Consider the following 461,373-nt stretch of genomic DNA (forward strand, 5'->3'; position numbering starts at 1 on the left):
TTATTTGATGAGTTCTTCCTGTTTCTAATGTTAGTTTAACTAAAGTACAATTATCTTTTGAAAATTGCTCTAATACTTCAAAATGAGTAACTGCTTTTTGACCAGTCTTTGCAACTACTCTTCTATTGGAATGGTGGCGGTCTTTCCCAATAGGTTTATTAATTGTTCCTTTTTTCGTTGTTACAGTACCTTCAACTAACGCTAAATACGTTCTTGTTATTTCTCTTCTCTCTAAAGACCGGTCTAAAATCGCTCCACTTAAAGCATGCTTTGCAAATAAAATGGTCCCACTCGTATCCCTATCTAACCGATGTATATGGCGGACCTTTTGTCGAATTCCTTGATGGTGAAAGTACGCAGCTACCCCGTTTGACAGGGAAGTTGTATCTCTTTCAGATGAAGGATGAGTATCGACTCCGTATGGTTTATTTATGATTAATAGGTTTTCGTCTTCCATTAAAATATCGATGTTCATCTTAGTGGGAGGAGGAGTAATTGTCTCGTCGTAAATCACTTTAAATGTAATGCGATCATTTTCATTTAATGGCTTTACCCAGTTTGGTTCTTCCTCATTAACTTTTACAGTTTTGCTCATTCGGATTTCGTGTAGTAATGTTTTAGGAATACCAATATCATGCTTTAAAAAGTCTTGCAACGACCTTTGCGTAAATGGCTGACTGCAAACTATCTCTATCATATGACCACGGATGGAAATTTTCATTTATCTTCACCTTTCAATAATTGGTATAATTCTGACCTTTAAGATTCCAGTAACTACCTACTTAATTCCTTTATTATATATGGTAATCTTGAATAAAGAAAAGATAACAAAGGTGGGTTTCACTGTGAAAGTCGTATATGCATCAACTCCTGAACAGGAGGATCATATTGATGAACTAATTTACTATTTATTAACCGACGTACTTCCTCATTATGTAACAGACCGAGATATGGAGAAGCTGGATTTAACGGTAGGGTCTATACATACGAAAGGAATTAATGAGACATTTACGTATTACAATGGGACGTTAAGGGAAGCATTTTATATCATCTCAAGCCTTCAATCTATAATTGCTGTTATTGAAGCCATTCAAGAAGAAACGGCAACTGCTAAACACCGTACTATTTTTAATAGAAATGTTACGATGTTAGAAGAGTATGGTTTCCATTTTCCATTTCCACTGGAGCAATTTATTAAACAAAATAATACACCGTATTCATTTACGAAATACGGGAAAGCAGCAAATGAATACTTAGTTTAAATTACTAGTAAAAAAGAAGAGACTATTAGCTTTCGCTAGCAGTCTCTTCTTTTATTTGTTCTAGCCATTGTTCAAATACAGGTTCTTCTTGGTAACCTTCAACACGGTTAACTTCTTTTCCATCAACGAAATGAATAAGGGTAGGTGTTGCTCGAATAGCATAGTCATTCCAACCTTCTTCAAATTCACGTAAGTTATATAATTGGACATTAACATCCATTTCTTCTGCAAGAGGAACTAGAATAGGAGTTGTTAATTGGCAATACTGACAATCAGGCGCAAAAAAGTAAACAGTAGTTGGAACATTGTTATTTAAGTTTTCTTCTAAATCATCTGGTAGTATAACGTTTTCGTATAATGGGTTTCCTAATATTTTAACAGTTTCTGGATGAACAACATCTTTTCCATAAGGATTTCCTTTTGATTGTTCTTTTTGTTGATAGTTTGTTATGAATGCAATTGCACCAAAGACGACGACAATAACTGAAATAATAGCAATTATTTTTTTCATATTATTTTCCTTCTTTCTTATACTTTCTAACAAGTAATAATAGTATTGTAATTAATATAAAACCGATGAGTGCTAAAAATGGGATAGTGATAAAACCTAACAAGTTAATATATTGTCCAGTACATGGGACAATACCACATTCTAATGCGTTATCTGCAAAAATAGGCACTTTTTGGATTAAATAATGGTAGGAAGATATTGCAATCCCGATAATAGAAAAGGGTAGAGCATATGTTGTAATGTTTGCGTCCTTTTTGACTGCAGCTATACCTAATATAATAACAAGCGGATACATTAAAATACGTTGGTACCAACAGAGGTCGCAAGGTATAAATAATAGTATTTCGGAAAAGTATAAACTTCCGAGCATTGCAACTAGAGCGACGATGAATGCTCCGAATAAAAGGTTTTCCACGAGCTTTGTATGATTCACTATTTAACCTTCTTTCATCTATCTTCTTGAAAATTATAGTATAGAGTAATAGGATGATGCAAAGGAAAAAACTTACGATGATAAATTGTTTGTCTGTTTTTTGACAATTTAAGAAATAGGTTGGGACTAGACTATTTAATCAAATTAAAAAACGAACAATGATTTTCGGGGAAGACCCGCTCCGGAAATATACTTCGCTTTCCGCGGGCGTGTCTAGTTACGGCGGCTTGGCCCTCGAGACATAAGCCAGTCACTTCAGTTGGGCAAAGAGCGCCCAACTGCAGCGCCTGTCTTATGCTTGTCGGGCCAGGTCGAGCCGCCTTCACTTTTCGTAGCTGGTGAGCCTCCTCGTGCTTCGCACTGCTATCTTCTCACCTATGCCTTTCCTCCCGCTGGAGTCTACGTATATTTCCTCCGCTAAATCTCCAATTGTTCGTTTATTAATTGATCATTTTAGTCTTGTTTGAGCCTCTTTTAGCTAATATTTTGCAACTTTAATTCTTCCAGTATAAATTCCGAACTTCTTAATGCTAATGCATATACAGTTAATGTAGGATTTGCAGAGGGAGCAGTGACAAACGTCGGTGTGCCTACAATAAATAAATTGGGAATATCGTGACTCTGACCGTAGCTATTCACTACTGAATTGGTTGGGTCAGTACCCATTCGACATCCACCCATTAAGTGTGCATGTGCCTTTAAATGGTAGAGTGGTTTGCCACCAGCTGCTTGACCAATTTGAGATAGAAGTTCTCGAGCAGCTTCGCGAATTTTAATATCATTTTCACCATAAGAATGTTGAACCTTTGGTATAGGAAGACCGTGCTCATCTTTTTTTTCACTTAAAGTAACACAGTTTTCCTTCTGTGGTAATGTTTCTCCTAACATGGCGAAACTTCCATAGTAATTATAATCTAACATTCGGCTTCTAAATTCTTCACCGTAAAGGGAAGGTTCGTTTTCAAAAAATAGAGAAGCTAGTCGCATCGGTCGTAATCCGTAAGAATTCATAATAAACCCTCTAGCGTAGTTAGAAGTTTTACCATACTCATAAGGATCTAATGTTAATGCTTGTACTGGATTACCACGGTACATACGAATTTCTTCATCGAATTTAATAATCATTTTATCATTTAAATTTGTCATAATATATTTTCCGACTAAACCACTACTGTTGGCAATTCCGTCTGGGTAGTTGGAATTTGCACTTTGTAGAAGCAGTCGAGGTGTTTCAACTGCATAAGTTGCAAGCACAACAAGACGAGCTTCTTGGAAATGTGTTTCATTATTTTTAATATATTCAACACCACATGCTTTCCCATTGGGATCGACATCGATACGGCTTACCATAGCATCTGTTATAATTTTTGTACCGTATTTTATAGCTTTCGGAATGAATGTGTTTAAAGGTGTCGTTTTTGCATCAGGCATACAACCCTCTTCACAAAATCCCCGATTTGTACACGGAGCTCGATGTTCATGTGGAGCAGATAAAATCGCGAGTGGGGAAACCGAATGCTGTAAGCCAGCACTTTCACATCCTTCTCTAAACTTTAATGTGTTATTGCTTAAATCATGGTGTGGTGGGTATGGGTATTTCCCACCGTAGGGTTTCCACGGGAAGTCTATTGGCCCCGATAACAGGAGTTCTTTTTCTAACTTTTCGTAATAAGGTTGTAATGTTTCATAAGATATCGGCCAATCTTCTCCAACCCCTTCAAACGTGTATGCTCGAAAGTCTGAGTGATGAAATCGTAATAGTTGAGCCGTATAGTGGACTGCGCTCCCACCTACACCTTTCCCGGAAGTACTTCTTGCTAAATCAAGTGGGTCATTGCCTAAGCTAATTCGAGGATCATTCCAAAAAAGCTTTTCCATCTCCAATTCGTCACTAGCAAAGTCGTTAACTGGCAACCTTTTAGGACCAGCCTCAATACAAACGACAGAAAGCCCTTTTTTACTCAGTTCACTTGCGATTACACTACCACTAGCACCCGCTCCAACAATACAAACATCAATGATTTTTGTTTTGCTCATTATTAGGCGCCTCCCACGGATCAAATTGATCAAAACCGAACGTATAATAGCCTCTTGGAAACGCAGGGCCACCAAAGCCAATATCGGACCAAACGGAAGGGTCTGCGTATATAATTTTAAGGATTTCATATGTAAAGGTAGTGAAAAATAATTTTGGTGTTATTTTTATCCATACATCACTAGAGCCTATGTTTTCAACTAATTGTCCAACATATGAGATTTGTAGTTTTTTCTCCAAAGTAGAAAAGGGATGGTGAAATTGCGTATAGCATTCGGTAGCAACGTATCGTAATCCTGTACGAATAACATCCACTTTTTGTAATGTTGTGCCTTTTACATAGCCGTTTATTTTATTTTCTCGCATTCGTTGATCCAAAAGGGCAAGCACGTTTACACCAATATCTCCTAAATGAGATGGGAAAATAATAGGGTAAAGAGCGATAATGGTGTTTTGTTCTTCTGGTGTAAAGAAAGAAACATCACTGGCAGCGAGTCTATTACGTATGACTCTTTGCGTGATTACGTCCCATTCGTGGAATTGATCCATTACGTTGTATTCTTCGTAATGAGGAGATTTTGGATGTTCCAATTGTGAGCACCTTCTTTCTTAATTGGGAATGTATCCCTTATAACAAGTCTACTTCAAATTAGGTGTTTTCATACAAAACTGGTTGGAGAATCTTAGGTGGTTTATACCTTTAGGCTTGCCTGAGGTGGGGCTATTGCAAATAAAAGAGTGGTTACCGGTAATAAAAGGGGCTTATCGCAAATAAGAGAGTGGTTACCGCAAATAAAAAGGGCTTACCGCTAATAAAAGATGGGTTTCCACAAGTAAAAGGGTGAATGACCGCAAAAAAAGATACCGAAAATAATATGCGATTAAAAATTGTAACAACTTTAAAATAAAAAACAAGTGAGGAAAAAGTCTTAATTTTCCCCACTTGCTTGATCGAATTATTACACTAAGTTCTTTTCGATTTGCCCATCTTTCATTACAACTTGTATGTTTTCAGTGTTTGCTAGTGAGTAAATATCGTCTAGCGGGTTCCCTTTCACAACAATGATGTCAGCTAGTTTGCCCTCTTGTAACGTTCCTACTTTATCTTCCCAACCGAGACATTCCGCGGCAGTTTTAGTCGATGCGACAATGGCATCCATTGGTGTCATTCCATAATCGACCATAAGGCCAAGTTCACGAAGGTTTATCCCGTGTGGCATAACGCCAGCGTCAGTACCCATCGCGATTTTTACACCGGCTTTATATGCACGAGCAAAACTTTCTCTATGTTGTTCAATTACTTCTAGTGATTTTTTAACTGCAGATTGAGGCATACCAAGCTCGTCAGCCATTTCAAGAACAGCTACAGGTGCAAGTAACGTTGGAACTAAGTAAGTTCCGTTTTCAACCATTAATTGAATCGATTCATCATCAAGGAAAATACCGTGTTCTATTGAATGAATACCTGCTTTAACAGCATTTTTAATTCCTTCTGCTCCTTGAGCGTGTGCCATTACTTTGACACCTTTACGGAATTTTCCTTCCTCTACAATTACCTTTAGCTCTTCTAACGAGAATTGAGTGAACTCTGGATGGTCTGTCGCACTTAAAACTCCACCAGTAGCATGCACTTTAATGACCTCAGCTCCTGCACGTAACATTTCTCTTGTTTTCTTACGGACTTCTTCCACACCGTCACAGCGCCCATCTGGCATACCAGGGTAGTTAGAGGGAAGTAAATCTAACACTTGACCTGATACTTGATAGCCGTCTCCATGACCACCAGTAATCGTTAATGCATTAATACTAACTTGTAATCGAGGACCTTTAATATATCCTTGTTCAACAGCTTGTTTAACCCCAAGATCTGCCCCAAGCGCATCACGAACAGATGTTACACCAGCGTTTAGTGTCTTTTCTAAATATTTTTCCGCTTTATAATACATCATCGAAAATGGTGTTGTTAATCTTTTCTCAATTGGTTCGTATTCAAACATCATATGAACGTGTGAATCGATAAAGCCGGGTAAAACAGTGCCGCCTTGAGCATCAACAATTGTTTCATCTCCAGTGGAAGTGTACTCACTTTCAGGCCCAACGTATTCAATCAATTTATCATTAACTACGACAATATAATCTAATTTTTGTTCTGCACCTGTTCCATCTATAACTACTCCGTTTTTAAAAACAGTTTTTTTCATCTGTAATTCCTCCTATAACGTTTGAACAATAATTCCAGCAATCACAACGGATGCTACTGTTACAGTAGTGAAGCCTCCAATTAACATCGGCGGAACTAATTCGTCAAAAATTGCTTTTTCTTCTTCTTTATTTCTAGCCGCACTTCGAGCTGCCTCTTCACATAAAATGTAATCTGCTGGAAAGCCGAATAATGCAGTTAATGCGACAGGCATTCCTTTCAGTGGATCCCATTTTACTAGTTTAGAAACAACGTATCCACCAATACAAATGCCTAACGTTCCAATAGTTAAAATTGCTAATATAGCAGGAAGGTTCTCAACTACTTGCTGTGGGGTAACTCCACCCATCGTACCGATAACAACGAAAAGAATTCCAATCATTGTGATAGTAAAAGAATTTGATTTTTCTAATGTACGTGGTTCAAATATACGGAGTTTTAAACCTACTATTCCGATTGCTAAGCACCATAAGCTGTAATGTACTGGAGTAATTTCTCCCAGTGCTACACCAATTGCAGCACCTACGAAAACGAAGAATAATTTTAATGTTAAGCTAGATTTTACGGCACTAGCATTTTCTTTTGTTGCGGCACTTTCTTCATTAGCTTCTTTTAACATCGGAATAAAAGTACCGTCATCCATTTGCTTTTTTATTTTTATCGAATAGCGTCTCATGAAATTTAACGCCAGTGGCATCCCAACCACACCTTGAAAGGCAACGATAAGTGCTGGTATGATGATTAAACTTGTCATTCCAATTTCAGTTAACTTTTCAGACGTTATAATTAAAGCAACGATGCCGCCCGTTACGGGGCCTAATCCTGCAACTGCTGTAGCATAATCAAAAAATAAAGGAATAATAGCGAGAATTAACGCGGCAGCAGTGATTAGTCCTCCTAATGAAATTAATACAGCCTTTATTTGACTCTTTAATAATGAAAAAGGTATTAGAGTTCCCATATGAAGAATTGCTGGCCCAATTAAGAGTGCTCCTAAAGCAGGGAACATTGCTTTGTCTAAAATATCTGCAGGAAATATTCCTGTCCATACACATAGTAAATATCCAAGCATTGCTGTAAGTAACATTGGGACTCTTGCTCTAGATATTATCGAAATCCATTCTCCAAGTGCAAGTAGTGCAAAGATAAGGGTGGTAGCGATTAGTGGATTGTCAATCATGCTGTATGCCTCCTATGAATGAAAATATGAATTAAAAAGTAATTCAAAATATAGCACCATAAAAAGAGATTGTCCACATGATTTTCAGACTTTTCCCACTGTTTCGGCACAGATATTTTTAAACTTTCAGTGAATTGTTATTCATTTGAAAGTTAAAGATTCTTACATAACAATATGTAAAGCGTTTACTAAAAAAATGTATAGTTTGTCGAAACTTGTCGAAAAAAATATTTATTTAGTATAGTTGATAAACAAAACAATAAAGTAATTTATGTATTAAATAGAAAAAGTTTGACATTAATATGTCAAACTTTCCCTTTAATACCATATGATTAAGAGTGCGAAAATTCCCATTGAACCTACAAAAGTTGGTAGTGTAATCGGCGGGCCTGCCATTACATTTTCTTTTCTAAACCCACCAGTTCGTTTGTTAATAGACTTCCAATGAAGTACCCCTCCATAAAAACCAACCGCTATTACAATGACAGAGAGCAGTGTATGTATCCAAGCGAGCCAATTATATGGGAATATTGCCGTAATTATAGCAATGATGCTTGCAAGAGGGAGACTCACGACGGGGATGTACATTTGCCAAGCGTGAAATCTTCCTCTACTGTGCCAAAGATAAATTTGTATCCATAGTGTAAAGTATCCGAAGCCTAATAATAACGTAAGTAATCTTGCTAAACTCCAAGAATCCCAACCAAGTATCATAAGAGCACCTCCTGAAGGTACATTTTCCCATTATTATTGTCACTTTCACATGAACTATTCAGCATAGTAATCGAATGAGTTTTGGAATACTGAAGTTAGGGAAAATAAAAAGTAGTAGATAGTTTGGACAAATAAAGGAGATGGACGGTTTTGTCAAAAATAGATTTATCAAAGTTTGAAAAGAAAATGATTATTCGGAATATGGAAGAAGAGGATATTGAACGGATAATTACGATGCAACATACATGCTTTCCAGGAATGATTCCATGGACAAAGGATCAATTAGAGAGTCATTTATCCATTTTCCCAGAAGGACAATTTTGTGCAGAGTATGACGGTGAAATAATTGGTTCTTGCTCCAGCCTTATTATTAATTTTGATGAGTATGATGATCGGCATACGTGGGATGACATTACCGATGAAGGTTACATAACAAACCATAATCCAGATGGATACAATTTATACGGAATTGAAGTAATGGTCCATCCAGATTTTCGCCGTATGAAGGTAGGGCATCGTTTATATGAAGCTAGAAAACACTTAGCACGAAGATTAAATTTAAAAAGTATTATCATCGGTGGGCGGATTCCTAATTATCATAAATACGAGCAAGATATGACGCCACGGGAATATGTCAGACAAGTAATGCGCCATAAAATTTACGATCCGGTACTTTCTTTTCAATTGTTAAATGAATTTACATTAATGAGAATTAATCCTGGGTATTTGCCGGATGATGTTGCGTCGAATAAATATGCTACGTTGATGGAATGGAATAACGTAGATTTTGTTCCAGTGTCTAAGCGACACTTTAAAACCTCCTTTCCAGTACGGATTTGTGTTGTCCAATATAAAATGAAGCAAATTAATTCTTTTGAAGAATTTGCAACACAAGTGGAATATTATACGGATGTTGCTTCGGATGCAGGATCAGATTTTGCGGTTTTCCCAGAAATTTTTACGACACAACTTATGTCCATTTTACATGAAAAAGTTCCGAGTAAAGCGGTGCAACGTTTAACAGCATTTACTGAACAATACATTCAATTATTTACGGATTTAGCCGTTAAATATAATGTTAATATTATCGGTGGTTCGCATTTTGTTGAAGAGGATGAAAAAATATATAATATTGCTTATTTATTTCGCCGTGACGGTACGATTGAAAAACAATATAAACTTCACATTACCCCTAATGAACGTAAATGGTGGGGAATAAGTCGAGGAGATCGAGTAAGAGTATTCAATACTGATTGTGGAAAGATTGCCATTCAAATATGTTATGATATCGAATTTCCAGAGTTAGCTCGAATTGCAACAGAAAAAGGTGCCAATATTATTTTTTGTCCGTTTAATACAGAAGATCGCCAAGGTTATTTACGGGTTCGCTATTGTGCGCAAGCAAGAGCGGTTGAAAATCAAATTTACACCGTAATCGCAGGAACATGTGGTAATTTACCACAAGTGGAAAATATGGATATTCAATATGCACAGTCAGCCATATTTGCACCTTCTGATTTTGAATTTGCTCGTGATGGAATAGTAGGAGAATGTAATGCCAATATAGAAATGGTAGTCATAGGTGATGTAGATTTAGAAATATTACGAAGACAAAGACAGTCAGGAACAGTACGTCAACTAAAAGACAGACGAAAAGATATTTATTCCATAAAATATAAACAATAGAAAGCTCTTCTTTGAGAGCTTTCTATTGTTTCTTTAAAATCGATATTCAATTAATGAGGGGTTAGCGGAATCTTGATAAATGATAGTGATTACTGCTCCGCTATAGAGGTCGAATGCTTTTCCAGTCCCATACGCCACTCTTAGGACAACAGGTTCGTCATAACCACTTATTAGTAATTCAATCGTGCTATTATCAATTGCCCCGACAACATCAGCATCTACTTTATATAAGTTAGGAGCTTTTATCGTTAGTTTTTGGCCAATTAGAACGTAATCATTTTTCATATTGTTTGTTTTTTTCAGTGATTCAACGGAAATTTGAAATCTTTTCGCAATATTCCACAATGTATCTCCTGGTACAACTGTATATGTTCCACTTTCTACTTTTTCTCCATAAAAAACAGATTGACTGCCTTTTGGTTGGCTAGTTGAATTTTTCACTAATGACAATGTTTGACCTACATAAATAGTCGAAGAAGTTAAGTTGTTTGCTGCCTTTAATTCATCTACAGTTAACCCATTTTTTCTTGCTATTGAAAATAAAGTATCACCTTTCGTTACTACGTGAGTTGTTTTCGGAATTTGTAAAGTTTGGTCAACTTTAATTATGTTGTTTTGCAACCCGTTGTAGTTTTTTAATTGTTGAACTGTAATGCCGTACCTTTTAGCAATAGAATAAAGTGTTTCACCGTTTTTAACAATATGAGAATGAGTGCTATTATGACCGGAAACGTTTTCTTTTGCTGGTACTTTTAATGTTTGTCCAACTTTAATCGTGTCAGTTTGTAAGTTATTAGTTTCTTTTAATTCTTTTACAGAGACTCCATAAGTTCTTGATAAAGAATAAAGAGTGTCCCCTTGTACTACTTTATGATTGCCTACCGACTTATCGGCTAACATATGGGTTGTTCCAAATGTTATGAAAGCACTAGCAGCTAAAATACCTGCAATAATAAAACTTGTAACTTTCCTTTTCTTTCTTCTTCTTTCTAGTACTTTTGATTTTTGAATGCGTTGCTTTCTAGATGTTGTAATAAGCTTTTTTTCTTTTTCCAACTTTTCCAACTCCCTTGTGAAATTTATGGACTTATTAGCAAAATTTGTCGAATAATCCACCAACTATTTCGGAAGAGGTTAAGTGTTTATTGGGGTTGATTTTTAAAATGAGTCTTTCTGTTTAGAGGAATGATTTAAATAGGTATTTTGGAAGGAGGTGATTCAATAAAAAATAGGTAAAAAGCTGCTATTTTTTTAGCAGCTCTTCACTATCCGTTATTTTGTTGTCTTTTAAATTGATATTGCTGCCATTGAAATCGTATAAAACATCCAACACAAAAGCCTAAATTTGCAACAAGAGCGGCTAGACCTACCATGATTGCAAAGATGAATCCAAGTGTCGGAATTCCAAAATTAAAGCCAATAAGTGAAATCCCTAAACATGTAACTGCAATTGTTTGATTAAATTGAAGTTGTGCGATTTCTTCTTGAGGATAGGAAGATTTATGTTTTCTTAAAAATTGTGATCCAATTAAAATAATAGGATTCTTTTTAAACAACAACCCGATTATTCCAGTGATAAAGGGAAGCAATAATAGATTGTATAACCCCGTACTTAATGAAAGAAGAACAATAATGAAGATAAACCATTGATTTAGCGTAACTAATGGTATCGGAACAGTTTTATTCATACTAAATACACCTACTTATATCGGAATACTTATATTTTACTCGCACTTATATGTATTGTTCAACTTTTATGTACTTATTATCATTACAGTTGTTGTTACTTGTAGCTATCCAATTTAAAATGGAAATAGTTACTGATTGACGGACAAATGAACTTTTTAGTCTAGTGCTATTCACACCATTTTGTGGCATTACTAGGAATAGTCCACCATATGATGATAAAAAACCTTACATAATTTATTTTTCATGATAGAAAAAACAATATAAGCAAGGGGAGAGTAAATGTGGAAAAATTTATTTTAGCAATAGATCAAGGAACAACTAGTTCGAGAGCAATTATTTTTAACAAAAGTGGAGAAATTGTCTATAGTTCTCAACGTGAATTCACTCAATATTTTCCGAAAAGTGGTTGGGTAGAACATAATGCTAATGAAATTTGGAGTAGCGTATTATCATGTATAGCTTCATGTCTTTCTGAATCTGGAGTAAAACCGGACCAAATTGTAGGTATTGGCATTACAAACCAAAGGGAAACAACCGTCGTATGGGATAAAGCAACCGGCAAGCCTGTCTATAACGCAATTGTATGGCAATCTAGACAAACAACCTCAATATGCAATGAACTGAAAGAAGCAGGATATGAGGATAGAGTTCAAAAGAAAACAGGTTTGTTAATAGATCCTTATTTTTCTGGAACTAAAGTAAAGTGGATATTAGACAACGTAGATGGGGTAAGGGAAAAAGCAAATAAAGGAGAAGTACTATTTGGAACGATAGATAGTTGGCTTATTTGGAAACTATCTGGTGGGAAAACTCATGTTACTGATTATTCAAACGCATCTAGAACGTTAATGTATAACATTCATGAATTAAAATGGGATGAAGAGCTCCTTGACATGTTTACGGTACCCGCTTCTATGTTACCAGAAGTACGCCCTTCCTCTGAAATATACGCCCTTACAGCTGATTATCACTTCTTTGGAAAAGAAGTACCGATTGCCGGAGTTGCAGGGGATCAACAAGCAGCTCTTTTTGGTCAAGCTTGTTTTGAAGAAGGTATGGCTAAAAATACGTATGGTACTGGCTGTTTCATGCTAATGAACACAGGAGAAAAGCCAGTAGAATCCCATCATGGTTTATTAACGACAATTGCATGGGGTTTAGATGGCAAAGTTACTTACGCCTTAGAAGGAAGTATATTTATTGCAGGTGCGGCTATTCAATGGCTTCGTGATGGATTGAACTTAATACATAGCGCAGAAGAGTCAGAGCAATATGCCAATAATGTTGTTTCTACGGAAGGTGTTTACGTTGTGCCAGCTTTTGTAGGACTAGGAACACCATATTGGGACAGTGATGTTAGAGGGGCTGTATTCGGCATTACGAGAGGTACTTCAAAGGACCATTTTATTCGAGCAACGTTAGAGTCGTTAGCATATCAATCAAAAGATGTACTAAGTGCAATGGAACAAGATTCATCGATAACGTTAAAAACGTTGCGTGTCGATGGAGGTGCTGTGAAAAATAATTTCTTAATGCAATTTCAAAGCGATGTGTTGCAAGTGCCTGTAGAACGCCCCGTAGTGAATGAAACTACAGCACTAGGAGCAGCCTATTTGGCAGGTTTAGCAGTTGGGTTTTGGAAAGGTAGGGAGGAAATTGCAGAACAATGGAAGGTTGATAGTTCCTTTAAACCTAGTATGAAGGTAGAGGAGCAACAATCTCTATATGAAGGTTGGAAAAAGGCAGTAAATGCTGCTATGGCTTTTAAGTAAACGGTTTTGATGAGGAGAGAGAACAACAACTAACATATTCAAGTATAATTTACTTGTGTCTGTTAGTTTGTTCTTTTTTTATATAGTTAAAAGAAGGTAATCAGTAGAAGCTGTACATAAACAAGTAAAGACAAATCTCCATTCAATAATTGACACTTTTTTAGTATAATGATGGGGATTGCATTATTTGTCATTAAATATAAGCAGGAATTAAACTAGAAATAAAGAAAAAGTACATATTGATTAGTAATGAAATGGAGGAAGTAAAATGAGTTGGACTGATAAGTACGAATTATGGGAAAAGCATACAAATTTAGACGATGAAATGAAACAACTGCTACAAGCGATGAGTGAAGATGATAAAGCGAAAGAAGAAGCGTTTTATAAAAACTTAGAATTTGGAACAGGAGGCATGCGTGGAGAAATCGGTGCAGGAACAAATCGCATGAATGTTTATACAGTTCGAAAGGCGTCAGAAGGTCTTGCTAAATATATTGCTTCTTTTGGTGAGGAAGCAAAAAATCGTGGGGTTGTGATTGCCTATGATTGTAGACATAAATCGCCAGAATTTGCGATGGAAGCAGCTAAAACGATTGCTAGCCATGGGATCCAAACGTATGTATTTGAGAGTTTACGTCCAACACCAGTACTATCGTTTGCAGTTCGTTATCTCCATGCTTTTTCAGGTATTGTTGTTACTGCAAGTCATAATCCTCCTGAATACAACGGTTACAAAGTTTACGGTCCGGACGGCAGTCAATTACCGCCTCAAGAAGCAGATGAGGTAATTGAAAAAGTAAATGAAGTCGAAAACGAATTAACGATAGAAGTTGCTTCTAAAGAAGAGTTAATCGAAAAAGGATTAATTAAAATTATTAGTGAACCAGTGGACTCTGCCTACTTACAGCAGCTAAAAACAATTACGCTACATCCGGAGCTTGCAGCAGAAATGGGAGAAGAAGTAAAAGTTGTCTTTACACCACTTCATGGAACAGCAAACCTTCCCGTAAGACAGGGATTAGAGGCGCTTGGATATAAAAATGTTCATGTTGTAAAAGAACAGGAAGTTCCAGACCCTAACTTTTCTACTGTTCAATCACCTAACCCAGAAGAGCATGCTGCTTTTGAATTAGCTATTCGTGACGGAAAAGAAATAGACGCAGACTTACTTATAGCAACAGACCCAGATGCAGACCGTTTAGGTATTGCTGTGAAAAATGAGCACGGTGAATATGTTATCTTAACTGGTAACCAAACAGGAGCACTGTTTTTACATTACTTATTATCAGAAAGAAAGCAGTTAGGCTTGTTGCCAAACAATGGAGTTATGTTAAAAACAATTGTTACATCTGAATTTGGTAGAGTTATTGCCGATAGTTTTGGTGTGAAAACGGTTGATACGTTAACTGGATTTAAATTTATTGGGGAAAAAATTAAACAATATGAAGAAACAGGCGAATATACATTCCAATTTGGTTATGAAGAAAGCTACGGAAGTTTAATCGCAGACTTTGCACGTGATAAAGATGCTGTACAAGCTGCAATAATGGCGGTAGAAATATGTGCTTTCTATAAGAAACAAGGGTTAACAATATATGAAGCATTAATGAGCTTATATGAAAAATATGGCTATTATTTAGAAGGACTTCGTTCTCTTACATTGAAAGGAAAAGATGGAGCAGAACAAATTGCGAACTTACTGGCAACGTTCCGAGCTGAACCTCCGACTGAATTTGCAGGTTTAACAGTTAATGTAACAGAGGACTATAGTAAACAAGAAAAGGTAAATGTTCAAACTGGAGAAAAAAGTACAATTCAATTACCAACTTCTAATGTATTGAAATATTTCTTAGAGGATGGATCATGGGTATGTATGCGCCCTTCAGGTACAGAACCGAAAGTTAAATTTTACTTTGGTGTTCAATCCGACACATTAGCTCAAAGCGAACAAAAACTAGAGAGTATTGCAACTGATGTAATGGGAAAAGTAAATCAATTATTAAAATAGTATGTTGTAAACGTAAGAGAGGTCAGAACTATTCTGGCCTCTTTTTCAGTCTAAAGTCTTAGGAAAAACTCGACTATTTTATAAGTTAAAACAGTGGTAAGGATTGCTATAATAGAAATAACAAATGGGTAAAGGGGTTTAGGGAGAAGTGGAGGATCAACGAATAAGTGAGTTAAAGGCATTAAAAGTTATTGCAGAATCTTTAAATCAAGCAACAGAATTATCAACGATGCTTTTCGAAGTATTAAAAGAGCTTTTAGCTATTATGAAGTTAGAAACGGGCTGGATTTTTTTAATAGATGAAGAAAAACGGACGTATCAACTCGCGGCTGATTATCAATTACCAGAAGCGTTATCCAATAATAAAAAGAAAGTGATGTGTGAAGGTTCCTGCTGGTGTGTCAACAAATATAATCGTGGAGCTCTTCAAAAAGCAACGAACATTATGGAATGTAAACGATTAGAGGATGCCGTTGAAAATCAATGGGGAGATACGAGGGGAATTACCCACCACGCAACAGTGCCATTAACGGCAGGGGCGGAGAAGTTTGGTTTGTTAAACGTTGCTTCTCCAAATAAAACACAATTCACGGACGGAGAACTAGCACTATTAGAATCGGTAGCGTATCAAGTCGGAACAGCGATTAAAAGAATTAAATTAACAGAGAATGAACAGCGCCTTACTGTTGTAGCTGAAAGAAACCGATTAGCCCGAGACCTTCATGATTCCGTAAATCAACTATTGTTTTCTCTAATGCTAACAGTACGTGGTACGAAAGAAATGACGCAGAATCCTGAACTTTTAGAAATGTTGAATTATATGCAAGAATTATCGCAAGAAGCGATGAGCGAAATGAGAGGGCTCATTTGGCAACTTCGTCCTCAAGGATTGGAAAACGGTTTAGTTAGCGCCTTGCTCCATTATGGAAAAGTATTAAGTATTGAGGTCGACGCACATGTGACAGGTGTTTTAGATTTACCAAGTGAAATGGAAGAATGCCTGTGGCGAATCGGACAAGAAGCGTTAAATAATTGCAAAAAGCATGCAAATGTTCAAAAGGTTACTATGCATGTCTTAAAAGAAAAAGATGAAGTAACATTAACGATTGTAGATAATGGTGATGGTTTTGAATGTAGTAATATGGAGGACTTTCCATCATTAGGTATAGCGAGTATGAAAGAACGAGCGGAAATTTTACAAGGTACATTTAGTTTAACGAGTAAGCTTGGTGCCGGTACAACCGTAAAAGTAACCATTCCATTTGTGAAGGAGGGAATGAAATGATTAAAGTTTTAATTGCTGATGATCATCATGTTGTTCGTCGAGGTTTACACTTTTTTTTGAAAACACAAAAGGACATTCAAGTAATTGGAGAAGCAAAAGACGGTGCAGAAGCAATTAACCTCGCTGACGAGTTAAACCCTGACATCATATTAATGGACTTACAAATGCCTGTAAAAGATGGAATAGAGGCCACGAAAATTATTGTGGGAAAACATCCTCACATAAAAATATTAATACTAACAAGCTTTGCCGATCAAGACCATGTTATTCCAGCTATCCAGGCAGGGGCTGCAGGCTATCAATTAAAGGATGTAGAGCCTGATGAGTTAAGTGCAGCTATTCGTGCTATATATCGGGGGGAAAGTCAGCTTCATCCAAAAGTAACGTATCACGTAATGTCTCACTTATCGAATGAACACGACGCACCTCAAAAAAAATTAAAAGAATTAACAAAAAGAGAATTAGAAGTTTTGCACGAGATATGTAAAGGGAAAAGTAATAAAGAAATTGCAAGTAGTCTTTACATTACAGAAAAGACAGTTAAAACCCACGTCTCAAATATATTAGCGAAACTAGAACTAGCGGATCGAACACAAGCAGCGTTATTTGCTGTTAAATATTTGAACGATTAAAGCTTTTGACCTAAAATGATTCATGTCCTCTTACCTATACAAATACTTTAAGAATGATTGTTATACTGGACATATTGGAAAGGAGTGGCTAATGATGCAATTAGTAGTAATAAACGGAAGTCCACGTAAATCTGGAAGAACGAGAATTTTAGCTACGTTTATCGAAAAGGAGTTCAATGCAAAAATAATTGACCTTAGCGAAGAAACGTTGCCTTTATATAACGGAGAAGAATATCAAGGAGAATTAGAGCATGTTCGTGCTTTGCGAGATACAGTAAAAAAAGCAGATGCTGTTATTTTAACTTCCCCAGAGTATCATTCTGGCATGAGTGGTGCATTAAAAAATGCTTTAGATTTTTTAAGTAATGAACAGTTTGCGCATAAACCTGTAGGATTAATCGCAGTAGCTGGAGGAGGAAAAGGGGGAATCAATGCCCTAACAAACATGCGCACAGTAGGTCGTGGGGTTTATGCAAATGTTATACCTAAGCAGCTAGTATTAGACCCACACTGTTTTGATCGTGAAAATTATACGTTAACGGATGACAGTAAGTTACTTGTAAAAGGTGTTATAGATGAACTAAAGCTATATTACAAAATGCATCAATACGTTGAGCAAAAGTAAACATCCTATTTTTAGGGTGTTTTTTTCTTTTGTTTACAAAAGTAGTGCAATGAACTTCGGAATGTGGTTCAACAGAGGGGAAAAGTCAGCATAAATTTCAGCGGAGCAAAACCCTACCCTCATTCAAATGTCTAACAAATAAAAAAAAGGAAGGCTAAGCGCCTTCCTACATATTCACGTAATCGTGACTTGTTTCTTCATCATAGTGTGTTGTATTAATTTGAACAGCATGATCGATATATCTCAGCAACTGGTAAAGGTTTTGTTCGATAACTTGATGATCCCGGGAAAAGTTATACGAATGTAAAAAGTGTTCAATATGTTTGGAAAGAAAATCATCTTTTGTGCGAACCATAAGGATAAGTAAGTTATCCCATTCTGATCGGTGTGTGTAGTATAATGCACGATCATAGTCAATCGTGTTCATCTCCGCCATACCTCCTTTGTGAAGGAGTTGATATTATATTGCCCGCTTATTTAATTTTTTTCACGTTGTAAATGTTGGTCTAATCGCCAAACAGTTTCTTACGTATAAAATTATCGTAATCAAATGATGGGATAAGGTGCAAAATAATAATGAAAAAAAAGAGTGGGAGGCCAAACATGATGAAGAAAAGTGCTGTTGCATCATTATTTATTGCTACTTTATTAATAACGATGGTCGGAAACGTTGCTTTTGCACAAGAAAGTAATGATTATGAGAAGTGGGGAAGAATTGCTGTTGAAGTTGCGAAGGAAAGTTACGGAGCGGATGTAGAATTTCAAGATTATACTTATGTGGGGCGTGAAGAACTATCGGAAAAAGAAGCAAAAGATACGTTTAAATTAGTAGGGAGTAATGGCCAAGATGAATTTGAAGTAGTTGTTACGTTAGTGTTCGATAAAAAGACAAAACTTTTAAAACAATTATCACTTGAAGAAAAAAGGTAAGGAAAGGCATTGACAAAGTGTTTTTTCTCGATGTAGAGTATTAGGTGTGAAGAAAAACCTATATATGCCTTCGTTAGGTGAGGCTCCTGTGTTGGAGATACGCTGCTGCCCAGAAACGTCCAAAGACGCCAACGGGTCAACAGGGACCATCGATATAAGGTGGCTTTAATGTAGCTGGGATTTTCCCTATGCCACACAGTGCTAAAGCTCTACGAATGGGGGATGAGTTCGTTCTATATTTTTGTGCGCGTATACCACCTTCATTCAAATAGAAGGTGGTTTTTTGCATGAAAGAGGGTATAAGAAAGATGGAGGTGGTTATGAAAATGGATATCGGCCCAAGTCGAAGGAGCATAAAGGATCGTAACGAACATATTTATTTTCATATTCATCTCTCGATGAGGAAATAATAAAAGTTCTAAACATCCTTTATCATATTTGAAAAGGAGGGGAAGAACATGGTGAAAAATTTAACAGAAAATGAAATCATCATCAATGTTATTAAGTACATTAAAGAGGGTAAACGGAAAGATTTTCAAGAAATAATAGATGAGCTGCAACCATATGACGTTGCCTCCATTTATCAGCAATTACCAGAAAAACATCGAGTAAGATTCTTGTCATACATGTCCGATGAAGAGCTTACATCATTTATTCAAGAGTTAACACAAGATTTACAGCTCCAAGTATTCCAAAAAATTGGTGTTGAGAAATCAGCCAAAATAATGGATATGATGGATAACGATGATCTTGCGACGCTTTTCCATGAAATGGAGCCAAAAATTAAAGAAGCATTCCTTTCTAAAATGGATGAAGAGGAATCAACTGCCGTACGTGATTTAATGAAGTATGAAGCGGAAACTGCTGGTCGTATTATGACAAACCGCTTCGTTTGGATTCCTAAACATTACACGGTTATGGAAGTAGTGGCAAAGCTAAAAAGTTTTGCGGAAATCGCTGAAACAATTAACTATTTATATGTTATTGACGGAGATAAGAAACTAGTAGGAGTTGTATCGTACCGTGATTTAATATTAGCGGATGCGAACGAAAAAATTGAAGATATTATGTTTAGTCGTGTTATCTCTGTTTCAGCCGATACCGACCAAGAAGAAGTAGCTAATATCATTGGCCGTTACGATTTTCTTGCTGTACCGGTAATTGAAGAAGATGGTACGCTTGTCGGTATTATTACGGTCGATGATGTCATCGACGTTGTAATGCAAGAAGCGAATGAGGATATTGAAAAGCTTTCTGCATCGGGTAAAGATATTGATTTTGATACGAAAGCATGGGTAGCATCAAGAAGAAGATTGCCTTGGCTTATTTTACTTCTATTTATTGGTTTAATTTCAGGAAGTATTATAAGTAACTTTGAAGAAACATTAGAAGCTGTCGTTGCTTTAGCCTTTTTCATGCCAATGATTGCAGGAATGACAGGAAATACTGGAACACAGTCACTTGCTGTTGTAGTACGTGGATTGATTACGCGTGAGATGGATATGAAAGTTGCAGTTGGATTAGTTTTAAGGGAACTTCGTGTTGGAATTATTATCGGAATTACTTGTGGTATTTTAATTGCGATTATTGCCTGGGTATGGTTACCTGACCCAATGTTTGGCGTCGTTGTTGGAATATCTTTACTTTGTACATTAATAATTGGTACGTTAGCAGGTACAATTATTCCACTTATTCTATATAAACTAAATGTAGACCCTGCGATTGCATCAGGTCCACTAATTACTACGTTAAATGATATTATCTCTTTATTTATATATTTTGGTATAGCAACAGCACTTTTATTGTAAAAAGCTAGGGAGCCTCCCTAGCTTTTTCACGTTATTGCTGCTAACCTTTTTTGTTTAAAAAGCCGAACTAATAATAGTACATTAACAAACAGAGTATAGATGGAAAGAATCCAAAAGCCGACAGTGTTGAGCTGAATTAACTTTAATGCCAAGCTAATAAATGTGGTGATATAAAGAAATCCAAGTAAATGTTGAATCCTTTTTTGTTGGAAAAAAGACGTAGCCTTTGCTCCTAAAGGAGAGCCTAACAAAGCCCCGGTAACTAAAAAGAATGCGACTTCCCATTGTATTGGTGTATTTACTACATATGTAACAAAACCAGTAGAGACGATGAAAAATACTGCTACTAAACTAGTCGCAACCGCTTTTTTAGAAGGCAATCCGAAAAAAGTAATAAGCAAAGGAACTAAGAAAAAGCCACCACCAACTCCGAGTGTTGTGGAAAGAAATCCTGCCCCTATTCCTAATATGATTAACTTCCACTTACTAGCTCCTACTGACGTCTTGCTTGTGACATTTTTTTGTTTCTTTAACATGCTATAAGAGAAATAAGTTAAGAGAATTAAATAAAATGTTGGAATAACAGTCGTATCCAAATTGTTGCTCTCTAGCCACCGTACAAACGGATAGGCTACCTGAGTAGCAATAGCTCCACTAATTCCGACAATAATAGCTTCTTTCCATAAAATATTCTTTAATTTGTAATGGGCATACATTCCTGCGATAGAAGAACCAATCGTATAAAATAAGCTAGTTGTGATCGCTTCAATAGGGCTAAATCCTAAAAGTAATAACAGTGGTGTTAGAACAAATCCACCACCTATGCCGAAAAAACCAGAAAGCATACTAATGCAAAAGCCGATTACAATTAAAAGGACATAATCCATGAATACACTCCTCTCTATAGAAAGTATACCACTACAGTAAATAGTATCCGTCTTTTATATATTTTTTTACGAAACGTTAAGGCGAATATAATAATGGTTTTACTTATTATTTGTAAAGCTAAATTATTTCAATAACGAAAGTTTCATGTTATCGACTTCTTGTTCATACATTGTTGTAAGAGGAAAGGAGAGGGTGAGATGAGACCGGAAGATGAAAAAGCGTTATTTTACGCTATCGATGAAATTACAGAAATAGCAAAAGGCTTTGGTTTAGATTTTTACCCAATGAGATATGAAATTTGTCCAGCTGACATTATTTACACATTCGGAGCGTACGGAATGCCAACGAGATTTTCTCATTGGAGTTTCGGAAAACAGTTCCATAAAATGAAGCTTCATTACGACTTAGGGTTAAGTAAAATTTATGAGCTCGTCATCAACTCGGATCCTTGCTATGCGTTTTTGTTAGATACCAATTCGTTAATTCAAAATAAACTTATTGTTGCGCACGTTTTAGCTCACTGTGATTTCTTTAAAAATAATAGTCGCTTCCAAAATACGAAACGAGACATGGTAGAAAGTATGGCGGCCACTGCTGAACGGATAAAACAGTATGAGCATGAATATGGCAAAAAAGAAGTCGAGACATTTCTAGATGCTGTCCTTTCCATTCAAGAGCATATTGACCCGTCCTTAGTACGACCAAAACTTGCCTGGAGTTTAGAAGATTTAGAAGAGGAGGAAGCTCCACATAAGCATTCTATTTATGACGATCTCTGGTTATTAGACGATCGTAACAAACCGAAGGAAAAGCCGAGAAGAAAGAAGAAGAGCCTTCCGCCCCAGCCTGAAAAAGACATTTTATTATTTATCGAGCAATACAGTCGAGAACTAGAAGAATGGCAACGGGATATTTTAACGATGATGCGGGAGGAGATGCTCTATTTTTGGCCACAGCTAGAAACGAAAATCATGAACGAAGGCTGGGCTTCCTTCTGGCATCAACGCATCTTACGTGAAATGGACTTAACGAGTGACGAGGCGGTGGAATTCGCTAAACTAAATGCGGGCGTTGTGCAACCATCACGTACTAGCATAAACCCTTATTATTTAGGATTGAAAATCTTTGAAGATATCGAAGAACGTTACAACAACCCAACAGAGGACATGAAAAAGGATGGAGTAGAGCCAGGTTCCGGTCGTGAAAAAATGTTCGAGGTGCGTGAAATCGAATCGGATATTTCGTTTATTCGTAACTATTTAACGAAAGACCTTGTTTTAAGAGAAGATATGTACTTATTCCAAAAGCAAGGGAAAGACTACAAAATTGTTGATAAAGAGTGGGTGCAAGTTCGCGACCAATTAGTGAACATGCGGGTAAATGGAGGTTTTCCATATATTACAGTAAATGATGGCGACTACATGAAAGCTGGAGAACTCTATTTAAAACATTGGTTTGAAGGAATTGAGCTTGACTTAAAATATTTGGAAAAAGTGTTACCATACATTTATCAGTTATGGGGAAGACCAGTGCATATGGAATCGGTTATTGAAGGGAAAAATGTAGTGTTCTTCTATGATGGGAAGACCGTGCAGAGGAAGTATATATAAAGATGAGCTGCTGAGAAATCAGTGGCTTTTTTTTATTGGTAAATTAAAGTGAGCACTGTAATTTAATCATAAAATCAGTAGCAACATTAATTTATTGGTAAGTATATACAATTGTTTAAAAATGTGATAATCTATATTTGCAGATTGATAATCTAAAAAAATAGATTAATTATGATAGGGGGATTTTCATGAACGATAATTCATTAAATGTATCAGTTGAACAAGCAAAATTACTTGGAAATGCACTTAGAATTAAAATAATTGGTCAGTTAATTGATAAACCAAAAACTTCTAAACAAGTAGCGGATCTGCTAAGAGAAACAGGTGGAAATGTACATTATCATATGAAAAAATTATATGAAGGTGGATTAATCGAGCTTGTGGAAGAAAGGAAGTTTGGGGGAGTTATAGAGAAGTATTATAAATCAAAAGCAAAGTGGTTTAACTCAGTAGGAGATACACAGGTTGACCCAGTGTTAAAAGATAACTATCTTTCAAAAGATTCTACCGCTTTAAGCCTTCGATTACATTTAACTCCTCAACAACAAGACGAAATAAAAGAAGAATTTAAGCAGTTTCTTGAGAACTGGGTAATGAAAACTTCTGTAAGCGACGGGACACAAACAGAGGAATACAGTATCGGTGTAAAAATAGTCTCTACAGAACTAAAAAGTGAAGAATATGGGGATTAACAACCTATGAGTATACTTTTAAATAGAAATTTTCTATACATGTTTTTAGGGAGAGTTGTAACAAATATTGGGGACACAATGTATGCAGTCGCGGCCATGTGGTTAGTTTCTGAATTAGGGGGCTCTACTTTTTATACTGGTTTGGCTGGGTTCCTTACTATCATACCGAGGTTTGTTCAATTTTTTGCCGGACCATTTATTGATAGAATACCAATTCGTCCCTTATTAATTATGACACAGTGCATTCAATCTATTCTTTTGTTAATCATTCCAATCGCGCATTACTTTGACGTAATAACAGTTACACTCGTTTTAATTATTTCTCCTATCATAACAACTTTTAATATGTTAGTTTACCCTGCTCAAATGGCGTCTTTACCTAAAATTGTAGAAAAAAAAGACCTAACAAAAGCAAATTCGCTTTTCACTTTTGCTTATCAAGGAATTGAAACCGGATGCAATGCAATTGCCGGCGTATTACTTGTAACAATTGGCGCAATTTCTATATATCTTATAGACTCTGTTATGTTTTTAATGGGGGCTATACTATTCTCCTTAATAAAATTACCTAAACCACAAAGAAAAGAAAAAAGTGATGAATCATTTATAGTACATTTTAAAAAGTATGGTGTGGAGCTAAAAGAGGGTATTAGTATACTTCTTAATAAGACATTCTCTAGATTATTGTTAGGAATCATCGCTATTAATCTAGTAGGTGGTGCCACTTTTGTTGTATTACCAGAATTCAGTAAACAACAAGGCGGGGCAGAAATTTTTGGCCTGTTATTGATGGCACAAGCACTAGGAAGTATTAGTGGAGCATTATTGACTCCGTATCTGAAGTTAGAAAAGTTTGGAATCGGAAAGGTTTATGCGACTGCATTTATTATAAGCGGTATTTTGTGGGCAATATCGGTTTTTAGCCCATGGACGTGGTTAATGATTGTAATTTACGGTCTAGCTTGGTTCCCAGGTGGGGTTACGAATATTTTAGTTAATACTTTTATACAAAGAGGAATACCAAAACATTTGTTAGGAAGAGTGTTCTCTGCATCTTTTAGTTTAAGTGGTATCGCAATGCCGATAGGGTCCCTTATTGGTGGCGTATTAGGTGTAGTAGTTGGAAGTGTATATATAATTTTTGTAAGCGGGGTAATCGTATTTTTCGTTGGAGTCTTTTGGATATTGGATAAGGTTACTCGATCGCTCCCAAAGTCAGAGGATGTTACAGAAACCACATTTATGAAAAAGCCATTACCGACTGTTGTGGCAAAAATCCGCTAATATCTCATATTTTTCCTCTATATTAGGTTGAACGCCCAAGAACTTTATTGATAATTAGCATAATCTTTATGGAAGACAGTAAAACATTCAACAAATGAGGAGGAAGTTGAAAAGTGTTGTCTAATTATCAAGATGTAAATTATAATCCAGCAGATTCGAGAATTTTTGGAATGGGGTTCGGCCGTCCAGGTTTTGGCTTTGGTAGACCGGGCTTCGGTTTTGGTCGTCCAGGTTTTGGTTTTGGTAGACCTGGTTTCGGTTTTGGGTTTCCAGGATTTGGATTCGGTTTCGGTTTTCCATTTTTAACAGGATTAGCAGCAGGTGCATTATTAACGCCACCTAGATATTACTATCCGCCTTATCCACCATATCCATATCCTTATTATTGGTAATACAGTTTAAGAAAAGATGAAATAAGGGATACCTTTTACGATTGTACGTAAGGGTTATCCCTTTATTATTCTATTGATTTTCTGTTATTTTCTCAAAGGCTAGCAAAAAGTGGTTGTATGTTTGTTTTCCAAACTGATTTTCGTTCCTGTTAAAGAACAAATCAAGTGTGATTGTTTTTGCCTCCTCAAATGAGCATCTTCGTGAGTTCATTATTAATTTTATATAAGCAACAAAGAAGTCTATTCCTAGCGTTCCACCATGATTTACAGTCATTTTACTCACTTCCTTTAACAGCAAGTTTGCTTAGATTCTTATCGTCTTTCGTTTCAGTTTTAACTTCTTTTATTTCTACGGAACAGCATTTTTTTTCCTTTTTAGTAGCTTTTCTAAATAGTGATAACATGTAAAATCATCCCTTCCTTATATTAAATAAAAGATAAAGCCAGCAAATGTTGACATCGTAATAACAGCTATAACAAAGGTAATAACTAACTGCTGTTTGAAAATGGACTTTAATAATATGACTTCAGGTAGGCTCGCTCCTGCAGAACTAATCATCATCGCCATTACTGGACCGAGTGCCATCCCTTTCAGAATTAATATTTGTGATATTGGGATCATACTAGAAAGTCTAATATATAAAGGAATTCCCAAAACAGCTGCAAGGGGTATAAGCCACCAATGGTCTGAACCGAAAGTATTGGAAATCCACTCGGTCGGTACTAAGCCGTTAATGATGGAACCGATAGCAGCACCAATAAGAAGATATGGAAATACGCTTTTTATTAAACTAACAGTGTCTTTAAAAGCTTCTTTAATGTTGAATCTTTTTCCTTTTTCATCATAACCAGACATAATGACATTCTTCACATATTTCTCAAAACCGAAGGATTCAAGCGCAAAACCGATAACAATCGAAAAAAAAGTTGTTACTACTGTGTAAATAATAGCGACTTTCCATCCGAGTATAACTCCCATAATGGTAATAATTGTTGGATCCAGTACAGGAGATGAAAATAAGAAAATCATTACAATTCCAAAAGGTAGCTTTCGTTTAAGCATATTTACTACGACTGGTATTGTGGAGCATGAGCAAAACGGTGTAATAAATGCAAATAATACAGCCCCGAAGGCAGCAATTATTTTGTTTTTCCCTGCTAATTTCTTCTCTAATTTTTCAAAAGGTATAAAGCATTGCAAAAGACTGATAAGAAATGAAATGCCAATAAATAAAATCGTTAATTCTAAAGCAATAAATAAAAAGTCTTTTAACGTTTGTACGATCATACGTAATCCCCACCTTTATCTAATATCAAAAAAAGTTGATTTATTAATCAAAAAAAATTGATTAAGTATATAAAAATAAAAGTAGGATTCTTAGTTGTTAAATCAAATTTTCTTGATGTATTTAATATATATCCAATATTTTCATCTGTCAATGGATATATCAAAAAAAATTGATTTATTTTTTTAACAAGTCGGTCGAAATAAACAACAAAGTTCTGCCGACAATAGATGGTTAACTTCCTCTTGATTTAATTTGTAGTAATTCCATGTACCTCTTGTTTCCCTCACAATAAGGTTAGCGTCAAGAAGGATTTTTAAATGATAAGATAATTTGGACTGTGTCATATTCACTAATTGGGCTAAATCGTTTACATTCACTTCCCCCTTTTGGGTAAGTAAATTCATTATTTGGAGTCTTTGCTTATCCGCAATGGCCTTAAATTTACTTTCATACACTTCAAAAACCGTTTCTAACGGTGTTTCTTGCAAATCTATTTCTTTTTTCACTGACAACACCTTCTTTAATCAATTTTTTTTGATGGATAATTAAAATGTATAAGTATTTCATGGAAATGTCAAACTGTCTGATATAATTTATGTTGTATATTAAGTTTGTTTCAAAGGAGAAACGAAATGATTTATAAAAATATTATTGCCATTGCTATTGGTGGTGCATTAGGGACGATAGGTCGAGGACTATTAAATATGCACTCGTTGTGGATTGGTTTGCCCATTGCAACAGTCATTGAAAATATAGTAGGAAGTTTTTTATTAGGTTTGTTTACAGGCTGGTTAATACATAAAAGAACGAAAGATTGGGTGAAAACAGGAATTGGAGTTGGGTTTTGTGGTGGATTTACGACGATGTCAACACTAGCTGCAGACACACTACTGTTGTACATGGACTCCAGTTTGCTTCATAGCTTCGTTTATTTATTTGTATCGTTGTTCGCTGGAATAACTTTAGGGTTCATAGGATTAATACTCGGCAGTAAGTGGGGAGAATCCGAGGTGAAAAGAAAAGTGGTGAATCATTAATGGAATTAGTTCTATTAGGAGCAGGTGGAGCGGCAGGAGCTGTCTCACGTTATTTAATAGGGTTACTTTTTATGAAAAAATACCCTCATCCGTACATACCAAGTGCGATGCTCATCGTGAACTTAACGGGCTCACTCGGGCTGGGATTGTATTTTGGAGCGGTCTATGATGCTATTCCAACAGCCGCATATGATGAATTACTATATTTATTACTAGGTATAGGTTTTTTTGGAGCTTTCACTACTTTCTCAACGTTTAGTATGGAGTTAATAGAATTGATACGAAAAAAGTTTTATAAAAAGGCGATTCTTTATTTCTCACTATCTATCTTCGGTAGTATTGGAATTTTTCTAATTGGATTTATGGTAAGTAGATAAATTGATTAAATGAGGTTAGGACATAACAATTTTTATTAAAGTTTAATTGAACAAAAAATATACAGGGAAAACTCGCTCCGGAAATATACTTCGCTTTCCGCGGGCGTGTCTAGTTACGGCGGCTTGGCCCTCGAGACATAAGCCAGTCACTTCCGTTGGGCAAAGAGCGCCCAACTGCAGCGTCTGTCTTATGCTTGTCGGGCCAGAGCGAGCCGCCTTCACTTTTCGTACTGGTGAGCCTCCTCGTGCTTCGCACTGCTATCTTCTCACCTATGCCTTTCCTCCCGCTGGAGTCTACGTATATTTCCTCCGCTAATCCTGTGATAGTTCGTTTTTTATCATCATCAATTTAGTTTTGTCTCACCTCAATTATCCCATAAGGCTCCTACTTGTAAAAGTAACTTTTCGTCAAGATGCTTCCCGATAATTTGCATACCAATTGGCAGTCCTTTACTGGATAATCCAACTGGAATGGAAAGTGCTGGATTTCCTGACACGTTAGCTGGAGCAGTAAAAGGCATGCACTTTTTTGTAATTTCGATATTAAAAGGGACAATGTCTTCTTGGAATTTAGGAGCAGCAATTGGAATAGTTGGACCTGCTAAAATATCTACCTGTTCAAAAGTTTGTTTAACTGCGTTTGCAACTACACGTCTAGCTTGCTGTGCTCTAACGTATTGGGGGGTGTCCGTTACGATGCCAGTCTGGAAAAAGATACGTACATCATCAGCAAAACCTTCATTGTTTTGTTGGAGTCTTTCGTAATGATAGCTTGAAGCTTCTCCAGTCGTTATCACATAATTGGCAAAAGTAGCAAGTTCAAGCTCCGGAATATCCAATTGTATAATGTGTACTCCTAAACTATTTAGGTAGGAAAGTGCTTCTTTAAATTTCATTTCCACATCGGGCTCCAAACCTTGTAAGAAAAGAGTAGGTACACCAATTTTTAAACCTTTCATGTCTTTAACCAATTTTTCTTTATAGTCAGGCTTCGGTGCTTTTATGCTTCCAGGATCATTTGGGTCATAGCCTACCATTTCATTTAACATAATGGCAAGATCCGAAACAGACCGTGCCATTGGGCCGATATGATCTAATGACCATGCAAGTGGGGCAACTCCGTATGAGCTTACTAAACCGTAAGTAGGTTTTAAACCATATATCCCGCACATTGCAGCTGGAACTCTTATTGATCCAAACGTATCGGTGCCAGTAGTTAATGTGACTAATCCTGCGGCTAATGCTGCGCCACTTCCTCCACTAGATCCTCCTGGAGAATGTTCTAAATTCCAAGGGTTCCTTGCATTACCGTAAGCTGGGTTCGTATTTGTTATTCCACCGCCAAACTCATGCATGTTGAGCTTACCTGTCATAATTCCACCTGCACAGAGTAGCTTCTTTACGACAGTTGCATCGTAATCTGGTACGAATTGTTTTAATAAAGCAGAACCACCAGTTGTTAGAGTTCCTTTCGTATATTTGTTGTCCTTTATACCAATCGGAATCCCGTGTAATGGGCCTTTATATCTTCCATTCATTATTTCAGCTTCCGCATTTTTTGCTTGCTGATTGGCTAGTTCCGGTAATGTTGTAATATAGGCATTAACAGTAGAATCTAATCTTTCTATACGTTCCATGATGGACGTGGTAACTTCCACCGGTGATATTTTTCTAGTTTCTATGAGAGGGGCAAGTTCGGTAGCGGTAAGTTTATAAATTTCAGTCAAACTTTATCACCTCTGGATCAACAACGACAATCGGAACCTCTTCATTAATCGTTGGAAATTCTTCAAGTGAAGCTTGAGCTTGGTGAATGATAGATACGATTTCACGAACATAAGGAACATCTTTTTCTATAACTCTAATATTGTGTTTTTGTAACGAGATTTCTATTTCCTGCATGATATACCTCCTAATACCCAGATAGTATTACTGTATGATTTAAATGAAGTTTTGGGAGGAGTCTTTTAAGAAAAAACAAAAAGCGCAGGGAACATCCTGCACCTTTCATCATTAATTAAAACAAAGTTAATACGAATCCACCAACAGCACCGGTTAGTACGATTAACCACGGTGGAAGCTTCCAATACATTAACATACTAAAAAGCACAGCAGCAAAAGCAAAATCAATGGCAGAAAGAATTGAACTAGTCCAAATCGGATGATAGAGAGCAGCAATTAAAATTCCGACAACCGCTGCATTGACACCCATTAGAGCGGCCTTTACTTTCCCATTTTGACGTAGTGTATCCCAAAATGGTAATGTACCTAATATGAGTAGAAAAGCAGGAAGGAAAATCGCAACAGTAGCAAGTAAACCTCCTTGCCAACCGTTAATAACAGCACCAATGTAGGCGGCAAAAGTAAATAGAGGGCCAGGGACAGCTTGAGCTGCTCCGTATCCGGCTAGAAACTGTTCTTCAGTCAACCAGCCTGTCGGTACAAACTCACGCTCGAGCAGTGGTAATACGACATGTCCACCACCGAACACTAAGGAGCCGGAACGATAAAAACTGTCAAACATCGCAACAGATTCTAAAGATGTAACTTCTCTCATAATCGGAAGAACAATTAACAGCCCAAAAAAGATTGCTAAACTAATATATCCAAATCGTTTACTTATAGGGAAGAGAGCTTTAACAGCACCTTCTTGGACTTTTTGCTCTTTAAATATTAGATAACCAATAATTCCAGCTATTATAATGACCGATACTTGTGTAAAAGCCGTTTGCCATAATAAAGTAATGACAATAGCCCCTAGTGCTATCGCTTTTCTAGAAACATCAGGAGTTAAATTTTTCGCCATCCCTAGTATTGCATGGGCAACAACAACGACAGCAACTATTTTTAATCCGTGAATCCATCCTGCATCTTCAAAACCAAAATTATGTAAAAGTAATGCGAAAATAATTAATATAAGAACGGAAGGGAGAGTAAATCCGATAAAGGCAGCTATTCCACCTAAAATTCCACCACGCATAACTCCAATTCCTATTCCAACTTGGCTACTAGCTGGTCCAGGCAAGAACTGACAAAGTGCCACTAAATCAGCATAACTTTTGTCATCCATCCATTTTCTTCTCTGTATGTATTCGTTATGAAAATAGCCTAAATGAGCAACTGGTCCACCAAATGAAGTTAGTCCTAGTCTTGTAGATACTAGAAGAATCTCCAAGAGAGTTGCTAGTCCTTTGTTTTGTTTTTCCAAGTAGTAATACCTCCTTTATACACATAATAAAAAAATAGTAACAAACAGTATAAATGAATGCAATTTAAGTGAAGGAAATTTAAAATAATCTTTACAATACACGAAATTAAGGGATAAAACCTTCTTGTTCGCTCTGTAAAATTTGCTTACCTCCAATTGCTTCCACAGCTGCTCCGACAGATTGTAAAATGTCTCCCATAATTGTTAACCGCTGAGCGTCGAAAACTATAGAAGGATCAACTGCTTCAATTTGTTTAGTTACGCCTATTGCTTCCATTACTTGACCAATAGTTTGTACCCATATACCAGTAACTACTTTTGTATCTCCTTGTACTTCTTCTTTAATAAGCAGTAGTTTGGAAACTAAAATAGCTTCGGCGATATTTCCAATTGCTTGTAACCATACTGCTGCAGCTATTTGTTTTTCAAGAGAGAGTATTAGTTCTTCTCTTTCTTGTTCATTTAGTTGGGAATGTGTTTCTTTAGCCAATAGTATCACCTCAAGGCATTTGAAGTATTTTTCTTCTTTAGCTTATTCAAGGGAAATGGAAAAGGTTAAAGGGAGTACAAAGGAGGAAGTTATTTCAGTGTATAAAAAACAGTAGGCTACCCTTCAATAATAGAGCAGCCATCGTTCTTTTATTTTAATGCCTCTTTTGCTGCAGCAATTGCGTGAATTGCGGTGGAATCAAATAATGGAACTGGAGTATCTGATTGTTGAACTAACAATGGGATTTCCGTACAACCTAAAATGACTCCTTCCGCACCGTTTTCTTTTAAAGAATGAATAATGGATAAATACATATCCTTTGATTCCTCTTTTATAATCCCTTTACAAAGTTCATGATAAATAATGTCATGTACAATTTGGCGTTCTTCCTCGTCTGGAATAATAACCTCAATTCCTTTTTCATTTAGTAAATCGCGGTAGAATGGTTGCTCCATCGTAAATTTTGTACCTAATAGCCCGACCTTTTTAATTTTTTCCTTTTGAATATTGGCCCCAACGCAATCAACAATGTGAAGTAGGGGGATGTTTAAGTTATCCGTCATCTCCTCGGACATGATGTGCATGGTGTTTGTACAAATAACTACAAAGTCAGCTCCACCATTTTCTAACGTTTTACCTGCTGCAATCATTTTTTGAGTAGCCTTATCCCATTGTCCATTGTGTTGCAGTTGCACTATCTCTTCAAAGTCAAAGGAATGTAGAAGAACTTTTGCAGAATGAAGCTTCCCTAATTGTTCTTTAACAGTTTCATTAATGATTCGATAATATTCCGCCGTTGATTCCCAGCTTAAGCCTCCAATAAGCCCGATTGTTTTCAAAATAAGTCCCCTCCGTAATTCTATTTTCGTGTATCGTAACATGGTATACTGGTTGTTAATAGTGCCACTTTTCTAAATGTTTTATAGTACCAGTTTGTGAGGGGGATTAGTAATGCTGTTGTTTCAAGTGGATCGTTCCGAAGATAAAACATTAACCCAACAAGTGTATGAAGAAATTAGATGGCGAATTTTAGAAAATGTTTTAAAAGAAAATGAGAAAATCCCATCCTCAAGAGAATTAGCAAAAACGATAGGAGTTTCTAGAAATATTGTATTAGAAGCATATCATCAGTTAGAATCAGAGGGATATATACATATAAAACAAAGATCAGGTACCTTTATCGCATCTGGAACTTCTATCTCCCATTTAAGAAAAAAAGATTTGCAAAATACGAAACAACCTGCACCGACAGATAATAAATGCTCATCGAAAAAAAATATAATCGACTTTAAAGCTGGTAATCCTGCTATGGATCATTTTCCGAGAAAAGTGTGGGGAAAAATAGTAAAGGAAGTATGTATCGATGTTCCAGATTCGTTGTTTGGCTATCAGGATGAAAGTGGGAACGAAGAGTTAAAAGAAGAGTTAGCGTCTTATTTAGAAACTACAAGAGGTGTTGTATGTGTACCAGATCAAATCGTCATAACATCTGGGGCTACACAAGCATTATCACTTATTACAAAAATATTAGTAACCGAAGAAAAAGATTCAGTAATAGTAGAAGACCCGGTAACCGACGAAATGAGGCAAATATTCTTACATAATGGGGCAACAATAATTCCAGTAGATACAGATGTTCAAGGGATCATTCCTTCTAATATTCCTCAAGCGAAGCCAAGCTTTGTATTTGTTATACCATCCCACCAATTTCCTCTCGGTGGAACACTTTCGATACAAAGAAGAATTGAACTAATTAATTTTGCGGAAAAGCAAAATTGTTACATTGTGGAAGATGATTATGATAGTGAGTTTACATATGAAGGTAGTCCAGTTCGATCTATGCAAGGATTAGCACCCGAAAAAGTAATTTATGTCGGAACTTTTAGCAAAATATTAGCACCAGCTTTACGAATCGGATACGTTGTACTGCCTCATGAATTGCTTTCCGATTTTAGAAAGCTTAAATGGTACACAGATCGTCACAACTCTTCTTTAGAGCAAATTGTTTTAGCTCGTTTTATGAAAGAAGGGCACTTTTTAAAACATATTCGGAATATGAAGCGAATTTATCAAAGAAGAAGAACAGCGCTTGTAAACAGTTTAGAGAAATATTTTGATCATTTTACGATAATTGGAGAAAACACAGGGATGCATTTAGTCGTTGAGTTCCCAGTTATTCAATTTGATAAGAAACTTTTACAGCAATTATATTGTGAAGGAATAAAAGTTTACCCAGTGGAGGAATACGCTATTAATAAAGGTAACCATTCGAATAAACTGCTATTAGGATATGGTAGTTTGCGTGAAGAAGAGATAGAGGAGGGAGTTTCGATTCTGTTCAACGTTATATCTAAATGTAAGCATCCGTAATGTATCTTCATTGCTTTCCATTAGTAAAGTGTGATAGTTTTTAAATAGGATAACATTGGAAGGATGATGATTAAGGTGTCAATTGAAAGGGTAAAAGAACATTTTAAAAAGTGGAATAAAGAATCGGAAATTATGGAGTTTGAAACGTTGAGTGCGACAGTTGAACAGGCTGCTGAAACTATTGGAGTCGAGCCAGCTCGTATCGCTAAAACATTGTCATTTAGGGGAAAAGAAGATAAAGCAGTTTTAGTAGTGGCAGCTGGAGATGCTAAAATTGATAATAAAAAGTTTCGCCAAACGTTCGGAGTAAAAGCGCGGATGCTTTCTCCAGAAGAAGTGCTAGAACAAACAGGACATGCTATCGGTGGTGTTTGCCCATTTGGATTAGTTAACGAATTAGATGTTTACCTAGATATTTCGATGAAGCGGTTTGAGACGTTATATCCTGCATGTGGAAGTACAAACTCAGCCATCCAATTATCTTGCCAAGAGATATATGAATATTCATATGCGAAGGATTGGGTTGATGTTTGTAAAGGATGGCAAGAGACAGAAGAGAATAATCGTTCAAACAACGAAAAAATATCAACCTTATAATGATAGGATGTCCTGACCTTATAGGACATCCTATTTAATTTTGTATATTGGATAATTGATTTCTATCTAGAGCTTGCGGTGGTTCTTCCATCCAATTATGTTTTAACATAATATCAAGTCCATCTTTCGCGAAGAGGGCTATTTCAACGGATAACCGCTGATAATCTAAAACCAAATCATATCTCATACTAGCAGTAGATGCGGCAGAATAATTCCCTTGCCCGCTAGCACTTAGTACACTCATTAAATACATTATTAATTTATCAGAAAATACAGTAGTAGTGGAATCAGTTATGGCCATATCGTGATTCATAGAAGGGGTGATATCCATTTCTATTAATGCTTTCGTAAATATCCGAACATGCTTTTCAGATATATGTTTGCCATCTTCGAGAAATTTCTTAACTTCTCTCGACTTTGTTGTTTGTCCAAAAGCAGTGCATGCTAAAACACCAAGTGTGTTGGTTTTAATATTTTCAAATAGATGAGTTATTTCAATTGCATTTAAGGAGCGTTTATAAAAAGGTGGGATTCCTTGTTTAAAATATTTCTTTCCTTCAATAAATTCTACCCCTTTTTGAATTTTAATTAACGGGGGATTAACGTATGTACCTTTTTCTTTAGCTGTATCTACACAAAGATCAAACAATTTCGATGTATTCATTAAATTTTTGGAAAAGAAATCTCTAACATCTTTACGTGAACTAACTCCTTGTGATAGTGCATAAGCTACTAAACCAGTTTTCCCCATGATTTCTAGAAAAACGAGCATAAAATAGTCGGAAAATAATTTAGGGGCTGAAAGATTCACGTCTTTTTCGGTAAAACCTACAGGTATATCTAAATTAGCTTCTGTAAAGAATAGTGTGATTTCATGTAGAACGCTCTCCGCATTAACAATCGCAGTTTTTACTACTGTTTTTATTTCATCATCATCAACTGTCTTATTAAAATATTTTAATATTTGTAACGACATGCTATTTTGCATATAGTTAGTCCACAAAATTCCAATCTCAGCAGAAGTTAATCCTGTTTTTTTCACGCTTAAACACCACCTTCATATAACAGTTATAGTTAGATTTTCCTCTAGTACAGTTCTTATACAAATTATTTATATATAAAGGGAATTAAATTAGATATAAGACTTGGCCACGTGATAATATAGAGGTAGGCAAAAAAAAGAAGGTGACGATCGTAAATAGGAAAAATATATTTCGAACATTGTTGTTATTAGCAACTGCATATACAATATATATTCTTTTACAATTTGAAGGCTTTTCTTTATTGCTAGATGGCGATATAGAAGGGTTACGCGCAATGATGGAGGATAACTTATTATCGACTATATTCTTTACATTGTTGTTTATGGTGATTCAAAATGCTGTTTCGGTCATTCCACTCATACTAATTGTAACGATTAATGTACTATTTTTTGGTTTTGCTTATGGCTACGTGTGGAGTTTTTTTACTAGTGTTATAGGTTGTATTATTACATTTTTAGTAGTTCGCTTCTGGTTACAAGACTTTTTTATGGATAAATTAAATGAAACGATTCAAAAAAAAATCGAGGAAAATGGAACATTCTTCGTTTTTATCTCGAGACTTGTACCAGTTGCTCCAACAAGCTTAATTAATATTGCCTCTGCGGTTAGTACAGTTAGCTTTAAGCAATATTTGATAGGTACACTTTTCGGAAACATGATTTATATATTCTTTTTATCATTAATACCACTTGGGTTAATGTCAGCTGAAGTAGAAAAATTTGTTTTAATTTTAATAGCTATTATTGCCATTCCTTTATTTTTATATCGAAAAAAGTTACGATTTGCGAAAGTGAAAGCAAAAGCAACGAATGAATAATGAATTGGAGTGGTTTGTTGGTATCTTTTTTACTAGAAGTTTGGGAATATATATTAGTTTTTATTTTTGCTGCAATTCCGTGGTTTGAAATTGCTCTTATTATTCCACTTGCTATAATTGGTGGGTTAAATCCAGTTTTAGTAGCACTTGTTGCTTTTTTAGGCAATTTAGCTACGGTTTACCTATTAGTTATCTTTTTCGAGAAGTTTAAAGCGTGGCGAGAAAAGAAGAGAAAAGTTGATGAACCAAGTAAGTCCAAAAAAGGAAAGCGTGCTTATAAAATTTGGAATCGGTACGGACTTCCAGGTTTAAGTTTTCTAGGACCAATTGTCATTGGCTCTCATATTGCTGCGTTTATTGGGTTAATACTTGGTGCAAATAAGAAAAGTACAATTATTTGGCAGACGATGAGTTTAGCAGTTTGGACTTTAATATTTGTTGTCGTTACTTACTTTGGGTTAGATTTCTTAAATATCGGAAAAGGTTAGCTTGAATTCGTTTTATAACGATTCAAGCTTTTTTATTTTCAAAGTACATATTGCAAAATATTGGCATATAGTATATAGTACATTACAACAGTAATGCACTATGTTAGGTGGTGGAAAATTGATTGTAAATAATGACGGAACAAAACCAATTTATATGCAAATAGCAGAATGGGTTGAAACTGAAATTTTAAACGGGAACTTCGTAAGTGAAGACAAAGTGTATTCACAGTATCAGCTGGCGGAAATGTTTAATATAAATCCGGCAACTGCTGCAAAGGGATTAAGTTTATTAGTAGAAGATCACATTTTGTATAAAAAACGGGGGTTAGGAATGTTTGTTACAAATGATGCGTTGGAATTAATTAGACATAAACGGAAAAATCAGACGTTGAAAAGATTGATCAAAGAAATAGTTTTAGAATCTGGGAGACTTGGGGTAAGTGAGAATGAGCTCATAAGCATGATAAAAGAGGTAGCGGGGGAGGAGACGACAGAATGAATGTGATCGAATGTGAGGGTCTGTCGAAAAAATACGGTCGCCATGAAGCATTACGAAATATATCTTTTACACTAAGTGAAAATAAAATTGTAGGCGTTATCGGCCGAAATGGCGCTGGAAAAACGACGTTATTAAAAATAATAGCTGGATTTTATAAAGAAACGTCAGGAAGAATTCACGTTTTTGGGGAGAAGCCTTTTAATAGTTTATTAGCATCTGTTAATTGTATTTATATTGATGATTATATGAGCTTACCGACCGCATTAAATTTAAGTGAAATATTACAAACTTGTGAGTCGTTTTATCCAAATTGGGACAGGGGACTTGCTGAAGCATTATTTGACTATTTTCAATTTCAACCGAAGCAGAGACATAATACTCTCTCAAAAGGAAAGCGAAACACTTTTTATACCATTATCGGCTTAGCTAGCAGATGTCCATTAACAATTTTTGATGAACCGACAACAGGTATGGACGCAGCGGTTAGAAAAGACTTTTACCGGGCGTTATTAAAGGACTACTTAGCACACCCACGTACTATTCTTCTATCAAGTCATCATTTAGAGGAAATAGAGGATTTACTCGAAGAAGTTCTTCTCATCAAAAATGGAGAAACGTTTCTTCATACGAGTATGGATGATTTAAAGGAATATGCGATTGGTTTGTCAGGTAAAAAAGAAGCTATTGAAACATGTATTTCTGCTGAAAGCGTGTTATACGAGAAGGAACTAGGTTTAGATTCTGTTTATAAAGTGGTGAAAAATTCATTGGGGGTAAGAGAAGCTTGTTTGAAAAATCAAGTAGTAATTAGTCCGGTATCCGCCCAAGATGTAGCCGTTTATTTAACTGCCAATACGAAAGGAGGAATAGATGATGTCTTTCGCGACCGTTAGTTTTATGGAGATAATAAAAAAACAGTATCGCTATAAGTTACGAGCATATTCAGCTGTGTTTACTTCGTTTATCGTATTACAAGTGATAGGTCTATTGTTTTCGACAACTATGACCGGATCCGCTGCAGGTGGGAGTATTGGAATTGATTATCAAATGACGTATTATACGAATGACGTTCAGTTAATTTTCACGTTTATTTGGATTTTTACATCTGCGCTCCTATTAACAACGACTGCTTACCGAAATGACGATCTGACGTTTGTCAGCACTAGACTATCAAGCAGCATCTCAAACATTGCTTTTTTAGCAACTGCTAGCATTATCGGAGCTATTTTCACCTGGCTAAGTCACTATTTTCTGTATGTTGTTATCTATGTAGTAACTGGTCAACAATTAGTTTTGGAAACGGATGCGTTAACCGTTTTTGATATAGCAATTGGCGTTGTAATAACAATGTTATATATTTTGTTAATTAGCTCCGCAGGTTATTTTGTAGGTGTACTCGGTCAAGTTCATAAAGCCTTTCGAATTATTATCCCTGCGATCGTTTTTGGGATAATGATTAATTCTATTAACGTTCCAATTGTACAGAACATTACTGCTTTTTTTGGGATGGAGTCATCTTTCCTCCTTTTCACATTGAAAGTGTTTATCGTTTCAGGTGCTTTATTTTATAGTGCAACATTTTTAATGAACAGATTGGAGGGGAAATAATGAGTGTAATAGTTTCTTTATTATTGCTTCTCAGCTTTTTTCTAATCGTTGGAATTATTATTTTTTCACTACTAAAACTAGCACCCAAATCGAAGAACATCTCTAGTAAGCGTCCATATTATGCTCTAGCGGTTTATTTTACAATACTAGTAATTTCTATCCCGGTATATGCAATGTTTACTTCAAGTGACGATCAATATGAGATGGTAGAAAAGCGCACTGTTGCAATAGAAAATCAGGAATTAGAGGAATTACTCATAAATGGATTAATAGAAAAAATACCTCAGGAAAGGATCATTAGTAATTGGAATGTTGATTATCCTTATGATTCAATCGTCATTACTTCTAGCACATATGATGGGTACAACTTATCTATTTTTATAGAAAGAACAGAAGCAAATGATGAAAAACTTGAAGTTTATTATGTTAGAGGGACATCTATGTTAGATGGAGTAGACATTAGCTCACATCAAAATCCAATTTATGTAGGTATTAATGAAAGGCAAATGACAGTTGAAATGCCTGTACCGATCTCAATAAATATAAATAAAATTTCATTTCCTTTTTCTTTTCAGCAAATAGGTAATGAGAGAACAGAAGATGAATGGTATTGGTGGAATTCTCATTCAGAAGTTCCTAATCATTTACTATATCTTAAAGTTCCTAAAGGAATAAAAATAACAAATGAAACACCGTTTATGATTGATTATGTAAATAACTAACTACTATATTTTCGACTATTTCAATGACGCATTTCTTTATTGAAATAGTCTTTTTTTTGAAAAAAATAATACTTATCGTTTTTAATGTTACATAATCTAGTGTTATAATAGTATTAAGTAACATACGAAAGGAATTATATTCATGAAGTATGTCGAAGCAATCAAAAAAATAGAAGATATTCAAGCAATAAAGCAATTTTTAAAAGACCAATCGTTACGTGATTATCTTTTATTTGTAATGGGAATTAATACCGGCTTGCGAATTAGTGAGTTACTATGTTTGCGTTGGGAAGACGTTCTCGATAATGATGGCGATGTAAAAGAATTTCTACAATTACCTAACCTACCTCCTATTTATTTAAATCAACAAGTACAAATATCCATTTCAGAATATTTAAACAACGAATTACCGAATCAAGATCATTTCATTTTTCAATCAAAAAAACTGTCAGGACCAATATCAAGGCAACAAGCTTATCGGATTATTAATTCTGCAGCGAAAGAGGTAGGAATTCCAGATAAAATTGGTACTCATACTTTAAGAAAAACATATGGTTACCATGCTTTTAATAAGGGTATTGCGATTTCCCTTTTGCAAAAGATATTTAATCATACTTCATCTTCCGAGACGTTAAGGTATTTAGGAATTACTAAGTGTAAAGACTCTCCTGTGAAAATTGACGTTAATCTTTAGTTAAAAAATATAGAAGGGAGAAATGCTATGTTAGAAGGTGCCTTTAACGTTGACTATTTTGTACTTTTAATTGGGCTATTGTTAATAGCTGGAGTTATCACTACAAAATTTTCAACGAAACTTGGTGTTCCGTCACTAGTCCTATTTATATTAGTTGGGATGTTAGTAGGTAGTGATGGACTTGGATTTATTTATTTCGATAACGCGAAACACGCTCAGCTTATAGGAATTGTTGCACTCGTTATTATTTTATTTGAGGGTGGTTTAGAAACGAAGTGGAGCAACGTTAGACCAGTAATGTGGCCATCACTATCACTTGCCACACTTGGTGTAGTATTAACAACGACCATTGTAGCATTCGCTGCAAAATTAATTTTAAATGTTAGCTATACGGAGGCGTTTTTATTCGGTGCGATTGTAGGATCAACAGATGCGGCAGCTGTATTTGCTGTATTAAAGGGGAAAAACATTCGTCCGAAATTAGCGTCTACACTTGAAGCGGAATCTGGAACGAATGATCCGATGGCTGTTTTTTTAACAATATCCTTTATTGAAATTTTATTAGCTTCAGACCCAAATTACTTTACGTTAGTTGGAAACTTCTTTTGGCAAATGGGGTTTGGCTTATTTATTGGTTTAGCACTTGGAAAATTAGCTTCTATTTCTATTAATAAAATAAACTTAGATTCCAGTGGCCTTTATCCTGTTTTTGCCTTAGCTTTCGCATTATTAACTTATAGTATTGCAGCATTCATAGGTGCAAGTGGTTTATTAGCGGTATATGTAGCTGCTCTAGTTATTGGAAATAATGATTTAACTTATCGACAATCGATATTCCGTTTTAATGAAGGTTTTGCATGGATGATGCAAATATTAATGTTCGTCATTTTAGGATTGTTAGTTTTCCCTGGTCAATTATTTCAGTGGGATATTATTTGGAAGGGACTCTTATTATCTATTATTCTAATGTTAGTAGCTAGACCAATCGCAGTATTTATCTCTACTTTTAAACTTGGTTATGGCCGAAAGGAACGAATTTTCCTCTCTTGGGCAGGTTTACGTGGGGCTGTACCAATTGTATTAGCGACTTTTCCGATGATTGCAGGAGTGCCCAACAGTCAACTATTTTTCAATGTAGTATTTTTCGTTGTACTAACATCTACGTTAGTACAAGGATCCACGATTACACTAGTTGCGTCTAAATTAGGACTTACTGGGCCGAAAAAAATAACCCCAATGCACTCACTTGAATTAGTATCGATTGGTAAAGCAAATGCAGAAATTATTGAATTCCACGTTGAAGAAGATGCCGATGTCGTTGGCTTGTCATTATCTACTATTAACTTTCCAACAGGTACATTAATTAATGCCATCATTCGTAAGGATCAGCTCGTAACTCCAACAGGAGACACAACGATACAAGAAGATGATATTTTATATATTTTAGTATCTCGAATTCATAAAAAGCAAGTTGAAACATTATTAAAGAAAAAGAAAGAAGTTAATATAGAAGAACTTGATTTCGAACAAGAAAAAAGTTCGTAATAATCATTAAAAAGGTCCCGAAAAGTCAGTAGAATACTGATTTTTTTGGACCTTTTTATCAGTTTGGGAAATATAACATTGGAATGTTCTGGGGATAAGCTTCTGACTTGTACTGTTACGACAAGGTCCAGCACTTAAACCCTATCAGAAATGGATTTTACTTAACAAGTAATGAAATTTACTTAACAAGTAATGAAAATTACTTAACAGGGGGCGAAATTTACTTAACAAGTATTGGAAATTACTTAACAGGGGGCGAAATTTACTTAACAAGTATTGAAAATTACTTAACAGGGGGCGAAATTTACTTAACATATATTGAAAATTACTTAACAGGTATTGAAAATTACTTAACAAGAAGCAAATTTCCTTAATACTGAAATACCTAAAAATGCCCACAATTTAATTAACGAAGACACGCGTCATGAATTTAATATAGCTTAAAATTACGATAGAGAGGTTGCCTGATAATGAGAGGGACTTATTGGACTATCCCTTTTCTTTGTGCTTCATGATGAATGAAAAATACAAGGTATACTTTTCTTCTTTTCCAGTTTCGTACATGTTACGATAAATATAATGAAACGTAGGGAGTTATATGTAATATGAAACAATACGATTTTACAAACGGAAACATAATGAAACAAATGTTGTTTTTTTCAGCACCATTACTACTTACAAACCTTTTACAAGTATCCTATCAATTTATCGATAGCCTATGGGTCGGAAATTTATTAGGAGCCAATGCTCTAGGCGCTGTGGCCGTATCAAGTACAGTCATCTTTACTGTATTATCTTTTATTATCGGAATAAACAATGCGGCGTTGACAATTCTATCGCAGCAAAAGGGAAGAGAGGATGAAAGTGGGCTAAAAAAATATTTAAATGCTTTTGTCGTTATTTTAACCACACTATCCTTACTGCTAGGATTTATCGGCTTTTTATTTGCGGAAAATATTTTACGTTGGATGAGTACCCCGGAGGCAATGGTTCAAGATGCTACAATTTATTTACAAATTAATTTTTTAGGGATTTTGTTACTATTTGGTTATAACTTTATTGCTACCGTACTTCGAGCGTTAGGTGATAGTAAAACTCCTTTATATTTCGTCATTATCGCTGTTATTTTAAACACTGTTTTAGATCCTTTATTTATATATGTTTTCAATTTAGGAATAGCAGGCGCTGCTTATGCAACATTAGTTGCACAAGGTGTTGCCTTTGTTGCTGGACTAATTTTTATTTTAAAGAAAAAATTAGCACCGTTCACGATTCCATTTGTCCCAAAAAAAGAAGAAGCATGGCTAATTTTAAAATTAGGCATTCCTTCAGGCTTACAAATGACAGTTATTGCTGCCGGTGTAATGGCCATTATGTCAGTTGTAAACTCTTTCGGTGAAGGTGTTGTAGCCGGGTTTGGAGCAGCACAGCGACTTGATAGCATTATTATGCTACCAGCGATGGCTTTAGGAACAGCTGTAAATAGTATGGCTGGACAAAACATAGGAGCGGGAAAATGGAATAGAGTGAGACAAATTAGTATTTATGGAATTGTATATAATTTTGCTATTATGTTACTCATTGCAATATTGATCGTTTTTGTCGCAGAATGGTCTATTAATCTATTTATACAAGAAACTGAAGCTGTTTCATTTGGTGTCAAATATTTAATTACAATTGCATTCTTTTATCCTTTCCTTGGAATTAACTTTATATTAAATGGTGTTGTTAGAGCATCAGGAGCGATGTTCCAAGTATTAGTTTTAAATATAATTTCGTTTTGGATTCTTCGCTATCCACTTACGTACTTATTCTCTAATTGGTGGGGTGAAGACGGAATAGCATATGGGATGGGAGTAAGCTTTGTTATTAGTAGCGTCTTTGCTTACGCTTATTACCGTTACGGAAAATGGAAAAAGGTAAAGCTCTTTCAAGTAAACTAACAGCTTTTTACTAAAGACTACCTGTAATAAAAATAATGGGTGTGCTATTATTTAGGAGGGCGAAATAGTATAATGATAAGTACAAATTTCCATATATATAAATAGCTAGGAAGAAGGAGATATATTGAAACAAAGCATGAAAGAACCACTATGGACCAAATCTTTTATTATGCTAATATTTGCAAATCTTTTTCTTTTTATGTCATTTCAAATGCTTATCCCAACATTGCCACCTTATATAAAATCGTTAGGTGCGTCAGGGTTTGAAATTGGTTTAGTGACCGCAATGTTTTCCATTGGAGCTGTATTGTGCAGACCATACATTGGATTTTTATTAAGGTTTTCAGCACGAAAACCGTTAGTTGTTTTATCAGCTGTTGCGCTATTATTTGTAACGATCATACATCCGATAACACAAATTGTTGCCATCGTTTTAATAATTCGTTTGTTGCACGGAATAGCTTGGGGGATTTCCACTACTGCAAATGGAACAGCAGCAGTTGATATTGTACCGAATTCAAGGCTAGGGGAAGGAATGGGCTACTTTGGTCTATCTGTAACGATAGGTATGATTGTTGCACCAAGTTTAGGTATCTTTCTTTATCAAGTAACAACGTTTACAAACTTAATCTATATATCTAGTTTTTTAGGAGTTATTGCGATTATTTTATTTTCTGTCGTTCAATATGAAACACCTGAAGAAGTTAGAAAAGCAAAGAAAGAAGAAATACCATTTTCCTACTTCGGATCGTTTATCGAAAAATCGAGTTGGTATCCTGCGCTTATCACTGTTATGGTAACATTTGGTTATGGAACAATCGTCACATTTATCGTTATTTTTGGCGATGAGCGGGGAATAAAACAAATCTTCCTTTTCTATCTTTTAAATGCAATAATGGCATCTATATCTAGACCAATTGCTGGTAAATGGTTTGATAAACATGGACCGAAAAGTTTAGTAGTACTATGTATTTCGTTAGCTTTTATTGGCCTGTGGGTTGTATCGCTAGCTCATTCTAATTTAATGATCGCAATTGCTGGAGTTCTCTTTGGAGTAGGTTTTGGCTCCTTAATCCCAACGTTACAATCTTGGACATTATCTCAAACTCCGCCGGAAAGAAGAGGAGTAGCAAACGGGATGTTTTTTTCGTCCATTGATTTAGGAATCGGATTAAGTGGACTTATCTTCGGTGTTGTTGCTCAATTTGTTGAAATAGCCGTACTTTTCCAAATCTCAAGCATATTCCTTATCATCGCTCTTTTCTTTGTTCTATTTCAAAGAAAAGAAAAAAGACGTGTGTTACCGCAACCACAAAAAATTTCTTCCTAATAAAAAGGATGCCATTGTTTGTTGGCATCCTTTACTATATTAGAGTTATTCATATACAGCTTCAATTTTTAAATTTGACCCAGTTGTCTTTCTTTCGCCAAAAAGAGTAATAACAGAGCAAGAAATGATTGTGAAAATATCATTAAATGGATCCGTTTCGTAGTCGACAAGTAAGCCTTCTAACAACACGTTTTCATTTTCATCTTGAACAGAAACTTTCTTTCCTTCTAATGACTTTAGCTTTGCAGTGGTTAAAAACTTTTCCCATGCAGCCCAATTCGTTACGATAAAAGTTTGGCTTCCATCTTCTAAGTAACCTAAACAGCAATGACTATCATCGTATGTTGCATGTAAATTATCTATTAGATCGATTAATGCGTGATGAATAAACTCATATTCTTTAAAGTTTAGCGATTGTGCAAACGTTCCTACAAGCGAATGATTTTCCCATGAAAAAGTAATCAATACTTTACGATTTTTACTTTTTTTATATACATTCTCGGAATGAAACCAACCATATTTTATCATCGTTTCTGTCACGTCATTCATAGCTTTATCGGTTTTTAGAAAAATTTTAAACATTTTCTTACCTCCGTCTCTATTTGTCCCTTATTTTGAGTATAAATAATAATAGTTACATATACTGTGATGTTCATCACAGATATAGTTTTAGGAAATATCTAAAATGAAAATATAAGAATAAACGACTGGAGCGATTAGGATGGCACAACAATTAGAAGTGGTAAAAGATTATTTAAATAGACCAATTCGTGATGTTCGAATATCTGTTACCGATCAGTGTAATTTTCGCTGTGCCTACTGTATGCCAGCGGAAATATTTGGACCAGATTTTCCATTCATGAAAGAAAAAGAATTATTGTCGTTTGATGAAATTGTTCGGGTTGTTACTAACTTAGCGCCATTAGGGGTAGAAAAGGTGCGTTTGACGGGTGGAGAGCCGTTATTAAGGAAAGATCTTCATCTACTTATTGAGCAATTAAACAAAATTGAGGGTATTCAAGATATCGCTTTAACTACTAATGGCGTACATTTACCAAAACAAGCGAAAAAACTAGCGGAAGCAGGTTTGAAAAGAGTAAACATTAGTTTAGATACGTTAGATGAAGATTTGTTTAAGCAAATTAATGGTAGAGGCGTAGGTGTGAAACCAATACTTAAAGGAATATACGCTAGTATCGACGCTGGTCTTGAAGTTAAGATCAACATGGTTGTAAAAAAAGGCTTAAATGACCATCATATCGTACCGATGACGACCTTTTTCAAAGATTTAGGAGTTACCCTTCGCTTTATCGAGTTTATGGATGTCGGAAGTTCTAACGGTTGGAAATTTGATAATGTTGTAACGAAGAAAGAGATTTTTACCATTTTAAAAAAGCATTTTGAACTAGAGCCAGTAAATCCTGCTCATTTTGGGGAAGTTGCGAAACGTTATCGTCACGTTGGTACAAAATCAGAGTTAGGGTTTATCACTTCCGTATCAGAGGCATTTTGCTCTACGTGTACGAGAGCGAGAATATCAGCAGACGGAACATTTTATAACTGCCTTTTTGCTACAAAGGGATTTTCATTGCGTGATTTAATAAGAAATGGTGCAACGGACGAAGAACTTACAGATGCAATAAAAAATATTTGGTCTAAAAGAGCGGATCGTTACTCAGAAGAAAGAACGGAAGAAACTGCCCGTAACCGGAAAAAAATAGAAATGTCCTATATAGGTGGATAAAAAAAATACAAGGTAATCATAAATTACCTTGCATTTTTTATGTGATCATGAAAATAAAAAAAAGAAAAGTAAATGCATAAGGAAGAAAAGAGTAACCATGTTCGCCCAGTTTATAACAAGTTTATGATTTTTCGGTTGTATGACTCCAAAAGCGAATATGTACCAAAACCATTTGGAGTCTCGCCATCTTTTTTTATTGAATGCTGCTGGACTCTTCTTTTTTTTATTTTCATATTTAGCCCATAAAACGACTAAAACAACATCTAAAATAGCGCCAATCGTAACTGCCGTCAAGGCAAACTCCTTAGATACTGTCCATTTTCTTGAATTCGATAATTCCATTTCCCGTACTTCGACTTCTTTCTCATACTTTTCTAGTTCTTCGCTAAATGAGAGGTTAATAGTTTCTTCTTCATTCCGTTCATATTGAAAAAACAGTACACCAAGTATTAACGATAGCAACAGTAAAAAGTAGCCACTAAAGAATAAGGTTACAACTTTATTGTTTTTCATGGGTACAGCCCCTTAAGAAAACTGATTATATGTAAATATTACTATGATTTTATAGTAACTAGAGTAGCTAAATATGACAAAAAAAGGATAATATCAGAAAGATATTATCCTTTTAATGATAGTTTTATTTAGAAGTGTATATGGCTAGCTTTTATTGTGGATAAAGTCACTTTTTCCACCTTTTTTCTCAAAGAGGAACGTTTCTTTAATAACCATCGCCTTATCCATCGCTTTACACATATCGTAAAACGTTAGAGCCGCCACAGATACTGCTGTTAAAGCTTCCATTTCGACCCCGGTGTTACCGCTACATCTCACTTCACAGTCGATCTGTAATTCATAATGCGAAGGATGAGAAATATACTCGAATGAAAAATCAATTCCTTGTAATAGTAGAGGATGACACATTGGGATAAGCTCCCACGTTTTCTTTGCGGCCATAATACCGGCGATTTGTGCAGTTTGTAATGGATCACCTTTTTTAATACTTCCACTATTAATCGCTTCGTATAGTTCTTTAGAAAAAACGATAGAGCTACGCGCTGTGGCACTTCTTTTCGTTTCTCCTTTTTCTGAAACGTCTACCATTTTTGGTCGACCATGTTCGTTGAAATGTGAAAATGAACTCATCTAGCCTCACTCCTAATGTCTATGTAATTCTTCAATAAAATGAGAAACAGAAGGGAGAATTAATTTTTCTGTACCAAGTTTCACTGCATTCGTAGAACCGGGTAGAGCATAGATAGGTGTTCTATTTTTACTTCCCGCAGTTGCTCTACTAAACATTGCTCTCGCTCCAATTTCCTCGAAGCTTAACATTCTAAATAACTCTCCAAAACCTGTCATTTCTTTTTCAAATATACTTGTCACGGCTTCATATGTAATGTCTCTTGCAGTAAAACCAGTACCGCCAGTAACGATAATAGCTTGTATGTCAGGAAGATTACACCAATCTTCTAAAATAGTAACAATATCATGAAAATCATCTTTTACAATTTTATAGTCTATTACGGTATGATTGCTATTCTCTAAAAGTTGTTTTATCGTTTGTCCACTGCGATCATTTTCAATTGTTCTAGTATCACTTACCGTCAAAATAGCTGCCTTAATAGCAGAGTACTTATTTGTTGGTATCATATGATTTCTTCACCTCTATAGTATTATAACCTAATAAAAGGGTAACAATCATTAAGTGAATAATCTGTGACGTATATCACAGATGGACGACTGTACAAATGTTGTAATATAGATACATTATGTTAATGGGGGAGAAGAAATGAGATATTCTCGTCAAGAGCTATTTACTCCTATCGGAAAAGAAGGGCAAAAAAAGATAAGAGATAAACATGTGCTCGTTGTAGGAGCAGGTGCTTTAGGAAGTGCCAACGCAGAAATGTTAGTTCGAGCAGGGATTGGCAAATTAACGATTGTCGATCGTGACTACGTTGACTGGACAAATTTACAACGACAGCAATTATATAAGGAAGAAAATGTTGTGGAGCAATTACCAAAAGCGGTTGCTGCCGAAAGAAGATTAAGAGAAATAAATTCAGAAGTAGAAATTGTCCCCCATGTTATGGATGCTGATAGAGAAACGTTAGAACCACTAGTCGGTGACGTAAGTGTTATCGTCGATGGAACTGATAATTTTGATATAAGGTTTATTGTCAATGATCTAGCACAAAAACATAACATTCCTTGGGTATTTGGTTCATGTGTTGGAAGTTACGGGATGAATTTTACGTTTATTCCAGGAAAAACTCCGTGTTTACAATGCTTGTTAAAAACGATTCCAATGTCAGGAATGACTTGTGATACTGTAGGTATACTTAGTCCAGTGGTACAAATAGTATCTTCGTATCAAGTAGCAGAAACGTTAAAGATTTTAACAGAAAATGATGAGGCTATTCGTGATACATTATTAACGTTTGATGTATGGCAAAATGACTTCTTTACGATGAAAGTACAAAATGCGAAAAGTAATGATTGCCATTCTTGCGGGAAAGTTCGAACTTATCCATATTTACGTTATGAAAACGCGACAAAAGCAGAGGTGCTTTGTGGAAGAAATACAGTACAAATTCGCCCTAAAACGATAGGGGAAATTAATTTAGACGAACTGTATAACAAGCTCACGAAGCTAGGTAAGTGTGAAAGAAATCCATATTTAGTTTCCATTATGGATGGAGATTTAAAAGTGGTGTTTTTCTATGACGGTAGAGCGTTTATTCACGGAACAAATGATATGATAAAAGCAAAAAGTGTTTATTATAAATATATCGGATAGAAGAAAAATGGGCGTCCATTATGTGGGACGCCCATTACTTATTTTACTCGTTCTAATAAGAGTTCTTTTTCTTCTACTGTTAAATATTGCTCTGCCATTGGGAACAACACTTGTTCTTCCTTCATAAAGTGAGATGTTAGTACGTCATAAGTTGTCATTACGTGAATTAGAAGCTTTTCGAATGTTTCAGGCTGAATAGGTTCTGTAATATTTTCAGTACGAGCAAGAAACTCGTGAATATTACGCTTCGCTTCATCATGTTCATATTCCATTACAACTAGTGGTCCAGACTCTTTTCCGATATACTTTTCCATCATTTTAAAAAGATATCCTTCTTCTTTTTCCGAATGAACGTGTAATTCATCAAAAAAGTTAGTAACAATCGTTCTTAAGTGCAATAAAGACTTCTTGTATTGACTTGGCTCTGTATTTTGAGCGTAGTCTCTAGCAAGATTATTCATTTCTGCCTTCGCTTCATTTAATGGACCATGTTCAGATTTTAGTAACTGCAAACCTTGAGATAATTGGATAGGCTCCCTGTTTAAATCGTTAAACATTCCACATTGTTGCATACTATTTTTCCTCCTATACTCAAGAAATCCAACGTTCTTTTGCTTTTGGGAACAATATGTTATTTTCTAAATGAATATGTTTAAACAAATCATCCTCAATGCCAGCTAAACGGCGATATACTAGTTGGTAAGTGCCGCATGCCCCTTCTGGTGGAGTGAAATCATTCGTAATCTCTCTTAATTTCTTTATAATGTCACCAGCGTGATCATGTTCATCTTCTAAATGTTTAATATGTTCTAGAAGTTCAGCGGAAGCTGTTTCCACATTTTCTCTTTCTGCTTCAATGATAGCTGGAAACACTTCCGTTTCTTCTTTTATTGTATGTTGTTCTAGTTCTGTTTTAAGTTCATGGAATAAGCTATGAACTTCTTTTAAATGTGTATGATGTTGCCCATGGACTCTAAATACTTTTGTAACATAAGGGCTAAGAGCAGGCAGCTCTTCTTGCAAAAATTGATGATGTTTCTGAATAATAATATCTATAATATCTTCACAAGATGCTTGATCCCAATCTGTACCTAATTCATTCCGTTGTTTTGCATCCATATACATATTGGATAGACTAGATAATACATCTTGTATTTCTAGATTTCTCTCTAGTACAGCTTCTATTAAAGGGCGGTTACCACCACAACAAAAATCTATTCGAACACTTTTAAAATAATCACCGGCTTTCGGAAACTTTGTAACAATATCACCTACGATAGATTGTTCATGAAAGATTTGTTCCATTTATATCGCCTCCATTATTCTTTTCACTATTATCATAAGTTTTATAGGATGAAGTGAATGTGATGTGAATCACAAATAATCAATATAAATGTCACAATAATGTGACGTGTGAGGTAAATCACATTTTCTGTTAAATGTGTTTGATAAATTGGTATTATAAGAAGGTAGAAGGAGTGAGAGGATTGACTGTTGAAACAAGAAAGCCAATTCCAGTAAAAGAAGCAATACGAAAAGTGATGAAATTCGCTGAAATAGGGAGCAACGAAGAGGTGCTTCTACCGGATAGCTATGGAAGATATTTAGCGGAAGATTTAATCGCAAGTCACGATGTACCGCCATTCCATAAGTCTCCCTATGATGGTTTTGCGATAAGAGCAATAGATTCAAAGGAAGCTTCACAACTTAATGAAATAGAATTTAAAGTAATAGATGAAATTGGAGCGGGATTTGTTACGACCAAAAAAGTTGGGCCATTTGAGGCTGTTCGTATTATGACAGGTGCACAAATGCCATATGAATGTGATGCTGTTGTGATGCTAGAGTTAACGAAAGAATATGAACGGGACGGCAAAAAATATATGAGCATTAAACGCTCTTTCCGTTCAGGTGATAATGTGTCCTTTCAAGGAGAAGATACGAAGAAAGGCACACCTTTAGTGGAAAAAGGGACACGTATTAATCCTGGAGTTCAAGCACTGTTAGCAACTTTTGGATATGAAAAAGTTCGCGTTAGTAAGAAGCCATTAATAGGTATTTTTGCTACAGGAACGGAACTATTGGAAGTGAACGAACCGTTAGTACCAGGGAAAATTAGGAACAGTAACGCTTATATGGTACAAGGACAAGTTATAAGAAGTGGGGCTACGTTTCGATACTTTGGAAAGCTGAACGATCAATTGGATGAATGCTTTGAGGCTATAAAAAATGCACTAGACGAAGTAGATATATTAATAACAACTGGTGGCGTTTCAGTAGGTGACTACGACTATTTACCAGCAATTTATGAGCGACTTGGTGCGAACGTGTTATTTAATAAAATTGGGATGAGGCCAGGAAGTGTAACAACGGTAGCAGAATTAAATGGGAAACTACTATTTGGACTTTCGGGCAATCCATCTGCTTGTTATGTAGGGTACGAGCTTTTCGTCAGACCTGTAGTTAAAACGATGTTACGCTCCTATACTCCATACTTACAGTCGGTTGATGCGATTTTAGAAGAAGATTTTCCTAAACCAAATCCGTTTACTAGATTTGTACGTGGTGCGGCTACTTTTAAAGAGGGTCACTTAGTAGTAAAAACAAGTGGTCTTGATAAATCGAACGTTGTTACCTCGCTTTCTGGTGCAAATGTATTGATCGTATTACCAGGTGGGACTCGAGGGTTTACGAAGGGTGACAAAGTAACGATCCTTCTATTAGAAGAGGAGCAAGGGACAAATACGCTATGGGCGGAAAAATGAATATTATTCAAGTTGTAGGCTATAAAAATAGTGGAAAAACAACGCTCGTTGAAAAAATAATTCGTTATTTTACAAAAAATGGTCTTCAAATTGGTTCAATTAAACATCATGGACACGGTGGTAAATTGGAAAGTGTGGAAGGGACAGATTCGGTACGTCACCAAAAAGCAGGAGCGCTTTTATCGACTGTTCAAGGGGACGGAGAAGTTCAACTATTTGCCCATGGTGAGGAATGGAGTTTAGCCAAAATTGTTCAACTGTATGAGTTTTTAAACGTTCGTAAAGTTATTATTGAAGGGTATAAAAAAGAGGGTTATCCGAAAATAGTTTTAATAAAAAATGACAATGACTTAAACATGCTTGATGAATTATCGAACATTATAGCAGTAATATGCTGGGACAACGTAGTGTTTAAAAACAACAATGGAATACCGACGTTTTATCTAGAGGAAGATGAACGGTTTATACATTGGTTATGGGAGGAAGTGTCAAAGGAAAATGAGTAAAATGTTTGAGATAACAGATAAGCCGATCTCGATGGAAGATATAGTAAAAAAGGTAGAGCGAAGAGAAGCTGGCGCAATTACAACGTTTATCGGTACAGTTAGAGAATTTACGAAAGGTAAACGAACGCTCTATTTAAAATACGAGGCATATGTACCTATGGCAGAAAAAAAACTTGCAGAGATTGGTTCAGAGATAAAAGAGAAGTGGCCAGATGCTCATGTAGCCATTTCACATAGAATTGGTAAGCTCGACATTAAAGATATTGCAGTAGTAATAGCGGTTTCGACGCCACATCGTAAAGATGCATATGAAGCTAATGAATACGCAATCGAAAGAATTAAACAAATTGTACCGATTTGGAAAAAGGAACATTGGGAAGACGGAGATATGTGGATTGGAGATCAATTAGAAACTACGAGTTACCCAAGTGGAAAACCGGAGGGATTAGAATGATAAAAGTTTTACTGTTTTCATATTTACAAGAGGCAGCTGGTGCAGGACAGCTTGAAATAGACTCAGAGCAATTAACCGTATTACAACTAAAGGAAAAGTTGAATAAGGAGTATGAGCTTACAAATCTACAACAAGTAATGGTCGCGATAAATGAAGAATATGCAACGGATGAACAAATAATAGCTTCAGGTGATACAGTTGCTTTAATACCTCCAGTAAGCGGCGGTTAATAGGAAAAGGTGTTTTATTGAACGAATTTTATTAGGAGAGAAAGCCACACAAAAGTATATAATTAACTTAGAAAAGTTCGCTGCATAAAGCGGACTTTTTTTGTGGAGAGATAGGAGATTCATGTTAAAATTGCTATATTAGGTAGTTAAAAATAGGTAGACAGAGAGGATGAATTTAAGAGAATTAACTCTTGTTGAGAGGAGTAAATAAAAATGAAAAATAGACTAGAGCCGATAGAAGCAGCCACTTGCTTTATTGAAAAGTACTTTTCAAATTGTCAGGGAGCTATTTTAGCAGGAAGTGTTGTTCGTGGACAAGCAACGGAAACTTCTGATTTAGATATTGTAATTTTTGATGAAAATTTAACTTCTTCATATCGTGAGTCGCTCATTGAATTTGGTTGGAACATTGAACTGTTTGTACATAATTTAACATCTTATCGGTTCTTTTTTGAAAGTGATTGTAAGGCAGCTAGACCTAGTATGCCAACAATGGTAAGTGAAGGAAAGATTTTAAAAGATACTGGTATTTTGACAGAAATAAAAAAAGAAGCAAAAGAGTTGTTGAATCAAGGACCAAAAGAGTGGTCAAAAGATACGATTGATATGAAGCGATATTTTATTACAGATGCGTTAGATGATTTAATCGGTTGCCAAAACAGAGGCGAAGGGATTTTTGTTGCTAGTAAACTCGGTGAACTAGTAAGTGAGTTCATTCTACGCAGTAACCGTAAATGGATAGGTTCATCAAAATGGGTTGTCCGTTCCTTAGTTCAGCACGATAAGGAACTTGCAAACGAATTTGTTGAAGCCTTCGATACGTTTTATAAAACAAACGATATTCATAAAATAGTGAGCTTTATTGATAAAGTTCTTAAACCTTACGGTGGAAGGTTCTTTGAAGGTTTTTCTATTGGAAAAACAAAAAAAAATTCCGATTAATTTACAAACAATCAGTGGGGGTACCACTGATTGTAGTTTCACTTAATACTATGTGATTTGATTAGATCGATATCGTCTGTAGGATCAAACACTTCAAAATATTTATAAGTAGGCTCCGAACTTGTTATGTTCTGAAGGTCCTCCACTAGCGATGGAAAAAGCTTTTCATTAGCAATTTCTGCATGCTCCTTCGTATCCCAATAGTTTAAAGCTCGATACTCTCCTGATGCATCATCAAAAAAGTAAACACTCCCCCGAAAACCTGTTAACTGACGACTAATCTTATCGTATTTTTTTATTATATTTTCCGCAGTCATTCGGTTGTCTTTTCCTAATTTAAATTGAACTAAACGAGCATAAAACATCGTTAAACCCACTCCTAATTTCTGAATTTAAATCGAAATAATTGTCTATTGGCTACCACTGTTTGGAGTACCTTTATATTAATATGTTAAGAAAATAATTTTAGTGTTTTTCGTTTTGCTATTTACATGCGCTTTTCAATCTAAATCAGTGACCTATTGTACAGACAAAGTTAAAAAAAGTGACAGAACTGTGATAATAATCACAGTTTCGAAACAATGACAACGTTACAATAGTAGTAACTTAAAGGAAAAGGGTGAAGTGAATGATGAATATGGTTGATATCATTCTATGGGTTATTGTTCCGTACTTAATGGTTGCTATTGTAGTTATGTCTTTTATTTGGAGATGTGACTTCAGTAACAATGAAAAACCGAAAAGAGGCTTTAAGTTGAAAGGAAGTTTAATTGGTTTTCTTATAAGTGGATTACTGTTATTTTTAAGTGCAGATATGAGCAATATATTTTCCTTGCTATACGAGTGGTTATACGGTCTTTTAACGCTAAACCCTAACATGGATCAACTCGCAACCTATCCTTTACTTTACATCATTCACTGGATTTTTGGCTCTTTGCTTATTATGAATTTCCTGGAAACAATAGCTTCAAAAGTGAAAATCGGAAGAAAAAGAATATATATTATAGAAAAGTTATCGTAACGCTAGATTAGTTCTAGCGTTTTTGTTTGGGTTTAGGGATTTGTCGAATTTGCAAAACTTACTGTTTCGTTGTTGATTTGCAAAAAAGTCATAATTAGAGTGGGAAGGTGTGATGTACATCACTTCCGATGGTTTTTATAGAAATTATACTATAAGAGGAAAGGAGATGTTTCGAAATGAAGCTTGTTTTACCTAAACAGCATGGTGCGTGGGCTATGCTACTTATTCCTTTTTTACTAAGTGCTTTTATAGGTAATGCATCTATTTTGCATATACCGTTATTTTTAGGATGGCTACTTCTTTATTTATCAACATATCCATTATTAATGGCAATAAAGAAGAAAAAGCCGTCCCTACATTGGAAATGGTTTTTCTATTATGCCTTTCCTGCCTTACTTTTTCTTATAATCGTTTTATACTATCATTTCCCGTTATTTTATTTTGGAGTAAGTTTAATTCCGTTTTTTCTCATAAACATATATTTTGCTAGACAAAAAAACGAGCGTGCCCTACTAAATGATATTAGCGCTATTATCGTTTTTTGTATTGCTGGATTGGCGAGCTATCACGTTGGTGTTGAAGGTATTGATCGTACTGCATGGCTTCTTTTTATGTTTAACTTCTTATTTTTTGTAGGAAGTACTTTTTATGTAAAGACGATGATTAGAGAAAAAAATAACCGGAAATATTTATTTATTTCGTGGGGCTATCACATCATCGCAGTGGTGGGGATGCTATTCATAAATCCGTTGCTTATAATTGCATTTATTCCAAGTCTTTTCCGTGCATTTTACTTTTATGGGAAAAGTTTGTCAATAATGAAGTTAGGTATTTATGAAATTATAAACTCTGCTTTATTTTTCTTTACGATTTTATTAGTTTTTCTTAAGTAGTGCAATACTAAAATGAGCAGAACAATTGCTGTTCTGCTCTAGTCAATGCTACATAATTCAACGGGACAATTTTCACAGTCGATCTCAAGTTTTAAAAAGTTTAGATCATGGATGGTTATTTTTCCTTTTTCAACAGAAAGGATTTCATTTTTCTTAAGCTCGCTTAACATCCGATTAACAACTTCTCGAGATGTACCGCAGTAGTTAGCCAAATCTTGGTTTGTAAGTGGTGTATCAATTAATATACCGTTCGGTTTCATTACACCGTAGCTATTAGTCATTCGTATTAATGTCGAATATAAGCCACCTTTTTTCCCTTTTAAAACGAGGTCACGGAATTTTGTTTGTGTTTTTCGAAAATGGATACTCATCCATTTCATCAGCTCTACAGCAATTTTACTATCGTTAGCAACACCTATTTCTAGTTCATCTTTTGGAATTACAATTGCTGTTCCGTCTTCCATAACTTTAGCGTTAAGCAAATAAAGTGCACCATCCGTAAATAGCGTTAGTTCACCGACAATATCGTCTTCACTACATAAACGCATCGTAAGCTCTTGTCCATCAGGTGTAATTTTACTCATTTGAACTTTTCCACTAAGGATTAAATATATTTCATTAGCTGTTTCACCTTCATGAAACAGGTAAGTACCTTTTTTTATGTTAATTTTCTTTTCAAATGTATAAAGGAATTGTTTCAGCTCTTTTGAAAGTTTGTCAGGCATTTATTGGTTGTCATCCCCTTTCCTAGCGTTTCCACTATTGTAACGGTAAAAAAAATAAAAAGCTATAAATATTTTGTGGCAATATTGTTATCATGAATGAATGATATTTATGGTAGAAAGGAGTAAAATATGAGTATTACAGGATTGCTACTTGCTGGTGGGAAATCGAGTCGATTTGGCACACCAAAGGCACTTGCTACGTACAAAAATAAGCTATTGTATCAATATTCTTTTGAAGCGTTACAAGTAGTAACAAATCAAATTGTTACAATTAGTGTTCCACATTTACAAAAAACATTTCAAAAACAAGGGAGATTGGTCGTTGTAGATAGGAATGAAGTGAAAGGAAAGGGTCCATTAGCAGGTATATACACTGGTATGAATTCAATTAAATCGGATTGGTATGTAGTTATACCTTGTGATATGCCGCTTATTGATGGAAAAGTATTAAATAAAATAGTGGATGCTAGGATGGAAAAGTATGATGCCATTATTCCGAAAGTGTTTGGAAAAGTTCAACCGTTAGTAGGGGTGTACCATTGTAGAACGGCACCAATTATACAATCCTTTTTGCAGAAGGATAATTTAAAAGTAATGGCTTTGGTAAACGAGCTTTACGTAAAATATTTAGATGAGCATGACCTTCAGTTAAGTGAAAATATATTCCAAAATATAAATTATCAAGAAGACTTAAAACGAATAGGCAAGTCTTGACAACATTGTGAAAGTGAAGGATGTTGTGATAGTGGTCACATCTGTTAAAAGTATAACACCCTATAATAAATATAGGAGGTGTTACTCGATGTGGGATAAAGACTTTAATGAAAATCCATTCATAGTTATTTGGGAATTAACACGTGCATGCCAGTTAAATTGTCTACATTGTCGAGCAGAAGCTCAATACAAAAGGGATCCAAGAGAATTATCCTTTGAAGAAGCAAAAAAATTAATTGATGAAATATACGAAATGGATAACCCGCTTTTAGTATTTACTGGTGGAGATCCATTAATGAGACCTGACGTTTTTGAGATTGGGAAATATGCTATCGAAAAAGGTGTGCGTGTTTCCATGACACCTAGTGCCACCCCAAATGTAACGAAAGAAGCTATCCAGAAGGCGAAAGAGATAGGATTAGCTAGATGGGCGTTTAGTTTAGATGGCCCGACAGCGGAAATTCATGATCATTTTCGCGGTACGAGTGGTTCCTTTCAGCTAACAATGGATGCAATTTCGTATTTAAAAGAGTTGGAAATACCGTTGCAAATAAATACGGTCATATCGAATTATAATATACATGTATTGGATGAAATGCTGGAATTAGTAGAACAATTAGGTTGTGTTTTATGGAGTGTGTTTTTTCTTGTACCAACAGGTCGCGGACAAGAAAAGGATATGATTTCACCAGTAGAACATGAGCGAGTATTTCGTTGGCTTTATGCAGCAAGTAAAAGAGTGCCGTTTGACATAAAAACGACAGCTGCTCAACATTACAGAAGAGTAGTGTTGCTGGAAAAGAGAAAAGAAGCTCGAAATAAGGAGCAAGTCATTCAATATGAACATGTGTTGAAGGATGGAACTACTGGTTTAATTGATGGACTCGGTCGTGCTCCTAAAGGTGTTAATGATGGTAACGGTTTTGTTTTTATTTCTCATATCGGCGATGTATATCCGAGCGGATTACTTCCCGTTAAGGGCGGAAACGTACGTGAAACACCGTTAGCAACTATTTATCGTGAATCTCCAATTTTCCAACAGTTAAGAGATCCTAACCTTTACAAAGGGAAATGTGGAGTGTGTGAATTTCGTTTCGTATGTGGCGGTTCAAGATCGAGAGCGTATGCGGCTACAGGTGATTATTTAGAAAGCGAACCGTATTGTGTTTATATACCAGAAGTGTTGAGAAAGAAAAAGGAAGAAAGCAATTGGGCTTAGCCAATTGCTTTTATTTTCGTTTTATTCAATTGTACAGTACTTAATTGGACAGCCTTCACAGTTTACTTCAGCTTTTAAATATTCAAGATCATGAATCGTAATTCTTCCTCTAGCAATAGAGATTATTTTATTTTTCTTTAACTCAGACAGCATACGGTTTACGCTTTCCCTCGTTGTCCCGCAGAAATTGGCTAGCGTTTGGTTTGTTAAATGCATATCAATTAAAATGCCATTACTTGAAGGAACTCCATAGCTATTTGTCATGCGAATTAACGTTGTATATAGCGCTCCTTTTTTTCCTATTAATATTAAATCGCGAAACTTTGTCTGTGTTCTTCTAAAATGATCACTCATCCATTTCATAAATTCAAAGGCTAATTGATTGTTGTGAAGAAACTCTTCTTCTAATACATCTTTTTTGATGACACCAACTTCACAATGTTCCATTGCTTTTGCATTTAAAATATATCTCGCATCATCCGTAAATAAAGTAAGCTCACCGACAATTTCATCTTTTCCACAAATACGCATAGTCAGTTCTTTTCCATCAGCTGCTACTTTACTAACTAAAATTTTTCCAGAGCGTACGATATATATTTCTTTAGCAGGCATCCCTTCTTGGAATAAAAAACATTCTTTTTCCACTTTAACTGTATGGTCAATTAAGTTAATAAGTTCTTTTAACGTTTCATAGCTTTCGTAAAAAGATTTATTTTTCGTTAACATAATTATCACCTGCACCTTGTAAAAGTAATTGTACTTTTTGTGCTAACTCTTTATAAGCGTAATATAACGGCGATTCTTCCGTGAAAATGGCACTACTAATTTTATCTTCCTCAACTGGTTCAATCGGCAATTTAACTAATACTTCTGTTTGAAGTGTGTTTGCTAAGTTGACTCCACCATTCTTGCCAAAAATATAATGTTTTTCCTCTGAATTTGGAGGGGTGAAGAAACTCATATTTTCAACAATACCTAAAATATCATGATTTGCTTTTTGTGCCATCACACCAGCTCGTTCTGCTACATGTGCTGCTGTTGGATGTGGTGTCGTAACGATAATTTCTTTACTTTGAGGAATGTAATGGTGCATATCAAGTGCAATATCACCTGTTCCTGGAGGTAAATCTAATATCATATAATCTAACTCTCCCCAAATTACATCCTTCGTAAAATGTTCAATCATTTTTCCTAACATAGGGCCTCTCCAAACTATTGGCTCATTTCCTTTTACTAAAAAGCCCATCGACATAATCTTAACTCCATGTGATTCTACAGGGATGATTTTTCCGTTGATCGTTTTAGGGCTTGCTGTAATAGAAAACATCTTCGGAATACTAAATCCATATATATCTAAATCGATTAGTGCTACACTTTTTCCTTCTCTCGCTAAACTAACAGCTAGATTGGCAGAAACGGTAGACTTACCAACTCCGCCTTTACCACTTGCAATTGCAATTATATGTGTATTTTTCATTTCAAAACACCCTTTCTTGCTTTCATACTTTTATTGTAGGGTACTTCCATTTTCAATAATGTGATTTTCCTCACAAATTACAAATGGCATAATTTTATTTCACGATTTTGTCACAGTGGGATGTGCAAAATGCTACTTAATTTTAATAGAAGTTTTTCAGTTTTTTGTAATTTAGTATTTAGACTATTTAAAAATTTGCTAGTCACATAACTGTCAAAATTAAGTGTGATGTAACTCACAGTCAGGTGAATTACTCAACAGATAGAATGAAGATACGAAAAGAGGCAGTATTCGTTTATAAGGAGTGAACATAATGGAGTTTTCAAGGTCTTTTTATTCTAAAACAAGTATGTACGCGTTTTTTGTTTCATTATTTTTAATCTTTCTTACTTGGGTTAGTACCGATAGTTTTCTACATTTTGATATGGCGTTACTAGGTTACTTCCTATCATCAATCATTTTTGCAATCGGAATAACGATTAGAATGTGTGCATGGTTAATTCGGCCAGCTACTCATCAAGTAATGAAAAGGAGTTTCTCAAACTTAAAAAATCGTAAACGTAAAAAAAGAAATATGAAAGCAATCGCAAAAACAGCATTTGAAAATATCGTTCTTCAAAAGTTTATTTTTAAAAGAGGAATATGGCGTGGAGTGCAACACATTATGATTGCTTGGGGCTGTATTGGATCTTTCGCAATTACATTCGGATTAACATTCGGTTGGTTACGATTTGATTTAATAGACCCATCCACTTATCAAATTGTCATGTTTAATATACCAACTATGAAAATGGCTGCAAATGGATTTTTGGCTAGCTTAATATATAACGGTTTAAATATTACAGCTCTAATGGTGTTACTCGGTGTAGTCATGGCACTAATTAGAAGAAATAAAAGTCAAGATGTGAAAGTAACACAACGAGTGGAATTTGATTTATTCCCATTATATTTATTGCTTGCAGTAACAGTTTCAGGATTAGTTTTAACTGTCTCTTATGCTTTCTTAAATGGTTTCTTACATCATTATTTAACGCTAATTCACCAAGTGACAGTAGTAATGCTACTCGTATACTTTCCATTCGGTAAGCTATTCCACTTCCCAATTCGTCCTTTAGCGACAGCGGTTCCGATGAACTACCAGGAGGAGCTAAAGGTAGATACGAGAGAGTGTGCAAAATGTAAAACAACGTATAGTAGTGACGATCAAATTTCAGACGTAAAGGCAATATTAGGTGCACAAAGCTTCGATTTAAAACTAGCAGATGGAACATACTTATCTGATTATTGCCCTGCTTGTCGAAGAAGAATTCGCGCGATGAAGCAAATGAATATGGAAGCGCCAATTGGTGACCCATACGGACCAGTTCAAACAAGAAATGGAATTCATCTATCTGGGTTTGGGAAAAAACGCTCAGAAGATTTTTATAAATTACCAACAAACAAAGATGAGAGTAACAGTGGGAGGGACTTAACGTGAGTGTATACCAAGTTAAAGACGGAGTAAAAAACTTAATTAAACCAGGTGAAAAGTTAATTACAACACATTGCTGCTATTGTGGGATGCAGTGTGGGATGCATATACGTGTAAATGAGAAATCTGGAAAAGTAGTAGGTGTTGAACCAAGATATGATTGGCCGGTAACAAACGGAAAAATGTGTCCGAAAGGTGTTACTGCTTATCAAACAATTGATCATAAAGAAAGAATTAAAACACCACTAATTAAAAAAAATGGTCAATTTGTAGAAGCGACATGGAAAGAAGCTTTAGATTTAATAGAAGAGAATTATAAAAGATTACAGCGTGAACATGGGAAAGATGCCCTTTCTGTTTTCGGTGGAGTATCCATGACAAATGAAAAATGTTACTTAGTTGGGAAATACGCTCGCGCCGTATTAGGTACGAGATACATTGACTATAACGGACGTTTTTGTATGAGTTCTGCTGCAGGTGGCTTCATGAAAACATTCGGTATTGACCGTGGTTCGACTTTACCTTGGCCAGAACTAGAACATACCGATTGTTTCTTTATGGCTGGTACGAACACAGCTGAATGTCATCCAACTAGTATTCAATGGCTGTGGAAAGCAAAAGACAAAGGCGCAAAATTAATTGTAGCTGACCCACGTGAAGTTCCAACAGCTCGTGTGGCTGACGTACATTTAGATTTAAAACCAGGTACAGACTCTGCACTAGCAAACGGAATGATGCACTTACTAATAAAAGAAGGCTATGTGGATGAAGCGTATGTAGCGGAGCGCTGTAATAACTATGAAGAGTTAAAAGATTCGGTACGTAAGTACACACCAAAATACACTTCAGAAATTACAGGTGTTGCGGAAGAAAAAATAATAAAAGCTGCTCATATATTTGGTCAATCTCCAAAATCCGTTGTTATGTTTGCTCGCGGAGTGGAACAACAAACGAAAGGTGTAGACAATGTTGCGTTATATAGCTCAATGGCACTACTAAGAGGTCAAGTAGGAAAATTTGCTTCTGGTGTTGCAACGTTTACTGGACAAGGGAACGGTCAAGGTGGTCGTGAACACGGACAAAAAGCAGACGCACTTCCAGGCTACAGAAAAATTAATGATCCAGAAGCGGTGAAATATATTTCAGGCGTATGGGGAATCAATCCGAGCGAAATGCCGAAAGAAGGAGTTTCCGCATACGAAATGTTTGACGAAATTCAAAGAGGCAAAATTCGTGCAATGCATGTTATTTGTAGTAACCCTGCAGTATCAGCACCAAATACAGAATATATTTGGGATGGGTTCAAGAAGCTTGATTTTATGGTAGTAAGTGATTTCTTCCTATCTGAAACAGCTGAATTTGCAGATGTAGTCTTACCTGCAACATCTTGGGCTGAAGATGAAGGAACAACAACGAACTTAGAAGGTCGTGTTATTCGGATTCGTAAAGTAGTTGAACCGATTGGCGAATCAAAACCAGACTGGGAAATCTTTAAGATGATTGCAGAACGTATGGGTAAAGGCCATTTATTTCCATATAACAATGCAAGAGAAATATTTGAAGAGTTTCGGATTGCTTCAAAAGGCGGAAAAGCGGATTATTACGGAATTACTTGGGAACGTATCGAGAAAGAGGACGGAGTGTTCTGGCCGTGTCCTTCCGAAGATCACCCTGGTACGCCAACGATGTTTAAAGAAAAATTTGGAACTCCAGATGGGAAAGCGAATTTGGCAGTTGTTAAATGGCAAGAACCTGGAGAAATCCCAACACCTGAATATCCACACATTTTAACAACAGGACGTGTAGTATTCCATTATTTATCAGGCTCTCAAACGAGACGTGTCGATTTCTTAATGGAACAATGCCCACTACCATACGTGGAAATGCATCCCGAGCTAGCTAGTCAATACAACTTATTAAATGGAGATAAAGTAAAACTTACAACGAAAAGATCACATATGGAATTAGAGGTACGTTTAACGAAAGCAATTAGAAAAGACACGATCTTTGTACCGTATCACTGGGGAAAAGAGCTTGCCGTTAACCAATTAACAAACCCTGCTTTAGACCCAACATCTAGAATGCCTGAATTTAAAGTATGTTCCGTTAAAATAGAAAAAATTTAGCTAAAGGAGGCGAACATCATGAATAAAATAATGTATTTAGAATTTGAAAGATGTATAGGGTGTCGTGCGTGTCAAGCTGCTTGTCGAGAGTGTGGAGACCATGATGCGAAAGAAAGAAACTATGTAGAGTATGTGGACTTTATGGAAAGCCGTCAAACATATCCGATGCTATGTATGCAATGTAAAGAACCTGCTTGTGCGAGAGTTTGTCCAGCGAATGCGATTCAAATAACAGAAGAGGGCGTCGTTCTTTCAGCAATGGAAGAAAAATGTATCGGTTGTCGGAACTGTACGTTCGGTTGTCCTTTCGGAATACCTAAGTTCGATTTCGAAGAGAATAAAATGTATAAATGCGACATGTGTTATGACAGAACGAAGCATGATATTGCTCCAATGTGTGCATCTGTTTGTCCATCTGAAGCCATTCGATTTATTGACTTTGATGAAATGCAAGCATTACGTAGAAGACGTACGCAAATGAACTTAGTCGAAGGGAAAAAACCAAAAGAGGGGAACAAGTGGGAATATGTCCCTGAATTTTTTGGAGTTTATAGTGACTAAGAATATGCAAGAGAGGAGTGGTTCCGATGCCTAACAAAGAGAATAAAGGAAAAAAGACCGAAGATATGATAAATCTCGTCGATAACTTAAATCAAAAAGATGATTTGAATTATAATAGAAGAGCATTTTTAAAATCCGCTGTAGGAGCATCTATAACACTTGGGTTAGCGACAATTCCTTTTTCCATAAAAGCAATGATGGACGACGGTGTAGAGGATGAAAATAGAGTAGAAATAGTTGACTTGGAAGATTTGCCAAAAGGAACTTCCGTTAACTTTAATTATCCGACAGAACATGAACCAGCGATATTAGTTCATACACCTCGTGGTGAATTAAAAGCATATAACAATAAATGTACCCATTTACAATGTCCGGTATTTTATGAAAAGGAAAATGATACGCTATTATGTCCATGCCATAAAGGTTACTTTAATGTTGATAGTGGCCATCCTGAAGCAGGACCACCGCAGCGGGAATTACCTTTAATTGAGCTAGAAGTTCACAATGGGACGGTGTATGCAGTCGGAAGGAAGATTCGTCATGGGTAAGAAGTTATGTTGGGTTATTATCGTTTTAACAATTGCCGTGAACGTAGTTTCTTTACATTTTACTATCGAGTCTTATTACGGTAAACATTATGAGCACGTTTATCTGTTTACAGGAATCGCTTGCGTTTCTATTATCGTTGCGATCATCACGTTTTTTAGATGGAAGAAGTTAGAATATGCAGAGTGAAAAAAGTAGGAAGTTGCTATTAGTGCAACTTCCGCTTTTTTTCTAGAGAAAGAATAGTAATACAATAGTATGTTTACCAAATTATTCAATGAACATTTATAGAATACTTTCTTTTAGATACTGCACACTAAAAAGTATCTCTAAAAGGAAAGGACGATTTAGCTTTGAAATTTTCGATAAAGTTGATGTGTTCAATCATTCTTTGCCTTATTCCTATCATAGCGAAAACTAATCATGCACATGCCCTTTCAGCAGAAAGTGCCATTTTAATGGAACAGGAATCAGGAAGAATACTGTTTGAAAAGGATGCTTATTCGAAAAAGAGAATTGCTAGTATTACAAAAATAATGACAGCAATTATTGCGGTAGAGTCTGGGAAATTAGATGAGTTGGTTAATATAAGTGAAAATGCTGAAGGTGTAGAAGGGTCTTCCTTATATTTAAAAGCAGGCACAAAGGTAAAACTAGAAGATTTAGTTTACGGAATGATGCTTCGTTCGGGAAATGATGCGGCTGTAGCTATTGCAGAGCATGTTGGTGGAAGTTTAGATGGTTTCTGTAAGTTGATGAATGAAAAAGCTAAAGAATTGGGAATGGAAAGTACGTATTTCTCTAATCCACACGGTTTAGATGATCACGAGAAACATTATTCTACCGCATATGATATGGCGTTACTAACTCGTTATGCATACAATAATCCTATATATAAAAAAATTGCTGGGACGAAGGAATATAAGTTTTCTTCTAAAAAATATGGAGATCAATATTGGCGAAATAAAAACCGATTAGTAACAGGAATGTATCAATACTCGACTGGTGGAAAAACAGGTTATACGATAAGAGCGAAAAGAACGTTAGTGTCAACAGCGAATAAAGATGGAATGGATTTAATTGCTGTAACACTAAATGATCCACATGATTGGCGTGATCATATTTCCCTATTCAATAATGCATTTAACAACTATGAGATGGTTGATATCGTAACTAGTCAGTTATCTCGTGAAAAGAAACAGCCATTCACTGAAAATCTCTACGTGAAAGAGTCTATTCGTTTTCCTTTAACGAAAGCGGAAAAAGAGCAGTTACGAGTTGATTTAAATATAAACGTAAACGAAGAACATATAGATCCTCATGAACCGGTTGGTAATTTTCTTATAAAAATAGGAAAGAAAGAAGTAAAGTCTGTTCCGGTATTTATGAAATATGTACCATTTGATATGAATCATTATATAGATTAAAAAACCTGAAAGAAATCTCTTTCAGGTTTTTATTTTAAATGATAAATTTTTAACGATAGAAACCTCCGCCAAATCCTGGTCCATATCCAAATCCAGGTCTAACACCAGGTCCATACCCAAATCCAGGTCCGTACCCACCGAAGCCTGGTCCATATCCACCATAAAACGGTCTAGGACGTGGTCCAAATCCCCCACCAAATCCTGGGCCAGAAACTAAAGCACCACCTAATACGCCACCTAAAAAACCACCTAAAAGTGGGTAACCAAAACCACCAATAAATCTTTGTCCGCCATGAGGTGGTCCATGCATATCATGTCTATACATTTACTTTTTTCCTCCTCCTTTTCCTTTCCTTCCTAGTCTATGAAAGAAGTCTAGAAAACTCGTGGGCGCTTGTCACAAAAAAGGAGAATTAATTTTAAGACAAGTTAAGTGCCTAAAACGAATTATTTCTCATCAATGAAAAACAATCAAAAAAAGGCTGGGACAAAACTAAAATGATCATGATAAAAAACGAACAATTGCGGAATCAGCGGAGGAAATATACGTAGACTCCTCGAAAAATGCCTCCGCATTTTTCTTCGTGCGATGTTTCGCTGCCGAAGCCTTCCTTGTCCTGCGGGAGCAGAGGCATAGGTGAGACCCCGCAGTGCTTTAGCACGAGGAGGCTCACCAGCCGCCCGCGGAAAGCGAAGTATATTTCCGGAGCGGGTTATTTCCACTCTACTATTTTTTGTTCGTTTATTACTTTGATAAAATAGTTGTGTCTCAACCTCCTTAGGCAACTTTCTTTGTTACATCTTGAACCGTAGAGATTTTTGCTTGTTTCCAACCATAGTAGTATAAGAATAGTGCAATTAAAATATAGGCTATTGAGAAATCAGGAGCAGCATTAATAGCGAGCTTCGGTGCGTGCATCAATCCGATAAAGGATAGAAATGCTCCAATAAATGCAAAACTCATAGCATGGTAGTATTTTTTATCAATAATATAAACAGTAATTGCTCCAAGTATGATACCAGTAAACATCGCTCCTTGACCTAACGGAACAATCCCTTCCGATATACCAGCAACAACTTCACCAGCATTGTTATTAAATCTAGTCATCACATAGTTAGCTAAGTAAGGTAACATTGCGATAGTAACAGCAGGGAAATACTTTTTCTCGTTTGATTGGAAAGAGCTAACTACTAACGACATACCAACGAATACTAAAATTGGTGCAACTGCAGCTAGTGGGATGATAGCAGCTAAAGCAGCGATTAATCCAGTCATTGCAGCAATAGCAAAAACTACAGCATTTAAAATACTATAACCTCTACCAGCGCCCATCCATTTAGAACCAACAGCAGCGATATAAACAGTTGTTGGGAATAATCCACCAAAAATAGCACCGAGCATTGTGCCGACACCGTCAACAGCTTGACTTTCCCTTACATCGTATGAGTCTCCTTCAGCTGCCATTGCATCAACATTATTCATTGTTTCAATTGCATTATAAAGAGTAATAGGTAAAATAACTGCTAAAAGTCCGATTAAAGCTCCAAAAAGATAAGAAATACCTTCAAAGGCAACTAAACTTGGTAAGAATGGGTAAAATCCTATATGTGCTAATCCTTCTTGAAACGTACTTGGCGATTGATATCCTAACGTGAATGCTAAAACCGTTCCAATTACTACAGCAAATAATGAAGCAGGAATTTTAAATGGCATAACTACTTTTCCAATCACACCAAGTATGATTATTACTAAAGAAACAAGTCCAACTACTGGGATAGCAAATGTATTAAACAACATTTCTCCAGCAATAAACGTAAACGCAACACCTGCTAAAGCTCCGAGCATTGCAGCACGTGGCAAATGGTCGCGAACCCAATTTCCTGAAAAACTAATTACTGCTTCAATAAGTCCACTTAAAAATGCGGCACCAACTGCGATTTTCCAAGCTAGCTCAGGATCACCTGTAATTGCTTTCGCTGGGGCTAACACCCCGAATAAAAAGACAAACATAACAGGGGTACTAATTCCGTATGATAGTGCGGTTACGTCCGTTCTCTTTTCTTTTTGTGCTAAACGATTTGCCATGTAAGCATAATATAAATTTCCAAAAATAACGGCAACAGCAGCTCCAGGAATAACTTTTCCGAATACAATACTTGCTGGAAACCCTAGTCCAAGCATCGTAACGGCAATGATAACAAAGTTAGCTAAATTGTTTTGAAAAAGGGCGAAGAATGCATCTGTATCTTCTTTCTTATACCACGGATAATGAACAGTTTTCGTTTTCATGTTGTACTTCCTCCAGATGATTTTTTGTAACAAAAGTAACAGTACCGTTGGATAAAGATTCAATTCTTGCTAAAGACTCTACTCGGTAACCTGCTTGTAGCAGTTTATTTCGACCAGGTTGAAACGATTTTTCGATAACAATCCCGATCCCTACAACTGTCGCACCCGCTTGTTCAACGATTGATGCTAGCCCTAACGCTGCTTCACCGTTAGCAAGAAAATCATCAATGATTAATACGGTATCGTTACAATTTAAAAACTCTTTTGCGACAGTAATCTCGTTCGTTTCTTTTTTTGTATAAGAATAAACACTACTTGTATACACATTATCTTGTAGGGTTAAAGATTTCTTTTTTCGTGCGAAAATAAGTGGTGACTTTAGCTCGTTTGCAGCCATAAAGCTTGGAGCAATACCAGACGATTCAATCGTTAACACTTTCGTAATTCCTTCTTGTGCAAAAAGATGTGCAAACTCTTTGCCAATTGCAATCATTAGCTCCGTATCAATTTGATGGTTTAAAAAAGAATTAACTTTTAGAACATCATTAGGAAGAACCGTTCCTTTTTCACGAATTGCTTGCTCTAGTAGTTTCATCATTTCTTCCTCCCTATAAGTATTGAAAAATCATTTTTTAACAAACAAAAAAGTCCGAACATCAAGGATATAAGTGATCCTTGACATTCGGACTTAAGTATTTAAAGAAAATACGAAGAACGATGCAAAAAATGTATTTTTGCATACATGTCAATGTCACTCATAGTCAAGTTATTTACGGTAACTCGGTAGAAACTTGTGGGCCATATCCCCACGATTATATGAGCAGTATGTTGTTTGTGATTTAGTAGTGATTATAAACTATAATCTGATGTTTGAAAACCCCTTTTTTAGAATAAAAAGCGAATATTTATTTCTAAAAACAAATTTTAGTTCGGAAATCCTTAAACTTGCAACGGTTGTTTTTTCAATACGTTAAATTGAGGGAGCGCAATTCCAACTAAAATAATGAACACTCCAACCCATTGTAAAAACGTCACTGCTTCATGTAAAACGAGCATCGACATAATGACTGCAACAGGAAGCTCAGAAGCTCCTAATATCGTAGCTAATCCACTATTTATTTTCGGTGCACCATATGCAAAAAAGATAACAGGTAATACAACTCCGAAAACTCCAAGAGGTACACCGTAAAGCCATAAACCGTCTGATAATGACCCGTTTATAAGGAACGATGGCGTTAAAATGATAAATAAAAATAAGAGCGCACCAGATGTCATCATAAAGCTTCTTGTAATAGTAGGTACGTTCGTTTCCACTCTACCACTGAAGAAGATAAATAGTGCAAAAGTTATAGCAGAACAAAGTCCGAAAAACACTCCATTTTTTTCCCAATAGAACGATTCGCTTCCGAAAAAACCGCCAGATAACAAAGTTCCAATAAAAAGAATAATAACGGAAATGACTTTTTCTTTAGATGGTAAAGTTCGATTTACAATACTTTCTATTAAGACTCCTACCCAAGTAAATTGAAATAATAAAATAATAGCTAACGATGCTTGAATCGTTTGAAGGGATAAATAATAGAACATTCCTGTTAAACTCGTAGTAATTCCAACTAGCATCAATGTAATCATTTGCTTTTTTGTCACTCTATTACGAGAGAAAAGCAACATGAGTAATAATAATAGGACCCAGCCAAAGAAAAATTGACTTTGAATAACGTCCTGGAAAACAAATCCTTTCTCGTACGCCTTTTTTACAAAAGTAGATAGAACCCCGTACGAGCACCCTCCTAAAAACACAAAGAGGGAGAAATATAACGTTTTATTCACCATTTTTATTCACCTTTAATTCTATTAAAATTGTACACTAATCTTATTGTACTTAAAAAAACTAAAAAATGTACAAAAAGTGTACCAAAATAAACATATTCACTTAATCAAGCATGGTGAAAAAATTTAGCATTGAAACTCTTCTCATTTCTTGACCGTAAATATAATATTAGAGAAGGGGAGGGGTTTCGATGGAAACTTTTATGGGGCTAGCTGGGGCTTTTGGTGGCGGTATGTTTTTTGGTGGTTTTAATACAATTTTCTTTCTAGTTTTTTTCATCATATTAGGTGTCATTCTTTTCACATTTATTAAAGGGATTAAACAATGGAGTTATAACAATCAACAACCAGTTTTAACGGTAGCGGCAATTGTTGTGACGAAACGTGCAAATGTAAGAAGAAATGTTCATCATCACGGAGATCATCATCATCATTCGAGTAGTACCACATATTATGTAACGTTCCAGGTTGAAAGTGGAGATAGGATGGAATTGCATGTCAATGGACGTGAATACGGCCAACTGGCAGAAGGTGATAGAGGAAAATTAACGTTCCAAGGAACTAGATATTTGAAATTTGAACGGATCGTATAAAAGGCACGGGAGAAGCGAGAAATGAAAATGAAAGAAGATGAAAAGCACCGTTTCGATTGTTAGCTCGTAACGGTGCTTTCTATTTCACTTTTAGATTTAAAAATAATTTTATATACAGAAACATTTTGTAAGACGCTAACGACGAACAAAGCAAACATGACGAAAGAGTATCCGTAATCATGAATGACAATTGCAATGACCGTAGCAACAAGCATCAAGAAGCTAGCGATTATACTTACTCCAAAGATAATTTTACTTAGCTTCATCTAATCCCCCCAAAAACGATGATACTATTTGTTATTATACATGAAAAAATACCTACGTTTTATTACATTTGTATTAAATTACCTATAAGTTATCTCAATAAAGCCTTTACAAATATAGACGATAGGGATTTTGATTTAGTTCAAAAATTTATTAAGATTAATTATTAATTTCTATAATTTCATTTACTTCTGTTAAAAATTCACCTTTAGCTTCAAACCGGACCCATCCAACTTGTGGAACAAAGTAGGAATGACCTGTTCGGATTGTTTTTCCATTATTTTTTTCTTCAAATTGAATGACAATTACATCGTTAAACGTTTTAGCCTCTGTTTTTAGTGTTTCAGAATTGGAGGTAATACGATATGTTGTCTCATTATCTAATTCTTCTATGATGTTAGACCAAGTTTCTCCCACTTCTGGAGGGATTGGTAAAATTTTTTCTTTAGAAAATTTTTCTATATCTGCAGGTGTCCAATCCTCTGGAAATTCTTCTTCCACTACATAATACCCATAAACACCATCATCTAATTCTGTATAGAACGTATGGGTTTCAATTACTTCGTTCGTATCAATTGTTTGCACAAATTTTGACTGAACAATATTACTGTCAGGTACAACACTGTACAATATTCGATAGTCCGACTGAAACTTGTCTTCTACAAATCGGTGAAAAGTATATTCTCCTTCAGTAGGTAAAATAGAAAAATTGTTATTTTGAGTGTCGCCATTGCAGGCAGTTAATAAAAGTAACACGACTAAACCTAGTTTTTTCATCGTATACACTCCTCTTTTTGTTTGCCCGTATTATGTCCAAAAAGAGGAAAAATATTCAATTAATCTTCGTGCCCGAGCATTCTATAACCTATATATATGATAATAAGACCGAATATCGTAACGGCAATTACATCATAACCGATACAAAAAGAAGATAAACATAATTTATTCAAGAATAGCCACCCCAAAGATAAGCGTTTTTAATGATTACTATTCTTGATAAGTTCATTTATTCCTTCTAAAGTCATTTGAAAAGCCCATCTTTTTATAGATGATGATAACAGAGTAAAAACAGTAGCCTAAATCGCTACTGTTTTTCCATTGCTTCTTTATATTCTTCCACCATATCTTCTAAATAAAAAACAGCTTCTTCTAGGTCGTAAGTCCACATAACCATATCTTTCGTTAGCACTCCTGTATTTTCAAAAATAATATAAGCAGGAATTTGTACGAGCTCAAAACGTGGATATTTTTCTAACATTTCTTCGTTTCCAACGATAACTTCACTATCTTCTAATATAATGTCAATGTCTTCAATTTCATGCAATACAGCGTGCTCTTTATCTTCCACAACCTCTATAAATGAAAAGCGAGGCCCTATCTCTGCTTTAGGACCACTACAAGCGGTTAACAATATTAGTAGAAGAGGAAAAATCAATATGCGCTTCAATAAATTCACCCCTAAAAAATTTTGACAATTTCTCGCTTTTATCCGACATTTTTCTCATATCCTACTATATTGTACATGATTCATTGGTGGTGCAAAAGTATAAAGTGCGCAAATGGGGAAGAAATGAATGGAAGCTGTTCAGGAAAAAAATATATATTGCTAGACTGCTAGTTATATGGCAAGATAATCATAATTATGTATGGAAGGGTAAGGGCAAAATATGAACTTAAAACAACACTTTTTAGTGGAAGATTGGATCTTAAATACAAACTATGATTTTTCCCTTTTTGCTAGAAATCACTCTTATGCGTTATTAGATAGAGAAGACGATTTAGCTCTTCGTTTTTGTATAGAAGATGAAGTAATTCAAGTGAAGAAAATGAATGGATGGAACTGTACCTTTACCATCGACACGAAAAAGAAAGTGATTACTTTTTATCAAGAATTAGAGGATTAATAGAAAAAAAGAAGGTTGTCCACAAGTCAGTAAAGACTGTCTTTGTGGACCCTTTTTAGTTTCACATAAGTCCCGAGTTCAGTGCGATCTCTTGCTAGTTTGTTCATTGTATGTACTTGCGGAGAAAGCGAACTCGCTCTAACTGTTTTGTTATCGATAAAAACTAACGGGTCAATGAGCCGTAATTTATTCTTTTGATAGAACTCATAATCTTCCTTCTTTTCCTCTACCTGCACGCCTGGTGATAAACGACTTAACATTTCTTTCAGTTTTATATTTTGTGAGGAGCGTAATCGGTTCATTACTTGCTCGTCTTCTAACAAAAGCTCGTTTTTAGTGATGATATTTTGCTTAAAACTATAATTTAATGCTTTAGCTAGTAGCTGATAAGCATATACATTTAGCGGATCAAGAAAAAAGTCAATAACTTCTTGGTAATAGATGTTCACGAACCATTCGGCTTGTTCGAGTGAGGAGATACAAATTGTTCCGTCTATCACAATGAGAGTATGTAAAAACGAATGAATCTCCTCTGCTGTAATGAATCCGTAGTTGTACTGATCTCTTAAAGTATAGTCAATCCGATCCCCACATAAATCTGGTGCATTCTTTTCTAACAACGTCCATTTCTCAATATCATTTAGTAAATTAGTAGAGTAACCGTGACTACGCAGAATAGAAGGGATTTCTGACCTTCTCACAATTTCATCAAATATTTCTTCATGATAATCTTCGTTTGCTCTTCCTAATGCATAATCCACTGTATGTGAAAAAGCTGTATGAGAGACATCGTGAAGCAGTGCTGCTATTTGCTCCTCGAGGGAAGCACCAAGCTTTCTAACGAGTATTAATGCTCCCACTGAATGTTCATATCTAGTAGTATTCCACTTCGGTTGAACGAAAAAGCCAGCTCCGGCTTGATAAATACCTTTTAATCGTTGAACCGGCTTTGAATGTAATAAATCTATTAAAACAGGCTCGGTTATTTCAGTAACTCCATAAATATCTTCTATTATCAATTTTTTCACCTCACTAATACTATAACAATTTTTCTTGAGAGATAAGGATATAGTTTACAAAAAAATGAAATAAACAACTTGATGAAAATGGGGAATTTCCAATAAATGTGTGGGCGAGGGGACTGTCTCCCACAAATTTGGTGTGCTTTTTATGGACATGTGTTCATACATTTATATGGACAACTTTCATTTTTGGACGAAGGCGTGAGTGTATGGAGAATTTCTTTTTACAACTATTTGAGTTTTTTGCAGGCTTAGGGGTTTGGGGGATAGCTTTAGGCTTAATGGTGGAAGTTATTCCGAGTGAGATTGTACTTGGCTATGGGGGCTACTTAATTGCCATTGGTGAAATAGGTATGGTTGGTGCTTTTGTAGCCGGAGTAGTTGGCGGAACGATTGCGCAGTTATTTTTGTACTGGGCTGGTAGTTTAGGGGGGAGACCATTTTTAGAGCGGTACGGTAAGTATTTACTTATTAAGAAAAGTCACTTAGATGTGTCCGAAAAATGGTTTCAACAATATGGACCAGTTGTAGTTTTTGCTGCTCGATTTGTTCCGGTTGTTCGGCATGCGATATCTATTCCAGCAGGTGTTGCGAAAATGCCTGTATCCACTTTTATCTTTTATACAGTTGCTGCGGTTATTCCTTGGACTATCCTTTTTTTATATTTAGGTTTCCAATTAGGGGAGAATTGGCGAGAAATTAAGGAAGTTGCCCAACCGTTCATTATCCCGTTAATTGTACTGATGGTGTTAGGGGTAGTCGGCTATTTTATTTATGATCGCAAGAAAAAATAGGAGGGAGCATTTTGTCAAAAATAGAGGCATTTATATTAGGTATTATTCAAGGATTAACAGAATTTTTACCGATTAGTAGTACAGGACATTTATATTTAGGTAGAAATTTATTCGGTCTACAGGAAGCGGGTCTACTTTTAGATACGATGCTTCACTTTGGGACATTGATTGCCATTCTATACTTCTATCGAGAAGAGTTTATGAAAATTATAAAAAACCCGTTTCATAAGTTATCGTTTTTATTAATAATAGGTACAATTCCAGCGGTAGTAATCGGGTTAGCGTTTAAAGACTATTTTGAAGAGATTTCAAAAACAGGTGTGACGATAGGATGGGAGTTTTTAATAACAGGAGCATTTCTATGGTTTGCTGATTCAATCCGGAAAGGCGCTAAAAGGATGGACGATATTAATTGGAAAGATGCTTTGTTTATTGGGTCCTTTCAAGCGGCAGCAATTTTTCCAGCGATTTCACGTTCAGGATTAACGATCGCAGCAGGGCTTTTTCGAGGACTAGATCGTGAAACAGCTGCGTATTTCTCCTTCCTACTATCCACGCCTGCTATAGCTGGAGCAGTCGCATTACAAACAGTAGAAGTAGCTCAAGTAGGACGTGAAGATATTGGGTTAACGTCACTAATGATTGCGATATTAGCTTCCTGTATATTCGGGTATATTGCTGTTAAATGGATGATCAATTATTTAAAAAAGCATTCCTTAAAATCGTTTGCTATTTATGTTTGGGCATTAGGATTACTAGTGTTAGGGTTGCAATATCTAGGTTTGTTTTAATAACGGAAAACGAGTGCCAACTTTGAGAGTATTGTTGGCACTCGTTTTGTTTTTATAATTCATCAAATCCGTTGTCTTGAACGTTTACTTTTGTGTATTGACGGGATTTTTGTTCGAAAAAGTCCGATTTTCCTAAGTCAACATCTTCATATGCTTTAATCCATTTCATTGGATTTGTGCGATAGCCTTCAAATGGGCGGTCAAATCCAAGTTGGTTCGTGCGGACATTGGCATAAAACTTAATGTAAGACTCCACGTCTTCTATATCAATACCGACAATTTTATTTCCGATAATTTGTCGAGCCCATTCTATCTCTAATTGGGCAGCTTCCTTAAAGGTATTTTGAACGAATGTAGCTAAATCCTCAGTATGATACTCTGGATATTCGTTTAACACTTCTTGAAAGATTTTTACGAACAAATCAACATGTAGCTGTTCATCTCTATTAATATAGTTAATCATCGTACTCGTCGCGACCATCTTTTGATTTCGGGCCAAATGATAGAAAAATGCAAACCCAGAATAGAAAAATAAGCCTTCTAAAATAACATCATAAACGATGGAACGTAACAAGTTTGCTACAGTTGGTTCTTCTGCGAATGCTTTATAACCGTTCGTAATAAAATCATTTCTTTTTCGTAAAGTTGGTTCTGTTCTCCAATATTCGAATACTTCGTTTTGTTGTGAGCGTGAAACGATGCTTGACAGCACGTACGAGTAGGAGTGGTTATGAATTACTTCTTGTTGTGCTAGGATTATCATTAATGCATTAATACTAGAATCGGTTATATAATCCGCAACTTTCCCAGCGTAATCGGTTTGGACGCTGTCTAATAGAGCTAATAAGCCGATTATTTTTAAAAACGCTCCTTTTTCATCCTCTGAAAGTAGTGGAAATTGCTTAATATCTTGGGCCATATTGATTTCAAAAGGTGTCCAAAAGTTCCCTAACATTTTTTTATACTTAGGGTACGCCCAACTAAACTGTACATCATCCCAATTTAATACGTTAGAGCTGTGACCATTGATGATTCGTGTAGATGCGTTTGGAGCGTCTGCATCCATTAGAACACGTCTTTGTATTGTAGTCATATTAGTTCCTCCTTAACTAGAACAAGATTCACAATCAAGTAATTCACTTGAAGTAGAACGAATATAGTAAGTTGTTTTTAAATTTTTCTTCCATGCGTCTACATGCAAGTCTAGTAGTGCTTTCGCTTTAATCGTATTAGGTACATATATGTTAAAAGAAATAGCTTGGTCGATATGTCGTTGACGAGCACTATTTTGTGCGATGCTCCAATGTTGATCAATAAAATAAGCAGATTTATAGAACCAAGTTGTATGACTGTTTAAGTCTGGTGCAGTTACCGGGATTTTATAGTCCTTTTTCTCTTCGGAATACACTTTCATAAAGATCGGATCTATACTTGCTGTGCTTCCTGCAATAATTGAAGTAGTTGCATTAGGAGCGACTGCCATTAAATAGCCGTTTCTAATTCCATACTGTTGAACATTAGCTCGTAGCGAATCCCAAGGAAGTTCCGACTCGTTAGATCTGTAGCCTCTTCGTTCAAAGTATTTGCCACTTTCCCATTCTGATTGTGGGAATGTTGGGTAGGCTCCTTTTTCTTTCGCTAATTCAAAACTTGCTTGAATCGTATAAAAGGCTATTTTTTCATAAAGCTCGTCCGCATATTTTACCGCTTTTTCACTTTCCCAGCCTATTTGTTTTAACACTAATAAATGGTGCCAACCAAATGTGCCTAAGCCAATCCCACGATATTTTTGATTAGTTAGTTGTGCTTGTAAAACAGGGATAGTGTTTAAATCGATTACATTATCTAGCATTCTTACTTGAATTCGTACTAACCGTTCAACAACCTCATCCATAACAGCTCTTGCTAAATTTATAGAAGAAAGGTTACATACAACGAAGTCACCAGGTGATTTTGTCGTAATAATCTTCCCTTCTTGTACAACTTGTTCGGTCATGATAGTAGGGCTTTGATTTTGAGTGATTTCTGTACATAAATTTGTGCAATATATCATGCCCGTATGTTTATTTGCATTCATTCTATTTACTTCGTCACGATAAAACATGAAGGGACTTCCTGTTTCGAGTTGACTTCTCATAATGCCTTTCATAATGTCAATCGCAGGCACTTTTACTTTGTGTAAAGTAGGATGCCCCACACACTCGTAATATTTATGACGGAAGCTACCGTTTCCTTTTTCTTCATCAAAATAATCTTCTAATGAATACCCCATAACTTGGCGCACTTCATGAGGGTCAAACAAATACCAATCGTCTCGCTCTTCTACTTTTTCCATGAACAAATCAGGAATACAAACGCCCGTAAACAAATCGTGGGTACGTAATCGTTCGTCGCCATTATTAAGTTTTGCATCTAAAAAGGAGAAAATATCTTGATGCCATACATCTAAATAGACAGAAATCGCACCTTTACGCTGTCCTAGTTGATCAACACTTACAGCCGTATTATTAAGTTGTTTCATCCAAGGGATTACTCCGGAGGAATTACCTTTAAATCCTTTAATATTACTTCCTCTAGCTCTAATTTTCCCAAGGTAGACGCCAATTCCGCCACCTGCTTTTGACAAGTTTGCAATATCGGTATTACTGTCATAAATGCTTTGTAAGCTATCATCTACCGTATCAATAAAGCAACTCGATAACTGTCCATGAGTTTTCCCTGCGTTTGCTAATGTAGGAGTGGCAACCGTCATATATAAATTACTTAATGCCCAATATGCTTCTTTTATGTGCTGAAGGCGGTTTTGCTTTTCGTTGATCATTAATGTCATAGCAATAATCATAAATCGCTCTTGGGGCAGTTCCCACAGTTGCATCGAATGGTCTTTCGTTAAATACCTATCTGCTAATGTTTTAATCCCTATGTATGTGAAGAGCTCATCTTTATTAGGGTCCATCTCTTTTTCTAATTCATTTAGTTCTTCAGGTGAATAGAAATTTAATAGTTTTGGATCATAAATCCCTTTATCTACTAGAGATTTTATTAAATGATAAAAGCCTTTATAGTGCTTGTTCTCTTTTCTTACTTTAGCTGTATTTTCGTACAAAACGTTTAAATAAAGATTCGCAGCAATGTGTGTCCATTCTGGTTCTTCTTCACTAATAAAACTTAACGCTTCTAAAATTATTAACTCATAAATTGTTTCGTTGGAAAGTTGGTGATGTTGATTTATTATTTTTGCTGCTTTATCAAGAAAAGGTTGTGCGTTTAGTGTTGGATGTTTTTCAAATGTTGATTTAACTTTATCTAGTACATGATCTGATTGAATAATTGTAGTCATACTTATCCCTCTTTCTATTCTAGTTTTTTCCTTTTAGTCCAACGACCAACTGGAGAAAAATAAAAGATCCACTCAAGGACTGAGTGGATCAAACGAAAGTGGAATAAGCATAAGAAACAAAAAGTGCATATTACACCATCGTTTCATCTTCCCAATCCCCGAAGAATGCGAAACATTTGAAGAAAAGGCAGGTCTCCTGACTTCGTGCTTCATCCTACTTTGAACCTTCCCATATAAGCGCCTTTAAGCAGTCTTATACAGTGGACTTTCATTTCGTCTACACTTACAGTTGCGGGGACAGTATTGGATTCTCACCAATTTCCCTATTAAGTCTATATTAGACACCTTTAACTTCGTTATAAAATCTATATATTGTATGTATTTTGTGATTAAAATCTGTATGTTGTGATTATCATAATCTATTAATCTAATAAATGCAATGGCCTAAATTAAGAGTATAAAGAAAATAATATAAAAAAGGACGAGTAAAACACCACTCATCCTTGATTAAACTTGCTTATATTCATTATTTTCTTTTATATATTTTTTAAATACATCCGATAAAATCATTAAGCCAATTGCGCCGAAAATTAAGTACGATAAATTAAAATAAAGAGCAGGATCAATTCGAATATGCTCTCCGCCTGCAGCAGTTTTTAATATCTTGTATGAATCCATACCAACTTTGGCAGTAATCAACAAGAAAAGTGCAATAATTACCTTCCAAAGTAATTTCATGTAAAACCCCTCCAAAATATAAACTATTAACCCTACTAGTTTATACAGAAAAAATCTTTACTACTATACCAAAAAATTCAGTATAGTACAAGATTCAATTATTGTCATTTTAATCTGTAGTAATACAATTTGCAATATTTTTACTCTAATGTATGTCACTTTACAGAATGCCTTTTTACAATTAAAATAGTTAAAGTCCGGTATAATCAAGTGTTGTCCATACATAGATAGTTGTAAACGATGTAAAATATTATTAATAAGGGGGAATCTTATGAAGAAGTTATCCTTAACATCCAAAATATTAATAGGTCTCGCTCTAGGTATAGTAGTTGGGCTAATATTAAACCTATTTGCATCAGATATATTATTTTCAAGAATTGATACTTGGTTTTTTACTCCGCTAGGTAAGATTTTTCTTAATTTAATTACGATGCTTGTTGTACCTATCGTTCTTATCTCGATTACGTTAGGTGTTGTTAATTTAGGTGATACGAAAAAACTTGGACGAATTGGTTTCAAGACAGTAGTATTTTTTATGGTTACGACAAGTATCGCAATTACAATTGGGTTAACGCTAGCAACAATTATTAAGCCTGGTAATTTTGGTACTTTTAACAGTGAAGACTTACCACCATACGAGGTGACGGAAGCACCAGCTGTAGTTGATACGTTACTTAACATTATTCCAACGAACCCAATTCAAGCGATGGCTACAGGGAATTTACTACAAATTATTGCATTCTCCATTTTATTAGGGCTAGCAATCAATGTGTTAGGCGATAAAGCAGCTGGGATTAAATCTTTATTCGAACAAGCTAATGAAGTAGTAATGTGGCTTGTCCACTTCATTATAAAATTTGCTCCATACGGGGCGTTCGGACTAATCGCATCTGCAATAGGAAAAATGGGGCTAGATGCTTTTAAAGCGATGTTTGGATATTTCATTGTAGTTGTTTTAGCACTTTTTATTCATTTATTTGTCACGTACGGTTCCGCCATAGCGGTACTTGGGAAAACAAGTCCAATTACGTTCTTCAAAAACTTTGCACCGGCAATGAGTGTTGCCTTTAGTACATCTAGTAGTAATGCAACACTTCCTATCTCTATGGATACGGCACAAGAAAAATTAGGTGTGCCAAAGCATATAAGTAGTTTCGTTCAACCTCTAGGGGCGACGATTAATATGGACGGGACAGCAATTATGCAAGGTGTCGCAACCGTATTTATTGCACAAGTTTTTGCAGAAAGTTTGACTGTCATGCAGCTAGTAACAGTTGTTGCTGTAGCTGTTGTCGCAAGTATCGGAACTGCAGGAGTTCCAGGTGTCGGGCTTATCCTATTAGCGATGGTTTTAGGATCGGTTGGCTTACCAGTCGAAGGAATTGCCTTAATTCTGGGAGTGGACCGTCTACTAGATATGCTTCGTACGTCTGTTAACATTACTGGTGATGCAGCATGTGCATACATCGTAGCAAAAACAGAGGGAGAAGATATGACCATCCCCGATGAAAAATAAACGACTAGAACATGGCTCTCTGTAAAAGGGAGCCATGTTTTGTTCTGTTTTCATATTTGACTGCTTGTTATAAATGGTGTGTTGCAAATGAAAATGGACTACCTTTACCGCAAATAAGGATGAAGGTATCGCAAATAAAAATGATTTACCGCAAATAAGGATGAAGGTATCGCAAATAAAAATGATTTACCGCAAATAAGGATGAAGGTATCGCAAATAAAAATGATTTACCGCAAATAAGAGTGAAGGTATCGCAAATAAGGTTGAACCTATCGCAAATAGAAATGAGCAGACCTAAACGAGCCACCTCCGCTTTTCTTTGTCCAGCTCCGGCGGCTTGGCCCTCGAGTCATAAGGCAGTCACTTCCGGTGGACAAAGAGCGTCCACCTGCAGCGCCTGTCTTATGCTTGTCGGGCCAGAACTAGCCACCTGCGCTTTTCTATTTGTCTAGCTCCGGCGCTTAGGCCCTATCAAACTTCCCATTCCGTCCGTACGATAAGTCAACATCAGCTCGCTCTCGCTCGCTGTGTTTCCTTTATCTCCTACCGGAACAGTCCAGTTTGTACGGGCCTGATCGAAGCGCCTCCGCTTTTCTAATTGTCTAGCTCCGGTGGCTAGGTCCGGCTCAAACTTCACTTTTCCTCCGTACGATAAGTCAACATCAGCTCTCTAACGTTCGCTGTGTTTCCTTTATCTCCTGCGGAAAAGCTCCAGTTTGTTTGGACCTAAACGAGCCACCTCCGCTTTTCTACTTAATATGTATTTTCATTTTATTGGGTTTTTCGGTTTTGTTTTCGTTTTTCATTATGTCTCTTATTTCTGTAAGTAGAATTGCTTCTTGTGAGGGGGAAGGTGTTTGTTTCTTTTGTTGTTCTTTGTTTCTTAGTCGTTGGATGACTCTTATAACGAAAAAGATAGAAAGTGAAATGATTAGAAAATCAATTACTGTTTGGATAAATGCCCCGTATTGAATAATAGCTTGGCCAATTTGAAAGCTTTGATTAGTTAAGTTTACTCCTCCTAACACGATACCTAATAATGGCATCATAATATCACTTACTAAAGAAGAAACGATATTTCCAAATGCACTACCGATAATAACCCCTACTGCTAAATCTACAACATTACCTTTCAAAGCAAACTGTTTAAAGTCTTTAAGCATAGCTCCAACTCCTAAAGTTGTCTTACTAGTAATTTTATTAATTAAAATAATGATTATGATGAAAAAAAACGGGCTGTCTTATAAGTCTTAAAACAGTAGAGAAACGAATCTTTTTTTCTGTTTTTTTCAAGTGTTCCTTTTTTATAGATTGGCCTAAACCTATCTATACCAACTCCTTATAATGAATGTTTTGTACTTACACTTATTAGGAATTTCAGCATTGTTATAATAGTAACCAATAAAAAAGTCCTAAAAGTCAGTTTCTACTGACTTTTAGGACGGCTCAGATGAATCGGATTTAAACACATTGAAACCATTGGATTCTTCTAGTGTCGATTCCGAAATAAACCCAGCGGAACCCAGTCCAACGCCATCCAGCTACCGATCGCCTTCCGATGTAAGTTGGATAGAGCCAGAATGATTGCCCACTAGTTAATCGAATCCATGTAAAACGGAATAAACATCCACGTAAGGATCCAGGATCAACTGCCATTACACTAGGACCAGCAGCAAAGCTTGCTGGTGGAGGTGTAGCTGGTGGAGGTCCGGGGGGTGGACCAACTTGTTGACCCATTCCTGCTTGCCCAGGGGGTCCAAATCCGCTACCAGGGCCCATTCCTCCACCAGCCCCATAAGGCGGTGGTGTTGAAGGAGGGAATCCAGGGAATTGTCGATAAGGATACATAAAAAATCTCCTTTCTTAAAAAACCATAATTGAAGGAAAAAGATAAAAGGTATTGTTCTACCTTCGATACGTTTACAATATGCAAATGCCTATTAGAAGGTGCTGTTTAATCACATTAAGTTTCCTTCGTTACTAAAATTTGGGTATTTTGTACGGTCATAAACATACCCCTATAAACGAATTTATTATAGTTAAAATATTTATGGAGGTACAAAATGGCTTCAAGATTGGAACGAAAAAAGAAAAAAGGGTTTAATATAAAGTTTGTTCTTTTACTTGTAGGTATTTTTACTCTAATTCTTTTAGTTGGAATGCAGTTTCACATTAATACGAGAGATGTAAGTGCCTTACTACAACCGTTACCTCAATCAACAATCGTTTATGACCGTAATGGTGATATAGCTAGTAAGTTTTCTTCTAATCAAGTGGAAGGTGTGAACGAAAACGAAATAGCGGATGTTATGAAATTAGCGATAGTTGCCGTCGAGGACCAACGTTTCTATGAGCATGATGGTTTCGATTTAATCGGTACTTTACGTGCAGCATTAAAAAATGTAAAAGAGCGAAATGTTGTGCAAGGTGGAAGTACAATTACACAACAATTGGTGAAAAATGTGTTTCTCACCAATGAAAAAACGTTCAAACGAAAATCAGATGAATTTTTCTTAGCTAAAAAAGTAGAGCAAGAATATACGAAAAGTGAAATATTAAGTTTGTACTTAAATCAAATATACTTTGGTGAAGGTGCTTGGGGAATAAAAAAAGCGGCTCAAGTATATTTTGGGAAAGAACCGATAGACCTCTCAATAGCGGAGGCTGCTACGTTAGCAGGTTTAGTGAAAGCTCCTTCTGCGCTTTCCCCAATTAAAAATAAAGACGGGGCAATAGAGCGAAGAAATGTTGTATTACAATTAATGCATAATCAAGGCTTTATTTCAGATAGTCAATTTGAAGAAGCTAAAAACGAAAAACTTGAAATAGAAGAGAGAAAGATAGACGAATATCGAGGGAAATATGCTAGTTATATCGACCATATCGTAACAGAAGCAATGAATCTTTATGGTTTAACAGAAAATGAGTTGCTTTCTGGAGGCTATCATATTTATACAGAAATGGATCAAAGTGTGCAACAAACTCTCGAAAATCTGTATTCAGAAGTGTCTAACTTTCCGGTGACTCCAGATGGTAACGTTCCTGAGAGCGCAGGTATTCTCTTACATGCTGAAACAGCTGGAGTTTTAGGTTTAGTTGGCGGGAGAGACTATCAATTTCGACATTTGAATCGTGCGACAAGTATTAAACGTCAACCAGGTTCAATCGTTAAGCCACTGTTTGTGTATACACCAGCACTTGAAAATGGCTATGAGCCTCATCATATGTTAAACGATACGCCAATTAATATTAATGGGTATTCCCCTCAAAATCATACGAGGTCGTATCAAGGAGAAGTATCGATGTACAATGCAGTCATTCATTCATACAACATTCCGGCCGTTTCGCTTTTACATGAAATGGGGATAAAATATGGAATTGATGCAGCTAGTCGCTTTAATATTCCTATTACGGATGATGATCATCACTTAAGTAGTTTGGCATTAGGTGGATTTTCAAAAGGTGTAGCACCAATTCACATGGCAGAGGCGTACACTACATTTGCTAATAAAGGTGTTAAAACAAACGCACATGCGATATCAAAAATAGTCGATCGTAACGGAAAAACAGTAGCGACATTCGAAGGAGAAAAGAAACAAATTATCTCAGAAGAAGTGTCACAAAAAATGACGTTTATGTTAAAAGGTGCGGTCGAAGAAGGTGGAGGTAGAAATGCTTCTATCGTTGGTAGAGAAGTAGCTGGAAAGACTGGCTCAACTCAAGTGAACTTTGATGGGGTTCCAAATGCTATTCAAGATCAATGGTTTGTAGGGTATACTCCAGAAGTAGTTGGAGCGTTTTGGATTGGGTTTGATAGGACAGATGAGTCACATTACGTACCAGTTGTTGCAGGAGCGGGAAATACTGCTGCTACTCTTTTCTCCAAAACAATTTCACTTGGACTTCAAGATTTACCATCTACGAGTTTTAGTCTCGGGTCTTATTTAAAAGCACCACCAGTGAAAAAGGTGGATAATAATAAAAAAGAACAAAAAAAGCAAAAGAAAACTCCACCGGGACAAAAAAAGAAGGAAGAAAAGAAGAAAAATAAAAAGAACAAAAAGGGTAAAAAGAAAGATGATTAATAAAAGGCCTTATAACTCGTTATGGGGCCTTTTAGTTTTGTTTGTCGCAGTTTATTACACTCTTTTATTACCAAAGTAGCACACAAGAGATGCATTAAAAAACATGATAGATAAATATCTCTCAATGTAATTTTATCGTGGTAAAATGAGTATAGTATGAAAGAACGTAAGGTGAGTATATGGACTTAATAAAGTACACATTATTAATAACTGCCATCGCTGGGCAAGTTTTAGGTATTGTTTTAGTTTTTATCAGTTTAATCTGGGCAGGGGTCTTTTACGCTTTATACTTTGTTGCATTACTTGTGTTATCCATACTATTCATAATAGAACGAAAAAAAGAAAAAGAGGAAGATGATCAGAATGATTATAGTGACTACTGATTTTGTACCTGGTAAGGAAGTTAAGGAATTAAAGGGATTCGTAAGAGGAAGTACCGTTCAATCCAAACATGTTGGGAAAGATATTTTAGCTGGGTTAAAAACGATTGTTGGCGGAGAAATTAAAGCGTACTCTGAAATGATGAATGAAGCAAGGCAAAAAGCTATTGGAAGAATGGTAGAAGACGCAAAAGGAAAAGGTGCTAATGCTATCATTACAGTTCGTTTAGAAACATCAAATGTTATGGCAAATGCATCAGAAATTATTGCATATGGAACAGCTGTATACGTAGAGTAGCTAAATAATAAAAAGGTAGTAATTGGAGTAGGGATTAGCAATTAATCCGTACTCCATTTTTTATTGTCAGATAAGCACCAAATTATGCTTATACCTAAATGTGAAAGATACACTTAAACTACAAATGCTTCAAGACGGTTTCACTTTGAAATCGTTTTATGTTTTTAATAACTAGAAAAGTACAAGCTTCTTTCTTTATAAAATTTGTTTTTTCCAATGTTTGGGCGGATAGGCAAGTCACCAAAAATAACATTGGGCAATAGTATACTCGTATAGGCCGAAGGGGGTGAGAAAGTGGGTAGGCGAATAAAACATACTGAACGTGACGTGGAGGAGTTAGCAAGGCTTATGTTGGCGGAGGCGATCGGTGAAGGAGCCGAAGGGATGGACTTGGTAGGAACGGTTGTGGCCAATCGAGTCGAGGCAGACTGTGCACCGGACTTCCTAAATTTACGCAATATTAGACATGCAATCTATCAAACTATCCCAGGAACTGGAATCCCTCACTTCGAACCTGTTTTAAATGGAGCGTTGTATACACAGCGGCCCACAGAAGAAGATCTTCAAAGGGCAAGGAATTTACTTCTTGGTCATAGAAATCCTCGTGCGAGATTGAATTTATGGTTTTTTAATCCGAGTCCGGGGAAAACATACCGTGAACCTTGTACCCCCACGATGCCAAGATCCCCTATGACGCAATTCGATTTTGCGCATAAGAATCATTGCTTCTATGTCGCTGTACCGGGCTACTGCCCAGAGTTTTATAATAGATAATAAAATAAGGAGATGATTTTCTCATGACTTGTAGAAAATCAAGTTATTACCCAATGACTTATTCGCCAAGTGCTTATCCGGGTATGCAGACTAGTCCTGCACAACAACAACTAGGTGGCTTTCCGGCGGGAATGCCTTCTGGACCAGCTTATTCTGTGCCAGTAATGCCGATGGGGACAGGGCAGCTGCTAGGAACACGGGTAGTGGAAGAATCGTTTATCGAAAATATTTTGCGCTTCAATAAAGGAAAGGTTGGTACATTCTATTTTACTTACCAAGGTAACACAGAATGGAATGCAAGGGTTTACCGTGGGCGCATTGAAACGGCTGGTCGTGACCATATCATCATTAGCGATCCAGCAAGCGGCAAACGATTCCTGCTTATGATGGCAAATCTCGACTGGGTAGAATTTGACGAGCGAATTAACTATCCTCATACAGAAATTAGTCCTGAAGTAACATTGGATACAACTCAGTGATAATGCCAATTTGCTAAAAACCCGCTACCAATAAAAGCGGGTTTTTAGTTTGGTCATATTTAGAATACATAATTGAATTGTAATGGACAAGTTCGCTTTCCTGTTCCCTCTGAAGGAAAAGCGAGCACTTGCAACGACGTTTAAATGAACTGGATTTTTAGAAGGCTATTTCCGTCCTATAAAACCTAAGACCTATATTCTCTTCTCCTACAGTCTTATGTAGGTCTCTGTCTCTAGCTATATTTTTGTAAATATATTGTAAAAGTAGTAATTTTCACACTTTTTTAGGATATAATGCGAGAGGATAGAAAGTTGGGAACATAGGGGGAAAATGGAAAGATGAAATTTATTAAAATGATTGTTCAACGAAAAATTCTAGTCGGCTTGTTAACGGTGCTTGTGCTATTAATTGGCACGTATTCTTTGCAAAAGCTAGATAAAGAGTTATTTCCACCAATAGATTTTGATGGAGCATACATTGTCATTTATGCCGATGATATGCAATCCATTGAAGTGGAGCGCTCTATCACTAGTCCGCTTGAGAACAGCATTATGGCAATCGATGGTGTTGATAGCGTTAGCTCAACTTCCAATATAGGTGTGAGTAGTATTAATGTGTTTTTTGAGCGTGGCAGTGGAGATGAGGTATATAACGAACTAGAAACCATCGTAAGTAGTACTACCGCTAATATAACAGGTATTCGTGATGTGGTTACAGGTAAATATAGTACAAATCAACCGTACGATTTCTTTATGGATGTGTCTGGTGGCGACCTGGAAGAAATGACGGTTTTTGCACAAGAAATATTAGAGCCAAGATTAGAAGATTTAAAAGAAGTTTCCGATGTTTTATTAACCGGAATTCAAGAACATGAAATAATAATAGAGTTTAAACAAGAAAAATTACTTAGTGAAGGAATGGTAATTTCCGATGTAATCGGTTTTATTCAACAAAATAATAGTGAAGCAACACTTGGAACGATAAAAGAAGAACAAGATTCACCGTCTCTTCGTTGGAACACAAAGTTTGAAAATGTGGAAGATATAAGAAGTATGAAGCTTCCGTCTTTAAATGGCTTTGTAGAACTAGGAGATGTAAGTACAATTACTTTAATGCCTAAAGAAAACTCCTCTGACGTTTGGAAAAATGGAAAGAAAGATTTTATTTTTGTGCAAGTCGGAAGAGTAGCTAATGTTACTCAAATTGACATGGCGAATGCAGTTCGAGAAGAAGTAAAGAAAATTGAAGAAGAAGGATTGGTAAAAGGCTTCGACGTCAATTTTATTGTTTCTCAAGCTGATTACGTACAAGAATCAATTGATGGAGTTTCAAACAATATTTTAATAGGTGGAATACTTGCAGTTATTATTTTACTATTGTTCCTACGAAATTTACGTGCAACATTCATTGTAGGTATTTCCATTCCAACATCAATCCTATTAACATTTATTTGTATGTGGCTACTTGATTACAGCTTAAACATTTTAACACTTATAGGCTTAGGTTTAGGGATAGGGATGATGGTGGACTCGGCTATCGTCATTTTAGAATCAATATATCGTAAAAGGGAACAAGGTTTAAAAAAATTAGATGCTGTATTAGAAGGAGTAAAAGAAGTTGCAACGGCTGTTATTGCATCTATGTTAACGACGATAGTAGTGTTTTTGCCAATTGGCTTACTCGGCGGAGAGTTAGGCCAGTTTATGATCATACTGTCCGTAGTAGTTGCGGTAACATTAATTAGTTCCGTTGTCGTTTCATTTACTTTAATTCCAGCACTTGCGGAAAAATTTTTAAAGCTAAAAAAGAAAAAGGCAGTAAAAAAAGAAGGGAAACTGCTACAAACATACAGTAAACTCGTTTCTTGGACTGTAAAGAAAACGAGAAATAGTATCGCTGTTATCGGCATATTTTTTCTAATGTTCGTTGGTTCTCTTTTTTTAGTAACAAAAATACCGATGACTATTATGCCTGACGTATTTAATCGTTATGCAGAATTAGTTATTTCAATGGAATCAGGAATAACCCCTGAAGAAAAACAAACTGTAGTAGAAGAAATAAATGAAAGACTTAGTTCGATTACGGATGTGGAATCCAACTATATAATAGACGATGGAACGTATATTTTTGCAATCATTAACATGACAAAGGATAAAAACATTACAAGAGAGCAAAAGGAAGTAAATGAGGAAATCTTTCGCTCCCTTCGTGAGCTTACAGAAACTCAACCAATTGTTGGAGTGCAAAGTTCGATGGATGCAGGAGGTGCGTCACCTGTCCAAGTTAATATTAAAGGAGACGACTTTGAACAATTACAATCGTTAGCGGATAAGTTTATACAAGAGCTAGAAGCTATAGATGGAGTTGTTGGAATCTCCCATTCCGCAGAAAGAACATCTATTGAAGAAGTAATAGAGTTAAACGAGAACGCGATAGAAGAGGCAGGCCTAACGAATTTTCAAATTAGACAAATGATCGAGCAAGCTTTTCTGCATTTTCCAATCGGAGAGGTTACAGTTAATAACGAAACGCTTCCCTTAATCGTAACATGGGAGGAGCGAATAAACAGAAAAGCTGATTTATTGAACCTGGAAATTCCAACGAACGACGGAACAAGTAAACTATCTGAGTTTATTCAATTAAAAAGTGTAAACATGCCGAATGCAATTACTCATATAGATGGCGAGCGATATATTTCTATTTCTGCAGACATGGAAGGAAAAGATTTAGGATCTATTAATAGAGAAGTTCAAAATGTCATTCAAAAATTTGAAACACCTGTTGGATATACGGTTGCGGCAGCTGGTGATTTAGAACAGCAGCAGGAATTAATGGTAGAAATGATGATGATCTTAGGGTTAGCAATTTTCTTAGTGTATTTAGTGATGGCTGTGCAGTTTAATCATTTAATCCAACCTATTATTGTCATGTCAATCATACCGATGACGATAGTTGGAGTAATTTTAGGCTTAGTTCTAACCCAAAGAGAGCTAAGTATCATGTCAGCGATGGGTATCATTATGTTAATTGGAATTGTATTGAATAATGCAATCTTATTAATCGACCGGACTAACCAACTTCGTAATCAAGGTGAGGAAATTGAAAATGCCTTAATAGAAGCCGGGAAAAACCGTATTCGACCAATCTTTATGACAACATTAACGACAGCTGGTGGAATGTTACCTTTAGCGTTAGCTTCAGGAACATCAGGTAACTACCAAGCACCAATGGCAACCGTTATCATATCAGGCCTACTATTTGCAACCTTTATCACACTCCTACTCATCCCAGCCGTTTGCAAACTATTCTCTACTGTCGGGAAAGTAGGAAAGAAAATGTTTAAGAAAAAAAACCGAAGTAATAAAGATGAAAGCAGCGAAATAAATATTTAATATTGCAAAAGTAAACCTATTGAAAAACTGCACCAAGGCCGATGGATCTTATAAGGTTCGCCTTTCACACAAGTTTAGAACCGTGAGTGTAACGGAGCGGAAGGTGCGAGACTCCAGCGGGATGTAGAGGGAAGGTCGAGACCCCACAGGCGAAGCCGAGGAGGCTCGACTCCCTCCCCGCGGAAAGCGAGTACCTGCAGCGAAGAGGAACGGTCTGACTTAAAACGCTAACCTATTTTCGATATAGATATAGAAAAAACCTTTTGACATTTTAAAATAAACTGATATGATAATTATCAGAAAACACCTTAAAAATTTAATAATTAAGACCACTAGGGGTGCCTTTACAAGGCTGAGATTAGAGTGTGACTCTAAGACTCTTAGAACCTGATCTGGTTAACACCAGCGTAGGGAAGTGGACGGTTGTATTTTCATGCATGAATTATTTCCACGCATGAACTACATATCATTATGTTTAATCAACCACCTTCTTTGCGCACATGCGAAGAAGGTGGTTTTTTATTTTTTCGGAAAAAATAGTAGGGCCCACTATTTAATTCCGAAGCAACAAAATGTATCTAGGAGGATGATTAGGATGAAATTTTCACAAATAATTAGAAAAGAAGCAGATCATATATGGGAGGCAAGCTTTCAACATCCATTTGTTACAGGAATTGCTGATGGAACACTTTCCTTGGAAAGCTTTAAATATTACGTAATGCAAGATGCATATTATTTAAGTCACTTTGCAAAAGTTCAAGCATACGGAGGGGGGAAAGCATTTGACCTTCAAACAACTGCTAGACTTGCTGCACACGCACAAGGAACGTATGAAGCTGAACTGTCACTACATGAAAATTTTTCAAAACGTCTAGGAATTTCGGAAGAAGAACATAAAAACTTCCAACCAGCACCAACTGCTTACGCATACACATCCCATATGTACCGTGCAGTTTTAACTGGTGGATTAGGAGAAGTAATCGCAGCGTTATTACCGTGTTACTGGTTATACTATGAAATTGGTGAAAGGTTACAAGGTTCAACTCCTGAAGAACCAATCTATCAAGAATGGATTGCCGCCTACGGAGGGGACTGGTTCCGTCAATTAGTAGAAGAGCAAATTGATAGATTAGATGAATTAGCGGAAAAGGCAACAGAGGGAGAAAAAGAAAGAATGAAAGAGTATTTCCTGTTGAGTAGCCAATATGAATATTCGTTTTGGCAAATGGCTTACACATTAGAACGTTGGCCAGTTCAAGCGAAAGTAAAGCAGTAGGAGATTACGAGAATGAAAAAAAATTTAAAGCTAACAGATATATTAGTAACGATATTAATTTCCATCGTTTTTGGGATTGTATATAAAATTTGGGGTCCAGTGAGTGGGGTTATGAGCTCATTTGGACTACATATTGATGAGTTAGTATACGGTATGTGGTTCATTGCTGCTGCTGTTGCGTATTTAATTATTCGAAAAGCCGGTGTTGCATTTTTAGCAGAAGTGGCAGCGGCATCTGGTGAACTATTAATGGGGTCAGAATACGGTGTAATCGTACTAGTATACGGAATCGTACAAGGATTATTTGCAGAAGCAGTGTTTGCCTCCTTTCGCTATAAACGATTTGATCTATTAGTCGTTTCTCTTGCTGGAGCTAGTTCAGCGGTAGGGTCACTTTTATTAGATTTGTTCCGAGGATATTTATTAGATTTAGTATGGTGGAGTGTGACATTAAAAGTATTTTTCCGCATTGTAGGCGGCATTTTCTTCACCGGCTTTGTTGCGTATGCATTAGTGAAAGCATTAGAAAAAACAGGGGTAACGAAACTATTAAGACCAGCTAGTAAAGAAGATTATGAGTCTTTGAGTAAATAGCAAAAAGAGGGATTTTGAAACGTTTAAATTAAAGCGCATTAAAAGGAGAGAGTCATGACACAAATTAAAGTGGAAAATTTACGTCTAAAATATGCAGGGGATGAAATGCTTTTCCACGATGTCTCTTTTTCTTGTAAACACGGCGAGAAAATTTTGTTCCTCGGTCCTTCAGGGTGTGGGAAATCAACCCTATTACAGGTTATTTCTGGGTTAATACCGACTGTAATGGAAGTACCGATGCGTGCGGATAACATAATAACACCGGAGTCTTGGGGCTATGTGTTCCAAGACCCGGATTCTCAGTTTTGCATGCCTTATGTAGACGAGGAACTTGCATTTGTACTTGAAAATTTAGCGGTACCGAGAGAAAAAATGGACTGTAAAATAAATTACTTACTTAACGAAGTAGGCTTAGAGCTTCCACACCCCCACACGAAAATAAATGAACTGTCTGGTGGAATGAAACAAAGGCTAGCGATTGCTTCTGTGTTAGCAATGGAACCAGATGTTTTATTTTTAGATGAACCAACGGCGCTATTAGACCCAGAAGGAACAAAGGAAGTGTGGGACACAATTAAACGGGTAGGAGAAGAAAAGACAGTCATTATTGTCGAGCATAAATTAAACTATCTGTTAGATTGGGTAGAGCGTGTAGTCGTTTTTGACGATAAAGGAACAATCATAGCGGACGGAGCTACTTTAGAAGTTTTCTCGCAATACAAGGAAAAGTTAAAAGAATATGGCATTTGGTATCCCGGAGTTTGGGAGGAAGTGATTGATCCAACTAATTTAAACCAAAATCCAGAAAAGGGAGAATCGATTATATCTCTACACGATTTTCAGGGTTTTAGAGGAAAAGAGTGTAAAATTTCAGTGGAGGATGTTACGTTCCATAAAGGTCAATGGACAACGATTATCGGAAAAAATGGCGCAGGAAAAAGTACCCTATTAGAGGCGATTCGAAAGCTTTTAAAAACGAATGGTGAGCTTCATTATTTCGGTGAAAATTACGAAGAAGAAGTGACGTTTGTTTTTCAAAACCCTGAATTTCAATTTGTTACGCATTCCGTTGAAGAGGAAATCGGATATACGCTATTGCGAAAAGGTGTATCGGAAGTAGAGAGAAATAATAAAGTAGAAAAACTGCTCGACAATTTTCATTTAACACATGTACGAACAAAACACCCTTTCGAGCTTTCAACTGGACAAAAAAGACGGCTAAGTGTGGCATCAGCGGTTGTACATCGTCCGAGTGTACTCCTTTTAGATGAACCTACATTCGGCCAGGATAGTCGAAATACTTTTTCGATGCTTGAATGGTTACAACAGCTCAAAGAAGAGGGGGTATGTGTTGTGATGGTTACACATGATGAGCATATTGTTGAGCATTTTGCAGATAAAGTGTTAGTAGTGGAGAGTGGAGAAGTAGTAGAAGTAATAGAGAAAGAGAGGTCCGTACACGATGCAATGGTCATTACAAGTTAACGAAACGTGGTTGCATCGAGTGAATCCGAGTTTCAAGTTAATAGCAATTGTCCTCCTCTTTGTAGCAGTCCTCTTCATACATAACATAAATGTATTAGTGAATATGACACTATTTATGTTATTGCTCTATATAACGTCAACGGGACATAGTTGGAAGGTAAAGGTCGTTCTTCTCCTACCATTTACCATTCTATTTTTCTCTTCTGCTGTGACGATGATTTTGTTCGGTAAAGGTGATACAACATGGTTTCAATTAGGAATTGTTCACATAAGTGAAGAAAGCTTTTATCGAGGAGTTCATATTGGATTAAGAGCATTAGTGTTTGCGTTTTTAGGTTTACTATTCGCGCTAACAACGAAGCCGGTTCTTTTATTTTATTCTCTTATGCAGCAATGGAAGCTACCGCCAAAGTATGCTTACAGTTTTCTCGCGTCTATTCGGCTCCTGCCAATTATGGTAGAAGAATTTTTTACTTTACAAAAAGCGTTAAAAGTTAGAGGGATTAAACAGGAAAAAGGTATGAAAGCTATCATACAAAAGGTCACTTTATATAGTATACCTTTATTATCACAAAGCATCAGAAGGGCGCATCGAATCGCAGTGGCGATGGAAGCAAAAAAATTTTCACAACAAAAAAATCGCACCTATTATTATCAAGTAAAGTACTCAAAAAATGACGTAATATTTACAACAGTTTTATTAATGGTATTACTTATCTCTTTTGTTTCAGCTACCTTTTTCCCTTACTTTTCGATAACGGATGTTAGATATTAAGTTCACTTTTATTTTAAAAAATTGGTTAGTATGCTATACTTTATTTACACAATTTAATAAGAACTTTTCACTAGGGGAGTCGAAATGACTGAGATGGAATAAATTGTTTCCAGACCCTTCGAACCTGATCTGGTTAATACCAGCGTAGGGAAGTGGGTAAATATATTGTATAGAAATATACTATTCATTCATACAAACCACTCTTTACGCTTAGGCGAAAAGAGTGGTTTTTTGTTTAGTATTATGCTAGTAAGGATTTGTTCTATGACGTCTTTTAGTAAAGATTGTAGTACTAATATTTAAAACAGAGAGTGGATCGGAGCGGAGGGAACTTGACTCCCTCCCCGCGGAAAGCAAGTTCACGCAGCGAAGAGGAACGGACTATCTCTAAAGGCTCCATAGTTTACAGGTAGATTTTAAGGTAAGTGTCAACGCTATATGCATTACAAAGGAGATTATCAATCTATGAAGCTACATGTTATTACAGATGGAAAGAAAACGAACGAAGAGTTAACAAACATTTTAAGAAGTATCCATCCATATGTAGACAGAATACATATTCGCGAAAAAGAAAAAACGGCAAGAGAGCTAGCACAATTACTGGAACAAATATTAAAAAGTGGAGTTCCTGCAAACAAATTAATCGTAAATGATCGAGTTGATGTTGCACAAGCATTTTCGGTGCGTGGTGTTCAGCTTGCGTTTCATAGTTTAGACGTACAGTTAGTAAAGCAATCTTTTCCTAGGTTAGAAATTGGATGCTCTGTCCATTCGATAGAAGAAGCAGCATATGCAGAAAAAAACGGTGCGGACTTTTTACTATACGGCCATATTTTTACTACATCCTCAAAACTTGGGCAGCAACCACGTGGGATAGATAATCTTAAAGAAATGACTGAGAAAAGTTCTGTTCCAATTATCGGTATTGGTGGAATTACACCAAAGAATTTAAAACAAGTAGCTTCCACCGGAGCCTCCGGTGTTGCAGTGATGAGTGGAATAATGGAGAGCAAAAACCCAGTATTGATGGCAAAAAGGTTTCAAGAAAGTCATAGCAGCTATGTGGAAGGAGGAGAGAAATGAATAACAATTGGGACGCAATCGTTGTTGGTGGTGGAGTGATCGGAAATGCAGCAGCCTACTATTTACAAAAGTCAGGGAGAAACGTCCTTCTTTTAGAAAAAGGAACCGTTGGCCTAGGAGCGTCAAAAGCGGCAGCAGGGATGCTAGGTGCTCAAGTAGAGTTGACGGAAGTTGGACCAATGTTTGAACTAGCAAGGGAAAGTAGAAAAATGTTTCCTAGATTACAAGAAGAGTTAAAAGAGATGTGTGGTATCGATATCGAGCTTGTTAGAGAAGGCATGCTGAAAGTCGCAAAAACAGATGAGGAAAAAGTTCATTTACAATCTGTAATTGAAGCACAACGTTCATTCGGAGAGAATACAAAATGGCTCGACCGTGAGGAAACACTACAAATGGAATCATCATTAAGTGATAGTATCATCGGAGCTATGGACATACCGAATGATGGGCATGTTAACCCTATACAACTTACACAGGCATTTAGCAAAAGTGCGGTCGCCCTCGGTGCAACCGTTAAAGAGTTCGTAGAAGTATATTCGTTCACCGAGTTGAGCGGAAAAATAACAGGTGTTCATACGAATATAGGTGATTTTTATGGGGAAAACATCGTTGTTGCAAATGGAGCTTGGAGTGCCCGTTTATTGAAGGAAGCGAATATAAACCTACCAACCTATCCGGTAAAAGGTGAGTGTATGTCTGTCATTACAGAACGCCCTCTCATTAAAAGTACCATCTTTTCACAACGGTGTTACGTAGTCCCGAAAAGTGGAAACCGTTTAATTATTGGTGCAACTTCTATTCCTAATAGTTTTTCGGAGCATGTTTCAGTTGAGGGAATCTCTTCCTTGATGCAAGCGTCCATAGACATTTTGCCTGATATTCAACGAGCTCAGTTTGAAAGGGCGTGGGCTGGAATACGACCGCAAACGATAGATGAGTTACCGTTTCTTGGAGTGCACCCAACAATAGAAAACGTATTTATCTGCACAGGTCATTATCGGAACGGTATTTTACTATCCCCAATTAGTGGAAAGCTTATTGCGGATATGATGGATGGTCGTACACTACCTTCCTATTTACAGGCGTTTACGTTTGAACGATTGAAAGGAGTGATAACAACATGAAAGTAACGATAAATGGTGAACTAATAGAGTTACCTAATGATATTAGAACAGTAGAAGATTTGCTAGCACATTTTCACCTTGATCAAAAGGTAGTCATTGTAGAAAAGAACCGAGATATTTTACAAAAAGAATCGCATCCATCAGTTACGTTAGCAGAAGGCGATCAATTAGAATTAGTACATTTTGTAGGAGGCGGATGAACATGTTAAAAATTGGACCATATGAATTTGAATCACGTTTATTATTAGGAACTGGTAAATACCCGAGCTTTGAAGTACAAAAAGAAGCGGTTGCGGTATCCGAATCAGAAATTTTAACGTTTGCGGTACGTCGCATGAACATCTTTGAACCGAGTCAACCAAACTTTTTAGAAAAACTAGACTTAGAGAAATATACGTTACTTCCAAATACTGCTGGGGCAAAAACAGCGGAAGAAGCAGTGCGCATTGCAAAATTAGCAAAAGCGTCTGGATTATGTGACATGATTAAAGTAGAAGTAATTGGCTGCTGGAAAACGTTACTACCAGATCCTGTTGAAACGTTAAAAGCAACAGAAGAGCTTTTAAAAGAAGGGTTTATCGTTTTACCGTACACTTCAGATGATGTTGTACTTGCTCGCAAACTAGAAGAATTAGGTTCACACGCAATAATGCCTGGAGCTTCTCCAATTGGATCTGGTCAAGGAATTATCAATCCGCTCAACTTAAGCTTTATTATCGAGCAATCAAACGTTCCAGTTATTGTGGATGCGGGAGTTGGCTCACCAGCTGATGCTGCTCAGGCGATGGAGTTAGGAGCAGATGGAGTTTTATTAAACACCGCTGTTTCGGCTGCAAAAGACCCAGTGAAAATGGCAAAAGCAATGAAACTAGCAATTGAAGCAGGAAGGTTAGGTTTTGAGGCTGGGCGTATGGAGAAAAAACGTTATGCCACTGCTAGTAGCCCAACTGAAGGAATGAGTGTTAGCTAATGGAACGCTATTCTAGACAGATACTATTTAAACCAATTGGGGTAAATGGACAAAAGCAATTAACGGAACAGCATGTCCTCATAGTGGGAGCAGGTGCACTCGGTACAGGTATTGCCGAGGCACTTTCTCGAGCTGGGGTCGGGAAAATGACGATTATCGATCGAGATTACGTAGAATGGAGTAATTTACAGCGCCAACAACTATACGGGGAATTAGATGCTGAACATAAAATTCCTAAAGCAGTTGCTGCTAAAACGAGACTACTAGAAATTAACTCATCTACTGAAATAGAAGCAATCGTCGGAGATGCTACACCAGATTTACTAGAACCGTTAATAGATGGTGTTTCTTTACTTTTAGATGCAACAGATAATTTTGATATTCGTTTTATTATTAATGACCTATCTCAAAAATATAATATACCTTGGATTTATGGTGCCTGTGTCGGTAGTTATGGGATTTCCTATACGATTCTTCCAGGAGAAACACCTTGTTTACAATGTTTATTAAAGTCCGTTCCGTTAGGTGGTGCTACTTGTGATACGGTGGGAGTTATTTCTCCAGCAGTACAAATGGTTGTTGCCCACCAAGTAGCGGAAGCGTTAAAAATATTAACTGGTAATCAAAAAAGTTTAAGGAAAAAGTTAGTTTCGTTCGACCTTTGGGAAAATCGCTATTCTTCCATCGACGTAAATAGTATGAAAGATTCTTCTTGTCTATCATGTGGGGAAAGTCGGAGCTTTCCATACTTGTCTTACGAAAATCAAACGAAAACAGCGGTGCTTTGTGGAAGAGACTCTGTACAAATTAGACCGAACACGAACCAAGAAAGAAATCTTGAAGAAATAGAATCGGTATTTGCGGACCAAGGGTTAAAAGTGGATCGAAATCCTTTTCTCTTATCAGTAGAAATTGGTAGTCAACGTCTCGTTTTATTTAAAGATGGGCGAGCGATTGTCCACGGGACAAAAGACATAACGGAAGCAAAAAATATTTATTATCGATATGTAGGGTAGGTGGCTGACTGTGGTGAAAAAAGCGTTAACAATCGCTGGCTCTGATAGTGGTGGCGGAGCAGGTATCCAAGCGGATTTAAAAACTTTTCAAGAATTAAATGTTTACGGGATGTCGGCAATTACAGCAATAACAGCACAAAATACGTTAGGTGTACAAGGTGTTTATGCCCTTCCGCTTGAAGCCGTAATAGAGCAAATGAATTCTATTGAGGCTGATTTACGTCCGGATGCCCTTAAAACGGGAATGTTGTTTAATAGCGAGCTAATTGAAGCAGTGGCAAACAATATTAGGGAGTTTAATTGGGGCAACGTTGTAATCGATCCGGTCATGATTGCGAAAGGTGGAGCAAAGCTTTTACAACAAGAGGCAATCAATTCTTTACGTGAAACATTAATTCCTCTAGCAACTGTTATTACTCCAAATATCCCAGAAGCAGAAGTAATTACAGAGTTGTCCCTACACACAATCGAGGCTAGAAAAAAAGCAGCAAAAGTTCTTCATAAACTTGGTGCCGATTACGTTGTAGTGAAAGGTGGCCACGGCGAAGAAGAGGAACTAGTGGACTTATTATTTGATGGCCAAAGCTTTGTAGAGTTAAAGAGTACGAGAATTTCTACTCGTCATACTCATGGAACAGGTTGTACGTTTGCGGCCGCTATAACTGCTGAATTAGCTAAAGGAAAGACCGTTGAACAAGCAGTAAAAGTAGCAAAAGATTTTATCCATGCTGCAATAAAAGATGAATTAGGAATTGGCAGTGGACACGGTCCTACGAATCATTGGGCATATCGAAACGCGGCGGTGCACTCATGAACATCTTAAGAAAACATATGCAAGTATATTTTGTGATGGGTAGTAACAATTGTGATCGTAACCCGGAAGTTGTGCTGAAAGAGGCATTAGAAGCAGGTGTAACATGTTTTCAATATCGAGAAAAAGGCGAAGGAGCTAAACTTGGTATTGAAAAGTTAGAGTTAGGAGCAAGATTAAAAGAGTTGTGTAACGAGTATGAAGTGCCATTTATCGTAAATGATGATGTAGAACTAGCGATACAACTCGATGCCGACGGTGTACATATCGGCCAAGAGGACGGTAACATTACGTCCATTCGGGAAAAGATAGGGAATGAAAAAATAGTCGGTGTTTCTACACATAATGTGGAAGAGGCCTTAAGGGCGGTAGAACTTGGTGCTGACTACATCGGCGTAGGACCGATGTACTTTACTTCAACAAAGAAAGATATTGAAGAAGTGAAAGGACCATCTGTCATAACTGCCATTCGTGAAGCAGGTGTTACGCTTCCAATTGTCGGCATCGGTGGAATTAACATTTCCAATGCAAAAGAAGTGATGGAAGCTGGAGCGGATGGTGTCGCAGTCATATCGGCCATATCAAAAGCGGAAAATGTGGAGGAAACAGTTATAAAACTACAAAGAGGTTGAGACAAAACTAATATAATCATGATAAAAAAACGAACAATCGCTGAACTAGCGGAGGAAATATACGTAGACTCCAGCGGGAGGAAAGGCATAGGTGAGACCCCGCAGGCGTTTACGCCGAGGAAGATCACCAGCCGCCCGCGGAAAGCGAAGTATATTTCTGGAGCGGGTTATTTCCAAACTACTTTATTTGTTCGTCTTTTACTTTAATAAAAATAGTTATGTCCCAAGCTCTTTATTTTGTTATGTTTCATATTCGAGAGGCACTAAAAGGAAAATAACTATTTGCTTCCCCACCATTTATTTCTTACAATATTAATATCTTTTAAAAAGTAAGGATGATTAGTTATGAGAACAATGCCGTTACAAAAAAGAAATATTACAAACAGTAGATTAGTATTAGGATGCATGGGATTTGGTGGAGGCTGGGACAATTCGCCGTTTTCATCAGAAGAAGTGTTAAAAGCGGAGAAAGCGGTAGAGGCGGCATTATCTTCAGGAATTACGATGTTTGATCATGCTGATATTTATACGAGAGGAAAAGCAGAAAAGGTTTTCGGTGAAGTGTTGAAAAACAATAGAAGCCTACGTGAGCAAATGGTCATTCAAAGTAAATGTGCCATTCGGTTCGAAGATGATGCTGGGCCAGGTCGATATGACTTTTCAAAAGAGCATATTATAAACTCTGTCGATGGTATTCTTGCAAGGTTGAACATTGAACAATTAGATATTTTACTATTACATAGACCAGATCCATTGATGGAACCAGAAGTAGTGGCAGAAACGTTTGAACTTCTGAAAAAAGAAGGGAAAGTACAACACTTCGGTGTTTCCAACATGAATAAAGCACAAGTAGCACTTCTGCAAACGTATACAAACGAATCTATCATCGTAAATCAATTAGAAATGAGTTTGCGCAAATTAAACTGGGTGGACCAAGGTGTATTAGTAAACCAACACGAAGGGACTTCAGCCCATTTCACAGATGGATTTTTAGAATATAGTATGGAAAAAGATATACAAATCCAAGCGTGGTCTCCATTAGGAAAAGGTGTCTTCACCGGTCGAGAGGAAGAAATTAAAACAGAAGCAGAAAGAAATACAGCGGCGTTAGTAGCTAGAATGGCGGAAGAACTAGAAACAACAAGGGAAGCTATCGTACTAGGCTGGTTAATGCGCCATCCTGCAATGATTCAACCTGTCATCGGTACGACAAATCCAGACCGCATTGTAGCTTGTCAAGACGCTGTACCTGTTTCAGAAAAAATGACGAGAGAACAATGGTATAACTTGTACGTTACTTCTAGAGGTAGAAGATTACCATAATGGAAAGCATCCTTTTTATAGGATGCTTTTTTAATATTATGTATTATTTAATAAATGAAACTTTTAAACGTTTCATATCGTATTAATAAAAAGAATAAAGGGGGGAGATAAGATGGAAACAGTTGTTATTTTTATTTTAATTTTATTCGTTGTCGTATTAGCCTTAGTAGGTATTTTTAGAAAAATAAAGCCCACCAAAAACTTAAAAAAGGAAAATATACCGGAAAACTTAGGAGCTATTGAAAACACCTCAATTCAACCGTTAATCGCTAAATTAGAGTTAGCACTTCCTGATGAGTATATAAATCAAGTAAAGCAACGGTTTTTACAACAAAACGCGAAAGTTTCAGAGGACGAACTAGAATGGCGTATTTTTGAGCTGAAACGGTTTTTTATTTTAACGAGAGTGCTAAAAACTGTTCCGATGTATAGTGAAGAAGTAGATGATGTTTGGCATGAAATGTTGATGTTTACGCAAGCCTATCAAACTTTTTCAGAAAAATTTAATGGCAGCATGTTACATCATAAACCAAATGTACAAGGTGGAGGGGACCCTGGTGAGCGTGCGTTCTTTGATTGGGTGTTCTCGCAATTGTTTGAAGTAACAACATATAGTTGGTCGACTTGGGGAGACTTCTTTAAGAACCCACTAAATCCAGCTCAAATTACCGAATTTAAATACAAGGATAAGGAATACTTGAAAAATAAATATTTCAAAATTACAGAGGAATCAAATCAGATAGTAGATTACTTAATAACTAGGTTAAAAGAACAATCCCATCAAGCAGATGAAATTCATAAACGAAACGAAAAAGGAGCATTCACGAAACAACAGCAATATGGTGATTTTTCGAATACCTCATTAATTATGGTGTTTTATTCTATCTATTATTATGACCAATATTGGTTAATGGCAAAGGCGTATTTATACTCATCTGCTTCGAATTCTAGTAGTGGATGTACAAGTGCTGTTTTTTGCGGATCTGCAACTAGTAGCGATAAAAATAGTGGTGGAGATAGTAGTTGCTCTAGCGGGGACGCAAGCTGTGGTGGCGGAGGATGTTCCTCATAAAATAATATAACGGAGAGAATTTATGTTAAAAATAGTTGGAGAAAAAATTATTCTTAGGTCGGTACAAAAAGAAGATATACAAACTCTTTGGAAATTAAGATATGGAGAAGAGGACCCAGAGTTTAAAAAATGGGATGCACCATACTTTCCATTAGTCCGAGTGGAATATGAAGATTTTTATAATCGGATGATAGGTCAGTTAGAATCGGGTTATGATTCCGAAATGATTATAGAAGTGGATGGTAAAATTATTGGCACCGTTGTTTACTATTGGGAGCACGAGCCTTCCCGATGGATGGAGGTAGGTATTATCATCTATCTTCCTGACTATTGGAATGGTGGATATGGAACGGAGGCTATTAAATTATGGGTCACTCATTTGTTTAAACAATTTCCTATACTAGTTAGATTAGGATATACTACATGGTCAGGAAACCATCGAATGGTGAGTGTTGGAAAAAAACTTGGAATGATAGAGGAAGCTAGAATTAGAAAAGCTCGTATTGTAAACGATGAGTACTATGATTCTGTGAAGCTCGGAGTACTTAGAGAAGAATGGCAAACATTACATGGTGAACGAGTTGGCAGAATAGTAACTTTGTAATAAACTACTAATAGAAATAAGTTTTTCAAATGAATAAAACATACCAATAATAATGGTGTCAATTAGACTTAATAGGGAATCTGGTCTAAAACCAGAACTGTACCCGCAACTGTAGGTGCCGACGAAATAAGAATAGCCACTGTCATTCGACGGGAAGGACTTAAAGTAGGTAGAAGCACGAGTCAGGAGACCTGCCATTATGATGAACGATCGTCTTCTTCGGGAGTTAGGAAGGTTGGATAATGGTGCGCAAATATTAGAAAATAGGGCTCTATTTGTCTAGTTTTATTTTCTTTGCCTTTAATCCATCCTCATATTAGAGTGATGGATTTTTTATTTTCCAACCACTTTCTTGTAGAAGCAAAAAACATAAAAGAGAGTGGGAGAATGATGGGAAAAATATCAACAAATGTATCTAGAACTGTACAAACGAAACTAGTTTTACCTCCAGATACGAATCATTTAGGAACAATTTTTGGAGGAGTTGTTTTATCGTATATTGATGAAATAGCTGCCATAGCAGCGATGAAACATAGTAACAAGGTGGTCGTAACAGCTTCGATTGATACAGTGAATTTTTTATCTTCAGCAAAAGTAGGAGATATATTAACGTTAGAAGCAGTGGTTATATCTACTGGAAGAACGTCAATGGAAGTGTATGTAAAAGTGGAGTGTCATCAGTTTGAAACAGGTGAAACAAAACTTACAACAACATCCCTTTTAACAATGGTTGCAATTGATAGCGAAGGTAAACCAGTCCCAGTTCCAGGCGTAATCCCTGAAACGGAAAAAGAAATCCAGTTACTGAAGGAAGCAACAATTAGAAGAGAAAAAAGGTTGTTAGAGAACAAGTGGTCAAATGAGAAAATATAGTAATGAAAAAACGTGGTTGCTGATCCGCTTTTTTAGTGAATCGTAATAGTATACATATCTTTTAGCATACAAATAACACCGAATGAACATCTTGACTATGATTAAATTTGTGTGAATTAGGGTGCTATTTTTTTGTGAAAGTTATTGTATGAACGAAAAGCTTCTTTCATCTTCTAAGTAATAGTTGTAAAATAAATATGAACTTGAAAATTGTAGCTAGGGTTCCGCTATCTAGTAGGTCTGTGACCGAGGGCTACATCTTTTACCATAACGTAAAAGGCACCTATTGACATAAAAGGTCCGAGGGGAAAGGTTCAGCGTATTTGCTTTTGCGTTGAAATCCTTATCCCCTCGGACCTTTTTTATTATTTTAAGGGAGGTTTATTAAATGAAAAGAATTGATGAATTAAAAGCAGGTGTAGCAGTTATTATTTTGAATGGGGAAAAACAAGTTTTGTTACAGAAAAGAGCTGATGTAAAGCTATGGGGTATTCCTTCAGGACATATAGAAATTGGAGAAACAGTTTCTGAAGCAGCTATTAGAGAAGTAAAAGAGGAAACTAACTTAGATATAAAAATAAAAAAACTTATTGGTGTGTACTCTGAGCCTAATTCACAGGTGTTTGCATATCCAAATGGTAAAGTAGTACATTTTATAACAACTTGTTTTCTTGCTGAAATTACAGGCGGAGAACTTAGACGTAATTCTGATGAATCACTTGAAATAAAATTTTTCAGTCCAGATAATTTACCGCAAGATTTATTGAAAATGCATCCCCGATGGTTAAAGGATGCTCTTTCTAATAGGGAAATGGCGTTCATTCGTTAATTAATAGAGATCTATACTAACTGCTAATAAAAATTTTAAACCCTTATTAGGATAACAAACTTAAAAGTCCTAAAAGTCAGTCTCAACTGGACTTTTAGGACAGCACCATTTAGTCTGCTAAATGTTTTTCTAACTAGTTGTTATTTAAGCTACGACATCGTAAGTTATTTCGGCTTTCTCCACGGTATAAAAATACTTAGCTAATACACTCCACCCTTTAGAACTCTTTGATAAATAAAATCCCGATGTTGATAAATTATATTATATAAACTTTTGTATAATCGTTCCTTTTCCTTCTTTAACTTCTACTTCCGCCATCGCTCCATTAATTAACGTTACTTGAGGAGGAACATGCCCGCAATCTATGTCATACACAACCGGTACTTCCAGTTCAGAAGCTATCTCTTCATATACATCCTCAACCGTATACCCGTCCACTGGTTCATTTGCTGGACTTCTTCCGAATAAGACTCCTGAACAATTATTAAACCAACCTGCTAATTTCATTTGAACTATCGACCTTCTTAAGTCTGTTGTCGAAAGCTCACAGTTTTCGAAGTACCAAAGAATCGGTTCGCCGTTTGTGAATTGTTCTTGAAATGCTTTCACATCGCCAAAAGGTGTACCAATTAAGTGGCGAATAACATCTACACACCCACCAAGTATTCTACCTTTCACGGTTACATCTTTACCGTTCACTGTTTTCCATTCCGTTTTTTCGGTTAAATGAAAAATGTGAGGAGTAGGGTTGCCGTGTTGCCACTGTTTTTGGAAAAGCTCTGATGAATGTTGAATTACTGCTTCTCCAGCTTTTGTTTGTAGCACTTGTTTCCACATGGCGGTTGTTTCGTCGGAATATTCTCCTCGTAAATCTACTAAGTTAGTGCCGTGTGCCGTTGCAATCCCTGTTTTTAATGTCGTTGCTAATAACAAAACACTTGTATCGGAATATCCGAGTATCCATTTTCGCTTCATTTTTACGAAATCAACATACGGCAGTATTTCAATCAACAATTGCCCGCCCCATGGTGGGATGATCGTATCGATTCCATCGTCTTGCAACATGGCATTTAATTCATCTGCTCTCACCTTAGCTGGTGCAGACTTTGCTTTATGTTGGGTTTTTACTGTTTTTCCGAACCTCACAGTAAATCCTTCTGATTCTAGTCTTTTTTGTGCCTGATCCAACAAAGAATGTAAAACTTCTTGCACACCAGAAGATGGTGCTGTGACTCCAATAGTAGCCCCTTCACGTAAATGTGGATAAAACATGGAAAATTCCCCCTTGAGCTTTTTACGATTTTAACAAGGAAAGAGTATTTGGGCAATATATAATTTAAAATATTTTTAAAATTAGTAATTGACAATAACTTGTCCACGGTGTTATTGTGGAAAAGTGGAATTTACTACTAATTAAAAAATGGAGAAAGGGAGGTACACGAACATGAAAAAATCTATTGTATTAAACGTAATGAATGACAAACTTAATAAAATTCGTGACCTGTCCTCATCTAGCTCTCCGTTGTAAACACAAGGGAGTACTATCATCATTTCAAATTACCTATTTTAGCACAGGTCACGCTAACAGAACGTGACGTGTGCTTTTTATATGTTTTAATATCGGCATACCGACTTTCGTTCGGTGTGTCTTTTTTTGTCTTCATCTACATCCTTTTTTTACCAACAAAGCCTTTCGAGCTTTTTGGATATATTTAAAACAAATTTAGGAGGAGAGCATTATGCAAAATTTATTTGTTATTAGACTTATGTATGAAGGAACGGCAGATTCAGGGTAGCGAATACAAAATGGTCGACTGTTCGATCAAGGGGGTAAGATAGTATGTTATCAGTACTTACAAAACTTAGTTGGTTTTTTAAACAATATTGGAAGCGATATACAATAGCGATATGTTTACTAATTGTCGTCGGGATTTTAGAAGTAATCCCGCCAAGAATGATTGGGCATGCGATCGATGAAATTCATGTTGGCACTTTAACTTCTGAAAAATTAATTCAGTATGTAGGCTTTTTATTTTTACTAGCACTTGTTATTTATGGGATTACGTATATGTGGAGCTATAAATTATTCGGGGGTTCCTTTTTAGTCGAGAGGTTATTAAGAAGAAGTTTAATGGGACATTTGTTGAAAATGACACCAACCTTCTATGAAAAGAATAAAACTGGTGATTTAATGGCACGCTCAACAAATGACTTGCGCGCAATCTCTATAACAGCTGGTTTTGGTGTATTAACATTAGTTGATTCGAGTGTGTATATGTTAATTATCCTTTGTACAATGGGCTTTTTAATTAGCTGGAAGCTCACACTTGCAGCAATTATCCCATTGCCGATAATGGCACTAGCGATGAATATTTACGGGAAAAAAATTCACAAACGGTTCACTGAAGCACAAGATTCATTCGGTGAAATGAACGATAAAGTGCTAGAGTCGATCGCAGGAGTGCGTGTAATTCGTGCTTACGTGCAAGAGCGTGCGGACCAAAGCCGTTTTCACAATATGACGGACGATGTGTTTAAGAAAAATTTGAAAGTAGCAGTGATTGATTCGTTATTTGACCCGACGATAAAACTGTTAGTAGGTGCCAGCTATTTAATCGGACTTGGATACGGGGCATATTTAGTTTTCCATCAACAAATTACAATCGGTCAGCTAGTTGCTTTTAACGTCTATTTAGGAATGATGATTTGGCCAATGTTTGCTATTGGAGAATTAATTAACGTTATGCAGCGAGGAAATGCTTCATTAGATCGAGTGAATGAAACTCTAGCTTATAAATCGGACGTTTATGATGCCGAGCAACCGATAACGGAAATTGCTCCAACTGAGATTGAATTCGAAAACGTAACTTTTCAATATCCGTCTGGAACTAATCCGAGTTTAAATGGTGTTTCGTTTCATTTAAGAAAAGGAGAAACGTTAGGTGTCGTTGGGAAAACAGGTAGTGGTAAATCGACGTTAGTGAAGCAATTGTTGAGAGAATACAAACTCGGTGAGGGTAAAATATTTATTGCCGGTACACCACTTGAAAAAATATCATTGCATACTATTCAGGGCTGGATTGGCTATGTACCGCAAGATCATATTTTATTTTCAAGAACAGTTCAAGAAAATATTTTATTCGGTAAAGAAACTGCAACTGAAGTTGATTTACAAAAAGCGATACAACTTTCTGCTTTTGAAAAAGATTTAGAAATGTTACCAGATGGATTACAAACACTTGTCGGAGAAAAAGGTGTTTCGTTATCAGGTGGACAAAAACAACGTATTTCGATTGCTCGGGCGTTAATTGCCGACCCTGAAATATTAATTTTAGATGATTCCCTATCAGCAGTAGATGCAAAAACAGAAGCAAAAATTATTGAAAATATTAGAAAAGAACGAAACGAAAAAACGACGATTATTACAACACATCGCCTATCAGCAGTACAACATGCTGATTGGATTGTCGTGCTAGATGACGGTAAAGTTGTAGAAGCTGGTTTACATGACCAGCTGATGGCACATGGTGGCTGGTATAAAGAGCAATACGAGCGCCAGCAAGTGTCTGAAGGAAGTGAGGTGGTATCATGAAAAAAATAAAAGCTGGAAAGCGTTTATTTCAATATGCACTAACGCAAAAGAAAATTATTATTATAGCGCTTCTCATGTTATCCGTTGCGGTTGCAACAGAATTAACAGGTCCTTTTATTGCCAAAAGAATTATCGATCAGCACATAATGGGAATCGAAAAAGAATGGGTATTAGTAGAGGAAAAAACAACGGATAGTGTTGAATACAACGGCCAATACTTTTTGAGAGAAGACAGGGCTACAGAAAGTATGCCAGATAACCGGAGTAAAATTCTTCAAATTGGTAGAGAGTTTTATTTCATTCCACAATCCGTTACGTTAGAAGGAGAAAGGTCAGTAGAGGATGGGAAAGTAGTGATCGCTAGAGGAGATGAGCGAGTAGAGTATGAGGCGACACATCTTTCTAGTGACGAATTATTATCATTTTACAATCCAGAAGTAAAATATATCATTTATTTAGTTTTACTCTATTTTGGGTTACTTGTCGTCTCGGCATTTTTTCAATACGGGCAAAGCTATTATTTACAATCATCAGCGAACCGAATTATTCAAAAAATGCGTGAGGATGTGTTTGGGCAAATTCAAAAATTGCCAATTTCCTACTTTGATCACCTACCAGCAGGAAAAGTTGTTTCTCGCATTACAAATGATACCGAAACGATAAAAGAATTATATGTAACAGTGCTGGCAACTTTCTTCTCGAGTATTATTTATATTACCGGTATTTACATTGCCCTATTTTTACTCGATGTAAATCTAGCTGCGATTACGTTATTATTACTGCCGATTTTAGTGATTTGGTTTTACGTATATCGAAAAATTGCCTCTGTATATAATCATAAAATTCGTTCGCTCCTTAGCGATATTAATGGATATATTAATGAATCTATTTCAGGGATGCGAATTATTCAAGCGTTTCGTCGTCAAAAGCGGACGAAAGAGGAGTTTGAAAACTTAAATGAACAATATTTTACGTTTCAAAATAAGTTATTAAGCTTAAATTCATTAACCTCTCATAATTTAGTTGGAGTGTTAAGAAATATCGCTTTCGTTGCACTGATTTGGTACTTTGGCGGTGCTTCGCTTCAAATTGGAACAGTGTTATCACTAGGGGTTCTATATGCATTTGTTGATTATTTAGGAAGAATGTTCGGACCCATTTCAGGGATGGCAAATCAATTAGCAAACTTAGAAACAGCGCGTGTGTCCGCGGTTCGAGTATTTGAATTGATGGATGAAGTCGGTGTTGACGTTTCCGATGAAAAATATCCTCGTTACGACGGAAATGTATCGTTCGAGCATGTGTCATTCGGTTATAAAGAGAACGAATATGTTTTAAAGGATATTGATTTCACTGCTAATAAAGGAGAAACAGTAGCGCTTGTAGGACATACAGGAAGTGGGAAAAGTTCCATAATGAACTTATTGTTCCGCTTTTATGATATACAAGAAGGAACGATAAAAATTGACGGTATTGATATTGCTTCGTTACCAAAGCAAGCAGTAAGACAGCATATGGGGATCGTGCTTCAAGATCCATTTCTTTTCTCAGGCACAATTGAATCGAATGTAAGTTTAGAGGATCCGACAATTACGAGAGAAAAAGTGGAAAAAGCATTACAAGATGTCGGAGCGATGGAGTTTATCTCTAAGTTACCGAAAGGATTAGACGAACCTGTTTTAGAAAAAGGTAGCACATTATCTTCTGGTCAACGTCAATTAATTTCCTTCGCCCGGGCACTTGCATTTAACCCAGCTATTCTTATTCTAGATGAAGCGACTGCAAGCATTGATACAGAAACAGAAGCCGTTATTCAACAAGCTCTAGAAGTATTGAAAAAAGGCAGAACAACATTCATTATTGCCCACCGACTTTCGACTATTAAAAATGCAGACCAAATTTTAGTGTTAGATCGAGGAGCAATTGTGGAACGAGGTAATCATGAAGAGCTAATGGCTCGAAAAGGAATTTATTATCAAATGTACGAATTACAAAAAGGGAAAAATCATTTAGCAGGATAAGGAGACAGGGCGTGATTAATTATTGCGCCCTGTTTTCATTTGGTTAAACTCTTTTCATAGGGAACCTTTCTTTTGGAAAGCATAAAAGGAGAATATTAAACCAAAATGGAGGGGAACTCCTTTGGAAGAATTATCTACGGGATTGATACTAACGTTAGTTCTATTAATAATGTTATCTGCATTTTTTTCATCAGCAGAAACAGCTTTTTCTAGTGTCAATAAAATACGATTACGGAATTATGAAGAATCTGGCCGAAAAGGGAGTAAAAAAGCACTTTACATTGTTGACAACTTTGACCGTTCATTATCAACGATATTAATTGGAAATAATCTCGTTAATATTGCTGCTACTTCCATTTCGACAAAGGTCGCAACAGATTTATTTGGGGCAGGGGCAGGTATTTTAATTTCAACCCTTGTGATGACAGTGCTCATTTTAATTTTTGGAGAAATATTACCAAAGTCATTAGCTAAAGAGTACGCAGAACCATATTCCCTAAAAATATCAGGAATTTTACTTTTCCTAATGAAGTTATTCGCACCGATTACGATAATGTTTGTTTATTTAAGACGTTTTGTAAGTAAGTTGTTTAAAGGGGGAAATAATGATACTCCATCCGTTACAGAAGAAGAAATTAAAGTAATGGTAGATATTAGTCAAGAAGAAGGCGTTCTAAATTACAACGAAAAAGAGTTAGTGTATCGGTCGTTAGAGTTTGATGATATAACAGTAGGAGAAATTTTGAAACCTCGAATAGATATCGTTGCTGTTGAAGTGAATCAACCGTTAGAGGAAATTAGAGATGTCTTTTTAGAAGAAAGATATTCAAGGATTCCTGTTTATGAGGACCATATTGATAATATTATCGGGATACTTTCAGAAAGAGAGTTTTTAAGTAATCTCATTCAAACCGAACATGTAAAAATACAAGAGCTATTAAGAACTCCTGTTTTTGTAGTGGAAACGATGAAAATTGCGACACTATTACCTCAGTTACAAAAAAATAAAGTGCATATGGCAATTGTTGTTGATGAGTTTGGAGGAACTGCTGGCTTAGTCACACTTGAAGATATTCTTGAAGAATTGGTTGGGGAAATATGGGACGAGCATGATGAGAAGGTACGTGATTTTATAAAAATAAATAACTGTAAATATGAATTTAATGCAGACATTCCTTTAGAAGATTTCTATGAAGAAATGGGTATGGACTATGACAAAATGAACCAGTCAAGCCATACATTAGGTGGTTGGCTATTCGAAAACTTTGATCGAATTCCAACAATTGGTGAACAATTTACCTTCGAGCATATAACACTAACTATACATGAAGTAGAAGGAAGACGAATCAGAAAAGTTTTAGTAGAAATATCGGACGAAAATGTTCCATGTGATGAGGAAGAAGAGAATTTGAACGACGAATAAAAAGTGCCTAGCACTCCGTAATGTGAAAATCGCATTTGGTGCGCTAGGCCTTTTTTTGCTTTTTGCTAATGCCACATAAAATGATCAGTTAAAAAGGAAACTAATGTAGCCTTAACTAAATCTCTTAGTAATGAAAAGTAAAAGGGAAAGAGGCACCTTTTAAAAGGTGCCTCTTCATAGCCATTAGTATTAAATTTTTATTAGAAGCTGCCGCCACCTAATTGTTGCTCAGCCATTTGTACTAAACGTTTTGTAATTTCTCCACCTACAGAACCGTTAGCACGTGATGTAGTGTCTGCTCCAAGATTTACACCAAACTCAGAAGCGATCTCATACTTCATTTGATCGATTGCTGCTTGAGCTCCAGGTGCTACTAATTGATTTGACGAATTACTTCTAGATGATTGATTTGCCATGTTTGATTCATCTCCTCGTAATTTTTTAATATGGTTGGACCAGCTGGAATCGCACCAGCATTTGCACTAAGTTGTGCTGCCTTCTCGGCTTGGTCCAATGTAATAAGTTGTTTGTGAAAGTTGTTGTTTGCTTGATGTTAATTGTATTATTAGAGTTTTGTAATCTTCTTATTCAAAAAAATATAAGGAAATTAGTGGAATTTATTTAAATGTAAATAGACTAAGGATGCAGTAAGGAAAAAAATAAATACTTACATGGATAAACGTAAAAAGGACGAGGAAAATAAGAATATATAGTAACGATAGGTACTTACCTATATTGGAGGGGTAACATGGCAATTTGTCCATTATGCAATGGCTTTCAAACTATATCCTATCCATGTAATAAATGTGGAACAATGATGGAAGACACAGGCAAACTTAGTGATTATTTTGATGACTATAGTGCTTACATGGAAATAGATTTAATGAAATTAGAGGATGGCTTTAATCATTCTTTTGAAAATGGAGATTGTCTTCATTTAATGCAATGTCCAGCTTGTATGACAGATATAGTTATTACTATTAATGAATAAGGAAAAGACTGTTCTTTACGTATGCAAAGAACAGTCTTATGATTCAAGTATATTACGCTTTAGAACGAATACGTAGTTCAGATTCTACATCGAAGAAGTGTGCTTTGTTCATATCTAGTGCAAGTTCAATTTTTTGTTGAGGTTTAATATCTGTACGAGAGTCAACACGTGCAACAAATTCTTGACCTTCAATTTGTGAATAAAGCATTGATTCTGCTCCAAGTAGTTCTGCCACTTCGATTTCTGCAGTAATTTTTGTTCCAGGAGAAGCGTCTATAAATACAGGCTCGTCATGAATATCTTCTGGACGAATACCAAGAATGATCTCTTTTCCAACGTAACCTTGATCACGAAGCATTTTCATTTTTCCTTCTGGAACAGTAATAGATTGTGATCCAATCGTAGCTGTACCATCAGCTAATTTAGCCGTAAAGAAGTTCATAGCCGGTGAACCGATAAATCCACCAACAAAGACGTTTTCAGGGTTTTCGTAAACTTCTTTCGGAGAACCAACTTGTTGAATAAGACCATCTTTCATTACAACAAGACGAGTAGCCATTGTCATTGCTTCTGTTTGGTCATGTGTTACGTAAATAGTAGTTGTTTTTAAACGTTGGTGAAGTTTAGAAATTTCTGCACGCATTTGAACACGTAGTTTCGCGTCTAAGTTAGATAAAGGCTCATCCATTAAGAAAACTTTTGCATCACGAACAATTGCACGACCTAGCGCAACACGTTGACGCTGTCCGCCGGATAGAGCTTTCGGCTTACGGTCTAAATATGTTTCTAATCCAAGAATAGCTGCTGCCTCTTTTACGCGACGATCAATTTCTTCTTTTGGAAATTTACGAAGCTTTAATCCGAATGCCATATTATCATAAACACTCATATGTGGATAAAGCGCATAGTTTTGGAATACCATCGCGATATCACGGTCTTTTGGAGCCACTTCATTCATTAGCTTTCCATCGATGAAGAATTCTCCTTTTGAAATTTCTTCAAGACCAGCAATCATACGAAGTGTTGTAGATTTACCACACCCAGATGGACCTACGAATACGATAAACTCTTTATCTTGAATGTGTAAGTTGAAATCGGAAACTGCTGTAACGTCTCCCTCATATATTTTATAAATATTTTCTAATTTAATTTCAGCCATTTTAATAGCCCCCTCGTAATTGAAATCGTTTTCTTTCTAAATAAAGTCTACTAAATGTAACCGGATACAACAATGTACAACTTGCACAAAAAATGGGTAACTGCTTTGTGCAAGTTACCCACCATTTCGGTCCGCTTCTATTAATAGTATTGCAAGGTAAGCTAAAAACGCACCTTGAAAGTTTTTTATATCAAGTCCTGTTTTTTCAATAAATTTATCGATTCTATATTGAACACTATTTCGATGCAAGTATAGTTTTTTGGCAGTTAAAGAAACGTTTAAATTATTTTCGATAAAAACTTTAACGTTTTGCAATAAATCATCCTCTTCCATCGGAAAGGAGTGGAGAAAAGAATCTCTCATTAGTTGTAAAATGTTGTCATCTAATTGATCTATTAATAAGTAAGGCATCGTTTCTTCTAATGAATAGATAGACTGTTTTTTGTTATAAGTCAACGCGATTTGGAAGCATGTTTCTTCTAGTTGAAAAAACTGAGTCGTTTTTTCAGAAAATGGATGAAAACTACCTACGAATAGCCTTAAGTTTTCGTAAAAATCACTCGCTGTTGTTTCAATTATATTTATAAAATCAACATCTTCTTCTGTAGACGTATCTCTCTCAATAATGACTCCTGATTGATGACTTGTCCAAATTATTTCAATACTTGGTTCGAAAAAAGCACCCATCGCTTCCTTCCAATTTTTCTTTAGCTGAAATGGTTTTGAAAAACGGAATTGGATAAAACGAAACATGTCATTTTCACTAAATAATAGCTCTTGTTCCATTAATTCCACATCCATTTCATTACGATTATATAAGAAGGAATGCCACCATTTTTCTAATTCAGATAAATGAAATGGCTTTTCACTAACAGGCTCCATAAACGTATGTAATAATTGCAATTCTCTTGGGGCGATGCTTGCTTTTAATATGCCGATATATTGATCGTTGTAACAGAACCAATTGTATTGTTCAAAATTCATCGGTTCGTCCGTTATAAGTAGTTGGTCTTTATATAGTTGTTGAAGGGAACGTAACATAAAACGGATCCTTTCTATCTCAGAGTAATACTTATATTATATCAGTTGCTCAAGAAGAAATAAAAAACTAGTGGTGTTGTAACCACTAGTTTTCATTTGGTTCGTCTTCTTTCGGTAATTCACGTGCTTCATCAATGTTTGTATATTCTTCTCTTTCGAAAACGGAACCACCAGCAAGGCCTTCATTTATCATCCGGTCGATGTCTACGTAGTATTGGTCGCGTCCTTCGTATTGTGATGAATTTTTGTCTTTTTTATTTTTCAAAAGAAAAAGCCTCCTTCCATACTGTTAGTATGTACAGGAAGTTTTTGTGTATTATTCGTAAACGTGAAATAGCATTAATTCGTGTATTTGTTTTTTTAGTTCGTCTTCGATTTTTTCGGTAAAGGAATGTTCTGTTTGCCATTCTATTTCACCGTTTTTATGGTAAATTGCTTTATGAGGTTGTTGTTGATAATAGAAGGAGATTTTCCATCCTGGTAGTTGTTTGTTTTCAAATAATGGTTCATATGTGAAGTGTGTAATCATTTTTGTTGTCTCCTTTTTTAAGATGCTACTTGGAAAAATAAGATAAAGTTAAAGTTAGTCCGTTCCTCTTCGCTACGGACATTTGCTTTCCGCGGGCGTGGCTTGAGCCTCCTCCTCGCTACGCTCGTGCGGGGTCTCAAGGCTCACGCTACTCCCGCAGGACAAGGAAGGCTTCGGCAGCATTACATCGCACGAAGAAAATGCGATAGCATTTTCGAGGAGTCAAATGTCCTTCGCTCCGATTCACTCACGGTTTTAAACATAATCACTACAATCACAATTTTCAGTAGAACTGGCCTATTTTCAAACTTCATGGTTAAATAATTCTCTTTCACGGTGGGTAACTTGAAAATAGTCATGTTGGTTAGGTTAGTCTGTTCTACTTACGGTAATCGATTTGTTTTTACTTTTACTATTTCTTTTATTAATATAGAATTTTTTTGGTTGTTTCTTTTTTTATTTTCGACAAATGTTTTATGATTCCTCCATGGAAAGGAGGTGAAGTTGTAAAAAGTGTGTATTAAGTTTTCGGTACCTTTTTGTTTTATGATTGGTTCATCGAAGTCCATCGGTTTTGAATTTAATTCGTAAATGTAGTAATGGCCAGTTGGAGTGATTCCGATATCGGCAGAAAACTCTCCAACGAACGAAATTTTTTTAGTTAAAAGTTTTCCGCAATTATTCATTAAAGCTTGTAAGAGGGGGGAGTCGATTGTGATAGGCAATTCGTTCAATGTACCAACCATTCCTCCATTTGGTACATGTGTTGTAATTTGTTGGCCATGTGATACTCTAACGCCTGTGCCGCTAATTTCGTAATTTCCATCAATAAAATGAACGAATAGTCGTAAGTCAAACTTATTTCCGTGCCAACGCTGTGAAGGAATTGTTTCTTGAATGATACAGTCGTTTGTATGCTTTTTTAAAAAATCCCAAGCCTCTTTAACATTGTAAAATACGAACTTTTTTTCGACTGTTTGGATTATAATGTTTTCTCTTTCCTTCTCAACTAAAAAAATCCCCGCTCCTTTCGAACTTTCTCTTTCTTTCACATAAAAGGAAGAGTAGGTATTTAAATACTCATTAAAATTGGAATCTGTTAATAACAACGTTTTTGGGAGGTGCTTTTCAAGCAAATTATCTTGGCTTAATACAGAATAAAGTTCCCATTTATCGAAAAACTGTCGATTAAAAAAGGGGGTAGTATACATTTCACTTAATAACTTAAGTTTGTGTTCGTCATCTCGTAACAGACGATTATAAAAAGCGTCAGGGACTAAATCATTTATTGATATCCAATGATTAGTTGAAGGGATATAACAATAGCCGGAAAGGTTTCCGCGTAATAATTGATCGATTGGAAAACAGACGGAAAATCCGCCCAACTCAAAAAGTTTGCGCTGGATTCGATTGAAAAGCGGGATGTTACCATAAAACTTATTCTGTTTATTGCTTACTAGTATTCCAATTACAGGGCCAACTTTTTGACCTTTCCTTCGAACGTGAAAAGGGAGGCAATCTTTCAATGATTGTCTCCTGTCGAACCGTACAGATTTATTTTTTTCACCTATAGAAAAAACTGTTTCAGATGGGAGGGTGTGAAACCATTCGTTATTCTTTAAATCGTAAAAGATTTTCATGATTCCACAACCTGTAAAGAATGTAGGGATTGTTCTGTTAAATATAAAGCATATTGTAAAGGTAATTTTCTCGTTTCTAATTCTTCTGTTCGTAGTTTAGAAAGGTGAAAAATAGAACGGCCAGGCTTTGAGTTTGCCTCAAAAAGCCAAATCTTTTTCTCTTTATCTATCCCAAAATCAAAACCAATTTCACCAATATACCCTTTCATTTGTCGATCTAACGACATACTAAGTTGTATAGCTGCTGTTTCTAATAACCGCTTAGTTTCGACAAACTCTTGATCATCTTTACATATATCATCTAGAACTCGAACGATCCCACCACTATTTAAATGTGTCGTAATACTTCCTTTTCCACTTAACTTACCAGCGATGGCGCTTACGACCCAATCCCCATTTTCATTCTTATTCGTATGAACGCGGAAATCTACTGGTGTGTCGTTAATCCTCCATAACGCAATCCCTTGCTGGACAATATATTGGTTTAAATCCTTTCCAGCTAAAATGCGTCCTAGCAACTTTTCTAGCGAAGAAAATCGTTGGAGTCGATTTTGCATTTTTTCATCTTTATAACGACAATAATAATAATTTTCTTCGCGATGATAGACAATCTTATAAACACCTAATCCGAGACTACCGTTAGAAGGCTTTAAAAAAACAAACGGGTACCGAGATAACATCTCTTCTAATAACGTAATAGAAATTTTTGAATGTGTTTCAGGCAAATAATGAGAGATGTTTTCTTCTAACGAAAGCTTTTGGTGAACTTCCCATTTGTTAAAGAATCCAGGGTTAAACCAAGGGATAAGATACTGTTGTTGTAAGCGTTCTTTTGTTTCTTTAAGTAAAGAGTGGTTTTCCGTCTTTCTATTTGGCAGTCGGTCATATATAACATGTGGGAAGGGAAGCTCTTGTTGACACCAGCCTTTATCGGTAAACAGAAAACCATCAATAACCCCTTCGTCCCACTTAATATGTTTCGGACCGAAAAGAAACATAAATGCCCCAACTTTTCTATCAGCTGAAAGAAGTTTAGAGAAAAATAACGATCTCTCTCCAATTGGGCGAACGAGTGAACTCGTGAATCCTGCAGTATATACTCCGACTAAAGGTCCGACATGTATTGTGTTTTCGTAAATAAAAAAGTGTATTTTGTTTTCATACGGAATTTTTAGATGCTGAAAGACATCTTCGGAAATTAATAACATTGGACCGTTATGGTACGTTATATTAACCTTTAATGTAATGGTTCCGAATGAAATAAAATCAATTTTTTTATGGTTAAATGTTTCTGGAACAGAAATCGTTTTTTCGTTTAGTTGTTTTGATACTTTTAAGGTAGATAATACCTTCATCGATTTTTCCTCCATTCTTTCAATTGATCAAGATAGAGTACATATTTAGTTGGTGCCTCATACACTTTTTCTTTTTGCTCCTCTGTGGATGTTTCCATAATTTTATGCCCAGGCTTAGAATTTATATCTAAAATGTATGGGCAATAATCAGGAGAAATTCCGATATCAATTCCGAGTTCAAACAAGGGAAGAAATTGCTTTTCAATACATAATGGTAATTGATGGATTATTTCTTGAATCGATTGCTCAAAAAAAGGAGGAATATCTAAACGCCAATCTTCATATGCGATAACGCTGCCACCACTTCCAATGTTAGAAGTGAAAGTATGTTGTTTTCCTTTTCGAATAACTCGCTTTCTTTCTTCCCACTTGCCATTTTCATTTTTTTGAAGCAAAATACGCAGATCGAACGGATGATTTAGTTCATCTTGTAACGGTAAAAATGGTTGAATAATATACTCTTTCTTTTCTTGAAAAATCCATGCTAATAAAGCTTCATGTGTCATAAAATCTTTCGTTATTTCGTCACCATTATTTACTAAAGTAGCTCTAATATGAAGGAATGAATCGTGAAGTTTTATAATTCCGTTCCCTTGTAGCCCATCTACAGGCTTTAATAAAATCGTTTTATATTGTTTTAGCGAGGAAAAAATAGTATCCTCCGTCGCTTTTGTAGTGAATGGAAAATAAGGCTGTAACGTTGAAACCTTCATAGCTGCCTGAAAAACTTCCCATTTGTTTGGTAACCCGTTTCCTATAAAGGTTATTTTTCGTTTCTCTTTTAACCATTTTACCCTTGCTTTGTAAGCTTTTGTTCTTTTCGTTGCATAGTAACATTGGTCGTATACATAGTTCGGAAGAGAGAATGTCGTTGGCACCCATGTGCCGCATTCATATTTATAACCAGTAACCGAATCAACGGAAGTCAGTGTTAGATTCTTTGGTGTTAAGTGATATACAGTTACACCTAATTTCTCTGCATGTTGGGCGATATGAGTGAAATATTTACTTTTAACTGGAGAAGTGAAAGCTAGAATGCAAAAAGCTGTCATTTATTCGACTCTCCCTTCTTTCGTTGTTTCATGAACAAGATATAAACAATATAATATGATAGCCTTTGCAGATGGTCGAATAGCTGTTGTTTGTTCATCACCGTCTACATTTTTAGAAGGCTTCGTATTTACTTCGATAATCCAAGGTTTACCATCTATATCAATAGCGAGGTCAATTCCAAGTTCTGCATACATTCCGGTTGCTACACTTGAAATTTCATAAGCTACGTCAATCGCTAAAGATCTCATATGTTTTTGCAAATGTTTTATCTCTTCTTTAGAAAAGGAGGCACGTAATGCTTGTTGTACGGTAGACAATTGACCGCCCTGGGCAATGTTTGAGACAAACTGGCCGGGCTTCGAGATACGTGAAACAGATGAAGTGATTTTCCAACGATCATTTTCCGTTCGATGACATAGGTACCGAAAATCAACAGGTTTGCCTTCTACTTGAAACAGCGGAATTCCTTTTTGAATAAGATAGTCTCTTCTTGTTACATAAGGTGAAAGTCTGTTGATGACTTCTTTTGCTGTGTTTAAATAATGTTTCTTTTCTTGTTGAAAGGAAGAGTGCGAAACAATAAAACTTTCATCCTCTTTTTCAATCTTTAAAATATGCTTTCCTTGACTCCCGTTAATTGGTTTTAAGAAGATAACTTCTTCTCTCTCTAACCAATTTATTATCGTTTCTTTATTATACAATTCTGTTTCGGGTAAATATGGTTTTAAATGTTCTGCTTCTTGTAAATGGTAATATACAGTCCATTTATCTAAAAACGATTCATTAAAGTACGGCACATTCCAGTCTTTCAACTGTTCTGTAAACGATAAAAAAACGTTACTCTTTTCGTTCTTCCTTTTATGAAGTCGGTTGTGTATGATATGAGGGAAAGGTAGCGTATGTTTTATCCATTCGTTATTAGTGAACACATAACCTTCGAGCGATGGTGCAGCTAATGATTGTGGTAATGTAAAGACGTAAAAAAAGGCACCAACTTCTTCCGAGTACTTCGTAAGCTCTATACTAAATTGAGAAATCGATTTTAAATCAATTGGCTCTTCCTCTAAAATCTCTGTCATTAATGCAATAATCGGTCCAATTGATATTGTATTAGTAGTAGAATTGTATGTGAGGAAAAACGTTCGTTCTTCGTTTAATAAATATAGCTGATCTAATGATTGTTGCCCTATCTTAACAAAGGCTTCCTCTCCTTTCATTATTACGAGAGGTACTGTCAATGTATTCCGACTACATTGTACTTGTATGAAGGGCAGTTCAAACGGTATGTTTAAAGTGGTAGCGAGTTTTTCACTTAAATAAATTGTGGATGTATCATTGTGATGAGCGTATGGAATGATTCTTCCGACTACGTATTTCATAAACGTCCCTCATTTTCTCTTTGTATAAAAGTAGTGAATGGTTTAAAAAAATAGGCAAATGCTTATAAAATATCGTATGAAAAGTTAAAGAATAGGTGATTAGAAAGGTTTGATGGATTGATGAATGAAGTATTAATATTAACGATTATGGTAATAATCGGAGCATTTATCGGAGGGATGACGAATTTATTAGCAATCAAAATGTTGTTTAGACCATATAACCCAATTTACATTGGGAAATGGAAGCTTCCTTTTACACCTGGGCTAATACCGAAACGTCGGGATGAACTTGCCGAACAACTTGGTCGCTTAGTTATGGAACATTTGCTGACGGCAGATAGTGTAAAAAGAAGGTTGATGAATAGTGCTTTTCAAGAAGAAATCACCCATTGGGTAATAAAGCAAACTAATGAGCTGTTACAATCAGAACAAACACTACAACAATTGGCGATAACGTTTGGTGTCGATGATTTTAAATCATTAACAAATAGTAAGTTTGAAAAGTGGGTAGAAGAAAAATATGACGAACTGTTGGAAGAGTATGGAGAAAAGGAACTATCTAAAATTTTGCCCCAGCATTTGGCGGAAAAATTAGAAAGCTACATACCTTTAGTAGCTGCTTATATAGTGCAAAAAGGACAAGCTTATTTTGAAAGTGACGAAGGGAAATACCAGTTACAAAAGTTGATCAATGATTTTGTTTCTTCAAAAGGAATGCTAGGTAATATGATGCAAATGTTTTTAGGAAACGTTAACCTAGTAGATAAAGTACAGCCAGAAGTATTAAAGTTTTTAAGAAATGAAGGTACGACAGATACGATTGAAGCACTCCTAGATAAAGAATGGGAAAAGATTAAAGCTTATCGGGTAGAGGAAGTTGAAAATAAACTAACAAAAGAAGCTATATTAGGCACTATTCATTCGTTAGCACATACTATTTTAAATATAGACCGTTGTTTGGACCTATCGATTAAACAGTTAGCGGAACCAATTCGTCCTTGGATTGTAAATGAATTACTGCCTCGAGGGATTCGTTTAGGAACAGAGCGATTACTTAATCAATTGGATGCTATTTTGGAAAAATTGCAGCTAGCCCATGTAGTGCAAGAGCAAGTGGAATCATTTTCACTTAAGCGATTAGAAGAAATTGTGTTGTCCGTTACAAAACGCGAGTTGAAAATGATTACCTATCTTGGAGCACTTCTTGGTGGATCGATTGGTTTTATTCAAGGACTATTCGTGATGCTCTTATAGGTTGGTTTTTATTGTAAGGGAAAGGGTAGTTTGTTATACTTGGTTCTTAAGAATGTGTTAGACATTTGCTTATGAAAGCATTAGTTTCCCTAACACTATCATGTCCATTAGGACAAAAAAGGAAGGAATGATTTTTTGTCTACAAATCTTTATGATGTAGCGTATAATTTAGAAAAGGCTGTTCGTGAAAGCGATGATTTCAAGCAACTACAAGACCTTTATGCAGCTGTATTTGCTGATGAAGGAACAAAACGTATGTTTGAAAACTTCCGTAATATTCAATTAAACCTGCAACAAAAACAAATGTCAGGTCAAGAAATTACGCAAGAAGAGGTAGAACAAGCGCAAAAAACAGTTGCTCTTGTGCAACAAGATCCTAAAATTGCACAACTAATGCAAGCTGAACAGCGTATGAGCATGGTTATACAAGAGTTAAATAAAATTATTATGAAGCCTTTAGAAGAGCTTTATAGTAATGTGGAAAATAGATAATTGTTTAAAAAGCGTGCCTTATGGGGTACGCTTTTTAGTTTGTCTGCATTGAAAATTGAGTGTGGAATATAGTATGTCCGTTTCAGACATGCCTTCCGCTAGTTTTTATGCTGACTTTTCATAGGTTCATGCACCATTTTCCGTTTGCATCACTTTCCTCTCGTGATTGCACCAAATCTAGAGTTTTATGCACCACAGCTAGCTTTACGCTGACTTTCCATAAGTAAATGCTCGCTCTTTCTGCTAGTTTCTGCTTGTAAATTTATAACTGGATTGGAGATATATATCGCTAACGAAAAACATATACATAGCTAAATAAAGACCATTTACTTTTCTATTTTACTGTTCTATTTTTTATCTGTTTTTCATACTCATACAGTAAGTACAAACATCCTAGATTGAGGAGGATTCTCCATGATGTATCGCCTGTTAGCTATAAATATTGACCAAACATTACTTAAATCGAATGGCCGTCTCGTTAAGGAGACGAAAGATGCTATTCAATATGTTAAAGATAAAGGAATTTATGTCACATTAGTTACTGGACGCAATTTTTATTCTGCACAAAAGATTGCGAGAGCGTTGAAGTTAGATTCCTTTCTTGTTACACATGGTGGAGCGTTTATCGCTTCCAAGATGGAACAGCCGTTAGTTGTAAAAAGGATTACAGAAGAGAAAACGTTTAATATTGTTCAAGTGTTAGAAAATTTTGATTGTAGAGTACGAGTTTTGCATGAGCGGTTTTCGATAGGAAATCGATTACGTGGTGGCAATAATTTAATGTCACGCGCGGTCTTTGGAGCTAATGATCCGATTATTTATCCAGTTCAATTTGTAGAGTCTTTAGGGGATACGTTAAGAGATAATCCGATTGCACCACCAAAGATTGAAGTATACCCGAAAGATAAAGACGAAGTGAATACTATTTATGAAACGATTAAAAAAGCATTTCCTTCTTTAGAAGTTCACCAACATAAAAATGGGAAAATTGATATTTTACCAGAAGGCGGAACAAAGTTAGATGGATTGCTAGCTCTTGGAGAGATTTTGAAAATCTCATGGAAAGAAATGGTGTACATTGGGGACGACGAAGATGATATCCCGTTAATTGAAGTAGCTGGCTTAGGGGTAGCGATGGGTAACGCCTCTCCAAAAGTAAAACAAGCGGCAAATTGGATTACCCGCTCGAATGATCAACTAGGTGTAGCTTATATGATAAAAGAACATTTTCGCAAACAACAAAGACTTCAGTTTTTGAAAGACTTAAAAGTATAGGATGGAAAAGGGCTCTTATATAGAGTCCTTTTTTATTTGTGTATTCTAAAAGTTTAATGTTTTTGACATGAGCCCGTAAGCCGGCATTATAAAGTTTAATAATGACAAATGTCATATGTATTCATGACATAACCCACTAAAAGGAAACTCCACCACCTCTGTATAATAAAAGTAGTTTAGGAGGTGGCGTAATGAAGAAAGTAGTTTCTGTAGAAGGGGTAACAAAAGTGTTTAAAGGAAAAAAGGCAGTAGATGATGTCAGCTTTATTATAAATAGTGGGGAGTCAGTTGCCATACTTGGGCCAAATGGAGCTGGAAAATCAACGACGATATTAATGATGTTAGGTTTACTGCAACCAACAACTGGTAACGTGCAATTGTTTAATGATACCCCAAGTAATCGTAAAGTAAGGGAGAAAATTGGCGCAATGCTTCAAGAAGTAAGTATCATTGATGCGTTAAAGGTGAAGGAAGTAATACAGCTATTTCGAAGTTATTATCCACATCCACTATCGTTTGAAGAGTTAGTTAGTTTAACAGGGTTAAAAGAAGGAGATTTAAAAAAGCGGGCGGATAAATTGTCTGGAGGTCAAAAGAGGAGATTATCTTTTGCATTAGCATTAGCAGGAAATCCTGATTTGTTGTTTTTAGATGAACCGACAGTAGGGATGGATATACATTCACGATCTTCTTTTTGGAAAACTATTCAAGCTCTAAAAGAAAAAGGGAAAACGATTATTTTTTGTACCCATTACTTACAAGAAGCTGACGATATGGCAGATCGCATTATTTTATTTCATAAAGGAAATATTATCGCGGACGGCTCGACGGTAGATATAAAAAGAAAAGTTTCAAAACAAACAGTGTCTTTCTTAGGAAATCATCATTATGTTGCTGCCTTGAAAAGTCAACCTTTTGTTTCAAACGTACACATACAAGATGAAAGAATAGTAGTGACAACGGACAACACCGATCAAATCCTTTCTTATTTGTTTGATAAAAAACTTAACGTAAAAGATATTCGAGTAGAACAAGGTCGACTAGATGATGTGTTTGAACAATTAACGTTAACGGAGGTGGATGTTGTTGAAACCATTAATGGCGCAATGTAAAGCGGAAATCATTCGAATTTTACGAAACCCATATTACGTTTTCTGGTCGTTATTTATGCCTATCGTGTTTTACTTTATTTTCACAAATGTTTTTAATACAGGAATTGAAAATAAAGAAGAATGGCATGCTCATTATTTAATGTCGATGACTACATTTAGTGTGATGGGCTCCGCAATTTTGACATTAGGCATACGTATAGTAGAAGAGCGAGCAAAAGGATGGTCTATGTTTCTAAAAGTGACGCCTCTATCTGATAACAGTTATTTTATTGCCAAAATGGTTAGCCAGTCTATCATTCATGTATTCTCTATTATAGTTATTTTTTTAGCGGGAGGTCTAATTAACGGGGTATCGTTATCGATAGGTGAATGGCTTTATGCAGGTGTTTGGATATTAGGCGCTTCCATCCCTTTTCTTGCTCTAGGAGTATTAGTAGGAACGATGAAGAAAGTAGATACGGCTGCAGGAGTTAGCAATTTAATGTATATGTTATTAGCCATTTCTGGTGGCATGTGGATGCCAATCGATTTGATGCCTAGTATTATCCAATCTATCGCAAAATGGTTACCATCTTTTAACTTTGGAAACGGTGCGTGGGAAATTATTCGTGGTGGGCATCCGAGTGTGATGAATATTCTGATTTTAACTGCCTACGTCCTTTTATTTATGGTATTATCAACCTATATTAGGAAAAAACAAGAAGTGGCGGTGTAGAATTCATGGCGAAAGGTAGAAGAGTAATAGAAATTTTCCCGAAAAAATATGGTTTCTTTCCATATGTGTTTCTAATCTATTTATGTTTACCAGCTTTTTACGTATACCAAGAAGAAGGTTGGAAAGCCATTACAGGGTGGATTGCTCTTCTATTATTTTTACTTACTTACCGACAGCTTTACGTAACACAAAAATACTTTCATGTATGGCTAGCATTACAAATGTTAATTATTCTTTATTTATCTATCTTTTTTGATATTTACAATATATTTTTAGGTTTCTTTACAGCTAATTTTATCGGGTGGTACACGAAAAAGAATTCATTTTTCACCGCACTTGCTGCGTTCATTATTACTCTAGTTATTCCGCTCGTTATTTATATTTTTAACAATGACACTTTTTATCATTTAGTGTTTTTTGTACCTTTTTTAATCATCATGCTCATGTCTCCTATCGGTGTGCGTTCTATGAACAGCCGAATGGAGTTGGAGCGACAGCTAGATGAAGCTAATCAACAAATTAAAGAGCTAGTAAAAAGAGAGGAACGAATGAGAATTGCCCGTGATCTCCATGATACGTTAGGACATACGCTTTCTCTATTAACATTAAAAAGCCAGCTTATTAGTAAACTAGCGTTAAAAGACGGAGAAAAAGCAAGTATTCAAGCGAAGGAGATGGAGCGAATTTCTCGATCAGCTCTCTCCCAAGTGAGGGAGCTAGTTTCAGAAATGCGTACCGTTACGATTGCAGAAGAACTGTTGGAAGCACAAACGCTATTAGAGACGGCAAACATTCAATTAACGATAATTGGCGAGACATCGGTGAAGGAAGTCCCTCATTTAACACAAAATATTTTAAGTTTATGTATCCGAGAAGCGATGACGAATATCGTTAAGCATAGTAAGGCAACGAACTGTTCTATAAATATAGTGAAAAATGCGGGAGAAGTGAATATCACGATTGAGGATAATGGGGTAGGAATGAAAGAACAGCAAACGGGAGGAAATGGCTTAAAAGGTATTGAAGAGCGGTTAGAATTAATTGATGGCTGTTTATCCTTCTCATCGAATAAGGGTGTTAAGTTAAACATCACTGTTCCAATTATTTTAAAAGAACGGGAGGATAATGCTTCATGATTCGATTACTTATCGCAGAAGATCAGCGCATGTTACGAGGGGCACTAGGCTCGTTATTAGATTTAGAAGATGATTTGGAAGTAATAGCACAAGTAAGTAACGGGGAAGAGGCGTTACAAACTATCCTTTCTGAAGACCCGGATGTTTGTTTACTAGACATCGAGATGCCTAAAAAAACAGGCTTGGAAGTAGCAGAATCGTTGCAAAAATTAAACGCTCCTTCCAAAGTAATTATATTAACGACATTTGCGAGACCAGGATACTTTAAAAGAGCCGTTCAAGCAGGTGTTCACGGTTACCTACTAAAGGACGGTTCTAGTGATGAGTTAGCGGAGTCCATTCGGAACGTGATGAAAGGAAAAAGAGAATTTGCGCCAGAATTAGTTTTTGGTAGTTTACATGATCAAGAGGCGTTAACAGAGCGGGAATGTGAAGTTTTGAGGTTAGCGGCAGAGGGGATGACGACGAAAGAAATCTCTAAGCACCTATTTTTATCACCAGGAACAGTGAGAAATTACGTTTCAGAAATCATTAGTAAACTACAAGTGAAAAATAGAATGGAAGCGATAAAACTAGCAAAAGAAAGAGGATGGATATAAGTGGTTCTATTTTATCATTTAATTAAATAGGAATATCCTAAATATAGTATATAGTAAAGTAATTACTTCAAGCATAACAGATTATGCTGTTATTTGTAGGACAAACAGACAATTTTTTATCTATTGATAAGCCATTCATCTTTTTGTACACTTAAGAAAGTTTGTATTGCTATAAAGTGAGTGTGATAAATAATGAATATAAATATTAAAGGAGTCGATGATCAAAGATTACATCGACCACTAACATTAATAGCCGATTTATTTTTTGAAGAAAGCACATTAACCTTTCAAGTGGATGATAGCCCGGAAGCACTACAGGTTAATATGTCTATAACTATTGAAAACAATAAGTGCACTGTCACAGGTACCCTTAAAAAAGATACAAAAATAATGGATTGTACGAAAGAAAAAAACTTAGAAGGTTTTGAAACAGAAAAAGAACAGTTAAAGCAAGTAAAAAATACCGTTCTTCATGTGTTCCTTTCTCTTTTACAAGACTACACTCGTATTGTTCAAAAGTGGGGTATTTTAACAGGTGTACGTCCCGTTAAGCTACTTCATACGAAACTACAAAACGGCGAAAGTAAGGAAGAAGTACATCGTCAACTAAAAGAGGAATATTTAATTACCGATGAAAAGATTGAACTAATGCAAGAAATTGTAGACCGTCAACTTTCTGTCGTTCCAGACCTGTACGATTTAGGAAAGGAAGTAAGTATTTATATCGGTATTCCTTTTTGTCCGACGAAATGTGCGTATTGTACATTCCCAGCATACGCAATTAACGGAAAGCAAGGAAAAGTGGACTCGTTTCTAGGAGGATTACACCACGAAATAGAAGTAGTCGGCAAATGGTTAAAAGACAATGATATTAAAATAACAACTGTTTATTACGGTGGTGGTACTCCAACGAGTATTACAGCGGAAGAAATGGATATGTTATATGAACAAATGTATCAATCTTTTCCTCATATGGAACGAGTACGGGAAGTAACAGTAGAAGCGGGACGCCCTGATACAATAACACCTGAAAAGCTAGAAGTATTGAAGAAATGGAATATTGACCGTATTAGTATTAATCCACAATCGTATATACAAGAAACGTTAAAAGCGATTGGCCGTCATCATACTGTTGAGGAAACTGTAGAGAAATTCCACTTAGCACGTTCGATGGACATGAACAACATCAATAAGGACCTTATTATTGGCTTGCCAGGAGAAGGGACAAAAGAATTTGACTATACATTAAGTGAAACAGAGAAGTTAATGCCAGAGTCATTAACAGTTCACACTTTATCGTTTAAACGTGCGTCTGAAATGACAAAGAATAAGCAAAAATATAAAGTTGCCGACCGTGATGAAATTAGTAAAATGATGGACATGGCTACGAAATGGACGAAGGACCATGGTTACGTTCCTTATTACTTGTACCGTCAAAAAAATATTTTAGGTAATCTTGAAAATGTTGGATATGCACTACCAGGACAAGATAGTATTTACAATATTATGATTATGGAAGAACGTCAGTCCATTATCGGTTTAGGTTGTGGGGCATCGAGTAAGTTTGTAAACCCGGTAACAGGGAAGATTACTCGATTTGCGAACCCGAAAGATCCAAAATCATATAATGATGGGTATTTGCATTATACGGAAGAAAAAATAAAAATTTTAGAAGACCTTTTTAACATGTAAGAAGCTCTCCTTTTGGAGGGCTTTTATTAGTTTCAATAATAATGTGCTACAAAAAATCTAGTTCAACAAAATTAGATAAAATCTAACATTTTTTATAGACCTTCCATAATGTCGTTCTTAATAAGATACGAAAAATAATTTATGGTAAAAAACACCTGTATTTTATTGGATATGAGCAGAAAGAATTATAAATGACATGTACGTTAAACCTTTATTTATAGGCAAAAATAACTATTTTTTAAAAATTTAGATTATTTCGACTTATTGCGACAACATTTTTTAAATGTTCTCTATAGAGTATAGTTTGTACCTGTATCCTACATAAGCGTCTTACAAATTGTTAGTTAGGACATTTGGAGTAGTTACGACTCAGGTTGGATTATGGGAATTTAATTGAAAGGGGGAAAGGCTCGAATGTTTCCATAGGCACTATTCTAAAATATGTTGTTAAACTCCGTTGCATCTCCAAGAAGTATCGCTAATAAAAAGAGAAAACCGCGATACAACGATAACTTCCTACTCACCACTGATCTTATATAATTCTAGTAAAATTGGAAAAGTTCATAACAGCTGTATAGCAGCATATTTTATGAGTACTGCCTTATTAAAAAATAAGGGAGGAATACTTAATTGAGGAGTTTTAAACGTAAGTTTACAAAATTAGCTGCCGTACTTATGTGCGCACTATTACTCGTTCCAAGTTTTAATTTTAACACGGCTTCAGCAGAGTCAAAAGGTACATCCGTTTCTTTTGCAGATAGTAAAGGTGCAGCTGAAGCTAAAGTAAGTAAAAGTTTAGTAGAAAAATATAAAAAAGATGAAATGGTATCATTTCTTGTTCGCTTTAAGGAGCAAGTTGATACTGTAAGTGTAGCAGCAAAAGCAGAGGAAAAAGCTGCAAAGCAAAATTTAACACCTGGCAAAACATCATTAGCAAAACGTTCTACAATTGTTTCTGAGTTACAAGCAACAGCTAAAGTTACACAAGCAGATGTTTTAGATTTCTTATCAAAACAAGAAGCTTCTGGAAAAGCTAAAGACGTACAATCTTTCTATATCGTAAACGGTATCGCTGTAACAGCAACTAAAGACGTTATGGAAAAAATCGCAAGCTTCCCAGAAGTTGAAGCAATTACACATAACGCTGAGGTTCAATTATATCCAAATGCTGAACCAACTTCTTCTGTAGAAGATGCAGCTCCTACTTCTGGAAATGTTGAATGGAACATTGAACAAGTAGGTGCACCTGCAACTTGGGATATGGGAATCGACGGTAGCGGTGTTGTCGTAGCTGTTATGGATACAGGTGTTCAATGGGATCACCCTGCATTAATCCAACAATACAACGGCTATGATTTTAACAATCCGAATAATCCTTCTCATACTTACAACTGGTTCGACGCAGTAAATGGTCGTGCAGTACCTTATGACGATCATGGACATGGTACGCACGTTACTGGAACTGTCCTAGGTGTGGAAATGGATGGAACAAATGCAATTGGTGTAGCTCCTGGAGCTAAGTGGATTGGGGTTAAAATTTTAAGTGGTTCAGGTAGTGGCTCTACAGCTGGCATTCTTGCTGGTGCACAATACTTATTAGCACCAACAGATGAAAATGGTGTGCCTAACCCAGATATGGCTCCTGACGTTGTAAACAACTCATGGGGTGGAGGACCTGGAATGGATGAGTGGTTCCGTCCGATGGTGCAAGCTTGGAGATCTGCTGATATCTACCCTGTATTTGCAGCTGGTAACACTACGTTAACTAACCCAGGTGGCCCTGGTTCTGTTGCTGTACCGGCAAACTATCCAGAGTCTTATGCGGTTGGTGCAACTGATATTAACATGAACTTAGGTAGTTTCTCATTACAAGGACCATCTCCATATGGAGAAATGAAGCCAGAAGTATCTGCTCCTGGTGTAAATATCCGTTCTGCTACTCCTGGAAGTAGTTATCAAGGTGGATGGAATGGGACGTCTATGGCGGCTCCGCACGTAGCTGGTGCAGTTGCTCTATTAAAACAAGTAAATGCATCTTTATCTATTGATGACATTGCTGAAATTTTAGAAACGACAGCAACACCAAGAACAAACTCTCAATATCCAGAAGCACCTAACAATGGTTTTGGACATGGGATCATTAACGTATTTGATGCAGTTTCATCTGTCATCTCCGGTTTAGGTACTGTAAAAGGTAACGTTACGGTAGATGGGGATGATGATCAAGCGCCTGTTATTGGGCATGATGGTCATGGTGAAACATATGCTGGTCTTCCAGTAGCAATTGAGGCATCTGTAGAAGACAATATTAGTGTAACAAGTGTAGTAGTGGAATACTCAAAAGGTGATTCTTTTGAAACTGTTTCTGCTAGACGTGTTAGCGGAGACTTCAAAAATGGAGTTTATGAAGCTACTATTCCTGGCGAAGATGTGGTGGAAGGCGAACTCGTATATCGTATTAAAGCAACAGACTTCGGTGGAAACGAAACAGTTAGTGACGACTATTCCATCACTGTAAATCCTGCACCATCAGTAGGATATTATCAAGACTTTGAAGAATCTTTTGCTGGGTGGGTAACATACGGAGATAACAACACTTGGGAATGGGGAGTACCGACTAGCGGACCAGGCTCAGCATATTCTGGTGAAAAAGCTGTAGCTACAAATCTTGCTGGACAGTATGTAAATAATACTTATTCCATTCTTGAATCACCACCGATTGCAGTACCTGAAAGCGGAGAAGCATTTTTACAATTCAAGCATTGGTATAACATCGAAAACAACTGGGATTTCGGAGATGTTTGGATCTCAGCTGATGGTGGAGCTACTTGGGATAATGTAGCAACATATACGAATGTATCAAACGGTTGGGTAGATGCTCAATTTGATTTAAGTGGATATGCTGGTAATACTATTATCGTTTCATTTGACTTAGATACAGATGGAAGTGTAGTACGTGACGGTTGGTACATTGATGATTTCCGTATTTCTGACACTGCTTTATCTAGTTTAGAAACTGGTAAAGAAGTAACGCCGAAAAAAGAACGAGGAGAAGTTACGAAAAAAGGTGTTAGAGAACGTAGTGGAGAAAGACCAGACGTTTCTAAGTTCAAAGATGTTTCTATTAATGTCGAGTCTAATTCTATTGGACCGGTAGCATTACCATTAGCTGCAAAAGTTTCCATTTTAGAAACTGGTCGTTCCGTTAATACAAATCCAGCTAATGGAAGTTATTCTATGACTCATGCAACTGGTGATTATACGATGGTTGCAGAAGCATATGGACATGAATCACAAACGCAAACGGTCACAATTGAAGATGGTGTTGAAGCTAATGTTAACTTCAACCTTGAAGAGTTAGCGAAAGGAACTGTAGCTGGAACTGTTACGAACGAAGCAACAGGTTTACCAGTTGAAGGTGCAACAATCTACTTAATGGAAGATGCTGCAGTTGCTCCAGCAACAACAGATGCAAACGGCGCATATTCATTAACAGGATATGAAGGTGAATACACTCTTAAAGTTGTAGCACCAAGCTATTACAGTCATGAGTTCACTGTAACATTAGAAGGTAATGTTGAATTAAACGTTGAATTAAAGCCATTCATCGGTTTCCCTGGTGAAATCGGCTATGATGACGGTACTGCTGAAAACGCTAGAGCGTTCTACGATGCTGGTAACGGTTGGGCAGTTAAAATGTCGTTAGAAGAAGGTCATAACAAAGCACTAGTAACTGGCGGTATCTTCCGCTTCTGGGATACTGAATGGCCAGTTCCAGGCGGTACAGCATTCCAAGTTGCAATTCATGATGCAAACGGAGCAGATGGTGCACCTGGTACTAGACTTGCAGGACCAATCGATGCAACTGCATTACGTGATGGGACTTGGACGCATGTAGATTTAAGTGAAGAAGGAATCGTTGTAGAGGGAGACTTCTACATGGTTTACATTCAATCGCATCCGAATCCGAACACACCAGGTTTAGCAACAGATGAAGATGGACCGAATGCAGGTCGTAGTTGGCAAATGGTTGGTGGGGCTTGGTCACCGGCACCAACGGCAGAAGGTAACTACATGATTCGTGCCGCAGTTAATTATGAGGTTACAGCACCAACTATTTCTTCACCTGTAGATGGAACATTCACTAATGAATCATCTGTAACGGTTGAAGGTACTTCTGCTCCATCTACAACTGTACATGTGTATAACAATGGTGAAGAAGTAGGAACAGCATCTACTTCATCTCAAGGAACATACTCTGTTGAAGTTTCCTTAAGTGAAGGAGAAAATAGCTTAACTGCTAAAGCTTCTACTGAAAATGGTATGACGGATGCTTCTGAAGCAGTAGTCGTTGTACTAGATCAAGTAGCACCAGAAGTTGAGATTACTAGTCCAGTAGATGGATTAAAAACAAATAGAGAAACAGTTACGGTTGAAGGAACAGTAGAAGATGAGAACATTGATAGCGTTACTGTTAATGGTCAAAGTGCTACTGTATCTAACGGAACATTCTCTAAACGTATTTTATTAGACGAAGGTGCTAACGAAATCGAAGTAGTAGCAACAGACAAAGCTGGAAACACAAGCTCTGACTCTATGACTGTTTATGCTAAGTTTAGCGATATTACGATTTCAAACGTTGAGCCTTCTGAAGATGTAACATTACGTGCAGGCGAATCTGTAACAATCTCCTTCTCAAGTGAAGAAGATTTAGATGCAAGCTTTGTATTACGTATGCCATTAACAAATCTTTCTGGCTTAAATAATGCAACAGAGCTTCCATTAACAGAAGTTGCCCCAGGTCAATATGAAGTAACATGGACTGCTCCTTCTACTATTATGGCTGAAGGTGTGGAAATTGAAGTAATTGCTAGAGATGATTATGGTAACGAATCTCGTGAAATTGCTGCAGGTAAACTTCATATTAATGGTTGGCAGCCTGGAGACAAGGATAGACCAGTAAGACCTTTACCAGGTAGACCAGACTTACCAGATTTACCGGTTAGAGGAGATATTGCACCAACGAAATAATTAAAGTAAGGAGGGAGGGTGTGAGATTCCTCTTACATCCTTCCTTTCTATTACTAATAGGAAAGTAGGTTAGTGACATTGAAATTAAGTGCCAAATCATTACTCATAGCAAGTATGTGTGTACTTATATTAGTTCCTAGCTATCTACTTGTAAATAACTCTTCTGAAGCAAAAGATCCATCAAAACAAGAAGCTAATACAACAAGCATAGAAACCGCAAAAGAAAAGAATTCTCTTAAATTAGAAGATGTAAATTTAGAAGGTACAAGCAAGCAAAATAGTGTTGCTCCTTCGAAGGAGAAGTCACTTAAAGAGAGGCCTTCAACTCCAAAAGTCGGTAGACCTGAATTAAAAGATGTTCCTGGCTACAAGGACGAGGCTAAAAGAAAATAAAGTACTCCAATAATACTTTTAATAGGGAATGGATAAATTATTAAAAATTGTAAAATAGTACTTTATATTTTCGGGTAGAACAAGTATACTATAATTAACATTCTTTATAAAGAACGCATTTTGCTGTAAAAAAGAACAAACGAAAGTAAGTATGATACAAAGGGAAAAAGAGGAGGAAACTTTAAATGAAACTTAAAAAGAAATTAAGTATGGGACTAGCTCCTGCAGCTCTTGGATTATCTTTATTAATTGGGGGTACATATGCGTACTTTACGGATACTGCTGATGCTAACGGTACTTTTGCAGCAGGTACTTTTGATTTAGCGGTGAACCCAGAAACAATTATTGAAGTAGATAATATGAAGCCAGGCGACTGGATGAATCGCGTTTTCTATCTTGAAAACAATGGATCACTAGATATTGCAGAAGTTATATTGGAATCATCTTATGAAGTAATCGATGCGAATGGCGATAATACAGAAGACTTCGGAAAACATATTCGAGTTAACTTCCTTGAGAATGTTGACAAAACAGGTAGAGAATACTACAACGATATTATCTTCTCTACAACTCTATATGACTTAAAAGATATGGCTCCAGATGCAGTAGAAAAGAAAATTGATGAGTACTTTGGAGAAGGTAGCGGCTTACCAGCTGGTACAGATGACTTAATGTGGGTACAATTTGAGTTCGTTGACAATAATGAGGATCAATCACAATTCCAAGGTGATTCCTTAATCATTAATTGGAAATTTGTTGCGAAACAAGGTGAAGGTGAACATATAGATTAATAGGACATATTTTATCATTAGAAAGATGGGGACAACCCCATCTTTCTAAAAATTGTTTGCTTAATGATTTGAGCAAAATGTAGATGCTATTTCATTTATATTTGCTGAGATCGTTAATGAGTAATGCATTAAAACTTGGGGGTGTTCTTTTATGTATGGGCAAAAAGGGAAAGTGAAAGAAAGAAAAAATAAATTCCGGGGATTTTTTTTACATAATATTACACTTATATATTTATTTACTCTAACTGTTTCGTACTTTGCGTCAACAACTGATGCGTATTATATCGACACCTATAAAGTGACAGGTACTTTACAGGCTGGCTATTGGATAGAAGAGGATACGAGTGAAATAGAAGAAATAGAAGAAACAGAGGAAATAGAAGAAACAGAAGGAATAGAAGAGAAATCTGACAATGAAAAGGAAGCAGCAGAAGAGGAAGAAATCCCGACAGAAAGTAATAAGGAAGAAGTTAGTGACGAACAACCACCGTTAAGTGATTCAGAAGAAGAGGAGACAGTAGAAGGTGATATAGAAGAGAAAGAAGAAGAGATAGAAAAGGAAGTAATAGATTTTGAAGAAGATGACGAAATGGTAGACGAAGATGAGTAGTTTAATAAAAGAAGGTGAAGAGAATGTCTTTTAAGTCCATTATATCTGGGGTAATTAATGTTGTGACGATAGGATTATATATTGGATTAGCACTCATCATATTTTTTGTGCTTTCATCAAAAGCTTCTGGAGGAGAGCCTCAAATATTTGGCTATCAACTAAAAACGGTTCTCTCTGGATCTATGGAGCCTACATTTATGACAGGATCCATTATAGCTGTGAAGCCAGGGGGAGATATGACTAGATTTAAAGAAAATGATATTGTCACATACAGGGAAAATAGGGCAACATTAGTTACGCATAGAATTGTAGAAGTAATAGAAAAGAACGGTAACATTATGTATCGAACTAGAGGAGACAATAATGATGGGGTGGATCAAACGTTACTCCTACCAGAAAATATAGTAGCGCAATATAGCGGTTTCACTATTCCTTACTTAGGCTACGCTATTGAATTTACGAAATCTAAAAATGGTGTTCTATTCTTGTTTTTTATCCCGGGATTAATACTAATTATTCAGTCTATTATTAATGTAAGAAATATACTCGTGGAATCGAAAAGTAGTGATCAACACGTAGCTAATAATGTGGAAGAATCTACGTGAAAAAAGGGGGCTGTCCTAATAGTCAGTAGAAACTGACTATTAGGACTTTTCTGTTCATTAACCTTGTAAGGATTATGAAATGTTCATTAGTTGTTAGCACAAATATTCATTATTAGTAGTTGGACTTTGTATTATTTACACATTTGTTTTAATAACCATGGTATAATTTGAATGAATAATCATTCATTTTTAACGAGAAAGGATGTGCTACATATGAAGGAATGGAAAAATGTTCAGTATGAAGATAATGGAAAAATAACAAAAATTACTTTAAACCGTCCAGATAAGCTAAACTCCTTAAATGATGAATTGTTATATGAATTGGAGAAAGCCTTACAAGAGGCTGCTAAAAGCCCATCCTCTATATTAATTTTAACTGGTAAAGGGAAAGCGTTTTGTGCGGGTGGAGATATTAAAATGATGTTAGAGGAAGATGAGGCATTGTATGAGTCTGTCATTACGACTATAAATAATATTGTTTCCACCCTTTATTCATTAAAAAAAGTTACAGTTTGTACGATTAATGGGGCTGCGGCGGGATTAGGACTAAGTATCGCCCTAGCTTGTGATAAAGTGGTGGCAGTACCAACGGCTATACTTGCGATGAATTTTATTGGAATAGGACTAATACCAGATGGAGGAGGACATTTCTTCTTAAAGAACAGAATAGGGGAAGCAAATGCTAAAAGAATAATATGGGAAGGTAAAAAGCTTCATGCGAAAGAAGCGAAGGAGCTTGGCTTAATTGATAGTATTGTAGAAAGTGAGATAGATGACTTTATTTTAGCGGAAATAAAACGTCTACAGTTAGCTCCTTTACAGGCGATGATTGAAACGAAGACAATCCTTCAAAGAACAGAATATCCAATTCTAGAACAAATGCTGTTGTTAGAAAAAGAGGGACAACGAAAGATGCGTCACACGAAAGATCACCAAGAAGGAATAAAGGCGTTTTTTGAAAAAAGAGTACCTCACTTTAAAGGGTGTTAGTAAAAGAAAACCATCGCTAACTCAATTAGCGATGGTTTTTATAATGGTTGGAATATTATCGATGAAATAATAGTAACTTTCCTTTTGAATTTGTACAACGGTGAGTTGTTTGTAGGAAATTTAATTCTTCTAGTCTCTTTTCTCCCAATTGTTTTGCTTCTTTTTCACTTGCAGCCTCAAAAGTCTCATCTAACAATTTTTCCCCATTATTATGAAAAACAGTTAAAGTAAATTTCTCCATCATATGGCCCCCCTTACACAATAATGAATGGATGTTCATTTTCTATTACTGTATCACGAAATTGGAAAAATGAAAACAATTTAGTAGGAATGATGTTATCCAATAGAAAAAACTTTCATACGAACGTGCATTCGTGTTTTAAGCATGGTAAAATAGAAGAAACTTTAAATGGTGAGGTAAAATGATGCATTCAATTAAATTTTTACATTGTGCGGATTTGCATATAGACAGTCCTTTTTATGGCTTACATACATTACCAAATAACATATTAAAAAAAGTGCGAGCGAGTACTTTTGAATCGTTAAGGAAAGTAGTACAAACTGCCTTGGACGAGGAAGTAGACTTTGTCTTAATAGCAGGAGATTTATTCGATGGCGAAAATCGAAGTATTTACGCGCAAGCTAAATTAAGAGAACAGTTTTTACAGTTGCAGGAAGCAAATATTCATGTGTACGTTATCCATGGAAATCATGATCATCTAGAAGGTAATACTTCTACTAGTTTTCAATATCCTAATAACGTTCATATTTTCCCAGCAGAAGTTACTTCCTTTCCATTTTATAAACACAATCAACACGTTGCGAACATTTATGGATTTAGTTATCCTACACGCCATCATTATGAAAATAGAGTCGATGAATACGTGAAAGAAGAAGATGTTCCATTTCATATTGGGATGATTCACGGAAACTTAGCTGGCCGTGAAGAGCATGATCCATATGCTCCCTTTACCGTCCAACAGCTTCTATCTAAACAATTTAACTACTGGGCATTAGGCCATATACATAAAAGAGAAATACTTTATTCTAATCCGTATATCGTGTATCCAGGTAATATTCAAGGCAGGCATAAAAAAGAAGAAGGTACAAAAGGCTGTTATGTTGTGACGATGAGTGAGGAAAAAACGGAGCTTCAATTTTTTAAAACTGAAACAGTCCTCTGGGATACTACGTTTATAAATATAGAAAACATGAAATCAATTGATAGAATAGTTGATGCCATACAAGATGAAAAAAGGAAAAAGCGTGCAAAACATGAAGGTGTGTTATTGCAAGTTATTTTGCAAGGACAAGGGGAGCTTCATTCCGAGCTTGTGCAGCAGGACAATCAAAATGATCTGCTAGTACTACTAAACGAACAAGAAGAGGAAGATGTCCATTTTGTCTACACGTATGACCTGAAAGTGCAAACACAACCACTTATAAACAAAGATCAGTTAAAAGAAACCCCATTTTTTATAGACTTTTTTAAACTCGTGGAAGAGACAAGCGATATTGACTTTAGCGCATTATATTCTCATAGCGAGGCTAGAAAATATTTAACTTCATTGACACTTGAAGAGAAACAAGAAATGAAAACAGAAGCAGAACAATGGATTATTACAAAAATACTAGAGGAAAAGAGGTGATACGAATGATAATAAAAGAAATTCATATTTACGGTTTTGGTAAACTACAGGACATTCAAATAGATGGATTATCTAATAAAATTCAACTATTTTTGGGTGAAAATGAAGCTGGGAAGTCAACGATTATGGCTTTTATACAGGCTATCCTTTTTGGATTTCCATTGAAAAATCAAACAGAGTTACGCTATGAACCGAAGCGAGGAATGCAATACGGTGGTAGTTTACTATTGGATACATCGGAATTTGGTGAGGTGAAAATAGAAAGAGTTGCTGGTAAGGCAGCGGGAGAAGTAACTGTTTTCTATAATGACGGTAGTACTTCCACCGATATTCAACCTATCCTAAAAGGAATGGAAAAATCGCTATATAAAGGAGTATTTTCCTTTAATATTATGGATATTCAAAACATCGCCTTAACAGATGTGGACCAATTAGGAAGCTATCTATTCTCCTCTGGATTTATCGGTTCGGATCACATACATAAAATAATGCAAACGTTAGAAAAAGATAGTGAGGCATTGTTCAAACGAAATGGTAGAAAACCGATTATTAACGAACAATTAGTAGTATTAAAAGAGTTAAATCATGATGTAAAACAGTGGAAAATGAAATTAACAGATTATGATAATTTGCAAAGAGAAGTAAAAGAAATACAGAAACAAATTAAGAATGTACAATTGGAATTAAAAGCATTGCAAGCTGAACAGAGTAAAGTGGAAACGATGGTAGCTATCACACCGATGCTCCTTGAGAAAAATAAACTAAAAACAATTATTTCCTCCTTACCACCATATAAGCCATTCCCTGCTGATGGTAGGGTGCGTCTAGAACAGTTAAATATACAATTAGCCTCATTGCATACAAAAAAAGATAAATTAAATAAAAGGTTAGAAGAAATAGAAGGGAATATTCGAACGCTAAAGATTGACGATAAGGTTAAAACGCATAAAAGAGAAATAGAAACATTTCTTGCTGGTAAAGGGGAATATGAACAAGCTAAAAATGAATATGAAAAAGTACAGATTTCTTTAGAAGAACTAACACAAACAATTAGCCGCCTTAAAATGGATTTGAACTGGGAGGAAAGGAAACATACAGAAATAATTTCATGGGATGCAAGCCTTCCTAATAAAGCCTTTATGAGGGATTTAGTCCAAAAGCAGTTAAGAATGGAGGAACAAAAAACAAGGCTAGATGAACAATTTATAAAAGTAAAAGAAGATGTGGAACAATCCGAACAAACTATTAAAGAATTAAAAGGTAAAATGCTGACCGAAGAGGAAAGAAATCGGTATAAAGAAAGAATAATGAATAGTCAAAACAGTAAGCTGGAGCAAGAAATAGAACTACATGAAAAAATGATTGGAAATATTGATACACAAATAAAGATGCAAAAAAATAGAAATGAAGAAAATAAGAAAAAACAAACGGCAATGAAATATTCAGTCATAAGTTTGTTAATGTTGCTAGCTGTTTGGACTTTCATACAACAACAATATGTTGTTACCGGAATTAGTCTTTTGGTTGCAGTCTTTTTATTCTTTTGGCAGTTTAAAGGTGATTCTGCTTCGGTTTTGTTGGAAGAAAGAGAGAAGCTACGAGAAAGTGTCGTAAGCTTAAAAGCACAAGTAGACGAAGTTAAATTTAATCGTGAAGAAGTTACTCATATGGAAAAGAAGCTATTAGAGGATGAACACATTCTTCAAATATTAATGAAAGAGAAATTGCAATTCCAACAAAATGAAAAAAATTATGATCGTATCATTGAGCAGTATGAACAATGGGAGGAGCAACAATACGTTGTTCAACAGGAATGGCAAATTTGGCTCGAAAAGTGCTATTTTAAATCCTTTCCTGTCGTGTATATGGAAGAAGCGTTCGATAAAGCATCTTTACTAAAATCAACTGTAGAAAAGTTTGAACAATTACGAGAAAGAAAAAAAGCGCTAGAGGTCGAACTGTATAGGTGGAACGATAATAGAAAGGCACTTGAAAAAAGTTTAAACGTTAAAGTTGAAACGGATTCCGATATCTTTTATCTTTTGGCAACGAAACAAAAAGAATTGGAAGAAAATATAGTAAAGGAAACACAACTGTTAGAAAGTAAGATGGAGCTAGAGAACGAATGGGAGCTTCTAGAAATGGAACAGCGTTCGTTGCTTGAAAAAAAACAGCAACTGTATACATTCGCAGAGGTGAACGATGAAGAGGCTTTTCGTATAAAAGAAAAAAATTATCAACTAGGAACCGACTACGAGAAAAAACTTCTAGACTTACAAGGGCAGCTTCACCAATATTTTGTAAACTATCATTTTAATGAAGAAGATTGGTATAAAGAATCAGATTGGGTCGAGCGTAAAAAAGAAATTTCGCAATTGCTAGAACAGCTAAGAACTAACGAAAGAGAGTTATATAAAAAACAATCTCAACTAGAAGAAAGTATAAAAGTGTTAGAAAATGGTTCGACGTATTCTGAAGTGTTACAACAATATGAGATTGCGAAAGCCAAACTTACTAATCAAGCTAAAAGATGGGCCTTCATTCAAACAGCACATCAACTTTTAGAAAAAACATTGCTTTATTATCGGGATGTAAAGCTTCCCAATGTATTAAACGTCGCTACTCGTTATTTTAACATGCTTACTGATGGAAACTATGTAAATATATTAGATCCGAAAGAGGAGCAAACATTAATGGTAGAACATAAAGATGGGGTAAGATACTATCCTAAGGAGCTAAGCCAAGCAACGATTGAACAATTATATTTATCTCTTCGATTTGCTGTTGCATCCATTTGGAGCAAAGAACACGCATTTCCATTTATTTTAGATGACACGTTCGTGAACTTTGACATAGCACGAACAAAACAAGCGATAAACCTGTTAAAGGAAATCTCAAATGAAGGACATCAAATTTTATTTTTCACTTGCCACGAAAATATAAAAGAGCTAATGGCTACCGATAAAGAAGATAATGTTTTTTCCTTTAACAACCTTAGTCCAATTTGCTGAAAATACATGCAAATGATATGCTATGGAAGAAATAAAACGCACGAAAACGTATACAAAAGCGCTTGGAAATAGGCGAAGGTTGCAGTTTTTATAAAGGTAAGAATCGGAGTGCAAGGGACCATCAAACCACGATTCAATTTTCATGGTAGATGCAAGTGAAATTTTGCACCATGGCGCATGAAAATGGGTGGTTCGACTTTGAAAAGCTACAATTTTTTACCTTTCTAGATTTATAACCGTGAGTGGAACGTAGCGGAAGACACTTGACTCCAGCGGGAGGTAGAGGGAAGGTCGAGACCCCACAGGCGAAGCCGAGGAGGCTCGACTCCGCGAAAAGCGTAGACGGCTCGCTCAGGTCCAATCAAACTGGACTTTTTCCGCAGGAGATAAAGGAAACACAGCGAACGAAAGTGAGCTGATGTTGACTTATCGTACGGAGGAAAAGGGAAGTTTGAGCCGGACCTAGCCGTCGAAGCTAGACATCTCCCCGCGGAAAGCAAGTGTCTGTAGCGAAGTGTAACGGACTAACTTATAACGTATTCCTACAATCAATGTTGTCTATAATGGAATGCTAAATTTCCAAACATGCCTATTTTTAAGGTAGATATAATAAGAACCAAATATCCCAAAGGAGAGGAGCATCCTTTATGAAAAAAGGTGTTTTACATTTTGAAGTTGGAGAACAAATCGATTTATACCTATTAGTAAAATCAGCCACAAAAGGAATTGCAAGCAACGGAAAACCATTTTTAACTTTAATCCTACAAGATAAATCAGGCGATATCGAGGCAAAACTTTGGGATGTATCACAAGGGGATGAAGAACGCTATATAGCCCAAAGCATAGTAAGAGTGCTCGGAGATATCCATCATTATCGTGGAAAAAACCAATTAAAAATTAGAAAAATTCGTGAAAAAGAAGCACATGACCCTGTAACAATAAGTGATCTATTAGAAACAGCTCCCCTCTCAGAAGAAACGATGATGGATAAAATTACAGAAGCAATTTTTGAAATGAATAACCCTAATATTCAACGTATAACACGTCACTTAATGAAAAAATATCAAGAACCATTTTTAACATATCCAGCAGCGACAAAAAATCATCATGAGTTTGTTTCCGGTTTAGCTTACCATGTCGTCTCCATGCTTGAACTAGCGAAATCAATCGCTACACTTTATCCGTCGTTAGATAAAGACTTATTATATGCTGGCGTAATTTTACATGACTTAGGGAAAGTAATGGAGCTATCTGGTCCAATTTCTACTACATATACGATAAAAGGTAATTTAATAGGTCATATTTCTATTATGGTAAATGAAATCGAAAAAGCAGCAGAAGAATTAGGAATTGATGGAGAGGAGCTAATAGTACTTCAACATTTAGTCCTGTCCCATCACGGAAAATTAGAATGGGGAAGTCCGAAACAACCAATTATTAAAGAAGCAGAAATTCTTCATTATATTGATAATATTGATGCGAAAATGAATATGCTAGACCGTGCTTTAGCGCGAACAAAGCCAGGAGAGTATACAGAACGAATTTTCGCAATGGACAATCGCTCCTTCTATAAACCTACTTTTCATAAATAGATAGTAATAGTTTTGAATTTCTTTCATATACATGCTAGTAAGTATAGCTTGGCTAACGAAAGGGAGGAAAAAGATGAGTTGGTTTATTTTTTTACTGATTGTAGGAATTTGTTTTAGCGGTTATATGACAGTACGTACTGCAAAGGATGAAAGAGAAAAAGAAGATGTGATTATTGAGCAAGAGGGCAAATTATACATGGAGCGTCTAGAGAAAGAGAAAGAAAAACGGACTCATGTATATTCAAATGGAAGTTAAATGACGTGAAAGCAAGCTAAGGATAAAACCTTAGCTTTTTTCTATGGCAAATAAAATTTTTTATTGTTGTTTTCAGTAAGTTTGTTACAATGAGTAAAAAGAGAATATTATCAAATGTTCACTCGTATTAAGAATGAGAAGTGTATGTAATGCATAGAATTTTTAACTCATTGACCATTTTTTCATCGGTACAATGGCTTTTTTTTATTTTTGCTAATACGGTAGTTGTACCAATTTCACTTGGCTCGATTTTCCAACTTCCTACCGAAACAATTGCTATGATGCTACGTAGTTCACTTATTTTAACTGGTGTAGCATGTATTCTACAAGGGTGGATTGGTCATAGGTATCCCCTGATGGAAGGTCATTCTGGTTTGCTTTGGGGTGTTATGCTTAACTTAGGTATCTCTGCCTCAGCACTAGGTATGAGCTTCGAACAAATTGGTGGAGGGATCGCGACAGGAATATTGTTAGCAGGTGTTGTTACGGTTTTTATTGCGGTGTTCAATTTAATTGAATATGTTCAAAAAATATTTTCACCTATGGTTACTTCTGTATATTTATTTTTATTAACGTTTCAGCTCATCTTTATTTTTTTCCAAGGGATGCTTAAAGTATCCGATGATGGGTCTTTAAATGTACCAGTGAGCTTACTTTCTGTTAGTATCGTTATTTTAGTAAGTTTATTAAAAATAAAAGGAAATGCAGTTATCGGTAATTTTTCGATTTTAATTGGTATTGTAGTTGGATGGGTACTATATGTCTTATTGTTTCCTCAATTTATTGAACAGCCTGTATCAACAGGTTTTGCTATTTCGCTGTTTCCGCTCGGACAGCCTAATTTGCAGTATGGGATTGTGGCAGTAGCATTTTTTGCTGGAGTACTAAATTTAAGTAATACAATCGCATCAATTAGAGCAGCCGCTAGTTTATTTAAGGAAGAAGCAGATAATAGTCAATATCGGAAATCGTTTTTTCTAACGGGCTTATTTGCATTCGTGTCACCTGTTTTTGGTCTTGTGCCATATACACCGTTTACATCTTCCATTGGTTTTTTACAAAGTACGAGAATTTTTCATAAAGATCCGTTCTTTATTGGTGGAGGAATGTTAGTGCTAATTGGTTTAATTCCACCGTTCGGTGACTTTTTATCAACGATGCCAGTAACAATTGGGAACGCAGTTTTATTTGTTGCTTATTTACAATTATTCGGAACTGCTTACAATAGTTTAAATGGGACTGTACTTAATTCTTTTACTGTTTTTCGAGTAGCTGGACCTGTACTATTAGGTGTATGTTTACTAAACATATCTCCAGAAATATTAAGTAGTGTACCTATTCTTTTACAACCTTTTTTATCAAATGGTTTAATTATGGGAGTTGTATTATCCATTTTAATGGAATCATGTATTAACTGGGAGAAAATAGGGCAACGAGAAGTATGAAGAAGAGGTTGTCCTAATGGACAACCTCTTCTCTAAATTAATTTTAATCTTCTGTTGTGAATGTGTTTTTTAATTGTCCATCTAATACTTTTACATTGGCGTCCTTTAGTGCTTCTTGTACTGCAGTCTCCACGATTGTAGGATCTGCCATCACTTTATTTTGTCGTACTTCGTTTTTTATTTGTTCATAAACTTCATCGAATGGCTGCTTTTCTTCTTTATCAGTAAGCAAAATAATATGGTAACCGTACATTGTTTCTACAATATCGCTAATTTCTCCAATTTCAAGATTGTACGCAGCATCTTCAAACTCTGTTAACATTCTTCCTGGTCCAAACCAATCCAAATCACCACCGTTTTCAGCGGTAGCATCTGTAGAATATTCTTTTGCTAGTTCGGAAAAATCTTCTCCTTCGTTTAATTTTGCTTTAATTTCTTGTGCTAACTGTTCGTCTTCCACTAAAATGTGACTAGCTCGAATGGGAAGTTTTAGCTGATCGTAATATTCTTTTATTTCTTCATCTGTAACCGTTACTGCCTCCATCCCAATTTTTTCTTGAAGCATCGAAACTGTTAATGTAGGGATAAATTGATCATCCGATTTAAATCCACTATTTCTTAAGGCAAGTTCATATTGGGGACCTAACTGCTCTTTTAATTCGTCTAAACGCTCCTGAACTTCTTCATCGGTTATTTCAATCTGGTTGCTTAACACCTTACCGTATACAAGTTCTCTTAAAATTTCCTCACCAAACCTAATTTTCATTGCTTCATATAGTTCTTCTTTTGTAATGTCACCATCCGTTGAAGTAGCGACAACAGTTTCTTCTGCAATTTCTTCGCTATCGTTAATTGAATTATTGTTACAAGCAACTAATCCAATTAATAATAATCCAGCAAGTATGGAAAAGTACCAATTTCTCAATTTTCTACACCTCAACTAAATAAATTTACAAGTCATACTATATCACATGGAGAATAAGAAAAAAAACTTGTGGACAGATGATGAAGGATTTAAAAAAAATGGGTAAACGTCCAATCAAAAATATGACAAATACATATTTATATAGAGAAACATGAAACAAAAGGCATTGTTACAGTAATCCTTCCCAGGGTTTCATGTAATGAAGTAAGGCCGGCTAAAATCGCCTACGCCTTCGTTAAGAACGTTGCAAATGCAGGTTGTAACTTCTCAAAAGGAGGTGTTACTAAAATGAGTGCTCCATATGCAGGTGGAGGATTTGCGTTAATTGTCGTATTGTTCATCTTGTTAGTAATTGTAGGTGCAGCATGGCTATACTAATTACTTGTCAGATTAAATAAAGGAGGAAAAAGGAATGTCAGGTTATGCAGGTGGCGGTTTCGCGCTAATCGTTGTATTGTTCATCTTGTTAGTAATCGTAGGTGCAGCTTGGTTATATTAATAAAAAAAGAGATGAGAGGCTTGCTCTCATCTCTGTTTTTTCATTAAATTAAATTTGATTGTGTTCATGCTCCTAATAAACTTATTGTGACGAAAGTAATATATCTACATAAGAAGAGATTAATAAGATAGTAATAAGTACGTTAATAGTCCGGTACACACCTTCTTGTCGCTCTTCAGGAATTTCTTTTTGCTCACATAAAGAGTTCGTCAGTTTATTTATGTAATAGAGTATGAATACAGCCACCGGGATGAATAAGATAGCCATACAGGTCTCCTCCTTTAATGGCGTGCTATTATAGTTTAACAATAACAAAAAAACAAAAGAAAAGATAGCTTGACATTTCAAAAAAATATGGAAGAGACCTAATCTTCGTTCATTATTAATATATCGTAACCATTTTCAATTTCTTCAATTTGACAAGCCCTTGGTGCAGAGTTTATTTGTTTAAGATATAAAAAGTCCGGAACAGATAATCCAATGTTAAAAGCGAGCAAAATAGAAATATAATGAAAATATGCTGGTAACATAAATGTTAATACTGTAAGAATAGCTGTTATCGCAATAACAGGCATTAAAAATATAACGTATGATTGAAATTTTGAAAAAGGTTGTTCCGATTTAATCGTTAAAAACGGAAGGCAATATTGTAAGCGCCATGAGAAGCATACTTTTTTCTTCGATAGTACTACTGGTAAAGCATGAAATAATTTATGTGTAGTTGGTATGCAAATTAACGCTAACAAAAACAAGCTAAAATATTTTGATGAAACATCTTGCTGAGAGAATATTAGATTAAAAGATAAAAAGATCATAATAAAGGCTAGTAATGTAATAATTAAAGAAACACCTGTGATGCGGTGGACTCCATATTGTCTATTAATATTTATGGACTTCCAACAGTTCATGTAGATTCACCTTCCAAAGTAAATAAAAACTAGAAATCATTAGAATACTTTACGACGTTTTATTGGAAAAATCAATAGCGAAAATCACTTTTTTTTGTCATGTTTTATTTGTTCTCGAAAAAATGGATATGGAGATAATTCAAAGAATACTAGACTAGTATAAATCTAGCTTTTTTCTTTTCTTGAAAAACATAAACATTAAATAATATTTGGCAAATGTAAGAAGAACAGATAGAATAGAGGTGTTATGAATGTGGAAATTTAGGAGCGAGAAAAATGGAAGTATTAGAGGATAGATTGGCAAAAATTGAATACCATCTGCAATTATTAATGAAGCATATTGATGTAGAATTATATCCATTTGACATACTAGTAATAAAACGAGGGATTAGTAAAGAGGAAGTAGAAGTACTATTTGAAATATGTGAAAAATTGAACATAGAATTAGAAAAGCAAAAAGCGGATGGATTTGTAACATTTTCACCGCTTCTCACTAAATGGAATGCTTTAATACCAGCAAAATTTCCTAAAGAGGAAACTATATTCGCTCTTTATAAACAGAATATTTATAGAGATTTAACGAAGGAGCTATTAAATCTTATATAGTGTTAGACAATTCCGCTTTTTCTTCTGTTTTCTTCTTTACAATTTTTCCATCAACATCTTCAAATCCTTGTTCGATATTGTTAAATGATCGTTCAAAAATGTCCATGAAATCATCACCGTAAACATTTTTCACAACACACATTATATCTAAGAAATCAGGGAATTTCCCATACAATTCTTTTAATGGTAAGGCACCGTTATAAGTAGAATGATTAAAAGGCTTATAATTTTCCATCATATCTAAAAGCATTTCTTCGCCTTTAGATGTTAATTCAATATACGTATTTCGTTTATCATTTTCTTTTTTAGAGAATCGGAGGAGTTCGCGCTCTTCCAGTTTTTTTGAGAAATTAAATGCAGTAGAAACATGCATTACTCCAAATTTAGCAATTTCAGATATACTAGCACCTTTTAAGTGATAAGCAATCCATATAATATGATGTTCATTAATATTTAAGTCATAAGGCTTGATCCATTGTTGCCAATCCTTTTCAACTGACTTCCACAATGCTTTACTAACTTGAGCCACGCGTTGACTAAAAAGCATAGCTTCAATTAAAGAGTACTCTTTATTTTTAGTATTCATCTTTGCTCACCTACTTTTTACTAATATACTAGTTCCTATTATGACAATAAAATAATAATTAATAAAGGTTAAAATTTACAAATTATTTTGTTTAACTGTTTTTTCAAGTTCTTCCAGTTCTTTTTGGATGTTTTCCATCTTATCTTCAATATTCTTTCTATGATGTGCAGCGTCATTTTGCCAATGCTGAACCGATTTTTTTAAGTCCGTGGCCACACTTGTAATGACATTTGAACTTTCTGTAATCGCTTTCTTAAAATCGTTCGCTAACACCTTTCCTTCTCCCGCTATGTCTTGGTAAGATTCCTTTGCATTTTGTTGTGCAACAGTTAAGTTATCTCGGATCTTCTTACCGGAAGATGGAGTTGTAAGTAATGTTGTGATGGAGCCTATCACCCCTCCTACAATTATACCATACATGAATGATTTGCCATTCATCATTTTCACCTCAGTTTTGTTATTGAAATATAATGGATTTATAGAGGATTATTATATAATTCCACAAATAAATCAATAATCCTTTTTCCATTCTTCATTTTTTTTAATATTTTTTCTAAAAATGACAAAAAAAGCGGTTAAATATATCCTGGCCGAAAAAAGAAGGACATACTCAACATATAGATAGACATTTAAGCATACATATGAAGTATAAGGAGGACGAGTGCATGGGGGTTATTAAAACGATTCTTTTTATACTGAGTATCATTTTTTTATTAGGGGGAGTAAATTTCTTCCTAGCATCGAAACGAGGGGGGGTTTATCCTTCTAGAAAAGTGTTACAAGAAAGAGCACTCGTATTAGGGGGAGCGGGAGGAATATTATTTCTTTTATCTATTCTTATCCTTTGGATTTTCTAATTATTACATTGAGGAAAGTTTATATAAGGGTAAAAACAAAAAACTAAGGCAAAATACCTTAGTTTTTTATATTTGTATTATAACGCTACAGAAAGGTTTGAGCGTTTGGCTATTGAAGTAATAATTGGATAAATGACAACCATTAACACTGTATTCATTGCACATGCAGGTAGTACAACCGTTAAGAAAAAGAATGTAAAGGATGCTCCTCCAGGAAGACCTACAATTAGTAAGGCACTAGTTAGAAAAACAGTACCAGAAATAATTGTCCCAACTGCTGTTAAAATACCAGCGCGAACTAATGGCTTATCGAAATTTTTTAAAGCTAAATATAGAAAATAAAATGCAAATGCTGTTAACGGCTTATCAATAATGTTAGGAATTTGTCCGCCAGGAAATCCTGTTGTTAGGGCGGAAATAAAACCAGTTACAACACCTATTAGTAAGACGTTTTTACGTTCAGGAAAAAGCAAAATTCCGATAAACATCATAATTAGTGATAGATCGGGTTTCATACCGAATATAAAGTTAGGGACTACTGCATGTAAAACTGTCCCAATGGCAGCTAATAAAGCTAATGCTACTAGAGTCTTTGTTTTCATTTCTCATCTCTCCTCGACTATTCTATTCATTTATTGTTGCTATCCCACTAGTACACTCGTTGTCTAGTGCGAATAACATATTGTCATTATACTACTTTAATGATGGAAAGGGAAGGGGGGATTTTTCTAACAATTCAAAAAATAGGTTGAGACATAACTATTGTATCCACGAAAAAAAGAACAAAAAATTGCGGGTAAAGTGCTCCGGAAATATACTTCGCTTTCCGCGGGCGTGTCTAGTAACGGCGGCTTGGCCCTCGAGACATAAGACATTCACTTCCGTTGGGCAAAGAGCGCCCATCTGCAGCGCCTGTCTTATGCTTGTCGGGCCAGATCGAGACTTTTCGTGCTGGTGAGCCTCCTCGTGCTAAAGCACTGCTATCTTCTCACCTATGCCTTTCCTCCCGCTGGAGTCTACGTATATTTCCTCCGCTAGTTTGCCGATTGTTCGTTTTTCATCATGATTATTTTAGTTTTGTCCCAGCCTCTTACTAATGGTTTAAATACCGTTTTTAATACTACTTGCAATTTCTTGTAGTTTTTCAGGTGTATAGTCACTTTGGTTAGATTTCCAAACTGCGCCAAATCCGTCCCCTTTACCGTAACGGGGAATGATGTGCATATGATAGTGGAAAACAGATTGACCAGCTGCTTCGCCGTTGTTATTAAGTAAATTTAAGCCAACAGGATCAAATTGTGCTTTTATTGAATTTGCGATTTTAGGTACGACTTCTAAAACTTTCCCTGCAAGTTCTGGTGTTAATTCATAAATGTTTTCTTTATGTACTTTAGGTATTACGAGTGTGTGTCCTTTCGTTACTTGACTAATATCTAGAAAAGCCAGTACGTGTTCATCTTCATACACTTTAGCTGCAGGGATGTCGCCATTAATAATTTTACAAAAGATACAATCAGACATAACTTTTCACCTCACATTGTTTTGTTGTATTTTACCATATTCAATCATAAAGTTGTATGAAAGTGTTTTATTTGCAATAATTCCAGCTTTCCTTCGCAACCATATTTATTATGTAGCAGTTGCCTCTACGTATTTTAAAAGTGAAAAAGCAGAAGCAACATACGTTGCCTCTGCTAGAAGAGAGGGCGATTATCCAAAACTTCTGCTTCTCTTCGAATTAGAGAAGCAATCTACTTCATTTTAAAGAACAAACAACTTGTGTTTGATAAACACCTCATTTGACTTAAAAATGCTAGTGATTACTTCCTTTATTCAATGTTACCATCCCCTTATTACTTTAGTTAACACAACGAAAGTAACTTGGAACTAGACTAAATTGTCTTTGACAAACACCTCATTTATAAATAGATGATGTTAATGTTTTAATGGAAACGAAAAGTATCGCCCACAAACACCTCATTCCATTCATTAGGTGTTACTTAGATGGTTAAGTCCTGCAACGGTCTAGAGAAGCTTCCGATAAATACGGTCCTGTCTTTGACAAGCACCCCATTTTCAGTTAAGTTACCGGCTTAATGCTGCCCCCTCTTCCTTCATTATTGTGTACGAAAAAGGATAAACTATTCATTCGGTTTATAAATTTTGAGAAAAAAGTTGAAATTTGTTACATGTTTACTTTTTTTGTAGTCTGATGAAAAATAAAAGACAATTCGCAGGAATTTGAATCATTTGTGTAGTAATCTTGTATAAGGTATGATTTGTCCGTGGCTAAAAGTAATATCCACGGATAGTTCTGAAGGAGTGAAAAAAAAAACATGACAAATTTGTTAGAAATAAATGAGTTAACGGGTGGTTATACGAACCAAGCCGTTTTAAAAGATATATCATTTTCCGTAAAGGAAAAAGAGCTTGTAGGGCTAATCGGTTTAAACGGGGCGGGCAAAAGTACTACGATAAAACATATTATTGGTACAATGGAGCCGAAAAAAGGAACCATTACGATTGATGGTAATTCTATTAAGGATAATGTAACAAAATTTCGTTCGCAGTTTACATTTATTCCGGAAACACCAATATTGTATGATGAGTTAACACTATACGAACATTTAGAATTAACGGCGATGGCTTACGGGCTATCGAAGCAAACGTTTGAAGAGAGGTTACATCCGTTATTAAAGGAATTTAGAATGGAAAAAAGATTAAAATGGTTTCCTGCTCATTTTTCAAAAGGAATGAAACAAAAAGTAATGATTTTGTCTGCGTTTTTAGTTGAACCGAGACTTTATATTGTCGATGAGCCTTTTGTTGGATTAGATCCATTAGCTATTAATTCTTTACTTGAATTAATGGAAAAAGCTAAAAATAGTGGGGCAGGAATTTTAATGTCAACTCATATTTTAGCAACAGCAGAAAAATATTGTGATTCCTTTGTAATTTTACATAATGGCGAAATAAGAGCAAAAGGTACTTTAGCTGAAATACGAGAGCAGTTTAATATGCCGGCAGCTTCTCTTGATGATTTATATATCCAATTAACAAAGGAAGATAGCAATGTTTAATACAGAACAGTTTTGGAAAAAAAGGTTTCTTCAATATTTAAAGGAATCACGTAGTTATTTAAAATATATGTTTAATGACCATTTAGTCATTGTCATGATTTTTCTTTTAAGTGGACTTGCCCTTACTTATCAAAATTGGCTACAAGTAGTACCGACAACTTTTCCATATGCCGTTTTAATGGGGATAATATTAGCGTTACTTTTAACGAGAGGGGGCATCCGTACGTTTTTAAAGGAGCCCGATATAGTATTTTTACTTCCATTAGAAGAAAAGTTAAAACCTTACATTAAGAAATCGTTTCTCTTTTCAATCGCATTAGAAAGTTATTTCTTATTAATTGTTTTCGGCGTTTCTGTCCCGCTATATTTAAAAGTAACAGGTGCGGCTAGTCAACCTGTATTAGTCATTTTAATAATGCTTATCGGGGTGAAAAGTTGGAATTTGTGGATGAGTTGGATTATGGGATTTTACACAGATAAACGTGTCCGTTATTATGATCATGGCATTCGGCTTATTATTAATTTCACTTTAATTTATTTACTATTTACCGGAGCCAATTTAGCGTACATCATTGCTGTTATGATTATTATGTTGTTAATGTTAGTGTATTTCCAGCAAACAATTAAGAATATGACTTGGAAATGGGAATATCTTATAAATGAAGAAACGAAACGAGCTCAACTTTTTTATCGTGTAGCTAATCTGTTTGTAGATGTTCCAGGCTTAAAAGAAAAGGTAAAGAGACGTAAATGGTTAGATAGTATTTTATCCATTATTAGCTATAAACAAGATAATAGTTATCTTTATTTGTATACACGTACATTTTTAAGGTCAGGCGATTATTTTGGGTTGTTCTTAAGATTACTTGTAATAGGAGTTGTATTACTCAATTTTCTACCAGTTGGATATGGAACGTATATAGTGCCATTGTTTGTTTTATATTTGACAGCATTTCAATTAGTTCCAATGTGGAGATATCACTACAATAAATTATGGTTAAATTTATATCCATTAAGTAAAGAGCAGCAGTATAAATCATTTTTAAGTTTGCTCTTATCCGTTTTAATAGTACAAACCTTTATCCTATCGTTAATTGTTGCTATTACTGCAACATTCACCCATTTTATAATCGTATTAATAGGTGGAATTGCATTCTCGTACCTTTACGTTCAATACTCAGCCAAAAAAAGAGTACAATCTATATAACGAAATTCTCAAAAGTACATTCCCATCTTAGGTAGACACCGATGAAAATGAAATATTGTACCATAGGGCATGAAAATAGGATATGTCGGTCTTGACCTACCCTATAAGTTGGTTTAACAGACTTTAGAACCGTGAGTGGATCGGAGCGAAGGACATTTGACTCCAGCGGGAGTAGCGTGAGCCTTGAGACCCCGCACGAGCGTAAGCGAGGAGGAGGCTCAAGCCACGCCCGGGGGAGACTTATGTCCGTAGCGAAGAGGAGCGGACTAACAATAAAACAAGAGAAACACTCAAGTCGTGCCCGATGCCTGCTTGAGTGTTTTTTTGAAACTTTTTTACTAAATCTACGTATGTATAGTACAAAGTATTTGGAGGTTTAAGAATGAACTATGAACAAAAAGTATTGCGAGATATGGAAAAGTGGAAATTAGAACTATCCAGCAAACCAAATATGTTTAAAAGACTATCCAAAAATACTCAAAATAAAGTAAATAGTTTCATCCCAGAAAAAGTCCATCACTTCATAACGGAAAGTATTAAAAAGATGGTCCAAGCAACGCTAGCGGGAAGTAATATAACAACAAAAAAGCGGGACGATATAGAAAGTCTTACACTAGAAGAAAAGGAAAAGCTTGTACTAGAAAAATTAGATAAATTTAAACGAACGGCAGCAGCTGAAGGAGCAGGAACTGGTGCTGGTGGAATACTGTTAGGCTTAGCAGATTTTCCACTCTTATTATCTATAAAGATTAAATTTTTATTTGAAGCATGCTCACTATATGGCTTTGATCCAAAAAAGTACGAAGAAAGATTGTTTCTCCTCTATATTTTTCAATTAGCTTTCTCAAGTGAGGAACATCGTAAAGAAGTATTAACAATCATTGAAAATTGGGAGAATGAAGTGGAAGACAGAAAAGAACTAGATTGGCGAACTCTTCAACAAGAATATCGAGATTTTCTTGATTTAGTAAAATTATTTCAAATGGTACCGGGTTTCGGAGCTGTAGTCGGGGCATATGCTAACTTTAATTTATTAGACCAATTAGGTAAAACGGCAATGAACTGTTATCGAATGAGAATAATGAATAAAACTCGCAATTAGGTTGTTGACCCGAAAAGTTAGAGAATAGCTCTAACTTTTCGGGCCTTCCTTACCTTTGCGAGTTTTTTGCTAATGCTGGAGGAAAATAAGTATGGAGCGGATTACGCTAGTTACTTATATTTCAATTACACATTTGTAGCAGTTTTAGCTTCTGCATGAACATTTATAGTAGCTGCTGCAAGTGTTTTGGCAGCGACAAGCATTGCCTTTTCGTTTATATCGAATTTAGGGTGGTGATGAGGATACGCCTCCTCTACTCCTTTTGGTTTAGCCCCAGTGAAGAAAAATGACCCTTTTACGTGTCGTAAATAATAGGAAAAATCCTCTCCGCCCATTTGAGGCTCCGTTTCAACTACATGTTTCACTTCCTCTAAATTTGAGGCAACACTAACTAAATATTCTGTTTCTTCTTTATGGTTTATCACAGCAGGGTATCCTCGGTGGAACTTATACGTATACGTTGAATCATTCAATGCACATGTTGCATAGGCAGCCTTGTCAATATCACGCTCTATTTGATCACGTACATCTTCGCTGAACGTTCGAACAGTACCTTCGAGGGATGCTGTATCAGCTATAACATTAAATGCATTTTCTGCAACGAATTTACCTACGGAAATAACAGAAGGTTCAACGGGATTAACGTAACGGCTTACGATTTGTTGTAAATTCAAGACTAACTGAGAGGCTGTAACAACAGCATCTTTCGTTCGATGAGGTTGAGCACCATGCCCACCAGAACCTTGAACTTTTATTTCAAATCGGTCCGCCGCAGCCATAATTGGTCCAACACGATATTCAATTGTACCTACAGGAACTGATGCCCAAAGATGTGTACCGAAAATTACGTCTACTCCATCTAAACAACCATCCTCAATCATAGCAATTGCTCCACCAGGTGCATATTCTTCAGCATGCTGATGAATAAAAACAACTGTACCCGATAGCTCATTTCGTAATTCGTGTATAGCTTTTGCTAGTACGAGAAGTGTTGCTGTATGACCGTCATGACCACAAGCATGCATCACACCTTCAACGGTTGATTTGTAAGGGACTTCTTTTTCGTCTTGAATTGGTAACGCGTCAAAGTCTGCACGCAAAGCAACAGTTTTACCAGGTTTAGCACCATGAACTTTTGCGACAACACCATTTCCGCCTACATCTGTTCTAACATCTGTAACACCAAGTTTTTCATAATAAGCTGCTATATAATTCGCAGTTTTATATTCTTTAAAAGATAATTCAGGATGTTGATGTAAATGTCGTCTGATTTCTACCATTTCATCATAATATCGATCAAGTAGTGATAATAAGTTTTCTAGCATTCCATTCCTCTCCTTTATGTTGTTTCGTGTCTAGAAATATATGAGATAATACTAGTTTATATAAAAAGTTGAAAAAATAATAGTCAAACTTTTCTTAAATATATATCATTAATAAAAAGAACGTGAAAAAATGACTAAAAAAATAATTCATTTCATTTTATGATAGAAACGTAATGTGAATGACTATGGAAGATTAGGAGGGGTGAAATTATGCAAACTGAAAGAGAAGTAAAGAGTACTTCTGAGTGGAGATGGATGAAACCAATCGCAATTATAGGCCTAATAGGTGTATTTGTTTGGTCCTTATTTTTCGTCATTGGCGAAAAAACATTTTTTTATGACGTTTGGATTCAAGGAATAGTAAGTATCATCGCAACAGAAGGTGTGAGAGGTTTTTTTGAGCTTTTCACAATATTAGGTGATAAACAAGGTGTTATCCCGATATTGATTATTAGTTTACTCCTAATTTGGTGGAAAAAGAAAGATTATTTAGGTATGGCAGTTTTAACAGTTGGGGTTATTGTAGTAAACGAATTAAATAAATTTATTAAAGATACGACTGGAAGAGAAAGACCAATGACAGGTCCCGGAGCTGAAAGTTTAAGTTTTCCGAGTGGACATGCGATGGTTGGACTTTTTTTCTACGGATTACTTACTTATTTAATTGTTCAATATACAAAAGGTAAAATAAGTAGTTCTGTAATTGTCACTATTGGTGCTCTTTTTATCTTTTTATTAGGATTCAGTAGACTGATATTAAACTATCATTATCCTTCCGATGTTATTGCTGGATATGCGGCGGGTACTCTATGTTTACTTGCTGCAACTACAATTTATCATTCGCTACAAGTGAAATTTACAAAAAGGAAGTAATATTAACTTTCGGTACTATAATTCCGTCTTGAGACGGATAAAAGTACAATCGTAAGGTAGTAGGAATGTGGTGCGTTGTCATATACAATTGTTTTAAAGATATGACAACGACACATAGAGGTGAAATATGAAAACTTTAAATCAAAAATTTATTGCAGCGCTGTTAGTTTTGCTTGGCATTGTACTACTTTCCATTAATTTAGGTGTCATTTCCTTGGAAATAAAAGAGTTTTTTGTCGCATTTTATCCTCTGTTTATCGTTTTGCTTGGATTGAAATTATTAATAGATAAACTAACAAAAGGATCAGAAGTATTGTTTTTAAGCCTTTTTCTATTAGCTCTAGGTAGTTTACTTTGTTTAGACCGACTAAACATTATTGTTTTTCAATTTTCTATGATTTGGAAGCTTTGGCCATTATTAATTGTTTATATAGGTATCCAAATGTTTTTAAAAAAACGTCCTTTTCATGTGGAAATAGATTGGACATATAATGCAGATGATGAAGATGGTATATCTTTTTCTAATGACGATGATGTTATAGGAAGTCATAAAGAAAGAAACAGAGATTCTAAGAAAGTTTTCACTGTTGGTGAAATGAAAATGAATAAACAAAACTGGTCTGTAGAGCCGTTAAAGTTACGAAATGTTGTGGGGGATTATTACTTTGACTTTACGAAAGCGTATATCCCTGACAAAGAAACACCGATTCATATTAAAGGAATGGTTGCAGATATAAAGATGCTGATCCCTGAAGATTTACCAGTAAAAATAGACGCTGTTGTAAAAGCTGGACAAATTAACTTGTTTGGAGAAGAGACAAGAGGGAAAAATTGCAGAATGGTATATGAATCATCTAATTATGAGATGGCAACAAGAAAGGTATATATCGTTTTAGATGTAAAAGTAGGGGATGTTCGAATTGACAAAGTTTAATCTAGGGGCGTACCAGAAGATTCATAGTGTTCGATTTTGGTTATTACGTTCGCATGTCATTGTTGCCTTTATCACTTCGTTACTTTTATTTATTCTATTACAAGTTTTACTATTGGTTTATCCAAAGGGGATAACACTTAAAGTAGATATAACTTTATATATTACACTCGTAAGCTTTTCGATTGGACTCTTTACTAGTATTTATATTGGATATAAAAATAGTAACTATGTAAAAAAGAGGCTAGACGATATATCTACCTTTATAACAATCCTATCAAGAGGGAAATTTTCTGAACGAATTAAAATTGATAATCAGGATGAGTTAGGTCAATTAGCAGATGGAATAAATCAAATTGCGGAGAAATTCCAAAATCAAGTTAAGTCGTTGCAGAAATTAGCAGAAGAAAAGAATGATTTTGCACAAAAAGCCCATTCTGCTGCAACAATAGAGGAAAGACAAAGGTTAGCAAGAGAACTACATGACTCTGTAAGTCAGCAATTATTCGCCCTCAGTATTATGTCAAGCGCTGCTATTCGAATGTTTGATACGAAACCAGAAATTGCAAAAAAACAACTAGGGGAAATCGGGAATATTGCTTCACAAGCACAAGCGGAAATGCGAGCGTTACTACTACATTTGCGTCCAGTTTCTTTAAAAAATGACTCTTTATGTGACGGGATTAAAAAGTTAATGGAAGAATTACAAGCGAAAACACCGATTACGTTTGAATCTAGTATGGAAGAATTACCATCGATAACTGCTGTTTATGAAGATCATTTGTTTCGAATTATTCAAGAAGCGTTATCTAATATTTTACGTCATGCAGATGCCACGGTCGTGAAGCTTCAGATGCATCAAAAAGATAATTATGTATACATATTTATTAGTGACAATGGAAAAGGATTTGAATTAAATATGAATAAACTGTCCTCTTACGGCTTAGATACAATGAGAGAAAGGTGTGAAGAGCTTGGGGGACAATTTTCGATTCGGAGTAAACCAGGCGAAGGAACACATATTGAAATTCATATCCCAATCAGAGAGGAGGAACCTCAATGAAGAAAATTCGAGTTGCAGTAGTAGATGACCATGATATGGTAAGAAAAGGATTATTAGCCTATCTATATACGGAGCCTTCCATTGAAATCGTTGGTGAAGGTGCTAGTGGCAAAGAAGCAATTGAATTAGCTCATAAAGAAAAACCAGATGTTATACTCATGGATTTATTAATGGAAAATGGCACTGGGATTGATGCAACAAAAGAAATAATGAAGTTCCATTCATCTTGTAAAATAATAATTATCACTAGTTTTTATGATGATGAACAAGTGTTTCCAGCAATTGAAGCAGGTGCATTTAGTTATTTATTAAAAACAGCAAATGCAGATGATATCATTAAAGCAATTCAAAAAGCAGTATCGAATGAACCTGTTATTGAGCCAAAAGTAGCTAGTAAAATGATGAATAAATTCCGTACCCCTTTAAAACAACCACATGATAATCTAACAGAAAGAGAGATAGAAGTATTAAAATGTTTAGGAGAAGGCTTGACTAACCAAGAAATTGGTGAAGAATTGTTTATCGGAGTAAAAACGGTCAAAACACATGTAAGCAATATTTTAAGTAAATTGAATGTTGCTGATCGAACACAAGCTGCCATTTACGCAAACCGTAACGGTATTTTAAAGTCGAAAGAATGAGTCTCAAAAGCGAATGCGCTTCGATCAGGCCCGTACGGACGGACTGGGAAGTTTGATAGGTTTGATAGGGCCTAAGCGCCGGAGCTAGACGATCAAAAGCGAAGGCAGCTCGATGAGGTCCAAAGTTAATAATTGTCTAACACTTTACTTTCCTACCAATAAAATCCCTTACGGATAAAACCGAAAAGGGATTCTTTTTTATTCTTCTTCGATTTCCATTTGATAATAGGTTGAAACGTAGGAAGGTCTCGCAAAAATAGACTGCTTATCTTCTCTTTTTTCTCTTTTTTCATGTGCCTTATTATAGGCTTGTGATTGTTGCCAGTTTTTAAAAGAGCTTTCGTTTTCCCATAATGTTAATATAATATACGTTTCTGAATGGAGTGGACGTAATACTCTAATTGCAACAAATCCAGGTTCCTGTTCAATTAAGCGTGCTCTGTTTTTAAAACGGTACTCAAAAACGGGTCTCCCTTCATCCGTTACGGGAATATTATTTAACACTGCGAATTTGCCATCAACAATTGCCCCCGAAGAATCTAGTATTTCGTAATCTTTACCTTCTTTAAAATATGATTTTCCATTTGTTTCATGCATTAATATTGCAGTGTCTTCGTTCTGAAGTGCTAACAAACTTCCCTCGTGAATGGATGATTTTAACGATTCCAAATAACTACTAGTACCGTAAGTGATATAAAAATTCATCTTTCTCACTCCTTTATGTTTATTATAATGGTGCTAGAAGCAAAATAAAAATAATTCAAATTTTGTCGAAAGTCTATTATCATAAAACTTATCAAATTTACTTTTTAAGGGGGGATTGCAGTGGAACGGATGACAAAATATAAAGGCATTCCAAACTTGAAAAAACTGCTATCTGACCATCTATTTAGTGTTCTTGTTGTACCATTTGTTATTATTTCATCCTTAATAATAGGATTAATAGGATACATGCTAATCATTTATGCTGGCAATTATGTTATTGATGAAAAAAAATTAGTAATGAATTCGGCAACAACTTTAGTAGATGAGAACGGAGAATTTATTACAAAGCTTTTTGTAGAGAATAGAGAACTAGTAAAGATGGATGATATTCCCGAACATGTGCAACAGGCGTTTATAGCTGTTGAGGACCACCGTTTTTATGAGCATCGTGGGATTGATTTAAAAGCAATTACTCGAGCGATATATCGGGATATTATTGCGAGAAGCAAAGTTGAAGGTGGTAGTACTATTACCCAACAGCTTGCTAAAAATATTTTTTTAACAAATGAAAAATCTTGGCTTCGGAAAACGAAGGAAGCAGTTATAGCCATTAATTTAGAAAAGCGTTATACAAAAGAAGAAATTTTAGAAATGTACTTGAATCAAATTTATTTTGGACATGGGGTATACGGTATTGAGGCGGCGTCTAATTTTTACTTTAACGAAACCGTTTCTAACTTATCGGTAGAGCAAGGTGCAATGTTAGCTGCACTTCCTAAAGCACCGAATGGTTATTCTCCAATTAACAATCCTACGGAAGCAAAAAACAGAAGAAATGTAGTGATCAACTTATTACATGAGCATGGCTATCTTAATGCGGATGAGGCAGTAACATTACAACGTAAACCGTTAGTAGTTGATGTGAAGGAACCAGTTGAACTAGAGCCTTATCTTACTTATATTGATATGGTATATGAGGAAGCGGAGGAGAAATATGGTCTCTCAAGTGAGGAATTAATTCGTGGTGGATATGAAATTACAGTCCCACTTAATAAACAATTGCAGCAAATTGCGTATAAACACTTTCAAAATAACGATTATTTTCCTGGAACAACAGACGATGTAGAAGGTGCTTTTATATTAATGGATAGTAAAGATGGTGGTTTGTTAGCAACGATTGGTGGTAGAAATTACGTATCACGGGGATTAAATCGAGTTAATGTAAAACGACAACCTGGTTCGACTTTCAAACCATTGGTCGTATATGGACCTGCTATTGAAGAGGAGAAGTTCCTACCATATTCGACTTTAAAAGATGAACTTTTAACATACGGTAGTTACGAGCCAAGAAACCATCACAATCAGTATGTTGGAAATGTAACGATGTATGACGCCTTAAAAGATTCGTTAAATGCACCTGCTGTATGGACATTAAATGAAATGGGAGTGGAAACTGGGAAAAGTTATCTTGAGAAAATGGATCTTTCTATAAAGGATGACGGTTTATCTATCGCGTTAGGAGGATTAGAAGAAGGTGTCACACCTCTTCAATTAACGAAAGCATATCGGTCGTTTAATCATAGTGGGATGCTAATGGAGTCCTATGTTATAAAACAAATAAAAAACAAGAATGGTGAAACAATCGGAGAAGCGAAAAAAGTGCAAAAACAAGTATTTTCTGCGCAAACTGCTTGGTATATGACGCGCATGCTGATAGCAGCAGTAGAGGAAGGTAGTGGGAGAGCTGGTTCGTGGAATGGAGAGCTGGCCGGAAAAACAGGAACAACGAATTCACCAGTAAAAGAAGGAGCGATTCGGGATACTTGGTTTGTTGGTTACACTCCTGAAGTCGTCGGTTCAATATGGATGGGCTACGACAGAACAACAGAGGAACAATATTTAACAGGTGGTAGCTCATATCCTACTAGACTTTTTAAAGATATTTTAAGAGAAGCAAAACTGGACAATACTCAATTCAAAATGCCACAAGGAGTAAAAGATTTAGAGGAACCGATACGACTAGTATCTATTGAAGAGGTAGATAGCAAACTTTCATTCCATCCATTCCACTTCTTTACCGTCACCTTAAATTGGGAGAAAGGGCAGGATGAAAGAATTCATTACCATATCTATTCAGTATTAGATGGAGAACATACGAAAGTGGGGGAAGTAATAGGAGAAAATACATTCGAAATACATCATGTTAATGTATTTAATGTACCTTCTTACTATATAGTACCATTCAACCCACAAACAGAAGAACAAGGAGAACCATCAAACGAAGTTACACCTACTTTTAGATAAGACCGTGAGAGGGAAAAAGTGCGGAGGTGGCTCCAGTTTGTACGGCCCGGCTCAAACTTCACTTTTCCTCCGTACGATAAGTCAACATCAGCTCACTAACGTTCGCTGTGTTTCCTTTATCTCCTGCGGAAAAACTCCAGTTTGATTGGGCCTAAACGAGCCGCCTCCGCTTTTGGTCGTCTAGCTACGGGCGCTAGCGGCTCGAGGTCACATGTCAATCCGTCCAGAAGGTCAAAAAGCAACCTTCTAGCCGGCTTGCCTTGTGCTTGTCGCCGCTGAACGAGCGCCCTCCGCTTTTGGAATCGTCTAGCTCCGGCGGCTAGGCCCGGCTCAAACTTCACTTTTCCTCCGTACGATAAGTCAACATCAGCTCACTAACGTTCGCTGTGTTTCCTTTATCTCCTGCGGAAAAGCTCCAGTTTGATTGGGCCTAAACGAGCCGCCTCCGCTTTTGGTTCTTTTCGTCAAATTTTTGAACAAACGGTCAGTTCGCTATACTTTCTTAAAAATTATCGGTATAGTGTAAAAAGACGAGTTGATCGAAAGTATATCGTATTGATGGTTGAATAGGAAAGGGGTCACTAAAGTGAGTAAGCGTATTATAAATGACACATTTTTAAAAGCATGTCGAGGAGAAAAAACAGATTACACACCAGTTTGGTACATGAGACAGGCAGGGCGTTCTCAGCCAGAATATAGAGCAATAAAAGAGAAATATTCCTTATTTGAAATTACACATCAACCGGAGCTTTGTGCATACGTTACAAAACTTCCAGTTGATCAATATAATGTAGACGCAGCAATTCTTTACAAAGATATTATGAGTCCGCTTCCAGCGATTGGTGTAGATGTTGAAATCAAAGCAGGTATCGGTCCTGTTATTGATAATCCAATTCGTTCCATTGCAGACGTAGAAAAATTAGGTGAAATTACACCAGAAGAAGACGTTTCATACGTGCTAAATACAATTAAACTTTTAACAGAAGAACAATTAGATGTTCCTTTAATTGGATTTGCAGGCGCTCCATTTACGTTAGCATCCTATATGATTGAAGGGGGCCCTTCTCGCAACTATACGAATACGAAGGCATTCATGTATTCAGAACCAAAGGCATGGTTTACATTAATGGACAAACTAGCGGATATGACTATTCGTTATTTAAAAGCCCAAATTAAATCAGGGGCAAGTGCCGTTCAAGTATTTGATTCTTGGATCGGAGCATTAAATGTTGCAGATTACCGAACTTTTATAAAGCCAGTTATGCATCGCATCTTTAGTGAACTTCGCGAAGAAAATGTTCCATTAATTATGCATGGAGTAGGTGCTAGCCATTTAGTAAATGATTGGCATGACCTCCCAATTGATGTTGTTGGATTAGATTGGCGTCTACCAATCCAAGAAGCAAGAGAGAGAGGAATTACGAAAGCTGTTCAAGGTAACTTAGACCCAACGATACTAAAGGCCCCTTGGGAAGTTATTGAAGAGCGTGCGAAAGAGATCATTGACCAAGGATTGCAACAACCAGGACATATTTTTAATCTTGGACATGGAGTATTCCCAGAAGTAGATCCGGCAGTATTGAAAAGACTAACAGCCTTTATTCATGACTATTCTAGTTCAGTAGTAGCTAAACAAAAATAAGAGGTGTACAAATAATGGCAAAGAAAAAAATGGGATTATTAGTGATGGCATACGGAACCCCATATAAAGAAGAAGATCTAGTTCCATACTATACTCATATTCGTCACGGGAGAACACCGTCAGATGAAATGATACAAGACTTAAGGGATAGATATGACGCTATTGGGGGCATTTCTCCGTTAGCACATATTACGAAAGAACAAGCAAATAGTTTATGTGCACATTTAAATGAAGTTCAAGATGACATCGAATTTAAAATGTACTTAGGATTAAAGCATATTGAACCATTTGTTGAAGACGCGGTTAAACAAATGCATGAGGACGGAATAGAAGAAGCAGTAAGTATCGTTTTAGCTCCTCATTTCTCTACTTTTAGCATTAAATCGTATAATGGTCGTGCAAAAGAAGAAGCGGAAAAGCTTGGTGGCCCAATTATTCATTCGGTTGAAAGTTGGTATACGGAACCTAAATTTATTCAATATTGGTCTGAGAAGATTAAAGAAATTTTTAGTAACATGGATACTGCTGAAAGAGAAAAAGCTGTATTAATTGTTTCAGCACATAGCTTACCTGAAAAAATACTTAAAATGGGTGACCCTTACCAAGATCAGTTACAAGAAACTGCAGATTTAATCGCAAAAGAGGCAGGCATTAATAATTATTATATTGCTTGGCAGAGCGAAGGAAATACTCCTGAACCTTGGTTAGGTCCTGATGTACAGGATATTACTCGTGAATTGTATAAGGAAAAAGGATATACTTCTTTCGTATATGCACCTGTAGGCTTTGTTTCTGACCATTTAGAAGTACTATATGACAATGATTATGAATGTAAAGTAGTGACAGATGAATTAGGAGCAAAATATTATCGTCCTGAAATGCCTAATACGCAACCACTATTCATCGATGCTATGGGAACAACTGTATTAGAACTGTTAAAGAAACATACAAGATAATTAAATACTCCTAATTAATTGAAAAGGGAATGTTGGTGCTAGTTTTTATGATGAATAAAAAACTAGCTCTTCTTTTTTCAATGTTAATTTTAATTTTGAGAAGAAGGCGATATAGGATGAGTGAGGAAAAAAAGAAGGTAGTCATCGTTGGTGGGGGAATAACGGGTCTTTCCGCAGCTTATTACTTACAAAAAGAAATAGAAGCAAACAAGCTACCTATTAGTATAACTCTAGTCGAATCTACAAGTCGTTTAGGTGGAAAGGTTCAAACCGTTTCAAAAGATGGTTATATTATTGAGAAAGGTCCGGATTCTTTTCTTGCAAGGAAGGAAAGTGCTTCAAGACTTATAAAAGAATTAGGATTAGAAAAGAAAAAAGTTAGGAATACATCAGGTACTTCTTTTATTCTATTAAAAGGAAAACTATACCCAATTCCCGATGGAGCAGTTATGGGAATACCAACAAAAATGTCTCCGTTTGTCACAACAGGCTTATTTTCACCTTTAGGAAAAGTAAGGGCCGCTGGCGATCTAATCTTACCAACAAGTAAAGAAAAAGGTGATCAATCTGTTGGGAGCTTTTTTCGCCGACGTTTTGGAGGAGAGGTGGTAGAAAACTTAATAGAGCCCCTTCTATCTGGAATATACGCTGGAGATATCGACCAATTAAGTTTACAAGCGACCTTTCCTCAATTTCAAAAGGTAGAACAAAAACATCGTAGTCTTATATTAGGAATGAAGCAAACAATGCCACCAGCCCCAAAGAAAAAAGTAGGAATGTTTCAGACATTAACTACAGGCTTACAAAAGATGATCGATACTTTAGAGGAAAAATTACATGATGTACAAATACTACGCACTATTAAAGTATTAAATATAGATAAAACAGAAAAAGGCTATTGTTTAAAGTTGAGTAATGGAGATGCAATAAAATGTGATAGTGTAATAGTTACAACTCCTCACTCTGTAACAGCAAGTATGTTTGAATCGCTCCCCTCCATGCACAATTTAGAAAAAATGCCGTCCACTTCAGTTGCAACAGTAGCTCTCGGCTTTGACGAATCAGCTATTCAAGAGAAAATGTCAGGGACGGGGTTTGTTGTTTCACGTAATAGCGACTTTTCCATAACAGCATGTACATGGACACATAGAAAATGGCCACACACAGCGCCAAAAGGGAAAGTGTTACTTCGATGCTACGTAGGTCGTGTTGGAGAAGAAGCAATAGTCGAGCAAAGCGATACGATTATAAAACGTGTCGTGATGGATGATTTAAAGAAAATAATGAACATTACTCAAGAACCAGACTTTGCGCTAATTACGAGATGGAAAAAAGCGATGCCACAATACAATGTCGGTCATAAAGATCGAATCAAAGAGGTAAAAGATTCATTAGGTAAAGTAATGCCTGGTGTAATTTTAGCAGGAAGCTCATATGAAGGTCTAGGAGTCCCAGACTGTATAGACCAAGGAGAAGAGGCTGTAAAATTAGTTCTCTCCCATTTAGCAACCACGTAAAAAAGAGAAGGTCGAAAAAGTTGGTAGAGCTAGCTTTTTGGCCTTATTTTTTTATTAACGGAAATACTCTAGCTATAATTCATAATTTTATTCCTCAACAATAGATATCAACATCACACATATGATATAATATTAGTAACAGGTACTAAAAGTAGATATTATAAACTGACGAAACTAGTTTTCAGGAGGATAAAATGGAAGATTTATTAAAACTTAAAGGTAAAAATATCGTAGTGATGGGTGTAGCAAATGAACGTAGCATTGCGTGGGGAGTAGCAAGATCCTTGTATAAAGTAGGAGCAAATCTTATTTTCACCTATCGTAAAGAACGTTCATTAGGCAGAATTAATAAAATGCTTGCGGATAATGGATATGAAGCTAAAATGGTAGTCGAATGTGATGTAAATAATGACGAAAGTATTAAAAAAGCATTTACTACTATTGGACAAGAAGTTGGAACTATTCATGGTGTCGTTCATTCCGTTGCTTTTGCAAATGCAGACGACTTAAAAGGACAATTTATTGATACGTCTCGTGATGGCTATGCCTTCGCACAAGACACTAGTGCTTATTCTTTAATTGCGGTTGCTAGAGAAGCAAAGCCTTTTATGACAGAAGGAGGCTCTATTATTACGATGTCGTATCTTGGAGCTGAACGAGTAGTGGAAGGCTACAATGTGATGGCGATTGCAAAAGCATCATTAGAAGCGTCTGTAAAATATTTGACAGTCGACCTAGGTAAGGATAACATTCGTATTAACGCAATTTCTGCAGGGGCTATTCGTACACTTGCGGCAAAAGGTGTACCATCATTTAACAAAATACTTCATAAAATTGAAGAGACAGCTCCGTTAAAGCGTAATGTGACGCAAGAAGAAGTTGGAGATATGTCCGTTGCGTTTTTAAGTAACCTTTCTCGTGGTGTAACGGGAGAAGTTATTTACGTTGATTCTGGATATAATATAATGGGTTAATACCATGGGACACATAGTTCTTTCTGCTATGTGTCTTTTTTATTTTGTATGTTTATTTCCCTTATAACAATATAATATTTTTATGTATGAAAATGGATATAATACTCATTAATCACGAGAGTAAAACGTTACCATATTAAATTAAAATAACTTTGTAATGGAGTATTTTTCAAAAAATGTATTGAAAACCTTTTCATAATCTACTATACTAATATTCATGAAAACGATTTCAATTATTCTATTGAAATATTAACTTTTTTGGTAGGTGGGGGATTCGTGGCGACGATTGAAGATGTAGCAAAGCTTGCTGGACTATCACGTACAACAGTTTCACGTGTCATTAATAATCACCCCTATGTTTCAGATAAGAAAAGAAAACAGGTACTAGATGCAATGAGTGAGTTACGATATGTGCCGAATTCTTCTGCACGTAGTTTACGTAATCAAAAAACAAGTATTATTGCATTATTAATACCGAGAGTAATGAATCCGTTTTTTAGTCAACTAGTTGAGTTCATGGAAATGGAAGCAGCTAAGCATGGGTATCAAGTAATCGTTTGTCAAACTAAATATTCGGAGCAAAAAGAGCTCGAATATTTAGATCTACTAAAAACAAGACAAGTAGACGGTATTATCCTAACTTCCATTCAAAACGACTGGAAACTAATTGAACCATATTTACACTATGGGCCAATTGTTTTATGTAACGAATTTGACGATTGTGCAAATGTACCGACCGTTAAATTAAACCAAAAATATGGCGGATACATAGCGACAAAACATTTATTAGAACAAGGTCATCATCGTATTGCTTACTGTACCGGGGGATACAGAAGTAATGTTTCGAAAGGAAGAGAAGAAGGATTCAGACAAGCACTACTTGAGCATGGAGTTAAGTTTAATGAGCACTTTACATTTAACAATGCGTTCACAATTGAGGATGGGAGAAGAATTGTAAATGAGATTGTTAAATGGAAAGATAGACCTACTGCAATTTTTACTGGGGGAGATGAAGTTGCAGCAGGAATCATTTCTGAAGCAAAATGTATTGGATATAACATTCCAGAAGATTTAGCTGTAGTTGGTTTCGATAATCAAGCAATATCTAATTTACTTGATCCTACCATTACAACAGTTCATCAGCCAGTCGATCTTATGGCTGAAAAAACAGTATCTATTCTAATGGAAAAGTTGCGTACAAAACGTTACAACCAGCAAGAGGTTTATGAATTTGATTTGCAGTTAATCGTACGAGATTCAACGGTTAAACAAGGGGTTACGATATAGAAAAAGGCCAACCTTTCATCATAGAAAGGTTGGCTTTTTGCGTTTAATAAGTCTTACCTTAATTGACTTTCTAAGCAACTGTTGCATTGATTACCATAACATTCATGCTGTTCTTCAATTTCCTTCTGACATTCTACACATTTCTTCGCAGGTAAGTTTTTTAAGAATTCTGTCATTTTTATTAACATGAAGGTCACCCTTTGCCTTATATTTGTTGTAATTGTACTATAACAGAACTTGTGCTGTCAACAACTGTTTTAAAACAATTTAAAAATGAATATTAAAAATAATCGTGGAAATAGGATAAATAATATTGATATGATAAACTATTACTGTAGAAATATGCTTGTTATAGCAACCCATTCAAGATAATAGAAGCGTAAAATATAACATTAGGAGTGTGCATAAATTGAAGTTAACTGTACTAGGTTATTGGGGTGGTTATCCAGCAGTTAATAGTGCAACATCAGGATATTTACTTCAAAAAGACGGATTCAATCTATTAGTAGATTGTGGTAGTGGAGTCTTATCTCAATTACAAAATTATTTAAAACCAAATGAGCTTCATGCAGTTCTAATTTCCCACTATCATCAAGATCATATTGCTGATATTGGTGTATTACAATACGCTCGCTTAATTCAAACATTTTTAGGTAATGAACTACCAACCTTACCGATATATGGGCATAGGGAAGACGAACAAGCTTTTTCAAAACTTACTCACCAAAAGGTTACAACTGGTATTGCGTACAATCCAGAAGAAACATTAACTATTGGACCATTTTCCGTTCAGTTTTTAAAAACAAGCCACCCTGTATCCTGTTATGCAATGAAAATTTCTTCTGAGGATAGTACGATTGTTTATACGGCTGATTCCAGCTATCAAGATTCTTTTATCCCATTCAGTACAGGGGCTGACTTTTTAATTGCAGAATGCAATTTGTATGCTAACCAAGATGGAAAAAGTGGTGGTCATATGAATAGTCACGATGTTGCAAAAATTGCACAGAATGCAAATGTGCAACAACTATTGTTAACGCATTTACCACACTTCGGTAAACATGACCAATTACTAGAAGAAGCAACTTCAATTTATAAAGGAAATGTAAAACTAGCAACTACTGGGTTTACTTGGCAGAAAGGAAAGATATAACATGTTATTTATTGATAATCAGGGGATTACAGATCCTAGAATTAACTTAGCAATTGAGGAATACGCGTTAAAAAACTTAAACATCGATAATACATATTTACTTTTTTACATTAATGAGCCTTCCATCATTATTGGTAAAAACCAAAATACGATAGAAGAAATTAATACAGAGTATGTAGAAGGAAATGGTATTCATGTTGTTCGTCGATTATCTGGTGGTGGGGCTGTTTACCATGACCTAGGTAACTTGAATTTTAGCTTTATAACGAAGGACGATGGGGAAAGCTTTCACAATTTTAGAAAATTCACTGCCCCGGTTGTGGAGGCGTTACAAAGTTTAGGTGTGAACGCAGAATTAAGTGGAAGAAATGATCTTCTAGCTGAAGGGAGAAAAATTTCTGGTAATGCTCAATTTTCGACGAAAGGTCGTATGTTCAGCCACGGTACGTTATTATTTGATTCAGAAATGGAAAATATCGTTTCGGCATTAAAAGTTAAAAAGGATAAAATCGAATCTAAAGGTATCAAGTCTGTTCGTAGCCGTGTCGCAAATATTAAAGAGTTTTTAACTGATGATATAACAATTGAACAGTTTAGAGAACTACTATTAAAGGCAATTTTTAAAAGTGATGATATACCGGAATATAAGCTAACAGAAGAGGATTGGGTAAAAATAAACGAAATCTCCAAAGCACGTTATCAAAACTGGGATTGGAATTACGGGAAATCACCAGCATTTAATGTTCAACACTCTCACCGTTTCCCTATCGGTCAAATCGATATTCGTCTAGAAGTGAAAAAAGGATTAATCCAAGAATGTAAAATCTTCGGTGACTTCTTTGGAGTTGGGGACGTAGCCGAAATAGAAGAGAAACTAGTTGGAGTAAAATATGAAAAGTCTGCATTAGACGATGCTTTCTCAACAATTGATGTAAAACATTATTTCGGAAATGTAACGAAGGAAGAAGTGTTAAATCTTATATACTAATTTATTAAAGAGGTTCATCATTTAGGAACCTCTTTCCTTTTTCTCTATATTGGAAAATTTAAGACAAATCCACCTTTTTAAATAATTTAAATAATGACAAAGTAGCACTTATTGTCCTATAATAGTAGTGAAATAAAATGAATGATTATTCATTCAATTAAGACGAAGGGGAGGAGTCGAAATGAATATATCTTCACAATTGAGACAAACGGCACAGGATAAACCGACAAAGGTTGCGTATATGTTTGAAGGGGAATCTAAATCGTATGGAGAATTAAATGCAGCGATCAATGCCTTTGCGTCTGGCTTAGAGAACATGGGCATTAAAAAAGGGGACCATATCGCTCTTTTACTAGGCAATTCACCATACTATATTATTGGCATGTACGGTGCAGCTCGTTTAGGTGCAACTGTTATTCCGGTAAATCCAATTTATACTCCTGAAGAAATTTGTTACATCTTAAATGATGGAGACGTAAAAGCAGTTATTATGCTTGACTTATTAGTACCTCTATTTGAGAAGCTACATGTAAGGCTACCGAAAGTAGAAAGTTATATCGTTTGTGAAACACCTGATGGAAAAGAAAAGGCAAAAGATTTGCCAGTAGAACAATTTTCAGTTTTTCCGAAATTAAAAACGTTTACATCCGTGCTAATGCAAGGTACATATGACTATAGCGGACCCGAATTAAAGGATGATGACATTGCGGTTATTCTTTATACTTCCGGTACGACTGGTAAACCGAAAGGTGCAATGCTAACTCATCGTAATCTTTATCGTAATGCGAAAGATGTTGCTGATTTCTTGAAGATGAATGAAAGTGATCGGGTCGTAGCAACTTTACCTATGTTTCACGTCTTCTGTTTAACAGTAGCACTTAATGCACCTTTAATGAATGGTGCAACAGTTATTATTGTTCCGAGGTTTAGTCCTCAATCGGTTTTTGATGTTGTAAAAAAACACGAAGCAACTGTATTCGCGGGTGTTCCTACTATGTACAATTTCCTACTTCAGTACGAAGGTGGCAAAGTAGAAGACTTCCAATCTTTAAGATTATGTATTTCAGGTGGAGCATCTATGCCAGTAGCACTTCTCAAAAATTTCGAGAAAAAGTTTAACGTTATTATTTCCGAAGGCTATGGCTTGTCTGAAGCATCACCTGTTACTTGCTTCAACCCGCTAGATCGACCTAGAAAGGCAGGGTCTATAGGAACGAGTATAGTGAATGTTGAAAATAAAGTAGTTAATGAGCTAGGTGAGGAAGTGCCGAACGGACAAGTTGGAGAACTAATTGTAAGAGGTCCGAATGTGATGAAAGGGTATTACAATATGCCGGAAGAAACAGCTCATGCAATTCGTGATGGATGGCTGTATACAGGTGATATGGCAAAAACAGACGAAGATGGCTATTTCTATATTGTGGATCGTAAAAAGGACATGATTATCGTAGGAGGATATAATGTTTATCCTCGTGAAGTAGAAGAAGTATTATATAATCATCCGGATGTCGTTGAAGTGGCTGTTGTAGGTGTACCTGATGCTAATTTTGGAGAAGCGGTTAAGTGCTTCGTCGTTTCAAAAAATGATGTGACAGAGCAAGAACTTATCGGGTATTGCCAGCAATCGTTAGCGAAATATAAAGTCCCGAGTTCAATTGAATTTTTAGAGGAATTACCTAAAAATACGACAGGAAAAATATTAAGAAGAGCATTAAAAGAAAAATTAGGTGTGTAACAAAGGTAGAGCTACAAATTAAAATAAAGAAGGATTATCGCCTTTCTTTGGAGAAATAAGTAGGTTAGTGCAAGCGCTATCAATTGAAGGGGGCGATCAACATGTCTTATATTAACGTTCATATCGAAAATTATATAGCAACTGTTACATTAAATAGGCCAGATGCGATGAATGCATTTAACTATGATATGTTAGTAAACTTAGGGGAAGTAGCTGAAACATTACGATCTAATCCAGAAGTTAGAGTCGTTATTATTACAGCTGCAGGGGAGAAAGCTTATAGTGTTGGCGCTGATTTGAAGGAAAGGCGCACATTATCAGAACAGCAAGTAAGAAGAAATGTATATAAAATTGGAGAAGTGTTTAGTTCGATTGCTAATCTTCCACAACCGACTATTGCTGCCATTAATGGATTTGCTTTTGGCGGAGGTATGGAATTGTTATTAGCCTGTGACTTCCGAGTAGCTGTGAAGGATGCGAAAATGGGATTAACGGAAACAAGTTTAGCAATTATTCCTGGTGCTGGTGGAACGCAAAGATTACCACGAATTGTTGGGGAATCAAAGGCACTAGAATTAATACTTACGGCCAGAAGGTTTACAGCTGAAGAAGCAAGCAACTGGGGATTAATTACTAGATTAGTAAATGAACGAGCAGAATTGCTAGAAGAAGCTAAATCCTTAGCAGAAGAGTTTACCCGAAATGGCCCACTCGCCGTGCAACAAGCTAAATTTGCGATTAAACAAGGGATGAATGTAGATTTGCAAACAGGTCTACAAATAGAACGAAAAGCATACGAAGTGATTATTCCAACAGAGGACCGAGTGGAAGCATTACAAGCGTTTCAAGAAAAACGACCTCCAGTATTTAAAGGTAAATAATAGAGAAAAAACGGTAATGGGACTTTCCCATTACCGTTTTTTCTATTTAGAAAATATAAGGCTTTCAATTTCATCTTTTGATTTCGGTTTAGAAAAGTAATAACCTTGTATAATATTACAGCCATTTTCCTTTAATAAATCATATTGCTTTTCTAGTTCTACCCCTTCAGCAACCGTTTTAATATTTAAAGTTTGGGCGATGGATAAAATACCTTTCAATAAACCCATCTTAGTTGGATTACTTTCAATTTCTTTAACGAACGCACGGTCAATCTTTAAAACATCCATTGGCATGTCAATTAAATATTGGAGGGACGAGTAACCTGTTCCAAAATCGTCAATGGCGATACTTATGCCTAAATTTTTAATCTCATTAATAAAATTCATTGCATTCTCTTTTTCGTACATAAATGTTTCTGTAATTTCAAGATTTAAATATTTTGGCTCGAGCCTACTTTCATACAAAATTTCCTTTAGTTTCACAATAAAATCTTGATTATTTATTTGCTTAACGGAAACATTCACAGATATTGGGACTTTCGGATAACCTTTATGTTGCCATTCTACGTTTTGAAAAGTTGCCTTTCTTAAAACCCATATACCTAAATCAACAATTAAATCGGATTCTTCGGCAATAGGGATAAAGACGCTTGGTGGTATGTTATTACCATCTTTATCTTCCCATCGAAGAAGTGCCTCAATACCGACGAGTTCTTTTGTAAGGGCGTCAAATTGCGGTTGATAATGAAGGGAGAACTTGTCCGTATATAAATCTTGTCTCATATTTTCGCTAATCGAGAAGAATTTTTTCGTTTGTAAATCCATATCTTTTTCATAGAATGTTAAACAATTCTTTCCTTTTGATTTTGCGTGATACATCGCAATATCTGCTTTTTGCATAAGTTTTTGAGAATTGTTTGCGTTACAAGGGAAGACGCTTACTCCAATGCTACCTGTTATATTTTTATATGTTTTATTTTTAGCAAATCCAGTATTAAAAATGGAAAGTACTTTTTTCGCTACTTGGACTATTTCTTTTTGTTCTTTTACATTCCTAACAATGATAATAAATTCATCGCCACTCCTTCTTGCGATAAATGAGTCTCGTATATTTGCAGAAATGAGTTGATTAGCAAGCTCTTTCAGAAATAAATCTCCTTCATGATGACCTAATGTATCGTTGACTAATTTAAAATTATCCAAGTCTAAAAACATTAGTGCGAAGTGTGATTTTTCTGTATAATGTTTTTCAATTTCTTTTTCGAGTTGTTCATCTAAATATCGTTTGTTCGGTAGTCCAGTTATGGAATCATGGTAGGCAGCATATTCTATTCGTTCACTCATTTCTTTTTGCTTTGTAATATCATTTCGAATCGATACATATTGATATACTTTTCCATTTTCGTCTAAAAAAGGAACAATAGTCGTATCAACCCAATAATAGTTACCGTTTTTTGTTTTATTTTTAATTTCGCCTTTCCACACCTTACCCGAGCCAATTGTTTTCCACATTTCTTTGAAAAACTCTTTCGGATGGTAATTAGAGTTAACGATATTATGATCCTTCCCTATTAATTCAGAACGGGGATACTGTGATATTTCACAAAATTTATCATTTGCATAAGTTATTTTTCCAGTTCGATCAGCAATTGCAACAATAGAAGAAACATCTAAGGCGAATTCAATATCTTTCATATATTTTAAGATTCTATCGTATTCTTGTTGTTCTATCATTTGGAGGCCTCCAAGTAAGTTAAAAGTAGCTATATTTTACCATGTTTTTTTCAATAGTTTATATAAATTCTAATATTTTGATAGTATGTGTGTTAAAAAAGAGTGACAACTGATTAGCTTTAGTGCTTTTTAATAGCATTGCGTTAAAGTTTCCTATTTACTTTCAGTTGAATGATTAGTATATTAATAAACAATTAAACTATTAGAGGAGGGAAAAAACATGGCAACTTCATCGGTGCTTGTTAGCAATCCAACACCTTTTCGGAGAGGGTTACAAGCAGGTGTAACGATTGCAATTGGCTATATGCCTGTTGCTCTTACATTTGGATTGCTTGCAAAATCGGTCGATTTAAACTTAATGGAAACGTTGATGATGAGTATTTTTGTTTTTGCAGGGGCTGCTCAATACATGGCCCTCAATATGATTGCTCTTGGAACGGGAGTATTTGAAATTGTCATGACTACTTTTATCGTAAATATTCGTCACTTTTTAATGAGTACAACGTTAAATGAAAAAGTAGAAAACGATAAAAAGTGGAAAAAAGCCCTTTATTCTTTTGGGATAACGGACGAAACCTTTTCAGTTGCAGCTACAAATGAAGGTAGACTACATACTAGTTACATGTTAGGTCTCATAATTATTTCATATTCAAGCTGGGTTGTTTTTTCTGGAATTGGACATATCGTCGGTGGAAGCTTACCTACTACTTTACAAGATAGTATGTCAATTGCGCTGTATGCTATGTTTGTCGGGTTACTCGTACCATCAATGAAAAAAAGTCGTAAAGTTATTTATCTAGCGGCTACTGCTGCCCTTTTTAATGCTTTATTTGTCCATGTTCTTCAAATGGCACAAGGTTGGGCAATTATTGTAGCAACTTTAATTAGCGCTGTCGGTATTGAATGGGTGGAACAAAAAAGGAGGGAAATAAGTCGTGAATAGTATGATTGTTATGATGATTATAGGAATGGCGGTTGTTACGTATCTCCCACGATTATTGCCCTTTATTATGTTCCAAGGAAAAGAGCTACCACCTTTTTTACAAGGTGTGCTAAAAAACGTTCCTTTTGCCATTTTAGGCGCCCTTATTATTCCTGGAGTTTTTACTATCAATCCAGATATTTGGTACGGAATTGTCGGAGTTTTTGCTGCGTTTATTGTTGCATATTTTGGAGCTAATATTATAATTGTTGTGCTCTCTTCTATTGCTATCGTTAGCTTATATGCATTACTAGTAGCAGGGTAAGAACTGCTACTAGCTCCAAATTTTTTTATAGTAATTTTTTAATGCTTTGTAATACTTTTTCTGGTTTGAATCCTTTATTTCCCATTCCGAACATTTCAACTACTTGATTTTGTTGATTTAGCAAATAAGTTGTAGAGGTATGAGTAAACATTCCGTTTCCTGGATCTTGATAATAAAACTCTAACTCGTTCGTTAAGCTACGAATATCTTCTTCATTCCCACGTAATACTTTCCATCCGTCATTTGTATCAATATTAAATGTCTCAACATATGAAGCAAGCACCTCTTTTGTATCTCGCTTTGAATCAATTGTTATCGTTAAAAATTCAACATCATCAGCAGTGATCCCAAGGGCACGTAAATCTTCTTTCAAATTATTCATATGGATGGTAGTTGCAGGACAAATATCAGGGCATTTTGTATATATGAACTCTAGTATTCTTACTTTACCAGTTTCATTTAAAGAAACGATTTCTCCATCATGTGTTTCTAGCATAATATTTTCGGGTAATTCCATCGCATGGACTCGATAAACAGAAAAGTAATAAATTCCACTACTAATACTTAAAATAAGAATAAGAGCACAAACCCAATACCATTTTTTCATATGCATAACACCTCTTTTTAACATTTTGTAAGCTATCGGTGTAACCGACCGCAATCTCTCCTTTCCTGCAATAGAATCAAGGATGTTAAGTGTAGTTAACGGACGGTAACAAAGTTTCACCTTTATCATAAGCGATGAAAAAAAGGAGTTATATAGGTTTATGTAGAAAAGAATGAACATTGTTTGAATGCCACGGTTACTACTATGACAATAGGAGAAATGCTAATGAAGAAGTTGATGAAGTGGGGAATCATTCCGTTCATTGTGTATGCGATAATGCTATACGTTTATTTATGGTACATAGCAGATAGTTCTCTACCGCAAGAGTTAATCGGTACGAGGGCAGATCCACATACATTTATGACTGAAAAGGAGATAATGTTAGCTAACGAATATTCGAAAATACGTAACTTCTTTTATTTTTTATCGTATCCTTACGAATGGTTTGTCTATGGAGCCATTTTATTTTTAGGCTTCAGTAAAACGTTTCAACAATGGGCTGAAAAAATTACAAGATTTCGCATATTGCAAGCAGGTATATTTATTTTTTGGTTCTCATTTTGGACAACACTAGCTATCTTGCCATTAAAGCTTTTCCGTTATTATTTTGCTAGGCAATACCAAATATCGATTCAACCTTTACCAGATTGGATTCAAGATCAGCTAATTAGTTTTTGGGAAGGTTTAGTATTACTATGGATTGTCATTATCGTTGTTTATTTTTTAATGAGCCGATTTCAAAAATATTGGTGGATTATTACGTGGATTTTATTTATTCCGTTCGTCTTTTTCTTCATGTACATTCAACCTGTGTTGATTGACCCTTTATATAACGATTTTTATCCAATGAAAGATAAACAGCTTGAGGAGAAAATTTTAGCCCTTGCAAGTGAAGTGGATGTTAGTGCTGATCGAGTTTGGGAAGTAAACATGTCCGAAAAAACGAACTCCATCAATGCTTATGTAACTGGTGTAGGTGGTAATTCTAGAATTGTGTTGTGGGATACCCTGTTACAACGGCTGCATGAAGAGGAAATATTATTTATTATGGCACATGAACTGGGTCATTACGTATTGCACCACGTTACACTGGGAGTTACGGGGTACATTGTTTTTTCTCTTGGTGTATTTTATCTCGTATACCGGCTGACAAAGCTTATGCTTAAAAAGTGGGGAAGACAGATGCGTATACAGAGAATGGAAGAATTCGCATCTTTGCCGATATTGTTGTTATTAATTTCTGTTATTTTATTCGCAGCTAGCCCTGTTACGAATTATGTTTCAAGGCATATGGAACATACAGCTGATGTTTATGCGATTGAACTAACTGGTAATCAAGATGCTGCAATTGGTGCTTTTCAAGAAATAACGAAAGCTGGTCTGAGCGAGGTTAACCCACCAACGTTAATAAAAATCTTTCGATACACACATCCACCAATGGTAGATCGTATCCATTTTATTCAGAACTATACGGAAGAAACAAACTAACAATCTGTTGGCTCTCTAGTCGAACATTATAGAATGAACTAACTTATATGTATGCTATTTTCAGGGGGGACACCCATGCAAGTGAAATTTTGTACAAGTAGGTTCATTCTTGAACAGTATAATGGTTTTCACTTTCTAGATTGGCTTTAAGTTAGTCCGTTTCACTTCGCTGCAGACACTTGCTTGGTCGACCGTACCGCGACGTCCTGTCGAAAGGTCGACACTAGCACGTCCTGTGCGTCGCCGCGGGGAGATGTCTAGCTCCAGCGCATTGGCCCTATCAAACTTCCCAGTCCGTCCGTACGATAAGTCAACATCAACTCAACTAACGTTTCGTTGTGTTTCCTTTATCTCCTACCGGACTGCTCCAGTTTGTACGGGCCAGATTGATGCGCTTCCGCTTTTCGTGGATTCGAGCCTCCTCGGCTGCGCCTGTGGGGTCTCGACCTTCCCTCTACATCCCGCAGGACAAGGAAGGCTTCGGCAGCATTACATCGCACGAAGAAAATGCGATAGCATTTTCGAGGAGTCAAGTGTCTTCCGCTCCGTTCCACTCACGGTTCACCCTCCACATCAGATTTAATCAAATGAAAAAGAAGCCAAATTAGGCTTCTTTTTTACTATTTTTCCCACTGGTGAACAAACGCCTGATATTCAGCACTTAAAGATTGAAATAATACTTTGTTATTCGCATCGATAGCAGCGTCAATTTTTTCTAAAAACCGTTGCTTCTGAAATAAGAAAATTGCCTCGTCAATTACCATCTGAACATACATATTTACCATAAAACTTTCCCGTGACACTCGTTTCTCTTGGGCTTTCGACTTCATTAACTCCGTATAAGACTTTTCATTTTTCATGAGTCTTTCACCTCGAGGCCTTTTTTATATTATATGGAGTTCGCTAAATAAAATCAATAATATTTTAAATTTTTAGAAAATATTTAACCGAGTGCAAATGTCAGCAAGAATCCTTACCCGTTTTGGATGCATCCACAATCAATTGTTTTGTCGAACTATAATTATAATTTGTAATTTTATAAAATAATGTGCAAAAAGATGTAGTAATATGGTATTATTTTCTTGATTTGTATTAAATTTTACTTTATTGGTATTGTTTAAAAAATAGTGAAAGGAAGATTAGTGTGAAGAAAGAATATTTAATTAATCAAAACACTATCGCTATCGTACCGGAAAAAGTAAATAAAGTATGGATTTCGAGAGTGATAGAAACAGACGGAGAGTATTTAGTGGAGCAGCACCCGAAGTATATTATCAATCAAAACTGTTGGTATTCAGGTACAAGCTTACAAGGCAGTCAAGAATCGACGAAAGTTATAACTGGAATTACTCACAAGCAACCTATTGTTATTAACTTAGCGGAGGAACTGTTCTTTTTCCCAACGATGTCACCACGAAAGATGGAGTGCATGTGGATTTGTCCTGACCATATTATTGATTCAAAAGCTAATGAATACGGCGATACTATTGCCTATTTATCTAATAATAAAACACTACAAATACCAATGTCATTAAAATCATTTAAAACTCAAATTTTAAGAACTTCTCATTTACGATTTAAATTAAGACAAAAGCAACAATTGATTAATGTTGCAGAGAGGCCATTCTTCTTCTATACAAGTTCAGCACAACGTATAAAGAAAAAATAATGAATTAATGGAAGTTTTTACGGTTCCAACGAATGAAGTCCTTCACCTTGAAAAAACCTATAAGGAAAGGAGGTCTCATACGTTGGAACTTTTTACTGATTTAATTTTCGGATTTTTACAATTTTGCCGCTTATGCTGCTTGTAGGCATATATATGGGGAAAAGATCTATAGGTGAGCTACCAATTTTTGATTTTCTCGTAGTGTTAACTCTAGGTTCGGTCGTTGGTGCAGATATCGCAGATCCGAATATCAATCATGTACATACTATTGGAGCCATTATTTCTATAGCTATTTTACAAAAGATAATTGTTCGTTGGAAAATTAGAAATCGTACAATTGGAAGACTGTTAACATTTGAACCGACACTTGTCGTTCATAATGGGAAATTTTTAGTAGAAAACATGAAGAAGATCAATTATTCAATTGATAATGTACTGCAAATGTTACGCCAAAAAGATGTATTTCATGTTGCGGATGTTCAATTAGCGTTTATTGAATCTAATGGTGAGTTATCGGTAAAGCTCATCTCACCAAAAGAGCATGTTCGTACGGAACACGTATTAACGAACGTTCCGGAGTCTGGAATTGAAATCCCTGTTATTTTGGAAGGAAATTTGTATGTAGATGCCCTTGAATACCAAGGGCTGAATGAAGCGTGGTTACGCCAAAAACTATTACAAGAAAAAATAGCTAACGTTCATGATGTATTTTACGCTAGTATAAATAGTCAAAATGAATTGCATATATCATTAAAAACGGAACAGTCTAATTCGGTTCCAATTTATCATTAGCATGCTGATTTTTATCTTTTTGCAGAAAAAAATAGGTTAATAACTCATTTACTTTATTACGAATGCGTGGGTTAAAATAATTATGGTGTTCCTCGTACCCATCAAATAAAAAGGCGTAAAGCGTAAAAGAGTCGTCTTGTTTTAATTTTTGTAAACGTAAGTTTTCCTTTTTCATCGTCTGTTTAACGTCGCGTAATTGGATTTGTACTTTCTTCATGACGTCTTCTAAAAATAGCGTATAAGGTTCTTTTAATTTTAATGGACTAGATTCAATATGTTTTAAATCTTTTTCTAACACGATTAAAATTAATGGAAGATAAATAGCTTGTTCAAACAAACTAATTTGTTTTGATGAAAGTCTCGTCATATAAAACCCTCCTTAGAGAAAGAACGTGTGTTCGATATTATTTTATACGATAAACAACCCTTTATGCAATTTATTTTTGCTTTTATAATATTAATTAACTTTGTATGCTTAAATAAAGGGTATTGGAAAAGTAAAACTCTATTAACGGGTCTAAAGGAGTACAACGTATGAGCAAAGAAAAACGAGGATTTCAAGGTGGAGAGAAATTAGTAATGGATCCACAGTGGAATAAAAGAAACAGAAAGTTTGCCTACGTGCAAACAACGATATCGGAAGAAAAGAATGATTATGTTTCTAACATATTTATTGGAGACTTAATTCATGGGATAATGCCTTTTACGGATGGAGAGAATCAAACAGTATCACCACGTTGGTCGCCAGATGAGGACAAGCTTGTTTTCGTATCAGACCGAACAAAATTGCCCCAAATATATGTAAAAGATGTTAATAGGGGAGAAGCGAAACAATTAACGCATTGTGAAAGTGGAGTAAGAAATCCAGTTTGGTCTCCTTGTGGAGAGATGCTAGTTTTCTCTACTATTGGTACTAATCCTAAAGTGGCAGAAGAGCTTGTTTTACTAAATGTCAAAACAAATGAATTAACACCTATAGTAAGAGAATGCCGAAACTATCACAGTGTTGTTTGGTCACCTGATGGAAGTTTTATTGCTTTTTCTGCCTGTGCATTTTCACAACCAACAACTGTTGTAGACGTATTCATACTGGAATTAGAAACGAAAGAAATACGGAAACTTACGAATAGTAATGGATTCTTTACTTCGACTACTTGGTCTCCAGACGGAGAAAAATTAGGGTTTGTCGGGTACGAGAAGGATAATAAAGGTGTGCCAATATCTAGAGTATGGATATATCATTTTCGGTATACAGAATTAGCTTGCTTAACGAGTGAGTTTGATATTTCAGTCGGTAACGAAATAGAGGGAGATTTTCACTGGGCTACTGTAAACCCTGGTTTACTGTGGACAGAAGATAGTGAAGGCTTTTACTTTTTAGTAACGGATCAAGGCAGTAATGGCATTTATTATGGTTCATTGGACGGAGCGATGTATCCAATTGTTTTAGAGCAGGAGCATATTTATGGAATGACAATGATTACAGACATACATGAAGCTATCGCATGTATAAGCAAACAAACAGAACGAGTAGAACTGTATCATCTTGACTTTAAAACACAGGAAAGAACAAAATTACAGACATAAACAAATTACTCTATAAAAATACGAGCTAATGTAGATACCCAAAATGTAAGAAGGCTAATTCTATATATCGAATTAGTCTTTTCCGTTTTATTCTGTCTATAAAAAGGTGTAAAATAAATAAATAATGAGATTATTATAAAAAGTAGGAGTTACATAATGGAAATAATAGAGACATTAAAAGAATTGCTCACCTTAGAAAATATATTAGATGTATTGCATGAATATAAATCGTTTGGACCGCTTCCAGGCTTTTTTCTAGTAGTGTTAGAAGCCTTTTTACCCTTTTTACCGTTAATTGTAATTGTAATGGCCAATGCTGCTGCATTTGGACTGTGGTACGGATTTCTTATTTCTTGGACAGGTACAGTTGTAGGGGCAAGTATCGTCTTCTTAATTGTAAAAAAATTAAGAAATCGACCTTGGGTAAAGAAGTTTTTGGAAAAAGAAAAAGTGAAAAGTACGATGAGTTGGATTGAAAGACACGGTTTTGGACCTATTTTTTTACTCTTCTGCTTTCCTTTCACGCCATCATTTTTAATTAACGTAGTTGCGGGGTTATCAAAAATGAAATATCATACATTCTTTCTAGCCCTCGTTGCAGGGAAAATGGTTATGATCTTTACGATAAGCTACATAGGGTACGATATCGTTTCATTTATTAGAGAACCGATAAAAACTGCGATTACGTTAACTATAATGTTTGTATTATGGTACATAGGAAAAATTGTAGAGAAAAAATTACAAAATTCTATAAAAATTGGAGACGAATAGGAAAAAAGAAGTAGTCAGACTATTAGGGAAGATGTTACGATATGGATAAATAAACAATCTATTTTGGAGGAAAGACGGTTGAAAAACAAAAATCGTTTCAAAATAACCAAATGGAGAGTAGTTTTTTTATCTTTTTTCTTCTTAATTTTATTAAGAATATGCTTCTTTTCGAATTATGTAGTCGAGGGACATTCGATGAAGCCAACATTAGAAGAAGGAAATTTATTAGTAGTCAACACGTTTGTTTATCATGTACAAGAGCCGAAGCGGTTCGATATTGTTGTATTTAAGCAAGGAGAAAACTCAGATCATTACGTCAAAAGAGTCATTGGTTTACCAGGGGAAAAAATAGAATATTTAAACGATGTATTATATATAAATGATAAAGCAATTAATGAAAACTTTATAAAGGAACAAAAAGATAATATGATTCGTAACAATCTCACTGGTAACTTTACATTAAAAGATTTAACTGGGGAAGAAGTAGTACCGAAAGGTCATCTGTTTGTTATTGGGGATAATAGATTAGGTAGTTATGACAGTAGACACTTTGGTTTTGTGAAAATGGATGATATCGTTGGGAAAGTGAATATGCGTTATTGGCCATTGGGAGGAATTGAGTAGTCTATAACCTATAAATACTGCTTAACGGAGGGGTATATGTTGAGAAATGTAGTCATTGCGGCAGCACGCCGCAGTCCGATTGGAACTTTTGGAGGCGCTTTCAAAAATTTAAAACCAACAGATTTAATAGTACCTGTAATTCAAGCTGTGTTAAAAGATAGTAATGTAAGTAAAGCTGATGTGAATGAAGTGATATTAGGACAATGTATACAACGAACAGATGAACCTAATACAGCAAGAACAGCAGCACTTCTAGCAGGTTTACCACCAGAAGTAACAGGTTATACGATTCAACGACAATGTGCATCAGGGCTACAAGCTATTATTTCAGGAGCCTTGCAAATTCAAACGGGTATGTCTGACGTTGTTATTGCTGGAGGAGTCGAAGCGATGAGTTCTAGCCCATACCTATTAAAAAATCAACGTTGGGGTAGCAGATTACAACATTCACAAATATATGATTCTGTTTGGGAAGTGCTTGAAGACCCGATACATCATATTATGATGGGGGAAACAGCAGAGAGAGTAGCAGATAAATATGAGATTACGAGAGAAGAACAAGATGAACTAGCGTTATTAAGTCATCAACGTGCTAGTGCTGCAATAGAGAGTGGAATATTTGAGAGTGAAATCGTTCCACTTGTATTAAAAGAAAGAAGGGGAGAGAAAGTTATTTCTGTAGACGAAGGACCTAAATCTTCATTAAACATAGATAAATTAAGTAGTTTACGACCGGCCTTCCGAGATGATGGTACCGTTACGGCTGGTAATGCATCTAGTTTAAATGATGGTGCAGCAGCTGTAGTCCTAATGGCAGAAGAAGTTGCGAAGGAAAAAGGAATAACACCATTAGCTACAATTCGTAGTTTTCATGTTTCCGGTGTAGAACCGACGTTGATGGGGATTGGTCCAGTTCCAGCGATTAAAAGTGCATTATCGAAAATAGAGTGGGAGCTAGAAGATGTAGACCTATTCGAAATTAATGAAGCTTTTGCGGCACAGTACATAGCGGTCGAGAAAGAGCTTCAATTAAATCGACACCAGGTGAATGTTAATGGAAGTGGGATTAGCCTAGGTCATCCAGTAGGGTGCACAGGTACTAGAATAGTAGTGAGTCTTATTCATGAGTTAAGAAGAAGTAGACTTCAAAAAGGGATTGCTTCTTTATGCGTTGGCGGAGGCATGGGAGCAGCGCTTTTATTAGAAGTATAAGAGAGGAGAGGACAACGTGAAAAAGTTGTCCTCTTTTTAAAAACTAGCTCAACTTTATGGTAAAATATAATATAAAGAGTATTCAGAAAAAATAGGAGGTCCCAATATGTCCTCGCTCGATCCAATTCTATTAACGAAAATATCCCCACCAATATTTCAAAATCACCTAGTGTTAAGAAGGGCAAAAATAACGAGAAAAATGAAAGCGATTACTAATTATAAAGCAACGATTGTTCACGCAGGTCCTGGTTATGGGAAGAGTACAGTCATTTCATCATTTGTCCCTTTTTTCGAATATGAAACTTGCTGGTACACTGTCTCAACTTATGATGATGAAGTTATTCCGTTTATCCGTTATATTGTACATGCAATTAAACAAAAAGTACCTGAATTCGGCGATAAAATGTTAACGTACTTACAAACGATGGATCGATACTTACGGGAAGAAGAAGTTAGGAATATTAGTTCTTTCTTTATTAACGAGTTGTCAGAGCTAAACGAATCAATCGTTTTAGTAATAGATGATTTTCAATACGTCCAATCTAACCAAGACATTGAAACATGGTTTAGTTGGCTACTTCAGCATATACCAAACAACCTACATATTGTGTTTATTACTAGGACGAAACCGACGTGGGAAGTTATTACGCCAATGAAGGTTAAAAATGAAATGCTCGAACTGAATGAAACCGATTTAGTGTTTTCAAAAGAAGAAGTGGAAGTATTAATACAAGATATTTTTGGTTTAGACCTTTCGGAAGAGTTAATCGAATTTATTTATAAAATTTCAGAAGGTTGGGTTATGGCAATAGGACTATTAACGCAAAGTCTTTCTGAAACAGAAATGGAATTAGACTCTTTTCAAATTGACCATCTTCAATCTCTAGAAGATTTATTTAAGTATTTAGCGAATGAAGTGTTCATGAAACAAACCCCAATGGTACAGCAGTTTTTAGAACAAACGTCCATTTTTGACGTGATGACTGGAGACTTATGTGATGAAGTTTTAGGAATTAATGGTTCCAATTATTTATTAAAAACTTTATCCGAGAAGAGCGTTTTTGTCATCTCTATTGGGAAAGAGCAATATCGATACCATGCGCTTTTTAAAGAGTTTTTAGAAAGAAGACTGAAGGAAGATGCTCGTCAGTATAATTATTTACAACAACGATGTGCTCGTTGGTACGTCCAGAAAGATGAGTTCGTCCAAGCAATTGCTCATTATGAAAAAATTAATGATTATGAACAAGTAGGGGCAATCATTCATCAGCACGGTAACCGTTTTATTGAATATGGCCAACTAACTAGTTTACTAGAAAAATTAAAGAAAATAGATAAACGGATCAAAGATAAAAGATATTTATTGTGGTTTTACGAAGGGGAGGTTCATCGCTACCGTTGCTACTACGAGGAGGCAGAACAGTCCTATCGGGAAGCATACAATATGGCGGTCAAAGCAAACGACACATTCGTTATGATTCGTTCTCTTGCCGGGATAACAAAAATATATTTAGATACAATCCAACCAATTAGAGCAGAACGCGCTTTAGCTGAGGCAATTCAATTAATGAAGGGATCAGACGAGATTAACACCCAAGAAGAGCAACAATTATACTATTTAATGGCGGAGAACTTAATTAATTCTGGTCAAGCGGTAAAGGCACAAAAATGGTTCGAAAAAGTAAAACAGCTTGATTCCATGACGATACAAGGGAATCTCGAGGCTAGAATAATGCTCCGTTCAGGAAAGTTAAATGCTGCAAGAAAGAAACTACTATCCAAGCAAAAAGAGGAAGGTGCTTGGCACTTACCACAATCGCACCGTGAAACAGAGCTACTTCTTTCATTAGTAGAGTCGTTTATGGGAAATCCAGAAGAAGCAAAACGGTTAGCTGATAAAGCAATTAAACAAGGAATAAAACTACAAGCCCCTTTCGTGGAAGCGTGTGGATGGATACGGTTAGGTCATGCTGCTCAACTAATGGACATGTATGTACCTTCGTTAGCAAAAGAATGCTACGAAACGGCTTTAATGATTATGGAAGAACTGAATGTATCACGTGGAAAAGCAGAGCCGAACATGGGTTTATGTGTGTTATATGGCTATCAAGGTGCATACGAAAAATCAATTATTTGTGGTGAAGAAGCATTAAAAGAGACGGAACAAGTAAGAGATAGCTGGTTGTCCGGGCTAATTTATTTATGCTTATTTATTTCGTCTTTAATCAATAAAAAATATGATAAAGCACTTGCCTATAAATTGCGCGCAGAGAAAATATTAACACAGTGTGGAGATCAGTACAGCATAACAGTGGTAGCGTTATGGAATGCCATTTACTATTACGAAATGGAAGAATGGGAGTCTTTTGAAGAAGCTGTTAGTTTATTTTTATCTAACGTTCAAACAGGAGATTACGAGTTTATTTTATTTAAGAAAACGTTATTTGGGCCGAAAGATTTACAGCAATTCACACCGATTTTATTAGAAGCTCAAAAGCGAGATATTCATAGTGCATATGTTACTTCTTTGTTGAATGAACTTGGCTTTTCACATATGAAAAACCATCCTGGATATACGGTACGGATACAAACACTTGGATCGTTTCGGGTATGGCTTGGTCAAAAGGAAGTGGAAGAACGAGACTGGCAACGAGCGAAAGCAAAAGAGCTATTAGAGTTATTTGTAACAGAAAGAAAGCGGATGATACCGAAAGAAGAAATTTTTGCAAATCTTTGGCCAGATCAAGAGGAAAAAACGGTCACAAGAGATTTTAAAGTGGCATTAAACACATTAAATAAAGTACTAGAGCCTAACCGTAAGCCGAGAGAAGAACCGTTTTTTATTCAACGTACAGGAAGTTCCTACGGGTTAAATCTACACAGCGGATACACGATAGATTGTGTCGTATTTGAAGAGTGGGCACGACTTGGTTTAGAAGCAAGAGACAAAGAGCAATCACTACAATACTTACAACAGGCGATTCACATGTATCAAGGAGATTTCTTACCTGATCAAAAATATGCCGATTGGTGCTTAACAGAAAGAGAGCGTCTATTAGTCTACTTTTTACGAGCGGCCGAAAAGCTAGCACAACTATTAGTTAGTAAAAATGATTACAATCAAGCCATCGAATGGTGTGAAAGAATATTAGAAAAAGATGAAACGTGGGAAGAGGCATATCGCCTTATCATGTATTGCTATTATCAAAATAATAACCGACCACAAGCGATGAAATATTTTGCGAAATGTAAAGAAAAACTAGCAGAAGAATTAGGAATAGAACCGATGCAGTCCACATTAAAGATGTACGAAGTAATTATGGGGAAAGCGAACTAAATACACTCATGTAGAAGGCCGTAGAAAATCAAAAGATTCTATGGCTTTTTATTTTTTTCCGGAACCAGCGCTCTAGATTGATTGGACCTGAGCGAGCCGCCTCCGCTTTTCTTTGTCTAGCTCCGGCGCATTAACCCTAGCAAACTTTCTATCTGTACGATGAAGAAAACACACGGTGCAACAGACCGGAAAAATGGTGCAATGGGAAGCCCGAAATGGTGCAATACCGGGCAGAAATGGTGCAACGACCGGTCAAAAGTCAGCAACAAAATCAACATGGTGCAACAAACCGAAAAACTGGTGCAACGGGATGCCCAAACTGGTGCAACACCGAGCCAAAATGGTGCAACGCCCAGTCAAAAGTCAGCAACAAAGTTAACATTAGCTATAGCTCGCAGTGTTTCCTATATCTCCTGCGGAAAAGCTCCAGTTTGATTGGACCTGAACGAGCCGCCTGCGCTTTTCTTTGTCTAGCTCCGGCGGCTAGGTCCGGCTCAAACTTCACTTTTCCTCCGTACGATAAGTCAACATCGACTCACTCTCGTTCGTCGTGTTTCCTATATCTCCTGCGGAAAAGCTCCAGTTTGATTGGACCTGAACGAGCCGCCTGCGCTTTTCTTTGTCTAGCTCCGGCGGCTAGGTCCGGCTCAAACTTCACTTTTCCTCCGTACGATAAGTCAACATCGACTCACTCTCGTTCGTCGTGTTTCCTATATCTCCTGCGGAAAAGCTCCAGTTTGATTGGACCTGAACGAGCCGCCTGCGCTTTTCTTTGTCTAGCTCCGGCGGCTAGGTCCGGCTCAAACTTCACTTTTCCTCCGTACGATAAGTCAACATCGACTCACTCTCGTTCGTCGTGTTTCCTATATCTCCTGCGGAAAAGCTCCAGTTTGATTGGACCTGAACGAGCCGCCTGCGCTTTTCTTTGTCTAGCTCCGGGCGTTAGCGGCTATCAAACTTCCCTTTCCTTCTGTACGATAAGTCAACATCTGCTCACTTACGTTCGCAGTGTTTCCTATATCTCCGGCAGGAAAGGTCCAGTTTGTACGCCGCTACCCAAACGCCCTGCGCTTTTCTATGTAACTCATTTGTAACTAGTGGGATGTATGATAGCGGTACAGTTAAATAACTAGTTTTTTGAGGGGGAAAAGAGGATGAAGAGAGTCAAATTAGCATTTCTTTTAGTTTGTATGAGTGTTCTAGTTTTATCTGCTTGTAGTAGTTCATCAAGTGGTGGGGACGACGATACGATTACGATCGGCGTTTTAGCATCATTAACTGGTGGACTTGAAAGTTATGGTAAACAAACTGTTCAAGGTTTTGAATTAGGTCTTGAATATGCAACAGACGGAAAAATGGAAGTTGCGGGTAAGAAAATTAAATTTATCGTAGAGGATACGGAAACAAAACCGGAAGTAGCCATCCAAAAAGCTACAAAACTATTAGAGGATGATAAAGTAGATTTCTTAGTTGGATCTTCTAGTTCTGGAGATACGTTAGCAGTATTACCTCTAGCTGAAGAATACGAAAAAATTATGGTTGTAGAGCCAGCAGCGGCTGATAGTGTTACGGGTGCTGATTGGAACAAGTATGTTTTCCGTACTGCACGTAACTCTTCTCAAGATGCAGTAGCAGGTGCAGCAGCAATAGCTAGTGAAGGTGTGAAAATTGCAACGTTTGCTCCTGACTATTCTTTCGGTCATGACGGAGTTTCTGCATTTAAAGAGGCTGCAGTTGCACTTGGAGCAGAGATTGTATTAGAAGAATATGCAGATCCTACAGCTACAGACTTTACGTCTAATATCCAAAAAATATTGGATGCACAACCTGATTACTTATTTGTTGTCTGGGCTGGTGCGAACTCACCATGGAATCAAATTGCTGATATGAGAGTACAAGAAAGAGGTATTAAAATTTCAACAGGTGCACCAGATATTCCCGCACTATATACAATGGAACAACTAGTTGGAATGGAAGGATTCACTGTTTATTATCATACGTTACCGGATAACCCTATTAACGATTGGTTAGTAGAAAACCATAAAGAGAAATTTAATGGAGATGTACCAGATTTATTTACTCCAGGAGGAATGACTGCTGCGTTAGCTATTGTTGAAGCGTTAAAGCAAACAGAGGGGAAAACAGATACTGATTTACTTATTGAAACGATGGAAGGTATGAGCTTTGATACACCGAAAGGAAAAATGACATTCCGCCCTGATGATCACCAAGCATTACAAACTTTATATGCGGTTCGTCTAGAAAAAGTGGATGGAGTAGACTATCCAGTTCCGGTATTAATTCGTGAACTATCTCCAGAGGAAACAGCTCCACCTATTAGAAATAAGTAGAAAAAAGTAATAGGAACTTTGGAGAATGTTTTCCTCTAAAGTTCCTTCGCTATTCATCCTGAAAATGTAAGGAGGAGGAAGATGGAACCAATATTACAAACGAGTGATTTAACGATCGCTTTTGGTGGACATATAGCAGTAAATAAAGTGAATTTTACAGTAAAAGAAAATGAGTTTAAATCAATCATTGGACCAAATGGAGCTGGAAAAACAACGTTCTTCAATTTGTTAAGTGGCCAATTACAAGCAAGTGAAGGAAACATACTTTTTAAAGGTGAAGACATTACAAAACTATCTCCTACTATGCGTACGAGAAAAGGGATAGGGAGATCATTCCAAATTACAAATGTGTTCCCAAATTTAACAGTGTTAGAAAATGTTCGACTTGCTGTCCAGTCTCAAGCTGGAGTTCGTTACAATATGCTTTCTCATTTTCTATCTTTTCGATCTTTTCAAGACAAAGCGTTGGAATGGTTATCGATGGTATTTTTAGATGAAAAGGCAAATGTGATTGCGAAAAACTTAGCGCACGGTGAAAAACGAAAACTAGAAATTGCTATGTTATTAGCGTTAGAAACCGAAATATTATTATTAGACGAACCGACAGCAGGGATGTCTATTGAGGAAGTCCCAGCCATTTTAGAAGTAATAAAAAACATTAAAAAACAAGGAAATCGAACAATCGTGTTAATCGAACACAAGATGGACATGATTCTTGATTTATCGGAATCTATTACTGTTTTATTTAATGGAAAATTGTTAGCAGACGGAACACCAGAAGAAATTATGAATAACGAAACAGTACAAACGGCATATTTAGGAGGCTTATATGATGAAAGCGCTTCTTAAAGTAGAACAATTACAAACGTATATCGAGCAATATCACATTTTACACGACATTCATTTGCAAGCTATGGAAGGTGAAGTGACGGTTTTACTTGGAAGAAACGGAGCAGGAAAAACGACAACGTTACGAAGCATTATGGGCTTAAATCAACCGAGATCAGGAAAAGTTATTTTCCAAGAAGCAGAAATTCAAGGAAAAGCACCGTTTGAAATTGCCAACCTAGGGATCGGATATGTGCCCGAGGATCAAGGTATATTCGGAGAGTTAACAGTCGAAGAAAATATGAAAGTTGCGATGCAAAAGCAAGATGACGAAACATTAAAAAGACTAGATTGGATATTAAATCTCTTTCCGGATTTAAAAACATTTTGGAAAAAAGCGGGTGGACATTTAAGTGGTGGTCAAAAGCAGATGCTTTCGATTGCTAGAGCTTATGTTAATAATAGTAAATTATTACTTATTGATGAACCGAGTAAAGGGCTCGCTCCAATTGTAGTGGAAAAGGTAATGGAGTCGATAGAAGAAATGAAGAAGGAAACGACGATTGTTCTAGTGGAACAAAACTTTTATATGGCTAGTACGATTGGAGATACTTTTTACATCATTGATGATGGAAAAACCGTTCATAACGGGAAGATGGAAGAATTAAAAGAAGACGAAGTGTTGCGTAAACGTTATTTAGGAATTGCATAAAGAGGCGGTGAAACGATGGAAGTTTTAGTGAATTTAGCAGTAAATGGTCTAGCGACAGGAATGTTAATATTCCTACTTGCAGCTGGCTTAACGTTAATTTTTGGACTAATGGATGTAGTGAACTTTGGTCACGGTGCATTATTTGCGTGGGGAGCTTATGCTGGGATTTGGACGTATGTAACAACTGGTAGCTTCGTTGTCGGAATATTAGCTGCAATAATAACCGGACTTTTACTAGGGTTAGTATTAGAAAAATATATTATCCAACCTGTATATGGAAACCATATTCAACAAATTTTAATTACACTTGGAGTATTAATCGTTTTAAGTGAGATGCTAAAAGTCGTTTGGGGACCGAACCAGTTAAGTGCTAGAACGCCTTCTTATTTAGCTGGTAGTTGGGAATTTGGAGATATTATCATTATAAAATATCGCCTATTTATCATTGCAGTTGGGTTTATCGTATTTTTCCTCATTCGTTACATTTTGAAAAATACGAAAATAGGATTAATCGTACGTGCGGGAGTTATTAATAAAGAAATGGTTCAAGCACTAGGCATTAATATTAAAAAAGTATTTATGTATGTATTTATGGTAGGTGCAGCTATGGCAGCACTTGGAGGAATATTACTAGGACCATATTCAGGTGTTATTTATGCTGAAATGGGAATGGAATTTGGAATTCTAGCATTTATCGTTGTAGTTATTGGTGGAATGGGCAATATAAAAGGATCTCTATTTGCTGCCATCTTAGTAGGTGTCTGTGGATCGTTCATGGCTTATTATGTCCCAGCGCTGTCTCTAGCGGTAAATATGTTATTAATGGTCATCGTGTTAGTCTTCCGTCCACAAGGCTTGTTTGGAGCAAAGGGGTGATGAAATGATACAAACAATGGATAGAAAAAATATGTTATACGGCTTAATTTTTGTTGCTTTATTATGCATACCTTTCGTCACAGACTCTAGAACTCTATTAATTATGTTTACGCAAATTTTTCTGTTTGGTATTTTTGCGATGAGTTATGACATTTTACTTGGATACACAGGTATCGTTTCATTCGGTCACGCAATGTTTTTCGGTATCGGTGCGTACTCCACAGGAATTTTAATGAAACAAATAGATAGTACCATTCCCGTACTGCTTTTAGCGATTGTGTTAGCGGCAGTTCTATCAGGGCTAGTGAGTTATTTATTAGGAATACTGTCCCTTCGATTAAAAAGTCACTTTTATGCCATGCTAACACTAGCATTTTCAGGACTGTTTTTAGTATTAGCTGAAAAGTGGAGATCTGTTACTTATGGGAATGACGGATTTACTTTCTCTATTCCAGATCCGCTTCGTGACCGAATGACACTGTACTTTATCGCGCTCATAACGATGGCTTTAGTTTTTCTACTACTAAATCGCTTTACCAATTCTCCGCTTGGTAAAGTACTTCAAGCAATAAGAGAAAACGAGCCTAGAGTAGAATCATTAGGATATAACGTATTACATTATAAAGTTATTGCCAGTGTAGTTGCCGGTGTTTTTGCCAGTGTAGCGGGTAGTTTATACGTACTTACCCTTCGGTTCGTTAATACGAGTGTATTAGCAGTTGAGGTCTCTTTAGATGCTTTATTAATGACGATTATCGGTGGTGTCGGTACGTTAGTAGGTGCTATCATCGGTGCCGGTTTAATTGAATTTGCACATCATTGGTTAACAGGACTAGCAAAAGTACATTGGATTTTTGAGAGATGGTTAATTTTCTTCGGTATCCTATACATCCTCGTTGTAATGTTCTTCCCTCAAGGGATTGTCGGTACATTCCGGAATTGGCGGGAAAAGCGTTCGGTTAGAAATAAAAAAGTAATAGAGGAGAAGAAAAACATATCTGGATAAGAAGGAGGCTTAACTATCTTGCATACTTCCACAGAAGTAGCGTCTTTCGTTTTACGATGCTCACGTGTGATGGACACAGCAAATAATCAATATATTTGGCGTATTATGGTTAGCCATGTTCAAAAAGAAGAAGTGGCGTCGTTTAAAACGTTAGAAGAAGCTTATGAATATATGAATTCAATATTGAGCAGGTGATAGAATTGACATCAATTGGTATTGTAAGTACTGGAATTTATATTCCAAAAAAATTCATGACAAGCAGGGAAATTGGAGAGAAAGCTGGAATACCTATAAAAGTAGTCGAAGAAAAAATGGGAATCGTAAAAAAACCAATCCCAGCAGAAGAAGATCATACGTGTAAAATGGGAATATTAGCGGCAGAACAGGCTTTGGAAAAGGCAAACATGGATGCTAAAGAAATAGACTTGATCATTTACATTGGAGAAGAACATAAAGAATATCCATTATGGACAGCTGCTATTTATATGCAACAAGCATTAGGTGCAACAAATGCATACTGTTTTGATATGGCATTACGTTGCGGTACAACGATTATGGGATTAAAAGTTGCCCGGGACATGATGGTTGCGGATGAAAATGTAAAAACAGTATTGCTCGCAGGTGGATATCGAAATGTTGATTACATCGACTACGAAAATCCGAGAACTCGCTTCATGAATAATTTAGCTGCGGGTGGTGGAGCAATTATACTCCAAAAAGGATATTTGGAAAATCAAGTGCTAGCATCCCATATTATGACGGACGGTTCCTTTTCTGAAGATGTAGTAGTAGTTGCAGGTGGAACGAAACATCCAATAACAGAGTCTGCTTTACAGCAAAATTTAAATAAATTAGATGTGTTAGACCCTGAAGGCATGAAAATGAGGCTTGAACAAAAATCGATGCAAAATTTTTTATATTGTATAAGAGAATCGTTAAGAAAAAGTAGTTTAACAGAAAAAGATGTAAACTACTTAGGAATTTTGCATATGAAAAAGTCAGCACATGATTACGTATTAAAAGAATTAGGGTTATCAAATGAACAATCTATTTATTTAAATGAATATGGACATATTGGTCAAATCGATCAAATTCTATCACTTCAACTAGCTGTAGAAAAAGGCAAAGTAAGAGAAGGAGATGTCGTTGTATTAGTTAGTGCTGGAATTGGATATGCTTGGGGAGCGACAACGATTCGTTGGGGAGAATAGGAGGCATTACAATGAATGAAGTAGTAATGAAGTCTGTTAAATTACCTAATGGGGAGACAATTGGGTATCGTGAAAGAGTAGGAAGCGGAAGAACGTTATTATTAGTTCACGGAAACATGACGTCTTCTAAACATTGGGACGTCTTATTAGAAAATATGGAAAGCGATTACCACCTTGTAGCAATTGATATGAGAGGTTTTGGAGAATCTACCTATCATGAAAAAATTTATTCTATTAAGGATCTAGCTGAAGATATAAAGCTATTTGTAGATGAGCTACAACTATCACGATTTACCATTATGGGTTGGTCGTTAGGTGGAGCTGTAAGTATGCAATTTGTTATTAACTATCCTCAATATTGTGAGCAGTTAATACTACTAGCTTCTGCTTCTACTAGAGGTTACCCGTTTTTTGGTACAGGAGAAGATGGCCAAATAGATATCGGGAAACGTTTAACTTCATACGATGAAATAAAGGTAGACCCAGGTCGTACGATTGTTATGCAAACAGCTTATGATACGAAAAATAAAGAATTATTAAAGTTAGTTTGGAATTCCGTCATTTATACAACAAAACAACCGGACGAAAATAAATATGATGAATACTTAGATGATATGATCACACAACGCAATTTAGCTGAAATATATCATGCATTAAATACTTTTAATATTAGTCATCAGCACAACGGTTTAGTTGAAGGAACAGGGGAAGTTTCGAAAATAAACATCCCGACATTAATATTATGGGGAGAAAACGATTTAGTAGTTACGGAAACGATGACGAATGAGTTAGTGGAAGACTTTGGAGATGCTGCAACATTTGTGAAACTTGAAAAATGTGGACATTCTCCATTAATCGATGACTTACCAAAATTAATAAAAGAAGTAACAATGTTTATGACGGAGGAAAAAGTACAATGAGGTTAGAAGGAAAAGTAGCAATTATTACCGGTGCAGCAAACGGATTAGGATTAGAAGCTGCCACTATATTCGGAAGAGAAGGTGCAAAGGTAGCACTTGTTGACTATGATAAAGAATTAGGAGAAAAGAGAGCAAATGAATTGATTGCAAGCGGTTTTGAAGCAGCATATTATCAAGTAAATGTTGCAGAACAAAGCGAGGTACAATCAATGGTTAATAGTGTAAAAGAACGCTGGGGGAAAATCGACATTCTTATTAACAATGCTGGCATAACGAGAGATTCTATGCTCTTAAAAATGGATGCATCTGACTTCCAAAAAGTAATGGATGTGAATGTTAACGGTGTTTTCCATTGTACACAAGCTGTCGTTCCTCATATGATTGAACAAGGAAAAGGAAAAATTATCAATACTTCAAGTGTATCTGGTGTTTACGGTAATGTTGGCCAAACGAACTATGCGGCTTCAAAGGCAGCTGTTGTCGGGATGACGAAAACGTGGGCAAAGGAGTTTGGTAGAAAAGGAATTAATGTGAATGCTGTTGCACCTGGTTTTATCGAAACAAACATGGTAGCAACCGTACCTGATAAGGTAATCCAAAGCTTAATTCAAGTGATTCCACTACAAAGACTTGGTCAACCTTCAGATATTGCAAATGCCTATTTATATTTAGCATCTGACGAATCAGACTACGTAAACGGTACCGTCCTTCATGTTGATGGTGGCATCATGATGTGAAAAAAACCCATTCCATAAAAGGAATGGGTTTTTATGTATGTAGTAACCTAAGCAATTCGTTTCTGTTCTGTTGCTTTCTCTGTTTTATTTGCGAAGTTAATGGTGTTAACTATGTCTAATATTTTTGTGCTAATGAACTGGCTGGAAACAGCGTAAATTAAGATTCGCCAATCTACTACGAATGATGTAAGAAGTAGTAGGGACGTGTTAATACAAAACAATGTTTTACCTGGTGTAATTCTTTTATGCTTTGAAATAATTAGCGCAAGTATATCCATTCCTCCAGAAGAAGCACCTAACCGAAACAGCATGCCAATCCCGATGCCGAAAAGGATAGCCCCAAAAACTAAATCGACGAAAACATACGATATCGTCCCATGAATAAAAGGGGTTATGTACGAAATAGTAAATGACGTAACCGATACACAAAATAATGTCCATAAAGCATTATTCTTTCCAAGCCATTTAAATGCAATAAAAAGTAAACTTGCATTTAGGACCCACAACGTAATTCCGTAAGGTACTTGTAATAAGTAATACAATAATACCCCTACACTAGCAGCCCCGCCGGAAGGAATAAAATGTGGGAACAAAAAGAGAGCCATCGCTAACCCTTGAATCGTTGCCCCAACTCCGAGAAATAAACCTTTTAATAATAGTTGCTTCATTTTTTCACCAAACTTCTGACTGATTGATTACACTATAAGCCTATCGAAAATTACTTAGAAGTCAATACAAATTATAATGTAACTGTATTGTAACCTTCTACCCTTATAGTAAATGTAATTTCTATTAGAGTAGAGGAGAGATCGCTGTGTCGAATGAGTGCTTATGGTTAAAAAAACGATCCCAGTTAACTCCTGAACACATTGCTGTTATTGATGCAAATAGTGGAGAACGATGGACATATAAACAATTATATAGAAGGTCTTTAAGCTACAGTAAGCTTTTGCAAGCGAAAGGTATAAAAAAAGGGGATAGAGTTGCTCTATTATCACAAAACGATATTTGTTATTTAGACTTGTTATTCGCCTGTGCGAATATAGGTGCGATATTTGTTCCACTTAATATACGTTTATCGGTTAACGAACTTAGCTATATTTTAAGTGATAGTAGTGTCTCATGTTTATTTTTTAATAAAATTGAGGTTGATGAACAAATCCTCAAAAACTACCAATGCTTTAATATAGAGGATATAACCTTTACAGATACATTTAGTGTGATGAAAACAGAGCTTTCAAAAAACGATCCACTAGCAATTATCTATACGGGAGGTACAACAGGTAAGCCAAAAGGTGTCGTGTTATCGTTTCAGTCCATTGAGACGAATGCATTAAATACGATAATAAGTTGGGATTTGAGCAGTAAAGACGTTACGTTAACTTGCATACCACTGTTCCACACTGGTGGATTAAATGCCTTAACACTTCCACATTTATATATCGGTGGTACAGTTGTCATTATGGAGCAATTTGACGCAGAAAGCATTATACACGTGTTAAACCAATATAGTTGTACAAATATTTTAATGGTTCCAACGATGTATTATTCGATGATACAACAACCATCCTTCGAAACGAATGAGTTTAAGTCGGTACATACATTTCTATCAGGTGGAGCACCTTGTCCATTAACGATTTATGAAACGTTTAAAAAGAAAGGCTTACTGTTTAAACAAGGGTATGGGTTAACAGAAGCTGGTCCTAATAATTTTTTCATAGAGCCACAGGATGTGTATAAAAAAATTGGTTCAGTAGGAAAGCCGATGTTTTACAATGATGTTAAAATAATGAATGAAAAAGAACAAGAATTGGGTGCGAATGAAGTTGGCGAACTATGGATACGAGGAAACCACTTATTTCTTCAGTATTGGAATAACGAATTTGAAACGAATAAGGCTAAAAATGGTGAATGGTTAAAAACCGGAGATTTAGCGAAAAAAGATGAAGAAGGTTATTATTATATAGTTGGTAGAAAAAAAGAAATGATTATAACTGGTGGGGAAAATGTATATCCAACAGAGGTGGAACAAAGTATTTTAAAAGTAGACGCCGTAAAAGAAGTGGTTGTATTCGGCATACCACATCCGAAATGGGGAGAAGCAGTAGTCGCTTGCGTTACATTACGTGATCACGTAACAGACTGCAAAATTACGTCATTATGTAAACGACTGTTAGCGTCTTACAAAGTACCGAAACAATTTTTTATTTTAGACACAATTCCAGTAACACCCGTTGGGAAAATTGATAAAAAAGCCCTATATAATAAGTATAGTGAGTACTATATAAAAGAGGATATTACGACAAATAGTTAAATTTATCCTCACATTCATAAAGATACATCTAGTTTTTTTGAAAAATTAGGTGTATCTTATTTTATATGATTAAATAAAAAAGAACTTTAATGAAAGGAGTGATACTAATGGAACTATATTTTGATTTACTATTTTTCACACCATATGTAACATCATTATTAGTATGCCTAGTGTCACTCTACTTATATATAGGTAAAAAGGAAGTTCATCTTTATTCACGATTATCCGTAAATACGATAAGCTCTAACACAAATCGAACTATCCATTTTTCAAGAAATAGTTTAAGTATCTTTTTAACTGTATTTAAAAAAATTCCGGTTAAAGAAAAGGACGAAGAAGACAGCGCGATTCCTATTTACATCTTTTAAAAGAAAAAACATCTAGGAGGAATTCGTGTTGAATAGAAAATACCTTATTTTATTATTGGCAGTTGCTGCCATGATCTTTTTAGCAGGATGCAGTATGACAGAGCCGATTTCATCTGAAAGTACGGGGATTTGGAATCATTATTTCGTCTATCCACTTTCATTTGTATTAGTAACAGTAGCTCATCGGATTGGAGATTACGGCTTATCTATCATTATTGTTACTGTTATGATTCGTCTCATCCTTTTACCACTAATCTTGAAACAACAAAAAAGTATGTTAGCACTACAAGTTATTCAACCAGAAATGATGAAAATTCAAGAAAAATATAAAGATAAGAAAGACCAACAATCGCAACAAAAGATGCAACAAGAAATGATGGGACTTTATCAAGAGCATAAAGTAAACCCGTTAGGTGGATGTTTACCAATCTTTATCCAAATGCCGATTATTTTGGCGTTCTACCATGCAATTGGTCGTACGACGGAAATTGCGGAGCATTCATTCTTATGGTTTAGTTTAGGACAACCTGATCCAATGTTTATACTACCAGTTGTAGCTGCAATTACGACCTATTTACAAACGAAGATCAGTATGACTACTTCAAACCAAGTGCCGCCACCGATGAAGCTAATGATGAATATTATCCCTATTGTCATCTTAATTGCAGGGATTACGTTACCAGCTGCTCTAGCATTGTACTGGGTAATTGGAAACTTATTCGGTATTGCTCAAGGTATTTATTTAAAGAAACGTATGGAAAAATTAAAAATGAACGCAGAAACTGCATCCGTATAAAATGAAAAAAGAAGCTGCAAATAAAGTGCTAGTCACGTTATTTAGCAGCTTCTTTCATTTTCTCTTGTTTCACGCTAGTGATAAAAATAATATTAAGGAACGCCCAAGCTATTAAAAGATACAAAACGTGCTGAAACGAGAGCACATCACTTATAATTGGTCCGAATGCCGTACCAGTTAACAAAATAAATGAATATAACGAAATAGCATTTGCCCGATGTTTTTCCCCTAAATAGCCGATATACGAAATGATGCTCGGGATAATGATGGAAATGCTTGCAACAAAGACAACAGAAAATATAGAAACAATAAGTGGGGATTTCGACAGAGCTATTAAGATTAAAGAAAGGATCATCATTACGAAACCGATAATAATCGATCGTTGCATACCTACATATTTCGTTAATTTACTAACGAAAAGGGCAGCAACTGTACCAATTAATCCGATAGCTTTAACGAATGTCATGGATTCTGCTTCGTAAAAACGGTGTAATGACTCGTAAAAAGATACGAACGACAATAGCAAGGAAAAAACGATAAGATAACAATAAATGAGATTGCGATTGGATAATAATGCTTTATATTGAGAAAAAAGCTGTGAAGACTCTTTTTGTTTCCTCTCAGTGGGCAATAAAAAAATGAGAGCTAATATAAAAAGTAAACTATAAAGAAGGGCAAAAAAGAAAAACGAGGCTTGCCAATGCCAAATGGAACTAACGTAACTACTTATAAGAGGCCCAACTACACCTGAGACTAAAAAGCCCATATTAATGAGCGCGATGATTAAAGTTCTTTTTGTTTCTTTAAAGTGGTCAAAACAATAGGAAAAAGCAACAGGAGCAAAAGAACCGAGAATGAATCCTTGTAATGCTCGAAATAAGTAAAGTGTAAATAGATCGGAAGAAAATGCGACAAGGAGCGTAAAAAGTGCACTACCGAGCATACCGTATGTTAAAACGTTTTTTCTACCGAATTTTTCCGATAAAGCGCCAAACGTTAATAGGCCAAACGCGTAAAAGAAGCTAAAAACACTGCTTCCTAATACCGTTTGAGAAACGGATACATTCCAATCATTAGCGATTAAAGAGTACAGTGGGATAAGTATATAAATATTACAAACAACCGCAATAGCCATTATAACTAACAAATACCCCGAGAACCTGTATCGATAATCAAACAATAAGATACACCTCCTCCAATATAAAATATGTTAGGATTAGGGAAAAAATGTTATGAAGAAAAACTCACAATCTAACCTTCCACAAGTGTGTATTTTTAGTTTTTCTAGTACCAACAAAATTGGCTAATTGATTATGTTGTTGTAGCAATAAAGCTTGAAGCCGTGAGTGGAACGGAGCGGAGGGAACTTGACTCCCTCCCCGCGGAAAGCAAGTTCCCGTAGCGAAGAGGAACGGACTAAGTTTTAACCACACTTAATTTTAGTGTAAGCCCCATGCAGTACCATTATTTACTGCAACCAGGAATGGAAATGTAGTCCCATTGTTTAGTAAAATAGAAGATGGAGAAAATAATAGAATCTTGTATCATATTGAAAATGCAACTCGAAATGTAAAAACAACTGACATTTATAAAAAGAAGAAAGAACGGGGGTGGAGGCATGTCTGTACGTTTTGTCCTAGGTAGAACAGGTAGCGGAAAAACAGCTTGGACATTAAATGAAATAATGAACGAACTAAAACAACAACCAGTTGGAAACCCAATTATATATTTAGTTCCAGAGCAAATGACATTCCAATCAGAATATAAATTAGTCCAAAACAAAGAACTTCAAGGGATGGTCAGAGCGCAAGTATTTAGCTTTACACGTTTAGCGTGGAGAGTGCTTCAAGAAGTTGGAGGAATAAGTAGATTCCATATCGACCAAACCGGACTACACATGATCTTGAGAAAAATAGTAGAAGAGCACAAACAACAGTTTCAAGTGTTTGGTCGCTCTGCGGAACAATTTGGCTTTATTGAACAAATGGAAACAATGTTAACGGAATTAAAAAGATATTGCATCACACCAGAAACGTTAAACGAGAAAATTGGTCGAATTGAACATGACGATCATATTTCTGACCATGAGAAAATGTTGTCAAAAAAACTAACTGATATTTTAGTTGTATATCGTCAACTAGAAAGTTTACTTGAAGGTAAATACGTAGATGGAGAAGATTATTTAACATTACTTGCTGAAAAAATAAAAGACTCCAACTACTTACAACAGGCACACATTTATATCGATGGATTCCATAGTTTTACACCGCAAGAATACACGGTTATTTCGGAACTAATGCGAACTTGCCCTAGCGTAACAATAGCTTTAACGATAGATAAGCCATATAACGAAGAGGCCCCATACGATTTACATTTATTCCGTATGCCTGGTGTCACCTATCAAAAGCTTCGTCAGCTTGCAACAGAAGTAGGATGTGAAATAGAAGAGCCATTTATGAAAGAAAAGGGTTACCGATTTACTCAGTCCCCTTCACTCCAACATTTAGATCGGTTTTTTGATGTGCGACCAACTGTAACGTATGATGGGGAGCTGCAATTATCTATTTTACAAGCAGTTAATAGGCGAGCAGAAATAGAAGGAATTGGACGAGAAATTGTATCGTTAGTCCGTGATAAAGGTTATCGTTACCGTGATCTAGCAATTATTGTTCGTAATAGTGCGGACTATGTTGATTTAATTTCGACGATATTTAAAGATTATGAAATACCGCACTTTATTGATGAAAAACGAACGATGCTTCATCATCCATTAATTGAATTGCTGCGCTCAACGTTTGAGACAATGACAAATAATTGGCGTTACGAATCTGTTTTCCGTTGTGTAAAAACCGATTTGTTATTCGATAAACAACATTCTATTTTAGAAATGAGAGAAAAAACAGATCGATTAGAAAACTATGTTTTATCTTACGGAATACAAGGGACAAAGTGGACAAATGAGAAGCCATGGAAATATATGCGTTACGCCAATATAGATGCTGAAGGACCATACGTACAAACGGATGAAGAGATTAAATATGAAAAAGAAATAAACGAATTACGTCAGTTGATTGTCAACCCAATTTTAACTCTTCAAAAGCGATTAAAGAGGGGAAAAACAGTTGAAGCATATTGTCACGCCGTTTACCAATTTATGGATGAGTTACAAATAGCCCAAAAGCTAGAAAATAGAATGAAACTTGCAGAAGAAAATGGCAACCTAAAACAAGCAAAAGAACATGAGCAAGTGTGGAAAGCTGTTATTCATCTACTCGATCAAATGGTGGAATTAATTGGAGAGCAATCGATTTCTTTATCACTATTTTCAAAGATGATGGAAAGTGGTTTAGAAGGCATGCGTTTTAGTCTTGTTCCTCCAGCAATCGATCAAGTAATCGTTGCAAACTTTGATTTGTCACGTTTAACCGAAATTAAGCATACGTTTGTTATCGGCGTGAACGAAGGAGTTATCCCTGCTAAAGTGAAAGAAGAAGGGTTCATGACGGAAGAAGAACGGGAGCTACTAACTTCCTATGGGGTAGAACTTGCACCAGGAAGTTTAGAGAAATTGCTAGACGATCACTTCCTTGCTTACATTGCGTTTTTAAGTGCGAGTGAGCATTTATATATAAGTTACCCGCTAGCGGATGAAGAAGGAAAATCATTACTTGCTTCCAGCTATATAAAAAGAATAAAAGAAATGTTTCCTACTATTAAGGAAAAGGTTCTGTATAATGAACCAACAGATTTACCACTAGAAGAACAGCTATCATTTGTGCACACTCCAAGAACGACCATTTCTCATCTTGCTGTTCAATTACAAGCATGGAAAAAGCATTACGGTATTAAAGATATTTGGTGGGATGTGTACAATTATTTAGTCGAACATGATCAATATAAAACAAAAACAGAGCGTGTTTTAAATAGTTTATTTTACCGAAATGAAGCTAGTAAATTAAAAGAAAACATTAGTAGAGAACTATACGGAGAACATGTACAAGCAAGTGTTTCTCGAATGGAAATGTTTAATGCGTGTCCTTTCTCTCATTTTGCTTCACACGGTTTAAAACTTCGAGAAAGAAAGTTATACAGGTTAGAAGCTCCGGATATTGGGGAGCTGTTTCACTCTGCATTAAAACATATATCCGAGCATTTACGTAAAGAGGGCCGTGATTGGAAGTCATTGACCAATACTGAATGCGAGATTCTTGCTGAAAGGGCAGTTCAATACTTAGCGCCAAAGCTTCAATCTGAAATACTATTAAGCTCAAATAGGTATCATTACATTAAAAGAAAGCTCCAAGCAATTATTTCACGTGCTTCTTTCGTTTTAAGTGAGCATGCGAAAGCAAGTAAATTCACACCAATTGGACTAGAACTTGGCTTTGGACAAAAGGCAGAGCTTCCACCAATTACATTTACATTACCTAACGGATGCACGATGGAATTAGTCGGTCGTATCGATCGAGTGGATAAAGCGGAAAGTTCTAACGGTGTGTTACTTAGAATTGTTGATTATAAATCTAGTGATAAAACGTTAGATTTAACAGAAGTATATTACGGACTAGCCTTACAAATGTTAACGTATTTAGATATTGTTATAACCCATTCAAAATCGTGGATTGGCTATGAAGCGAGCCCGGCAGGTGTTCTATATTTCCACGTGCATAACCCGATGATTAAAACGAAAGGGATGCAAGATATAGAAGCGATCGAAGAAGAGATTTTTAAAAGCTTTAAAATGAAAGGCCTACTTCTTGGTGACCAAGAGACGATTCAGCTTATGGACGAAGGCTTAGAAGAAGGTCATGGCCATTCGAAAATTATTTCTGCAGGCTTAACGAAAAAAGGTGGTTTTCATTCGTACTCTTCTATCGCTAGCGATGAACAGTTTGATCAGCTTCGTGGACATGTTCGTGCCGTGTTTGAAGAAGTAGGTTTATCGATAACGAACGGTGAGACAAGTATTAATCCTTATAAGTTGAAAAATAAAACACCATGTACGTATTGTTCTTTTAAATCGGTCTGTCATTGGGATACATCGTTGGAAGAAAATGAATATAGACCACTTGAGCCACTTGCAAAAGAAGACTTATTTACACAATTAAAGAAACCGAGAGGAGGGGATGAGTAGAATGATGGAGCTATATCCGAAACCAGAGGGAAGTAAATGGACAGATGATCAATGGAAAGCGGTCGTTTCTAGTGGTAGGGATATACTAGTTGCAGCTGCTGCGGGGTCAGGTAAAACAGCTGTCCTAGTAGAAAGAATGATTCATAAAATTGTTAACGAGCATGTGGACGTCGACCGTTTATTAGTTGTTACTTTTACGAACGCATCTGCAGCAGAAATGAGACATCGAATTGGAGAAGCGTTAGAAAAGACGTTAGAAGCGAAACCTGCTTCCCTTCACTTACGCCGGCAGCTTAGCTTATTAAATAGAGCTTCCATCTCGACCATTCACTCTTTCTGTTTAGAGGTTATACGGAAGTATTACTATTTAATTGATATTGATCCGAGTTTCCGAATCGCTGATACGACGGAAACGCAATTGATGCAAGAAGAAGTACTAGAGACGTTATTTGAAGAAGAATATGGTAAAGAGGGGAATGAACCGTTTTTCGATTTAGTAGACCGTTTTACGAATGATCGCAATGACGTTGCCCTTCAAAAGCTCATTTTAGATCTTTATGATTTCTCGAGAGCTAATCCTTCTCCAGCAGATTGGTTAGATGCTATGGTTGGGTTATATGAGACAGCAAACGTACAATCGTTGGATGAATTACCGTTTATTCAACTGTTAAAAGAGGACACATTACTGCAACTAGAAGGAGCAAAGGCTCTATTAGAAAAAGCTTTAGACGTTTGCCGAGAGCCAGGGGGACCTGCACCACGAGCAGTTAATATTGAAGAAGATTTAGAAATGGTAATGCAATTCAGTGGTGCACTTCACCATTCTTGGGAAGAGGCATACAGCATAGCCCCAACGATAACGTTCGGAAGAGCAAAGTCGTGTCGTGGAGATGAATATGATCCAGCGTTACTAGAAAAGTGGACAAAGCTACGCGATAAAGCAAAAAAAGCTATTAATAAAATAACAGAAGAACTTTTCTCTAGAAACCCAAGTTCATACTTAAAAGATTTACAAGAGTTAGCACCTGTAATGAAAACATTAGTTTATGTTGTTAACCGATACGGTGAATTGTTCAGTGAAATGAAGCAAGAAAAAGGGTTAGTAGACTTTTCTGACTTAGAGCATTTATGTTTAGATGTTTTAGGTCAACGAGATGAAAGTGGACAACTTCAACGAACAGAAGCTGCTTGGAGATATCAATCTTATTTTAAAGAAGTTTTAGTAGATGAATACCAAGATACGAATATGGTACAAGAAGCGATTTTAAAATTAGTAACAAAAGATGATGAAGAAACAGGTAATATGTTTATGGTTGGAGATGTAAAGCAATCGATTTATCGATTCCGATTAGCAGAACCGTTTCTTTTCTTAAGTAAATATAAACGCTTTACGGTAGAAGGAAAAAGTACTGGGCAAAAAATAGACTTAAATCGAAACTTCCGTTCACGAAAAGAAGTTTTACACGCTACTAACTTTGTGTTTAAACAAATTATGGGTGAAAAAGTTGGAGAAATCGTCTATGACGAAGATGCTGAATTAAAATGGGGCGCAAAAGATTATGAAGAGCATGACAACACGGAAACGGAGCTCCTTTTAATTAATCGCTCGACAGATGAGGAAGAAAATGAAGAAGACGGAACAGATGAAGTGAGTACTACTTTTAATAAAGCGGAACTAGAAACAGCTCAAGCTGAAGCAAAGTTAATCGCAAAAAAAATAAAAGAGCTAGTTCAATCTGGATATCCGATTTATGACAGAGATGCGAAAAGAATGCGTCCAATTAAATTTCGTGACTGTGTTATTCTACTTCGTTCCATGCCGTGGGCACCACAATTTCTAGAAGAGTTTAAGCAAGAAGGAATTCCGCTGTATGCGAATTTAAGTACAGGTTATTTTGAAGCAACAGAAGTGGCCATTATGTTATCACTATTAAAGGTGATTGATAATCCATACCAAGATATCCCGTTAGCATCTGTGTTACGATCGCCAATTGTAGGACTTGATTCCAACGATTTAGCGGTCATTCGAATCCAGCAAAAGCGTGGTACTTATTTCGAAGCGTTAATGAAATTCCATCGTGAATCCGCTGCAACTGCAGAAGAGGAAGCGTTGAAAGAAAGAGTAGCACATTTTTTAGCGCAGTTACAAATCTGGAGAACAGCTGCTAGAGAAGGTGGCTTATCAGAATTAATTTGGCAAGTGTATAAAGATACGAACTTTTACGATTTTGTCGGAGGAATGCCTGGTGGAAAACAACGTCAAGCAAACTTGCGTGCATTATACGATCGTTCCAGACAATATGAATCTACTTCGTTCAGAGGGCTCTTCCGCTTTTTACGTTTTATTGAAAGGATGCAAGATAGAGGAGAAGATTTAGGTGCGGCACGTGCATTAGGTGAACAAGAAGATGTTGTACGTTTAATGACCATCCATTCTAGTAAAGGACTGGAGTTCCCAATTGTTTTCGTTGCTGGGCTTTCAAAGCAATTTAATATGATGGACTTAAATAGCGGTTACTTATTAGATAAAGAGTTTGGACTAGCTTCACGCTACGTAAATCCAAAACTTCGTATTACGTATCCGACCATTTTACAATTAGCGATGAAACGAAAAGGTAGAGCACAGCTATTAGCAGAAGAAATGCGTGTATTATACGTAGCGCTAACACGTGCTAAAGAAAAACTTTACTTAGTAGGAACATTAAAGGATTTAGATAAATCGTTAGACTCTTGGAACGAACATGCTAATACTCCATCTTGGTTACTTCCAGATTTCGCGAGAGCTCAAGCAAAATCTTATATGGATTGGGTTGGACCCGCGTTTATCCGACATAAAGATGCAGAAAGCTTGCGAACGGATTTATCAAAAATTCCAGCCGACATTTTAGAGCATCCTGCAAAATGGAAAGTGACAATTATGTCGATTCAAGAACTTTTAAAAGAGATAGAGGAAGATAAACAAGAAGAGCAAGCATTAACAAAATTAGTAATGGAAGGTAGTCCAGTTCCGATCGAAAGTGAGGAAAAGGAAAAAGTAAAAGAGCATTTACAATGGGAGTATCCTTTTCTACAAGCAAGTCAAGTGCGCTCAAAGCAATCTGTATCGGAGTTAAAAAGGTTAAAAGAGCCGGAAGATCCGTATGCTGACCAAGCACTGAGCCCAACGAAAATGCGTTTCTTTTTAGACCGACCAAAGTTTATGCAAAATAAAAAATTAACGCCAGCTGAAATTGGTACTGCAGTCCATGCTGTCATGCAGCATGTAAAAGTAACAGAAGGAACAGAAACGGAAATACACAATCAAATATTAGCAATGGTTCAAAATGAAATAATTACGAAAGAACAAGCTGAAGTAGTAGACGTATCCTCCATACTTGCATTTTTTAAAACGGAAATTGGACAACGTCTACAAAATGCAACGACCATTTATAAAGAAGTGCCGTTTAGTTACGCATTACAAGCGGATGAATTGTATAAAGATAATAAGTTAAGCGGAGAAACCGTCCTTATGCAAGGGGTTGTTGACTGTCTATTCGAAGACGACCGCGGTATCGTATTACTTGACTATAAAACAGATACGATAACTGGCCGTTTAACTGAAAAAGATGATATTGATACAACATTAATAAAACGATATGAACAACAACTTGCTTATTACAAACAAGCAGTAGAAAATATCTGGAAAAAAGAAATCTCCGAAGTATACTTATACTTCTTCGACGGAAATCGATTAATAAAAGTAGAACAATAACATCACAGAAAGAGGTTGTCCAACATGGAAAATACAAACCATGACAACCTCTTTCTTAATGAGTATGTTAGTACATGTTTTAAAACTAATCTATTTTGGTAGACCCTATGCAAGTGAAGTTGTACACCAAGGTGCTTGAAAATAGGATCTGGTTTATAACCAAATTTACCTTTCTAGATTTAGAGCCGAGAGTGGAACGGAGCGGAAGGTGCGAGACTCCAGCGGGAGTAGCGTGAGCCTTGAGACCCCGCACGAGCGTAGCGAGGAGGAGGCTCAAGCCACGCCTAAGGATAAGCGAGCACCTGCAGCGAAGTGAAACGAACTAATTTATAACCTCAATTCTATTTTCAAGGAAGGTTTTAAAAAAATAAAACATTTAAATCAATTACAAGAAAGTAGGGATCACATAATGCGCATTTTGCATACAGCAGATTGGCATTTAGGAAAAACATTAGAAGGGAGAAGCCGCTTAGAAGAACAAGCCCAAGTTTTATCCGAAATGGCAAAAATAGTAGAAGAAGAAAAAATTGATGTAGTATTAATGGCCGGAGACGTATACGACACCGTAAACCCACCTGCCCAAGCAGAAGTACTCTTCTACGAAACATTACAGCAATTGTCTAACAACGGAAAACGACCAATAGCTGTTATAGCAGGAAACCATGATAATCCTGACAGACTCATCGCCTCAAGCCCATTAGCTACAAGCCAAAACATTTCACTGTTAGGTTATCCGACAAAAACAACTCAATCCATTTATGTACCATCAGCAGATGAAACGTTGCGGCTAGCTTCCTTGCCGTACCCTTCTGAATCACGCTTAAATGAAGTGCTAGGAGACGAATTTGAAGAAAAAGCAATACGTAACCATTATGACGAAAGAATACGTCAACTATTTGCTCAAATGGGTGAAGAGTTCACGCCAGACACAGTGAACATTGCTATGAGTCACATTTTCGTTGCAGGAGGTAGCTCTACAGATTCAGAGCGACCAATTGAAGTTGGGGGAGCATTTACAGTTGCAGCTGAAAGCTTACCAGAAAAAGCTCAGTATGTTGCATTAGGACATTTACATCGACCGCAATTTGTAAAAAGAGCGAAGACAGCTGCTAGATATTCAGGGTCACCACTTGCTTATAGTTTTTCAGAAGCTAGTTACACGAAGAGCGTTACAATTGTCGATGTGAAACCTTCTGAAGAAGCGAAAGTAGAGGAAATCTACTTATCTAGCGGAAAACCGCTTGTAACATGGAAAGCAAAAAATGGTGTACAAGAAGTTTATCAATGGCTTGATGAGAAAAAAGATTATAATGCTTGGATTGATTTAGAGCTTCATGTTACGAACGCTCTTTCCATGGATGAAATTCATAGACTTCGGAAACAACACGAAGGTATTATTCATATCCGCCCAATATTTCCGGAAATGGAAAAGGAAATAATCGAGAAGAAAAAAGAGAGTTTGACGATGGAACAACATTTCCGAAATTTTTATGAAAAGCAAACAGGTGGAGCGAAACCAGAAGACGAATTAGTTCATCTGTTTTTAACCCTATTAAATGAAGAAGAAACGAAAGAGGTGGTGGAACAATGAAACCTCTACAACTAACCATTGCTGGACTCCATAGTTTTAGAGAAAAGCAAACTATTGATTTTGAAGCTTTATGTGAAGGTGGAGTATTCGGTATTTTTGGTCCAACCGGTAGCGGAAAATCCTCTATATTGGATGCAATGACGTTAGCACTTTATGGAAAAGTAGAACGTGCATCAAACAATACTCAAGGGATTATGAACCATGCGGAAAATGTTTTAGAAGTTTCTTTTTTATTTGAGCTTGAAAATGGATCTGGTGCAAAACGATATAAAGTGGAACGGACTTTCAAACGTACAGATGAAGTTCGGGTCAAATCTGGTATTTCTAGATTAGTAGAATACAATGGGACAGAACAAGTAGTACTTGCTGATAAAGCGAGTGATGTAAACCAGTTAGTACTTTCTATTTTAGGATTAACGATAGATGATTTTACGAGAGCAGTTGTATTACCGCAAGGAAAGTTTGCTGAATTTTTATCCCTAAAAGGTGCAGACCGAAGACAAATGCTACAACGGTTATTTCACTTAGAAAAGTACGGGGATGAATTAAATAGAAAAATAAAAAATGAATTACAAGACAAAACGATTACCCTAGGTGAAATTACTGCCGAACAACAAGGTTTAGGTGAAGCATCAAAAGAAGCGGTATTAGAGGCAGAAAAAGCGTATAAAGAAATTTCTGCTACAGTAGAAAAGGCAGAGCAACAATTATCGCAACTAGAACAAAATTTTGAAGAACAAAAGAAAAAGTGGGCTTGGCAACAAGAAAAAGAGAAACTGGCCGGAAAAATTCGGATATTAATAGAACAAGAAGCGGAAATTGCTTACTTGGAATCTAACGTAAAAAAAGCAGAAGAAGCAAAGTTTTTACAGCCTATTTTAGAAGATTTAAAACAAGTAAGGGATAATCTACGCCAGTGGGAAAAAGAGCGAGACAATGTCCATAAACAGTTACAAATTGTTAAAAAAGAATTGGATGAATCTTCTGAAGCGTACGAAAAAATACGAGAAGATAAAAGAATATTACACCCACAACTACTTGCAAAAAAAGAACAATTAGTACGTGCTACCCAATTAGAACAAAGAATAGAAGAATGGGCTAAAATACTAGACGAAATGACAATTGATCTAGAGCGTAAAGAAAAGGTGTTAATTCAACAGCAAAATGAAATAAACAAACTAACCGACACATACAATCGTGCAGTTGTGAAACAAAAACAATTAAAAGAAGAACAGCAAAAAGTTTTGATTCCGATGGAAAAAGTAGAAGAAGTGGAAATGGCCTATGAGCAAAAGCAGCTTATTCTTCAAAAAGAAAATGCGTGGAAAGAAGCTCAAACGGACGAACAAGAAATATTTAATAAGTTACAATCTTTTCAGTTACAAAATAGGAAATCAGAAAAACAAGTAGATGTCTTAAAAGATAAGTTAGTCCAACTTTTTCGTAAAGTGGAAAAGTATTATCATAGTAGCTCTAGTATAGAAATTTATTTAGATTGGCTACAAGATGAAACAAATAGACGTTATAAAATAGGGAAGCAAAAAGTTGAAAAAGAAAATCTAAAAAGACTTGCCCATGACATTTCGCGAGAGTTAAAAGCAGGAGAACCGTGTTTAGTTTGTGGATCTACAACTCATGAAGGTGGCATTGTTCATTTGCATGAGGAACAAGTCGAAAATGAAGATGTCGCTAATTTAGAAGCAATGTTAACCAAAATTCAAAAAGAAAAACAGTTAAATGCTACGATAAAAGTTAAGTATGAGCAACTAGCGTATGAACTACATGACGTATTGAAAGAGGTAGAAGTAGAGTCGACTTCGTTCCCCCAGATGGAAATTGATCATAAAGAGCCAGTAAGTAATGAAGAATTACACACTATTTTTCAAAATCAAATTATTCAACATAAAGGGCTAAGACAAGACTTTATCCAATTACAACAATTAAAAGAGGATTATATAAGCAATTGGAGAAGTACGATTACTCAACAAGAAAAATATGTTGATGCTATTAAAATGTATGAAGAGCAGTGGGGTAAATGGAGTAAACGACTTCAAGTATTAAAAGAAGAAATTGAAACTGCAACAACTGAGTGGAACAAGAAGTTTTCTACTTATGGATTTGAACAAATCGAAAAAATCTTTTCTGATATTCGAAATAAACAAAAACAAGCTCAGGAGTTTAATAATCGAATTGAAAAAAGTATAGAATTTATTGATCAAAAAGAAAAAGAGCTTCAACTTATGAAAGAGGTATACGTACAAGCTGAAAAAGAGATGTTACAGGCTGATTCTACAAAGAAAGAAAAGCATTCTCAAAAAGAACAACTAGAAAAAGAGTTGTTTGAAATAGTTGGAATGGAGTCAGCTTCCACTTTAATGAATAAAAACGAAAGACAAATAAACGAATTGTTACAAAAAGAAGAAGAAAGTTATACTCGTTGGCAAAAGTCGCAAGTACAATTCCATGAAATGAACAATAAAGAGAAGCAAGCGGAGCAAATGATTGTCGAGACCTCTAGTAGACTTCAAACTTTAGAGACGAAATGGAACGAGCAATTGGAACAATCCATATTTACAAAAGCTGACGAAGTAGAAGCATCCATCCCATTTATAACGAAAAAAGATGCATGGAAACAAAAAGTAGATGAATATTGGGATAATCGTAAAATTTTAGAGAAACAATTAAAAGAGCTTGTTGAATTAATTGGTGAAACCGAATTACGTGAAGAAGAGTGGATCAGTTTAAATGAAAGGTTAGCAGAGCAGAAGAAAGAAGTCCGAGCGCAGATGGAAGCGAAAAGTGCTGCCTACCATTCATTAGCATCATTACAAGAGAGACATCAACGATACGAAGAACTTGAAAAAACAAAAGCGATCATTACAGCAGAGAAAGACAAGCTACAAAAATTACAGTCTGTTTTTAAAGGAAATAGCTTTGTTGAATATTTAGCAGAAGAGCAACTGATGCAAATTAGTGTGGCTGCATCAGAACGTTTAGGAGCATTAACACATCAACGTTATGCATTAGAATTAGATTCTCAAGGTGGATTTGTAATTCGTGATGATGCGAATGGTGGAGTAAGAAGACCTGTTTCAACTCTTTCGGGTGGGGAAACGTTTTTAACTTCTTTAGCACTAGCTCTATCATTATCTGCACAAATTCAGCTTCGAGGCGAATATCCGTTGCAATTTTTCTTTTTAGACGAAGGGTTTGGCACACTAGATGCGGAACTGTTAGGCGGAGTAGTAACCTCGTTGGAAAAACTACAATCCGATCATTTAGCGGTTGGAGTTATAAGTCATGTTGCCGAGTTACGAGCAAGATTACCAAGAAGATTAGTCGTTACCCGTGCAGAACCATCCGGAAAAGGATCAACGGTGAAATTAGAGACTTTATAATGAAGGTGGCTTTACAGTATGGCAAGGAAGAAAAAGGAAGTAGGAGTATGCGAGTTATGTGAAAGAGAAAAGGTAGAAATAACCGTTCATCATTTAACACCGAAAGAAATGGGCGGGACGTTCATGCCAAATGCTACTCTTTGTATTCCTTGTCATAAACAAATTCATGCGTTATATACAAATGAACATTTAGCTACAGAGTTAAATACGATTAGTCAATTAAAAAAAGAACGAAAAATGGCTGCCTTTATAAACTGGATACGAAAGCAGCCAGCTACAAGAATACCGGTTATAAAAAAATCAAATGAAAGAAAAAAACGTAAAAAATAAAGCGTGAGGCTACAATATGCCACATGCTTTATTTTTTGTGCCAAATTAATCATTGACCATAATGAATTTTTGAAAAAACGGGATTATATAGGTGAACAAAGAGCCATCAGTTTCTAATTATTTGCAGCGATGTTCTGATCATTAATATCTGGATCAATTGTGTTCGTTGCGCTTAGGCCGTTATTTGTAATAATAACGTTACCAGTATTAAATGAACCGGAACCTGCAGATGTTTTACTGGTACCTTTAGGAGAAACGTAAAAGGAATCGCCAAAGGTGACGACACCACCACTTATACTGTTAATGGCGACAGGACCTACTATTGCTGGCATAAAGAACATCCTTTACTTCGCTATTTATTATTACTATATGATGTATTATGAACTTTGTTCGCTTAATATAGTGTGTTACTTTTTGAAATGAGGATAGTTCCCTTTATGATTAGTATGTGTCCGTAACCAATAAGTTTAGGATAAACAATTTACCTATTTAAAAAACAAGTATTATTCATTCGCAACAATTTGTTGGTCGTTTACATCAGGATCAATTGTATTCGTTGCGCTTAATCCGTTATTTGCATTAATAAAGTTTCCAGTATTAAATGCGCCGGAACCTCCATGCGTTTTTCCAGCTGCTTTTGGACTTATATAAAAAGCGTCACCAAACTTTAATGAACCTCCACCAACACTATTAATTTGAACTGGCCCTACTATTGCAGGCATGTGGATTCCTCCTAAAAAATTTATTGTTCTCCACTACTTAACAATTGACGTATATGTTTTATTCGTGAATCAGCTTGAATTTGTTTATTAGCTCCCACTTGAAATACCGATGACGATGATATCCCTTTTATATTTACCGTATTAACGACAATATCACTGTTTGGGTTTTCAACTGTCATCCGAACATTTTCTGTAATTACTGGCTGTGGGATCGGTTTAGTAAAAAGACTAAAAGCAAGAAAATTTCCTTCGTTACCATAAAATAATGGATATTCACGTTTCACAGCTAGTGCACGTGCTTTTGCGTTTATATACGCGGAATCACCAATTGTTAAGTGGGAACTAAAAGAAAGTGCATGAATATTAATATCGTCTACCTTTGAAATCCTCATATATGAAACTCCTATTCAACAGTTAACGGGACAAATGGACCGATAATTAATGATTCTGGAGGAGTGTCGAAGATCGAGGATAAACAAATATTATGTGTATCTCCAATTAAAAAAACGGAAGAGGAAGAAACACCAATTAAATCTACGTGTTGTACTTGAATCCCATGATTTACGACGTGGAAATTCATGATGAAGCATCTCCTTTATTAGTTGGTAAATTTTTAATAAATGTTGTAAATGCTACGTCCATATCTTTTTTGATTTGGTCAACTGCAGCATTTTTTATTTGATCATTACTATAGTTCTGCTTAATTGCTTCAGGAGTCAGTTCGTTTAAATAGAGGTTTATCTTTTTCGGTAATTGTTTCGCAATATCTTGAATCATAAAGTCATAGTAATGTTCTTCTAATGAACGACCGACATGATTGGCGGCGTTTTTGATTCTTTCGGTACCGTTTTTCGTTAAATAGTCTTTTAATTCTTTCTCAATTTGTAAAGCTACTTGTTCGTTTCGCTGTTGTGTTGGCACCTGTAAATTGTCTTGCGTTACGATAAAATCTTCAATAGCGCCAGCAGATCCTGGAGTTAGCCCGATATTTAAAGTCCCTTCAAGGGTTTCTACTTTTAACTGATCAAATTTATATTCAATTCGTTCAATATTCATTGTTGGTTTTTCTTTTAATTGGATGATCTCTTTTTGCATTGTTTTTAATAAATCTTCTAATGCGGTAATTTGCTTATTTTGTTTTGTCACAATTTCTTGTAACGTTCTTATTTTTTGCTGAGAATCGTTCACATATTGTTGGAATGGAAACATACGATCACCCCTTCGTTTAATCTAGAAATAGGCAAAATAAAAAGAAGCCTACTATACATTATGCATCGAAGAAAAATGGGTGAATGCCTAGTTCTCCAAATTCCTTTAAATTGTTGGAGGAACTAAAGGAACAAACGGTCCACCCTGCGTAATTTCATCTCCAACGATTGGGCTAGCTTCTGGAGCGGGTTCTGTATATCCGCCAGTATTGTAAAGGTTAGATAAGGATTTAATAACCCCAGCGCTTCCGATTTGGAAAATAGACGAATTAGATACACCACCAATTCTAATTTGATGAATGTTTATATTTTGATGAATAAAAAAATTTGTAGCCATAATAATTCTCCTCACTTACGTTTTAAAGGTTTAATGCGACTGGTTGATCATTAACATCTTGATCATATGTGTTTGTTTGACTATTCGTATTGCTTATCGTTATACGATCTCCTGTGTTAAAACTACCCGCTCCAGCAAATGTTTTCGCGGAGCTTACAGGCGACATTTGAAATACATCCCCAATATGAAAAATACCGGAGTTACCAATACTGTTAACGTTAACAGCCCCGACAATTGCTGGCATGTTCACAAACTCCTTTCTGAATAAAATGTCAGTAGAAGTGTATAAAGCATCTTATGACAAATGCCCGGTAAAAGTGAAGAAAAGATGGGCATACTTACCATTTATTCGCTATAATAAAGGATAAAGAAGGAGGAGGAAGTTTGTGAAAGCTCAACCAATACAGGAAAGAGAAAGGATTGTCGTCCTAGATATAATTAGAGGACTAGCAATTTTTGGAATATTACTTGTGAATATGCCAACTTTTTTTGCACCTTTTCTTTATATCGAACCGAGAAAATATTGGACATCGACAATCGATTTATGGAGCTATAATTTTGTAGACATCGTCGCACAGGCAAGCTTTTATACGTTATTTTCGTTTTTATTTGGATATGGCTTTGTTATATTCACAAAAAGATTAGAGGAGAAGCAATTATCTGTGCCGAAATATTTTAGTAGAAGACTAGTTGTTCTTTTATTAATAGGTATTTTCCATGCGTTTCTCATTTGGCATGGTGATATTTTAATTACATATGCAATAATCGGATTTCTACTTCTTTTGTTAAGAAACCTTTCTAGTAAAACAATGGTATGGACTGGTATTCTTTTGTTAGTAATTCCAAATGCCTTAATATCTTTAATGCTATTAGTAACTGTTTCACTAGGGTTAACCGACGGGGTTTATGAAGAGTTTCAAATATATGCTACACAATCATTAGAGGTTTATAGCAATGGGACTTTTCTAGAAGTTACGATGCAACGAATAGCTGATTGGTCTTTTGCCAATGTAAATGCTTTTATATTTATTATATTTAGTATTTTACCAATGTTTTTATTTGGTGCAGCTTTAGCAAAAGCGAAATGGCTAGAGATCATGGAAGAAAAAGCTGGAGCCTTTAAGAAGCTTTGGGCTATTTCAGTTGTAGGAACCCTTATTTTTAAATTGCTACCATATTATTCATCAGCAAACGAATTTACCGAATATGTACAAGATATATTTGGTGGACCGTTTCATGCGTTATTTTATTTCACATCAGTAGTGCTGCTAGTTAGAAATAAAACATGGTTAAAACTATTATCACCTCTGAGATATGTTGGTAGAATGAGTTTGTCGAATTACTTATTCCAATCAATTGTTTGTACGACTATTTTTTATTCATATGGCTTTGGATTGTATGGACAAATTACATTAATAACTGGTTTAATAGCATGTTTCATTTTATTTGTTATTCAAATCTTCATTAGTAAATGGTGGGTAAATCGTTTTTATTATGGCCCAGTGGAATGGTTATGGAGAGTTGGAACTTACGGTAGAAAGCAACCGTTTAGGAGATAAAAAGAGAGGTAATCCTTTTCGAAAGGATCACCTCTTAAGCTAAACGATATGTGCTAGTAATAGATTTTGAATGTATGGTCGTTTTTTTATGAAACTTCCATTGTTGATTAAGTAGATTGTCCAATTCTTGACTACATTTAACAGTCTCTTTTGCGCAGTAGCCATATTGTTGTGCATAAGTAATCATCTCTTGGCGTTTCGCTTCAATTTGATAAGCTATCATTATATTCGAATCTCCATTTACTTTTATACTGGTAAAACATTTACATATATTATGCCACGTTTTAATAGGACTTTAAACACCTTCGATAAAACAAGTCATAAAAAAACAAAAATATACAAATTACTTGTCGAATAATAAAGGGAGGAATAAAGAATTATGCGTTTTTTAACTGGGGTATATGAAAACAGTACGTTTGTAGGAGTTGTTCCGCCATTTAATACGAACGTATGTATTAATTTAAATGAGGCAGACGAAAAAATGAATGGGCAACTAACAATGCCAAATGACCTACATAGTTGTATACAATTAGGAGAACAGTTTATTGAAAAAGTAAAAGAGATTCAAAACTGGGTACAAATAAGTGTAGAGAATAATAAATATGTGTATCCACTTTCTGAAGTGAGAATACTTGCTCCGATAACTAGACCAACAAAAAATATTTTATGTGTCGGGAAAAATTATCGGGAACACGCAATTGAGATGGGAAGTGTGGAAGATATCCCGAAGCACATCATGATGTTTACGAAAGCACCTACAACTGTTATTGGACACCTAGATTTTATTGACCGTCATTCAAATGTAACCGAGCAGTTAGATTATGAAGGAGAACTTGCGGTCATTATTGGAAAAAAAGGCAAAGAAATAAAAGAGGAAGAGGCGTATGATTATGTGTTTGGTTATACGATTCTAAATGATATTACGGCACGTGATTTACAATCGAAGCATAAGCAGTTTTTCTTAGGGAAAAGTTTAGATACGAGCTGCCCAATGGGACCGGTAATTGTTGCGAAAGAGGCGATTCCAAACCCTGAACAACTTTCAATAGAAACAAGAGTAAATGGAGAAGTCCGCCAAAAGTCAAACACAGATCAAATGATTTTTACGATTCCTAATATTATTGCCACGATTTCAAAAGGAATGACATTAGAGCCTGGTGATATTATTGCAACAGGTACACCAGCAGGAGTAGGTAAAGGATTCAAACCACCACGATTTTTACAAACTGGTGACGTAATCGAGGTTAAAATAGAACAAATAGGTTCATTAGTAAACGAAGTGAAATAAAGGAAAAAGCTGCCCAAACAGGCAGCTTTTTATATTAAACGGAAAGAACTTCTTTTACTTTATTAATAGCCCAGTCTAAATCTTCTTGAGAAATAACTAATGGAGGTGCAAAACGAATAACAGTGTCATGCGTTTCTTTACATAATAATCCTTCTTCTTTTAGCTTTTCACAATAAGGACGAGCAGCTTCTGATAGTTCAACTCCGATGAAAAGCCCTCTTCCACGAATATCTTTAATGATCGGATTATTAATTTCACGAAGTTTTTCTTGGAAGTACTCACCTAGTTTTAAGGAGCGCTCTACTAAGTTTTCTTCTTCTAACACTTCTAATGATGCAATGGAAACAGCACATGCAAGCGGGTTTCCTCCGAATGTAGAACCGTGTGAACCAGGGTTAAATACCCCTAATACATCTTTATTAGCAGCAACACATGAGATAGGAAATACACCTCCACCTAATGCTTTACCGAGAATATACATATCAGGCTCTACATTTTCCCAATCACAAGCAAATAACTTTCCGGAGCGGCCAAGCCCTGCTTGAATTTCATCCGCTACATATAGAACGTTATTTTCCTTACAAACATCGTATGCCTCACGTAAAAACCCTTCGTACGGAATGTTAATACCAGCTTCGCCTTGAATTGGTTCAAAAATGAAAGCAGCTGTGTTTGGTGTAATAGCAGCTTTTAATGCTTCTAAATCGCCAAATGGAATAACTTTAATTCCTGGTAGCATTGGTCCAAAACCGCTTTTGTACTCTTCACTAGAAGACATAGAAACAGCCGTCATCGTTCTTCCATGGAAGTTTTCTTCGCAAACAATAATTTCTGCTGCATCTGCTTGAACGCCTTTTACATCATATGCCCATCGACGTACGGCTTTCACGGCAGTTTCTACCGCTTCCGCTCCTGTATTCATCGGTAATACCATATCTTTGTTCGTTAACTTCGCAACTTTTTCATACCAAGGACCAAGTTGGTCGTTATGGAAAGCACGAGATGTTAACGTAATTTTGTCTGCTTGGTTTTTTAAAGCTTGAATAATTTTTGGATGACGATGCCCTTGGTTAACTGCGGAATACGCACTTAACATGTCAATATATTTATTACCTTCTGGATCTTCTACCCAAACACCCTCTGCTTTCGAAATGACAATTGGAAGTGGATGATAGTTTTTAGCTCCGTACTGCTCTGTTAGGTCAATAATTTGTTCTGTTTTTGTACTCAATGAAATCCCTCCATTTGCTTAATTCACCATACACATTATAGCATTACAAAATTGTATGCAAAACTCCAAATGGTGAAAAATGCTAATCGTCTATTACTCTACGCACTTTTAAGCATATTATCAACTCAATTGTAACATTGCATTATATTTTTTGTTTTTTGAAAAACATGGTATGATACAAGTATTGAAATTTAGAAGGAGGAAAGGTTTATGGCTACTAATACGCATGCGCATATTACCACTTGGGTTGTTGCTATTATACTTTTTGTTGTAGCATTATCTTTACTTAAAGCAGGTAATGCAAAAGCTACAAAAATAGTACAAATGGTATTACGAGTATTTTATATTTTAATTATTGTTACAGGTTGGTTATTACTACATAACACAAATTATAGTGGAGAGCATCTTTTAAAATCTATTGTTGGAATTGGTGTAATTGGTGCAATGGAAGTGTTACTCGCTCGAAAATCAAAAGGAAAACCAACAGGTGCTATTTTAGGAATCTTCATCGTACTACTAATAGTTGTACTATACCTAGGCTTTAGCTTACCACTAGGCATCGAATGGTTTTAATTTGATGTTTTACTACAGTAAATGATATTTAAAGGTAGCAGTATCTTTTAATAGGTATATAACTGTAATCAAGTTTTAGTAAAAAACCGTGAGTGAAACGGAGCGGAAGGTCTCCTCGAAAATGCTGTCGCATTTTCTTCGTGCGATGTAATGCTGCCGAAGCTTTCCTTGTCCTGCGGGAAAAGAGGGAAGGCCGAGACCCCACAGGCGCAGCCGAGGAGGCTCGGCTCCACGAAAAGCGGAAGCGCATCGCTCTGGCCCGTACAAACTGGAGCAGTCCGGTAGGAGATAAAGGAAACGCTTTGGGAAACGTTAGTTGAGTCGATGTTGACTTATCGTACGAACGGACTGGGAAGTTTGATAGGGCCAATGCGCTGGAGCTAGACATCTCCCCGCGGAAAGCACATACCTGTAGCGCAGTGGAACGGACTAACTTTTTACTACTCTCCAGTTTTTAAGGAAGACTCCTATAACTTTTTAGGAGTCTTTTGCTTTTTTTCAAGTAATAAATATGGTAGAGTGATAATTAAGAAAATTGTAGAAAAATGTCTACAAACTACAGATGGTTAGGGAGTACTTGGATGAACATTTATACAACAGACTTTCAAAATATCGAAACCATACAAACCTTTATTTCAGAGAATAAACTTACCAATTATAAGCACGTACATATACAACTATTGCTAACCGAACAAAATAAAGAACTAGTTAACAAAATTAAAAGTATCATTCCTCAGGCAACTGTACATACAGTTACAGTAAAAAGTACAGACAAAACTAACAAAATTGTTTTAACCTGTATTACTTCTAACGATACACCCATCCAATACACAATCCATCCTAATGGTAATCTTGTAGAAACAAATGACGAAAACTACTGGAAAAACAAATACGAAAGCCTAATACATTCTGAACAAAAACTACGCTCACTGTTTGAAAATAATTCGGACATAGTATTTGCTACAGATTTACTTGGAAATATTACCGACGTGAACGAAGTTTTTCAACGGGTATTAGGATATAAAAAAGAGGATATTTTACACAAAAATGCTTTACACTTCTTAAATGAAAAAGACGTAAAACTAGTAAAAAGTCATTTTGTTAATTCTTTGAAGGGAAACCAAGTTACGTACGAATTGAATATTTCGAATAAGCATAATGAGAATAAAACATTTTTAATGAAAAACATTCCAATCATTGTCCAAAAAAGAAAGATTGGTATTTTCGTAATTGGTAAAGATATAACGGAACAAAAAATAGCCGAGAAAAAAATTGCCTATTTAGCCTCTTACGATATGGAGACCGGTTTACCAAATAAGTGGACGTTCAATCAAAAATTGGAAGAACAGCTTAAAAACGATAAATCATTGCAAAAAGCAATTATTGTAATAGATTTAGATCGCTTTAAATTCATTAATAGTAGCCTAGGTCATGAGGTAGGAGACTACTTTCTTAAAATAATTGTGAGTCGACTTAAAATGGTGATTCCGCCAGAAGGTTATTTCGCTCGTTTTGGTGGAGATAAATTCACTCTTTTAATAACAAATGTTAATAGCGTGGATGAAGTAATTCAGCTTTCTCAAAGCATATTATCAAAAATCAATGAGCCTCTTACACATAAGGGGAAAGAATACTATGTATCTGCTAGTATTGGAATTAGTATATATCCAAATGATGGGGAGGAAAAAGAGAGTTTATTGCGGAACGGTGATACTGCATTAAATAGGGCGAAACAACAAGGTGGAAATAAAATTAAATTTTTTTCTGCTGATATGAATGAGCAAGCTTTATTCAAAATGGAGCTAGAAGGATATTTAAGGAAAGCTCTTCAAAAAAATGAATTTTTCTTAACGTATCAACCATTTATTAACTTTTATACAGGAAAAATAATTGGTGCAGAATCTCTCATTAGATGGGATCATCCGAAACTTGGGTTAGTTTCACCTCTAGAGTTTATCCCGTTAGCAGAAGAAACAGGACTAATTTTAAATATCGGGAATTGGGTGCTGCAAACAGCTTGTGGTCAAGCGAAAATGTGGCAGGAAAAAGGTGCGATAGACTTTACCATTTCAGTCAATGTTTCCGCCGTTCAGTTTCAAGGAATAAACTTTGTTAAAGAAGTAAAAGAAGCACTTGAGAAGAGTGGACTACAACCAAAATATTTAAAATTAGAATTAACCGAGAGTGTTATGCTACAAAATGTTCAATACAGTATTGATGTGATGAAAGAATTACAAAAGCTAGGGGTACAAATATCGATTGATGATTTCGGTACTGTGTATTCTTCGTTGAGTTATTTAAAAGATTTGCCTGCAAATAATTTGAAAATTGATCGTTCATTTATCCAAAATCTTCATGCGAATACAAAAGATATGGCAATTGTTAGAGCAATTATCGCTATGAGTAAAGGTTTGGAATTGAAAGTAATCGCAGAAGGAATTGAACAACAAGTGCAGTGGCAGCTTTTAAAAGAAATGGGCTGTGATTTCGCACAAGGATATTACATTTCCAAACCGTTATCAGCAAAACAATTTGAAACCTTCTTAGCTACAGGGTCAAGAACAACTTAGTTTTAGGTTATAAGTTTTACTATAACGAGCTTATTTTCAAATTAACTTATGTAGCCCCGGGGAGGTTTCCGTCCCTCCCTGAGGAGAGTAAATGGGTAGAGGAACGGGTTAATCCCATATCGATTACATATTACTGTTTTATTCCGCTTTTCTTTGCTCCATTTTCGTAAACAATAAACGTTTACCAGTTTGAAGAGTATATTCAAACCGATCACTTTGATTTTTTCCACGCTCAAAATAATGCTGTACAGAACAAATAAACGTTCCATTATCGTACACGATGAAATTTACCCCCTCTTTTCGTCTGTTAGCAGGTAAAAAGTAAAGCGTATTATGACAATACACATTGTCGTAAAGCGAAATATTAATGGAATTCAGCAGCTTCGTAAATTGTAAAAAAGCATCCTCCGGTAACTCCTGTAGCAACTCCATATATGCAAAAGGAAGTTTTTTTCGAATACGTACTGCATCCCCATTATTCATTTCGTACGTATGTAAAGTATGTAAATACAATTCACCTGACTCTAATAGAACAGCTGGTACCCATTCATCAGACAAATATATTTCTAAACCATCTTCTGCGATTTCAAATAATAGAAAAGCCTCATCTTCCTCTGCTTCAAAAAACACCCATTGTTCATTAATATATTCAATCGTCCCACACATAAAGGACCTTTTCTGATTGTAAATGTCTTTATTTCTTTGCTGTATGTTCATCCGTATATCCTCCAAGTGTAACTAATCTTCTTATCCTTTGTTGTTGACAATTGCGCAATGGTTTATAACAAAAACGAAAAATAATTTTTGTTGCCGGATTAGATTTTAAGCGGAAATGTAAAAGAAGCTAACATACTATTTCCAGTGAAGGCTACATCTGATAGGCTCCACTTGCATAGGATAAAGGAGCAGTTTATTAAGCCCATGTAACTTAAAGGAGTGAACTATACAGCATGTGTGGTATAACCGGGTTAATGAATATTCGAAAAGATGTACGTCATGAAGAGGAAGCGGTTAGAAAAATGACCGAAACGTTAACGAAACGTGGGCCGGATGATACGAATATTTGGGGAAACGAATATGTATGGTTTGGTCATAAACGGTTAGTTGTTGTTGACCCAGAAGGTGGCCGTCAACCGATGACAAAAAATAAAAACGGATTTTCCTACACCATTTGTTATAACGGAGAGCTATATAATACAGAAGATATTAGAAAAGAGTTATTAAAAAGAGGTTACACTTTTAATAGTCATTCAGATACAGAAGTATTATTAACATCCTATATAGAGTGGAAGGAAGATTGTGTTCATCATTTAAATGGAATTTTTGCTTTTAGCATATGGGATGAGGAGAGAGAGAAACTTTTTATTGCTAGAGACCGGATGGGGGTAAAACCGTTATTTTATCATCATGATGGAGAGAAGCTTATGTTTGGTTCAGAACTTAAAGCTTTACTTGCACATCCTTGTATCAAAAGCGAAGTAGACTATGATGGGTTAGCCGAAATATTTGGTTTAGGACCATCCCGTTCTCCTGGTCATGGCTTATTTGCTAGTATAAAAGAATTAAGACCAGCACATTTCATGACATTTTCAAAAGACGGTTTAAAGGTAATTCGCTACTGGAATGTAAAAAGTAAAAAGCATACACATAGTTTAGAAGAAACAGTAGATAATGTTAAATTTTTGTTTACTGATGCTGTAAAGAGACAATTAGTATCTGATGTACCTGTTTGTACTTTTTTATCAGGTGGGTTAGATTCAAGTGCGATTACGGCTATTGCTGCTGAAGAATTTGAAAAAAGCGGCAAAGGTCCACTTCACACATTTTCTATCGATTATGAAGAAAATGATCAATACTTTAAAGCGAATGATTTTCAGCCAAATTCGGATGAAGCTTGGATTCGAAAAATGACAGAATCGTATAATACGGTGCACCATAATATGATTATTTCTCAACAGGAGTTAGTAGAAAACTTAAAGGAAGCAGTATTAGTAAGAGATCAGCCAGGAATGGCAGATGTAGATTCTTCACTCCTATGGTTTTGTCGAGAAATTAAATATAACTTTGTTGTCGGACTTTCGGGAGAATGCGCAGATGAGATCTTCGGAGGTTACCCTTGGTTTCATCGCCCAGAAGATTTAGCCTCAAGTAATTTTCCTTGGATGCGATCTACAGAGGCAAGAATGGAATTACTCCGCCCAGAATGGAGAAGAAAGCTGCAAATTGATGATTACATTACGACGAAGTTTGAAGAAACAATAGCCGAGACTCCTAGATTAGAAGGAGAAAATCCAGTCGAAGCAAAAAGAAGAGAGTTATTTTATTTAAATATCATCTGGTTTATGACGACTCTGTTAGATAGAAAAGATCGAATGAGTATGGGGGCTAGTCTAGAAGTTCGTGTCCCATTTGCTGATCATCGACTAGTAGAATATGTTTGGAACATCCCATGGGAAATGAAAATGTACGAAAATAGAGAGAAAGGAATATTAAGAAAGGCATTAGAAGGAATTTTACCACATGAGGTGCTTTATCGAAAGAAGAGTCCGTATCCAAAAACACATCATCCGGTTTATACGAAACTAGTGAAAAATTGGCTAGGAGATATACTAAAAGATAATGACTCGCCATTATATGAATTTCTCGATAAGAAGAAACTTCATGAAATTGTTGATTCAAATGGTGACACATTCCGAGTGCCTTGGTTTGGGCAATTAATGACAGGTCCACAATTGTTAGCACATTTAATTCAAATTGATACATGGTTTAAAAAGTATAATGTAAGTATAAAATCTTAAAGTTGAGAGTTTAAAGCAATTTTAAAAACACTTGGTTAACCGGCCAAGTGTTTTTAATATGTTTTTAAAGTATTTTGTGATAAACATAGTTTAGGGTAATAATTAGGTGAAAAAATGAGTATTTCAACTACATACAGAAAGAGGCTGGGACAAAACTAAAATGATCATGATAAAAAACGAACAATTGCAGAATTAGCGGAGGAAATATACGTAGACTCCTCGAAAAATGCCTCCGCATTTTTCTTCGTGCGATGTTTCGCTGCCGAAGCCTTCCTTGTCCTGCGGGAGCAGAGGCATAGGTGAGAAGATAGCAGTGCTTTAGCACGAGGAGGCTCACCAGTTACGAAAAGTGAAGGCGGCTCGACCTGGCCCGACAAGCATAAGACAGGCGCTGCAGTTGGGCGCTCTTTGCCCAACGAAAGTGACTGGCTTATGTCTCGAGGGCCAAGCCGCCGTAACTAGACACGCCCGCGGAAAGCGAAGTATATTTCCGGAGCGGGTTATTTGCACTCTACTATTTTTTGTTCGTTTTTTACTTTTATAAAAATAGTTGTGTCCCAACCTCTTTGATTTTTCTAAAACTCGGAAGCTTTAGCTTTTGTGCCTATGCTATTTAACCGATGTACTAAACCGGTTCCAAATTCGCTACTTGGTTCTGATTGCTGATCAGACAATAATGATTCTTTTAATTCATAAGCAGAAGAACCGTGTTCTGCAAAGTCCAAACCGGAAATCTCCTCTTCTTTAGATACACGAAGACTTGTAACTCTAGTCACTACAAATAAATAAACAGTTACAACACTAATCGTCCACACTATAACAGCTAATATTCCTAACGCCTGAACTCCTAGTAAGGAAATACCGTCACCGTAAAATAGACCACCAGAAGTAGCGAATAAACCTACTGCTAACGTTCCCCAAACTCCACAAATACCATGAACAGCAATTGCGCCGACAGGATCATCCAATTTCAATACTTTATCTAATAATTGAACACCTTCGACTAAAATAATTCCTGCAATAAGTCCAATAATGATAGCACCAATTGGAGAGACATCACCAGTTCCTGCAGTGATACCGACTAAACCTGCTAGTGCACCGTTTAGAGTAAGGGAAGCATCTATACGTTTATATTTAATTTGCGTGTAAAAAGCTGAAGCGATAACACCACCGGATGCAGAAAGAAGTGTAGTTGTAATAACGTGTGGGATTAATGACGGATCTGCGGCTAATGTGCTACCACCGTTAAAGCCGAACCAACCAAACCAAAGTATAAATACACCTAAAGCACCGAGAGGAATGTTATGTCCAGGAATAGCGTTAACTTTACCTTTAGAATATTTACCGATCCGTGCACCGAGAAACTTAACTGCAACAATAGCTCCTAATGCGCCAGTTAAGTGAACAACTGTGGAACCAGCAAAGTCAGTGAATCCTAGTGATGCTAACCACCCATCACCCCAAACCCAGTGACCAACAACGGGATAAACAAGTGCAACCATCAAAATAGTGAGAAGTAAATATTGACTTAATTTCATCCTTTCAGCAACCGCACCAGAAATGATCGTTGCACATGTCGCCGCAAACATTGCTTGGAAAACGAAAAATCCGATTTCACCTTCATGGCCTTGAAGGAAAAAGCCATTCGTGCCGATTAAACCTTGAAACGTTCCCCCAAACATAATCGCATATCCAACAGCTAAATATAAAATGGATGCTATTGAAACGGTTAAAAAGTTTTTCATTAATATGTTTAGTGTGTTTTTTGATCTAGTAAACCCGGACTCTACCATTGCAAATCCGGCATGCATAAAAAATACTAATAGTGCGCCAACCATAATCCATACCATATCTAATGAGATGGATAGCGTTTCGACAGTAGGAGGTGCAGCAGAAGCAGTAGATGCGATAACGAAACTCCCAGCTAATAATGAAAATACTTTTTTCTTCATTCTATTTCACTCCTTTTTTAGTTTACACGATTGCTTTTTTACCAGATTCACCAGTTCGAATTCGAATAGCATTTTCGACCGGATAAATAAAAATTTTGCCATCCCCGACTGTGTTCGTGCTACAAGTATCTTGGATAATATGAATAATTTCATCCACAAACTCGTCTTCTACAACCATTTCAACTTTCACTTTTGGAAGTAATTTAATTTCAAATGTATTACCTCTAAACAGTCCTTGCTGTCCTTTCTGCTGTCCACATCCAGCCACTTCTGAGACAGTTAAACCGTTTATTCCGACATCTTCTAACATTTCACGTAAAGCTCGGAATGTTTCTGGACGAATAATAGCTTCTACCTTTTTCAACCTCGCCACATCTCCTTTATTAGATGTTAACTTTTATAACATCGTTTTCTTGTTTTTACTATCGTATGCTAAAAAAAAGTGTAAATCAATACGAATTTTCAAAAAAATAAGCGTAAACGTTTACAAGTATGTGAGGTTTTATTACATTGGTGGATTTAGGAGAAAAATGAATAAAAAAACCTCCTAATAATTAGGAGGTTACATTACGTTTGCCACTTGTTTATTTTCTTTTTCTTCCACTTCATTAACAAAGGAATATTTCACCCAAACTCTTGAACGCCAACGGATTAACATAATAATACCTCTAAACCATTCATCGAAAATGAACGCGATAAAAATACCAACTAAACCGAGCTCAAAGTGAATCCCTAAAATGTAAGCGATAGGTAGTTGCAGTCCCCACATTGATAAAATAGCCATATATACTGGGAATTTTACATCACCTGTTGCCCGTAAAGAATTTATTACAACTAAATTAAATGCACGCCCAGGCTCTAGAAGGACCGAAAGCAATAATAACGTGCCTCCTACAGCAATAACATCAGGGTTGTTAGTAAATAGTGAAAGTAATGAATCCGATAGTAAATAGAACACAATAGCGGCAGAAAAGGCTAATACAATTCCTAACCGTAAACTTTTCATACAACGCTTATACGCAAGCTCAATTTGTTTAGCACCGATTTGATGACCAATCAATATTTGCGTACCTTGCCCAATTGCAATTGCAAACAACATAATAAACATAATTAAGTTTTGGGCATAAACACGAGTAGTCAATGCTTCTGTCCCAAGCATAACGATAAAATAAGTAATGACCATTTGCGCACCGTTCCAAGCTATATGCTCTCCGGCAGAAGGAACCCCAATTTTTAACAAGTTCTTTAAATGACTAAATGGTAAAGAAAATACTTTCCTAAATGGTAGTGGTTCTTCAATCCTTCTAAATAACAAATAAACCATAACTAAAAGCCCTAAACTTCTACTTACGACAGTTGAAATAGCAACCCCATCAACACCTAATACAGGAATTCCGAAAGGTCCAAAGATGAATAAATAGTTACCTATAACGTTTAATATATTCATTCCGATTGTTACGTACATCGTATCTTTCGTAAAACCGTAGCTACGAATCGTAGCACCAATTGTCATGATTAATGCTTGAACGAATGAAAATACACCAACTAGTTTCAAATAAAAATCTGCCTCAGATAATAATTCTGGTGGTAAGTTCATCATTAGTAACATTTTAGAGCTTGTAAAATAGATAAAAATACTTATTCCTAAACTAAAAATTAAATTAGCAACTATTGAAATGACGGTTACTTCGGATGCTGAATGGCGATCTTTCGCTCCGAGGTATTGCGCCACAAGAATCGTTGTTCCGGTTGCGATGAAACCGAACATGACGATAAGCATTTGTAAAATTTGGTTTGCTACTCCGACTGCTGCAACGGAGTCATCCGAATATTGACTAAGCATTAACGTATCGGCATTTCCCATTAACATGTGGAGTAAAACTTCTATAAAAATTGGCCAAGTTAGCGCAAATAAAGTAAGCTTTTTCGTTTTGTTTTCTTCCATAGATGTCAACTCCCTTTACTATAACCATTAAAATAAGGACAAGAATTTTTCTAAATCCGACATAAAGCAATTTATAGTTTAACTTGATTTCATTATAATAGAAAGAGAAGATAACGATTTTTATTGGAAAATAACGACCTGAGGTGAAAGCTGTGTCAATGATAGCGCTTCCGATTCCGCCATTCCCAACCTTTATTACTGGAGGTCAATACTTTGCTCAAAAAGGGACTAGACATTTCCATCGAACTTTTCCTGTTTTTGATTTGTTATATGTAAGAAAAGGGATGCTATTTTTGCAAGAAGAGAATAGACAATATGATATTGGACCTGGTCAATATTTAATATTAGTACCGGATACAGAGCATAAAGGATATAGAGATTGTGAAGAAGAGACAGATGTTATTTGGTTACATTTTACCGTACCGCTTCATAATCATTTAATTGTCAAAGATCAAGCAATTGATTGGTCTTATGTTTACAAAAAAGAGGCAACTTTTACGGAGCCTGCAGAATATAGCTTTCTTATTCCACAATTTGGACAATTAAAGAGAAAAGATATAATGGAGCAACATTTACAGCAACTTATCCAAACTGATAAAGAACAAGATCATTCACCAGACGATTATTTGCAAAAACAACTTGCTTTTTCTGAACTTTTTATCCAATTGCAAAGAGAAGCCTTCTCCATCCCGACTGCAACCGAAAAGGTTTGTGAAAAAGCGATGAAATATATTCAAGATTATTTTCAATCGCCATTTAAAATGAAAAAGTTAAGTGAAGAACTAATGTTTCATCCGGATTATATTACGAGGTGTATGCAAAAAACGATCGGAATGACTCCAGTTCAATATGTAACGTATTATCGATTGAATCTTGCTAAGAGAATGCTGGTGCAATCAGATGAGAAGGTTGCTACTATTGCAAAAGAAGTTGGAATTGATGATGTAACGTATTTTTCTAAGCTGTTCAAAAAAGAAGAAGGACTCACACCGCTGGAATATCGCCGATTAGTTAGAAGGGAATAATAATATTTTTTGAACCCTAACTAGGATAACGTATAAAAAAGTCCTAAAAGTCAGTTTTACTGACTTTTAGGACAGCCCCGAAAATATTATTTAACTGTTCTTAAAATGTGAAATTGGTAAGGGACTAGAGTTGCTTGTAATTCATTTGCCTCTATTGCAAACTCTTTTCCAGTCCAAAGATCTTCAATGACACTATCAGTAAGTTGCTCTGGTAAGGAAACAGTAATTTCTTGTTCACTATTATTAATAATAAAGTAAATAATCTCTTCGTCTGTCATTTTCGTGTACATAACATGGTTTGTATCATTATTGGCTTCAATAAAATGAATATCTCCATGATTACCAAATGCTTTATACGTTTTTCGTAAATGAATAAGTTTTTTAACATGCTCAAACATATCTATATCATGCAATTCTTTATCCCATGGCATACATTTACGACATCCAGGATCTTGATCACCTGTCATACTAATTTCGTCCCCGTAATAAATACAAGGAGCTCCTATAAATGATAGTTGAAATAGGAATAAAAGCTTTAATTTATTTTTATCATCGTTACAAATCGTTAAAATACGTGGTGTATCATGACTTCCTAATAAATTAAACGACACTTCGTTCACGTTTGCCGGATAGGAGTGTAAGACATTAGAAATAGCGTTGGCGAATCCCTCAGCATCTGTTGTACCTTTAGCGATATAATCGAGTGTAGCATTTGTAAACGGATAGTTCATAACCGCGTCAAATTGGTCCCCTTGTAACCAAGGCATAGAGTCATGCCATATTTCTCCGAGAATATAAGTGTCTTCTTTCACTTCTTTTACTGCTGTACGAAATTCTCTCCAAAACTGATGGTCTACTTCATTAGCAACATCTAATCTCCAGCCATCAATATTAAATTCTTTTACCCAGTAGCGCCCTACGTCTAGTAAATACTCTTTTACTTCTTTGTTCTCCGTATTTAATTTAGGCATGCTACTAACGAATGCAAATGCATCATAATTTGGCTTCGGTTCTGTTACTACAGGAAAATCCCAAATGTGGAACCAATCTTTATATTTCGATTCCTCACCATTTTTTAGTACGTCCTGAAATGGTGGCCAGTAATAGCCGCTATGATTGAAGACGGCATCAAGCATTACTTTAATACCGTGTTCGTGACATGTGTCTACTAACCTCTTAAAAGTTTCTTTATCACCAAATTGCGGATCAATTTCCATGTAATCAATTGTATCGTACTTATGATTAGAGTGTGCTTTAAAGATAGGGGTAAAGTAAATGCCAGTCACTCCTAATTCAACAAGGTGATTGATATGCTGAATAATTCCTTCAAAGTCTCCTCCAAAAAAGTTGGTAGGAGTTGGTTCAGCGCTAGCCCAAGGTAATGTACCAGCTGGATTTATCGTTTCGTCTCCGTTCGCAAAACGTTCAGGAAAAATTTGATACCAGACAGTATCTTTTACCCACTTGGGTGCTTGGAAAACATCACGTTTATTTAAAAAAGGAAAACAAAAGTAAAAACCAGAATCTTTCGGTGTTTCAGCAAAAAATCCTTTTTCCGTTAGTGTGGATGTTTCTTCATTAGAAGAAATAATAAATCCGTAACGTAAACGTTTAAAAGGCGGTTGTACTTCAGCAAACCAATAATCAAATAGAGAATCAGAACCACTTTTCTTCATATGTTTAGTCTCGAAAACCCATTCATTATTTTCCCAAATGTACGGATCACCGTGGATTAATTGTATCGAATTCACATCATCTTTCTTCGTGCGAATTCGGATGTGTAGCGTTTTTTCATCATATGCGTAAGCAAAATTGTTTTTTGGACGATGATAGATAGCTTCTTTATTCATTTCAACCTCTCCTTATATAATGCAAGCGATTGCATTTTTTGAGAAAAAAATGGTTGAATATATTCATTGCCATTTCATTCAACATAAGAGTAGTGAAAAAAGAAAAGAAAGTCAATGTAAGAACAATAAAATATTCTATTAAAATATAATTAATAGTAGTAATAATCTATTGTTCTATTAATCTTCAAAAATTTTTAATAAAAATTGCTTGTCAATTGGGCAAAAGCATGTATAATTAAAAGTGTAAGTTATGCAATCGTTTTCACTAACTAATGTAAGCGATTAAATTCGTCTTCATGAAAGTGCAAACGTTTGTACAAAATATATTAGAAATCATTTTTTAATGACGGAGGGGTCAAAATGAAAAAGTTTTTAGCGATGATGATGGTTGCTATTCTTACATTAGGTGTTCTTGCAGCTTGTGGACCACAACGTGACACAAACGAAGGAACGAATAATGGTGGAGAAGGCACGACTACAGAGGGTACAGACAAGCCCGAATCACTAGCTATCTGGGTTAACGACCAAGATGAGCAAAGTGCAGCATTAGAGCAAATTTTAAAAGCTTATGAAGAAGAAACAGGTATTGAAGTTAAAATGACTAAAATGTCTATGCTTGATCAGTTAGATGCTCTTGAGTTAGATGCAGCTGCTGGAAGAGGTCCAGACGTATTTTACCAACCTCATGACCGTTTAGGTGATATGGCTATTAAAGGTATCGCAGCTCCAGTAGACTTAGGTGACGATGCTAACCTTTATAGCGAAACAGCTATCAATGCTTTAACATTTGATGGAGAAGTTTATGGAGTACCACAAGTTATTGAAACTTACGGTATTTTCTACAACAAAGATTTAGTTTCTGAAGAAGAAATTAAAACAATTGAAGGATTAATGGAAGTTGCAGAAGCTCAAACAGATGCAGCTAATAACAAATTTGGTTTCGTAATGAACGCTACAGATTTCTATTTCACATACCCATTCCTTTCTGGATACGGTGGTTATGTATTTGAAATTACAGAAGATGGTTTTAATTCAGCTAACATCGGTTTAGATAATGAAGGTGCTGTTAAAGGTGGAGAACTTATCCAAACTTGGTATGCGAACGACTATATGAACCGTTCTATTACGGATGACTTCATGAATGACCAATTCCAAAATGGTAATATCGCTGCTGTTTTAACAGGTCCATGGAGAATAGCACAGTACAAAGAGGCGCTTGGAGATAAATTAGGTTCCACTACTCTTCCAGAATTAGATGGAACAGTTGCTCCTTCTTTCGTAGGTGTTAAAGCTTGGTTTGTAAACGCTTATTCTAAAAACCAAGAATGGGCTGTAGACTTAATGAAATTTATTACGAAGCATGAAAATGCAATGAAATATTATGAAATGGCTGGAGAAATGCCTGCATTACAAACAGCATTAGAGAGTGATGAAATCGTAAACGACGAAATTATGGCTGCTTTTGCTGAACAAACACAATACGGCCAGCCTATGCCTAACATCCCACAAATGTCTCAAGTTTGGGAGCCAGTGGCAAACGCATTAGGTTTCATTGCTGATGGTGACGATCCACAAGAAGTGCTTGAAGAAGCAGTACAACAAATTAAAGATCGTATCCAAGCTAGTGGTGGAGGCAACTAAGTAATACAGAAAGGTGGATAGAAGGGAGCGAACACTCCGTTCTATCCACTATTATTCTTTAAAGGAGGATCTAAAATGTCTGGCGAACTATCAGCAAAAACAAGTAAGCATAACCCAACGTTAGCCATGATCCTTTCTATTTTATTTGCAGGGTTAGGACAAATTTATAACCGCAGATATTTGAAAGGTATTCTTTTTATCGTTATACAGGCATCATTTTTAATTACATTCTTTGACTTTATCAACATTGGATTTTGGGGTTTAATTACGCTAGGTGAAATTCCAATGGTAGACCACTCCGTCTTTTTACTTATACAAGGGTTAGTATCCGTTATTGTTGTCGTTATTTTCGGTACTCTCTATATTTTTAATATTTTAGATGCAAAGAAAAATGCACAAAACATAAAACAAGGGATTCCGAATCCAACCGTTAAAGATGCGTTAAAAAAGTTTTATGACAATGGATTCCCATATTTCATGGTTATTCCTGGGCTACTACTATTATTATTTGTTGTAGTATTACCTTTATTGTTCATGGTTTCATTAGCATTTACAGATTACAACTTATACAATTCCCCACCAAGAAACTTATTAAGCTGGGTAGGGTTTCAAAATTTCATAGACCTGGTATCGTTACCACTTTGGAAAGATACGTTCTTTAGCGTATTTGCTTGGACGATTACTTGGACATTAGTTGCAACAACGTTACAAGTGGCCTTAGGGTTATTTTTAGCATTAATCGTAAATGACCCACGTGTGAAATTCAAACGTACAATTCGTACGATTTTAATTTTACCTTGGGCTGTACCAGCGTTCGTAACCATTTTAATCTTCTCAGCAATGTTTAACGATCGTTACGGAGCAATTAATAATGAGATTTTAAGTACATTTAATATTATGATTCCGTGGTTAACAGACCCATTTTGGGCAAAAGTAGCATTAATAATGATTCAAACTTGGTTAGGATTCCCGTTCGTTTTCGCTCTATTTACTGGGGTTCTACAAAGTATTTCGAAAGATTGGTACGAAGCTGCTGATGTGGATGGCGGAACACGTTTCCAAAAGTTCCGTTTCATTACGTTACCACACGTACTTTATGCAACAGCACCACTACTAATTATGCAATATGCTGGAAACTTTAATAACTTTAATATTATTTACTTATTCAACCAAGGTGGCCCAGCTGTTCGTGGTCAAGATGCCGGTGGTACGGACATTCTAATCTCTTGGGTATATAAACTTACGTTCGAGTCATTTAACTACAATATGGCAGCAGCAATCTCGATTATACTAGGACTTATTGTTGCAGGATTTGCTTTCTTCCAATTCCGTCGAACTCGTTCGTTTAAAGAGGAGGGCAATATCTAATGAGCAGAAAATTAAAATCGCGGATTGAAGTGTCATTAATTTATCTATTCATCGGATTTATGGCCATAATTATTGCCTATCCTTTGCTCTGGACAATCGGAATTTCATTAAATCCAGGTACAAGTTTATATAGTGCTTCCATCATTCCTGAAAACTGGTCTCTAGAACATTATAAATGGTTGTTTACGGATCCAAACAGTGATTATTTAACTTGGTACAAAAATAGTGTCATTGTGGCCGTTGCAAATGCGTTTTTCTCTGTAGTAATAACAGCTTTTGTTGCATATGCATTTTCTCGCTATCGCTTCAAAGGTAGAACATATGGTTTGTATGCATTTTTACTACTTCAAATGTTCCCAGCTTTAATGGCGATGGTTGCGTTGTACATTTTATTAAACATGTTAGGGTTATTAGATACTTTAACAGGATTAATATTAATTTATGTAGGTGGACAAATTCCGTTTAACGCTTGGTTAGTGAAAGGGTATTTCGATACAATTCCGAAAGAACTGGATGAAGCAGCAAGAATGGATGGAGCAGGACATTTCGGAGTATTCTTTAAAATAATGTTACCACTAGCGAAACCGATTCTAGCAGTTGTAGCACTATTTAATTTCATGGCACCATTTACTGATTTCTTACTGCCACGAATTATTTTAAGAAATCCTGAAAATTACACTTTAGCATTAGGTTTATTCAACTTTATTGCTGACCAGTTTGCAAACAATTTTACAAGATTTGCTGCAGGTTCGATTTTAATTGCTATACCGATTGCGTTAGTATTCTTATTTTTACAACGTTACCTCATTTCAGGTTTAACGGCTGGTGGAACGAAAGGTTAATAGTATATAATCGTTATTGGACTATAAAAACGATTGTAAAGGAGGGAAACGGAAATGAAGAAAAGAGTATTATTGCTCATTCTCGTTCCGTTTCTTCTTTTTTCTAGCTTCAACGCTCCTAGTGTACAAGCAGAAAAGGAAGAACATGCATGGCAAGATGAGATTATTTATTTTATTATGACTGACCGATGGAATAATGGGGATACGAGTAACGATTATGAAGTAGATCGAAATGATCCAAAAGCATACCACGGTGGGGACTTTAAAGGAATTATGGACCGATTAGATTATATTAGTGATATGGGCTTCACGGCTATTTGGTTAACTCCTATCGTGAAAAATGAAAGTGGTGGCTATCATGGATATTGGGCAGAAGACTTTTATGAAGTAGAAGAGCATTTCGGAACGTTAGAAGAGTTTAAGCAATTAGTAGAAGAAGCACATAAACGCGATATAAAAGTCATCGTGGATTTAGTCGTGAATCATACAGGATATGAACATGAATGGTTAAATGATCCTGAAAAGGAAGATTGGTTTAACCCGAATCGGAACATTTCTGATTGGACTAACCAAGAGCAAGTAGAAAGAGGCTGGATTTACGGGTTACCTGACTTAAATCAGGACAACCCAGAAGTAAGAGAATATTTACTTGATATGGCGAAATGGTGGATTGAAGAAACAAATATAGACGGTTATCGACTTGATACAGTGAAACATGTACCAAAATCATTTTGGGAAGAGTTTACAAAAGAAGTGAAATCGGTAAAAGAAGACTTTTTCTTAATTGGAGAGGTGTGGGACACAGATCCAAGATATGTAGCTGCTTATGAAGAAACTGGGATAGATTCGTTCGTTGATTTTGCATTATATAACGAAATCTCTCGTGTTTTTTCTAAACCTAACGAATCACTAGGAAGATTAGATACGATTTATGCTCATAACTCGACGTATTTTTCTAATCCTAATATGTTAGGGACGTTCATTGATAATCATGATGTAGAACGATTTACAAGAGTTGCGTTAAGAAATGAAGAATATCCAGTAACGCGAATAAAATTAGCATTATCTTACTTATATACAGCACCAGGTATACCGATTATGTATTACGGTACGGAAATAGCATTAGATGGTGGGGAAGATCCAGATAACAGACGTGATATGACATTCCGTGCAGATAAAGAGTTAATTGAATATATTAGCCGATTAGCAGAAATTCGTAAAATGCATCCCGCATTAACGAAAGGTACTTTCGAATTACTTCATGATGACGGGGGATACGCCATTTTTAAAAGACAATATGAAGACGAAATGGCCATAATTGCGATTAATAATTCAACAGGAACAAAAATTGGTGACATTCCAGAAGAAGTTATCGGTGAAAACAAGGAGCTTAGAGGCTTTTTAAATGACGAACTAATTCGTTCTACTAATGGAGTATATAAAGTAGGATTAGATCGTGATATGGTTGAAATCTATAATGTAACTGAAGATTCAGGATTAAACTATTTATTCCTCGGCACAATGGTATTTATTTACGGTGGTTTTGCAGCACTTGTTATTTTCTTAGTGAGAAGAAGAAAAAAGAAAAGTAAAGAATAAAAAGATGGCGGAGCAAATTCTCGTTTGCTCCGTTCATGTAAATTGTGGAAGATTTTTATGTTTATGATTAGAGGACTAAAAATGAAAGCGTGTGCAACTCATTGCTAAGCTTGATTCTTTTATTACCAGGTACTAACTGGTCGTTGTTTTACAAAATCAACCAACGAAGTTATTGTGCAAAAAGGAAAAAATAATTGTATGCTTTCTAAATTATATATTGTACTATATAGAAAAATCTAAAAACTATTGGGGTTATACGAAAGGGAGAGGTTCGTGCATGGCAGTTACGATTAAAGATGTAGCTAAAGTAGCGAATGTAGCACCTTCAACTGTTTCACGAGTCATAGCTAATAGCCCTCGTATTAGTGAGAAAACAAAAAGGAAAGTTAGGGAAGCGATGAAAGAACTCGGGTATCATCCGAATTTCATTGCGAGAAGTTTAGCGAATCAATCTACGAAAGTACTCGGGGTAGTAATGCCTGGAGCTGTAGATAAGACGTTTCAAAACCCCTTTTTCCCAGAAGTGTTACGTGGGATAAGTACAGCTGCTCATCATAAGCAGTATGCTATTCAGTTATCGACGGGTGTAACAGATGATGAAATTTTAGACGGTGTCATACAAATGGTTCAAGGAAAAAGAGTGGACGGAATCATTTTGTTATATTCGAAAGTGGAGGATAAGGTTTTAAAGTACTTAGTAAAAAACAAATTCCCTTTTGTTGTAGTGGGAAAACCATTTACCCACGAGGAGGAAATTACTCACGTAGATAATGATAATTATCGAGCTGCAAAGGAAGCGACGGAGCATTTAATAAAACTAGGTCATCATTCCATTGCCTTTGTAGGAGGAAGTGTGAACTTAGTTGTAACGATAGATCGTTTGCTTGGCTATGAAAAAGCGATAAGGAATGTTGGTATTCCTTTTAAAGATGAATATATCGTTCATGAAGAATTTTTAAAAGAAGGTGGACAAGAAGCAATTAGAGAGTTGCTTTCTTTAGATGAACCACCTACTGCTTTAGTAGTTGCTGACGATTTAATGGCATTAGGTATTTTAAATACGCTACATGAAATGGGTATTAGTGTCCCAGGGCAAATTTCCATTGTTAGCTTTAATAATTTATTACTTTCAGAAGTCTCGAGGCCACCTTTAACGTCAGTAGATATAAATATTTATCAACTCGGATTCCAAGCGACTAAAACATTGATTGATATTGTTTCTGACTCAGACGAACCGATAAAACGAATTACGATACCGCATAAAATGATCGTTAGACAAACATGTCAACAATTTAATAAGGAAATGGTGGAAAGCTAGTCCGACACGAAGGAGACTAGCTTTTTTACATATGCATTACCCGCTAACAGCAGTTCCACCATTTACATGTAACATTTGTCCCGTCATATAAGAAGAATCATCGCTAGCGAGTAAAAGGTAGCTCGGTGCTAATTCAACTGGTTGACCAGGGCGTCCCATCGGTGTGTTCGCTCCAAAGCTTTTTACTTTTTCGCTATTAAACGTAGAAGGAATTAACGGTGTCCATATTGGACCAGGTGCTACACCGTTAACACGTATTCCTTTTGTGACTAGTTGTTTCGCTAAAGAACGAGTAAAGGTGACGACAGCACCTTTCGTACTTGAATAGTCTAATAACGTTTCATTTCCTTCATATGCGGTAACGGAGGCTGTATTAATAATCGTACTACCAGCTGTCATATAAGGTAATGCCGCCTTGGTAAGGTAGAAGAACGAAAAGATATTTGTCCTAAAAGTTCGTTCAAGTTGTGCACTTGTTATATCTTCAATGCTATTCTGTGGATGCTGTTCGGCAGCATTATTAATTAAAATATCAATTCGAGAGTATTGCTTTATCGTTTCATCTACGATGTGTTGACAAAACTCTTCTTGCCCTACGTCACCAGCTAATAATAAACATTGTTGCCCTTGTTTCTCAACTGCTTCTTTCGTTTTTTGGGCATCATCATGTTCGTTTAAATAAACGATTACAACAGTTGCTCCTTCTTTCGCAAAAAGGACAGATACCGCTCTACCAATCCCGCTATCTCCACCAGTAATGATAGCAACTTTACCTTTCAACTTATCGCTACTTTTATAGTTTTTATCTTCCCAAACTGGTAGTGGATTCATTTCTGACTCTATTCCAGGTTGTTTATTTTGTTGTTGAGGTGGTAACGTCTGCTTTTCATTATTAGAACTTGTCATTTTAAAGCACCTCCATCATTTAATCATTAACGTAGTATGAGGAAAAAATGGTGAAATTATGCTACCCTTAAAATATTAACGGAATGAAGCAAGGGGGATTGCAAGTGAGTAGTGTTAACATTCGTAAAGTAACTTTGGAGGACGCAGAAGGGATATTAAAACATAGTAAGGTAGTATTTGGAGAAGGTAGAAATTTATTAACTACTGTTGAGGAATTTACTCTAACTATCGAGGAAGAAGAACAATGGATTGAAAAGCAAAAGCGTGCCAATAACTTTGTGCTTGTAGCGGAAGTACATAATGAAATTGTTGGAATGTTAAATGCAACGCGAAGCACAAGAAAAAGAGTGCAGCACCTTTGTCAATTTGGAATTAGCATTCAAGAAGCATATTGTAATAAAGGGATTGGCAGTCAATTAATTACAAAACTAATTGAATGGGCAAAACAAGATGAAGTAATAGAAAAAATTTGTTTGGAAGTATTTGCTTCAAATGAACGAGCAATTTATGTTTATGAAAAGTATGGATTTGTTATCGAAGGAATGAAGAAAAAGCATATTAAGTTTGAAGATGGAACGTATGCAGATGAATATAATATGGGATTGTTTGTAAAGTAATAAGGTCCAGAAGAAAAACTCTGGACCTTGCTCCATTTTTAACGATAGTTAGTAAATTGCAACTCCACGTCTAGTTGTGCTTCTCTTAGAGCAGCAATGACTTGTTGCAAGTCGTCTCTATTTTTACCAGTTACACGGATTTGATCATCTTGAATTTGTGTTTTCACTTTTAAACCGGAATTTTTAATAATAGTATTAATTTTTTTTGCGTTGTCCTTATCAATTCCTTGTACAAGAGTTGCTCTTTGACGAACTGTTCCACCAGATGCGTTTTCGATTTTGCCATACTTTAAGTTTTTCGTTGGAACGTTACGCTTAATTAACTTACTAATTAACACATCTTTTAATTGTTCTAATTTATACTCATCATCAGAAACTAGTACGATTTCTTCTTTTTCCAATGAAACATTACTTTTGGACCCTTTAAAATCATAACGTGTTTGTATTTCTTTCATTGCAATCGAGATTGCGTTTGTTACTTCCGGTAATTCAACTTGTGAAACAATATCGAATGAAGCGTCTTTTGCCATTGAATATTTTCCTCCTAATAAAAAAGTATTTTTGTTTAAAACTGTATCAATGTAAGTTTTTCTTTATGTACATACTAAATTATAGTAAAATATAGCGACTTGGACAACTTACATACAAATGATTATTAAATGAAAGAGGTTATTATAGATGGAATTACGTGTAGGAAACTTAATAGAACTAGAAGTAGAAAGAGAAACACCGCTAGGATTTAGTTTAACGAATGGGGAAGAAAGCATTCTTTTACATAGCAACGAAGTAAATGGAGAAGTGACAGTTGGAGAAACGGTGAAAGTTTTCCTTTATACAGATCAAAAAGGTCGCCTCTCTGCAACGATGCATATGCCAAAAGGTTATCAAAGTCATGATTGGGTTGAAGTTATAGAAGTGGTACGTAACTTAGGTGTATTTATCGACATCGGTTTATCAAAAGATGCGCTTATTCCAGCGGAAGATTTGCCTGTTTTTGAGAGTTTGTGGCCGAAGGAAGGTTCTCTTCTTTTTTGTCGCATCAAAACAGATCGCAGAGGGATGCTGTTAGGAAAACTTGCAACACATGATGTTATGTTAGATAAATCTGTCGCTGCACCAAAGGAGATTTTGAATAAAAATATTCAAGGAACGATTTATCGATTATTAAAAGTAGGAAGCTATATTTTTACGAATGAAGGATATGTTGGCTTTATTCATCACTCCGAAAGAAAAGAAGAACCGAGACTGGGTGACATCGTAGAAGGAAGAATTATCGATGTAAAAAGAGATGGAACAATTAATGTTTCATTATTACCGAGAAAACAAGAAGCGTTAGATGAAGATTCCCAAGTAATACTTGACTATATGGAAACGAGAAACGGTACGATGCCTTATAGTGACAAAAGTGCTCCAGAAGATATTACAGAACGCTTTCATATGAGTAAAGCTGCATTTAAGAGAGCTTTAGGTAGGTTAATGAAGGAAGGAAAAGTTTATCAAAAAGAAGGATGGACATACAGAAAGACGGAGTAGGGAAATCCCTACTCCGTTTTTTATAAGTGATCCGTTTTTTTAGAATATTGACGCTCGCCTTTTTGTCGATTAACATCACGTTGTTTATTTTTCTCTTGACGTTTTGCGTTATTATCTTTTGCTTTTTTATCGTTATCGCTCGTATGTGGCATCTTCATCTCTCCTTTATGAATGGATAAGATTAGAATACCCAAAATATACGAACATATTAGAAGTAGTCTTTATTTAAGAAAAATAGTGCAATCGTACCTGGACCGGCATGTGCGCCTATAGCAGAACCGATTGAATGAATGTAAAAATCGTTTGCACCTGTCTCAGTTTGAATCATTTCCTTTAAAACAAGAGCTGTTTCTTCGTCGTCACCGTGACTAATTGCGATTGTTTGGTTTTCAAAACTACCCCCGCGCTCTTTCATAAGGTCAACCATGCGACGTAATACTTTTTTGCGACCACGGATTTTTTCAATCGGTATTAATTTCCCATCCTCCATATGAAGTAATGGCTTAATATTTAATAAACCTCCAACGAAAGCAGACGCTTTACTTACACGCCCACCTCTAGCTAAATAGTCAAGATTGTCAACAGTAAAAACATACTCCATTTGAGCTACGTATTTTTCTACTTCGGCAATAATTTCTTCTTTAGAAGCCCCGATGTTTGCAAGTTCGACTGCTCTTTTCACAATTAATCCAATTCCTAACGATGCACCTTTCGTATTAATAATGGTAACATCTAAACCTGGATATTCCTCTAAAACATCATTTTTCATTAACATCGCCATTTGATATGTACCAGATAATTCAGAAGAAAAAGCGATATAAATAGCACTTTCTTTATTCTTAGCGATGTTCTCGAACACTTCCTTCGCTTGAGTAGGAGCTGCTTGTGACGTTTTAATTACTGCACCCTCTCGCATAGCGTCGAACACTTCTTTCGCTTGAATAGAAACCATATCATCGTATTCTTTTTCGTTATACAAAACTTTTAGTGAAAGTAATTCTACGTTATTTTCTTCTAAATAGGATTTAGGTAGATCACAAGCACTATCAACAATAATTTTAATTCCCAATATTTTCACCTTCTTTTCATAGACTTCTTATTATATAACATACAATTAACATATGGAAAATGAAAGGTTTTTTTGCTAAAAATAAGGATTGGTGGGTAAAGAATGTATAAAAAGGGAAACAATAGAATAGGAGGTAATACGGATGGTTATACAACATGCTCAAAAAGTAATAATTGTTATTATCGGTGCTTTTTTAAACGCGATTGCAATGAATTTCTTCTTAATTCCTGCCGATGTGTATGCTAGTGGTTTTACAGGTGTAGCGCAATTATTGTTTAGAATATCAGAAGACTATTTTCCATTTACAGTGTCAACAGGAGTTACACTATTCCTTTTAAATATTCCTGTTACAATATTAGCTTGGAAAAAGGTAGGTAGGAGTTTTACTATATATAGCTTTTTAAGTGTATTTTTAATGTCACTATTTTTAGAGATTGTACCGATCTATCGGGTGAACGATGATATATTATTAAATGCCGTGTTTGGAGGCGTCATAGCGGCTATTGGTGTAGGAATTACATTAAAATGGGGAGCATCGACTGGTGGACTGGACATTATTGCAATGATACTATCTAGAATGAAGGACAAGCCAGTTGGTACCTACTTTTTTGGATTAAATGCTATTATCATTTTATCCGCTGGTATTTTATTTGGTTGGGAAAAAGCATTGTACACATTAGTTACATTGTATGCTTCTACTCGTGTTATTGATGCTATCCATACCCGACATGAGAAACTAACAGCCATGATTATTACGAAAAAAGGAAAAGAATTAAAAGACGCTATCCATGCAAGAATGGTAAGAGGAATAACGACGCTACCAGCAAAAGGAGCTTTTTCAGGTGAAGATAAAGAAATGTTATTAATGGTCATTACTCGTTACGAGTTATATGATTTGGAACATATAATAAAAGAGGTAGATGATCAAGCCTTTACAAATATTGTTCAAACGACTGGAATCTTCGGCTTTTTTAGAAGAGAATGAAAAGAGGTGTACATATGAAGTGGCTAGCAGTATTAATTTTAATTTTTTTATTACTATTCGGCTGTAACTTTCAACCTAATGAGCCGAATGAAGGTTCAATAATAGATGTTGATAGAGAATTACCAGCAGAATATGTTGATTTAAATAGATTAAAGGCGGAGATCGTAACTAGCCCTAGCTCAGAACAAGTTGGTATAAAAGTAGAATTGCGGAATGAAAATGAAGTAGAAGCAGACTTATCGTTTTTGAACGATCAAATTTTTGAATTAGTAATTAGAGAAGATGGTGACACTGTTTTCCGAAAGTTAGTAGATGATCCTAATAAGACAGTTGGTAATCAGATTACGATTGATGCTAGCGAGTCGGTAGAATGGACAACAGTATGGGATTATAAAAGGGAGGACGGAACTAGAGTTTCACCAGGTAGTTACGATATGTTTATATATTTCTTGCCATATAAAATTAGTGAAATGGAAGTAAATGATGCTGCCCTATACTCTACAACAAAAATAGAAGTTCCAGCAGAAAATAATGCATTTCGAGATGTTTCCGTTGAGGGAGCGCAAGGTGAGTATATAGTACGTGGAGAAGCGAGAGTTTTCGAGGCGCAATTTATGTATATGGTAGAAGATGGTCATAACATCCTCATTGATGAAACTCCCGTGATGGTGGCAGAAGGAGGTCCAGCTTGGTCTCCATTTGAGATAAACATTTCCATCGATCAAGAAGACCTTCCGAAGAATGGTACCTTAACGTTAATATTGTTTGTACGGAGCGCCAAAGATGACTCCATCATCAATCAATACTATGTTGCGTTAGAACATTTTGATTAGAAAGGCCGGAGGTGGCTCGCCTAGGGCTGGGAATGTAAATTTATTACGAACTTCAATCCAAATATGTGAAATGTAATAGTAAAAACGGTTCTTAGAATAAAATGGAGAACCGTTTTTATGTGGTATGAGAGAATATGATCCCGGTTTCGAAATTTTATTTAACAACTAACGAAAATTACATAACACCTTTTCAAATTTACTTAACAGGTATTAAAAATTACTTAACAACTTTTTAAATTTACTTAACAGGTATTGAAAATTACATAACACCTTTTTAAATTTACTTAACAGGTACGGAAATTTACTTAACATCATATCAAAGTTACTTAACAAGTAACGAAAATTACTTAACAACCACTCAAAATTATTTAACAACTTTTCAAAAATAGCTGAAATAATAAAGAGTGCCAATATAATAATTGGCACTCTTTATTAATTATTATTCATATTTCTTTAAACGTTCTTGTAGCTCCCGAAGCTGGCGTTGTTCAGCTTCAGTTGTATTTGCGTATGCGGAGGATAGCGCATTTTTTGCAACGTTTATTTCATTTTGTACAGAGGCTTGTCCGGAACTTGCAACTTGTTCAACGTTATAAACAGCTTCGCGTGCGGATTGAAATAATTGATTGCTCATTTATATTCCTCCAAGCGAAGAATTTTCCATTTTTTCTGCTTTTCGTTCCGATTGTTCTAGCGTAAGATGATACGGAATTCGTTGATCGTGTTGCTGAACGGAGTTTTTCCCTTGTTGTACAAAGCGTTTTGATTTGTTGCTTCTGCCCATAGTAGAATTCCCCCTTATCACAATTGGACATGAACTACGTTGTCCATTTCTTAGTGTGAGAAATATCGTAAAATATATAAGGGGCAATAAATGGCTCTTTTAAAAATTATAGTAAGTTTTTTTCTAAAAAGTGCGCAATACCGTTTTCTTCATTTGTTTTCGTAATAACATTTGCTCGTTCCTTTAATTGAGGAATTGCATTACCCATCGCAACACCAACTCCAGCAAATTCAATCATTTCAAAATCGTTATCCTCATCACCAAACGCAATAATGTTAGAGGTCGGGATATTATAATAATCCGCAACTTTTTTTAATCCTACTGCTTTATTTATTCCGGAACGAACAATTTCAATAACGTGCCATGGGGCAGCCCATCGTCGGTGATCAATAACTTCGGCATGCACTTCAGATAAGTACTTTCTAATTTTCTCTACCTCATCCTCACTAGCATGGATAAGGACAGATGTAGGGTCTTTCTTTAATATTTGTTTTAAATCACCAGTTTCCATACGAGGATTTCCAAAACCAAAAATATCAAGTAATTTTTCATCATGGAAATGAAAGTAAACATCGTCCATTACTTCGGCAAGAATATTATGGATTTGGTATTTTTCACTTACTTGAATAACGTCCTTTACAACATCTAAGCTAAGTGGTTCATGAAAAGTTCCCCAGTTATCATTTTGTGGATGATGTACAAAAGCACCGTTGAAATTAACAATTGGAGTTGTCATCCCAACTTCTTGGTAATACATATAGCTTGCTCTAAACGGTCTACCAGTTGCAATCACTACTTCATGACCTTGTTTCATTGCCTCTTGTAAGGCTGCTTTATTACGTTGTGAAACTTTTTTATCGTCGGATAATAAGGTGCCATCTAAATCTACTGCAATTAAATGTTTGTTATTTGTCATATTTACTCCTTGCTCTATGAAATATTTTCTATTTCAAGTGTAACCTTTTTTAAAAAAAATCTCTACATGTTACACTTATAAAGGAAAAGTCGTATAGGGGGATTAGTAATGATACATATAGAAAAACGAAAAATAAAGGAAATACCGTTATTGGAAGTTTATGATCAATCCATAAAAAATGAAAAAGCCCCAACCATTTTCTTTTTTCATGGTATAACAAGTATGAAAGAAATGAATCTCTCTTATGCGTATTTAATGGCTGAAAAAGGTTTTCGTGTTGTCTTACCAGATAGCCTTTATCACGGAGAGAGAGGAAAAAGATTACAACCGCATGAGTTAGCAGCAACTTTTTGGAAGATTGTCTTAACAAATATTACAGATGTAAATACGTTACGAAAAGTTTATATAGAAGAGGGAAAGATAGAAGAAGCAAGAATTGGAGTTGCAGGTACGTCCATGGGCGCAATTACGACGTTAGGATGCCTAACACAATATTCATGGATAAAAGCGGCAGTTAGTTTAATGGGTACTCCTTCATACGAGCAATTTGCATTAGAAAAATTAAATGCACTTAAGGGGCAAATAACATTAAGTGAGGTAGAAATTGCTGAAGCGTTAGAGCAATTAAAACCATTCGATTTAAGTAAAAAACCGGAACTACTTAATGGACGCCCATTATATTGTTGGCATGGAGCTTTAGATAAAGAAGTGCCAGTACACCATATACAAAAATTTGCTGAAACAATTCCTGAAGGATCCAACGTTAAATTAGTGATAGATCCTAATGGAAGTCATAAAGTTTCAAAAGAAGGAATGTATGCAACGGCAAACTGGTTTGCAGAACATTTATAAAAATAAGGAGGCAATAAAAATGGCTGAATTAAAAGATAAAGTAATGGAAGTATTAGAAGAGGTAAATGACCCAGAATTAGGTATCGATATTGTCAATTTAGGTTTATTATACGATTGTGAAATTAATGATGGAAAAGTAATGATTACAATGACATTAACTTCGATAGGTTGTCCGTTAGCAGGAACAATAGTAGAAGATATCAAAAACAAAGTGGAACCAATTGAAGGCGTAGAAGAAGTAGATGTAAACATTACATTCAACCCGCCATGGAGTAAAGACCGTATGAGTCGCTACGCTAAAATTGCGTTAAATGTAACGGATTAACAGTTGGATTTATTCGGAAAAGAAAAAGACTCATGAAAAACCTGCTCACTGGGGAAAATGTATATGTACGCTCTTAATATTGGAGGGATACAGCATGGGTCAAAACAATCAGTTCAAGCCTGGACAGAAGGCTCCGAATAATGGAACATATTTAGAAATTGGTGAAACAGGAAGTACAGTACTTCACCCTAAACGTGTCACTCTAAAAGCAGGAGACACATTCCCGGAAACATCTAACCACAACAGAGTATGGGCAAGAAAAAGAAAACCGTAAACTAGAAAAGCGGAAGGGGCTCGTTTAGCGGCGACAAGCACAAGGCAAGCCGGCTAGCAGGTCGCTCTTTGACATTGACTTGTGACCTCGAGCCGCTAGCCCCTGCAGCTAGACAATCCGAAAAGCGGAGGCGCTTCGAACAGGCCCGTACAAACTGGACTGTTCCGGTAGGAGATAAAGGAAACACGGCGAACGTAGAGAGCCGATGTTGACTTATCGTACGGAGGAAAAGTGAAGTTTGAGCCGGACCTAGCCGCCGTAGCTAGACAGTCAGAAAAGCGGAGGCGGCTCGCTCAGGTCCAAACAAACTGGAGCTTATTCCGCAGGATCTCGTGATTTTATGAAAGCCATCCTACTGTTAGGGTGGCTCTCTTCTAATTTCTTGTCGTTTTTTTATGCATTGCTTATAATATAGTTAAGGTCAATATTGGTCAAAGGAGAAGCTGGTCATGGAGATGAATAAGTTAACAGAGAAACTACAAGAAGCATTAATAAACGCACAAGCGCTCGCCAAAGAAAAGAAAAATCCGCAAATAGAACTTGAGCACGTACTGTACTGTTTAATGAAAGAAGAAGGTGGATTAGTACCAAGAATATTAGAATTGCTCTCTGTAAACACAAGACAGTTATTAGAGGAAGTAAATACAATTTTATTGAATAATCCAGAAATTACAAGTGAACAATCTCAACAACCACACGTCTCTCCTCAGCTACTACACATATTCCAACATGCAGATACGTTAAGAGAAAAATGGGGAGATGCTTATATTTCCGTTGAACATTTTTTCTTATCATTCGTCCAAAAAACAAATCATTATGAATTACGAACAATAATAAAATCGTATAATCTTTCCAGTTCAAAAGTAGAAGAAACAATAAAAAGGATAAGGGGGAATCAAAAAGTGGAAACTCAGCAGCCAGAAGGGACATATGAAGTGCTAAAAAAGTATGGACGAGATTTAATTGCAGAAGTAAAGAGCGGTAAACTGGACCCTGTTATCGGACGAGACGAAGAAATAAGAAGAGTCATTCAAATATTATCAAGAAAAACGAAAAATAATCCAGTTTTAATTGGGGAGCCTGGCGTAGGTAAAACGGCAATTGTAGAAGGGTTAGCTCAAAGAATAGTGAAAAAGGATGTGCCAGAAGGATTAAAAGATAAAACAATTTTTTCATTAGATTTGAGTGCTCTAGTTGCAGGTGCGAAGTTTCGTGGAGAGTTTGAAGAACGTTTAAAGGCTGTTTTAAATGAAGTGCGAAAAAGTGATGGAAACATTCTCCTTTTTATTGATGAACTTCATACTATTGTCGGAGCAGGAAAAACAGAAGGAGCCATGGATGCTGGAAATATGCTAAAGCCGATGCTAGCTAGAGGGGAGCTTCATTGTATTGGCGCGACAACATTAAATGAATATCGTAAATATATTGAAAAGGACCCAGCATTAGAAAGAAGGTTCCAGCAAGTGTTAGTTCGTGAACCTTCAACCGAAGATGCCATTTCCATACTACGTGGTTTAAAAGAGCGATTTGAAATACACCACGGAGTTAGGATACAAGACCGTGCCATTGTGTCTGCTGTTACATTGTCAGATCGCTACATTTCAGAGCGATTTTTGCCCGATAAAGCAATTGATTTAGTAGACGAAGCATGTGCAACAATTCGGACAGAAATTGACTCGATGCCAAGTGAATTAGATGAAATTACGCGAAGAGTGATGCAATTAGAAATCGAAGAAGCTGCGTTAAGTAAAGAAAAAGACAAAGTGTCTATAGAGCGAAGAGAGAAAGTTCAACTAGAAATTGCTACATTAAAAGAAAAAGTATCCAATTTACAGGCACAATGGGAGCTCGAAAAACAATCGATCCAAGGTATACGAGAAAAAAGAGAGCTATTAGAGCGACTAAAAAGGGAATTAGAAGAGGCCGAAGAAAAATATGACCTCAATAAAGCTGCAGAAATTAGACACGGTAAATTACCAGCCCTTGAAAAAGAAATTCAGCAATTAGAAGTAAACTCGCAGACTGAAAAACAAAACCGACTATTGCGAGAAGAAGTAACAGAAGAAGAAGTTGCTAGCATTGTTTCAAAGTGGACTGGCATACCGTTAACAAAGTTAGTAGAAGGCGAAAGAGAAAAGCTGTTAAAGCTCGAAGAAGTTTTACATGAGCGAGTAATAGGTCAAGATGAAGCGGTTGAGTTAGTAGCCGATGCAGTTCTTCGTGCTCGTGCTGGTATAAAAGATCCGAACCGCCCAATCGGCTCGTTTATCTTTTTAGGACCAACTGGAGTAGGAAAAACAGAATTAGCAAAAGCATTAGCTCATTCATTGTTCGATAGTGAGGATCAATTAATAAGAATCGATATGTCAGAATACATGGAAAAACATGCGGTATCTAGGTTGATTGGGGCACCTCCAGGCTATGTTGGATATGAAGAAGGTGGACAATTAACGGAAGCCGTAAGAAGAAAGCCATACTCGGTCATATTATTAGATGAAATCGAAAAAGCGCATCCAGAAGTATTTAACATCTTGTTACAAATGTTAGATGATGGACGCATAACAGACTCTCAAGGGAAAACTGTTGATTTCAAAAATACTGTTATTATAATGACATCTAACATAGGTTCCCATATTTTATTAGAAAGTGATGAGCTTGAGGAAGCGAAAGAAAAAGTTCTTACTTTATTAAAGCAACATTTCCGTCCGGAATTATTGAATAGAATAGATGATACGATAGTCTTTACTCCTTTGAATAAAGCGATAATAAAAGGAATTGTAGATAAATTGATGAAAGAACTACAGCTTCGTTTAAAAGATAAGCAAATGTCGTTAACTATTACGAATGAGGCGAAAGATTATATCGTTGATGCTGCATACGATCCAACCTATGGTGCAAGACCTTTAAAAAGATATATACAAAAGCATGTAGAAACGCTACTTGCTAAAGAAATAATTCGTGGAGCAATAAAAGAGGATAGCCAAATAAATATTGGTTTGGAAGAAGGAAAATTAACAATAAAATAGAACTATATATGTAGAAGCTTGAGAAGATATCTTCTACAAACAAAAGAACTTGTCCAACTTGGCCAAGTTCTTTTGTTCCAGAAAAGTATAAAAATTAATGCTTCTCCACTGGTTCGTTTGGTAGCGCTTTACCAATCAACATTACAAATCCAGCAAATATAACGGCTACGATAGAAGAGGTAATAAAATTATATGTATCCCCCTGCATACTAGCAACTACATATGAAATCATGTTCACAAGAAGAAGTGTCCAAAATAAAGTAGCAATGATACGCAACGATCTTCCCCTCCATTTCTTGAAGTGTACAATATTATTCTTCGGATATTTTACCATAAATAAAGCATATAATAAATGTAAAAATGAGAAGAACTTCTAAAAGGAGCTGGATTCCATGAGTAATGTTGAAAAATTGTTAGAATTGGAGCTGTTGTTAGAACAAGAAGAAACAAATCTAACCTCATTAGGGAAAGAAACGATTGAACGCTTAAAAATGGAACTAAGTCACGATGTAGAATAAACAGTCGAATCAATTTAATAAGGACGTAGCTTAAATTATGTATCTATAAAATTTACTACGTCTTCATACAGCTTTCTGTCTGCATTTCATTTATTTGAAGTAAAAAATCCAACTTTCGCCTTTAACATAGCATTTTTTTTATCATAACATACAGTATACAAGTATGGAGCTGGAGGCACGATGGTCATGAATAAAGATTTTAGGATTTTTTACATGGGTGGGCAATGGAATATCGTACATGTACCGGAAAAGCCTAACGGTTTTGGAGTTCTCATTCTTGGAGATACGAACCACTTCGTAGATGAAGAAAAAAGCTTATGGATACAGCATTTAGGCCGAAGGAGAATAATCTCTCAGTTATTAGAAGAAGGGTACACTATTTTTTATTCCAATTTGTACGGTACAAATTGGGGGAGTAAAAAAGCAAAAGATTTTGTAAAACAGCTGTACCATATTGTCCTTAAACAAGAAATATTGAATGATAAAATTCATATTTTAGTAGAAGGAATGGGTGGTTTAATAGCTTTGCAATTAATGGAGGAAATGCCTCATCAATTAAGATCGGTTGCAATGATTAACCCATGCTTAGATTTACAGAATCATTTAGAACAGGAAAAGGAACGAAGGTTTTTCTTTAAAAAGTTGAGACGAGAAATAGCAGAAGCATATAACTTTCCGATAGAACAAATGGATAATGAACTAAAATTACTAAAAATGGAACAATTTAAAACGACTATTCCAGTTAAAATATGGCAAACGACAACGGGGTTCATTTATGACCCAAATCGTCATTGCAAAAAATTTGAAGAACTTAGAAAAAAAGAGCAAAGTCCAATCCAACTTACCTTTCATTTAGTTGAAAAACGATATAGTTACGGATATTCCATTTGTCAATTTTTCCGTAAGTATGAACATAGGCTATAAAGTCCCTACTTCGAATTCTCGATGATAGGGACTATTATTATGTTTTTGCATACGATACTGTATAAGATGTTTGAGAGAAGTTATTAAAGAGGTGGTGTGGAAAATATGAGTAGTGCAATAGTTGTTGGTGCTACTAGCTTTATAGGTTTTCAATTATGCCAAACATTAATCTCAAAGGAATTTGATGTTTTAGCGGTTGATCCAATAATAAAACGGACGGAATCAGAAGAAGAAAAATTGATGGAAATTGGTAGGAATGCTTTTTTTCAATATGCACTGATGCAAGATTTACAATCGAATGTAGATAAAGAAGAATATGATGTTTTATTTATTTGTGCGGAAAAAGAGTGGACAGAAGAGGAAGTAGAACAAATTAATCAGCTATCAAACTGTGTGCAAAAAGTCATTGTAACTTGTTCTGCATTACAACATAATAATAGGAACTTAACTAATTCGAATGATAAATATATTACAGTAATTACTCCAGAACTTTTTGGACCGTGGGATTCAGAATCTTCCCCTATTCAACAGGCTATTTTTCAACGGATAGAACGTAACGATGAACAACAACAAGAACTACAAATTAAAAGAAAAGATTATCTTTATATAGAAAATTTATGTGAAGCGTTAGTTGCCTTGTGGGAAGAAAAGGTAACAGAGACCACATTATTTGCAACTAATCCAGAAAAAAATTCTTGGGAAATAATTAGTAAAGAGCTTAATATCCCAGTCAAAGAAGTAGATGTCTGGATAAACGAGAACGACAAAATAATTTGGGATTTTATTTCGTATAAACCAACTATTACAGTAGAAGAAGGACTACATTTACAGAAAAGATTCGTCATGATAAAATTACGAAGTAAAAGGATTATAGAATAATAATATTTATGCACCATGTTGATGCAATCTATTCGGTAAAAATCCAACTAAAACTCACTTTTAGGATGGTGCTTTTTTTATGAAAATAAGAACTATTTCATTCTTATTCTTTCTTGTCCTTTTTTTAGCAGGATGTGGACAAGTTGAACAATCAGAAAAATTACATAAGGTAGGCTTATTAGTTCCAGATACCATTCATGATCAAGTATGGGGGACAAAAGGGTACAAGGGATTGTTAAAAATTCAATCCGAATTTAACGTAGATGTATTTTATATGGAAGGGATAGAGGAATCAGCTTCTATAAAAAGTGCAGTAAAGGAATATGATGAAAAAGGAATTAATCTTATATTCGGTCACGGCAATCAATATGCACAAGTGTTTAATGAAATAGCGAAAGATTACCCACATATTCATTTTGTATGCTTTAATGCAGCAGTATATGGTGAAAATGTAACGTCCTTAAATTTTAATGCTAATGCAATGGGCTTTTTTGCCGGGATGGTAGCTAGTCATATGACAGAAACGAATAATATCGGTGTGCTTGCTGCGTTTGAATGGCAGCCAGAGGTAGACGGGTATTTCGAAGGTGCTTATTTTGAAAATCCAGATATAAAAGTTCATATCGAATTCACTCAAAATTGGGACGACCCAGAATTAGCGGTAATGTTGCTTAATGAAATGTTAGAAAATGATGTTGATATTGTTTATCCAGCAGGTGATGGATATAATATTCCTGTAATTAATACGTTAAAAGAAAAAGGCTTATACGCAATTGGATACGTCTCAGATCAATCAGATTTAGGAGAAAATACAGTTTTAACGAGTACTATTCAACATGTACCGGAGCTTTACGAAATAGTTGCACGACGTTTTCAAGATGGGCAGTTAACTGCCGGCTCTCTATTTTTTGATTTTGAGGACGAAGTAATATCACTAGGTGCATTTAGCCCGTTAGTGGATGAAGAGTTCCAACGATCTATTGAAAATCATATTACATTATATAAACAAACAGGTCTACTACCAAACCAACAATAGAGGTGACAACGATGGAAAAAAATATGTTGTATATGCAAATTGCCATGAAACATTTACCTGAAGCGAAACAGTTCCTTGAAGAGTCAGGGGTAGAGTTGAATCTTGAACAAATTCAACCAATGATTTCTTTACTAACGAAAGTAATGGATGAAGCATACGAACTTGGCTTACAAGAAGGTTTAGCACGTAAAGAGGACTAGAAACATTCTAGTCCTCTATTTTTTTCGTATTAAATCTAATAATGGGGATAACTCTTTTACTAAAGGTTTTAAACGGTTGACCGATTCCATAATAGAATCAACTTGTTCTAAAATGATATCGTAATTAGGTAAACTTCCTTCTTGTGTTGGTGTTTCGTTCTGTTTTGTTTCGGTCTTTGGTGCCGATGGAGGTGTTCCAAACATTAACCGTGTAAAAGGATCAACTTCTTGTTCTTGTACTTGTACCTCTTCCACTTTACTATTTTCCATATTCCATCCCCCTTTAACATACTGTACTTTTGCTTTCTACTTCTATCTTATTCCGCTACTATTAACATGTTTGGGTAAATGTCTTATATAAATAGGTTTTTTCCTTATTATTTCTATCTGGACTTCTATTACTTAATCCTATATTTACAGTTAAAACCATCAATAGCTTTAAAATAGTTATTAAATAGTTGTCAATCAACAAAAAATAATATAAAATTAGTACCAAGTCATAATAATTGATAATAAATTTTAGAGAGTTAGGTGTAGCGAAATGAATGCAGGGATAATGGGAATTGGTCGTTACGTACCTGAAAAAGTGCTAACAAATGCAGACTTAGAAAAAATGGTTGATACATCAGATGAATGGATAAAAACAAGAACAGGTATAGAAGAGCGTAGAGTTGCTGAAGACACAATGGATACATCACATATGGCAACATTAGCAGCTAAACGTGCGATTGAAAATGCTGGTATTTCCGCAGAGGAAATTGATATGATAATTGTTGCAACCGTAACTCCAGATCAGCCTTTTCCATCTGTAGGTTGCATTCTTCAAGAAAGAATAGGAGCACATCGGGCCGCAGCATTTGATGTTAGTGCAGCTTGTGCAGGCTTTATGTACGGAATAATAACAGGAAAACAGTTTATTGAAACAAATGTATATAAACATATCTTAGTAGTAGGTGTAGAAAAACTTTCAAAAATTACCGATTGGACGGATCGAAATACAGCAGTATTATTCGGAGATGGGGCAGGAGCGGTTGTGTTAGGCCCAGTTTCAGAAGGAAGAGGTATTTTATCATTTGAGTTAGGTTCAGACGGTACGGGAGCTAAACATTTGTATCAAGATGAATATATTCAAATGAATGGTAGAGAAGTATTTAAGTTTGCTGTTCGTCAAATGGGAGAATCTGCAGTTAATGTTATCGAAAAGGCTGGTTTAACAAAAGAGGACGTAGATTTCCTTATTCCTCATCAAGCAAACATTAGAATTATGGAAGCAGCAAGAGAAAGATTAAACTTACCAGTTGAAAAAATGTCGAAAACGATTCATAAATATGGAAACACTTCGGCAGCTTCCATTCCAATATCGATTGTGGAAGAATTAGAAAATGGAAAAATAAAAGATGATGATCTAGTAGTGATGGTCGGGTTTGGTGGCGGCTTAACATGGGGTGCTATTGCCATCCGTTGGGGAAGATAATCGAAAGAAAGTAACTGAAAGGGGTACTAATAAATGAAAAAGCGAGTAGTTGTAACTGGCTTAGGAGCCGTAACACCTATCGGAAATGACGCAGAAACAGCATGGCAAAATGCTATTAACGGAGTTTCGGGGGTAGGACCTTTAACGAGAGTAGATAAAGAGTTGTTTCCAGCTAAAGTAGCTGCGGAGCTCAAAGATTTTGATCCTGAAAAATTTATGGATAAAAAAGAAGCAAGAAGAATGGACAGATTTACTCAATACGCAGTTGCAGCATCATTTATGGCAGTAAAAGATGCCGATTTAACAATTGATGAGTCAAATGCTCCACGTGTAGGTGTTTGGGTAGGTTCTGGTATTGGTGGAATGGAAACGTTCGAAAATCAATATAGAACGTTTTTAGAAAAAGGTGCAAGACGTGTTAGTCCATTTTTTGTACCAATGATGATTCCAGATATGGCTACAGGACAGGTTTCGATCGCATTAGGTGCAAAAGGGGTAAACTCTTGTACAGTAACAGCATGTGCGACAGGAACAAATTGTATTGGAGATGCTTTTAAAGTAATTCAACGCGGAGATGCAGATGTTATGGTAACAGGCGGTACAGAAGCGCCGTTAACAGACATATCGTTTGCTGGATTTAGCTCTGCGAAAGCATTATCATTCAATACAGACCCTAAAACAGCAAGCAGACCGTTTGACCAAAATCGTGATGGATTTGTTATGGGAGAGGGTGCTGGAATTCTAGTACTGGAAGAGTTAGAACATGCGTTAAAGAGAGGCGCAAGAATATACGCTGAAATCGTAGGATATGGCTCTACTGGAGATGCCCATCATATTACAGCACCTGCACCAGCTGGTGAAGGTGGAGCAAGAGCAATGAAAATGGCAATAAATGATGGCGGACTAAAGCCGGAAGATATTGATTACATTAACGCTCACGGTACTAGTACGGAATATAACGATAAATACGAAACAATGGCCATTAAGGAAGTATTAGGAGACCATGCCTATAATATAGCGGTTAGTTCTACTAAATCAATGACAGGACATCTATTAGGTGCAGCTGGAGGTGTGGAGGCAATATTTTCAATCAAAGCTATTGAACAGTCCATAATTCCACCTACAATTAACCTTGAAACTCCAGATCCAGAATGTGACCTTAATTATGTTCCAAATAAAGCAATTGAAAGAGAAGTAAAAGTTGCCTTAAGTAACTCATTAGGTTTCGGAGGACATAACGCAACGATAATATTTAAGAAATACGAATAATACTACACCCAAAAGTTAGATTTATAATCTTACTTTTGGGTGTTTTTTTAACACTGGAATAGAACTATTTCCAACAAGGGACTTTGTAAATATCGCTTATAAGCTAATACTTAGTCCTTTCACCCATTTGAACTCTTCTACATAAAATGTTGAAAACATATGTAAAGGGATGTATAAAATGCCGATTATACAAACCGATAAATGGCTACAACAAGATTATTTTGAACCGTTAAAACTTTGTAAAAGACTTTTATTATTTTTTGAAGATGTTACAGATAAGGAATTGTATGATTATTTGCGTAGTCATGGTATGTATTGCCCTGTTAGAGGTGGACTTGAGACAATAGATAGTCTTAAAGAAAAAGATGTGTGGGGTATTGTTCAGGAAGCATACAAAGAATTAAAGAAAAAATGGAATGGTCCTACTATTCCAGTGTTTATCTTTCCGTCTGATGTATATAACAGAGAAATTCAAAAAGATTTTAACGGGAAATCAGGTGTTGCTTTTAAAGATAAGTTGTTTTTATTTTTACCTGAGCATATAAATAAAAACGAATTAAAAGCACTATTAACTCACGAATATAACCACATTTGTGTGTTAAGAAGAGAAAAAAAGAAAGAGGATGAATATACTTTTTTTGATTCGATTTTAATAGAGGGTTTAGCAGAAAGTGCTGTGAAAGACCAACTAGGTGAAGCCTATGTTTCGAAATGGACCAACTATTACAATAACGAAACATGCAATAAATACTATTTACAATTTGTTGTACCGAATCTACATGTGAAAAACTATGAAAAAGAACATATGAATCTATTATATGGAAAACGCGGGTATCCCAAAATGTTAGGATACTGTATAGGTTATTATTTAATTCAAAATACGTTAAAAACAAGCAAACTTCCCTACCAAAAATTACTATCTTTACAGTTAGATGATTTGAAAAAAATAATAAAACGATACAATCCTTGAAAGAATAGTAAAAAAAGTCGAATTATTTAAAAAAACTAGCGAAAATGCTAGTTTTTTTTCATATTTTTTAATATAATCAATAAATGTTAAAGATTTGCCCAAATGGAAATTTAATAAATTTTTAGTTTTTTTAAAAATTCCACTTGAATTTGTAAAGTTTTTGTAATATTATACATACATGTGATAGCTATTTTCAAACAATTTAGTAAATAGGACATAGTTAGTTTATTAAAATAATGTTACAAAACAACTTCATTAGTTACTGTATCCAATAAATAGATTTATATTTTTGTAATATTTGTGTAATAAGTATTTAAAATATTTATAACAATAAAAAAGATATGGTAAAGAACACCTTTTAGACGTAGCAACGAAAGAGTAAAGGATGGTGACTGCTTTATGTCAGCTTTATTAGAAGTGAGGAATTTACAAACTCACTTTTTCAGAAAAAAAGAATCGGTGCCTGCTGTTGATGGTGTGGATATCACGATCAAAAAGGGTGAAACGGTTGCACTAGTAGGGGAATCTGGATCTGGTAAATCGATTACTTCACTTTCTATAATGGGCTTAGTACCAAGTCCAGGAGGAAAAATCGTTGGTGGAGAAGTAGTGTTTGAGGGTAAAGACTTAACAAAATTAACTGAAAATGAACTTTGTAAAGTTCGTGGTAACGATATATCAATGATTTTCCAAGAACCAATGACTTCACTCAATCCAGTACTAACAATTGGTGAACAAATTACAGAGGTATTAACTCTTCACCAAAAGCTTTCAAAAAGAGAGGCTATAAAAAAAGCAATTGAAATGCTAGAACTTGTTGGTTTCTCACGGGCTGCAGAAATAATAAATGATTACCCACATCGTTTATCCGGTGGAATGAGACAAAGGGTAATGATAGCAATTGCAATGAGCTGTAATCCGAAGCTTTTAATCGCAGATGAGCCTACAACAGCTTTAGATGTAACAATACAAGCCCAAATACTAGATTTAATGAAGGACTTAAGTCATAAATTTGATACTTCTATTCTATTAATCACGCATGATTTAGGAGTAGTATCCGAAGTTGCTGATCGTGTAGTAGTTATGTACTGTGGGCAAGTAGTAGAAGAAGCTTCTGTAGAGGACTTATTCGAAGACGCATTACATCCTTACACTCAAGGCTTAATAAATTCAATCCCTAATATTGAAGATGAAATATCAAGATTAGAGTCCATTAAGGGGAATGTACCACCACCAACAAATTTACCGCAAGGTTGTCGTTTTGCTCCTCGTTGTCCGAAAGCATTTGACCGTTGCTTTAGCGAGATACCAGATCTTCTAAACGAAGATGGGAACCGTTCGGTAAGGTGCTTCTTATATGATGGGGAGGAGGCAGTACAATGACAGCAACAGATACAAAGAACAACGAGATTAATAATATTGTAACAGAAAGTAACCCAGATTATTTGCTAGAAGTAAGAGGGTTGAAAAAGTATTTCCCGATAAAAGCTGGCTTATTACAAAGAAATGTTGGTAATGTTAAGGCAGTTGATGACATAAACTTATTTGTGAAAAAGGGTGAAACGCTTGGTCTAGTTGGAGAGTCTGGTTGTGGAAAGTCTACAACAGGAAGAACAATAATTAGGCTTTATGAACCAACGGCAGGAAACATCTTCTTTAAAGGAAGAGATATTGCGCAAATGAGTGAAGGTGAACTTCGCGCAACCGTTCGCCGTGATATACAAATGGTTTTCCAAGATCCCTTTGCAACGTTAAATCCTAGAAAAACATTAAGGGCTATTCTGAAAGAACCATACAACACTCATAAATTGTTTACACCTAAAGAACGAGATGAAAAGGTTGAAAACCTACTAGAAACAGTTGGTTTAGACCCATCATATATTAGTCGTTATCCCCATGAATTTTCTGGAGGGCAACGTCAACGTATTGGTATTGCTAGAGCACTTGCATTAAATCCGGATTTAATTATTGCGGATGAAGCTGTATCTGCACTAGACGTATCGATACAAGCTCAAATTATTAACTTAATGCAAGACCTACAAAGAGAAATGGGAATGGCATACATATTCATTTCTCATGACTTAAGTGTTGTACGACACATAAGCGACCGTGTAGGGGTAATGTATTTAGGTAAAATGATGGAGTTGGCTAACAAGCATGATTTATATAATGATCCACTTCATCCTTACACACAAGCGTTACTTTCTGCGGTACCAACTCTGCGTAGAAAAGGTCAAACAGTAAAAAGAGAACGAATTGTGTTGAAAGGTGAGTTACCAAGTCCGGCAAACCCTCCAAAAGGATGTGTGTTCCACACTAGATGTCCGGCTGCGATGGATGCTTGTAGAGAAATTATGCCGCAATTTAAAGAAGTTAAACCTGATCATTTTGTTGCTTGTCACCTATATGAATAATAGGTGATAAGCAACGATGATATAAATTGAAAACGGAAGGTAATATTTTACCGAACATTTTCAGAACATTAAAAATTTAAAGGGGGAAACACAAGATGAAGCTAAAACAAAAGTCTTTATTATTCATCGTACTAGCATTAGTACTATCAATGTTTTTAGCGGCTTGTAGTGGTAGCACTGGTGGAAACGAAAACAACAACACCAACAACACTGACAACGCTACTAACAACACTGGCAATGATCCAGAAGATGAGGAAGAAGAAGTAGACAGCAATGAGCCTGTTTATGGAGGAGACCTAATCTTAGGTTCTACAGGTAGCCCGACATTATTTAACGGTTACTATTCTTCTGACACTGCAAGTTCTGCAATTGAAGGATTTATCTTTGATTCTCTAATTGGAAGTGACACTTCTTTTGAAACTACACTTTCTATGGCGGCAAGCTGGGATCAATCTGATGATTATATGGTTAACACTTTCGTATTAAAAGATGGCTTAAAATTCCATGATGGAGAGCCTCTAACTGCGGAAGACGTAGTATTCTCTTTAAGCATTCCTTTACATGAAGATTATGATGGTCCTCGTAAAGGTTACTTCGAGAAAATCGAATCAATCGAAGCTACTGATGAGAAAACAATCGTTATTACTTTAAGTGATATCGACCCATCTATTCACGTAGCATTTGGATTCCCAATCTTACCTAAACATATTTTAGGTGACGTTCCAGTTGCTGACTTAGGTGAGCATGAGTTTAACACGAAAAATCCAATCGGTTCTGGTCCTTTCGTATTTGACGAGTGGGCAGATGGACAATATGTACGCGTTAAAGCTTTCGAAGACTACCATGAAGGTCGTCCTTACTTAGATACAATCACTTACAAAATCGTTCCTGATGCTGATGCTTTATTAACGCAATTAGCTACAGGTGACGTACATTATTACACAGTTCCTGCATCTGACTACCACACTGTTTTAGAGTGGGAAGAAGCTGGAGATCTTAAAATCGAATCTGGTTTAGCATTATCTTACACTTTCTTAGGTTACAACTTACGTAACGACTTATTCAAAGAAAAAGAAGTACGTCAAGCATTAACTCACGCTATCGACCGTGAAGCAATCGTTGCTTCTATCATGGCTGGTGACGGTGAAGTTGCTCACGTACCTGAGTCTCCATTAAGCTGGGCTTATGACGAGAACGTTCCTAAATTTGACTACGATGTAGACAAAGCAAAACAAATGTTAGAAGAAGCTGGTTGGACTCCAGGTGCTGACGGCATCCTTGAGAAAGACGGAGTTAAATTCTCTTTCAGCTTAAAAACGAACCAAGGTAACAAAATCCGTGAAGATATCGCGGTTGTAGTTCAAGAGCAATTCGCTCAAATCGGTATTGAAGTAAAACCTGAAATTATGGAATGGTCTGCATTCTTAGCTGATGTTAACCCACCAGCTTGGAACTTCGATGCAATCATCTTAGGATGGGCATTATCTACAGATCCAGATCCAAGTGGTATTTTCCACTCTAAAGAAATTGAAGAAGGCTTAAACTTCGTTGCATACTCTAACCCAGAGGCTGACGAGTTAATGGATCTAAACATGTCTACTATGGACCGTGATGAGCGTGCGGATTATATTAAGCAAGCTAATGCATTGATCGCTGAAGATCAACCATATACTTTCTTATACTATCCAAACGCACACCGTGCAATGCCTGTAAACTTAGAAGGCTTTGAGTTCCATGCGCGTTTAGAGTACTACAACATCCACAAATGGTGGTTAAAACAATAATAACTAATAACTAAAATATAGTTATATAGGAAATAGGGGAAGGGGTTGTCCCTTTCCCTTTTTTCTTCAAATTTGTACAAAATTTGTCGAATGTAAGTTGAATTTGAAAGCAATGCTGTTCACATTACAGTATTAATATAAGCTAAAAATAGCCCGCATAAAGTTTAGACAGAAAAGGAGAATCAGCTATGATCTCATATATTATTCGCCGTTGTTTAATGGCAATTCCGTTATTGTTTGGGATTACTATTCTGTCATTTGCGATCATCAAAATGGCTCCAGGTGGACCATCTTCCTTAATGTTAGACCCTAACATTAGTAAAGGTGATTTAGCAGCATTTGAAGAAAAGTACGGTTTAAATGACCCAGTTCATGTTCAATATTTAAAATGGGTTGGTAATATGGTTCAGGGTGATTTTGGGAACTCTTTAATTCGTCGTGGTGTACCTGTAAGTGAAATGATCATGAACCGTTTACCAAACACATTATTACTAATGGTAGTTTCCACAGTTTTGGCATTAATTATATCGATACCATTCGGTATTATTTCGGCCAGGAAGCAATACACTTTAACTGATTACACCGTAACAGTGACATCATTTTTAGGACTAGCAACTCCGAACTTTTGGATCGGTTTAATGATGATTATGCTATTTTCTGTTCAGCTCGGATGGATGCCTACTGGTGGAGTCGCTACATTAAATGCACCTTTTAGTATTTGGGACAGAATACATCACTTAATCATGCCTGCATTAGTTTTAGCTACAGCTGATATGGCTGGTTTAACACGTTATACAAGATCTAGTATGCTTGAAGTTTTAAGGCAAGATTATATGCGTACAGCAAGAGCGAAAGGATTAAAAGAAAACAAAGTAGTGTATAAACATGGATTACGTAACGGTTTAATTCCGATTATTACAATCTTCGGTTTAATGCTTCCTTCTTTTATTGGCGGATCTGTTGTTGTAGAACGTATTTTTGCATGGCCAGGAATCGGAATGTTATTTATCGATTCAGCATTCCAACGTGATTATCCTGTAATAATGGGACTTACGGTTATTTCTGCAGTACTTGTTGTAATTGGAAACTTAATCGCTGATATACTTTACGCTGTATTTGATCCGCGTATTGAATACTAAAAGGGGGAGCATCGATGCAAACACAACCATCTACACAACCTAATTCCAATTTATCGTTAGACCCCAAGAAAAATAAACAGGATACGTTACTGAAAATTACTGTTAGAAAGTTTTTCAACAATAAGCTAGCAGTTGTTGGGGCAATAATTTTAATGATTATTATGGGGCTAGCACTTTTTGCACCATTAGTTACACAATTCCCTTATCAACAGCAAAACTTACTTAATCGATTACAGGCTCCAAACGCAGAACATTGGTTAGGAACAGATCGATATGGTCGTGACGTATTTGCTAGAATTTTATACGGAGCTAGAGTCTCCTTAATGGTAGGTTTCGCTTCCGTTGCAGGGGCAATTACGATTGGTACGGTTATTGGAGCAGTTGCAGGATATTTCGGTGGAAAAATAGATGCGTTTTTAATGCGTGTCGTTGACGTAGTAATTTCAATCCCGAACATATTCTTATTAATTACGTTAGTAACAATCTTTGAGCCAGGATTAGATAAGTTAATTATCATTTTTGCGCTTACTGGTTGGACTGGAACAGCACGTCTAGTTCGTGGAGAGTTTCTATCCCTTCGTACTCGTGAATTCGTATTAGCTGCAAAAACAATAGGAACAAGAAGCTATGTAATTATATTCTCGCATATTTTACCAAATGCTTTAGGACCAATTATAGTAGCAGCAACGTTATCGGTAGGAGGAGTAATTTTAGCAGAATCTACATTAAGTTATTTAGGTCTTGGAATTCAACCACCTACACCAAGTTGGGGTAATATGTTACAAGATGCTCAAAACTTTACGATTATGTTAAAGCATCCATGGTATCCTTTATTCCCAGGTCTAATGATTTTATTTACAGTACTAGCGTTTAACTTTATAGGAGACGGTCTACGTGACGCGTTAGATCCAAAAACTTTAGAAAAGTAGAAAAGTCAAGATGCCAATCTTGGCTTTTCTACTTTTTTATATTTAGAAAGAATATAAAATGAGACAACTTTAGGATATACATATATTTCTCGTACTTGTTTTAAACTTCCGGAAAATTTCCCCTTTCGAAGTTTAGAAATGTAGTGCAAAAATCAAGCTCAAACCCTAAATTATTCCCAAGATAGACACCTATGAAAGTGAAAATGTGCAACGTTGCGAATGAAAATAGTTTTTCAGTTTTTGAACGGTTTTAAGGTTAAAGGTTTGTACTTAAGGTTTAGAATCGTGAGTGGAACGCAGCGGAAGACACTGGACTCCAGCGGGAAGAAGAGGAATCGGGAGACCCCGCAGGCGCTTGCGCCAAGGAGGCTTCCGTTTCTCCCCGCGGAAAGCAAGTGTCTGTAGCGAAGTGAAACGGACTAACTTAAAAACAGTAAAAATTTCCAAGGTTGACCTACTGAAAAGCGCCTCCAACTCAACTTACTTACAAGATTACGTGCCTATTTCTCCTTATTTTTATCATTTTTTTCACAACCTCTCATAGAATATAGTAAATAAAGAGTAGGACAAGGAGGAACGAGTATGATAACGAAGATTGTTAGTGATAGAGATGATTAGAGCATTTATATTTTTAGTAGGTTTTGGCTCAGCCGTTGCTGGAGGCATAAGTACACTTGCCTATTTAAACTTATTTGTAAACGGAGTAGATTTAAAAGGCTACCTTTTATTCATATTAAAACGACCAGAATGTTACCTCTTACCGATAGGTCTACTAATTGTTGCTTCAAGTATTTACACCCCTGATGGAAAAAAATCCTCTAATTAAACTTCCATGAATATATAGATTATGGAATAAATTTGAACTTGTCTGCCTATACTTATGGATAATAACGAGTAGAAATAAAGTGAGGGGTTAGTCATGTTATATCTCCATGATGTTTGGGTGAATTGGTTTGAAGGTGAAGAGAATGGCTATAATGTTTGTCATTTTCATGAATGGAGAAAAGAAGACAGCGTAGAGTTACTAGATCAAGTTCCATTACTTTTTGTAGAAAGTGTTTTATTCCATTATATCGAAAATGATTTACAAGAGCTTCCTGCGAAATTACTAGAAGACGTTTTTCAGAAGAGCTACATTAGGAAAAATCATGAACGGATTCAGCAAGACTATTGTTTTATCGTTACAGATGGACAAGGTATATTAGCAGTAGATACGATCGGCTATAACATACCGATACGAAAAAGCAGATTAATACCAAGACAAGAACAACTAGTTTACGATATGGTAGAAAACCATGAAGTAGAAAAGTACGATTTCAACGGTGTAAATAATAAAGAATATCACATTCTGTCGCCTTCACCAGATATGATGAAAGGATTGACTAGAAAAGAAAGACAATTGAAACAATTGTTATTTATGGCATTAGATCAATTAAAAACTACGAAAAATACAGCAGAAATAAGATATTGGTATACAGAATGGAATCCAGTGTCATACGAAATGATTCAATGTATGGATTTTCATGAAGTATGGGAACAGCTATATTCGGAATTAAAAAGTGGTTGGACAGAGAAACACGAAGAGCTGTGCGAACATATTATAAAAGGACAACCATTCTTTGAAAAATTGTGGGACATGGAACAACAGCCAAAAGTAAACTAAAAATAAGAGCGATGCCAAAATTGCATCGCTCTATTTTGCTTTAATAGAATATATATTATCTTTTTCTTCCTAGTCCCATCGCTTTTTCTACTTTTTTAATCATCTTGAAGGCTACTTTATTTGCCTTTTCAGCGCCTGCATCTAAAATTTGATCTAACTCGTCGGAGTTTATTAGCTCGTTATATCTTTCTTGAATTGGTGCCAATGCGTCTACTACAACGTTAGCTAGATCTTGTTTGAAATCACCGTACCCTTTTCCTTCATACTTTTGCTCTAATTCTTCAATTGTTACGTTAGCTAAAATAGAGTAAATGGATAGTAAATTAGATACACCAGGTTTATTTTCTTTATCGTATTTTACAATGCCTTCACTATCGGTTACAGCACTTTTAATTTTCTTAATAATTTGCTTTGGTTCATCTAACAAGGTGATGAACGATTTTTGATTTGGATCTGACTTACTCATCTTTTTAGTTGGCTCTTGTAACGACATAATTCTAGCTCCAACTTTAGGGATTTTTACTTCTGGTATTGTGAACACTTCTCGATATTTTTTATTAAATCGCTCCGCTAAATCTCGTGTAATCTCTAAATGTTGTTTTTGGTCCTCGCCAACTGGGACAACATCTGTATTATATAGAAGAATATCAGCAGCCATTAATGGAGGATATGTTAATAATCCAGCTGAAACTGCTTCACTACCTTGTGACTTATCTTTAAATTGAGTCATTCGTTCCAGTTCACCAATGTACGCAACACATTGCATAATCCAGCCAAGTTGGGCATGTGCTGGTACTTCTGATTGAATGAACAGTGTTGCGCGTTCAGGGTCTAGTCCTATTGCTACGTATAGAGCTGCTAAGCTTTTAATACTTTTTCTTAACTGTTGAGGATCTTGATGAACGGTAATCGCATGCTGGTCAACGATACAGAAATAGCAGTTATAATCATCTTGTAATTCCACAAACTGCTTCATAGCTCCAATATAATTTCCTAACGTAACGTTACCACTCGGTTGAATCCCAGAGAATATAGTTTTCATAGTAAAAACACTCCTTATAAAAATTAATACAAATACAAAAAGGCCCATTCATCCCTAAAAAAGGGACGAATGAACCGCGGTGCCACCCTTGTTATCTTACAGACAATGCCGCAAGATCACTTTAATCGTTAAATAGCTCGAAAGTCCAATTCCGTTTTACCTTGATGCTTGTTCTCACCAACCACAAGCTCTCTAAAAATCAGTGGATAAACCGTACTACGCCTTTTTCATTGCTAGGTTATTTAATTTTTTTATGTTATTTTTATATATTATAAATAGTCTTAAAAGGAAATGCAAGGGAGAAAGTAATATAATTCCTTTAATTGTTAACGGAAAAAGGTTTAAGGTTGAAAAAACAAAAAATAAGTGAGGAAACAAAATGTTTCAAGAAACTGATTATTCAATAAGCTTACAAGAATTTCAATTATTAAATCCGAAGTTAAACCAAGGTCTCCAAATTATGATGCTAATAAACGGGGAACTAACAGTCGAAACTAATAGCCGTTTCTATACGTTAGAAGAAAAAGATTTATTAGTTATTAATCAAAATCAACTTTATCAAATTGAGAGTAATAATAAAAATAAAGTGGTAGTTGTTACTCTATCAAACGAATATATGGATAAATACTACCCAGCCTATAAAGATTATCGCTTTGAATGCTTTTCTAAAGAAATTGATATGGGTCGCGTACATTTAGTTAAGTCTATAAGAAAGTTGCTTGCGGAGATGTTAATTTCTAATTATCGAAGAGATGAAAGCTATAAGGTTGAAATGCAGTCCTATTTAAGTAAAATATTATTAATTTTAATACGTGGCTTTAAACAAAAAGCGCTAAGCACGGAAAAACATAATTTAGATAATCCACGTATTACACAAGTCATTACATATATAGAAGAAAACTTTAGAGAAGCAATTACACTAGAAGATACGGCTAAGAAATTTTATATTTCAGCGAGTTATTTATCGCGTTACTTTAAGCAAGAAATGGATATTGGTTTTAATCGCTATTTAACGAAAATAAGACTTAATCATGCAGTGAAGGATTTGCTGTATACGTCGCATCCTATTGGACAGATTGCTATTGATAATGGTTTTCCAAGTGCTAAATCTTTTACGACTTTATTTAAAGAAACATATAATGACACACCAAAAATTTATCGAGAAAAACATCAAAAAAGTGTAACGGATGTTGTAAAAATTCATAGTCATGAAGATACGTTAGAACTAAAGCAATCAAGGGATATTTTGAAAAAGCTGCAAATCTTCCTTAATGAGGACGTCATAGATTCTTTTGAAAATACAGAGTGGCGTTCAGAGGAATTAATCATTGATGTTTCACTATACAAAAACCAAAAGGAAGAAATTGTGACTCCTAACCATAGTCTATCTATTGGGGAATTAAAAGAAGTATTAAGAGAAGACGTCAGATCCCAATTGTTAATGACAAAAAAATATTTAGGATTAGACTATGTATCTGTTAGCAGACTAATTTATGGTTCAACGATAACACCTGCGGTAGAAACAGACGAAGATGTTGCAACAACTTCTCCTTATTATAATGCTGATTTTGCACTAGCCTTCCTACAAAAACATGGAATCTCCTTATTTATAAGTGTAGATTATCAAGAAATAACAGAAAATGAACAGCAGTATTTTAAAGAACTAGAGGGCGTCCTAAAGCATTGTCTTAATGTAAATGGGAGATCATTTTTGCAATCTTGGAAATTTATGTTTTATGAACCTGCTACAACCGTTGTCAGTGAAGCGGAGATGAGCCGTGTTTATTTAAAGTTGTATCAAACAATAAAACGTCTCATACCTAAAACAAATGTAGGAGTGTTTTTTCCTTTTTCCTATAGGGATGAAAAAGCTAATAAAAAACATGAGTGGATATTAGAAAAGAACGTTCCAATCGATTTTTTTGGCTATGAAACGAACCAAAATGAAATAATAGATTTTGAAAACTTAGAGGATGAGAGGTTTGCGCTAGCGGAAAACTATATAATCGAAAAAACCGGTAAGTTTAAAAACTATATAAGAAAAAATCATAAAGAAAAGCCACTACACCTTGTCAGCTGGAATACGTTGACAGGTAATACTCGCTATACAAACGGTACATTTTTTCGCGGAGCGCTAGTTTTTAAAAGTGCTCTTGAGGTTGCAAAGGAAGTTGAATCAATTGGCTTTTGGATTAATACAGAACTGCATGAAAATCGAGTGAAAAACAGAGGAATTAGTATGGAAGGAATGGAGCTTTATCACTATTTTAGTGGAAAGCGCCCAGCGTTTTTTGCCCTACAATTTTTGCGGAGACTCCAAGGCGAAATAATTGTAAAAGGTAACGAATATGTCATGACGGAAAATGAATGGGGTTATCAGCTCGTATTAATGAACTATACGAATGTGAATCCTTATTATTCGACGGAAGAAACATTGTTAAAGAAGTTAAATAAAGATATTCACGTCACGATATCAAATCTTGAACCAGGTGAGTATCAAATTAGAAAACATATTTTTGATAAGGAGCACGGAGCACTTTATAATCAATGGCGAAATTTAAATAGTAAATATGGTATTGATGAAGAAGTGATTCAATATATCGTCGAAACTAGTCAACCATCCTTGGTAATCTTTGATAAGTCCTTCGACAAAGAGTGGTCGTTTTATTCCTATTTAACTTTTAACGCAATCCATTTTTTTGAAATACGTAAAATAATCACGTAAGCAGTACTATTATGAAGGAATCAATGTGTCGAGCATTGGTTCTATTTATATTGGTAAAAAAATAGCCGTCATTTTTTTACCTATTTAATTTGGTGATAAAGAAGTGGGTGTGAGTTTGTGAAAAACTGAGCAAGTAATAACTTATACGTTTTCATTATCTCTTTTAAAATAAAAGTATGTTAATAAGCTGCTTATTAAATAAAAATTCAAGTAATCATTACTCTAAGAAACAATATTCTTATTTTTAAAGGAGGATCATCATGGAAGCTACCAACTATAAAGGTACGAATAAGATGATTGCAGGTATTGTATTTGGTGTTATTACATTTTGGTTATTTGCTCAAGCGATGGTAAATATCGTACCCGCGGTCCAAGCCGATTTAGGTATTGAACTAGGGGCATTAAATATAGCGATAAGTTTAACTTCTCTCTTTTCCGGTATGTTCATTGTTGTTGCAGGTGGATTAGCTGATAGAATGGGAAGAAAGAAAATTACGTATATTGGTCTTATTTTAAGTGTAATCGGTTCATTATGTTTAGTACTTGCACAAGGGGCAACATTACTAATTATTGGTCGTATACTGCAAGGTTTATCTGCTGCCTGTATCATGCCCGCTACTATTGCTTTAATGAAAGCATATTTTGAAGGTGCTGAAAGACAACGTGCACTTAGTTTTTGGTCTATCGGTTCTTGGGGAGGTTCTGGTATTACTTCTTTTGCCGGTGGTGCAATTGCAACATATATGGGATGGAAATGGATATTCATTTTCTCTATCATTTTCGCACTTTTAGCGATGTGGCTAATTAAAGAGGTACCAGAAAGCAAAGCAAAAACAACAGGTAAATTTAAGTTCGATTTCGGTGGATTAGGGATATTTATCGTTACGATGTTAGCGATTAACATATTAATAACACAAGGTGCTGACTTAGGTTGGACAAGTTTACCAACAATATTATTAGGAGTAGCATCCGTTCTTGGAGTTATCATATTTGTTAAATACGAAGCAAAAAGGAAAAATGCTCTTATTGATTTTGAATTATTTAAAAACAAACCATATACGGGAGCAACCATTTCAAACTTTTTATTAAATGCTGTAGCAGGGACATTAATCGTTGCTAATACGTATGTACAAGTAGGTCGCGGTTTTACTGCATTTCAATCTGGTTTACTTTCTATCGGTTATTTAATAGCGGTTTTAGGTATGATTCGTGTTGGTGAAAAGATCATGCAAAATACAGGTGCCAAAAAACCGATGATTTGGGGTTCAGCTATTACGTTAGTCGGTGTTGCTTTAATGGGATTAACATTTTTACCAGGATTCCTTTACACAGCAATGGTTTTCATCGGATTTATCCTTTTCGGTTTAGGTTTAGGAATGTATGCAACTCCATCAACTGATACTGCTGTTTCGGCAGCACCAGACGATAAGGTCGGAGAAGCTTCAGGTATTTATAAAATGGCAAGTTCATTAGGTAATGCATTTGGTATTGCCATTTCTGCAACGGTTTATAGTACTGTAGCAGCAGTAAGTACAGTTCATGTATCCGCAACAGTCGGAATTATCACGAACGTTATTTTCGCAGCTGTTTCATTATTATCGATCATTATTCTTGTTCCAAACGCTTCTAGAAAAGAAAAAAGAGTAGAAAAATTAGCTGGATAGATAAGTAAAAAAAGTAGGAGGTAATCCATTTTACCTCCTACAAAGTAATGAAAGGGGACCTTTTTATGAGAGAACAATTGATGACGATGTTAGAAGAACGAAAAAATGAAATGATTGATATTCGTCGTTATTTACATGAAAATCCTGAACTTTCCTTTCAAGAGGAAAAAACAGCAGCATATATAGCAAGTTTTTATAGTGGAAAAGATGTTGAGATCGTTACAAATGCAGGTAATGGGGAGGGTATAGTTGTTACGATTAAAGGTGAAAAACCTGGTAAAACTGTTGCATTAAGAGCTGACTTTGATGCGCTTCCGATAAAAGAGGAATTGGATGTTCCTTTTAAGTCAAAAAATGATGGTGTTATGCATGCTTGTGGTCATGATGCTCATACAGCTTATCTACTCGTTTTAGCGGACTGTCTAATTCAATTAAAGGACAAGCTACATGGAACGGTAAAAATCATACATCAACATGCAGAAGAAGTTCCACCTGGAGGAGCAAAAAGCATTGTAGAAGAGGGACATTTAGATGATGTAGATGCAATTTTTGGCATCCATGTATTACCGCTCGCACCTGCAGGGACTGTTGGCTATCGTAGTGGCTACTCCTTTAATGGTCGATCCTATTTTAAACTAAACTTACAGGCAAGTGGTGGACATGGCTCATCGCCACATAAGGCAAATGACGCGATTGTTGCAGGTGCTTATTTCGTAACAGCAGTGCAAACTATTGTTAGCCGTAGAGTTGACCCAATGAATGCGGGCGTTGTAACAATTGGATCGTTTGATGGTAAAGGAAGCTTTAATGTGATTAAAGACAGTATTGAAATAGAAGGGGATATTCGCTATTCCAACAATGAAACGAGAGAAATTATTGAGAAAGAAATTCATCGTATTGTGAAAGGAATAGAAGAACTTTTTGGAGTTAATTGTGAACTAACGTATGAACGAGACTATCCACCGCTATATAATGATCCAACATTGACAACCTTTGTTTCGGAAACTTTGAAAGAGGTGGCAGATGCAGATATTAAAGAAATAACAGAATTCCCTATGATGTCTCCATCAGAAGATTTTGCGTACTATTTAGAGAAGGTTCCAGGCTGTTATTTTTATATCGGTTGTACACCAAAAGGAGTAACTACACCATATTTCAATCATCATCCTAAGTTTGATATCGATGAAGAAGCTATTCTCGTTGCCGCAAAATCAGTAGGTTATGTTGTTTTAGAGTACATGAATAGCTAAAGTCATATTAGGTAAAAAGCTCACGATAATGTGAGCTTTTTCTACTTGAAAGTGCTCATTAAAAGTTATAGAAAAAGTATAAAGAAAACATCATGCATAAAAACAATATACAAGCCCCGCTAAACATCGTAGTTAATCTAATTGGTGCCGCTAATTCGGAAGGAGGTCGCATATTACGGACATCATGTTCCATTTCTTTTAATGCTTGTTTTGTTGCAAAAATTCTCCTGAATCCATATGTAATTCCATCAAAGAAGCCTTTTTGAGTAATAAAAACAAACAACGATACAAAAATCATTACACTTGATACAGCAAAAGAAGTATTAATAAAAGTGAGCAAATTGATTGTTCGGTAGTAGACAAGGCTAATAAGTAATGTGAGTGCTAAAAAAATGAGAAAGTATATCGTACTTTGTCGCAAATGCTTAACGAGCATTAGTATAAAACTCCTTACTTTTGTAACGTTCGTAAAACAAACAACATAGTGTGTTTCCTAAACGTAACATCTTTAAAATTGTTATAAAAAGTATTGTACAAAAACGTATATAAAAATACAAATGATACACTATAAGGTTAGAATTACTTATTGTAACATCTTTGTAACATTAGGCTAGGGTGAGGGGTGTTTAGTAATTTAGCACACTAAAATATATAGGTCTAAAGAACTATTTTATTTCCTATGAAGGTAGTCATAACAGTACTTTGTTACTTTTGTGTAAAAAAAATGTATGCAAAATGTTTAGAAAACTTGTATAATAAAATTCGTTACCTCAAACAGCGACACAAATCGACATAATTTTAGAAGGGGGATAAACAAAATGAAAAAGTCTAAATTTTTGATGTTCTTAACTTTTTCTCTTGTACTTAGTTTATTTTTAACAGCATGTGGTGCTGGCGGAAATAACAATGCACAAAATGGTGGGACAGGTACTGATCAACAAGCAGGTGAAGGAGAGCCTACTGGACCACAAGTACTTAACGTTTTAGAAAGTGCGGAAATCCCAACAATGGATTCTGTACTTGGAACAGATGCAGTTGCTTTTAACGTTATGAACAACGTATTCGAAGGATTATATCGTCTTGATGAAAACGATGAAATCGTAGAAGGTATTGCAACTACTCATGAAGTAAATGAAGAAGGAACAGTTTATACATTCACTCTTCGTGAAGATGCTGTTTGGTCTAACGGGACACCTGTTACTGCAAACGATTTCGTTTTTGCATGGCAACGTGCTGTAAACCCTGAAACAGGATCTGAATACGGTCCATATATGATGACAGGTAAAATCCAAAATGCTACTGAAGTTGCAAACGGAGACCTTCCGATTGAAGAACTTGGTGTTAAAGCATTAGATGATTACACTCTAGAGGTAACATTAGAGCAACCGGTCGCATACTTTTATCACTTATGACATTCCCAACATTCTACCCTCAAAATCAAGAGTTCGTAGAAGAACAAGGTGACAGATACGCATTAGAACCAGAACATTTAATTTATAACGGTCCATTCGTACTTGATAGCTGGGAGCATGAAGTTGGTTGGACAATGAAGAAAAATGCTGACTACTGGGATGCTGAAACGGTAGTATTAGATGAAATTAACGTAAAAGTTGTTAAAGAAGTATCTACTGGTGTTAACCTTTACACAACTGGTAACATTGATATTTCACCAGGATTATCTTCTGAGTTCGTTACTCAATTCCAAAATGATCCTAACTTAACACAAGAATTAGAACCAGTTATTTTCTGGTTAAAGCTTAACCAAACTAGAAATGAAGCTTTAGCAAACGAAAACATTCGTCGTGCTATTGCAATGGCTGTAAATAAAGAAAACTTAACGAACATTATTTTAAATAATGGATCTATCCCGGCTGATTATTTCATCCCAACTGGATTCGTAACTCACCCAGAAACTGGGGAAGACTTCCGTGATGAATACGGTAACTTTAACTCATTCAATGTAGAAGAAGCACAACAATTATGGCAACAAGGTTTAGATGAATTAGGTGTAGATTCTGTAACGTTAGAAATTCTTGGTGGCGATACTGAGTCTGCGAAAAGAATGCAAGAGTATTTCCAAAACCAATTCGAAACTAACCTACCAGGTTTAACTATTCGTCTTAAAGAAGTACCGTTCGCACAACGCTTACAACTTGATGAGCAATTAGATTATGACATGCAAGTTGCAGGTTGGGGTCCAGACTATTTAGATGCAATCTCATTTGCTAACCTTTGGGTTACAGATGGTGGAAATAACAAGATGGGATATTCTAACGAAGAATATGACCAATTAATTAACGATGTAATGACAACTCATGCAAATGACCCAGCTGCTCGTTTTGAAGCAATGCAAGAAGCTGAGCGTATTGCATTAGAAGAGGATGCAGCAATTGTACCTCTTTACCAACGTGGTACAACTAGATTATGGCAACCATACGTGAAAAACGTATACCAACATAACTTTGGTCCAGATTTCACTTACAAGTGGACTTATATCACTGGTAAAAACTAAGGAATAAGTTATATCAGAATAATTAATTTTCTTTCGAAAGTGGAGAAAAGAGAGTATATTAGTACATATACTCTCTTTTTCCCTTATATTGAAATTTTCGCATTTTAAAGAAAATTTTCATACTTTTACAATACATCTAACAGGAGGTGCGGTTAATGGCAAAGTACATTTTAAAGCGATTACTGTATATGTTCATTACTTTATTCTTAATCGCTTCATTTACATTTTTCTTAATGAAATTGATGCCTGGTACTCCTTTTACGATGCAAGAAAAACTAACCGATGCGCAAAAAGTAATACTGCAAGAAAAGTATGGGTTGAATGACCCTGTCCCTGTGCAGTATGCAAAATATATGGGCAGTTTATTAAAGGGTGACTTAGGTATATCCTTTCAATACGATAATAGATCTGTTACAGAAATTATCGGTCAACGAATCGGTCCGTCAGCACAATTAGGTTTTCAAGCGTTAGTAGTTGGAACTATAGTAGGTATATTTTTAGGGGTGGTAGCAGCACTCAATCAAAATACTTGGATTGATTACTCATCCACGATCCTATCTGTAATTGGAAAATCTATTCCATCCTTCGTATTTGCAGGGCTATTACAGTATTATTTGGCAGTACAGTTAAGGTTGTTCCCTGTCGCCTTTTGGAATGGATGGGAGTATACGATATTACCAACGATTGCATTAGCAATGTTCCCAATTGCGATTGCATCCCGTTTTATGAGAACAGAAATGATTGAAGTATTAGGGTCAGATTATATTACATTAGCAAGAGCAAAAGGAGCTTCTTCCTTTGATATTGCTTATAAACATGCCCTTCGTAATGCACTAATCCCGGTTGTTACGGTATTAGGACCTTTATCAGTAAGCTTAATGACAGGTACTCTAGTAATTGAAAAAATCTTTGCTATTCCTGGTTTAGGAGAGCAGTTCGTAATTTCCATTCAAACATTAGATTATCCTGTAATTATGGGGACTACGCTATTCTTTGCGGCATTGTTTATTTTCGTAATTTTATTAGTTGACCTTCTTTATGGAGTTATCGACCCGCGTATTCGCTTAGCTGGAGGTAAGAAATAATGAAAAACAACTATGAAAACTTAAATAAAGATTTATTTCAACCGGCAGCTATTGATCCTAATAGTAGTGAAAAAATAACTAAACCGAGTTTAAATTATTGGCAAACAGCTTGGATTCGCCTAAAGAAAAATAAGGCTGCAATCTTTGGTGTATTCATTATAATTGTTATCGGATTTTTGGCACTTTTTGGGCCATTTATGAATGAATATACCTTTAAAGAACAGGACTTAACTAGATCAAATCTACCTCCGAAAATTCCAGTTATTGAGAATTTAGGAATACTAGACGGAACGAAAAACGGTGTAGATATGTACGAAGCAAGAGGGGTAGAGGATTATTTCTGGTTTGGAACAGATGCACTAGGCCGTGACCTTTGGACTCGTGTATGGACTGGTACTAGAATCTCTATCTATATCGCGTTACTTGCAGCAGTAATTGATATGATTGTTGGTGTTGCTTACGGTGGTATTTCCGCATTTTATGGTGGACGAGTAGATAACGTGATGCAACGTATTATTGAAGTTCTAGTAGGAATACCGAACCTTGTTATCGTTATTTTGATGATCCTAGTAATGGAACCAGGTATTATAGCGATAACCATAGCCTTAACCATCACCGGTTGGGTTGGTATGGCCCGGGTTGTTCGTGGCCAAATATTAAAGCTAAAAGGTCAAGAGTTCGTATTAGCGTCTAAAACGTTAGGATCTACGAATAATAGAATTATTTCTAAACATTTACTACCTAACGTAGTAGGAGTAATTATTATCAATACTATGTTTACCATCCCAAGTGCGATTTTCTTTGAAGCTTTCTTAAGCTTTATCGGTTTAGGGTTACAAGCACCAATGGCTTCTTTAGGTACTCTAATTGATGATGGATTTAAATCGTTGCAGATTTTCCCTCATATTATGATCTTCCCTGCAATCATTATCAGTTTATTAATGATCGCATTTAACTTAGTAGCTGATGGTATGCGAGATGCACTAGACCCTAAAATGAAAGATTAGTCATAAAGGTAGGTGAACAATAATGGAAAAAATACTTGAAGTAAATAACTTACACGTTTCTTTTGATACGTACGGTGGTGAAGTAAAGGCAATCCGTGGTGTATCCTTTGATTTGAAAAAAGGAGAAACGTTAGCAATTGTTGGTGAATCAGGTTCGGGTAAATCTGTTACAACAAAAACAATTATGCGCTTATTACCAGAAAATAATTCTCGTATTAAAGAAGGAGAAATATTATTTGATGGTAAAGATATAGCAAAATTAACAGAATCTCAAATGCAAAAAATCCGTGGTAAAGATATTTCGATGATTTTCCAAGACCCAATGACATCGTTAAATCCAACGATGATTGTAGGAAAACAAATTATGGAAGGTATCATTAAACACCAAGGACTTAGCAAAGGTGCGGCAAAAGAAAAAGCAATTGATTTATTAAGACTTGTTGGTATTCCAATGCCGGAAGAGCGTTTCAAACAGTATCCTCATCAATTTTCTGGTGGTATGAGGCAGAGGGTTGTAATTGCGATCGCTCTTGCGTGTAATCCAAAAATATTAATTGCAGATGAACCAACAACAGCGTTGGACGTAACAATTCAAGCTCAAATTCTTGATTTGATGAAGGATTTACAAAAGAAAATTGATACTTCTATCGTATTTATCACCCATGATCTTGGGGTAGTTGCGAACGTAGCAGATCGAGTTGCAGTAATGTATGCTGGCCAAATTATTGAAATGGGAACTGTTGATGAAATATTCTATGACCCACGTCACCCATACACTTGGGGGCTTTTAAGTTCCATGCCAGATTTAGATTTGAAAGAAGCGGCACTTTATGCGATACCGGGTACACCACCAGATCTATTAGATCCACCAAAAGGTGATGCATTTGCTCCGCGTAATGAGTTTGCACTGCAAATTGATCATGAAATGGAACCGCCAATGTTTAAAGTGTCTGATACACACTACGTTAAAACTTGGTTATTACATGAAAATGCTCCAGACGTACAACCACCACTAGCGGTTAAAAAACGTCAGCGCAATATGCCAAACAATTATGACAAGCCTGTTATGGTAAAGGACGGTGTTGAATAAATGGCTACGCAAGAAAAACTAGTAGAAATAAAAAACTTAAAGCAATATTTCAACGTCGGAAAACCTAACATGGTTAAAGCAGTAGACGGTTTAAATTTTGATATTTACCGTGGTGAAACGTTAGGTTTAGTAGGTGAGTCCGGTTGTGGTAAATCTACAACAGGACGCACGATCATCCGTCTTTACGATGCTACTGACGGTGAAGTATTGTTTGAAGGTGAAAACGTACACGGTAAAAAATCTAAAAAAGATTTACTAAAATTTAACCGTAAAATGCAAATGATTTTCCAAGATCCTTATGCATCCCTTAACCCAAGAATGACGGTTGCTGATATTATTGCAGAAGGATTAGATATTCACGGTTTGGTAAGTAATAAAAAAGAAAGATTAGCAAGAGTTCATGAATTGTTAGAAACGGTTGGTTTAAACAAAGAACATGCTAACCGATACCCACATGAGTTTAGTGGTGGACAAAGACAACGTATCGGAATTGCACGCGCGTTAGCAGTTAAGCCGGAATTTATCATTGCTGATGAGCCTATTTCAGCACTAGATGTTTCTATTCAAGCGCAAGTTGTTAATCTATTAAAAGAACTTCAACGTGAAAAAGGATTAACTTTCTTATTTATTGCCCATGACCTTTCCATGGTTAAGTACATTAGTGATCGTATTGGAGTTATGTATTTCGGTAAAATTGTAGAGCTTACAACGAGTGAGGAGTTATACAATAATCCGATTCACCCTTACACAAAATCACTATTGTCTGCAATACCTCAACCAGATCCTGATACAGAACGCCAACGTAAACGTATTGCATATGATCCGAAAATGCACAATTATTCAAAAGACGAGGAATTAAAATTACGTGAAATTAAACCTGGTCATCTTGTACTATGTTCGGAAAAAGAATACGCAGAATATAAAAAACAATATGGCAACTAATTATTGTAACGATCTCATTATTCGAGGTCGTTTTTTTTTATTTATAGTAATATTTAAAATATTATTAATATCTAATATATTTTACAATAGAATAATAAAAAATACTATTATAAATTTTCAATAAAAAGTAAAAGTAATACCTTTAATTGGACTTCGTTTTTTTTGAAGAATTTTGTTGAAATACATAAAATAATATCGAGTATCCTTTATAATAGAGGTAGCAGCAAAGTAAATGGGGGATAAAAATGGAAAAAAAATTATCGATCGTCGTCTCTATCGTATTGCTCCTAACACTCTTTCCAATAAAAAACGCAGCAGATGAAGTGAAAAGGATAACAACACATCAGTTAAAACCAATTATGACTCAACTACGTGAAATACCGAATGATATGGAAAGATTTGCATTTGATTCTGGTCATGTTTTTGAATATCCAGATGCTGTTAGAGGAATATATGTTACTGGTCATTCAGCTGGTGGAAGTAGATTTGAAAGCCTATTGGATTTAATGGACACAACAGATTTAAACGCGATGGTTATTGATATAAAAGATGACCATGGCTATTTAACTTACTTACCTGATGAAGGTTCACCTTTTTCTAATATTGCACAACCATATATTAAAGACCCACATCAAATGATAGCTACGTTAGAGGAAAAGCAAATTTATCCAATCGGTCGTATTGTTGTTTTTAAAGATAGTGTAATTGCAGAAATGAAACCTGAATGGTCGTTCTTAGATGGAGATAAAGTATGGCTAAATCGAAGAGGAGAAGCTTTCGTAAATCCATTTTTGAAAGAAGTGTGGGATTATAATATTGACATTGCAATTGAAGCAGCAAAATTAGGATTTCAAGAAATACAATTCGATTACGTTCGTTTTCCAGAAGGTTTTGAGAAGCGAGATGAAGATTTAAAATATAGTCTTGGCGATTATGAAGACATGGAATTAGACAATGTTCAAAAGAGAGTGGAAGCAGTTACAAACTTCGTTGAATATGCAAAAGAAAGATTAGAGCCATATAACGTTCAAGTAAGTGTAGATATATTTGGTTATACAGCAACGTTACCTGAAGCTCCTGGCATTGGCCAAAACTTCAGTAAAATTTCCGAGCATGTAGACGTCATTTCATCAATGATATATCCAAGTCATTGGACCGCCTATTTCGGAATTCCGAAACCAGACCTAGAGCCATATAAGCTTGTTGCTGAATATGCGAAGCTTGAAAATGCAAAGCTAGATCAATTAGAAAACCGACCAATATCAAGACCGTGGATTCAAGACTTTACAGCGACATGGTTAGGTGCGGGGAATTATATTCCGTACGGAAAAGCTGAAGTAGAAGCACAAATTCGCGCATTAAATGATAATGGAATTCATGAATTTCTATTATGGAATGCTGGAAATAGGTATACGTCAGGTGTTAACTATAAACCGAATAATGACTAGGGGCTGACCAAAAAGTCACAAAACAGTGGAGAAACGAATTGTTTTTCCACTGTTTTGTTTGTAAGGATTTCATTCAGAAAGTAGGTTTTCATGGTATAAAGAATAAACACAATTTGTAGTAATAACTAATGAAATTTTGAAATCCTAATAAGGGACACGAACAAAAGAAGTCCTAAAAGTCAGTTTCTACTGACTTTTAGGACAGCCCCGTTAATTATTGTTTTTTCCCCCAACATTTTTCCAACCTGTTTGGATACTTATTGATTTATCAGCAACGACTGTTTTCTTTTTTCCGCCAAAAAGTCTTTCCCCAATACCGTTTGTAAGAACACCCATCACAGCAGTTATCGCAATAATTAACACCATCACAATTGTAAAATCGATAAAGTAATCAAGCATAATTCCATCCCCTTTTTATGTAAAAATCTTTTTAATAACTATTTTTAGGAATTAAAATCTTTACCTCTTATCTTTATTGTATTGCATGTTTACCGGAAAAGAAAGGGGGGATATTAACATTTATAAGCACGAATCTGTTTTACGTTCACATATATATAAGGTAGAAAGGAGTTTAACTAACCTGTGAATTGGTATGAAAAACTAAACCAATATTTTCCAATAGAGGAAATGAAGTCGAAGGAACATATGGAATTATTATTAAAAGAGCAAGGGGAAGTTTATCATAAAGATGAAGGAGAACATCACGTATTAATGTATGCGGAGTTCGAACAGTTTATTTTTATTGACTATTTATTCGTGTCCAGCAACGCAAGAGGACAAGGGTTAGGTAGAAAACTTATTGAAAAACTAAAAAATAAAAATAAACCAATTATTTTAGAGGTGGAACCAATTGATTATGAAGATTCTGATTCGGAAAAAAGGTTGCGTTTTTACAAACGTGAAGGATTTCAGCATGCGTCCTCTATCGGGTATAGACGTCGTAGTTTAGCAACGAACGAAGTGAATCAAATGGAAATATTGTATTGGTCTCCAACAAACGAAGATGAGGAAACGATATACAATGGTATGAAAAAGATGTATGAACAAATTCATACGTACAAAGATAAGCAACTGTATGGTGAATCATATGAAGCTGTTGAAAAGGTATTAACATATAATGAAAATAATGAGGACGATATGCTACGGCAAATATAAACGAGGGATGTCCTAAAAGTCAGTAGAGACTGACTTTTAGAACTTTTTACATCTAACACATTAAAATAGAATAGGTTTAAATATTGCACGTATGTTAGTTATTAATACAAAGACAGTGGGAAAACGAATCGTTTCCCACTGTCTAAATGTTTTGGAGAGCCTTAACTTCTTCATTCTTGATTGAATTCCTCGTACTGTTTAATAAGCTCTTTCACGATGATGGTGTATCCTTCATCTGTAGGGTGGATGTCGTCCTCTTTTATATGCGTATACGTAGTTTCCTTATTAAAAAAAGGTTGCAAAGGGTTAATTAGAAACGTGTTATCTTTCTTACTATGTTTTTCTAGCTGCTCATTAAAGGCCTCCGCATATCTAACTCCAGGTTCACGTAACGGATGATTCTCTGGATATGGGTTATATAGGCCGATTAAATATATTTGAGCCTCTTTATTTAAGTCACGTAAAAAAGCATATAATGCATTATACGTTTGTTCTAACAAGAGCGCTCGCTGTTTTAATTCACGTTCTTCAACATTTGGTAGGGCTCTAATTGTTTGTAAAAAATCATTACCCCCAATAGAAAGTGTAATAATATCTGCCCCTTTTAGTCGGTTTTGCAAGCCTATATCTGTTTGTAGGTATGTGAGTAGCCCTATGCTTGATATTCCAGGTATCCCGTAATTTTCAACTGTTACTTCGTTAGCTTCTCTTAAATAGGAAACAAACTGTGGAACAAAACCGTTAATTCTTAAATAATTATGTTCTGTTGAGCCGTAACCTGCAGTTAATGAATCACCGATGGCAATGTACGAAATGTTTCTTGGTGATTCAGCGTTGGCTGCAGGATAAATGATAAAACAGGCAAAGAGAAGGATGAAAACAAATAAGCCTTTTTTGATCATTGTATTTTCCCCTCCAATACAAATTAGGCTGTTATTTGATCTTTAGCATTTCTTCTTTTTTCTCGCCATTGATCAAATAGGTAATAAACGACTGGGATGAAAATTAAAGTAATCACCGTTGCAAAGCTTAAACCAAATACGATAACAATTGCCATTGGTTGTTGAATCTCCATTCCCTCTCCAATTCCAATCGTTAAAGGAATTAAACCTAAAATAGTTGTTAGTGCAGTCATGAAGATTGGTCGTATTCTCGTAGGACCTGCTTCTAAAATTGCTTCTGTCGTTGAAAGACCTTGCTTTTTTAATATGTTGACATAATCTACGAATACAATCGCATTATTAACGACGATTCCGGTTAATATGAGCATCCCGACGAGTGAGCCAACTCCAATAGGTTGATTCGTTAAGAGTAACCCAGTAATTATACCTATTGCCGTTAGCGGAATAGAAAACATTATGATCAAAGGGTAGAAATAAGATTCAAATTGGCCGGCCATCACCATGTACACTAAAACGATTGCTAGAAGTAGAGCTCCTCCCAGCTTAAAGAAAGCATCGTTCATTTGCTCGTCTTGACCACCGAACGAGATTTTGTATTGGTTTGTTGGTAAATATATCCTATCTCTTAATTCCTTTTCAATATCGTCTACAATACTGCCTAAATCACGATCTACAATATGGGCATTTACCGTTATTTCCCGTAAACGATTTGTTCTCGTAATTTGCGTTGGCCCTTGTCCGCGACTAATGCTAGCAACAGCTTGTAACGGAATCGTTTCACCGAGTGGTGTTGTAATAAGTAAATTTTCAAGCTGTTCAATAGATTGAGTATATGTATCTTCTAATGCAAGTCGAATATTTAACTCTTCACCGTCTCGAGCAAGTTGAGAGGCAACAATACCTCTAGTAGCGTTCGAAACAGCCATTGCTACTTGAGCGCTACCTATCCCGTATTGACTAGCTTTTGTGCGATCAAGCTGAACAACTATCTCAGGGTTCCCTTCTGTATAGTTAGAAGTAGGTTCTCTTACACCGTCTACCTCTGAAATTATAGAAATGACATCATCTGCTATACCTTTTAAAGTGTTTAATTCTGGTCCTGTAATGCTTAATGAAATAGGATGAGATGAAAAGCCGGAATCGCTAGATGAAATTGAAATATCCGCGCCAGGAATGTTTTTTAAACGTTGCCTAATGTCATCTGCTATTTGCATATCTGTTCTATTCCGTTCATTTACAGGTTTTAATAAAATACTATAATTTGCTCGGTTCGTTTGCGTACCTGCTCGAACGGAAAAGTTATCAGCTCCGCCAACTGTAATAAACGTAGAATCTATTTCATCTAACATTTGTAATTGTTCATTAATATCTTCCATAACAGCGTAAGTTGCTTCTAAAGCGCTTCCTTCTGGCAACCTAGCCGACATAGAAATAAAACTTTGGTCCTGTTGAGGTAAAAATTCTTTTCCTAAGAACGGAATGCCTATTAGTGAAATAGAAAACAGAAATAAAACGAGCGAAACCGTCTTTTTTGGGTGTTTAAGTGCTGATTGTAATACACGTCTGTACCATTGAGTAAAAGTAGAAAACCTTTCTTCGAAATTCGATTGCTTTTTATTCACCTTTAAAAGAAGGGAAGAAAATAAAGGTACAATAATTAAAGCTGTAAATAAAGATGCTAGTAATGAAAAAGAAATAACTAAAGCGAGTGGTTTAAACAATTGAGCTGCTAAGCCGTCAACAAATACAATCGGTAAAAAGACGATTACGGTCGTCAAAGTAGAAGCAACGATAGCAGGTCCAACTTCCCCAGCCCCTTTAATTGCGGCATCCTTTAAAGACAATCCACTTTGGCGTAGGCGATAAATGTTCTCTAAAATAACAATCGCGTTATCGACCATCATACCAATACCTAATGCTAATCCACCAAGCGTTAATAAATTGAGAGTTTGACCTGTGAAATACATAAAGATAAAAGTAGTAACGATAGATATAGGAATCGAGAAGGCGATAATTAATGTGCTTCGTACATTTCTTAAAAAGAGAAAAAGTACTAGTGCTGCAAGTATACTACCAACAATCATATTTGTTGCTACTGCTCGAATGGATTGTTCAATAAAATCACTCTGGTTAAAGATTGATTTTATTTGTACCCCTTCTGGTAATATTTTTTTCATTTCTTCTATTTGTTTTTCGATATCATTTGCTACAGTAACTGTGTTAGAGCCTGATTGTTTTAAAATAGAAATACCTACAGCAGGCTCCCCGTTTAAGTAACTAAGTTGAGTCGTTGGCTCTAATGTTTCTATTATTTCACCAAGCTCATCAAGTGTAATTACTCCGTTTTTAGTTGGAATTGGAAGACTTTTAACGTCAAAAATATTTTCATATTGTCCAGTTATTCTTATTGGTAAATTTTGATTTTGGTCCTGTAGGGCCCCTCCAGGTAAATTTAAATTTTCAGAGGCGATAATTTGTTGAAGTTGATCTAACGTTACTCCATAAGAATTTAATTTATTTGGATCTAACGTAATTCGTATTTCGTTCGCAGCCCCACCTTCAACAGAAATGGATGCAATCCCATCAACATTATTTAAAACAGGGACAATTTCTTGCTCAGCCAATTGTTTTGCTTTTGTCATTTCACCAGTCGGATCGGTAACAGCTAATTGAACAATCGGTAAATCACTAGGATTAAACCGTAGAACTCTCGGTGTATTCGCACCAGCTGGTAAAAAGTCACGAACCGAATCGATTCTTTCTCGCATGTCGAGTGAAGCAAAATCCATATCTGTACCCCATTCAAAGGCGACTAGTACAAGTGAACCTCCAGACCGAGAAATGGAAGTAACAGATTCTACGTTAGGTAAAGTTCCCATCGCATTTTCAATAGGGCTTGAAACTAAGTTTTCAATTTCCTCTGGACCTGCCCCTTCGTACGTTGTCGTAACAGCCACGATAGGGAATGTTAATTCAGGAAATAAATCCACAGGCATTCCTCTCATACTTACTCCACCTAATATAAGCATGAGAACAATAACCATAGACATTGCTATTGGTCTTAAAACGGATAACTTTGCTATATTCATGAATCTTGTCCACTTTCTTGAATTAAAATTTCAGAACCATCTTTCAATCGTTCCTTCCCAGAGGTTACGACTATGTCACCTTCGGATAAACCTTCCATAACTTGAATAACTTTATCATCTCTGAAACCAACTGTTATTTGTCTTCGAACCGCCTTATTATTTTCAATTACAAAAACATATGGTTCATTTTCTTCATACAGGACTGCTTCGATGGGCACTACAGTTTGGGCCTCTAATTCATCAATATCTACAATTGCAGTAGTTCGCATTCCACCTAATATTTTCCCTTCTGTATTACTTACAGGTACTGTAACGGTAAACATATTTGTTTGTTGGTTAACAGTAGGTGATACGACATCAATGGACGATTCGTACGAGTCAGATACACCTTGAAAAGTTAAGGTTACATTTTGCCCAGGTAATAAACTACTAACTTGATAACTATTCACAGCAAAGGTTGCATTAATTGTATCAAGTTGAATAACGGTAGCGATCGGTAATTGTGGCGTCGCAATTCCATCTTCTATAACATTTAATTCTGATATAATGCCATCAATTGGACTTGTGATGCGTGTTAGTTCTTCTAATTGCTCCGCTTGTCTCAAACTTTGGCGTGCTTGTTTTAATTGCATTTCTAATTCTGCTGTATTAAAGGTTGGTATTTGTTGAACTTGACTAGCTACAGACGAAAGTTGTGCTTGTTTTATCATTACTTCTATTGAACTTTGAATTAAATCTAGTGAGGTGACTGCTCCAGTCTCAACACCGTCTAACAGGCTTTGAGATTTTTGTAGAGATTGGTTTAATTCCTCTTGGAGTTTGGGTATTTCAGAAAGAAGAGTATCATTACTCGCCATATTTTCCACTTCTTTCATTTTAGATAATGCATTTTCTAGTTCATTTATCGCTTCTCTTGTTTGAGCGACTTGTTCTTTTGCAGTTGAAGAATCTAACGTAACGATTAGGTCGTCCTTTTTAACACGATCTCCAATTCGAACGTGAACTTTCTCAACCGTCAGAGGGGAAGTAGTTAATAGGGGCATTTGTACACTAGGTACTGCAACACCAGATAACTCAATGGAATTCGTAATGTTTTGAACGGAAACAGTTTCTACTGTTACAGGAATTTCGTTGCCTTCCGTATTTTGACTTGTTATTTCTTTTTGAGTACAAGCTACTAACAAGAAAGGGAGTAAAAATAATAATAGAAATTTTTTAAACAAAAAATATCACCTCTTACTTATGTTGTCTAAATATAAAACTATCATGTATAAGTGCAGCGTACAATTTAAGATTTAACAGGATATAAAGGGAGTGTTGGAAATGTTAACATTTTGTGAACATTCGTTAAAACGTTCAAAAAAATGAAACTTTTATATTCGATTTTTCGTTATATAATGTATAAAGAGTAGTCATTAATAATCATTATCAATGGCTAAATATTAAAGGAGTGAGGAAAAAAAGTACATACAGGAAGTGTAAAGTGTATAAATAGAAGAAATTAGACTATATTTTTTAACATTTTTCATGTATAATTGATAATAGAAATTACTAAATTAAAGTTATTTCAAATAAGAATAATTATTATAGATTAGCATTGTCCATATTCGTTAAAAGGAGAGGAAAAGTTCATGGTAACGTTATATACATCTCCAAGTTGTACATCTTGTCGTAAAGCAAAAGCGTGGTTAGAGGAGCACGATATTCCATTTAAAGAAAGAAACATTTTTTCGGAACCACTATCTCTACAAGAGATTAAAGAAATTTTACGAATGACAGAAGAAGGTACAGATGAAATCATTTCAACAAGATCAAAGGTATTCCAAAAACTGAATATAAATGTGGAATCGATGCCTTTACAGGAGCTGTACTCTGTTGTTCAAGAGCACCCTGGGTTATTAAGAAGACCAATTATTATTGATGAAAAAAGATTACAAGTTGGATACAACGAAGATGAAATTCGTAGATTTTTACCACGTAAAGTTAGAAGTTATCAATTACGAGAAGCACAACGCTTAGTAAATATGTAATTAAAAAGAGGTCAATCATAGATTGACCTCTTCGTTATTGTGTGCCCGGCATGGGTGTAGGCTCTAGGGTGCAAGTCCCGAACGGCGAAGGCAGTAGTAGCCGTAGCTCAAGACAAGGATATGCGGGGTGACCTTCATATCTGAAGGAAGTCGGCGGCAAACTTCTGCTCCGAGGAACACGAATCTCATATAAGGCTAGGTGATACTGGATGAGTCTGCAATACAAGACAAAGTCCATACTGCCGAAGGTGTCACAGAGTAAATGAGGCGGAGACATGGAAGGAAAGTCTACACTCTTACCCGGGGAGAACCTGTCGATACGCCGTACTCATACGGTAAGCTTATCTGTGAGGATAGGTTGAACGACAGGCGTCAGCAGAAGCCATAGTACTTATTCGCTTAAGAGGATAAGGAAGGGCTGAACTGGTTATGGAAAATAGGAACTAGGCGTATCTTCCATTCAATGAAACAGAAAACAAGGTACCTGTTTATCGGAGGAAATGGTGAATCCATGGGGGACGATGAATAGGGTGGAGATTGGAAAGAACACAATCAGAAAACCTATTTACGATGGAGGTTATATCAATGTTAATGGAACAAATCCTGTCACGGGAAAACCTACTTAACGCAATTAAGAGAGTAGAAAGGAACAAGGGAAAGCATGGAGTGGATGAAATGCCAGTTACTGCTCTTCGCGGACATATTATGCTCAATTGGAATGATCTACGCAAATCCCTTTCCGAGGGAACCTATATCCCTTCCCCTGTCCGTCGAGTCGAAATCCCGAAATCAGATGGCAAAGGGAAGAGGAAACTAGGAATCCCAACCGTGACAGACCGTTTCATTCAACAGGCAATTACCCAAGTGCTTACCAAAATATACGACCCTGGATTCTCTGAATGTAGCTTTGGTTTTCGCCCAAACAGGCGAACGCATCAAGCAGTCAAGCTGGCTCAAAGCTACATAGAAGAAGGATATAGATGGGTAGTGGACATCGACCTCGAGAAGTTCTTTGACAAGGTCAATCATGATAGATTAATGAGTAAGTTAGCTACGAGGATTAAAGACAGAACTTTACAAAGAATAATTAGACGCTTTCTAACCTCAGGCGTTATGGAAGGCGGACTTGTCAGTCCAAACCTTGAAGGCACACCGCAAGGCGGACCACTAAGCCCATTACTTTCAAATATTGTTTTGGATGAGCTAGATAAAGAGTTGGAACGCAAAGGGCACCGTTTTGTCCGATACGCCGATGATTGTAATATCTACGTGAAATCTAAAAGAGCCGGTGAAAGGGTTATGAAAGCTATGACTCAATTTATCGAAGGGAAACTTAAGTTAAAGGTTAACAGAGAGAAAAGTGCTGTAGACCGACCTTGGAAAAGAAAATTCCTCGGATTCAGCTTTACAAATAACCGAAAACCGAAGGTGAGAATATCACCTCAATCAATAAAACGGTTTAAAGATAAAATAAGGAAACTTACAAGCAGACGTAGATCAATAGCTATGGAAGATAGACTTTTTAAACTTAACGAATATCTCGTTGGATGGGTTAACTACTACCATTTAGCTGACACTCGTTCTGTAATCGTTAAACTTGAAGGATGGCTTAACCGAAGATTAAGAATGATTCGCTGGAAGGAATGGAAACTCCCGCGTACAAAGGTCAAGAGACTCATCGAACTGGGTATACCGAAATGGAAAGCACACGAATGGGGCAATACGAGGAAGGCTTATTGGAGAATATCCAAAAGTCCTATACTACACAAAACACTAGGGAAAGCATATTGGCTTTCCCTTGGATTGAAAAGTATTACTGCGAGATATGATTTACAACGTTCGACATAACTGGAACCGCCGTATACGGAACCGTACGTACGGTGGTGTGAGAGGGATAAATGGAGGTTAGTCGCCTCCCCCTATCTCAATTTTTAATTATAGATAATAGGAATAGGAAAGACTGGAAATTTTATTGAATAGTCGTTCTTCTCGTAAACTTTTGGATATAGGATAAGCCTGTTACGAATAAGATAACGGCAAACGGAAATATATTAAGCCAATTCGAAGAAGGAATCGCATGTTGAATCATCGGCTCCGAGATCATCATCTTACCAGCTGTGTATGCTAAAATAGCGGCTCCGATGTATATAACAATAGGATATTTCTCCATGATTAAAAGGATAATTTTACTTCCCCAAATAATGATCGGAATGGAGAATAGAAGTCCAATAACTACAAGAATAAACTGTCCATGTGCTGCTCCTGCTACTGCCATAACATTATCAAATCCCATAACGAGATCTGCTACAATTATTGTTTTAATAGCAGTGAATAAAGAAGCGCTACCGCGTACATTAACTTGCTCTTCTTCTTTCTTTAACAATCCGTAAGCTATGTAAGCAAGTAAAACACCGCCAACAAATTGTAGAAAAGGGACTGTTAATAAGTAGACAGCGAGAATAGTTAATACAATACGACAAACGATAGCTAATACTGTTCCAATAATGATCGCTTTATTACGAAGTTTCTCTGGTAGTTCACGACATGCTAACGCAATTAAAATAGCATTGTCACCACCAAGTATAATATCTATCCCAATTATAATAAGAATGGAAGTAATTAATTCTATGTCCACGATATCTCTCCTTCTTGTCCCATTAATATTAAATATAATGGGGAAGCGAGGATAATATGCTTGTTTTTTTCAAACGAACTTGATAGTCTTATGGAAAGTAAATGGATATTGCTTTTATTTTGTTTGAAAGCTCCAGTTTGATTGGACATAAGCGAGCCGCCTCCGCTTTTCAGATTGTCTAGCTCCGGGCGTTAGCGGCTATCAAACTTCCCTTTCCTTCTGTACGATAAGTCAACATCAGCTCACTGACGTTCGCTGTGTTTCCTTTATCTCCGGCAGGAAAGGTCCAGTTTGTACGCCGCTACCAAACGCCCTCCGCTTTTCGGATTGTCTAGCTCCGGCGGCTAGGTCCGGCTCAAACTTCACTTTTCCTCCGTACGATAAGTCAACATCAACTCGCCTCCTGGCTCGTTGTGTTTCCTTTATCTCCTGCGGAAAAGCTCCAGTTTGATTGGACCTGAGCGAGCCGCCTCCGCTTTTCGTATAGGCAGGAGTCGTTTTTTTGAAATTTAGCATTTTTTATTTCCATTCCAACAATAAATGTCATAGAATAAGAGTACAAGGTATTTTATTGATGCATAGACTATATGTTTATGCTAGTTAGTAAATGGAAACAGTATTACAATAGGTCAGTTTTTATGGAGGTTTCCCTTCCAAAGGAACGAAAAAAAGGAAAATGAGACGTGAATGGATTAATGTTCATCTCTAATTGCTTCCAAAATAAATATTGGTAGGAAGCGTGTATCATTTACCTATCATTGAAGGGAGTTGTTATGAAAAATGGAAATCGAAAGAATTAACGAAAATACAGTTAAATTTTATATTTCGTATGGTGATATAGAGGAAAGAGGCTTTTCTAGGGAAGAAATTTGGTACAATCGTGAGCGTAGTGAAGAATTGTTTTGGGAAATGATGGATGAGGCTCATGATGAAGAAGATTTTGCTGTGGAGGGCCCACTTTGGATACAAGTGCAAGCTTTAGATAAAGGATTAGAAGTAATTGTTACACTTGCGCAATTATCAAGAGATGGAAAGACTTTCGAAGTTCCAATTTCAGAAGATAAAAAGATGGATTTCCCAGTTGATGAGCGTATTGAATCAATGTTAGATCATCATTTTAACCCTACTAAAGAAGATGATGAACTAGGAAATGAAGATGAAGATTTACTACAGTTTATGATTAAGTTTAAAGACTTTGAAGATTTCATTTCTGTCAGTCATCGGTTAAAAAACTTAGATAACATGGAAAATAGTCTATACTCCTTTGAAGGAAAATATTATTTATACGTAGATTTTGCAAGCGAGCATTATACGGATGATCAAATAGATAATGTACTAAGTGTCTTACTTGAGTACGGTGAAGAAACACAAGTAACGATTCACCGTCTAGCTGAGTATGGTACGATAATTAATAAAGGAAATGCTATGGAAGAAATTTCAAAGCACTTTTCACTATAATCGTGTACCGATTTCATTGAAATGGAATCGGTTTTTTTAAGCCTTAAAACGTTATACTCGTTTTAGGTGACATCGGAGGTGGGATACTTGAAAAATACGTTTAGAGTCACTTTGTTTTTGTTAGCGGTTATTTCTATTTTATATGTTTTTAAGGACTATCTTGGTGGATGGGTACTTGGGATACTCTCCGTTTTGTTTCCCTTGTCAGTTCTATTCATTGCTTTTCTCATATTTTTTGAAAATCGACATCCAACTAGAACGTTAACATGGTTAGTCGTATTAGGGAGCTTCCCTGTATTAGGGTTTATATTTTATATTTTGTTTGGCAGGAATGTCCGAAAGCAAAGACTCTTTCAAAAGAAGGCGTTATTGGATAAACATACAGCAGAACATATAGAAGGCCATCGAAGCTATTCAGAAGAAGAAATGAAGCTGCTCGGTAATGAATATCGTTCGCTTTTTCAACTTTCCAAGAATCTTGGAAGAAGCCCAATTTCATTTGCGACAGAAACGAGGGTTTTAACGGATGGAGACGAGACGTTTTCAAAAATAATAGAAGAACTAGAAAAAGCCAACCACCATATTCATTTAGAATATTACATCGTTCGCCATGATGATTTAGGAAACAAAATTAAAAATATCCTTATTAAGAAAGCAAAAGAAGGGGTCATCGTCCGCTTTTTATACGATGCAGTTGGTAGTTTTAAGCTATCAAACAAATATATTAATGATTTAAAAGAAGCCGGAGTGCAAATTGTTCCTTTTTCACCTGTTCGCTTTCCAGTGTTTAATAATAAAATTAATTTCCGAAACCATCGAAAAATAATCGTTATTGATGGAAACATCGGCTTCGTAGGTGGCTTAAATATTGGGGATGAATATTTAGGTAAAGATAAATATTTCGGATATTGGCGAGACACTCATCTTTATGTAAAAGGTAAGGCGGTTCGTTCACTACAACTTATTTTTTTACAAGACTGGTATTATATGACCGAACAATCTTTGCTTTCACCAGAGTATTTATCTCCTAAATTACAAGAAAATATTAATCATGGCGGAGTTCAAATGATTGCAGGTGGACCTGACCAAGAATGGGAAGTTATCAAAAACTTATTTTTTGCGATGATTACGTCAGCGAGGAAAACGATTTGGATTGCTTCACCATATTTCATTCCAGACGACGATATTTTTTCTGCTTTAAAAGTTGCTGCATTAAGTGGTGTAGATGTAAGGTTATTAATGCCAAGCCGTCCTGATAAAAAGATTGTTTTTTACGCTTCTCGTTCTTATTTTCCTGAACTAATGGAAGCAGGCGTGAAAGTTTTTGAATACGAAAAAGGCTTTTTGCATAGTAAAGTCATTATTGTAGATGAAGAAGTTGCGTCAATTGGTACTGCAAACATGGATATGCGTAGCTTTCATTTGAATTTTGAAGTTAATGCTTTTTTGTATAATACGAAAAGCTTACACAAACTTGTGGAAGACTATGAAGATGATATAAAGAACTCTAAACCGATTGTTAAAGAAGTATTTGCAAATCGACCTTTCTATCAAAGAATAATGGAGTCGTTATGCCGTTTAACGAGCCCACTCTTATAAAACCTAGAGATATTTCTAGGTTTTTTATTTTTTTAAAAGGATATATAAAAAATTTGTCGAAGTAAAGAGTGTCAGTTTCTATTTCCTAGCTAATCAAAGGAGATAGATGGAAAATGTTTATAGCAAAAAGAGAAGATGGCTCGTACTATTCATTATTAGATGGTAAGCCAATTCCCAATAGTGGTCCATATTTTTGCCCAGCATGTGATGGAAAACTTCAAATGAAAGTCGGACAAAAAAGACGTCCTCATTTTGCTCATTACCGTGCAGATTGCAACGCCTCAACAGAGCGAGAATCCCTGTACCATTTAGAAGGAAAAAGGCAACTCTATTATTTACTAAAAAAATATGGAAACACAACGATGGAACATTACGTGATAGAAACGAGGCAACGTATAGATGTGCTGCTAGAAACGAAAAACAGACGTTATGCCGTTGAATTTCAATGTTCTACTATTCCAGCAACATTAATGGTAGAAAGAACGAAAAGTTATTTCTCACAAAACTTGTTTCCTCTTTGGATTTTAAGTAAGAAAAGATTTCAAAATACCCTTCATCAAACAATTTCTTCGTTTGAGTGGCTATATTTAAATTATCCTACCCATTCTACCACTCCATTTTTTATAAGCTTTTGTCCTTACGATAAAAAATTCACATACATTATTCCTTACTTCCCTTATAGTCAACAAAAGGCGTTTATCCTATCATTTTCAACGGAAAATTTATACGTTCACAGCTTTCCAAGTATGAAACTTCCATTTTATTGGCGTAAGCGCTGGGTTGAATATAAACGAAAATGGCGGTACGAATACTGTCTGTATAACGGAATGATAGCGCTAAAAAAATATAGCTATCAACATTATGGCGTTTCGTTAACACAGCTCCCTGCAGAGATCGGTCTTCCTGTTCCATCACAATTTTTCATGCAAACACCTTTAATAGAATGGCAAGCATGGCTCTTTTACGATTGTATATTTACTGTACCTACCGGCTCTATTATTCACCTTCCTTCTGTTGTACAAATGTTTGAAAGGAGAGTAAAAGAAGGAAAAATTAAAATAAGAACGTTACCACTCGTAGAAAGAGTCGATTATACAAACGCTGTTCGCCAATATGTTGAAGCGTTAGTTGCCATTGGATTACTAAGTAAAAAAATGGAAAACATTTATGTGAAAAGAAGGTCGATTAATTCTAACGCTAATATGGAAGAGTTAATGAAACAAGACGAAAGATTTATAAAAGCAATTTCGTTAGTATGACTATTCTTTAAAAGGAAAAATTAAAAAGGAGAAAAACGGAGAGTGTCGAATAATATTGAATGGAGAAAAAATCAAAATATTTCTTATAATGGAGATTTTCTCATATAATAGAAGGATGCCATTATAATTTAGGAGGTTTCAAAATGTCAGAACAAAAAACAGTGAATAAGTTACCTGAGCGTCACGAAATAACTGTTGAAGATACATGGAGATTAGAAGATATTTTTCCGACTGATCAAGATTGGGAAAATGAATTCCTTGAAGTGAAAAATATGATTCCGAAAATTAGTGAATTTGCTGGAACGCTATCTACTTCTGCCAATAAACTATATGAAGTATTACAATATCAAGACGAAATTTCTAGTCGTTTAGGTAAATTATATACATATGCTCATATGCGTTATGATCAAGACACCACTAATGCTTTTTACCAAGGATTAAATGACCGAGCTGCGAACCTTTACACTCAAGTAGCGAGTGCTTTATCATTTGTTGTGCCAGAAATTTTATCAATGGATGAAGAGCAGCTAAAGAATTTTGTTCAAGACAATTCAGACTTACAACTTTATGAGCATGCCTTAGACGAAATTAATCGCCAGCGTCCACATATTCTCTCAGCAAAAGAAGAATCGTTATTAGCGCAAGCATCAGAAGTAATGGGCAATTCTTCTAATACGTTCGGAATGTTAAATAATGCTGATTTAACGTTCCCATCCATTAAAGATGAGAATGGGGAAGAAGTAGAAATTACGCATGGTCGTTATATTCGCTTTTTAGAAAGTGAAGATCGTCGTGTTCGTGAAGATGCGTTTAAAGGTGTTTATGAAACGTATGGTAAATATAAAAATACATTCGCAAGCACGCTTTCGGGGACTGTCAAGAAGGATAATTTCCAAGCAAAAGTACGTAACTATGATTCAGCTCGCCATGCTGCGTTAAGTAACAACAATATACCTGAAACTGTTTATGATAATTTAGTGAATACAATTAATGATAACCTACACCTTTTACACCGTTATGTTGATCTACGTAAAAAAGTGTTAGGTGTAGATGAACTACACATGTATGATTTATATACTCCTTTAATAAAAGATGTGAAAATGAAAGTTCCATATGGTGAAGCGAAAGACTATTTGTTAAAAGGTTTAGCTCCACTCGGGGAAGATTATTTAAACATCGTTCAAGAAGGCTTTAACAATCGTTGGGTAGATGTTCAAGAAAATAAAGGAAAACGTTCAGGTGCTTATTCTTCTGGTACGTACGGAACAAATCCTTACATCTTAATGAACTGGCAAGATAATATTAACAACTTATTTACGTTAGCTCACGAGTTCGGACACTCTGTTCATAGCTACTATACTCGGAAAACTCAGCCGTATCCGTATGGAAATTATTCAATTTTCGTAGCGGAGGTTGCTTCTACTTGTAACGAGGCTTTATTAAATGATTATTTATTAAAAACAATCGATGATGAACAGAAAAAGCTTTACTTATTAAATCATTATTTAGAAGGATTCCGTGGTACAGTATTCCGACAAACGATGTTTGCTGAATTCGAACACCAAATTCACCAATTAGCTCAAAACGGTGAAGCGTTAACTGCTGACTTATTTACGGAAAAATACTATGAACTTAATAAGAAATATTTCGGAGAGAACATTCATATTGATGAAGAAATTGGTCTAGAGTGGGCAAGAATACCACATTTCTATTACAATTACTACGTATATCAGTATGCAACTGGTTATAGTGCAGCAACAGCATTAAGCAAGCAAATATTGGAAGAAGGTCAACCAGCAGTAGACCGTTATATTGAATTTTTAAGTGCTGGAAGCTCCGACTATCCAATCGAAGTACTGAAAAAAGCAGGAGTAGATATGACACAATCTTCACCAATCGAAGAAGCATGTAAAGTTTTCGAGCAAAAGCTTACAGAAATGGAAAAGCTACTATCGTAATACTAAAAAGCAAGGTGCATATTGTACCTTGCTTTTGTATTTGTAAAAAATATATTGTCATTCGATGCTGATAGTACAACAACAAGTTGCAAAGCTACTTTTCTGTAATCTTAGTATATACCCAAGGGATTCCAAAAAAGATAATGATTCCGGATAAAAATGAACTGAAAATAAATGGACTTATTACATTTGTTATAAAAAGTAATACAAGTGCTACAATGAAAAATACTCTCCAATACAGAATAAAGTGTTTCAAAATTATCACCCTAACTAGTAACTAATAGCTAATATATAGACGTGTCAATATTAGCTAATTATTTCTATCTTATTTAAACCCTCTAAACCGATGCTGATTGTTTAATAACGACACAAAAATTAATAAGGATAAAAATAAAAGAACCGATGTAAACAAAAGCGGAAAGACGCGCATTAAACCAAATATATTTAAAATAAAAGCAAAGATAATAAACCCAATAGATAAAATAAAGGTCCACTTGTTCATAAATACTCATCCTTCCCCGTAATGGACTATCTGTCTTGTACTAATGTATGCGAAAGATTATATATAATTTACTAGAAAATTCAAAACGGAAATGTTACAAAGTTGTGAAACAATACAAAGGGGACTTGCCAAAAGTCGACAAAATCTGATATATTATAGATGTGAAACGATTCACATACAAACATATACCCCTTTGTTTGACCGTGAAAAATTTCTCCCATCCCCTTTGTTGTCTATTAAAGACAAGGAAAACGCCCTGGCAATTATGCCGGGGCGTTTTCTTTTGTATGGAATAGACGGGAGGAGGCGTCAATAAATGTCGCAAGTGCGTCAATAAATGTCGCAAGTGCGTCAATAAATGTCGCAAGTGCGTCAATAAATGTCGCAAGTGCGTCAATAAATGTCGCGAGTGCGTCAATAAATGTCGCAAGTGCGTCAATAAATGTCGCGAGTGCAGCAAAAAATCTCACAAGTGCGTCAATAATGATCCAAAAGTTAGGAAGTGAGATATTAAAAGTGAAGCTTTAGTAAAGCAAATGCGATTATGATGAAACTTTTAATAGTAATATCCGTATCTTAGTAGATCTCTTATTCATATTGATCCTTAGGGGTTGAAGGTCTCCTATAGTTATCGGATACAAAAGGGAGAGACTACTTTTACACAGCGAGGTGGAAACTTATAATTTCATGGCTAATTGACACATTCTTTACAAAATCGTATCCCGTTTTTACTACTAATGATGTTAAGAAAATGTATAAAGCACAACAACTGCTTCGAGATGCAGGAATTAAAAAATATAAAATTAGTATGGAGAAGACAGATATAAGATTTGCAGCCTCCATCCCACCGGTTCAAACGTTAAAAGTATGTAAAAGTGACCTTATAAAAGCAAAAGAGGTAGTGCGACAATTAAAAAGTAAACAAAAAAGGTCAGTGTAACTAGCGTACACCGACCTTTCATTATTCTAAATACTTCCAGAATGTACCATACTTTACTGGTACTTGTTCTACTTTTTGCTTTAGGACTAACTTTTTCATTTCTCGTTCAACTTCTTGCTCAGTTAAATTGTAGACTACTGCTAATTCCTTCGTCGCGACAAATTCGAACCTTTTTAAAAACTGCTCAATAGATGGTGGTATATCTGGCTTTAATGTCTCGTTAATCATATCCTGTAGTATTTCTACATATATTTCATATGAGTGACAACCAGAAACTTTAATACCTTCCGCTTCAATATTTTCATTAAAGAAAACGAGAGAAGGAATTTCTTGCACTTCCATTTCGGATGTGATCTTTAAGTCGCATTGTAAAGCTTTAGCTGCATACTCTTCTTTCAAATCTCTTTCGAACTCTTCCACATCTAACTGAACGGAGATAGCACATTCTTTCAAGACGTCGATGTTAGAGATGTCTTGTTTTTGTAAAAACAACACCTCTTGAAGCTTTCGTAAAAACTTACTACCAGATCTTCGTCCTTGTAATTCCGCAGCTTTAATAGCAACGGAAGCAGCAAATGGTGTGGAAATCGGTTGTTCTAGCCAAAGGGAACCATCACAGGACATTCCAGAACGATTTGCAGTACGCTCCCAAGTCTTTGCCATCGTTTCAGGAGCGTTTTTCTTACCTAGATTAAGTGTAGCAAGCTTCCCGCTTAACACATGCTTTATGGTGAAATAACGGCCATATTCAATTTGGAGTTTCTTTAAAATCGGTTCTAAACCCCAACATTCTGGACATAACGGATCAATAAATAAGTAAATCTCTATTGGTTTATTTGTTGTATGCTTGATTGTATTTAAATAAAAAAAGTGTTTATCTTGTTCAATCACTGGAATCTTCCTCTTCATCATCTGGAGTGTTGACCATATGTTGTGCTGTTAGTACAAGCCTATGGAAAAATTCCGTTCGCAAAGGACTATCTAATTCGATTTCATCCATTGCTTTTTGCATACAACTTAACCATGCTTTTGCCCGTTTAGGTGTTATTTCAAAAGGCATGTGACGCGCCCGTAACATTGGGTGACCATGTTCTTCAGTATATAAATTAGGTCCGCCTAAATATTGGGTAAGAAATTGTTTTTGCTTTCTGGCAGTCTCAGTTAGATCATCAGGAAAAATGGGTGATAAATCTGGATGCTGGCTAACACGTGCATAAAAAGCATCGACTAAACGATTAATAACATCCTCCCCACCAATTGCTTCAAAAGGTGATTTGATTGGATTCACCATAATAAGAACTCCTCTTCTCAATAGTTAAGCGAATATATGTTTTAGGACTATTAATACGCTTTTTTATTATCTACAATGGATAACAAATATTTCATTTAATTGTATATTATTTTATCAATGTGGTTGTTATATCTCAAATAATTAGATTCGAAAAACTAAGGAAACTATTAGGAGAAGAGTTGGAATCACTAATAATTACCAAATATTATTTTATAGAAGAGAAAATAGACTTAAAAAAAGCCCTAAATTTGTCTTAGGGCTTTTAAAGTTATGCGTAATAGCTTTCTGTTACTTTCGCAATGTATCGTTCTGTTTCTCGAAATGGTGGGATACCATTGTATTTATCTACATTGCCTGGTCCTGCATTATATGCAGCTAGTGCTAACGTCGTATTTCCGTTATACTTTTGGAGCATTTGACTTAAATATTTCGTTCCACCTAATATATTTTCTCGCGGATCAAATGGATTCAAAACACCTAAGCCACGGGCTGTTGAAGGCATTAATTGCATTAGTCCCATCGCACCAGCATGACTTTTCGCATTAGGGTTAAAATTCGATTCGTGTTGGATAACTGATCTAATCAGTTTCGCATCGACATTATATTTTTCGGAGGCTTCTTTAATAATGTCGTCATAGTTTGTTTTCGTTAACAAAGTTGTGTTCGTGTTTAAAGGATCCAAAGATTTTTGTAAAAGTGGTAATAACGATTCTGTTGTAGCGCTATTTAATGGATGGGTAAATAAGCTATTTCCAACATTTTGTGAAGGGGGAGTCCCTACCGTTTGCTGAAAGATGCTAGAAAATGTTGTTAAGTTATTGTTGCTTTTGTTTGTTCCATTCATATTTTGTAACGCTTGAATTTCTAAAAGAGTTCGATACTGATTAACTCTCATGTTTATAGTCACCTTCTAACGCTTTTTTTTGCTCGTAAAATCGTACAATTTTATTTTTTGTTGGACGGATTGGTATTTCGTATTTGTGTAATAACCTTTCAAAAACTATTTTTCCTTCCTTAAAGGAGGAAGCCTCGTATTCTAATTCATAATCCGTAACACCTAAATAGTTAGATTCGTCTAACACGAGGAGGCCATTTTCATAAGAGAATTGCACTCGTTTTGTCGTAAGGGAGCCGAAATATTGTACAGTAGTAGGATCAATATTTAAGCTTGTCTTCAAAACAGAGGAGATACCACCATCCAATAGTCTTCCTTCATCGAGTATTCGGTTCATATCTGACTGAAGAATCGTTTCATGAGTTTCTAACAGTCCTTCTCCTGCAGGTTGCTTCAACGTTAATTGGTACGCCTTATTTTTTTCGCGTATACGTAAAGCACAACCGTTTTGCTTTAAGTGGAAGTCAGGTGTATCTAAATAATGGTTAATTTGTATTACACCTTCATCGGCAGTATGTTGAAATGCTTTTAATAGACGGGAATACTCGTCTTTCGTTATGATATTTTTGAATTCAATCTCTATTTCTTGATGCATAACATTTCCTCATTTCGCTTTGTCTATTTCTATTATCGGCATAAATGATTCTAATTTCAATGGAAAAAGATTGAGGAAAAATTTATGGAAAGGAATAAACTATGATAAAATATAGGAGGAAATCGCTTGGAAGGAGATGCACATGCAAAAAAGAATAGAAATTAAAGAAACGTTAGTTAATTCACAGCAATTGCAATTACTTGCTGACGAAGTGGCTTTCTCTCTTGAGGAAGTGCAAGCGAGCAATCAAATGTTAGTAGATTCTGACCAACTTTCATTTATTTATAAGCTAGAAACAGCAACAGAATTTGTTTATGTGAGCATTTCACATTCTTTTTGGTCTGCGATAAAAAATGCGGTGGAAGAAAAGAAAGCAATTGTATTAGTAGTAGGAAAAATAGCATTATTATTAACCCAGTTTGCAGAAGAGTTACAATACTTAGTAGAAAATATTAAAGATAACGCAAACTACGGGGAAGACATGGAGAAGAAAGTTACCGAAGTATTTTTCGCCTAATAAAGAAGTTTATGCTTACAAAGCAGATATAGAGAGTTAAAAGGGGTATGCCGTATGATTCAACAATGGGATTTATTTTTAGCGCCGTATAAGCAGGCGATTGATGAATTAAAGGTGAAATTGAAAGGTGCTCGTTCACAGTTTGAAATGCATTCAGAGCATACACCGATTGAATTCGTAACAGGACGTGTAAAGCCAATTGCTAGCATTTTAGATAAAGCAACACGTAAAGGTATTCCGCTAGAGCGGTTAGAAGAAGAAATGCAGGACATTGCAGGAATACGTATGATGTGTCAGTTCGTTGATGACATCCATCGTGTTGTTGATTTGTTGAGGAAGCGGAATGATTTTAAAATTATTGAAGAAAGAGACTACGTAACTCGAAAGAAAGAAAGCGGGTATCGGTCTTATCATATGGTTATAGAATATCCAGTTCAAACGATTAAGGGAGAAAAGATTATTCTAGTCGAAATTCAAATACGTACGTTAGCAATGAATTTTTGGGCTACCATTGAGCATTCTTTAAACTATAAATATAGTGGTCAGTTTCCACAAGAAATACATGAACGTCTCGTTCGAGCAGCGGAAGCCGCTTATCTTTTAGACGAAGAAATGTCCCAAATCCGTGGGGAAATACAAGAAGCACAAGCAATATTCTCAAGAAAAAAAGAAATGGATACATAATGGGGAGGTGAGCAGATGAGGTTTGCGATTACGTCCAAAGGTGATGCAGTGTCGAATACGTTAATGTTAAAAATGAAAACATATTTGCAAGACTTTGAGCTCATTTATGATGAGGATCGTCCAGATATCGTCGTTTCCGTTGGTGGAGACGGGACATTACTATATGCTTTTCATCGCTACAAAAGTAGATTAGATAAGACTGCTTTTATCGGAGTGCATACTGGACATTTAGGCTTTTATGCCGATTGGGTACCAGAGGAGATAGAAAAGCTCGTCATCGCCATTGCTAAAACACCATATCAGACTATTGAATACCCTCTTCTAGAGGTGATTATCCGTTACATAGATGGTGGCAAAGAAACGAGATATTTAGCGCTTAATGAATGTACAGTGAAAAGTGTAGAAGGAACGTTAGTAATGGACGTTGAAATTAAAGGCCAGCCTTTTGAAACGTTCCGTGGAGATGGTCTCTGTATTTCCACACCTTCTGGAAGTACTGCTTACAATAAAGCGTTAGGTGGGGCAATATTGCATCCGTCATTACCAGCCATACAAATTGCAGAAATGGCCTCTATTAATAATCGTGTTTTTCGTACAATCGGTTCACCGTTAGTTTTACCAGATCATCATACATGCTTACTTAAACCCGTAAACGATGTAGATTATCAAATAACAATCGATCATTTAACATTACTTCATAAAGATGTAAAGTCGATTCAATGCCGAGTGGCTAAAGAGAAAATAAGGTTTGCTCGATTTCGTCCGTTTCCATTTTGGAAAAGAGTTCGTGATTCCTTTATTTCTGGTTAAACGAAGCAATCAGCACTTGTCTGGTTGCTTTTTATTAATATTTTAAAGAGGGTAAAACATGTTCACACTTCACTTTATTGTAAAAAAACAAGACGAAGGGAAACTACTCCGGGAATTTTTAAGAGAAAAGCATATTTCTAAATCAGCTCTAGCAGATATTAAGTTTGCTGGCGGATCCATTCTTGTAAATGGCAACCGAGTAACAGTTAGGTATATGCTTCGAATTGGTGATGATATAGAAGTCACTTTTCCAGAAGAAATAAGTAGTGAGGGGTTAAAAGCTGAACAGTTGCCGCTCGATATTGTTTACGAAGATGATTATGTTCTCGTCTTAAATAAAGCACCATACATGAATTCAATCCCATCAAGAGAACACCCAACAGGTTCTGTTGCGAATGCACTCCTATATTATTATAAAAAAAATGGGTTGCATAGTGCTGTCCATATCGTAACAAGATTAGATCGAGACACATCGGGCCTAATGCTCATTGCGAAAAACCGTTACATTCACCATTTATTTTCTTTGCAACAGAAAGATCACTCTATACAACGATCCTACATTGCAATCGTTCATGGCAGGCTAAAGAAACGAAATGGAATAGTTAATGAGCCGATTGGAAGAAAAGAGACGAGTATTATTGAAAGGGAAGTGCGACAAGATGGGCAACACGCAATTACCCATTATGAAGTGATGGAAGAGTATTCACAATCCAGTTTATTAAAATTAAAATTAGAAACTGGTCGAACACACCAAATTCGAGTACATTTGTCATACGTCGGAAATCCACTACTGGGAGATGACTTATATGGCGGAAAAAGAGACCTAATAAAGCGACAAGCACTTCACAGTTGCGAATTAACATTTTTTCATCCGGTTTTAGAGCAAGAGTTACACTTTCAGTCAAAACTTCCGGCAGATATGCAACAACTATTAAATATGGAGGAGTAGGATAATAATCCTACTCCTTATCAAGGTCCCGAAATTTCTCTTCTACTAGCGGCATAGACGATGGAACAGACACGGTTTCCATCTCAGGATAACGAACGGCTGACAAAGAACCACCGAACACTGCTCCTGTATCAATATTAACCGTATTGTTGACAAACCTCGGTTGCTTAACAGGAGTATGACCATAAACAATCCATGCGTCCCCATCGTATTGTTTCGCCCAATCACGGCGAACAGGCATACCGTTTGCTTCAAACTCACCAGTAATATCTCCATATAGAACGAACGTTTTTACCTTTTTGGAATGCTTCCCAATATAATCTTTCTTAATTCCTGCGTGGGCAATAATTAGTTTTCCGCCGTTTAAAACATGATACAATGGTGCATTTTCATAAAGCTTTACAAATAAATGGTTATACTTCTTTTGGTCTTTTCTATTAAGTGCTTCGAATTCTGCTACAGTTGTTTCTAAACCGTGCGTTATTTGTACTTTATTTCCTAAAAAATATCGATACAATTTATTACAATGGTTTCCGGGTACGTAATAACCTTTCCCGCTTGATACTACATTTGCTACAAATTCTATTACTTTTAAGGAGTGAGGTCCTCGGTCCGTTAGATCCCCTACAAAACCAAGCCTTCTCTCTTCAGGGTGTCTAACCCTACTTTCTTCATCAATCGTGTAGCCTAATTTTTCTAATAAAATTTTTAATTCATCATAGCAACCGTGTATATCACCAATAATATCTATTTTCATTTTTTCTCCTCCATTAATCAAACATATATTGTTTCGATTTGCCGTAAACATTTAACACAATCCCAATTGCGGCCATGTATGTAACTAATGAGCTTCCCCCGTAGCTTACAAATGGAAGTGGGAGTCCTGTAATAGGCAGGAGGCCAATCGTCATTCCGATATTTTGAAACACCTGAAAACCTATCATTCCGACAATACCTGCGCATAGAAAACTTCCAAACGTGTCGTTACATTGTAAGGCAATGGATACAATACGAAAAATTAATATGAAAAACAATGAAATAATAATGCTACCGCCAAGAAAACCAAACTGCTCTGCCGCCATAGCGAAAATAAAATCGGTATGTGACTCAGGAAGAGCTACCTCTACATGACCAAAACCTGTTCCGTATAACGTTCCAGAACCAACAGCTTTTAAAGATTGCAGAAGCTGGTATCCATAAGCATCAGAATGACCATGTGGGTCTAGCCACCCATAAAAACGACCTAATTGATACTCATGAAACCCATATTGGTAAAAAAAGTTTGGGAATTTTAAATATAAAAAAATAAAACTAGAAATGATTAGTAGGATTGACGTCATTAATCCTAGCAATAAACGCCACCTAATACCTGAAATTAATATATACGTGATGAAGATGGAAGTATAAATCATCGTCATTCCGAGGTCAGGTTGCCTAACTAAAAATAAAACAGGACATAAAAATAGAAAAGTTAATTTAAATATAAGCATCCATTCTTTTTTTAAAATGGCATCAAAGTGTAATTCGTCTTCTTCTAAGCTTTCACGAAACTGTGTTAATACGATACTAGAAGCAAATATATAAAAAAGCTTCATAAATTCTGACGGTTGCACATTTCCGATGCCAGGAATGGAATACCAACTCGTAGCCCCGTTAATCGTTAATACTTGAGGCGAGATTGATATATCTAACCCAATTAATAAAATCATTCCAATCGCATATAAATAATAACCGAAATGTCGATAACGCTCATAATCAAAAAAGAGACATAAAACAGTACCAGTACTTCCAATAATATACCAAAACGTTTGTTTTTGAACAAAATGAACAGACTGTAATTTAGCTGGTAATGACGGCTGAATGGCAGATAATATAATGAGACTAATAAGTGCTAATAAAAAAATAATCATTAAAACGGTGTAATCAATCTTATATTCCGTCGTCATATTCTCTTCCATCGTTATTCCTCCTTTAGTGTAGATATAAATTCAAGTGAAATACGAACCATGGCGCATGAAAATAGGGATTTATATTTGGGTGCTATAAGTTTTTTCCTTTCAAGGTCTAGAACCGAAAGTGGAACGGAGCGGAAGGTGCGAGACTCCAGCGGGAGTAGCGTGAGACTTGAGACCCCGCACGTAGCGAAGCGAAGGAGGAGGCTCAAGCCACGCCCGCGGAAAGCGAGTACCTGCAGCGCAGTGAAACGGACTAAATCTTAACCACTAGCCCTTTTTAAGGATAAAATAATAGAAATCCGTACCAAACTTTTTGTATTATTATTTTATAAAATATAATGCACCATCCCCTCATCCGCAGGTATGTTTTCTTTACCGTCATGTTTGGGGATGGTATAATCTTTAACTATGTGTAAAAAGCAATTTTGAAAGGATCGGGGGGAAAGCTTTGTTTGAATTTCCTATTACCGAACCAGTTTTATTATTTGCGATTGCAATGATCATTTTCTTTATTTTTCCCTACTTTATGAAATTATTACGAATTCCTGGTCTTATCGGGCCAATATTAGCAGGTGTAATAATTGGACCAAATGGGCTAGGGGTATTAGAACGAACGCAAACGATAGAATTATTAGGTACGGTAGGCTTATTATTTATTATTTTTATCGCTGGATTAGAAATGGATTTAGACGGATTTAAAAAATACCGAAATAGAAGTATTGTTTACGGCTTATTATCCTTTTGGATACCGTTAATTTTAGGAACGTTAGTAAGCTTAATGCTCGGATACAATTTAGCTGCTTCTGTATTAATCGGGTCTATTTTAGGTTCCCATACGCTTTTAGGCTATCCAATTGCTAGCCGATTAGGTATAGGAAAAAATAAAGCTGTCACTACAGCAGTAGGTGGAAGTCTTTTAACGGATACGTTTGCTTTATTAATACTTGCAGTAATTACGGGAGCAGCAGCTGGTCAGTTAGATATTTATTTTGGAGTTAAATTGACCATTTCTATCATTATTTTTGTTGCCGTTATTTTCCTCGGAACTCCATTCATATCACGTTGGTTTTTCCGCAATGTAACGACGGAAGGACCTGTAGAATTTACATATGTAATGGTCCTTTTATTTACAGCTGGTTCGTTAGCGGTGGTTGCTGGTCTTCAACCAATTATCGGTGCCTTTTTGGTTGGGTTAGCACTAAATCGTTTCATCTTCGAACAAGGTGCGTTAATGAACAGAATTCGATTTACAGCCAATGCGATTTTTATTCCATTTTTCCTACTTTCTGTCGGGATGTTAATGGATTTAAGAGTGCTTGTAAGCAATCCGAAAGCTTGGGTGTTAACGGGTTTGATCGTTTTAGGTTTATTAATTGGAAAATATAGTGCAGCCCTCTTAACGAGTAAGTTATACGGTTATTCCAAAGAAGAGAACTTAGTAATCTTTGGTTTAACAACGCCTCAAGCGGCAGCAACTTTAGCAGCTACACTAGTAGGATTTAATGTCGGTTTACTTGATCAAGTAACGGTTAACGGTGTTATTATTATGATTTTAATTACTTGTATTATTGGCCCATACATTGTTGAAAAGTATGGCCGTAAATTAGCACTATTAGAAGAGCAACAGCCAATGAAAAGTAATGAAGCGCCAGAGCGTATTTTAATACCAGTTGCAAATCCGCAAACGATGAGTGGGTTGTTAGATTTAGCTTTTGTCATTAGGCAAACACGATCCGTCGATAATCCGCTTTATGCGTTAAGTGTAGTTCAACGTGATATGTGGTCAGCTGAAGCAGAAGTCGCTAAAGCTGAAAAAATGTTAAGTGCAGCCGTTACGTACGCTAGTGGGGCAGATGTACCGCTCCGAGTCACAACACGTGTTGATCGAAACGTTGCTATCGGTATTAACCGAGCAATTGCAGAAGAGAGAATTACGACACTTGTTGCAGGATGGAATGGAGAGCGTTCTGGTCCACAGAGGATATTTGGCGGCGTTATTGACCAAGTATTAGATCAAACGAATATATCGGTACTCATTACGAAATTAGGACATAAATTAAATACGACGAAACGAATCGTTCTTGTGATACCGAGCGGAATGGACCATAAATCTGGTTATTGGGATGCGTTAAAAAAAGTGAAAGTAATAGCTAGTAACTTAGGTGCAACGATTCAATGTTATGTATTAAAAGACTTTCCTGATACGTACAAAGCTCATATGAAGGAAATAAAGCCAAACCCTCCAACAATTGTGGAATGGGTACAAGATTGGGTAACTCTATACGAACAAAAACTTCAAACATTGCAAAAAGACGATATCGTTATCGTATTAAGTGCAAGAAAAGGGACGGTTGGGTGGCATCCACAGCTAGAGCGCATACCGAAACGCCTAGCTTCGATGAATCCGGAAAGCTTTATTATTTTCTATCCAGCTGAAGGACAATCAGACCTACGTGGGTCAAGAGGAACTGAAGTGCCACGTGAAGTATTGTTTACGAATGATTACGATTAATTAAAAGTCTTAAGGCCATATTAACTGATTTCAGTTAATATGGCTTTTTATCGTTTAGCGTACAATGTCAAATACTTTTTTTAAGTTTTTGCGTAACTCAAACACACCTACCGAAATTTACTTTTTTTTCAAGTAGCGATTAACCAAGTTAGTATGAAACAGACGTCATTTTCTTGATTCAGAAATGGGTATACACTCGCTTCTTGGTCTGCATTGATGCATTCTGGCATAGAGTACAAAGTTTATTTTAACGTACTGATTCGCATTTACAGGACGAGTGGGATAAAGCTAAACGTCGAGGTCAGAGCCTCAGGAAACTGGATGCGATCTCCACTCGAACCAAAAGAATGACGCCTATTTATATTTGTTTTTAAGCAGCTATTGGTAGTGTGAGCTTTTTAATTACTTCTTCTTTGTAATTATAAGTGGGGTTATTCCACTGAAATGGTTGCTGATTTTTAAGCATTGCAAATGCAATTTTAAGGAATTTGTTTCCCATAGCGATGTAGGCTTGTCTCGTCTTTTTTCCGTTTTCTTTTAAGCGTTTATAAAAAGGTCTTAGAGCCTCATTATGAGTGGATAGAGTTTTCCCTGCATTGAAAACGGCTCTTCTTAGGTTTGCGTTCCCTTGTTTAGAAATTTGTCCGTAATAACCCTTTTCAGGTCCAGATTGCTTAATAGTTGGATTTGTTCCTGCCTTTTTAATAAGTTGACTAGCACTGGTGTAGTGCGAAAGATCGCCCATTTCACAATAAACTTCGGCAGCTGTAACAAGCCCAATACCTGGAACAGTTAGGAGAAGCAAGCCGTCTGTATCAATGAAAATTCGCTCAATTTCTTGTTCATAGGCTTTAATGTTCTCAGTATGCCATTGATAGTCCTTAAGCTTTTGTTTTAAGATAAAGAGCTCGCTAGAAAGTTCTTCGATGGGTTTCGAAACACTTTCACTCGCAGCGAAAAGTAGTTTTTCAATAGTGGTATTACGCAACTTTAAGTTGTACTCCTTGGATAATTTGCGTAAGCCAAGTTCTCCTAATTCTAGTAGTTGAGAAGCGTGCGGAAAGTTAACTAGTAGATGTAAACTTGCTTTCCCCCAAAAATCACTAAAGATGTTTTTTGTTTTCACTTTACCATCCACTAAAACGCTATATCCCTGGTATTCACGCCAGATATGATCATGAATAGCACGAATTTCAACCTTGATACGAGAACGTTTGTTAACTTCATTTCTTCTAGCACGTGTAAGATGTTGGAGTTGTTTATAATGCCCTGTAGGCAGTTTAGCATTAGTCGCTTTATTACCAATTAAAGCCTCGGCAATTAAATACAAATCTATGTCATCAGTTTTCGTATAAGTAAGATGTTGTTTTCGTTCTTCGTGCGTAGAAGCAGGATTAATAATGTGAACAGAATATCCTGCATCTGTTAAGATTCGAACAATATCTTCATAATAATGACCCGTCGCTTCTATACCTACAAAAACCTTTTCTGCTTGACAAAACTTTTGAGCAGTCTCTATCTTATCAAAAAGATACCTAAATCCACCCTGACTAACCATAAAGGAAAATGGGGTTTGGATGACTTCTCCAAAATAATTTAGAATCATGGACTTCTGTAAAACCTTTGAAACATCGATAGAAACAATCAATACTTTCTCTAAATCAGCACCTCTAAGTTCTTTTGCGAATTGACTTCTTCTTAATCCTTGTTTACCATTAAGTAGTCTCATTGACTATGACCTCCTTTGGATGGGTGGGTGATTGAGTAAACTTGGTTAAGTACTTCAATCGTAGCATAGTCATGGGACTTTTTTGTGTCCGAAAATATTATTTCATACACCAGAAACTATAAGCGTGTATATTTTGTGGATAACTACTAACTTTACTTACGTTACGTCTAGCTCCTTTGGAAAAGGCCCTCGAGACATAAGTCAGTCACTTCCGGTGGACAAAGAGTTTCCACCGGCAGCGCCGCACCTTTCTTGTCGGGCCAGACTGAGCCGCCTCCGCTTTTGTGTCGGCGCTTAGGACCTATCAAACTTCCTGTTCCGTCCCTTACGATAAGTCAACAACAGCCTACCAAACGTTCATTGTGTTTCCTTTTATTTCCTATCCGGAACAGTCCAGTTTGTACGGGCCTGTTCAAAGCGCCTGCGCTTTTGTTATTTAAAAATAATTAGAAATGTGCATAGTAAATATAACTATATCGCTATTTTTATATAACTATTAACTGCTCGTTTGCATATATTAAAAGGAGCTTTATCACTTAAATAAATAGAGAAGGAGAGATATGATGAAAGTTCTGATTCACGGTTTTTATGGTGCAGGTAATGCAGGTGATGATGCAATCCTTCATTCTATTATAAATACGTTGAAAGATCTTGATAAAGAGGTAGAAGTAACGGTAACAACTAGGTCAAATAATATTTCAGCGTATTATGACCAAGAAAATACCACTAGTATTCTTGGAAGCGACATAAAGGGAATAACATCTAAATTAAAAGATTGCAACCTATTAATTGTAGGTGGTGGTGGGCTTTTTCAAGATTATAATTCATTCAGTCCTGAAAATATATTTATTAATCAACAGGGAGCATTGAATTATTATTCTTACCCCATTATTTTAGCAAAGATGTTAAACGTTAAAACAATGCTTTATGCTGTTGGTATTGGTCCTTTATATCAAGAAGACTCTAAACAAACTATGAGATGGATTGCAGAAATAGCCGATAATATAACTGTACGTGATACCTATTCCTATGAGCTATTACGAAAACTAGGGGTTACTAAACATGTTTTAGCAGCCGATCCAGCAATAAAGTTACCATCAAAACTTAGTACAGTTGCTAAAAAGTTAACGAAAAACTCACCTAATGAGTTGAATATTGGTTTGAATATGCGTAATTGGTCTTATGCTGAAGAGGAACTAATAAAAATACAAGGCAATCTTTTAAACTATTTAAATAGTATAGCTAATAAATATGCCATTAAATACTACATCATGCCTTTTAACAAACTTCCTTCAGAAGTGAAGAAAGCAAAAGAACTTGCGGAATTGTTAAATGGAAATGCAGAAGTAATAACATACGATAATTCTCCAGAAAGATATAAATATGTATGTGGCAAACTAGATTTAATGATTGCAATGAGGTTACATGCTAGTATTTTTGCAATCTATGAAGGTGTACCTAGTATTGGTATCTCATATGATGGAAAAGTGGGGCAATTTTTTAATGAACTACAATTGAATGATTATTGTTTTGAATTTAATAATCCTAACTACGATAAGCTTTATGAAAAAATAGAAGATTGTTTAAAAAGGCCAACATTTCATAAAAAGATTCAGCAAAATAAACGAAAAGGTTTAATTGAGAGGGAAGATAATAATAGAAAGAGTCTAATAGAAATTTGCGAGTTGAATTCTAATGATAAATAAACGTTTGAAAATCGTATTTATTGGAAGATATACAGAAGGTCAAACTGGAATTGTAAGAAGTATTTATATGGGCTTGTTGGAAAATGGTTACGATGTACACGAAATTAATATTTCTTCTCGTCCTAATATTGTGAAGAACCCATACAAAAAATATGGTGGACATGGGCCGGTATATGTGGATTGGAGATTCATTAAAGAGGAAGTAGAGACCTTTAAGCCGGATATTATATTATTTTGTGCCGGTGGCTTGACCTTTTCCAAGGAGGTAATGGAAGAGGTTAAAAGAAAGTGTACCGTTATAGGTCTAACTTTAAGCGACCCAGATGTTTTTCCAACGGTAAGTAAATATGCAGACTTATTCGATTATCACACAACCAATTCAAAAAAATCATACAAGGACTATAAGGATTTAGGACATCGTAATATTCATTATCTCCCTTTTGGTATCGATTCTCGATTTTTTGAACCACGTTTATCGGAACAAAAATACCGTTCAGATGTTTCTATCATCGGCCATTATCGACCAAACCGGTTAGAAATAGCCAGTCCCTTGTTAGGAGAGAGTTTCAATGTGAAGATTTTTGGGAGAGATTGGCCAATTCAGTCAGAAGGGCCAGTTTATGGCGATGAATGGTTTAAAGCTATGTACTCTACGAAAATAATTGTTAATTTTCCAAAAACAGGGGCTGGCTATACTAACGTAAAAGTTGGTATTTTCGAAGCGGCAGCAACAGGAAGATTAATAATGACCGAATATTTTGATGAAATGAAAGATTTTTTTGATTATGATAAAGAAATTGTTGGTTATAAGGATAGGGATGATCTAATTAAGAAAATATATTATTATTTAGAGAATCCTGCCAAAGCTAATATAATAGCTCAAGCTGGACGTATGAAATGTATGCAAGAACATACATGGAAGAAAAGGTTAAGTTCATTTTTAGATTCTATTGAAATAAAAGAAAGTTGTTTTTAAAAGACTTAAAACTATTAGATTTGCAATCATGATAGAGTCGCAATTAACGCGACTCTATTATTTTATTAATAATAATGTGTAAATATGTAATTTATAAAATGAGCATTATTTTTATGTAAGTAGTCCACGCTCAAATCTATCATTCAACATATTATATCGTGAACTTGATAGAAAGGAGGGATGTTTTAATAGTTAATAAAATATAGAAAGGAGGGTTATAAGTGAAATATTATAGAGAACTGGGAACTAACCGTCTATTAGCTGAAAACTTAGCTGGTACTACGGACTTAACGAACCGAAAGTCTGCGGTAAGGGGGCAACCTTCTGTTGTAAATGTAAATAATATCTATATAACACTAGATGCAGATTCTTTTGCCAAAGCAAACCAAGGTCAAGCACAAGGACAAAGTTAATGAAAAAAACAATGTAAACTCTGATAATGGTCAAGAAAATGAAAGATTCAACTATATTGTAGTCCAATCAAAATATTCTATTACGAATAAAATAATAGTGAGTTTCATATAACAAGGAGGGAAATAAATGAGTAAGAACTGGAGCTTAAATGGTAACGTAGCTGGGATTAGTGATCAATTTAATAGGGGAAAAAGAGATAGAGGTGATACTAATCCATCTGTAGTCAATGTAAATGATATAAATATTAGAATTGACGCAGATTCTACAGCAAGAGCAAATCAAGGTCAAGTCCAAGCACAAGACTAAAAAAATATTAAAATTATTAGCCAAGCAAAGTAATAAAATGAGTTAATCATCTAAAAGGAAGTCCAATCAAAATCTATTAATTCGAATAATATAATAATGAGTTTACTAGAAAAAGGAGGAAAAAAAATTGGGTAACAAATGGAATTTAACTGGTAATGTAGCTGGAGTAAGTGATCAGTATCAAAAAGGTAGCGTAGCTGGAGCTAGGGGGCGATATGGAGGAGATGTAGCTGGTGCTAGCGACCAATATTGTTGGAGTAAGAAACGTAGATCCGATTCAGATGCATCTGTAGTAAATGTGAATAACATTAATATTAGAATCGATGCTGATTCATTCGCACGAGCAAACCAAGGGCAATCTCAAGCTCAATTTGATTTTTAAATATTAAAAGAGGGCTTAAGGGAAGGCCGCTGACTTTAATAAGCGGCGGTCTTCTTTAATTAAAAAATTAGGAGGGAAAAATATGACACTAATTGTCCTAGATCCAGGACATGGCGGTAATGACCCCGGAGCTGTCAATAATAACTATCAAGAAAAAAATTTCACTTTAACCATTTCTAAAAAAGTTAGTAGCATCTTAAAAGCTAATTATAATGTTACGGTATTGATGACGAGAGATAGCGACCAAACCCTTTCATTACAGGCAAGAACAAACATTGCTAATTCAAATAATGCAGACTATTTTTGTTCCATTCATATAAATGCCGGTGGGGGAACAGGATTTGAAAGTTTTCGATATAACGGACCTATTTTACCTCAAACAAAAGCGCTACATGAATCGATGCACCGAAATATAGTTAGTTCATTAAATACGAAATACAACATAAGAGACCGCGGAATAAAAACAGCAAATTTCCATGTATTAAGGGAAACAAAAATGCCAGCTGTTTTGCTAGAAATCTTATTTATTGACAATGAGGCAGATCTAAGACTTTTGAGGAAGGACTCATTTATAGACGATGTAGCAAAAGCCATAGCGGATGCATTAGCAAAAGGCCTCAATTTACAAAAAAAAATAACTAATCAACTATTCAGGGTAATAGCAGGCTCATTTTCTAAAAGGGAAAATGCTGAAGCTCGTGTGAATCTGTTAAAGGAAAAAGGAAAAAATGCAATATTAACGTCTATAACTCGTAATGGAAACACTTTATATCGAGTACAAGCAGGAGCTTTTCATCAGAGAACTAATGCGGAAAAATTAATAAATGATTTAAAGCAACTAGGAATAGATTCCTTTATCTATGTTGGAAGCGTAAGTACACCACCTCAACCATCTAATCCTCAACCTTCACCGAATACAAACGATTATTCTATTTTGGGCGAATACCTTGTAAACCCAGCCTATCTCGATCAATTTGTAAAAAAGGTAAATAAAAATGCACCTTCGTTAGGAACGCTATATGTAAATATTGGGAATGAATATGGAGTTCGAGGTGATGTTGCTTTTGCACAAGCAATTCATGAGACGAATTATTTCCGATTTACAGGTGTGGTTAAAGCGGACCAAAACAATTTCGCAGGTATTGGTGCTACTGGAGGCGGAGTAAGTGGTGCAAGTTTTAAAACTGAGAGAGAAGGAGTCCGAGCACATATTCAACATTTATTCGCCTATGCATCTAAAGATAAGTTGCCACCTAACGATAAATTAGTAGATCCTAGATTTAATTATGTTACAAGAGGTAGTGCAACACAATGGATAGATTTAAATGGAAAATGGGCTGTTCCTGGAACCAACTACGGGCAACAAATTTTGTCTATTTATAAAAGGATATTAGAAGAAGAAGTGCTGACCGAATGGGTAAAGTTAGAAAAAAAGAAAGAACTATTAAAAAATGAATTGAAAGATTATTAACTAGCTAGACTATTTCGTTTAACGGAATAGTTTTTTCTTTCTGTTATGAGGAGTAATAGAAAGAAATTCGGAAGAGCTTGCAGCATAAATATAAATAAAGCAGAAATAAATGGAGGGGTATTAATGAAGAATCAGGAGTCATCTGGGCGTCAACAGCGTCACCCACGAATGTATCTACATGCTGAAACTGTAAATAGTAAGCAAAAAAACATGCAAAATATATACACAGAAAATCTTCAACAAAGAAATAAACATTACAAACACAAAAACTTTAATAAACTTACAATAATAGAAAAGGTAAAGTTTTTTATAAGTGAAGATCAAAATAAAAAAATGTGTGAAATTAAATTAAAAGATGAAATTGTTATCGGAAAAATAGTGAGCAACCATGAGGAAAGAGTGGAAATACAACAGCCTAATAAAAACACAACAATCTATGTAAACATAAGAGATATACAGGAGTTAATAGTAATTGGTATATAAAGGGAAAGGAATACCTAATTAGGTATTCCTTTCCCTTTAATTTGCTTTTAGTACTTCCGTTTTTAACTTTTGAATTTTTTCGTCGCTTAGCTTTTCTACACTTTTAATTTTGGTTCCTAATGTAATCATTTTATTAGGACCGATTTTCAAAAAGTCTTCAATTTTAGTTTGAATTTGTTGCTGTGGTGCTTCGTAATCACTATAAAACTCACTAATATTGAATTCACTTAAAAGACTAGTAACTTTACTTAATTTGCTGAAACAAAAGGTTGGAATAGAATTTCTAATTGCAACTAAGGAAGGGTGTAATTTAAATGAAATTAAGAAATCTAACGATTGTATAAAGCTGTAAGTTACATCTAGATATTTGTATTCAATGACAGAAATACGAGCATTAGGATTAATCTTTAGTATTCTTTCCATTAATGTATTGCAAACAGAAAGATCAGAGTATTTATTTTTATTATCTACTACCGAAATGATTGAAATGCGATAATTCTTCTTTTTAGATATAGTTGCTAAAATATTTGTCATTTTAGTTAAAGGGAAATCCTTGTAGGCGAAAGGACAGAAACCAACATTTGTCTCGAGTGGATTTTTTACAATAGGGAAGCTAGGCTGTTTGTAACTAAATGCAATATCTGGTACTTGTTCAATAATACCGCTGTGTAGTTTCATGTTAGTAGCTAGTTTTTTAGAATTAGCATCTCTGACATATAACCCTTCAGATTGTGAAATGATATTTCTATATTTGTTTACTTCTTCCTTTGGCCAAGTGTGTTCGGGATAAAAGTCAACGATGCCGACTCCATAAACCCAGTTTTTTACTTGTAACAATTCATTAGGAAAGTAGGAAGGATTAAAGGAGTAAGGAATAATCAAGTCTCCTCCACCAACGATAACCCGATCACAATCAAATCTATTAATTGGGTAAATTAAAGGAAAAACTTTGTGAGAATGAAATACTTGTTTAAACGTCTCTAAAAATAGCTCATCACCAAAGTTGCCAAAACCATAATAGCCTCTAATGCCAATTTTCATATTATTTAACCCACCTTTTCTTATCTCATTGTTTGTTTATTTTCGTTCTGTAATAATATCCATAATGTTAGAACTTACTCCTGGTTCGCCGTAAGGACTTTTCCAGTTAGTACTTTTTAATAAACTATCATGGATGGCTTTCATTATATTTTCTACTTGATAGCCTGCAATAATATTTGCACCACACTTTACCGTCTCTGGTCTTTCAGTGTTCTCGCGCAAAGTAACACAAGGTGTATTAACGATACACGATTCTTCTTGAAGACCACCACTATCTGTCACGACAACCTTTGCATGCTTTTGTAGTTGGATTGTTTCATAGAAATTTGGGGGAGGGTCTAAAATGAGTAATTTATCTATACTTAGTTGTTGTAACATGTTGTTCTCCTGAATTATTTTTTTTGTTCGAGGATGTAATGAGAGTACGACTTGATAGTTTTCTAACAATGTCATTTGTTTGATAGCTCTTATTATAGATTGCAACTTCATTAAATCATTCGTATTTTCTTGACGATGTACAGTTATAAAAAAATAGCCCTTATGTTTCAAAATGAACTTTGTTAATACATCGTAATGATTAATGTGATTTAACCAGTCAATTGAATCCACAATCGTTTGACCAACAAGGTGTATACCAGAGGAGATGTTTTCCTTTTTTAAATTATTTATTGCATCTGCAGTAGGGCTTAATAAATAAGACGAAAGATGATCGACAATTATTCTATTTATTTCTTCCGGCATAGATTTATCTTTGCTTCTTAAACCAGCCTCTACATGAGCAACTGGTATGTTCATTTTGGCAGCAGTAAGTCCTCCTGCTAGTGTCGTATTTGTGTCACCATGTACTACAATTTTATCAACATTCTCTTTTAAAATTATTTTCTCCAGCTGCATCATCATGTTTGCTGTCATCATACTATGAGAACCCGAACCTACTTGTAAGTTGTAATCAGGTTTTGCGAGTTCGAAAATATCTAATACCATTCCATCCATATAATAGTCATAATGTTGGCCTGAGTGGATAAAGAGGTGCTTGTTATCTCTTTTTTTCATTTCCTTAATAAGAGGTGCCATCTTTATGAGTTCGGGCCTTGTACCTACAACAATTGCAATTTTCATTAAAGCCGCTCCTTTCAACTGATTACTTAGAAATCTCCCGTATTAAATGAATAGCTTGGTTCACTCTGTGCGACCAAGTATTATTAAGCGCGAATTGTTTTCTTTCAAGAGAGTTCCCGGGGTTTTGTAATCTATTTCTTACTTTATTTATAAAGTCAACATGGTTATTAGCCACATCAACATAAGGTTGAGCTAAATAGCATTCTGGTAGGTTAGTAGATACAACAGGGTGTCCTGTTGCCAAATATTCGTACATTTTTACAGGGTTGGTAGCGAGGGTAATCGGATTAATTCGAAAGGGAATAATACAAAGTGAGTAATTTTTCAAGAAGTTTGGAAGTTCGGAGTGAGGTTTATGACCTAAAAATTTGATGTTGGGAATATGGTGAAGGTTAAACTTTTTTCCAAATTCGATACCGATAATTTCTATTTCTACGTAATTTAAAGTCCTAGCTAACCTCGAAATTAGCTCCTCATCAATCCAAGGCGCCCAAGCTCCTATATAACCAATTTTTTTCTTTGGAATAATTATATCTTTTGAGTTCTCGTGTAGCATCATTTCTTGGTCATATGCATTTCTAATTAATTCTGTTCGTTTGGTCGGGTAATTGTTTTGTAATTTCTTTTTCAACCTTTCTGCTGTGCAAACAATGGCATCCGCAATCTTTACCATTTCCGGTTCATATTTTATCCAGTCAGCAAATTCATCTACACAGTCGTATATAATCCAATTTGGCTCATATTTTTTTAGTGTGCTAGCAAGCTTTGCCCAAGAGCACCATATACCAACCTTCTTATTTTTTCGAGCTTTAGGTAATATTTCTTTCAGCCATTGATCATGATTGTGAACGATAAACAAATTTGGTGATATTTCCTCTATATCTTTCTCGGTCTGTGTTTGATTACAATAAAATACTTTATATCCACTGTCAGCAAATTTTTTCATAAGTTGTTGTGGTCTTTGTTTCATAAATGTCCAATTAATAGTGGGAGGGTAAATAATGATATCCAAAATTAGTCGCTCCTTTTTCTATTTTTATACTATTCTTTATCCCAACTGACATACTCTATATTATGAGAAAAAAACTGGTAGGTGTGGACGAATGTTAGTATTTATATTAAGTCATGAAAAAACTAAAACATTTCAGCAAATTAAACTTAGTATTGAGGGTTTGAACCTGCAATTGAAAATTAACATGTTACCATTTAATAAATTGAGGGAATATCGAGATACTTCTCATAATAATTTTGTTTTTTTAGTTAATGTACACCAGCCCTTTCATATTAATGATTTCAAAAATTGCTATGAAAATATCAATAGATTGAGAGATGAAGAGTGTGGAATCGTAGTAGGGGATAAAGGTAACAACTTTAACATTATTTGTATTAGAAATAAGAAACTGGTTGAATACTGTAATCGTAGTAATAACATAGCTTTTCAGAGGTACGTTCTAATGGATATATACTTATATTTATATCAAAACTGTAAGTTGAAATTTAGAACGCTGAACCGTGTTCGAAGCAACCAACGCTACTTATCGTTGGATCGCCAATTAATTATGGAAGAGAAACATATTAGTCCAATTATTCAATATAGGCATATAAATATAAAGAAAAAGATGACCGAACAAATATCTATAGTAATGTGTACTTATAATAATGCTGATTATTTAGATTGGTCTATATATAGTGTACTATCACAAACTGTCGGTAATTGGGAATTAGTAATTATTAATGATGGGTCCTCTGATCAAACTAAGGAAATATTAGATCGATATAACGGTTATCCAAGTATAAGGATAATACACTCCATGCAGAATAGAGGAAAAGCATCCTGTTTAAATCAAGCATTACAGCTAATAACAGGTGGATGGATAATAGAACTAGATGCAGATGATTGGTTAGCAGAAAATTGTTTGGAGATTATTGATCCTATTTTAGGGAATGCTAATAAGGGAACAGATGCATTATTTTATGGGAATTATGTAGAATGGAAAGAGAGAACAAGGGATCAAAAGTTATTTTACTCAAAAGAAATAAATGGACCAGACGTCTTTCATTCCGAAGAATATTTGAATAAACCTTTCGCACTTGCGCCAAGAATTTATAATGTAGAACTGTTAAAACAAGTTGGAGGGTGGAACGTTAACGATCCCTCACAAGGAAAAATGTTCGAGGACGTGTATATGATATGTTCGTTGCAAAAAAAATTCAAAGTTATAAAGATAAATAGATTGCTTTACCATCGCAGACTAAGGGTTAAAAGTGTGACAAATCAATCCGCTATACCATTTACAAAGTGGAGGAACTGGTTAAGGAAGCATTTAAATCTTTAAATTATAAAAAAAGCGGCAGATATTATTTCCGCCGCTTCTTTTTCAATTAGGCAGTTGCAAGACTTAATACGCGAACCGCTTCTACGTTTTCGTAAAAAATAGTTAGTGTTTCTGCTGGATCAACGTATGAGCCGTTTCGTACTGCAAGTAGGAATGAGTTGTCTCCAACTGATAATAATGTGCCTTCTAGAAACTGGTTTGGTAAATAAACTTCAATTTGCCTACCGATATAACTACTTAGTAATTCTGCCACCTTTTATTTCCTCCTTTCTAAATTAGACTGCAAGTACACTAGTAAATGGAATGATAAATACATCACCCGTTGCTGAAATAATTTCTACTGAATCAACTCCAACTCGTGTAACAACCCCAGAAACCGGTCCTATCGTAGCAGTAATAGAAACAGTTGACCCTAAATTGTTTAAGAAATATTGACGCAGTGTAGCCCCTGGTGCAGGTGGTGTAGGACCTGGAATAATTGGTCCAATTGCTTGTTCTAATCGAGCAAGACGTGCTGCATATCCACGCATATCCATTTCTGCTAGTAAAACTCTTCTTCTGAATTTTCTATTAACTGTATCAGGATCACAACCACGTAAACTTGCTACAGTAGAACAACAACCTTTCACATGATGTCGACTATGCAATAGTAAAACCTCCTATAAAATATTGTTGCTATTAAAAGTAATATATATAGCAACTACCATAATATATTCAAATCATTTTGAAATGATAGGGCTTTTGATAGAGTGTAAGAGCCTTTTTAGTGAACAAGTATCAAAAATTAGGTTATTGTTTTATGTAATAATTGCTTAGGAGTGAATTTACACTATGTGTTAGGGGTGATTTTTCAATACTAAATATGCTACAAATAGAAAAAGACGTTCCATTGAAAATGAGGAACGTACTAATAACTCTAGTATTTATAACTATTATTCCCACTGCTTCCAAGGTGCATTTCCACTATACCACAGGGAAGTTAATGCCTTTTTATCTTTAAGGGTATCCATAGGGTGCCAAAAACCATGATGCTTATATGCCATCAATTCTCCGTCTTCACTTAAGTTCATAAGAGGTTCTTTTTCAAGTATAGTTTGATCGTTAGACAAATATTGAAATATTTCAGGTTCGAAAACAAAAAATCCACCGTTAATCCAATTATTATCCCCTTTAGGCTTTTCAAAGAATTTTGTTATTATATTTTCTTTGCCAATGGAAAGAGAGCCAAACCTACCCTCCGGTTGAACTGCTGTTAACGTAGCAATTTTATTATGGCTTTTATGGAAACTTATTAGTTCCTGTATATTTAAATCGGATACACCATCACCATATGTCACCATGAAAGGTTCATTATTTAAATATGATTCAATCCTTTTCAAGCGTCCGCCCGTAAGCGTATTAGACCCTGTATCTACTAAAGTAATTTTCCAATTTTCTTTTACTTTATTTAAATAGCTAATATCATTTGTTTCTAGATTAACAGTTACATTTGAATTATTTAAAAAGTAATCCGTAAAATACTGTTTAATTAAATGACCTTTGTATCCTAAACATACAATAAAATCGCTATAGCCAAAATGGGAATAAATCTTCATAATATGCCATAATATTGGTTTGTCACCGATTTCGACTAAAGGTTTAGGTTTTTTTATAGTTTCCTCACTTAGCCTGGTCCCATACCCCCCAGCTAAAAGAACAACCTTCAATGTAGACATCTCCTTTATAATCGCTTACAATAGGTTATTCACTTAAATGATTTACTGTTCTCTTAAGCCACGCCTATATTTAATAAGATTCCTTTATTTGAAACTCCACGGTATTTTTTCAACATCCACTTTTCCAAGATTTTCTATTTCGGTTAAATATTCATTTTGTAAAGCTACAATAATTGGTTTGCTTGAACCAAATCTATTAAAATACTCTGCTAATCCATCTTTTATTAGTCCAGAAAAGTGAATGAAACGCAAAGGTTCTTCATTCACCAATATTTGTCCATTATTGTTCATTGAAAACAACCTTTCAGGAAAGTTCCAAATAGCAACATTATAGCCAGGGTGTTTTAATATATACGTGTTAAAGAAGCAAGGTACAGCATCAATCCACTTTTGATCAGCGTATAACCCTTTTTTCATATCAACGTAACAATAGTTTGTTAACCTAACTTTTAGGAATTCAATATATTCGAAGCTTTCTTCTGAATTAGTAAATGCGAAAAAACCAAGATTATATACTCCGTAATGAAACAGAAGGAGCTCAAATTCTGAAATTTTATTCTTCGGTGCAGGAGTTAAAATATGAGGTGTCAAAACTAGATTAAAATTATCTAGTATCGAGTCAACTTCTGTAAATGGGCTATATACTTTTGTGTCGGGATCAAGATAAATATATTTTTTTTCATTAGGAAAGGTGTTTAATAAATACTCAAAAAAATGACCTCTTACTGAAATAGCTGTTTCATATCTATTGTATTTTTTTATTAGATTATTCCATTCGGGGATGTTTAGCTCTTCAACTAAAACAATTTTATCAAAAATGTTTTGACTCCAAAGTATTGGATGTATACTCTTTTCAACTAGGCACAATACAATTCTACTATTAGGATGATGTTTCTTGGCCGATTTTGCCATATTTATTGCTAAATGTAAGTGGTCCGAACAAGAAATAGTACCGAAAAGCATAATATAAATCCTCCTTTCAAATATTAATAAATGTTATGGAGTTAATTAGATTTTTATTGTAGTAATTAAAGTATTCAGTAATTGAATATTCGTTGTTGGTATTTACAAAGATTAGTAAATCAACATGTCTTTTTTCTAAAATTTCTTTTGCAGAAGTAAGATAGTGATTATTTTGTGGAATAATTTTGATTTTTAAATTATTATTTTTATGAAGCAGACTTCTTTTTAACATCTTGCAGGAATTTGTTGGTCCAATTATCGCTATATGTTTATAAAGACTAGATAAAGAGTTTAATTCTTGTATAGATGTATGGTCTGTCCGCTGAGAATTGAAAACTTCATTAATAACCCTTCGGTAAAATAGATTTCTTCCTAATTTTATTGGGCTATCATAACTCCATGGAATATTTTCGAATTCACTCTTTCCCATCATGTTTAATAAGTTAATATACTCATGTTTCAATTCAAAAAATGCATTATTTCCACTCTTGATATATTTCTTTTCTCTCTCTTCAGCATGAGTTCCTAAACCAGAAAAATGGTAAAAAACAAGTGGGACATTATCAACGATATAACTACCCGTATCGTCTTTTGTTATTTCACGCTCAGGTAAATTCCACTGTGCAACGTTATATCCTTTATGCTTCAAAATATATAAATTAAAAAATGCAGGGGCTAAATTTACCCACTTTTGATCTACAAAAACACCATATTCAACATCATTATAGCAAGCATAATCTAATCTATCTGTGTACCAGTTAATAAATTTAGTAGATTCACCATCTCTTCTAAATGCAAAGAAGCCCATGTTAAATACTCCATAAGTAAGATGAGTTAACTCGATATCATCTATAGTCTCAATAGATTTCATTGGTGAATTTACTTGTGGTGTTAGAATAATGGGGTGTGTATCTAGTGCATCTTTTACTTCATTAAAGGGCTGCAAAACATAAATATCTGGGTCTAAAAATATAAAGTTATTTTCTTCATAAAAATGATTTAATAAATACGTAAAGAAATATCCTTTTATAGCTGTGCTAGCTTCATAATTAGAGTATTTCGATATAAACGCTTCAAAGTTTGGTATTCCGATATCCTTTGCTAAAAAAATATGATCAATTAAACCATATTTATGGAGAGATTCAGGAACTTCTTTTTCAAGAAGACAAAGAGCGATTTTGACATCAGGCATTTGCTCTTTTGAGGATTTGGCTAAAACCAATGCTTTGTACAGATAATCAGCACAGGTTACAGTACAAATAATCATTAAAGTCACATCCCATCCTAGTTTATTTACTTAATGGTATGCATTTTAAAAATTTTAGGAACCAATCAATTAGATTTCGGGCTAACAACTCACATTTATTTAGCGGATACATAAACTAATAGCGCCTTTGAAATATTTGACATAAGGTGGGAAAAAAATGAATGTTAAAAGTAATCCTAAATTCAATGGTGTGTTCGAAATTGTTACTCAACCAATAATGGATAATAGAGGTTGTTTTTACCGTTGCTATGACGAGCAGTTGTTGGAAAAATATAGAATAAAAAACCGGTGGGTTCAGGAAAATCATGCCTATACAAAAAAAGAAGGAGTAATTAGGGGATTTCACTTTCAATTCCCACCATATTCTGAGGCCAAGATGGTTCGCGTAATAAGCGGTGAAATATACGATGTGTTTATAGATTTAAGAAAAGACTCCCCTACTTTTGGAAAATGGGGAGGAGTAAAACTATCTAAATCGAATCAAAAAATATTGTTAATACCTAAAGGTTTTGCACATGCATATTGCACGTTGAAGCCTAATACCGAAGTAGTTTATAAAGTAGACGCACCATATAATCCAGAAAGTGAAGGTGGAATAAGGTGGGACGACCGATTTTTAAAAGTTGATTGGCCAATTAAGAATCCTATTTTATCTGAAAAGGATAAAAAGCTAGATACTTTTCAAAGTTTCGTTGAAAAGCATAATTATTTAAATGTCTAATTTAGAAGAAGATAGGAAGTAGATAAATATGAAGAAGCTATTAATTACTGGTGGGAGCGGATTTATAGGAAAGCACGTTATTAATATCTTCCAGCAAAAAGGGTATGAAATTCATGTAATCACTACTAGAAATTTAAAGGATGATCAAATATCGTGGCATAGGGTAAATTTGTTAGACAAAACACAACTTGAAAAAGTAATGAAAATTATACAACCAACTCATTTAATTCATTTAGCTTGGGTAGTTACTCCGGGAATTTATAAATCTTCAATAGAAAATTTAAGATGGTTGGAAGCAAGTCTTCACTTATTAAGAATGTTTAAAAAGTATGGAGGGAAAAAGGTAATTATAAGTGGATCTTGTTCGGAATATAAGTCGACAGCGGGATATTGTAAAGAGGAAGTTACTTTGTTGGAGCCAAACAATTTATATGCTAAAACGAAGTGTGCTTTACGAATACTAGCAGAAGAGTATTGCAAACAAGAGGATATTGAATTTGTTTGGGGGAGAGTATTTTATGTTTACGGACCAGGTGAGCATGAGAAAAGACTAGTTCCATATGTAATCTGTTCTTTGTTAAAAGAAAAGGTTGCTAAATGCTCTAGTGGTATGCAATTGTTAGATTATTTATATGTTGAGGACGTAGCAGAAGCGTTTAGTCACATTTTAGAAAAGGATGTAAGCGGAGAAGTAAATATCGGATCTGGAAAACCAATATTATTGAAAGATCTTATATATAAGATCGGGAATATGATAAACAAAACAGAGCTTATCTCATTACAAGATTACAAGGATGATGTACCGTTCACGGAAATGTATGTAGCAGATAACGAAAAAATAAAAAAAAATACTGGCTGGGAACCAAAAACTAGTTTAGAGAAAGGATTGCATAAATCTATTGAATGGTGGGCTAAAAAGGAGGGAATAAGTTATGATAGAACGTAATGAAGAATGGAGCAAAATATTACAAGAGGACTTAGAATATATTCATTACAACTTAGATCATAAGGAGAAATTTAATAATTCGCATATACTTATAACAGGATGTGCAGGTTTTCTCGGATTTTATTTTGTACATTATCTGTTAAAGTATCAAGAGAAACTAGGAATTAAAAAAGTTATCGGTTTAGACAATTTTTTATTAGGTAAACCGAAATGGTTGGAAAAACTAGAAAATCAATATAAAGATTTGTTTCAACTAGTGCAATTTGATATTTCAAAAGATAAAATTGAAGAAATAAAATTGGCGGAAGATATTAATTTTGTAATTCACATGGCATCAATAGCATCACCTGTGTTTTATCGGAAATACCCAGTTGAAACAATTGATGCTAATATATGGGGGTTAAGAAATTTATTAGATTTCTATAAAGACTCACAGCAAGTAAAGGGAATTTTGTTTTTTTCTAGCAGTGAAATTTACGGGGATCCTAGTGAGGAAAGTATCCCCACAAAGGAAGAATATAGAGGTAATGTTAGTTGTATAGGACCTAGAGCTTGTTATGATGAAGCGAAAAGATTTGGTGAAACATTATGCTATGTGTATGCTGAATCGTTTAATATGCCAATCACAATTGTAAGGCCATTTAACAATTACGGACCTGGAATGAAAATGAATGATAGAAGGGTTCCAGCTGATTTTGCGAAATCAATAGTTAATAAGAGAAATATTGCAATATATTCCTCTGGGAACCCGACTCGAACATTCTGCTATGTTTCAGATGCTATTCTAGGGTATTTAAAGGCTCTGCTATATGGTAAATTCGATTACTTTAACATAGGTATTGATAATCCAGAAATATCAGTGAAAGAATTAGCTGATATTTACGTTAAACATGGAAGAAAGCTCTTTAATGTTGAATATAAAATAGAATATGTTGAAACAAAAGAAAAAGATTATTTAACACATAATCCAAATAGAAGATGTCCCAATATAGAAAAGGCGAAAAAATTATTAAGCTACAAACCTAACATTGATGTAAATGATGGTGTACTTCGCTTTTTAAAGTTTATGAAAGAGGGTTGGCATATAGAATGATAACAGTCATCGGGTTAGGTTTTGTTGGCTTAACTACAGCGTTAGGTTTTGCAGAAAAGGGATTTACTGTTTATGGGATAGATATAGATGAGAAAAAGGTAAATCAATTGATAGAAGGCGAATTGCCTTTTCATGAGCCACACCTAGCAGAAAAGTTAAAATATCATTTAAATAATAATTTTTTTATTACCGACGATTTACAACATGCATCGTCTACTAGTGAGTTAATTATTTATTGTGTTGGGACTCCAAATGACAAAAATGGAAAAGTTGACCTTTCCTATATCTTTCATTCACTTGAACAAACATTATCTTTACAAGAACTTAAAGATAAATATCGTTTGTTATTAATAAAGTCCACAGTACCACCTTCTACACTAGAAACAAAAATTAAGCCTTTTGTCGAATCTTTTAATGTAAAGATAGGCAAGGAAATTGGGATTGCGAGTAATCCCGAGTTCTTACGTGAGGGCAATGCATGGGATGATTTTATCAATCCTGACAGAATTGTTATCGGAATAGATGAAGAAGATAAAAAAGGATTTACTCTTATTAATAAGTATTATAAACCATTTCATTCCCCTATTTTTTCTGTGACACCTAATACAGCAGAATTTATAAAGTACCTCTCAAACACATTATTATCTACATTAATTAGTTTCTCTAATGAACAATCAATGCTAGCTCATACTCTAGGAAATATTGAAATTGCTAAAGCATTTGAAGTATTACAATTAGATAAAAGATGGTTTACTACCGATAAATCAAAACCAGTTAATATGGCAAAGTATGTATATCCAGGGTGTGGTTTTGGGGGGTATTGTCTTCCGAAGGATACGCAAGCTTTGTTGACATTGAATAAGGAGTTACAATTGACTCCTTCCATTTTAGAAGGTGTTGTATTAACTAATCAAAAAATTAAGACGTTTTTATTGGAGAAAATTAAAAAAGAAGTGGATAAAGAAGAGGTAATAGGTATATTGGGCTTAGCGTTTAAACCGAATTCTGATGATGTTAGAGAATCACCTTCAAAAGAATTTATCGAAAAACTCTATGATGAAGGATATCGAAATATTATTGCTTATGACCCATTGGCTATTAATAATTTTAAGTCGAATTTTAATTACAACATAAAATATGCGAAATCATTGCATGATACGATAGAAAAGTCGTCAACTTTAATAGTTCTGTGTCAATGGGAAGAGTTTATTTTACAAAAAGATAGATTGAAAGAGAAAAAACTATTCGATTTTCGATATTGTTTAGGATATTGAGATCAAACAATAAAAGGCCACAAATATTTTTGAGGCCTTTTTACTTTATGATATATTTTATTAATTTTGTTAATAGAGGATAATCATTTAAAGCGTTTAAAGCTTTATACTGTTTTAATAGTTCATTACGATTATAATGTTTTAGTTCCAAACTAACTTGTTTGTTTAACGATCCTTTCTTTAGAGAGGTATTTTTCATGTGTATTTTTGGAGCTATAATTAAGGATTCATATAAATACTCAAGTATTATATTAAATTCAGTTTTGTAAATGTACGTTAGAGTTATATATTCTCTGAGAATATTATTTAACAGTATTAAATCAAAACGTTGAAAAAAGCCTAAAGAGAGAATAGCTGTATCAATTTCTTTATGAATCGTTTGTAGTTTAATTAAGTTTTGAATAGTCTCCAAGCTTCGTTCCTGCTCATTAAAAGGATGTTCTTGATGATAAACTTTAATTTCGGGTGCTTCTACGAATATCGCCCCTTTTTTATACATTCGATATGCCCACTCGCTATCTTCACTGCCCCATCCCTTAAAGCACTCATCAAAATAACCAGCCTTCTCTATTAAATCCTTTCTTATTGATATACAACGAGTAACGCATATAACCCAAGGTAAGAGGAACTGCTTTAAATTAAATCCATAATTTTTATATACCTCAGTAAAGTATGGTGAATTATAGGAATAACTATTAAAGTTGTTAGAAATAATTTCATCCCTAGTTATTAATTCAGTAATACTTTGGGTTTCTTTTGACAGAATATCATGGCTTACATACTTTTGTTTCTGTTCGTAAAATTTCCTCATCTGGTTTTCATTAAAGTCCGGATGATAGACAGTAAAAATTTCTTGTTGAGAAAAATTAGTAGACACAATAATGTTTTTGTTAATTAAATGATAACTAACATGTTTCGAAATAAAATCTTTCTCTACAAGCATTTCCCCATTTAGAAAAATAATGATAGATCCCTCTGCATGTTCAAGGCCTTTATTTTTGGCACCAGCTCTTTCTAGATTTTCTTTACATCGAATATATTTGAATTGGAAGGTGCTTTTAAAATCCTTTAGTTTGTACGTATTATCAGTTGAACCGTTATCAATTAGTATTACTTCTACTTTTGATAAATCGAAAGTTTGATTGGATAAAGACTCTAGAGTAAAAAGTGTTTGATAATATATGTTATACGAACTAATAATTATACTTACATCTGGCAATAGAGTATTCACCTCTTCGAAAGTAATTATTATTTAGAGTAATAAAACTAAAAAGTAATTCATTCATTATATTGTATGAATAAATATTGTTTTTGTTTTTAAAATTATATTAATGAGGAGAAAAGGATGATTTCAATAATTTGTTGTACAAATAGAAGTGTTAATATGGAAAATATATTTCAGAATTATAAAAGACAACAATCCCCTGGTAAAATGGAGTTAATAATTGTACTGAATCGTAACTCATTAGTAGTTGGTGAATATAAAAGGAAAGCAAATCAGCATGATGATGTAACGATAGTTCAACTCGATGAGCAATTAACTTTAGGAGAATGCTTAAACAAAGCAGTAAAGTTTGCTAAGTATGACTACATTGCAAAATTTGATGATGATGATTACTACGGCCCTAATTATATACAGGAAGCACTAGAAGCGTTAAAAGGCCAAAATGTACCTTTAGTGGGAAAGTCGAGTATTTATATATTTTTTGAAGGAAAAAGAGAATTAAGGCTATATAATAGTGGTAAAGAAAATACAGCTGTTTCAAGTATTAGTGAAAGAACAAATTTTTTAGCAGGTTCTACTTTTGTAATGGAAAAAGAGTTATTAAGTAAAGTGCCGTTTAGGCATTTAAATGTTGGTGAGGATTATTATTTCCAATACGACATTTTAAACCAACATTATACTTTATATTCAACATCTGCCAATAATTATGTTTATTGTAGAAGTAAAGATAAAAATAATCATACTTCTACAGTAAATGATTCTGATTTATATAAGAGAAGTATTCCTATATATAAAGGCTTAGACTGTTTATCTTATTTAAATATACTATAAAAAAGACTGTCGCTAATAAATGCGACAGTCACTATATTTACTAACGTCTAGTTCTAGGAATCTCTTGAGAAATGCTCTCAATATCATCGCAACCAATAATTGTTTGAGTTGCCGGTTGCATTGGTGGTGTCATTGGTGCAGGAATAAGGAATGTTACACAACCAGTACGTGGGTCAAAATGTTCTACTACACCAGTGATCATGTCACCAGATTTTGTTACTGCTGTTACAGTCTCACCTACGAAGTCACAGATAATGGAACAAATACAATCACGTTTTTTCTTTTTCTTGAAACCGCATCTTTCTGCATATAAGTCTTCGAAATCTATATTTCGCTCAAAGTGTACAAAGCCCATTAAGAAAGCCTCCTTTTTTAGTTTTGGAATAGATTCCTATATTAGACTATTCAATTACCACAAACATGTAAGGGCGAATAACTCAATATATTTGCCCTTTTTCCTATTTTTAATGATTACCTGAAAAACCTTTAAATGTTATTAATAACTAATAATAATTTGATTATTCGAGGGAGTGCCTTTTCGGAATTCATTTGAGTAAGTGAATCCTTGTATAACGTTTTTCTTAATATTCGATTCTTTATGAATTCGAAGTTCAAACTGTGGAAATATTAATTGCTCGCCAGGTTCAAGGGTGGAATCATTAATGGGTCTAATCCAATATTCCCCATCTTTTCTTATTTTCATTTTCCAGTCCTTTACTGCATATGTCCAGTTAGTCGCAGCTTTACTATTTAGCATATCTTCGTCTTGATCCAACTCCGGATTCATGGTGATTTTTCCACTGAAGTTACAATTATTATGAGGAGCTAGTTTTATACAAATTATAATGTCCTGTATTTTAGTTGAACCAGTATTTTTAATAACATAATCACCAATAATGACGATATCCTGATCGACCTCGTATGTTGAAAGGATGGTGGAATAATTAAAAAAAGAGTCTAATGCAAAATCATTATTCTCCTTTTGTTGGGGAGGTGGTTGTATTTCCCTCGTAATGATTTCACTCATAATGGTTTCAACTTTTTTTTGTTCTTCCTCTAATGCAACTTCTTTTTCTAAAAGAGCGTTTTTATATTTTTGTATTTGTTTTTTATACTCAAGTAATTTATTATTTTCGACCTCTATCAATTTTTTCTGAAGGTATTGATTTCTAATTTGTTCTTTCTTTATCAAATTCTCTAACTCAACAATGGCGTTGCTAAGTCTAGAAATTTCAGAACGATAATGAATGTCCTTTTGCTTAAGCATAAGTAGCTCTTGGTTATGTTTATCTAGCTTATTCACGGTAAGCTCCCTCCTTTCTAAGCATTATATGTATCTAGAACTATTTTTACACAATTAAAAAAGCTTGTAGACTAATAATCAATAAGTCTACAAGCTGAAAGGCTGTGGTTCAACAGCCTTTATTTTGAGTCTTAATGTGTACTGGGAAAAATTTCTGGACATTGTGGCGGAAATTTTTCAACTGGACATAGTACTGCTTCTAGAATTTCTTCTCTTGGGCGACAAATTCTTGCTTCAATTTCTAATTTCACATTTGCTTCCATTTGAACTTCTAAACATAATACGATGGAAACATCTAATTGATTAAATTCATCTGTGCAAATTAAGCTTGCGTCACACTCAAAGAATGAAATATGGCAGCTTAATTTCGTACCTTCTGGAGCACAAAGTATAAATGTTTGTGCAGTTGCCCATTGGATAGGACATGTACGACATACCACATTTCCTACCGCATCAACTAGTTCCACTACAACATGGCCTTTAACTAAAACTTTTACTTTTTGTAGAGTTATCTCATCACCGTTTGGAAGAGTGACATCTACATCATGTCGACCTCCAGGTTGTTTAATTTCTTGACATAACAACGCTTTATGGTCAACTTTTGGGTCAATTCGATTACCATGGGCATCAGATAAAAAGCAATTTACTGATAACGTATCGACATCGATATCATTTTCTGCTAATAAATCACAAAAATTACCTGTACCTCTTAGCTTACAAACAAATGCCTCATCGAGTTCGCCGTTATTAAGACTAATTAAAGGGACATCCACTTGACGTGTAACCCAGTCATATACTTTTTTAGTCCTAATACAAACTGTTTCTTTCCCTTTATGACTCACTTGAATTCCTCCTATTGTTTATTTCCCATTCAGCACCTGGGACTACTGTATATTATGTAGACTCTATAGGTATGTGTGCTGTGACATAAGCGGATTTTTTGCATATATAAAAAAAGAGTACGTAATTTTGGAAGGAGAATGGAATATGAAAAATTCAAACGATCCTGTTGTATTAAAACAACATATTATACATTTGCAATCAGAATTGCACCGATATAAGCAAGAGATGGTGAAACTTAAACAACTAAGCGAAATAGAAAAATTGCAGCAATTGTTAGAGGAACTTACACGGTTAAAAGATGAAATAAAGGAGAAAGAAACGAAAATAAATGTATTACAAGACGATTTGCACAAAGTAGAATCTGTAAAGGAGAAAGCCATTATTGAAATAAATACTGAAAAGCATGCTCTGCAAACAGAGAATCAAGAATTAAAACAAGTGCTGAAGGATTATACAGAAAGAATAGATAACTTAAAGCAATTAGTATCCATAAAGGAAGAAGCAATTATTGATCTAGGTGAGGAAAATCATGTATTACAGACGGAAAAAGAAAGATTGGTAAAGGATTATAACGAGAGAATAGACATTTTACTTAAAGAAAAAAGTTCATTATTAAAAGAACATGAGAGTAAAAAAGAGGAAAAAGTTGAAGTGAATAAGAACAATGAGTGGTTTTATCAAAATGTATCGAATATAAATCGAAAAAATAAACGGTAATATATAGTGATTTCGTGGAAAGCAATTTTTAAAATTATCACATAAACTACAGTAAAATGAAGAAAAGGTGTGAATTCAATATGAAAAAGTATTATTACCAACCGAATAACGTAATTGGCGATAAAAAAAGAGCAAATGGAACGTATTCCGTAAAAAAAGTAGCTAAGAAACAAACTTCTGATTGTGGTTGTAGAAAAGTAAGAAGGGTATAAATGTTGTTGAAATGATGCTGTCGATCGTCGACAGCTTTTATTTTGTAATATATGTAAGTTTTTTAAAAAATGGAGGGGAATTTTTTATGAATGTAGTAAATACGTTTTTTTTGCTTCTTTTAGCTTTAGCATCATTCAGACTTACTCGCTTAATAGTTTTTGATAGAATTACTTCTTTTTTGCGTAAACCCTTCCTAGACCAAGTCGAAGAATTAAATGAAAAAGGTGAAGTAGAGGAATACATTATTATCAAAGGAAAGGGGATAAGTGCTTGGTTTGGAGAATTATTAAGTTGTTATTGGTGTACAGGGATATGGGTTTCAACATTACTGTATGTTCTGCTCATCATGTTTCCCATAGTGGGAGAGCCAGTTCTATTCATTCTAGGTGTTGCTGGTTTAGCTGGAATACTCGAAGCTGTTTTACAAAGAATTTTAAGATAGTAGAAAAGCCAAGCTCCGAATACATTATGGAGACTCTTGGCTTTTTGCTCTTTACTATGTAAAAAATTTCAGAAAGGAAAAATTAGCGGATAAATTATACATATATTTTGCAGAAAAACTAATATTAAAAATAGTTAACAAAAAGAAGGGTGAAGTTTAATGAGTGTGTCTTTTAAAAAATTTATACTTATCAGTTTAGGGTTAAGTATATTCCTAGCAGCCTGTGGAGTAGAAGGGCAGCAAGGAAAGCAGGAGGGATCAAATATAACTGGAACCCCTCAAAGTATGAATACGGGTAATGAGGCAGAGGAAATTAAACAAAAACAAGAAAGAGCAGAGCGGGTTGCAAAGTCATTTCCAGAAGTTAAGTCTGCCAATGCCATTTCATCGGATGGCCAGTTACTAATCGCGATTCAAGTAAAGCAAATGCAAAAGTTTTTTACAGAATCCATTGAGAAAAAAGTGAAAAAAGCATTAAAGAAAGAATTTGAAGGGGAAAAGGAAAAAATTATCGTATCCCATGATTTAAAAATATGGTTGGAGGTAAACAAGCTGAAAAAGGCAATAAAGGATGAAAATCTATCAACAAAGGAAGTAGAAAAACGTTTTAAAAAACTAGACAAGCTTCGTCAGGATAAAGCGTAGAAAGGAATAGTTGGATGGCAAATAATAAGAAAAATGTGACACCAGAACAAGCAAAATACCAACAATTTGAACAGCAACGAGAAACAAAGCGGCCAGTAGTTAAAAATTGCTTAAAAGCCTTTTTCTTTGGGGGGGTGTTTTGTCTAGTTGGACAAGCAATTCAGCTTAGTTACATCTATTTTTTTAATTTTTCGGAGCAAACTGCCGGTAATCCTACCGTTGCAACGATGATATTTATTGCGATGTTACTAACAGGATTTGGTGTGTATGACAGAATTGGGCAAGTAGCTGGAGCAGGAAGTGCAGTACCAGTAACGGGGTTCGGAAACGCAGTAATTTCAGCGTGTATTGAACACCGTACAGAAGGCTTTGTCCTTGGAGTTGGCTCGAATATGTTCAAACTAGCCGGTTCTGTACTTTTATTCGGTGTATTTTCAGCATTTGTAGTGGGCTTAATTAAAACGATATTAATGCAATGGGGCGGATTGTAATGCTCAAAGGAAAACAATCATGGGAATTTTCGAATAAACCGGTTATATTATCAACAGGGACAGTTGGTGGTCCATTTGAAGCAAATGGACTCTTAGCAAACGACTTTGATTTACTACATACAGACTTATGGCTGGAGCAAGATTCGTATGAAAAAGCACATAAGCTCTTGTTAGAGGAAGCTAGTCAACAAGCGTTACAAAAGGTGAATTTAAAAAAGGATGAAATTCAGTTTTTTCTTGCTGGAGATTTAATTAATCAAATGACACCAACAAATTTTGCTGCTGAAAAATTAGCGATTCCATACTTCGGGGTTTTTGGTGCATGCTCGACATCTATGGAAGGATTAGCGTTATCGAGCTTCTTAGTTAACTATGGGGGAGCGCATTATTGTTTAACAGGTGCATCCAGTCATAATGCCGCTGTTGAAAAGCAATTTCGCTATCCAACAGAGTATGGAGGGCAAAAGCCACCGACCGCGCAGTGGACTGTAACAGGTGCTGGTGTAGCGGTAGTAGCTAATAAAGGTGTTGGTCCAAAGGTTACTTCTGCAACAATTGGCAAAGTAATTAATATGGGATTAACAGACCCATTTAACATGGGGGGTGCGATGGCTCCGGCGGCAGTAGACACGATAAAAGCGCATCTCCATGATTTAAATAGAGAGCCTTCCTATTACGATTTAATCGTAACAGGAGACTTAGGTGAAATAGGTCGTACAGTTTCGCTTGATTTATTAAAGCAACAAGGAGTAAAGATTGAAGATAATCAATACCAAGATTGCGGATTAATGATATATAGAGACGATCAACCCGTTTTATCGGGTGCTAGTGGGGCTGGTTGTTCTGCAACTGTCGTTTATGGACATTTACTAAACCGTATGAAAAAAGGAGAAATAAAACGAATGTTAGTCGTTGCAACAGGGGCATTACTATCACCGCTATCTTTTCAACAAAGTGAAACGATTCCTTGTATTGCTCATGCGGTGTCAATTGAATACGAGGAGGGACAGCAATGATTGAATCGTTTTTCTGGGCATTTGTCGTAGGAGGGCTTATTTGTGTCGTTGGTCAAATTATGTTTGATGTGTTTAAGTTAACACCCGCCCATACGTTAAGTACACTAGTTGTCATAGGCGCTATTTTAGACGGTTTTGGTTTGTACGAACCTCTCATTTCGTTCGCTGGTGCCGGTGCAACTATTCCAATTACAAGTTTCGGTAATTCACTTGTGCATGGTGCCATTTCAGAAGGTGAAAAGCATGGTGTCGTAGGAGTGCTAACAGGAATGTTTGAAGTAACAAGTTCTGGTATATCGGCTGCTATTATTTTTGGGTTTATCGGAGCGTTACTGTTTAAGCCGAAAGGGTGAAGAATGTGCAAGAGAAACAATTGTTACAGACGGTGTCTTCTAACATGAAAATGGTTTATGAAAGCTTGCAGTATTTCGCATCGGTCGCAAAAGAAGAAACAGAAGCTAATACTTTCCATACAGCATATATAAAGCTTGAAAATTTACGAAAAGAGCTACAAGAACACCTTCAACAATATCCATCATAAAAGGAGAGTTGTTTTATGTCGCAATGGCTAGAGATTGTTATTCGTTCTGTGTCCATCATTATCGGACTCTTTTTAGTAACGAAGCTATTAGGCAAAAAACAGCTGTCTAGACTTTCATCATTTGAATATATAGCAGGCATCACGATTGGAGATATTGCAGGTACACTTTCAATGGACCATAATTTGGAAGTGAAACATGGGGTTACAAGTATATTAATATGGTTGCTATTCCCACTGCTAGCTTCAAAACTTGGTTTAAAAAGCAAAGTCTTCCGAGATTTCATGGAAGGAAATGCGACAGTGTTCATTCGAGACGGAAAAATATTAGAAGGCAATTTGCGCAAAGAAAAATATAGCATTGATGAGTTTTTAGAACAATTAAGAAAAAAGAATGTGTTTCAAGTTTCGGACGTTCAGTTTGCCACATTAGAATCTAATGGTGAGCTGAACGTTTTATTAAAGCGGGAAAAACAACCGATCGTTTACGGAGACTTATTTACTGATGCTCCCCATACACAAGAGCCTCAAACCGTTATAATGGACGGTCGAGTTTTAGATGAACCTTTAACACGGGCAGGTTTAAATCGTCGCTGGCTGTATTCTGAGTTAGAAAAAAGGGATGTTCTTCTTGCTAATGTGTTTTTAGCTCAAGTAGATACATATGGAAATGTAACGTTAGATTTGTTCGATGATCAAGTACATATTCGAAATAATAGAGAGCGAGAAATAGTTTTGACGGCACTAAAAAAATGCCATACGGATATGGAGTATTTAGCAATAGTTACGAAATATAAAGAATTTGAAAACTTTTATGAACATATTTCTAATGAGATAAGTAATGTGGAGAAACAAATCTCGAATTACTTATCCAGTAGTTAATAAGAACTTCTCCTCCTTTCATGGCATACTGTACTTGAAAGAGGTGAATAACATATGGGTAAGTATGATTTCGGTGAAGAACAATTGAAATTTATTTTTGATCGTTGGAAAATAAACGAACAATTAGCTGATACACAAAAGATTGAACGGGAAACAGATGAAAATGCTGAAGGAAATATCGAGAAAATAGAATGGCTAGAAGGAAGACTCCACAATTATATGGAAAAACTAGAAAATTGGGCAGAAGGAAAAGAAATGGAGTTAGAAAATATATTTAAACAAGAGGGCTGATTGAATATGCAGCCCTCTTAAAATTGCAATTAATTATGATATGGAGTATAACCTGTCTTTTTTATAAGTTCTTGCCCCTCCGTAGATATCATCCATTTTATAAATGGTTGAATATTAGGATTAGTATTTTGCTCAGTTGTTATTGCATAAAACTCACTTACAATTGGGTACGTTCCATTTTGAATATTTTCTAAAGTTGGCTCGATGCCGTCAATTGCCAAATGTTTAATTTTTCCGTTTTGCACCATTTCCTGTGAGAAAAAGCGGAATGAAAAACCTAGTGCGTTAGATCGATTTTCATAATCTGCAGTTAATTCGATAATGCCCCCCATACCTGACGCTATTTGCTCTGAAGGTGGGTTCATTAACCGTTTTGTACCCATTAATTTTTGTAATGCTTGTTGACTACCACTATCTTCAGGACGTTGAAAGGCAACGATTTCTTCATTTTCCCCGCCTAGTTCTTTCCAGTTCGTAATTTCACCAGCATAAATTTTCTGAATTTGTTCAAGCGATATATTATCAACAGGATTGTTTTTATGTACGAAAAATATAAACGCTTCTTTACCAATTGGAGTGTGTATTAATGTAATATCTTTTCGTGCTGCTTCCTTTAATACTCTTTCGGGTGCTTCCGGTGCAAAAATAATGTCTCTTGAACCTTTGAGTAATGCTGCCCAAGCGCCGCTCGTTTGCGTAGAAACAACTTCACCGCCATTAAAACGGTATTCTTTTTTGGGGTAAACTGCTTGAGCAAAAGAAGCATAAATAGGATAGAGTGCAGTTGAACCATCTAGTTTAGGTAAGTTATCGGTAAGTTGAAAAGATGCACCTTCATCTAAAACTGCTAATTTGTTGTTGTTTTTAAATGGTTCATAATCCTCCAGATTAACATCTTGTGTACTCATTATTTTTAAGCTGTTAACATAATAACCATGTCCCATATTAATTGCGAATAACAGTAGCAGTACACCAATATAGGAAATAAAAGAAATTTTAGTCCATCTTTTTTTAAATTGACCATATATTAACAAGTTTGCAAAAATAATAAGTCCAAGAAAAATCGCAATGACAAAAAGCCCATGTATTGTTTTTCCTGAAGAGAGTAGAGTAATAAACATTACAATGAAACCAACAAACCCAATAATAAAGCTTAGAATGAGTGCTCCAATAAATTTCATAAGTTCAGCCCCTAAAAATTTTAGAATAAGACGACTTAAACATTCGACAAAAAAGTATAAATCCCTTCGTATTGTAAAGAAAAAGTTGCTAGCTATGGAAAATATATTTATAAAGAAGTGTTAAATACAAATTAATTGGTGGATCTGATTTCAATTTCTGAAGCAGAGTTGAAGTGGAATGGAATAAATGTTAATATAACTCTTTTTTTCAAATAGGCTTAGTGAAAACATATAAATATCCGCATTCCTCCTAGGAGAAGAGCCCATACATCACTGGCATTTATACATATATTATTAAGGAAAAGTCACGAAGGAGGTGCTTGTAATGGGTTACTATGGAGGTTGCGGTTACCCTGGATACGGTTACGGTGTTGGTGGCGCTGGTTACGGCGGCGGAACATTCGTATTGATCGTAGTATTGTTTATCCTTTTAATTATCGTTGGTGCATCTAAATTATATTAATGTAAAAGGTAATGGAGAGGCTATTCCTGAAAACAGGGATAGCCTTCCTTATTTTATTAGGACATAACGCTTAAACTTATATATTATTCTGTTAATAAATCCTTCATTTCGTTCAGCTCTCCTTTATTTAGCTGTGAGAGAAGTAGTTGAGCTAATTTTTCCACTTCGATTTCATAATTAAATACTTTGATAGAATTTTGATCATACATTTTTGCGATGATAAGAAGGACGTATGATAATTTTTCAAAATCAAGATTTAATCCATTGAGAAAATTCAACATATTAGTAAATCCATTTGCGGTCGGTTCATCATTTTCTAATTGCAAATTATTTTCTGCTTTGGAGTTTGTGACATTATTGACTGGTTGAGTTAATTGGAGGTTCCAAGTACCATTACTAAAGTTAGGGTCATTATTTTGCTGGGATGGAACTACCGTAATAAGTTTGTCGACCTTTTCTCTTAAACTATTCAGTTCTTGTTCTAATTTCCGTTCGTTCTTTTTTAAATATTTTACTTGTTCCGTCAGCCACAAATATTGTCTATTCAATTGTTCTTCTAAAGAGTAAGTTAGCTGTCTTTTATAGGCCACTAGATACCTTCCTTTCTTATATGTTAGTTAAATAACTTCGGTTCAAAATATATTATGATTATTAATAATAAATGTATAGACAAAGCTGCTAGTTTAATAGTTTAAATTAGTAGAAATAATGACCCGATGATTAATCTATTAATTTCACCTAATTCTATTAAAATGCGCATTTTCTCTGAGCTACTTTAACTATTCAAACTATTAATTCCTACATAAAGTATTAATGTAAGGTGCGCATCTTAATTAGACTTCGAAGGGAGGAAGAAAAATGCCAGGCTTTCAAAATAGCTACGGCGGAGGATATACGTTAATTGTAGTGTTGTTTATTTTATTAGTAATTATTGGGGCTGTTTGGTACGGTGGACCTCGTTAATTTCCAAGCTAGTTTAAGGAAAAATTTTTAATAATCTTTAACTAAAGGGCTGTCCAAAAGTTCATTGAAAAATGACTTTTTGAGTCAGCCTTTTTCTAATAAATCATGGAAAAAGATAGTGTTCATTTTTTTACATTTAATGTTTTAGACAAAACAGTTGTAACCACCGCCTAGCCTAAATCATACAATGCCATATGAAAGGAAGGAGGACCATTTAAATGAATAACAACTTCTTTAAAGGAATTGAACAAAAAACAGGTGTAAATATGAAAGATGTATTTGAACTTGCTAACTCAATGCAAAATGCAAATTTTAAAGATGAAGCTACTGTAAGAGGGCTTGTGAAGCGTGTTGCTAAATTAGCAAATCGAAACGTCCCTCAAGAGCTTGAAGATAAAATTGTCAATACATTAATCAATGGTGACAAACCAGTAGATATGGGAACAATATCTAAAATGCTAAACGAAAAAAAGAAGTAAGAGCATTAGAAAAAAGCCACTGATCATAAGTTCAGTGGTTTTTCATCTTTTCTATAGAAAGTGATAATTGTCGTCTGTTAACTTCTTTCATTAAAATTTCGATAAAGCTTTCATCCAATTGCAGCTTCATTGCTTTATGTAGCGTTGTAAGCAGCATGTCATCCGATAAATGAAAAATCGAATACACTTCATATTGGGACTTTTTATTTTTCATATAAAAGCAGCACCTCACTTTCTCTTTATTTACCACGAAAAGAGAAAGTATAAACGTATTTTATATGATAATAATTTCCAATTAATAAATTAATTTGGCAGTATTTGTTTGATGAACCTCGATAAATACGCTTTTTTTCCACGTCTATTTTGTGGGACGGAAAGAAACAACTCTTCCTTTGCACGAGTCATCGCAACGTATAAAAGTCTTCGCTCTTCTTCTAATGAATGATAGTCACCGTTACGAACGTCCTCTAAAGCAAAGTCATGGGGAATACCACCGTCGACAACACTTAAAATATATACTTTCTTATATTCAAGTCCTTTTGCACGATGAATAGTGGAAAGGCGTATTGCATCTTTAAACTGTTTGCTTAGTTTTTTCATTTCCGTTGTTTTGGCAATCATATCATCAATATGTGCAAGGAAATCTTCAACTGTCGAAAACTTTTTAGCGACAACCTTCAAATCACGTACATCGTCAGATCCTTTTTCAACCATATTCCCTTCGTTGCCGCGCTTTTTAACATAATCGGAAAATCCCATGTCCTTCTCAATTATTTCAAGTGCAACCGTTGGAGTCACAGCTTGTAACGAGGAGAAAAGTGGGACGAGCTTTTTTAACTTTTTCGCTTGAAATGGTGCAATATTAGATATTTTCGATAATGCGACAGCTAAATCACAATCTTCTAGTATCGATATAGCTTTCGCATCTTGTAAACTAGACTGCTTTAAAAATAGAGCTGGCAAAATATCTGTTAACGCCTTTACATCATTTTTATCGTGACTGAGTCTTAAAAAAGCAATCATACTTTTCACAATGCGACGATTATAAAAACTATCATAGTCTTGGTCAATTGAAAATGGTAAGCCAGATTGTGTAAGTCGTTCGAAAATAGCACGGGCTGCACTATGAGTTCTGTATAGAATAGCAAAATCGTTAGGATTGTCTCCATTTTCTATTCGTTCTTTCATATCTTGCACGATCATTGTCGCTTCCTCTTCCTCATCGTGAGGAAAGAAAAGAAGGGGAGACTTTTTATTATCTACTTGCGCATTCATACTTTTTTGCTTTCTCTTTTTATTATGAGCGATTACTTTATTAGCAGAGGCAACAATCGCATGTGTGGATCGATAGTTTTCAGACAGTGTAACTACTTTTGTAGTTGGAAAATCTCGATCGAAATTTACGATATAGGACGGGTCGCTTCCTCTAAACGCATAGATGGATTGGTCATCGTCACCGACCACACATAAATTTTTACTTTTAGCTAATAATTTAATCGTTTCATATTGAACTTTATTAATATCTTGAAATTCATCTATTAAAAAATATTGAAAGCGTTGCTGATATTTTTGTAGTAGGTTTTCATCTCGAGTGAATAATTCGTAACAGCCAATCAGCATATCATCAAAGTCGAAGAACTCGTTTGTTTTTTTCCACTGTTCATATTCCTTATATAAATGAAGGTAGTCTTCCTCCGTTTTGTTAGAAGCTTTAATGTCGTTTGGAAATTGTAAATTGTTTTTCCAATAACTGATCATCTGGATTGCTTCGTCCCAAGGGAATTCCTTTTCGTCTAGGCCGAGACTGCGACCAGTTTGCTTTAAAAATTGCTCCTTTTGCCATTCCCATTTTAATAGCTTTTCATGGTTCCAGCGGCTTGGTTCATGGTGGCTTACGATTCGGTAAAAAATGCTATGAAATGTGCCAGCTACTACGCCATTCATGGAAGCACGGTTCGTATATAGTGATAACCGCTCTTTCATTTCTTGAGCTGCTTTCGCTGTAAACGTAACAAGCATAATCGAACGAGGGTCTATTTTCTGTTCTCCAATCATATAAGCGACTCTTGTAGTTAAAACTCTTGTCTTTCCACTACCAGCACCTGCTAAAACGAGCAACGGCCCGTCAACATGTTTTACTGCTTCACGCTGGGAAAAGTCTAGAACAATATTTTTTTTCAATAGTTGCTCCCAGAACGGACTTTCTGGCGCTGGAGTGTTCGTAATATTTTGTAAATATATTGGTAAATTGGAAATGTATTTAGGTGCTTTCCACGATGTTTGATCGATGGAGGGTTGAGTAGAAATAGAACGTGATTTCGGAATTCGAAACCCATTCTGTTCTAAATACGATGCGCTTTCTTCTATTTCGACTATCGGCGACTCCATAGTAGCCGCTTTTCGTTCACACTCTTCATGATTAATGGATTTGTCGACTGGGTAAAAATGAGGCTCTTCATAAATACCTAAATACATTTTTACTCGTGTTGAACAAATTGAACATGTTAGTTCATAACGTTGTCCAAGTTCATATATTTGCTGATACCGTTCTCTCGCAATTTTATTAAGAGAAATAGGTTGACTCTTCCAGATTGCTAGTTTCATATACGTAATTCCCCTTTAAAAGTCAATCTTTCTCATTCTAACACATAAACTATAGTGTGCGGTATAAGTTTGGAACAATCAATAATAGGGAAAATAATCAATAAGGAGGGGCTTAAGATGGGTTATGTCTTACCAATTAATCAAAATACGTACCATCAATATGCTAATCGAACAAATGCGGTTAACGAAAAAACGAATACAATGGTAGACCCAGTTAGAAAAGCTATTTTTTATAAAGTAAATCCACAATACAACTGGGAGGAATTACAAAAACAGCGTAGACAAAACAAAGATAAATGGTCTAAGGAAGCTCAAGCCGTTCCAACGAAAAAGAGAGTTAATTGTGAGATTATTGCTGATATAACAGGAAAAGGTCAGTTGTTTAATGAGACGATCTAGTAGAAGATACCCATGAAAAGGAACTTTCGTTGAAGTAGATGGAAACTAAAAAAATATTATCCCATCTAAGCAGCCCACGAATTTCAATCGCTTCAACATGAAAGTTCCTATATTAGTTACAATTTTTCCTCTGTAAATGGCAATATGTATAAAGATTTACCTTGTTGGTACTCCGCTAAAAGAATGTCAGATGGGTTATGAAAGCCCTGTTTTTTTATTTCTAGTAATAGCCACTGTACAGTTAAATGAAATTCTTCTAAGTTTTCATAAATTACGTCTCCATCTGAAATGAGTGTAACAGCAAGCTGAGGTTTTGAATAAGGAATAGAAAGGTCAGCATTAGTAGGGTTAGCGAATCCATGTTTCTTTAATACACTAACAGACCCATCTGTTTCTAAAACGGCATATTCTACTTCGCGAATAGAAAAAGCACCTTTTGCTCGTAATAAATGCTGTAATTGGTTTATGTCTAATTTACTCCTTTTTAATTCCTTCCTATTTATTTTCCCTTCATAAATTACAAGTGAAGGTCGTCCTTCAAGTATCTTTCTTGACCTTCGCCACTTTTGTGTAATTAGTTCTAATAAATAAATTAATATTCCCCATAAGGTTAAGGAGTAGAGGATTTTATCTACACCTACTTCCGGATCATAAAGTGCATTACCGACAAGTTCTCCTAGTACTAGTGCAGAGATAAAATCAAATGGTGTAATTTGAGTGATTTGAGTTTTCCCTAATAATTGCGTTACGATAAATAGTGAAATAAAACCAACAGATAACTCAACAGCTATTCGGATAAAGTCCATGTGTTTTCAATCCTTATCTTTTCTACAAATTTACGATTAGTTTGTGCAAAAGTTGGTTAAATATCACTAGCGTTGCAAAAAAAAGTTAAGAAAAAGTCAAACTCATAAAAATAGGTTTATTTTGAATATTATTCCAAAATATAACTATATTGAATATTCTGATTTCCATTTCTTGAGTATTAAAGAAAAAAGGAAAAGGGGACGTATTCGAAGGTAGCCTTTATCCATATTTTTACAGATGAGTTGGATCGTAAATTAAATCATCTAAGTGCTGAACATCTCCTTTTTCAAACTGTGCAAGGGTTTCCGTGAAAATTTGCTCATGTTTCAGTGGCCTCCGGCCGTAAGATGATCGATCAGGTGTCTTAAATAGTTCCTTTATAAATTCAAAGAAGCATCTTGACCAAAAGTCTTCGATATAATCAAGCATATCAAGAAGTGTTCCCTGATAACTAACCTTTTTCTTCATCAGTAAGGTTAAACAAAAAGTAATCATTGCTATGTAAATTTGGTTGAAAACAGCGTTTTCACTCTTTCCATAACATTTTTTGATGACCAAATGCTGCTTCATCCACTTGAAGAAAAGTTCAATTTGCCAGCGATTTCGATAAAGATTACTAATTTCTTGTGCTCATCTTCGCATCATTGATGATGATGGCTAGGGTATTTCCTTGACTATCTTTTGTTTCTATCAGCCTGACAGGATATTTCATTTTTCCTAGTTTTATGATTGCCTCACGTGAGATACCAGTCGACGGATCTACTGACAGTTCCTCGATAACGTGGATGATGGTGTTGTCCTTAATGCGCGTACAGAATCGAATATTATTACAACAGTATTCATCGAACTTTTTGAAATCAAAATAGCCACGGTCGAACACATGTAGTGCATCATGATCAATAACCATCAAGCCATCCAACTGGGTAACGTCTGCCGGTTTTGCAGGAGTAATGATGATTTTATCCGGCGAAGTTTCGCCATCATAAAATACAACTCTAGTATGTATTTCTAAAACGGGCCCAACGGTACTGGCTAAGGCAAAGTGAGATTGTTGTAGAATCAATAAGATGGATTTTCCCTAATAAATCGTCACCTTTATCTTTTCCAAATTCCCGATGGATTTGCTCAACTAAGTGATGCAAAATAGCCTTGAAAATCTCGGGCGGAAGGTCAGAGAGTTCACGGGATAATTGAGATTGTCTTAATGCATTTTAAGCCAAGTTCTTTTTGTAATTTCTTTTTGTTTTTTACCTTGAGACTAATTTTTTTTAAGCTGCCAAGCTTCATTAGCTGAGCATATATAAAAAGTTTCGTGAAGGTTAGACTATCAAGCTTTTTCGTATACTTATCAAGCTTCATCTGATCAATCATTTTCAAAATAACTTTTTCATCCATAGGGTGGATGTATTCCTTAAAAACTGTATTTATGGTTGTCCATAGCGACTCCTTATAATTGGGATTTGGACAGGACTACCTTTACCTTCCACCTAATTATAAGGTTTTTTTATACCCTTGCGGACTAAAAAATACAAATTATTACAAAAAAACCAATAAATATTTTTATTGATAAATACTTGACAAATTAGATTTTATTTAATGCAACGCTAGTGGTTAAATATAAAAGATAATGGTAAAAAGAAAAAGCTGTCCGACTAAAAGGACAGCTTTTTCTATGCTATTGATTTAATCATTGTTACGTGAGGGATGCCTGCGTCCATAAAAATGTCCGAAACTGTTGCATACCCAAGCTTCGAATAGAAACCTTCCGCATGTGTTTGGGCATTTAGTTTTAACTTTGTAAAACCTTCTTCTTTCGCATGTTGTTCAATTTGATCCATAATGATGCGACCAGCACCTTTACTTTTACGGTAGGTAGAAAGAACACAAATTCGTTCTACTTTTCCATAGCCATCTACTTCACGAAAGCGTCCTGCTCCTACTGGGGAATCCCCGTCGTATAAGACAAAATGAGTTGCTGTATTATCGTACTCATCTATCTCTTCTTCTAACGGAACGTTTTGTTCCTCGACAAAGACTGTTTTACGTACTTCAAATGCATCTTGTTTTTCTCGTTCTGATTGTACTATTTTTACGTGCAATTATATTAGCATTCCTTTCCTAAACGGAATGTTTCGTAAACAGTCCACATACCGTCTTCTAGTTGATATAAAAGGTGGAAGCGATCCACACTTTCTTCATGTGCTACATTTAACATTTTGATGGACCCTAACACGTCCGAATGCTCATCGTCTGATAGCTTTTGTCCAATTGTAATATGAGGAACAAAGTTATATTCACGATTGTCCGATAAAAATCCGTTACCCGCGTGTAATTTGTCATGTAATGATACTAATTCTTCGACAGGGTCTACTTTTAAATAAATGGTATTGTTTACAGGAGAAAAAGAGCTAACCTTACGAATATTTAACGTGAATGGGGACGAATCTTTCGCAATCGCATGTAATTCATCTGAAACTGATTTAACATCTTCATCTTTTAGTTCAAAAGCATTTTTCAACGTAATATGTGGCGGAATTAATGCATGATGAGGGTCGTACCTTTTACGATAAGAATTTGCAAGATCTTGTAATTTCTTTGATGGAAAAACGACAATACCGTATTTCATAATAAATTCCCTCCTAATTGGTTTTAATTTAAAAGCTTTGTATGGCAATACTGAATATTAATTTATTGATTGTAGCGGTAGGTATGAGATTCCTGCAAGAAAAAGGCAGTTCCTCACATAAGTTTTACTTATTGCCATAGCGAAAATGTAAATCAAATTTATTTAGTTAAATAAGTTCTAGTAGTATTATTTTAGCCTACAATCGGAAAAAATCATAGTGCTATATTCAGAACATTCTATATTAATACATCGAGCGTAGAGCAGTTTTTACATCCGGCTGCCAATATGTCCAAGTGTGATCACCATTGAATTGTTTGAAATGGTGAGGGAACTGCTTTTTTTCCATAAGCTCATGTAGTTTTAGGTTCGGTTCAACAAAATCTTTTGTTTTGCCGTCAGTTGTCGCGACTTCACGTTCTTCTGTTCCAACAACATGATAAACGGTAAGTAAATGTGGAGTTTCAAACTGTTCCACTTTTTGTAAAACGTCTTCGTTTACGAAAGGTGATTGAATGATCACTTTTCCAAACGTATTTGGGTAAGATAGTGCAGTCATCAATGATACCGTTCCAGCTAAAGAATCTCCAATTAAGCCGCGCCCCAGTCCCATTTGATAAGAAGGAAATTCCTTATCTAAGAAAGGTACTAATTCTTGGCCTAGAAATCGTATGTAACTACCGTTCTTCGAGCCATTTGGATGATATTTTTCACGACGTTCTTTAACGTCACGGTAAGGGATGCCTACGATAATCAAGTTTTGAATTTCTTTTCCTTCTAACAATTCATCGGCTATTCTTCCAATTCTTCCTAATGAAAAATAATCTTGCCCATCTTGAGCAATTAACAGGTGATATTTATATAAAGGAGAGAAGTTGGCTGGAGTGTAAATCATCAGCTTTACTTCTTCTTCAAGCTCCTTACTATATAGGGTACGCTCTAACATCGTTCCTTTTTTCTGTTCCATAAAAAAATTCCCCCTAGTGTGCACGAGTGTCGAGTCAATTTAAGATTGTTAGCGCTTTACACAATATAATACCATAATTTTTTTATAAAGAAAGTTTAGAGGGGCACGAATATTTACAGTCAATCTATTGACAGAAGAAGCATACTGTATATAATAAAACATATTATTCCGATTAACTTTATATGAATTATCAGAAAGTTGGTGTATCAATGTTTTTAACTATCAATGACATTTCGAAAGACTATATGAACCAACAAACGGTGCAAACTGTTTTATCTTCTATAAATGTAACGATTAAAGAAGGAGAATTCGTCTCCATACTCGGGCCGTCAGGTTGTGGTAAATCAACGTTACTATCGATTGTAGCTGGATTAACGAAGCCAACAACTGGAGAAATCCGATTGAAAGACTCGGTTATAAAGGGACCAGGAAAAGACCGCGGTATGGTCTTTCAACAAGCGGCTCTTTTTCCTTGGATGACGGTGGAAGAAAATGTGTTGTTTGCAATAAGAGACATAAAAGATAAGAAGGATCAATTAGAAAAGGCCCATCATTTTTTAAAGATGGTGCAGTTAAGCAGTAGTTTGCATTTACACCCGCATGAACTTTCAGGTGGAATGCAGCAAAGGGTATCGATTGCTAGAGCGTTAGCGATGAACCCTACCGTTTTATTAATGGATGAACCGTTTGGGGCTTTAGATGAACAAACGAGAATGCTCCTCCAAAAGGAGTTGGAGAAAATTTGGTTAGAAACGAAGAAAACGGTACTTTTTGTAACGCATAGTATTTATGAATCTATAAAACTTTCGGATCGAATATTAGTAATGGGAACGAGACCGGGAGAAATTATTGCCGATATTACAGTAGATATCGAACGTCCGAGATTACGTACGGATGAACAAGTTACTAGGCTGGAATCAGAAATTAGTAACCTACTTGAAAAAGAAATTGAAAAAGTAATGTATGAGGAGTTAGGGCGATGAAAACGTGGAGAAATAGAATCATCTTTTTTGTCGGCTTGTTTTTATTTTGGGAGGTAATCGTCCGTCTAATCGGTTGGCCACCAGTTGTAATGCCTAAGCCGACAGATGTTTTTCCTGCCATGTGGACAGGATTTACTGATATGACGCTTGTCTATGCATTGTTAGCTAGTTTTCAAAGGTTAGCAATCGGGCTTGGACTATCCCTCTTAATAGGGACAGGACTTGGAATTTGGCTAGCAAAATCGAAAACAGCTGATGACACAGTTGGCTCGTTAGTTTTAGCACTACAAAGTGTCCCGAGTATCGTTTGGTTGCCACTAGCGATCGTCTGGTTTGGTTATTCAGAAACCGCCATTATTTTTATCGTGACGTTAGGTGGCACGCTTGTTATGACGATTAATATGAGGATGGGAATTAAAAACGTTCCTCCACTCTATATAAAAGCCGCTTCCACAATGGGAGCCTCGGGTTTTGAAATGTTTTGGAAAATAATATTACCCGCCTCCATTCCTTATGCTGTTACAGGTGTAAGGCTTGCGTGGGCATTTGCATGGCGTGCTTTAATGGCTGCAGAACTATTAAGTATGGGGCCAGGTTTAGGATATTCGTTAAAATGGGCTTCTGAATTTGCGAAAATGGATATCGTCTTCGGAATTATTATCATTATTTGTGTGATTGGTACAGTTGTAGACTTTTTAATTTTCCAACGTATGGAGAAAAGTGTAGCTCGTCGTTGGGGCTTAGAGGAATCAAATTAGGAGGAATGAAGATGAAAAAAACGTTCGCTTTACTTGCTGTTTTACTATTATTAGTTAGTGGAATTTTAGCAGGATGTAGTGCAGGAGCTTCATCAGGGAAAGAAAAGGTAGTGATTGGATACTTCCCAAACATTGACCATACGCCAGCGATGGTTGCAAAAGAAAAAGCAATGTATGAAGAAGCACTTGGAGAAGGGTACGAAGTAGAATATCGCACTTTCCCTGATGGTGGAGCTTTTATGACAGCTTTAAAAACAGGAGAAATTGACGGTGGTTTAGTAGGCCCAGGACCTGCGATGAACAACTACGCAAGTGGTGCTGATGTAAAGGTTATTGCTGGAGCATCTTCTGGTGGAACAGTAATTATTGCAAGTAAGCAAAGTGGAATTACTTCCATTGAAGGTCTTGACGGAGCAACTTTTATTACACCTGGGATTGGTTGTACACATGACGTTCAAATGGAAACTTTCTTAAAAGATTTCGGCTTAACATCGTCTCGTATTGGTGGAACGATGAACCATGTTACAGGAAATCCAGCTCAATACGGGCAAATGTTTGAAGCGGGTCGTGTAGACGCAGCTGCTGTTCCAGAACCGTGGGCATCTGTTTTAGCTGTAGAGTATGGTGCGAATATCATTGTAAATAGTGATGAAATATCTTTTGGTGAAACGTTACCGAACACTATTTTCGTAACGAGTGGAAAATATATTGAAGAGAAGAATGAAGTAGTGCAAGCGTTAATGGATGCACATGCGAAATCTGTTCAATATATTGAAGAGAACCCTGAAGATGCAAAACTAATTGCGATTAATCAAATTAAAGAAGCGACAAACCAAGAATTATCAAAAGATATTATTGATAGTGCGTGGGAAAGAATTCGTTGGACTAGTGAAGTAGATGCAGAAGTAATTCAAGAGTTCGCGAACTCCTCGTTTGATTTAAAATTTCTAACGGAGAAACCAGACTTTACAAACTTTATCGATACTAGTTTCCAAAACTAGCAAAAACAAGAGGTGTCGAGCTATAATAAGTTCGACACCTTTATTCGCAAGGAGGAAATTATGATTAAAAGAATGTCCTTATTGTTTGTACTTTTCTTTTTATCAGCATGTGGTGCTGGAAATAGTGTGAACATAGATGAGTATTTTCCGATGAAATTAGAAGTAAAAGAATTAGACGCAATAAATCAAGATGAGCAGGCATTCCAAACGAAAGACCGTAAAGGAGACGTTTGGTTAGCTAATTTTATTTTTACAAATTGTGAGACGGTTTGTCCACCAATGACGGCGAACATGTCAAAAGTACAACAATACTTAGCAGAAAATGACGCAACGACTCCAATTGTTTCATTTAGTATTGACCCTGAATATGATAACCCAGCAGCACTGAAGGAATATGGAGAAAGAGTCGATGCAGACTTTTCTACTTGGGATTTCGTAACAGGTTATAATCAACGAGAAATTGAAAGCTTTGCTAACATTTCCTTTATGGTACCAGCTTACAAAATCGAAGGTGGTAACCAATATCAGCATAGTACAGCTATTTTCTTAATTGACCAACAAGGGTTCGTACGTGGTGAATATAGTGGAATTGATGTTGATTTTGAAAAAATTAAGGAAGATGTGGAAATATTAAAAGCAAATGGTGAATAATCTTTAACTAAGTGGGGGAGTGACCGTTGCTCTCCTGCTAAAGAGACGAAAGTGTTAATTTAATGGAAAGAGAAGAAGCCTATGACCATTCACTATGAATCAATGAAAAGTTTGTCTGAAGACCAATATAATGAAGTGGTACGATTGCTAAAAAACTGTGAGGAACATGACAAACTAGAAATAGCATCTAGTATTAACGTGTCGATGATTTCTAAAGCAGATGAACCACATTTATTTTTTATACTTGCTTATGATCGAGCGGAGTTAGTCGGCTTTGTTGGGCTATATACATTTGTTGATGTGACGAAAGTGGAGATTGCGGGAATGGTATCACCAGCCTATCGAAGAAAAGGTATTTTTTCCACTTTGCTTGAAAAAGCATTAACTGTTTGTGCAGAACGAAAAGTGGACGAAATACTATTCGTTTGTCCAGAAAAGTCACTGGAAGCGAAAGGGCTAATGAAAAAGCTTGGAGCTGTTTATTCCTTTTCGGAATATACGATGGAATATGATGAAGGTCGCAACAACAAGTATAATTTAGAATCTATTCTTTTAGAGAAGGCAACATCCAGTGACGTTCCGACAATCACACAATTGTTATTAGACGGCTTTGGCTTTGGTGGAGACCCGAAACAAGTCGAACCCCTGTTAACTAGAAACATTACGCAAGAAGGATATGAAGTTTATATCGTAAAAAATGATGAGAAAGTATTTGCTACTTTAACTATTTCCAATGAAGGTGCTTCTATGTACATAAGTGCTTTTACCGTTTCATTTGAAGAAAGAGGGAAAGGATACGGTAAAAAAATATTGCAAGCAGCGGTTGAGCTTATTCGAAAAAATGATCGATTAAAACCAATAAGACTTGATGTGGATGTAAGTAATGAAAATGCTTTAAGTTTATATGAAGGTGTAGGATTTCGCACGATAAGCGGTTATGATTATTACTTAAATATGTAGTTTTGAGGTCGCTTTTATGGCTACCTCAAATTTTCTTTGTATGCTGGTAGAGGATGATACGTTTCTATTAACTTATCTAATCGTTGTAATCTTTGAAAGGCTGTTTCTATATCCATTACATTATAATGATGGTTCCCACCTTTTTCCTCATCCATCTCATCAGCAAGCTTCACTACTTTTTGTAGTGGGCTTCTTTTTATTTGCGCCTCTGGTAAATAGGAATCGGTATGCAATAATATCGCAACACTTATTTGCTTCGCTCTTTGCGGTTCTTCCCCTAAGCGAATTAATAGTTTATGAGCACGCTCTGCACCTTTAATGGCGTGAATGTCGTTTTCGCGATATAACTCATAATCCCACTTGCCGTTACGATACCATTCATAATGACCAATATCATGTAAAAGAGCGGCCTTTGTCGCTAAATCAAGATCCACATTATATTTAAAGGCTAAATGAAACGCATGCTCCGTAACCTTTACTGCGTGCGCAATGCCAGATCGTTGTAAATATTTTTGTGTAATCGGGTGTAAAAATATTTCTGCTAATGTTACGTTCTTCATCTCTTTTTGCCTCCTTCTGTATTAAGTCCGAAAAGTGTTTCTTTACAGAATAGCATAGAGACAAGCGGGATGGCAATGGGTATATTAACTAATTTTCCTTATTTTTTTATGAGGAAATACTGATAACATGTTCTCTATTTTAAACGTTCGATTTGTGTTCCTTAAATAACAAAAGGCAGTTATATATGTTGCTTCTAATTTAATAATTTGAATAGTTCGTTGGGTAATCGTTCCATTATGTGCTTCATAAATGATGTCGACGAGCTTATTTTCTTCGTGAAGTCGCTGTAATAACCTTTGCACTGAAGTCACCTCCTATAATTATTATATGCGAACATACGTTTCTTATACAACGAAAAAGAAATAATTTTCAGCTGTTAAGTAGCGGTAATTATTGCTAAAATTGATGGAAAGGGGGAGTTGGGGTGAGTAGAGAGAATAGAATTGCAGAAATAATCGTCCGAATTGGCGTAGGAATCATTGCATTTGGCATTCTTTTCGGTATTGTAATTGGCGCATCTCATTATGAATTTGATTGGTTGATGGCGCTTTATTGGTGGGTAGTTAGCTTTGTCGTGGGGATTTTGTTCATCGGCTTTGCAGAAGTAATTGAGCTATTACATAAGATACATGAAAAAGTGGATCTCGCTATAGGAAATGAAAATGATAGTAACGTACCAGTTTTTAATGATACGAACCCTAAGTACCGACAAACTAAATGGTCATTATCCATGGAGGAAGAGGATAGCATTCGTAACATGTTTAGCGGCAAAGTAAAGGAAATAACAGTTACTCCATTTCAAGATATAGTTTACGTCGAATTAGAAAACAATGCATACAAAATTTTAGAAGTAGGATACTTTACTCCAAAAGAGGTACCATTTAACCTACTAACAGACGAGTTAAATGAATGGCTGAAGGAAAAGCATAAAAAATAAAATGCCACCTGTTATGGTGGCTATACTAATTGTAAATAGAGTTTTTTAAAAAAGGATTGCCAAGCCTACCTTCTATATACTATAATTTAATATATTCTTAAAATTAATTTATATTGCGATCTGATAGTTCAGTGGGAGAACACTACCTTGACAGGGTAGGGGTCGGGGGTTCGAATCCCTCTCAGATCATACAATCAAAATGCTGGAATCCTTGATTTATCGTGGGTTTCAGCTTTTTTATTTTTTTTTTCATAAGTATTATCTATCATCCATTACTCAAGATTGCTTTTTTTCTTGAATTTGTATTTACTAACGCTTCGTGACTTTTTAAATGCTTTGTGGAATACCTGCTACACCATTATCTTCATTTGGCATGAAAGAGCATAAATTTCTAAAGTAATCTTTGGATTACTGTGTCCTAATCGGGCTGCCACTTTTACAATGCAACACCCTCGGCAATGAGGATGGAGGCATGAGAGTGTCGTATGTCTTGAAATCGGATAGGTGTGACTTTAGCGTTTACATATTTTCCTCAATTCACGTAATACGTTTCGTAGGTCTTGTATCGTTCCGCTTTCGGTTAAAAATACAAGGAAAGTTCTTAATACTCTTTTGCGGAGTTCTCTTTCCATCCTTCTTGCGTTTTCCTATGAGAAAGCAGTCCTTCAATGAGAAAATCTGGTATGGGAACATGACATATGGACTTTTTTTAGGACTAGAGAATATACAACCTAATCTAGTAACACGAGAAACTGAACGGTTTACCCATATAACTTTTTTTGGATAGGCATGAGGAAGGAATTAGAGAGCAAAAGACCCGTTGAGACATGGGAAGGAAAGCCTCCAGAGGCGGCGTGGAGAATCGCGTATCATATGGTAAAAGGTTGAGTTCCTATGAATCCTCTATTTCCGCATGCCTTCTGTAGCTTTTATTATCAAAAGTCATTCCATTTATCCGCTATAGTTCTTACTAGTAGTTTGAAAGCCTGCGAATAAGCGAGTACTTAGGGATACATTAATCTCACTGGGGGAGTACAACGATATTTTAGTAAAAGATTTGTTTTTAAGTTTTTTAAAATTTCTTTTTGAGAGGTAATGTGGTTAAGTTTTGGCCAATTCTTTGTAACTTGTTAGTTTTATTAGACTTTTGTCCATTACCACCTGTCATAAAAAACATATTATAAATAAAGGGTAGGTGGTCTAGATGAATTCGAATAAAAATAAACATATTATTTCTACTAAGAGGGTTTTAGATTGGAAAATATCAACTAGTGAGATTAATATCAGAATTCCTTTTAAACAGGCTAATAATACTTTAAAAGTGGATACTTATCAGTACAATGCTTTATCTGATGGTGTAAGTTCAATCTACACAAATAAAAATGAACTGAAGGAATACGGTGAACGAGGTATTTTAGATCCAAAAACTGTATCATATATAAACCTATTTATAAATGGCGTTCTACAGCCTCCAAATACTTATGAGGTGAAAAAAGGATACCTTAGTTTAAAAACAAACAATATTCCTCAAAAAAATACACCTATTATTCTTCAGTTTATTACAGTTTATAACACATAAAAAAATTCAGGGCTGTTTATGAAACCCTGAATTTTTTTATTAAGTTTCAACATCAGTTGAGGATGTTGGTGAGTAATTTACTACCTCTAACACAATTGGTGTACCCTGTAATATTGGGTCTCCTCCAGCTGGCACATCAATACCAAGTGAACCAATCGTTGTTGCACCAGGTGTATAAGTTGAAATTCCTTCCATTTGCAAAACACCGTTAATATATACTTTAAAGTAACTATTATCAGTGGCTAAAGCAGGAAGGTCAGTAGCAATTGCACCAGCATCGTTAAAGAAATCCGCTGTATCGATTGATAATGTAGACCCAGCAGGAGTTTCTACAGTTGTTACATGAAAGAATTTTTCAGGCGTTGGACCAACGGTTGTTGTTGTAGTAGCAGTTACAAGAAGTTTCATAAGTTGCAGTGCCATGATAAACCTCCTATCTAATATTAATAATACTTCTGAATAACATAATATGATTTAAATTAATAATATGTTTAGACTAGTTAACTGTGGTAATAACACAATTTAAAATTTGTAGATAATACGCACTAAGTTATATCACTAACTGAGGCGTGTGTTAGTTGCATAGTACAGACATTTATTCAATAGATAAAAAGATATTCTATAAATGTGAATTATTTGAAGAAACAAACTGTTTCAAGGTTAGTACCACTACATCATTCTATCTGTGATTACTATCCAAGACGTGTTGAGTATGTGAACAACGGTAGCAGTCCACCTAGGGGTCAGGGGTTCATACCCGTAATTCCTTAACCACAACAGTTCTTGGCATTTTTTATTTTCTAAAATAATTTAGAATATAACAGTTATGTTGACGACGAATCCAATTTCCGCAGTTTTTTGCATTGAAAAATAGTAGTGTGTAGAGGCGAGTATAAAGCCAAGGAGTTAATCAGACTGATATGGCAATGTATCAGGCAAAAAGCGCAACAAAAACAAATATAAAGTATATAAATTAACCTGATTAAAACCAGATTCAAGAGTCGACGAAAATGTTGGCTCTTTTTTTGCGCGGTAAGAACAGGTGCAAAGAAGAAATGGACAAAAATAAATTAATTCTAGTTGAGAAACAAAAAGGTAAGGAAGTGCAAAAGACCAAACGTTAAACTCTACTTTATTTAATAAACAGGATATTTTAGGCTTATATGGCTAAAATAATGACTAATCTTTAAAAAAGGTGGGTTTTTCATGAGTGAAAATCAACTAGAATTACTAAAAAACATAAGAAGGAAAAATGAAAATTTGTCAGAGATGGGTATAGAGTATTGGAAGCAATATTCTAGTTTAAATGATTGGCAATTTTGGATTGTCATATTAATCCTGATTGTTCCTCTTATCATTTTGTTTATTAAGATAGATCGAGTTAAGGCTTTACTTTTAGGATTCTATGGCCTAAATTATCATGTATGGTTTGCATATACTAATTCTGCAGGTATTAGATTAGGATTATGGGAATATCCCTATAAAGTCCTTCCGATTCTACCAAGTTTTGCACTCGATGCCTCTTTGGTACCGGTATCTTATATGATGATTTATCAGTGGACTCTTAATAAAAATAAAAATTTTTACTTATATTCTACTTTGTTATCTGCAGGTTTTGCATTCGTTTTAAAACCAATCCTTGTAAGTCGTGGGCTATTTAGAATGTTTAGTTGGGTAAATTACTTTTATTTATTTTTATTTTATGTATTGTTTTTTATTGTTTCAAAGTTCATTACAAATCTTTTCATAAACCTTCAGGAAAGAGGAAGTATTTTTAAATTTAATAATTAGTTGGAAGCTCTTGGTTATTGCCAAGACTTTTTATAATGGGGATTTGTTTTTCTATATCATAAAAAAGCCAAAATATCCTTCTTTTTTAAAATCATTCTTTTTTATTCTTGCCAGCTAATCTCACCTCGGATATCCCAACTTCACGCTTTTATAACTTATAACCTAACTCTTTCTCAAAGTCTTAATTTTATATTTAGTCAAATAAAAGCACATCAAACGTTAAATTTTACTCTAACATTTGAAGTGCCTAACCAAAAATGTATTTATCCTAATTATTGAATATTACCTTGTATTCCATTATTTTGTCCTTGCATATTCATTGTTCCCATATTATTCATTGTATCCATTGGCTGGAACATGCCTGTCATTTGAGTCGTTTGGGTAGTATCAAAAGTTGGTGGTTGATAATATCCATTTTGATTCATCCAACTCCAAATTTCGTAAGCCATTTCTTGACACATATTAGCTCCGTTTACATGGTACATACGAATTTGAGGATCTACACATTCATTTGCCCATTGCATTCCCATAACAGCACCAGATTTATGAGTATTAAGGGCTAAAGTAGCAATCGTTTGGTCGGCAAGAGTTTTTGCATTCGCCATTGGAGCTGACATTGTAACTTGGTGATGTGCATTTATGTTTGCATTTTGTGCCTGGAAATTTGGAGCTGTATGGGATATCTGCGCTCCCTTACCCTGCATTAAGTTGACCCCTTGTTGGTATGCCATCATCATTTGTTGTTGATGCTTCATTAGTGAATTCCTTTAAGCCGTTGATCACTACATTGACTAGCAAACATTCCGTGTTCTTCAATTTCTGCTGCCTTCGTACGTAAAGCTTCTTGTGTTTCTAAAAGTTCATGAGCTGCTAAATTCATTTTGTACCCTCCATTAGTAATATGTATGAAACGATTCTAGTATTTGTTTAAGATTATAAGTTATACCAGTATTTTAGAAAGAAATGTATTTACGTTTTCTATATATACAGAATAAAGATTAAAGTATTACTTTCTAAAAGTATGTTCATTGTACTAACTTAAAGAGACTTGAGATTCAAGCTTTTTTATATATTAAAATCTTCTACAAAAAAGCTAATTTAGTTACTACTACATGAAGGTATAGCAAAAAGCTCATACTAAATTGTGGAGGTGGCTACTATTGATAGTGTTTTGTTTATCGTTTTTATTAGCATTTACTCAACCGGTTGAAGTACAAAATGATCTTACTGTTAAAGAAGACGGAGAAACTATCTCCGTTATTAATCGGGATGATTTTCTCATCCCAAACCCCGGTTTTCCGATTATAGATAGTGAACAAACGAACGGGTGGCTAGAAAAAATAGAAGAGAGTATATATAAACCAGCAAAGAATGCATATATAGGCGAGGACGGTCAAATTGTTCCTGAAGAAGCAGGAAAGAAGCTAAATAAACAAGCATTTTTAGAAAAATTTTATGCTTATCTTTTTGGAAAAGGTAGATCAACGATTGAAGTGCCAACATTAACCGTTTACCCAAAGGTGGATAGTGAATTATTATCTCAAGTTAGAGTAAAAAGAATAGGTCAGTACGTAACCTTTTTTAACGCTTATAATTTAAGTCGGTCTCATAATATTTTTCTTTCTGCTAGTGCAATCGATAATCACGTTGTATTTCCGAATGAAACTTTTTCATTTAATGAAACAGTTGGAAAGCGAACAATTGAAAGGGGCTATTTACTCGCACCGATTATCGTGAGAGGAGAATTATCCGAGGGAGTAGGAGGGGGAATATGTCAAGTATCATCCACATTATTTAATGCGGTTGATAATGCAGGCTTGAAGATTGTGGAAAGATATTCCCATAGTAGAAGAGTTCCTTATGTGCCACCTGGTCGAGATGCAACCGTCAGTTGGTACGGTCCAGACTTTCGTTTTCAAAACCAATATAATCAACCCATATTGATAAGAGCAAAAGGGTATCGAGGTAGCGTAATAGTTACTCTTTATTCATCAGAAGATATAAACATTGAGAAATAAATAGAAGGGGTCCTCTTTGTTATGTTTCTTAATATCTACATAAAACGGAACTGCAAGGATTTATTTACCCATACTGATCCAATATGGATGGTGATATTTAGCAAAGAGGAACGGACTTATAAGAATTGTGTACAAAAAGCATTTCTTTTTATTGACGTGTATACATGTATACATGTATACTTAGACAAGACTTTTAAATGAAAAGTAAGGTGGTATATTCGAATGAATAATGTATCTTCGTCTACAAAAAACTTAGGGGAACAAGCTTACGAAGCATTAAGAGAAGCAATTATTACTTTAGAGCTTGAACCAGGACAAACAATTTTTGAAAACGAAATAGCATCGCAATTAAGCATAAGTCGTACTCCGACTCGAGATGCATTCAAACTTCTTATATCAGAAGGCTTAATTGAAGTTACACCGCAACGAACGAAAAAGGTTGTGAGAATTTCAGAATCAAAGGTAAAAGAAAGCGGGTTTGTTCGGTTAAGCCTTGAAACTAGTGCGTTTAAGCTTGTCGCAACGAATTGGCAAAGTACGAAAGTGTATGAAACAGCAGAAAGAGAGATTAAGAGAATACTACAGCAACAAAGAGAAGCAGCGGAGGATCAAGATATGAAACTGTTTCTTCAATGGGATGAAGCCTTTCATAACCGAATTCTTCAACTAGCTGGAAACGAAACGTTGCAAGGGGTAATTTACCACATGCGCGGTCATTTAAATCGTTTCCGATATTTAGCGATGAGAGAAATAGTTTTAACAGAAGATTTAATCGTCGACCATGAACAATTGTTTACATGTCTTACACATAAAGAAGAAAAAAAGGTTGAAGAATTACTGAAACGCCATTTGACGAAATATCATGCAGAAATTCCTAGGTTACGGGAGCAATTTCCAACATATTTTACAGATTAATTTAAAGGTGTGACATCAAATGATAAGCAAACAACATGGAATTTTATTAATTACGATAGTTTTATTATTTTTAACAGCTTGTACAACAGATGGAGAAAGTAAAGTAGAAAATAAAGAGAAGAAGAGGGACGAGCTAGTACTCTCCATAAAAGGTGAGCCAAGCAACGGTTTTGACCCTACAACAGGCTGGGGACGTTATGGGTCACCATTATTTCAAAGTACGTTATTTAAGAGAGATAACGATCTAAATATAGTAAATGACTTAGCTATCGGCTATGAAGTAAGTGAAGATGGGAAAGTTTGGACCGTAACATTACGTGAAGATGTCACGTTCTCAGATGGAGTAAACCTGACAGGCGAAGATGTGGAATTTACGTTCGAAACAGCATTACAAAAAGGGTCTATTGTTGATTTTACAAACTTAGAAAAAGTAGAAGTGGAGAACAGTTTTACCGTTAAATTTACGTTGAAAAGTCCACAGTCAACGTTTATTCATTCTTTAGTTGAAACAGGAATTGTCCCTATGCACGCATATAGTGACAAGTACGCCCAACAACCAATCGGCTCAGGACCGTATGAATTTGTTCAATGGGATAAAGGACAACAATTAATCGTAAAAGCAAATCCAAATTATTATGGTGACAAGCCATATTTTCAGCAGTTAACATTTTTATTTTTAAATGAAGATGCTACCTTTGCAGCCGCACAAGCTGGTCAAGTTGATATTGCGGCTATACCGGCTACTTTTACTCATAAGGAAGTAAAAGGAATGAGATTAGAAGCAATTCGGTCCGTTGATAGTCGAGGAATTGCATTTCCATATGTTGAATCGGGTAATTTTACGGAAGATGGTTTACCAATCGGAAATGATGTTACAGCGGACCCTGCAATTAGAAAAGCAATGAACATTGCCATCGATAGACAAGCACTAATTGATGGTGTCCTTGATGGATATGGCTCCAAAGCCTATACATCTGTTGATGGTCTACCTTGGTGGAACGAAGAGACAGTCTTTGAAGATAGTAACCTCCTACAGGCCGAACAAATATTAGCAGATGCTGGTTGGATAGATAGTGATGATGATGGGGTCGTGGAAAAGAATGGGTTAAAAGCGCAGTTTAGTCTTTATTATCCTGCTGACGATGCAATTAGGCAGTCTCTTTCTATCGTAGTAGCGGATATGTTAAAACCATTAGGAATTGCTATTAATGTAGAAGGAGCAAGCTGGGATAAGATTGAGCAAAAGATGTATTCCAATGCAGTGATGATGGGGTGGGGTAGTCATAACCCTCAAGAGTTATACAATGTTTATAGCAGTAACTTTGCTGGAATCGAATATTACAATACCGGATTTTATAAAAATGATGTGGTAGACGATTATTTAGAAAAAGCATTAACGTCAAATGATGTAGAAGAAGCACTATCTTATTGGAGGAAAGCCCAATGGGATGGCACAACAGGTATAAGTGCAGATACACCTTGGGCGTGGTTAGTAAATATAGACCATGTTTATTTGATTAAAGAGGGTCTTGATATTGGAAATCAACGAGTTCAGCCTCACGGACATGGTTGGCCACTTACGAGTAATATTGAGCAATGGAAATGGGTTAAGGAAGAATGAGAAAGCCATTAATCTTCCTTATAAGTAAGTCGGTAAGAATGGTAACACTTTTAGTGGCGATTTGCTTTCTATCCTTTCTCTTATTAAAAAGCTCTCCAATTGATCCGATACAAGCATATATCGGAGCGGAACAATTAAATGTAGGTCCAGAGCAAAGAGAGAAAATTGCTCAATATTGGGGATTAGACCAACCATTCATGGTGCAATTTTTTAATTGGGGCTCCTCCTTGTTAAAAGGAGATATGGGAACATCGATGATCTATCGACAACCAGTATCAGAAGTAATAAGCGAGAGGCTTATGCACACGTTAGTTTTAATGTTAGCCGCTTGGAGCCTATCAGGGGTAGTAGGATTTATTCTCGGCATTATAGCAGCAATGAATAGAGATACATGGATAGATAGACTAATTAAATGGTATTGTTATACACTAGCTTCCACTCCGACATTTTGGATGGGGCTTTTAGTCTTAATTGTTTTCGCCGTTTGGCTAGGTTGGTTCCCAATTGGACTGAGTGTTCCTCCTGGTACTCTATCAGAAGATGTTACATTGCTTGATAGATGGAAGCATACTTTCCTCCCAGCGCTAACATTAAGTATCGTTGGGGTTGGAAATGTTGCACTTCATACGAGACAAAAATTAAATGAGGTTTTAGAGAGCTACTATGTTCTATTTGCAAAAGCAAGAGGCGAAAAAGGTTTTCTATTAGTTTGGCGTCATGGTTTGCGGAATATTGCCATTCCCGCCATTACGATACAGTTTGCGGCCTGGGGTGAATTATTTGGTGGCGCGGTGTTAGCTGAGCAAGTATTTTCATACCCAGGCTTAGGTCAAGCGACAGTAGAGGCGGGCCTTCGTGGAGATGTCCCGCTATTACTAGGGCTAGTCATCATAAGTACCCTCTTTGTTTTCGTAGGAAATTTAGTAGCTGACGTATTTTATAAGTTTTTAGATCCGAGGATAAGGGAGGATAGTTCGTTATGATTTCTCCCTTTACACTAATGAATAAAAAACAAAAGGCTTTATTCTTTGCTATTTTCTCTTTACTATTTTTAGGAAGTATCATCGTGATTGGTGCTTCACTTAATGAAGAAACTGTTTCTACTAATCTACAAGCGAAATACGTTTCGCCAACGCTCTTACATCCATTCGGGACGGACTGGTTAGGTAGAGATATGTTTTCTCGTACGATAAAAGGGCTTTCTCTTAGCGTTACGGTCGGTGTACTAGGTGCTGTTAATAGTACTTTTATCGCAATTACACTTGGAATGATTGCTGCTACACTCGGAAAAACGGCTGACCGAATCGTATCGTGGACAATTGATTTGTTTTTAAGTGTCCCACATTTAGTAACGTTAATACTAATTGCTTTTACGTTAGGAGGCGGGACAAAAGCTATTGTCGTTGGTATTGCACTAACACATTGGCCAAGCCTTGCTCGAATCGTTCGAGCGGAAGTAATGCAGATTCGTTCCGCACCTTATGTTCAGCTATCGAAAAAGATGGGGAAGTCAAACTGGTGGATCGTAACGAAGCATATTTTCCCCCACGTATTGCCACAAATTTTAGTAGGGTTTTTATTGCTCTTTCCCCATGCGATTTTACATGAGGCTGCTGTCACCTTTATAGGGTTAGGTTTATCCCCGCACGAACCAGCGATAGGAATTATACTTTCGGAGTCTATGAAGTACTTATCTAGCGGAATGTGGTGGCTTGCGTTTTTCCCTGGCCTTTGCTTACTCGTTGTCGTAAGAACATTTGATGTACTAGGTGAAAATGTTCGCATTCTACTAAATATCGAGAAAAAAGAAAATTAAGAAGGGGGATATGCATGTCTATTCTAGAAGTAGAAAACTTATCAGTATCGTTTACCGAGTATACGAAAGGTTTTAGAAGAGAAAAAAGGACGTATATCTCCAGCTTAGATTTATCGGTGAAAGCAGGAGAAGTGGTGGCAGTCGTCGGAGCTAGTGGATCGGGAAAAAGCTTGTTAGCCCATGCGATTTTAGGCATACTTCCTAAAAATGCTACGGTGGGCGGTACGATTAAATATAATGGTAAACTATTAACTGCTTCTCGACAAAAAACGATAAGAGGGACCGAAATAGCATTAATTCCACAATCTGTTAATTTTCTAGACCCATTGATGAAAGTTGGGAAACAAGTTCAAACTGCAGTTCAAAACGGAGATGCGAAAACGAAACAGAGGAAAGTTTTTGAAAGATATCAATTAAAAAACGAAGTAGAAAAAATGTATCCTTTTCAACTGTCAGGTGGGATGGCGAGGCGAGTGTTATTGTCCACCGCAACCGTAAGCGGGGCAAGGCTAATAATTGCAGACGAACCAACACCAGGAATGGACAAAGCAGTGCTTTTAGAGGCAATGAAATCTATAAGGGATCTAGCAGACACTGGATGTGGGGTAATACTCATTACACATGATATCGATTCGGCGCTTACAATTGCAGATAAAATCTCGGTGTTTTATGCTGGAACGAATGTCGAAACATCTCCTGTACAACATTTTAGTGGAAGTGGTGAAAAGCTAAGGCACCCTTATAGCAAAGCGTTATGGCGCGCTCTTCCACAAAATGATTTTATTGGGATCGAAGGAACTCAACCTCATGCTAGTCAATTGCCACCGGGATGTTTATTTGAGCCGAGATGTAAAATGGCAACGGACGATTGTAAAAAAGAAAGACCAGAGATGAGAAGTTTACGCGACGGAATGGTGAGGTGTATCTATGCAACTTAAAGCCGAAAATGTATCCTTCCGATATGGTAACAACACTCCGTTATTTGAAAATGTAACCTTAGAAGTAAACGAAGACGAAATTGTTGGCATTGTAGCTCCTAGTGGGTTCGGAAAAACAACGTTGTGTAAAATTTTAGCCGGTTATGAATCGCCTTCCACAGGCGAAGTAACGTTAGGCGGAAGTCCATTGCCAGTAGTAGGATACCATCCAGTTCAATTAGTATTTCAACATCCTGAAAAAGCAATTAATCCTCGCTGGAAAATGGGTCAAGTATTATCGGAAAGTGGAGAACAGGATCAAGAAATACTGCAAATGCTAGGAATTCAAAAAGAATGGCTTAAAAGATGGCCAAATGAGTTGTCGGGCGGTGAACTACAACGATTTTGTATCGCACGAGCACTAGCATCACATACACGATTTTTAATAGCGGATGAAATGACAACTATGCTAGATGCTATTACACAAGCTCAAATTTGGCAAGCAGTAATGGAGATTGCTAAGAAGCGTAAGATTGGAATAATAGTAGTTAGTCATGATGAAAGCCTCATACAAAAGTTGTGTCAGCGAGTTATAAGATTAAACGTAAATGAAAAGGAGGGGTAAGGCTTCTGTTGAATAAGAAGTCCTTACCTTATTTGTTTAATAGAAATGATGTCACTGGATAATGTAGTCTAAACACAATGTAAAGATTTCAAGTACCTTCTTCTAATCCAACCAAATTTGAGTATGCGCAGTTTGGTTAAATAAAAAATGCATACTTTCTATTTTTATTCTACTTTTTACACGAAATTAAACAAGTCCACAGTCACTTGACACAGTAAGCGAAAGATATTTTGAATACATCTTAAATATACCGGGAGCTATTGCATAAATTATTTTAATATATAAAATATATCGTTTTCCCAACACTGTAAAAAAATAGAATTTCAAAATTCAAATATGAAAATATTTTCTGAAAACTATTGTTTTTAACTTTTGTTCATGTTATATTGTCTTCGTGCTTGATTCGACAAAGTACAACATTAACTTTCAGACAATATCGAAGATTTACTGAAATAACTTTATGCTTTATGTCGATAAAAATACTAGAAGTATATTATTATACTAAAATATTTGGAGGGGAAGATAAAATGTCTTCAAAAGGTAACACAACAAATTTATTTGCAGTAGGCTTTATGCTATTTGCACTATTTTTCGGAGCTGGTAATTTAATTTTTCCAGTAATGCTAGGACAAATGGCTGGCGAGAATATTTTTGCGGCGAATGCTGGGTTTATTGTAACAGGAGTAGGATTACCAGTCCTATGTATCGTTGCATTAGCGTTCTCTCGTAAAAGTGATTTACAATCGTTAGCAAGTAGAGTTCATCCAGTATATGGTTTATTATTTACAATTGCACTTTATTTATCAATCGGACCGCTTTTTGCGATTCCTAGAACAAATACAGTTTCATTTGAAATTGGTATTCGACCATTTATAGGTGATGCGACAGGCTTTTGGCCATTATTCCTTTATACTATTATTTTCTTCGGAATCACCTTGTATTTTTCTTTGCAGTCTAGCAGTCTTGTAAATGTTATTGGTAAGTTTTTAACACCGTTATTGTTAGCTGTAATTGGAATTTTAATTATTGCGGCAATCTTTAACCCAATTGGACAAATCCAGGCTCCAATTAACACTTATATGAATGATAGTTTCTTTAAAGGCTTCCAAGAAGGGTATTTAACGATGGATGCTTTAGCTGCATTTGTATTTGGAATTATCATAATTAATATCATAAAAGAAAGAGGAGCAGCTTCAAGTAAAGAAATTATGGTTTCGAGTCTTAAAGTTGCGTTAATCGCAGGAGTATTACTAGCACTTATCTATTCTTCTCTTGCTTTTATGGGTGCAACAAGTGTAGCAGGTCTAGGGATTTTAGATAATGGTGGAGCAGTTTTAGCGAGTGTTTCTGAGCACTATTTCGGATCTTTTGGACAAGTACTGCTAGCAGTTATCGTTATTGCAGCGTGTTTAACGACAAGTATTGGATTAATTACTTCTTGTGCAGCTTACTTTAATAAAATTGTTCCGTCCATTTCATATAAAGTATGGGCAGTTGTCTTTACAGTATTTAGTGCAGTAATATCAAACTTTGGATTATCAACCTTAATTGCGATTTCTATTCCTGTTTTATATACACTTTATCCTTTAGCAATTTGTTTAATGATTTTAACTTTCTTACATCCTTTATTCAAAGGGAAAAAGGCAGTTTATCAAGTGAGTATTGCGTTTACACTTATTGTAAGTGTTATTGAAAGACTTCCTGTACAAGGAGTACATGAACTATTTAATGCTATTCTTCCATGGTATTCAGTTGGGTTAGGCTGGTTAATACCAGCGATGGTAGGTGGAGTTATTGGCTATCTGTTCTCGATGATAATAGGAGAACAACGTACAGCACCAGTTGAAAACTAAAAAAAGCTACTCGTCACAATAATGTGGTGAGTAGCTTTTTTTTCGTTTACAAGGAAACTATAAACGTCGCAATTTTGTGGATAACTACTAACTTTACTTACTTTACGTCTACTCCGGCGGCTAAACCGGTTAAAACTTACCTTATCCGAAGTGCGATAAGTCAACATCAGTTCACGCATACGCGTTCACCGTGTTTCCTTTATCTCCTGCGGAAAAGCTCCAGTTTGATCGGACCTGAGAGAGTCACCTCCGCTTTCGAGTCATCTAGCTCCGGCGCTTAGGCCCTATCAAACTTCCCGTTCCGTCCGTACGGTAAGTCAACATCAGCTCTCTATCGTTCGCTGTGTTTCCTTAATCTCCTACCGGAATAGTCCAGTTTGTACGGGCCCGATCGAAGCGCCTCCGCTTTTGTACTTAAAAATTAAATACAATTAAAAGTGTACCAACAATGAAGCAATAGTAGGCAAAGTACTTTAAATTTCCTTTCGCCATTATTCCCATAAACCATTTCATCGCGAAGTATGTCATGAATAAAGCAGCAAAAAAGGCACTTATATATGGAATTGCTAACGTGTTTAAGTCTGGAGTATTCACTAAGTCAGATATACCTAGCACCATGCCTCCTAAGCTTACAGGTATATAAAGCATAAAAGCGAATCGTAAAGCTGTGTCTTGTTTCATCCCAACGGCAATCGACGTAATAATAGTGGACCCTGAACGGCTAATACCTGGTATAAGGGCGGCCGCTTGAGCAAATCCAACTAATAGCGCATCTTTATAAGTAAGGTCTCCTTCCCGTTTCCTTCCACGTAAGTTTCGAATTAACCACAAGGCAAAACCGGTAATTATTAGTGTAATCCCGACGGTGTACATGGAGGTGAAAAATTGTGCAATAACATCTCCAAACAATACACCTAACACTCCTGCAGGAATAGTACCAATTACAATAAAAACAACAAACATAAAGTCAGATTTATATTCTGTATTTTTTGTCCGTATATAGAAGAGTGAGTGAACGAAAAGTCTTGCTATATCTTTACGGTATATAAAACAAATGGCGAATAGCGATGCAGTATTTGTTAATATTTCGAAAGTTAAACCTCTTTGCTCTAGACCTAAGAGCTGTTGTCCGATAATGACGTGTCCACTTGATGATATAGGAATTGGTTCTGTGAAGCCTTGGATTAAGCCAAGGATTAAGTATTTTATCGTTATAATTAATTGTTCCATTTATATATTTTCCCCCAAGAAAGAGTCCGCATTACTGTTGCATCTCGCCCTTATGATTTTGTATTGAGCTATTTAGCATTTCATTTAGTTGTTTTTTGCTCTTTTTTGAAACAAGAATATAAAGAATATCACCTGCAATTATCTTCGTATCACCTTGAGGTGTTATTAAGTTTCCAGAGCGAATAATGGCATTTATTAATACATCTTTAGGAAACATAATGTCTTTTAAAGACATTCCAGTAATAGACGTTTCTTCATTAACTTCAAATTCAATTATTTCTGCATTTGCTTTACCGATAGACACTAGCTCAAGGGAGTACGGTGGTTCTACTCTTTTTGCACCAGTTAATCCAAGCTTTTCTGCAAAAACAGAAATGGTAGAGCCTTGAATCAATGCAGAAGTTATAACGACGAAAAAGACAACGTTAAAAAACAATGGACTATTTTCTAAGCCTGCAATCATAGGGAATGTCGCTAATACGATTGGTACAGCTCCTCTTAACCCTGCCCAGGAGAGGAATATCTTTTCGTTTAAGGAATACCCCATTTTTATAGTGGAAAGAAACACAGCAATTGGTCTTGCAATTAAAATTAAAATAAACGATAGACCAAATCCTTTGATCATTACTTCCCATGTGAACAGTTGAGAGGGGAATGCAAGCAAACCGAGGATGGTAAACATTAATATTTGAGCCATCCATGCAAAACCTTCGTTAAATTTAAAAATAGATTGTTTATACGTTAATTCGGAATTTCCGATAATTAATGCTGCAATGTAAACGGCAAGTAATCCACTTGCCCCTAAAATAGCTGTTATACAATACGTTAAAAGGGCGAATGCTAAAGCAAAAACGGGATATAAACCACTCGAATCTAAGTTAATCTTATTTATTGAAATGGTTGCTAATTTACCAAAAAGATAGCCAAGAAGACCCCCAATACCCATTTGCCAGAAAAAAGAACCGATCAAAAGTAAATAAGATGGATTGTCTACTAATAATAATTCAATTAAAGAAATGGTAAGAAACATTGCCATTGGATCATTCGAGCCTGATTCTGCTTCGAGCGTAGCACCAATTTTTTCTCGGATATTATGTCCTTTTAAAACGGCGAAAACGGCTGCTGCATCAGTCGATCCAACAATAGCACCAAATAAAAATCCTTCCATCCATGATACGTTCAAAATTAATTTGGCTGCGACAGCAACAACTGCTGTTGTAATAATTACTCCTAACGTAGCAAGAGAAAGGGAAGGGACAGCTACGGATCTAACTGTCGCTAATTTGGTGGACAATCCACCTTCAAATAAAATAATAATTAGTGCCAAAATACCGATAAGTTGAGCCGTTTTTACATTATCAAATGGAATAAATCCGAGCCCATCGCTACCAGCAATTAAACCAACTAAAATAAATAAAATAAGCGCTGGTACTCCTAAACGGGATGAGAATTTTGTTGTAAGCACCCCGATAATTAATAATAACGCTGCAAGTAATATAAAATAATCTATCGTAATTTCTGCAAACATAAAGTTTGTTTCCTCCTCAAAAAGACTGTAGCTAAAAATACTTTAAAGTAAAAAGTTTGTACCATATTAAAAGCATAACCAAATAGAACATTAATATTTGAAAAAGAACAGTGTCCAATCATAAAAAAATGTCTAATAAAGTTCATGTATAAAGAAGGGTTAGATAGAAAGATAGTTTGATTGATACATAGCAGGAAGTATATATTTTGTTGCTTCACAAAAAACTCCATCATTTTGTTGTTTAGTTGGAGGTTTGATGTAAGCTGGTACAATATAAAATATACCTTTATGAAGCGAGGTTGTGTGATGTGGAAGAGATATAGTATTGTGTAATTGTTGAGTAGAGGTACGAATAACTGCTTGCGAACTTTCTTTATCAATAGTTGTTATCGTTAACTCATTTGTTTCAAACTTGTTTATGTCTAAGTGCATTAAACTAAAGCTACAAAACAAAAGCATAGCAATTGATAATTTAACTATTCTCATCATGATAGATACCTCCCTTCAAAGTCATTAGGAACAATAATGCACATTTTTTTAGTATACTAAAAGAATGTAGTTATTAAAAAGATTATACTTCAATTTTTTAAAAAAATTTTTAGTTGCTTATTTTTAATGAACGAAATATGATGAGGTTATAGTTAAAAAATAACCGTAAAGGTAGAAGAAAATTGAAAACAATAAAATTATCGTTATTACTTATTTGTTTTAGTTTATTGTTTGGAAATATAAGTATGGCGACAACGATAGAAAAAATTAATTATGACTCGACAATACTTACAGATGACTCTAATTTTGAATTAGCGCAAACTAGTATTATACCTAAAAATAGTGGGTTAACATCGCCGCATAATGAAAAAGCAACTATTAAACAACCTTCCAAACAGGTAAAAAAGCAAGCTACTGTACATGTAATTACTCCATTCAAAACATATGAAGTTATTTTAAAACCATTTTTAACACCGGTATATTATGAAGGGAGCTATCTCTCTCTTCCTGTTGTGGCTTAAAAAATTACCACAATAAGGAGTGTTAAGAATGGAAACAATGAAATGCTACACCTTTTTGTTTTTTGCAACGGTTTTCTTCTTCGGATTGATCGTATTTGTAGGAGAAATTACGGGCAACAGCTTATTGTCAGTGCTGCCATCTTTTTCTTGGGATATGGTCAATACGTGGGATGAAATTTGGAAACTTAAATAATATAAAAAATAACTCAGGAGAAACTACTCCTGAGTTATTTCTATATAATAGCTACTTTTTTAAACGAGCTAAATAAATACTTATAAGCATTAAAATTTGTTTTGCGTTAAATAATTGTTACTATATTATTGTAACTTTTAGGTAGAAAGGATAATTATTTATGATTAATATACAAATACCAGTTTCTGTTTTGAACCTAGCTCCCATTAGAAAAGGTCAAGAACCGAAAGATGCAATTGAGGCAATGGTTGATCTAGCTCAAGCTACAGAAAAAATGGGTTATAAACGTTATTGGATTGCTGAACACCATAACACGCCTACTTTAGTTAGTTCCGCAACTTCCATTTTAATTAAACATACGCTAGAGCATACAGAAAAAATACGAGTAGGCTCTGGTGGAGTTATGCTTCCAAACCATTCTCCATTAGTAGTAGCAGAGCAATTTGGAACGATGGCAACCATTTATCCAGATCGTCTAGACTTAGGACTTGGACGTGCACCTGGAACAGATATGTTAACAGCGAGTGCATTACGCCGCTCTAAAAACGACTCTGTCTATACATTCCCAGATGATGTAAATGCGCTGTTAACTTATTTTGGACCATTAGAAAAGCAAGGGTATGTTAAAGCTTATCCAGGTGTAAATACGAATGTTCCTATCTATATACTAGGCTCTTCAACAGACTCTGCTTATTTAGCAGCAAAGCTAGGATTGCCATATGCGTTTGCTTCCCATTTCGCACCGCAGCACATGGAAGAAGCAATCTCCATCTATCGAAATAATTTTAAGCCTTCCGAATACTTAGATGCACCATATATGATGGTGTGTTTAAATGTCATTGCAACAGACGAGGATGAAGAAGCGTTTAAAGAAATTACAACGATGCAACAGTTTTTCCTTAATGTAGTTAGAGGTACGCAAAGCCCATTAATGCCCCCAGTAGACAGTATGGATGATATTTGGAGTCCAGCAGAAAAGCAAATGGCTTTATCGATGTCTAGTGTTACGTTACTAGGTAGTAAAAATTCCATTCGTAAACAGTTAATAAGTTTCCAGGAAAAATATAACGTAGATGAACTAATGGCAGTTTCTTATATATACGATCCCGATAAACAAAAGCGTTCTTATGAAATATTAAAAGAAGTAGTCGAAGGAAAGTGATAGTCAATAAAAGAGGCGTTCGATATGTCTTAAAACAGTGGGTGAAACGAATCGTTTTTCCCATTGTTTTTTTTAGTTGTTATGATTTGGACTTCTTGTATTGTCACTAACTTTATTTCATTATAATTTTTAGATTTTTCTTCTAAAATTTCTATATTCCCATTACCGTAACTATGCAGAATGATGTATGTTTTATTTTGATAGATGACTTTTTTTCCTTTCATGAAACCCTCCAAAATTATTAAAATACTTTTCTGTTCCATTATTTTACCTTATAATGAAAACGCATAAAGTGGCTATTTGCAACATTACTTATCGTTGTGAAAGGACAATTAATAATATGAGAGAATGGTTAAAGCAAGTTAGAAAGGAAAGAAATTTAACGCAAGGAGAAGTAGCATCTAAAGCGTTCATCAATCGAGCTTTTTATTCCCAGATTGAGAACGGTCTTCGGAATCCGAGTTTTGTAGTTGCCCGAAATATTGCGAATGTGTTAGGCGTACACTCATCAGCTTTTTTGCTAATGAATATAGTGAGCCTCTTCAATTAGCGTTAAGAAATTCTCCAATGATTGTTGCACATTGTGATTTAGATTTACGATACACTTGGCTTTTTAATCCTCATCCTGATTTCAATCCTGAAAGCAGTATTGGCAAGAGGGACGATGAACTTGCGTTGAACAATGGTACGATAAATTTAATGAAATTAAAACGTGATGTTATTAAAGAGGGGAAACCTATAAAAAGGAAAATTTGTTTTCCTCTTTCAAGTGGAGAGCATTGTTATTTTGTGTTTGGAGAACCACTATATAATGACAAAAAAGAGATAGTTGGTGTTGTAACGGCCTCTATGGACGTAAGTGAATTAGAATAAGTAAAGGGGTGGAGGTAATACGCCACTCCTTTACTATTTTAATTTAATCTTCTTTACCTCCGCTGTAGCTCACCAAATAATTTTATAGGTTGACTAAATACCTATATGGGTATATGATGGTGATATTGATAAAGTAGTTTCAACTATTTTTTTTAGCTATTAATATACCCTGTTAGGTATAAGTGGTAGTGTTGTTAGGAGGAGAATAAGATGGATTTCGCATTTATTATAACTATTTTCTTAATTGGCTTTATCGGTTCTTATATTTCAGGGATGTTAGGAATTGGTGGATCTATAATTAAATATCCGATGCTTCTATATATTCCGCCAATGTTTGGCTTAGCTGCCTTTACTTCACATGAGGTATCTGGCATTAGTGCAATCCAAGTGTTTTTTGCAACGTTAGGTGGAATGTGGGCCTATCGTAAAGGTGGATACTTAAACAAACCATTAATTTTTTATATGGGTGGAGCTATTTTAATTGGTAGTTTTATTGGTGGTTACGGTTCTAAATTAATGTCTGAAGGTGGAATCAATTTAATTTACGGTATTTTAGCATTAGTCGCAGCAGTAATGATGTTTGTACCGAAAAAGGGTATTGATGACATTCCGCTTGATAAAGTAACCTTTAATAAATGGCTTGCGGCTATTTTAGCTCTTATTGTTGGAGTTGGAGCTGGGATTGTAGGAGCTGCTGGTGCATTTTTATTAGTCCCAATAATGCTTGTAGTATTGAAAATACCTACACGTATGACAATCTAGTTTAGCCATTACCTTTATTTCATCCATCGGAGCAACATTAGGAAAAATATCGACAGGTCAAATCGATTATTATCCAGCCTTCATAATGATTATTGCAAGTTTAATTGCCTCACCATTAGGGGCAATGGCAGGGAAAAAGATGAATACGAAAATATTACAAGTAATTTTAGCCATTATCATTTTTGCAACCGCAATTAAAATTTGGTTGGACATATTGTAAAGAAAAACCCTCTTAATTTCCAATAAATTAAGAGGGTTTTTAAACAAAGAATATTAATAACTGTGAAAAAACTGCTACAAGTATTAGTGCAAAAGGGTAAGCGGCAGCATAGGCAATGTTCGGATCGTCCGCATCAACAAGTTGGTTAACAGACCCTAAACCTGGTGTACTTGTCATCCCACCGCAAAGTGCGCCTAAGGAATGAACATAGCTTAAACGGAAAAGGTGACGAGCTACAAGGAAGCCTGCAACAATAGGTACAATCGTAATAATTCCACCACCCAAAACTAAACGTACTCCTTCTGTTTGGACAACTTCAACTATGCCTTGTCCTGCTGTTGTTCCAGCACCGGCTAAAAATAATACAAGTCCTAAATCGCGAATTACTTGATTAGATGGCTGGTAATATCGTGCTTGAATAGGCCCTAGTTTACCGAAGTGCCCTATTATTAATGCCACGAATAACGGACCGCCAGCAACACCTAACGTAACAGTACCTAACCCAGGTAAATGAATAGGTATCATACCAAATATAATCCCGATTAATAAAATAATACTTAAGGAAAAAATGTGAACGTTCGTAACTGTTAATGATTTATTTGAAAAAAGTTTTTCCACATCATTTAAACGATCTTCACTACTAACAATCGTTAAAACGTCTCCACGCTCTAAACGCATTCTTGCATTTTGGCTGTACTCAATTCCGCCACGTTCTAATCTTGTTACGGTTACTCCGTATATTCTTCGTAATTGTAATTCTTTTAAACTTTTACCGATTATATCGTCAGTATCAACAGTAACTTTACGAAGTTTAATATGGTCTACGTTTTGGAGATTCGTTTCGACTTCCATCCCAACATCATCGCAAAAACGTTGAAGAGCTTCTCTCGTTCCTACAGAAACAAGATGGTCTCCTTGTAAGAGAACAGTATCATTAAGGGCAATAATATTACGGTGGCCACGTATGACACGACTAATAACAACATCATGTTTCTTTTGAAATCTTAGCTCCTTTAACGTTCTTTTATTAATAGAAGGGTTTGTAATTTTTATCGTTAAGACAACAGGTGAAACTTCATTTCTAACTGGATTATCTTTCTCCTGTAAATCTTTCATTAAATCAACTTTAAGTAATTTTGGTAAAAGCTGTACAAAGAGAACGACTGCTAAAACACCGAAAGGATAAGCAATTCCGTATCCAACTGATGCTAACGGATCGTTTGTTGCTTGAAGAGCAGCAGCTAGTCCGGGTGTACTCGTTAACGCACCTGTCATTAAACCAATGCTAAGTGCTTCAGGAAGATGGAGTGTTTTCGAAACAATAATCGTTGTGATCGAAGCTGATAACACTACAACTAACGCAATTATTCCAAATATAAGGCCACTCGTACGAATCATACGAAAAAATCTTGGCCCAGCTTGTAATCCTACTGCAACGATAAATAAACTTAACCCAAAGTTTTGTACAACAGGTGATACTTGAAAGCCGTAATGTCCGAAAACCATCGCTACAAGGAGTACACCGGCTGAACCTAAACTTAACCCTTTCATTTTTGCTTGTCCGAGCCATGACCCTAAAAACAATATGAAAAATAATAATAACAGTGGCTCTTCTAGTAAACGTATATACACTTCCAAACAAAATGCCTCCAAACTACTTACATATCTATTTGTTATTATAACCATTTGAAGTGAAAAAAGGGGTGTTCATTAATTAGACGAAAAGACTTATCCATATATTTAGGATAAGTCTTTTACAAATGACTCCTTCTCGCAAAATCAACAAACCGGAATTTGTCAGGTCGGTGTCGTGATTCTGTATATTGGAATAGGCTAGCGTCTTCTAAGTGAACGTAGTTTTTTATAACAACGACGTTATGAAAGCCATCAAGATCTAAAAGTTCGCGGTCTTCTTCTGTCGGTTCGACGACGATGATTTCTTTTTTTGCAAAGCTAATCGATAAGTCTAGCTCATTTTCTAGGTAGTTATAAATAGAATCCTCACAAATTTCTTCCGTAAGTTCTGGCACGTATTTTTTTACAAGATAGTCTTTATCTAAAATAATTTTCTCGCCAGCCATTTCTCTCGTACGAACGACCTTCCAAACTTGATCTTTATTATTAAGCTTTAATTGTTGTTTAATAAAGTCACTCGGTTTTTCGAGTGTAAGTTCGTGGACAACCGTTTTTGGTGTATTGCCCATTTTTTCTGCTAGCTCTTTAAAGCTAACTAAGCCTGAGACAGGAAAATCAAATTTATTTACATCTATAATAATCGAGCCTTTTCCTTTTACTTTTTGGATATAGCCATTTTGGGAAAGGAGCGTTAACGCTTTTCGGATGGTTTCTCTCGAAGTGTCATATTGATCTTTCAGTTCATGCTCAGAAGGTAATAGTGTGTTAGCCTTTAATTCTCCAGTTTTTATTAGATCAACCAGTTGCTGATATATCATTAAATACTTATTTTTCATAAAAAAATCTCCGTTCAATAAATACTTATTATATACATATATACATTGTAACGAAACTTTATAAAAAAGGAAGGGTAAATTCCCTTCCTTTCACAGCCTTATTTTCTCTTAAATGAAATTTTACCCATATTTGTTTTAGCAAATACAATCGTTAACATAAATGGAACGACAATCGCAACGATCATAGCAAGTGCGAACATTACCATATGTTGTGGTTGAATAGATAAAATACCTGGCAATCCACCAACACCGATAGAGTTAGCCATCACGTTACTACTTACAGATATTACAGCTGCCATCATTGAACCGATCATTGCAGCTAAAAATGGGAATCCGTATTTTAAGTTAATACCGAACATAGCTGGCTCTGTAACACCTAGATAACAAGAAATCGCTGCCGGTACAGAAACTTGTTTTTCGGCTTCGTTTTTACGATTAATGTAAATCATTGCTAGAACTGCAGAACCTTGTGCAATATTAGAAAGTGCAATCATTGGCCATAGGTTCGTGCCACCTATCTCACTCATTAATTGTAAGTCAATCGCATTTGTCATATGGTGTAAACCAGTAATGACTAATGGAGCATAAGCAAAACCGAAAATTGCTGCAAATAACCAACCGAAAGCAGAAGAAAGACTTGTATATACGACATCAGAAATGACAGAACCGATGCTCCAGCCGATTGGACCTAAAACTGTGTGTGCAATCAGAACAGTTGGAATTAATGCGAAAAACGGAACAACAATCATTGAAATCGAGTTCGGTGTTATATCTCGTAACTTTCTTTCTAAATAGGTTAGTAAAAACCCAGCAAGAATGGCAGGGATAACTTGAGCTTGATACCCGATCATTTCGATTTGCATAAAGCCGAAATCCCATACTGGAATAGAATCGGCACCAGCAACACCGTAAGCGTTTAACAATTGAGGTGATACTAGCGTAATACCGAGAACAATTCCGAGAATCTCAGAAGTACCCATCTTTCTAGCGATTGCCCACGTTATCCCGACAGGTAAGAAGTGGAAGACTGCCTCACCAATTAACCAAAGGAAAGCGTGAACTCCTGCCCAAAATTGTGATACGTCTACAATCGTTTTTGTACCATCTTCTAAAAGCTTTATGTCTCCAATAACATTTCGGAAACCTAATATTAAACCACCGACAACAAGTGCTGGAATAATTGGTGTGAAAATGTCTGCTAAGTGTGCAATCATCCGTTGTAGCCAATTCATATTTTGTTTCGCAGCAACTTTTGCTTCGTCTTTAGAAGCAGTTTCTATGTTTGCAATTTTCACGAAATCATTATAAAACGATGAAACTTCATTTCCGATAATAACTTGGAACTGTCCAGCTTGTGTGAATGTTCCTTTTACGAGATCAATATTTTCGATGTTTTCTATATTTGCTAGTTTAGGATCTTTTAAGACGAAGCGCATTCTCGTTACACAATGTGTGACCGTTGCGACATTCTCTTTTCCCCCGATATGCTCTAACAGCTCTTGCGCTGGAGCGGAATATTTACTCATTTGAAAATCCTCCTATTCATTGGCTTTTTACGACCAACCGTATATATGAAACAATGTATATACGAGATAATAGGAGACCGCTTACATCTACCGACACCCTGTATATACAAGTTATGTTTACGTTTTCATTTTAGCTTGTATATACAAGTATGTCAACAAAAAAGATGTCGAAAAAAGAAAAAGCATGCTTTTAGGAAGGTCCCTAATGCATGCTACGAACTTATTTGTAAAATTCAATTGGTATGTTACCGGTCTTTCGTCGATGATAAAGTAGAGGCTCTTTATTGTTATTTGTGATTTCCATTACCTCTCCAATTAAGATTGTATGGTCACCGGCATCTACTGCTTTAAAGGTGTTGCACTGCAGAACTGCAGCCGTTTCTTTTATAATCGGAAGGTTGATGGTGCTAAGTTCCCAATCGGAGTTTCCGAACCTGTCTGCACCTTTCTTCGCAAAAAGGTTACACAGATCTGATTGGTTACAAGCTAAAATATGCACAGCAAATTTCCCAGTATTAATAAATACATCATAGGATGAAACTTTTTTATCAATGGACCAAAGTATTAATAGCGGGTCAATAGAAACGGAAGCAAAAGAGTTTACCGTTAATCCTAAAGGAGTTCCATGATCATCCGTAGTAGTAACAATTGTTACCCCGGTAGGATAATTTCCCATCACTTCTTTAAATGTTTGTTCACTTAATTGTTTATCCAAACTATTCACCTACCTTTATAATGAAAAAAATGACCTTATTCTTTTCTATTTACTAATTAACGCTTTTAGAATAGATTGAAGCATTTTTCTTTTATGAGAGCCCAATTTTATGGTTATATTGTTAATGAAGTCAAAGGTAGAAAAGAGTGTCGTCATGAGTTTAGTTCTTGTAGAAGTATGTAGTTCAAATCTATTATCAACGTTACCGTTAGAAGATCTGTTCGAAAATGAAATGGAAGTAGCGGTTATGCGTTATGAATGCTTAAACCTTTGTGGTTTATGTAAAATGCGACCGTATGCACTTGTGAACGGAGATAGAGTTTTCGGTAAAACGTTAGATGATTGTGTAGATAATATAAAAGTGAAGATTGAACAAGAATTAGAGGAATTTTTCCGATAAAGAAAAGGTGTCGAATATGTTCGGCACCTTTTTTCTCTACTGTAACAGTAAAAATAGCTTCTCAGCACTTTCTTTTGTTAAAGAATATATGGTGTTTGTATCTGATGTGTTCATAATAGTACCTGACTTTTCGTGAATCCAAAGGAAGTAATATTTTTTCCCAATTTTAAACTTATACTCTGGGTCTGCCATATCGACAACCCCAGGCTCTCGTTTTGCGCTATCAACAGCATGTAGAAATGTGTCAATATCATCCTTTTCTTCAAAAATGAATGGCTGTTCTTCCGACACCTCATAAAAACTTATCATTTTGTATACAGTTACTTCTTTTACCTCATCTTTCTTAATACTATTTAATGGCTCTTCTTTAGGTGAAGAACAAGCTACTAATACGGAAAAGCATATAAACAGAATCATTTTTTTCAAAACTTACAGCCCCCTTTTTTTATATGACGCCTCAATAAAGGAAAAGTTGCGCTTAAACGTGAAAAAAGTGTAAATGACTAGTTCTATAAATATAGTAACCTTGTTTTTTGTTATATAAATATATTTCGAATTAAAAATACTTGACTTAAGTATAATATAGAAATATAATTACTTACATAAAGTAAGTTAATAATTTTTTCCGCTTACTTTAAGAAATTTAGGAGTGAGAAAAAATGAGCTTTTTAGCTAAATTATTTGGAAAACAAACAGAGGAGGAAGTTAAAGTGGCAGAAAAACTAAACATTGGTATCGTTTTAGGAAGTACTCGTCAAGGTCGTGTGAGTCCACAAGTTGGAGAGTGGGTTAAAGGTATCGCAGAAAAACGTGGAGATGCAAACTACGAAATAGTTGATATTGCAGACTTCAAACTACCATTACTAGGTGAAGGTACTGGAGAAGAGCCAAGCTTAGCACAATGGAACGAAAAATTAGCTAGCTTAGACGGTTTCGTATTTATCGTTCAAGAATACAACCACAGTATTACTGGTGCATTAAAAAATGCTCTAGATTCTGCTCGTGAAGCTTGGTACAACAAAGCTGCTGGTATCGTAAGTTACGGTTCTACTGGTGGAGCTCGTGCAGCTGAACATTTACGTGGAATTTGTGGTGAATTAAAAATCGCTGACGTTCGTACTCATCCAACATTATCTCTATTCACAGATTTTGAAAACATGAGCGAATTCAAACCAGCTGACCTTCATGAAGCTAACGTGAACGCAATGTTAGACGAAGTAGTTTCTTGGAGTGGAGCTTTAAAAACAGTTAGATAATAACAAATAAAGGAGGCATATGCCTTCTTTTTTTTGTGGGAAAAAACGGTCTTAAGCAATTTACAATGTATTTAATAATTGAAAAATGCCTAATGGTTTGAAATAATTAAGTGAAAAATGGAGGTTTTTTCCTATGGTGAAAATCGTTAAGGCAGACGTAAATCATGTAGCAGGCATTTGTGATGTATGTGCTAAAGGGCAATGGGCAACTTATGGAGATATCTATTCTAATGAATACATAGAGAGAATTATAAAAGAATATTACGAGCCAGAAAGAGTAACAAAAGAAGTGACACAAACGAGTAAAGAATGGGGCGGATATTTTGTTGCGGTAGAAAATGGTCAAGTAATCGGGGCTGGTGGTGGCGGACTCACTAGTGATACGGTTGGAGAATTGTACGTTCTATATATGGATCCAGATCGACGTAACGAAGGAGTTGGAACGCTTTTACTAAAAGCAATCACAGAGCAACAAAAACAGTTAGGTGCAAAAGAACAATGGTTATCTGTACAAAGAGGAAATATGAAAGGAATTCCATTCTATGAAGCGAAAGGTTTCCAATTTAAGCATGAACAAAAAGGATACGGTAATAAAGAAGGAGAAGATTATATTTCCCTCCGCTATTACCGCAACATTTAAAGAACCTTTTGTTAATTAAAACGTTATTAATATAGAAATCTATTTATTGTAAAAGAGGGAGACTAATATGTTTGAAAAACTAGCTGAAAAGTTGAAGCCGTTTATTTTGGATGAGCAGGAAGTAATAATTAATGAAGAGGAGTACTCTTACGAACTAACTATTGCTAATACGGGCGAACTTTATGGAATTGTACATATAATAGACGGAGAGTTTGTAGGGTTTGAAAAGGAACTAGACTATGAAGAAGAGGAAGACGTTCTAAAAAGTTATATAGCTGAGCCTAATACAGAAGAAATGCTTCAAAAAGCACAGCTATTTGTTCAAACATTTCTCGAGCAAAAGGTGCATTTTACAATGTTAAATGAATGGAGCTCCAATAATTTTATGGTTACATATGAAGAAAAAGATCCTAAGCTTGATATCTTCATTCCTCATACAGGCTGTACGCTTTATTTTAATAGAGAAGGACTTTTAACTTCTGCTAACATTAATCAAAGGGATGTAAAACTAGAATATCCTAATTTATCGATTTCAGAAGATGAGGCAAAGTTAAAATTACGAGAAGCGAACTATGTTGAACTTACCATTTATTTCTCAGATGAAGGAGAAGATGCACAGCTAATTTACCGCCCGAACCATGACATAATGGGGATAGGGGTAAACGGAGAAATTCAAACAGTGACGGAATATATGGAAGCAGAAAAACTAGAAGTACAAACAGTTTCGCCTGTCACTCCAAAAGAAACGTTGAACGATATGCTAGGTGTAAATAGTAGCTTAGTACAAAAAGTTGGTGAAGAGGGATCAACTATTTGGGTCGACGATAACCTAGTAGTCGAAGAAGAGGAAGAAGAAGCGTTAATCTCGATCTACTCAGATGACACAGGTTTCTTTAGCTTTTCCAACCTTCCATATGTAAAGGATGAACACGCTGTAAAATTGTCGCTAGAAGCGTTAAAGGAGAGAGCGTTACGCGTTTTATCGTTAGCAGAAGGCCCTATACATGAAAAGTACGTTCTAGAAGAGCCTGTTGAAAACTTAGATGAAGAAAGCGAGAGTTATTTGGAAGATCTAGAAACGGAAGAAGAATTTGATGATGATGGATATATAGAGCCAGAACCAACACAAATGTTTTCTTTTTATCGAACCTATAATGGTTTCAAAATAGAGGGCTTTGAGGCTCATGTTCATGTAGGGTTATACAGTGGTCTTATTCGAGAATGCTCTGTAACCCGTTTAACAGAGCAACAAGAACTAAGCTTGGAAAAGTTAAAGACAGCTCCAACTATTCCATTGCATGAAGCGGAAAACAGATTTTTTAACGAAATCGAAATGAAACTAGTTCGAACGGTAAAAGAGTTTCACAATCCGAAAGTATACGACTTATCGTACATTGTTTCTTTCCCTAAAACAGTCGGTCATATTGAAAAAATGAATGCACATACTGGTGAAGTGACGTATGTTGATACAGGTATATTAAAAGAAGTAGAGTAAGTTTAAAAAACCCGTTTGAGCTTAGTCAAACGGGTTTCTTTTTGATTCGTATATTGTTACGGAGGCAGTACTTATGAAGCACCATTTTGTAAATTCATATAATGTTGTTGGTATGCTTTATATTCATGCATTTGGCCTGCTTCACGATAAATTTTTGCTAACCATTGGACAGGTCGTGGATCGTTTTCCTTTAACTCCATTTCCCAACTAAAGCACTCAATTGCTCGTTCCGTAAGATGAAACTGATAATACATTTCTCCAAGTAATGATTGCTGATCAGGGTCATTACGTAACATTCCCATTTTCTTCACTTTTGCTATAATCGGCAAATGAAGGTTTAACTGTTGGAATGGCTCTAACCATTGAGTCGCAAATGGAAGATCATAGCTTTCCAGCAGTATGCCAACATATCGATGGAGTATCTTATCTAGTTGCTGATGATTTGATTCATAAATCGGGATTAAAATATGATGCCAATTATGTGGTGAAACGGCTGTTTCTTCTAAATGAATACTTTCCATTACAATGGCTAATTGTTTAAGTTGAGAATGAGTAAAGGTAATTGGATAGCTTGATATGAGTTGTATGGCCCTTTCAAGTTCGTTGTTTTCCATATAGAAATTTAGTAAGAAATGATGAATTGGTGAGAAGTTAGAGTGCTTTTGATTGATGTCTTCTAGTATCATAACAATTTCTTGCTCACTAAAAATTTCATGTAAGCTTTGTAATAGCATGTGAAACTGTTCGTTTGTCGGCTCCATCAAAAAAGCATGTATGTGGGTAGAAATAATGTCTGCTTTAAGATTTTCTTTTTCATAAAATGTGATGAGTTGCTTGAAATTTTCCTCTTCTTTCATGTTCAAAAACCATTCTGATTCTGCGAAAATCATATCCTTCATAAACAAGCGACTATCTAACTGTTTATATAGTGTCGCGTATTTGTAGTATTCTAACTTATTGGCAAATTCCTTCACCCATTTATCCTTTGGAGCAAAGTTTAATAATACACGGATCACTTGGTAACTTTTTAGCATTTTTCCGTCGCGAACGTATTCGTAATATTTAGTTTGGATTAGTTTTAAAAGTGCTTTTTGTGGAATAAATGATTCAAAAAAAGTTGCAACGCGTGCAATTTCAACAGGGGGATATTTCGTTTCTAATTTAGAAAAAAGTTGTTTGAACGTGATGCTTTTTAGTGTGCGGTTAGTTGGTAGAATTAAATCAATAAGTGGATGAGGGGCCTCGTACAGTTGCCCGTTTTGAAAAGCTTTTTGCATGTGAGAATGTAAACGAAGTTTCGTACTTTTTTTAACGTTAAGAAAATCATTTTTATAAAAAAAGCAATAATATACCTCGCCGTGCTCATTATATGCTTCGATAATTTTACTTTGTAAATAAATGACCATTCTTTTTACTTGTAGCGTTATCGGATGTTTCCCATCTACTACTGTAATTGTCGAGTGCTTCATTTTTTATCGCCTCCATTACTTTCACTATATCACATTGAAAAAGGAATAGCACGAGTGCCAGTTGATTTTCCTAAAAGTAAAATTATCAAAAGATTAACAAAACTATCTATTTCCTTTTTCAACCTTCTTATATACTAAAGAAAAGTAAAGAACAATAGGGAGGGATTAGGTTTGGCAAAATTCAGCAAACAAGAGAAAAGTTGGATGATGTACGATTGGGCGAGCTCTGCTTATTCGATCATCATTACAACCGCTATTTTTCCGATATATTATAAGACTGTTGCTGATAACGCGGGAGTGGAGAGCAGTTTATCTACTGCCTATTTAGGCTACACGATTGCGATCACTACCTTTATTTTAGCAATGCTAGGTCCAATATTAGGAACACTTGCTGATTACAAAGGGATGAAGAAGAAATTCTTTTTCTTTTTCTTCCTTCTAGGTACTGGCTCGACGGTGGGCTTATTATACGTTCCAAGTGACAATTGGTTATTATTATTAATTGTTTACGTATTAACAGCTTTAGGTGCAAGAGGAGCAGGGTTATTTTATGACGCCTTTATCGTAGACGTGACGACAAAGGAGAGAATGGATAATGTGTCTTCTCGTGGTTTTGCTTTAGGGTATATCGGGAGTGTCATACCGTTTGTAATAAGTATTGCTATTATTATCCTTTCACAAATGGAATTAATTCCGATTACGGTAATCACAGCTAGTCGAATTGCATTTTTAATCACCGCAGTATGGTGGATTGTGTTTTCTATCCCACTATTTAAACATGTAAAACAAGAACATTATGTCGAGAGAGAACCGAGAATTGTCATAAGTAGCTTTAAGCGTCTAGCACAAACATTTCGTGATATTCGAAAATATAAACCAATATTCTTATTTTTACTTGCTTACTTTTTTTACATTGATGGCGTTGATACGATTATCTCGATGTCAACTGCATACGGTACCGACGTTGGGTTAAATGCTACAGACTTAATTATTGCCCTATTGGCGGTTCAAATTGTGGCAGCCCCATTTGCCATTCTTTACGGAGTGTTAGCGAAAAAGTATGGTCCAAAAAACTTATTATATGCTGGCATCCTTGTTTATACTTTTATTTGTATTTATGCAATGTTTATGGACTCGATTTTAGATTTTTGGATTTTAGCGATGCTCGTCGCTACTTCACAAGGTGGGATTCAAGCGTTAAGTAGATCGTATTTTGCGCAAATGGTACCGAAAGAAAAATCAAACGAGTTTTTTGGGTTTTACAATATTTTTGGGAGATTCGCAGCCGTTACCGGTCCATTGTTAGTTGGAGTGATTACACAAATGACAGGTAACTCTTCTATCGGGATTTTTAGTTTAGTAATACTATTCGTAATTGGGTTTATCATTTTAATTTTTGTTCCAGACCCAAGGAACACCGAGCGAGTAGATGCAGATAATAAAATAGCATTCTAATAAAAAGAGCATTTCAAAGTGAAATAGGAACTTTGAAATGCTTTTTAATATTGAGTAAAAGAAATTGAAGCTATAAAGAAAATGAGATTGTAATATATGGAATTCAGCTGGAAGGATTAGGTATAATTAGGAGGTGAGTTATACATTATTTGAAACTAATATTAAGTTTTTACGTACTAATATATAGAGTGAAGAAATTGGAAATATTTAATGCAAAACTAACTAGCTATCGAAGAGACAATCAAAAAACGGAGCATCATACACGTAAAGAAATATGAATGGTTTAGGGGAGAGAGGTATGAAACAAAGAGTAAATATTATGCGAACGCTAGGAATTACGTATAAGGAAGATGTTATTTCTAACTTGCTTGTAACATTGTTAAATGAATCAGATTTTTGGGGACAATCTTTTTTAAAAGAAATAATTCAAATAGAAAATCCAAACACATATAGGATGAAATCGTACACAAGAGTGACAACATCTGTTGGGATACCAGACATCGTTTCTGTAGTAGAAAAGGAGGATGTTGTCTATTTACTCTTAATCGAAAATAAATTAAAAGCAGACGAAGGTTACCGGCAAACAATCAGGTATGCTAGCGACGAATGTATAAATGATCTAAAGTGTCACTTTGAATTACAGAATAGAAAAGTAGAGACAAAATTGCTCTACTTAACGTTAGTACCTGAGACAATACCAACGAGCTCGTCATTTTTAAACATTTCTTACGAACAGCTCATACAAAAAGTTCCGCCATCCGAAATAGAAGATATTGGGCTAAAAATGTTATATGAAGACTTTGTTTCGGTATTAACAGACTTTTATACAGATTTAGACTTAAAAGAGGATGATAGGTTACTAGAAAAATTTAAAGAAAATACAGAGGCTGAGCGGCTCAAAATCCGATTCAGAAAGCTAATGGACTCTATACAAACGGTGGAAACAGGCCTTACTCGTTCGGAAGTTGGTCAAGTAGTAGGAAGCGGAAGGATTAACTTTCTTGTACAGTTTTCAAAAGATGCGTGGAAAGGAAAAGTTGCGGAAAAAGGGAATGGTTTATATAAGCTAACAAGTGAAACGTTTGATATACATATTGAATGTACGTTCGATGTATTTAACCAAATTTTCTCCCTTCCACTACATTATGAAACGAGGCCATACTTAACGAAGCGAAACATAAAATGGGGGACAGAAGGGTACGAACAATACGATGAACGTCGTGATAAAGTGAAGTCCTTCATACATAAACGGATAAAAGAATTGAATGATCCAACAATCCGAATCTTTAACGGTTCTAACCAGATTGCTAATGTGAAAATAAACTTAACCGATGAAACGACTGTCAAAGAGTTTAAAGAATCTTTAAATCAAGCAATTACAAAGATTAGTATATTAGTGGATGCTGTGCTAGAAAAGGAGAATGTATGAACAAAAAGGTATTAAATATCATTGGTGTAATGGTAATTGGCGGGATGTTATTATTGCCGTTTTTTAATCCATACACCGTTAATCAACTACACGGTATGTATAAAATCGAAAAAATCGCGTTAGGGCAGACGGAAACTATCCATTTTCTGTTGTTTGTCACTGTAACAGCCTTACTGTATTTTTTCATTGTTAATTTCCGAGAAAAGTCGGGTAGAACATTAGTATTAGGAACTTTAGTTTTTGTTGGTTCAGGTGCAATGATTGTTTCAATAGCTTTTATGTTTTAAACACGCATTTATTTGCATTTTGAGTAACAAAATGTCACGATTATAAAGTAACTGAACAAAGGAGGTTCATCATGAGGCTTTCAGGTAAAAAAATTATCCAAATTGTAAGCAATGATTTTGAAGATCTTGAATTATGGTATCCAGTTCTCCGATTACGAGAAGAAGGAGCAACGGTCGATATCGCTGGAGAAAAAGCAGGAGAAAAGTACATAGGGAAATACGGCGTACCTATTATGTCTGAGTACGCATTTAAAGAGATAAACCCGAATGATTATGATGCAATTTTAGTACCAGGTGGATGGTCACCAGATTTACTTCGACGTTATGAGGAAGTATTAAGTATGGTTCGTACGATGGACGAACAGCAAAAACCGATAGGGCAAATTTGTCATGCGGGTTGGGTATTAATTTCTGCTAAAATTTTAGAAGGTAGAAAAGTAACGAGCACGCCTGGTATTAAGGATGACATGATGAATGCAGGTGCTACTTGGGTAGATGAACCAGTTGTAGTAGACGGCCATATTATTTCAAGTCGACGTCCACCAGACCTACCGGATTATATGAGAGAGTTTATAAACGTATTAGCAAAATAAAAGAAAACCATACATCCGTTTAGTGGGTGTATGGTTTTCTTTATTTAGTATAGAAGTCATATTATTAGACAAACTTTTCTGCCCGTTATAAAATAAATCTCAACCTCAAAATGATAGGGGTACAAAATATTTAATGAAAAGGTTGGTGGAAGGCATGTCTAATAATGTGAAAATTGGTGATTGGGTAAAAGGAAATTCCGAAGACGGTGAATTAATTATTGGGTATGTCCAAGCTCTAGACCAATTAGAAAGAGGAGCACTAGTTAAAGTTGTCTCTAGTGATTATGATGGGCAAGTTGGCAAATCTATATTTTTATCATCAAGACAAGTAAAAACGTTACCAGAAGTGAACGTTAATAATAAAGAACAACTATTAAACTTAATAGATTTAGCATTAGCTACTGGAGATAAAGAATGGTTTATGGAGCTTTCGGCTAAATTAAATAACATGAGAGACCTTGCAAAAAATATCGGTTCAAGTGATGGAAATAGTCAAACACATTGAGGAGATAGAAGAAATGAATTGTAAAATAAATCGTAATGCTGCAAAAGTTATCAATAAGATGCTAGAAACAGAAGAGGCGCAAGGAAAACTAGTACGAGTATACGTGACAGAAATGCATGGGAACCATGCCCACTACGCCTTACGTTTGGACACACCGACAGAGCATGATGAAACTGTCAAAACAGACAAAGGAATTGACGTTCTCTTAGATACGAGAGAAGACTTTTTAGACGGAGTCTGGATTCAATACTACTACGTTCCACAAGAAGGATTTGTCATCACAAACTCATCCAAAGGCCACCACGGCCACCATTAAACAAAAGCTACCGAGTTATTTCGGTAGCTTTTGTTTTTGTCCGAAAGGAGATTACAACTATCCAGGACAAGATGGTCAACGAACTGAAAAACTGATGCAACGAAGTCCTGAAGTTGGTACAATCCCGTCTAAAAATGTTGCAACCAGCGATCAAAAGTCAGCAAGACCGTCCCTGTGGTGCAACAAACTAAAAAATTGGTGCAACGAAGCCCCGAAGTTGGTGCAACGCCGTCCCAAATTGGTGCAACAACTGGTTAAAAGTCAGCAACCAGAAATCTCTGGTGCAACAACCTGAAAAACTGGTGCAACGAAGCCCCAAAGTTGGTGCAACGCCGTCCCCAACTGGTGCAACACCCTGAAAAACTGGTGCAACGAAGCCCCAAAGTTGGTGCAACGCCGTCCCCAACTGGTGCAACAACTGGTTAAAAGTCAGCAACCAGAAATCTCTGGTGCAACACCCTGAAAAACTGGTGCAACGAAGCCCCAAAGTTGGTGCAACACTGTCTCAAACTGGTGCAACACCCGTTCAAAATTCAGCGACAAGGACAAACATTGTGAGTCAGTCAAGTCCATCAATGTAGATAAGAAAAATATGAGAGTTTTTCCGATTAACCGGAAATAATAAAAGAAAGGAAGTGAAAACAATGACAGAAAACGAAGTTGTAATAGAAGAATTGAACACACTACTAAGGGGAACATTTATGGGTATTCGTTCATACGAGCACTACATACAACAAGTAGAAGATGAAGAACTTAAGAAAACATTCCAATCCATGCAGCAAGAAGTAAAAGAAAATGCACAAAAACTAGCAGAACGAATCCAAAACCTCGGTGGGGTGCCAGCAGATAGTGAAGGGTTTACAGGGAAAATGCACAGCTATATGCATAAAGCAATGCTCTCTGATAATCCCCATCAACTGTTAGAAGATGCCGTAAAAGGGCTAGATAACTATGGTGTCCAGTATTCAGAAGAGGTTGTAAAAGGAGATCTTGATCCGGAGAGCAAGCAAATAGCAGAAGAAGTCATTAATACTAGCCGAAAACAAGTTGACATACTTAAGCAATTATTACAATAAAAGCCATCTTGAATGATGGCTTTTACTTATGAAAGTTCTGTTAATCGCTTCATCGCATCCTCTATATTAAACGAACTAAAAACTCGAAAATAATCATTATTTATAATTCGATAGTGATTGCTAACAACATTTTGTTGAAGAATATATTCACCTTCTCGTTGAATTTCCCTCCACCAAATCTTTCCTCCAAGTGTTCTCGTCTTTGTAGTAGCGTAAGAATCAAAAGCAATAGTTTGCACAAGTACGAGAGGGTCATCACCGAGTGTGCTAGTTAATATTTCGCTATCACGAAAGAGAGAGCAAATGGCAATCGTAGTAGTCCAACCGGCTTGCATCCGACCTTTTTCAATTTGTACGAGTGTTTTCTTTGATATACCGATCATATCTGCCATTTTATCTTGAGTATATTGTTGTTCTGTTCGGATTAGTTTTAACTTACTAGTGACAATTTCGATTAATTCTTCTCGATTCAAGACAATATCTCCTTAATAAGTTTCTATAAAATTATAAACATCTTCTTTCTTTTGAATGCTATTAATATTATGTGCCTCAATACGGATTGTTGTAAAGGTTGGTTTTTGAGAAGAGTCTTTCATTTCTTCAGTAGAAAATCCCATTGATAATTCTATATTAGAAATTTTTCTTACCTGTAGGAATTTAACGATTTCATAATAATTATTTATATGCTCTTCACTAATTGGTTCGTCCACGTTAATATGAACAAAAAATGGATGTGGAACCACTTTATAACTAACAATCTGTTTTTTCATGTTCATCTCTTGTCCAGAACCATAAACAGCATCTATGAAAATGAAGTCCTTTGGATAGTTTTCATTTAGTATTGGAGCCAATTCTGAGTTTATTTCCTCCACCCAAATTGCTTCGGGGTAGTAGTCAAAGATTACATCTTTTCGAGAACTTAGCTTTTCTGCCCTAAACGTAATGTTAGGTTGATTTTGTAAACTAGCGATTATTCCATAATTTCCATCTTTAAAATTATACGTTTTTTCCTTCACTTTTACTTCAATATCGTACTTTTCTTCGACATAAGCCTCTAATTCACTAGCAACAGTATGCTTCTTCCATGGAAGTCCATTAAATAGTGTGTAACCAAACACAATAAACGAGATACCAATGATTGAAGTTGTTATCAGGAAAATGCGAATAAATCTTTTCAATTAATCGTCCCACCTTATGGTTAATTTATCCTTATAGTGTAATTTTACACCGTAAGAGTATTTTGTCAACTTCAAAGAGCAAATTAAGGATATTTTTTTATACAGAATGTTATAATGACGTGAAAAGATATAGATAAACATGTACATATATAAAGTCGTTTATTAGGAGGATCTAAAATGGAAATAGGAATAAGTACGTTTGTTGAAACAACACCTGATCCACATACTGGTGAAGTAATAAGCCATGCGCAACGAATTCGTGAAGTGGTAGAAGAAATAGTTTTAGCAGATGAAATTGGCTTAGATGTATTTGGCGTTGGGGAGCATCATCGAGAAGACTATGCTGCTTCTGCACCAGCAATAATATTAGCGGCAGCAGCTGCTCGAACAAAGCGGATTCGGTTAACAAGTGCTGTAACGGTTCTTTCCTCGGCGGATCCTGTGAGGGTATTCCAGGACTTTGCTACAGTTGATGCGATTTCAAATGGACGAGCAGAGATTATGGCAGGTAGGGGTTCGTTTATTGAATCGTTTCCGTTGTTCGGTTTTGACTTAAAAGATTATGATGAGCTATTTGAAGAAAACTTAGAACTATTATTAAAAATCCAACAGTCTGAGAAAGTTACGTGGAGAGGTGGACATCGACCAGCAATTGACAATTTAGGTGTCTATCCACGACCAGTACAAGATCCGTTACCAATTTGGATTGGAAGTGGTGGAAACTCACAATCGGTTATGCGTGCCGGATTATTGGGGTTACCACTTGTACTAGCGATTATCGGCGGAAGTCCTCGCCAATTTAGACCACTTGTTGATCTATATAAACGAGCGGCTGAACATGCTGGACACGATGTATCTAAACTCCCGGTTGCTTCTCACTCACACGGATTTATTGCAGAAACAACAGATTTGGCTGCGGATAAATTTTTCCCATCTACTCAGCAAGCAATGAATAAACTAGGGAAAGAACGTGGCTGGGGACGATATGATCGAAATGCATTTGATTCAGCACGTAGTTTAGAAGGTGCGTTATATGTTGGTGATCCAAAGACAGTTGCAGAAAAAATAATTCACCTCCGTAAAAACGTTGGAGTAACAAGATTTATGCTCCACGTACCGGTCGGCACAATGCCACATGATGATGTAATGAAAGCAATCGAACTGTTAGGAAAAGAAGTCGCGCCAATCGTACGTGAAGAATTAGCAAAATGGGAAGAAGAGAATAAATAAAGAAAGTCGATTTTTAAAACTCTTGGCATACATCACTTTAGTATATTTCCACTTCTTTATAGCTAAAATAACGATAGGTGATTGAAACTATGTTATATTTTCAAAGAAAAGGAATAGGTGAACCACTCGTTCTTATTCACGGCTTTCTCGGCACACATCGTATATTTGATAAAATTATGGAAGAACTATCATTAAACTACGATGTAATTGCTGTAGACCTACCAGGCCACGGGAAGTCACAACCGATGGAAGCAAACATTCATAATGTTTATCATTACGCAGAAAAAATAATTCAACTTCTCCATTTACTTGGGGTGGAACGAGCTACTTGGATTGGTCACTCTTTTGGCGGATATATTACATACGCTGCAGTAGATAAATATCGCTCCAATGTTACGAAAGCAGTTGCTGTATATTCTACACCTGCAGAGGATGATGAGCTTTCTAAAGTGGAACACACAAAAAATATCGATGTTATTAAACAAATTGGAATAAAAGCATTTGCTGACAGTCGGATACCGAGGTATTTCTCAATGGATGCGAATGAAGAAGATATTCATTTTGCGATGGTTCTTGGAGAGCAAGCCTCGGAAGAAGGAGCAATAAGAGCACTTGAAGCGATGCGAGATCGTCCAGATCAAACGCAAATGCTCGATACAGTTGATATTCCTCTACAAATTATTAAAGGAACAAAAGATCCTTGGGATGGGAAATTTAAATTATCAAACCCATCTTCCTACGTAACAGTGGTAGAAACGGATACGTCTCACATGGGGATGCTAGATGACCCAGATCAATTTTTAAATGTATTACAAAATTGGCTAAAGACAACGTAACTTACTGGCTAATCGTATTTTATACGGTTAGCTTTTTATCCTTTATTCGGTAATACCAATAATAAGATAATGCAGAAAATGTAATAAAAAGTTATAATTGATAATTATTGAAATAATAAAAAAGGTTGGTTCTAAAAATAATGTTAAATGAATATTTAGCAAAAGTAAGGCACCGTTGTATTGAAAATAAACTAGACCCAAAATTAATCCCTTCTTTTACGAAAATATCATGGAATGAACTTAATAGAATAAGAGATGAATATAAAGAACGGTTGGCAGTTATCCAAACGTTTATGGAAAGATTTATTTATAGAAATAGTGGTATCCCGGTATTAGTTACAGTGACTGATGCCGATGGGAATTTTATTGACTACTTGGGGGATAAAAGCTTAGAAGAAACAGTTGTTCACCAAGTTGGTTTACAAATGGGAGTACAGTTTAAAGAAGAGCTAGTAGGAATTAGTTCTATTAGAGCGGCAATTGACTTAGAAATCCCAGTTCAATTGATTGGAACGGACCATTATCATGAATTTCTTCATCAATCGGCTTGTTATAGTGTTCCGTTACATGTGAATGAAAAACTAATAGGCACGATATCTATCATGACTTTTTTAAATAATGCACATCCTATGATTCTAACATCTTTAGAAACAGTAGTAGATTTTATTGAACGTGAATTAGAACTATTGGATAGAAATCGTTATTTAGATGAAATGAATGAAATGATACTAAAGCAAGCTAATACGGGTTACATCGTCATTGATAAAGATGGGAAGGTTGTAAAAGTAAATCCGAAAGCGCAAGCGATGATTCAGAGTATTAAAGAAGAGGAAACTCTTATTCAAGACTTAGCGCCGTTTAATGAACTATATGTATTATTCAGTCGGGGAGAAGCTATCCGGGGAAATAAAGTGGTCTTAACAAATGAGGAAGAAAACCTTACTTGTTTAGTAGATTATTTTCCATTCCCACAAGGAACCTTGATCCAAATCCATGATATATCAGAGTACCAAAAGACAGAATGTTATATCCAAAATGCAGAAAAGTTATCTATCGTTGGACAGTTAGCAGCAGGTGTTGCACATGAAATAAAAAATCCGCTAACGACCATAAAAGGGTTTATGCAGTTTATACAAGAAGACCAATTAGATAGTCGATACTTGTCTGTTATCCTTAAAGAGATTGAGAGAATAAATGAGATTACAAACGAATTTTTAGTACTCGCAAGACCTACTGAACGTGCTAAAGAGTGGTATGATGTAAAAACTCTATTACAAGAAATGGATGTCTTATTATCGAGTTTTACTATTCAGAAAAATATTGAAATAGTTCAAGATTATATGGAGATACCACGTATATACTGCGATGGCAATCAATTAAAGCAAGTTTTCATTAATATCGTCATGAATAGTGTTGAAGCACTGGAACCTAATGGGAATATTCACATCTCTGTACAAAAGAATTCGAATAATTTCATTTTAATTCGTTTTGTAGATAATGGTTGTGGTTTTCCAAAGCAAATATTAGAAAGTGTGGGAAAGCCTTTTATTACAACGAAAGAAAATGGGAATGGTTTAGGAATTATGATTTGTAAAAGAATTGTCGAAACCATTCATAGTGGGACATTAAACCTTTATAATAATGAGCAAGGTGGAGCAGTAGTAGAAGTGCTTTTACCTATTGGAAAAGATTGAAAAGTCGCTAACATGTAGTTAGCGACTTTTTCGGGATAACCTAGCTCTATTTATATACTATTTCCTCTTCAATTTTTCTATTTCTTCTGACACGACAAAGGCTAAGTCGTCATTACCAAATAATGATAGGACCGCTAACAACGTCTCGTTAGAAATCTCTCCAGCCTCTTCTTTATCGACTGTTAACTCCATCGCTTGTGCTAATGCAATATTGTCTACTTGTCCAGGATAAGCTTTGGAGTATAGAGAAACAGGATCTAAATTGTTGTTTATACACCATTGTGCAAACACTAAAATCATCATGTTTTCTTCTTTTTGATAATTATCAATAATTGCTTTTTCTATTTCTTTCATTCTTACCTCTCCTTGTTTAACGGGAATTTAGTGATCTTTTGTAAATGAGCTTTTCGTTCTGTTTCGGTATGTAAGTTACGAAGTGCCCATTCACGTTCTGTTTGTAACTGCTCCAAATAATCTTTATATTCAGGTCCAAATTCCTTTTGTAAATGCTGTTTTATTGTTTTTGCTAATTTTGGACTTGCACCGGATGTACTTACAGCAATCTTAAGATGACCTTGTTTGATGTAAGCAGGAAAGTAGAAGTTACTGCTGTACTGATTGTCTACTATATTGATTAAAGGAACATGAATACTAACTTTATTTGCAATTCTCTCATTTAACTCTCGGTTGTTTGTTGCGACAACGGCCAGGAAACAGTTAGTTGGGATGTATGTGAGTATTTCATCAAAATTATTTATCGATATATTTACATAGTGAAAACGAGGGATAAGTGCTTGTAATTCTTCTGAAATGTTTTCACTAATAATGGTGAGGTCGGCCCCTTCCTCTAGCAAAAATTTCACCTTTCTCGTTGCAACTTTTCCACCACCAAAAATAACACATTTTTTCGCATCCAATTTAATCATTAATGGTGTTGTCATCTTTCTTCCTCCTGAACAATTCTCTCAGAAATTTTAGCTTCAAGCCATGAAGTCATAAGAGGATGAGGGATTAACGTTTGACCATTCCACATTACGTCTAACCCATCTAACTTAGATGGTATCTTTTTTTCTGTTAAGTAGCCTTGGCTAATAACGAGCGGGATAGCTATTAGTTTTTTTCCATTTCGTAATAATCTCTTTGCAACGAATGTAACATTATCAGGGTGTAGAGTTGCATAGCTAATGGCAGAAAAAGAGTAGTGATGTTCGATTTTTTGTTTTAATTTCTCTAAAAGCTGTTTCCAAATATGATTATTATAAGCCTGTTCACTTCCATGGGCGATAAGTAATAGATTTTCTTCACTTGAATTGCTGGATAACATATTTATTTGCTCAAAAATTAATTTGAACAAAATTGGGTCATCATCCATAGGACTACACCATAAAATAGGAGTGTTTATAGATATTTGTTGAATTTCAGGATGGTTCGTTGAATGATCTAATCCAAGCATATATTTTATTTCATTAAGGTGAGTACTTCCTGATGAAACAAATAAAGGAATGATAATAATTTTGTTTACGCCTATATTTTCTAATAAGCTTATACCACTCGAGATAGTTTGTTCTTTATCAAATTCTAAGTACGCTATCGTTTTTGGAAAAGGTGTTTGAACAGCTTGAACAGTATTTTCTATCAGTATTTTAGCTTGGTTATTTTTCGTACCATGTGCAATAACTAATACTCCATAGTCTTTCTTCACTAGATGAACTCGCTCCTTACACATACTTATTTTTTCATTTTACAATAAAGAGGGTAAGATAACCAATGAACAAAAATTAATTCAAGTGTGATAAATAGCACAAACAGATCTGCTAACACGATATATAATAAAACCATAAAGAACTAACAACCTAACTTGTGAAAAGGTGAGCAAGTTGGTGTGAGTCATATTTTTTTAAGGATACTTGTGAAATATTGAGCAAACTTTTTTGAAATGGACGCGCTAGAGGAGGAACGAATATGAAGCAGCTCTTAATGATAGGTAACGGCATGGCAGGAATTCGCTGTATCGAGGAAATATTAAAAAGAAATAAGGATCGGTTTGAAATAACGATTATAGGGGACGAGCCACATCCAAATTATAACCGTATTATGCTTTCCAATGTACTACAAGGAAAAGCAAACATGAATGAAATCATTATGAACGAATGGTCATGGTACCGTGAGAATGGGATTACACTGTATACGGGCGAAAAGGCAGTTCAAATTAATAAAAATAAAAAGTATGTTACTACTGATAAACAGCGGACAATTTATTTCGATGAGCTCATTATCGCAACTGGCTCTAGCGCTTTTATTTTACCAATTCCGGGAAGCGAGTTAGAGGGCGTTATTGGTTTCCGTACGATGAAAGATACAGAAACAATGATAGAAATGGCAAAAACGAAGTCTAAAGCCGTTGTCATTGGTGGAGGACTACTCGGTTTAGAAGCAGCACGCGGATTAATAGATCAAGGAATGGAAGTGCACGTTGTACACCTTTTATCAACATTAATGGATCAGCAATTAGACGCTCCAGCAGCAAGATTACTGAAAAAAGACCTTGAAAAACAAGGTATGAAGTTTTTAATGGAAAAGCAAACATCTGAAATTTTAGGAACAGAACATGTAGAAGGCTTAAAATTTAGCGATGGCACGACTATTGAATGTGACCTAGTCGTGATGGCGGTTGGTATTCGTCCGAATATAGCCCTAGCAAACGAAGCTGGGCTTGAAGTAAACCGTGCCATTATCGTTGATGATGTGATGAGAACTTCTGCTCCATCTATTTATGCAGTAGGAGAATGTGCGGAGCATAACGGAATTGCTTACGGTTTAGTAGCTCCTCTTTACGAGCAAGGTGTTGCACTAGCTGACTATTTAGTAGGTAATCCGACAGAAGGTTATAAAGGTAGCTTATTATCCACTCAATTAAAAGTTTCAGGTTGTGACTTATTCTCGGCAGGTCAAATACTTGAAAATGATGATACAGACGCGATTGTCGTACATGACACAGCGGCAAAAGTTTATAAGAAAGTACTCGTGAAAGAAAATAAAATTGTTGGAATCGTATTGTATGGAGACACGTCAGACGGGAATCGCTTATTCTCCATGATGAAAAAAGGGACTGACATTTCTGAGTTCACGAGAGCTTCAATCTTACAAAAAGCAGGTGAAGGAGATAATGCTAGTCTCGTAGCGGAAATGCCTGCGGAAGAAACTGTTTGTGGCTGTAACGGGGTTACGAAAGGAAACATCGTTCAAGCAATTTTAGAGCAAGGATTAACAACGTATGAAGATGTAAAAAAATGTACAAAAGCTGGAGGCTCTTGCGGTAAATGTAAACCAGTTGTAGAAGATATTTTAGCTCATACACTTGGTGATTCATTTGATGCAGCTGCACAAACAACGGGAATGTGTGAATGTACTTCGTTAAGCCGTGATGAAGTAGTAGAGCAAATAAAAGAAAAAGGTCTTCAATCTCCAGTAGAAGTACGCTATGTTCTAGAATTTTCAAACCCAGAAGGATGCTCCAAATGTCGTCCGGCTCTGAACTATTATATGCGTATGCTTTATCCTGAAACGTACGAAGATGACAAAGCATCTCGTTTCGTTAACGAACGTATGGAAGGAAACATCCAAAATAACGGGACATTCTCTGTTATTCCTCGTATGTACGGGGGAACAACAACGGCGGATGAGTTAATTCGTATGGGAGAAGTAGCGAAGAAATACGAAGTTCCATTAGTAAAGGTCACAGGTGCTAGCCGAATTGGACTATACGGTGTGAAAAAAGAAGATTTACCGCAAGTGTGGCAAGACTTAGGAATGAGTTCTGGTTATGCATACTCAAAATCATTACGTAACGTAAAATCTTGTGTAGGTTCAAGATTCTGCCGATTTGGTACACAAGATTCACTAGGTTTAGGAATTCGTTTAGAGCAAGAATTAGAAATGGTAGATACGCCACATAAAATGAAAATGGGTGTTACCGGTTGCCCACGTAACTGTGCAGAAGTGTTAACAAAAGATTATGGAGTCGTTTGTGTAGAAAACGGTTATCAGCTGTATGTAGGTGGAAATGGCGGTACCGAAGTGCGTGAATGTGATCTTCTAACAACAGTGAGAACAGAAGATGAAGTAGTCTTATTTGCGAAAGCGTATATGCAATATTACCGTGAAACTGGTGTGTATGGGGAGCGTACTGCACCGTGGGTGGAGCGTCTAGGTGTAACGCACATTAGAAAAGTGTTACTTGATGAGACTCGCCGAAATGAATTAGTGGAAAAATTTGACCAAGCTCGTGCTACGTATGAAGAGGCATGGAGCAAAATGAGTAAAACAGATAATAAAAAAATATATGAAGTGACGAGAAAATAAGGAGGGGCCCTATAATGATTGCTACAAAAATAAAAGTAATAGATTTGAAGGATCTTCCAAAACTTATTGGAAAAGAAGTAGAAATAAACGGTGTATCCATCGCACTCTTTCATTTAAGTAATGGAGATGTACGAGCGATAGGAAGTCGTTGTCCACATACGAACGGACCGTTAGCGGAAGGAATCGTTTCAGGAGAATATGTTTATTGTCCATTAAAGGATTGGAGAGTATCGCTCATCACTGGGGAAGTACAACCTCCAGATGAGGGGAAAGTAGAAGTTTACGAGACAGAAGTAATAAATGGGGAAGTGTACATCACTTTCTAGGAGGCTAATAAAATGAATGGATTTGTATCGTTTGTTGGAGCAGGACCTGGTGATATCGGATTAATTACAGAAAAAGGAATACGTTGTATTGAAAAAGCTGACGTCATTTTATACGATCGATTAGTTAATCCTAGGTTGTTACGTTACGCAAATGGTAATTGTGAATTTATCTATTGCGGCAAGCTACCTAATCGTCACGTCATGCGTCAAGAAATGATTAACGTCGCGTTAGTAGAATATGCTCTAAAAGGATTACGAGTTGTTAGACTAAAAGGTGGCGATCCATCCGTTTTTGGCCGAGTAGGAGAAGAGGCTGAAGCTGTTAAAGAAGCGAATATTAACTACGAGATTGTACCTGGTGTAACTTCTAGTATCGCTGCTGCTAGCTATGCAGGTTTTCCTGTAACGCATCGTGAATATAGTACGAGCTTCACAGTGCGAACTGGACACTATTGTAATAATAACGCGAACTACAATCGTGAAAAAGATGAGCACGGGGACACGATTGCCTACTATATGGGAGTGAAAAATTTACCACATCATTGTGAACATTTAATCAAGGAAGGTTTGTCTCCTGAAACGAAAGTAGCTGTCATTGAGTGGGCAACTACTGGAAAACAACGTACAGTGGTCGGTACATTAAGTACCATTACAAATATAGTAAAAGACAAAAACATTCAAAACCCTGCCATGACGTTAATTGGTGATGTCGTTTCTTTAAGAGAAAAGCTATCCTGGTTTGAAGAGAAGTCACTTTTCGGAAAACGTATTTTAATAGCAAAAGCAACAAGTGAAGATAGTGAACTAGAACAATATTTATTAGGGTTAGGATCAGAAGCATATGCATTCCCGACTTTGAAGAAAGAAATAGTACCTCTATCAGTAGATGATATAGAAAAAGTATTAAAGACCGAAAAATTACTCATAACTGTGCCGGAAAGTGTTGATATTTTAATAGATTCATTATTCGGATACGGGTATGATGTCCGAGATTTGCCAAGAATGATTGGTTGTTTAACAGAAAAAACGTTACGTGCGCTTCAATCAAGTGGAATAAGGGGAACGTTAGTAACGGAATTAGAAGAAGGAATGGTTGTAATAGGTTCTCAATATGGGAAACAGTCACCACACCATCCAGTATCGATAGTAACTCATCGTCTCGTTCGTGACGAACGTTTTACAGAAGTTGAAACGAGATTAATAGAAGAAGATCATTGGGAAACGATTATATTCCCTAATCGAGCCTCCGTTCATACTTTTATAAAAGAAGCAAAAGTATTAGGTTTACCATTAGAGACACTAAAATTTGCTTACATTGGTAAATCAGTAAAAGCATACGCGGAACAACATGGATTTACCGAAGTTGATAACGAAGTCCAAGAAGAACTAAATAAATGGTTGAACAATAATCGAAAACTATTATCTTTAAAAGAAAAACAAAAGGAATATAATCCAAGAGTTCTCCAATTAAGTAAATAATAAACACTGCAAAAACAGCCAAACAAAAATAGGTCAGCTTCTAATTGAAGACTGACCTACTTTTTTTTTCCACTATTTCCGATGCATTTTAAACTCTAAAAACAGTTCGTTATAATAAGCTAAATTCCACTTCCCGATATTTTCATACACCTCAAGTTTTTCTGTTAACTCTTCAGGTGGATAAAAACGCTCATCTTCCGTCATATCTTCCGGCATAAAAGCTAGAGCCTCTTTGTTCGGAGTAGAATAACTTACCCATTCCGTATTTATCGCTGCAATTTCAGCATCTAAAATAAAGTTAATAAACATGTGAGCAGCCTCGATATTTTTCGCTGTTTTTGGGATAACCATATTATCAAACCAAAGATTTGAACCTTCAATAGGTACAACATAGTCTAAGTTATCATTTTCCCACATCATATCCGCCGCATCGCCGGACCAAACGAGCCCAATAGCGGCTTCTTCGTTTGCGATGAGCATTTTTATTTCATCACCAACGATTGCTTTAATATTCGGAGTCAAAAGGTCTAGTTTGCTTTTTGCTTCAAGAAGATGTTCTCTATTCGTATCATTTAATGAATAGCCTAGACTATTTAATCCCATCCCAATGACTTCCCGAGCACCATCTGTTAAAAGTATCTCGTTTTTAAAAGTAGGATCCCACAGGTCATTCCAGCTTGTAATTTCGATACCTGGTAGCATGGCAGTGTTATACACAATGCCTACAGTTCCCCAAAAGTAAGGAACAGAATATTTGTTTTCTGGGTCAAAAGGTAAATCTATAAATCTTTCATCGATGTTCGATAAATTTGGTATTTTATCGTGTTCAATAGGTAATAAAAGATCCTCTTCAATCATCTTTTCAATCATATATTCGGAAGGTACGGCAATATCATACGATGTACCACCTTGCTGAATTTTCGTCATCATTGCTTCGTTCGAGTCAAACGTTTCGTATATGACACTAATTCCAGTTTCTTCCGTAAATAAACTAATTAAATCAGGATCGATGTAATCGCCCCAATTGTAGATCGTTAGCGTATTACCGCTAGAGTATCCTTGAGAGTCATTTAATTTCGCAATACTCCATAATAAAAGAGCGGATACGGCAACAATTAAAACGAAAAACTGAATAAGTTTCTTCATTTTCGTACCCCCATTACCGTAGACTTAGAACGTTGTGCAATGAAGTAATAGACAATAACGAGAATAATAGTAAATAGGAATAGCAACGTTGATAACGCATTAATGTTTAATGAAACACCGCGACGTGCCAAAGAATAAATTTCTACCGATAACGTACTAAATCCATTACCTGTTACGAAAAACGTTACGGCGAAATCATCTAAAGAAAAAGTTAACGCCATAAAGAACCCAGCCATAATACCAGGGGTTAAATACGGCAATATTACTTTCGTTAAAACATCCCAACTATTTGCACCTAGATCACGTGCCGCGTCTACTAATGAAGAACTCATTTCGTTTAACTTAGGTAAAACCATTAGTACGACAATCGGCACACTAAATGCAATATGGGATAAAAGAACAGAGTAAAAACCTAACTTGTAACCAGTAACGGTAAATAGTATTAAAAATGACGCCCCAATAATAACGTCTGGACTGACGATAAGAACATTATTAAACGACATTAACATATTTCTTGTCGCTCTTCGTCTAAATGAATGAATCCATAACGCTCCTAAAACGCCAATAATGGTTGCTATGAGAGCAGATAGTAACGCAACAACTAGAGTATTTAAAACAATGATTAACAATCGATAATCTGTAAATAATTCACGATACCAATCTAGTGTGAAACTTTCAAAGTTATACATCGTGCCACCGCTATTAAACGAGTAGAAAATTAAGAAAAATATCGGTGTATAAAGTATAAGGAAAATAAAAATTAAAAAAAGTTTGGAAAAGGGAGATAACTTTTCTTTCATTCTACACACTCCTCTTTCGATTACTAGTGAGTGCCATGATTCCGAACATGATCAATATTAAGAAAACAGCAATGGTTGATCCCATTCCCCAATCTTGTGTCACAAGGAAATGTTGCTCGATCGCTGTACCGAGCGTAATTACTCGATTTCCAGCTATTAATCTCGTTAACATAAATAGAGATAGGGCAGGAATGAATACAACTTGACAGCCTGCTTTTACTCCTTCAAGTGTTAACGGGAAAATAACTCTAGAAAAGGTTGTCCATTTCGACGCTCCCAAGTCTTTGGCCGCATCTACAAGTGTAGGGTTTAATTGATCTAAAGAGTTGAAGATCGGTAATATCATAAATGGAATAAAAATATAAACAGATACGAAAATAAAGCTGAAATCTGTAAAGAGAATTTGTTGACTACCGATGCCAATTATCTCTAAAAAGTGATTCGTCATCCCGTACGTACCAAAAATACCTAAAAATGCATATGCCTTTAAAAGTAAGTTAATCCATGAAGGAACGATGATAAGTAATAACCATAAATGTTTATGCTTTGTCCTTGTTAAAAGTAAAGCGGTAGGATAAGCGACAATGAATGAAATCAGTGTAATTAAAAACGCATACCAAAATGAGCTAAATGCCATTTGTATGTATACAGGAGTGAAAAACTTTTGATAGTTTGCTAGTGAAAACTGCCCATCCAAATCTAAAAATGAATAGTAAACAACTAACAGAATCGGCGCAATGACAAAGAAAATCATCCATAACATGTAAGGAATTGTATACCATTGGCGTGAATTACTACGGTTCATTATTCGTCGCCTTCCTTATACGCTTCTAAACGGCGATCGAACTCTTCTTCCGTCTCACCTAAGCGCATTACGTGAATCGCTTCTGGATCAAAATAAAGTCCAATTTTTTCACCGACGGAAGCTTTTTTCGTGGAATGGACTAGCCATTCATTACCGTCGTCATCGTAACAGGAAAGCTCGTAGTGAACGCCACGGAATAGCTGGGAATCCACTTCTACTTGCAGCTTGCCATTTTCTAAAGTAGTAATCTCTAAATCTTCCGGGCGGATAACAATTTCAACAGGTTCGTTTTCATTTAATCCTTGGTCCACACATTCAAACTGTTTTCCAGTAAATTGTACTACGTAATCCTTTACCATCGTTCCTTTTACAATGTTTGATTCACCGATGAAATCAGCAACAAATCGGTTAATCGGTTCATCATAAATATCTGTAGGGCTACCACTTTGCTCGATTTTACCTTTGTTTAGAACGAAAATTTCATCACTCATCGCAAGTGCTTCCTCTTGATCATGAGTAACAAAAATAAACGTAATACCGAGATTACGTTGAAGTTCACGTAATTCATACTGCATTTCCGTACGTAGCTTTAAATCTAGTGCGGAAAGTGGTTCGTCTAAAAGTATGACCTCTGGCTCATTTACGATTGCCCTCGCAATTGCTACACGTTGCCTTTGCCCGCCTGACATTTCTTTAATTTCTCTCGTTTCGTATCCATCAAGGTTTACGAAGTGTAGAGCTTCTTTTACTTTTTCATCGATGTCGGATTTCTTCCACTTTTTAATACGTAATCCAAACGCTACATTTTCAAACACATTTAAATGAGGAAACAGTGCATAATCTTGGAATACAGTATTTACTTGCCGTTTGTTTGCTGGTAAATCATTAATACGCTCACAGTTAAAGAAAATATCACCAGATGATGCCTCGGTAAAACCAGCAATGAGTCGCAATATTGTTGTTTTTCCACAACCGGAAGGACCTAATAAAGTATAAAACTTCCCTCTTTCTATTTCGAAACTCACATTATCTAAAACAGCTGGGTCGTTATCATATTGTTTTGTTACATTTTTAAACTCAATAATTGAAGAACTATTCATGATTGCCTCCTTATCTTAAAAGGTAAAAAAAGAATAGATAAGTATAATCCTAGTAAGATTTAACTATTCATTCAGAGAAAAATTATACACCTTCACACCGAAAATACAATAACCTTTGCGTCAATAAAATAAAATTATTTTTACATTCGAATCATTATTGAGTGAGAAAAGGTAATTATGTGCAAAATGAAGCTAAAAACATTATGATAGTACATGAATAATTGAAGGAGAAAATCGTAATGAAACAAGAAAAAAGTGGAGTAAAACCATTTCTATCCCTAATAGTATCTACAAAAATTCCAAAAGTAGCACTAACAATCGGGCTAATCGGAAGTATTATAACAACAATTGTTGGACTTTCCATTCCACTTTTAACGAGGGAGCTAGTGGATGGTTTTTCGACAGCGACTATTAGTGTTTCCATTATTATTGCTATTGCAGCAGTTTTTATTTTACAAGGTGTAATCGACGGTGTGTCTACCTATTTATTAGCTTCCGTTGGACAAACAATAGTATCTCGTCTTCGGGAGAAAATGTGGAAAAAACTTATTCGTTTACCAGTAAGCTACTTTGATAAACAACAAAGTGGTGAGTCGGTTAGTAGAGTCGTAAACGATACTGGAATTGTGAAGGATCTAATATCAAGTCATTTCCCTCAGTTTGTATCAGGTGTCATTTCCATCATTGGTGCGGTCATTATTTTACTTATTATGGACTGGAAAATGACGTTACTAATGTTAATCTCCGTTCCATTAACAATGGTTATTATGATTCCCCTTGGAAGTAGGATGGCGAAAATATCTCGAGGGTTACAAGACGAAACAGCGAAGTTTACAGGTAGTATACAACAAACATTAAGTGAAATTCGATTAATGAAATCGTCTAACGCAGAGAAGTTTGAAGAAAATAAAGGAATTAACGGTATTAAAAACTTATTGCAATTTGGCTTGAGAGAAGCTAAAATCTTCGCCCTTATTGGTCCTTTCATGTATTCAATCGTCATGATTGTTATTGTTGTCATTATTGGATACGGTGGAATTCGAGTGGCGAATGGAACGATGTCAACTGGTTCGTTAGTTGCATTTCTATTGTATTTATTCCAAATCATTTATCCAATAACTTCATTTGCAATGTTCTTTACGCAATTACAAAAAGCGAAAGGAGCGACGGAACGGATTATCGACATTATCGATTTGCCGTTAGAGGAAGGACAGGAAGGTTTGCATCTAGATATATCGAATATGCCGGTTCGAGTAGCAAATGTGTCTTTTGCTTATGGGGAGGAAGAGCCTGTTATTTACGATGTATCTTTTGAGGCGAAGCCGGGTCAAATGATCGCCTTTGCTGGTCCAAGCGGCGGTGGGAAAACGACAATGTTTGCCCTGTTAGAGCGCTATTACGAACCAACAGTTGGAGTTATTTTAATCGGTGGCACTCCTATTCATCAGCTATCGTTACAGTCATGGCGAAGTCAAATTGGTTATGTTTCTCAAGAAAGTGCGATGATGGCTGGAACGATTCGTGCGAATTTGTGCTACGGATTAGAAGGCTGGGAGGACATACGTGATGAACGATTATGGGAAGTTGCTAAAATGGCATATGCAGATGAGTTTATTAAAGAATTTCCAAAAGGACTGGATACAGAAGTAGGCGAGCGAGGGGTGAAGCTATCAGGTGGCCAACGTCAGCGAATTGCGATTGCACGAGCATTTTTACGTGATCCGAAAATTCTTATGATGGATGAAGCTACCGCGAGCCTAGACAGTCAATCAGAAAGTGTTGTACAAAGTGCTCTCTCTCGACTAATGAAAGGTCGGACAACATTTGTCATTGCCCATCGGTTATCAACAATCGTCGATGCAGACAACATTATTTTCATAGAAAAAGGAAAAGTAACGGGAATGGGAACCCATCAACAACTGATAGAGTCTCATTCGTTGTATCGTACTTTTGCTGAACAACAACTAACATAAAAATAGAAACGTTCAGTTTTTTTCTGAACGTTTCTTTTTATTTTTATGCGCTTATGGAAGTAGTCTCAGCCTCTTTTTTTGCAGCTGCCTTCGTTTTCTTCACTAAGAAGTATACGAGTGGCGTGTCTATAATCGCAACAAACACTTTGAAAATGTACTGCGTTGCAATAAGTGCCAATAGAGCAGAAGTAGGCATTGTTCCATAAAAAGCAACAGTAATAAATACAGTAGTATCTACTAACTGACTCAAAATAGTAGAGGCGTTATTGCGTAACCATAGTTTAGAACTACCGTGCTTGCTTCGTAATCGATGAAAAATATAAACATCTAAAAATTGACTAACGATATAAGCTGTTAAACTAGCAATAATTACTCGAAAACTACCACCTAGAATAGCAGAAAAGGCGTCTTGGTCTGCAAAAAATGGTGCAGGTGGTAAATATATCGCAATAAGAATGAAAATACTAGCAAAGATTTGAACGATAAAGCCTGCTTTTACCGTTTGTTGAGCAGCTTTTTTTCCGTATACTTCCCCAATCACGTCCGTAATCGGATAAGTAAACACATATACAATCGCTGCAGCAGGTAGGATGGCTAATCCCCACAAGTCAAATAGCTTTACACTAATAATATTAGATAATACTAAAAACCCAACGAAGAAAGAAGTTAGGAATAAATGCATCGTAAATCAGTTCCTTTTAATATATATTCATCCAAATACATAATGGACTATATTATTATACTTATGAATGCAGAAAAAGCAAATGAACGACATCACAAAGCACTTTATTAGTTGTCACGTCTCTTCATTAGGCGAATATCATGTAATAAAAAGAGATGGAGGTTTGAAAATGACGGAACAATTACAGTATAACGAAGAGAGAAACTTACATGATCAATGTGTGAAACTTAAGTTTTATCACGTTACCCTAACTATGAATGATGGTAGTTCTTTTGATGGGATTATAGAAGATGTTGATAGCAGCAATATCACAGTATTAGTTGGTGAAGACGTTTTAGATAGAGTAAATGAAACGGTAGAAGATCAGCGATATTACGGAGGCTATGGCTACGGACGTCCAAGAAGAAGATTTCGCCGATTTAGACGCCGTACTTTTCCGATTGCAACACTTGCTGCATTAGCACTATTACCTTATATTGCACCAACCCCTTATTATCCTTACTCATACTACTAAACGTTTAATTATTGCTTTACTTTATTTGAAAGTAAGGCTTTTTTTATGCAGTAATTGGTATTAATAGAAGGAGAAATATTATATATTTAAAAGAAAGAAATCTATTATACATTCGAAACCTAGGAGTTAATAAGATGAATATTTTTATTAGAGAAGAACAAACACAAGACTATAAAAATGTGGAACAAGTTATAAAAAGCGCTTTTGCAAATGTTAGTATTAGTGACCAAACTGAGCATAATTTAGTCGCCAACATTCGAAACTCGGGCGCATACATACGAGAACTTTCATTAGTAGCTATTGATAAAGATACCGAACAGATAGTTGGGCACATTCTTTATTCAAAAATAGCTATTATAAATGAAGAACATTCCATAGAATCACTTGCCTTAGCACCTGTTTCCGTTATACCAACTTATCAAAAAAAGGGCGTAGGTAAGTTATTAATAGAAGAATCCTTACGAATTGCGAGTAAACTAGGCTATGAGTCTGTTATAGTCCTCGGTCATCCAAACTATTATCCGAAGTTTGGGTTTCAGAAGGCGTCCCGTTGGGGAATAAAAGCACCATTTCATGTTCCCGATGAAGTTTTTATGGCATTAGAATTAAAGAAAGACGCCTTAAAAAATGTTTCGGGAGTCGTGGAATATAGTAAAGCATTTTTATAGAAAGAGGTGAAAGTATGTTTACGTGTGAAGGTTGTAACAAAAAGTATAGATGGGGGAAAATATATAAAAGTATTCTTTTAGGTTATAAACCTATACCTTGTGACTTTTGTGGGGCAGAACATAAAATCACATTTTCATCAAGGTTTATTGTCGTTGGACTAACCGTTTTACCGTTTTACATCTTTGGCCGTTTTTTATCACCGTTTTCAAATTTTTTTATTACTTTGTTATTCGGTCTCATCATCGTGTTTTTCTGCACGCTAGCTATCCCATACTTAGCAAAGTTTAAAAGAATATAGGAAATGATTACACTCTATAAAAAGAGTGTTTTTTTGTACTTGACCTTTACGTTGCGTAAACGTTTATGATGGAATTGTCAGGAGGGTAGAACGATGGAATATACAGTGAAAAAATTAGCGCAACTATCTGGGGTAAGTTCACGTACACTTCGTTATTATGATGAAATTGGTTTATTAAAGCCGGCAAGAATCAATTCATCAGGGTATCGATTATATGGACAACATCAAGTGGATATACTCCAACAAATTTTGTTTTATCGTGAACTAGAACTGAGTTTGGAAGACATAACGGAAATTATCCATCAACCAAACTTTAATCGTAACGTAGCATTACAACAGCATTACGAACAATTAATGAAGAAGCGTGCCCGCCTGGACAAAATATTGGAAACGATTGAAAAAACAATTGATTCTGTTAGTGGAGGGAATCCAATGAAAGACAATGAAAAATTTGAAGGATTAAAAGAAAAGATGATTAATGAAAACGAGCAAAAATACGGAGTCGAAATTCGTGAGAAGTATGGAGAAGCTGTAGTAGAAGAAAGCAATGCGAAGTTAAGGGGAATGACTCAGGAAAAATATGAGGCAATGGAAAAGTTAGGAGTAGAGATTTTTGAACTATTGAAAGAGGCATATGAAACAGGAGATCCGCAATCTGAGATAGCACAACAATTAGCTGCAAAGCATAAAGAATGGCTCGAATACTCATGGCCAGCCTATTCTAAAGAAGCACACATAGGGCTTGCAGAAATGTATGTTGCCGATGATCGTTTTACTGCTTATTATGATAAGGCTGTACAGGGTGGAACTAAATTTCTCCGAGATGCGATTGTCATTTATTGTGGAGGAAAATAAGAATGAAAGGCATGTCCGTCTCGGCATGCTTTTTGTTTTTTTGATGTTTAGGAAAAGTGCAAATTGCAACTACAATTTTATTTATAAAGTGGTCTATAATAGCTTTAGGGGGTGAAGGAATGAGAGAAAGAATAAGAAAAGATTTAATTCACTATCAAAGAGTACATGAAAATAAATGGAACCAAATATTGCACTACTTTGCATTCCTATTTGCTTTTTGGGGTTGGATCTTCCTATTTATTGATATAAAAATAACGATATTCCTTGCTATTCTACATTATTTAATTTCGTGGATTGGACATTTCTATTTCGAAGGAAATAAACCAGCAGCATTTAAATACCCGCATATCGGCTTTTATGCTGGTTTTTTATGGTTTTTCTTAAAAAGTATAGAACTAGCTACGAAAAGGCGAGTATTACCCACTTATTAAATTAAGTCAAAAAGGGTCAGAAACTCTCTAACCCTTTTTATAAATTACAGCAATACTCGTAGCATTCTTTTTTTGTAAAGGAATGCAATACAGTTTAATAGATAGCTAGGAAGTTGTTTAGGACAATACACCTTTCTATAATATTTGTAAGCCCTTTTTAAATCATTCCATTGAGTACACGTTCCCGTTTGTCGGAAACGAGCAACATCAATTAATTTTATATGACCATCATCTGTAATTAAAATGTTTCGTAAATGAACATCTGATGGATTCAGGCCACTTTCTCTTGCTAATTTCAAGGCTCTATCAATTTCTACAATATGTTGTTTCGAAATATACTTACCGGTAGTAAGACATTGAAATAATGTATCTCCATCAATGTAATCTATTGCGATAAAATTAGTACCGTAATCGTACATTTTCGGATAATACGGATTTCCATTAAGAATTTTATAAATCATTGCTTCCTCATTAACGATCGATAGGTGAGAAGGAAAAAATACTTTTAAAACGATATTGGTCGAACGAATTTTAAAAGCAAAAGCACTCCTTCCTTTCCCAATAAGCTCTAACTCTTCTGGTTTGTCTTTAAGTTTCATCGTGAAACCTTTCTTTTCAAAAATAACACCTGCAGCTAATTCTCTATATGTTTTCATGCTCGTAAACCTCCTAATATAGCATGCTTAGAAGTACAACGTAATATAATAAGAAAAACCTCCACCATAGATAGTGAAGGTTTTAGAGAACAGAAAAAGACCTTCACCATTAGGTAAAGGTCTTGCTAACAACGAAAGTTGCCAATATTGCCGAGAGCCTGCGCTCTGTAATGACGACAAATATTGTAAAAGCTACTCCCCTTTAGAGGAAAATAATGAAATTGTATAATCCTATTATAATAGAATATTAGGTTTATCGTCAATGGAGGGAAGAATAACCCAATATTGACATATAACTTTAACTTAACTTTTACCTTTTTCATACTGTAGCTTAAAACACCTTTTATATACTAATTAGACTAGTATAAAAAGGTGTTTTTACTATTTCTCTTATTTTTTAAAAGCGTCAAGTTCAGTATTTAGCGTTAATAATATAGTTGAAATAGGGTGAATCGTTATGAAAATATTAATTACAACCGAATGGTATGTTCCAGTTATTAATGGTGTTGTTACTTCTGTCGTTACATTGCAAAAGGAATTAAAGAAGTTAGGTCATGAAGTACGAATTCTTACATTGTCTAATAAATCATATAGAAATGGGGAAGTAACGTATATAAGCTCTGTTGGAGCAGGAAAAATTTACCCAGGTGCAAGAATCGCATTTTCCATTGATAATAAGCATATTGACGAACTAATCAATTGGGGACCTGATATTATTCATTCACAATGTGAATTTAGTACGTTTCGAATGGCTCGCTATATCTCGAAAAAATTAAACATACCAATTGTCCATACATACCATACTGTTTATGAAGATTATACACATTATTTTTCTCCGTATAGAAAATGGGGTAAAGCAATGGTAGCCGTTTTTTCACGAAAAGTGCTGAAAAATGTGAATGCGGTCATTACGCCAACTAAAAAAGTTAAGCATCTTCTTGAAGTTTATGGAATTAAACAACCAATTTATGTAGTACCAACTGGAATAGATGTCGTAAAATTTATAAACCCATTGAGTGAACTGATAAAGAAAAAAATCAAATTAAGACATGGCATAAACGCTAACGACAAGGTGTTAATATGTGTTGGCAGAGTTGCGAAAGAAAAAAACATTGAGGAACTAATATTATATATATCACGCCTTAAAAGTCGAACGTTAAAATTTTTAATTGTAGGTGATGGTCCACAACGATCTAGTTTAGAAGAATATGCAAAAAAGTTAAATGTTTTTGATAATATCATTTTTACAGGAATGGTGCCACCAAAAGAAATTGCTTCTTATTACCAAATAGGTGATGTTTTCGTTAGTGCATCAAACAGTGAAACACAAGGGTTAACGTATGTAGAAGCATTAGCAAGCGGTTTGCCTGCATTATGTCGAAAGGATCCTTGTTTAGATGATGTTATAATGGATGGGATTAATGGGTGGCAATATACAACATTTCAACAGTTTAGAGAGAGGCTTCATTTTCTCCTTAATGAAGAAGATTTACACCAACAGTTTAGTGAAAACGCCAGATCTGGAGTAATCCAACATTATTCCTCTACTAATTTTGCTAAAAAAATAGAAAGTATTTATTCACTAGTTTGCCGAGAACAGCTAACAAGTTTTAATTTAGTTAATAGGAATGAAGAAGGATAGGCCTGTTGAGGAGGGACTATCCTTTTATTATATTTATGTTATGTTAGAATATTCAGAAAAAACAGGGGTAAAAGATATAAAAAAACTATATATAATTAATTGCATTAACGACAAAAATCGATATTTTCCGGGAAATATGGATTAGAGGGGTTGTGACGGAGTGGGTAATGAAATCGAGGATTTGCATAAAATAAAAAGAGTCTTTAAGCCTAGTTTATCGATACCTATTTATACTACAATTATTGCAATTGGACCATTTTTACATTTATTACTCGATATTGCTGATTCAAAATTATGAAAGAATCTTAATGTTAACTCTACTATCGACTTTTCTTACCGTATACATTACATTTATCTGGACGAGCTATTATTATAAAATGATAAACTATAAAAGAGAGATAAAAGATTATAAGGAAAATCCTAATGCCTACAATTGGTGAAATAGGGGGATGCATATGAATATTAATAACATATTAGTGGCTGGGAATTATGAGCAACAATTTCAAGAGCAATTACCACAGGAAGTAATGAAACATTTTCGTTTTGTCACGCTAGATAAAATAACGGAAGAGGATTTACGATGGGCAGATGCATACGTTGGTTCTAAGCCTTCTGACCACTTTCATCCCTCTCAATTTAAGTGGGTACATTCATTTAATGCGGGTGTAAACAATTATTTAGATGGTATTGACGGTTGGTTCGAAACCAATATTATTTTAACGAGAACAGTATGTTCATTCGGAGAAAGAATTAGTGAATATTGTTTAAGTTACGTACTACGGGACTTGCAGTTTCAAGATTATTTTGCTGAAAAACAAATGGAGAAAATATGGGAGCCGAAAACACCGAAAATGGTAAAAAATGAGACATTTGTTATATTCGGTACAGGTGAAATTGGACAAAAAGTAGCAGAAACGTTCTCTTTTTTCGGTGCCGATGTATACGGTGTATCTAAAAGTGGAACGAAAAAAAGCTTCTTCAAAGAGGTTGTCCAATCCTCAAATGCGGAGTCCGTTTTGAATAAGGCAAACTGGATTATTAGCACGTTACCATATACTAAAGAAACGAATAAGCTATTCGATAGAAAAATGTTTAGTTATATGAACGATGTTGGTTTTATCAATGTCGGAAGAGGTTCAACAGTAGACGAAGCAGCTCTTATTGAAGCATTAAATGATGGAAACGTGAGGTCAGCCGTGTTAGATGTAACGTCAATAGAGCCTTTACCTGAAAACTCTAAGTTGTGGGAACGAAATGATGTCAAGCTAACGCCACATATCTCAGCTGTAACGGAGATTTCCGAAGCAATTACTTGTTTTTTACAAACATTTCAAAATTTGAAAAATGAGATGCCGTTAATGAATAGGGTCGATATTACAAAAGGGTATTAGTTTAAATTCATTAACTGGAAGAGAAAAAGAGAGCTGTCCGAAAAGTGAGTAGCGACTCACTTTTCGGACTTTTTTTGTGATGAGTTTCAACAGCAGTATGCAATAAAATATTTCTCTTTCTAAATAAGAGTTTTCAGATTATAATAAACACATACATTAACAATTTAAAGGGTTAAAGGGGTGGATTTTCTATGGGAGTATATGGCATTAAAAATAAAATTGATATGGTTCAAGTATTAAACAATATTACCGAACCATGCTTTTTTTTAAACACCGATTGGGAATTTGAATTCATAAATGATGCTGCGGAGCCATTTTTAAAAACAATTCATTCTTTTAAAGAAAAACCTAAAAAAGAGTTGCTAGGTATGAGTATATGGGATGTTTTGCCAAAGTATAAAGGAACGAGGGAATATAAATTAATACATAACGCTTTTCAAGAACAGGAACCAAAACAAGTGAAAATGCAAGCAAAGTATTCCAAACGTTGGTTTGAAATTAAAGCGTTTCCAAATATATATGGCACATTTGTTATGTTTAGCGATATAACGGAGAAGGAAGAAAATGAGAAGAACAAACAATTTTATGAGAAGTTGAATGTCATTCGTGAAATGGCTTCAGGAGTGGCACATGAGGTTAGAAACCCTATTACAACAGTAAAAGGATTTTTACAAATAATGATGGAAAGAAATGAACAAAATCAATACAAGGAGATCTATCATCTAATGGTAGATGAAATTAATAGAGTAAATGAAATCATAACCGAATTTCTCGATATTGCGAAGGAGAAACCGAGTTTAATTGAAACATGTAATATTAATTCAATTATAGAGACGTTGCACCCTCTGTTAGAAACGAGGGCGAATAAAGAGGGGAAAATGGTTGTACTACATTTAGGAGAAGTCTCACCTTTAAGTATTGACAAAAATGAAATAAGACAGCTACTTCTAAATTTAATTAACAATGCGTTAGACGCGATGGGTACGAACAAAAAAGTAGAAGTGATTACATATGAAGAGTATGGGGATGTTGTTCTATCTATTAGAGATGAAGGAAGCGGAATTCCTTCGACTATTCAAAGCTATGTCGAAGCTCCATTCTTTACGACGAAAGAACATGGGACGGGTTTAGGGCTACCGATATGTTATTCGATTGTGAAAAGAAATAATGGAACAATTTCGTTTTTATCGGGACCTGAAGGAACGACATTTAATATCGTTTTTAGAAAATAATGTTTACAATTTCCTAAGAAAGGATTGATTAGCCATGGGTTCGACTCACATCGTTTTTGTATATGGAACGTTAAGGAAAAATGAGCGCAATCATCGTTTATTAGAAAGTTCGAGATTAATTGCAGAACAAGCATGGACTACAGGTGTTTTGTATGATACTGGTTTACACTATCCAGCACTTCAAAAGAGTTCTACAGGTCGGGTGTACGGTGAATTATATGAAGTAAATGATCATACGCTTTCTAGCTTGGATAGATTAGAAGGTTATCAAGCTCACAGAAGTGACAACCTATATGACCGGGTTAGCCAATCTATAAACACAGATAAAGGTACATATGAAGCGTATGTTTACATTATGGTTAATAACAATATGCTACAACGGAAAATACATGGTGGTGATTGGAAAGTTTATCAATTAGAGAAGAAGCCAAAGTTCTATTATTTTGCATACGGAAGTTGTATGGATAATGAACGTTTTCAATTGGCAAATGTAGACCATCATTTTCAAAAAGTTACCGGAAAAGGTACGCTTCCTGGTTATTCCCTCCGTTTTACATGGCGGTCGTTAGATGGGGGCCGTGCGGACATCGTAGAGGAAGATGGTGTCGTAGAGGGGAAGGTGTATGAGCTAGCTTCGGATGCACTACCATATTTATATGATAGAGAAGGGGTAGATGCTTCTTGTTATCGTCCTGCAGTAATAGAAGTGGAAATGGAAGAGGAAGTGTTAGAAGTATTAACCTTCATTGTTGTTCATAAAAAAGATGAGAGCGCACCGCCAGCACATTATTTAAAGGAGATCATTCGTGGCGGAAGCGGTTTTTTAAGTAATGAATATTTAACGGAATTAAAAAAGAAGTTTCCAAATGTTTTAGAATAGCTACAAGGGCAGATATAGTTGAGCAAGTTTGTGAACATCTATTTTACTGTTCAACAGTTTTTCAACACGTTAAAAGGGCTAGTGATAATTCTGCCCTTTTTACATAATTTGTTCAATAAGTCTTGTCTTATTTGTGAATATATTCACAAACTCATTGTGAGTGTAATAGACATATTCCATAATAGTGTTGTAGGAAAACTACAATATACTTGCTGAGGTGAAAACATATGTGTGAAGCTTGTGGAAATGGGAAAACAATGAAAGCAGCAGTAGTAAAAGAATTTAAAAAAGATTTATCTATTGAAGAAGTTGTAATCCCGGAAGTAAAAGAGCATGATGTGTTAGTAAAAATAAAAGCATGTGGCGTTTGTCATACTGATTTACATGCTGCCCACGGAGATTGGCCAGTTAAGCCAACCTTACCTTTTATCCCTGGACATGAGGGAGTTGGAGAGATTGTAGCAATTGGAAGCAATATTTCTCATTTAAAAGTAGGAGACCGTGTAGGTATTCCGTGGCTATATACAGCATGCGGGCATTGTGAGTACTGTTTAACAGGGAGAGAAACACTATGTCATCACCAAAAAAATGCCGGCTACTCTGTTGACGGTAGTTATGCAGAATATTGTTTAGCAGACGGACGTTATGTCGTAAAAATTCCAGAAGCGTTAGGTTATGTCGAAGCAGCACCAATCTTTTGTGCTGGAGTCACTACATATAAAGCATTAAAGGTTGGGGAAGCAAAAGCTGGTGATTGGGTAGCGATATATGGTATTGGTGGTTTAGGTCACCTTGCTGTTCAATATGCAAAAGCGATGGGATTTAAAGTAGTGGCAGTAGACACTTTCGATGAGAAGTTAGAATTAGCTACTTCTTTAAGTGCTGATTTAACGATTAACCCGAAAGTGGAAGATTCTGCAGATTTCATCCAACGAGAATTTGGTGGAGTGCAAGCCTCTATTTGTACAGCAGTCTCAAAACCTGCATTTAGTGAAGCGTATCGAGCTGTAAAGAGAGGCGGGAAATGTGTAGCAGTTGGTTTGCCGCCTGAAAAGATGGAAGTGCCTATATTTGACACAGTGTTAAACGGTGTAAGTATTGTTGGTTCCATCGTTGGTACAAGAAAAGACCTTCAAGAATGTTTAGAGTTTGCAGCGGATGGTAAAGTGAAAACGATTATAGAAACTGTGAAAATGGATGATATTAATCGTGTGTTTGAGGATCTTGAACAAGGGAAAATTAACGGTAGAATCGTTATAGAATTTTAATTAATAGGGTCAGGGCAGTATAGCTCTGACCTTTAATATTGCTAAACTACATGTGGCATTCTATTATAGATAACAGGAGGCGAACAACAATGAATAATTTTACATTTCAAAATGCAACGAAAATTATTTTTGGGAAAGACACAGAACAATTAGTTGGTAAAGAAACAGCTCTACATAGTAAAAAAGTTCTTCTACATTACGGTGGTGGAAGTATAAAACAAAGTGGTTTATATGATACAGTAGTCCAGTCGTTACAGGAAAACGGAGTAGAATTTGTTGAACTTGGTGGTGTAAAACCAAATCCACGAGTTAGTCTTGTTCGTGAGGGTGTAGCACTTTGTAAGGAACAGAACATAGACTTCATTCTAGCTGTAGGTGGAGGAAGTGTTATCGATTCTGCAAAGGGAATTGCCGCGGGTGCAAAATATGAGGGCGATGTATGGGATTTCTATACAGGTACACCAATTGAAACTTCGTTACCGATAGGAGTAGTACTAACGATCCCAGCTGCAGGTAGTGAATCGAGTGCTGGATCAGTTATTACAAACGAGGACGGGTGGTTAAAGCGAGACGCTCTTCATGATTCTTTAAGACCACAGTTTGCTATTTTAAATCCTGTACTGTCTTACACATTACCTGCCTATCAAACAGCATGTGGTATTACAGATATGATGTCTCATATTTTAGAAAGATATTTTACAACAGAAAAAAATGTAGATTTTACAGACCGTCTTTGTGAAGGCGCTTTAAAATCGATTATTCATAACGCACCTATCGTTTTAGAACAGCCAACAAATTATGATGCTAGAGCAGAAATTATGTGGGCTGGAACGATTGCACATAATGACTTATTAGGAACAGGTAGAACAGGAGATTGGGCAAGTCATAATATTGAACATGAAATAAGTGGCATATATGATATTGCACATGGTGCAGGACTTGCAATTATTTTCCCAGCATGGATGAAATATGTGTACAAGCATGATGTCCAACGCTTTGCACAATTTGCGAACAGAGTATGGAATGTAGAAATTGATTTAAACGATTTAGAAAGAACAGCTCTTGCTGGTATTAAGAAAACAGAGGAATTCTTCCAGTCCATCGGCATGCCAATTACACTTTCGGAAGCTAATATCGATGACCAATATTTCCGTGAAATGGCAAGAAAAGCAACAGAAAGATGGCCAATAGGTAATTTTGTAAAATTACATGAGGAAGACGTTTATAACATATATGTTTTAGCGAAATAATTGAAAGGTCAGGGTTATACCCCTGACCTTTTCCCTATATATAACCTCCGACTTTTTTCTTATTTGTTAGATTTTTGAAACCATTTGCTCCAGGCAGATGTATAGTTATATACAGTGAATAAGAGTTTAGGAGGCTAGTAGTATGAAAAGATTTTTTACCGTATTACTCATTATCTTTATTGTAGGGTGTTCAAACGATGCGGAAAATAATACGAACGACATAACGGCGAAAAATGATTCAGAGGAAGCAGTAACGGTAGATACAACAGAAACTGAGGAGAAGTCCAGTATTTTAGTGACGATAGATAGTGTTTCAACAGACGTTACAATTGAAAATATAAAGCAACAGTCTGCAGGAATTTTAACAGAAACTATTTCTTACGAGGAAGAAACGGAAAGAGTATTATGGGGACTAAGCGATTTAGATCCAGCGTTACATACAAAGATGGAAGCATCAATACTTGAGGTAGCAAACGAGACGGAGGATCCAAAAACACTTGTAAAGGCGCTCTTATATTATGTTGGAAGCCCAAGCTTTCAACAAATTGTAGAGGAGCTAGAAAACTACGAACCTAATTTCAATGAGCCATTACTTCCACGCCCAGAACGAGTTCAAGAAGGGGAAGTCGTAGAGGGTGAAAGTTACTCTTACATTTTATTAGATGCTAGTTCTAGTATGCTATTAGATTCGCAAGGTCGACAGAGAATGGACATTGCGAGAGAAGCGGTTGAAAGCTTTGCAAAAACAATTGGAGAAACTAGTCAAGTATCACTGGTAGCTTTCGGTCATAAAGGTGACCAAAGTAATGGTGGAAAAGAGCTTTCTTGTGCTGGTATTGAAGAAGTTTACCCTTTAGGCTCCTATGATGGTGAATCTTTTCATGAAGCTGTATCTTCTGTTGAAGCAAAAGGCTGGACACCGTTAGCAGCTGCCATTGAAAAAGCGAATGAGTTAAGCACTAAAGTAACCGGGAATATTACGATTTACATCGTTAGTGATGGAGTAGAAACGTGTGATGGAGACCCAGTAAAGGCAGCGAAATCGTTCGTTGAATCAAATAATGATGAAAATCGAACTGTTAATATCATTGGGTTCCAAGTCGATCAAGATGCAGAAAAGCAGCTTGCTGAAGTAGCAGATGCAGGGAACGGTAAGTACTTTTCCGCTAACAATGGAGAAGAGCTTTTATCGACGATTGAATATGAATGGCTACCATCGCTATTAGAATTAGCGTGGGCACCTATTAACTTAGCGCCAGACGGCTGGGAAGTTTTCCGTAAGGTAGAGGAAGTGAGTACACTTAGTAACCATTGGACAGCTGCGATTATGAGAGAAAACCATCGTCTTCGGACTGGTGTGAAAATATTAGAAAATGAAGGTAACATATCTAGCGAAATCATTGGTCAAGTGAACGAACTGCTTGATGCCCGTGAACAACAATTAAATTCCTTAAATGTGGAGCTTCGAGAAGAAAAAATAGCTATTATTAATGAAAAAGCTGCCGAAATAAGAGAAAGAGTGGAAGAATGGGTTCAAGAAATGCATGAGTTAAAAAAAGGGAATTAAGAAGGTGCTGTCCAAAAAGTAGTAGAGACTGACTTTTTGGGCCCTTTTTTATTTTAAAGAGGAACTGACTGTATAAAACTTGGAGTAGTGCAAAGGAACCGAAAAGTGGTGCATACGCTAGATCAAAGTGATGCAAACCTTCTCGTTTTTGGTGCATATCCAACGGTAAAGTCAGCATAAAACTTGGAGTGGTGCATCCAAACCGAAAAGTGGTGCAAACACTAGATCAAAGTGATGCAAACCTCATCATACCTGGTGCATATACCATCGAAAAGTCAGCATATAAAGGGCAGTATTGGACAAGCCCTTTGCTATTTGCGATAATCCTTCTAGTTATCTGTTTGAACAAAAATGTAGTACACTAGGGAAGAAAGTAATTATTGGTATAAAGTAAGATTGGAGTAGGAAGATGACGATGACAATTGGTCCTAGAATTATAAAAACGGGATTAGCAGTAATGTTAGCACTATACATCTGTATTATTTTAGGGCTAGAACCTGCTGCATTTGCAGGGGTAGCAGCAACGCTTACAGTGCAACCTTCCATATATAGAACGTGGAGACAAATGTTAGATCAAGTTTTAACGAATACGATAGGTGCAGCTATTGCATTGTTTTCTATATTTTATCTCGGGGATAGTCCAATCATTATAGGTATCGTTATTATGATTGTCATATCTGTAAGTTTAAAACTTAAAATGGAAAATACTATTCCATTAACACTCGTGACTGTTTTAGCTATTATGAGTGCTTCGGGAAATGAAGATATTTTATTTACTCTAAATAGATTTCTTACCATATTAATTGGAATTGGTTCGGCAATGATCATAAATATCGTTATTTTGCCTCCAAAATATAAGAAAGCTTATATAAAAAATGTAAACTCTACCTTTCAAAAGCTTTCATTATTATTACGTACAGTTATCTCTAATGAGATGACAAAAACTACATTCGAAGAAGAAAAAAAGAGTTTAAAAAAGGATCTTGAAAAACTAGAAGGACAGTTTAAAGTGTTTGATGAGGAAAGAGGAAAGATTGGGAAGTTAAATCAAACGAATGCAAGAGAAGTTGTCATTTTTAAACAAATGTTAAAAACATTACAACAAGGTGAATTGTTATTAGAAAACATTGAAGAGCATTACTTTCAAAGTAAGACGAAGGAAGAAGAGGACAAATTATTCGATTCCCATATTGAAGAATTAATTAAGTCCCATGAATTTATATTGTTAAAATATGAAGGAAAAATGAAAGAACATGATCACGGAATGAATGAAATAATAGAAGAAAGTGGCGAATTCTTTGAACGTGTTCATCAAATATATAGTCAAGATAAAGATCAAAAATTGCGACTTATGATTATTACTTCCTCGGTAGTCGATTATACGTTTCAGTTACACAGATTGAATAAGCTAATTAGAAAAACATAAACAACAAAAAGGGTCAGTGTTAGTGCTGACCCCTTTTTTATGTATCTCCTTGCAACACTTTTAAGTACTCCTCGTGGGTTGGAACAGTATTTGTATCGATACATCTTTCAATCATTTGCCGGATTCTTACGTTTTGTTGAAATAATTGTTCATTCACTTCTGTTAAATAATTTAACTTCGTTTCATTACCAAAGCCTTCAGTTTGTGAAACTATTTTTGTTCGCTGTTCTAATTGATCTATCTCCAACTGTAACTGGCGGAGTTCTGCTTTTATTGTCTCGTCCGCCCGTGTTAATTCCTCCACTTTTAGTGCTAAATCGTTTACATCTAGTCCCATTTCATACCACCTCAACTATCTTTTAAGAGTGAATGTATTAGTATCGTATGAAGTAATAGCAATTATTATGAAATGTTATTTTCGTAATGTGTTCACGCCTAATGTACTTAAACCGTTATGTGAAACAGAGAAGTTTGCAGTATGAGTCCAATAAAATTCCGTTGCATTATGCGTTGCCTAAGGATATCAGTTTGGCACATCAGTAGATTATAGGCTTAGGCTTACACCCGTATATTGAACCCAATATATTACAATTTCATATGCTACATTAGGACACTTAGGGAGTGATCATATGAATGAAGGGAAATCTTTTATAAAACAAAGCAAAATGAATAACACCGTTAAAATAGGACCTGAATATGTGCGTGTAAAAACTGATTCACATAAAAGACAGAAGGGGAAAGAAGTAATAGTCGAAGGAATTGTTTGTCATGTAGGAATTGATTTTGTAGATATATTACTAGACGACGATCATACTGTAACATTGCTTACAGAGTATATAAAACAAGTCGAATGGAACGATAAACACGTAAGAAATGTAAATAAGTGCAAGCATAGTGGCGACTGTCGCTGTATTATCTTTGAAAGTTTAAAGGATAGGCATAACAATAAAAGAAATAATAAAACATGTTTTACGTGTAATAATAGTCCGTGTAATTGTAATATAAATAAAAATTCTCGAAAAATGGAACATAAAAATAGAGAAAGGGAGTCAAAAGAGAAAAATAACTGTCCGGAATGCCACAGTAAAATAAATTGTCATCCAAAGTATACTTGTTACTGTGATTATCCAATCCCGTTTTGTGATGATAGGATAGAATTGAGGTTGGCAGGTTTAACTCATAATGTCAATTTCGAATTGCTACAAAAGAAAGGCTACCACGGAAAATTTTTATTAGAAGGATATAATCTTTGTTGTTAGATCAACTTAGAATAAGCCTTAATATATCCTCTAATAATATATCGTGAGGGGATATCAAGTTTACAGTTGTGACGATTAAGGAATGAACAAATAAGCCTTCAGAAGAGAAGGCTTATTTGTTTCGTTTAAGAGAATCGTAGTATTGTAAATTGTCTTTACCAAGTTTCTCTCTTTCGATCTCCAAATAGCATAGCTCATCAAAATCAACGTCAACAACTTTTTCACTAATATCTAATTCAATTCTATGAGGATTTACCTTATATAGTTTTCCTTCTTGTTCTTTTTCAATATTTTCTGCCCTCACGTATACAAAACAGCCGATATAGCTTTCAATCAATTGGTAGAGCTTCAATCCGAAAAACAAATTCAATAAAAACGGACTTTTAGATACTACTTCTCCAAAGTGGAGCATGAGAGAATATCTTAAACGTGAATCAATATTAATTAACTCGTTACTTAATTGGCGAGAGGTTATTTCTGTATCTATATGTTTTACAAGTAGTATTCGTTGAAACGGAATGAAAACAACGTTTTTTACTTCTGTTTCTAAAATAATGAAATCTAAGCCTGCATCTATCATTTTACCTTGGATAGGTTCAATACAGTTTTCTTTACACTTGAGTTTTACTAACACGTAACTATTACTAAGTTTTTTAAATTCTTCTTGAATCGACCGTAGGTTTTCGGAACCTCTATCAGACGCTAATGATAATAAAAGCTCATTTGCTCTTTCGATACATTCGGTTAATTCAGCTAGCTCTTCCGAAGAAAAAGATGAAGTTGGAGAAGGAATCATAGGCTGAATAATTCTTTCTGGACATTTGCAGTTCGAGCAATAGTAATGTTCAGTAAATAACGAATCGCATTTTAGACATTTAAACGAGTTATCACTGTTAAGATGCTTAACAGAATTAATCTGTTTGATTGGTTTCACCCCCCTCTATAGATATATACCTATTATATGGAAACGAATGGTTTTTCGTATGGGCATTTGCAAAACAGACGATTTTATAAATTTGTATTAAACCTAATAGTGAATAATGGCAAGCATTTCCATCATAGAGTTGAATGATGACTATGAAGAGGTGAACAAAATGGGGACACAATTGCTTGGCTATTTGTTATTAGGAAATGTGTTAATTCTTTCATTAATATATATTTATATTTTCAAGATTCGTAAGTTAATTGGGTTTCAATTGGGAATGAGTATATCGAGTGTTTCAGGGGGATTAATAGGAATTATTACAGGAGTAATATTAATTTACCAATTTCCATTAAAGTTTGTCACTGTAACAATCATAACTACTCTAATGAGTATGTTTGTAGGCGCAATTTTCGGTGCATTATTCGACTACCAAACGTTGCTAGTAGGCTACGGTAATGGGGTGATGACCGGGATAATGGCACCTATGATAGGGGCAGCTGCAAAGGGGAGTTTGCCGTTTCTATTATTTTTAGAAGGTGTTTTTTTATTTACCCTTATATTACTTATTATCTCTGCAAAGAGGACGTAGCTTAAAAAGGATGTGTCCTGTATGTATTGGATATGGTTTTTCATCTTTTTAAACTGTTTGGTGGCATTAATTACGTATCGAATACTCTTTAGGAAAAGGAGATTGTTTAGTGAGCGTTACGGGATGATCATCGCAATGACTTGTAGTGGTGTAATAAGCTTAATTATTTCTATGTTAGTACAATTTACGATGGAAGTACAAATCGCTACTTTCTTAACTGTAATATGTTGTGTCATTGTAGGGGCCTTTTTCGGTGCACTTGTGACATTCCAATCGATCTTGGCAGGAGTATTAAACGGAATTGTAGGTAGTTTAATGGGTAATATGCTCGGTGCTGTCGTGAAGGATCCTACTATTTGTAGTTTACCAGTTTCTTACCTTAATACGGTAGAAGAAAATATGTTAATTTTCGGTGTTTTTGGCACTCTCTTAACTTGTATTACAATGTCTTTAGTTTATTTTTCTTTAAAAGTATAACATTATCCGTCCATAAGGAGGACTATGGATGACAGAATATGAAAAGGTACAGCAATCTAAAAAAAGGCTGCTTTTAAATGAGTATCAAACTAAACTGTGGAACCGAATAGAGTCAGAAGAGAAAAAAAACGACACGGTAAATAATTTCTATATGAAAAATGGAGATGGGTTAACTTCACCCACCTCACCTAATACAACGGAAGAACTGCGATTAATGATGGAATATATTGATCGAGCTAACATCTTCCATCTTTCAAATCAAAACGCAGGTAGAGGGAGGTTACTAAAATTACGTAAGTTTTTTAAATCAAAAAGAAATCAGCAAGTAGAAATATTTATTAACAGTGATGAAGAACCAATTTATAAAGAAGGAAAAGTCAGTGCAGTAGGACGTGATTTTGTCATGCTCACTAATTTAAAAGATAGAATATGGATCGGTTACGATACTATTGAATCGGCCAATATTCCATTTGGCATTCCGAATTACTCCAATACACATCAGCATTATTTATTTGATAATAATTTAAGAAAAAAATTACTTTATCATTTTGGTGAAACGATATCAAAGCGTGATACGTTAAAACAATTGTTTTTCGAAGAAACGTTACAAACAAATTTGCAATCTTGGAAAGATACGTGGGTTACAGTTTACCTCCGAGATCAGACAAAAAAGGTAGGTAAAATCGTGAATAGCCAAGAAGGGAAAATATTAATTACATTTTTTGGAGAGAGCGTTCATATCCATTTAAAAGAAGTGAAGTTTATTGAAACAATTCGATTACTTTCATTAATTAACGTAACTATACAGACAATTATGAAAAAAAGTTAACGAAAGGGTGATGACCGAGTGTCTCAAAAAAAGAAAGAAAATAAGAAGGAAGAGAGAAAAAAAGATAAGGATGTGCACTTTAAAAACGAAATAACGGTAAATATTGAAAATATAAATGATCCATTAGTCGAAACGCTGCAAAACTTATTAGGAGAAAGTATTTTAATAGTAACCTCATCCGATCAACTTAACTTATTTGGGCAAACATTCCGTCCTGTCTTTTGTGGCACCATTATGAATGTATCTCAAGGAGATGTAACGTTATTTCCAGTCAATATAAAAATGATTAACGCACCATTTTTTCAGTTTCCCACACCATTAAATATCCCACTAGAAAAGATAGCTCACTTTACTCCAAATTTTGATTGTAATCAACGAATTCCGTTAACATAACATTCCTGATTTTTTATAAAAGGGGGCAATGAAAAGTGAAAGAACAACCTTCATTTACGGAAATTACACTGCCATCAATAAACGATGTACATGACGAAGCATTAATAAATGAATTTACAAATGGGATAGGTAAAAAAGTATTCATTTTAACTCCTTCTTTTCCGTTTGTATTTATCGGAAAAATAGAAGATGTTGTTGCCGATAGTGTAGTCGTAAATACAGAAGTAACGACGATAGGAGAACTTGAAAATCGAAAGTGGTTTGTCCATATTCACCAAATTGAAGTGTTTTATATTGAGCAAAAAGGAATGCCTAGAATACCAGAATTGAAAGATGATCTATAGGAAGAGGGAGGACTTATGAAACGAGAATTCCATGTTGTGGCAATCCCAATTCGTATCGTCCTAAATAATTTTGGTGATTATAATGAAACTGGTATGATGTACGTTTTAAAAGAAAATGAAGAAAAAGTAAAAAAATTAGTAGAAAAAAATCCATTTACACCTGTTGATTTAGTGCAACCTCTCGTAATACGAGCAAATCAAGGAGATACGGTTGATATACTATTTGAAAACAAAATCAAATATGCAACTGGTATGCATTTTCATGAGGCGGACTATAATGTTTTAGATTCAGATGGAGCGAATGTAGGCTATAATCCTAGTACATTAGCAGAACCAGGTGAAAAGATTCTGTATCGCTTGAAGTTTAATCATGAAGGTGTGGCACTATTTTCAGACTTAGGAAACCCTGATAGTAGTGATGAGGGAACTAGTATTAATGGCTTATTCGGTTGTTTGTTTATTCAGAAAAGAGGGTCTTGGTGGACAGATCCAGAAACCGGAGGACCTATTAAAAGTGGGATGAATGCTGATATTCATCATCCGTTTGCTCCATCATTTCGTGAATATGGTTTTATTTTTCATGATGAAATGTCCACAAAAGATATGACTGGTAATCGACCGTTAGACCCGGTTACAAATCAAGAAAGAGAATCCACCCATGCTATCAACTACCGTTATGAACCGATGCAAAATAGACAAAAATTAATTGAAGAGGGAGTCGTTTGTCCAGAATGTGAAGGGGAAGAAGTGCATCATGACTCTTGGGTTTTTGGAGACCCGGCAACACCAATCTTCCGTGGTTATCGTGGGGACCCAGTAAAGTTTAGACTCGTCCATGCTGGTGTAAAAGAAACACACGTATTTCATTACCATAGTCATAGTTTTTTTAGAGACCCTTTGAATACAGATTCTGACGTGTTTGATGCGATATCTGTAAGTCCCCAATCATGGTATACGATTGACACACTATATGGATTAGGGTCCTTAGTAGGGGCTTTCGGAGACTTTATTCTACATTGCCACTTGTATCCTCATTTCGGAGTGGGGATGTGGGCTATAAATAGAGTATTTGATACACTTCAAGATGGCAGCCAATGTTACCCAAATGGGGTTCCGATCAAACCATTGCAACCACTACCTGACCGACCTTGTCCACCGAAACCAACGAAAGAAAAGCCAGGTTTTCCTAACTTTATTCCTGGTAAAGTTGGTTGTAAAGCTCCACGTCCACCGTTAAGTATAGTAGGTGGAAGAGGGCTAACAGAGCTGGAGAGAAATGCAGCTGTACCAAATGCAAGGCCAGGTGCTGTATTTACGGATCCATGTATTATTGAAGAAAATCCTGCAGTTCAAGAAATGAATGTTTCACTTATTGAGCTCCCTATCGTTTATAATCGGCAAGGATGGAACGATCCAAAAGGTAGGATTTATGTACGTGATGAGGATTTAGAAGATGTATTATCAGGGAAAAAACAACCGGAACCTCTAGTTATTCATATGAACGCTGGTACATGTTTATCAGTGAATTTTACTAATCGTCTACCTGAAATAGCCGGGGGAGATGCATTCCAGTTAGTGACTAGAACATATGAATCTTCTTTTCACGTTCATTTTGTAAAATTTGACGTGTTAGTTAGTGACGGCTCTAACGTAGGTTGGAACTATGACTCTAGTGTTCTTCCAGGTGAAACGATTACTTACGAATACTTTGCAGATGTTGAACTAAAGGCATGGTTTTTTCATGACCATCTATATGCAAGCTATCATCAACAACATGGAGTCTTTGGCTCAACCGTTGTTCATGGAAGATTTTCAAAAGTTCTTGATTCTAAGAGTGGGGATGAGGTAGAAGTAGGTGCCCAAGTTACAGTCACTCATCCTTTAATTCCTGATTATAGAGATTTTGTATTAATGGTGCAAGATTTTGCGCTTTTATTCGACGAAAAAGGTCTTCCATTAAATCCACCAGAATTTCCCGGCTCTCAAGATGATCCAGGTGTGTTTGGGGTTAACTACAGAAATGAACCATTACAGTTCCGTTTAGGAGAGGATTGTGACCCTGCGTATTCCTTTAGTTCCTACGTAAAAGATGATCCAATTACACCGATATTGCACTGTTACGAAGGAGACCCTATTAGAATACGTATTCTTCAAGGTGCACAGGAAGAATCACATAGCTTTAATGTTCACGGTTTAAGGTGGAAAAAGGAACGGCCTGATGTTGAGACGGAATTCCAGGCACAAGAGCATATAGGTATTTCAGAATCTTTTACTTTTGAAATGGAAGTTCCAAACTCTGGAGACTATTTATGGACATTTGAAACAGAAGAGGATCTTTGGAACGGTTGCTGGGGGTTAATTAGAGCTTATGATGAAGAGGTGGATTTTTTAATACCGTTAGAAGATCGCCCGAGTCCACCGGAACGAACGAAGCCGTTGCCTACTTTTACAGGAAAACCACCTAAACGTGCAGAGAAAATAGAGGTTTTTGCACCTGAAAATGCACCAGTAAAAGTTTTTGACATTGTCGCATTTCACACACCTATACAATATAGCAAGTGGGGAGAAAACGACCCTTTTGGTATTATATTTGCCTTGAAGGAAGATATGCAAGATATTCTAGCGGGCAAAAAAAAGCCAAAACCTTTAATTTTACGGGCAAATCAAGGTGACGTAGTAGAAGTTAATTTAACAAGTTATTTAGAGCGTGGTAACTTTCCGTTTCCTGATGGAATATGGCCATATCCACCTGTAAAAGAACAAGCGTTTTATCCGCCGTCATTAAGAATTTCTTTGCATCCACAGCTCATCCAGTATGACGTCAAAACTTCAGCTGGTGAAACGGTGGGCTTTAATCCAGACCAAACAGCTGGTCCAGGTGAAACAGTAACCTATAAATGGTATGTTGATTTACCTGTTGGTGCTTGTGGTATGTGGGATATGGCAGACATTAGAAACCATCGTTCTTTAGGTACATTTGGGACGTTTATCGCTGAACCGAGAGGAACGAAATTATTAAACGCAAGTACTCGAAAGCCTGCTGTTATAACAAACGAAAATATTATACTGCAGCATCCATTTTTACCAGAAATACGTGAATATACCCTCATTATGTATGATGGAGCTAGACTTGAAGATAAGCGAGGAAAAGTAATCATCGATCCTATTGATGGTATTTTAACTGGGGTTGATCCAGATGATCTAGGTGACATCGTTGATACGTATGACAACGGATCAAGAGGCTTTAACTATAGAACGGAGCGATTAATAAATCGTTATAAACGAAACCAAGTGTTCAAACATTTATTTAGCTCTCTTGTACATGGTGACCCATCAACGCCATTATTAGAGGCGTATGTTGGTGATCCTATAACAATAAGATTGGTAAACCCTTCAGAAAGAAGGCGAGCTCATACTTTTCACCTACATGGGCATTATTGGAATACAGATGATAAAGATATATTTGCTCAAATAAAATCAATTGAAGATCATATTGTCCTAGGATATGCAAGAGATTTAGGAGTACATTATGGGGCTGGCGGCTTTTATAACCTACCTGGTGATTACATGTACCGGTCAGGTAATATTCGGTGGGATCTTGAACAAGGAATGTGGGGGATATTACGAGTTCATAGTGAAAAACAAAAGCATTTAGCAGAATTAAAAAAGATAAAAAAGAAGTAAATGTCTTTTAAATTGTTAAAAGGTGTGAAAAATCTTGAAAAAGGCATTTTGGGGAGTTTTCCTATTAGTAAGCTTTGCAGGGTTTTTGACTATTTATTTTATTTGGCCAAAAGGGGAAGATTTGCCGGTATTAGATAAAGTGAAAAACTTCCAATTAGAAGATGTTCATAGTGAAATCTATGATATTAATAATAATAAAGTGAAATTAGTAGCATTCTTTTATACGAACTGTCCAGATGTATGTCCTTTAACGATGGTTGACTTTAAAGTACTGCAGGAAAGATTAAAAGAATCAGGGTTATTTGGAGAAAAAGTACATTTAGTAGCTATCACATTAGATCCTGAATACGATACAGCAGAAGTGCTACAACATTATGCAAGTGCATTTGAAGCAGATTCAATTGGTTGGAAATGGCTGAGAGGAACATCAGAGGAAACATCAGCAATTGCGAAGGATTTCAATATGCAGTATGCAAAGTTGGAAAATGACTTTTTTTTGCATTCTATTACGATGTATTTATTAGATAAAAACAACAACGTCCGTGCACTTTATGATATGGCAAGTGTGAAAAATTCAGTAGATACTGAGGAAATATTAGATGATATGAAGATATTAGTAGGTGGTACGAGGTGAAAGACCAGAATATTCTCCTCATACCTTTTTCGGGGAGGAGTACTTTTGAATTTATCAAAACCGTATTTAACAACTCGAAGTTTACAACCTGAAAATCAAGAAACACCTATTCAATTCATAAAAAACAATATCATAAGTGAACGACTTTTCTTTAGAAGAAATCATTTTTCGTACCCAAACTTAACGTACTCAAGCTACTGGTTACCTGTCAATGGGCACGTAAGAAACCCCCAATTGTTTTCATTACAAAACATTATGAGCTTACCATCAAAAGCGTTAACGGTAGTACTCGAATGTGCTGGTAATAAGCGAAGTTTCTTTGAACCAAAAGTGTTTGGAGAACAATGGGAAAAGGGAGCGATTAGTCAAGGGGTATGGAAAGGAGTACCTCTAAAAACGCTTCTACAGTTAGCTCATATAAAAGAAGGAGCGTTAGAAGTAGTCGTAGAAGGATATGATGTTGGAAAAAGAACAGACACGGATAAAGTGTACAGTTATGCTAGAAGCTTACCTATAGAGAAAGCCCTTCATGAAGACACACTTGTTGCGTATGAATATAATGGTGGGCCAATACCATTTAAGCACGGATTTCCGTTACGATTAATAGTGCCACAATGGTATGGGATGGCATCAGTAAAATGGGTAAAACAAATAACGATCGTAAATCGAGCATTTTCCGGCCCTTTTCAAACGGTCGACTATGTTTACTATCCGAAAAAAGATAGTGATGAAGGGGCAACACCGGTCACAACGATGAGGGTGAACTCTAGCATCAAAAAGCCGTTAGATAGAGAGATACTTACGACCGGTGTACATGAAATAAATGGAATAGCATGGACGGGAAAAGGGCTAATTGTGAAGGTGGAAATTAGTACGGATAGTGGGCAAACGTGGACGGAGGTAAAGCTGAGGAATAAAGATCAATATAGCTGGATAGACTGGTCGTACGACTGGGAAGTAGCTGAAAAAGGAGAATACACGATATTGTCAAAAGCAACTGACTCGCACGGTAGAGTTCAACGAAAAGAACCATACTGGAATAGAAAAGGATATGGATATAATGGGATTGACCGTATTAAAGTGAAAGTTGAATAAAGAGAAATCTGTATGAGAAAAATTACTTTGACAATTTTATTTATATACTATAAATTGGTAGTAACGAAATGAACGAAAGGGTGACCCAACTAAATGAAGTTCTAATCCTATTTTATGAAAGTAACCAATTGAAGGAATTAATTGCAAAGGAACATTTTGTTTTCTTTGTCATGCCTTCAAACGGGATTTTCAGGATAGGATAGGATTTCGATAGTTGACGAGTGTAAGGGGAGTAGTCTCTTTATGCTACCCATCTATACGTATGCCTCCTATTCTGAATATGAATAGGGGGCATTTTTTGTCCCCACAATTCGAATGGAAAATGGGGATGATTGTATGTTTTTATTGGAAGCATTAAACATTAAACACTATGTAAAAAATCGATTGTTATTAGATATTGAGCATTTGCAAATTTATAAAAATGATCGAATTGGTTTAGTTGGTCGTAACGGTTGTGGAAAAACAACATTGTTAGACATACTAGCTGGAGCGACTAAACCTGATGATGGGTACATTATTCCACACACTTCCGTTGAGTTGTTGCCACAGCTGAAAAGAGCGGACACGACAAAGAGCGGTGGTGAAGTTACGCAAGAATATATTAATCAAGCACTAATTAAATCACCAGAACTATTATTTGCGGACGAACCGACAACTAATTTGGATACGGAACATATAGAATGGTTAGAAAAGAAATTAATGCAATGGAAGGGTGCTTTCATTACCGTATCTCATGACCGTGCTTTTCTAGATGCGCTATGTACGACAATTTGGGAAATCGAAGCAGGAAGTGTAAAAGTATATAAGGGTAACTACAGCGATTATGAGCAACAGAAAGAATTAGAAAAGCGTCAAAGAATACAAGCGTTCGAGCAATATGAGTCAAAGAAAAAGCAGTTAGAAGATGCGTTGAAATTAAAAGAGAAAAAGGCGGAGAAAGCTACAAAAACTCCGAAGAAAGTAAGTAAATCAGAAGCAAGTATTACTGGTGCAAAGCCGTACTTTGCCAAAAAGCAAAAGAAGTTACAAAAAACAGCAAAAGCATTGGAAACGAGATTAGAAAAATTAGAAAAAGTGGAAAAGGTAAAAGAATTGCCACCGTTGAAAATGAATATACCAAACGAGGATACAATGAAAGGTCGCATTATATTACGGCTCGAAGAGGTAGAAGGTAGGATTGGTAATCGCCTTCTCTGGCATAAAACTAGCTTCCACATTCGTGGTGGGGAAAAGCTTGCAATTATTGGCCCAAATGGAAGCGGGAAAACGACACTTGTGAAAAAAATATTGGTTGAAGAAGAAGGAATTACGAAATCTCCGGCAATGAAAATAGGGTATTTTAGTCAAAACTTAAATATCGTCGATACCGAAAAGACGATATTACAAAATGTCCTATCTACTTCGAAACAGGACGAAACATTTATACGTACCGTACTGGCAAGACTGCACTTTTATCGAGATGACGTATATAAAAAAGTTGATGTGTTAAGTGGTGGGGAACGAGTAAAAGTGGCGCTTGCAAAATTATTTGTAAGTGATATTAATACGTTACTATTAGACGAACCAACCAATTTCCTTGATATAGAGGCCACAAGCGCACTGGAATCTTTGTTAAACGAATATGAAGGTACCGTCATTTTTGTTTCTCATGATCGTCGATTTATTGAAAACATTGCTACACGTATAGTTTCCATTCAAAACAAAGAACTAGAAGTATTTGATGGAACGTATCAACAATATATCAAGAGAAGGTATACGAACAACGAAAGTGTTAGTAGAAATGAAGAAGATCGGTTAATACTAGAAATGAAAATATCTGAAGTGTTGAGCAAGTTAAGTATGGAGCCAAATGAGGAACTAGAAAAACAATTTCAGTCACTTATGGAAAAAAGGCGGAAATGGAAATAATTAAACTTGGGTCAGAGCTTGCTTTGGCCCAAGGATACAACAGGTAAGGTTCAGATTTCAGAAGAAGAGGTGCCTATTGTTTTATAAAACGATAACTTCCAGTATTCACTATTCCGTAAACTCCTATCTGTTCATTTTTTCGGTTATAATAGGTATAGTCAGATTTTGAGTGCGATTTTTCTGTAATGAAAAATTTATAAATAGAAGTCAGATAAATACACATAAATGAGGTTAGTAAATGAAAGATAGAGGCTTTGTCCCGTTCGGTTTAAGTGAAGAAATTAATAGAGCACTAACGGTGTTAAAGTATGAGACACCAACAGAAGTTCAGACGAAGGTAATTCCTAGCGTATTAGAAGGTAATGACCTTGTCGTGAAGTCACAAACAGGTAGTGGTAAGACAGCTGCTTTTGCGATTCCGATTTGCGACCAAATTGCCTGGGAAGAAAAAAAGCCACAAGCATTAATATTAACACCAACACGTGAATTAGCTGTTCAAGTTCGGGAAGATGTAACGAATATCGGTAGATTTAAACGAATAAAAGCGCTGGCTGTATACGGAAAAGAACCGTTTGCGAAACAGAAAGAAGAGCTTAAACAAAAAACACACGTTGTAGTCGGAACGCCTGGACGTGTAATGGATCATATCGAAAGAGGAACGCTGCAGTTAGACGAAATAAAGTACCTCGTTATCGATGAAGCGGATGAAATGTTAAATATGGGGTTTATTGAAGAAGTAGAAGCAATTATTGAAAAGATTCCAACTACTAGAATTACAATGGTATTTTCGGCAACGTTACCAAAAAGTGTGGAAACTCTTTGCCACCAATATATGAACAATCCGATAAACATAGAAATTGCTTCTAGTGAAGTGACTACTACTACTATTGAGCACAAGCTAATCAATGTAAAAGAAGCAAACAAGCTAGCCCTTTTAATGGATGTAACGGTTGTAGAGAACCCAGATAGCTGTATCATTTTTTGTAATACGAAGGAAGCAGTAGATACTGTTTTTACGGAGCTTCAAAAAAATAATTATCCATGTGAAAAGCTTCATGGTGGACTAGAACAAGAAGATCGCTTCGCCGTTATGAATGGATTTAAAACAGGAGAGTTTCGATACTTAGTAGCAACCGATGTAGCAGCTCGTGGAATTGATATTGATAATGTCACTCTTGTCATTAACTTTGACGTCCCAATGGAAAAAGAAAGCTATGTTCATCGCACTGGGCGGACGGGTCGCGCAGGAAATAAAGGAAAAGCGATTACGTTATTTTTACCTTATGAAGAAAAATACGTAAAAGCAATTGAAAAGTATATCGGTTTTGAAATAGAAACGATAGATGCACCAGATACAAGGCACGTTCAACAAGGACAAGCTGCTTTTGAAGAAAAGAAAAGTGGTCGCCGGGTAGTAAAAAACAATAAAACGGCCCGTATTAATAAAGATATAACGAAGCTACATTTTTCTGGTGGAAAAAAGAAAAAGCTACGAGCGGTCGATTTTGTTGGTACGATTGCAAAAATTCCAGGAGTCACAGCTGAAGACATAGGCATCATTACGATTCAAGACAATTTAACCTATGTAGACATTTTAAACGGTAAAGGCTCCCTCGTTATGCAAGCGATGCAGGATTTAAAAGTGAAAGGCAAAAAGCTGAAAGTTAGCAAGGCACTTAAGTAACAAAGAAAGGGGGTCAGAGCTAGCTCTGACTCCCATTAACTTGACCTCCATTAAGTGAAGCCCTTTTAAATAGTCTTTCATAAACCATTTGAAACCCATACAATACGAACATTTTAATCATGAATACTATTGATAATTGAAATTTGTTTAATCTTACTAGCGAAACATATCCGATTTTTTTAAACCAGTCCAACATGAAAAACGTAAAAACGGAATCGATAATTAAATTGACGATTAAATATGTATTAAATTTTCCATACGTGTATTTTAAAATCCATATAGCACCGACGAAGAAAGGTCCAAAAATTAATGGCCATTCCGCTAATTGATTAGGCTTTACGTTGTAATGGAACCACCACCATCTTCTTTTCTCTGCGAGTCTTCCTTCTGTAATTAAATAAAGGCTCATAAATATCGTTCCTGGAAGAAATCGTTTGAAAGTTTTCATGCCTAAAAGTGGTATGCTTAACCACGGTAAAAGAGTCATTAAAATGATGATGACTTTATTATAACGATACATTACCATTCACCCTCTAAAAGTTCGTATAAGCATAATTTCCCTTATTATTGAAAATTTATGTAACTACCTATGAATGGAGTTTAGATGTTAGTCTTGTTTTAAAAAAAGGTCGATATTTTCCCTTTTTAAGCAGTAATAGTTCATTACTATTACCTACTGCAATAAACATAAGAGTAGGAGCTAAAAAGGGGGAATAATAATGATTTCAATATGGGAAGAGCACTTGTTTTGGCTAGAAGTTTTACAAGATCATGCATACTTTGTAAGAGATCATTTAGCGGTGACGGAAAAGGAATATATAGAAACAGCGCATCGTTACATCCAGCTTTTTCAAGATTTGTTAAATCAATTGAATCGCCTACGTCCAACAATCCAGTCACAAGATGCAGCTCAAGTGGAGTTTTCGAAGAGTGCGTTGACGGTTGCACAAGGTTATTATGAGTTCGAAGGAGCACTGCAATCATTACGAATTGATAATAAAGTAAACTTAAACCTATCTCCAACTTATTTGAACGGTACACTAGCTGAAAACCGGGAATATTTGAGAATACTCTCTTACCTCGTGAAAGGAAAGGTACCTTCACCTCTTCCTCTAGTAGATTTAATGGATCTATGGCTGGAGGATCAATTAGGTCATGCCGTACTATTCCAAAATATGCTCGACCCAATTGAGATTGGTGCATCAAGGCAAGCAGATGTTTATATAAGTAATTATCAAGCGTTTATTGTCCAAAATCACCACATAAAAGGTTATTTAAAATTTAAACAACCTGGCTTTGCAAGACAGAAAGAGTTTGCTTCAACAGTCGGAAGAGTAACTCTTGAAATGAGTCAGTTTGTTTTTACGATGGTTCATAAATATAGGGAGAACAAGCTTTTAAATAAAACTACTTTACGTTTTTTAGAACACCATTTTCCTGAAACATGTTATTTTATAAAGAAATTAAGTTATTATGCCCCTGAACTTCAACAAGAGGCAAGTCAATGTTCGTTAAGAAGAGCATCTTATTTATAGTGATTAGAAAGGCCCGTGCAATTTCCATTTAATAAATTATTGGAATTGAGTTTTTTATGGTAGTATGAATAGAAAAGGAAAACGAAATATATAAGTTTCCTATAAAACTTAGGCATTTGTCTTTACAACATGACAAGTACTAAGTTTTTCTATTGAAAGAAGGTACTAAAGTGAAAACAACTACTATCATGATTCCGAAAAGCTTCATTTACAACTATACGTGCGAACCAGATGAAGCTGCGTTATGTGATTTAGAGAAACGCTCCATCTTTCATATTCATTCAGAAGAAAGATGTTTTGAAAGTTTCATAGATTTTGAACCGAGTAGAAGCCCTTTTATTAGAGATAAAATTGGCGTGATTTTACGAGGGAAAACAATTGACGATTTAATCGAGAAAATAAAAAAACTTCCTGAAGCGAAAGCTTCATTTAAACTAGTGTATGTGCATAATGTTGATCAAATAGAAGCTGAAAAATTTGGTTTTAACAAACGTCGTCAAATAGAGCGGGAAGTAGGAGTGCAAATTCCTGGTGAACCGGAATTAGTAGACCCAGATCTATTGTATGGTTTAATAAAACTGAAAGAAGAGTGGATATTTGGACTATATTCAAAAAGCGAAGCAGTTTGGCTACAGCATCAAAGAAAACCAAATAGCTACTCGGTTGCTCTTAATACTCGTGTAGCACGTTCAGTCGTAAATATTGCCGTTCCTATGGCTGATACTAATGGAATAAAAGTAATCGATCCGTGCTGTGGAATTGGTACAGTACTAGTCGAAGCATTATCGATGAACATCGACATTGTTGGAAGTGATATAAACTATCTTATTTTACCAGGGGTACGAGAAAACTTATCCCACTTTGGATATGAAGGAGAGGTTAGTCACCGTGACATCCGTGATGTGAATGAAAAATATGATGTAGCGATAATCGACTTACCATATAATCTATGCTCAGTCATTACACCACAGGAACAGTTAGAAATGCTGCAAAGCACTTACAACTTTGCAGACAAGCTCGTTATCCTAACAGTAGAACCAATCGACCCTATTTTAGCTGAAGCTGGATTTACCATTGTCGATCGTGGGGATGTAAGAAAAGGAACGTTTCGTCGGGAAGTTATTGTTTGTAAAAAAGTGGCATGAGCAGGAACCTAAAATACAGATAACACGAGGCAAGACCTTAATTTTCTAAGGTCTTGCCTTAATTTTATCCTTATGAACAAAAAGTAATGCTAAACAACATCTAGTGGTCTGTTTATGTTAAAATTACCATAATGTGGTTAGATGAGTTATTGTTTTATAAAGGGGAGTAGCGTGGGGAGTCTAGTTAACTTTTTATTTGTATTTTTCGTTTGCATGAATATTAGTGCAACATTAAATGTTTTGTTTAAAATGAAGAAAGAAAGACTGGATCGTTTCGTTCCTAATTAGTATCCTATTATCGTTTTTTATAAACATACTACTTGCGGGATGATAATTAATGGGTATTTAGTTATTATAATAATAAAAAGGATAGGCACCCAAAGCCTATCCTTTCCTAGTTTATGCAGCTGTTACCTTCACAGCTGATTTTTTTCGCCATTGAACAGTAATGGCTAACGTAATAATTAAGAAAATTAGTCCTAAAATAAATGGGTACATTATATTTACATCATAAAGTACTCCAGCTAGAGTTGGCCCCATAATATTTCCGATACTCATGTAAGCATTGTTCATTCCCATTGCAAATCCTTGTTCATTCCCAGCAAGCTTCGATATTAACGTATTTAATACAGGCCTTAAAATCGAAGTGGACAAGAATATAACGAGAGAAACGATAAAGAAAAAGGAATAGCTGCTTGCGAATAACGAAAGCAAGAAACCGGTAGCACAAACGCCAACGAATGTAACTAAAACAGACGCTTCTCCAAAACGGTTTACAATTCGTTCTACTAGGAAAAGTTGCGCAATAACACTAACAATACCGGTAGCTGTTACCATTACGGCAATATCTTTAGCTGTCGATTGGAACTCATGATCTAAATAAAGACCAATAACTGATTCGAATGCAATTAAGCCGAAACTCATCACAAACGTAATAATTAAAGGAATAAAATATGGCATTTTAGATGTTCGAGCTATTTTTTTCATCATCGACTCATTATCGTTTACCATTGGACCGCTATTTTCTGTAACAACTTTACTTTCTTTTAAAATCGTAATCGAGAAAATAACAGCAACTAACGATACTAATGCAGAAACAAGGAGTGGGAACTTAATACCGAATTCTGCTAAAAATCCCCCGATTCCAGGTCCTACGACAATCCCAAGTGACATCGCCGCTGAAACGTAACTGTTTCCTTTCGCACGTTGTTCAAATGTGGTGATGTCAGCAACATAAGCGAAAATCGCAGGTACGAGCAACGCTGCACCGATTCCACCTACAGCGCGTGATATATATAAAGTAAGAACTGAATCTGATACGTAAAATATAAAACTAGCAATCGTTAGCCCAATTAAACCGTACGTAATCATTTTTTTACGACCATACATGTCGGACCATTTCCCTGCTAGAGGAGAGAAAATAAATTGGAAGGCTGCGAAAATTCCCATCATTAAACCAGCAGCTGTTCCGCCTTGTCCGATAGATTGTAAATAGGCAGGTAATATTGGAATAATAATCCCGAAGCTACCGATAGCAATAAACATATTTATCATCAATACGATAATTTTTTTACGTTGATCTGATGACATAAACCAACCTCCATTTCACCAAGTAGAAATAAAATCACATCGTAATATCATACCTCCTTTACATCGTATGTGCAATAAAAATTTATCTTCCGAAATAAACAGAAACCTTTTTCAGTTAGGATACGTATTATTAATAGAATGATAGAATGGCGGTGTGAAAAATCAAATGAGTGAAGATATATTAAAGAGGGCAAAATCTCTTATTCAAATTCCATCCCATTGGAGCTTAATTATTGAAGATTATTGTCAACCTAATGAAAGTGCTGGATATACGTTGCTTTCATGGGCCGATGAAGAACAAAACGAAGGTATATCCATGCAACTAGACCCCAAAGGGCGTTTAACAAAATTATCACAAGAGAGAAAAGAAGAAAAAACAGATACTAAACCGCTAAGTGATGTAGACATTAAAATTATAGCAGAGCAATTTTTATTATCTCATTATCCGGATGCGTTAAGAGCTTTAACCCTTAATGTTAACGAGAAATTAGAAAATAAATATCGGTTTGAATATGTACAGTTTGTGATGAATCTACCCCTACCTAACTCAGGCTGCTTTATAGAAGTTAGTTTGACAGGTGACATATTAGAATTTCATTATTACGGTGTAAAGAAGGAACCTGCAACTCCTACCAACATTATTTCTAAAGAGCAAGTCCTTACTGAAATAAAACGAACATTAGATTTTAACTTAGTGTTAAGTACCATCTATGCTCATACATACAACGTAAAAGAACAGGGACTTCAACTAATATATGAACCGAATCCGTCGGTTTTAAACTATCGAGCAGATGTTTTCCCTCCAACTTTAACGATCAATCATGAGGAAGAAATTCCTCCACAATATGTTACTTTACCTCAACAAGCTAACTTGAATGAAAATAAAAAATGGTCGATAGTTGAGCTTATTGGTATTACAGATGAAATGGAAGTAATTAGAGAAGTAGATATGGGGGAAGAAAAAGGTGTAGTGTGGCAGGATCGGAATTGGGAGGAAAAAGATAGAGATAGGACTGTGGAAGGATTTATTTCAAGGCAAACGGAAGGAACTGTAAAAGCAATTATTTCGAAGAATTGTGGTAAACTTAATAGCTTTATATGGTTTAAAGAACGAAGCGGGAACCTGTCGCTTAACAGAGAACAATGCTTGCAAAAAGCTATTGAGTTTATACAAAAGACGATACCAAATTATAGAGAGCATTTACTATTATTAGCTCCAGACATATCAGAAGACGAAGAGGTAAGAAAACATGAATCATTTATATTCCATATAAAAAATAAAAATGGTATTCCAATGCATTTGGAAATGTTAATGGTAGTCGTAAATTGCCAAACAGGGTTGATTGATCAGTACAGTGGGCCTAGTTTGGAAGTGGAACAACTAAGTGAGCTGCCATTAGAACCTGTTTTATCAAAAGAGGAAGCGGAGAATCTTTTTCTAAGTCATTTAGATGTTAATTTAGCATGGACTATCGATTACGATAGTAAGGATGTAGATTATATCCTAACTTACGAGGCATGTAACAAGAAAACCAAAACGGCCATTAGCGGTATTCATGCAATAACAGGCGAAGTGATATCGTATAGGGAATAAACTATCGTCTCGCAGTTGTAATAGAACTGCGAGACTAATGAGAACTACCTTTTTTTCTTTTTTGAGTTATCAAGTGCTACCTTATTTTTTATAATTGGATCCATCACAACTTGAACATGTACATGTTTGTCATCAACAACATTAACATTCGTTACCTTTCCTTTACGTCCTTTAATTTTTAGACCTTCATCAAAGGAAGGAACGGTTTGACGTAACTGAGTTAAAATTACTTCTCTACCCTGTAAATAATGAACAACGTACATATTACTCACCCTTTTTCTAAGAAATGTAGTAATTATTTTCTTTCTATAAAAGTATCGATGGACAGTTGTAGTTAGAACTAATCTGTAGAAAACTTCTAAAAATAAAAAGGTTACACACTGCTACCTTGAAAGTATAACTTCTTTTTTATATGAGAAAGTTAATAATACTTACAGGGAGGTGGGTGCGATGAAAACACGAATGCTTCTACTTGGGGTTGCTATTATTCCTTGGTTTTCTGTTCCTCTTATGGGAAAACAAAGTTTTAAACGCTTTTTTCCAATGTCCCTTTTTATGGGCATCTTAATAATTGGAGAAACGCTTTTAGCTCATAAATACTGCTGGTGGAAAATACATAAACGCCCCCACAAAAAAGTAGTGGGAGAAATTCCTCTAATTATCGGTCCATATATCGTTGGATCTTTATGGATGCTAAAATTAGGGTATGGAAACATTTTGCGTTTTTCTTTTCTAAACTTGAGTACTCATTTGTTCATCGTTTATAAGGTAATGAAATGGTTAAAAAAAATTCGATATTGGACTTTAGTGAACATGAACAGTTTCCAATTTTTAAGTTTGTTTGTTATGGAAGCATTTATTTTGTATATTGGACAATTCCTTTATGATAAAATGCGAGGAATAAAAAGTTAATAATTAAATACGAACGCATTGCTAAAAAAAGTATAGGTCGAAGAAAACGATCCTCGACCTAAATATATTAAGAAACAACCGTCACTTTTTCCTCTTCTTCCACTTCCTTAAGATTTCGAAGGCCAATAAATTTCAAAGTTACTAAAAGGGAAAGAAGCCCTAACGTAAAGAAAATAATACGAATGTCTATCCATTCTGCAATGATTCCCGTTAAAAAACCTGCTAAAGGTAATGTTCCTAGACCTAGCATCATAATTAACCCATTCACTCTCCCAAATATATAAGAAGGTACAAGTCGTTGACGCATCGTTTTAAATAGAACATTAAACATAATAACCGGTGCGCTTTGAATTGCGACTGCTACTAATAAACTGTACCAACTCCAACTGAAGGCGACAGTAATAATGCCAACAGCACTGATTAATAAGTTGATAATCATTAACCGGATGTGACTCGTCTTATTACCTAAAAAGTTCACTAAGAAAATCGCAACAATTTGAGTAACAGCGGCCCCAGCATACACCCAGCCAACTTCCTCTGAAGTTAACAACAACTTTTCACGTGAGAAGTAGACGAGCATACTAATTAACGCACCGTTCGCAATGTTGACTATTAATACGAGTAATGTAAACGGACCTAGTATCGTATGTTTCCATAAGAAGTTAGCTCCTTCTCGTAGTTGGTCCCACGAGTTAGATTTAATGATAGATGGCGATTCCTTCGTTAAAAATGTTAAAAAGAGTATAGATATAGCAATTGGAATATACGAAATAGCATCTAATAAAAGAACGTTGTAAACCCCTATTTTTGAAATAAGTATACCAGCTAGCATACTACCAAAAAGCACAGAGGAAGTATCGATGAATTGAAATGCTGTATTTACTTTTATTAATTTCTCTTTTCGAAATAGCTGTGGAACAACCGTTGAATTGACAACCGAAAATACAGCACCTAAACAGGCGATAAAAAAGCCAAGTATATACACATGCCATATTTGAAGCACTTGTAGCATATGCAACGTTGGAATAATCGCAACTAACGTACCTTGAAGAAGCGCGCTTACAAAAAGTAGTGTTCTTCGAGGCAATCGGTCAGCAAGTACACCCGCTATCGGTGAGATGAAAATAAAGGGAAGTGTTTGAAAGAGGAACATCATCCCCATACTAGCCGCTGATTCCGTTAATTCATAAATTAGCCACGGTATCGCAATAATATAAAATTTGTCTCCTAACTTAGATAGAATAGTTCCAGAAAAATAAAGTAAGGCATTCTTTTCTCGCCAAATTGATTGTTTAAACATTTGTACTCATCCTTTCATTTGTTTCCATCTGTTAATTTAATTATGAACTTTCTAAAAAGAGGGAAAAAGGGTAGTATTAAAGTAAAAATGTCCCCTTTTAGGAGGAGTTAGCATGAAAGAGCGTTATTTTACGTTACGGGCTCACTTAAATCATTTTTTTAAAGAAAAGGAATACGATCTTAAACTAGAAGACATAGATCGGATCTGGTACTGCTCTCGTAAAAATACGAAACGAATTCTTCACAGGCTAGAAAATGCTAATTTAATAGCCTATCATCCAGGTAGGGGGAGAGGAAATGTTTCGAAAATTGTTTATTACACTTCCTTTCAAAACGAAGTACAAACTTATATCGAGGATTGTGTGAATAATGGGACACTCGATAAAATTGCCGAAATACTCCGCCTTCCAATTCCGAAATCATGGGTTGATTCTTATTCAAAAGATATTAGAGAATTACTTGGATTGAGGCGCGACTACGGTGAATCAAGAGACATACTACATACATTTAAGGCGAGAGATATTGAATCACTGGACCCATTGAAAATATCCTTATCGCTAGAAACACATTTAATTGAGTATTTAGGGGATACACTAGTTCGTTACGATAAAGAGAAAGATTGCTTCATTCCTCATATTGCGCATCATTTTCATGTTGATTCATTCAAAAAAATTTGGACTTTCTATTTACGAAAAGGGGTCTTCTTTCATAATCAAGACTATGTGACAAGTAGCGATGTAGCTCACACTATTGACCGAATGAAAAACAGTTCGCCATCATATTCATGGCTAGCTAGAAATATCGTAAAGGTAACCTGTCCACATCCTCAAAAGATAGAAATCCACTTAGATGAACCGAATCCGTTTTTCCTACGTTATCTTTCTGCGATTAATTTTTGTATATTGCCAGCCAATGTAGAGTTTGATGAATACGTATGGATAGGGACTGGTCCTTTTAAAATGAAAGAGAGATCAGAAAATAAGCTAATATTAGAAGCGAACGATTATTATTTCAAAGAACGTCCGTTAATAGATGAAATTCATTTTTACCGCGTTTCATCAGAAGCAGCAAAAACAATTTACCTTTCAGGTGAAGAAGACCCTACGAACGTTATACCGGCTAAACATACGATAACGAATGCCGGTGTTCAGCTTTTGTCGTTTAATTTAAAACGACAAAATATTATTAGGCAGCACGCTTTTAGAGAAGCTATTTTTCACCTGTTTGATGTACAAAAGATGGCGGATGACTTCGGAATTGAGATACATGAAGCGAGTAGTATAGATATAGAACGTTCGAGGCGACAAGAAAAGTTTCCTAACAAAATCCCTGCGCTACTAGAGCAGTCAGGTTATCAAGGCGAGAGTTTGAATTTATATTGTTTCCGTCATAACCACGCAGTCAAAGAGGCAACATGGTTAAAAAAAGAAGCGGAAAAATACGGTGTGCAGTTAATAATATGTACTATTTCATACACACAATTTTCGCAAGCAGGAATAGAAGAAAATATCGACCTATTAATGATGGGCTTGTCACTTTCGTTTGATAAGCATTTGGCTTTTTCCTATGCGTTAAAAAATCAAGTGTTATTATTTAATCGGTTGTTTAATCAAGAGGTAGAACTGTATGTAGAAGAAAAATTAAGGCAATTCGAGTTAGAAGAAGAGAAAGAAAAGAGGATAGAGTTAATGGATGAAATAGAAAAATACTTGCAAAAAGAATATGCCTTTTTCTTTTTACATCATCCTATCGTTACGAGATTTTTAGACCGAACAATTGAAAATGTGCAATCTCATTCCTTTGGTCAAATCGACTATACGAAAATATGGATTCCAAGTTAAGCACTGCAGAAGACTAATTTATAGTAGTGGTGACTCTTTTGTTGTATTCTTCAAGTAGGAAAAATTCGTGAATGAGAAAGGGGTAGCGCTTATGGAAAAGTATCGGATTAACCAAAACAAAGGACTAGAGTTTGGAATATATACATTAGGTGACCATTTACCAAATCCTATTACAGGAGAGAGAATCTCCGCAGGGGAACGTATTCAAGAAATCATTAACTATGCCAAGCTTGCGGAAGAGGCGGGGCTAGATTTTTTTAGCGTAGGAGAAAGTCATCAAGAGTATTTTGCAACGCAAGCACACACGATTGTTTTATCTGCAATTGCACAAAGCACGAGTAAAATTAAAATTGCAAGTTCTTCGACGATAGTTAGTACATCGGATCCTGTACGTATTTATGAAGATTTTGCTACGATTGATTTAATTTCAAAAGGTCGAGCGGAAATCGTTGCGGGGCGTGCCTCACGCATCGGACTCTTTGAACTGTTAGGTTACGATGTGAATCAGTATGAGGAATTATTTGAAGAAAAGTTTGACCTATTAAGACAGATTAATGAAAATGAAGTGGTAAACTGGAATGGGGAATTCCGGGCGCCGTTAAAAAATGCAAAAATTATTCCACGACCTGTAAATGGTTCGATGCCGATTTGGCGTGCAGTTGGTGGTTCACCAGGTAGTGCGATTAAAGCTGGTTATGCAGGGGTGCCGATGTTTTTAGCACATTTAGGCGGCCATGTAATGAGCTTTAAACGTTCCATCGATGCCTATCGAGAAGCTGCTAAACAAGGTGGACATAATCCGGAAGAGCTGCCAGTAGCAACAGCTGGATTTTTCTATGCAGCGGAAACATCTCAACAAGCGATTAAAGATACGTATCCTCATATAAATGAAGGGATGAAGCGTACGAACGGACGCGGATTTCCAGCTGAGGCATATGCCCAGGGAATTGACCCACAAAATGTGATGAATATCGGTAGCCCGCAGCAAATTATTGAAAAAATTCTTTATCAACATGAAGTATATGGACACCAGCGATATATCGCACAAATTGATTTTGGTGGAGTGCCGTTCGAACGATTACAAAAAAATCTTGATCTCATCGGTACAGAAATTTTACCAGCAATCCGGAAGTATACATCAAAGAGTCATTAAGAAAAGGAGGTCAGTGCCCGTAGACGCTGACCTTCTTTTTCCATTTATTTTACTTTAGGCTGCTTTATTTTTCCGATTCCGAGTTCACGTGCCTCTTTGTAAAGCGCCTTTATTAAACTTACTGTCATTAACCCCATAATGATGGAGAAAGGGAGAGCAGCAACGATCATCGTGTTTTGCAATGCTTGAAGTCCACCTGAGTATAATAACACTAATGATATTGTGGAAAGCATGATACCCCACACTAACTTGATTTTGTTACCAGGTGAATGAGAACCATTTGTTGTCATCATTCCTAATACATACGTACCTGAATCTGCAGAAGTGATAAAAAATGTACCTACGAGGATCATCGCGATAATCGAAGCAACAAAACCTAAAGGGAATTGAGAAAAAACACCAAATAATGCTTCTTCCGTTGCAAGAGAAGAAATATTTGCGATTCCTTCATGCTCCAACATGATTGCTGTTCCCCCGAATGTGGAAAACCAAAGAAATCCAACTACGGAAGGAATAAATAAAACAGCAAATACAAATTCACGAATCGTACGCCCTCTAGAAACTCGTGCAATAAAAATACCGACAAACGGCGACCATGCAATCCACCATGCCCAATAGAAAATAGTCCAGCTATTAATCCATCCACGGATATCCTCATTTAATGGTGCTATTCGAAAGCTCATGGACACTAAATTTTGAACATATGTACCGATGGAGTGTGTGAACAAGTTAAGAATGAAAAGGGTTGGCCCTACTAGAAACATAATTAAAAATAAAACTCCAGCTAATCCCATATTCGCATTACTAAGTATTTTTATTCCTTTCTTCAAGCCTGTATAGGCAGAAAGCATAAATAATACAGTTACGATGGCGATGATGATAAACTGAGTTCCAATGGAAACTGGGATTCCGAAAAGGTAGGACAATCCTCCATTAATTTGAACCGCACCAAACCCTAAAGTAGTTGCGACTCCAAATACAGTAGCAAGTACGGCCAAAACATCAATTGATTTCCCAGTGACTCCATTTACTTTATCACCTAAAATCGGCTTCAATGTTGCACTAATTAATCCACGTTCCCCATGCCTAAAATTAAAATACGCTAGAACGAGTGCTACAATTCCATATATGGCCCAAGCGTGAATTCCCCAGTGGAAATAAGTGTAGCGCATCGCATCTAAAATACCTTGATCTGTTCCTTCTTGTGCCGTTGGAGAACTTAACGCATAATGACTAATCGGTTCTGCGGATCCCCAGAAAACTAGTCCAATCCCCATACCAGCACTAAATAGCATCGCAATCCATGTAACTCTTGAAAATTCAGGTTTATCGTCTGGCTTACCAAGTTTTAACCTTCCTAACGGACTTAACATTAAATAGAGACAGACAAGCGTAAGTATGGATACTAGAATTAAATAATACCAGCCGAAAACATCCGTTATAAAAGCTTGAATGTTAGCTGTAATGTTTTCTAAGCTATCAGGAAGTACTACTCCGACAATCACAAGTAATGCAAGGATTGCTACAGATATATAAAAAACAATCATTTCCTTTTTCATAGTGAGCCCCCTTTAAATGTAGTACCCGAGATTATCTCTGTTAGTTTCTCCGTTCGTTCAATCTACATACATACAGATTTTATGCGCCTTAAACTTCTAAACAAAACAATGATTATGTCGATATTATAATTAAATAATATTATCTTTGTTGTAAGTAGTTGGAGGGGTTCCAAAATGATAAGAACAATAAAGAGTAAGCTAATATTTTCGTTTGGGATATTAATTACTTCATTAATTATACTTTGTTTACTATCAATTCTTTCTTTAACAAAGTTAAATGAAGAGATAGAAATAGTAGTGAAACAAGACTTTAGTGTCATGTCTCATGCGAAAGATATTCAAAAAAATATTGTCGATATAGAAACGGCGGAAAGAGGATATTTATTTACAGGAGATAATGATTATGTAACAGCGTATGAGCGTGCAAAAGAGGAGATAGAAGCGCACTTTATGCACTTACATGACTATGTAAGTGACAATGAAAGGCAAGTAGAAAACCTACGAATAGTGGAAGAAGCTTTTCAATTATGGTTAACAGATTATGTAGTGAAAAATATAGAAATAAGATCATCCAACAGTTTAGAATTGACGAGTAGTTTAGTGGATTTAAATAGTGGAAAAGCATCTATTGATCAATTAAGAAGTAAACTGGAGAATTTTATTGATATTGAACAACAACTAATGCAAGGGCGAATAAATAGCTTAAATCAGTTAAGCGTAATAGCAGAACTAACGTTAATCATCGCTTCTATTGTCGCAATCATCGTTGCGTTGCTTTTAGGAATAGGTATTACGAGAAATATTACGAAAAACTTAAGTTATATTAGTGGTGTTATTTTAGAAATGTCTAACGCTGGCGGAGATTTAACAAAAAGAATAAACGTAAAATCAAAAGATGAGATCGGACAGTTAGGGGAAAATACGAACAAGCTAATAGAAGGAATAAGTAATCTTGTTAAAGAAGTAAATAATAGTGCTACATTAGTAGCGAGAAATAGCGAAGAACTCGTAGTAGCATCAATCGAAACGACAGAAACGATTTCTCAAATTACCGAAACAAATAGTGAAATTGCGGCAGGCTCGGAAGAAACGACTAGCTACATTGAGTCGGCAGTAGGAAAGATGGAAAATCTTAATGCACTAAATAAGAATGTAAAAGACAATGCTGAATTAGTTAAAGCAAAATCAATTGATATGAAGGAAGCATCAATGAATGGTGTGCACAATGTTAGTGTAACGACTGCTAGTATTGAAAAATTACAAAACTTATCGAATGAAAATATAAATGTAATGAACCATCTAGAAAAAAAGTCTAGTGAAATTGGAAACATTATTAATAGTATCAATTCCATTGCCGATCAAACGAACTTGCTTGCATTGAATGCTGCAATTGAGGCTGCAAGAGCTGGAGAAGCAGGAAAAGGTTTTGCAGTGGTAGCGATGGAAGTGAGAAAGCTAGCCGAACAATCGAAAGCATCAGCTGAAAATATTGGTGACATTATTACACAAATCCAAACAGAAATAACGAATGCAATTACCGCAACGACAGAAGTAAATAAAGAAGCAAAAGTAAGTGTTGATAGCGCAAACGATACGGAGAGCTCCTTACAATTAATTGCGGATAAAATTGCAGAGACGTTGACTTTAGTTGAAAATATTACGGAAAACGTAAATGGAACGTACCTATTAAGTGAAGATGTAACAAAAGTATTTAGAGAAGTAGCCGTTATTTCAGAAGAAACGTCTAAAGGAAACCAAAATAATGCTGCCGCATCAGAAGAAGGATTAGCTGCGATGGAACAAATGAACTCAAGTGCACAAGTGCTAGCACAGCAAGCGGAAAAATTAAAACAAACGATAGCGAATTTTAAAATATAATAATACGAATTCGTAAAGGGAACAGAGTTAATCTGGTCCCTTTTATTCAGTGGAGGAAGGAAAATACAATCATTTGTAGTATTTAGGAGATAGAGGAGTTGAGAAAATGAGGCAAATTATCGCAATGGGTGGCGGTGGGTTTTCAATGGAGCCTGATAATTTACTATTAGATCACTACATTTTAGCTCAAGTAAAGAAAAATTCACCGAAAATATGCTTTGTTCCAACCGCTAGTGGTGATCAAACGAATTATATTGAACGGTTTTATAAGGCGTTTAACAACCTTCCGTGTCAGCCAACTCATGTATCTCTATTTGAGCCTAATTTTACGGATCTAGAAACCTACATTTTAGAACAAGATATTATATATGTTGGCGGAGGAAATACGAGAAATATGCTACTCTTGTGGAAAGATTGGGGCTTTGATAAAGTCTTAAAAAAAGCATATGAGAGTGGAGTCGTTCTTGCTGGCCTTAGTGCTGGATCGATTTGTTGGTTCGAAGAAGGCCTAACTGACCCGATAAATGCTCCGTTGTATAAACTAGATTGTTTAGGTTTCTTAAAAGGTAGCCATTGTCCTCATTATGATGGTGAGAATAAAAGAAAACCGGCTTATCACCAATTATTATTAGAAGGAAGGATAAAAGCTGGGTATGCTGTTGATGATGGAGCGGCTCTTCATTTTGTAAACGAAACACTTACTGTGGCAGTTAGTTCAAGGCCAAATGCGCAAGCATTTTATGTAGAGAGTGATGGGAGAACCGTGACAGAAACAGGTCTAGAAATAAAATATTTAGATGATAATAATGACATGTAGAAAACGTGAGCAAAAAGCCCAACTTTTTTAAAGCGGGCTTTTATTAGTTTAATAGAGTTAGGATGGTTGGTTAATGCTAATTTTTTGTACGGGAATGTATATGTCCATTTCTATATTTTCATCTCCGTGACATCTTTCGTCATACAATTCGAATTCAGTGCCTCCACTATGTTCATAACCAGATTGAGGGAACCATTCCGTATATATGTTATTCCAAGTTGATTGAATAGAAGCGGTAAATGTATCCCCATTTGCCTTCGGAGTCGTAAATACTGCATATTCTTGTTCTGGAAAACTTCTATACACCATTCCTTCAAGTGGCTGAGAACCTTCGTTTACTTCCATCCCAATAATATAAACAAATTCATTTGTATTAGGATTGAAATCTGTACAAATACCAAGCTCTACATTTTGATTAATAGGATTAGGTATGTTACAACCTAATTTATTCTTCATAAACTGTTGCCAAAATTCCGGGATATCCTTGTTGTTCTGACCATTTTCATTTTTTGTTTTAAGCTCATATCCAATGATGTGAAAAGCAGGTTTCGTAATTAGTTTTGGTTCCATTTGTTGTCCTCCTAGTAATAGGTTATTTGAAAGGTAGGCTTTCCCTTGTAACGGACCACTTAATCTTTTGGCACTTCGATATTGCTTCGGTGAAACACCATACGTCTTTTTGAACGCGCGGTTGAAAGACTCTTGATATTGGAAGCCAACAGCGATGGAAATACTCGTTACGCTTTCATCGGTATAAAATAAACGCTCTGCTGCACAAGTTAGTCTTCTTTTTCTTACATAATCCATCACAGTATCTCCTACAATTGTTTGGAAAACACGATGAAAATGAAAAGGAGAAAAATAAGCAACCTCGGCTAATTGCTCTAAGCATATTGGCTCGTGCAAGTTTTCTTCGATGAAATTTAACGTTCGTTGCACGGAATTTATATAGTCCATTCTCGATTCACCTACCTTAACTCTACTTTAACACCAAACAAACATTCGCACTTAACATTTTTTGCTATTCATTTGATTCCATTTCTACTTGTTTTATATAATACTCCATTGCCTGATTAAGCCATTGTTGTTCTTCCTCTGTAAACGGAGAAGGTGCGATGTTTTCTAGTTCTTGAATATCCGTTTCTTCGACATCAGCTTCTGCTAATTTTTGTATTAGTTCTTCGCCGAGGAAAGAAAAAGAAGCTTCTACATATAATTTAACCATTTCTTGCACCCTTGGGTCCTCAATCGGATTCCCGTACAGTTGCTTTACTTCTTTCGTTAATTGAACAAAGCTTTGATCTAAAGAGAAAATATCTTCTTCAGATTTTTGGTCTAGCTTTTCCGTTATGTGAGTTAGGTTGTGCTGTTCCATCCAATCAGTTTGCCTTTCTTCTGTATGGAAGGTTTGGATTAAACTAAATAATACGCTACTTTCTAGCTCTTCTTCTTTTTCTAACAATCGCATTACTCTTTTAATTGCCTTCATTGATTGATCGAGTTGTTCTTTTTCTTTTTGTAACCCCTGTAAGTGAGATGCTAACATTTCATTAAAATCAATAGAGAAACTTGGTTCGTGTAAATAATGGCTAATTTGCTCTAAGCTATAACCTAAAAATTTAAGACTTACTATCTTTTGCAATGTAAATAGATCCTCACAATTGTAAATTCGATGACCTGAAGTAGGGTGTTTCACTGGCCGTAACAGTCCGATTTCATCATAATAGTGTAACGTACGTACGGAAATACCAGTTTTCTTTGAAAATTCACCGATGGAAAAAGAATTATTTTCTTTCATACACATTGCCTCCTTATTAAGTATAGGGTTTATTATAAAACCTCACGTTACTGGAGGTTCAAGAGAGAAAATGAAATTATTACCATCATTTTTATTCGACAAAAAGGGTGGTAACCCTTTTTAAATTGTAATCGTGAGAACTATTTTTTATAATTAATAAGAGTTAATAATCTTTAAATAGTGGGAGACTAAACATGAACAGAACTGTAATAAACAACTTGAATGTAGCAGGTACGATCAACTTGCGTGATTTAGGTGGAGTACAAACTAAAGACGGTCAGAAAGTAAAAAAGGGGATGCTTTATCGCTCAGGAAATTTAAGTAGGTTAACAGAGGCTGGTGAAGCTACGTTAAAAGAATTAGGAATCAAAAAAATATGTGACCTACGAGGTCATGATGAAACTAATAAATATCCTGATCCAATGATAGAAGGAGTTGCTTGGTTTCATACACCATTACTAGCTGAAGATGCCGCGTTAGGTAATGCTGGAGATCATTCGAGTTTTGTACAAGCACTTCGAAATTCAAAGCCAGGAGAATTATTAATTTCATTAAATAAAAAGATGGTGCACTATAAAAGCTCTTTCCAACAAGTTTTTAAAGTATTATTAACGGAACCAGAAAAACCATTTCTTTTTCATTGTATGGCAGGAAAAGATCGTACTGGTGCAATTGCAGCGTTAATATTAAGTATATTAGGCGTATCTCGTGAAAGTATTTTACAAGATTATTTATTTACGAATGAAGTTTCAGGAGATATAAACACTCACTTCGATGAAATTGGTTATAATGATTTGCCCGATGTCGATGAGGCTGTACTAGATGCATTATTTGAAGCGAGAGTAGAATACATAACAACCTTTTTGAATGAAATTGATCAACATTATGGATCGATTAAAATTTATACGAAAGAAGTACTTGAGTTATCAGATGAGGAAATAGTTAAACTGAAAGAAAATTTTTTACAATAATAGTAGAGTTGAAGATTTTAAAAATCTTCAATTCTTTTTTATTTGTCTAATATTGTATTTATAACTACAAAAAACTTTCGTAAAACAACTTATTTACGGAAGTTTTTTTGTGCCAATGTAAAAACATTAAAATGGACCAAATGAATTTAAAGGAAATTGGAGAACATAAAAACAAATGTTTTGACAAACGTGATAGATTTTATTATGAATCGATTTATGTTCAATAAATCATATAAGAATACTGGGGGTTTAAAAATGAAAAAGTTTTTAACTTTATTCTCATTACTTTTCGCTTTCGGAATCATTCTAGCAGCGTGTGGCACAACTGCTAATGAGGATACGAATACGACAGGTGATAACAATACTGACACAACAGAAAACACTTCTGATTCTTTACTATCTAAAGTACAAGATGAAGGAAAATTAGTAATCGGAACAGAAGGTACATACGCACCTTTCACGTTCCATGATGAAACAGGTGAACTAACTGGTTTTGACGTAGAATTAGCTCGTGCGATTGCAGACCGTCTTGGAGTAGAACCTGTGTTCATGGAAACACAATGGGACGCAATGTTCGCTGGACTAGATGCTGGACGTTTTGACGTTATTGCTAACCAAGTTGGAATTAGGGAAGATCGTCTAGAAAAATACGATTTCTCTGACCACTATATTACTTCCGCAGCTGTTTTAGTTGCACACGAAGATAATGAAGAAGTCGATGGCTTTGAAGATATTGAGGGGTTAAAATCTGCTCAATCATTAACGAGTAACTTTGCAGATATTGCTCGTGATAATAATGCCGAAATCGTTGGTGTAGATGGATTCAACCAAGCGATTGAACTTATGACATCAAAACGTGTGGATGTAACGATAAACGATAAGTTAACAGTTCTTGATTTTATTAATCAACGTCCGAATGCTCCTGTGAAAATTGTTGCCGAGAGTGAAAATGCTTCAAAAAGCGGCTTTATGTTCCGTAAAGGTAGTAAAGATTTAGTGGAAGAAGTGAACCGTGCCCTTCAAGAAATCATTGAAGACGGTACGTATTTACAAATCGCAGAGAAATGGTTTGGTGAAGATGTACTTAACTAACATATTTATGGATCCAGTCAGATTAGAACGCTGGATTGAAATATTCCAGAGTTCCCTTTTACCTTTAGTAAAAGGGGCTCTCTATTATTCAGTACCGTTAACGCTTATATCTTTTACGATTGGATTAGTTATTGCAGTGCTTACTGCGCTAGCGCGAATATCAAAAATAAAACCGCTTAGCATTATAGCGAGAGTTTACGTTTCCATCATTCGTGGAACACCACTTTTAGTGCAATTATTTATTATATTTTACGGTTTACCTAGTATCGGAATAACGCTAGATCCATTTATGTCAGCTGTTATTGCCTTCTCCTTAAATACTGGCGCCTATGCTTCAGAAGTAATAAGAGCTGCTATTTTGTCGATACCTAAAGGACAGTGGGAAGCATCCTATTCGATGGGAATGACGTATGCACAAGCATTACGTCGGGTTATTTTACCACAAGCATCGAGAGTTTCTGTCCCGCCATTATCTAACTCTTTTATTAGCCTAGTAAAAGATACATCGCTAGCTTCTATCGTTTTAGTTGCAGAAATGTTTCGAAAGGCGCAAGAAATAGCGGCAGCGACTTATGAACCGTTACTTCTATATATACAAGCTGCACTTATTTATTGGGTTGTCTGCTTTACATTATCCATTATCCAAGAGCTGCTAGAAAGCCGACTAGATCGGTATGTAGCAAAATAGTTAAAGGAGCTCGTAAAAAAGTGATTTCCGTTAAAGGTTTATATAAGCAATTTGATGATTTACAAGTGTTAAAAGATATTAACATAGATATTGAACAAGGAAAGGTTGTCGTTGTAATTGGCCCCTCAGGTTCAGGAAAAACGACACTTCTCCGATGTTTGAACGTATTAGAAACCCCAACTTCTGGCGCTGTTGCAATTGGTGATCAACAATTAGACTTTTCTCAAAAAGTAGACCGCAAGGCGATTGCCAACTTTAGAAGGCTAACAGGAATGGTGTTTCAAAACTACAATTTATTCCCCCATATGACAGCTCTTCAAAATGTGATGGAAGGTCCAATTACTGTCAAAAAGGAAGCAAAAAGTGTAGTGGAAGAACGTGCGAAAGAGTTGCTTAAAAAAGTTGGTTTACATGATAAAATGGATTACTATCCATTCCAATTATCGGGCGGGCAACAGCAACGAGTAGGTATTGCAAGGGCACTCGCAATGGAACCAAATGTTATGTTATTCGACGAGCCAACTTCAGCGTTAGACCCCGAATTAGTAGGGGAAGTTCTACAAGTAATGAAAGACCTTGCCAAAGAAGGAATGACAATGGTCGTCGTTACCCATGAAATGAAGTTCGCTAATGAAGTAGCGGATGAAGTTATATTTATGGATAACGGTGTTATTATGGAAAGAAACGTACCAGACGTAATGTTCCAATCGCCAAAAGAAGAAAGAACGAAGCAATTTTTAAGATTGATTCAAGAGTAAAAACAAGGGAAACCTTGTTTTTTTTATTTTTGAAGTTTTTCATCGGTTGTCAATCATCATTACTTAATGTAAATTTGAAAGGAGATATATAATCAGAAAATTAAAACGAAAGAGGCCGATTAAAAATATGCACGGGGATTCTTCTAGTTTCGATTCTATGATAGCTCCTTTTTTACCTACTATTGAAAAATATTGTCGTAGTTTTTCGGCGAAAAAGTGGGAAAGAGAAGATTTAGTTCAAGAATGTCTTTTAAAGATTTATATTTTATTAAAAAAAGAGCCGACAAGTAAGCTGACAAAAAAGTACTTATATTTTATTGTAAGAAGTACTTGGATTGATCAGTACAGAAAAAATAATAAGATTGATTATGTATCCGATACAGAAGTGGAACTCGAAAATAGGAAGGATAATAAACGAGAATATGACATTCGTGTAATTTTGGAAACATTATCAGAGTATTTATCCTTAAAACAATTTGTCGTCGTTCTCCTTACAGAAATATTCCAATTTACTGCCAATGAAACAGCAATTTTAATTAAGGAATCGGAATCCAATGTGTATACAACCTTACATCGAGCTAAGAAGAAGATCCATCGTTATAATTCTTTAAGTGCAAACGATCATATAAAAGTACAGAAAAGAGAAAAAGCGATGGACAAAGGAATGTTTGAACAGTTTTTAAATGGATTTCGAAATAACAATCCTAAAATTATATATGAGTCTTATCTCTCTATTCAACAAATGGGGATTGAAGTTAGTGCAGTTAAAAATTCAAAAAATCGATACTGTTTTCACTTAAAAGATCCAGATGGAAATATAATTATGATTTGTACATAATTTTTATTTATCGTGTAAGGAATTACAATTTTTTTTCGTTAATTAATG

473 protein-coding genes, 1 tRNA gene, 2 pseudogenes, 6 riboswitches and 1 other annotated feature (1 of these 483 running past the window's edge) are annotated in these 461,373 nt (G+C 35.6%); of the genes and pseudogenes, 306 read left to right on the forward strand and 170 right to left on the reverse strand.

Translation table 11 applies throughout. The features are described from left to right. On the reverse strand, positions 1 to 721 hold the 5' portion of the coding sequence (locus BC6307_RS03165) for an RluA family pseudouridine synthase (protein ID WP_066421162.1). It extends 209 nt beyond the left edge of the window; only the first 721 of its 930 coding nucleotides appear in the window; its start codon is at positions 719 to 721; the stop codon falls past the left edge of the window. Between the two features lie 124 nt (positions 722 to 845). Between BC6307_RS03165 and BC6307_RS03170 the strand changes: the two genes are divergently transcribed. Further along, on the forward strand, positions 846 to 1,262 hold the full coding sequence (locus BC6307_RS03170; RefSeq protein WP_066421159.1) for a DUF5365 family protein: 417 nt from the start codon (positions 846 to 848) through the stop codon (positions 1,260 to 1,262). A gap of 25 nt (positions 1,263 to 1,287) precedes the next feature. Here BC6307_RS03170 and BC6307_RS03175 read toward each other — a convergent pair whose 3' ends face one another. The 7 genes from BC6307_RS03175 to BC6307_RS03205 form a co-directional block, all read right to left on the reverse strand. Beyond that, entirely contained in the window at positions 1,288 to 1,773 is a 486-nt protein-coding gene (locus BC6307_RS03175; protein WP_066421155.1) for a thioredoxin family protein, read from the reverse strand. Between the two features lies 1 nt (position 1,774). Continuing rightward, positions 1,775 to 2,209, reverse strand: a complete 435-nt coding sequence (locus BC6307_RS03180) for a disulfide oxidoreductase (protein ID WP_066421152.1) — start codon at positions 2,207 to 2,209, stop codon at positions 1,775 to 1,777. A 471-nt stretch (positions 2,210 to 2,680) separates the two neighbouring features. Then, positions 2,681 to 4,243 carry a GMC family oxidoreductase gene (locus BC6307_RS03185; protein ID WP_066419447.1) on the reverse strand — a complete coding sequence of 521 codons (1,563 nt, stop codon included), beginning with the start codon at positions 4,241 to 4,243 and terminating at the stop codon, positions 2,681 to 2,683. Next, entirely contained in the window at positions 4,221 to 4,832 is a 612-nt protein-coding gene (locus BC6307_RS03190) for a gluconate 2-dehydrogenase subunit 3 family protein (protein ID WP_066419449.1), read from the reverse strand. The genes BC6307_RS03185 and BC6307_RS03190 overlap by 23 nt, the downstream gene beginning before the upstream one ends. A 368-nt stretch (positions 4,833 to 5,200) precedes the next feature. After that, positions 5,201 to 6,442, reverse strand: coding sequence for a metal-dependent hydrolase family protein (locus BC6307_RS03195; protein WP_066419451.1), 1,242 nt, complete (start codon positions 6,440 to 6,442; stop codon positions 5,201 to 5,203). A gap of 12 nt (positions 6,443 to 6,454) precedes the next feature. Continuing rightward, entirely contained in the window at positions 6,455 to 7,621 is a 1,167-nt protein-coding gene (locus BC6307_RS03200; RefSeq protein WP_066419453.1) for a hypothetical protein, read from the reverse strand. Positions 7,622 to 7,939: 318 nt separating this feature from the next. Continuing rightward, complete coding sequence (locus BC6307_RS03205) at positions 7,940 to 8,335, reverse strand: hypothetical protein (protein WP_066419454.1); 396 nt, start codon at positions 8,333 to 8,335, stop codon at positions 7,940 to 7,942. A gap of 186 nt (positions 8,336 to 8,521) precedes the next feature. Between BC6307_RS03205 and BC6307_RS03210 the strand changes: the two genes are divergently transcribed. Continuing rightward, complete coding sequence (locus BC6307_RS03210) at positions 8,522 to 10,021, forward strand: bifunctional GNAT family N-acetyltransferase/carbon-nitrogen hydrolase family protein (protein ID WP_066419480.1); 1,500 nt, start codon at positions 8,522 to 8,524, stop codon at positions 10,019 to 10,021. Between the two features lie 33 nt (positions 10,022 to 10,054). Here BC6307_RS03210 and BC6307_RS03215 read toward each other — a convergent pair whose 3' ends face one another. Both BC6307_RS03215 and BC6307_RS03220 read right to left on the reverse strand, forming a co-directional pair. After that, complete coding sequence (locus BC6307_RS03215; RefSeq protein ID WP_066419456.1) at positions 10,055 to 11,077, reverse strand: LysM peptidoglycan-binding domain-containing protein; 1,023 nt, start codon at positions 11,075 to 11,077, stop codon at positions 10,055 to 10,057. Positions 11,078 to 11,286: 209 nt separating this feature from the next. Further along, complete coding sequence (locus BC6307_RS03220) at positions 11,287 to 11,709, reverse strand: DUF4395 domain-containing protein (RefSeq protein WP_066419457.1); 423 nt, start codon at positions 11,707 to 11,709, stop codon at positions 11,287 to 11,289. A gap of 282 nt (positions 11,710 to 11,991) precedes the next feature. Here BC6307_RS03220 and glpK point away from each other — a divergent pair, with 282 nt between their 5' ends. The 5 genes from glpK to BC6307_RS03245 all read left to right on the forward strand — a co-directional run bounded on the left by glpK (position 11,992) and on the right by BC6307_RS03245 (position 18,032). Next, complete coding sequence (gene glpK / locus BC6307_RS03225) at positions 11,992 to 13,482, forward strand: glycerol kinase GlpK (RefSeq protein ID WP_066419458.1); 1,491 nt, start codon at positions 11,992 to 11,994, stop codon at positions 13,480 to 13,482. Positions 13,483 to 13,750: 268 nt separating this feature from the next. Next, complete coding sequence (locus tag BC6307_RS03230; RefSeq protein ID WP_066419459.1) at positions 13,751 to 15,490, forward strand: phospho-sugar mutase; 1,740 nt, start codon at positions 13,751 to 13,753, stop codon at positions 15,488 to 15,490. Between the two features lie 148 nt (positions 15,491 to 15,638). Next, a complete protein-coding gene (locus tag BC6307_RS03235) occupies positions 15,639 to 16,775 on the forward strand; it encodes a GAF domain-containing sensor histidine kinase (RefSeq protein WP_066419460.1) in 1,137 nt (378 codons plus the stop codon). After that, a complete protein-coding gene (locus BC6307_RS03240; protein WP_066419462.1) occupies positions 16,772 to 17,407 on the forward strand; it encodes a response regulator in 636 nt (211 codons plus the stop codon). The genes BC6307_RS03235 and BC6307_RS03240 overlap by 4 nt, the downstream gene beginning before the upstream one ends. Before the next feature lie 94 nt (positions 17,408 to 17,501). Continuing rightward, positions 17,502 to 18,032, forward strand: a complete 531-nt coding sequence (locus BC6307_RS03245) for an NADPH-dependent FMN reductase (RefSeq protein WP_066419463.1) — start codon at positions 17,502 to 17,504, stop codon at positions 18,030 to 18,032. Positions 18,033 to 18,198: 166 nt separating this feature from the next. Here the strand turns inward: BC6307_RS03245 and BC6307_RS03250 are convergent, their stop codons facing one another. Beyond that, positions 18,199 to 18,459 (reverse strand): YhdB family protein, encoded by a 261-nt coding sequence (locus BC6307_RS03250; RefSeq protein WP_066419465.1) that lies wholly within the window; start codon positions 18,457 to 18,459, stop codon positions 18,199 to 18,201. A gap of 176 nt (positions 18,460 to 18,635) precedes the next feature. Between BC6307_RS03250 and BC6307_RS03255 the strand changes: the two genes are divergently transcribed. The 3 genes from BC6307_RS03255 (at position 18,636) to mgtE (ending at position 20,770) form a co-directional block, all read left to right on the forward strand. After that, a complete protein-coding gene (locus BC6307_RS03255) occupies positions 18,636 to 18,962 on the forward strand; it encodes a DUF3889 domain-containing protein (RefSeq protein ID WP_066419466.1) in 327 nt (108 codons plus the stop codon). A 62-nt stretch (positions 18,963 to 19,024) separates the two neighbouring features. After that, positions 19,025 to 19,189, forward strand: a riboswitch (M-box (ykoK) riboswitch). Between the two features lie 60 nt (positions 19,190 to 19,249). Further along, positions 19,250 to 19,372: a hypothetical protein gene (locus BC6307_RS25455; RefSeq protein ID WP_268874283.1), complete on the forward strand. Its 123-nt coding sequence runs from the start codon at positions 19,250 to 19,252 to the stop codon at positions 19,370 to 19,372. A gap of 48 nt (positions 19,373 to 19,420) precedes the next feature. Further along, a complete protein-coding gene (mgtE, locus tag BC6307_RS03260; RefSeq protein ID WP_066419467.1) occupies positions 19,421 to 20,770 on the forward strand; it encodes a magnesium transporter in 1,350 nt (449 codons plus the stop codon). Positions 20,771 to 20,796: 26 nt separating this feature from the next. On the opposite strand, the gene BC6307_RS03265 is transcribed toward mgtE, so the two are convergent. Next, positions 20,797 to 21,657: a sulfite exporter TauE/SafE family protein gene (locus BC6307_RS03265; protein ID WP_066419470.1), complete on the reverse strand. Its 861-nt coding sequence runs from the start codon at positions 21,655 to 21,657 to the stop codon at positions 20,797 to 20,799. A gap of 198 nt (positions 21,658 to 21,855) precedes the next feature. Here BC6307_RS03265 and BC6307_RS03270 point away from each other — a divergent pair, with 198 nt between their 5' ends. The 4 genes from BC6307_RS03270 (at position 21,856) to BC6307_RS03285 (ending at position 25,636) form a co-directional block, all read left to right on the forward strand. Further along, the gene (locus tag BC6307_RS03270; RefSeq protein ID WP_066419472.1) at positions 21,856 to 23,268 is read left to right on the forward strand and encodes a SpoVR family protein; all 1,413 of its coding nucleotides are present in this window, start codon (positions 21,856 to 21,858) and stop codon (positions 23,266 to 23,268) included. A gap of 188 nt (positions 23,269 to 23,456) precedes the next feature. Then, positions 23,457 to 23,960, forward strand: a complete 504-nt coding sequence (locus BC6307_RS03275; protein WP_066419473.1) for a winged helix-turn-helix domain-containing protein — start codon at positions 23,457 to 23,459, stop codon at positions 23,958 to 23,960. 6 nt (positions 23,961 to 23,966) lie between these two features. After that, positions 23,967 to 25,244 carry an MFS transporter gene (locus BC6307_RS03280; protein ID WP_066419474.1) on the forward strand — a complete coding sequence of 426 codons (1,278 nt, stop codon included), beginning with the start codon at positions 23,967 to 23,969 and terminating at the stop codon, positions 25,242 to 25,244. Between the two features lie 170 nt (positions 25,245 to 25,414). Further along, a complete protein-coding gene (locus BC6307_RS03285; RefSeq protein WP_066419482.1) occupies positions 25,415 to 25,636 on the forward strand; it encodes a spore coat protein in 222 nt (73 codons plus the stop codon). A gap of 70 nt (positions 25,637 to 25,706) precedes the next feature. On the opposite strand, the gene BC6307_RS03290 is transcribed toward BC6307_RS03285, so the two are convergent. From BC6307_RS03290 to BC6307_RS03300, 4 genes are all read right to left on the reverse strand, one after another. Continuing rightward, on the reverse strand, positions 25,707 to 25,910 hold the full coding sequence (locus tag BC6307_RS03290) for a hypothetical protein (protein WP_066419476.1): 204 nt from the start codon (positions 25,908 to 25,910) through the stop codon (positions 25,707 to 25,709). Position 25,911: 1 nt separating this feature from the next. Next, on the reverse strand, positions 25,912 to 26,040 hold the full coding sequence (locus tag BC6307_RS25460; RefSeq protein WP_268874284.1) for a hypothetical protein: 129 nt from the start codon (positions 26,038 to 26,040) through the stop codon (positions 25,912 to 25,914). Positions 26,041 to 26,057: 17 nt separating this feature from the next. Continuing rightward, a complete protein-coding gene (locus BC6307_RS03295; protein ID WP_066419477.1) occupies positions 26,058 to 26,924 on the reverse strand; it encodes a permease in 867 nt (288 codons plus the stop codon). Positions 26,925 to 27,107: 183 nt separating this feature from the next. After that, complete coding sequence (locus BC6307_RS03300; RefSeq protein WP_084380613.1) at positions 27,108 to 27,431, reverse strand: ArsR/SmtB family transcription factor; 324 nt, start codon at positions 27,429 to 27,431, stop codon at positions 27,108 to 27,110. 126 nt (positions 27,432 to 27,557) lie between these two features. Here BC6307_RS03300 and BC6307_RS03305 point away from each other — a divergent pair, with 126 nt between their 5' ends. Together BC6307_RS03305 and crcB are read left to right on the forward strand one after the other, a co-directional pair. Next, positions 27,558 to 27,962, forward strand: a complete 405-nt coding sequence (locus BC6307_RS03305) for a fluoride efflux transporter FluC (RefSeq protein WP_066419478.1) — start codon at positions 27,558 to 27,560, stop codon at positions 27,960 to 27,962. After that, on the forward strand, positions 27,962 to 28,339 hold the full coding sequence (gene crcB / locus BC6307_RS03310; RefSeq protein ID WP_066419479.1) for a fluoride efflux transporter CrcB: 378 nt from the start codon (positions 27,962 to 27,964) through the stop codon (positions 28,337 to 28,339). Before BC6307_RS03305 ends, crcB begins: the two co-directional genes overlap by 1 nt. Positions 28,340 to 28,704: 365 nt before the next feature. Here the strand turns inward: crcB and BC6307_RS03315 are convergent, their stop codons facing one another. The 5 genes from BC6307_RS03315 to BC6307_RS03335 all read right to left on the reverse strand — a co-directional run bounded on the left by BC6307_RS03315 (position 28,705) and on the right by BC6307_RS03335 (position 32,876). Next, positions 28,705 to 30,066, reverse strand: coding sequence for an amidase (locus tag BC6307_RS03315; protein ID WP_066416787.1), 1,362 nt, complete (start codon positions 30,064 to 30,066; stop codon positions 28,705 to 28,707). Beyond that, positions 30,059 to 30,241: a hypothetical protein gene (locus BC6307_RS03320; protein ID WP_066416785.1), complete on the reverse strand. Its 183-nt coding sequence runs from the start codon at positions 30,239 to 30,241 to the stop codon at positions 30,059 to 30,061. Before BC6307_RS03320 ends, BC6307_RS03315 begins: the two co-directional genes overlap by 8 nt. Before the next feature lie 115 nt (positions 30,242 to 30,356). Next, on the reverse strand, positions 30,357 to 31,547 hold the full coding sequence (locus BC6307_RS03325; RefSeq protein WP_066416782.1) for a chromate transporter: 1,191 nt from the start codon (positions 31,545 to 31,547) through the stop codon (positions 30,357 to 30,359). Positions 31,548 to 31,653: 106 nt separating this feature from the next. Beyond that, on the reverse strand, positions 31,654 to 32,037 hold the full coding sequence (locus BC6307_RS03330; protein WP_066416780.1) for a DUF6944 family repetitive protein: 384 nt from the start codon (positions 32,035 to 32,037) through the stop codon (positions 31,654 to 31,656). Between the two features lie 149 nt (positions 32,038 to 32,186). Beyond that, positions 32,187 to 32,876 carry an aspartate/glutamate racemase family protein gene (locus BC6307_RS03335; protein ID WP_066416777.1) on the reverse strand — a complete coding sequence of 230 codons (690 nt, stop codon included), beginning with the start codon at positions 32,874 to 32,876 and terminating at the stop codon, positions 32,187 to 32,189. A 112-nt stretch (positions 32,877 to 32,988) separates the two neighbouring features. Between BC6307_RS03335 and pdxR the strand changes: the two genes are divergently transcribed. Both pdxR and BC6307_RS03345 read left to right on the forward strand, forming a co-directional pair. Next, the gene (gene pdxR, locus BC6307_RS03340) at positions 32,989 to 34,407 is read left to right on the forward strand and encodes a MocR-like pyridoxine biosynthesis transcription factor PdxR (RefSeq protein ID WP_066416775.1); all 1,419 of its coding nucleotides are present in this window, start codon (positions 32,989 to 32,991) and stop codon (positions 34,405 to 34,407) included. 75 nt (positions 34,408 to 34,482) lie between these two features. Beyond that, the gene (locus BC6307_RS03345) at positions 34,483 to 35,004 is read left to right on the forward strand and encodes a YbaK/EbsC family protein (protein WP_066416773.1); all 522 of its coding nucleotides are present in this window, start codon (positions 34,483 to 34,485) and stop codon (positions 35,002 to 35,004) included. A 34-nt stretch (positions 35,005 to 35,038) separates the two neighbouring features. On the opposite strand, the gene BC6307_RS03350 is transcribed toward BC6307_RS03345, so the two are convergent. Continuing rightward, the gene (locus BC6307_RS03350) at positions 35,039 to 36,046 is read right to left on the reverse strand and encodes a DUF3231 family protein (protein WP_084380455.1); all 1,008 of its coding nucleotides are present in this window, start codon (positions 36,044 to 36,046) and stop codon (positions 35,039 to 35,041) included. A 143-nt stretch (positions 36,047 to 36,189) separates the two neighbouring features. Here BC6307_RS03350 and BC6307_RS03355 point away from each other — a divergent pair, with 143 nt between their 5' ends. The 11 genes from BC6307_RS03355 to BC6307_RS03405 all read left to right on the forward strand — a co-directional run bounded on the left by BC6307_RS03355 (position 36,190) and on the right by BC6307_RS03405 (position 45,693). After that, a complete protein-coding gene (locus BC6307_RS03355; RefSeq protein WP_157076656.1) occupies positions 36,190 to 36,864 on the forward strand; it encodes a TVP38/TMEM64 family protein in 675 nt (224 codons plus the stop codon). A gap of 17 nt (positions 36,865 to 36,881) precedes the next feature. Beyond that, positions 36,882 to 37,352 carry a small multi-drug export protein gene (locus tag BC6307_RS03360; protein WP_235858141.1) on the forward strand — a complete coding sequence of 157 codons (471 nt, stop codon included), beginning with the start codon at positions 36,882 to 36,884 and terminating at the stop codon, positions 37,350 to 37,352. 118 nt (positions 37,353 to 37,470) lie between these two features. Further along, positions 37,471 to 37,851 carry a GntR family transcriptional regulator gene (locus BC6307_RS03365; protein WP_066416764.1) on the forward strand — a complete coding sequence of 127 codons (381 nt, stop codon included), beginning with the start codon at positions 37,471 to 37,473 and terminating at the stop codon, positions 37,849 to 37,851. Further along, positions 37,848 to 38,744, forward strand: coding sequence for an ATP-binding cassette domain-containing protein (locus tag BC6307_RS03370; protein WP_066416761.1), 897 nt, complete (start codon positions 37,848 to 37,850; stop codon positions 38,742 to 38,744). The genes BC6307_RS03365 and BC6307_RS03370 overlap by 4 nt, the downstream gene beginning before the upstream one ends. Continuing rightward, entirely contained in the window at positions 38,722 to 39,459 is a 738-nt protein-coding gene (locus BC6307_RS03375; RefSeq protein WP_157076655.1) for a hypothetical protein, read from the forward strand. Before BC6307_RS03370 ends, BC6307_RS03375 begins: the two co-directional genes overlap by 23 nt. Beyond that, the gene (locus BC6307_RS03380) at positions 39,459 to 40,181 is read left to right on the forward strand and encodes a hypothetical protein (RefSeq protein ID WP_066416757.1); all 723 of its coding nucleotides are present in this window, start codon (positions 39,459 to 39,461) and stop codon (positions 40,179 to 40,181) included. Before BC6307_RS03375 ends, BC6307_RS03380 begins: the two co-directional genes overlap by 1 nt. Before the next feature lie 142 nt (positions 40,182 to 40,323). Beyond that, the gene (locus tag BC6307_RS03385) at positions 40,324 to 40,875 is read left to right on the forward strand and encodes a tyrosine-type recombinase/integrase (RefSeq protein WP_066416754.1); all 552 of its coding nucleotides are present in this window, start codon (positions 40,324 to 40,326) and stop codon (positions 40,873 to 40,875) included. A gap of 27 nt (positions 40,876 to 40,902) precedes the next feature. Next, positions 40,903 to 42,420: a potassium/proton antiporter gene (locus BC6307_RS03390; protein ID WP_066416749.1), complete on the forward strand. Its 1,518-nt coding sequence runs from the start codon at positions 40,903 to 40,905 to the stop codon at positions 42,418 to 42,420. 107 nt (positions 42,421 to 42,527) lie between these two features. Beyond that, positions 42,528 to 42,794: a hypothetical protein gene (locus BC6307_RS03395; protein ID WP_094366056.1), complete on the forward strand. Its 267-nt coding sequence runs from the start codon at positions 42,528 to 42,530 to the stop codon at positions 42,792 to 42,794. Between the two features lie 231 nt (positions 42,795 to 43,025). Continuing rightward, positions 43,026 to 44,363, forward strand: a complete 1,338-nt coding sequence (locus BC6307_RS03400) for an MATE family efflux transporter (RefSeq protein ID WP_066416744.1) — start codon at positions 43,026 to 43,028, stop codon at positions 44,361 to 44,363. A gap of 136 nt (positions 44,364 to 44,499) precedes the next feature. Continuing rightward, a complete protein-coding gene (locus BC6307_RS03405; protein ID WP_066416792.1) occupies positions 44,500 to 45,693 on the forward strand; it encodes an MFS transporter in 1,194 nt (397 codons plus the stop codon). A gap of 45 nt (positions 45,694 to 45,738) precedes the next feature. Here the strand turns inward: BC6307_RS03405 and BC6307_RS03410 are convergent, their stop codons facing one another. After that, complete coding sequence (locus BC6307_RS03410; protein WP_066416742.1) at positions 45,739 to 46,275, reverse strand: hypothetical protein; 537 nt, start codon at positions 46,273 to 46,275, stop codon at positions 45,739 to 45,741. 139 nt (positions 46,276 to 46,414) lie between these two features. Between BC6307_RS03410 and moaA the strand changes: the two genes are divergently transcribed. After that, on the forward strand, positions 46,415 to 47,437 hold the full coding sequence (gene moaA / locus BC6307_RS03415) for a GTP 3',8-cyclase MoaA (RefSeq protein ID WP_066416736.1): 1,023 nt from the start codon (positions 46,415 to 46,417) through the stop codon (positions 47,435 to 47,437). 45 nt (positions 47,438 to 47,482) lie between these two features. Here the strand turns inward: moaA and BC6307_RS03420 are convergent, their stop codons facing one another. The 3 genes from BC6307_RS03420 to BC6307_RS03430 form a co-directional block, all read right to left on the reverse strand. Then, the gene (locus tag BC6307_RS03420) at positions 47,483 to 47,950 is read right to left on the reverse strand and encodes a hypothetical protein (protein WP_066416734.1); all 468 of its coding nucleotides are present in this window, start codon (positions 47,948 to 47,950) and stop codon (positions 47,483 to 47,485) included. 144 nt (positions 47,951 to 48,094) lie between these two features. Further along, positions 48,095 to 48,580 (reverse strand): cyclic pyranopterin monophosphate synthase MoaC, encoded by a 486-nt coding sequence (gene moaC / locus BC6307_RS03425; protein ID WP_066416731.1) that lies wholly within the window; start codon positions 48,578 to 48,580, stop codon positions 48,095 to 48,097. A gap of 12 nt (positions 48,581 to 48,592) precedes the next feature. Continuing rightward, positions 48,593 to 49,087 (reverse strand): MogA/MoaB family molybdenum cofactor biosynthesis protein, encoded by a 495-nt coding sequence (locus BC6307_RS03430; protein WP_066416729.1) that lies wholly within the window; start codon positions 49,085 to 49,087, stop codon positions 48,593 to 48,595. A 139-nt stretch (positions 49,088 to 49,226) separates the two neighbouring features. Here BC6307_RS03430 and BC6307_RS03435 point away from each other — a divergent pair, with 139 nt between their 5' ends. Then, positions 49,227 to 50,237 carry a MoeB/ThiF family adenylyltransferase gene (locus tag BC6307_RS03435; protein ID WP_066416727.1) on the forward strand — a complete coding sequence of 337 codons (1,011 nt, stop codon included), beginning with the start codon at positions 49,227 to 49,229 and terminating at the stop codon, positions 50,235 to 50,237. Between the two features lie 38 nt (positions 50,238 to 50,275). On the opposite strand, the gene BC6307_RS03440 is transcribed toward BC6307_RS03435, so the two are convergent. Both BC6307_RS03440 and ric read right to left on the reverse strand, forming a co-directional pair. After that, positions 50,276 to 50,809: a hemerythrin domain-containing protein gene (locus BC6307_RS03440; RefSeq protein ID WP_235858139.1), complete on the reverse strand. Its 534-nt coding sequence runs from the start codon at positions 50,807 to 50,809 to the stop codon at positions 50,276 to 50,278. A gap of 19 nt (positions 50,810 to 50,828) precedes the next feature. Then, positions 50,829 to 51,542 carry an iron-sulfur cluster repair di-iron protein gene (gene ric, locus BC6307_RS03445; RefSeq protein WP_066416724.1) on the reverse strand — a complete coding sequence of 238 codons (714 nt, stop codon included), beginning with the start codon at positions 51,540 to 51,542 and terminating at the stop codon, positions 50,829 to 50,831. A gap of 182 nt (positions 51,543 to 51,724) precedes the next feature. On the opposite strand from ric, the gene BC6307_RS03450 reads away from it, so the two are divergent. From BC6307_RS03450 to BC6307_RS03470, 5 genes are all read left to right on the forward strand, one after another. Beyond that, positions 51,725 to 53,002, forward strand: coding sequence for a molybdopterin molybdotransferase MoeA (locus BC6307_RS03450; protein WP_342351653.1), 1,278 nt, complete (start codon positions 51,725 to 51,727; stop codon positions 53,000 to 53,002). Then, complete coding sequence (gene mobB, locus BC6307_RS03455) at positions 52,999 to 53,508, forward strand: molybdopterin-guanine dinucleotide biosynthesis protein B (protein WP_157729272.1); 510 nt, start codon at positions 52,999 to 53,001, stop codon at positions 53,506 to 53,508. Before BC6307_RS03450 ends, mobB begins: the two co-directional genes overlap by 4 nt. After that, a complete protein-coding gene (locus BC6307_RS03460; RefSeq protein ID WP_066416717.1) occupies positions 53,501 to 53,962 on the forward strand; it encodes a molybdenum cofactor biosynthesis protein MoaE in 462 nt (153 codons plus the stop codon). Before mobB ends, BC6307_RS03460 begins: the two co-directional genes overlap by 8 nt. After that, a complete protein-coding gene (moaD, locus tag BC6307_RS03465; protein ID WP_066416714.1) occupies positions 53,959 to 54,192 on the forward strand; it encodes a molybdopterin converting factor subunit 1 in 234 nt (77 codons plus the stop codon). The genes BC6307_RS03460 and moaD overlap by 4 nt, the downstream gene beginning before the upstream one ends. A gap of 213 nt (positions 54,193 to 54,405) precedes the next feature. Next, positions 54,406 to 55,134, forward strand: a complete 729-nt coding sequence (locus BC6307_RS03470; protein ID WP_066416711.1) for a nucleotidyltransferase domain-containing protein — start codon at positions 54,406 to 54,408, stop codon at positions 55,132 to 55,134. Between the two features lie 38 nt (positions 55,135 to 55,172). Here BC6307_RS03470 and BC6307_RS03475 read toward each other — a convergent pair whose 3' ends face one another. Then, complete coding sequence (locus tag BC6307_RS03475) at positions 55,173 to 55,499, reverse strand: hypothetical protein (RefSeq protein WP_066416710.1); 327 nt, start codon at positions 55,497 to 55,499, stop codon at positions 55,173 to 55,175. A 263-nt stretch (positions 55,500 to 55,762) separates the two neighbouring features. On the opposite strand from BC6307_RS03475, the gene BC6307_RS03480 reads away from it, so the two are divergent. Next, positions 55,763 to 56,155 (forward strand): respiratory nitrate reductase subunit gamma, encoded by a 393-nt coding sequence (locus BC6307_RS03480; RefSeq protein ID WP_066416707.1) that lies wholly within the window; start codon positions 55,763 to 55,765, stop codon positions 56,153 to 56,155. Between the two features lie 176 nt (positions 56,156 to 56,331). Continuing rightward, positions 56,332 to 57,048, forward strand: a complete 717-nt coding sequence (locus tag BC6307_RS03485; protein ID WP_066416705.1) for a YwiC-like family protein — start codon at positions 56,332 to 56,334, stop codon at positions 57,046 to 57,048. A gap of 38 nt (positions 57,049 to 57,086) precedes the next feature. Here BC6307_RS03485 and BC6307_RS03490 read toward each other — a convergent pair whose 3' ends face one another. Continuing rightward, positions 57,087 to 57,773 (reverse strand): Crp/Fnr family transcriptional regulator, encoded by a 687-nt coding sequence (locus tag BC6307_RS03490; RefSeq protein ID WP_066416702.1) that lies wholly within the window; start codon positions 57,771 to 57,773, stop codon positions 57,087 to 57,089. 129 nt (positions 57,774 to 57,902) lie between these two features. On the opposite strand from BC6307_RS03490, the gene BC6307_RS03495 reads away from it, so the two are divergent. Together BC6307_RS03495 and BC6307_RS03500 are read left to right on the forward strand one after the other, a co-directional pair. After that, positions 57,903 to 58,487: a molybdenum cofactor guanylyltransferase gene (locus BC6307_RS03495; protein ID WP_066416701.1), complete on the forward strand. Its 585-nt coding sequence runs from the start codon at positions 57,903 to 57,905 to the stop codon at positions 58,485 to 58,487. Between the two features lie 88 nt (positions 58,488 to 58,575). Then, positions 58,576 to 59,706, forward strand: coding sequence for a TIGR04053 family radical SAM/SPASM domain-containing protein (locus BC6307_RS03500; protein WP_066416699.1), 1,131 nt, complete (start codon positions 58,576 to 58,578; stop codon positions 59,704 to 59,706). A gap of 21 nt (positions 59,707 to 59,727) precedes the next feature. Here the strand turns inward: BC6307_RS03500 and BC6307_RS03505 are convergent, their stop codons facing one another. Then, complete coding sequence (locus BC6307_RS03505) at positions 59,728 to 60,432, reverse strand: Crp/Fnr family transcriptional regulator (RefSeq protein ID WP_066416695.1); 705 nt, start codon at positions 60,430 to 60,432, stop codon at positions 59,728 to 59,730. Next, positions 60,416 to 61,183 (reverse strand): Mrp/NBP35 family ATP-binding protein, encoded by a 768-nt coding sequence (locus tag BC6307_RS03510; RefSeq protein ID WP_066416692.1) that lies wholly within the window; start codon positions 61,181 to 61,183, stop codon positions 60,416 to 60,418. The genes BC6307_RS03505 and BC6307_RS03510 overlap by 17 nt, the downstream gene beginning before the upstream one ends. Positions 61,184 to 61,496: 313 nt before the next feature. Here BC6307_RS03510 and BC6307_RS03515 point away from each other — a divergent pair, with 313 nt between their 5' ends. The 6 genes from BC6307_RS03515 to BC6307_RS03540 all read left to right on the forward strand — a co-directional run bounded on the left by BC6307_RS03515 (position 61,497) and on the right by BC6307_RS03540 (position 67,314). Further along, positions 61,497 to 62,660, forward strand: coding sequence for an MFS transporter (locus BC6307_RS03515; RefSeq protein WP_066416690.1), 1,164 nt, complete (start codon positions 61,497 to 61,499; stop codon positions 62,658 to 62,660). Next, entirely contained in the window at positions 62,657 to 64,780 is a 2,124-nt protein-coding gene (gene fdhF, locus BC6307_RS03520) for a formate dehydrogenase subunit alpha (RefSeq protein WP_066416688.1), read from the forward strand. Before BC6307_RS03515 ends, fdhF begins: the two co-directional genes overlap by 4 nt. Before the next feature lie 18 nt (positions 64,781 to 64,798). Next, positions 64,799 to 65,341: a 4Fe-4S dicluster domain-containing protein gene (locus BC6307_RS03525; protein ID WP_066416686.1), complete on the forward strand. Its 543-nt coding sequence runs from the start codon at positions 64,799 to 64,801 to the stop codon at positions 65,339 to 65,341. A gap of 26 nt (positions 65,342 to 65,367) precedes the next feature. Next, positions 65,368 to 65,889, forward strand: a complete 522-nt coding sequence (locus BC6307_RS03530) for a QcrA and Rieske domain-containing protein (protein ID WP_066416685.1) — start codon at positions 65,368 to 65,370, stop codon at positions 65,887 to 65,889. Next, the gene (locus BC6307_RS03535; RefSeq protein ID WP_066416684.1) at positions 65,882 to 66,076 is read left to right on the forward strand and encodes a hypothetical protein; all 195 of its coding nucleotides are present in this window, start codon (positions 65,882 to 65,884) and stop codon (positions 66,074 to 66,076) included. Before BC6307_RS03530 ends, BC6307_RS03535 begins: the two co-directional genes overlap by 8 nt. A gap of 164 nt (positions 66,077 to 66,240) precedes the next feature. Next, positions 66,241 to 67,314, forward strand: a complete 1,074-nt coding sequence (locus tag BC6307_RS03540) for a D-alanyl-D-alanine carboxypeptidase family protein (RefSeq protein WP_066416683.1) — start codon at positions 66,241 to 66,243, stop codon at positions 67,312 to 67,314. Between the two features lie 49 nt (positions 67,315 to 67,363). Here BC6307_RS03540 and BC6307_RS03545 read toward each other — a convergent pair whose 3' ends face one another. From BC6307_RS03545 to BC6307_RS03560, 4 genes are all read right to left on the reverse strand, one after another. Further along, complete coding sequence (locus BC6307_RS03545; protein WP_066416681.1) at positions 67,364 to 67,639, reverse strand: hypothetical protein; 276 nt, start codon at positions 67,637 to 67,639, stop codon at positions 67,364 to 67,366. A gap of 453 nt (positions 67,640 to 68,092) precedes the next feature. After that, complete coding sequence (locus BC6307_RS03550; protein ID WP_066420643.1) at positions 68,093 to 69,604, reverse strand: uracil permease; 1,512 nt, start codon at positions 69,602 to 69,604, stop codon at positions 68,093 to 68,095. Further along, entirely contained in the window at positions 69,570 to 70,199 is a 630-nt protein-coding gene (locus BC6307_RS03555) for a xanthine phosphoribosyltransferase (protein ID WP_066420644.1), read from the reverse strand. Before BC6307_RS03555 ends, BC6307_RS03550 begins: the two co-directional genes overlap by 35 nt. Positions 70,200 to 70,342: 143 nt before the next feature. After that, a riboswitch (purine riboswitch) is annotated at positions 70,343 to 70,444 on the reverse strand. Between the two features lie 99 nt (positions 70,445 to 70,543). Beyond that, positions 70,544 to 71,437 carry an EamA family transporter gene (locus BC6307_RS03560; protein ID WP_066420645.1) on the reverse strand — a complete coding sequence of 298 codons (894 nt, stop codon included), beginning with the start codon at positions 71,435 to 71,437 and terminating at the stop codon, positions 70,544 to 70,546. A 188-nt stretch (positions 71,438 to 71,625) separates the two neighbouring features. Between BC6307_RS03560 and BC6307_RS03565 the strand changes: the two genes are divergently transcribed. After that, on the forward strand, positions 71,626 to 72,027 hold the full coding sequence (locus tag BC6307_RS03565) for a DUF2500 domain-containing protein (protein WP_235858292.1): 402 nt from the start codon (positions 71,626 to 71,628) through the stop codon (positions 72,025 to 72,027). Positions 72,028 to 72,086: 59 nt separating this feature from the next. On the opposite strand, the gene BC6307_RS03570 is transcribed toward BC6307_RS03565, so the two are convergent. The 3 genes from BC6307_RS03570 to BC6307_RS03580 form a co-directional block, all read right to left on the reverse strand. Continuing rightward, entirely contained in the window at positions 72,087 to 72,293 is a 207-nt protein-coding gene (locus BC6307_RS03570; protein WP_066420646.1) for a hypothetical protein, read from the reverse strand. 157 nt (positions 72,294 to 72,450) lie between these two features. Continuing rightward, complete coding sequence (locus BC6307_RS03575; protein ID WP_066420647.1) at positions 72,451 to 73,068, reverse strand: hypothetical protein; 618 nt, start codon at positions 73,066 to 73,068, stop codon at positions 72,451 to 72,453. 307 nt (positions 73,069 to 73,375) lie between these two features. Then, on the reverse strand, positions 73,376 to 73,738 hold the full coding sequence (locus BC6307_RS03580; RefSeq protein WP_066420648.1) for a hypothetical protein: 363 nt from the start codon (positions 73,736 to 73,738) through the stop codon (positions 73,376 to 73,378). 220 nt (positions 73,739 to 73,958) lie between these two features. Between BC6307_RS03580 and BC6307_RS03585 the strand changes: the two genes are divergently transcribed. Continuing rightward, a complete protein-coding gene (locus tag BC6307_RS03585; RefSeq protein WP_066420649.1) occupies positions 73,959 to 74,195 on the forward strand; it encodes a hypothetical protein in 237 nt (78 codons plus the stop codon). A gap of 26 nt (positions 74,196 to 74,221) precedes the next feature. On the opposite strand, the gene BC6307_RS03590 is transcribed toward BC6307_RS03585, so the two are convergent. Next, positions 74,222 to 75,214 (reverse strand): HD domain-containing protein, encoded by a 993-nt coding sequence (locus tag BC6307_RS03590; RefSeq protein WP_066420650.1) that lies wholly within the window; start codon positions 75,212 to 75,214, stop codon positions 74,222 to 74,224. A gap of 212 nt (positions 75,215 to 75,426) precedes the next feature. Between BC6307_RS03590 and uptA the strand changes: the two genes are divergently transcribed. Continuing rightward, positions 75,427 to 76,011 (forward strand): undecaprenyl phosphate transporter UptA, encoded by a 585-nt coding sequence (uptA, locus tag BC6307_RS03595; RefSeq protein WP_066420651.1) that lies wholly within the window; start codon positions 75,427 to 75,429, stop codon positions 76,009 to 76,011. Positions 76,012 to 76,022: 11 nt separating this feature from the next. Then, positions 76,023 to 76,802, forward strand: coding sequence for an undecaprenyl-diphosphate phosphatase (locus BC6307_RS03600; RefSeq protein ID WP_066420653.1), 780 nt, complete (start codon positions 76,023 to 76,025; stop codon positions 76,800 to 76,802). A 52-nt stretch (positions 76,803 to 76,854) separates the two neighbouring features. Here BC6307_RS03600 and BC6307_RS03605 read toward each other — a convergent pair whose 3' ends face one another. From BC6307_RS03605 to BC6307_RS03615, 3 genes are all read right to left on the reverse strand, one after another. Then, positions 76,855 to 77,895 (reverse strand): ribonucleotide-diphosphate reductase subunit beta, encoded by a 1,041-nt coding sequence (locus BC6307_RS03605; RefSeq protein ID WP_066420654.1) that lies wholly within the window; start codon positions 77,893 to 77,895, stop codon positions 76,855 to 76,857. A 12-nt stretch (positions 77,896 to 77,907) separates the two neighbouring features. Next, positions 77,908 to 80,142, reverse strand: coding sequence for a ribonucleoside-diphosphate reductase subunit alpha (locus tag BC6307_RS03610; RefSeq protein ID WP_066420656.1), 2,235 nt, complete (start codon positions 80,140 to 80,142; stop codon positions 77,908 to 77,910). Between the two features lie 169 nt (positions 80,143 to 80,311). Beyond that, positions 80,312 to 80,506, reverse strand: a riboswitch (cobalamin riboswitch). A gap of 143 nt (positions 80,507 to 80,649) precedes the next feature. Next, positions 80,650 to 80,880 (reverse strand): hypothetical protein, encoded by a 231-nt coding sequence (locus BC6307_RS03615; protein ID WP_066420657.1) that lies wholly within the window; start codon positions 80,878 to 80,880, stop codon positions 80,650 to 80,652. A 271-nt stretch (positions 80,881 to 81,151) separates the two neighbouring features. Between BC6307_RS03615 and BC6307_RS03620 the strand changes: the two genes are divergently transcribed. Further along, a complete protein-coding gene (locus BC6307_RS03620) occupies positions 81,152 to 82,396 on the forward strand; it encodes a dicarboxylate/amino acid:cation symporter (protein ID WP_066420659.1) in 1,245 nt (414 codons plus the stop codon). A 749-nt stretch (positions 82,397 to 83,145) separates the two neighbouring features. Here the strand turns inward: BC6307_RS03620 and mscL are convergent. Next, positions 83,146 to 83,559 carry a large-conductance mechanosensitive channel protein MscL gene (mscL, locus tag BC6307_RS03630; RefSeq protein WP_066417227.1) on the reverse strand — a complete coding sequence of 138 codons (414 nt, stop codon included), beginning with the start codon at positions 83,557 to 83,559 and terminating at the stop codon, positions 83,146 to 83,148. Between the two features lie 298 nt (positions 83,560 to 83,857). Beyond that, the gene (locus BC6307_RS03635; RefSeq protein WP_066417224.1) at positions 83,858 to 84,244 is read right to left on the reverse strand and encodes a hypothetical protein; all 387 of its coding nucleotides are present in this window, start codon (positions 84,242 to 84,244) and stop codon (positions 83,858 to 83,860) included. 215 nt (positions 84,245 to 84,459) lie between these two features. On the opposite strand from BC6307_RS03635, the gene BC6307_RS03640 reads away from it, so the two are divergent. The 22 genes from BC6307_RS03640 (at position 84,460) to BC6307_RS03745 (ending at position 106,272) form a co-directional block, all read left to right on the forward strand. After that, positions 84,460 to 86,481, forward strand: coding sequence for a transglycosylase domain-containing protein (locus tag BC6307_RS03640; protein WP_066417220.1), 2,022 nt, complete (start codon positions 84,460 to 84,462; stop codon positions 86,479 to 86,481). Positions 86,482 to 86,660: 179 nt separating this feature from the next. Next, a complete protein-coding gene (locus BC6307_RS03645; RefSeq protein ID WP_066417218.1) occupies positions 86,661 to 86,864 on the forward strand; it encodes a hypothetical protein in 204 nt (67 codons plus the stop codon). Next, a complete protein-coding gene (locus BC6307_RS03650; protein ID WP_066417216.1) occupies positions 86,845 to 87,159 on the forward strand; it encodes a YbjQ family protein in 315 nt (104 codons plus the stop codon). Before BC6307_RS03645 ends, BC6307_RS03650 begins: the two co-directional genes overlap by 20 nt. Before the next feature lie 348 nt (positions 87,160 to 87,507). Continuing rightward, positions 87,508 to 87,933 (forward strand): cell wall hydrolase, encoded by a 426-nt coding sequence (locus BC6307_RS03655; protein ID WP_268874277.1) that lies wholly within the window; start codon positions 87,508 to 87,510, stop codon positions 87,931 to 87,933. A gap of 83 nt (positions 87,934 to 88,016) precedes the next feature. Beyond that, complete coding sequence (gene gerQ / locus BC6307_RS03660; protein ID WP_235858154.1) at positions 88,017 to 88,412, forward strand: spore coat protein GerQ; 396 nt, start codon at positions 88,017 to 88,019, stop codon at positions 88,410 to 88,412. Between the two features lie 339 nt (positions 88,413 to 88,751). After that, entirely contained in the window at positions 88,752 to 91,805 is a 3,054-nt protein-coding gene (locus tag BC6307_RS03665) for an efflux RND transporter permease subunit (RefSeq protein WP_066417203.1), read from the forward strand. Between the two features lie 324 nt (positions 91,806 to 92,129). Next, positions 92,130 to 92,236, forward strand: a riboswitch (TPP riboswitch). 164 nt (positions 92,237 to 92,400) lie between these two features. After that, positions 92,401 to 93,081 (forward strand): thiaminase II, encoded by a 681-nt coding sequence (tenA, locus tag BC6307_RS03670; protein ID WP_066417202.1) that lies wholly within the window; start codon positions 92,401 to 92,403, stop codon positions 93,079 to 93,081. Between the two features lie 12 nt (positions 93,082 to 93,093). Beyond that, on the forward strand, positions 93,094 to 93,675 hold the full coding sequence (locus BC6307_RS03675; RefSeq protein WP_066417200.1) for an ECF transporter S component: 582 nt from the start codon (positions 93,094 to 93,096) through the stop codon (positions 93,673 to 93,675). Positions 93,676 to 93,729: 54 nt separating this feature from the next. After that, entirely contained in the window at positions 93,730 to 95,160 is a 1,431-nt protein-coding gene (locus BC6307_RS03680; RefSeq protein WP_066417197.1) for an ABC transporter ATP-binding protein, read from the forward strand. After that, positions 95,138 to 95,935 carry an energy-coupling factor transporter transmembrane component T family protein gene (locus BC6307_RS03685; RefSeq protein ID WP_066417195.1) on the forward strand — a complete coding sequence of 266 codons (798 nt, stop codon included), beginning with the start codon at positions 95,138 to 95,140 and terminating at the stop codon, positions 95,933 to 95,935. The genes BC6307_RS03680 and BC6307_RS03685 overlap by 23 nt, the downstream gene beginning before the upstream one ends. Before the next feature lie 62 nt (positions 95,936 to 95,997). Continuing rightward, positions 95,998 to 96,103: riboswitch (TPP riboswitch) on the forward strand. Between the two features lie 297 nt (positions 96,104 to 96,400). Beyond that, entirely contained in the window at positions 96,401 to 97,018 is a 618-nt protein-coding gene (tenI, locus tag BC6307_RS03690; RefSeq protein WP_066417192.1) for a thiazole tautomerase TenI, read from the forward strand. After that, positions 97,015 to 98,142 (forward strand): glycine oxidase ThiO, encoded by a 1,128-nt coding sequence (thiO, locus tag BC6307_RS03695; RefSeq protein WP_066417190.1) that lies wholly within the window; start codon positions 97,015 to 97,017, stop codon positions 98,140 to 98,142. Before tenI ends, thiO begins: the two co-directional genes overlap by 4 nt. Next, a complete protein-coding gene (gene thiS, locus BC6307_RS03700; protein ID WP_066417187.1) occupies positions 98,139 to 98,342 on the forward strand; it encodes a sulfur carrier protein ThiS in 204 nt (67 codons plus the stop codon). Before thiO ends, thiS begins: the two co-directional genes overlap by 4 nt. 2 nt (positions 98,343 to 98,344) lie before the next feature. After that, a complete protein-coding gene (locus tag BC6307_RS03705) occupies positions 98,345 to 99,112 on the forward strand; it encodes a thiazole synthase (RefSeq protein ID WP_066417184.1) in 768 nt (255 codons plus the stop codon). Further along, on the forward strand, positions 99,112 to 100,128 hold the full coding sequence (locus tag BC6307_RS03710; RefSeq protein WP_066417181.1) for a thiazole biosynthesis adenylyltransferase ThiF: 1,017 nt from the start codon (positions 99,112 to 99,114) through the stop codon (positions 100,126 to 100,128). Before BC6307_RS03705 ends, BC6307_RS03710 begins: the two co-directional genes overlap by 1 nt. A gap of 10 nt (positions 100,129 to 100,138) precedes the next feature. Beyond that, positions 100,139 to 100,942: a bifunctional hydroxymethylpyrimidine kinase/phosphomethylpyrimidine kinase gene (thiD, locus tag BC6307_RS03715; protein WP_066417179.1), complete on the forward strand. Its 804-nt coding sequence runs from the start codon at positions 100,139 to 100,141 to the stop codon at positions 100,940 to 100,942. Continuing rightward, entirely contained in the window at positions 100,939 to 101,571 is a 633-nt protein-coding gene (gene thiE, locus BC6307_RS03720) for a thiamine phosphate synthase (protein ID WP_066417176.1), read from the forward strand. Before thiD ends, thiE begins: the two co-directional genes overlap by 4 nt. 345 nt (positions 101,572 to 101,916) lie before the next feature. Then, the gene (locus BC6307_RS03725) at positions 101,917 to 102,894 is read left to right on the forward strand and encodes an aldo/keto reductase (protein WP_066417173.1); all 978 of its coding nucleotides are present in this window, start codon (positions 101,917 to 101,919) and stop codon (positions 102,892 to 102,894) included. A gap of 112 nt (positions 102,895 to 103,006) precedes the next feature. Further along, positions 103,007 to 103,966, forward strand: coding sequence for a glycine-rich domain-containing protein (locus tag BC6307_RS03730; RefSeq protein WP_066417171.1), 960 nt, complete (start codon positions 103,007 to 103,009; stop codon positions 103,964 to 103,966). Positions 103,967 to 103,988: 22 nt separating this feature from the next. Next, positions 103,989 to 104,570: a GNAT family N-acetyltransferase gene (locus BC6307_RS03735; protein ID WP_066417169.1), complete on the forward strand. Its 582-nt coding sequence runs from the start codon at positions 103,989 to 103,991 to the stop codon at positions 104,568 to 104,570. A 36-nt stretch (positions 104,571 to 104,606) separates the two neighbouring features. Further along, a riboswitch (cobalamin riboswitch) is annotated at positions 104,607 to 104,783 on the forward strand. A 174-nt stretch (positions 104,784 to 104,957) separates the two neighbouring features. Further along, positions 104,958 to 105,443 carry an acyl-CoA thioesterase gene (locus tag BC6307_RS03740; RefSeq protein WP_066417167.1) on the forward strand — a complete coding sequence of 162 codons (486 nt, stop codon included), beginning with the start codon at positions 104,958 to 104,960 and terminating at the stop codon, positions 105,441 to 105,443. Between the two features lie 388 nt (positions 105,444 to 105,831). Then, positions 105,832 to 106,272, forward strand: coding sequence for an NUDIX domain-containing protein (locus tag BC6307_RS03745; RefSeq protein ID WP_066417164.1), 441 nt, complete (start codon positions 105,832 to 105,834; stop codon positions 106,270 to 106,272). Between the two features lie 261 nt (positions 106,273 to 106,533). Here BC6307_RS03745 and BC6307_RS03750 read toward each other — a convergent pair whose 3' ends face one another. After that, positions 106,534 to 107,544, reverse strand: a complete 1,011-nt coding sequence (locus tag BC6307_RS03750; RefSeq protein WP_066417162.1) for a S66 family peptidase — start codon at positions 107,542 to 107,544, stop codon at positions 106,534 to 106,536. Between the two features lie 568 nt (positions 107,545 to 108,112). Between BC6307_RS03750 and BC6307_RS03755 the strand changes: the two genes are divergently transcribed. The 3 genes from BC6307_RS03755 (at position 108,113) to BC6307_RS03765 (ending at position 113,308) form a co-directional block, all read left to right on the forward strand. Beyond that, complete coding sequence (locus BC6307_RS03755) at positions 108,113 to 109,864, forward strand: ABC transporter ATP-binding protein (RefSeq protein ID WP_066417160.1); 1,752 nt, start codon at positions 108,113 to 108,115, stop codon at positions 109,862 to 109,864. A gap of 5 nt (positions 109,865 to 109,869) precedes the next feature. Next, positions 109,870 to 111,885, forward strand: a complete 2,016-nt coding sequence (locus BC6307_RS03760; protein ID WP_094366270.1) for an ABC transporter ATP-binding protein — start codon at positions 109,870 to 109,872, stop codon at positions 111,883 to 111,885. Between the two features lie 121 nt (positions 111,886 to 112,006). Further along, positions 112,007 to 113,308: a hemolysin family protein gene (locus BC6307_RS03765; protein WP_066417155.1), complete on the forward strand. Its 1,302-nt coding sequence runs from the start codon at positions 112,007 to 112,009 to the stop codon at positions 113,306 to 113,308. A 200-nt stretch (positions 113,309 to 113,508) separates the two neighbouring features. On the opposite strand, the gene BC6307_RS03770 is transcribed toward BC6307_RS03765, so the two are convergent. Then, positions 113,509 to 113,724, reverse strand: coding sequence for an alpha/beta-type small acid-soluble spore protein (locus tag BC6307_RS03770; protein WP_066417152.1), 216 nt, complete (start codon positions 113,722 to 113,724; stop codon positions 113,509 to 113,511). Between the two features lie 332 nt (positions 113,725 to 114,056). On the opposite strand from BC6307_RS03770, the gene BC6307_RS03775 reads away from it, so the two are divergent. Further along, entirely contained in the window at positions 114,057 to 114,299 is a 243-nt protein-coding gene (locus tag BC6307_RS03775; protein WP_066417150.1) for a hypothetical protein, read from the forward strand. Between the two features lie 52 nt (positions 114,300 to 114,351). Here the strand turns inward: BC6307_RS03775 and BC6307_RS03780 are convergent, their stop codons facing one another. The 8 genes from BC6307_RS03780 to BC6307_RS03815 form a co-directional block, all read right to left on the reverse strand. Then, a complete protein-coding gene (locus tag BC6307_RS03780) occupies positions 114,352 to 115,458 on the reverse strand; it encodes an ABC transporter ATP-binding protein (RefSeq protein ID WP_066417148.1) in 1,107 nt (368 codons plus the stop codon). A gap of 114 nt (positions 115,459 to 115,572) precedes the next feature. Then, the gene (locus tag BC6307_RS03785; protein ID WP_066417146.1) at positions 115,573 to 116,499 is read right to left on the reverse strand and encodes a PucR family transcriptional regulator; all 927 of its coding nucleotides are present in this window, start codon (positions 116,497 to 116,499) and stop codon (positions 115,573 to 115,575) included. An 85-nt stretch (positions 116,500 to 116,584) separates the two neighbouring features. Further along, positions 116,585 to 116,764, reverse strand: a complete 180-nt coding sequence (locus BC6307_RS03790; protein WP_066417140.1) for a hypothetical protein — start codon at positions 116,762 to 116,764, stop codon at positions 116,585 to 116,587. Between the two features lie 51 nt (positions 116,765 to 116,815). Beyond that, on the reverse strand, positions 116,816 to 117,028 hold the full coding sequence (locus tag BC6307_RS03795; protein WP_066417137.1) for a DUF5342 family protein: 213 nt from the start codon (positions 117,026 to 117,028) through the stop codon (positions 116,816 to 116,818). A gap of 383 nt (positions 117,029 to 117,411) precedes the next feature. Further along, positions 117,412 to 118,554: a YheC/YheD family protein gene (locus tag BC6307_RS03800; protein WP_169714867.1), complete on the reverse strand. Its 1,143-nt coding sequence runs from the start codon at positions 118,552 to 118,554 to the stop codon at positions 117,412 to 117,414. 110 nt (positions 118,555 to 118,664) lie between these two features. After that, positions 118,665 to 120,023, reverse strand: coding sequence for a YheC/YheD family endospore coat-associated protein (locus BC6307_RS03805; RefSeq protein ID WP_066419205.1), 1,359 nt, complete (start codon positions 120,021 to 120,023; stop codon positions 118,665 to 118,667). Then, positions 120,020 to 121,075: a YheC/YheD family endospore coat-associated protein gene (locus tag BC6307_RS03810; protein WP_066419202.1), complete on the reverse strand. Its 1,056-nt coding sequence runs from the start codon at positions 121,073 to 121,075 to the stop codon at positions 120,020 to 120,022. Before BC6307_RS03810 ends, BC6307_RS03805 begins: the two co-directional genes overlap by 4 nt. Further along, positions 121,076 to 122,455, reverse strand: coding sequence for a YheC/YheD family endospore coat-associated protein (locus BC6307_RS03815; protein ID WP_066419199.1), 1,380 nt, complete (start codon positions 122,453 to 122,455; stop codon positions 121,076 to 121,078). 120 nt (positions 122,456 to 122,575) lie between these two features. Between BC6307_RS03815 and BC6307_RS03820 the strand changes: the two genes are divergently transcribed. From BC6307_RS03820 to BC6307_RS03885, 14 genes are all read left to right on the forward strand, one after another. Continuing rightward, positions 122,576 to 123,709 carry a DUF445 domain-containing protein gene (locus BC6307_RS03820; protein ID WP_066419196.1) on the forward strand — a complete coding sequence of 378 codons (1,134 nt, stop codon included), beginning with the start codon at positions 122,576 to 122,578 and terminating at the stop codon, positions 123,707 to 123,709. Between the two features lie 135 nt (positions 123,710 to 123,844). After that, positions 123,845 to 124,201 (forward strand): YlbF/YmcA family competence regulator, encoded by a 357-nt coding sequence (locus BC6307_RS03825; RefSeq protein WP_066419190.1) that lies wholly within the window; start codon positions 123,845 to 123,847, stop codon positions 124,199 to 124,201. Positions 124,202 to 124,615: 414 nt separating this feature from the next. Continuing rightward, on the forward strand, positions 124,616 to 125,476 hold the full coding sequence (locus BC6307_RS03830) for a Cof-type HAD-IIB family hydrolase (protein WP_066419187.1): 861 nt from the start codon (positions 124,616 to 124,618) through the stop codon (positions 125,474 to 125,476). Positions 125,477 to 125,667: 191 nt separating this feature from the next. Further along, positions 125,668 to 126,588, forward strand: coding sequence for an ABC transporter ATP-binding protein (locus tag BC6307_RS03835; protein WP_066419185.1), 921 nt, complete (start codon positions 125,668 to 125,670; stop codon positions 126,586 to 126,588). Further along, positions 126,563 to 127,303 carry an ABC transporter permease gene (locus BC6307_RS03840; RefSeq protein WP_066419183.1) on the forward strand — a complete coding sequence of 247 codons (741 nt, stop codon included), beginning with the start codon at positions 126,563 to 126,565 and terminating at the stop codon, positions 127,301 to 127,303. Before BC6307_RS03835 ends, BC6307_RS03840 begins: the two co-directional genes overlap by 26 nt. Positions 127,304 to 127,308: 5 nt before the next feature. Then, a complete protein-coding gene (locus BC6307_RS03845; RefSeq protein ID WP_066419174.1) occupies positions 127,309 to 128,439 on the forward strand; it encodes a sensor histidine kinase in 1,131 nt (376 codons plus the stop codon). Continuing rightward, on the forward strand, positions 128,436 to 129,038 hold the full coding sequence (locus tag BC6307_RS03850; RefSeq protein ID WP_066419172.1) for a response regulator transcription factor: 603 nt from the start codon (positions 128,436 to 128,438) through the stop codon (positions 129,036 to 129,038). The genes BC6307_RS03845 and BC6307_RS03850 overlap by 4 nt, the downstream gene beginning before the upstream one ends. Positions 129,039 to 129,230: 192 nt before the next feature. Continuing rightward, a complete protein-coding gene (locus BC6307_RS03855) occupies positions 129,231 to 130,730 on the forward strand; it encodes a coproporphyrinogen III oxidase (RefSeq protein ID WP_066419170.1) in 1,500 nt (499 codons plus the stop codon). Positions 130,731 to 131,405: 675 nt separating this feature from the next. Continuing rightward, positions 131,406 to 135,761: a S8 family peptidase gene (locus BC6307_RS03860; RefSeq protein ID WP_066419210.1), complete on the forward strand. Its 4,356-nt coding sequence runs from the start codon at positions 131,406 to 131,408 to the stop codon at positions 135,759 to 135,761. A gap of 72 nt (positions 135,762 to 135,833) precedes the next feature. Continuing rightward, positions 135,834 to 136,154: a hypothetical protein gene (locus BC6307_RS03865; RefSeq protein WP_066419168.1), complete on the forward strand. Its 321-nt coding sequence runs from the start codon at positions 135,834 to 135,836 to the stop codon at positions 136,152 to 136,154. A 185-nt stretch (positions 136,155 to 136,339) separates the two neighbouring features. Next, positions 136,340 to 136,945, forward strand: a complete 606-nt coding sequence (locus BC6307_RS03870; protein ID WP_066419165.1) for a TasA family protein — start codon at positions 136,340 to 136,342, stop codon at positions 136,943 to 136,945. A gap of 151 nt (positions 136,946 to 137,096) precedes the next feature. Then, a complete protein-coding gene (locus tag BC6307_RS03875) occupies positions 137,097 to 137,555 on the forward strand; it encodes a hypothetical protein (protein ID WP_066419162.1) in 459 nt (152 codons plus the stop codon). Positions 137,556 to 137,578: 23 nt separating this feature from the next. After that, the gene (gene sipW, locus BC6307_RS03880) at positions 137,579 to 138,160 is read left to right on the forward strand and encodes a signal peptidase I SipW (RefSeq protein WP_066419161.1); all 582 of its coding nucleotides are present in this window, start codon (positions 137,579 to 137,581) and stop codon (positions 138,158 to 138,160) included. A 213-nt stretch (positions 138,161 to 138,373) separates the two neighbouring features. Then, on the forward strand, positions 138,374 to 139,150 hold the full coding sequence (locus BC6307_RS03885) for an enoyl-CoA hydratase (protein ID WP_066419158.1): 777 nt from the start codon (positions 138,374 to 138,376) through the stop codon (positions 139,148 to 139,150). 55 nt (positions 139,151 to 139,205) lie between these two features. On the opposite strand, the gene BC6307_RS03890 is transcribed toward BC6307_RS03885, so the two are convergent. Continuing rightward, positions 139,206 to 139,391, reverse strand: a complete 186-nt coding sequence (locus BC6307_RS03890; protein ID WP_066419156.1) for a YhzD family protein — start codon at positions 139,389 to 139,391, stop codon at positions 139,206 to 139,208. A 181-nt stretch (positions 139,392 to 139,572) separates the two neighbouring features. Between BC6307_RS03890 and BC6307_RS03895 the strand changes: the two genes are divergently transcribed. From BC6307_RS03895 to BC6307_RS03915, 5 genes are all read left to right on the forward strand, one after another. Next, positions 139,573 to 140,799 (forward strand): metallophosphoesterase family protein, encoded by a 1,227-nt coding sequence (locus BC6307_RS03895; RefSeq protein WP_066419154.1) that lies wholly within the window; start codon positions 139,573 to 139,575, stop codon positions 140,797 to 140,799. A gap of 5 nt (positions 140,800 to 140,804) precedes the next feature. Further along, positions 140,805 to 143,810, forward strand: a complete 3,006-nt coding sequence (locus tag BC6307_RS03900) for an ATP-binding protein (RefSeq protein ID WP_066419152.1) — start codon at positions 140,805 to 140,807, stop codon at positions 143,808 to 143,810. A 647-nt stretch (positions 143,811 to 144,457) separates the two neighbouring features. Further along, positions 144,458 to 145,402: a 3'-5' exoribonuclease YhaM gene (yhaM, locus tag BC6307_RS03905; protein WP_066421530.1), complete on the forward strand. Its 945-nt coding sequence runs from the start codon at positions 144,458 to 144,460 to the stop codon at positions 145,400 to 145,402. Positions 145,403 to 145,475: 73 nt separating this feature from the next. After that, positions 145,476 to 145,658 carry a sporulation YhaL family protein gene (locus tag BC6307_RS03910; protein WP_066421533.1) on the forward strand — a complete coding sequence of 61 codons (183 nt, stop codon included), beginning with the start codon at positions 145,476 to 145,478 and terminating at the stop codon, positions 145,656 to 145,658. A 149-nt stretch (positions 145,659 to 145,807) separates the two neighbouring features. Then, positions 145,808 to 147,103 carry a uracil/xanthine transporter gene (locus BC6307_RS03915; RefSeq protein WP_066421536.1) on the forward strand — a complete coding sequence of 432 codons (1,296 nt, stop codon included), beginning with the start codon at positions 145,808 to 145,810 and terminating at the stop codon, positions 147,101 to 147,103. 43 nt (positions 147,104 to 147,146) lie between these two features. Here the strand turns inward: BC6307_RS03915 and BC6307_RS03920 are convergent, their stop codons facing one another. Beyond that, the gene (locus BC6307_RS03920; RefSeq protein ID WP_066421539.1) at positions 147,147 to 148,028 is read right to left on the reverse strand and encodes a peptidylprolyl isomerase; all 882 of its coding nucleotides are present in this window, start codon (positions 148,026 to 148,028) and stop codon (positions 147,147 to 147,149) included. Between the two features lie 288 nt (positions 148,029 to 148,316). On the opposite strand from BC6307_RS03920, the gene BC6307_RS03925 reads away from it, so the two are divergent. Next, entirely contained in the window at positions 148,317 to 148,406 is a 90-nt protein-coding gene (locus tag BC6307_RS03925) for a YjcZ family sporulation protein (protein ID WP_066421542.1), read from the forward strand. 34 nt (positions 148,407 to 148,440) lie between these two features. Then, positions 148,441 to 148,527, forward strand: a complete 87-nt coding sequence (locus tag BC6307_RS03930; protein WP_066421548.1) for a YjcZ family sporulation protein — start codon at positions 148,441 to 148,443, stop codon at positions 148,525 to 148,527. A gap of 81 nt (positions 148,528 to 148,608) precedes the next feature. Here BC6307_RS03930 and BC6307_RS03935 read toward each other — a convergent pair whose 3' ends face one another. Next, positions 148,609 to 148,794, reverse strand: coding sequence for a hypothetical protein (locus tag BC6307_RS03935; protein WP_066421555.1), 186 nt, complete (start codon positions 148,792 to 148,794; stop codon positions 148,609 to 148,611). Positions 148,795 to 148,892: 98 nt separating this feature from the next. Continuing rightward, on the reverse strand, positions 148,893 to 149,435 hold the full coding sequence (locus BC6307_RS03940) for a DUF3267 domain-containing protein (protein WP_066421558.1): 543 nt from the start codon (positions 149,433 to 149,435) through the stop codon (positions 148,893 to 148,895). A 276-nt stretch (positions 149,436 to 149,711) separates the two neighbouring features. Here BC6307_RS03940 and BC6307_RS03945 point away from each other — a divergent pair, with 276 nt between their 5' ends. Continuing rightward, complete coding sequence (locus BC6307_RS03945) at positions 149,712 to 150,041, forward strand: DUF1878 family protein (protein WP_066421561.1); 330 nt, start codon at positions 149,712 to 149,714, stop codon at positions 150,039 to 150,041. Here BC6307_RS03945 and BC6307_RS03950 read toward each other — a convergent pair. Together BC6307_RS03950 and BC6307_RS03955 are read right to left on the reverse strand one after the other, a co-directional pair. Then, entirely contained in the window at positions 150,034 to 150,627 is a 594-nt protein-coding gene (locus BC6307_RS03950) for an HTH-type transcriptional regulator Hpr (protein WP_066421563.1), read from the reverse strand. The genes BC6307_RS03945 and BC6307_RS03950 overlap by 8 nt on opposite strands. Before the next feature lie 75 nt (positions 150,628 to 150,702). Further along, positions 150,703 to 151,068: a YtxH domain-containing protein gene (locus BC6307_RS03955; RefSeq protein WP_084380755.1), complete on the reverse strand. Its 366-nt coding sequence runs from the start codon at positions 151,066 to 151,068 to the stop codon at positions 150,703 to 150,705. Positions 151,069 to 151,292: 224 nt separating this feature from the next. Between BC6307_RS03955 and yhzF the strand changes: the two genes are divergently transcribed. Next, positions 151,293 to 151,484 carry a membrane protein YhzF gene (yhzF, locus tag BC6307_RS03960; protein WP_066421568.1) on the forward strand — a complete coding sequence of 64 codons (192 nt, stop codon included), beginning with the start codon at positions 151,293 to 151,295 and terminating at the stop codon, positions 151,482 to 151,484. Positions 151,485 to 151,561: 77 nt separating this feature from the next. On the opposite strand, the gene BC6307_RS03965 is transcribed toward yhzF, so the two are convergent. Then, positions 151,562 to 152,086, reverse strand: a complete 525-nt coding sequence (locus BC6307_RS03965) for a tryptophan transporter (RefSeq protein WP_066421569.1) — start codon at positions 152,084 to 152,086, stop codon at positions 151,562 to 151,564. A 499-nt stretch (positions 152,087 to 152,585) separates the two neighbouring features. Continuing rightward, a complete protein-coding gene (locus tag BC6307_RS03970; protein WP_066420898.1) occupies positions 152,586 to 153,005 on the reverse strand; it encodes an HIT family protein in 420 nt (139 codons plus the stop codon). 815 nt (positions 153,006 to 153,820) lie between these two features. Here BC6307_RS03970 and BC6307_RS03975 point away from each other — a divergent pair. The 3 genes from BC6307_RS03975 (at position 153,821) to BC6307_RS03985 (ending at position 156,873) form a co-directional block, all read left to right on the forward strand. After that, positions 153,821 to 154,564: an ABC transporter ATP-binding protein gene (locus tag BC6307_RS03975; protein ID WP_066420899.1), complete on the forward strand. Its 744-nt coding sequence runs from the start codon at positions 153,821 to 153,823 to the stop codon at positions 154,562 to 154,564. Then, positions 154,557 to 155,771 (forward strand): ABC transporter permease, encoded by a 1,215-nt coding sequence (locus BC6307_RS03980; protein ID WP_066420900.1) that lies wholly within the window; start codon positions 154,557 to 154,559, stop codon positions 155,769 to 155,771. The genes BC6307_RS03975 and BC6307_RS03980 overlap by 8 nt, the downstream gene beginning before the upstream one ends. Before the next feature lie 382 nt (positions 155,772 to 156,153). Then, on the forward strand, positions 156,154 to 156,873 hold the full coding sequence (locus tag BC6307_RS03985) for an EcsC family protein (protein WP_066420902.1): 720 nt from the start codon (positions 156,154 to 156,156) through the stop codon (positions 156,871 to 156,873). Between the two features lie 125 nt (positions 156,874 to 156,998). Here BC6307_RS03985 and BC6307_RS03990 read toward each other — a convergent pair whose 3' ends face one another. Beyond that, positions 156,999 to 158,198: a M20 metallopeptidase family protein gene (locus BC6307_RS03990; RefSeq protein WP_066420903.1), complete on the reverse strand. Its 1,200-nt coding sequence runs from the start codon at positions 158,196 to 158,198 to the stop codon at positions 156,999 to 157,001. A gap of 210 nt (positions 158,199 to 158,408) precedes the next feature. Between BC6307_RS03990 and BC6307_RS03995 the strand changes: the two genes are divergently transcribed. The 4 genes from BC6307_RS03995 (at position 158,409) to BC6307_RS04010 (ending at position 161,706) form a co-directional block, all read left to right on the forward strand. Next, positions 158,409 to 159,071 (forward strand): phosphatase PAP2 family protein, encoded by a 663-nt coding sequence (locus tag BC6307_RS03995; RefSeq protein ID WP_066420905.1) that lies wholly within the window; start codon positions 158,409 to 158,411, stop codon positions 159,069 to 159,071. 127 nt (positions 159,072 to 159,198) lie between these two features. Continuing rightward, a complete protein-coding gene (liaF, locus tag BC6307_RS04000; protein WP_066420906.1) occupies positions 159,199 to 160,005 on the forward strand; it encodes a cell wall-active antibiotics response protein LiaF in 807 nt (268 codons plus the stop codon). Next, positions 159,992 to 161,065 carry a sensor histidine kinase gene (locus BC6307_RS04005; protein ID WP_235858304.1) on the forward strand — a complete coding sequence of 358 codons (1,074 nt, stop codon included), beginning with the start codon at positions 159,992 to 159,994 and terminating at the stop codon, positions 161,063 to 161,065. The genes liaF and BC6307_RS04005 overlap by 14 nt, the downstream gene beginning before the upstream one ends. Beyond that, on the forward strand, positions 161,062 to 161,706 hold the full coding sequence (locus BC6307_RS04010; RefSeq protein WP_066420908.1) for a response regulator transcription factor: 645 nt from the start codon (positions 161,062 to 161,064) through the stop codon (positions 161,704 to 161,706). Before BC6307_RS04005 ends, BC6307_RS04010 begins: the two co-directional genes overlap by 4 nt. Positions 161,707 to 161,904: 198 nt before the next feature. Here the strand turns inward: BC6307_RS04010 and BC6307_RS04015 are convergent, their stop codons facing one another. Continuing rightward, the gene (locus BC6307_RS04015; protein ID WP_066420910.1) at positions 161,905 to 162,411 is read right to left on the reverse strand and encodes an antibiotic biosynthesis monooxygenase family protein; all 507 of its coding nucleotides are present in this window, start codon (positions 162,409 to 162,411) and stop codon (positions 161,905 to 161,907) included. 129 nt (positions 162,412 to 162,540) lie between these two features. Here BC6307_RS04015 and BC6307_RS04020 point away from each other — a divergent pair, with 129 nt between their 5' ends. The 6 genes from BC6307_RS04020 (at position 162,541) to BC6307_RS04050 (ending at position 171,091) form a co-directional block, all read left to right on the forward strand. After that, positions 162,541 to 164,715, forward strand: coding sequence for a transglycosylase domain-containing protein (locus BC6307_RS04020; protein WP_066420911.1), 2,175 nt, complete (start codon positions 162,541 to 162,543; stop codon positions 164,713 to 164,715). Between the two features lie 586 nt (positions 164,716 to 165,301). After that, positions 165,302 to 166,357, forward strand: coding sequence for a uroporphyrinogen decarboxylase (hemE, locus tag BC6307_RS04030; protein WP_066420542.1), 1,056 nt, complete (start codon positions 165,302 to 165,304; stop codon positions 166,355 to 166,357). Positions 166,358 to 166,371: 14 nt separating this feature from the next. Next, positions 166,372 to 167,313 carry a ferrochelatase gene (gene hemH, locus BC6307_RS04035; protein ID WP_066420543.1) on the forward strand — a complete coding sequence of 314 codons (942 nt, stop codon included), beginning with the start codon at positions 166,372 to 166,374 and terminating at the stop codon, positions 167,311 to 167,313. Positions 167,314 to 167,429: 116 nt separating this feature from the next. Then, entirely contained in the window at positions 167,430 to 168,830 is a 1,401-nt protein-coding gene (gene hemY / locus BC6307_RS04040; protein ID WP_066420544.1) for a protoporphyrinogen oxidase, read from the forward strand. Between the two features lie 194 nt (positions 168,831 to 169,024). Next, positions 169,025 to 169,804, forward strand: a complete 780-nt coding sequence (gene fabI / locus BC6307_RS04045; RefSeq protein WP_066420545.1) for an enoyl-ACP reductase FabI — start codon at positions 169,025 to 169,027, stop codon at positions 169,802 to 169,804. Positions 169,805 to 170,080: 276 nt separating this feature from the next. Next, positions 170,081 to 171,091: a LacI family DNA-binding transcriptional regulator gene (locus BC6307_RS04050; RefSeq protein ID WP_066420547.1), complete on the forward strand. Its 1,011-nt coding sequence runs from the start codon at positions 170,081 to 170,083 to the stop codon at positions 171,089 to 171,091. A 53-nt stretch (positions 171,092 to 171,144) separates the two neighbouring features. On the opposite strand, the gene yhfH is transcribed toward BC6307_RS04050, so the two are convergent. Continuing rightward, on the reverse strand, positions 171,145 to 171,279 hold the full coding sequence (gene yhfH / locus BC6307_RS04055) for a protein YhfH (protein WP_084380692.1): 135 nt from the start codon (positions 171,277 to 171,279) through the stop codon (positions 171,145 to 171,147). Positions 171,280 to 171,500: 221 nt separating this feature from the next. Here yhfH and BC6307_RS04060 point away from each other — a divergent pair, with 221 nt between their 5' ends. The 4 genes from BC6307_RS04060 (at position 171,501) to BC6307_RS04075 (ending at position 175,848) form a co-directional block, all read left to right on the forward strand. Beyond that, positions 171,501 to 172,244: an MBL fold metallo-hydrolase gene (locus tag BC6307_RS04060; RefSeq protein WP_066420548.1), complete on the forward strand. Its 744-nt coding sequence runs from the start codon at positions 171,501 to 171,503 to the stop codon at positions 172,242 to 172,244. A 1-nt stretch (position 172,245) separates the two neighbouring features. Beyond that, positions 172,246 to 173,232 (forward strand): lipoate--protein ligase, encoded by a 987-nt coding sequence (gene lplA, locus BC6307_RS04065; protein ID WP_066420549.1) that lies wholly within the window; start codon positions 172,246 to 172,248, stop codon positions 173,230 to 173,232. Between the two features lie 181 nt (positions 173,233 to 173,413). Continuing rightward, positions 173,414 to 174,967, forward strand: coding sequence for a fatty acid--CoA ligase family protein (locus tag BC6307_RS04070; RefSeq protein ID WP_066420550.1), 1,554 nt, complete (start codon positions 173,414 to 173,416; stop codon positions 174,965 to 174,967). 101 nt (positions 174,968 to 175,068) lie between these two features. After that, positions 175,069 to 175,848: an enoyl-CoA hydratase-related protein gene (locus tag BC6307_RS04075; RefSeq protein ID WP_066420551.1), complete on the forward strand. Its 780-nt coding sequence runs from the start codon at positions 175,069 to 175,071 to the stop codon at positions 175,846 to 175,848. Positions 175,849 to 175,890: 42 nt separating this feature from the next. Here BC6307_RS04075 and BC6307_RS04080 read toward each other — a convergent pair whose 3' ends face one another. Next, entirely contained in the window at positions 175,891 to 177,582 is a 1,692-nt protein-coding gene (locus tag BC6307_RS04080; RefSeq protein WP_066420552.1) for a sensor domain-containing protein, read from the reverse strand. 220 nt (positions 177,583 to 177,802) lie between these two features. Here BC6307_RS04080 and BC6307_RS04085 point away from each other — a divergent pair, with 220 nt between their 5' ends. Together BC6307_RS04085 and BC6307_RS04090 are read left to right on the forward strand one after the other, a co-directional pair. Beyond that, on the forward strand, positions 177,803 to 178,525 hold the full coding sequence (locus BC6307_RS04085) for an AzlC family ABC transporter permease (protein ID WP_066420554.1): 723 nt from the start codon (positions 177,803 to 177,805) through the stop codon (positions 178,523 to 178,525). After that, positions 178,518 to 178,829, forward strand: a complete 312-nt coding sequence (locus BC6307_RS04090) for an AzlD domain-containing protein (RefSeq protein ID WP_066420556.1) — start codon at positions 178,518 to 178,520, stop codon at positions 178,827 to 178,829. The genes BC6307_RS04085 and BC6307_RS04090 overlap by 8 nt, the downstream gene beginning before the upstream one ends. Positions 178,830 to 178,854: 25 nt before the next feature. On the opposite strand, the gene BC6307_RS04095 is transcribed toward BC6307_RS04090, so the two are convergent. Continuing rightward, a complete protein-coding gene (locus BC6307_RS04095; protein WP_157729273.1) occupies positions 178,855 to 179,436 on the reverse strand; it encodes an SCO family protein in 582 nt (193 codons plus the stop codon). Between the two features lie 225 nt (positions 179,437 to 179,661). Here BC6307_RS04095 and BC6307_RS04100 point away from each other — a divergent pair, with 225 nt between their 5' ends. Continuing rightward, entirely contained in the window at positions 179,662 to 180,924 is a 1,263-nt protein-coding gene (locus BC6307_RS04100; RefSeq protein ID WP_066420560.1) for a M48 family metallopeptidase, read from the forward strand. A gap of 620 nt (positions 180,925 to 181,544) precedes the next feature. On the opposite strand, the gene BC6307_RS04105 is transcribed toward BC6307_RS04100, so the two are convergent. After that, positions 181,545 to 181,784, reverse strand: a complete 240-nt coding sequence (locus tag BC6307_RS04105) for an IDEAL domain-containing protein (protein WP_066421270.1) — start codon at positions 181,782 to 181,784, stop codon at positions 181,545 to 181,547. Between the two features lie 284 nt (positions 181,785 to 182,068). Between BC6307_RS04105 and BC6307_RS04110 the strand changes: the two genes are divergently transcribed. Together BC6307_RS04110 and BC6307_RS04115 are read left to right on the forward strand one after the other, a co-directional pair. Next, positions 182,069 to 182,593 carry a competence protein ComK gene (locus BC6307_RS04110; protein WP_066421263.1) on the forward strand — a complete coding sequence of 175 codons (525 nt, stop codon included), beginning with the start codon at positions 182,069 to 182,071 and terminating at the stop codon, positions 182,591 to 182,593. A gap of 153 nt (positions 182,594 to 182,746) precedes the next feature. After that, positions 182,747 to 183,385 (forward strand): DUF421 domain-containing protein, encoded by a 639-nt coding sequence (locus BC6307_RS04115; protein WP_084380737.1) that lies wholly within the window; start codon positions 182,747 to 182,749, stop codon positions 183,383 to 183,385. Here BC6307_RS04115 and BC6307_RS04120 read toward each other — a convergent pair. Continuing rightward, complete coding sequence (locus BC6307_RS04120) at positions 183,360 to 183,752, reverse strand: YhjD family protein (protein ID WP_066421260.1); 393 nt, start codon at positions 183,750 to 183,752, stop codon at positions 183,360 to 183,362. The two genes, BC6307_RS04115 and BC6307_RS04120, sit on opposite strands and share 26 nt — an antisense overlap. A gap of 167 nt (positions 183,753 to 183,919) precedes the next feature. Between BC6307_RS04120 and BC6307_RS04125 the strand changes: the two genes are divergently transcribed. The 14 genes from BC6307_RS04125 to fabG all read left to right on the forward strand — a co-directional run bounded on the left by BC6307_RS04125 (position 183,920) and on the right by fabG (position 199,557). Next, on the forward strand, positions 183,920 to 184,972 hold the full coding sequence (locus BC6307_RS04125) for a PD40 domain-containing protein (RefSeq protein WP_066421259.1): 1,053 nt from the start codon (positions 183,920 to 183,922) through the stop codon (positions 184,970 to 184,972). Between the two features lie 156 nt (positions 184,973 to 185,128). Next, the gene (locus BC6307_RS04130; RefSeq protein WP_066421256.1) at positions 185,129 to 185,743 is read left to right on the forward strand and encodes a TVP38/TMEM64 family protein; all 615 of its coding nucleotides are present in this window, start codon (positions 185,129 to 185,131) and stop codon (positions 185,741 to 185,743) included. Between the two features lie 78 nt (positions 185,744 to 185,821). Beyond that, complete coding sequence (gene lepB, locus BC6307_RS04135) at positions 185,822 to 186,367, forward strand: signal peptidase I (protein WP_066421255.1); 546 nt, start codon at positions 185,822 to 185,824, stop codon at positions 186,365 to 186,367. 39 nt (positions 186,368 to 186,406) lie between these two features. After that, on the forward strand, positions 186,407 to 187,579 hold the full coding sequence (locus BC6307_RS04140; RefSeq protein ID WP_066421273.1) for a thiolase family protein: 1,173 nt from the start codon (positions 186,407 to 186,409) through the stop codon (positions 187,577 to 187,579). A 106-nt stretch (positions 187,580 to 187,685) separates the two neighbouring features. Beyond that, complete coding sequence (locus BC6307_RS04145; RefSeq protein ID WP_066421252.1) at positions 187,686 to 190,916, forward strand: AfsR/SARP family transcriptional regulator; 3,231 nt, start codon at positions 187,686 to 187,688, stop codon at positions 190,914 to 190,916. A 1,154-nt stretch (positions 190,917 to 192,070) separates the two neighbouring features. After that, complete coding sequence (locus tag BC6307_RS04155) at positions 192,071 to 193,267, forward strand: substrate-binding domain-containing protein (protein WP_066420234.1); 1,197 nt, start codon at positions 192,071 to 192,073, stop codon at positions 193,265 to 193,267. Between the two features lie 81 nt (positions 193,268 to 193,348). Continuing rightward, positions 193,349 to 194,116, forward strand: coding sequence for an ABC transporter ATP-binding protein (locus tag BC6307_RS04160; RefSeq protein WP_066420231.1), 768 nt, complete (start codon positions 193,349 to 193,351; stop codon positions 194,114 to 194,116). Next, complete coding sequence (locus BC6307_RS04165; protein ID WP_066420230.1) at positions 194,100 to 194,807, forward strand: ABC transporter ATP-binding protein; 708 nt, start codon at positions 194,100 to 194,102, stop codon at positions 194,805 to 194,807. Before BC6307_RS04160 ends, BC6307_RS04165 begins: the two co-directional genes overlap by 17 nt. 15 nt (positions 194,808 to 194,822) lie before the next feature. Continuing rightward, a complete protein-coding gene (locus BC6307_RS04170) occupies positions 194,823 to 195,683 on the forward strand; it encodes a branched-chain amino acid ABC transporter permease (RefSeq protein WP_066420229.1) in 861 nt (286 codons plus the stop codon). Between the two features lie 4 nt (positions 195,684 to 195,687). Beyond that, entirely contained in the window at positions 195,688 to 196,689 is a 1,002-nt protein-coding gene (locus BC6307_RS04175; RefSeq protein ID WP_066420228.1) for a branched-chain amino acid ABC transporter permease, read from the forward strand. Positions 196,690 to 196,707: 18 nt separating this feature from the next. Then, positions 196,708 to 196,884: a hypothetical protein gene (locus BC6307_RS24705; RefSeq protein WP_157076703.1), complete on the forward strand. Its 177-nt coding sequence runs from the start codon at positions 196,708 to 196,710 to the stop codon at positions 196,882 to 196,884. Positions 196,885 to 196,889: 5 nt separating this feature from the next. Then, a complete protein-coding gene (locus tag BC6307_RS04180; RefSeq protein WP_084380679.1) occupies positions 196,890 to 197,900 on the forward strand; it encodes a 3-oxoacyl-ACP synthase in 1,011 nt (336 codons plus the stop codon). Between the two features lie 11 nt (positions 197,901 to 197,911). Beyond that, positions 197,912 to 198,820 carry an intracellular short-chain-length polyhydroxyalkanoate depolymerase gene (gene phaZ, locus BC6307_RS04185; protein WP_066420227.1) on the forward strand — a complete coding sequence of 303 codons (909 nt, stop codon included), beginning with the start codon at positions 197,912 to 197,914 and terminating at the stop codon, positions 198,818 to 198,820. Beyond that, on the forward strand, positions 198,817 to 199,557 hold the full coding sequence (gene fabG, locus BC6307_RS04190; RefSeq protein WP_066420225.1) for a 3-oxoacyl-ACP reductase FabG: 741 nt from the start codon (positions 198,817 to 198,819) through the stop codon (positions 199,555 to 199,557). The genes phaZ and fabG overlap by 4 nt, the downstream gene beginning before the upstream one ends. 47 nt (positions 199,558 to 199,604) lie before the next feature. Here fabG and BC6307_RS04195 read toward each other — a convergent pair whose 3' ends face one another. Further along, positions 199,605 to 200,225 (reverse strand): YitT family protein, encoded by a 621-nt coding sequence (locus BC6307_RS04195; RefSeq protein ID WP_066420222.1) that lies wholly within the window; start codon positions 200,223 to 200,225, stop codon positions 199,605 to 199,607. A gap of 146 nt (positions 200,226 to 200,371) precedes the next feature. Between BC6307_RS04195 and BC6307_RS04200 the strand changes: the two genes are divergently transcribed. The 3 genes from BC6307_RS04200 to yidC all read left to right on the forward strand — a co-directional run bounded on the left by BC6307_RS04200 (position 200,372) and on the right by yidC (position 203,035). Continuing rightward, positions 200,372 to 201,871: an AMP-binding protein gene (locus tag BC6307_RS04200; RefSeq protein WP_066420221.1), complete on the forward strand. Its 1,500-nt coding sequence runs from the start codon at positions 200,372 to 200,374 to the stop codon at positions 201,869 to 201,871. Positions 201,872 to 201,978: 107 nt separating this feature from the next. Beyond that, positions 201,979 to 202,239 (forward strand): hypothetical protein, encoded by a 261-nt coding sequence (locus tag BC6307_RS04205; protein ID WP_066420219.1) that lies wholly within the window; start codon positions 201,979 to 201,981, stop codon positions 202,237 to 202,239. Positions 202,240 to 202,267: 28 nt separating this feature from the next. Next, the gene (gene yidC, locus BC6307_RS04210) at positions 202,268 to 203,035 is read left to right on the forward strand and encodes a membrane protein insertase YidC (protein ID WP_066420218.1); all 768 of its coding nucleotides are present in this window, start codon (positions 202,268 to 202,270) and stop codon (positions 203,033 to 203,035) included. A 37-nt stretch (positions 203,036 to 203,072) separates the two neighbouring features. On the opposite strand, the gene BC6307_RS04215 is transcribed toward yidC, so the two are convergent. Next, entirely contained in the window at positions 203,073 to 204,215 is a 1,143-nt protein-coding gene (locus BC6307_RS04215; protein WP_066420216.1) for an MFS transporter, read from the reverse strand. A 438-nt stretch (positions 204,216 to 204,653) separates the two neighbouring features. Here BC6307_RS04215 and addB point away from each other — a divergent pair, with 438 nt between their 5' ends. The 5 genes from addB to BC6307_RS04240 all read left to right on the forward strand — a co-directional run bounded on the left by addB (position 204,654) and on the right by BC6307_RS04240 (position 217,239). Next, positions 204,654 to 208,169, forward strand: a complete 3,516-nt coding sequence (gene addB / locus BC6307_RS04220) for a helicase-exonuclease AddAB subunit AddB (protein ID WP_066420214.1) — start codon at positions 204,654 to 204,656, stop codon at positions 208,167 to 208,169. Position 208,170: 1 nt separating this feature from the next. Then, positions 208,171 to 211,920 carry a helicase-exonuclease AddAB subunit AddA gene (addA, locus tag BC6307_RS04225; protein WP_084380677.1) on the forward strand — a complete coding sequence of 1,250 codons (3,750 nt, stop codon included), beginning with the start codon at positions 208,171 to 208,173 and terminating at the stop codon, positions 211,918 to 211,920. A 409-nt stretch (positions 211,921 to 212,329) separates the two neighbouring features. Next, positions 212,330 to 213,511, forward strand: coding sequence for an exonuclease SbcCD subunit D C-terminal domain-containing protein (locus BC6307_RS04230; protein WP_066420912.1), 1,182 nt, complete (start codon positions 212,330 to 212,332; stop codon positions 213,509 to 213,511). Continuing rightward, positions 213,508 to 216,909 (forward strand): AAA family ATPase, encoded by a 3,402-nt coding sequence (locus BC6307_RS04235; protein WP_066420913.1) that lies wholly within the window; start codon positions 213,508 to 213,510, stop codon positions 216,907 to 216,909. Before BC6307_RS04230 ends, BC6307_RS04235 begins: the two co-directional genes overlap by 4 nt. 18 nt (positions 216,910 to 216,927) lie before the next feature. After that, positions 216,928 to 217,239, forward strand: coding sequence for an HNH nuclease-like protein HlpB (locus BC6307_RS04240; protein ID WP_066420915.1), 312 nt, complete (start codon positions 216,928 to 216,930; stop codon positions 217,237 to 217,239). 113 nt (positions 217,240 to 217,352) lie between these two features. Here BC6307_RS04240 and BC6307_RS04245 read toward each other — a convergent pair whose 3' ends face one another. The 7 genes from BC6307_RS04245 to BC6307_RS04275 all read right to left on the reverse strand — a co-directional run bounded on the left by BC6307_RS04245 (position 217,353) and on the right by BC6307_RS04275 (position 219,750). Next, positions 217,353 to 217,571, reverse strand: coding sequence for a spore germination protein (locus BC6307_RS04245; protein ID WP_066420916.1), 219 nt, complete (start codon positions 217,569 to 217,571; stop codon positions 217,353 to 217,355). 171 nt (positions 217,572 to 217,742) lie between these two features. Further along, complete coding sequence (locus BC6307_RS04250) at positions 217,743 to 217,961, reverse strand: spore germination protein (protein ID WP_066420917.1); 219 nt, start codon at positions 217,959 to 217,961, stop codon at positions 217,743 to 217,745. 20 nt (positions 217,962 to 217,981) lie between these two features. Beyond that, complete coding sequence (locus BC6307_RS04255; protein WP_066420918.1) at positions 217,982 to 218,353, reverse strand: spore germination protein GerPE; 372 nt, start codon at positions 218,351 to 218,353, stop codon at positions 217,982 to 217,984. Positions 218,354 to 218,364: 11 nt separating this feature from the next. Continuing rightward, positions 218,365 to 218,541 (reverse strand): spore gernimation protein GerPD, encoded by a 177-nt coding sequence (locus BC6307_RS04260; RefSeq protein ID WP_066420919.1) that lies wholly within the window; start codon positions 218,539 to 218,541, stop codon positions 218,365 to 218,367. Beyond that, on the reverse strand, positions 218,538 to 219,170 hold the full coding sequence (gene gerPC, locus BC6307_RS04265) for a spore germination protein GerPC (protein WP_066420921.1): 633 nt from the start codon (positions 219,168 to 219,170) through the stop codon (positions 218,538 to 218,540). The genes BC6307_RS04260 and gerPC overlap by 4 nt, the downstream gene beginning before the upstream one ends. Positions 219,171 to 219,275: 105 nt before the next feature. Then, positions 219,276 to 219,506, reverse strand: a complete 231-nt coding sequence (locus BC6307_RS04270; RefSeq protein ID WP_066420922.1) for a spore germination protein GerPB — start codon at positions 219,504 to 219,506, stop codon at positions 219,276 to 219,278. Between the two features lie 22 nt (positions 219,507 to 219,528). Continuing rightward, entirely contained in the window at positions 219,529 to 219,750 is a 222-nt protein-coding gene (locus BC6307_RS04275; RefSeq protein ID WP_066420924.1) for a spore germination protein, read from the reverse strand. Between the two features lie 142 nt (positions 219,751 to 219,892). Here BC6307_RS04275 and BC6307_RS04280 point away from each other — a divergent pair, with 142 nt between their 5' ends. After that, complete coding sequence (locus tag BC6307_RS04280) at positions 219,893 to 221,065, forward strand: DUF418 domain-containing protein (protein ID WP_066420925.1); 1,173 nt, start codon at positions 219,893 to 219,895, stop codon at positions 221,063 to 221,065. A 34-nt stretch (positions 221,066 to 221,099) separates the two neighbouring features. On the opposite strand, the gene BC6307_RS04285 is transcribed toward BC6307_RS04280, so the two are convergent. Then, positions 221,100 to 221,288 carry an aspartyl-phosphate phosphatase Spo0E family protein gene (locus BC6307_RS04285; RefSeq protein ID WP_066420927.1) on the reverse strand — a complete coding sequence of 63 codons (189 nt, stop codon included), beginning with the start codon at positions 221,286 to 221,288 and terminating at the stop codon, positions 221,100 to 221,102. A 156-nt stretch (positions 221,289 to 221,444) separates the two neighbouring features. On the opposite strand from BC6307_RS04285, the gene BC6307_RS04290 reads away from it, so the two are divergent. Then, positions 221,445 to 222,353, forward strand: a complete 909-nt coding sequence (locus tag BC6307_RS04290) for a fumarylacetoacetate hydrolase family protein (protein ID WP_066420928.1) — start codon at positions 221,445 to 221,447, stop codon at positions 222,351 to 222,353. A gap of 34 nt (positions 222,354 to 222,387) precedes the next feature. On the opposite strand, the gene BC6307_RS04295 is transcribed toward BC6307_RS04290, so the two are convergent. After that, entirely contained in the window at positions 222,388 to 223,584 is a 1,197-nt protein-coding gene (locus BC6307_RS04295; RefSeq protein ID WP_066420929.1) for an ornithine--oxo-acid transaminase, read from the reverse strand. A 210-nt stretch (positions 223,585 to 223,794) separates the two neighbouring features. On the opposite strand from BC6307_RS04295, the gene BC6307_RS04300 reads away from it, so the two are divergent. Together BC6307_RS04300 and BC6307_RS04305 are read left to right on the forward strand one after the other, a co-directional pair. Further along, complete coding sequence (locus tag BC6307_RS04300; RefSeq protein WP_066420930.1) at positions 223,795 to 224,157, forward strand: YisL family protein; 363 nt, start codon at positions 223,795 to 223,797, stop codon at positions 224,155 to 224,157. A gap of 581 nt (positions 224,158 to 224,738) precedes the next feature. Next, the gene (locus BC6307_RS04305; protein ID WP_084380773.1) at positions 224,739 to 226,727 is read left to right on the forward strand and encodes a sensor domain-containing protein; all 1,989 of its coding nucleotides are present in this window, start codon (positions 224,739 to 224,741) and stop codon (positions 226,725 to 226,727) included. A 138-nt stretch (positions 226,728 to 226,865) separates the two neighbouring features. Here BC6307_RS04305 and BC6307_RS04310 read toward each other — a convergent pair whose 3' ends face one another. Then, a complete protein-coding gene (locus tag BC6307_RS04310) occupies positions 226,866 to 227,444 on the reverse strand; it encodes a DUF2777 domain-containing protein (protein ID WP_066421868.1) in 579 nt (192 codons plus the stop codon). A 233-nt stretch (positions 227,445 to 227,677) separates the two neighbouring features. On the opposite strand from BC6307_RS04310, the gene asnB reads away from it, so the two are divergent. Further along, positions 227,678 to 229,525: an asparagine synthase (glutamine-hydrolyzing) gene (gene asnB / locus BC6307_RS04315; RefSeq protein WP_066421866.1), complete on the forward strand. Its 1,848-nt coding sequence runs from the start codon at positions 227,678 to 227,680 to the stop codon at positions 229,523 to 229,525. A 575-nt stretch (positions 229,526 to 230,100) separates the two neighbouring features. On the opposite strand, the gene BC6307_RS04320 is transcribed toward asnB, so the two are convergent. From BC6307_RS04320 to BC6307_RS04330, 3 genes are all read right to left on the reverse strand, one after another. Next, positions 230,101 to 231,477, reverse strand: coding sequence for an ammonium transporter (locus tag BC6307_RS04320; RefSeq protein WP_066420105.1), 1,377 nt, complete (start codon positions 231,475 to 231,477; stop codon positions 230,101 to 230,103). Positions 231,478 to 231,499: 22 nt separating this feature from the next. Then, positions 231,500 to 231,841, reverse strand: a complete 342-nt coding sequence (locus BC6307_RS04325; RefSeq protein ID WP_066420104.1) for a P-II family nitrogen regulator — start codon at positions 231,839 to 231,841, stop codon at positions 231,500 to 231,502. A 198-nt stretch (positions 231,842 to 232,039) separates the two neighbouring features. Beyond that, positions 232,040 to 233,422, reverse strand: coding sequence for an MATE family efflux transporter (locus tag BC6307_RS04330; protein ID WP_066420103.1), 1,383 nt, complete (start codon positions 233,420 to 233,422; stop codon positions 232,040 to 232,042). A gap of 158 nt (positions 233,423 to 233,580) precedes the next feature. On the opposite strand from BC6307_RS04330, the gene BC6307_RS04335 reads away from it, so the two are divergent. Next, positions 233,581 to 234,447 carry an AraC family transcriptional regulator gene (locus BC6307_RS04335; RefSeq protein WP_235858263.1) on the forward strand — a complete coding sequence of 289 codons (867 nt, stop codon included), beginning with the start codon at positions 233,581 to 233,583 and terminating at the stop codon, positions 234,445 to 234,447. Between the two features lie 86 nt (positions 234,448 to 234,533). Here BC6307_RS04335 and BC6307_RS04340 read toward each other — a convergent pair whose 3' ends face one another. Next, positions 234,534 to 236,297 (reverse strand): alpha-glycosidase, encoded by a 1,764-nt coding sequence (locus BC6307_RS04340; RefSeq protein ID WP_066420099.1) that lies wholly within the window; start codon positions 236,295 to 236,297, stop codon positions 234,534 to 234,536. A gap of 360 nt (positions 236,298 to 236,657) precedes the next feature. Between BC6307_RS04340 and BC6307_RS04345 the strand changes: the two genes are divergently transcribed. From BC6307_RS04345 to BC6307_RS04365, 5 genes are all read left to right on the forward strand, one after another. Beyond that, positions 236,658 to 237,938, forward strand: coding sequence for a sugar ABC transporter substrate-binding protein (locus tag BC6307_RS04345; RefSeq protein ID WP_066420096.1), 1,281 nt, complete (start codon positions 236,658 to 236,660; stop codon positions 237,936 to 237,938). Between the two features lie 75 nt (positions 237,939 to 238,013). Then, entirely contained in the window at positions 238,014 to 239,306 is a 1,293-nt protein-coding gene (locus BC6307_RS04350) for a carbohydrate ABC transporter permease (protein ID WP_066420094.1), read from the forward strand. Continuing rightward, positions 239,306 to 240,148, forward strand: a complete 843-nt coding sequence (locus BC6307_RS04355) for a sugar ABC transporter permease (protein ID WP_066420092.1) — start codon at positions 239,306 to 239,308, stop codon at positions 240,146 to 240,148. The genes BC6307_RS04350 and BC6307_RS04355 overlap by 1 nt, the downstream gene beginning before the upstream one ends. A gap of 54 nt (positions 240,149 to 240,202) precedes the next feature. Beyond that, positions 240,203 to 241,747, forward strand: coding sequence for an alpha-amylase family glycosyl hydrolase (locus tag BC6307_RS04360; RefSeq protein ID WP_066420090.1), 1,545 nt, complete (start codon positions 240,203 to 240,205; stop codon positions 241,745 to 241,747). A gap of 277 nt (positions 241,748 to 242,024) precedes the next feature. Beyond that, the gene (locus BC6307_RS04365; RefSeq protein ID WP_066420088.1) at positions 242,025 to 243,065 is read left to right on the forward strand and encodes a LacI family DNA-binding transcriptional regulator; all 1,041 of its coding nucleotides are present in this window, start codon (positions 242,025 to 242,027) and stop codon (positions 243,063 to 243,065) included. Between the two features lie 36 nt (positions 243,066 to 243,101). Here the strand turns inward: BC6307_RS04365 and BC6307_RS04370 are convergent, their stop codons facing one another. Next, positions 243,102 to 243,971 carry an SDR family oxidoreductase gene (locus BC6307_RS04370; protein ID WP_066420086.1) on the reverse strand — a complete coding sequence of 290 codons (870 nt, stop codon included), beginning with the start codon at positions 243,969 to 243,971 and terminating at the stop codon, positions 243,102 to 243,104. A gap of 104 nt (positions 243,972 to 244,075) precedes the next feature. On the opposite strand from BC6307_RS04370, the gene BC6307_RS04375 reads away from it, so the two are divergent. After that, positions 244,076 to 244,588, forward strand: coding sequence for a GNAT family N-acetyltransferase (locus BC6307_RS04375; RefSeq protein ID WP_235858261.1), 513 nt, complete (start codon positions 244,076 to 244,078; stop codon positions 244,586 to 244,588). 38 nt (positions 244,589 to 244,626) lie between these two features. On the opposite strand, the gene BC6307_RS04380 is transcribed toward BC6307_RS04375, so the two are convergent. Next, positions 244,627 to 245,118 carry a YajQ family cyclic di-GMP-binding protein gene (locus tag BC6307_RS04380; protein WP_066420083.1) on the reverse strand — a complete coding sequence of 164 codons (492 nt, stop codon included), beginning with the start codon at positions 245,116 to 245,118 and terminating at the stop codon, positions 244,627 to 244,629. A 148-nt stretch (positions 245,119 to 245,266) separates the two neighbouring features. On the opposite strand from BC6307_RS04380, the gene BC6307_RS04385 reads away from it, so the two are divergent. Beyond that, the gene (locus BC6307_RS04385; protein WP_066420082.1) at positions 245,267 to 246,121 is read left to right on the forward strand and encodes a CvfB family protein; all 855 of its coding nucleotides are present in this window, start codon (positions 245,267 to 245,269) and stop codon (positions 246,119 to 246,121) included. A gap of 20 nt (positions 246,122 to 246,141) precedes the next feature. On the opposite strand, the gene BC6307_RS04390 is transcribed toward BC6307_RS04385, so the two are convergent. Together BC6307_RS04390 and BC6307_RS04395 are read right to left on the reverse strand one after the other, a co-directional pair. Then, on the reverse strand, positions 246,142 to 246,273 hold the full coding sequence (locus BC6307_RS04390; protein WP_094366068.1) for a DUF3941 domain-containing protein: 132 nt from the start codon (positions 246,271 to 246,273) through the stop codon (positions 246,142 to 246,144). Positions 246,274 to 246,329: 56 nt separating this feature from the next. Then, a complete protein-coding gene (locus BC6307_RS04395) occupies positions 246,330 to 247,190 on the reverse strand; it encodes a DegV family protein (RefSeq protein WP_066420081.1) in 861 nt (286 codons plus the stop codon). Between the two features lie 142 nt (positions 247,191 to 247,332). Between BC6307_RS04395 and BC6307_RS04400 the strand changes: the two genes are divergently transcribed. Then, complete coding sequence (locus tag BC6307_RS04400; protein ID WP_066420080.1) at positions 247,333 to 248,175, forward strand: YitT family protein; 843 nt, start codon at positions 247,333 to 247,335, stop codon at positions 248,173 to 248,175. Between the two features lie 14 nt (positions 248,176 to 248,189). After that, entirely contained in the window at positions 248,190 to 249,008 is an 819-nt protein-coding gene (locus tag BC6307_RS04405; RefSeq protein ID WP_066420079.1) for a Gmad2 immunoglobulin-like domain-containing protein, read from the forward strand. Positions 249,009 to 249,447: 439 nt separating this feature from the next. Here BC6307_RS04405 and BC6307_RS04410 read toward each other — a convergent pair whose 3' ends face one another. The 3 genes from BC6307_RS04410 to BC6307_RS04415 form a co-directional block, all read right to left on the reverse strand. Next, positions 249,448 to 249,642 (reverse strand): DUF3813 domain-containing protein, encoded by a 195-nt coding sequence (locus tag BC6307_RS04410; protein WP_066420078.1) that lies wholly within the window; start codon positions 249,640 to 249,642, stop codon positions 249,448 to 249,450. Next, a complete protein-coding gene (locus BC6307_RS24980; RefSeq protein ID WP_169714868.1) occupies positions 249,643 to 249,792 on the reverse strand; it encodes a hypothetical protein in 150 nt (49 codons plus the stop codon). A gap of 106 nt (positions 249,793 to 249,898) precedes the next feature. Beyond that, positions 249,899 to 250,708: a Cof-type HAD-IIB family hydrolase gene (locus BC6307_RS04415; RefSeq protein ID WP_066420077.1), complete on the reverse strand. Its 810-nt coding sequence runs from the start codon at positions 250,706 to 250,708 to the stop codon at positions 249,899 to 249,901. 108 nt (positions 250,709 to 250,816) lie between these two features. Between BC6307_RS04415 and BC6307_RS04420 the strand changes: the two genes are divergently transcribed. From BC6307_RS04420 to clpB, 4 genes are all read left to right on the forward strand, one after another. Then, complete coding sequence (locus BC6307_RS04420) at positions 250,817 to 251,560, forward strand: prolyl oligopeptidase family serine peptidase (RefSeq protein ID WP_066420076.1); 744 nt, start codon at positions 250,817 to 250,819, stop codon at positions 251,558 to 251,560. A gap of 19 nt (positions 251,561 to 251,579) precedes the next feature. Continuing rightward, positions 251,580 to 251,885, forward strand: a complete 306-nt coding sequence (locus tag BC6307_RS04425) for a metal-sulfur cluster assembly factor (protein WP_066420075.1) — start codon at positions 251,580 to 251,582, stop codon at positions 251,883 to 251,885. A 94-nt stretch (positions 251,886 to 251,979) separates the two neighbouring features. Continuing rightward, a complete protein-coding gene (locus tag BC6307_RS04430; RefSeq protein ID WP_066420074.1) occupies positions 251,980 to 252,159 on the forward strand; it encodes a YjzC family protein in 180 nt (59 codons plus the stop codon). Positions 252,160 to 252,608: 449 nt separating this feature from the next. Further along, positions 252,609 to 255,185: an ATP-dependent chaperone ClpB gene (gene clpB, locus BC6307_RS04435; protein ID WP_066416676.1), complete on the forward strand. Its 2,577-nt coding sequence runs from the start codon at positions 252,609 to 252,611 to the stop codon at positions 255,183 to 255,185. Positions 255,186 to 255,279: 94 nt separating this feature from the next. Here the strand turns inward: clpB and BC6307_RS04440 are convergent, their stop codons facing one another. After that, positions 255,280 to 255,462, reverse strand: coding sequence for a YjzD family protein (locus BC6307_RS04440; protein WP_066416675.1), 183 nt, complete (start codon positions 255,460 to 255,462; stop codon positions 255,280 to 255,282). A 115-nt stretch (positions 255,463 to 255,577) separates the two neighbouring features. On the opposite strand from BC6307_RS04440, the gene BC6307_RS25465 reads away from it, so the two are divergent. The 5 genes from BC6307_RS25465 (at position 255,578) to BC6307_RS04460 (ending at position 258,742) form a co-directional block, all read left to right on the forward strand. Continuing rightward, entirely contained in the window at positions 255,578 to 255,703 is a 126-nt protein-coding gene (locus BC6307_RS25465; protein ID WP_268874275.1) for a hypothetical protein, read from the forward strand. Between the two features lie 186 nt (positions 255,704 to 255,889). Then, a complete protein-coding gene (locus BC6307_RS04445; protein ID WP_066416674.1) occupies positions 255,890 to 256,627 on the forward strand; it encodes an alpha/beta fold hydrolase in 738 nt (245 codons plus the stop codon). A gap of 105 nt (positions 256,628 to 256,732) precedes the next feature. After that, entirely contained in the window at positions 256,733 to 257,506 is a 774-nt protein-coding gene (locus BC6307_RS04450) for a Rossmann-fold NAD(P)-binding domain-containing protein (RefSeq protein WP_066416673.1), read from the forward strand. Positions 257,507 to 257,585: 79 nt separating this feature from the next. After that, the gene (locus tag BC6307_RS04455; protein WP_066416669.1) at positions 257,586 to 258,542 is read left to right on the forward strand and encodes a BMP family ABC transporter substrate-binding protein; all 957 of its coding nucleotides are present in this window, start codon (positions 257,586 to 257,588) and stop codon (positions 258,540 to 258,542) included. Positions 258,543 to 258,553: 11 nt separating this feature from the next. Then, complete coding sequence (locus tag BC6307_RS04460) at positions 258,554 to 258,742, forward strand: ComZ family protein (RefSeq protein WP_066416667.1); 189 nt, start codon at positions 258,554 to 258,556, stop codon at positions 258,740 to 258,742. Positions 258,743 to 258,757: 15 nt separating this feature from the next. Here the strand turns inward: BC6307_RS04460 and BC6307_RS04465 are convergent, their stop codons facing one another. After that, the gene (locus BC6307_RS04465; protein ID WP_066416664.1) at positions 258,758 to 259,012 is read right to left on the reverse strand and encodes a hypothetical protein; all 255 of its coding nucleotides are present in this window, start codon (positions 259,010 to 259,012) and stop codon (positions 258,758 to 258,760) included. A 271-nt stretch (positions 259,013 to 259,283) separates the two neighbouring features. On the opposite strand from BC6307_RS04465, the gene BC6307_RS04470 reads away from it, so the two are divergent. The 10 genes from BC6307_RS04470 to BC6307_RS04515 all read left to right on the forward strand — a co-directional run bounded on the left by BC6307_RS04470 (position 259,284) and on the right by BC6307_RS04515 (position 270,384). Then, positions 259,284 to 260,216: a beta-ketoacyl-ACP synthase III gene (locus BC6307_RS04470; protein WP_066416663.1), complete on the forward strand. Its 933-nt coding sequence runs from the start codon at positions 259,284 to 259,286 to the stop codon at positions 260,214 to 260,216. A gap of 33 nt (positions 260,217 to 260,249) precedes the next feature. Further along, positions 260,250 to 261,485, forward strand: a complete 1,236-nt coding sequence (gene fabF, locus BC6307_RS04475) for a beta-ketoacyl-ACP synthase II (protein WP_066416662.1) — start codon at positions 260,250 to 260,252, stop codon at positions 261,483 to 261,485. 178 nt (positions 261,486 to 261,663) lie between these two features. Then, complete coding sequence (locus BC6307_RS04480) at positions 261,664 to 262,455, forward strand: DUF2268 domain-containing putative Zn-dependent protease (protein ID WP_066416661.1); 792 nt, start codon at positions 261,664 to 261,666, stop codon at positions 262,453 to 262,455. A gap of 399 nt (positions 262,456 to 262,854) precedes the next feature. Further along, positions 262,855 to 263,838, forward strand: a complete 984-nt coding sequence (locus BC6307_RS04485) for an ABC transporter ATP-binding protein (RefSeq protein ID WP_066416660.1) — start codon at positions 262,855 to 262,857, stop codon at positions 263,836 to 263,838. Then, positions 263,835 to 264,869 carry an ABC transporter ATP-binding protein gene (locus BC6307_RS04490; protein WP_066416659.1) on the forward strand — a complete coding sequence of 345 codons (1,035 nt, stop codon included), beginning with the start codon at positions 263,835 to 263,837 and terminating at the stop codon, positions 264,867 to 264,869. Before BC6307_RS04485 ends, BC6307_RS04490 begins: the two co-directional genes overlap by 4 nt. Before the next feature lie 95 nt (positions 264,870 to 264,964). Continuing rightward, entirely contained in the window at positions 264,965 to 266,653 is a 1,689-nt protein-coding gene (locus tag BC6307_RS04495; protein ID WP_066416650.1) for a peptide-binding protein, read from the forward strand. A 188-nt stretch (positions 266,654 to 266,841) separates the two neighbouring features. Further along, positions 266,842 to 267,792 carry an ABC transporter permease gene (locus BC6307_RS04500; protein WP_066416648.1) on the forward strand — a complete coding sequence of 317 codons (951 nt, stop codon included), beginning with the start codon at positions 266,842 to 266,844 and terminating at the stop codon, positions 267,790 to 267,792. A 14-nt stretch (positions 267,793 to 267,806) separates the two neighbouring features. Then, positions 267,807 to 268,721 (forward strand): oligopeptide ABC transporter permease, encoded by a 915-nt coding sequence (opp4C, locus tag BC6307_RS04505; protein ID WP_066416646.1) that lies wholly within the window; start codon positions 267,807 to 267,809, stop codon positions 268,719 to 268,721. 610 nt (positions 268,722 to 269,331) lie between these two features. Beyond that, entirely contained in the window at positions 269,332 to 269,547 is a 216-nt protein-coding gene (locus BC6307_RS04510; protein ID WP_174522375.1) for a YuzI family membrane protein, read from the forward strand. A 93-nt stretch (positions 269,548 to 269,640) separates the two neighbouring features. Then, the gene (locus BC6307_RS04515) at positions 269,641 to 270,384 is read left to right on the forward strand and encodes a YjbA family protein (RefSeq protein WP_066416645.1); all 744 of its coding nucleotides are present in this window, start codon (positions 269,641 to 269,643) and stop codon (positions 270,382 to 270,384) included. Between the two features lie 55 nt (positions 270,385 to 270,439). Here BC6307_RS04515 and trpS read toward each other — a convergent pair whose 3' ends face one another. After that, positions 270,440 to 271,426: a tryptophan--tRNA ligase gene (gene trpS, locus BC6307_RS04520; protein WP_066416642.1), complete on the reverse strand. Its 987-nt coding sequence runs from the start codon at positions 271,424 to 271,426 to the stop codon at positions 270,440 to 270,442. 58 nt (positions 271,427 to 271,484) lie between these two features. Further along, positions 271,485 to 271,666: a binding site (T-box leader), on the reverse strand. Positions 271,667 to 271,805: 139 nt separating this feature from the next. Here trpS and BC6307_RS04525 point away from each other — a divergent pair. The 3 genes from BC6307_RS04525 to BC6307_RS04535 all read left to right on the forward strand — a co-directional run bounded on the left by BC6307_RS04525 (position 271,806) and on the right by BC6307_RS04535 (position 277,065). After that, entirely contained in the window at positions 271,806 to 274,151 is a 2,346-nt protein-coding gene (locus BC6307_RS04525) for a helix-turn-helix domain-containing protein (protein ID WP_066416640.1), read from the forward strand. Between the two features lie 260 nt (positions 274,152 to 274,411). Continuing rightward, entirely contained in the window at positions 274,412 to 275,815 is a 1,404-nt protein-coding gene (locus BC6307_RS04530) for an MFS transporter (RefSeq protein WP_066416638.1), read from the forward strand. Positions 275,816 to 275,880: 65 nt separating this feature from the next. Continuing rightward, on the forward strand, positions 275,881 to 277,065 hold the full coding sequence (locus tag BC6307_RS04535) for an amidohydrolase (RefSeq protein ID WP_066416677.1): 1,185 nt from the start codon (positions 275,881 to 275,883) through the stop codon (positions 277,063 to 277,065). Positions 277,066 to 277,123: 58 nt separating this feature from the next. Here the strand turns inward: BC6307_RS04535 and BC6307_RS04540 are convergent, their stop codons facing one another. Further along, on the reverse strand, positions 277,124 to 277,501 hold the full coding sequence (locus tag BC6307_RS04540; protein WP_066416635.1) for a DUF3899 domain-containing protein: 378 nt from the start codon (positions 277,499 to 277,501) through the stop codon (positions 277,124 to 277,126). A gap of 382 nt (positions 277,502 to 277,883) precedes the next feature. Here BC6307_RS04540 and BC6307_RS04545 point away from each other — a divergent pair. The 6 genes and pseudogenes from BC6307_RS04545 (at position 277,884) to BC6307_RS04570 (ending at position 285,149) form a co-directional block, all read left to right on the forward strand. Continuing rightward, positions 277,884 to 279,577 (forward strand): annotated as a pseudogene (locus tag BC6307_RS04545) (peptide ABC transporter substrate-binding protein). Between the two features lie 155 nt (positions 279,578 to 279,732). After that, positions 279,733 to 280,662: an oligopeptide ABC transporter permease gene (gene opp3b / locus BC6307_RS04550; protein ID WP_066416631.1), complete on the forward strand. Its 930-nt coding sequence runs from the start codon at positions 279,733 to 279,735 to the stop codon at positions 280,660 to 280,662. Beyond that, a complete protein-coding gene (gene opp3C / locus BC6307_RS04555; protein ID WP_066416628.1) occupies positions 280,662 to 281,669 on the forward strand; it encodes an oligopeptide ABC transporter permease in 1,008 nt (335 codons plus the stop codon). The genes opp3b and opp3C overlap by 1 nt, the downstream gene beginning before the upstream one ends. A 22-nt stretch (positions 281,670 to 281,691) precedes the next feature. Next, on the forward strand, positions 281,692 to 282,759 hold the full coding sequence (locus BC6307_RS04560) for an ABC transporter ATP-binding protein (protein WP_066416626.1): 1,068 nt from the start codon (positions 281,692 to 281,694) through the stop codon (positions 282,757 to 282,759). After that, the gene (locus BC6307_RS04565) at positions 282,760 to 283,701 is read left to right on the forward strand and encodes an ABC transporter ATP-binding protein (protein WP_066416623.1); all 942 of its coding nucleotides are present in this window, start codon (positions 282,760 to 282,762) and stop codon (positions 283,699 to 283,701) included. A gap of 245 nt (positions 283,702 to 283,946) precedes the next feature. Then, complete coding sequence (locus BC6307_RS04570; RefSeq protein ID WP_066416620.1) at positions 283,947 to 285,149, forward strand: putative glycoside hydrolase; 1,203 nt, start codon at positions 283,947 to 283,949, stop codon at positions 285,147 to 285,149. A 210-nt stretch (positions 285,150 to 285,359) separates the two neighbouring features. On the opposite strand, the gene BC6307_RS04575 is transcribed toward BC6307_RS04570, so the two are convergent. Next, positions 285,360 to 285,548: a hypothetical protein gene (locus BC6307_RS04575; RefSeq protein ID WP_066416618.1), complete on the reverse strand. Its 189-nt coding sequence runs from the start codon at positions 285,546 to 285,548 to the stop codon at positions 285,360 to 285,362. A gap of 183 nt (positions 285,549 to 285,731) precedes the next feature. Between BC6307_RS04575 and BC6307_RS04580 the strand changes: the two genes are divergently transcribed. Beyond that, complete coding sequence (locus BC6307_RS04580) at positions 285,732 to 286,304, forward strand: GNAT family N-acetyltransferase (protein WP_066416616.1); 573 nt, start codon at positions 285,732 to 285,734, stop codon at positions 286,302 to 286,304. 170 nt (positions 286,305 to 286,474) lie between these two features. On the opposite strand, the gene BC6307_RS04585 is transcribed toward BC6307_RS04580, so the two are convergent. The 3 genes from BC6307_RS04585 to BC6307_RS04595 are packed head-to-tail and all read right to left on the reverse strand — an operon-like array spanning position 286,475 to position 291,518. After that, positions 286,475 to 287,206, reverse strand: coding sequence for an SGNH/GDSL hydrolase family protein (locus BC6307_RS04585; RefSeq protein ID WP_066416614.1), 732 nt, complete (start codon positions 287,204 to 287,206; stop codon positions 286,475 to 286,477). Between the two features lie 23 nt (positions 287,207 to 287,229). Then, a complete protein-coding gene (locus BC6307_RS04590) occupies positions 287,230 to 290,295 on the reverse strand; it encodes an efflux RND transporter permease subunit (RefSeq protein WP_066416611.1) in 3,066 nt (1,021 codons plus the stop codon). Beyond that, a complete protein-coding gene (locus BC6307_RS04595; RefSeq protein WP_066416609.1) occupies positions 290,292 to 291,518 on the reverse strand; it encodes an efflux RND transporter periplasmic adaptor subunit in 1,227 nt (408 codons plus the stop codon). The genes BC6307_RS04590 and BC6307_RS04595 overlap by 4 nt, the downstream gene beginning before the upstream one ends. 408 nt (positions 291,519 to 291,926) lie before the next feature. Here BC6307_RS04595 and spxA point away from each other — a divergent pair, with 408 nt between their 5' ends. Together spxA and ltrA are read left to right on the forward strand one after the other, a co-directional pair. Then, positions 291,927 to 292,325 carry a transcriptional regulator SpxA gene (spxA, locus tag BC6307_RS04600; RefSeq protein ID WP_066416607.1) on the forward strand — a complete coding sequence of 133 codons (399 nt, stop codon included), beginning with the start codon at positions 291,927 to 291,929 and terminating at the stop codon, positions 292,323 to 292,325. Positions 292,326 to 292,910: 585 nt separating this feature from the next. Continuing rightward, positions 292,911 to 294,173, forward strand: a complete 1,263-nt coding sequence (ltrA, locus tag BC6307_RS04610; protein WP_066422026.1) for a group II intron reverse transcriptase/maturase — start codon at positions 292,911 to 292,913, stop codon at positions 294,171 to 294,173. A gap of 121 nt (positions 294,174 to 294,294) precedes the next feature. On the opposite strand, the gene BC6307_RS04615 is transcribed toward ltrA, so the two are convergent. Next, a complete protein-coding gene (locus BC6307_RS04615) occupies positions 294,295 to 294,960 on the reverse strand; it encodes a TerC family protein (RefSeq protein ID WP_066422073.1) in 666 nt (221 codons plus the stop codon). Then, on the reverse strand, positions 294,951 to 295,109 hold the full coding sequence (locus BC6307_RS24710) for a hypothetical protein (protein ID WP_157729274.1): 159 nt from the start codon (positions 295,107 to 295,109) through the stop codon (positions 294,951 to 294,953). The genes BC6307_RS04615 and BC6307_RS24710 overlap by 10 nt, the downstream gene beginning before the upstream one ends. A 631-nt stretch (positions 295,110 to 295,740) precedes the next feature. Between BC6307_RS24710 and mecA the strand changes: the two genes are divergently transcribed. The 4 genes from mecA (at position 295,741) to pepF (ending at position 301,234) form a co-directional block, all read left to right on the forward strand. Beyond that, positions 295,741 to 296,418: an adaptor protein MecA gene (mecA, locus tag BC6307_RS04625; protein WP_066421725.1), complete on the forward strand. Its 678-nt coding sequence runs from the start codon at positions 295,741 to 295,743 to the stop codon at positions 296,416 to 296,418. 87 nt (positions 296,419 to 296,505) lie between these two features. After that, on the forward strand, positions 296,506 to 298,017 hold the full coding sequence (gene cls / locus BC6307_RS04630; protein WP_066421724.1) for a cardiolipin synthase: 1,512 nt from the start codon (positions 296,506 to 296,508) through the stop codon (positions 298,015 to 298,017). A gap of 113 nt (positions 298,018 to 298,130) precedes the next feature. Continuing rightward, positions 298,131 to 299,276: a competence protein CoiA gene (locus BC6307_RS04635; protein WP_066421723.1), complete on the forward strand. Its 1,146-nt coding sequence runs from the start codon at positions 298,131 to 298,133 to the stop codon at positions 299,274 to 299,276. 143 nt (positions 299,277 to 299,419) lie between these two features. Then, the gene (gene pepF, locus BC6307_RS04640; protein WP_066421722.1) at positions 299,420 to 301,234 is read left to right on the forward strand and encodes an oligoendopeptidase F; all 1,815 of its coding nucleotides are present in this window, start codon (positions 299,420 to 299,422) and stop codon (positions 301,232 to 301,234) included. Between the two features lie 325 nt (positions 301,235 to 301,559). On the opposite strand, the gene BC6307_RS24985 is transcribed toward pepF, so the two are convergent. After that, positions 301,560 to 301,736, reverse strand: coding sequence for a hypothetical protein (locus tag BC6307_RS24985; protein ID WP_169714869.1), 177 nt, complete (start codon positions 301,734 to 301,736; stop codon positions 301,560 to 301,562). A 263-nt stretch (positions 301,737 to 301,999) separates the two neighbouring features. After that, complete coding sequence (locus BC6307_RS04645) at positions 302,000 to 302,206, reverse strand: hypothetical protein (protein ID WP_094366072.1); 207 nt, start codon at positions 302,204 to 302,206, stop codon at positions 302,000 to 302,002. Positions 302,207 to 302,487: 281 nt separating this feature from the next. On the opposite strand from BC6307_RS04645, the gene BC6307_RS04650 reads away from it, so the two are divergent. Continuing rightward, positions 302,488 to 302,676, forward strand: coding sequence for a hypothetical protein (locus BC6307_RS04650; RefSeq protein WP_066421489.1), 189 nt, complete (start codon positions 302,488 to 302,490; stop codon positions 302,674 to 302,676). Between the two features lie 21 nt (positions 302,677 to 302,697). Here the strand turns inward: BC6307_RS04650 and BC6307_RS04655 are convergent, their stop codons facing one another. From BC6307_RS04655 to BC6307_RS04670, 4 genes are all read right to left on the reverse strand, one after another. Beyond that, on the reverse strand, positions 302,698 to 303,567 hold the full coding sequence (locus BC6307_RS04655; RefSeq protein WP_270065807.1) for a ClpXP adapter SpxH family protein: 870 nt from the start codon (positions 303,565 to 303,567) through the stop codon (positions 302,698 to 302,700). Continuing rightward, a complete protein-coding gene (locus BC6307_RS04660; protein WP_066421488.1) occupies positions 303,560 to 303,967 on the reverse strand; it encodes a globin domain-containing protein in 408 nt (135 codons plus the stop codon). The genes BC6307_RS04655 and BC6307_RS04660 overlap by 8 nt, the downstream gene beginning before the upstream one ends. A 268-nt stretch (positions 303,968 to 304,235) precedes the next feature. Next, positions 304,236 to 304,862, reverse strand: a complete 627-nt coding sequence (locus tag BC6307_RS04665) for a lytic transglycosylase domain-containing protein (RefSeq protein ID WP_066421486.1) — start codon at positions 304,860 to 304,862, stop codon at positions 304,236 to 304,238. Beyond that, the gene (locus tag BC6307_RS04670; RefSeq protein WP_066421484.1) at positions 304,852 to 305,457 is read right to left on the reverse strand and encodes a CYTH domain-containing protein; all 606 of its coding nucleotides are present in this window, start codon (positions 305,455 to 305,457) and stop codon (positions 304,852 to 304,854) included. The genes BC6307_RS04665 and BC6307_RS04670 overlap by 11 nt, the downstream gene beginning before the upstream one ends. A gap of 142 nt (positions 305,458 to 305,599) precedes the next feature. Between BC6307_RS04670 and BC6307_RS04675 the strand changes: the two genes are divergently transcribed. Genes BC6307_RS04675 through BC6307_RS04690 form a run of 4 tightly spaced genes read left to right on the forward strand, consistent with a single transcriptional unit; the run spans position 305,600 to position 308,417 of the window. Further along, positions 305,600 to 305,974: a UPF0738 family protein gene (locus tag BC6307_RS04675; RefSeq protein ID WP_066421482.1), complete on the forward strand. Its 375-nt coding sequence runs from the start codon at positions 305,600 to 305,602 to the stop codon at positions 305,972 to 305,974. A 54-nt stretch (positions 305,975 to 306,028) separates the two neighbouring features. After that, positions 306,029 to 306,658, forward strand: a complete 630-nt coding sequence (yjbM, locus tag BC6307_RS04680) for a GTP diphosphokinase (RefSeq protein ID WP_066421480.1) — start codon at positions 306,029 to 306,031, stop codon at positions 306,656 to 306,658. 15 nt (positions 306,659 to 306,673) lie between these two features. After that, positions 306,674 to 307,468 carry an NAD kinase gene (locus BC6307_RS04685; protein WP_066421478.1) on the forward strand — a complete coding sequence of 265 codons (795 nt, stop codon included), beginning with the start codon at positions 306,674 to 306,676 and terminating at the stop codon, positions 307,466 to 307,468. Positions 307,469 to 307,526: 58 nt separating this feature from the next. Continuing rightward, positions 307,527 to 308,417, forward strand: coding sequence for an RluA family pseudouridine synthase (locus tag BC6307_RS04690; protein ID WP_066421475.1), 891 nt, complete (start codon positions 307,527 to 307,529; stop codon positions 308,415 to 308,417). 10 nt (positions 308,418 to 308,427) lie between these two features. Here the strand turns inward: BC6307_RS04690 and prpE are convergent, their stop codons facing one another. Continuing rightward, a complete protein-coding gene (prpE, locus tag BC6307_RS04695) occupies positions 308,428 to 309,174 on the reverse strand; it encodes a bis(5'-nucleosyl)-tetraphosphatase PrpE (RefSeq protein WP_066421472.1) in 747 nt (248 codons plus the stop codon). Between the two features lie 13 nt (positions 309,175 to 309,187). Then, complete coding sequence (locus tag BC6307_RS04700; protein ID WP_066421469.1) at positions 309,188 to 310,375, reverse strand: FtsW/RodA/SpoVE family cell cycle protein; 1,188 nt, start codon at positions 310,373 to 310,375, stop codon at positions 309,188 to 309,190. Between the two features lie 445 nt (positions 310,376 to 310,820). On the opposite strand from BC6307_RS04700, the gene BC6307_RS04705 reads away from it, so the two are divergent. Further along, a complete protein-coding gene (locus tag BC6307_RS04705; RefSeq protein ID WP_066422005.1) occupies positions 310,821 to 312,884 on the forward strand; it encodes a cation:proton antiporter domain-containing protein in 2,064 nt (687 codons plus the stop codon). 370 nt (positions 312,885 to 313,254) lie between these two features. Here the strand turns inward: BC6307_RS04705 and BC6307_RS04710 are convergent, their stop codons facing one another. Then, positions 313,255 to 314,613: an IS110 family RNA-guided transposase gene (locus BC6307_RS04710; protein ID WP_066422030.1), complete on the reverse strand. Its 1,359-nt coding sequence runs from the start codon at positions 314,611 to 314,613 to the stop codon at positions 313,255 to 313,257. 560 nt (positions 314,614 to 315,173) lie between these two features. On the opposite strand from BC6307_RS04710, the gene BC6307_RS04715 reads away from it, so the two are divergent. The 7 genes from BC6307_RS04715 (at position 315,174) to BC6307_RS04745 (ending at position 320,351) form a co-directional block, all read left to right on the forward strand. Then, positions 315,174 to 316,319, forward strand: coding sequence for a polysaccharide pyruvyl transferase family protein (locus tag BC6307_RS04715; protein ID WP_084380336.1), 1,146 nt, complete (start codon positions 315,174 to 315,176; stop codon positions 316,317 to 316,319). Further along, positions 316,309 to 317,295: a CgeB family protein gene (locus BC6307_RS04720; protein WP_235858091.1), complete on the forward strand. Its 987-nt coding sequence runs from the start codon at positions 316,309 to 316,311 to the stop codon at positions 317,293 to 317,295. Before BC6307_RS04715 ends, BC6307_RS04720 begins: the two co-directional genes overlap by 11 nt. Before the next feature lie 221 nt (positions 317,296 to 317,516). Continuing rightward, positions 317,517 to 317,708 (forward strand): hypothetical protein, encoded by a 192-nt coding sequence (locus BC6307_RS04725; RefSeq protein WP_066414756.1) that lies wholly within the window; start codon positions 317,517 to 317,519, stop codon positions 317,706 to 317,708. 127 nt (positions 317,709 to 317,835) lie between these two features. Beyond that, on the forward strand, positions 317,836 to 318,015 hold the full coding sequence (locus BC6307_RS04730; protein ID WP_066414754.1) for a hypothetical protein: 180 nt from the start codon (positions 317,836 to 317,838) through the stop codon (positions 318,013 to 318,015). A 127-nt stretch (positions 318,016 to 318,142) separates the two neighbouring features. Beyond that, the gene (locus BC6307_RS04735; RefSeq protein ID WP_066414752.1) at positions 318,143 to 318,397 is read left to right on the forward strand and encodes a hypothetical protein; all 255 of its coding nucleotides are present in this window, start codon (positions 318,143 to 318,145) and stop codon (positions 318,395 to 318,397) included. 82 nt (positions 318,398 to 318,479) lie between these two features. Then, positions 318,480 to 319,868 (forward strand): N-acetylmuramoyl-L-alanine amidase, encoded by a 1,389-nt coding sequence (locus BC6307_RS04740; RefSeq protein WP_066414749.1) that lies wholly within the window; start codon positions 318,480 to 318,482, stop codon positions 319,866 to 319,868. A 123-nt stretch (positions 319,869 to 319,991) separates the two neighbouring features. After that, the gene (locus BC6307_RS04745) at positions 319,992 to 320,351 is read left to right on the forward strand and encodes a CotO family spore coat protein (RefSeq protein WP_066414746.1); all 360 of its coding nucleotides are present in this window, start codon (positions 319,992 to 319,994) and stop codon (positions 320,349 to 320,351) included. 36 nt (positions 320,352 to 320,387) lie between these two features. On the opposite strand, the gene BC6307_RS04750 is transcribed toward BC6307_RS04745, so the two are convergent. From BC6307_RS04750 to BC6307_RS04760, 3 genes are read right to left on the reverse strand one after another with little or no spacing between them, the layout of a single operon-like run. Continuing rightward, positions 320,388 to 321,392 carry a polysaccharide pyruvyl transferase family protein gene (locus BC6307_RS04750; protein WP_066414744.1) on the reverse strand — a complete coding sequence of 335 codons (1,005 nt, stop codon included), beginning with the start codon at positions 321,390 to 321,392 and terminating at the stop codon, positions 320,388 to 320,390. A 36-nt stretch (positions 321,393 to 321,428) separates the two neighbouring features. Beyond that, complete coding sequence (gene wecB / locus BC6307_RS04755; RefSeq protein WP_066414741.1) at positions 321,429 to 322,511, reverse strand: non-hydrolyzing UDP-N-acetylglucosamine 2-epimerase; 1,083 nt, start codon at positions 322,509 to 322,511, stop codon at positions 321,429 to 321,431. Positions 322,512 to 322,533: 22 nt separating this feature from the next. Then, on the reverse strand, positions 322,534 to 323,523 hold the full coding sequence (locus tag BC6307_RS04760; RefSeq protein WP_066414737.1) for a glycosyltransferase family protein: 990 nt from the start codon (positions 323,521 to 323,523) through the stop codon (positions 322,534 to 322,536). Positions 323,524 to 323,965: 442 nt separating this feature from the next. Here BC6307_RS04760 and BC6307_RS04765 point away from each other — a divergent pair, with 442 nt between their 5' ends. Beyond that, positions 323,966 to 324,847: a glycosyltransferase family 2 protein gene (locus BC6307_RS04765; RefSeq protein ID WP_157729275.1), complete on the forward strand. Its 882-nt coding sequence runs from the start codon at positions 323,966 to 323,968 to the stop codon at positions 324,845 to 324,847. Positions 324,848 to 324,893: 46 nt separating this feature from the next. On the opposite strand, the gene BC6307_RS04770 is transcribed toward BC6307_RS04765, so the two are convergent. From BC6307_RS04770 to BC6307_RS04790, 5 genes are all read right to left on the reverse strand, one after another. Next, positions 324,894 to 325,100: a hypothetical protein gene (locus BC6307_RS04770; RefSeq protein WP_066414732.1), complete on the reverse strand. Its 207-nt coding sequence runs from the start codon at positions 325,098 to 325,100 to the stop codon at positions 324,894 to 324,896. Between the two features lie 22 nt (positions 325,101 to 325,122). Then, positions 325,123 to 325,494 (reverse strand): hypothetical protein, encoded by a 372-nt coding sequence (locus BC6307_RS04775; protein ID WP_066414730.1) that lies wholly within the window; start codon positions 325,492 to 325,494, stop codon positions 325,123 to 325,125. A 285-nt stretch (positions 325,495 to 325,779) separates the two neighbouring features. Further along, positions 325,780 to 326,553 (reverse strand): glucose-1-phosphate cytidylyltransferase, encoded by a 774-nt coding sequence (gene rfbF, locus BC6307_RS04780; protein WP_066414729.1) that lies wholly within the window; start codon positions 326,551 to 326,553, stop codon positions 325,780 to 325,782. A 93-nt stretch (positions 326,554 to 326,646) separates the two neighbouring features. After that, the gene (locus tag BC6307_RS04785) at positions 326,647 to 327,525 is read right to left on the reverse strand and encodes a glycosyltransferase family protein (RefSeq protein WP_066414727.1); all 879 of its coding nucleotides are present in this window, start codon (positions 327,523 to 327,525) and stop codon (positions 326,647 to 326,649) included. Positions 327,526 to 327,541: 16 nt separating this feature from the next. Continuing rightward, positions 327,542 to 328,792, reverse strand: coding sequence for a hypothetical protein (locus BC6307_RS04790; RefSeq protein WP_066414726.1), 1,251 nt, complete (start codon positions 328,790 to 328,792; stop codon positions 327,542 to 327,544). Positions 328,793 to 328,949: 157 nt separating this feature from the next. Here BC6307_RS04790 and rfbC point away from each other — a divergent pair, with 157 nt between their 5' ends. Genes rfbC through BC6307_RS04810 form a run of 4 tightly spaced genes read left to right on the forward strand, consistent with a single transcriptional unit; the run spans position 328,950 to position 332,826 of the window. Continuing rightward, positions 328,950 to 329,513, forward strand: a complete 564-nt coding sequence (gene rfbC / locus BC6307_RS04795; RefSeq protein ID WP_066414724.1) for a dTDP-4-dehydrorhamnose 3,5-epimerase — start codon at positions 328,950 to 328,952, stop codon at positions 329,511 to 329,513. Positions 329,514 to 329,541: 28 nt separating this feature from the next. Continuing rightward, complete coding sequence (locus BC6307_RS04800; protein ID WP_066414721.1) at positions 329,542 to 330,459, forward strand: NAD-dependent epimerase/dehydratase family protein; 918 nt, start codon at positions 329,542 to 329,544, stop codon at positions 330,457 to 330,459. Then, on the forward strand, positions 330,446 to 331,552 hold the full coding sequence (locus BC6307_RS04805) for an NAD-dependent epimerase/dehydratase family protein (protein WP_066414718.1): 1,107 nt from the start codon (positions 330,446 to 330,448) through the stop codon (positions 331,550 to 331,552). The genes BC6307_RS04800 and BC6307_RS04805 overlap by 14 nt, the downstream gene beginning before the upstream one ends. After that, positions 331,549 to 332,826 (forward strand): UDP-glucose dehydrogenase family protein, encoded by a 1,278-nt coding sequence (locus tag BC6307_RS04810; RefSeq protein WP_066414715.1) that lies wholly within the window; start codon positions 331,549 to 331,551, stop codon positions 332,824 to 332,826. Before BC6307_RS04805 ends, BC6307_RS04810 begins: the two co-directional genes overlap by 4 nt. A 40-nt stretch (positions 332,827 to 332,866) precedes the next feature. On the opposite strand, the gene BC6307_RS04815 is transcribed toward BC6307_RS04810, so the two are convergent. Next, entirely contained in the window at positions 332,867 to 334,045 is a 1,179-nt protein-coding gene (locus tag BC6307_RS04815) for a glycosyltransferase family 2 protein (protein ID WP_066414713.1), read from the reverse strand. 126 nt (positions 334,046 to 334,171) lie between these two features. Here BC6307_RS04815 and BC6307_RS04820 point away from each other — a divergent pair, with 126 nt between their 5' ends. Next, on the forward strand, positions 334,172 to 334,882 hold the full coding sequence (locus BC6307_RS04820; protein WP_066414711.1) for a glycosyltransferase family 2 protein: 711 nt from the start codon (positions 334,172 to 334,174) through the stop codon (positions 334,880 to 334,882). 40 nt (positions 334,883 to 334,922) lie between these two features. Here BC6307_RS04820 and BC6307_RS04825 read toward each other — a convergent pair whose 3' ends face one another. The 3 genes from BC6307_RS04825 to BC6307_RS04835 all read right to left on the reverse strand — a co-directional run bounded on the left by BC6307_RS04825 (position 334,923) and on the right by BC6307_RS04835 (position 337,027). Continuing rightward, complete coding sequence (locus tag BC6307_RS04825; protein ID WP_066414708.1) at positions 334,923 to 335,237, reverse strand: hypothetical protein; 315 nt, start codon at positions 335,235 to 335,237, stop codon at positions 334,923 to 334,925. 141 nt (positions 335,238 to 335,378) lie between these two features. After that, the gene (locus tag BC6307_RS04830; RefSeq protein WP_066414707.1) at positions 335,379 to 336,185 is read right to left on the reverse strand and encodes a hypothetical protein; all 807 of its coding nucleotides are present in this window, start codon (positions 336,183 to 336,185) and stop codon (positions 335,379 to 335,381) included. A gap of 131 nt (positions 336,186 to 336,316) precedes the next feature. After that, on the reverse strand, positions 336,317 to 337,027 hold the full coding sequence (locus tag BC6307_RS04835; RefSeq protein WP_066414704.1) for a BMQ_0737 family morphogenetic spore coat protein: 711 nt from the start codon (positions 337,025 to 337,027) through the stop codon (positions 336,317 to 336,319). A gap of 145 nt (positions 337,028 to 337,172) precedes the next feature. Between BC6307_RS04835 and BC6307_RS04840 the strand changes: the two genes are divergently transcribed. From BC6307_RS04840 to BC6307_RS04880, 10 genes are all read left to right on the forward strand, one after another. Further along, positions 337,173 to 337,745 (forward strand): hypothetical protein, encoded by a 573-nt coding sequence (locus BC6307_RS04840; RefSeq protein WP_066414703.1) that lies wholly within the window; start codon positions 337,173 to 337,175, stop codon positions 337,743 to 337,745. Between the two features lie 80 nt (positions 337,746 to 337,825). Beyond that, positions 337,826 to 337,957: a hypothetical protein gene (locus tag BC6307_RS25470; RefSeq protein ID WP_268874265.1), complete on the forward strand. Its 132-nt coding sequence runs from the start codon at positions 337,826 to 337,828 to the stop codon at positions 337,955 to 337,957. Positions 337,958 to 338,043: 86 nt separating this feature from the next. Beyond that, positions 338,044 to 338,400 carry a DUF1360 domain-containing protein gene (locus tag BC6307_RS04845; RefSeq protein WP_066414700.1) on the forward strand — a complete coding sequence of 119 codons (357 nt, stop codon included), beginning with the start codon at positions 338,044 to 338,046 and terminating at the stop codon, positions 338,398 to 338,400. 159 nt (positions 338,401 to 338,559) lie between these two features. Continuing rightward, on the forward strand, positions 338,560 to 339,045 hold the full coding sequence (locus tag BC6307_RS04850) for a YhcN/YlaJ family sporulation lipoprotein (protein ID WP_066414698.1): 486 nt from the start codon (positions 338,560 to 338,562) through the stop codon (positions 339,043 to 339,045). Between the two features lie 14 nt (positions 339,046 to 339,059). Beyond that, the gene (gene spoVAC / locus BC6307_RS04855; protein ID WP_066414695.1) at positions 339,060 to 339,536 is read left to right on the forward strand and encodes a stage V sporulation protein AC; all 477 of its coding nucleotides are present in this window, start codon (positions 339,060 to 339,062) and stop codon (positions 339,534 to 339,536) included. Then, positions 339,536 to 340,552: a stage V sporulation protein AD gene (gene spoVAD, locus BC6307_RS04860; RefSeq protein ID WP_066414693.1), complete on the forward strand. Its 1,017-nt coding sequence runs from the start codon at positions 339,536 to 339,538 to the stop codon at positions 340,550 to 340,552. The genes spoVAC and spoVAD overlap by 1 nt, the downstream gene beginning before the upstream one ends. Next, positions 340,549 to 340,905 carry a stage V sporulation protein AE gene (gene spoVAE / locus BC6307_RS04865; RefSeq protein ID WP_066414691.1) on the forward strand — a complete coding sequence of 119 codons (357 nt, stop codon included), beginning with the start codon at positions 340,549 to 340,551 and terminating at the stop codon, positions 340,903 to 340,905. Before spoVAD ends, spoVAE begins: the two co-directional genes overlap by 4 nt. A gap of 5 nt (positions 340,906 to 340,910) precedes the next feature. Further along, positions 340,911 to 341,093, forward strand: a complete 183-nt coding sequence (locus BC6307_RS04870) for a hypothetical protein (protein ID WP_066414689.1) — start codon at positions 340,911 to 340,913, stop codon at positions 341,091 to 341,093. Between the two features lie 15 nt (positions 341,094 to 341,108). Further along, entirely contained in the window at positions 341,109 to 341,972 is an 864-nt protein-coding gene (locus tag BC6307_RS04875; protein WP_066414687.1) for a DUF421 domain-containing protein, read from the forward strand. 54 nt (positions 341,973 to 342,026) lie between these two features. Continuing rightward, a complete protein-coding gene (locus BC6307_RS04880; protein ID WP_066414685.1) occupies positions 342,027 to 342,263 on the forward strand; it encodes a hypothetical protein in 237 nt (78 codons plus the stop codon). Between the two features lie 29 nt (positions 342,264 to 342,292). Here the strand turns inward: BC6307_RS04880 and BC6307_RS04885 are convergent, their stop codons facing one another. Next, positions 342,293 to 343,444, reverse strand: a complete 1,152-nt coding sequence (locus tag BC6307_RS04885; protein ID WP_066414683.1) for a PstS family phosphate ABC transporter substrate-binding protein — start codon at positions 343,442 to 343,444, stop codon at positions 342,293 to 342,295. Between the two features lie 325 nt (positions 343,445 to 343,769). Between BC6307_RS04885 and BC6307_RS04890 the strand changes: the two genes are divergently transcribed. Then, positions 343,770 to 343,907: a YjcZ family sporulation protein gene (locus BC6307_RS04890; RefSeq protein WP_084380330.1), complete on the forward strand. Its 138-nt coding sequence runs from the start codon at positions 343,770 to 343,772 to the stop codon at positions 343,905 to 343,907. Positions 343,908 to 343,990: 83 nt separating this feature from the next. Here the strand turns inward: BC6307_RS04890 and BC6307_RS04895 are convergent, their stop codons facing one another. Continuing rightward, positions 343,991 to 344,497, reverse strand: coding sequence for a hypothetical protein (locus BC6307_RS04895; RefSeq protein WP_066414674.1), 507 nt, complete (start codon positions 344,495 to 344,497; stop codon positions 343,991 to 343,993). A 268-nt stretch (positions 344,498 to 344,765) separates the two neighbouring features. On the opposite strand from BC6307_RS04895, the gene BC6307_RS04900 reads away from it, so the two are divergent. Together BC6307_RS04900 and spoVIF are read left to right on the forward strand one after the other, a co-directional pair. Next, positions 344,766 to 344,870, forward strand: coding sequence for a YjcZ family sporulation protein (locus tag BC6307_RS04900; protein WP_084380328.1), 105 nt, complete (start codon positions 344,766 to 344,768; stop codon positions 344,868 to 344,870). A 218-nt stretch (positions 344,871 to 345,088) separates the two neighbouring features. Then, complete coding sequence (spoVIF, locus tag BC6307_RS04905; RefSeq protein WP_066414672.1) at positions 345,089 to 345,349, forward strand: sporulation-specific transcription regulator SpoVIF; 261 nt, start codon at positions 345,089 to 345,091, stop codon at positions 345,347 to 345,349. 31 nt (positions 345,350 to 345,380) lie between these two features. On the opposite strand, the gene sda is transcribed toward spoVIF, so the two are convergent. After that, positions 345,381 to 345,563, reverse strand: coding sequence for a sporulation histidine kinase inhibitor Sda (sda, locus tag BC6307_RS04910; RefSeq protein WP_066414669.1), 183 nt, complete (start codon positions 345,561 to 345,563; stop codon positions 345,381 to 345,383). 89 nt (positions 345,564 to 345,652) lie between these two features. Continuing rightward, a complete protein-coding gene (locus BC6307_RS04915; RefSeq protein WP_066414666.1) occupies positions 345,653 to 347,953 on the reverse strand; it encodes an ATP-dependent helicase in 2,301 nt (766 codons plus the stop codon). A 117-nt stretch (positions 347,954 to 348,070) separates the two neighbouring features. On the opposite strand from BC6307_RS04915, the gene BC6307_RS04920 reads away from it, so the two are divergent. Then, the gene (locus tag BC6307_RS04920) at positions 348,071 to 348,352 is read left to right on the forward strand and encodes a hypothetical protein (protein WP_066414664.1); all 282 of its coding nucleotides are present in this window, start codon (positions 348,071 to 348,073) and stop codon (positions 348,350 to 348,352) included. 116 nt (positions 348,353 to 348,468) lie between these two features. Here the strand turns inward: BC6307_RS04920 and BC6307_RS04925 are convergent, their stop codons facing one another. From BC6307_RS04925 to BC6307_RS04955, 7 genes are all read right to left on the reverse strand, one after another. Beyond that, positions 348,469 to 349,158, reverse strand: a complete 690-nt coding sequence (locus BC6307_RS04925; RefSeq protein WP_066414662.1) for a DUF421 domain-containing protein — start codon at positions 349,156 to 349,158, stop codon at positions 348,469 to 348,471. A gap of 232 nt (positions 349,159 to 349,390) precedes the next feature. Next, the gene (locus BC6307_RS25475) at positions 349,391 to 349,729 is read right to left on the reverse strand and encodes a hypothetical protein (RefSeq protein WP_268874264.1); all 339 of its coding nucleotides are present in this window, start codon (positions 349,727 to 349,729) and stop codon (positions 349,391 to 349,393) included. 46 nt (positions 349,730 to 349,775) lie between these two features. Beyond that, on the reverse strand, positions 349,776 to 350,222 hold the full coding sequence (locus tag BC6307_RS25480; protein ID WP_066414659.1) for a transposase: 447 nt from the start codon (positions 350,220 to 350,222) through the stop codon (positions 349,776 to 349,778). Positions 350,223 to 350,338: 116 nt separating this feature from the next. Continuing rightward, a complete protein-coding gene (locus BC6307_RS25290; protein ID WP_268874266.1) occupies positions 350,339 to 350,587 on the reverse strand; it encodes a DUF4372 domain-containing protein in 249 nt (82 codons plus the stop codon). 242 nt (positions 350,588 to 350,829) lie between these two features. After that, positions 350,830 to 351,258: a GNAT family N-acetyltransferase gene (locus BC6307_RS04945; RefSeq protein ID WP_066414655.1), complete on the reverse strand. Its 429-nt coding sequence runs from the start codon at positions 351,256 to 351,258 to the stop codon at positions 350,830 to 350,832. A 5-nt stretch (positions 351,259 to 351,263) separates the two neighbouring features. After that, a complete protein-coding gene (locus BC6307_RS04950; protein ID WP_066414652.1) occupies positions 351,264 to 351,785 on the reverse strand; it encodes a YjcG family protein in 522 nt (173 codons plus the stop codon). Between the two features lie 241 nt (positions 351,786 to 352,026). Further along, positions 352,027 to 352,749: an alpha/beta hydrolase gene (locus BC6307_RS04955; protein WP_066414651.1), complete on the reverse strand. Its 723-nt coding sequence runs from the start codon at positions 352,747 to 352,749 to the stop codon at positions 352,027 to 352,029. Between the two features lie 209 nt (positions 352,750 to 352,958). On the opposite strand from BC6307_RS04955, the gene BC6307_RS04960 reads away from it, so the two are divergent. From BC6307_RS04960 to BC6307_RS04980, 5 genes are all read left to right on the forward strand, one after another. Further along, on the forward strand, positions 352,959 to 353,732 hold the full coding sequence (locus BC6307_RS04960) for an ABC transporter ATP-binding protein (RefSeq protein ID WP_066414648.1): 774 nt from the start codon (positions 352,959 to 352,961) through the stop codon (positions 353,730 to 353,732). Then, complete coding sequence (locus BC6307_RS04965) at positions 353,729 to 354,490, forward strand: ABC transporter permease (RefSeq protein ID WP_066414645.1); 762 nt, start codon at positions 353,729 to 353,731, stop codon at positions 354,488 to 354,490. Before BC6307_RS04960 ends, BC6307_RS04965 begins: the two co-directional genes overlap by 4 nt. Before the next feature lie 11 nt (positions 354,491 to 354,501). Further along, positions 354,502 to 355,491 (forward strand): aliphatic sulfonate ABC transporter substrate-binding protein, encoded by a 990-nt coding sequence (locus BC6307_RS04970; RefSeq protein ID WP_066414643.1) that lies wholly within the window; start codon positions 354,502 to 354,504, stop codon positions 355,489 to 355,491. A gap of 60 nt (positions 355,492 to 355,551) precedes the next feature. Further along, on the forward strand, positions 355,552 to 356,142 hold the full coding sequence (locus BC6307_RS04975; protein WP_066414640.1) for an SCO family protein: 591 nt from the start codon (positions 355,552 to 355,554) through the stop codon (positions 356,140 to 356,142). Positions 356,143 to 356,223: 81 nt separating this feature from the next. Next, positions 356,224 to 357,102: a GNAT family N-acetyltransferase gene (locus BC6307_RS04980; protein WP_066414638.1), complete on the forward strand. Its 879-nt coding sequence runs from the start codon at positions 356,224 to 356,226 to the stop codon at positions 357,100 to 357,102. 20 nt (positions 357,103 to 357,122) lie between these two features. On the opposite strand, the gene BC6307_RS04985 is transcribed toward BC6307_RS04980, so the two are convergent. Together BC6307_RS04985 and BC6307_RS04990 are read right to left on the reverse strand one after the other, a co-directional pair. Next, the gene (locus tag BC6307_RS04985; protein ID WP_066414634.1) at positions 357,123 to 357,662 is read right to left on the reverse strand and encodes an HD domain-containing protein; all 540 of its coding nucleotides are present in this window, start codon (positions 357,660 to 357,662) and stop codon (positions 357,123 to 357,125) included. A gap of 84 nt (positions 357,663 to 357,746) precedes the next feature. Next, on the reverse strand, positions 357,747 to 357,965 hold the full coding sequence (locus BC6307_RS04990) for a WYL domain-containing protein (protein WP_066414632.1): 219 nt from the start codon (positions 357,963 to 357,965) through the stop codon (positions 357,747 to 357,749). A 122-nt stretch (positions 357,966 to 358,087) separates the two neighbouring features. On the opposite strand from BC6307_RS04990, the gene BC6307_RS04995 reads away from it, so the two are divergent. The 3 genes from BC6307_RS04995 to BC6307_RS05010 all read left to right on the forward strand — a co-directional run bounded on the left by BC6307_RS04995 (position 358,088) and on the right by BC6307_RS05010 (position 360,179). Beyond that, positions 358,088 to 358,600 carry a hypothetical protein gene (locus BC6307_RS04995; RefSeq protein WP_066414631.1) on the forward strand — a complete coding sequence of 171 codons (513 nt, stop codon included), beginning with the start codon at positions 358,088 to 358,090 and terminating at the stop codon, positions 358,598 to 358,600. Between the two features lie 117 nt (positions 358,601 to 358,717). Beyond that, positions 358,718 to 358,789: transfer RNA gene (locus tag BC6307_RS05000), tRNA-Val, on the forward strand. Between the two features lie 1,015 nt (positions 358,790 to 359,804). Continuing rightward, positions 359,805 to 360,179: a DUF4183 domain-containing protein gene (locus BC6307_RS05010; RefSeq protein ID WP_066414630.1), complete on the forward strand. Its 375-nt coding sequence runs from the start codon at positions 359,805 to 359,807 to the stop codon at positions 360,177 to 360,179. Positions 360,180 to 360,218: 39 nt separating this feature from the next. Here BC6307_RS05010 and BC6307_RS05015 read toward each other — a convergent pair whose 3' ends face one another. Next, positions 360,219 to 360,602, reverse strand: a complete 384-nt coding sequence (locus tag BC6307_RS05015; RefSeq protein WP_066414627.1) for a DUF4183 domain-containing protein — start codon at positions 360,600 to 360,602, stop codon at positions 360,219 to 360,221. Positions 360,603 to 361,385: 783 nt separating this feature from the next. On the opposite strand from BC6307_RS05015, the gene BC6307_RS05020 reads away from it, so the two are divergent. Beyond that, positions 361,386 to 361,970, forward strand: coding sequence for a hypothetical protein (locus BC6307_RS05020; protein WP_066414624.1), 585 nt, complete (start codon positions 361,386 to 361,388; stop codon positions 361,968 to 361,970). A 272-nt stretch (positions 361,971 to 362,242) separates the two neighbouring features. Here the strand turns inward: BC6307_RS05020 and BC6307_RS05025 are convergent, their stop codons facing one another. Beyond that, the gene (locus BC6307_RS05025; protein WP_066414623.1) at positions 362,243 to 362,725 is read right to left on the reverse strand and encodes a spore coat protein; all 483 of its coding nucleotides are present in this window, start codon (positions 362,723 to 362,725) and stop codon (positions 362,243 to 362,245) included. Beyond that, the gene (locus tag BC6307_RS25485; RefSeq protein ID WP_268874263.1) at positions 362,725 to 362,850 is read right to left on the reverse strand and encodes a hypothetical protein; all 126 of its coding nucleotides are present in this window, start codon (positions 362,848 to 362,850) and stop codon (positions 362,725 to 362,727) included. Before BC6307_RS25485 ends, BC6307_RS05025 begins: the two co-directional genes overlap by 1 nt. A gap of 280 nt (positions 362,851 to 363,130) precedes the next feature. On the opposite strand from BC6307_RS25485, the gene BC6307_RS05030 reads away from it, so the two are divergent. From BC6307_RS05030 to brnQ, 8 genes are all read left to right on the forward strand, one after another. Then, a complete protein-coding gene (locus tag BC6307_RS05030; protein WP_066414621.1) occupies positions 363,131 to 363,988 on the forward strand; it encodes a VanW family protein in 858 nt (285 codons plus the stop codon). 222 nt (positions 363,989 to 364,210) lie between these two features. Next, a complete protein-coding gene (locus BC6307_RS05040; protein ID WP_066414615.1) occupies positions 364,211 to 364,903 on the forward strand; it encodes a GntR family transcriptional regulator in 693 nt (230 codons plus the stop codon). Between the two features lie 19 nt (positions 364,904 to 364,922). After that, complete coding sequence (locus tag BC6307_RS05045) at positions 364,923 to 366,524, forward strand: ABC transporter substrate-binding protein (protein ID WP_066414610.1); 1,602 nt, start codon at positions 364,923 to 364,925, stop codon at positions 366,522 to 366,524. Beyond that, on the forward strand, positions 366,521 to 367,507 hold the full coding sequence (locus BC6307_RS05050; protein WP_066414600.1) for an ABC transporter permease: 987 nt from the start codon (positions 366,521 to 366,523) through the stop codon (positions 367,505 to 367,507). Before BC6307_RS05045 ends, BC6307_RS05050 begins: the two co-directional genes overlap by 4 nt. Next, a complete protein-coding gene (locus tag BC6307_RS05055) occupies positions 367,504 to 368,340 on the forward strand; it encodes an ABC transporter permease (RefSeq protein WP_066414591.1) in 837 nt (278 codons plus the stop codon). Before BC6307_RS05050 ends, BC6307_RS05055 begins: the two co-directional genes overlap by 4 nt. A gap of 14 nt (positions 368,341 to 368,354) precedes the next feature. Further along, positions 368,355 to 369,278: an ABC transporter ATP-binding protein gene (locus tag BC6307_RS05060; RefSeq protein ID WP_066414587.1), complete on the forward strand. Its 924-nt coding sequence runs from the start codon at positions 368,355 to 368,357 to the stop codon at positions 369,276 to 369,278. Then, complete coding sequence (locus BC6307_RS05065; protein WP_066414585.1) at positions 369,268 to 369,882, forward strand: ABC transporter ATP-binding protein; 615 nt, start codon at positions 369,268 to 369,270, stop codon at positions 369,880 to 369,882. The genes BC6307_RS05060 and BC6307_RS05065 overlap by 11 nt, the downstream gene beginning before the upstream one ends. Before the next feature lie 527 nt (positions 369,883 to 370,409). Then, complete coding sequence (gene brnQ, locus BC6307_RS05070) at positions 370,410 to 371,735, forward strand: branched-chain amino acid transport system II carrier protein (protein ID WP_066414583.1); 1,326 nt, start codon at positions 370,410 to 370,412, stop codon at positions 371,733 to 371,735. Positions 371,736 to 372,149: 414 nt separating this feature from the next. Here the strand turns inward: brnQ and BC6307_RS05075 are convergent, their stop codons facing one another. The 3 genes from BC6307_RS05075 to BC6307_RS05085 form a co-directional block, all read right to left on the reverse strand. Further along, positions 372,150 to 372,965: an undecaprenyl-diphosphate phosphatase gene (locus BC6307_RS05075; RefSeq protein WP_066412221.1), complete on the reverse strand. Its 816-nt coding sequence runs from the start codon at positions 372,963 to 372,965 to the stop codon at positions 372,150 to 372,152. Positions 372,966 to 372,996: 31 nt separating this feature from the next. Next, complete coding sequence (locus BC6307_RS05080; RefSeq protein WP_066412219.1) at positions 372,997 to 374,493, reverse strand: potassium/proton antiporter; 1,497 nt, start codon at positions 374,491 to 374,493, stop codon at positions 372,997 to 372,999. A gap of 159 nt (positions 374,494 to 374,652) precedes the next feature. Then, positions 374,653 to 374,982 carry a hypothetical protein gene (locus tag BC6307_RS05085; RefSeq protein ID WP_066412218.1) on the reverse strand — a complete coding sequence of 110 codons (330 nt, stop codon included), beginning with the start codon at positions 374,980 to 374,982 and terminating at the stop codon, positions 374,653 to 374,655. A gap of 182 nt (positions 374,983 to 375,164) precedes the next feature. On the opposite strand from BC6307_RS05085, the gene BC6307_RS05090 reads away from it, so the two are divergent. From BC6307_RS05090 to BC6307_RS05095, 3 genes are all read left to right on the forward strand, one after another. Continuing rightward, positions 375,165 to 375,503 (forward strand): hypothetical protein, encoded by a 339-nt coding sequence (locus BC6307_RS05090; RefSeq protein WP_066412217.1) that lies wholly within the window; start codon positions 375,165 to 375,167, stop codon positions 375,501 to 375,503. Between the two features lie 28 nt (positions 375,504 to 375,531). Beyond that, a complete protein-coding gene (locus BC6307_RS24715) occupies positions 375,532 to 375,696 on the forward strand; it encodes a hypothetical protein (RefSeq protein WP_157076585.1) in 165 nt (54 codons plus the stop codon). Between the two features lie 160 nt (positions 375,697 to 375,856). Beyond that, the gene (locus BC6307_RS05095; RefSeq protein ID WP_066412213.1) at positions 375,857 to 376,858 is read left to right on the forward strand and encodes an LLM class flavin-dependent oxidoreductase; all 1,002 of its coding nucleotides are present in this window, start codon (positions 375,857 to 375,859) and stop codon (positions 376,856 to 376,858) included. 29 nt (positions 376,859 to 376,887) lie between these two features. Here the strand turns inward: BC6307_RS05095 and BC6307_RS05100 are convergent, their stop codons facing one another. Further along, on the reverse strand, positions 376,888 to 377,082 hold the full coding sequence (locus tag BC6307_RS05100; protein WP_066412211.1) for a hypothetical protein: 195 nt from the start codon (positions 377,080 to 377,082) through the stop codon (positions 376,888 to 376,890). A gap of 116 nt (positions 377,083 to 377,198) precedes the next feature. Between BC6307_RS05100 and BC6307_RS25295 the strand changes: the two genes are divergently transcribed. The 3 genes and pseudogenes from BC6307_RS25295 to BC6307_RS05110 all read left to right on the forward strand — a co-directional run bounded on the left by BC6307_RS25295 (position 377,199) and on the right by BC6307_RS05110 (position 378,713). Next, positions 377,199 to 377,408 carry a helix-turn-helix domain-containing protein gene (locus BC6307_RS25295; protein ID WP_066412209.1) on the forward strand — a complete coding sequence of 70 codons (210 nt, stop codon included), beginning with the start codon at positions 377,199 to 377,201 and terminating at the stop codon, positions 377,406 to 377,408. 17 nt (positions 377,409 to 377,425) lie between these two features. Next, positions 377,426 to 377,731 (forward strand): PAS domain-containing protein, encoded by a 306-nt coding sequence (locus BC6307_RS25300; RefSeq protein ID WP_066412207.1) that lies wholly within the window; start codon positions 377,426 to 377,428, stop codon positions 377,729 to 377,731. Between the two features lie 210 nt (positions 377,732 to 377,941). Continuing rightward, positions 377,942 to 378,713, forward strand: a pseudogene (locus tag BC6307_RS05110) (sulfite exporter TauE/SafE family protein). Positions 378,714 to 378,752: 39 nt separating this feature from the next. Here BC6307_RS05110 and BC6307_RS05115 read toward each other — a convergent pair. The 4 genes from BC6307_RS05115 to BC6307_RS05130 form a co-directional block, all read right to left on the reverse strand. Further along, positions 378,753 to 380,345 (reverse strand): aspartate:alanine exchanger family transporter, encoded by a 1,593-nt coding sequence (locus BC6307_RS05115; protein WP_235858052.1) that lies wholly within the window; start codon positions 380,343 to 380,345, stop codon positions 378,753 to 378,755. Between the two features lie 122 nt (positions 380,346 to 380,467). After that, positions 380,468 to 381,184 (reverse strand): trehalose operon repressor, encoded by a 717-nt coding sequence (treR, locus tag BC6307_RS05120; protein WP_066412205.1) that lies wholly within the window; start codon positions 381,182 to 381,184, stop codon positions 380,468 to 380,470. Positions 381,185 to 381,282: 98 nt separating this feature from the next. Then, positions 381,283 to 382,710 (reverse strand): PTS system trehalose-specific EIIBC component, encoded by a 1,428-nt coding sequence (gene treP, locus BC6307_RS05125; protein ID WP_066412198.1) that lies wholly within the window; start codon positions 382,708 to 382,710, stop codon positions 381,283 to 381,285. 220 nt (positions 382,711 to 382,930) lie between these two features. After that, on the reverse strand, positions 382,931 to 383,386 hold the full coding sequence (locus tag BC6307_RS05130) for a flavin reductase family protein (protein ID WP_066412246.1): 456 nt from the start codon (positions 383,384 to 383,386) through the stop codon (positions 382,931 to 382,933). A 148-nt stretch (positions 383,387 to 383,534) separates the two neighbouring features. Between BC6307_RS05130 and BC6307_RS05135 the strand changes: the two genes are divergently transcribed. After that, positions 383,535 to 383,825, forward strand: coding sequence for a DUF1450 domain-containing protein (locus tag BC6307_RS05135; RefSeq protein ID WP_235858051.1), 291 nt, complete (start codon positions 383,535 to 383,537; stop codon positions 383,823 to 383,825). A 36-nt stretch (positions 383,826 to 383,861) separates the two neighbouring features. Here the strand turns inward: BC6307_RS05135 and BC6307_RS05140 are convergent, their stop codons facing one another. Then, positions 383,862 to 384,242, reverse strand: a complete 381-nt coding sequence (locus BC6307_RS05140) for a YhfM domain-containing protein (protein ID WP_483409756.1) — start codon at positions 384,240 to 384,242, stop codon at positions 383,862 to 383,864. A gap of 242 nt (positions 384,243 to 384,484) precedes the next feature. Between BC6307_RS05140 and BC6307_RS05145 the strand changes: the two genes are divergently transcribed. From BC6307_RS05145 to BC6307_RS05155, 3 genes are all read left to right on the forward strand, one after another. After that, entirely contained in the window at positions 384,485 to 385,081 is a 597-nt protein-coding gene (locus BC6307_RS05145; RefSeq protein WP_066412192.1) for an NADPH-dependent FMN reductase, read from the forward strand. 133 nt (positions 385,082 to 385,214) lie between these two features. Continuing rightward, a complete protein-coding gene (locus BC6307_RS05150; protein WP_066412190.1) occupies positions 385,215 to 385,721 on the forward strand; it encodes a GNAT family N-acetyltransferase in 507 nt (168 codons plus the stop codon). A 67-nt stretch (positions 385,722 to 385,788) separates the two neighbouring features. Then, a complete protein-coding gene (locus tag BC6307_RS05155; protein ID WP_066412187.1) occupies positions 385,789 to 387,216 on the forward strand; it encodes a hypothetical protein in 1,428 nt (475 codons plus the stop codon). A 71-nt stretch (positions 387,217 to 387,287) separates the two neighbouring features. On the opposite strand, the gene BC6307_RS05160 is transcribed toward BC6307_RS05155, so the two are convergent. After that, positions 387,288 to 388,685 carry a tetratricopeptide repeat protein gene (locus BC6307_RS05160; protein ID WP_066412182.1) on the reverse strand — a complete coding sequence of 466 codons (1,398 nt, stop codon included), beginning with the start codon at positions 388,683 to 388,685 and terminating at the stop codon, positions 387,288 to 387,290. Positions 388,686 to 388,856: 171 nt separating this feature from the next. Here BC6307_RS05160 and BC6307_RS05165 point away from each other — a divergent pair, with 171 nt between their 5' ends. The 7 genes from BC6307_RS05165 (at position 388,857) to BC6307_RS05195 (ending at position 394,346) form a co-directional block, all read left to right on the forward strand. Next, positions 388,857 to 390,140, forward strand: coding sequence for an MFS transporter (locus BC6307_RS05165; protein ID WP_066412181.1), 1,284 nt, complete (start codon positions 388,857 to 388,859; stop codon positions 390,138 to 390,140). A gap of 298 nt (positions 390,141 to 390,438) precedes the next feature. Beyond that, positions 390,439 to 391,569 (forward strand): hypothetical protein, encoded by a 1,131-nt coding sequence (locus BC6307_RS05170; protein ID WP_066412180.1) that lies wholly within the window; start codon positions 390,439 to 390,441, stop codon positions 391,567 to 391,569. Next, positions 391,566 to 391,856, forward strand: a complete 291-nt coding sequence (locus BC6307_RS05175; protein WP_066412179.1) for a hypothetical protein — start codon at positions 391,566 to 391,568, stop codon at positions 391,854 to 391,856. Before BC6307_RS05170 ends, BC6307_RS05175 begins: the two co-directional genes overlap by 4 nt. Positions 391,857 to 391,927: 71 nt before the next feature. Beyond that, the gene (locus BC6307_RS05180) at positions 391,928 to 392,449 is read left to right on the forward strand and encodes a type 1 glutamine amidotransferase domain-containing protein (RefSeq protein ID WP_066412177.1); all 522 of its coding nucleotides are present in this window, start codon (positions 391,928 to 391,930) and stop codon (positions 392,447 to 392,449) included. 154 nt (positions 392,450 to 392,603) lie between these two features. Beyond that, the gene (locus tag BC6307_RS05185) at positions 392,604 to 392,954 is read left to right on the forward strand and encodes an IDEAL domain-containing protein (protein WP_066412243.1); all 351 of its coding nucleotides are present in this window, start codon (positions 392,604 to 392,606) and stop codon (positions 392,952 to 392,954) included. A gap of 13 nt (positions 392,955 to 392,967) precedes the next feature. Beyond that, entirely contained in the window at positions 392,968 to 393,270 is a 303-nt protein-coding gene (locus tag BC6307_RS05190; RefSeq protein ID WP_066412169.1) for an iron-sulfur cluster assembly accessory protein, read from the forward strand. 644 nt (positions 393,271 to 393,914) lie between these two features. Then, complete coding sequence (locus tag BC6307_RS05195) at positions 393,915 to 394,346, forward strand: DUF2383 domain-containing protein (protein ID WP_066412167.1); 432 nt, start codon at positions 393,915 to 393,917, stop codon at positions 394,344 to 394,346. Positions 394,347 to 394,372: 26 nt separating this feature from the next. Here the strand turns inward: BC6307_RS05195 and BC6307_RS05200 are convergent, their stop codons facing one another. Beyond that, positions 394,373 to 394,819, reverse strand: a complete 447-nt coding sequence (locus BC6307_RS05200; RefSeq protein WP_066412165.1) for a helix-turn-helix transcriptional regulator — start codon at positions 394,817 to 394,819, stop codon at positions 394,373 to 394,375. Between the two features lie 12 nt (positions 394,820 to 394,831). Next, positions 394,832 to 395,524, reverse strand: a complete 693-nt coding sequence (locus BC6307_RS05205; RefSeq protein ID WP_066412163.1) for a YfjL-like protein — start codon at positions 395,522 to 395,524, stop codon at positions 394,832 to 394,834. Positions 395,525 to 395,701: 177 nt separating this feature from the next. Here BC6307_RS05205 and BC6307_RS05210 point away from each other — a divergent pair, with 177 nt between their 5' ends. The 3 genes from BC6307_RS05210 (at position 395,702) to BC6307_RS05220 (ending at position 399,284) form a co-directional block, all read left to right on the forward strand. After that, positions 395,702 to 396,754: an LLM class flavin-dependent oxidoreductase gene (locus BC6307_RS05210; protein ID WP_066412160.1), complete on the forward strand. Its 1,053-nt coding sequence runs from the start codon at positions 395,702 to 395,704 to the stop codon at positions 396,752 to 396,754. 89 nt (positions 396,755 to 396,843) lie between these two features. Beyond that, complete coding sequence (locus BC6307_RS05215; RefSeq protein WP_066412157.1) at positions 396,844 to 397,590, forward strand: alpha/beta fold hydrolase; 747 nt, start codon at positions 396,844 to 396,846, stop codon at positions 397,588 to 397,590. A gap of 140 nt (positions 397,591 to 397,730) precedes the next feature. Next, positions 397,731 to 399,284 carry an ATP-binding protein gene (locus tag BC6307_RS05220; protein WP_066412154.1) on the forward strand — a complete coding sequence of 518 codons (1,554 nt, stop codon included), beginning with the start codon at positions 397,731 to 397,733 and terminating at the stop codon, positions 399,282 to 399,284. 57 nt (positions 399,285 to 399,341) lie between these two features. Here BC6307_RS05220 and BC6307_RS05225 read toward each other — a convergent pair whose 3' ends face one another. Genes BC6307_RS05225 through BC6307_RS05235 form a run of 3 tightly spaced genes read right to left on the reverse strand, consistent with a single transcriptional unit; the run spans position 399,342 to position 400,986 of the window. Next, positions 399,342 to 399,638 carry a hypothetical protein gene (locus tag BC6307_RS05225; RefSeq protein WP_066412152.1) on the reverse strand — a complete coding sequence of 99 codons (297 nt, stop codon included), beginning with the start codon at positions 399,636 to 399,638 and terminating at the stop codon, positions 399,342 to 399,344. A 2-nt stretch (positions 399,639 to 399,640) separates the two neighbouring features. After that, positions 399,641 to 400,225: a precorrin-2 dehydrogenase/sirohydrochlorin ferrochelatase family protein gene (locus BC6307_RS05230; protein ID WP_066412150.1), complete on the reverse strand. Its 585-nt coding sequence runs from the start codon at positions 400,223 to 400,225 to the stop codon at positions 399,641 to 399,643. Next, positions 400,222 to 400,986 (reverse strand): sirohydrochlorin chelatase, encoded by a 765-nt coding sequence (locus BC6307_RS05235; RefSeq protein ID WP_066412133.1) that lies wholly within the window; start codon positions 400,984 to 400,986, stop codon positions 400,222 to 400,224. The genes BC6307_RS05230 and BC6307_RS05235 overlap by 4 nt, the downstream gene beginning before the upstream one ends. A 260-nt stretch (positions 400,987 to 401,246) precedes the next feature. On the opposite strand from BC6307_RS05235, the gene nirB reads away from it, so the two are divergent. From nirB to cobA, 3 genes are read left to right on the forward strand one after another with little or no spacing between them, the layout of a single operon-like run. Next, positions 401,247 to 403,646 carry a nitrite reductase large subunit NirB gene (gene nirB, locus BC6307_RS05240; protein WP_066412132.1) on the forward strand — a complete coding sequence of 800 codons (2,400 nt, stop codon included), beginning with the start codon at positions 401,247 to 401,249 and terminating at the stop codon, positions 403,644 to 403,646. A gap of 14 nt (positions 403,647 to 403,660) precedes the next feature. After that, complete coding sequence (gene nirD / locus BC6307_RS05245) at positions 403,661 to 403,972, forward strand: nitrite reductase small subunit NirD (RefSeq protein ID WP_066412130.1); 312 nt, start codon at positions 403,661 to 403,663, stop codon at positions 403,970 to 403,972. A 12-nt stretch (positions 403,973 to 403,984) separates the two neighbouring features. Beyond that, complete coding sequence (gene cobA, locus BC6307_RS05250; protein ID WP_084380173.1) at positions 403,985 to 405,451, forward strand: uroporphyrinogen-III C-methyltransferase; 1,467 nt, start codon at positions 403,985 to 403,987, stop codon at positions 405,449 to 405,451. Positions 405,452 to 405,523: 72 nt separating this feature from the next. Here cobA and BC6307_RS05255 read toward each other — a convergent pair whose 3' ends face one another. Genes BC6307_RS05255 through BC6307_RS05270 form a run of 4 tightly spaced genes read right to left on the reverse strand, consistent with a single transcriptional unit; the run spans position 405,524 to position 409,302 of the window. Beyond that, on the reverse strand, positions 405,524 to 406,597 hold the full coding sequence (locus BC6307_RS05255) for an ABC transporter substrate-binding protein (RefSeq protein WP_066412127.1): 1,074 nt from the start codon (positions 406,595 to 406,597) through the stop codon (positions 405,524 to 405,526). Beyond that, positions 406,594 to 407,397: an ABC transporter permease gene (locus BC6307_RS05260; RefSeq protein ID WP_066412124.1), complete on the reverse strand. Its 804-nt coding sequence runs from the start codon at positions 407,395 to 407,397 to the stop codon at positions 406,594 to 406,596. Before BC6307_RS05260 ends, BC6307_RS05255 begins: the two co-directional genes overlap by 4 nt. A 1-nt stretch (position 407,398) precedes the next feature. Next, the gene (locus BC6307_RS05265; RefSeq protein ID WP_066412121.1) at positions 407,399 to 408,202 is read right to left on the reverse strand and encodes an ABC transporter permease; all 804 of its coding nucleotides are present in this window, start codon (positions 408,200 to 408,202) and stop codon (positions 407,399 to 407,401) included. After that, on the reverse strand, positions 408,202 to 409,302 hold the full coding sequence (locus BC6307_RS05270) for an ABC transporter ATP-binding protein (protein ID WP_066412116.1): 1,101 nt from the start codon (positions 409,300 to 409,302) through the stop codon (positions 408,202 to 408,204). The genes BC6307_RS05265 and BC6307_RS05270 overlap by 1 nt, the downstream gene beginning before the upstream one ends. A gap of 239 nt (positions 409,303 to 409,541) precedes the next feature. Between BC6307_RS05270 and BC6307_RS05275 the strand changes: the two genes are divergently transcribed. Then, positions 409,542 to 411,275 (forward strand): ABC transporter ATP-binding protein, encoded by a 1,734-nt coding sequence (locus tag BC6307_RS05275; RefSeq protein ID WP_066412113.1) that lies wholly within the window; start codon positions 409,542 to 409,544, stop codon positions 411,273 to 411,275. A 43-nt stretch (positions 411,276 to 411,318) separates the two neighbouring features. On the opposite strand, the gene BC6307_RS05280 is transcribed toward BC6307_RS05275, so the two are convergent. Continuing rightward, a complete protein-coding gene (locus BC6307_RS05280) occupies positions 411,319 to 411,957 on the reverse strand; it encodes a queuosine precursor transporter (protein WP_066412110.1) in 639 nt (212 codons plus the stop codon). A gap of 169 nt (positions 411,958 to 412,126) precedes the next feature. Here BC6307_RS05280 and BC6307_RS05285 point away from each other — a divergent pair, with 169 nt between their 5' ends. The 5 genes from BC6307_RS05285 to BC6307_RS05305 all read left to right on the forward strand — a co-directional run bounded on the left by BC6307_RS05285 (position 412,127) and on the right by BC6307_RS05305 (position 414,724). Then, positions 412,127 to 412,471: a hypothetical protein gene (locus BC6307_RS05285; RefSeq protein ID WP_066412107.1), complete on the forward strand. Its 345-nt coding sequence runs from the start codon at positions 412,127 to 412,129 to the stop codon at positions 412,469 to 412,471. Positions 412,472 to 412,605: 134 nt separating this feature from the next. Then, entirely contained in the window at positions 412,606 to 413,139 is a 534-nt protein-coding gene (locus BC6307_RS05290; RefSeq protein ID WP_066412106.1) for a GNAT family N-acetyltransferase, read from the forward strand. A gap of 14 nt (positions 413,140 to 413,153) precedes the next feature. Then, positions 413,154 to 413,438 (forward strand): TIGR04104 family putative zinc finger protein, encoded by a 285-nt coding sequence (locus tag BC6307_RS05295; protein WP_066412104.1) that lies wholly within the window; start codon positions 413,154 to 413,156, stop codon positions 413,436 to 413,438. 93 nt (positions 413,439 to 413,531) lie between these two features. Beyond that, entirely contained in the window at positions 413,532 to 414,293 is a 762-nt protein-coding gene (locus BC6307_RS05300) for a MerR family transcriptional regulator (RefSeq protein ID WP_066412102.1), read from the forward strand. A 119-nt stretch (positions 414,294 to 414,412) separates the two neighbouring features. Next, entirely contained in the window at positions 414,413 to 414,724 is a 312-nt protein-coding gene (locus BC6307_RS05305) for an Mpo1-like protein (RefSeq protein WP_066412095.1), read from the forward strand. Between the two features lie 44 nt (positions 414,725 to 414,768). Here BC6307_RS05305 and BC6307_RS05310 read toward each other — a convergent pair whose 3' ends face one another. Continuing rightward, positions 414,769 to 415,380, reverse strand: a complete 612-nt coding sequence (locus BC6307_RS05310; protein ID WP_066412075.1) for a serine/threonine protein kinase — start codon at positions 415,378 to 415,380, stop codon at positions 414,769 to 414,771. A gap of 457 nt (positions 415,381 to 415,837) precedes the next feature. On the opposite strand from BC6307_RS05310, the gene BC6307_RS05315 reads away from it, so the two are divergent. From BC6307_RS05315 to BC6307_RS05350, 9 genes are all read left to right on the forward strand, one after another. After that, a complete protein-coding gene (locus BC6307_RS05315) occupies positions 415,838 to 417,022 on the forward strand; it encodes a glycosyltransferase family 4 protein (RefSeq protein ID WP_066412072.1) in 1,185 nt (394 codons plus the stop codon). 160 nt (positions 417,023 to 417,182) lie between these two features. Then, positions 417,183 to 417,320 (forward strand): hypothetical protein, encoded by a 138-nt coding sequence (locus BC6307_RS24720; protein WP_157076584.1) that lies wholly within the window; start codon positions 417,183 to 417,185, stop codon positions 417,318 to 417,320. Positions 417,321 to 417,477: 157 nt separating this feature from the next. Beyond that, complete coding sequence (locus tag BC6307_RS05320; RefSeq protein WP_066412069.1) at positions 417,478 to 418,413, forward strand: D-2-hydroxyacid dehydrogenase; 936 nt, start codon at positions 417,478 to 417,480, stop codon at positions 418,411 to 418,413. A gap of 191 nt (positions 418,414 to 418,604) precedes the next feature. Further along, positions 418,605 to 419,645 (forward strand): two-component system sensor histidine kinase NtrB, encoded by a 1,041-nt coding sequence (locus BC6307_RS05325; RefSeq protein WP_066412066.1) that lies wholly within the window; start codon positions 418,605 to 418,607, stop codon positions 419,643 to 419,645. Between the two features lie 34 nt (positions 419,646 to 419,679). After that, on the forward strand, positions 419,680 to 420,525 hold the full coding sequence (locus BC6307_RS05330) for a gamma-glutamylcyclotransferase family protein (RefSeq protein ID WP_066412062.1): 846 nt from the start codon (positions 419,680 to 419,682) through the stop codon (positions 420,523 to 420,525). A 257-nt stretch (positions 420,526 to 420,782) separates the two neighbouring features. Further along, a complete protein-coding gene (adhP, locus tag BC6307_RS05335) occupies positions 420,783 to 421,793 on the forward strand; it encodes an alcohol dehydrogenase AdhP (protein WP_066412239.1) in 1,011 nt (336 codons plus the stop codon). 89 nt (positions 421,794 to 421,882) lie between these two features. After that, complete coding sequence (locus BC6307_RS05340) at positions 421,883 to 423,043, forward strand: iron-containing alcohol dehydrogenase (protein WP_066412045.1); 1,161 nt, start codon at positions 421,883 to 421,885, stop codon at positions 423,041 to 423,043. A 142-nt stretch (positions 423,044 to 423,185) separates the two neighbouring features. Then, positions 423,186 to 424,610, forward strand: a complete 1,425-nt coding sequence (locus BC6307_RS05345; RefSeq protein ID WP_066412043.1) for a vWA domain-containing protein — start codon at positions 423,186 to 423,188, stop codon at positions 424,608 to 424,610. A 409-nt stretch (positions 424,611 to 425,019) separates the two neighbouring features. Next, the gene (locus tag BC6307_RS05350; RefSeq protein WP_235858050.1) at positions 425,020 to 426,036 is read left to right on the forward strand and encodes an FUSC family protein; all 1,017 of its coding nucleotides are present in this window, start codon (positions 425,020 to 425,022) and stop codon (positions 426,034 to 426,036) included. 37 nt (positions 426,037 to 426,073) lie between these two features. Here BC6307_RS05350 and BC6307_RS05355 read toward each other — a convergent pair whose 3' ends face one another. Beyond that, positions 426,074 to 426,373 carry a hypothetical protein gene (locus BC6307_RS05355; protein WP_066412035.1) on the reverse strand — a complete coding sequence of 100 codons (300 nt, stop codon included), beginning with the start codon at positions 426,371 to 426,373 and terminating at the stop codon, positions 426,074 to 426,076. A gap of 292 nt (positions 426,374 to 426,665) precedes the next feature. Between BC6307_RS05355 and BC6307_RS05360 the strand changes: the two genes are divergently transcribed. Beyond that, positions 426,666 to 427,295, forward strand: a complete 630-nt coding sequence (locus BC6307_RS05360; RefSeq protein ID WP_066412033.1) for a hypothetical protein — start codon at positions 426,666 to 426,668, stop codon at positions 427,293 to 427,295. A gap of 112 nt (positions 427,296 to 427,407) precedes the next feature. Here BC6307_RS05360 and BC6307_RS05365 read toward each other — a convergent pair whose 3' ends face one another. Then, on the reverse strand, positions 427,408 to 428,229 hold the full coding sequence (locus tag BC6307_RS05365) for a hypothetical protein (RefSeq protein WP_157076583.1): 822 nt from the start codon (positions 428,227 to 428,229) through the stop codon (positions 427,408 to 427,410). Between the two features lie 160 nt (positions 428,230 to 428,389). Between BC6307_RS05365 and BC6307_RS05370 the strand changes: the two genes are divergently transcribed. From BC6307_RS05370 to BC6307_RS05415, 10 genes are all read left to right on the forward strand, one after another. After that, the gene (locus BC6307_RS05370; RefSeq protein ID WP_066412029.1) at positions 428,390 to 428,809 is read left to right on the forward strand and encodes a hypothetical protein; all 420 of its coding nucleotides are present in this window, start codon (positions 428,390 to 428,392) and stop codon (positions 428,807 to 428,809) included. A gap of 21 nt (positions 428,810 to 428,830) precedes the next feature. Next, the gene (locus BC6307_RS05375) at positions 428,831 to 429,286 is read left to right on the forward strand and encodes a hypothetical protein (RefSeq protein WP_157076582.1); all 456 of its coding nucleotides are present in this window, start codon (positions 428,831 to 428,833) and stop codon (positions 429,284 to 429,286) included. Positions 429,287 to 429,314: 28 nt separating this feature from the next. After that, positions 429,315 to 430,115 (forward strand): hypothetical protein, encoded by an 801-nt coding sequence (locus tag BC6307_RS05380; protein WP_066412024.1) that lies wholly within the window; start codon positions 429,315 to 429,317, stop codon positions 430,113 to 430,115. An 18-nt stretch (positions 430,116 to 430,133) separates the two neighbouring features. Then, positions 430,134 to 430,508, forward strand: coding sequence for a hypothetical protein (locus BC6307_RS05385; RefSeq protein ID WP_084380171.1), 375 nt, complete (start codon positions 430,134 to 430,136; stop codon positions 430,506 to 430,508). A gap of 35 nt (positions 430,509 to 430,543) precedes the next feature. Further along, the gene (locus tag BC6307_RS05390; protein ID WP_066412022.1) at positions 430,544 to 430,852 is read left to right on the forward strand and encodes a hypothetical protein; all 309 of its coding nucleotides are present in this window, start codon (positions 430,544 to 430,546) and stop codon (positions 430,850 to 430,852) included. A gap of 15 nt (positions 430,853 to 430,867) precedes the next feature. Continuing rightward, a complete protein-coding gene (locus BC6307_RS05395; protein WP_066412019.1) occupies positions 430,868 to 434,536 on the forward strand; it encodes a multicopper oxidase domain-containing protein in 3,669 nt (1,222 codons plus the stop codon). A 34-nt stretch (positions 434,537 to 434,570) separates the two neighbouring features. Continuing rightward, positions 434,571 to 435,170, forward strand: a complete 600-nt coding sequence (locus BC6307_RS05400) for an SCO family protein (protein ID WP_084380169.1) — start codon at positions 434,571 to 434,573, stop codon at positions 435,168 to 435,170. Between the two features lie 45 nt (positions 435,171 to 435,215). Next, entirely contained in the window at positions 435,216 to 436,265 is a 1,050-nt protein-coding gene (locus BC6307_RS05405; RefSeq protein ID WP_066412016.1) for a sulfite oxidase, read from the forward strand. A 336-nt stretch (positions 436,266 to 436,601) separates the two neighbouring features. Continuing rightward, positions 436,602 to 438,173 (forward strand): Vga family ABC-F type ribosomal protection protein, encoded by a 1,572-nt coding sequence (locus tag BC6307_RS05410; RefSeq protein ID WP_066412230.1) that lies wholly within the window; start codon positions 436,602 to 436,604, stop codon positions 438,171 to 438,173. Positions 438,174 to 438,411: 238 nt separating this feature from the next. Next, positions 438,412 to 439,857, forward strand: a complete 1,446-nt coding sequence (locus BC6307_RS05415) for a DEAD/DEAH box helicase (protein WP_066412015.1) — start codon at positions 438,412 to 438,414, stop codon at positions 439,855 to 439,857. Between the two features lie 19 nt (positions 439,858 to 439,876). Here the strand turns inward: BC6307_RS05415 and BC6307_RS05420 are convergent, their stop codons facing one another. Continuing rightward, positions 439,877 to 440,377 (reverse strand): hypothetical protein, encoded by a 501-nt coding sequence (locus BC6307_RS05420; RefSeq protein WP_066412014.1) that lies wholly within the window; start codon positions 440,375 to 440,377, stop codon positions 439,877 to 439,879. Between the two features lie 199 nt (positions 440,378 to 440,576). Between BC6307_RS05420 and BC6307_RS05425 the strand changes: the two genes are divergently transcribed. Further along, complete coding sequence (locus BC6307_RS05425; protein ID WP_066412013.1) at positions 440,577 to 441,392, forward strand: DUF2935 domain-containing protein; 816 nt, start codon at positions 440,577 to 440,579, stop codon at positions 441,390 to 441,392. A gap of 170 nt (positions 441,393 to 441,562) precedes the next feature. After that, entirely contained in the window at positions 441,563 to 442,537 is a 975-nt protein-coding gene (locus tag BC6307_RS05430; protein WP_235858049.1) for a TRM11 family SAM-dependent methyltransferase, read from the forward strand. 399 nt (positions 442,538 to 442,936) lie between these two features. Here BC6307_RS05430 and BC6307_RS05435 read toward each other — a convergent pair whose 3' ends face one another. After that, the gene (locus BC6307_RS05435) at positions 442,937 to 444,127 is read right to left on the reverse strand and encodes an MFS transporter (protein ID WP_066412011.1); all 1,191 of its coding nucleotides are present in this window, start codon (positions 444,125 to 444,127) and stop codon (positions 442,937 to 442,939) included. 166 nt (positions 444,128 to 444,293) lie between these two features. Here BC6307_RS05435 and BC6307_RS05440 point away from each other — a divergent pair, with 166 nt between their 5' ends. Beyond that, positions 444,294 to 445,721 carry a YcdB/YcdC domain-containing protein gene (locus tag BC6307_RS05440; protein ID WP_066412008.1) on the forward strand — a complete coding sequence of 476 codons (1,428 nt, stop codon included), beginning with the start codon at positions 444,294 to 444,296 and terminating at the stop codon, positions 445,719 to 445,721. Positions 445,722 to 445,765: 44 nt separating this feature from the next. Here BC6307_RS05440 and BC6307_RS05445 read toward each other — a convergent pair whose 3' ends face one another. Beyond that, a complete protein-coding gene (locus BC6307_RS05445; RefSeq protein WP_066412005.1) occupies positions 445,766 to 445,984 on the reverse strand; it encodes a hypothetical protein in 219 nt (72 codons plus the stop codon). 187 nt (positions 445,985 to 446,171) lie between these two features. Here BC6307_RS05445 and BC6307_RS05450 point away from each other — a divergent pair, with 187 nt between their 5' ends. Beyond that, positions 446,172 to 446,633, forward strand: coding sequence for a hypothetical protein (locus BC6307_RS05450; protein WP_066412002.1), 462 nt, complete (start codon positions 446,172 to 446,174; stop codon positions 446,631 to 446,633). Positions 446,634 to 446,700: 67 nt separating this feature from the next. Here BC6307_RS05450 and BC6307_RS05455 read toward each other — a convergent pair whose 3' ends face one another. Beyond that, a complete protein-coding gene (locus tag BC6307_RS05455) occupies positions 446,701 to 447,933 on the reverse strand; it encodes an MFS transporter (RefSeq protein ID WP_066411999.1) in 1,233 nt (410 codons plus the stop codon). 112 nt (positions 447,934 to 448,045) lie between these two features. Between BC6307_RS05455 and BC6307_RS05460 the strand changes: the two genes are divergently transcribed. Both BC6307_RS05460 and BC6307_RS05465 read left to right on the forward strand, forming a co-directional pair. Next, positions 448,046 to 449,773, forward strand: a complete 1,728-nt coding sequence (locus tag BC6307_RS05460) for an ABC transporter substrate-binding protein (RefSeq protein WP_066411996.1) — start codon at positions 448,046 to 448,048, stop codon at positions 449,771 to 449,773. Between the two features lie 91 nt (positions 449,774 to 449,864). Next, the gene (locus BC6307_RS05465) at positions 449,865 to 450,926 is read left to right on the forward strand and encodes an LLM class flavin-dependent oxidoreductase (protein ID WP_066411993.1); all 1,062 of its coding nucleotides are present in this window, start codon (positions 449,865 to 449,867) and stop codon (positions 450,924 to 450,926) included. A gap of 44 nt (positions 450,927 to 450,970) precedes the next feature. On the opposite strand, the gene BC6307_RS05470 is transcribed toward BC6307_RS05465, so the two are convergent. Then, positions 450,971 to 452,485 (reverse strand): glycine betaine uptake BCCT transporter, encoded by a 1,515-nt coding sequence (locus BC6307_RS05470; RefSeq protein WP_066411989.1) that lies wholly within the window; start codon positions 452,483 to 452,485, stop codon positions 450,971 to 450,973. A 174-nt stretch (positions 452,486 to 452,659) separates the two neighbouring features. Here BC6307_RS05470 and BC6307_RS05475 point away from each other — a divergent pair, with 174 nt between their 5' ends. Together BC6307_RS05475 and BC6307_RS05480 are read left to right on the forward strand one after the other, a co-directional pair. Continuing rightward, the gene (locus tag BC6307_RS05475) at positions 452,660 to 454,363 is read left to right on the forward strand and encodes a methyl-accepting chemotaxis protein (RefSeq protein ID WP_066411987.1); all 1,704 of its coding nucleotides are present in this window, start codon (positions 452,660 to 452,662) and stop codon (positions 454,361 to 454,363) included. A 106-nt stretch (positions 454,364 to 454,469) separates the two neighbouring features. Continuing rightward, positions 454,470 to 455,180, forward strand: a complete 711-nt coding sequence (locus tag BC6307_RS05480; RefSeq protein ID WP_066411985.1) for a Type 1 glutamine amidotransferase-like domain-containing protein — start codon at positions 454,470 to 454,472, stop codon at positions 455,178 to 455,180. A 57-nt stretch (positions 455,181 to 455,237) separates the two neighbouring features. Here the strand turns inward: BC6307_RS05480 and BC6307_RS05485 are convergent, their stop codons facing one another. After that, entirely contained in the window at positions 455,238 to 456,137 is a 900-nt protein-coding gene (locus tag BC6307_RS05485) for an AraC family transcriptional regulator (RefSeq protein WP_066411983.1), read from the reverse strand. A gap of 64 nt (positions 456,138 to 456,201) precedes the next feature. Then, on the reverse strand, positions 456,202 to 456,978 hold the full coding sequence (locus BC6307_RS05490; RefSeq protein ID WP_066411981.1) for a MerR family transcriptional regulator: 777 nt from the start codon (positions 456,976 to 456,978) through the stop codon (positions 456,202 to 456,204). 194 nt (positions 456,979 to 457,172) lie between these two features. Here BC6307_RS05490 and BC6307_RS05495 point away from each other — a divergent pair, with 194 nt between their 5' ends. From BC6307_RS05495 to BC6307_RS05515, 5 genes are all read left to right on the forward strand, one after another. Next, positions 457,173 to 457,949: a tyrosine-protein phosphatase gene (locus BC6307_RS05495; protein WP_066411973.1), complete on the forward strand. Its 777-nt coding sequence runs from the start codon at positions 457,173 to 457,175 to the stop codon at positions 457,947 to 457,949. A gap of 255 nt (positions 457,950 to 458,204) precedes the next feature. Then, on the forward strand, positions 458,205 to 459,041 hold the full coding sequence (locus tag BC6307_RS05500; RefSeq protein ID WP_066411972.1) for an amino acid ABC transporter substrate-binding protein: 837 nt from the start codon (positions 458,205 to 458,207) through the stop codon (positions 459,039 to 459,041). Further along, entirely contained in the window at positions 459,028 to 459,729 is a 702-nt protein-coding gene (locus tag BC6307_RS05505) for an amino acid ABC transporter permease (protein ID WP_066411970.1), read from the forward strand. Before BC6307_RS05500 ends, BC6307_RS05505 begins: the two co-directional genes overlap by 14 nt. A gap of 20 nt (positions 459,730 to 459,749) precedes the next feature. After that, on the forward strand, positions 459,750 to 460,487 hold the full coding sequence (locus tag BC6307_RS05510; protein WP_066411969.1) for an amino acid ABC transporter ATP-binding protein: 738 nt from the start codon (positions 459,750 to 459,752) through the stop codon (positions 460,485 to 460,487). A gap of 127 nt (positions 460,488 to 460,614) precedes the next feature. Further along, positions 460,615 to 461,325 (forward strand): sigma-70 family RNA polymerase sigma factor, encoded by a 711-nt coding sequence (locus tag BC6307_RS05515; protein ID WP_066411967.1) that lies wholly within the window; start codon positions 460,615 to 460,617, stop codon positions 461,323 to 461,325. The last annotated feature ends 48 nt before the right edge of the window (positions 461,326 to 461,373 follow it).

The organism is Sutcliffiella cohnii (assembly GCF_002250055.1).
GTDB lineage: Bacteria > Bacillota > Bacilli > Bacillales > Bacillaceae_I > Sutcliffiella > Sutcliffiella cohnii.

Excerpts from the sequence above, each read along its gene's own strand:
- rfbC (WP_066414724.1), top strand. The coding sequence starts at position 328,950 with ATGAATGTTAAAAGTAATCCTAAATTCAATGGTGTGTTCGAAATTGTT.
- BC6307_RS03265 (WP_066419470.1), bottom strand. The coding sequence starts at position 21,657 with ATGGATTATGTCCTTTTAATTGTAATCGGCTTTTGCATTAGTATGCTT.
- BC6307_RS03475 (WP_066416710.1), bottom strand. The coding sequence starts at position 55,499 with ATGTTTTATGCTCGTTTAGTTCAATTTAAATTAGGAAAAGACAACCGA.
- BC6307_RS25475 (WP_268874264.1), bottom strand. The coding sequence starts at position 349,729 with ATGAAGCAGCATTTGGTCATCAAAAAATGTTATGGAAAGAGTGAAAAC.
- BC6307_RS04170 (WP_066420229.1), top strand. The coding sequence starts at position 194,823 with ATGGAAGTTTTAGTGAATTTAGCAGTAAATGGTCTAGCGACAGGAATG.
- BC6307_RS03485 (WP_066416705.1), top strand. The coding sequence starts at position 56,332 with ATGAAGCTTGTTTTACCTAAACAGCATGGTGCGTGGGCTATGCTACTT.
- BC6307_RS03370 (WP_066416761.1), top strand. The coding sequence starts at position 37,848 with ATGAATGTGATCGAATGTGAGGGTCTGTCGAAAAAATACGGTCGCCAT.
- BC6307_RS04485 (WP_066416660.1), top strand. The coding sequence starts at position 262,855 with ATGTCAGCTTTATTAGAAGTGAGGAATTTACAAACTCACTTTTTCAGA.
- hemH (WP_066420543.1), top strand. The coding sequence starts at position 166,372 with ATGGCAAAGAAAAAAATGGGATTATTAGTGATGGCATACGGAACCCCA.
- BC6307_RS04635 (WP_066421723.1), top strand. The coding sequence starts at position 298,131 with ATGTTTATAGCAAAAAGAGAAGATGGCTCGTACTATTCATTATTAGAT.
- BC6307_RS03440 (WP_235858139.1), bottom strand. The coding sequence starts at position 50,809 with ATGCAACAATGTGGAATGTTTAACGATTTAAACAGGGAGCCTATCCAA.
- BC6307_RS05420 (WP_066412014.1), bottom strand. The coding sequence starts at position 440,377 with ATGTATCGTTATAATAAAGTCATCATCATTTTAATGACTCTTTTACCG.
- BC6307_RS03640 (WP_066417220.1), top strand. The coding sequence starts at position 84,460 with ATGGCTTCAAGATTGGAACGAAAAAAGAAAAAAGGGTTTAATATAAAG.
- BC6307_RS04745 (WP_066414746.1), top strand. The coding sequence starts at position 319,992 with ATGAAGAATCAGGAGTCATCTGGGCGTCAACAGCGTCACCCACGAATG.
- BC6307_RS05170 (WP_066412180.1), top strand. The coding sequence starts at position 390,439 with ATGAAACAAAGAGTAAATATTATGCGAACGCTAGGAATTACGTATAAG.
- BC6307_RS05455 (WP_066411999.1), bottom strand. The coding sequence starts at position 447,933 with ATGTTTAAACAATCAATTTGGCGAGAAAAGAATGCCTTACTTTATTTT.
- BC6307_RS05505 (WP_066411970.1), top strand. The coding sequence starts at position 459,028 with ATGTACTTAACTAACATATTTATGGATCCAGTCAGATTAGAACGCTGG.
- BC6307_RS03390 (WP_066416749.1), top strand. The coding sequence starts at position 40,903 with ATGTTAGAAGGTGCCTTTAACGTTGACTATTTTGTACTTTTAATTGGG.
- BC6307_RS04410 (WP_066420078.1), bottom strand. The coding sequence starts at position 249,642 with ATGAGCAATCAATTATTTCAATCCGCACGCGAAGCTGTTTATAACGTT.
- BC6307_RS03910 (WP_066421533.1), top strand. The coding sequence starts at position 145,476 with ATGAGTTGGTTTATTTTTTTACTGATTGTAGGAATTTGTTTTAGCGGT.
- BC6307_RS03555 (WP_066420644.1), bottom strand. The coding sequence starts at position 70,199 with ATGAAACTACTAGAGCAAGCAATTCGTGAAAAAGGAACGGTTCTTCCT.
- BC6307_RS04765 (WP_157729275.1), top strand. The coding sequence starts at position 323,966 with ATGGATATATACTTATATTTATATCAAAACTGTAAGTTGAAATTTAGA.
- BC6307_RS04525 (WP_066416640.1), top strand. The coding sequence starts at position 271,806 with ATGTTTCAAGAAACTGATTATTCAATAAGCTTACAAGAATTTCAATTA.
- BC6307_RS04250 (WP_066420917.1), bottom strand. The coding sequence starts at position 217,961 with ATGCCTGCAATAGTAGGGCCAGTTCAAATTAATAGTGTTGGTGGAGGT.
- tenI (WP_066417192.1), top strand. The coding sequence starts at position 96,401 with ATGAAGCTACATGTTATTACAGATGGAAAGAAAACGAACGAAGAGTTA.
- BC6307_RS24985 (WP_169714869.1), bottom strand. The coding sequence starts at position 301,736 with ATGAACAAGTGGACCTTTATTTTATCTATTGGGTTTATTATCTTTGCT.
- BC6307_RS04125 (WP_066421259.1), top strand. The coding sequence starts at position 183,920 with ATGAGCAAAGAAAAACGAGGATTTCAAGGTGGAGAGAAATTAGTAATG.
- BC6307_RS03410 (WP_066416742.1), bottom strand. The coding sequence starts at position 46,275 with ATGTTTAAAATTTTTCTAAAAACCGATAAAGCTATGAATGACGTGACA.
- BC6307_RS25295 (WP_066412209.1), top strand. The coding sequence starts at position 377,199 with ATGAGAGAATGGTTAAAGCAAGTTAGAAAGGAAAGAAATTTAACGCAA.
- BC6307_RS03385 (WP_066416754.1), top strand. The coding sequence starts at position 40,324 with ATGAAGTATGTCGAAGCAATCAAAAAAATAGAAGATATTCAAGCAATA.
- yhzF (WP_066421568.1), top strand. The coding sequence starts at position 151,293 with ATGGGGGTTATTAAAACGATTCTTTTTATACTGAGTATCATTTTTTTA.
- BC6307_RS04415 (WP_066420077.1), bottom strand. The coding sequence starts at position 250,708 with ATGACAAATAACAAACATTTAATTGCAGTAGATTTAGATGGCACCTTA.
- BC6307_RS03810 (WP_066419202.1), bottom strand. The coding sequence starts at position 121,075 with ATGACAGCTTTTTGCATTCTAGCTTTCACTTCTCCAGTTAAAAGTAAA.
- BC6307_RS04685 (WP_066421478.1), top strand. The coding sequence starts at position 306,674 with ATGAGGTTTGCGATTACGTCCAAAGGTGATGCAGTGTCGAATACGTTA.
- BC6307_RS03780 (WP_066417148.1), bottom strand. The coding sequence starts at position 115,458 with ATGGCTGAAATTAAATTAGAAAATATTTATAAAATATATGAGGGAGAC.
- BC6307_RS04480 (WP_066416661.1), top strand. The coding sequence starts at position 261,664 with ATGCCGATTATACAAACCGATAAATGGCTACAACAAGATTATTTTGAA.
- BC6307_RS03460 (WP_066416717.1), top strand. The coding sequence starts at position 53,501 with ATGAGTAAAATGTTTGAGATAACAGATAAGCCGATCTCGATGGAAGAT.
- BC6307_RS05410 (WP_066412230.1), top strand. The coding sequence starts at position 436,602 with ATGTTTTTATTGGAAGCATTAAACATTAAACACTATGTAAAAAATCGA.
- BC6307_RS04800 (WP_066414721.1), top strand. The coding sequence starts at position 329,542 with ATGAAGAAGCTATTAATTACTGGTGGGAGCGGATTTATAGGAAAGCAC.
- BC6307_RS03375 (WP_157076655.1), top strand. The coding sequence starts at position 38,722 with ATGATGTCTTTCGCGACCGTTAGTTTTATGGAGATAATAAAAAAACAG.
- BC6307_RS04670 (WP_066421484.1), bottom strand. The coding sequence starts at position 305,457 with ATGCATCAAGAAATAGAGATTGAATTCAAAAATATCATAACGAAAGAC.
- BC6307_RS04810 (WP_066414715.1), top strand. The coding sequence starts at position 331,549 with ATGATAACAGTCATCGGGTTAGGTTTTGTTGGCTTAACTACAGCGTTA.
- BC6307_RS04380 (WP_066420083.1), bottom strand. The coding sequence starts at position 245,118 with ATGGCAAAAGACGCTTCATTCGATATTGTTTCACAAGTTGAATTACCG.
- BC6307_RS04720 (WP_235858091.1), top strand. The coding sequence starts at position 316,309 with ATGATAAATAAACGTTTGAAAATCGTATTTATTGGAAGATATACAGAA.
- BC6307_RS04730 (WP_066414754.1), top strand. The coding sequence starts at position 317,836 with ATGAGTAAGAACTGGAGCTTAAATGGTAACGTAGCTGGGATTAGTGAT.
- BC6307_RS04275 (WP_066420924.1), bottom strand. The coding sequence starts at position 219,750 with ATGCCAGCAATTGTCGGGGCTGTTAACGTTAACAGTATTGGTAACTCC.
- BC6307_RS03515 (WP_066416690.1), top strand. The coding sequence starts at position 61,497 with ATGGAGTTTTCAAGGTCTTTTTATTCTAAAACAAGTATGTACGCGTTT.
- treR (WP_066412205.1), bottom strand. The coding sequence starts at position 381,184 with ATGAAAAATAAGTATTTAATGATATATCAGCAACTGGTTGATCTAATA.
- BC6307_RS03530 (WP_066416685.1), top strand. The coding sequence starts at position 65,368 with ATGCCTAACAAAGAGAATAAAGGAAAAAAGACCGAAGATATGATAAAT.
- BC6307_RS03730 (WP_066417171.1), top strand. The coding sequence starts at position 103,007 with ATGGAAACAGTTGTTATTTTTATTTTAATTTTATTCGTTGTCGTATTA.
- BC6307_RS03985 (WP_066420902.1), top strand. The coding sequence starts at position 156,154 with ATGAACTATGAACAAAAAGTATTGCGAGATATGGAAAAGTGGAAATTA.
- brnQ (WP_066414583.1), top strand. The coding sequence starts at position 370,410 with ATGTCTTCAAAAGGTAACACAACAAATTTATTTGCAGTAGGCTTTATG.
- BC6307_RS04840 (WP_066414703.1), top strand. The coding sequence starts at position 337,173 with ATGAAAAATTCAAACGATCCTGTTGTATTAAAACAACATATTATACAT.
- BC6307_RS03575 (WP_066420647.1), bottom strand. The coding sequence starts at position 73,068 with ATGAAAAAACTAGGTTTAGTCGTGTTACTTTTATTAACTGCCTGCAAT.
- BC6307_RS04985 (WP_066414634.1), bottom strand. The coding sequence starts at position 357,662 with ATGAAGAACGTAACATTAGCAGAAATATTTTTACACCCGATTACACAA.
- BC6307_RS25455 (WP_268874283.1), top strand. The coding sequence starts at position 19,250 with ATGAAAGAGGGTATAAGAAAGATGGAGGTGGTTATGAAAATGGATATC.
- BC6307_RS04445 (WP_066416674.1), top strand. The coding sequence starts at position 255,890 with ATGAATAAAGATTTTAGGATTTTTTACATGGGTGGGCAATGGAATATC.
- BC6307_RS04100 (WP_066420560.1), top strand. The coding sequence starts at position 179,662 with ATGAAGAAGTTGATGAAGTGGGGAATCATTCCGTTCATTGTGTATGCG.
- BC6307_RS03480 (WP_066416707.1), top strand. The coding sequence starts at position 55,763 with ATGATGAATATGGTTGATATCATTCTATGGGTTATTGTTCCGTACTTA.
- thiE (WP_066417176.1), top strand. The coding sequence starts at position 100,939 with ATGAACATCTTAAGAAAACATATGCAAGTATATTTTGTGATGGGTAGT.
- BC6307_RS05210 (WP_066412160.1), top strand. The coding sequence starts at position 395,702 with ATGGAAATAGGAATAAGTACGTTTGTTGAAACAACACCTGATCCACAT.
- BC6307_RS03305 (WP_066419478.1), top strand. The coding sequence starts at position 27,558 with ATGATTTATAAAAATATTATTGCCATTGCTATTGGTGGTGCATTAGGG.
- lplA (WP_066420549.1), top strand. The coding sequence starts at position 172,246 with ATGTTATTTATTGATAATCAGGGGATTACAGATCCTAGAATTAACTTA.
- BC6307_RS05360 (WP_066412033.1), top strand. The coding sequence starts at position 426,666 with ATGAATGAAGGGAAATCTTTTATAAAACAAAGCAAAATGAATAACACC.
- BC6307_RS04340 (WP_066420099.1), bottom strand. The coding sequence starts at position 236,297 with ATGAATAAAGAAGCTATCTATCATCGTCCAAAAAACAATTTTGCTTAC.
- BC6307_RS05045 (WP_066414610.1), top strand. The coding sequence starts at position 364,923 with ATGATAAGCAAACAACATGGAATTTTATTAATTACGATAGTTTTATTA.
- BC6307_RS03185 (WP_066419447.1), bottom strand. The coding sequence starts at position 4,243 with ATGAGCAAAACAAAAATCATTGATGTTTGTATTGTTGGAGCGGGTGCT.
- BC6307_RS03470 (WP_066416711.1), top strand. The coding sequence starts at position 54,406 with ATGAAAAATAGACTAGAGCCGATAGAAGCAGCCACTTGCTTTATTGAA.
- BC6307_RS03925 (WP_066421542.1), top strand. The coding sequence starts at position 148,317 with ATGAGTGCTCCATATGCAGGTGGAGGATTTGCGTTAATTGTCGTATTG.
- BC6307_RS05425 (WP_066412013.1), top strand. The coding sequence starts at position 440,577 with ATGATTTCAATATGGGAAGAGCACTTGTTTTGGCTAGAAGTTTTACAA.
- BC6307_RS04565 (WP_066416623.1), top strand. The coding sequence starts at position 282,760 with ATGGCTACGCAAGAAAAACTAGTAGAAATAAAAAACTTAAAGCAATAT.
- gerQ (WP_235858154.1), top strand. The coding sequence starts at position 88,017 with ATGCAGACTAGTCCTGCACAACAACAACTAGGTGGCTTTCCGGCGGGA.
- BC6307_RS04260 (WP_066420919.1), bottom strand. The coding sequence starts at position 218,541 with ATGAATTTCCACGTCGTAAATCATGGGATTCAAGTACAACACGTAGAT.
- BC6307_RS04850 (WP_066414698.1), top strand. The coding sequence starts at position 338,560 with ATGAGTGTGTCTTTTAAAAAATTTATACTTATCAGTTTAGGGTTAAGT.
- BC6307_RS03935 (WP_066421555.1), bottom strand. The coding sequence starts at position 148,794 with ATGGCTATCTTATTCATCCCGGTGGCTGTATTCATACTCTATTACATA.
- BC6307_RS05175 (WP_066412179.1), top strand. The coding sequence starts at position 391,566 with ATGAACAAAAAGGTATTAAATATCATTGGTGTAATGGTAATTGGCGGG.
- nirB (WP_066412132.1), top strand. The coding sequence starts at position 401,247 with ATGAAGCAGCTCTTAATGATAGGTAACGGCATGGCAGGAATTCGCTGT.
- BC6307_RS25485 (WP_268874263.1), bottom strand. The coding sequence starts at position 362,850 with ATGAATTTAGCAGCTCATGAACTTTTAGAAACACAAGAAGCTTTACGT.
- adhP (WP_066412239.1), top strand. The coding sequence starts at position 420,783 with ATGAAAGCAGCAGTAGTAAAAGAATTTAAAAAAGATTTATCTATTGAA.
- BC6307_RS04560 (WP_066416626.1), top strand. The coding sequence starts at position 281,692 with ATGGAAAAAATACTTGAAGTAAATAACTTACACGTTTCTTTTGATACG.
- BC6307_RS03850 (WP_066419172.1), top strand. The coding sequence starts at position 128,436 with ATGATTCGATTACTTATCGCAGAAGATCAGCGCATGTTACGAGGGGCA.
- BC6307_RS05145 (WP_066412192.1), top strand. The coding sequence starts at position 384,485 with ATGAGCTTTTTAGCTAAATTATTTGGAAAACAAACAGAGGAGGAAGTT.
- cobA (WP_084380173.1), top strand. The coding sequence starts at position 403,985 with ATGAATGGATTTGTATCGTTTGTTGGAGCAGGACCTGGTGATATCGGA.
- BC6307_RS03610 (WP_066420656.1), bottom strand. The coding sequence starts at position 80,142 with ATGACTACAATTATTCAATCAGATCATGTACTAGATAAAGTTAAATCA.
- moaD (WP_066416714.1), top strand. The coding sequence starts at position 53,959 with ATGATAAAAGTTTTACTGTTTTCATATTTACAAGAGGCAGCTGGTGCA.
- BC6307_RS03430 (WP_066416729.1), bottom strand. The coding sequence starts at position 49,087 with ATGATACCAACAAATAAGTACTCTGCTATTAAGGCAGCTATTTTGACG.
- BC6307_RS05015 (WP_066414627.1), bottom strand. The coding sequence starts at position 360,602 with ATGGCACTGCAACTTATGAAACTTCTTGTAACTGCTACTACAACAACA.
- BC6307_RS03615 (WP_066420657.1), bottom strand. The coding sequence starts at position 80,880 with ATGAAATTACTTTGGAAGGTAATTATTGCACTTTTCTTGTTGATTACT.
- thiS (WP_066417187.1), top strand. The coding sequence starts at position 98,139 with ATGAAAGTAACGATAAATGGTGAACTAATAGAGTTACCTAATGATATT.
- BC6307_RS04255 (WP_066420918.1), bottom strand. The coding sequence starts at position 218,353 with ATGAGGATTTCAAAGGTAGACGATATTAATATTCATGCACTTTCTTTT.
- hemY (WP_066420544.1), top strand. The coding sequence starts at position 167,430 with ATGAGTGAGGAAAAAAAGAAGGTAGTCATCGTTGGTGGGGGAATAACG.
- BC6307_RS05485 (WP_066411983.1), bottom strand. The coding sequence starts at position 456,137 with ATGGACTATATAAATTCCGTGCAACGAACGTTAAATTTCATCGAAGAA.
- BC6307_RS04245 (WP_066420916.1), bottom strand. The coding sequence starts at position 217,571 with ATGCCAGCAATAGTAGGTCCTGTCGCCATTAACAGTATAAGTGGTGGT.
- BC6307_RS04310 (WP_066421868.1), bottom strand. The coding sequence starts at position 227,444 with ATGAACATACAGCAAAGAAATAAAGACATTTACAATCAGAAAAGGTCC.
- BC6307_RS03205 (WP_066419454.1), bottom strand. The coding sequence starts at position 8,335 with ATGATACTTGGTTGGGATTCTTGGAGTTTAGCAAGATTACTTACGTTA.
- BC6307_RS04360 (WP_066420090.1), top strand. The coding sequence starts at position 240,203 with ATGAAGAAAAGAGTATTATTGCTCATTCTCGTTCCGTTTCTTCTTTTT.
- BC6307_RS03970 (WP_066420898.1), bottom strand. The coding sequence starts at position 153,005 with ATGTCTGATTGTATCTTTTGTAAAATTATTAATGGCGACATCCCTGCA.
- BC6307_RS03950 (WP_066421563.1), bottom strand. The coding sequence starts at position 150,627 with ATGAATACTAAAAATAAAGAGTACTCTTTAATTGAAGCTATGCTTTTT.
- BC6307_RS05315 (WP_066412072.1), top strand. The coding sequence starts at position 415,838 with ATGAAAATATTAATTACAACCGAATGGTATGTTCCAGTTATTAATGGT.
- BC6307_RS05075 (WP_066412221.1), bottom strand. The coding sequence starts at position 372,965 with ATGGAACAATTAATTATAACGATAAAATACTTAATCCTTGGCTTAATC.
- BC6307_RS05285 (WP_066412107.1), top strand. The coding sequence starts at position 412,127 with ATGACGGAACAATTACAGTATAACGAAGAGAGAAACTTACATGATCAA.
- tenA (WP_066417202.1), top strand. The coding sequence starts at position 92,401 with ATGAAATTTTCACAAATAATTAGAAAAGAAGCAGATCATATATGGGAG.
- BC6307_RS04425 (WP_066420075.1), top strand. The coding sequence starts at position 251,580 with ATGGCTGAATTAAAAGATAAAGTAATGGAAGTATTAGAAGAGGTAAAT.
- BC6307_RS05080 (WP_066412219.1), bottom strand. The coding sequence starts at position 374,493 with ATGTTTGCAGAAATTACGATAGATTATTTTATATTACTTGCAGCGTTA.
- BC6307_RS05375 (WP_157076582.1), top strand. The coding sequence starts at position 428,831 with ATGTATTGGATATGGTTTTTCATCTTTTTAAACTGTTTGGTGGCATTA.
- fabF (WP_066416662.1), top strand. The coding sequence starts at position 260,250 with ATGAAAAAGCGAGTAGTTGTAACTGGCTTAGGAGCCGTAACACCTATC.
- liaF (WP_066420906.1), top strand. The coding sequence starts at position 159,199 with ATGAAAACTTTAAATCAAAAATTTATTGCAGCGCTGTTAGTTTTGCTT.
- BC6307_RS04660 (WP_066421488.1), bottom strand. The coding sequence starts at position 303,967 with ATGGTGAATCCAATCAAATCACCTTTTGAAGCAATTGGTGGGGAGGAT.
- BC6307_RS04470 (WP_066416663.1), top strand. The coding sequence starts at position 259,284 with ATGAATGCAGGGATAATGGGAATTGGTCGTTACGTACCTGAAAAAGTG.
- BC6307_RS05065 (WP_066414585.1), top strand. The coding sequence starts at position 369,268 with ATGCAACTTAAAGCCGAAAATGTATCCTTCCGATATGGTAACAACACT.
- thiO (WP_066417190.1), top strand. The coding sequence starts at position 97,015 with ATGAATAACAATTGGGACGCAATCGTTGTTGGTGGTGGAGTGATCGGA.
- BC6307_RS04675 (WP_066421482.1), top strand. The coding sequence starts at position 305,600 with ATGCAAAAAAGAATAGAAATTAAAGAAACGTTAGTTAATTCACAGCAA.
- BC6307_RS05230 (WP_066412150.1), bottom strand. The coding sequence starts at position 400,225 with ATGACAACACCATTAATGATTAAATTGGATGCGAAAAAATGTGTTATT.
- BC6307_RS05495 (WP_066411973.1), top strand. The coding sequence starts at position 457,173 with ATGAACAGAACTGTAATAAACAACTTGAATGTAGCAGGTACGATCAAC.
- BC6307_RS05185 (WP_066412243.1), top strand. The coding sequence starts at position 392,604 with ATGTCTAATAATGTGAAAATTGGTGATTGGGTAAAAGGAAATTCCGAA.
- BC6307_RS03405 (WP_066416792.1), top strand. The coding sequence starts at position 44,500 with ATGAAAGAACCACTATGGACCAAATCTTTTATTATGCTAATATTTGCA.
- BC6307_RS04540 (WP_066416635.1), bottom strand. The coding sequence starts at position 277,501 with ATGCTCGTTAAGCATTTGCGACAAAGTACGATATACTTTCTCATTTTT.
- BC6307_RS03740 (WP_066417167.1), top strand. The coding sequence starts at position 104,958 with ATGATGGGAAAAATATCAACAAATGTATCTAGAACTGTACAAACGAAA.
- BC6307_RS04405 (WP_066420079.1), top strand. The coding sequence starts at position 248,190 with ATGAAGTGGCTAGCAGTATTAATTTTAATTTTTTTATTACTATTCGGC.
- BC6307_RS03200 (WP_066419453.1), bottom strand. The coding sequence starts at position 7,621 with ATGATTGACAATCCACTAATCGCTACCACCCTTATCTTTGCACTACTT.
- BC6307_RS05195 (WP_066412167.1), top strand. The coding sequence starts at position 393,915 with ATGACAGAAAACGAAGTTGTAATAGAAGAATTGAACACACTACTAAGG.
- BC6307_RS03495 (WP_066416701.1), top strand. The coding sequence starts at position 57,903 with ATGAGTATTACAGGATTGCTACTTGCTGGTGGGAAATCGAGTCGATTT.
- BC6307_RS04460 (WP_066416667.1), top strand. The coding sequence starts at position 258,554 with ATGGAAAAAAATATGTTGTATATGCAAATTGCCATGAAACATTTACCT.
- BC6307_RS04330 (WP_066420103.1), bottom strand. The coding sequence starts at position 233,422 with ATGGAAGAAAACAAAACGAAAAAGCTTACTTTATTTGCGCTAACTTGG.
- BC6307_RS03645 (WP_066417218.1), top strand. The coding sequence starts at position 86,661 with ATGGACTTAATAAAGTACACATTATTAATAACTGCCATCGCTGGGCAA.
- BC6307_RS03655 (WP_268874277.1), top strand. The coding sequence starts at position 87,508 with ATGTTGGCGGAGGCGATCGGTGAAGGAGCCGAAGGGATGGACTTGGTA.
- BC6307_RS03565 (WP_235858292.1), top strand. The coding sequence starts at position 71,626 with ATGGAAACTTTTATGGGGCTAGCTGGGGCTTTTGGTGGCGGTATGTTT.
- BC6307_RS25465 (WP_268874275.1), top strand. The coding sequence starts at position 255,578 with ATGAGTAATGTTGAAAAATTGTTAGAATTGGAGCTGTTGTTAGAACAA.
- BC6307_RS03795 (WP_066417137.1), bottom strand. The coding sequence starts at position 117,028 with ATGATTACACACTTCACATATGAACCATTATTTGAAAACAAACAACTA.
- BC6307_RS25470 (WP_268874265.1), top strand. The coding sequence starts at position 337,826 with ATGAAAAAGTATTATTACCAACCGAATAACGTAATTGGCGATAAAAAA.
- BC6307_RS03895 (WP_066419154.1), top strand. The coding sequence starts at position 139,573 with ATGATGCATTCAATTAAATTTTTACATTGTGCGGATTTGCATATAGAC.
- BC6307_RS04970 (WP_066414643.1), top strand. The coding sequence starts at position 354,502 with ATGAAAAAAACGTTCGCTTTACTTGCTGTTTTACTATTATTAGTTAGT.
- BC6307_RS04790 (WP_066414726.1), bottom strand. The coding sequence starts at position 328,792 with ATGATTATTTGTACTGTAACCTGTGCTGATTATCTGTACAAAGCATTG.
- BC6307_RS04350 (WP_066420094.1), top strand. The coding sequence starts at position 238,014 with ATGTCTGGCGAACTATCAGCAAAAACAAGTAAGCATAACCCAACGTTA.
- BC6307_RS04710 (WP_066422030.1), bottom strand. The coding sequence starts at position 314,613 with ATGAGACTACTTAATGGTAAACAAGGATTAAGAAGAAGTCAATTCGCA.
- BC6307_RS03815 (WP_066419199.1), bottom strand. The coding sequence starts at position 122,455 with ATGAAATACGTAGTCGGAAGAATCATTCCATACGCTCATCACAATGAT.
- BC6307_RS04575 (WP_066416618.1), bottom strand. The coding sequence starts at position 285,548 with ATGCTTGATTACTTTATCGATTTTACAATTGTGATGGTGTTAATTATT.
- BC6307_RS04305 (WP_084380773.1), top strand. The coding sequence starts at position 224,739 with ATGAACATTTATACAACAGACTTTCAAAATATCGAAACCATACAAACC.
- BC6307_RS05355 (WP_066412035.1), bottom strand. The coding sequence starts at position 426,373 with ATGGGACTAGATGTAAACGATTTAGCACTAAAAGTGGAGGAATTAACA.
- BC6307_RS05040 (WP_066414615.1), top strand. The coding sequence starts at position 364,211 with ATGAATAATGTATCTTCGTCTACAAAAAACTTAGGGGAACAAGCTTAC.
- BC6307_RS03890 (WP_066419156.1), bottom strand. The coding sequence starts at position 139,391 with ATGGAGAAATTTACTTTAACTGTTTTTCATAATAATGGGGAAAAATTG.
- BC6307_RS03830 (WP_066419187.1), top strand. The coding sequence starts at position 124,616 with ATGATGTATCGCCTGTTAGCTATAAATATTGACCAAACATTACTTAAA.
- BC6307_RS24715 (WP_157076585.1), top strand. The coding sequence starts at position 375,532 with ATGGAAACAATGAAATGCTACACCTTTTTGTTTTTTGCAACGGTTTTC.
- BC6307_RS04920 (WP_066414664.1), top strand. The coding sequence starts at position 348,071 with ATGGGTTATGTCTTACCAATTAATCAAAATACGTACCATCAATATGCT.
- BC6307_RS04430 (WP_066420074.1), top strand. The coding sequence starts at position 251,980 with ATGGGTCAAAACAATCAGTTCAAGCCTGGACAGAAGGCTCCGAATAAT.
- BC6307_RS04740 (WP_066414749.1), top strand. The coding sequence starts at position 318,480 with ATGACACTAATTGTCCTAGATCCAGGACATGGCGGTAATGACCCCGGA.
- BC6307_RS04590 (WP_066416611.1), bottom strand. The coding sequence starts at position 290,295 with ATGAATATAGCAAAGTTATCCGTTTTAAGACCAATAGCAATGTCTATG.
- BC6307_RS04070 (WP_066420550.1), top strand. The coding sequence starts at position 173,414 with ATGAATATATCTTCACAATTGAGACAAACGGCACAGGATAAACCGACA.
- BC6307_RS03745 (WP_066417164.1), top strand. The coding sequence starts at position 105,832 with ATGAAAAGAATTGATGAATTAAAAGCAGGTGTAGCAGTTATTATTTTG.
- BC6307_RS04145 (WP_066421252.1), top strand. The coding sequence starts at position 187,686 with ATGTCCTCGCTCGATCCAATTCTATTAACGAAAATATCCCCACCAATA.
- BC6307_RS03975 (WP_066420899.1), top strand. The coding sequence starts at position 153,821 with ATGACAAATTTGTTAGAAATAAATGAGTTAACGGGTGGTTATACGAAC.
- yhaM (WP_066421530.1), top strand. The coding sequence starts at position 144,458 with ATGAAAAAAGGTGTTTTACATTTTGAAGTTGGAGAACAAATCGATTTA.
- BC6307_RS05055 (WP_066414591.1), top strand. The coding sequence starts at position 367,504 with ATGATTTCTCCCTTTACACTAATGAATAAAAAACAAAAGGCTTTATTC.
- BC6307_RS04845 (WP_066414700.1), top strand. The coding sequence starts at position 338,044 with ATGAATGTAGTAAATACGTTTTTTTTGCTTCTTTTAGCTTTAGCATCA.
- BC6307_RS04450 (WP_066416673.1), top strand. The coding sequence starts at position 256,733 with ATGAGTAGTGCAATAGTTGTTGGTGCTACTAGCTTTATAGGTTTTCAA.
- BC6307_RS03550 (WP_066420643.1), bottom strand. The coding sequence starts at position 69,604 with ATGAAAACGAAAACTGTTCATTATCCGTGGTATAAGAAAGAAGATACA.
- nirD (WP_066412130.1), top strand. The coding sequence starts at position 403,661 with ATGATTGCTACAAAAATAAAAGTAATAGATTTGAAGGATCTTCCAAAA.
- BC6307_RS04585 (WP_066416614.1), bottom strand. The coding sequence starts at position 287,206 with ATGATCAAAAAAGGCTTATTTGTTTTCATCCTTCTCTTTGCCTGTTTT.
- BC6307_RS05450 (WP_066412002.1), top strand. The coding sequence starts at position 446,172 with ATGAAAACACGAATGCTTCTACTTGGGGTTGCTATTATTCCTTGGTTT.
- moaC (WP_066416731.1), bottom strand. The coding sequence starts at position 48,580 with ATGAGTTCATTTTCACATTTCAACGAACATGGTCGACCAAAAATGGTA.
- fabG (WP_066420225.1), top strand. The coding sequence starts at position 198,817 with ATGAGGTTAGAAGGAAAAGTAGCAATTATTACCGGTGCAGCAAACGGA.
- BC6307_RS04490 (WP_066416659.1), top strand. The coding sequence starts at position 263,835 with ATGACAGCAACAGATACAAAGAACAACGAGATTAATAATATTGTAACA.
- spoVAD (WP_066414693.1), top strand. The coding sequence starts at position 339,536 with ATGCTCAAAGGAAAACAATCATGGGAATTTTCGAATAAACCGGTTATA.
- BC6307_RS05415 (WP_066412015.1), top strand. The coding sequence starts at position 438,412 with ATGAAAGATAGAGGCTTTGTCCCGTTCGGTTTAAGTGAAGAAATTAAT.
- BC6307_RS04385 (WP_066420082.1), top strand. The coding sequence starts at position 245,267 with ATGGAATTACGTGTAGGAAACTTAATAGAACTAGAAGTAGAAAGAGAA.
- BC6307_RS04960 (WP_066414648.1), top strand. The coding sequence starts at position 352,959 with ATGTTTTTAACTATCAATGACATTTCGAAAGACTATATGAACCAACAA.
- BC6307_RS03635 (WP_066417224.1), bottom strand. The coding sequence starts at position 84,244 with ATGTATCCTTATCGACAATTCCCTGGATTCCCTCCTTCAACACCACCG.
- BC6307_RS05380 (WP_066412024.1), top strand. The coding sequence starts at position 429,315 with ATGACAGAATATGAAAAGGTACAGCAATCTAAAAAAAGGCTGCTTTTA.
- BC6307_RS04420 (WP_066420076.1), top strand. The coding sequence starts at position 250,817 with ATGATACATATAGAAAAACGAAAAATAAAGGAAATACCGTTATTGGAA.
- BC6307_RS03435 (WP_066416727.1), top strand. The coding sequence starts at position 49,227 with ATGAGATATTCTCGTCAAGAGCTATTTACTCCTATCGGAAAAGAAGGG.
- BC6307_RS03930 (WP_066421548.1), top strand. The coding sequence starts at position 148,441 with ATGTCAGGTTATGCAGGTGGCGGTTTCGCGCTAATCGTTGTATTGTTC.
- spoVIF (WP_066414672.1), top strand. The coding sequence starts at position 345,089 with ATGAATAACAACTTCTTTAAAGGAATTGAACAAAAAACAGGTGTAAAT.
- fabI (WP_066420545.1), top strand. The coding sequence starts at position 169,025 with ATGGAAGATTTATTAAAACTTAAAGGTAAAAATATCGTAGTGATGGGT.
- sda (WP_066414669.1), bottom strand. The coding sequence starts at position 345,563 with ATGAAAAATAAAAAGTCCCAATATGAAGTGTATTCGATTTTTCATTTA.
- BC6307_RS03255 (WP_066419466.1), top strand. The coding sequence starts at position 18,636 with ATGATGAAGAAAAGTGCTGTTGCATCATTATTTATTGCTACTTTATTA.
- BC6307_RS03210 (WP_066419480.1), top strand. The coding sequence starts at position 8,522 with ATGATTATTCGGAATATGGAAGAAGAGGATATTGAACGGATAATTACG.
- BC6307_RS04165 (WP_066420230.1), top strand. The coding sequence starts at position 194,100 with ATGAAAGCGCTTCTTAAAGTAGAACAATTACAAACGTATATCGAGCAA.
- BC6307_RS04455 (WP_066416669.1), top strand. The coding sequence starts at position 257,586 with ATGAAAATAAGAACTATTTCATTCTTATTCTTTCTTGTCCTTTTTTTA.
- BC6307_RS03735 (WP_066417169.1), top strand. The coding sequence starts at position 103,989 with ATGTTAAAAATAGTTGGAGAAAAAATTATTCTTAGGTCGGTACAAAAA.
- BC6307_RS04270 (WP_066420922.1), bottom strand. The coding sequence starts at position 219,506 with ATGGCTACAAATTTTTTTATTCATCAAAATATAAACATTCATCAAATT.
- BC6307_RS04095 (WP_157729273.1), bottom strand. The coding sequence starts at position 179,436 with ATGAAAAAATGGTATTGGGTTTGTGCTCTTATTCTTATTTTAAGTATT.
- BC6307_RS04715 (WP_084380336.1), top strand. The coding sequence starts at position 315,174 with ATGATGAAAGTTCTGATTCACGGTTTTTATGGTGCAGGTAATGCAGGT.
- BC6307_RS03680 (WP_066417197.1), top strand. The coding sequence starts at position 93,730 with ATGACACAAATTAAAGTGGAAAATTTACGTCTAAAATATGCAGGGGAT.
- BC6307_RS03525 (WP_066416686.1), top strand. The coding sequence starts at position 64,799 with ATGAATAAAATAATGTATTTAGAATTTGAAAGATGTATAGGGTGTCGT.
- BC6307_RS04115 (WP_084380737.1), top strand. The coding sequence starts at position 182,747 with ATGGGGAAAAGATCTATAGGTGAGCTACCAATTTTTGATTTTCTCGTA.
- BC6307_RS04805 (WP_066414718.1), top strand. The coding sequence starts at position 330,446 with ATGATAGAACGTAATGAAGAATGGAGCAAAATATTACAAGAGGACTTA.
- pepF (WP_066421722.1), top strand. The coding sequence starts at position 299,420 with ATGTCAGAACAAAAAACAGTGAATAAGTTACCTGAGCGTCACGAAATA.
- BC6307_RS04320 (WP_066420105.1), bottom strand. The coding sequence starts at position 231,477 with ATGAAGAAAAAAGTATTTTCATTATTAGCTGGGAGTTTCGTTATCGCA.
- BC6307_RS04335 (WP_235858263.1), top strand. The coding sequence starts at position 233,581 with ATGATAGCGCTTCCGATTCCGCCATTCCCAACCTTTATTACTGGAGGT.
- BC6307_RS03785 (WP_066417146.1), bottom strand. The coding sequence starts at position 116,499 with ATGTTACGTTCCCTTCAACAACTATATAAAGACCAACTACTTATAACG.
- BC6307_RS04010 (WP_066420908.1), top strand. The coding sequence starts at position 161,062 with ATGAAGAAAATTCGAGTTGCAGTAGTAGATGACCATGATATGGTAAGA.
- BC6307_RS05320 (WP_066412069.1), top strand. The coding sequence starts at position 417,478 with ATGAATATTAATAACATATTAGTGGCTGGGAATTATGAGCAACAATTT.
- BC6307_RS03275 (WP_066419473.1), top strand. The coding sequence starts at position 23,457 with ATGAACGATAATTCATTAAATGTATCAGTTGAACAAGCAAAATTACTT.
- BC6307_RS05310 (WP_066412075.1), bottom strand. The coding sequence starts at position 415,380 with ATGAAAACATATAGAGAATTAGCTGCAGGTGTTATTTTTGAAAAGAAA.
- BC6307_RS03835 (WP_066419185.1), top strand. The coding sequence starts at position 125,668 with ATGAAGAAAGTAGTTTCTGTAGAAGGGGTAACAAAAGTGTTTAAAGGA.
- BC6307_RS05160 (WP_066412182.1), bottom strand. The coding sequence starts at position 388,685 with ATGAAGCACTCGACAATTACAGTAGTAGATGGGAAACATCCGATAACG.
- BC6307_RS05480 (WP_066411985.1), top strand. The coding sequence starts at position 454,470 with ATGAGGCAAATTATCGCAATGGGTGGCGGTGGGTTTTCAATGGAGCCT.
- treP (WP_066412198.1), bottom strand. The coding sequence starts at position 382,710 with ATGAGTAAATATTCCGCTCCAGCGCAAGAGCTGTTAGAGCATATCGGG.
- BC6307_RS04365 (WP_066420088.1), top strand. The coding sequence starts at position 242,025 with ATGGCAGTTACGATTAAAGATGTAGCTAAAGTAGCGAATGTAGCACCT.
- BC6307_RS04785 (WP_066414727.1), bottom strand. The coding sequence starts at position 327,525 with ATGCTTTTCGGTACTATTTCTTGTTCGGACCACTTACATTTAGCAATA.
- mscL (WP_066417227.1), bottom strand. The coding sequence starts at position 83,559 with ATGCTTAAAGACTTTAAACAGTTTGCTTTGAAAGGTAATGTTGTAGAT.
- BC6307_RS04465 (WP_066416664.1), bottom strand. The coding sequence starts at position 259,012 with ATGGAAAATAGTAAAGTGGAAGAGGTACAAGTACAAGAACAAGAAGTT.
- addB (WP_066420214.1), top strand. The coding sequence starts at position 204,654 with ATGTCTGTACGTTTTGTCCTAGGTAGAACAGGTAGCGGAAAAACAGCT.
- BC6307_RS03875 (WP_066419162.1), top strand. The coding sequence starts at position 137,097 with ATGTATGGGCAAAAAGGGAAAGTGAAAGAAAGAAAAAATAAATTCCGG.
- BC6307_RS04980 (WP_066414638.1), top strand. The coding sequence starts at position 356,224 with ATGACCATTCACTATGAATCAATGAAAAGTTTGTCTGAAGACCAATAT.
- BC6307_RS03980 (WP_066420900.1), top strand. The coding sequence starts at position 154,557 with ATGTTTAATACAGAACAGTTTTGGAAAAAAAGGTTTCTTCAATATTTA.
- BC6307_RS03280 (WP_066419474.1), top strand. The coding sequence starts at position 23,967 with ATGAGTATACTTTTAAATAGAAATTTTCTATACATGTTTTTAGGGAGA.
- BC6307_RS05100 (WP_066412211.1), bottom strand. The coding sequence starts at position 377,082 with ATGAAAGGAAAAAAAGTCATCTATCAAAATAAAACATACATCATTCTG.
- BC6307_RS04195 (WP_066420222.1), bottom strand. The coding sequence starts at position 200,225 with ATGAAGCAACTATTATTAAAAGGTTTATTTCTCGGAGTTGGGGCAACG.
- ric (WP_066416724.1), bottom strand. The coding sequence starts at position 51,542 with ATGGAACAAATCTTTCATGAACAATCTATCGTAGGTGATATTGTTACA.
- BC6307_RS03295 (WP_066419477.1), bottom strand. The coding sequence starts at position 26,924 with ATGATCGTACAAACGTTAAAAGACTTTTTATTTATTGCTTTAGAATTA.
- BC6307_RS03175 (WP_066421155.1), bottom strand. The coding sequence starts at position 1,773 with ATGAAAAAAATAATTGCTATTATTTCAGTTATTGTCGTCGTCTTTGGT.
- BC6307_RS05025 (WP_066414623.1), bottom strand. The coding sequence starts at position 362,725 with ATGAAGCATCAACAACAAATGATGATGGCATACCAACAAGGGGTCAAC.
- BC6307_RS04230 (WP_066420912.1), top strand. The coding sequence starts at position 212,330 with ATGCGCATTTTGCATACAGCAGATTGGCATTTAGGAAAAACATTAGAA.
- BC6307_RS05275 (WP_066412113.1), top strand. The coding sequence starts at position 409,542 with ATGAAACAAGAAAAAAGTGGAGTAAAACCATTTCTATCCCTAATAGTA.
- BC6307_RS03915 (WP_066421536.1), top strand. The coding sequence starts at position 145,808 with ATGCATAGAATTTTTAACTCATTGACCATTTTTTCATCGGTACAATGG.
- opp4C (WP_066416646.1), top strand. The coding sequence starts at position 267,807 with ATGCAAACACAACCATCTACACAACCTAATTCCAATTTATCGTTAGAC.
- BC6307_RS05020 (WP_066414624.1), top strand. The coding sequence starts at position 361,386 with ATGAGTGAAAATCAACTAGAATTACTAAAAAACATAAGAAGGAAAAAT.
- BC6307_RS05155 (WP_066412187.1), top strand. The coding sequence starts at position 385,789 with ATGTTTGAAAAACTAGCTGAAAAGTTGAAGCCGTTTATTTTGGATGAG.
- BC6307_RS03995 (WP_066420905.1), top strand. The coding sequence starts at position 158,409 with ATGCAAACTGAAAGAGAAGTAAAGAGTACTTCTGAGTGGAGATGGATG.
- BC6307_RS25300 (WP_066412207.1), top strand. The coding sequence starts at position 377,426 with ATGATTGTTGCACATTGTGATTTAGATTTACGATACACTTGGCTTTTT.
- BC6307_RS04515 (WP_066416645.1), top strand. The coding sequence starts at position 269,641 with ATGTTATATCTCCATGATGTTTGGGTGAATTGGTTTGAAGGTGAAGAG.
- BC6307_RS03230 (WP_066419459.1), top strand. The coding sequence starts at position 13,751 with ATGAGTTGGACTGATAAGTACGAATTATGGGAAAAGCATACAAATTTA.
- BC6307_RS03560 (WP_066420645.1), bottom strand. The coding sequence starts at position 71,437 with ATGGTGAATAAAACGTTATATTTCTCCCTCTTTGTGTTTTTAGGAGGG.
- BC6307_RS05330 (WP_066412062.1), top strand. The coding sequence starts at position 419,680 with ATGGGTTCGACTCACATCGTTTTTGTATATGGAACGTTAAGGAAAAAT.
- mobB (WP_157729272.1), top strand. The coding sequence starts at position 52,999 with ATGAATATTATTCAAGTTGTAGGCTATAAAAATAGTGGAAAAACAACG.
- BC6307_RS04880 (WP_066414685.1), top strand. The coding sequence starts at position 342,027 with ATGGGTAAGTATGATTTCGGTGAAGAACAATTGAAATTTATTTTTGAT.
- BC6307_RS05220 (WP_066412154.1), top strand. The coding sequence starts at position 397,731 with ATGTTAAATGAATATTTAGCAAAAGTAAGGCACCGTTGTATTGAAAAT.
- BC6307_RS05180 (WP_066412177.1), top strand. The coding sequence starts at position 391,928 with ATGAGGCTTTCAGGTAAAAAAATTATCCAAATTGTAAGCAATGATTTT.
- BC6307_RS04885 (WP_066414683.1), bottom strand. The coding sequence starts at position 343,444 with ATGAAATTTATTGGAGCACTCATTCTAAGCTTTATTATTGGGTTTGTT.
- BC6307_RS05500 (WP_066411972.1), top strand. The coding sequence starts at position 458,205 with ATGAAAAAGTTTTTAACTTTATTCTCATTACTTTTCGCTTTCGGAATC.
- pdxR (WP_066416775.1), top strand. The coding sequence starts at position 32,989 with ATGCTGTTGTTTCAAGTGGATCGTTCCGAAGATAAAACATTAACCCAA.
- BC6307_RS04390 (WP_094366068.1), bottom strand. The coding sequence starts at position 246,273 with ATGCCACATACGAGCGATAACGATAAAAAAGCAAAAGATAATAACGCA.
- BC6307_RS05060 (WP_066414587.1), top strand. The coding sequence starts at position 368,355 with ATGTCTATTCTAGAAGTAGAAAACTTATCAGTATCGTTTACCGAGTAT.
- BC6307_RS05255 (WP_066412127.1), bottom strand. The coding sequence starts at position 406,597 with ATGAAGAAACTTATTCAGTTTTTCGTTTTAATTGTTGCCGTATCCGCT.
- BC6307_RS05475 (WP_066411987.1), top strand. The coding sequence starts at position 452,660 with ATGATAAGAACAATAAAGAGTAAGCTAATATTTTCGTTTGGGATATTA.
- BC6307_RS04875 (WP_066414687.1), top strand. The coding sequence starts at position 341,109 with ATGTCGCAATGGCTAGAGATTGTTATTCGTTCTGTGTCCATCATTATC.
- BC6307_RS05395 (WP_066412019.1), top strand. The coding sequence starts at position 430,868 with ATGAAACGAGAATTCCATGTTGTGGCAATCCCAATTCGTATCGTCCTA.
- BC6307_RS24710 (WP_157729274.1), bottom strand. The coding sequence starts at position 295,109 with ATGTCCAATCAAACTGGAGCTTTCAAACAAAATAAAAGCAATATCCAT.
- BC6307_RS03245 (WP_066419463.1), top strand. The coding sequence starts at position 17,502 with ATGCAATTAGTAGTAATAAACGGAAGTCCACGTAAATCTGGAAGAACG.
- BC6307_RS05490 (WP_066411981.1), bottom strand. The coding sequence starts at position 456,978 with ATGAAAGAAAATAATTCTTTTTCCATCGGTGAATTTTCAAAGAAAACT.
- BC6307_RS04285 (WP_066420927.1), bottom strand. The coding sequence starts at position 221,288 with ATGATAGCTTATCAAATTGAAGCGAAACGCCAAGAGATGATTACTTAT.
- BC6307_RS03270 (WP_066419472.1), top strand. The coding sequence starts at position 21,856 with ATGAGACCGGAAGATGAAAAAGCGTTATTTTACGCTATCGATGAAATT.
- BC6307_RS03805 (WP_066419205.1), bottom strand. The coding sequence starts at position 120,023 with ATGAAGGTATTATCTACCTTAAAAGTATCAAAACAACTAAACGAAAAA.
- BC6307_RS04510 (WP_174522375.1), top strand. The coding sequence starts at position 269,332 with ATGATTAGAGCATTTATATTTTTAGTAGGTTTTGGCTCAGCCGTTGCT.
- BC6307_RS03685 (WP_066417195.1), top strand. The coding sequence starts at position 95,138 with ATGCAATGGTCATTACAAGTTAACGAAACGTGGTTGCATCGAGTGAAT.
- BC6307_RS03940 (WP_066421558.1), bottom strand. The coding sequence starts at position 149,435 with ATGAACTGTTGGAAGTCCATAAATATTAATAGACAATATGGAGTCCAC.
- BC6307_RS04075 (WP_066420551.1), top strand. The coding sequence starts at position 175,069 with ATGTCTTATATTAACGTTCATATCGAAAATTATATAGCAACTGTTACA.
- BC6307_RS04300 (WP_066420930.1), top strand. The coding sequence starts at position 223,795 with ATGGCTACTAATACGCATGCGCATATTACCACTTGGGTTGTTGCTATT.
- BC6307_RS03400 (WP_066416744.1), top strand. The coding sequence starts at position 43,026 with ATGAAACAATACGATTTTACAAACGGAAACATAATGAAACAAATGTTG.
- BC6307_RS04080 (WP_066420552.1), bottom strand. The coding sequence starts at position 177,582 with ATGATAGAACAACAAGAATACGATAGAATCTTAAAATATATGAAAGAT.
- opp3C (WP_066416628.1), top strand. The coding sequence starts at position 280,662 with ATGAAAAACAACTATGAAAACTTAAATAAAGATTTATTTCAACCGGCA.
- wecB (WP_066414741.1), bottom strand. The coding sequence starts at position 322,511 with ATGAAAATTGCAATTGTTGTAGGTACAAGGCCCGAACTCATAAAGATG.
- BC6307_RS03650 (WP_066417216.1), top strand. The coding sequence starts at position 86,845 with ATGATTATAGTGACTACTGATTTTGTACCTGGTAAGGAAGTTAAGGAA.
- BC6307_RS05265 (WP_066412121.1), bottom strand. The coding sequence starts at position 408,202 with ATGAACCGTAGTAATTCACGCCAATGGTATACAATTCCTTACATGTTA.
- BC6307_RS05190 (WP_066412169.1), top strand. The coding sequence starts at position 392,968 with ATGAATTGTAAAATAAATCGTAATGCTGCAAAAGTTATCAATAAGATG.
- BC6307_RS05290 (WP_066412106.1), top strand. The coding sequence starts at position 412,606 with ATGAATATTTTTATTAGAGAAGAACAAACACAAGACTATAAAAATGTG.
- BC6307_RS05340 (WP_066412045.1), top strand. The coding sequence starts at position 421,883 with ATGAATAATTTTACATTTCAAAATGCAACGAAAATTATTTTTGGGAAA.
- BC6307_RS04650 (WP_066421489.1), top strand. The coding sequence starts at position 302,488 with ATGTATAAAGCACAACAACTGCTTCGAGATGCAGGAATTAAAAAATAT.
- BC6307_RS04825 (WP_066414708.1), bottom strand. The coding sequence starts at position 335,237 with ATGGGCTTTGTACACTTTGAGCGAAATATAGATTTCGAAGACTTATAT.
- BC6307_RS03955 (WP_084380755.1), bottom strand. The coding sequence starts at position 151,068 with ATGATGAATGGCAAATCATTCATGTATGGTATAATTGTAGGAGGGGTG.
- BC6307_RS04975 (WP_066414640.1), top strand. The coding sequence starts at position 355,552 with ATGATTAAAAGAATGTCCTTATTGTTTGTACTTTTCTTTTTATCAGCA.
- BC6307_RS03710 (WP_066417181.1), top strand. The coding sequence starts at position 99,112 with ATGGAACGCTATTCTAGACAGATACTATTTAAACCAATTGGGGTAAAT.
- BC6307_RS03240 (WP_066419462.1), top strand. The coding sequence starts at position 16,772 with ATGATTAAAGTTTTAATTGCTGATGATCATCATGTTGTTCGTCGAGGT.
- BC6307_RS03855 (WP_066419170.1), top strand. The coding sequence starts at position 129,231 with ATGAATATAAATATTAAAGGAGTCGATGATCAAAGATTACATCGACCA.
- crcB (WP_066419479.1), top strand. The coding sequence starts at position 27,962 with ATGGAATTAGTTCTATTAGGAGCAGGTGGAGCGGCAGGAGCTGTCTCA.
- BC6307_RS04900 (WP_084380328.1), top strand. The coding sequence starts at position 344,766 with ATGCCAGGCTTTCAAAATAGCTACGGCGGAGGATATACGTTAATTGTA.
- BC6307_RS05295 (WP_066412104.1), top strand. The coding sequence starts at position 413,154 with ATGTTTACGTGTGAAGGTTGTAACAAAAAGTATAGATGGGGGAAAATA.
- BC6307_RS04535 (WP_066416677.1), top strand. The coding sequence starts at position 275,881 with ATGAGAGAACAATTGATGACGATGTTAGAAGAACGAAAAAATGAAATG.
- BC6307_RS03220 (WP_066419457.1), bottom strand. The coding sequence starts at position 11,709 with ATGAATAAAACTGTTCCGATACCATTAGTTACGCTAAATCAATGGTTT.
- BC6307_RS05130 (WP_066412246.1), bottom strand. The coding sequence starts at position 383,386 with ATGGGAAATTATCCTACCGGGGTAACAATTGTTACTACTACGGATGAT.
- BC6307_RS04570 (WP_066416620.1), top strand. The coding sequence starts at position 283,947 with ATGGAAAAAAAATTATCGATCGTCGTCTCTATCGTATTGCTCCTAACA.
- BC6307_RS04355 (WP_066420092.1), top strand. The coding sequence starts at position 239,306 with ATGAGCAGAAAATTAAAATCGCGGATTGAAGTGTCATTAATTTATCTA.
- BC6307_RS05370 (WP_066412029.1), top strand. The coding sequence starts at position 428,390 with ATGGGGACACAATTGCTTGGCTATTTGTTATTAGGAAATGTGTTAATT.
- BC6307_RS04690 (WP_066421475.1), top strand. The coding sequence starts at position 307,527 with ATGTTCACACTTCACTTTATTGTAAAAAAACAAGACGAAGGGAAACTA.
- BC6307_RS03570 (WP_066420646.1), bottom strand. The coding sequence starts at position 72,293 with ATGAAGCTAAGTAAAATTATCTTTGGAGTAAGTATAATCGCTAGCTTC.
- prpE (WP_066421472.1), bottom strand. The coding sequence starts at position 309,174 with ATGAAAATAGATATTATTGGTGATATACACGGTTGCTATGATGAATTA.
- moaA (WP_066416736.1), top strand. The coding sequence starts at position 46,415 with ATGGCACAACAATTAGAAGTGGTAAAAGATTATTTAAATAGACCAATT.
- BC6307_RS05445 (WP_066412005.1), bottom strand. The coding sequence starts at position 445,984 with ATGTACGTTGTTCATTATTTACAGGGTAGAGAAGTAATTTTAACTCAG.
- asnB (WP_066421866.1), top strand. The coding sequence starts at position 227,678 with ATGTGTGGTATAACCGGGTTAATGAATATTCGAAAAGATGTACGTCAT.
- BC6307_RS05465 (WP_066411993.1), top strand. The coding sequence starts at position 449,865 with ATGGAAAAGTATCGGATTAACCAAAACAAAGGACTAGAGTTTGGAATA.
- BC6307_RS03285 (WP_066419482.1), top strand. The coding sequence starts at position 25,415 with ATGGGGTTCGGCCGTCCAGGTTTTGGCTTTGGTAGACCGGGCTTCGGT.
- BC6307_RS05140 (WP_483409756.1), bottom strand. The coding sequence starts at position 384,242 with ATGATTCTGTTTATATGCTTTTCCGTATTAGTAGCTTGTTCTTCACCT.
- BC6307_RS04290 (WP_066420928.1), top strand. The coding sequence starts at position 221,445 with ATGCGTTTTTTAACTGGGGTATATGAAAACAGTACGTTTGTAGGAGTT.
- BC6307_RS05050 (WP_066414600.1), top strand. The coding sequence starts at position 366,521 with ATGAGAAAGCCATTAATCTTCCTTATAAGTAAGTCGGTAAGAATGGTA.
- BC6307_RS03535 (WP_066416684.1), top strand. The coding sequence starts at position 65,882 with ATGGGTAAGAAGTTATGTTGGGTTATTATCGTTTTAACAATTGCCGTG.
- BC6307_RS05085 (WP_066412218.1), bottom strand. The coding sequence starts at position 374,982 with ATGATGAGAATAGTTAAATTATCAATTGCTATGCTTTTGTTTTGTAGC.
- yjbM (WP_066421480.1), top strand. The coding sequence starts at position 306,029 with ATGATTCAACAATGGGATTTATTTTTAGCGCCGTATAAGCAGGCGATT.
- spoVAC (WP_066414695.1), top strand. The coding sequence starts at position 339,060 with ATGGCAAATAATAAGAAAAATGTGACACCAGAACAAGCAAAATACCAA.
- BC6307_RS03885 (WP_066419158.1), top strand. The coding sequence starts at position 138,374 with ATGAAGGAATGGAAAAATGTTCAGTATGAAGATAATGGAAAAATAACA.
- BC6307_RS05470 (WP_066411989.1), bottom strand. The coding sequence starts at position 452,485 with ATGAAAAAGGAAATGATTGTTTTTTATATATCTGTAGCAATCCTTGCA.
- trpS (WP_066416642.1), bottom strand. The coding sequence starts at position 271,426 with ATGAAAACTATATTCTCTGGGATTCAACCGAGTGGTAACGTTACGTTA.
- BC6307_RS04205 (WP_066420219.1), top strand. The coding sequence starts at position 201,979 with ATGGAACTATATTTTGATTTACTATTTTTCACACCATATGTAACATCA.
- BC6307_RS04155 (WP_066420234.1), top strand. The coding sequence starts at position 192,071 with ATGAAGAGAGTCAAATTAGCATTTCTTTTAGTTTGTATGAGTGTTCTA.
- gerPC (WP_066420921.1), bottom strand. The coding sequence starts at position 219,170 with ATGTTTCCATTCCAACAATATGTGAACGATTCTCAGCAAAAAATAAGA.
- BC6307_RS04750 (WP_066414744.1), bottom strand. The coding sequence starts at position 321,392 with ATGAAAATTGGCATTAGAGGCTATTATGGTTTTGGCAACTTTGGTGAT.
- BC6307_RS04925 (WP_066414662.1), bottom strand. The coding sequence starts at position 349,158 with ATGGACTTTATCCGAATAGCTGTTGAGTTATCTGTTGGTTTTATTTCA.
- BC6307_RS05435 (WP_066412011.1), bottom strand. The coding sequence starts at position 444,127 with ATGTCATCAGATCAACGTAAAAAAATTATCGTATTGATGATAAATATG.
- spxA (WP_066416607.1), top strand. The coding sequence starts at position 291,927 with ATGGTAACGTTATATACATCTCCAAGTTGTACATCTTGTCGTAAAGCA.
- BC6307_RS03990 (WP_066420903.1), bottom strand. The coding sequence starts at position 158,198 with ATGCTAGAAAACTTATTATCACTACTTGATCGATATTATGATGAAATG.
- BC6307_RS03965 (WP_066421569.1), bottom strand. The coding sequence starts at position 152,086 with ATGAAAACAAAGACTCTAGTAGCATTAGCTTTATTAGCTGCCATTGGG.
- BC6307_RS05350 (WP_235858050.1), top strand. The coding sequence starts at position 425,020 with ATGACGATGACAATTGGTCCTAGAATTATAAAAACGGGATTAGCAGTA.
- BC6307_RS25460 (WP_268874284.1), bottom strand. The coding sequence starts at position 26,040 with ATGTTATCACTATTTAGAAAAGCTACTAAAAAGGAAAAAAAATGCTGT.
- BC6307_RS03380 (WP_066416757.1), top strand. The coding sequence starts at position 39,459 with ATGAGTGTAATAGTTTCTTTATTATTGCTTCTCAGCTTTTTTCTAATC.
- BC6307_RS04120 (WP_066421260.1), bottom strand. The coding sequence starts at position 183,752 with ATGACGAGACTTTCATCAAAACAAATTAGTTTGTTTGAACAAGCTATT.
- BC6307_RS04500 (WP_066416648.1), top strand. The coding sequence starts at position 266,842 with ATGATCTCATATATTATTCGCCGTTGTTTAATGGCAATTCCGTTATTG.
- BC6307_RS05460 (WP_066411996.1), top strand. The coding sequence starts at position 448,046 with ATGAAAGAGCGTTATTTTACGTTACGGGCTCACTTAAATCATTTTTTT.
- BC6307_RS05135 (WP_235858051.1), top strand. The coding sequence starts at position 383,535 with ATGGTTATATTGTTAATGAAGTCAAAGGTAGAAAAGAGTGTCGTCATG.
- BC6307_RS03505 (WP_066416695.1), bottom strand. The coding sequence starts at position 60,432 with ATGTTAACGAAAAATAAATCTTTTTACGAAAGCTATGAAACGTTAAAA.
- BC6307_RS05345 (WP_066412043.1), top strand. The coding sequence starts at position 423,186 with ATGAAAAGATTTTTTACCGTATTACTCATTATCTTTATTGTAGGGTGT.
- BC6307_RS04890 (WP_084380330.1), top strand. The coding sequence starts at position 343,770 with ATGGGTTACTATGGAGGTTGCGGTTACCCTGGATACGGTTACGGTGTT.
- BC6307_RS04955 (WP_066414651.1), bottom strand. The coding sequence starts at position 352,749 with ATGGAACAGAAAAAAGGAACGATGTTAGAGCGTACCCTATATAGTAAG.
- BC6307_RS05095 (WP_066412213.1), top strand. The coding sequence starts at position 375,857 with ATGATTAATATACAAATACCAGTTTCTGTTTTGAACCTAGCTCCCATT.
- BC6307_RS24980 (WP_169714868.1), bottom strand. The coding sequence starts at position 249,792 with ATGGGCAGAAGCAACAAATCAAAACGCTTTGTACAACAAGGGAAAAAC.
- BC6307_RS05325 (WP_066412066.1), top strand. The coding sequence starts at position 418,605 with ATGGGAGTATATGGCATTAAAAATAAAATTGATATGGTTCAAGTATTA.
- BC6307_RS03770 (WP_066417152.1), bottom strand. The coding sequence starts at position 113,724 with ATGGCAAATCAATCATCTAGAAGTAATTCGTCAAATCAATTAGTAGCA.
- mecA (WP_066421725.1), top strand. The coding sequence starts at position 295,741 with ATGGAAATCGAAAGAATTAACGAAAATACAGTTAAATTTTATATTTCG.
- BC6307_RS04495 (WP_066416650.1), top strand. The coding sequence starts at position 264,965 with ATGAAGCTAAAACAAAAGTCTTTATTATTCATCGTACTAGCATTAGTA.
- sipW (WP_066419161.1), top strand. The coding sequence starts at position 137,579 with ATGTCTTTTAAGTCCATTATATCTGGGGTAATTAATGTTGTGACGATA.
- BC6307_RS03945 (WP_066421561.1), top strand. The coding sequence starts at position 149,712 with ATGGAAGTATTAGAGGATAGATTGGCAAAAATTGAATACCATCTGCAA.
- BC6307_RS04235 (WP_066420913.1), top strand. The coding sequence starts at position 213,508 with ATGAAACCTCTACAACTAACCATTGCTGGACTCCATAGTTTTAGAGAA.
- BC6307_RS05260 (WP_066412124.1), bottom strand. The coding sequence starts at position 407,397 with ATGAAAGAAAAGTTATCTCCCTTTTCCAAACTTTTTTTAATTTTTATT.
- BC6307_RS03750 (WP_066417162.1), bottom strand. The coding sequence starts at position 107,544 with ATGTTTTATCCACATTTACGTGAAGGGGCTACTATTGGAGTCACAGCA.
- BC6307_RS04105 (WP_066421270.1), bottom strand. The coding sequence starts at position 181,784 with ATGAAAAATGAAAAGTCTTATACGGAGTTAATGAAGTCGAAAGCCCAA.
- BC6307_RS04665 (WP_066421486.1), bottom strand. The coding sequence starts at position 304,862 with ATGAGAGTTAATCAGTATCGAACTCTTTTAGAAATTCAAGCGTTACAA.
- BC6307_RS05215 (WP_066412157.1), top strand. The coding sequence starts at position 396,844 with ATGTTATATTTTCAAAGAAAAGGAATAGGTGAACCACTCGTTCTTATT.
- BC6307_RS03605 (WP_066420654.1), bottom strand. The coding sequence starts at position 77,895 with ATGACTACAATACAAAGACGTGTTCTAATGGATGCAGACGCTCCAAAC.
- BC6307_RS03620 (WP_066420659.1), top strand. The coding sequence starts at position 81,152 with ATGAAGAAGTTATCCTTAACATCCAAAATATTAATAGGTCTCGCTCTA.
- clpB (WP_066416676.1), top strand. The coding sequence starts at position 252,609 with ATGGAGATGAATAAGTTAACAGAGAAACTACAAGAAGCATTAATAAAC.
- BC6307_RS04020 (WP_066420911.1), top strand. The coding sequence starts at position 162,541 with ATGACAAAATATAAAGGCATTCCAAACTTGAAAAAACTGCTATCTGAC.
- BC6307_RS03420 (WP_066416734.1), bottom strand. The coding sequence starts at position 47,950 with ATGAAAAACAATAAAGTTGTAACCTTATTCTTTAGTGGCTACTTTTTA.
- BC6307_RS04530 (WP_066416638.1), top strand. The coding sequence starts at position 274,412 with ATGGAAGCTACCAACTATAAAGGTACGAATAAGATGATTGCAGGTATT.
- BC6307_RS04950 (WP_066414652.1), bottom strand. The coding sequence starts at position 351,785 with ATGAAATACGGTATTGTCGTTTTTCCATCAAAGAAATTACAAGATCTT.
- BC6307_RS04085 (WP_066420554.1), top strand. The coding sequence starts at position 177,803 with ATGGCAACTTCATCGGTGCTTGTTAGCAATCCAACACCTTTTCGGAGA.
- BC6307_RS03820 (WP_066419196.1), top strand. The coding sequence starts at position 122,576 with ATGAATGAAGTATTAATATTAACGATTATGGTAATAATCGGAGCATTT.
- BC6307_RS04700 (WP_066421469.1), bottom strand. The coding sequence starts at position 310,375 with ATGGAAGAGAATATGACGACGGAATATAAGATTGATTACACCGTTTTA.
- BC6307_RS04915 (WP_066414666.1), bottom strand. The coding sequence starts at position 347,953 with ATGAAACTAGCAATCTGGAAGAGTCAACCTATTTCTCTTAATAAAATT.
- BC6307_RS03845 (WP_066419174.1), top strand. The coding sequence starts at position 127,309 with ATGGCGAAAGGTAGAAGAGTAATAGAAATTTTCCCGAAAAAATATGGT.
- BC6307_RS03900 (WP_066419152.1), top strand. The coding sequence starts at position 140,805 with ATGATAATAAAAGAAATTCATATTTACGGTTTTGGTAAACTACAGGAC.
- BC6307_RS05515 (WP_066411967.1), top strand. The coding sequence starts at position 460,615 with ATGCACGGGGATTCTTCTAGTTTCGATTCTATGATAGCTCCTTTTTTA.
- BC6307_RS05270 (WP_066412116.1), bottom strand. The coding sequence starts at position 409,302 with ATGAATAGTTCTTCAATTATTGAGTTTAAAAATGTAACAAAACAATAT.
- BC6307_RS03250 (WP_066419465.1), bottom strand. The coding sequence starts at position 18,459 with ATGAACACGATTGACTATGATCGTGCATTATACTACACACACCGATCA.
- BC6307_RS03860 (WP_066419210.1), top strand. The coding sequence starts at position 131,406 with ATGTGCGCACTATTACTCGTTCCAAGTTTTAATTTTAACACGGCTTCA.
- BC6307_RS03725 (WP_066417173.1), top strand. The coding sequence starts at position 101,917 with ATGAGAACAATGCCGTTACAAAAAAGAAATATTACAAACAGTAGATTA.
- BC6307_RS03755 (WP_066417160.1), top strand. The coding sequence starts at position 108,113 with ATGTTATCAGTACTTACAAAACTTAGTTGGTTTTTTAAACAATATTGG.
- BC6307_RS03320 (WP_066416785.1), bottom strand. The coding sequence starts at position 30,241 with ATGCAGGAAATAGAAATCTCGTTACAAAAACACAATATTAGAGTTATA.
- BC6307_RS05300 (WP_066412102.1), top strand. The coding sequence starts at position 413,532 with ATGGAATATACAGTGAAAAAATTAGCGCAACTATCTGGGGTAAGTTCA.
- BC6307_RS04175 (WP_066420228.1), top strand. The coding sequence starts at position 195,688 with ATGATACAAACAATGGATAGAAAAAATATGTTATACGGCTTAATTTTT.
- opp3b (WP_066416631.1), top strand. The coding sequence starts at position 279,733 with ATGGCAAAGTACATTTTAAAGCGATTACTGTATATGTTCATTACTTTA.
- BC6307_RS03195 (WP_066419451.1), bottom strand. The coding sequence starts at position 6,442 with ATGAAAAAAACTGTTTTTAAAAACGGAGTAGTTATAGATGGAACAGGT.
- mgtE (WP_066419467.1), top strand. The coding sequence starts at position 19,421 with ATGGTGAAAAATTTAACAGAAAATGAAATCATCATCAATGTTATTAAG.
- BC6307_RS03665 (WP_066417203.1), top strand. The coding sequence starts at position 88,752 with ATGAAATTTATTAAAATGATTGTTCAACGAAAAATTCTAGTCGGCTTG.
- BC6307_RS05225 (WP_066412152.1), bottom strand. The coding sequence starts at position 399,638 with ATGAAAGAAATAGAAAAAGCAATTATTGATAATTATCAAAAAGAAGAA.
- BC6307_RS03290 (WP_066419476.1), bottom strand. The coding sequence starts at position 25,910 with ATGACTGTAAATCATGGTGGAACGCTAGGAATAGACTTCTTTGTTGCT.
- BC6307_RS04820 (WP_066414711.1), top strand. The coding sequence starts at position 334,172 with ATGATTTCAATAATTTGTTGTACAAATAGAAGTGTTAATATGGAAAAT.
- BC6307_RS04015 (WP_066420910.1), bottom strand. The coding sequence starts at position 162,411 with ATGAATTTTTATATCACTTACGGTACTAGTAGTTATTTGGAATCGTTA.
- BC6307_RS04400 (WP_066420080.1), top strand. The coding sequence starts at position 247,333 with ATGGTTATACAACATGCTCAAAAAGTAATAATTGTTATTATCGGTGCT.
- BC6307_RS03510 (WP_066416692.1), bottom strand. The coding sequence starts at position 61,183 with ATGAAAAATACACATATAATTGCAATTGCAAGTGGTAAAGGCGGAGTT.
- BC6307_RS03490 (WP_066416702.1), bottom strand. The coding sequence starts at position 57,773 with ATGCCTGACAAACTTTCAAAAGAGCTGAAACAATTCCTTTATACATTT.
- BC6307_RS04345 (WP_066420096.1), top strand. The coding sequence starts at position 236,658 with ATGAAAAAGTTTTTAGCGATGATGATGGTTGCTATTCTTACATTAGGT.
- BC6307_RS03775 (WP_066417150.1), top strand. The coding sequence starts at position 114,057 with ATGGCAATTTGTCCATTATGCAATGGCTTTCAAACTATATCCTATCCA.
- BC6307_RS03585 (WP_066420649.1), top strand. The coding sequence starts at position 73,959 with ATGAACTTAAAACAACACTTTTTAGTGGAAGATTGGATCTTAAATACA.
- phaZ (WP_066420227.1), top strand. The coding sequence starts at position 197,912 with ATGAATGAAGTAGTAATGAAGTCTGTTAAATTACCTAATGGGGAGACA.
- BC6307_RS04240 (WP_066420915.1), top strand. The coding sequence starts at position 216,928 with ATGGCAAGGAAGAAAAAGGAAGTAGGAGTATGCGAGTTATGTGAAAGA.
- BC6307_RS05305 (WP_066412095.1), top strand. The coding sequence starts at position 414,413 with ATGAGAGAAAGAATAAGAAAAGATTTAATTCACTATCAAAGAGTACAT.
- BC6307_RS03705 (WP_066417184.1), top strand. The coding sequence starts at position 98,345 with ATGTTAAAAATTGGACCATATGAATTTGAATCACGTTTATTATTAGGA.
- BC6307_RS05280 (WP_066412110.1), bottom strand. The coding sequence starts at position 411,957 with ATGCATTTATTCCTAACTTCTTTCTTCGTTGGGTTTTTAGTATTATCT.
- BC6307_RS03500 (WP_066416699.1), top strand. The coding sequence starts at position 58,576 with ATGTGGGATAAAGACTTTAATGAAAATCCATTCATAGTTATTTGGGAA.
- BC6307_RS03545 (WP_066416681.1), bottom strand. The coding sequence starts at position 67,639 with ATGTATAGACATGATATGCATGGACCACCTCATGGCGGACAAAGATTT.
- BC6307_RS04370 (WP_066420086.1), bottom strand. The coding sequence starts at position 243,971 with ATGACAAGTTCTAATAATGAAAAGCAGACGTTACCACCTCAACAACAA.
- yhfH (WP_084380692.1), bottom strand. The coding sequence starts at position 171,279 with ATGTTAATAAAAATGACAGAATTCTTAAAAAACTTACCTGCGAAGAAA.
- BC6307_RS05440 (WP_066412008.1), top strand. The coding sequence starts at position 444,294 with ATGAGTGAAGATATATTAAAGAGGGCAAAATCTCTTATTCAAATTCCA.
- BC6307_RS04160 (WP_066420231.1), top strand. The coding sequence starts at position 193,349 with ATGGAACCAATATTACAAACGAGTGATTTAACGATCGCTTTTGGTGGA.
- BC6307_RS05010 (WP_066414630.1), top strand. The coding sequence starts at position 359,805 with ATGAATTCGAATAAAAATAAACATATTATTTCTACTAAGAGGGTTTTA.
- BC6307_RS04130 (WP_066421256.1), top strand. The coding sequence starts at position 185,129 with ATGGAAATAATAGAGACATTAAAAGAATTGCTCACCTTAGAAAATATA.
- BC6307_RS03870 (WP_066419165.1), top strand. The coding sequence starts at position 136,340 with ATGAAACTTAAAAAGAAATTAAGTATGGGACTAGCTCCTGCAGCTCTT.
- BC6307_RS03675 (WP_066417200.1), top strand. The coding sequence starts at position 93,094 with ATGAAAAAAAATTTAAAGCTAACAGATATATTAGTAACGATATTAATT.
- ltrA (WP_066422026.1), top strand. The coding sequence starts at position 292,911 with ATGTTAATGGAACAAATCCTGTCACGGGAAAACCTACTTAACGCAATT.
- spoVAE (WP_066414691.1), top strand. The coding sequence starts at position 340,549 with ATGATTGAATCGTTTTTCTGGGCATTTGTCGTAGGAGGGCTTATTTGT.
- BC6307_RS04965 (WP_066414645.1), top strand. The coding sequence starts at position 353,729 with ATGAAAACGTGGAGAAATAGAATCATCTTTTTTGTCGGCTTGTTTTTA.
- addA (WP_084380677.1), top strand. The coding sequence starts at position 208,171 with ATGATGGAGCTATATCCGAAACCAGAGGGAAGTAAATGGACAGATGAT.
- uptA (WP_066420651.1), top strand. The coding sequence starts at position 75,427 with ATGGAGAATTTCTTTTTACAACTATTTGAGTTTTTTGCAGGCTTAGGG.
- BC6307_RS05150 (WP_066412190.1), top strand. The coding sequence starts at position 385,215 with ATGGTGAAAATCGTTAAGGCAGACGTAAATCATGTAGCAGGCATTTGT.